General features: G+C 70.6%; 396 protein-coding genes, 7 tRNA genes, 26 pseudogenes and 2 riboswitches (2 of these 431 running past the window's edge). Of the genes and pseudogenes, 177 read left to right on the top strand and 252 right to left on the bottom strand.

Features of this window, described 5'->3' with window-relative positions; genetic code table 11:
* The 4 genes from frr to rpsB form a co-directional block, all read right to left on the bottom strand.
* Positions 1–230, bottom strand: the beginning of a protein-coding gene (gene frr, locus ACQEV8_RS31720) for a ribosome recycling factor (protein ID WP_432966995.1). 328 nt of this gene lie to the left of the window's left edge; the window shows 230 of its 558 coding nt (coding positions 1–230); its start codon is at positions 228–230; its stop codon lies beyond the left edge, outside the window.
* Positions 231–399: 169 nt separating this feature from the next.
* Positions 400–1,158: a UMP kinase gene (pyrH, locus tag ACQEV8_RS31715; protein ID WP_382830877.1), complete on the bottom strand. Its 759-nt coding sequence runs from the start codon at positions 1,156–1,158 to the stop codon at positions 400–402.
* Between the two features lie 184 nt (positions 1,159–1,342).
* On the bottom strand, positions 1,343–2,179 hold the full coding sequence (tsf, locus tag ACQEV8_RS31710; RefSeq protein ID WP_432966992.1) for a translation elongation factor Ts: 837 nt from the start codon (positions 2,177–2,179) through the stop codon (positions 1,343–1,345).
* Positions 2,180–2,356: 177 nt separating this feature from the next.
* Positions 2,357–3,349: a 30S ribosomal protein S2 gene (rpsB, locus tag ACQEV8_RS31705; RefSeq protein WP_432966990.1), complete on the bottom strand. Its 993-nt coding sequence runs from the start codon at positions 3,347–3,349 to the stop codon at positions 2,357–2,359.
* 272 nt (positions 3,350–3,621) lie between these two features.
* Between rpsB and ACQEV8_RS31700 the strand changes: the two genes are divergently transcribed.
* The gene (locus ACQEV8_RS31700; protein ID WP_432966988.1) at positions 3,622–4,188 is read left to right on the top strand and encodes a peptidoglycan DD-metalloendopeptidase family protein; all 567 of its coding nucleotides are present in this window, start codon (positions 3,622–3,624) and stop codon (positions 4,186–4,188) included.
* A 130-nt stretch (positions 4,189–4,318) separates the two neighbouring features.
* Here the strand turns inward: ACQEV8_RS31700 and ACQEV8_RS31695 are convergent, their stop codons facing one another.
* From ACQEV8_RS31695 to proS, 18 genes are all read right to left on the bottom strand, one after another.
* A complete protein-coding gene (locus tag ACQEV8_RS31695; RefSeq protein WP_432973141.1) occupies positions 4,319–4,876 on the bottom strand; it encodes a TetR/AcrR family transcriptional regulator in 558 nt (185 codons plus the stop codon).
* Positions 4,877–4,969: 93 nt separating this feature from the next.
* Positions 4,970–5,812 carry an RNA polymerase sigma factor WhiG gene (whiG, locus tag ACQEV8_RS31690; RefSeq protein WP_184598498.1) on the bottom strand — a complete coding sequence of 281 codons (843 nt, stop codon included), beginning with the start codon at positions 5,810–5,812 and terminating at the stop codon, positions 4,970–4,972.
* A 271-nt stretch (positions 5,813–6,083) separates the two neighbouring features.
* Positions 6,084–7,244, bottom strand: coding sequence for a DNA-processing protein DprA (gene dprA / locus ACQEV8_RS31685; RefSeq protein ID WP_432966986.1), 1,161 nt, complete (start codon positions 7,242–7,244; stop codon positions 6,084–6,086).
* The gene (locus tag ACQEV8_RS31680) at positions 7,241–8,866 is read right to left on the bottom strand and encodes a YifB family Mg chelatase-like AAA ATPase (protein ID WP_432966984.1); all 1,626 of its coding nucleotides are present in this window, start codon (positions 8,864–8,866) and stop codon (positions 7,241–7,243) included. The genes dprA and ACQEV8_RS31680 overlap by 4 nt, the downstream gene beginning before the upstream one ends.
* On the bottom strand, positions 8,866–9,267 hold the full coding sequence (locus ACQEV8_RS31675) for a YraN family protein (RefSeq protein WP_432966982.1): 402 nt from the start codon (positions 9,265–9,267) through the stop codon (positions 8,866–8,868). Before ACQEV8_RS31675 ends, ACQEV8_RS31680 begins: the two co-directional genes overlap by 1 nt.
* Before the next feature lie 87 nt (positions 9,268–9,354).
* A complete protein-coding gene (locus ACQEV8_RS31670; protein WP_003993268.1) occupies positions 9,355–9,663 on the bottom strand; it encodes a DUF2469 domain-containing protein in 309 nt (102 codons plus the stop codon).
* A gap of 56 nt (positions 9,664–9,719) precedes the next feature.
* A complete protein-coding gene (locus ACQEV8_RS31665; RefSeq protein ID WP_432966980.1) occupies positions 9,720–10,244 on the bottom strand; it encodes an NUDIX hydrolase in 525 nt (174 codons plus the stop codon).
* Positions 10,234–11,013: a signal peptidase I gene (gene lepB / locus ACQEV8_RS31660; protein ID WP_432966978.1), complete on the bottom strand. Its 780-nt coding sequence runs from the start codon at positions 11,011–11,013 to the stop codon at positions 10,234–10,236. Before lepB (ACQEV8_RS31660) ends, ACQEV8_RS31665 begins: the two co-directional genes overlap by 11 nt.
* 416 nt (positions 11,014–11,429) lie before the next feature.
* Complete coding sequence (gene lepB / locus ACQEV8_RS31655; RefSeq protein ID WP_432966976.1) at positions 11,430–12,392, bottom strand: signal peptidase I; 963 nt, start codon at positions 12,390–12,392, stop codon at positions 11,430–11,432.
* Positions 12,280–13,371, bottom strand: a complete 1,092-nt coding sequence (lepB, locus tag ACQEV8_RS31650; protein ID WP_432966974.1) for a signal peptidase I — start codon at positions 13,369–13,371, stop codon at positions 12,280–12,282. Before lepB (ACQEV8_RS31650) ends, lepB (ACQEV8_RS31655) begins: the two co-directional genes overlap by 113 nt.
* A complete protein-coding gene (gene lepB / locus ACQEV8_RS31645) occupies positions 13,364–14,086 on the bottom strand; it encodes a signal peptidase I (protein ID WP_432966972.1) in 723 nt (240 codons plus the stop codon). The genes lepB (ACQEV8_RS31650) and lepB (ACQEV8_RS31645) overlap by 8 nt, the downstream gene beginning before the upstream one ends.
* 45 nt (positions 14,087–14,131) lie before the next feature.
* Positions 14,132–14,482: a 50S ribosomal protein L19 gene (gene rplS / locus ACQEV8_RS31640; RefSeq protein WP_030852073.1), complete on the bottom strand. Its 351-nt coding sequence runs from the start codon at positions 14,480–14,482 to the stop codon at positions 14,132–14,134.
* Positions 14,483–14,617: 135 nt separating this feature from the next.
* Positions 14,618–15,451, bottom strand: coding sequence for a tRNA (guanosine(37)-N1)-methyltransferase TrmD (gene trmD, locus ACQEV8_RS31635; RefSeq protein ID WP_432966970.1), 834 nt, complete (start codon positions 15,449–15,451; stop codon positions 14,618–14,620).
* Positions 15,451–15,993 (bottom strand): ribosome maturation factor RimM, encoded by a 543-nt coding sequence (gene rimM / locus ACQEV8_RS31630; RefSeq protein WP_432966968.1) that lies wholly within the window; start codon positions 15,991–15,993, stop codon positions 15,451–15,453. The genes trmD and rimM overlap by 1 nt, the downstream gene beginning before the upstream one ends.
* 81 nt (positions 15,994–16,074) lie before the next feature.
* On the bottom strand, positions 16,075–16,314 hold the full coding sequence (locus ACQEV8_RS31625) for an RNA-binding protein (protein ID WP_115744409.1): 240 nt from the start codon (positions 16,312–16,314) through the stop codon (positions 16,075–16,077).
* A gap of 2 nt (positions 16,315–16,316) precedes the next feature.
* On the bottom strand, positions 16,317–16,736 hold the full coding sequence (gene rpsP / locus ACQEV8_RS31620) for a 30S ribosomal protein S16 (RefSeq protein WP_432966965.1): 420 nt from the start codon (positions 16,734–16,736) through the stop codon (positions 16,317–16,319).
* A 283-nt stretch (positions 16,737–17,019) separates the two neighbouring features.
* Positions 17,020–17,628, bottom strand: coding sequence for a hypothetical protein (locus ACQEV8_RS31615; protein ID WP_184598513.1), 609 nt, complete (start codon positions 17,626–17,628; stop codon positions 17,020–17,022).
* A gap of 250 nt (positions 17,629–17,878) precedes the next feature.
* On the bottom strand, positions 17,879–19,294 hold the full coding sequence (gene proS, locus ACQEV8_RS31610) for a proline--tRNA ligase (protein ID WP_432966963.1): 1,416 nt from the start codon (positions 19,292–19,294) through the stop codon (positions 17,879–17,881).
* A gap of 199 nt (positions 19,295–19,493) precedes the next feature.
* Here proS and ACQEV8_RS31605 point away from each other — a divergent pair, with 199 nt between their 5' ends.
* Positions 19,494–20,348 carry a methyltransferase domain-containing protein gene (locus ACQEV8_RS31605; protein ID WP_432966961.1) on the top strand — a complete coding sequence of 285 codons (855 nt, stop codon included), beginning with the start codon at positions 19,494–19,496 and terminating at the stop codon, positions 20,346–20,348.
* Positions 20,349–20,487: 139 nt separating this feature from the next.
* Positions 20,488–21,090 (top strand): hypothetical protein, encoded by a 603-nt coding sequence (locus tag ACQEV8_RS31600; RefSeq protein WP_432966959.1) that lies wholly within the window; start codon positions 20,488–20,490, stop codon positions 21,088–21,090.
* A gap of 70 nt (positions 21,091–21,160) precedes the next feature.
* Here the strand turns inward: ACQEV8_RS31600 and ffh are convergent, their stop codons facing one another.
* The 5 genes and pseudogenes from ffh to nsdA form a co-directional block, all read right to left on the bottom strand.
* Positions 21,161–22,711 carry a signal recognition particle protein gene (ffh, locus tag ACQEV8_RS31595; protein ID WP_432966957.1) on the bottom strand — a complete coding sequence of 517 codons (1,551 nt, stop codon included), beginning with the start codon at positions 22,709–22,711 and terminating at the stop codon, positions 21,161–21,163.
* A gap of 81 nt (positions 22,712–22,792) precedes the next feature.
* Entirely contained in the window at positions 22,793–25,240 is a 2,448-nt protein-coding gene (locus tag ACQEV8_RS31590; protein WP_432966955.1) for a [protein-PII] uridylyltransferase, read from the bottom strand.
* Positions 25,241–25,278: 38 nt separating this feature from the next.
* Positions 25,279–25,617 carry a P-II family nitrogen regulator gene (locus tag ACQEV8_RS31585; RefSeq protein ID WP_384706960.1) on the bottom strand — a complete coding sequence of 113 codons (339 nt, stop codon included), beginning with the start codon at positions 25,615–25,617 and terminating at the stop codon, positions 25,279–25,281.
* A pseudogene (locus ACQEV8_RS31580) lies at positions 25,614–26,956 on the bottom strand (ammonium transporter). The gene ACQEV8_RS31585 and the pseudogene ACQEV8_RS31580 overlap by 4 nt, the downstream one beginning before the upstream one ends.
* Before the next feature lie 339 nt (positions 26,957–27,295).
* A complete protein-coding gene (gene nsdA / locus ACQEV8_RS31575; RefSeq protein WP_432966952.1) occupies positions 27,296–28,789 on the bottom strand; it encodes a transcriptional repressor NsdA in 1,494 nt (497 codons plus the stop codon).
* 446 nt (positions 28,790–29,235) lie between these two features.
* Here nsdA and ACQEV8_RS31570 point away from each other — a divergent pair, with 446 nt between their 5' ends.
* Positions 29,236–29,901, top strand: coding sequence for a bifunctional DNA primase/polymerase (locus ACQEV8_RS31570; protein ID WP_432966950.1), 666 nt, complete (start codon positions 29,236–29,238; stop codon positions 29,899–29,901).
* A 99-nt stretch (positions 29,902–30,000) separates the two neighbouring features.
* On the opposite strand, the gene ftsY is transcribed toward ACQEV8_RS31570, so the two are convergent.
* Complete coding sequence (ftsY, locus tag ACQEV8_RS31565; RefSeq protein ID WP_432966948.1) at positions 30,001–31,200, bottom strand: signal recognition particle-docking protein FtsY; 1,200 nt, start codon at positions 31,198–31,200, stop codon at positions 30,001–30,003.
* 151 nt (positions 31,201–31,351) lie between these two features.
* Here ftsY and ACQEV8_RS31560 point away from each other — a divergent pair, with 151 nt between their 5' ends.
* Entirely contained in the window at positions 31,352–32,326 is a 975-nt protein-coding gene (locus tag ACQEV8_RS31560) for an LLM class flavin-dependent oxidoreductase (RefSeq protein WP_432966946.1), read from the top strand.
* 112 nt (positions 32,327–32,438) lie between these two features.
* On the opposite strand, the gene ACQEV8_RS31555 is transcribed toward ACQEV8_RS31560, so the two are convergent.
* The 4 genes from ACQEV8_RS31555 to ACQEV8_RS31540 all read right to left on the bottom strand — a co-directional run bounded on the left by ACQEV8_RS31555 (position 32,439) and on the right by ACQEV8_RS31540 (position 38,733).
* The gene (locus ACQEV8_RS31555) at positions 32,439–33,857 is read right to left on the bottom strand and encodes a sugar porter family MFS transporter (protein ID WP_432966944.1); all 1,419 of its coding nucleotides are present in this window, start codon (positions 33,855–33,857) and stop codon (positions 32,439–32,441) included.
* A 222-nt stretch (positions 33,858–34,079) separates the two neighbouring features.
* On the bottom strand, positions 34,080–37,658 hold the full coding sequence (gene smc, locus ACQEV8_RS31550) for a chromosome segregation protein SMC (protein ID WP_432966942.1): 3,579 nt from the start codon (positions 37,656–37,658) through the stop codon (positions 34,080–34,082).
* Positions 37,659–37,868: 210 nt separating this feature from the next.
* On the bottom strand, positions 37,869–38,072 hold the full coding sequence (locus ACQEV8_RS31545; RefSeq protein ID WP_030852030.1) for a hypothetical protein: 204 nt from the start codon (positions 38,070–38,072) through the stop codon (positions 37,869–37,871).
* 379 nt (positions 38,073–38,451) lie between these two features.
* Positions 38,452–38,733: an acylphosphatase gene (locus tag ACQEV8_RS31540; protein WP_189727968.1), complete on the bottom strand. Its 282-nt coding sequence runs from the start codon at positions 38,731–38,733 to the stop codon at positions 38,452–38,454.
* Between the two features lie 162 nt (positions 38,734–38,895).
* On the opposite strand from ACQEV8_RS31540, the gene ACQEV8_RS31535 reads away from it, so the two are divergent.
* Complete coding sequence (locus ACQEV8_RS31535) at positions 38,896–40,047, top strand: CAP domain-containing protein (protein WP_432966939.1); 1,152 nt, start codon at positions 38,896–38,898, stop codon at positions 40,045–40,047.
* A gap of 70 nt (positions 40,048–40,117) precedes the next feature.
* Positions 40,118–40,516 carry a winged helix-turn-helix transcriptional regulator gene (locus tag ACQEV8_RS31530; RefSeq protein ID WP_432966937.1) on the top strand — a complete coding sequence of 133 codons (399 nt, stop codon included), beginning with the start codon at positions 40,118–40,120 and terminating at the stop codon, positions 40,514–40,516.
* Here ACQEV8_RS31530 and mutM read toward each other — a convergent pair.
* The 8 genes and pseudogenes from mutM to ACQEV8_RS31490 form a co-directional block, all read right to left on the bottom strand.
* A complete protein-coding gene (gene mutM, locus ACQEV8_RS31525) occupies positions 40,506–41,366 on the bottom strand; it encodes a bifunctional DNA-formamidopyrimidine glycosylase/DNA-(apurinic or apyrimidinic site) lyase (RefSeq protein ID WP_432966935.1) in 861 nt (286 codons plus the stop codon). The genes ACQEV8_RS31530 and mutM overlap by 11 nt on opposite strands.
* Positions 41,367–41,440: 74 nt before the next feature.
* Entirely contained in the window at positions 41,441–42,232 is a 792-nt protein-coding gene (rnc, locus tag ACQEV8_RS31520) for a ribonuclease III (protein WP_432973137.1), read from the bottom strand.
* A 19-nt stretch (positions 42,233–42,251) separates the two neighbouring features.
* Positions 42,252–42,425 carry a 50S ribosomal protein L32 gene (rpmF, locus tag ACQEV8_RS31515; protein WP_003951102.1) on the bottom strand — a complete coding sequence of 58 codons (174 nt, stop codon included), beginning with the start codon at positions 42,423–42,425 and terminating at the stop codon, positions 42,252–42,254.
* Between the two features lie 2 nt (positions 42,426–42,427).
* Positions 42,428–43,072 (bottom strand): YceD family protein, encoded by a 645-nt coding sequence (locus ACQEV8_RS31510; protein WP_432966933.1) that lies wholly within the window; start codon positions 43,070–43,072, stop codon positions 42,428–42,430.
* Between the two features lie 129 nt (positions 43,073–43,201).
* Positions 43,202–44,326 (bottom strand): cell division initiation protein, encoded by a 1,125-nt coding sequence (locus tag ACQEV8_RS31505; RefSeq protein ID WP_432966931.1) that lies wholly within the window; start codon positions 44,324–44,326, stop codon positions 43,202–43,204.
* Positions 44,327–44,396: 70 nt separating this feature from the next.
* Positions 44,397–44,876, bottom strand: a complete 480-nt coding sequence (coaD, locus tag ACQEV8_RS31500) for a pantetheine-phosphate adenylyltransferase (RefSeq protein ID WP_184598550.1) — start codon at positions 44,874–44,876, stop codon at positions 44,397–44,399.
* A gap of 26 nt (positions 44,877–44,902) precedes the next feature.
* Positions 44,903–45,595 carry a 16S rRNA (guanine(966)-N(2))-methyltransferase RsmD gene (rsmD, locus tag ACQEV8_RS31495; protein WP_432966929.1) on the bottom strand — a complete coding sequence of 231 codons (693 nt, stop codon included), beginning with the start codon at positions 45,593–45,595 and terminating at the stop codon, positions 44,903–44,905.
* 6 nt (positions 45,596–45,601) lie between these two features.
* Positions 45,602–48,843 (bottom strand): annotated as a pseudogene (locus tag ACQEV8_RS31490) (helicase-related protein).
* Positions 48,844–49,032: 189 nt separating this feature from the next.
* Here ACQEV8_RS31490 and ACQEV8_RS31485 point away from each other — a divergent pair.
* The gene (locus ACQEV8_RS31485; RefSeq protein ID WP_432973134.1) at positions 49,033–50,871 is read left to right on the top strand and encodes an HSP90 family protein; all 1,839 of its coding nucleotides are present in this window, start codon (positions 49,033–49,035) and stop codon (positions 50,869–50,871) included.
* A complete protein-coding gene (locus ACQEV8_RS31480) occupies positions 50,868–53,810 on the top strand; it encodes a tetratricopeptide repeat protein (RefSeq protein ID WP_432966927.1) in 2,943 nt (980 codons plus the stop codon). Before ACQEV8_RS31485 ends, ACQEV8_RS31480 begins: the two co-directional genes overlap by 4 nt.
* 10 nt (positions 53,811–53,820) lie before the next feature.
* Here the strand turns inward: ACQEV8_RS31480 and ACQEV8_RS31475 are convergent, their stop codons facing one another.
* On the bottom strand, positions 53,821–55,593 hold the full coding sequence (locus ACQEV8_RS31475; RefSeq protein ID WP_432966925.1) for a DAK2 domain-containing protein: 1,773 nt from the start codon (positions 55,591–55,593) through the stop codon (positions 53,821–53,823).
* Positions 55,594–55,840: 247 nt separating this feature from the next.
* On the opposite strand from ACQEV8_RS31475, the gene rpmB reads away from it, so the two are divergent.
* Positions 55,841–56,026, top strand: a complete 186-nt coding sequence (rpmB, locus tag ACQEV8_RS31470; protein WP_004924906.1) for a 50S ribosomal protein L28 — start codon at positions 55,841–55,843, stop codon at positions 56,024–56,026.
* An 86-nt stretch (positions 56,027–56,112) separates the two neighbouring features.
* Here the strand turns inward: rpmB and thiD are convergent, their stop codons facing one another.
* On the bottom strand, positions 56,113–56,904 hold the full coding sequence (thiD, locus tag ACQEV8_RS31465; RefSeq protein WP_432966922.1) for a bifunctional hydroxymethylpyrimidine kinase/phosphomethylpyrimidine kinase: 792 nt from the start codon (positions 56,902–56,904) through the stop codon (positions 56,113–56,115).
* Positions 56,901–57,866 (bottom strand): thiamine-phosphate kinase, encoded by a 966-nt coding sequence (locus tag ACQEV8_RS31460; RefSeq protein ID WP_184598561.1) that lies wholly within the window; start codon positions 57,864–57,866, stop codon positions 56,901–56,903. Before ACQEV8_RS31460 ends, thiD begins: the two co-directional genes overlap by 4 nt.
* 206 nt (positions 57,867–58,072) lie before the next feature.
* On the opposite strand from ACQEV8_RS31460, the gene ACQEV8_RS31455 reads away from it, so the two are divergent.
* Positions 58,073–58,306, top strand: a complete 234-nt coding sequence (locus ACQEV8_RS31455; RefSeq protein WP_193481916.1) for an Lrp/AsnC family transcriptional regulator — start codon at positions 58,073–58,075, stop codon at positions 58,304–58,306.
* 20 nt (positions 58,307–58,326) lie between these two features.
* A complete protein-coding gene (locus ACQEV8_RS31450) occupies positions 58,327–58,845 on the top strand; it encodes a DUF3515 domain-containing protein (protein ID WP_432966919.1) in 519 nt (172 codons plus the stop codon).
* A gap of 24 nt (positions 58,846–58,869) precedes the next feature.
* Here ACQEV8_RS31450 and ACQEV8_RS31445 read toward each other — a convergent pair whose 3' ends face one another.
* The 3 genes from ACQEV8_RS31445 to ACQEV8_RS31435 are packed head-to-tail and all read right to left on the bottom strand — an operon-like array spanning position 58,870 to position 61,897.
* Entirely contained in the window at positions 58,870–60,027 is a 1,158-nt protein-coding gene (locus ACQEV8_RS31445; protein WP_432966917.1) for a D-alanine--D-alanine ligase family protein, read from the bottom strand.
* 59 nt (positions 60,028–60,086) lie between these two features.
* Positions 60,087–61,097: an NAD(P)H-dependent glycerol-3-phosphate dehydrogenase gene (locus ACQEV8_RS31440; protein ID WP_432966915.1), complete on the bottom strand. Its 1,011-nt coding sequence runs from the start codon at positions 61,095–61,097 to the stop codon at positions 60,087–60,089.
* Entirely contained in the window at positions 61,094–61,897 is an 804-nt protein-coding gene (locus tag ACQEV8_RS31435) for a lysophospholipid acyltransferase family protein (RefSeq protein ID WP_432966913.1), read from the bottom strand. Before ACQEV8_RS31435 ends, ACQEV8_RS31440 begins: the two co-directional genes overlap by 4 nt.
* A gap of 158 nt (positions 61,898–62,055) precedes the next feature.
* Here ACQEV8_RS31435 and cofC point away from each other — a divergent pair, with 158 nt between their 5' ends.
* Together cofC and ACQEV8_RS31425 are read left to right on the top strand one after the other, a co-directional pair.
* On the top strand, positions 62,056–62,694 hold the full coding sequence (cofC, locus tag ACQEV8_RS31430) for a 2-phospho-L-lactate guanylyltransferase (protein WP_432966911.1): 639 nt from the start codon (positions 62,056–62,058) through the stop codon (positions 62,692–62,694).
* A 9-nt stretch (positions 62,695–62,703) separates the two neighbouring features.
* Positions 62,704–62,907, top strand: a complete 204-nt coding sequence (locus tag ACQEV8_RS31425; RefSeq protein ID WP_432966909.1) for a hypothetical protein — start codon at positions 62,704–62,706, stop codon at positions 62,905–62,907.
* 87 nt (positions 62,908–62,994) lie between these two features.
* On the opposite strand, the gene ACQEV8_RS31420 is transcribed toward ACQEV8_RS31425, so the two are convergent.
* The 4 genes from ACQEV8_RS31420 to leuC form a co-directional block, all read right to left on the bottom strand.
* On the bottom strand, positions 62,995–63,636 hold the full coding sequence (locus ACQEV8_RS31420) for an HU family DNA-binding protein (RefSeq protein ID WP_432966907.1): 642 nt from the start codon (positions 63,634–63,636) through the stop codon (positions 62,995–62,997).
* Between the two features lie 136 nt (positions 63,637–63,772).
* A complete protein-coding gene (locus ACQEV8_RS31415) occupies positions 63,773–64,003 on the bottom strand; it encodes a hypothetical protein (RefSeq protein WP_432966905.1) in 231 nt (76 codons plus the stop codon).
* Positions 64,004–64,280: 277 nt separating this feature from the next.
* Entirely contained in the window at positions 64,281–64,874 is a 594-nt protein-coding gene (gene leuD / locus ACQEV8_RS31410; RefSeq protein WP_432966903.1) for a 3-isopropylmalate dehydratase small subunit, read from the bottom strand.
* Between the two features lie 6 nt (positions 64,875–64,880).
* Positions 64,881–66,311, bottom strand: coding sequence for a 3-isopropylmalate dehydratase large subunit (gene leuC, locus ACQEV8_RS31405; protein WP_432966901.1), 1,431 nt, complete (start codon positions 66,309–66,311; stop codon positions 64,881–64,883).
* Between the two features lie 196 nt (positions 66,312–66,507).
* Here leuC and ndgR point away from each other — a divergent pair, with 196 nt between their 5' ends.
* Positions 66,508–67,224, top strand: a complete 717-nt coding sequence (gene ndgR, locus ACQEV8_RS31400) for an IclR family transcriptional regulator NdgR (RefSeq protein ID WP_184598579.1) — start codon at positions 66,508–66,510, stop codon at positions 67,222–67,224.
* A gap of 186 nt (positions 67,225–67,410) precedes the next feature.
* Here ndgR and ACQEV8_RS31395 read toward each other — a convergent pair.
* From ACQEV8_RS31395 to ACQEV8_RS31345, 11 genes are all read right to left on the bottom strand, one after another.
* Positions 67,411–67,483: transfer RNA gene (locus tag ACQEV8_RS31395), tRNA-Glu, on the bottom strand.
* 44 nt (positions 67,484–67,527) lie between these two features.
* Positions 67,528–67,599: transfer RNA gene (locus tag ACQEV8_RS31390), tRNA-Gln, on the bottom strand.
* Positions 67,600–67,619: 20 nt separating this feature from the next.
* Positions 67,620–67,692 (bottom strand) — tRNA-Glu (locus ACQEV8_RS31385).
* 41 nt (positions 67,693–67,733) lie between these two features.
* Positions 67,734–67,806, bottom strand: a tRNA-Glu gene (locus tag ACQEV8_RS31380).
* Between the two features lie 21 nt (positions 67,807–67,827).
* A tRNA-Gln gene (locus tag ACQEV8_RS31375) sits at positions 67,828–67,899 on the bottom strand.
* 92 nt (positions 67,900–67,991) lie between these two features.
* The gene (locus tag ACQEV8_RS31370) at positions 67,992–68,723 is read right to left on the bottom strand and encodes an HAD family hydrolase (protein WP_432966899.1); all 732 of its coding nucleotides are present in this window, start codon (positions 68,721–68,723) and stop codon (positions 67,992–67,994) included.
* Between the two features lie 40 nt (positions 68,724–68,763).
* A complete protein-coding gene (locus ACQEV8_RS31365) occupies positions 68,764–68,985 on the bottom strand; it encodes a hypothetical protein (protein WP_432966897.1) in 222 nt (73 codons plus the stop codon).
* Positions 68,976–69,527 carry a hypothetical protein gene (locus tag ACQEV8_RS31360; RefSeq protein ID WP_432966895.1) on the bottom strand — a complete coding sequence of 184 codons (552 nt, stop codon included), beginning with the start codon at positions 69,525–69,527 and terminating at the stop codon, positions 68,976–68,978. The genes ACQEV8_RS31365 and ACQEV8_RS31360 overlap by 10 nt, the downstream gene beginning before the upstream one ends.
* Positions 69,528–69,696: 169 nt before the next feature.
* A complete protein-coding gene (gltX, locus tag ACQEV8_RS31355; protein ID WP_432966893.1) occupies positions 69,697–71,181 on the bottom strand; it encodes a glutamate--tRNA ligase in 1,485 nt (494 codons plus the stop codon).
* Positions 71,174–71,950: a fumarylacetoacetate hydrolase family protein gene (locus tag ACQEV8_RS31350; RefSeq protein ID WP_432966891.1), complete on the bottom strand. Its 777-nt coding sequence runs from the start codon at positions 71,948–71,950 to the stop codon at positions 71,174–71,176. Before ACQEV8_RS31350 ends, gltX begins: the two co-directional genes overlap by 8 nt.
* Before the next feature lie 173 nt (positions 71,951–72,123).
* Positions 72,124–72,315: a hypothetical protein gene (locus ACQEV8_RS31345; protein ID WP_432966889.1), complete on the bottom strand. Its 192-nt coding sequence runs from the start codon at positions 72,313–72,315 to the stop codon at positions 72,124–72,126.
* A gap of 600 nt (positions 72,316–72,915) precedes the next feature.
* On the opposite strand from ACQEV8_RS31345, the gene ACQEV8_RS31340 reads away from it, so the two are divergent.
* From ACQEV8_RS31340 to ACQEV8_RS31305, 8 genes are all read left to right on the top strand, one after another.
* The gene (locus ACQEV8_RS31340) at positions 72,916–76,809 is read left to right on the top strand and encodes a nitrate- and nitrite sensing domain-containing protein (RefSeq protein ID WP_432966887.1); all 3,894 of its coding nucleotides are present in this window, start codon (positions 72,916–72,918) and stop codon (positions 76,807–76,809) included.
* 9 nt (positions 76,810–76,818) lie between these two features.
* Entirely contained in the window at positions 76,819–77,232 is a 414-nt protein-coding gene (locus tag ACQEV8_RS31335) for a roadblock/LC7 domain-containing protein (protein ID WP_030667329.1), read from the top strand.
* 111 nt (positions 77,233–77,343) lie between these two features.
* Positions 77,344–77,739 (top strand): DUF742 domain-containing protein, encoded by a 396-nt coding sequence (locus ACQEV8_RS31330; protein WP_053668780.1) that lies wholly within the window; start codon positions 77,344–77,346, stop codon positions 77,737–77,739.
* Complete coding sequence (locus tag ACQEV8_RS31325; protein ID WP_104781463.1) at positions 77,720–78,295, top strand: GTP-binding protein; 576 nt, start codon at positions 77,720–77,722, stop codon at positions 78,293–78,295. The genes ACQEV8_RS31330 and ACQEV8_RS31325 overlap by 20 nt, the downstream gene beginning before the upstream one ends.
* Before the next feature lie 377 nt (positions 78,296–78,672).
* A complete protein-coding gene (locus ACQEV8_RS31320; RefSeq protein WP_432966883.1) occupies positions 78,673–81,999 on the top strand; it encodes a nitrate- and nitrite sensing domain-containing protein in 3,327 nt (1,108 codons plus the stop codon).
* A gap of 10 nt (positions 82,000–82,009) precedes the next feature.
* Positions 82,010–82,423: a roadblock/LC7 domain-containing protein gene (locus ACQEV8_RS31315; RefSeq protein WP_003993185.1), complete on the top strand. Its 414-nt coding sequence runs from the start codon at positions 82,010–82,012 to the stop codon at positions 82,421–82,423.
* A 94-nt stretch (positions 82,424–82,517) separates the two neighbouring features.
* A complete protein-coding gene (locus ACQEV8_RS31310) occupies positions 82,518–83,096 on the top strand; it encodes a DUF742 domain-containing protein (protein ID WP_184598587.1) in 579 nt (192 codons plus the stop codon).
* Positions 83,077–83,658, top strand: a complete 582-nt coding sequence (locus ACQEV8_RS31305; protein WP_009314218.1) for a GTP-binding protein — start codon at positions 83,077–83,079, stop codon at positions 83,656–83,658. The genes ACQEV8_RS31310 and ACQEV8_RS31305 overlap by 20 nt, the downstream gene beginning before the upstream one ends.
* A 205-nt stretch (positions 83,659–83,863) precedes the next feature.
* Here the strand turns inward: ACQEV8_RS31305 and ACQEV8_RS31300 are convergent, their stop codons facing one another.
* The 4 genes from ACQEV8_RS31300 to ACQEV8_RS31285 all read right to left on the bottom strand — a co-directional run bounded on the left by ACQEV8_RS31300 (position 83,864) and on the right by ACQEV8_RS31285 (position 89,703).
* Positions 83,864–84,058: an acyl-CoA carboxylase subunit epsilon gene (locus tag ACQEV8_RS31300; RefSeq protein WP_391102602.1), complete on the bottom strand. Its 195-nt coding sequence runs from the start codon at positions 84,056–84,058 to the stop codon at positions 83,864–83,866.
* 35 nt (positions 84,059–84,093) lie between these two features.
* Positions 84,094–85,677: an acyl-CoA carboxylase subunit beta gene (locus tag ACQEV8_RS31295; protein WP_432966880.1), complete on the bottom strand. Its 1,584-nt coding sequence runs from the start codon at positions 85,675–85,677 to the stop codon at positions 84,094–84,096.
* A 154-nt stretch (positions 85,678–85,831) separates the two neighbouring features.
* Positions 85,832–88,210 carry a polysaccharide lyase 8 family protein gene (locus ACQEV8_RS31290; protein WP_432966878.1) on the bottom strand — a complete coding sequence of 793 codons (2,379 nt, stop codon included), beginning with the start codon at positions 88,208–88,210 and terminating at the stop codon, positions 85,832–85,834.
* Between the two features lie 665 nt (positions 88,211–88,875).
* On the bottom strand, positions 88,876–89,703 hold the full coding sequence (locus ACQEV8_RS31285) for an SDR family NAD(P)-dependent oxidoreductase (RefSeq protein ID WP_432973131.1): 828 nt from the start codon (positions 89,701–89,703) through the stop codon (positions 88,876–88,878).
* A gap of 327 nt (positions 89,704–90,030) precedes the next feature.
* Between ACQEV8_RS31285 and ACQEV8_RS31280 the strand changes: the two genes are divergently transcribed.
* Together ACQEV8_RS31280 and ACQEV8_RS31275 are read left to right on the top strand one after the other, a co-directional pair.
* A complete protein-coding gene (locus tag ACQEV8_RS31280) occupies positions 90,031–90,624 on the top strand; it encodes a YceI family protein (RefSeq protein WP_432966876.1) in 594 nt (197 codons plus the stop codon).
* A gap of 226 nt (positions 90,625–90,850) precedes the next feature.
* Complete coding sequence (locus tag ACQEV8_RS31275) at positions 90,851–91,636, top strand: S1 family peptidase (protein ID WP_432966874.1); 786 nt, start codon at positions 90,851–90,853, stop codon at positions 91,634–91,636.
* A 121-nt stretch (positions 91,637–91,757) separates the two neighbouring features.
* On the opposite strand, the gene ACQEV8_RS31270 is transcribed toward ACQEV8_RS31275, so the two are convergent.
* Together ACQEV8_RS31270 and ACQEV8_RS31265 are read right to left on the bottom strand one after the other, a co-directional pair.
* On the bottom strand, positions 91,758–92,333 hold the full coding sequence (locus ACQEV8_RS31270; protein ID WP_432966872.1) for a YdeI/OmpD-associated family protein: 576 nt from the start codon (positions 92,331–92,333) through the stop codon (positions 91,758–91,760).
* A gap of 39 nt (positions 92,334–92,372) precedes the next feature.
* Entirely contained in the window at positions 92,373–92,957 is a 585-nt protein-coding gene (locus ACQEV8_RS31265; protein ID WP_432966870.1) for a TetR/AcrR family transcriptional regulator, read from the bottom strand.
* Between the two features lie 72 nt (positions 92,958–93,029).
* On the opposite strand from ACQEV8_RS31265, the gene ACQEV8_RS31260 reads away from it, so the two are divergent.
* Both ACQEV8_RS31260 and ACQEV8_RS31255 read left to right on the top strand, forming a co-directional pair.
* Positions 93,030–93,968 carry a DMT family transporter gene (locus tag ACQEV8_RS31260; protein WP_432966868.1) on the top strand — a complete coding sequence of 313 codons (939 nt, stop codon included), beginning with the start codon at positions 93,030–93,032 and terminating at the stop codon, positions 93,966–93,968.
* A 161-nt stretch (positions 93,969–94,129) separates the two neighbouring features.
* Complete coding sequence (locus ACQEV8_RS31255) at positions 94,130–95,308, top strand: Cmx/CmrA family chloramphenicol efflux MFS transporter (protein ID WP_432973128.1); 1,179 nt, start codon at positions 94,130–94,132, stop codon at positions 95,306–95,308.
* A gap of 98 nt (positions 95,309–95,406) precedes the next feature.
* Here ACQEV8_RS31255 and ACQEV8_RS31250 read toward each other — a convergent pair whose 3' ends face one another.
* Positions 95,407–96,759, bottom strand: coding sequence for a hypothetical protein (locus tag ACQEV8_RS31250; protein ID WP_432966866.1), 1,353 nt, complete (start codon positions 96,757–96,759; stop codon positions 95,407–95,409).
* 158 nt (positions 96,760–96,917) lie between these two features.
* Between ACQEV8_RS31250 and ACQEV8_RS31245 the strand changes: the two genes are divergently transcribed.
* Together ACQEV8_RS31245 and ACQEV8_RS31240 are read left to right on the top strand one after the other, a co-directional pair.
* On the top strand, positions 96,918–97,604 hold the full coding sequence (locus ACQEV8_RS31245; RefSeq protein ID WP_432966864.1) for an SLATT domain-containing protein: 687 nt from the start codon (positions 96,918–96,920) through the stop codon (positions 97,602–97,604).
* A gap of 165 nt (positions 97,605–97,769) precedes the next feature.
* Positions 97,770–98,698 (top strand): IS5 family transposase gene (locus tag ACQEV8_RS31240; RefSeq protein WP_432972675.1). Its coding sequence is split into 2 segments (ribosomal slippage): positions 97,770–98,135 and positions 98,138–98,698, totalling 927 coding nucleotides; the frame shifts between segments, so codons are not numbered across the junction.
* Between the two features lie 40 nt (positions 98,699–98,738).
* Here the strand turns inward: ACQEV8_RS31240 and cimA are convergent.
* The 6 genes from cimA to ureA form a co-directional block, all read right to left on the bottom strand.
* The gene (gene cimA, locus ACQEV8_RS31235) at positions 98,739–100,343 is read right to left on the bottom strand and encodes a citramalate synthase (RefSeq protein WP_432966862.1); all 1,605 of its coding nucleotides are present in this window, start codon (positions 100,341–100,343) and stop codon (positions 98,739–98,741) included.
* Between the two features lie 326 nt (positions 100,344–100,669).
* The gene (locus tag ACQEV8_RS31230; RefSeq protein ID WP_432966860.1) at positions 100,670–101,917 is read right to left on the bottom strand and encodes a TolB family protein; all 1,248 of its coding nucleotides are present in this window, start codon (positions 101,915–101,917) and stop codon (positions 100,670–100,672) included.
* 151 nt (positions 101,918–102,068) lie between these two features.
* Positions 102,069–102,668, bottom strand: a complete 600-nt coding sequence (locus tag ACQEV8_RS31225) for a TetR/AcrR family transcriptional regulator (RefSeq protein ID WP_432966858.1) — start codon at positions 102,666–102,668, stop codon at positions 102,069–102,071.
* Positions 102,669–102,683: 15 nt separating this feature from the next.
* Positions 102,684–103,754, bottom strand: coding sequence for an agmatine deiminase family protein (locus ACQEV8_RS31220; protein WP_432966856.1), 1,071 nt, complete (start codon positions 103,752–103,754; stop codon positions 102,684–102,686).
* A 21-nt stretch (positions 103,755–103,775) separates the two neighbouring features.
* Positions 103,776–105,446 carry an urease subunit alpha gene (locus ACQEV8_RS31215; RefSeq protein WP_432966854.1) on the bottom strand — a complete coding sequence of 557 codons (1,671 nt, stop codon included), beginning with the start codon at positions 105,444–105,446 and terminating at the stop codon, positions 103,776–103,778.
* Positions 105,443–106,153 carry an urease subunit gamma gene (gene ureA, locus ACQEV8_RS31210; protein WP_432966852.1) on the bottom strand — a complete coding sequence of 237 codons (711 nt, stop codon included), beginning with the start codon at positions 106,151–106,153 and terminating at the stop codon, positions 105,443–105,445. The genes ACQEV8_RS31215 and ureA overlap by 4 nt, the downstream gene beginning before the upstream one ends.
* Before the next feature lie 129 nt (positions 106,154–106,282).
* Here ureA and ACQEV8_RS31205 point away from each other — a divergent pair.
* Positions 106,283–107,566: pseudogene (locus ACQEV8_RS31205) on the top strand (cytosine permease); the annotation flags it as partial.
* A gap of 97 nt (positions 107,567–107,663) precedes the next feature.
* Here ACQEV8_RS31205 and ACQEV8_RS31200 read toward each other — a convergent pair.
* Positions 107,664–108,752: a branched-chain amino acid aminotransferase gene (locus tag ACQEV8_RS31200; protein ID WP_432966850.1), complete on the bottom strand. Its 1,089-nt coding sequence runs from the start codon at positions 108,750–108,752 to the stop codon at positions 107,664–107,666.
* A gap of 244 nt (positions 108,753–108,996) precedes the next feature.
* Positions 108,997–110,040, bottom strand: coding sequence for a 3-isopropylmalate dehydrogenase (locus ACQEV8_RS31195; protein ID WP_432966848.1), 1,044 nt, complete (start codon positions 110,038–110,040; stop codon positions 108,997–108,999).
* Between the two features lie 118 nt (positions 110,041–110,158).
* On the opposite strand from ACQEV8_RS31195, the gene ACQEV8_RS31190 reads away from it, so the two are divergent.
* Positions 110,159–111,733: a purple acid phosphatase family protein gene (locus ACQEV8_RS31190; protein ID WP_432966846.1), complete on the top strand. Its 1,575-nt coding sequence runs from the start codon at positions 110,159–110,161 to the stop codon at positions 111,731–111,733.
* A gap of 58 nt (positions 111,734–111,791) precedes the next feature.
* On the opposite strand, the gene ACQEV8_RS31185 is transcribed toward ACQEV8_RS31190, so the two are convergent.
* The 4 genes from ACQEV8_RS31185 to ACQEV8_RS31170 all read right to left on the bottom strand — a co-directional run bounded on the left by ACQEV8_RS31185 (position 111,792) and on the right by ACQEV8_RS31170 (position 115,470).
* Complete coding sequence (locus tag ACQEV8_RS31185; protein WP_005479955.1) at positions 111,792–111,923, bottom strand: hypothetical protein; 132 nt, start codon at positions 111,921–111,923, stop codon at positions 111,792–111,794.
* 245 nt (positions 111,924–112,168) lie between these two features.
* Positions 112,169–112,711 carry a GNAT family N-acetyltransferase gene (locus ACQEV8_RS31180; RefSeq protein WP_432966843.1) on the bottom strand — a complete coding sequence of 181 codons (543 nt, stop codon included), beginning with the start codon at positions 112,709–112,711 and terminating at the stop codon, positions 112,169–112,171.
* 92 nt (positions 112,712–112,803) lie between these two features.
* Positions 112,804–114,435 carry an L-glutamate gamma-semialdehyde dehydrogenase gene (pruA, locus tag ACQEV8_RS31175; protein WP_432966841.1) on the bottom strand — a complete coding sequence of 544 codons (1,632 nt, stop codon included), beginning with the start codon at positions 114,433–114,435 and terminating at the stop codon, positions 112,804–112,806.
* Positions 114,436–114,489: 54 nt separating this feature from the next.
* The gene (locus ACQEV8_RS31170) at positions 114,490–115,470 is read right to left on the bottom strand and encodes a proline dehydrogenase family protein (protein ID WP_432966839.1); all 981 of its coding nucleotides are present in this window, start codon (positions 115,468–115,470) and stop codon (positions 114,490–114,492) included.
* Between the two features lie 191 nt (positions 115,471–115,661).
* On the opposite strand from ACQEV8_RS31170, the gene ACQEV8_RS31165 reads away from it, so the two are divergent.
* The 6 genes from ACQEV8_RS31165 to ACQEV8_RS31140 all read left to right on the top strand — a co-directional run bounded on the left by ACQEV8_RS31165 (position 115,662) and on the right by ACQEV8_RS31140 (position 123,494).
* The gene (locus ACQEV8_RS31165; RefSeq protein WP_432966837.1) at positions 115,662–117,080 is read left to right on the top strand and encodes a PucR family transcriptional regulator; all 1,419 of its coding nucleotides are present in this window, start codon (positions 115,662–115,664) and stop codon (positions 117,078–117,080) included.
* 138 nt (positions 117,081–117,218) lie between these two features.
* Positions 117,219–118,463, top strand: a complete 1,245-nt coding sequence (locus ACQEV8_RS31160) for a vanadium-dependent haloperoxidase (RefSeq protein ID WP_432966835.1) — start codon at positions 117,219–117,221, stop codon at positions 118,461–118,463.
* A 118-nt stretch (positions 118,464–118,581) separates the two neighbouring features.
* Positions 118,582–120,075, top strand: a complete 1,494-nt coding sequence (locus ACQEV8_RS31155) for an ABC transporter substrate-binding protein (RefSeq protein WP_432966833.1) — start codon at positions 118,582–118,584, stop codon at positions 120,073–120,075.
* Positions 120,072–121,853: an ABC transporter permease subunit gene (locus ACQEV8_RS31150; RefSeq protein ID WP_432966831.1), complete on the top strand. Its 1,782-nt coding sequence runs from the start codon at positions 120,072–120,074 to the stop codon at positions 121,851–121,853. The genes ACQEV8_RS31155 and ACQEV8_RS31150 overlap by 4 nt, the downstream gene beginning before the upstream one ends.
* The gene (locus ACQEV8_RS31145; protein ID WP_432966829.1) at positions 121,843–122,811 is read left to right on the top strand and encodes an ABC transporter ATP-binding protein; all 969 of its coding nucleotides are present in this window, start codon (positions 121,843–121,845) and stop codon (positions 122,809–122,811) included. Before ACQEV8_RS31150 ends, ACQEV8_RS31145 begins: the two co-directional genes overlap by 11 nt.
* Entirely contained in the window at positions 122,808–123,494 is a 687-nt protein-coding gene (locus tag ACQEV8_RS31140; RefSeq protein ID WP_432966827.1) for an ATP-binding cassette domain-containing protein, read from the top strand. The genes ACQEV8_RS31145 and ACQEV8_RS31140 overlap by 4 nt, the downstream gene beginning before the upstream one ends.
* Here the strand turns inward: ACQEV8_RS31140 and ACQEV8_RS31135 are convergent.
* Positions 123,481–124,059 carry a TetR/AcrR family transcriptional regulator gene (locus ACQEV8_RS31135; protein WP_432966825.1) on the bottom strand — a complete coding sequence of 193 codons (579 nt, stop codon included), beginning with the start codon at positions 124,057–124,059 and terminating at the stop codon, positions 123,481–123,483. The two genes, ACQEV8_RS31140 and ACQEV8_RS31135, sit on opposite strands and share 14 nt — an antisense overlap.
* Positions 124,060–124,158: 99 nt before the next feature.
* On the opposite strand from ACQEV8_RS31135, the gene ACQEV8_RS31130 reads away from it, so the two are divergent.
* Positions 124,159–125,706: an MFS transporter gene (locus tag ACQEV8_RS31130; protein ID WP_432966823.1), complete on the top strand. Its 1,548-nt coding sequence runs from the start codon at positions 124,159–124,161 to the stop codon at positions 125,704–125,706.
* Between the two features lies 1 nt (position 125,707).
* Here ACQEV8_RS31130 and serA read toward each other — a convergent pair whose 3' ends face one another.
* From serA to ACQEV8_RS31100, 6 genes are all read right to left on the bottom strand, one after another.
* Positions 125,708–127,297, bottom strand: a complete 1,590-nt coding sequence (gene serA, locus ACQEV8_RS31125; RefSeq protein ID WP_432966821.1) for a phosphoglycerate dehydrogenase — start codon at positions 127,295–127,297, stop codon at positions 125,708–125,710.
* Between the two features lie 216 nt (positions 127,298–127,513).
* Positions 127,514–128,512, bottom strand: coding sequence for a ketol-acid reductoisomerase (gene ilvC / locus ACQEV8_RS31120; protein ID WP_432966819.1), 999 nt, complete (start codon positions 128,510–128,512; stop codon positions 127,514–127,516).
* A gap of 120 nt (positions 128,513–128,632) precedes the next feature.
* Positions 128,633–129,157 (bottom strand): acetolactate synthase small subunit, encoded by a 525-nt coding sequence (ilvN, locus tag ACQEV8_RS31115; protein WP_003993148.1) that lies wholly within the window; start codon positions 129,155–129,157, stop codon positions 128,633–128,635.
* A 21-nt stretch (positions 129,158–129,178) separates the two neighbouring features.
* Positions 129,179–131,023, bottom strand: coding sequence for an acetolactate synthase large subunit (locus ACQEV8_RS31110; protein ID WP_432966816.1), 1,845 nt, complete (start codon positions 131,021–131,023; stop codon positions 129,179–129,181).
* Positions 131,024–131,254: 231 nt separating this feature from the next.
* Entirely contained in the window at positions 131,255–134,272 is a 3,018-nt protein-coding gene (locus ACQEV8_RS31105) for a putative bifunctional diguanylate cyclase/phosphodiesterase (protein ID WP_432966814.1), read from the bottom strand.
* Between the two features lie 346 nt (positions 134,273–134,618).
* Positions 134,619–135,569, bottom strand: a complete 951-nt coding sequence (locus tag ACQEV8_RS31100; protein ID WP_432966812.1) for a 2-hydroxyacid dehydrogenase — start codon at positions 135,567–135,569, stop codon at positions 134,619–134,621.
* Between the two features lie 77 nt (positions 135,570–135,646).
* On the opposite strand from ACQEV8_RS31100, the gene ACQEV8_RS31095 reads away from it, so the two are divergent.
* Complete coding sequence (locus tag ACQEV8_RS31095) at positions 135,647–136,642, top strand: aldo/keto reductase (protein ID WP_432966810.1); 996 nt, start codon at positions 135,647–135,649, stop codon at positions 136,640–136,642.
* A 131-nt stretch (positions 136,643–136,773) separates the two neighbouring features.
* Positions 136,774–137,945 (top strand): annotated as a pseudogene (locus ACQEV8_RS31090) (PQQ-dependent sugar dehydrogenase).
* Positions 137,946–137,954: 9 nt separating this feature from the next.
* Here ACQEV8_RS31090 and ACQEV8_RS31085 read toward each other — a convergent pair.
* From ACQEV8_RS31085 to ACQEV8_RS31055, 7 genes and pseudogenes are all read right to left on the bottom strand, one after another.
* Positions 137,955–138,137, bottom strand: coding sequence for a DUF6191 domain-containing protein (locus ACQEV8_RS31085; RefSeq protein ID WP_432966808.1), 183 nt, complete (start codon positions 138,135–138,137; stop codon positions 137,955–137,957).
* A 49-nt stretch (positions 138,138–138,186) separates the two neighbouring features.
* Positions 138,187–141,230: pseudogene (locus ACQEV8_RS31080) on the bottom strand (helix-turn-helix transcriptional regulator).
* A gap of 89 nt (positions 141,231–141,319) precedes the next feature.
* Positions 141,320–141,505 carry a hypothetical protein gene (locus ACQEV8_RS31075; RefSeq protein ID WP_432966806.1) on the bottom strand — a complete coding sequence of 62 codons (186 nt, stop codon included), beginning with the start codon at positions 141,503–141,505 and terminating at the stop codon, positions 141,320–141,322.
* Between the two features lie 203 nt (positions 141,506–141,708).
* Entirely contained in the window at positions 141,709–142,278 is a 570-nt protein-coding gene (locus ACQEV8_RS31070; RefSeq protein WP_432966804.1) for a hypothetical protein, read from the bottom strand.
* A gap of 35 nt (positions 142,279–142,313) precedes the next feature.
* Positions 142,314–142,886, bottom strand: coding sequence for a GNAT family N-acetyltransferase (locus tag ACQEV8_RS31065; protein WP_432966802.1), 573 nt, complete (start codon positions 142,884–142,886; stop codon positions 142,314–142,316).
* Positions 142,864–145,110 carry an MMPL family transporter gene (locus ACQEV8_RS31060; protein ID WP_432966800.1) on the bottom strand — a complete coding sequence of 749 codons (2,247 nt, stop codon included), beginning with the start codon at positions 145,108–145,110 and terminating at the stop codon, positions 142,864–142,866. The genes ACQEV8_RS31065 and ACQEV8_RS31060 overlap by 23 nt, the downstream gene beginning before the upstream one ends.
* A 158-nt stretch (positions 145,111–145,268) precedes the next feature.
* A complete protein-coding gene (locus tag ACQEV8_RS31055; protein WP_432966798.1) occupies positions 145,269–145,754 on the bottom strand; it encodes a hypothetical protein in 486 nt (161 codons plus the stop codon).
* 191 nt (positions 145,755–145,945) lie between these two features.
* Here ACQEV8_RS31055 and ACQEV8_RS31050 point away from each other — a divergent pair, with 191 nt between their 5' ends.
* The gene (locus tag ACQEV8_RS31050; RefSeq protein ID WP_432966796.1) at positions 145,946–146,749 is read left to right on the top strand and encodes an SAM-dependent methyltransferase; all 804 of its coding nucleotides are present in this window, start codon (positions 145,946–145,948) and stop codon (positions 146,747–146,749) included.
* Between the two features lie 63 nt (positions 146,750–146,812).
* On the opposite strand, the gene gatB is transcribed toward ACQEV8_RS31050, so the two are convergent.
* The 6 genes from gatB to ACQEV8_RS31020 form a co-directional block, all read right to left on the bottom strand.
* Positions 146,813–148,327, bottom strand: coding sequence for an Asp-tRNA(Asn)/Glu-tRNA(Gln) amidotransferase subunit GatB (gene gatB, locus ACQEV8_RS31045; protein WP_432966794.1), 1,515 nt, complete (start codon positions 148,325–148,327; stop codon positions 146,813–146,815).
* Between the two features lie 15 nt (positions 148,328–148,342).
* Positions 148,343–148,582 carry a hypothetical protein gene (locus ACQEV8_RS31040; RefSeq protein WP_215118383.1) on the bottom strand — a complete coding sequence of 80 codons (240 nt, stop codon included), beginning with the start codon at positions 148,580–148,582 and terminating at the stop codon, positions 148,343–148,345.
* Complete coding sequence (gene gatA / locus ACQEV8_RS31035; protein ID WP_432966792.1) at positions 148,579–150,072, bottom strand: Asp-tRNA(Asn)/Glu-tRNA(Gln) amidotransferase subunit GatA; 1,494 nt, start codon at positions 150,070–150,072, stop codon at positions 148,579–148,581. Before gatA ends, ACQEV8_RS31040 begins: the two co-directional genes overlap by 4 nt.
* Positions 150,073–150,077: 5 nt before the next feature.
* On the bottom strand, positions 150,078–150,374 hold the full coding sequence (gene gatC / locus ACQEV8_RS31030) for an Asp-tRNA(Asn)/Glu-tRNA(Gln) amidotransferase subunit GatC (RefSeq protein WP_031485327.1): 297 nt from the start codon (positions 150,372–150,374) through the stop codon (positions 150,078–150,080).
* Positions 150,375–150,460: 86 nt separating this feature from the next.
* Positions 150,461–150,955 (bottom strand): cupin domain-containing protein, encoded by a 495-nt coding sequence (locus ACQEV8_RS31025; protein ID WP_432966789.1) that lies wholly within the window; start codon positions 150,953–150,955, stop codon positions 150,461–150,463.
* Positions 150,956–150,987: 32 nt separating this feature from the next.
* Complete coding sequence (locus ACQEV8_RS31020) at positions 150,988–151,359, bottom strand: DUF4267 domain-containing protein (RefSeq protein WP_432966787.1); 372 nt, start codon at positions 151,357–151,359, stop codon at positions 150,988–150,990.
* Positions 151,360–151,447: 88 nt separating this feature from the next.
* On the opposite strand from ACQEV8_RS31020, the gene ACQEV8_RS31015 reads away from it, so the two are divergent.
* Positions 151,448–152,035: a TetR/AcrR family transcriptional regulator gene (locus tag ACQEV8_RS31015; RefSeq protein WP_432966785.1), complete on the top strand. Its 588-nt coding sequence runs from the start codon at positions 151,448–151,450 to the stop codon at positions 152,033–152,035.
* Positions 152,036–152,206: 171 nt separating this feature from the next.
* Here ACQEV8_RS31015 and ACQEV8_RS31010 read toward each other — a convergent pair whose 3' ends face one another.
* The 6 genes and pseudogenes from ACQEV8_RS31010 to ACQEV8_RS30985 all read right to left on the bottom strand — a co-directional run bounded on the left by ACQEV8_RS31010 (position 152,207) and on the right by ACQEV8_RS30985 (position 160,055).
* Positions 152,207–154,489: a putative bifunctional diguanylate cyclase/phosphodiesterase gene (locus ACQEV8_RS31010; protein ID WP_432966784.1), complete on the bottom strand. Its 2,283-nt coding sequence runs from the start codon at positions 154,487–154,489 to the stop codon at positions 152,207–152,209.
* Between the two features lie 259 nt (positions 154,490–154,748).
* Entirely contained in the window at positions 154,749–156,944 is a 2,196-nt protein-coding gene (ligA, locus tag ACQEV8_RS31005; RefSeq protein WP_432966783.1) for an NAD-dependent DNA ligase LigA, read from the bottom strand.
* Between the two features lie 15 nt (positions 156,945–156,959).
* Positions 156,960–157,967, bottom strand: a complete 1,008-nt coding sequence (locus ACQEV8_RS31000) for a methionine synthase (protein ID WP_432966781.1) — start codon at positions 157,965–157,967, stop codon at positions 156,960–156,962.
* Positions 157,968–157,998: 31 nt separating this feature from the next.
* Positions 157,999–158,696 (bottom strand): annotated as a pseudogene (locus ACQEV8_RS30995) (SDR family oxidoreductase).
* Positions 158,697–158,715: 19 nt separating this feature from the next.
* Positions 158,716–159,255, bottom strand: coding sequence for a TIGR00730 family Rossman fold protein (locus tag ACQEV8_RS30990; protein ID WP_432966779.1), 540 nt, complete (start codon positions 159,253–159,255; stop codon positions 158,716–158,718).
* The gene (locus ACQEV8_RS30985) at positions 159,252–160,055 is read right to left on the bottom strand and encodes a class I SAM-dependent methyltransferase (RefSeq protein ID WP_432966777.1); all 804 of its coding nucleotides are present in this window, start codon (positions 160,053–160,055) and stop codon (positions 159,252–159,254) included. Before ACQEV8_RS30985 ends, ACQEV8_RS30990 begins: the two co-directional genes overlap by 4 nt.
* Positions 160,056–160,135: 80 nt before the next feature.
* On the opposite strand from ACQEV8_RS30985, the gene ACQEV8_RS30980 reads away from it, so the two are divergent.
* Entirely contained in the window at positions 160,136–160,459 is a 324-nt protein-coding gene (locus tag ACQEV8_RS30980; RefSeq protein WP_432966775.1) for a DUF427 domain-containing protein, read from the top strand.
* 61 nt (positions 160,460–160,520) lie between these two features.
* On the top strand, positions 160,521–161,303 hold the full coding sequence (locus ACQEV8_RS30975; RefSeq protein ID WP_432966773.1) for an alpha/beta fold hydrolase: 783 nt from the start codon (positions 160,521–160,523) through the stop codon (positions 161,301–161,303).
* A 48-nt stretch (positions 161,304–161,351) separates the two neighbouring features.
* Here ACQEV8_RS30975 and mnmA read toward each other — a convergent pair whose 3' ends face one another.
* Complete coding sequence (mnmA, locus tag ACQEV8_RS30970) at positions 161,352–162,482, bottom strand: tRNA 2-thiouridine(34) synthase MnmA (RefSeq protein ID WP_432966771.1); 1,131 nt, start codon at positions 162,480–162,482, stop codon at positions 161,352–161,354.
* Between the two features lie 59 nt (positions 162,483–162,541).
* Here mnmA and ACQEV8_RS30965 point away from each other — a divergent pair, with 59 nt between their 5' ends.
* Positions 162,542–163,207 carry an N-acetylmuramoyl-L-alanine amidase gene (locus ACQEV8_RS30965; protein ID WP_432966769.1) on the top strand — a complete coding sequence of 222 codons (666 nt, stop codon included), beginning with the start codon at positions 162,542–162,544 and terminating at the stop codon, positions 163,205–163,207.
* Between the two features lie 12 nt (positions 163,208–163,219).
* Here ACQEV8_RS30965 and ACQEV8_RS30960 read toward each other — a convergent pair whose 3' ends face one another.
* The gene (locus ACQEV8_RS30960; RefSeq protein ID WP_432966768.1) at positions 163,220–163,702 is read right to left on the bottom strand and encodes a hypothetical protein; all 483 of its coding nucleotides are present in this window, start codon (positions 163,700–163,702) and stop codon (positions 163,220–163,222) included.
* Positions 163,703–164,089: 387 nt separating this feature from the next.
* Here ACQEV8_RS30960 and ACQEV8_RS30955 point away from each other — a divergent pair, with 387 nt between their 5' ends.
* Positions 164,090–164,467 (top strand): helix-turn-helix transcriptional regulator, encoded by a 378-nt coding sequence (locus tag ACQEV8_RS30955; RefSeq protein WP_432966766.1) that lies wholly within the window; start codon positions 164,090–164,092, stop codon positions 164,465–164,467.
* Between the two features lie 7 nt (positions 164,468–164,474).
* On the opposite strand, the gene ACQEV8_RS30950 is transcribed toward ACQEV8_RS30955, so the two are convergent.
* The 3 genes from ACQEV8_RS30950 to ACQEV8_RS30940 form a co-directional block, all read right to left on the bottom strand.
* The gene (locus ACQEV8_RS30950) at positions 164,475–165,644 is read right to left on the bottom strand and encodes a cysteine desulfurase family protein (protein WP_432966764.1); all 1,170 of its coding nucleotides are present in this window, start codon (positions 165,642–165,644) and stop codon (positions 164,475–164,477) included.
* Positions 165,645–165,784: 140 nt separating this feature from the next.
* On the bottom strand, positions 165,785–166,051 hold the full coding sequence (locus ACQEV8_RS30945) for a DUF4190 domain-containing protein (RefSeq protein WP_432966762.1): 267 nt from the start codon (positions 166,049–166,051) through the stop codon (positions 165,785–165,787).
* Positions 166,052–166,101: 50 nt separating this feature from the next.
* Positions 166,102–166,269, bottom strand: coding sequence for a hypothetical protein (locus tag ACQEV8_RS30940; RefSeq protein WP_432966760.1), 168 nt, complete (start codon positions 166,267–166,269; stop codon positions 166,102–166,104).
* Between the two features lie 115 nt (positions 166,270–166,384).
* Here ACQEV8_RS30940 and ACQEV8_RS30935 point away from each other — a divergent pair, with 115 nt between their 5' ends.
* Positions 166,385–167,023, top strand: coding sequence for a TetR family transcriptional regulator (locus tag ACQEV8_RS30935; protein WP_432966758.1), 639 nt, complete (start codon positions 166,385–166,387; stop codon positions 167,021–167,023).
* A gap of 100 nt (positions 167,024–167,123) precedes the next feature.
* Here the strand turns inward: ACQEV8_RS30935 and ACQEV8_RS30930 are convergent, their stop codons facing one another.
* Together ACQEV8_RS30930 and ACQEV8_RS30925 are read right to left on the bottom strand one after the other, a co-directional pair.
* Entirely contained in the window at positions 167,124–167,543 is a 420-nt protein-coding gene (locus ACQEV8_RS30930) for a hypothetical protein (protein WP_432966756.1), read from the bottom strand.
* A 122-nt stretch (positions 167,544–167,665) separates the two neighbouring features.
* Positions 167,666–168,523, bottom strand: a complete 858-nt coding sequence (locus ACQEV8_RS30925) for a thioesterase family protein (protein WP_432966754.1) — start codon at positions 168,521–168,523, stop codon at positions 167,666–167,668.
* Positions 168,524–168,667: 144 nt separating this feature from the next.
* Here ACQEV8_RS30925 and ACQEV8_RS30920 point away from each other — a divergent pair, with 144 nt between their 5' ends.
* Complete coding sequence (locus ACQEV8_RS30920) at positions 168,668–169,903, top strand: alpha/beta hydrolase (RefSeq protein ID WP_432966752.1); 1,236 nt, start codon at positions 168,668–168,670, stop codon at positions 169,901–169,903.
* Here ACQEV8_RS30920 and ACQEV8_RS30915 read toward each other — a convergent pair.
* From ACQEV8_RS30915 to ACQEV8_RS30875, 9 genes are all read right to left on the bottom strand, one after another.
* A complete protein-coding gene (locus ACQEV8_RS30915; protein WP_432966750.1) occupies positions 169,794–170,486 on the bottom strand; it encodes a trimeric intracellular cation channel family protein in 693 nt (230 codons plus the stop codon). The genes ACQEV8_RS30920 and ACQEV8_RS30915 overlap by 110 nt on opposite strands.
* 46 nt (positions 170,487–170,532) lie before the next feature.
* Positions 170,533–171,651, bottom strand: coding sequence for an ABC transporter ATP-binding protein (locus tag ACQEV8_RS30910; protein ID WP_432966748.1), 1,119 nt, complete (start codon positions 171,649–171,651; stop codon positions 170,533–170,535).
* 14 nt (positions 171,652–171,665) lie between these two features.
* Complete coding sequence (locus tag ACQEV8_RS30905) at positions 171,666–172,748, bottom strand: ABC transporter ATP-binding protein (protein ID WP_432966746.1); 1,083 nt, start codon at positions 172,746–172,748, stop codon at positions 171,666–171,668.
* Positions 172,745–173,755 (bottom strand): ABC transporter permease, encoded by a 1,011-nt coding sequence (locus tag ACQEV8_RS30900; protein ID WP_432966744.1) that lies wholly within the window; start codon positions 173,753–173,755, stop codon positions 172,745–172,747. Before ACQEV8_RS30900 ends, ACQEV8_RS30905 begins: the two co-directional genes overlap by 4 nt.
* Positions 173,756–173,845: 90 nt before the next feature.
* The gene (locus ACQEV8_RS30895) at positions 173,846–175,612 is read right to left on the bottom strand and encodes an ABC transporter substrate-binding protein (RefSeq protein ID WP_432966742.1); all 1,767 of its coding nucleotides are present in this window, start codon (positions 175,610–175,612) and stop codon (positions 173,846–173,848) included.
* Positions 175,613–175,620: 8 nt separating this feature from the next.
* Positions 175,621–176,619: an ABC transporter permease gene (locus ACQEV8_RS30890; RefSeq protein ID WP_432966740.1), complete on the bottom strand. Its 999-nt coding sequence runs from the start codon at positions 176,617–176,619 to the stop codon at positions 175,621–175,623.
* Positions 176,620–176,948: 329 nt separating this feature from the next.
* Positions 176,949–177,749 carry an enhanced serine sensitivity protein SseB C-terminal domain-containing protein gene (locus ACQEV8_RS30885; protein WP_432966738.1) on the bottom strand — a complete coding sequence of 267 codons (801 nt, stop codon included), beginning with the start codon at positions 177,747–177,749 and terminating at the stop codon, positions 176,949–176,951.
* A 162-nt stretch (positions 177,750–177,911) separates the two neighbouring features.
* Positions 177,912–178,700: an enhanced serine sensitivity protein SseB gene (locus ACQEV8_RS30880; protein ID WP_432966736.1), complete on the bottom strand. Its 789-nt coding sequence runs from the start codon at positions 178,698–178,700 to the stop codon at positions 177,912–177,914.
* 615 nt (positions 178,701–179,315) lie between these two features.
* Complete coding sequence (locus tag ACQEV8_RS30875) at positions 179,316–179,984, bottom strand: AAA family ATPase (RefSeq protein WP_432973125.1); 669 nt, start codon at positions 179,982–179,984, stop codon at positions 179,316–179,318.
* A gap of 182 nt (positions 179,985–180,166) precedes the next feature.
* A riboswitch (glycine riboswitch) is annotated at positions 180,167–180,267 on the top strand.
* Between the two features lies 1 nt (position 180,268).
* Positions 180,269–180,396, top strand: a riboswitch (glycine riboswitch).
* A 110-nt stretch (positions 180,397–180,506) separates the two neighbouring features.
* Between ACQEV8_RS30875 and gcvT the strand changes: the two are divergent.
* The 6 genes and pseudogenes from gcvT (at position 180,507) to ACQEV8_RS30845 (ending at position 187,035) form a co-directional block, all read left to right on the top strand.
* Positions 180,507–181,570, top strand: a pseudogene (gene gcvT / locus ACQEV8_RS30870) (glycine cleavage system aminomethyltransferase GcvT).
* Positions 181,571–181,694: 124 nt separating this feature from the next.
* The gene (gcvH, locus tag ACQEV8_RS30865; RefSeq protein ID WP_184598686.1) at positions 181,695–182,072 is read left to right on the top strand and encodes a glycine cleavage system protein GcvH; all 378 of its coding nucleotides are present in this window, start codon (positions 181,695–181,697) and stop codon (positions 182,070–182,072) included.
* Positions 182,073–182,086: 14 nt separating this feature from the next.
* Entirely contained in the window at positions 182,087–183,364 is a 1,278-nt protein-coding gene (glyA, locus tag ACQEV8_RS30860; protein ID WP_432966733.1) for a serine hydroxymethyltransferase, read from the top strand.
* A gap of 83 nt (positions 183,365–183,447) precedes the next feature.
* The gene (locus ACQEV8_RS30855; protein ID WP_432966731.1) at positions 183,448–184,830 is read left to right on the top strand and encodes an L-serine ammonia-lyase; all 1,383 of its coding nucleotides are present in this window, start codon (positions 183,448–183,450) and stop codon (positions 184,828–184,830) included.
* Positions 184,831–184,934: 104 nt separating this feature from the next.
* The gene (locus tag ACQEV8_RS30850) at positions 184,935–186,347 is read left to right on the top strand and encodes an MFS transporter (RefSeq protein ID WP_432966729.1); all 1,413 of its coding nucleotides are present in this window, start codon (positions 184,935–184,937) and stop codon (positions 186,345–186,347) included.
* Positions 186,348–186,477: 130 nt separating this feature from the next.
* Positions 186,478–187,035, top strand: a complete 558-nt coding sequence (locus ACQEV8_RS30845) for a glycoside hydrolase family 25 protein (RefSeq protein WP_432966727.1) — start codon at positions 186,478–186,480, stop codon at positions 187,033–187,035.
* Between the two features lies 1 nt (position 187,036).
* Here the strand turns inward: ACQEV8_RS30845 and ACQEV8_RS30840 are convergent, their stop codons facing one another.
* Together ACQEV8_RS30840 and ACQEV8_RS30835 are read right to left on the bottom strand one after the other, a co-directional pair.
* The gene (locus tag ACQEV8_RS30840) at positions 187,037–187,699 is read right to left on the bottom strand and encodes an NADPH-dependent F420 reductase (RefSeq protein WP_432966725.1); all 663 of its coding nucleotides are present in this window, start codon (positions 187,697–187,699) and stop codon (positions 187,037–187,039) included.
* Between the two features lie 79 nt (positions 187,700–187,778).
* Entirely contained in the window at positions 187,779–188,471 is a 693-nt protein-coding gene (locus tag ACQEV8_RS30835) for a FadR/GntR family transcriptional regulator (RefSeq protein WP_432966723.1), read from the bottom strand.
* A gap of 208 nt (positions 188,472–188,679) precedes the next feature.
* Between ACQEV8_RS30835 and ACQEV8_RS30830 the strand changes: the two genes are divergently transcribed.
* Positions 188,680–190,398 carry a 2-isopropylmalate synthase gene (locus ACQEV8_RS30830; protein WP_432966721.1) on the top strand — a complete coding sequence of 573 codons (1,719 nt, stop codon included), beginning with the start codon at positions 188,680–188,682 and terminating at the stop codon, positions 190,396–190,398.
* A complete protein-coding gene (locus tag ACQEV8_RS30825; RefSeq protein WP_432966719.1) occupies positions 190,395–191,186 on the top strand; it encodes an ABC transporter ATP-binding protein in 792 nt (263 codons plus the stop codon). The genes ACQEV8_RS30830 and ACQEV8_RS30825 overlap by 4 nt, the downstream gene beginning before the upstream one ends.
* Before the next feature lie 96 nt (positions 191,187–191,282).
* Here ACQEV8_RS30825 and ACQEV8_RS30820 read toward each other — a convergent pair whose 3' ends face one another.
* From ACQEV8_RS30820 to ACQEV8_RS30785, 8 genes are all read right to left on the bottom strand, one after another.
* Positions 191,283–191,495, bottom strand: coding sequence for an EF-hand domain-containing protein (locus ACQEV8_RS30820; protein WP_020271014.1), 213 nt, complete (start codon positions 191,493–191,495; stop codon positions 191,283–191,285).
* Positions 191,496–191,551: 56 nt separating this feature from the next.
* A complete protein-coding gene (locus ACQEV8_RS30815; RefSeq protein WP_432966717.1) occupies positions 191,552–192,466 on the bottom strand; it encodes a MerR family transcriptional regulator in 915 nt (304 codons plus the stop codon).
* A 79-nt stretch (positions 192,467–192,545) separates the two neighbouring features.
* The gene (locus ACQEV8_RS30810) at positions 192,546–193,154 is read right to left on the bottom strand and encodes an ADP-ribosyltransferase (protein WP_432966715.1); all 609 of its coding nucleotides are present in this window, start codon (positions 193,152–193,154) and stop codon (positions 192,546–192,548) included.
* Between the two features lie 91 nt (positions 193,155–193,245).
* Complete coding sequence (locus tag ACQEV8_RS30805; protein WP_432966713.1) at positions 193,246–194,424, bottom strand: YncE family protein; 1,179 nt, start codon at positions 194,422–194,424, stop codon at positions 193,246–193,248.
* Between the two features lie 123 nt (positions 194,425–194,547).
* On the bottom strand, positions 194,548–195,156 hold the full coding sequence (locus ACQEV8_RS30800) for an ATP-binding protein (protein WP_432966711.1): 609 nt from the start codon (positions 195,154–195,156) through the stop codon (positions 194,548–194,550).
* 168 nt (positions 195,157–195,324) lie between these two features.
* Positions 195,325–196,092, bottom strand: coding sequence for an enoyl-CoA hydratase/isomerase family protein (locus ACQEV8_RS30795; protein ID WP_432966709.1), 768 nt, complete (start codon positions 196,090–196,092; stop codon positions 195,325–195,327).
* 98 nt (positions 196,093–196,190) lie between these two features.
* On the bottom strand, positions 196,191–197,423 hold the full coding sequence (locus tag ACQEV8_RS30790; RefSeq protein WP_432966707.1) for a L,D-transpeptidase: 1,233 nt from the start codon (positions 197,421–197,423) through the stop codon (positions 196,191–196,193).
* Between the two features lie 155 nt (positions 197,424–197,578).
* Positions 197,579–198,823, bottom strand: a complete 1,245-nt coding sequence (locus tag ACQEV8_RS30785) for an Ig-like domain-containing protein (protein WP_432966705.1) — start codon at positions 198,821–198,823, stop codon at positions 197,579–197,581.
* Positions 198,824–199,010: 187 nt separating this feature from the next.
* Between ACQEV8_RS30785 and glgX the strand changes: the two genes are divergently transcribed.
* A complete protein-coding gene (gene glgX / locus ACQEV8_RS30780) occupies positions 199,011–201,263 on the top strand; it encodes a glycogen debranching protein GlgX (protein WP_432966703.1) in 2,253 nt (750 codons plus the stop codon).
* 23 nt (positions 201,264–201,286) lie between these two features.
* Here the strand turns inward: glgX and ACQEV8_RS30775 are convergent, their stop codons facing one another.
* The 4 genes from ACQEV8_RS30775 to ACQEV8_RS30760 are packed head-to-tail and all read right to left on the bottom strand — an operon-like array spanning position 201,287 to position 204,870.
* Positions 201,287–201,931, bottom strand: a complete 645-nt coding sequence (locus ACQEV8_RS30775; protein ID WP_432966701.1) for a response regulator — start codon at positions 201,929–201,931, stop codon at positions 201,287–201,289.
* Positions 201,924–203,177, bottom strand: coding sequence for a sensor histidine kinase (locus ACQEV8_RS30770; protein WP_432973122.1), 1,254 nt, complete (start codon positions 203,175–203,177; stop codon positions 201,924–201,926). Before ACQEV8_RS30770 ends, ACQEV8_RS30775 begins: the two co-directional genes overlap by 8 nt.
* Positions 203,178–203,221: 44 nt before the next feature.
* Positions 203,222–203,971, bottom strand: coding sequence for an ABC transporter permease (locus ACQEV8_RS30765; protein ID WP_432966699.1), 750 nt, complete (start codon positions 203,969–203,971; stop codon positions 203,222–203,224).
* Entirely contained in the window at positions 203,968–204,870 is a 903-nt protein-coding gene (locus ACQEV8_RS30760; protein ID WP_432966697.1) for an ATP-binding cassette domain-containing protein, read from the bottom strand. The genes ACQEV8_RS30765 and ACQEV8_RS30760 overlap by 4 nt, the downstream gene beginning before the upstream one ends.
* Positions 204,871–205,054: 184 nt before the next feature.
* Between ACQEV8_RS30760 and ACQEV8_RS30755 the strand changes: the two are divergent.
* From ACQEV8_RS30755 to ACQEV8_RS30735, 5 genes and pseudogenes are all read left to right on the top strand, one after another.
* Positions 205,055–206,867, top strand: a pseudogene (locus ACQEV8_RS30755) (ABC transporter ATP-binding protein).
* Positions 206,864–208,726, top strand: a complete 1,863-nt coding sequence (locus ACQEV8_RS30750; RefSeq protein ID WP_432966695.1) for an ABC transporter ATP-binding protein — start codon at positions 206,864–206,866, stop codon at positions 208,724–208,726. The pseudogene ACQEV8_RS30755 and the gene ACQEV8_RS30750 overlap by 4 nt, the downstream one beginning before the upstream one ends.
* Positions 208,727–209,187: 461 nt before the next feature.
* The gene (locus ACQEV8_RS30745; RefSeq protein WP_432966693.1) at positions 209,188–210,288 is read left to right on the top strand and encodes an FAD-dependent monooxygenase; all 1,101 of its coding nucleotides are present in this window, start codon (positions 209,188–209,190) and stop codon (positions 210,286–210,288) included.
* A gap of 64 nt (positions 210,289–210,352) precedes the next feature.
* Entirely contained in the window at positions 210,353–210,985 is a 633-nt protein-coding gene (locus ACQEV8_RS30740; RefSeq protein ID WP_432966691.1) for a DedA family protein, read from the top strand.
* A gap of 149 nt (positions 210,986–211,134) precedes the next feature.
* A complete protein-coding gene (locus ACQEV8_RS30735) occupies positions 211,135–211,743 on the top strand; it encodes an NAD(P)-dependent oxidoreductase (protein WP_432966689.1) in 609 nt (202 codons plus the stop codon).
* 9 nt (positions 211,744–211,752) lie between these two features.
* Here the strand turns inward: ACQEV8_RS30735 and ACQEV8_RS30730 are convergent, their stop codons facing one another.
* Entirely contained in the window at positions 211,753–212,652 is a 900-nt protein-coding gene (locus ACQEV8_RS30730) for a LysR family transcriptional regulator (RefSeq protein WP_432966687.1), read from the bottom strand.
* Between the two features lie 55 nt (positions 212,653–212,707).
* Between ACQEV8_RS30730 and ACQEV8_RS30725 the strand changes: the two genes are divergently transcribed.
* From ACQEV8_RS30725 to ACQEV8_RS30700, 6 genes are all read left to right on the top strand, one after another.
* Entirely contained in the window at positions 212,708–213,487 is a 780-nt protein-coding gene (locus tag ACQEV8_RS30725) for an inositol monophosphatase family protein (RefSeq protein WP_432966685.1), read from the top strand.
* Positions 213,488–213,873: 386 nt separating this feature from the next.
* On the top strand, positions 213,874–215,628 hold the full coding sequence (locus tag ACQEV8_RS30720) for an ABC transporter ATP-binding protein (RefSeq protein ID WP_432973119.1): 1,755 nt from the start codon (positions 213,874–213,876) through the stop codon (positions 215,626–215,628).
* Entirely contained in the window at positions 215,625–217,397 is a 1,773-nt protein-coding gene (locus ACQEV8_RS30715) for an ABC transporter ATP-binding protein (RefSeq protein WP_432966683.1), read from the top strand. Before ACQEV8_RS30720 ends, ACQEV8_RS30715 begins: the two co-directional genes overlap by 4 nt.
* A 170-nt stretch (positions 217,398–217,567) precedes the next feature.
* The gene (locus ACQEV8_RS30710; protein ID WP_432966681.1) at positions 217,568–219,631 is read left to right on the top strand and encodes a M4 family metallopeptidase; all 2,064 of its coding nucleotides are present in this window, start codon (positions 217,568–217,570) and stop codon (positions 219,629–219,631) included.
* Positions 219,632–219,860: 229 nt separating this feature from the next.
* On the top strand, positions 219,861–221,504 hold the full coding sequence (locus tag ACQEV8_RS30705) for a M4 family metallopeptidase (RefSeq protein ID WP_432966679.1): 1,644 nt from the start codon (positions 219,861–219,863) through the stop codon (positions 221,502–221,504).
* 69 nt (positions 221,505–221,573) lie between these two features.
* Positions 221,574–222,092, top strand: coding sequence for a DUF1990 family protein (locus tag ACQEV8_RS30700; protein WP_432966677.1), 519 nt, complete (start codon positions 221,574–221,576; stop codon positions 222,090–222,092).
* Between the two features lie 74 nt (positions 222,093–222,166).
* On the opposite strand, the gene ACQEV8_RS30695 is transcribed toward ACQEV8_RS30700, so the two are convergent.
* The gene (locus ACQEV8_RS30695) at positions 222,167–224,785 is read right to left on the bottom strand and encodes a glycosyltransferase family 1 protein (RefSeq protein WP_432966675.1); all 2,619 of its coding nucleotides are present in this window, start codon (positions 224,783–224,785) and stop codon (positions 222,167–222,169) included.
* Positions 224,786–225,074: 289 nt separating this feature from the next.
* On the opposite strand from ACQEV8_RS30695, the gene ACQEV8_RS30690 reads away from it, so the two are divergent.
* The 7 genes and pseudogenes from ACQEV8_RS30690 (at position 225,075) to ACQEV8_RS30660 (ending at position 235,796) form a co-directional block, all read left to right on the top strand.
* Positions 225,075–226,277 carry a S8 family peptidase gene (locus tag ACQEV8_RS30690; RefSeq protein ID WP_432966673.1) on the top strand — a complete coding sequence of 401 codons (1,203 nt, stop codon included), beginning with the start codon at positions 225,075–225,077 and terminating at the stop codon, positions 226,275–226,277.
* A 215-nt stretch (positions 226,278–226,492) separates the two neighbouring features.
* Positions 226,493–228,613 carry an alpha-1,4-glucan--maltose-1-phosphate maltosyltransferase gene (locus tag ACQEV8_RS30685; protein WP_432966671.1) on the top strand — a complete coding sequence of 707 codons (2,121 nt, stop codon included), beginning with the start codon at positions 226,493–226,495 and terminating at the stop codon, positions 228,611–228,613.
* A pseudogene (gene treS / locus ACQEV8_RS30680) lies at positions 228,610–230,309 on the top strand (maltose alpha-D-glucosyltransferase). The gene ACQEV8_RS30685 and the pseudogene treS overlap by 4 nt, the downstream one beginning before the upstream one ends.
* 176 nt (positions 230,310–230,485) lie before the next feature.
* Positions 230,486–231,937 carry a maltokinase N-terminal cap-like domain-containing protein gene (locus ACQEV8_RS30675; RefSeq protein ID WP_432966669.1) on the top strand — a complete coding sequence of 484 codons (1,452 nt, stop codon included), beginning with the start codon at positions 230,486–230,488 and terminating at the stop codon, positions 231,935–231,937.
* Positions 231,938–232,078: 141 nt separating this feature from the next.
* Entirely contained in the window at positions 232,079–234,772 is a 2,694-nt protein-coding gene (gene glgB, locus ACQEV8_RS30670; RefSeq protein ID WP_432966667.1) for a 1,4-alpha-glucan branching enzyme, read from the top strand.
* Positions 234,773–234,918: 146 nt separating this feature from the next.
* Entirely contained in the window at positions 234,919–235,389 is a 471-nt protein-coding gene (locus ACQEV8_RS30665; protein WP_432966665.1) for a hypothetical protein, read from the top strand.
* On the top strand, positions 235,386–235,796 hold the full coding sequence (locus tag ACQEV8_RS30660) for a hypothetical protein (protein ID WP_432966663.1): 411 nt from the start codon (positions 235,386–235,388) through the stop codon (positions 235,794–235,796). The genes ACQEV8_RS30665 and ACQEV8_RS30660 overlap by 4 nt, the downstream gene beginning before the upstream one ends.
* Before the next feature lie 22 nt (positions 235,797–235,818).
* On the opposite strand, the gene ACQEV8_RS30655 is transcribed toward ACQEV8_RS30660, so the two are convergent.
* From ACQEV8_RS30655 to ACQEV8_RS30635, 5 genes are all read right to left on the bottom strand, one after another.
* Positions 235,819–237,198 (bottom strand): cytochrome, encoded by a 1,380-nt coding sequence (locus ACQEV8_RS30655; protein WP_432966661.1) that lies wholly within the window; start codon positions 237,196–237,198, stop codon positions 235,819–235,821.
* 63 nt (positions 237,199–237,261) lie between these two features.
* Complete coding sequence (locus ACQEV8_RS30650) at positions 237,262–239,541, bottom strand: HelD family protein (protein WP_432973116.1); 2,280 nt, start codon at positions 239,539–239,541, stop codon at positions 237,262–237,264.
* A gap of 123 nt (positions 239,542–239,664) precedes the next feature.
* Positions 239,665–240,009 carry a thioredoxin family protein gene (locus ACQEV8_RS30645; RefSeq protein WP_432966659.1) on the bottom strand — a complete coding sequence of 115 codons (345 nt, stop codon included), beginning with the start codon at positions 240,007–240,009 and terminating at the stop codon, positions 239,665–239,667.
* Positions 239,994–240,416 carry a MerR family transcriptional regulator gene (locus tag ACQEV8_RS30640; protein ID WP_432966657.1) on the bottom strand — a complete coding sequence of 141 codons (423 nt, stop codon included), beginning with the start codon at positions 240,414–240,416 and terminating at the stop codon, positions 239,994–239,996. Before ACQEV8_RS30640 ends, ACQEV8_RS30645 begins: the two co-directional genes overlap by 16 nt.
* A 29-nt stretch (positions 240,417–240,445) precedes the next feature.
* Positions 240,446–240,955, bottom strand: coding sequence for an Lrp/AsnC family transcriptional regulator (locus tag ACQEV8_RS30635; RefSeq protein WP_391115186.1), 510 nt, complete (start codon positions 240,953–240,955; stop codon positions 240,446–240,448).
* Between the two features lie 45 nt (positions 240,956–241,000).
* Here ACQEV8_RS30635 and ACQEV8_RS30630 point away from each other — a divergent pair, with 45 nt between their 5' ends.
* Entirely contained in the window at positions 241,001–241,915 is a 915-nt protein-coding gene (locus ACQEV8_RS30630) for an NAD-dependent epimerase/dehydratase family protein (RefSeq protein ID WP_432966654.1), read from the top strand.
* Position 241,916: 1 nt separating this feature from the next.
* Entirely contained in the window at positions 241,917–242,828 is a 912-nt protein-coding gene (locus tag ACQEV8_RS30625; protein ID WP_432966652.1) for an aldo/keto reductase, read from the top strand.
* Here the strand turns inward: ACQEV8_RS30625 and ACQEV8_RS30620 are convergent.
* Positions 242,825–245,074 carry an MMPL family transporter gene (locus tag ACQEV8_RS30620; RefSeq protein WP_432966650.1) on the bottom strand — a complete coding sequence of 750 codons (2,250 nt, stop codon included), beginning with the start codon at positions 245,072–245,074 and terminating at the stop codon, positions 242,825–242,827. The genes ACQEV8_RS30625 and ACQEV8_RS30620 overlap by 4 nt on opposite strands.
* A gap of 218 nt (positions 245,075–245,292) precedes the next feature.
* On the opposite strand from ACQEV8_RS30620, the gene ACQEV8_RS30615 reads away from it, so the two are divergent.
* From ACQEV8_RS30615 to ACQEV8_RS30600, 4 genes are all read left to right on the top strand, one after another.
* A complete protein-coding gene (locus ACQEV8_RS30615; RefSeq protein ID WP_432966648.1) occupies positions 245,293–245,847 on the top strand; it encodes a hypothetical protein in 555 nt (184 codons plus the stop codon).
* Positions 245,848–246,030: 183 nt separating this feature from the next.
* Positions 246,031–246,921: a DUF4097 family beta strand repeat-containing protein gene (locus tag ACQEV8_RS30610; RefSeq protein ID WP_432966646.1), complete on the top strand. Its 891-nt coding sequence runs from the start codon at positions 246,031–246,033 to the stop codon at positions 246,919–246,921.
* A gap of 76 nt (positions 246,922–246,997) precedes the next feature.
* A complete protein-coding gene (locus ACQEV8_RS30605) occupies positions 246,998–248,290 on the top strand; it encodes a cytochrome P450 (protein WP_432966644.1) in 1,293 nt (430 codons plus the stop codon).
* A 4-nt stretch (positions 248,291–248,294) separates the two neighbouring features.
* Positions 248,295–248,516 (top strand): ferredoxin, encoded by a 222-nt coding sequence (locus ACQEV8_RS30600; RefSeq protein ID WP_432966642.1) that lies wholly within the window; start codon positions 248,295–248,297, stop codon positions 248,514–248,516.
* Positions 248,517–248,731: 215 nt separating this feature from the next.
* Here the strand turns inward: ACQEV8_RS30600 and ACQEV8_RS30595 are convergent, their stop codons facing one another.
* Positions 248,732–250,123, bottom strand: a complete 1,392-nt coding sequence (locus tag ACQEV8_RS30595) for a cation:dicarboxylate symporter family transporter (RefSeq protein ID WP_432966640.1) — start codon at positions 250,121–250,123, stop codon at positions 248,732–248,734.
* A gap of 177 nt (positions 250,124–250,300) precedes the next feature.
* On the opposite strand from ACQEV8_RS30595, the pseudogene ACQEV8_RS30590 reads away from it, so the two are divergent.
* The 5 genes and pseudogenes from ACQEV8_RS30590 (at position 250,301) to ACQEV8_RS30570 (ending at position 255,938) form a co-directional block, all read left to right on the top strand.
* Positions 250,301–251,970, top strand: a pseudogene (locus tag ACQEV8_RS30590) (sensor histidine kinase).
* Positions 251,967–252,665: a response regulator gene (locus ACQEV8_RS30585; protein ID WP_432966638.1), complete on the top strand. Its 699-nt coding sequence runs from the start codon at positions 251,967–251,969 to the stop codon at positions 252,663–252,665. The pseudogene ACQEV8_RS30590 and the gene ACQEV8_RS30585 overlap by 4 nt, the downstream one beginning before the upstream one ends.
* A gap of 129 nt (positions 252,666–252,794) precedes the next feature.
* The gene (locus ACQEV8_RS30580) at positions 252,795–254,162 is read left to right on the top strand and encodes an extracellular solute-binding protein (protein ID WP_432966636.1); all 1,368 of its coding nucleotides are present in this window, start codon (positions 252,795–252,797) and stop codon (positions 254,160–254,162) included.
* Positions 254,163–254,172: 10 nt separating this feature from the next.
* Entirely contained in the window at positions 254,173–255,093 is a 921-nt protein-coding gene (locus ACQEV8_RS30575; protein ID WP_432966634.1) for a carbohydrate ABC transporter permease, read from the top strand.
* A gap of 6 nt (positions 255,094–255,099) precedes the next feature.
* Positions 255,100–255,938 (top strand): annotated as a pseudogene (locus ACQEV8_RS30570) (carbohydrate ABC transporter permease).
* 254 nt (positions 255,939–256,192) lie between these two features.
* Here ACQEV8_RS30570 and ACQEV8_RS30565 read toward each other — a convergent pair.
* A pseudogene (locus ACQEV8_RS30565) lies at positions 256,193–257,523 on the bottom strand (enolase C-terminal domain-like protein).
* Between the two features lie 43 nt (positions 257,524–257,566).
* On the bottom strand, positions 257,567–258,904 hold the full coding sequence (locus ACQEV8_RS30560) for a gluconate:H+ symporter (RefSeq protein ID WP_432966632.1): 1,338 nt from the start codon (positions 258,902–258,904) through the stop codon (positions 257,567–257,569).
* A gap of 170 nt (positions 258,905–259,074) precedes the next feature.
* On the opposite strand from ACQEV8_RS30560, the gene ACQEV8_RS30555 reads away from it, so the two are divergent.
* Positions 259,075–259,860 (top strand): IclR family transcriptional regulator, encoded by a 786-nt coding sequence (locus ACQEV8_RS30555; protein WP_432966630.1) that lies wholly within the window; start codon positions 259,075–259,077, stop codon positions 259,858–259,860.
* Positions 259,861–259,948: 88 nt separating this feature from the next.
* On the opposite strand, the gene ACQEV8_RS30550 is transcribed toward ACQEV8_RS30555, so the two are convergent.
* Positions 259,949–260,407, bottom strand: a complete 459-nt coding sequence (locus ACQEV8_RS30550) for a PPOX class F420-dependent oxidoreductase (protein ID WP_432966628.1) — start codon at positions 260,405–260,407, stop codon at positions 259,949–259,951.
* A gap of 178 nt (positions 260,408–260,585) precedes the next feature.
* Here ACQEV8_RS30550 and ACQEV8_RS30545 point away from each other — a divergent pair, with 178 nt between their 5' ends.
* On the top strand, positions 260,586–261,323 hold the full coding sequence (locus tag ACQEV8_RS30545) for a helix-turn-helix domain-containing protein (RefSeq protein WP_432966626.1): 738 nt from the start codon (positions 260,586–260,588) through the stop codon (positions 261,321–261,323).
* Between the two features lie 32 nt (positions 261,324–261,355).
* Here the strand turns inward: ACQEV8_RS30545 and ACQEV8_RS30540 are convergent, their stop codons facing one another.
* Positions 261,356–262,381 (bottom strand): ATP-dependent 6-phosphofructokinase, encoded by a 1,026-nt coding sequence (locus ACQEV8_RS30540; RefSeq protein WP_391115220.1) that lies wholly within the window; start codon positions 262,379–262,381, stop codon positions 261,356–261,358.
* Between the two features lie 215 nt (positions 262,382–262,596).
* Here ACQEV8_RS30540 and pta point away from each other — a divergent pair, with 215 nt between their 5' ends.
* The 4 genes from pta to ACQEV8_RS30520 all read left to right on the top strand — a co-directional run bounded on the left by pta (position 262,597) and on the right by ACQEV8_RS30520 (position 268,056).
* A complete protein-coding gene (gene pta / locus ACQEV8_RS30535; protein WP_432966623.1) occupies positions 262,597–264,723 on the top strand; it encodes a phosphate acetyltransferase in 2,127 nt (708 codons plus the stop codon).
* Positions 264,720–265,934 (top strand): acetate kinase, encoded by a 1,215-nt coding sequence (locus ACQEV8_RS30530; RefSeq protein WP_432966621.1) that lies wholly within the window; start codon positions 264,720–264,722, stop codon positions 265,932–265,934. The genes pta and ACQEV8_RS30530 overlap by 4 nt, the downstream gene beginning before the upstream one ends.
* Before the next feature lie 74 nt (positions 265,935–266,008).
* Positions 266,009–267,436: a pyruvate kinase gene (pyk, locus tag ACQEV8_RS30525; RefSeq protein WP_432966619.1), complete on the top strand. Its 1,428-nt coding sequence runs from the start codon at positions 266,009–266,011 to the stop codon at positions 267,434–267,436.
* Positions 267,437–267,549: 113 nt separating this feature from the next.
* Complete coding sequence (locus ACQEV8_RS30520; RefSeq protein WP_432966617.1) at positions 267,550–268,056, top strand: hypothetical protein; 507 nt, start codon at positions 267,550–267,552, stop codon at positions 268,054–268,056.
* Positions 268,057–268,132: 76 nt separating this feature from the next.
* Here the strand turns inward: ACQEV8_RS30520 and ACQEV8_RS30515 are convergent, their stop codons facing one another.
* The 4 genes from ACQEV8_RS30515 to ACQEV8_RS30500 all read right to left on the bottom strand — a co-directional run bounded on the left by ACQEV8_RS30515 (position 268,133) and on the right by ACQEV8_RS30500 (position 272,417).
* Positions 268,133–269,482: a hypothetical protein gene (locus ACQEV8_RS30515; protein WP_432966615.1), complete on the bottom strand. Its 1,350-nt coding sequence runs from the start codon at positions 269,480–269,482 to the stop codon at positions 268,133–268,135.
* Positions 269,472–270,032 carry a DUF6114 domain-containing protein gene (locus ACQEV8_RS30510; protein ID WP_432966613.1) on the bottom strand — a complete coding sequence of 187 codons (561 nt, stop codon included), beginning with the start codon at positions 270,030–270,032 and terminating at the stop codon, positions 269,472–269,474. The genes ACQEV8_RS30515 and ACQEV8_RS30510 overlap by 11 nt, the downstream gene beginning before the upstream one ends.
* 127 nt (positions 270,033–270,159) lie before the next feature.
* On the bottom strand, positions 270,160–270,819 hold the full coding sequence (locus tag ACQEV8_RS30505) for a DUF6230 family protein (protein WP_432966611.1): 660 nt from the start codon (positions 270,817–270,819) through the stop codon (positions 270,160–270,162).
* Positions 270,820–271,442: 623 nt separating this feature from the next.
* On the bottom strand, positions 271,443–272,417 hold the full coding sequence (locus ACQEV8_RS30500; RefSeq protein ID WP_432966609.1) for a tetratricopeptide repeat protein: 975 nt from the start codon (positions 272,415–272,417) through the stop codon (positions 271,443–271,445).
* A 233-nt stretch (positions 272,418–272,650) separates the two neighbouring features.
* Between ACQEV8_RS30500 and ACQEV8_RS30495 the strand changes: the two genes are divergently transcribed.
* A complete protein-coding gene (locus ACQEV8_RS30495) occupies positions 272,651–273,274 on the top strand; it encodes a TetR/AcrR family transcriptional regulator (protein ID WP_432966607.1) in 624 nt (207 codons plus the stop codon).
* A gap of 83 nt (positions 273,275–273,357) precedes the next feature.
* Here the strand turns inward: ACQEV8_RS30495 and ACQEV8_RS30490 are convergent, their stop codons facing one another.
* The 5 genes from ACQEV8_RS30490 to ACQEV8_RS30470 all read right to left on the bottom strand — a co-directional run bounded on the left by ACQEV8_RS30490 (position 273,358) and on the right by ACQEV8_RS30470 (position 277,093).
* Positions 273,358–274,038 carry a hypothetical protein gene (locus tag ACQEV8_RS30490; protein WP_432966605.1) on the bottom strand — a complete coding sequence of 227 codons (681 nt, stop codon included), beginning with the start codon at positions 274,036–274,038 and terminating at the stop codon, positions 273,358–273,360.
* A gap of 36 nt (positions 274,039–274,074) precedes the next feature.
* On the bottom strand, positions 274,075–274,260 hold the full coding sequence (locus ACQEV8_RS30485; RefSeq protein ID WP_432966603.1) for a hypothetical protein: 186 nt from the start codon (positions 274,258–274,260) through the stop codon (positions 274,075–274,077).
* A gap of 156 nt (positions 274,261–274,416) precedes the next feature.
* Entirely contained in the window at positions 274,417–276,117 is a 1,701-nt protein-coding gene (locus ACQEV8_RS30480; protein WP_432966601.1) for an acyl-CoA mutase large subunit family protein, read from the bottom strand.
* Positions 276,118–276,201: 84 nt separating this feature from the next.
* Positions 276,202–276,540, bottom strand: a complete 339-nt coding sequence (locus ACQEV8_RS30475) for a DUF3817 domain-containing protein (protein ID WP_432966599.1) — start codon at positions 276,538–276,540, stop codon at positions 276,202–276,204.
* 43 nt (positions 276,541–276,583) lie between these two features.
* Entirely contained in the window at positions 276,584–277,093 is a 510-nt protein-coding gene (locus ACQEV8_RS30470; RefSeq protein WP_432966597.1) for a MarR family winged helix-turn-helix transcriptional regulator, read from the bottom strand.
* A gap of 184 nt (positions 277,094–277,277) precedes the next feature.
* Between ACQEV8_RS30470 and ACQEV8_RS30465 the strand changes: the two genes are divergently transcribed.
* Positions 277,278–278,279: a glycoside hydrolase family 6 protein gene (locus ACQEV8_RS30465; RefSeq protein WP_432966595.1), complete on the top strand. Its 1,002-nt coding sequence runs from the start codon at positions 277,278–277,280 to the stop codon at positions 278,277–278,279.
* Positions 278,280–278,321: 42 nt separating this feature from the next.
* Here ACQEV8_RS30465 and ACQEV8_RS30460 read toward each other — a convergent pair whose 3' ends face one another.
* The 4 genes from ACQEV8_RS30460 to ACQEV8_RS30445 form a co-directional block, all read right to left on the bottom strand.
* Positions 278,322–280,277, bottom strand: coding sequence for a galactose oxidase-like domain-containing protein (locus ACQEV8_RS30460; protein WP_432966593.1), 1,956 nt, complete (start codon positions 280,275–280,277; stop codon positions 278,322–278,324).
* Positions 280,278–280,280: 3 nt separating this feature from the next.
* Positions 280,281–282,107 carry a glycosyltransferase family 2 protein gene (locus tag ACQEV8_RS30455; RefSeq protein WP_432973113.1) on the bottom strand — a complete coding sequence of 609 codons (1,827 nt, stop codon included), beginning with the start codon at positions 282,105–282,107 and terminating at the stop codon, positions 280,281–280,283.
* 208 nt (positions 282,108–282,315) lie between these two features.
* Positions 282,316–282,609: an MTH1187 family thiamine-binding protein gene (locus ACQEV8_RS30450; RefSeq protein WP_189723263.1), complete on the bottom strand. Its 294-nt coding sequence runs from the start codon at positions 282,607–282,609 to the stop codon at positions 282,316–282,318.
* Positions 282,606–282,950 (bottom strand): DUF3817 domain-containing protein, encoded by a 345-nt coding sequence (locus ACQEV8_RS30445; RefSeq protein ID WP_432966590.1) that lies wholly within the window; start codon positions 282,948–282,950, stop codon positions 282,606–282,608. The genes ACQEV8_RS30450 and ACQEV8_RS30445 overlap by 4 nt, the downstream gene beginning before the upstream one ends.
* Positions 282,951–283,191: 241 nt before the next feature.
* On the opposite strand from ACQEV8_RS30445, the gene ACQEV8_RS30440 reads away from it, so the two are divergent.
* The 4 genes from ACQEV8_RS30440 to ACQEV8_RS30425 all read left to right on the top strand — a co-directional run bounded on the left by ACQEV8_RS30440 (position 283,192) and on the right by ACQEV8_RS30425 (position 285,866).
* The gene (locus ACQEV8_RS30440) at positions 283,192–283,824 is read left to right on the top strand and encodes an AIM24 family protein (RefSeq protein WP_432973110.1); all 633 of its coding nucleotides are present in this window, start codon (positions 283,192–283,194) and stop codon (positions 283,822–283,824) included.
* A gap of 1 nt (position 283,825) precedes the next feature.
* Positions 283,826–284,476, top strand: a complete 651-nt coding sequence (locus ACQEV8_RS30435; protein ID WP_432966588.1) for an AIM24 family protein — start codon at positions 283,826–283,828, stop codon at positions 284,474–284,476.
* The gene (locus ACQEV8_RS30430; protein ID WP_432966586.1) at positions 284,473–285,273 is read left to right on the top strand and encodes an AIM24 family protein; all 801 of its coding nucleotides are present in this window, start codon (positions 284,473–284,475) and stop codon (positions 285,271–285,273) included. The genes ACQEV8_RS30435 and ACQEV8_RS30430 overlap by 4 nt, the downstream gene beginning before the upstream one ends.
* Before the next feature lie 116 nt (positions 285,274–285,389).
* Positions 285,390–285,866, top strand: coding sequence for a MarR family winged helix-turn-helix transcriptional regulator (locus tag ACQEV8_RS30425; RefSeq protein WP_432966584.1), 477 nt, complete (start codon positions 285,390–285,392; stop codon positions 285,864–285,866).
* 37 nt (positions 285,867–285,903) lie between these two features.
* Here the strand turns inward: ACQEV8_RS30425 and ACQEV8_RS30420 are convergent, their stop codons facing one another.
* Positions 285,904–287,307 carry a sensor histidine kinase gene (locus tag ACQEV8_RS30420; RefSeq protein WP_432966582.1) on the bottom strand — a complete coding sequence of 468 codons (1,404 nt, stop codon included), beginning with the start codon at positions 287,305–287,307 and terminating at the stop codon, positions 285,904–285,906.
* A complete protein-coding gene (locus ACQEV8_RS30415; protein WP_432966580.1) occupies positions 287,304–287,972 on the bottom strand; it encodes a response regulator transcription factor in 669 nt (222 codons plus the stop codon). The genes ACQEV8_RS30420 and ACQEV8_RS30415 overlap by 4 nt, the downstream gene beginning before the upstream one ends.
* Positions 287,973–288,088: 116 nt before the next feature.
* Here ACQEV8_RS30415 and ACQEV8_RS30410 point away from each other — a divergent pair, with 116 nt between their 5' ends.
* Positions 288,089–288,754, top strand: coding sequence for a PepSY domain-containing protein (locus tag ACQEV8_RS30410; RefSeq protein ID WP_432966578.1), 666 nt, complete (start codon positions 288,089–288,091; stop codon positions 288,752–288,754).
* Between the two features lie 366 nt (positions 288,755–289,120).
* On the opposite strand, the gene meaB is transcribed toward ACQEV8_RS30410, so the two are convergent.
* Complete coding sequence (gene meaB / locus ACQEV8_RS30405) at positions 289,121–290,077, bottom strand: methylmalonyl Co-A mutase-associated GTPase MeaB (RefSeq protein ID WP_432973108.1); 957 nt, start codon at positions 290,075–290,077, stop codon at positions 289,121–289,123.
* A 58-nt stretch (positions 290,078–290,135) separates the two neighbouring features.
* Positions 290,136–291,335 (bottom strand): acetyl-CoA C-acetyltransferase, encoded by a 1,200-nt coding sequence (locus ACQEV8_RS30400; RefSeq protein WP_432966576.1) that lies wholly within the window; start codon positions 291,333–291,335, stop codon positions 290,136–290,138.
* Between the two features lie 148 nt (positions 291,336–291,483).
* Between ACQEV8_RS30400 and mce the strand changes: the two genes are divergently transcribed.
* The 7 genes from mce (at position 291,484) to ACQEV8_RS30365 (ending at position 301,395) form a co-directional block, all read left to right on the top strand.
* Positions 291,484–291,924, top strand: a complete 441-nt coding sequence (gene mce / locus ACQEV8_RS30395; protein ID WP_432966574.1) for a methylmalonyl-CoA epimerase — start codon at positions 291,484–291,486, stop codon at positions 291,922–291,924.
* Positions 291,925–292,134: 210 nt separating this feature from the next.
* Positions 292,135–296,049, top strand: coding sequence for a polarized growth protein Scy (gene scy / locus ACQEV8_RS30390; RefSeq protein WP_432966572.1), 3,915 nt, complete (start codon positions 292,135–292,137; stop codon positions 296,047–296,049).
* Positions 296,050–296,258: 209 nt separating this feature from the next.
* A complete protein-coding gene (locus tag ACQEV8_RS30385) occupies positions 296,259–297,194 on the top strand; it encodes a cellulose-binding protein (RefSeq protein ID WP_189723252.1) in 936 nt (311 codons plus the stop codon).
* A gap of 85 nt (positions 297,195–297,279) precedes the next feature.
* Positions 297,280–298,242 carry an ABC transporter ATP-binding protein gene (locus ACQEV8_RS30380; RefSeq protein WP_432966569.1) on the top strand — a complete coding sequence of 321 codons (963 nt, stop codon included), beginning with the start codon at positions 297,280–297,282 and terminating at the stop codon, positions 298,240–298,242.
* 2 nt (positions 298,243–298,244) lie between these two features.
* The gene (locus tag ACQEV8_RS30375; RefSeq protein ID WP_432966567.1) at positions 298,245–299,015 is read left to right on the top strand and encodes an ABC transporter permease; all 771 of its coding nucleotides are present in this window, start codon (positions 298,245–298,247) and stop codon (positions 299,013–299,015) included.
* A 155-nt stretch (positions 299,016–299,170) separates the two neighbouring features.
* Positions 299,171–300,505, top strand: a complete 1,335-nt coding sequence (locus tag ACQEV8_RS30370; RefSeq protein ID WP_432966565.1) for an ABC transporter ATP-binding protein — start codon at positions 299,171–299,173, stop codon at positions 300,503–300,505.
* Entirely contained in the window at positions 300,502–301,395 is an 894-nt protein-coding gene (locus tag ACQEV8_RS30365) for an ABC transporter permease (RefSeq protein WP_432966563.1), read from the top strand. The genes ACQEV8_RS30370 and ACQEV8_RS30365 overlap by 4 nt, the downstream gene beginning before the upstream one ends.
* A gap of 43 nt (positions 301,396–301,438) precedes the next feature.
* Here ACQEV8_RS30365 and ACQEV8_RS30360 read toward each other — a convergent pair whose 3' ends face one another.
* Positions 301,439–301,771, bottom strand: coding sequence for an ATP/GTP-binding protein (locus ACQEV8_RS30360; protein WP_432966561.1), 333 nt, complete (start codon positions 301,769–301,771; stop codon positions 301,439–301,441).
* 252 nt (positions 301,772–302,023) lie between these two features.
* Between ACQEV8_RS30360 and ACQEV8_RS30355 the strand changes: the two genes are divergently transcribed.
* Positions 302,024–303,052, top strand: coding sequence for an LLM class flavin-dependent oxidoreductase (locus tag ACQEV8_RS30355; protein ID WP_432966559.1), 1,029 nt, complete (start codon positions 302,024–302,026; stop codon positions 303,050–303,052).
* 84 nt (positions 303,053–303,136) lie between these two features.
* Here the strand turns inward: ACQEV8_RS30355 and ACQEV8_RS30350 are convergent, their stop codons facing one another.
* Positions 303,137–303,529, bottom strand: a complete 393-nt coding sequence (locus tag ACQEV8_RS30350; protein ID WP_432966557.1) for an SCO5389 family protein — start codon at positions 303,527–303,529, stop codon at positions 303,137–303,139.
* A 256-nt stretch (positions 303,530–303,785) separates the two neighbouring features.
* Between ACQEV8_RS30350 and nucS the strand changes: the two genes are divergently transcribed.
* Positions 303,786–304,457 (top strand): endonuclease NucS, encoded by a 672-nt coding sequence (nucS, locus tag ACQEV8_RS30345; protein ID WP_184590411.1) that lies wholly within the window; start codon positions 303,786–303,788, stop codon positions 304,455–304,457.
* Positions 304,458–304,542: 85 nt separating this feature from the next.
* Here nucS and ACQEV8_RS30340 read toward each other — a convergent pair whose 3' ends face one another.
* The 4 genes from ACQEV8_RS30340 to ACQEV8_RS30325 form a co-directional block, all read right to left on the bottom strand.
* Positions 304,543–307,050 carry an ATP-binding protein gene (locus ACQEV8_RS30340; RefSeq protein WP_432966555.1) on the bottom strand — a complete coding sequence of 836 codons (2,508 nt, stop codon included), beginning with the start codon at positions 307,048–307,050 and terminating at the stop codon, positions 304,543–304,545.
* 267 nt (positions 307,051–307,317) lie between these two features.
* Positions 307,318–307,641, bottom strand: coding sequence for an STAS domain-containing protein (locus ACQEV8_RS30335; protein ID WP_003993003.1), 324 nt, complete (start codon positions 307,639–307,641; stop codon positions 307,318–307,320).
* A gap of 150 nt (positions 307,642–307,791) precedes the next feature.
* Entirely contained in the window at positions 307,792–308,640 is an 849-nt protein-coding gene (locus ACQEV8_RS30330; protein WP_432966552.1) for a 3-hydroxyacyl-CoA dehydrogenase family protein, read from the bottom strand.
* A gap of 128 nt (positions 308,641–308,768) precedes the next feature.
* Positions 308,769–309,410 (bottom strand): TetR/AcrR family transcriptional regulator, encoded by a 642-nt coding sequence (locus tag ACQEV8_RS30325; RefSeq protein WP_432966550.1) that lies wholly within the window; start codon positions 309,408–309,410, stop codon positions 308,769–308,771.
* A gap of 139 nt (positions 309,411–309,549) precedes the next feature.
* Between ACQEV8_RS30325 and ACQEV8_RS30320 the strand changes: the two genes are divergently transcribed.
* From ACQEV8_RS30320 to ACQEV8_RS30310, 3 genes are read left to right on the top strand one after another with little or no spacing between them, the layout of a single operon-like run.
* A complete protein-coding gene (locus tag ACQEV8_RS30320) occupies positions 309,550–310,332 on the top strand; it encodes an ABC transporter ATP-binding protein (RefSeq protein WP_432966548.1) in 783 nt (260 codons plus the stop codon).
* Positions 310,333–310,360: 28 nt separating this feature from the next.
* Entirely contained in the window at positions 310,361–311,110 is a 750-nt protein-coding gene (locus ACQEV8_RS30315) for an ABC transporter permease (RefSeq protein WP_432966546.1), read from the top strand.
* Positions 311,111–311,123: 13 nt separating this feature from the next.
* Complete coding sequence (locus tag ACQEV8_RS30310) at positions 311,124–311,696, top strand: cob(I)yrinic acid a,c-diamide adenosyltransferase (RefSeq protein ID WP_399024177.1); 573 nt, start codon at positions 311,124–311,126, stop codon at positions 311,694–311,696.
* Here ACQEV8_RS30310 and ACQEV8_RS30305 read toward each other — a convergent pair.
* Positions 311,693–311,881 (bottom strand): DUF5708 family protein, encoded by a 189-nt coding sequence (locus tag ACQEV8_RS30305; RefSeq protein WP_189723238.1) that lies wholly within the window; start codon positions 311,879–311,881, stop codon positions 311,693–311,695. The two genes, ACQEV8_RS30310 and ACQEV8_RS30305, sit on opposite strands and share 4 nt — an antisense overlap.
* A complete protein-coding gene (locus tag ACQEV8_RS30300) occupies positions 311,878–312,462 on the bottom strand; it encodes a hypothetical protein (protein ID WP_432966543.1) in 585 nt (194 codons plus the stop codon). Before ACQEV8_RS30300 ends, ACQEV8_RS30305 begins: the two co-directional genes overlap by 4 nt.
* Positions 312,463–312,613: 151 nt before the next feature.
* Here ACQEV8_RS30300 and ACQEV8_RS30295 point away from each other — a divergent pair, with 151 nt between their 5' ends.
* The 3 genes from ACQEV8_RS30295 (at position 312,614) to ACQEV8_RS30285 (ending at position 316,383) form a co-directional block, all read left to right on the top strand.
* Positions 312,614–313,798 carry a sensor histidine kinase gene (locus ACQEV8_RS30295; RefSeq protein WP_432966541.1) on the top strand — a complete coding sequence of 395 codons (1,185 nt, stop codon included), beginning with the start codon at positions 312,614–312,616 and terminating at the stop codon, positions 313,796–313,798.
* A complete protein-coding gene (locus tag ACQEV8_RS30290) occupies positions 313,795–314,436 on the top strand; it encodes a response regulator (RefSeq protein WP_432966539.1) in 642 nt (213 codons plus the stop codon). Before ACQEV8_RS30295 ends, ACQEV8_RS30290 begins: the two co-directional genes overlap by 4 nt.
* Before the next feature lie 123 nt (positions 314,437–314,559).
* Positions 314,560–316,383, top strand: a complete 1,824-nt coding sequence (locus ACQEV8_RS30285; protein WP_432966537.1) for a glycosyl hydrolase family 18 protein — start codon at positions 314,560–314,562, stop codon at positions 316,381–316,383.
* Between the two features lie 14 nt (positions 316,384–316,397).
* Here ACQEV8_RS30285 and ACQEV8_RS30280 read toward each other — a convergent pair whose 3' ends face one another.
* The 26 genes from ACQEV8_RS30280 to ACQEV8_RS30155 all read right to left on the bottom strand — a co-directional run bounded on the left by ACQEV8_RS30280 (position 316,398) and on the right by ACQEV8_RS30155 (position 344,432).
* Entirely contained in the window at positions 316,398–316,844 is a 447-nt protein-coding gene (locus ACQEV8_RS30280) for a DUF2550 domain-containing protein (protein ID WP_432966535.1), read from the bottom strand.
* Between the two features lie 130 nt (positions 316,845–316,974).
* Positions 316,975–317,352 (bottom strand): F0F1 ATP synthase subunit epsilon, encoded by a 378-nt coding sequence (locus ACQEV8_RS30275; RefSeq protein ID WP_425951480.1) that lies wholly within the window; start codon positions 317,350–317,352, stop codon positions 316,975–316,977.
* 118 nt (positions 317,353–317,470) lie between these two features.
* Positions 317,471–318,907 (bottom strand): F0F1 ATP synthase subunit beta, encoded by a 1,437-nt coding sequence (atpD, locus tag ACQEV8_RS30270; RefSeq protein ID WP_432966533.1) that lies wholly within the window; start codon positions 318,905–318,907, stop codon positions 317,471–317,473.
* Between the two features lie 2 nt (positions 318,908–318,909).
* Positions 318,910–319,824 (bottom strand): F0F1 ATP synthase subunit gamma, encoded by a 915-nt coding sequence (locus tag ACQEV8_RS30265; RefSeq protein ID WP_432966531.1) that lies wholly within the window; start codon positions 319,822–319,824, stop codon positions 318,910–318,912.
* Between the two features lie 20 nt (positions 319,825–319,844).
* A complete protein-coding gene (gene atpA / locus ACQEV8_RS30260) occupies positions 319,845–321,434 on the bottom strand; it encodes a F0F1 ATP synthase subunit alpha (RefSeq protein ID WP_432966529.1) in 1,590 nt (529 codons plus the stop codon).
* Positions 321,435–321,556: 122 nt separating this feature from the next.
* Positions 321,557–322,372 (bottom strand): F0F1 ATP synthase subunit delta, encoded by an 816-nt coding sequence (locus tag ACQEV8_RS30255; protein WP_432966527.1) that lies wholly within the window; start codon positions 322,370–322,372, stop codon positions 321,557–321,559.
* Positions 322,369–322,917 carry a F0F1 ATP synthase subunit B gene (locus ACQEV8_RS30250; RefSeq protein ID WP_432966525.1) on the bottom strand — a complete coding sequence of 183 codons (549 nt, stop codon included), beginning with the start codon at positions 322,915–322,917 and terminating at the stop codon, positions 322,369–322,371. Before ACQEV8_RS30250 ends, ACQEV8_RS30255 begins: the two co-directional genes overlap by 4 nt.
* Before the next feature lie 40 nt (positions 322,918–322,957).
* On the bottom strand, positions 322,958–323,191 hold the full coding sequence (atpE, locus tag ACQEV8_RS30245; protein WP_013000660.1) for an ATP synthase F0 subunit C: 234 nt from the start codon (positions 323,189–323,191) through the stop codon (positions 322,958–322,960).
* A 77-nt stretch (positions 323,192–323,268) separates the two neighbouring features.
* Entirely contained in the window at positions 323,269–324,039 is a 771-nt protein-coding gene (gene atpB, locus ACQEV8_RS30240) for a F0F1 ATP synthase subunit A (protein WP_432973105.1), read from the bottom strand.
* Between the two features lie 272 nt (positions 324,040–324,311).
* The gene (locus ACQEV8_RS30235; protein WP_432966522.1) at positions 324,312–324,749 is read right to left on the bottom strand and encodes a hypothetical protein; all 438 of its coding nucleotides are present in this window, start codon (positions 324,747–324,749) and stop codon (positions 324,312–324,314) included.
* 297 nt (positions 324,750–325,046) lie between these two features.
* Positions 325,047–326,408, bottom strand: coding sequence for an MraY family glycosyltransferase (locus ACQEV8_RS30230; protein WP_432966520.1), 1,362 nt, complete (start codon positions 326,406–326,408; stop codon positions 325,047–325,049).
* Between the two features lie 129 nt (positions 326,409–326,537).
* A complete protein-coding gene (glyA, locus tag ACQEV8_RS30225; protein WP_432966518.1) occupies positions 326,538–327,776 on the bottom strand; it encodes a serine hydroxymethyltransferase in 1,239 nt (412 codons plus the stop codon).
* Between the two features lie 70 nt (positions 327,777–327,846).
* Positions 327,847–328,527, bottom strand: a complete 681-nt coding sequence (locus ACQEV8_RS30220; protein ID WP_382497342.1) for a protein-tyrosine-phosphatase — start codon at positions 328,525–328,527, stop codon at positions 327,847–327,849.
* Positions 328,524–329,171 (bottom strand): L-threonylcarbamoyladenylate synthase, encoded by a 648-nt coding sequence (locus ACQEV8_RS30215; protein WP_215118528.1) that lies wholly within the window; start codon positions 329,169–329,171, stop codon positions 328,524–328,526. The genes ACQEV8_RS30220 and ACQEV8_RS30215 overlap by 4 nt, the downstream gene beginning before the upstream one ends.
* Positions 329,172–329,241: 70 nt before the next feature.
* The gene (prmC, locus tag ACQEV8_RS30210) at positions 329,242–330,081 is read right to left on the bottom strand and encodes a peptide chain release factor N(5)-glutamine methyltransferase (protein ID WP_432966515.1); all 840 of its coding nucleotides are present in this window, start codon (positions 330,079–330,081) and stop codon (positions 329,242–329,244) included.
* A 74-nt stretch (positions 330,082–330,155) separates the two neighbouring features.
* Positions 330,156–331,232, bottom strand: a complete 1,077-nt coding sequence (gene prfA, locus ACQEV8_RS30205) for a peptide chain release factor 1 (RefSeq protein WP_432966513.1) — start codon at positions 331,230–331,232, stop codon at positions 330,156–330,158.
* A gap of 108 nt (positions 331,233–331,340) precedes the next feature.
* Positions 331,341–331,562 carry a 50S ribosomal protein L31 gene (gene rpmE, locus ACQEV8_RS30200; RefSeq protein WP_003992975.1) on the bottom strand — a complete coding sequence of 74 codons (222 nt, stop codon included), beginning with the start codon at positions 331,560–331,562 and terminating at the stop codon, positions 331,341–331,343.
* A 196-nt stretch (positions 331,563–331,758) separates the two neighbouring features.
* Positions 331,759–332,895 carry an LCP family protein gene (locus tag ACQEV8_RS30195; RefSeq protein WP_432966511.1) on the bottom strand — a complete coding sequence of 379 codons (1,137 nt, stop codon included), beginning with the start codon at positions 332,893–332,895 and terminating at the stop codon, positions 331,759–331,761.
* Between the two features lie 208 nt (positions 332,896–333,103).
* The gene (locus tag ACQEV8_RS30190) at positions 333,104–334,843 is read right to left on the bottom strand and encodes a trypsin-like serine protease (RefSeq protein WP_432966509.1); all 1,740 of its coding nucleotides are present in this window, start codon (positions 334,841–334,843) and stop codon (positions 333,104–333,106) included.
* Between the two features lie 177 nt (positions 334,844–335,020).
* Positions 335,021–337,150, bottom strand: a complete 2,130-nt coding sequence (gene rho / locus ACQEV8_RS30185) for a transcription termination factor Rho (protein ID WP_432966507.1) — start codon at positions 337,148–337,150, stop codon at positions 335,021–335,023.
* A gap of 400 nt (positions 337,151–337,550) precedes the next feature.
* Positions 337,551–338,480, bottom strand: a complete 930-nt coding sequence (gene thrB / locus ACQEV8_RS30180; RefSeq protein ID WP_432966505.1) for a homoserine kinase — start codon at positions 338,478–338,480, stop codon at positions 337,551–337,553.
* Positions 338,481–338,820: 340 nt separating this feature from the next.
* Entirely contained in the window at positions 338,821–339,879 is a 1,059-nt protein-coding gene (thrC, locus tag ACQEV8_RS30175) for a threonine synthase (protein WP_432966503.1), read from the bottom strand.
* Between the two features lie 6 nt (positions 339,880–339,885).
* Positions 339,886–341,178: a homoserine dehydrogenase gene (locus ACQEV8_RS30170; RefSeq protein WP_432966501.1), complete on the bottom strand. Its 1,293-nt coding sequence runs from the start codon at positions 341,176–341,178 to the stop codon at positions 339,886–339,888.
* Positions 341,179–341,325: 147 nt separating this feature from the next.
* Positions 341,326–342,717: a diaminopimelate decarboxylase gene (gene lysA / locus ACQEV8_RS30165; protein ID WP_432966499.1), complete on the bottom strand. Its 1,392-nt coding sequence runs from the start codon at positions 342,715–342,717 to the stop codon at positions 341,326–341,328.
* A gap of 11 nt (positions 342,718–342,728) precedes the next feature.
* Positions 342,729–343,814 (bottom strand): ArgS-related anticodon-binding protein NrtL, encoded by a 1,086-nt coding sequence (nrtL, locus tag ACQEV8_RS30160; protein ID WP_432966497.1) that lies wholly within the window; start codon positions 343,812–343,814, stop codon positions 342,729–342,731.
* A gap of 105 nt (positions 343,815–343,919) precedes the next feature.
* The gene (locus ACQEV8_RS30155) at positions 343,920–344,432 is read right to left on the bottom strand and encodes a response regulator (protein ID WP_432973102.1); all 513 of its coding nucleotides are present in this window, start codon (positions 344,430–344,432) and stop codon (positions 343,920–343,922) included.
* A gap of 116 nt (positions 344,433–344,548) precedes the next feature.
* Between ACQEV8_RS30155 and ACQEV8_RS30150 the strand changes: the two genes are divergently transcribed.
* A tRNA-Arg gene (locus ACQEV8_RS30150) sits at positions 344,549–344,620 on the top strand.
* Positions 344,621–344,839: 219 nt separating this feature from the next.
* Here ACQEV8_RS30150 and ACQEV8_RS30145 read toward each other — a convergent pair.
* The 6 genes and pseudogenes from ACQEV8_RS30145 to ACQEV8_RS30120 all read right to left on the bottom strand — a co-directional run bounded on the left by ACQEV8_RS30145 (position 344,840) and on the right by ACQEV8_RS30120 (position 349,298).
* On the bottom strand, positions 344,840–345,694 hold the full coding sequence (locus ACQEV8_RS30145) for a nuclease-related domain-containing protein (protein WP_432966495.1): 855 nt from the start codon (positions 345,692–345,694) through the stop codon (positions 344,840–344,842).
* Positions 345,695–346,028: 334 nt separating this feature from the next.
* Positions 346,029–346,433 (bottom strand): hypothetical protein, encoded by a 405-nt coding sequence (locus ACQEV8_RS30140; RefSeq protein ID WP_432966493.1) that lies wholly within the window; start codon positions 346,431–346,433, stop codon positions 346,029–346,031.
* A gap of 222 nt (positions 346,434–346,655) precedes the next feature.
* Complete coding sequence (locus tag ACQEV8_RS30135) at positions 346,656–348,029, bottom strand: tyrosine-type recombinase/integrase (protein ID WP_432966491.1); 1,374 nt, start codon at positions 348,027–348,029, stop codon at positions 346,656–346,658.
* Positions 348,026–348,220: a helix-turn-helix transcriptional regulator gene (locus ACQEV8_RS30130; protein WP_383584578.1), complete on the bottom strand. Its 195-nt coding sequence runs from the start codon at positions 348,218–348,220 to the stop codon at positions 348,026–348,028. Before ACQEV8_RS30130 ends, ACQEV8_RS30135 begins: the two co-directional genes overlap by 4 nt.
* Positions 348,196–348,525: pseudogene (locus ACQEV8_RS30125) on the bottom strand (replication initiation protein); the annotation flags it as partial. The pseudogene ACQEV8_RS30125 and the gene ACQEV8_RS30130, both read right to left, overlap by 25 nt.
* A gap of 164 nt (positions 348,526–348,689) precedes the next feature.
* The gene (locus tag ACQEV8_RS30120) at positions 348,690–349,298 is read right to left on the bottom strand and encodes a transposase (protein WP_432966488.1); all 609 of its coding nucleotides are present in this window, start codon (positions 349,296–349,298) and stop codon (positions 348,690–348,692) included.
* Positions 349,299–349,569: 271 nt separating this feature from the next.
* On the opposite strand from ACQEV8_RS30120, the gene ACQEV8_RS30115 reads away from it, so the two are divergent.
* The 3 genes from ACQEV8_RS30115 to rfbB are packed head-to-tail and all read left to right on the top strand — an operon-like array spanning position 349,570 to position 352,756.
* A complete protein-coding gene (locus ACQEV8_RS30115; RefSeq protein ID WP_432973099.1) occupies positions 349,570–350,706 on the top strand; it encodes a zinc-ribbon domain-containing protein in 1,137 nt (378 codons plus the stop codon).
* 11 nt (positions 350,707–350,717) lie between these two features.
* Positions 350,718–351,785 (top strand): glucose-1-phosphate thymidylyltransferase, encoded by a 1,068-nt coding sequence (locus tag ACQEV8_RS30110; protein ID WP_432966486.1) that lies wholly within the window; start codon positions 350,718–350,720, stop codon positions 351,783–351,785.
* Positions 351,782–352,756: a dTDP-glucose 4,6-dehydratase gene (gene rfbB, locus ACQEV8_RS30105; RefSeq protein ID WP_432966484.1), complete on the top strand. Its 975-nt coding sequence runs from the start codon at positions 351,782–351,784 to the stop codon at positions 352,754–352,756. Before ACQEV8_RS30110 ends, rfbB begins: the two co-directional genes overlap by 4 nt.
* A 32-nt stretch (positions 352,757–352,788) precedes the next feature.
* Here the strand turns inward: rfbB and ACQEV8_RS30100 are convergent, their stop codons facing one another.
* A complete protein-coding gene (locus ACQEV8_RS30100) occupies positions 352,789–353,382 on the bottom strand; it encodes a response regulator transcription factor (protein ID WP_432966482.1) in 594 nt (197 codons plus the stop codon).
* A 445-nt stretch (positions 353,383–353,827) separates the two neighbouring features.
* Between ACQEV8_RS30100 and ACQEV8_RS30095 the strand changes: the two genes are divergently transcribed.
* Positions 353,828–354,850: a helix-turn-helix transcriptional regulator gene (locus ACQEV8_RS30095; RefSeq protein ID WP_432966480.1), complete on the top strand. Its 1,023-nt coding sequence runs from the start codon at positions 353,828–353,830 to the stop codon at positions 354,848–354,850.
* On the opposite strand, the gene rdmE is transcribed toward ACQEV8_RS30095, so the two are convergent.
* Entirely contained in the window at positions 354,828–356,438 is a 1,611-nt protein-coding gene (gene rdmE, locus ACQEV8_RS30090) for an aklavinone 12-hydroxylase RdmE (protein WP_432966478.1), read from the bottom strand. The two genes, ACQEV8_RS30095 and rdmE, sit on opposite strands and share 23 nt — an antisense overlap.
* Before the next feature lie 233 nt (positions 356,439–356,671).
* Here rdmE and drrA point away from each other — a divergent pair, with 233 nt between their 5' ends.
* The 3 genes from drrA (at position 356,672) to ACQEV8_RS30075 (ending at position 360,227) form a co-directional block, all read left to right on the top strand.
* On the top strand, positions 356,672–357,664 hold the full coding sequence (gene drrA, locus ACQEV8_RS30085; RefSeq protein ID WP_432966476.1) for a daunorubicin/doxorubicin transporter ATP-binding protein DrrA: 993 nt from the start codon (positions 356,672–356,674) through the stop codon (positions 357,662–357,664).
* Positions 357,661–358,512 carry a daunorubicin/doxorubicin ABC transporter permease DrrB gene (gene drrB, locus ACQEV8_RS30080; protein ID WP_432966474.1) on the top strand — a complete coding sequence of 284 codons (852 nt, stop codon included), beginning with the start codon at positions 357,661–357,663 and terminating at the stop codon, positions 358,510–358,512. Before drrA ends, drrB begins: the two co-directional genes overlap by 4 nt.
* A 125-nt stretch (positions 358,513–358,637) precedes the next feature.
* Entirely contained in the window at positions 358,638–360,227 is a 1,590-nt protein-coding gene (locus ACQEV8_RS30075) for an FAD-binding protein (protein WP_432966472.1), read from the top strand.
* Here the strand turns inward: ACQEV8_RS30075 and ACQEV8_RS30070 are convergent.
* Positions 360,200–361,429: a methyltransferase domain-containing protein gene (locus ACQEV8_RS30070; protein ID WP_432966470.1), complete on the bottom strand. Its 1,230-nt coding sequence runs from the start codon at positions 361,427–361,429 to the stop codon at positions 360,200–360,202. The two genes, ACQEV8_RS30075 and ACQEV8_RS30070, sit on opposite strands and share 28 nt — an antisense overlap.
* A gap of 62 nt (positions 361,430–361,491) precedes the next feature.
* Positions 361,492–362,271: a cyclase family protein gene (locus ACQEV8_RS30065; RefSeq protein ID WP_432966468.1), complete on the bottom strand. Its 780-nt coding sequence runs from the start codon at positions 362,269–362,271 to the stop codon at positions 361,492–361,494.
* Positions 362,272–362,436: 165 nt separating this feature from the next.
* On the opposite strand from ACQEV8_RS30065, the gene ACQEV8_RS30060 reads away from it, so the two are divergent.
* The 3 genes from ACQEV8_RS30060 to ACQEV8_RS30050 are packed head-to-tail and all read left to right on the top strand — an operon-like array spanning position 362,437 to position 365,261.
* A complete protein-coding gene (locus tag ACQEV8_RS30060; RefSeq protein ID WP_432966466.1) occupies positions 362,437–363,657 on the top strand; it encodes an acyl-CoA dehydrogenase family protein in 1,221 nt (406 codons plus the stop codon).
* 46 nt (positions 363,658–363,703) lie between these two features.
* A complete protein-coding gene (dnmU, locus tag ACQEV8_RS30055) occupies positions 363,704–364,330 on the top strand; it encodes a dTDP-4-dehydrorhamnose 3,5-epimerase DnmU (RefSeq protein ID WP_432966464.1) in 627 nt (208 codons plus the stop codon).
* Positions 364,331–364,337: 7 nt separating this feature from the next.
* Positions 364,338–365,261, top strand: a complete 924-nt coding sequence (locus ACQEV8_RS30050) for an NAD-dependent epimerase/dehydratase family protein (RefSeq protein ID WP_432966459.1) — start codon at positions 364,338–364,340, stop codon at positions 365,259–365,261.
* A gap of 2 nt (positions 365,262–365,263) precedes the next feature.
* Here ACQEV8_RS30050 and ACQEV8_RS30045 read toward each other — a convergent pair whose 3' ends face one another.
* The 6 genes from ACQEV8_RS30045 to ACQEV8_RS30020 form a co-directional block, all read right to left on the bottom strand.
* On the bottom strand, positions 365,264–366,376 hold the full coding sequence (locus tag ACQEV8_RS30045; RefSeq protein ID WP_432966457.1) for a DegT/DnrJ/EryC1/StrS family aminotransferase: 1,113 nt from the start codon (positions 366,374–366,376) through the stop codon (positions 365,264–365,266).
* 22 nt (positions 366,377–366,398) lie between these two features.
* Entirely contained in the window at positions 366,399–367,100 is a 702-nt protein-coding gene (locus ACQEV8_RS30040; protein WP_432966455.1) for an AfsR/SARP family transcriptional regulator, read from the bottom strand.
* Positions 367,101–367,498: 398 nt separating this feature from the next.
* Entirely contained in the window at positions 367,499–368,710 is a 1,212-nt protein-coding gene (locus ACQEV8_RS30035; protein ID WP_432966453.1) for a cytochrome P450, read from the bottom strand.
* Positions 368,711–368,763: 53 nt separating this feature from the next.
* On the bottom strand, positions 368,764–369,591 hold the full coding sequence (locus ACQEV8_RS30030) for a VOC family protein (RefSeq protein WP_432966451.1): 828 nt from the start codon (positions 369,589–369,591) through the stop codon (positions 368,764–368,766).
* Between the two features lie 74 nt (positions 369,592–369,665).
* Complete coding sequence (locus tag ACQEV8_RS30025) at positions 369,666–370,529, bottom strand: SDR family NAD(P)-dependent oxidoreductase (RefSeq protein ID WP_432966449.1); 864 nt, start codon at positions 370,527–370,529, stop codon at positions 369,666–369,668.
* Positions 370,526–370,780: an acyl carrier protein gene (locus ACQEV8_RS30020; RefSeq protein ID WP_432966447.1), complete on the bottom strand. Its 255-nt coding sequence runs from the start codon at positions 370,778–370,780 to the stop codon at positions 370,526–370,528. The genes ACQEV8_RS30025 and ACQEV8_RS30020 overlap by 4 nt, the downstream gene beginning before the upstream one ends.
* 225 nt (positions 370,781–371,005) lie before the next feature.
* Here ACQEV8_RS30020 and ACQEV8_RS30015 point away from each other — a divergent pair, with 225 nt between their 5' ends.
* The 4 genes and pseudogenes from ACQEV8_RS30015 (at position 371,006) to ACQEV8_RS30000 (ending at position 375,132) form a co-directional block, all read left to right on the top strand.
* A complete protein-coding gene (locus ACQEV8_RS30015) occupies positions 371,006–371,461 on the top strand; it encodes a nuclear transport factor 2 family protein (RefSeq protein ID WP_432966445.1) in 456 nt (151 codons plus the stop codon).
* A gap of 2 nt (positions 371,462–371,463) precedes the next feature.
* Positions 371,464–373,029 carry an NDP-hexose 2,3-dehydratase family protein gene (locus ACQEV8_RS30010; RefSeq protein ID WP_432966443.1) on the top strand — a complete coding sequence of 522 codons (1,566 nt, stop codon included), beginning with the start codon at positions 371,464–371,466 and terminating at the stop codon, positions 373,027–373,029.
* A 7-nt stretch (positions 373,030–373,036) separates the two neighbouring features.
* Positions 373,037–374,368, top strand: coding sequence for an activator-dependent family glycosyltransferase (locus ACQEV8_RS30005; protein WP_432966441.1), 1,332 nt, complete (start codon positions 373,037–373,039; stop codon positions 374,366–374,368).
* 9 nt (positions 374,369–374,377) lie between these two features.
* Positions 374,378–375,132: pseudogene (locus ACQEV8_RS30000) on the top strand (SDR family NAD(P)-dependent oxidoreductase).
* Positions 375,133–375,292: 160 nt separating this feature from the next.
* Here the strand turns inward: ACQEV8_RS30000 and ACQEV8_RS29995 are convergent.
* Positions 375,293–376,240 (bottom strand): aromatase/cyclase, encoded by a 948-nt coding sequence (locus ACQEV8_RS29995; protein ID WP_432966439.1) that lies wholly within the window; start codon positions 376,238–376,240, stop codon positions 375,293–375,295.
* A gap of 29 nt (positions 376,241–376,269) precedes the next feature.
* A complete protein-coding gene (locus ACQEV8_RS29990) occupies positions 376,270–377,055 on the bottom strand; it encodes an SDR family NAD(P)-dependent oxidoreductase (RefSeq protein WP_432966437.1) in 786 nt (261 codons plus the stop codon).
* Positions 377,056–377,245: 190 nt separating this feature from the next.
* Here ACQEV8_RS29990 and ACQEV8_RS29985 point away from each other — a divergent pair, with 190 nt between their 5' ends.
* The 5 genes from ACQEV8_RS29985 to ACQEV8_RS29965 all read left to right on the top strand — a co-directional run bounded on the left by ACQEV8_RS29985 (position 377,246) and on the right by ACQEV8_RS29965 (position 382,265).
* Positions 377,246–377,635 (top strand): antibiotic biosynthesis monooxygenase family protein, encoded by a 390-nt coding sequence (locus ACQEV8_RS29985; protein ID WP_432966435.1) that lies wholly within the window; start codon positions 377,246–377,248, stop codon positions 377,633–377,635.
* Positions 377,632–378,891, top strand: a complete 1,260-nt coding sequence (locus ACQEV8_RS29980; RefSeq protein WP_432966433.1) for a beta-ketoacyl-[acyl-carrier-protein] synthase family protein — start codon at positions 377,632–377,634, stop codon at positions 378,889–378,891. The genes ACQEV8_RS29985 and ACQEV8_RS29980 overlap by 4 nt, the downstream gene beginning before the upstream one ends.
* Before the next feature lie 5 nt (positions 378,892–378,896).
* Positions 378,897–380,174, top strand: coding sequence for a ketosynthase chain-length factor (locus tag ACQEV8_RS29975; protein WP_432966431.1), 1,278 nt, complete (start codon positions 378,897–378,899; stop codon positions 380,172–380,174).
* Between the two features lie 65 nt (positions 380,175–380,239).
* A complete protein-coding gene (locus ACQEV8_RS29970) occupies positions 380,240–381,232 on the top strand; it encodes a ketoacyl-ACP synthase III family protein (protein ID WP_432973096.1) in 993 nt (330 codons plus the stop codon).
* A gap of 10 nt (positions 381,233–381,242) precedes the next feature.
* Entirely contained in the window at positions 381,243–382,265 is a 1,023-nt protein-coding gene (locus ACQEV8_RS29965) for an acyltransferase domain-containing protein (protein ID WP_432966429.1), read from the top strand.
* A gap of 378 nt (positions 382,266–382,643) precedes the next feature.
* Here ACQEV8_RS29965 and ACQEV8_RS29960 read toward each other — a convergent pair.
* Positions 382,644–383,027 (bottom strand): annotated as a pseudogene (locus tag ACQEV8_RS29960) (class I SAM-dependent methyltransferase); the annotation flags it as partial.
* Positions 383,028–383,285: 258 nt separating this feature from the next.
* Here ACQEV8_RS29960 and ACQEV8_RS29955 point away from each other — a divergent pair.
* From ACQEV8_RS29955 to ACQEV8_RS29935, 5 genes are read left to right on the top strand one after another with little or no spacing between them, the layout of a single operon-like run.
* Complete coding sequence (locus ACQEV8_RS29955; RefSeq protein ID WP_432966427.1) at positions 383,286–383,723, top strand: SnoaL/DnrD family polyketide biosynthesis methyl ester cyclase; 438 nt, start codon at positions 383,286–383,288, stop codon at positions 383,721–383,723.
* Positions 383,724–383,767: 44 nt separating this feature from the next.
* Positions 383,768–384,838, top strand: a complete 1,071-nt coding sequence (locus ACQEV8_RS29950) for a methyltransferase (RefSeq protein WP_432966425.1) — start codon at positions 383,768–383,770, stop codon at positions 384,836–384,838.
* A gap of 30 nt (positions 384,839–384,868) precedes the next feature.
* Complete coding sequence (locus tag ACQEV8_RS29945) at positions 384,869–385,765, top strand: alpha/beta fold hydrolase (RefSeq protein WP_432966423.1); 897 nt, start codon at positions 384,869–384,871, stop codon at positions 385,763–385,765.
* Positions 385,766–385,776: 11 nt separating this feature from the next.
* Positions 385,777–387,090, top strand: coding sequence for a cytochrome P450 family protein (locus ACQEV8_RS29940; RefSeq protein WP_432966421.1), 1,314 nt, complete (start codon positions 385,777–385,779; stop codon positions 387,088–387,090).
* An 18-nt stretch (positions 387,091–387,108) separates the two neighbouring features.
* Positions 387,109–388,404 carry an activator-dependent family glycosyltransferase gene (locus ACQEV8_RS29935; protein ID WP_432966419.1) on the top strand — a complete coding sequence of 432 codons (1,296 nt, stop codon included), beginning with the start codon at positions 387,109–387,111 and terminating at the stop codon, positions 388,402–388,404.
* Positions 388,405–388,460: 56 nt separating this feature from the next.
* Here the strand turns inward: ACQEV8_RS29935 and ACQEV8_RS29930 are convergent.
* The 3 genes and pseudogenes from ACQEV8_RS29930 to ACQEV8_RS29920 all read right to left on the bottom strand — a co-directional run bounded on the left by ACQEV8_RS29930 (position 388,461) and on the right by ACQEV8_RS29920 (position 393,335).
* Positions 388,461–389,226: pseudogene (locus ACQEV8_RS29930) on the bottom strand (transposase).
* A 52-nt stretch (positions 389,227–389,278) separates the two neighbouring features.
* Positions 389,279–390,736 carry an NF041680 family putative transposase gene (locus tag ACQEV8_RS29925; RefSeq protein WP_432966417.1) on the bottom strand — a complete coding sequence of 486 codons (1,458 nt, stop codon included), beginning with the start codon at positions 390,734–390,736 and terminating at the stop codon, positions 389,279–389,281.
* A 304-nt stretch (positions 390,737–391,040) separates the two neighbouring features.
* A complete protein-coding gene (locus ACQEV8_RS29920) occupies positions 391,041–393,335 on the bottom strand; it encodes an ATP-binding cassette domain-containing protein (RefSeq protein ID WP_432966415.1) in 2,295 nt (764 codons plus the stop codon).
* A gap of 561 nt (positions 393,336–393,896) precedes the next feature.
* On the opposite strand from ACQEV8_RS29920, the gene ACQEV8_RS29915 reads away from it, so the two are divergent.
* From ACQEV8_RS29915 to ACQEV8_RS29905, 3 genes are all read left to right on the top strand, one after another.
* Positions 393,897–393,975 (top strand) — tRNA-Arg (locus tag ACQEV8_RS29915).
* Positions 393,976–394,239: 264 nt separating this feature from the next.
* Positions 394,240–394,740 carry an Asp23/Gls24 family envelope stress response protein gene (locus tag ACQEV8_RS29910; protein ID WP_432966413.1) on the top strand — a complete coding sequence of 167 codons (501 nt, stop codon included), beginning with the start codon at positions 394,240–394,242 and terminating at the stop codon, positions 394,738–394,740.
* A 199-nt stretch (positions 394,741–394,939) separates the two neighbouring features.
* On the top strand, positions 394,940–396,748 hold the full coding sequence (locus tag ACQEV8_RS29905) for a hypothetical protein (RefSeq protein WP_432966411.1): 1,809 nt from the start codon (positions 394,940–394,942) through the stop codon (positions 396,746–396,748).
* Positions 396,749–396,754: 6 nt separating this feature from the next.
* Here ACQEV8_RS29905 and ACQEV8_RS29900 read toward each other — a convergent pair whose 3' ends face one another.
* Positions 396,755–397,801, bottom strand: coding sequence for a Ku protein (locus tag ACQEV8_RS29900; RefSeq protein ID WP_432966409.1), 1,047 nt, complete (start codon positions 397,799–397,801; stop codon positions 396,755–396,757).
* Positions 397,802–397,855: 54 nt separating this feature from the next.
* Between ACQEV8_RS29900 and ligD the strand changes: the two genes are divergently transcribed.
* The gene (ligD, locus tag ACQEV8_RS29895; protein ID WP_432966407.1) at positions 397,856–398,737 is read left to right on the top strand and encodes a non-homologous end-joining DNA ligase; all 882 of its coding nucleotides are present in this window, start codon (positions 397,856–397,858) and stop codon (positions 398,735–398,737) included.
* Between the two features lie 380 nt (positions 398,738–399,117).
* Here the strand turns inward: ligD and ACQEV8_RS29890 are convergent, their stop codons facing one another.
* Positions 399,118–399,921 (bottom strand): nuclease-related domain-containing protein, encoded by an 804-nt coding sequence (locus ACQEV8_RS29890; protein WP_432966405.1) that lies wholly within the window; start codon positions 399,919–399,921, stop codon positions 399,118–399,120.
* Between the two features lie 111 nt (positions 399,922–400,032).
* Between ACQEV8_RS29890 and ACQEV8_RS29885 the strand changes: the two genes are divergently transcribed.
* From ACQEV8_RS29885 to ACQEV8_RS29855, 7 genes are all read left to right on the top strand, one after another.
* The gene (locus ACQEV8_RS29885) at positions 400,033–400,536 is read left to right on the top strand and encodes a protein-tyrosine phosphatase family protein (protein WP_432966403.1); all 504 of its coding nucleotides are present in this window, start codon (positions 400,033–400,035) and stop codon (positions 400,534–400,536) included.
* A 307-nt stretch (positions 400,537–400,843) separates the two neighbouring features.
* Positions 400,844–401,518 carry a hypothetical protein gene (locus ACQEV8_RS29880; protein ID WP_432973093.1) on the top strand — a complete coding sequence of 225 codons (675 nt, stop codon included), beginning with the start codon at positions 400,844–400,846 and terminating at the stop codon, positions 401,516–401,518.
* Entirely contained in the window at positions 401,515–402,780 is a 1,266-nt protein-coding gene (locus ACQEV8_RS29875; protein ID WP_432966401.1) for an ATP-binding protein, read from the top strand. The genes ACQEV8_RS29880 and ACQEV8_RS29875 overlap by 4 nt, the downstream gene beginning before the upstream one ends.
* 114 nt (positions 402,781–402,894) lie before the next feature.
* Positions 402,895–403,311: an SH3 domain-containing protein gene (locus ACQEV8_RS29870; protein ID WP_432966399.1), complete on the top strand. Its 417-nt coding sequence runs from the start codon at positions 402,895–402,897 to the stop codon at positions 403,309–403,311.
* A gap of 52 nt (positions 403,312–403,363) precedes the next feature.
* Positions 403,364–404,728 (top strand): FtsW/RodA/SpoVE family cell cycle protein, encoded by a 1,365-nt coding sequence (locus ACQEV8_RS29865; RefSeq protein ID WP_432966397.1) that lies wholly within the window; start codon positions 403,364–403,366, stop codon positions 404,726–404,728.
* The gene (locus ACQEV8_RS29860) at positions 404,725–406,203 is read left to right on the top strand and encodes a penicillin-binding transpeptidase domain-containing protein (RefSeq protein ID WP_432966395.1); all 1,479 of its coding nucleotides are present in this window, start codon (positions 404,725–404,727) and stop codon (positions 406,201–406,203) included. Before ACQEV8_RS29865 ends, ACQEV8_RS29860 begins: the two co-directional genes overlap by 4 nt.
* A gap of 31 nt (positions 406,204–406,234) precedes the next feature.
* Positions 406,235–406,591 (top strand): DUF3291 domain-containing protein, encoded by a 357-nt coding sequence (locus ACQEV8_RS29855; protein ID WP_432973090.1) that lies wholly within the window; start codon positions 406,235–406,237, stop codon positions 406,589–406,591.
* Here ACQEV8_RS29855 and ACQEV8_RS29850 read toward each other — a convergent pair.
* Together ACQEV8_RS29850 and ACQEV8_RS29845 are read right to left on the bottom strand one after the other, a co-directional pair.
* Positions 406,588–407,120: pseudogene (locus ACQEV8_RS29850) on the bottom strand (Uma2 family endonuclease). The gene ACQEV8_RS29855 and the pseudogene ACQEV8_RS29850 sit on opposite strands and share 4 nt — an antisense overlap.
* Positions 407,117–408,316, bottom strand: coding sequence for a ferritin-like domain-containing protein (locus tag ACQEV8_RS29845; protein WP_432966393.1), 1,200 nt, complete (start codon positions 408,314–408,316; stop codon positions 407,117–407,119). The pseudogene ACQEV8_RS29850 and the gene ACQEV8_RS29845 overlap by 4 nt, the downstream one beginning before the upstream one ends.
* A 122-nt stretch (positions 408,317–408,438) precedes the next feature.
* Between ACQEV8_RS29845 and ACQEV8_RS29840 the strand changes: the two genes are divergently transcribed.
* The 5 genes and pseudogenes from ACQEV8_RS29840 (at position 408,439) to ACQEV8_RS29820 (ending at position 412,897) form a co-directional block, all read left to right on the top strand.
* The gene (locus ACQEV8_RS29840; RefSeq protein WP_432966391.1) at positions 408,439–409,377 is read left to right on the top strand and encodes an AurF N-oxygenase family protein; all 939 of its coding nucleotides are present in this window, start codon (positions 408,439–408,441) and stop codon (positions 409,375–409,377) included.
* Positions 409,378–409,463: 86 nt separating this feature from the next.
* Positions 409,464–410,450 (top strand): hypothetical protein, encoded by a 987-nt coding sequence (locus ACQEV8_RS29835; protein WP_432966389.1) that lies wholly within the window; start codon positions 409,464–409,466, stop codon positions 410,448–410,450.
* 247 nt (positions 410,451–410,697) lie between these two features.
* Positions 410,698–411,350: pseudogene (locus ACQEV8_RS29830) on the top strand (TetR/AcrR family transcriptional regulator).
* A 10-nt stretch (positions 411,351–411,360) separates the two neighbouring features.
* The gene (locus tag ACQEV8_RS29825; protein WP_432966387.1) at positions 411,361–411,660 is read left to right on the top strand and encodes a hypothetical protein; all 300 of its coding nucleotides are present in this window, start codon (positions 411,361–411,363) and stop codon (positions 411,658–411,660) included.
* Between the two features lie 106 nt (positions 411,661–411,766).
* A complete protein-coding gene (locus ACQEV8_RS29820) occupies positions 411,767–412,897 on the top strand; it encodes an NlpC/P60 family protein (RefSeq protein WP_432966385.1) in 1,131 nt (376 codons plus the stop codon).
* 11 nt (positions 412,898–412,908) lie between these two features.
* Here ACQEV8_RS29820 and ACQEV8_RS29815 read toward each other — a convergent pair whose 3' ends face one another.
* From ACQEV8_RS29815 to ACQEV8_RS29795, 5 genes are read right to left on the bottom strand one after another with little or no spacing between them, the layout of a single operon-like run.
* Positions 412,909–414,171 carry a styrene monooxygenase/indole monooxygenase family protein gene (locus tag ACQEV8_RS29815; RefSeq protein ID WP_432966383.1) on the bottom strand — a complete coding sequence of 421 codons (1,263 nt, stop codon included), beginning with the start codon at positions 414,169–414,171 and terminating at the stop codon, positions 412,909–412,911.
* Between the two features lie 13 nt (positions 414,172–414,184).
* Positions 414,185–414,832 (bottom strand): GTP-binding protein, encoded by a 648-nt coding sequence (locus ACQEV8_RS29810; RefSeq protein WP_432966381.1) that lies wholly within the window; start codon positions 414,830–414,832, stop codon positions 414,185–414,187.
* Positions 414,813–415,235, bottom strand: coding sequence for a DUF742 domain-containing protein (locus ACQEV8_RS29805; RefSeq protein WP_184590510.1), 423 nt, complete (start codon positions 415,233–415,235; stop codon positions 414,813–414,815). Before ACQEV8_RS29805 ends, ACQEV8_RS29810 begins: the two co-directional genes overlap by 20 nt.
* Positions 415,232–415,753 (bottom strand): roadblock/LC7 domain-containing protein, encoded by a 522-nt coding sequence (locus tag ACQEV8_RS29800; protein ID WP_432966378.1) that lies wholly within the window; start codon positions 415,751–415,753, stop codon positions 415,232–415,234. The genes ACQEV8_RS29805 and ACQEV8_RS29800 overlap by 4 nt, the downstream gene beginning before the upstream one ends.
* The gene (locus tag ACQEV8_RS29795; RefSeq protein WP_432966376.1) at positions 415,750–418,596 is read right to left on the bottom strand and encodes a sensor histidine kinase; all 2,847 of its coding nucleotides are present in this window, start codon (positions 418,594–418,596) and stop codon (positions 415,750–415,752) included. Before ACQEV8_RS29795 ends, ACQEV8_RS29800 begins: the two co-directional genes overlap by 4 nt.
* 369 nt (positions 418,597–418,965) lie before the next feature.
* Here ACQEV8_RS29795 and ACQEV8_RS29790 point away from each other — a divergent pair.
* Positions 418,966–419,750 (top strand): annotated as a pseudogene (locus tag ACQEV8_RS29790) (protein phosphatase 2C domain-containing protein).
* A gap of 34 nt (positions 419,751–419,784) precedes the next feature.
* On the opposite strand, the gene ACQEV8_RS29785 reads toward ACQEV8_RS29790, so the two are convergent.
* Together ACQEV8_RS29785 and lon are read right to left on the bottom strand one after the other, a co-directional pair.
* On the bottom strand, positions 419,785–420,279 hold the full coding sequence (locus ACQEV8_RS29785; RefSeq protein WP_432966374.1) for a MarR family winged helix-turn-helix transcriptional regulator: 495 nt from the start codon (positions 420,277–420,279) through the stop codon (positions 419,785–419,787).
* A 176-nt stretch (positions 420,280–420,455) separates the two neighbouring features.
* Positions 420,456–422,879 carry an endopeptidase La gene (lon, locus tag ACQEV8_RS29780; RefSeq protein WP_432966372.1) on the bottom strand — a complete coding sequence of 808 codons (2,424 nt, stop codon included), beginning with the start codon at positions 422,877–422,879 and terminating at the stop codon, positions 420,456–420,458.
* 118 nt (positions 422,880–422,997) lie between these two features.
* Between lon and ACQEV8_RS29775 the strand changes: the two genes are divergently transcribed.
* Positions 422,998–423,261 (top strand): hypothetical protein, encoded by a 264-nt coding sequence (locus ACQEV8_RS29775; protein ID WP_432966370.1) that lies wholly within the window; start codon positions 422,998–423,000, stop codon positions 423,259–423,261.
* Between the two features lie 5 nt (positions 423,262–423,266).
* Positions 423,267–423,542 (top strand): N-acetyltransferase family protein, encoded by a 276-nt coding sequence (locus tag ACQEV8_RS29770; protein WP_432966368.1) that lies wholly within the window; start codon positions 423,267–423,269, stop codon positions 423,540–423,542.
* Positions 423,543–423,554: 12 nt separating this feature from the next.
* On the opposite strand, the gene ACQEV8_RS29765 is transcribed toward ACQEV8_RS29770, so the two are convergent.
* Positions 423,555–424,352 (bottom strand): rhomboid-like protein, encoded by a 798-nt coding sequence (locus tag ACQEV8_RS29765; protein WP_432966366.1) that lies wholly within the window; start codon positions 424,350–424,352, stop codon positions 423,555–423,557.
* Positions 424,353–424,522: 170 nt separating this feature from the next.
* On the opposite strand from ACQEV8_RS29765, the pseudogene ACQEV8_RS29760 reads away from it, so the two are divergent.
* The 5 genes and pseudogenes from ACQEV8_RS29760 to ACQEV8_RS29740 all read left to right on the top strand — a co-directional run bounded on the left by ACQEV8_RS29760 (position 424,523) and on the right by ACQEV8_RS29740 (position 431,547).
* Positions 424,523–425,199 (top strand): annotated as a pseudogene (locus ACQEV8_RS29760) (spermidine synthase).
* 135 nt (positions 425,200–425,334) lie between these two features.
* Positions 425,335–426,075 (top strand): response regulator transcription factor, encoded by a 741-nt coding sequence (locus ACQEV8_RS29755; protein ID WP_432966364.1) that lies wholly within the window; start codon positions 425,335–425,337, stop codon positions 426,073–426,075.
* Entirely contained in the window at positions 426,072–427,184 is a 1,113-nt protein-coding gene (locus tag ACQEV8_RS29750; protein WP_432966362.1) for a sensor histidine kinase, read from the top strand. The genes ACQEV8_RS29755 and ACQEV8_RS29750 overlap by 4 nt, the downstream gene beginning before the upstream one ends.
* Positions 427,185–427,465: 281 nt before the next feature.
* Positions 427,466–431,281, top strand: coding sequence for a multifunctional oxoglutarate decarboxylase/oxoglutarate dehydrogenase thiamine pyrophosphate-binding subunit/dihydrolipoyllysine-residue succinyltransferase subunit (locus ACQEV8_RS29745; protein ID WP_432966360.1), 3,816 nt, complete (start codon positions 427,466–427,468; stop codon positions 431,279–431,281).
* A gap of 86 nt (positions 431,282–431,367) precedes the next feature.
* Positions 431,368–431,547, top strand: a complete 180-nt coding sequence (locus ACQEV8_RS29740) for a DUF6104 family protein (RefSeq protein WP_003992906.1) — start codon at positions 431,368–431,370, stop codon at positions 431,545–431,547.
* 217 nt (positions 431,548–431,764) lie between these two features.
* Here ACQEV8_RS29740 and ACQEV8_RS29735 read toward each other — a convergent pair whose 3' ends face one another.
* On the bottom strand, positions 431,765–432,601 hold the full coding sequence (locus ACQEV8_RS29735) for a hypothetical protein (protein WP_432966356.1): 837 nt from the start codon (positions 432,599–432,601) through the stop codon (positions 431,765–431,767).
* 148 nt (positions 432,602–432,749) lie between these two features.
* Here ACQEV8_RS29735 and ACQEV8_RS29730 point away from each other — a divergent pair, with 148 nt between their 5' ends.
* Positions 432,750–433,718 carry a DUF4097 family beta strand repeat-containing protein gene (locus tag ACQEV8_RS29730; protein ID WP_432966354.1) on the top strand — a complete coding sequence of 323 codons (969 nt, stop codon included), beginning with the start codon at positions 432,750–432,752 and terminating at the stop codon, positions 433,716–433,718.
* A gap of 1 nt (position 433,719) precedes the next feature.
* Positions 433,720–434,808 carry a helix-turn-helix transcriptional regulator gene (locus tag ACQEV8_RS29725; protein ID WP_432966352.1) on the top strand — a complete coding sequence of 363 codons (1,089 nt, stop codon included), beginning with the start codon at positions 433,720–433,722 and terminating at the stop codon, positions 434,806–434,808.
* A gap of 21 nt (positions 434,809–434,829) precedes the next feature.
* On the opposite strand, the gene ACQEV8_RS29720 is transcribed toward ACQEV8_RS29725, so the two are convergent.
* The 4 genes and pseudogenes from ACQEV8_RS29720 to ACQEV8_RS29705 all read right to left on the bottom strand — a co-directional run bounded on the left by ACQEV8_RS29720 (position 434,830) and on the right by ACQEV8_RS29705 (position 438,185).
* Entirely contained in the window at positions 434,830–435,393 is a 564-nt protein-coding gene (locus ACQEV8_RS29720; protein ID WP_432966350.1) for a Clp protease N-terminal domain-containing protein, read from the bottom strand.
* Positions 435,393–435,602 (bottom strand): HTH domain-containing protein, encoded by a 210-nt coding sequence (locus tag ACQEV8_RS29715; RefSeq protein ID WP_432966348.1) that lies wholly within the window; start codon positions 435,600–435,602, stop codon positions 435,393–435,395. Before ACQEV8_RS29715 ends, ACQEV8_RS29720 begins: the two co-directional genes overlap by 1 nt.
* 102 nt (positions 435,603–435,704) lie before the next feature.
* Positions 435,705–436,670, bottom strand: coding sequence for a zinc-binding dehydrogenase (locus ACQEV8_RS29710; protein WP_432966346.1), 966 nt, complete (start codon positions 436,668–436,670; stop codon positions 435,705–435,707).
* A gap of 283 nt (positions 436,671–436,953) precedes the next feature.
* Positions 436,954–438,185 (bottom strand): annotated as a pseudogene (locus ACQEV8_RS29705) (NAD(P)-dependent malic enzyme).
* 595 nt (positions 438,186–438,780) lie between these two features.
* Here ACQEV8_RS29705 and ACQEV8_RS29700 point away from each other — a divergent pair.
* Genes ACQEV8_RS29700 through ACQEV8_RS29690 form a run of 3 tightly spaced genes read left to right on the top strand, consistent with a single transcriptional unit; the run spans position 438,781 to position 441,463 of the window.
* Entirely contained in the window at positions 438,781–439,731 is a 951-nt protein-coding gene (locus ACQEV8_RS29700) for an ABC transporter substrate-binding protein (RefSeq protein ID WP_432966344.1), read from the top strand.
* A gap of 32 nt (positions 439,732–439,763) precedes the next feature.
* Entirely contained in the window at positions 439,764–440,705 is a 942-nt protein-coding gene (locus ACQEV8_RS29695; RefSeq protein ID WP_432966342.1) for an amino acid ABC transporter permease, read from the top strand.
* Positions 440,702–441,463, top strand: coding sequence for an amino acid ABC transporter ATP-binding protein (locus ACQEV8_RS29690; protein WP_432966340.1), 762 nt, complete (start codon positions 440,702–440,704; stop codon positions 441,461–441,463). The genes ACQEV8_RS29695 and ACQEV8_RS29690 overlap by 4 nt, the downstream gene beginning before the upstream one ends.
* A 64-nt stretch (positions 441,464–441,527) precedes the next feature.
* On the opposite strand, the gene ACQEV8_RS29685 is transcribed toward ACQEV8_RS29690, so the two are convergent.
* A complete protein-coding gene (locus ACQEV8_RS29685) occupies positions 441,528–442,298 on the bottom strand; it encodes a class I SAM-dependent methyltransferase (protein ID WP_432966338.1) in 771 nt (256 codons plus the stop codon).
* Between the two features lie 89 nt (positions 442,299–442,387).
* Between ACQEV8_RS29685 and ACQEV8_RS29680 the strand changes: the two genes are divergently transcribed.
* Positions 442,388–443,044, top strand: a complete 657-nt coding sequence (locus tag ACQEV8_RS29680) for a CGNR zinc finger domain-containing protein (protein WP_432966336.1) — start codon at positions 442,388–442,390, stop codon at positions 443,042–443,044.
* A gap of 65 nt (positions 443,045–443,109) precedes the next feature.
* Here the strand turns inward: ACQEV8_RS29680 and ACQEV8_RS29675 are convergent.
* Positions 443,110–443,283 (bottom strand): annotated as a pseudogene (locus ACQEV8_RS29675) (S24 family peptidase); the annotation flags it as partial.
* A gap of 223 nt (positions 443,284–443,506) precedes the next feature.
* Between ACQEV8_RS29675 and sodN the strand changes: the two are divergent.
* Positions 443,507–443,902, top strand: a complete 396-nt coding sequence (sodN, locus tag ACQEV8_RS29670) for a superoxide dismutase, Ni (RefSeq protein ID WP_030928916.1) — start codon at positions 443,507–443,509, stop codon at positions 443,900–443,902.
* Positions 443,903–444,006: 104 nt separating this feature from the next.
* On the opposite strand, the gene ACQEV8_RS29665 is transcribed toward sodN, so the two are convergent.
* From ACQEV8_RS29665 to ACQEV8_RS29640, 6 genes and pseudogenes are all read right to left on the bottom strand, one after another.
* Positions 444,007–444,240, bottom strand: coding sequence for a hypothetical protein (locus ACQEV8_RS29665; RefSeq protein WP_432966334.1), 234 nt, complete (start codon positions 444,238–444,240; stop codon positions 444,007–444,009).
* Positions 444,241–444,255: 15 nt separating this feature from the next.
* Complete coding sequence (locus ACQEV8_RS29660) at positions 444,256–445,410, bottom strand: anion permease (RefSeq protein ID WP_432966332.1); 1,155 nt, start codon at positions 445,408–445,410, stop codon at positions 444,256–444,258.
* A gap of 414 nt (positions 445,411–445,824) precedes the next feature.
* Positions 445,825–447,045, bottom strand: coding sequence for an RNA polymerase sigma factor (locus ACQEV8_RS29655; protein WP_432966330.1), 1,221 nt, complete (start codon positions 447,043–447,045; stop codon positions 445,825–445,827).
* 34 nt (positions 447,046–447,079) lie between these two features.
* Entirely contained in the window at positions 447,080–447,493 is a 414-nt protein-coding gene (locus tag ACQEV8_RS29650; RefSeq protein WP_432966328.1) for a YciI family protein, read from the bottom strand.
* 84 nt (positions 447,494–447,577) lie between these two features.
* Positions 447,578–447,886 (bottom strand): hypothetical protein, encoded by a 309-nt coding sequence (locus ACQEV8_RS29645; protein ID WP_432966325.1) that lies wholly within the window; start codon positions 447,884–447,886, stop codon positions 447,578–447,580.
* Between the two features lie 26 nt (positions 447,887–447,912).
* Positions 447,913–448,266 (bottom strand): annotated as a pseudogene (locus tag ACQEV8_RS29640) (dihydrofolate reductase family protein); the annotation flags it as partial.
* Between ACQEV8_RS29640 and ACQEV8_RS29635 the strand changes: the two are divergent.
* A pseudogene (locus ACQEV8_RS29635) lies at positions 448,265–448,486 on the top strand (TetR/AcrR family transcriptional regulator); the annotation flags it as partial. The pseudogenes ACQEV8_RS29640 and ACQEV8_RS29635 overlap by 2 nt on opposite strands.
* Before the next feature lie 14 nt (positions 448,487–448,500).
* Here the strand turns inward: ACQEV8_RS29635 and ACQEV8_RS29630 are convergent.
* The 3 genes from ACQEV8_RS29630 to ACQEV8_RS29620 all read right to left on the bottom strand — a co-directional run bounded on the left by ACQEV8_RS29630 (position 448,501) and on the right by ACQEV8_RS29620 (position 452,263).
* Positions 448,501–449,115 carry a GNAT family N-acetyltransferase gene (locus ACQEV8_RS29630; protein ID WP_432966322.1) on the bottom strand — a complete coding sequence of 205 codons (615 nt, stop codon included), beginning with the start codon at positions 449,113–449,115 and terminating at the stop codon, positions 448,501–448,503.
* Between the two features lie 439 nt (positions 449,116–449,554).
* Positions 449,555–450,745, bottom strand: a complete 1,191-nt coding sequence (locus ACQEV8_RS29625; protein WP_432966319.1) for a family 2 encapsulin nanocompartment cargo protein polyprenyl transferase — start codon at positions 450,743–450,745, stop codon at positions 449,555–449,557.
* 111 nt (positions 450,746–450,856) lie between these two features.
* Entirely contained in the window at positions 450,857–452,263 is a 1,407-nt protein-coding gene (locus ACQEV8_RS29620) for a family 2B encapsulin nanocompartment shell protein (RefSeq protein WP_432966316.1), read from the bottom strand.
* Positions 452,264–452,522: 259 nt separating this feature from the next.
* Between ACQEV8_RS29620 and ACQEV8_RS29615 the strand changes: the two genes are divergently transcribed.
* On the top strand, positions 452,523–452,987 hold the full coding sequence (locus tag ACQEV8_RS29615; protein ID WP_432966313.1) for a DUF6010 family protein: 465 nt from the start codon (positions 452,523–452,525) through the stop codon (positions 452,985–452,987).
* Positions 452,984–453,901, top strand: a complete 918-nt coding sequence (locus ACQEV8_RS29610) for a 1-aminocyclopropane-1-carboxylate deaminase/D-cysteine desulfhydrase (RefSeq protein WP_432966310.1) — start codon at positions 452,984–452,986, stop codon at positions 453,899–453,901. The genes ACQEV8_RS29615 and ACQEV8_RS29610 overlap by 4 nt, the downstream gene beginning before the upstream one ends.
* Before the next feature lie 112 nt (positions 453,902–454,013).
* Here the strand turns inward: ACQEV8_RS29610 and ACQEV8_RS29605 are convergent.
* A pseudogene (locus ACQEV8_RS29605) lies at positions 454,014–455,611 on the bottom strand (Na+/H+ antiporter).
* Positions 455,612–455,673: 62 nt separating this feature from the next.
* On the opposite strand from ACQEV8_RS29605, the gene ACQEV8_RS29600 reads away from it, so the two are divergent.
* From ACQEV8_RS29600 to ACQEV8_RS29590, 3 genes and pseudogenes are all read left to right on the top strand, one after another.
* Positions 455,674–455,934, top strand: coding sequence for a UBP-type zinc finger domain-containing protein (locus ACQEV8_RS29600; RefSeq protein WP_391110355.1), 261 nt, complete (start codon positions 455,674–455,676; stop codon positions 455,932–455,934).
* Between the two features lie 260 nt (positions 455,935–456,194).
* Positions 456,195–456,607, top strand: a pseudogene (locus ACQEV8_RS29595) (anti-sigma regulatory factor).
* A 17-nt stretch (positions 456,608–456,624) separates the two neighbouring features.
* Positions 456,625–457,761, top strand: coding sequence for an RNA polymerase sigma factor SigF (locus ACQEV8_RS29590; RefSeq protein WP_432966306.1), 1,137 nt, complete (start codon positions 456,625–456,627; stop codon positions 457,759–457,761).
* A 3-nt stretch (positions 457,762–457,764) separates the two neighbouring features.
* Here the strand turns inward: ACQEV8_RS29590 and ACQEV8_RS29585 are convergent, their stop codons facing one another.
* Positions 457,765–458,214 carry a hypothetical protein gene (locus ACQEV8_RS29585; RefSeq protein ID WP_432966303.1) on the bottom strand — a complete coding sequence of 150 codons (450 nt, stop codon included), beginning with the start codon at positions 458,212–458,214 and terminating at the stop codon, positions 457,765–457,767.
* 129 nt (positions 458,215–458,343) lie between these two features.
* Here ACQEV8_RS29585 and ACQEV8_RS29580 point away from each other — a divergent pair, with 129 nt between their 5' ends.
* Positions 458,344–459,244: the 5' portion of a diacylglycerol/lipid kinase family protein gene (locus ACQEV8_RS29580; protein ID WP_432966300.1), read on the top strand. The gene runs 68 nt beyond the window's last position; the window shows 901 of its 969 coding nt (coding positions 1–901); the start codon lies at positions 458,344–458,346; the stop codon falls past the right edge of the window.

The following is a 459,244-nucleotide window of genomic DNA, read 5'->3' as shown; positions in this document are numbered from 1 at the left end:
TTGCGCAGGGCCGTCTTGTCGAACGGGGTCACCACCGCCATGCGCGGCTCCGGCACGGAGAACGAAGCCAGCTGGTTGATCGGCGTCGGCGCGCCGTAGTACTCGGCCACGATCTTGTTGAACATCGCCGGGTGCGCACGGCCGGTGCGGATCGCGGCGAAGTCCTCCTTGGCGACCACGACGGCCTTCTCCATCTTCTCCTCGGCCTCGAGGAGGGTCTCTTCGATCACCACTTGCTCCTGCGTGTCTTGAAGTAGGCCCGGCTGCGGTTCCATGTGGGGCGGCGGCCGGCTGCGTCGCGTCTTCTTCCTGCACGGTTCCCGACCGGCAGGACATTGTCCATCCCCCGGCCCGGCTCCGTCCCGCCCGTCCCCCGGACGGGGTGGTGCGGGTCGGCCCTCAGTCCCGGCCGGCCGCGTCCCCGACGAGCGTGCCGATCTTCTCACCCTTGACGGCGCGTCCGATGTTGCCCTCCGCCAGCAGCTCGAAGACCACGATCGGGAGCTTGTTGTCGCGGCACAGCGTGACGGCCGTGGCGTCGGCGACCTTCAGGTCGCGCGTGATGACCTCGCCGTAGCCGAGGTGGTCGAACTTGACCGCGTCCGGGTTGGTCTTCGGGTCGGAGTCGTAGACCCCGTCCACGCCGTTCTTGCCCATCAGCAGCGCCTCGGCGTCGATCTCCAGGGCGCGCTGCGCGGCGGTGGTGTCGGTGGAGAAGTACGGCATGCCCATACCGGCGCCGAAGATCACCACGCGGCCCTTCTCCAGGTGCCGTACGGCGCGCAGCGGGATGTACGGCTCGGCGACCTGCCCCATGGTGATGGCGGTCTGCACACGCGTCTCCACGCCGACCTTCTCCAGGAAGTCCTGGAGGGCGAGGCAGTTCATGACGGTGCCGAGCATGCCCATGTAGTCGGAGCGGGCCCGGTCCATGCCGCGCTGCTGGAGTTCGGCACCGCGGAAGAAGTTGCCGCCGCCGATGACGACGGCGACCTGCGCGCCGTCACGCACGACGGCCGCGATCTCGCGGGCGATCTTGTGCACCACGTCGGGGTCGACGCCCAGGCCCCCGCCACCGGAGAAGGCCTCTCCGGACAGCTTCAGCAGAAACCGGCCGCGCACTTTGCCGTCGTCGCTCTTCTGGGGCTTGGTGGTCATGGGGGATTCCGCCTCTTTCACGTGTTGCACATACCAAGAAGGCCATTGCCGGTGGGGCGTGTTTCGCATCCCATACGGCAATGGCCTCCTTGTCAGATCTGCTGTCGTCCGCCACCCATGTGACGGCGTACACGGACGACTGCTGCCGACCCTATCGGGGTCGGGCGTCGATCGCGGTACGGACTCAGATGCCGACCTTGATGCGCGAGAAGCGCTTCAGGGTGACACCGGCCTCGTCCAGGACCTTCTGAACGGACTTCTTGTTGTCCAGCGCGTAGGGCTGGCCGAGCAGCGTGGCGTCCTTGAAGAAGCCGTTGAGGCGACCCTCGACGATCTTCGGCAGGGCGGCCTCGGGCTTGCCCTCGGCGCGGGTGGTCTCCTCGGCGACGCGGCGCTCGGACTCGACGACCTCGGCCGGCACGTCCTCCTTGGAGAGGTACTTCGGCGCGAAGGCGGCGATGTGCTGGGCGACGCCCTTGGCGATCTCGGCGTTGGGCTTGTCCAGCTCGACGAGGACACCGATCTGCGGGGGCAGGTCGGGCATCGTGCGGTGCATGTACGCCGTCACGTAGCCGTCACCGAACTGCGCGAAGCGGTCCAGGACGATCTTCTCGCCCAGGTTGGCGTTGGCCTCGTCGACGAACGCCTGGACGGTCTTGCCGGCCTCGATCTCGGAGGCGAGCAGGGCCTCGAGGTCGGCCGGGGAGGTCTTGGCGACGTGCTCGGCGATGGTGGTGGCCACGGCCTGGAACTTGTCACCCTTGGCGACGAAGTCCGTCTCGCACTTCAGCTCGACGATGACACCGGAGGAGTTGTCGTCGGCGATGATCGAGACCACGGCACCGTTCTCGGCGGAACGGCCTTCGCGTTTGGCGACGCCCTTCTGGCCCTTGATGCGGAGCGCCTCGACGGCCTTCTCGACGTTGCCCTCGGCCTCGTCCAGCGCCTTCTTGCAGTCCATCATGCCGGCGCCCGTGAGCTCACGGAGCTTCTTGACGTCGGCGGCGGTGTAGTTCGCCATGAGTCTGTGAATCTTTCTCGAAGTCTGGAAGATCGAAGATCTGCGGATGCGCCCCCCATGGAGCCGGAGGGCGCTGTCTTTCCGCTGACCTACGGGTGAACGGCGGGAGCGGACTTCACCGCGCCGAAGGCGCTGTTGGCTGCGGTCTCGCTCCCGCCGTCACCTCGGACTGACGGGTCAGGCCTGCTCGGCCTCGGCGGCCTTCTCGCCCTCGGCCGGCTTCTCGGCCTCGGCGGCGGGGGCGGCCTCGGCGGCCGGAGCGGCGTCGGCAGCCGGAGCAGCCTCAGCGGCGGGGGCAGCCTCAGCCTCGGCGGCCGGAGCAGCCTCAGCGGCGGGGGCAGCCTCAGCCTCGGCGGCCGGAGCAGCCTCAGCGGCGGGGGCAGCCTCGTCGGCCTTCTTCTCACCCTCGAGCAGGTCGCGCTCCCACGCGGCCAGCGGCTCGCCCGCGGCCTTGTCGCCCTTGTCGCCGGTGGCGACGCCGGAACGGGCGATGAGGCCCTCGGCGACGGCGTCGGCGATGACGCGGGTGAGCAGGGTGACGGAGCGGATCGCGTCGTCGTTGCCCGGGATCTTGTAGTCGACCTCGTCGGGGTCGCAGTTGGTGTCGAGGATCGCGACGACCGGGATGTTCAGCTTCCGGGCCTCACCAACGGCGATGTGCTCCTTCTTGGTGTCCACGATCCAGACGGCGCTGGGCACCTTCTGCATCTCGCGGATACCACCGAGGGTCTTCTCCAGCTTGGCCTTCTCGCGCGAGAGCACGAGAAGCTCCTTCTTGGTCAGACCGGATGCGGCGACGTCCTCGAAGTCGATCTGCTCGAGCTCCTTGAGGCGCTGCAGACGCTTGTAGACGGTCGAGAAGTTGGTGAGCATGCCGCCCAGCCAGCGCTGGTTGACGAAGGGCATGCCGACGCGGGTGGCCTGCTCGGCGATGGCCTCCTGCGCCTGCTTCTTCGTGCCGACGAACATGACCGTGCCGCCGTGGGCGACGGTCTCCTTGACGAACTCGAAGGCGCGGTCGATGTACGACAGCGACTGGAGCAGGTCGATGATGTAGATGCCGTTGCGCTCCGTGAAGATGAAGCGCTTCATCTTCGGGTTCCAACGACGGGTCTGGTGACCGAAGTGGACGCCGCTCTCCAGCAGCTCCCGCATCGTGACGACGGCCATGGCCGTATCTCCTTGAATTTCTCGGTTGTGCCGCGGATGCCGGACGGCTTCCGCGCCTGACGCCCACTGCGCGCCGTTCCACGAGGGACCGAGGGGCGCTGATACAGCCCGTTGCCGGGGTGCGTATCGGGGCGTGCGAAGTCGACCCGGTGACCCGGATCGCCACCAGAAGTGTACGGGACCCGCGGGGTGCCGGGTGACGCCGTTGTCCACAACCGGGCAGTGGTCCACAGCCACGCACGGTGATCGCGGTGGTGCGGGACGCTCTGCGCATGCGAACGAAGCGATGTGTGCGTGTGTGTACGCGGCTGATCCTGCTGCTGGTTCTGACGACGGCCGTCCTGCTGTCCCCGCCGCCACGGCTGTTCGCGGCCCCGCCCGGCCCGGATACCGGCGTTCCGGCTGTGGGACGCGCGTGGCCTGTCGGATCACGCCCGCAGGTCCTGCGCGGCTGGGAACCGCCGGCGACGGCGTACGGCCCGGGCCACCGGGGCGTGGACCTGGCGGCGGCACCGGGAACGCCGGTACGGGCGGTGGCCGGGGGCCGGGTCTCCTTCACGGGCCGGGTGGCCGGCAAGGGCGTCGTGTCCGTGGAACTCAACGGAACCGGCGATCCACCCCTGCGCGCGACATACGAACCGGTGACGGCGACGGTGGAGGAGAGCGAGGAGGTGGAACCGGGCGAGGTGATCGGCACGGTGGACGCGGCGGGCTCCCACTGCACGGCCACATGCGTGCACTGGGGCCTGCGCAGAGGCGAGACGTACCTGAACCCGCTGTCCCTCCTGCCCCCGTGGCTGCTGCACAGGGGCCCGTCGAGGCTGTTGCCCGTGTACTGACCCCGCTGCGGGCGTGCGTGCCTCCCCCAGCGCCTCAAGGGCCTGGGAGGTGACCCCAGGGCGGCATCCGTCCCGAAGAGGGCGGCACCCCGCTACGCCGGGCTGCGCACCCACCCGGCACCGACGCCCCTCAGCCCAGCACACCCCGCAGCGCCATACCCACCGCCGCGTCCGCGATGACGCCCGGCTCCTCCGCAGCCCCCAGCTCGATCCGCCGCACGGCCGCGTCGACAACCCCCTGCAGCAGCATCGCCGCCAGCCGGGGCTGCCCATGCCCCATCCCGGCCAGCGCCTCCACGATCATCGCGACCAGCCCGCCGTGCGCCGCCCTGATCTTCTCCCGGGCCCCCGCGTCGAGCTCACTCGCGGAGATCGCGACCACGGCACGATGCCGCCGGTCCCCGACCAGCTCCAGCTGCTGGCGCACATACGCCTCGACCTTGGCCTCGGCCGTCTCCGCCCGCTCCATCGCCGCCGACACCTCCGCCGCCCAGACGGGGAAGTCGACCTCGCACAGCTCCTCGACCACGGCCGCCCGCGAACGGAAGTACTCGTAGACGGACGACCGCGCGAGGCCCGTCCGCTCGGCGAGGGCCGGGAAGGTCAGCGCCTCCGTACCGCCCTCGGACAACAAGGCACGAGCCGCGTCCAGCAGGGCGGCTCGCTGCATCGACCGGTGCTCGGCCACGGAGGCCGCTCGAATCCTTGGCACGTCAACACTCTACGGACGCGTCACGCCCGGCGGGAGTGGCTCACCCCGCCCCATCGGTATCCGCCCAGGTCAGCGGCCGAAGCTCGCCAGTTTCGCTCTGAGCTGCAGCACCGACTTGGTGTGGATCTGGCTGACCCGGCTCTCGGTCACGCCCAGCACGTTCCCGATCTCGGCCAGGGTGAGCCCCTCGTAGTAGTACAGCGTGACCACGGTCTTCTCCCGCTCGGGCAGCGTGTTGATCGCCCGTGCCAGGAACCTCCGCAGTTCCCGGTCCTCGGCGACCTCCACGGGGTTGTCGGCGGCGGTGTCCTCCAGCGTGTCCATCACGCTCAGCCCGTCGCCGCCCTCACCTCCGCCGTGCAGCAGCTCCTCCAGGGCCACCACGTTGGCCAGCGACAACTGGCTGAACACCGCGTGGAGTTCCTCCACCGCGATGCCCAGCTCGCCGGCCACCTCGCCCTCCGTCGGCGTCCGCCGCAGCCGCGCCTCCAGAGTGGCGTACGCCCGCTCCACGTTGCGCGCCTTCTGCCGCACCGAGCGGGGGATCCAGTCGAGCGCCCGAAGCTCGTCGATCATCGCGCCCCGGATCCGGGTGATCGCGTACGTCTCGAACTTGATCTCCCGGTCGATGTCGAACTTCTCGATCGCGTCGATCAGCCCGAACACCCCGGACGAGACGAAGTCCGCCTGCTCCACGTTGGACGGCAGGCCCACGCTGACCCGTCCCGCGACGTACTTCACGAGCGGCGAGTAGTGCAGGATCAGCTGCTCCCGCAGCCGCTCGTCCCCCGTCGCCTTGTACGACCGCCACAGCTCGTCGAGCGTCGAGGGAGCGGGCGGCCGTACGCTGCCACCGTCACGGGCGGCTGGGGGGATCGCCGCCCGGTCGGACCCGGAGGTGTGCTGGGGCATTCGTCGCCTTGTGCCGTTCTGCTGCGGAGTGGTGCTGCCGGGGTGAGCTGTCTGTCTGATGTCGAGTTGCCTGTCCGTGTCGGGATCCTCGTGAGCGTAGCGTGACTGCGGTGTCGCGGTGTGCGAAGAACGGAGGCCAAGGCGGACACGGATGCGTTCCGGAGGCGTCACGGAGGACCGCCGCGGTCGCTCAGCGTGATCACCGGAGGACCCCAACTGGGCGCATTTCCAAGGGGTGTCGAGGTTCCCCCGGACGGCCGAACACGTGCGGTCAGCATGGTTCGGGATCACCACGGACCGACATCACCGCCTGGCGTGTCAACTTCCAGCCATCGCCGTGTCGTTCGACGTAACCGAGTGCCCTGAGTTCGTACAGTCTCGCGACTGCGTCCTCCTGCGCGGTCTGTGCCCGGCGCGCGATCTCGTCCGGCCGGGCGGCCCGGCCACCCGGCAGGGCGGCGAGCACCTGCCGGGTGGCGGGTTCCAGCAGATCCCGGGGCAGGACGGGGCCGCGCCGGTCGGGAGCCAGCTGTCCGATGTCGCCGACCAGCTCGACGACGTCAGCCGCGTCGGTGACCAGGACCGCCTCGCCGCGCAGCAGTTCGTGCACTCCGGCCGAGAGTCCGCTGGTGGCCGGGCCCGGTACTCCCATCGTGTGACGGCCGAGGCGCTGTGCCGCCCGCGCCGTGACCAGGGAGCCGCTGCGGTGGGCGGCCTCGACGACCACGGTGCCGCGGGTGAGGGCCGCGATCACCCGGTTCCGCAGGATGAACCGGCTCGGTGTCGGATGATCGCCGGGCGGCAACTCGCCTACGACCAGGCCCTGTTCGGCGATTCTGCCGATCAGCTGGGTATGTCCGCGCGGGTAGGGGCGGTCGACACCGCAGGCGAGGACGGCGACGGTGGCACCACCCGCGCCGAGGGCACCGCGGTGGGCGGCGCCGTCGACTCCGTAGGCGCCGCCGGACACCACGACCCAGCCCTGCTCGGCGAGGCCGGCGGCGAGGGTGGCCGCCATGTGCGCCCCGTACTCGGTGCAGGCCCGGGCGCCGACGACGGCCACGGACTTCAGCGCCCACATCCGCAGGCCGGCCCGCCCCCGTACCCACAGCCCGAGGGGCCGGGCATCCCCGAGATCGTCGAGCTGTCCCGGCCACTCCGGGTGCCCGGGACACACGAACCGCACCCCGGCCTCCCGGGCGACGGCGAGATCCTCACGGGGCCGCGCCACCCCGGCCCTGGCCAGCAGCCCCGCCCACCGCTTGCCGCTGACCCCGGGCAGCGGCCGCCCGCCCCGCACCAGCCGCCGAACCACTTCCCCGACCCCGAACTCCCGCACCCACCGCCCACCGGCCTCGTCCCCGGGCTCGACGACCCGGGTGAGGAACACCCGGGCGAGCAGTTCGTCGTCCGGTTCGTCGACGGCGCTCATGTCAGCGCTCCGATGGCCATCGGGATACCCCGGGGCACACCGGTGCGCAGCTGGAGCGCGAGGGCGACGTCCGTGGCGTCGGGCCGGTCGTGGCCGACGAGGTCGGCGACGGTCCACGCCACCCGCAGGACGCGGTCCAGTCCGCGGGCGGTCAGGACACCCCGCTCCAGGTTCCGCTCGGCCTCGTCCATGGCGCCGGGCACCGCGTACCACCGGCTGCGCAGCTCGCGGCCGGGCACCTCGCTGTTGCTGCGCCAGGGAGTGCCGGCGAGGCGCTCCGAGGCCCGTTCCCGGGCTGCCCGTACCCGGTCGGCGACCGTCGCCGTGGACTCGCCCCGTGCTCCGAGGGCGGTCAGCTCGGTCCGGGTGACGCGGTCGACCTCGACGCGCAGGTCGACGCGGTCGAGCAGCGGGCCGGAGAGCCTGGCCTGGTAGCGACGGATCGCCGAGGGCGGGCATTCGCACAGGTCGTCCCGCAGGGAGAACCTGCCGCACGGGCAGGGGTTGGCCGCGAGCACCATGAGGAACTTCGCCGGGAAGCGTACGACTCCCGCACTGCGCGCGATCACGACATGCCCCGCCTCCAGCGGCTGACGCAGGGCGTCCAGGGCCTGGCCGTTGAACTCGGGTGTCTCGTCCAGGAACAGAACACCCCGGTGGGACAGCGACACGGCGCCGGGCCGTGCGACGCCCTGACCTCCGCCGACGAGTGCCTGCATCGTGGCCGAGTGGTGCGGGGCGCAGTAGGGGGCGACGTCGATCAACGGCTTGCCCAGGGGCAGCAGGCCCGCCACCGAGTGGACCGCTGTGACCTCCAGCGACTCCTGCCGGCCCAGCAGGGGCAGGATGGCCGGCAGCCGCTCCGCGAGCATCGTCTTGCCCGCGCCGGGAGGCCCTTCGAGGAACAGGTGGTGTCCGCCTGCCGCGGCCACCTCCACCGCCGTGCGCGCCGAAGTCTGCCCGACGACGTCCGCGAGGTCGTGACCATGGTCGTGCTGGGCCGCTCCGACGCTGTGCATCCCGGTGGCCGCGCCCGTACCGGGCACACGCAGACCGGCGAGGAGGGGGTCCGGGCGACCTAGTTCGTCCGGTTCCTCGTCGGGCACGGGTTCGTCGGCCAGGATGGCGATCAGCTGCCGCAGGCTCCTGACGCCAAGCACTGAGACGCCGGGCACCAGGGACGCCTCGACGGCGGCGCACTCCGGCACCACCACCTGCTCGTACCCCGCGTCCGCCGCCGCCAGCACCGCGGGCAGCACCCCGCGGACCGGCCGGACCCGCCCGTCCAGCCCCAGTTCCCCGATCATCACGATGTCGGCGAGGACCCGGGGGTCGATGCGCTCTGCCGCGCCGAGGACGGCTGCCGCGACGGCCAGGTCGAAGCCGCTGCCGGACTTCGGGACGGAGGCCGGGCTCAGGCCCACCGTGAGTTTCTTCTGCGGCCATGCCGCGCCCGAGTTGACGATGGCGGCGCGCACCCGGTCCCGGCTCTCCGTGAGGCTCTTGTCGGGCAGTCCCACCAGCGTGAACGCCGCGACCCCCGGTTCGAGATCGGCCTGGACCTCGACGACCACACCCTCGACGCCCACCAGCGCCACCGAACACGTACGGGCGAATCCCATCAGGCCACCCCCCGCACATGCTCGACCAAGGCCGCGCCGCGGTACGGCAGCAGCACGCCGACCACGTCGATGCGGACCCCGCCGGGCGGTGCGCCCCCGTGGCTCTGGATCCACCGCTCGGCGAGATCCCGCAGCCGCTCCGCCTTCTGCGGTGTCACGGCCGCCATCGGATGCTCGAAGGGGCCCTCCCTGCGGGTCTTCACCTCGCAGACGACCAGGACGTCACCGTCCCTGGCCACGATGTCGATCTCACCTGTCCGGCCGGAGCGCCAGTTGCGCTCCACGACCGTCAGACCGGCCTCGGCCAGCCGCCGCGCGGCCAGGCTCTCGCCGTACTTGCCCATGGCGCTGCGCGCCCGATGTGCGTTCATGTCGGCACCACCTCCGGCGCCAACGATCACGCACCCGCCACCAACAAGTGGATCTTGGTGGACAGCTCAGCGGGTGTGGAAAACTCCCTCACCCGCCTGGGTGAACATCACTGGACGTCACCCGCTCGGCAGCTCGAGATCGCTCTTGTTCAGCTCCTCGATGTTCACGTCCTTGAATGTGAGAACCCGAACCTGCTTCACGAACCGCGCCGGCCGGTACATGTCCCACACCCAAGCATCCGCCATGGAAACCTCGAAGAACACCTCACCCTGGACCGAGTGCACCTGCATCTCGTAGTCGTTGGTCAGGTAGAAGCGCCGCTCGGTCTCGATCACGTATTTGAACAGACCGACGACATCGCGGTACTCCCGGTAGAGCTTCAGCTCCATCTCGGTCTCGTACTTCTCGAGGTCCTCGGCGCTCATGGCATGTTCCCCTTCAGCCGTGCGATCCCACCATTGTGCGCCAGTCCTGTGAGCCCCTAGACGATTTCCGGGTCAAGGATCACGGGCCTGGCCGGGGGACCTTCGTCGAGCAGCGTACGCAGCAGCCCGGCGAGTCTGGTCGGATACACCGTCTCATGTGCCCGGGTCAGTTCCGGACACGTCCACCAGCGCGCTCCGGCGACACTGCGCCGCTCCAGCTCGGTCAGCCCGGCGGCGGCGATCTCCGTTCGGTCCGTACGAGCCAGGTAGTACCACTCGTCCTGGTTCCAGCGGCGGCCCGCGAACGGGAACGAGCACTTCCGCCGCCACAGCACCGGGCCGAGCACGACCTCGGTGATGCCCGTCTCCTCGGCGAGTTCCCGCCGGGCGGCCTGTTCACGGGTCTCGTCGCCCTCCACTCCGCCGCCGGGGGTGAACCACCAGTCGTCGGCCGGGTCGTCCGGCTCGTGCCCGTGCAGCAGCAGGATGCGGTCCTGCGGGTCGAGCAGCACCACGCGGGCGACCTTGCGCAGCCCGCCCTCGTAGGAGTCCTGGCCCGCCCCCACGGCCTCAGCGGACACCCGCGGGCTCCGCACTGCCCCGCCGGGCACGGGCCGCGCCCGCCCGCCTGGCGATCGGGCCGTAGGCGCCCCCGCCCAGAACGAGTACGGCGCCGGCGATCACCGCGGCGGTGATCGTCCGCAGCGGTCCGGGTGAGGAGAGGTTGCCGAGCGCCTCGAAGCCGGTCGGGCGCTCCAGCATGCCCTTCATGGGGTACACGACGGAGTCGACGCGGGCGTCGACGGCGGAGCGCGCCACCGTGCCACTGGCGGCGTCGGTCAGGTGGGCGGTGGAGTCCACGGAGCTGCCGCGCTCGTCGCCGAGCAGGAACAGCCGCCCCTTGGGGACGGTCACGGTCGGGAAGTTGCTGATCTCGGCCGGCGTGCCCTTGGGCAGGTAGGGCTCGTCGATCTCCTTGCCGTTGACCTTGAGCCTGCCGTCCTGGCAGCAGGAGACCGTGTCGCCGCCGATGGCGACCACTCGCTTGACCATCGGCGCGTTGGCCCAGGCCGCGTCCTTGAAGACGACGACATCGCCGCGGCGCACCTCATCGCCGTCGACGCGCTGGGCGAGGATCCGGTCGCCCGCGTCGATCGTCGGCGTCATCGAACCGGTGGGCACGGTGTACGGCCGGTAGACCACCGCTCCCCAGGCGAACCCGCCGAGGAAAAGCACAAGGCCCAGCGCGACGGCCATCCCGGACAACCGCTGTCCGGTCCGGCTGCCCACCGGGCCCGTACCTGTGCCACCGCTGCGCGGGGCCGTGTGCGTCATGCTCTCGCCACCCATGGGTCCGCACCCTACCCGGGGGTACCAGCCGGGGTCAGCCCGCGGTCGGGATCGCGGCAACGCCCGGTCCGGACCGGGACCGGCAGGGCTCACGCTTTGCCGCACTCCCACTCGCCCCACGGGCCCCACTCACCACTGGAGCGGTCACCGATGCCCGCGCGGACACACACGGTCGCACCTCCGCGAAGTTGTGGTTCTCGTGCTTCCACTCGTTCACGCCGCCCGACAGTCGCCCTCCGCCTCGAAGTAGCCCTTCGCACCGTGCGAGCACGCCGACGTGTCGGACCCGGCGTACGAGTACTTCGAGCAGGGCCTGGGAAACAAGTGAACGTGCTTGGTCACGCGAAGACCCGACCGAACATATGATCGGCCGGGTCCGGAAGATGCGTCCGCGCTTAGGTGACCTTGTCGTGATGTCAGCGCTTCCTGCGACGCCAGAGCACCAACGGCGCCGCACCGGCGAGCGCCAGCCCCTGCGGCGCCACCGTCAGGGCGGCCGCGGCCGACTGGGCGTTGAGACCGGTCTGGTCGAAGGTGTCCGGCACCGGCAGGTTGTTCCAGCGGTTGATCGGCCAGGCGATGACGACGGCCCGTCCGACGACCTCCTTGACCGGGACCATGCCCTTGTGCCGGTCGGTCTGGTTGTAGCGGGAGTCCCGGGAGTTCTGCCGGTGGTCGCCCATGACCCAGATGGAGCCCTCAGGGACCTTCACCTTGAACTGGCCGCCCTGGTCGTCGACGCTGCACGGCGTGTTGCCCGGGTAGACGTACGACTGTTCGTTCAGCGCCTTGCCGTTGACCGTCAACGGGCCCGTGCCCTTGCACTCGATCGTGTCGCCGCCGACCCCGACGACGCGCTTGATGAGGTCCTTCTCCTCGGCGGACGGCATCAGGCCGATCCAGCTGAGGAACGTCTGCAGGGCGTTCGGATCCGTGGTCGGCTCTCCCGCCAGCCAGTTGTCGGGGTCGTGGAAGACGACGACCTCGCCGCGCTCGGGCTCGGAGCCGAACCAGGGGGTGAGCTTGTCGACCAGGACGCGGTCACCCTGCTGGAGCGTGTTCTGCATCGAGTCGGAGGGGATGGAGAACGCCTGCACCAGGAAGGTCTTGATCAGCAGCGCCAGCACCAGCGCGATGCCGATCAGGATGGGCAGCTCCTTCCAGAAGGAGCGTGCCTTCTTCGGCGTCCGGTTCGTACCGCCCGGCCCTTGGCCATCGGCTGTGCTGTGCGTGCCTGTCACCCTGTCGTCCTCGGCTGCTCCGGAGTCATTCCCGGAGGTCACGGCGCTGTCCGCGGCCGGGACGGCGGATTCCGCGGGGCGCCCGCGATGCTCCTCGCCGTCGTGTCCGGACCGTGCGCCGACCGCCACATCCCCCACGCCAACTCCTCACTCTGTGCCGCCGCCTGCCCCATACACGACGCAGGCCCACCACTCCCATAACGAGCGGGAGTTCCGCAGGGGTCGGGAGCTGGATCGTTCCGTTCGAATCGTCGGAGACAACCCTATGCGACAGCCGGGCGGCAGCGGTCGACCCGGTGGCCGAGTCGGACACGGAGGCATACGTAGTCGGTTCCTCCAGCATGTTCCAGTGGCCGAAGGGCCAGGCGATGACCATGGCGCGGCCCACGACCTCGTCCTCGGAGACCGTGCCTCCGTAGTCGGTGTCCTGGTGGGCGCGGGAGTCCGCGGAGTTGTTCCGGTGGTCGCCCATCACCCAGAACCGCCCCTGGGGGACCGTGATCTCGAACGGCGTGTCGGACGGGGCGTTGCCGGGGTACAGGTAGTCCTCGTTCAGCGGGATGCCGTTGACGGTCACGCGCCCTTGGGTGTCGCAGCACTTGACCTTGTCGCCGCCGACCCCGACGACCCGCTTGATGAGGTCCTTCTCGTCCTCGGACGGCAGCAGACCGATGAAGGTGAGCCCTTCCTTGACCTGCTTGATGACGACGGGGTCTTCCTTCGGGGTGGCGGTCTGGTCGTCCTGGAGCCAGCCGCCGGGGTCCTTGAAGACGACGACGTCCCCGCGCTGCGGCTCGGAGCCGAACCACGGGGTGAGCTTGTCGACCAGGACGCGGTCGCCGATCTGGATCGTCTGTTCCATGGAGCCCGACGGGATGACGAAGGCCTGGACGAGGAACGTCTTCAGCACGAGCGCTATGAGGACGGCGACGCCGACGAGGAGCGGTATCTCCTTGACGGCACCGCGCCTGCGGCGCCGCTTGACCTTGCGCTGGAGCTTGCGCCGCTCGGCGCGGGTACGTCCGCCGGACGGGCTCGCGGCGCGCCGGGCGCCGGTGGGCAGCAGGTTTTCCGCGGCGCTCGTGGCGACGCCGCGCGGCTTGCCGCGGTTACCCATGGGCGCCCGCCCTGTCGGCGGCTGGCACGCGCGCGTAGGCGTCCGGGCGCTGCAGCCGGGTGGCGTGGCCGAAGGGCCAGGCGATCCAGTCGGCGCGGCCGATCACCTCGCCGACCGGGATCATGCCGCCGCCCGGGGAGCCGAGGTGGTCGCGGGAGTCGCTGGAGTCGGCTCGATGGTCGCCGAGCACGAACAGGGTGCCGTCGGGCACCACGACGTCGAAGGGAACCTCGGAGGGGCCGTCCCCGGGGTACAGGAAGCCCGACTCGTCGACCGGCCGGCCGTTCACCTGGATCCTCCCCTTCTTGTCGCAGCAGACCACGCGGTCCGCTCCCACACCGACAACGCGCTTGATGTAGTCCGCGTGCCCGAAGTACCCCGTCCCGTCGAACACGACGATGTCTCCCCGCTGCGGCCGGGCACCGAAACGGTACGCCAACTTATTTACGAGAACCCGGTCCCCGATCCTCAATCCGCGTTCCATGGATCCGCTGGGGATCTGGAACGGGCGCAGCACGAACGTACTGAGCAGCAGCAGGAAAAGCAGGCACGTCAGCAGGGTCAGAGTGATCCGGCCGCCGGGTACCCAGGCGCTGACACGCGACACCAACGCGAAACGCGACCGTTCCTCCGGCCCTCCTGGGTCCGAGGTGTCCTCGGATTCGGAAGGGCGGGAGGAGCGGTCGCGCTCCGTCGGCTGTGCTTCGGTGTCCATCGGAGCCAGATGTTATCCGGCCCCGACGCGAACCCCGGAGAGCGCTCAGTTCTCGCGCTTCTCCTTGATCTTCGCGGCCTTGCCGCGCAGCTCGCGCAGGTAGTACAGCTTGGCGCGGCGGACGTCACCCTTGGTGACGAGCTCGATCTTCTCGACGATCGGGGTGTGCACCGGGAAGGTGCGCTCGACGCCGACGGAGAAGGAGACCTTGCGGACCGTGAAGGTCTCGCGCACGCCGGAGCCCTGGCGGCGGATCACAACGCCCTTGAACTGCTGCACACGGGAGCGGTTGCCCTCGATGACGCGCACGTGGACGTTGACGGTGTCACCCGGGCGGAAGGCGGGGACGTCGCTGCGCAGCGACGCGGAGTCGACGGTGTCGAGCAGGTGAGACATTTCGTCTGCTTTCTTCGCTGATGCCACAGGTCATCAACGGAAACTAGGTGTTTCGGATCTGGGCTGTACGCGTCGGAACGGGCGTCATCTCCCCCTGTGGCAGGGGCGCACGCCGGACGGACGCACAACAGCGAGCTATTCTTCCACGCCGTCGGTCCTGCGCCAAAATCGGCCGTACGGCTCCCCTGCGGGGTCCGGTGCCCAGCCCAGGATGGAGAGCATCTCGCGGTCCTTCTTGTCGAAGGCCTTGGGGTCGCACCGCTCGATGAGGTCGGGCCGGTGGGCGGTCGTACGCTTCAGGGCCTCGTCCCGGCGCCAGCGGGCGATCTTCCCGTGGTGGCCGCTGAGCAGCACGTCGGGGATGTCACGGCCGCGCCACTCGGGCGGCTTGGTGTAGACGGGCCCCTCCAGCAGGCTCGCCATGGCACCGGGCGCGAAGGAGTCGTCCCGGTGGGACTCGGCGTTGCCGAGGACGCCCGGCAGCAGCCGTGCCACGGCCTCCGTGACGACGAGGACGGCCGCCTCGCCACCTGCCAGGACGTAGTCGCCGATGGACACCTCGTACACCGGCATCCGTGTCGCGTACTCGTCGACGACCCGCCGGTCGATGCCCTCGTAGCGGGCCGGCGTGAAGATCAGCCAGGGGCGCTCGGAGAGCTGGACGGCGAGTTCCTGGCTGAAGGGGCGCCCGCTGGGCGTGGGCACGATGAGGGCGGGCTCCCGGGAGCCGGTCTCGTAGCCGTCTGCCAGGACCGAGTCGAGCGCGTCCCCCCAGGGGTCGGTCTTCATGACCATGCCTGGACCGCCGCCGTAGGGCGTGTCGTCGACGGTGTTGTGACGGTCGTAGGTCCAGGACCGCAGGTCGTGCACCTGGACGTCGAGCTGTCCACGCGCGCGTGCCTTGCCGACGAGGGAGACGTTCAGCGGTTCCAGGTACTCGGGGAAGATCGTGACGACGTCGAGGCGCATTACGACTCGTCCCGGCTGGAGGCGATCTCGGCGTTGTCGTCGATCAGGCCCGGCGGCGGGGTGATGACGGCCTTCTGCTCCTCGAGGTCGATCTCGGCGACGATCTCCTCGACGAAGGGGATCAGCACCTCGGTGCCGTCGGGGCGCTCGACGATGAACAGGTCCTGCGAGGGCAGGTGCGAGATCTCCGTGATCCGGCCGACCTCCGTGCCGTCGGCGGTGACCACGTCGAGGTCCATGAGCTGGTGGTCGTAGTACTCGTCCTCGCCCTCGGGCAGTTCCTCCGGGTCGATCTCGGCGATCAGGAGGGTGTTGCGCAGGGCTTCGGCGCCGGTGCGGTCGCTGACGCCCTCGAAGCGCAGGAGGAGACGGCCACTGTGGACGCGGCCCGTCTCGATGGTCAGCGGTCCCGTGGCGGCGGGATCGGTGGCGAGTACGGCGCCGGGCGCGAGCCTGAGCTCCGGCTCGTCGGTACGGACCTCGACGGTGACCTCGCCCTTGATGCCATGGGCACGGCCGATCCGTGCGACTACCAGCTGCACGTGTCCAACTCTCCTGTCATACGACTGCGGGCCGGGGACGGCCCTGTGGCCCTCCCCGGCCCGAGCCGGTTGCGATAAGCGTCAGCGGACGTGGTCCACGTCGACGAGGTCGACGCGGACACCGCGACCGCCGATGGCGCCCACGACGGTACGCAGGGCGCGTGCGGTGCGGCCGTTACGGCCGATCACCTTGCCGAGGTCGTCCGGGTGGACCCGGACCTCGAGCACTTGCCCGCGGCGCAGGTTGCGCGAGGCGACCTGCACATCGTCAGGGTTGTCGACGATGCCCTTCACGAGGTGCTCGAGAGCCTCCTCGAGCATGCTCAGGCCTCGGTCGACGCGGACTCGGCGGCCGCCTCGTCCTTCTTCTCAGCCTTCTTCTTCTGGGTGATCGCCTCACCCTTGCCCTCGTCTTCGCCACTGAGGGCCTCGAACGACGGGCGGGCCGACTTCTCGGCGGCCTGGAGCAGCGGAGCCGGGGCGGGCTCGCCCTTGTACTTCTGCCAGTCGCCGGTCTTCTTGAGGATGGCGAGCACGGGCTCGGTCGGCTGCGCGCCGACACCCAGCCAGTACGCCACACGCTCGGCGTCGACCTCGATCACCGACGGGTTGTACGTCGGGTGGTACTTGCCGATCTCCTCGATCGCACGGCCGTCACGGCGGGTGCGGGAGTCGGCGACGACGATGCGGTAGTGAGGCGAACGGATCTTGCCCAGACGCTTCAGCTTGATCTTGACTGCCACGGGAGTGGATTCTCCTGGATTTGACGTGGTTGGGCACGGCGAGACGGCCGCGTGGGGTTGCGGTACCCGAGTGCCCGATGGACGCGTCAGCCGGAGGAGAGAGGGGTCCTGTGCGACTGTCGAGTACAGCTAGCCATTGTGCCACACCCTGCCGGGCGGCTTTGCCGGGGGTACGCCGCTCCCCGCGCATACCGGGCCGGCACCCGGCGCGGAAGTGAGGTACGTCGGGTGCACACCCCGGCAGCGCGTCTCGACCGGCAGCCACGAGATGCCGGTGCCGACGTCAGCCCGCCACCGCTCCCGCTCCCACCACGTCCGGGATACGGAACGGCTTGCCGCAGCCGCCGCAGACGATCGGCGCCTGGGCGAGTACGGACGGCACCACGCGGACGTTGCGGCCGCAGTCGCAGACCGCCTTGACGCGTACGCCGCCGCCGGAGGAGCCGTGGCGTGCGGCCGGGCCCCGGAAGGTGCGGGAGGTGTCGGAGGAGGTGGCGGCCGTGTGGGCCTTCAGGGCTCGCTGGAGTCGCTCCATCGTCGGGCGGTAGCGGCGCTTCGCCTCGGGGGTGAGCGTGACCAGGGAGAAACCGCTGCTGGGATGCGGTTCCTCGGGGTGGTCCAGGCCCAGCTCCTCGGCGATCGCGAGGAATCTGCGGTTGTGGTAGCGGCCGGCACGGGAGGTGTCGCGGACGCCGCGCGAGGCGGCGATGCCATGGACTGCCTCATGGAGCAGTCGCTCGAAGGAGAGCTCGTGACCGCAAGCGGACGACGACTCCCCGATCAGGGACTCTGGCGCGGCAAGGTCGGGCAGCTCGGGGTGGTACCGCTGAATGTCGGCCCACGCCTGTGCCAGCTCTGCGGCGAGAACAGGTGGTGTCTGTGTCGTGCTCACGTAATGACAACGAGCCGGGGTGCCACAGTGTTCCGATTCCGGGCCATCCCAAATAATTTGCACGTACCCGTCAGTTTCCTCTGATGCGTCCCGACGAGGGCGCCTGCGCTGATCTGTGGAGAAGCCTCGCAGCTCACCACAAGGTGGTGCGTAGTTCCACCTACGCGCCGACGCGTAGATCAGGTCCACGCGCCGGGGAACCAGGGGTCCGCACGTACGCAAGAGGCGTTTCGGCCGCCTTGCGTCCCGCTCAGTAAGCGCGTGCCACGACGGCGACGTTACCGGGTGCGTCGTCGGCGTCCGGCACCGACCCGTCCTCCGCGACCAGACACCGTACGGTCGCCGCGTGATCGGCGAGCTTGGACTCGCCCTCCTCGCCGAGCACGGCCCAGGGGATGCGCGCCCAGCCGCCGGCGGTGGCCGCCTCGACGGCCTCCTCGAACGTGGAGACCTCGGTCGTACGGGACTCGCGGCGCTCGCGGGACTGCTTCAGCAGCAGCGCCTGGTCCTCCTCCAGGATCCCGGGCAGCAGCGACACCAGGAAGTCCAGGGAGACCGCCTCCTTCCCTCCGGGGATGCGGCGCGCCAGCATCGCCGTGCCGTTCTCCAGGTCGCGCGGGCCGACCTCGATGCGCACCGGGACGCCCTTGAGCTCCCAGTCGACGGCGCGGCGGCCGAAGGGGGTGTCGGTGCGGTCGTCGACCTGGACGCGGACGCCGGCCGCCTTCAGGCGGTCGCCGAGCTCGCGGACCTTGGCCAGAACCGCCTCGTCGCCCTTGATCGCGAGCACCACGGCCTGGATCTGCGCGAGCCGCGGCGGGACGCGCAGGCCGTTGTCGTCGCCGTGCATCATCACCAGGGCGCCGATCATGCGGGTGGTGGAGCCCCAGGACGTCTGCCAGACCAGCTCCTGCCGGCCGTCCTTGGACAGGTACCGGGTGTTGAAGGCCTTCGCGAAGTTCTGGCCCAGTTCATGGCTCGTGGCCATCTGGAGGGCCTTGCCGTCGCCCATCATGCCTTCGAGCGTGAGGGTGTTGACGGCGCCGGCGAACCGCTCCTTGACGGTCTTGCGCCCCGGGACGACGTCCATCGCGAGGACGTTGACCATGAAGTCCTCGTAGACCTGCCGGTGAATGCGCGCGGCGAAGTCGCGCGCCTCCTCGTACGTGGCATGCGCGGTGTGGCCCTCCTGCCAGAGGAACTCGGAGGTGCGCAGGAACAGGCGGGGCCGCAGTTCCCAGCGCACGACGTTCGCCCACTGGTTGATGAGCAGCGGCAGGTCGCGGTAGCTCTGCACCCACTTCGAGAAGGAGGCGTTGATGATCATCTCGGAGGTGGGCCGGACCACGGCGGGCTCTTCGAGTTCCTTGCCGCCGCCGTGGGTGACCACGGCCAGCTCGGGCGCGAAGCCCTCGACGTGGTCCGCTTCCCTGGTCAAATACGACTGGGGGATCAGCAGCGGGAAGTACGCGTTCTGGGTGCCCGTCTCCTTGATGCGGGCGTCCATCTCGGACTGCATCCGCTCCCACAACCCGTACCCGTACGGTCGGATGACCATGGTGCCGCGCACCGGACCGTTGTCGGCGAGTTCCGCCTTGGTGATCAAGTCCTGGTACCAGCGCGGGAAATCATCCGCCTGGGGGGTGAGAACGGGTGCCTTGGCCATGGCGAGATCGTACGGGCCCAGGTTGCCGGAATGTGAAATCTCGCCATAGGCACATGACAACTCACATGGCGGGGTGCATTCCACTGGACGACAGGTCGAGGGGGGAGTTTCCTGGCATACGGGGGTAGTGCGAGCGCACTGTCACGGGGGCCATGGAATCGGGCAAGAGGCAACTCTCGGCGGATTGGGGCGCTTACTTATGACACCTACGCTCGTGCGGCAGCACCTGCCTCACGCGGGGGCCGCACCCCGCGTGGACCTGCGTGCACGCGCGCGTGACTGGTCCGAGATCCAGGAGCGGATGCTCGTCCCGCTCTACGAGGCCGTCCACGAGCGACTGGACGTGGGTCCCGCCACGCGGCTGCTCGGCCTCGGCTGCGGTTCCGGGCTCGCCCTGCTGATGGCCGCCGCCCGGGGAGCGGCGGTCACCGGTGTCGACTCCTCCCCCGAAAGAATGACCTTCGCGCGGGAGCGGCTGCGGCCCGAGGCGTGGGGCACGCGCGCGCGTGCGGAGGCCCGGCTGGTCGAGGGCTCACCCCGGGACGCCGCGGTGCCGGGTGCTCCCGCGTACACCCTGGTGACCGCTTTCGAACCGATCGGGTGCCTGGCGGGCGACTCGGAGGGGATGAGCGGGCTGCTCGCCGAGGCGACGCCGCTCGCCGAGCGGGGTGCGGCCGTGGTGCTGGCCGGCTGGGGCCCTCCGGAGCGGTGCGCCACGACGTCCGTGCTGCGGGTGGCGGCGAAGCTGGCCGAGCCGCTGCGCAACACGGGCAGCTGGCGTCCCGCCCTCCGCGACGACCTGGAGGACGTCGCCCAGCGGGCCGGGCTCAAGCCGGACGGGTCCGGGCGGGTGGCGTGCCCCTTCGGCTACGCGGACGTGGTCAGCGCCGTACGCGGGCTCAAGTCGACGGGGCTGTTCGACGCGGCGATGACCGCGACCGATCAGGTGCAGGTCGACAAGGAGCTGACCGAGGCGCTGCATCCGCACCAGCGGCAGGACGGGACCGTATGGATGCCCAATGTGTTCCGGTATCTGATCGCCCGGGTTCCTTGAGCATCGAGCTTTGTCCGGTGCAGGTGTGAATGGCGTGAAGAAAGCACGGCGCGGTGCTTCTGGTGCCATCAAGTGGATCTTGACCGCTTAATCTGATCCACCGTTCGGGGGATCTACACATCTGCATACAGGAGCTGCTTTGCCGCACCACACGACCGCGCTGCGTCTCGTCGCGCCCGTCGCCGTCCTCGCCCTGTCGCTCACCGCCTGCGGAGGCGGCGGCGACAACGCCGAAGCGAAGAGCCCGGCCACCGAGAAGGCCAAGGTCTCCCCTTCGCCGGAGCCGACGTCCGGGGGCGAGATGGGGAGCGGCGAGAGCGCCACGGGCAAGGTCGACGAGGACCCCGGCAAGGTCACCTACGAGATCCTGGCGCAGAAGGTCGACGTGGGCACCGAGGCCGAGGCCGCCAAGGCCGTCTCCGAGCCGGACAAGGTCAAGGGCAAGGTGCTGGCCACCGCGTACCTGAAGTACACCCACAAGAGCGGACCGGCCCTCACCGACGGGTCCGACGTGCACGACAGCACCACGGTCTCCGCCGACGGGCAGCGCGGCAGCGTCCTCATCGGCGCGGCCGAGGACGCCGCGGGCTGCGAGGACCCCTACGACGTCGACAGCTGGAAGCAGGGCGAGAGCCATGTCTTCTGCGAGACGTACGTGATCCCGGCGAACGCCAAGAGCCTCGAGGTCAACTGGTCCGAGGAGGACGGGGAGCCCTACATCTGGAAGTTCCCGAACGCCTGACCTGCCCGCACGGCAAAGAGGGCGCCCCCTTCCGGAAGGGGGCGCCCTCTTTGCCGTGCGGGACGGGCCGTCAGCCCATGAACTTCTTGAACTCGTCGGGGAGTTCGAAGTCCTTGGCGCCCTGCTGCGGCAGCCCGAAGGCACCGCCGCCCTCGGCCGCGGCGGCCCGGCGGGCGGCCTCCTCCTGCTCCTGCTGCTTGCGCTTCATCGGGTTGCCGGAGCGCTGCTTGCCCTTGGCCTGCTTCTGCTTCTTCTTCGTCCGGCCCGGGCCGCCGCCCATGCCCGGCATACCGGGCATCCCGGGCATGCCGCCGCCCTGGGCCATGCGGGACATCATCTTGCGGGCCTCGAAGAACCGCTCGACCAGGTTCTTCACCGCGCTGACGTCGACACCGGAACCCCGCGCGATACGGGCGCGGCGCGAGCCGTTGATGATCGTCGGCTCCTGGCGCTCGGCCGGGGTCATCGACTTGATGATGGCGGCCGTACGGTCGACGTCGCGCTCGTCGAGGTTCTGGATCTGGTCCTTCATCTGGCCCATGCCCGGAAGCATGCCGAGCAGCTTGGAGATGGAGCCCATCTTCCTGACCTGCTCCATCTGGGCCAGGAAGTCGTCCAGGGTGAAGTCCTGGCCCTTCTTGGACGCCAGCTTGGAGGCCATTTTCTCGGCCTCTTCCTGGCTGAACGTCTTCTCCGCCTGCTCGATCAGGGTGAGCAGGTCACCCATGTCGAGGATGCGGGAGGCCATCCGGTCAGGGTGGAAGGCGTCGAAGTCGTCGAGCTTCTCGCCGTTCGACGCGAACATGATCGGCTTGCCGGTGATCTGCCGGATCGACAGGGCCGCGCCACCGCGGGCGTCACCGTCGAGCTTGGAGAGCACCACGCCGTCGAAGCCGACGCCGTCGCGGAAGGCCTCGGCGGTGTTGACCGCGTCCTGGCCGATCATCGCGTCGACGACGAACAGGATCTCCTCGGGGCTGACCGCGTCCCTGATGTCAGCGGCCTGCCGCATCATCTCCTGGTCGATGCCGAGGCGGCCGGCGGTGTCCACGATCACGATGTCGTGGACCTTGGTCTTGGCGTGCTCGATGGAGTCCTTGGCGACCTTGACCGGGTCGCCGACGCCGTTGCCCGGCTCCGGGGCGTAGATGCCGACACCGGCGCGTTCGGCGACGACGCTGAGCTGGTTCACGGCGTTCGGGCGCTGGAGGTCACAGGCGACGAGCAGCGGCGAGTGGCCCTGCTCCTTCAGCCAGCGGCCGAGCTTGCCCGCGAGGGTGGTCTTACCGGCACCCTGCAGACCCGCCAGCATGATCACGGTGGGCGGCTGCTTGGCGAAGCGCAGGCGCCGGGTCTCACCGCCGAGGATGGTGACGAGTTCCTCATTGACGATCTTGAGGACCTGCTGGGCGGGGTTCAGCGCCTTGCTGACCTCGGCACCGAGGGCGCGCTCCTTGACGTTCTTGATGAACGTCCGGACGACCGGCAGCGCCACGTCCGCCTCGAGGAGCGCGATCCGGATGTCCCGGGCCGTGGCATCGATGTCCGCTTCGCTGAGACGCCCCTTGCCGCGCAGGTTCTTGAAGGTCGCTGAGAGGCGATCGGAAAGAGTATCGAACACGGCGCTCGCGGTCCTCAGGGTTGGTGGCTACAGGGAATCGCCCTCCAGGGTATCCCGGCGTGACAAGTCGCCGGGTCGGCCTCACCCACGCAGTGTCTCCTCCAGCTTCCGTGCCACCGAGACCGCCTCGTCCCCGGGCAGGGGCGCGCCCTCCGGGCCGGTCACGTAGAAGGCGTCCACGGCGTTGGCGCCGAGCGTCGAGACGTGCATGCTGCGCACCCGTACGCTCGCGTCCTCCAGGGCGCGGCCGATGCGGAACAGCAGGCCGGGGGCGTCCTGGGAGCGTACCTCGATCACCGTGGCCAGCCGGGAGGCGGCCGGGTGGACCGACACCCGGGGCGGCGGGGCGACCACGCCCCGGCGGCGCGGATAGGCCGCGTCCCGTTCGGCGAGGCGGCCGGCGATGTCCAGGGAGCCGTCCAGGGCCCTCACGAGGTCCGCGCGCAGCCGGGCGGCCTGCGGCAGGGAGCCGTACTCGGCGGCGACCCGCCAGTCCAGCAGCAGGACGGAGCCGTCTACGCCGTGCGGGAGGGTAAGGGAGCGCAGTTCCGCCGTGCGTACGGTCAGCCGGTGCATGGCGAGGACACCGGCCACCGCGGGCAGGACGCCCGGCTGGTCGGGGACGGCGATGAGAAGTTCCACACCCAGCGGCTCGGGATCACCGGACGGCTCCTGCCCGGCGGGCGGCTCGGTCTGTGCCCGCAGGGAGAGGACCGGGCTGCCCGTCGCGGCCGCCTCGTGTGCGAGCCGCTCCTGCTCCGCGGTCGGCGCGCCCTCCTCGGGGTCGTCCGGCGCGTCCCCGGCGAGTACCGCCGAGACCCGCTTGACGAGGTCGGCGACGAGCGAGCCGCGCCAGGACGACCAGGCGGCCGGTCCGGTGGCCAGGGCGTCGGCCTCGGTGAGCGCGTGCAGCAGTTCCAGGGTGCCCTGGGAGCCGACGGCCTCGGCGACGGAGCGCACGGTGGCCGGGTCCTCCAGGTCACGCCGGGTGGCCGTCTCGACGAGGAGCAGGTGGTGCCGTACGAGGGTGGCGACGACCGTCACGTCGTGGCGGTCGAAGCCGATGCGGGCGGCCACGTCCTTGGCGATGATCTCGCCGGCCACGGAGTGGTCGCCGGGCCAGCCCTTGCCGATGTCGTGCAGCAGCGCGGCGACCAGCAGCAGGTCGGGGCGGCTGACCCGGCGGGTGAACTCGGAGGCCTGGACTGCGGTCTCGATGAGGTGCCGGTCGACGGTCCACAGGTGCACGGCATTGCGCTGCGGGCGGCAGCGGACCCGCTCCCAGTCGGGCAGCAGCCGGGTGATCAGCCCCTCGGCCTCCAGCGCCTCCCAGACCTCGACGGTCGGGCGGCCGGAGCCGAGCAGGGTGACGAGCTGTTCGCGCGCCTCGGCGGGCCAGGGCGTGGGCACCGGGCGCGTGGCGGCGGCCATGCGCCGTACGGCGTGCAGGGAGAGCGGGAGTCCGGCCTGCGCGGCGGCCGCCGCGGCGCGCAGCGGCAGCACGGGGTCGCGTTCAGGGCGCGCGGCACGGGCGAGCACCACCTCGCCGTCCTGCTCCACGACGCCTTCGGCCAGCGGGGAACGCTCGGCGGTCGGCTTTCCGCCGCCCAGCATGGCGCGCAGCCGGGGCCGCACGGCGCGTGACCGCAGCACGCGCCCCACCTCGCGCCAGGTGACATCGCTGGCGTACGAGACGAGCCGCGCCGCCTCGTACACCTGCCGCAGCAGTGTGTCGGCGTCGAGCAGGCCGAGCTCGGCGGCCACCTGGTCCTGCTCCTGGAGGGCGAGCCGGTCGGTGGCGCGCCCGGTCGCCAGATGCAGGGCGTCCCGTACGTCGAGGAGCCGGCGCCGGGCGTCGGCGAGGCCCTCGCGCGGGGCGTCGGCGAGCCAGGAGGCGGCGACGGCGCGCAGGGCTGTGGCGTCGCGCAGCCCGCCCCGGGCCTCCTTCAGGTCGGGCTCCAGCAGGTACTGCAGCTCGCCTTGACGCTCGGCGCGTTCGGCGCACAGTTCCTGGAGCTCGGGGAGACGCTTCGGCGCCTGGTTGCGCCAGTCGGCCAGCACGGCCGTGCGCAGTCCGGCGGTGAGACCGAGATCGCCGGCGATGTGCCGGGCGTCCAGCAGGCCGAGCTGCACCTTGAGGTCCTCGCCGGCCGTCTTGCGGGCCTCGGCGGGCGTGCGGACGGAGTGGTCGAGGTCCAGACCCAGATCCCAGACGGGGTACCAGAGCCGGTCGGCGAGGGCGGCGACCGCCTTGGTGTCGCCGCCGTCGTGCAGCAGGAGCAGGTCGAGGTCGCTGCGTGGCGACAGCTCGCCGCGTCCGTAGCCGCCGACGGCGACCAGGGAGGCCCCGCGCAGTCCCTCCGCCCCCGCGGCGAACAGGCCGGTGAGCCACTCGTCCGTCAGTTCGGCCAGGGCCGCACGGCGCGGCGGCCCGGACCGCGTCTCCTCGGTGAGGAGACGCAGCCGGGCCGCCGCGTAGCCGCTGGGTCCCGAGTCCTCTGCTTCCTTCTGCACGTCCGTACCCGTCACCCGGCGACTCCTGTTCTGTTTGCCTGCCTTAGGGGTCCTCAGAGCGCGTCGGGGCCGCGCTCGCCGGTCCGGACCCGTACGGCCGTCTCGACCGGGATGGACCAGACCTTGCCGTCACCGATCTTGCCGGTGCGGGCGGCCTTGACCACGACATCGACCAGCTGCTCGGCGTCGTCGTCCTCGACCAGGACCTCGATACGGATCTTGGGGACCAGGTCGACGGTGTACTCGGCGCCGCGGTAGACCTCGGTGTGGCCCCGCTGACGACCGTAGCCGCTGGCCTCGGTGACCGTCAGACCGTGCACTCCGAAGGCCTGCAGGGCCTCCTTGATCTCGTCGAGCCGGTGCGGCTTCACGACGGCGGTGATGAGCTTCATGCGTCCACCTTCTTGCTCGCGGCTGCGGCGACCGGGGCCGTGACGGCCGTCTTGGCGGAACCGCCACCGGCGCCGCTGAAGTCGTATGCGGTCTCGGCGTGCTCGGCCTGGTCGATACCGGCGACCTCCTCGTCCTCGGAGACCCGCATACCGATGGTCTTGTGGAGGACGAAGGCGAGGACCGCGGAGACGATCAGGGAGTAGGCGAGCACACCGCCGACACCGGCGAGCTGCTTCCACAGCTGGTCGAACTTGTGGTCGCCGTAGAACACGCCCGTGGCGTCCGACTGGCCCTTACCGCTGGCGAAGAAGCCGATCAGGACGGAGCCGGCGATACCGCCGACGAGGTGGACACCCACGACGTCGAGCGAGTCGTCGTAGCCGAACTTGTACTTCAGGCCCACGGCCATGGCGCACAGGACACCGGCGATGGCACCGACGGCGATCGCGCCCATCGGAGTGACCGCACCACCGGCCGGGGTGATGGCGACCAGACCCGCGACCGCGCCGGAGGCGGCGCCCAGCGTGGTGAACGCGCCGTGGCGGATCTTCTCGTACGCGAGCCAGGCCAGCATCGCGGCGGCGGTGGCGACCTGCGTGTTGACGAACATCAGGGAGCCGACGCCGTCGTCGTTGCCGAGCCACGAGCCCGCGTTGAAGCCGAACCAGCCGAACCACAGCAGACCGGCGCCGAGCATGACCAGCGGGAGGCTGTGCGGGCGCATCGGGTCCCTCTTGAACCCAGAGCGCTTGCCGATGACGAGGATCACGCCGAGCGCCGCGGCACCCGCGTTGATGTGGACCGCGGTACCACCGGCGAAGTCGATCACGCCCAGGTCGAAGGCCCAGCCGCCCTCACCCCAGACCCAGTGGGCGACGGGGAAGTAGACGATCGTGGCCCACAGCGCGATGAACAGCGCCCAGGCGGAGAACTTCACGCGGTCCGCGAGCGCACCGCTGATCAGGGCCGGCGTGATGATCGCGAACATCAGCTGGAAGACCATGAAGGCCAGGAGCGGGATGTTGTACGAACCCCACAGCTCGCCCTTGTCGACCCCGGTGAGGCCGACCCAGTCCGAATTCCAGCCGATGAGGCTCCCGGAGTCGGTGCCGAACGCCATGGAGAAGCCGTACAGCACCCACAGGATGGTGACGATCCCGAGGCTGATGAAGCTCATCATCAGCATGTTCAGGGTGCTCTTGACGCGGACCATGCCTCCGTAGAAGAAGGCCAGGCCCGGGTCATGAGCATCACCAGGGCGGAACAGATGAGCATGAACCCTGTGTTGGCGGCAGACAGCTTGGGCGCCTCTGCGGCAAGGGTGATGGCTGGTGCCATCGGCGTCTCCTCGTCGTTGGTACGGCCCCGTGCGGGCGAAGCCTCGAGCGGATCCGAGGGGTGGGCCGGTTATGCGCCACGAGATTGGCGCAGCGCGGTTTCGGTGGACGCCCCTCGTTGTTTCGCCGCCGTGACGAAGGCGCGTGCTGTGTTACGCGTCGATGAACTGCCGGATCGCGGGCGCGCCGATCGTTATCGTGGCGCAACCTTCGGCTCTCGCGGCCGTGGGAACACAGGCCGGCCGCGGTCGGCCTTCCGATGACCTGGCATGGGGGAGCCGAGTCGGGCAGTTCGGGAGGGCCGGCCGCGGCCGGGGCTCAGGGGTGTCAGGGGAGGCGGTCAGACCGCCTCCGCGGTCTCGGGCAGCTCCGCGGCGAGCCGCTCGGTGAGGTCGACGACCTCACCGAGGTCGCCGAAGTCGCGCGCGGCCGTGTCGACCGTCTTTCGGATACGAGTGTTGACCCGCTCGGAGCGGACCTTCTTGGCCACGTGCATGGCTTGGGTGGCGAAGACCGTGCTCTGCTCGGCCTCGCGCTGGAGGAGGTGCACGGTGGCCATGCCGATCAGGTTGAGCGCGTACGACCGCTGGTGCTCGCCGTCCTCGGCGAACAGCTGCACGGCCCGCTCCATCAACGGCTCGGCCAGCGAGGCGTAGGTCGGGCTGCGGCCGGCGACATAGGCCAGGTCGCGGTACGAGTGGGAGTTCTCGCCGTACAGCTCGGCCTCGGAGAAGAAACGGATCCAGTCGGGGTCCGGCTCGTCCCACTCACCGGCGTCGGCGAAGGTGTCCTCGGCCATCCGGACCGCCCGCTTGCACTTGCCGGGCTGCCCCATGTTGGCGTAGGCGCGGGCCTCCATCGCATACAGCATCGACTGGGTGCGCGGGCTCGCGCAGTCGCGGCTGCCGTACTGAGCGAGGTGGATCAGCTCCAGCGCGTCGTCGGGCCGCCCGAGGTGGATCATCTGCCGGCTCATGCTGGACAGCACATAGGAGCCGAGGGGCCGGTCACCGGCCTCCTTGGCGGCGTGCAGCGCGAGGACGAAGTACTTCTGCGCGGTCGGCTGGAGCCCGATGTCGTACGACATCCAGCCGGCCAGCTCGGCGAGTTCGGCGGCGACCTTGAACAGCCGCCGGGTGGCGGCCTCGGGCTGGGGCTCCTGGAGCAGGTCCGTCACCTCGTGCAGCTGGCCGACGACCGCCTTGCGGCGCAGGCCGCCGCCGCACTGGGCGTCCCACTGCCGGAACATCACGGTCGTGGACTCCAGGAGGTCCAGTTCGGGCTTGGAGAGCCGGCCCCGGGCCCGCCCGGCGGAGCCGGGCTCGGACTCCGACCGCTGGGCCGGGGGCGAGGGGACGAGCCAGCGCTGCATGGGCTCGATGAGGGCCGGGCCCGCAGACAGGACCAGCGAGCTCCCGAGGAAGCCGCGCCGCGCCAGCATCAGGTCGCTGCGCGAGAACTCGCTGAGCAGGGCCACGGTCTGCGGGCCCGTCCAGGGCAGGTCGACGCCGGTCGCGGAGGGTGACTGGCGTGCGGTGCGCAGCCCCAGGTCCTCGACGGAGACGACGACACCGAAGCGCTCCGAGAACAGCTCGGACAGGATCCTGGGGATCGGCTCGCGGGGATTCTCGCCGTCGAGCCAGCGGCGCACGCGCGAGGTGTCCGTGGAGATGTGGTTGGCGCCCAGCTGGCGGGCCCGGCGGTTGACCTGGCGGGCGAGCTCGCCCTTGGACCAGCCGCTGCGTACGAACCAGGAGGTGAGCAGCTCGTTCGGGCGCTTGTCAGCGTGCGTCGCGCCCGCAGCGTTCGTTCCGCTTCCGCCGTTGCCGCTCACTGGAACGCCCCCATCCCTGAGACCACTTGTCGCCGAGTGCGCCAAGCCCTATCAGCATGCCGGTTCGTGCGGCCGTCCGTCCGGCCCTTGTCACCCATCGAACGGAATAGCGACTTACCTCCGGCATACCCACGAGTGCATATGCCCCCAGGACTCGTGCACACAAAGTAATCCTACGATCACCCGTCCAGCCATGGCTCACACGGAAACGCCACCATTCGCCACCCCTTCGAATGAACTCACGTACGGCTCCTCGCGATTCACTTGACACAACACAACCAGGAGCGGGTGCAGCGATGCACTGAGGGGCGCGTGTCGTCGAGCGCGCCACGCCGGGCACTTCCGGGCGCTGAGTGAACGGAACGACACCCGGGAAGGCGGAAGCAGAGAGTCACGCAGAGCGACCGCTGCGTAACCACCGGTACGTCGGACCCGTTGGAGGGGGCATGGGCTTCACGATCGGCATCAGCCGGGGCATGCGCGACATCCGGTCCGGCTCGCGCCGCCGCGGCCGTACGTCGGACGGCACCGCCGTGGCCGAGTACACCGGGCTGTGGGGCTGGGACGTGGTGCCGGGCGCCCGGGCCTCGGCGGGCGCCTGCTCCTGCGGCCGCCGCGACTGCCCGGCGCCGGGTGCGCATCCGCTGGACTTCGCGCCGGTGATCCCCGCCGGGGCGACGCTGGACGACGTGACCGAGTCCTGGGGCGAGTTCCCCGGCGCCTCGGTGATGCTGCCGGTCGGCCGGGCGTTCGACGTCATCGAGGTGGCCGAACCCGCCGGCTGCCGCGCGCTGGCCCGCCTGGAGCGCATGGGTCTGCCCGTCGGCCCGGTCGCCGCGACCCCGGACGGCCGCGCCCACTTCTTCGTCGCCCCCGGCGCCGCCGCCGACCTGTCCGGCCTGCTCTACCGCATGGGCTGGGACGACCCGGCCTCCCTCGACCTGCGGGGCCTGGGTCCCGGCACGCACATCACGGCACCACCCTCCGACCGCGGCGGTCTCGGCCCGGTGCGCTGGCTGCGCTCCCCCGCCCTGGACTCGGCGTCCCGGGCGCCGGAGGCCCGCCTGGTGCTGGGCACGCTGGCGTATGTGGCGCACCGGTCACGGGCCTGACCCCGTACACAGCGAAGCGCCCGACCCCGACTGGACCTCGGGGCGGGCGCTTCTCGGCGCATACGACTTTCACAGGCGGTGCCTCGGCAGGGGCCGAGCTCACTCCCCGATAAGGGCGTCAACGAACGCCTCCGGCTCGAACGGCGCCAGGTCGTCCGCGCCCTCGCCGAGCCCGACGAGCTTGACCGGCACGCCCAGCTCGCGCTGGACCGCGACCACGATGCCGCCCTTGGCCGTGCCGTCCAGCTTGGTGAGGACGATGCCGGTGATGTCGACGACCTCGGCGAAGACCCGGGCCTGAACCAGGCCGTTCTGTCCGGTGGTGGCGTCGAGCACGAGCAGCACCTCGTCGACCGGGGCGTGCTTCTCCACGACCCGCTTGACCTTGCCGAGCTCGTCCATGAGGCCGGTCTTGGTGTGCAGGCGGCCGGCGGTGTCGATGAGCACGACGTTCGCGCCCATCTCCTTGCCCTCCTTGACCGCGTCGAAGGCGACGGAGGCCGGATCGCCCTCCTCCGGTCCGCGCACGGTGTGGGCGCCGACGCGCTCACCCCAGGTCTGGAGCTGGTCGGCGGCGGCGGCCCGGAAGGTGTCGGCAGCGCCAAGGACCACGCTCTGGCCGTCCGCGACCAGGACGCGGGCCAGCTTGCCCGTGGTGGTGGTCTTGCCGGTGCCGTTGACCCCGACGACCAGCACGATGCCCGGCTTGCGGTCCTCCGGCTCGGTCTTGACCACGCGGTCCATGTCGCGGCCGACCAGCGTGAGCAGTTCCTCGCGCAGCAGGGTGCGCAGTTCGACGGGGGTGCGGGTGCCGAGCACCTTCACGCGCTCGCGCAGGCGCTCGACCAGTTCCTGGGTGGGCTGCACGCCGACGTCGGCGGTGAGCAGCGTGTCCTCGATCTCCTCCCAGGTGTCCTCGTCGAGGTGCTCGCGCGACAGCAGCGTGAGCAGCCCCTGACCGAGGGCGTTCTGCGAGCGGGAGAGACGGGCCCGCAGCCGGACCAGGCGACCCGCGGTGGGCTCCGGGATCTCGATCTCGGGAGCTTCGGCGGGCGGCTCCTCGACGGTGACGGGAGCCGAGCCGTCCGGGAGATCCACCTCCTCTATGGTTCGCCGCGGTTCCTCCCGCGGCGTCTCGGCCTCGTCGCCGACGTGCGGCTCGGCCGGTGGGGCGGTGATGTCGGGCGCTGCGGGCGGGGGCGGGGGCAGCTGCTTCTTGCGCCGGCTGCCGACGATGAGCCCGCCGAGCGCGCCGAGCACGACCACGGCGATGACTACAGCAAGGATGACGATGTCCATAACGCGTCCAGTATCAGTCATGGGCCCCCGGGACACCCCGCTTGTGCCGTCCTGCGGGGCCGAGGGCCGCCGGATCTCCACACCCCTGGATGTCTGACGACACGTCAGCTAACGTCCCCCGGACACCCGCCCGGTGAAGGGAGACGTCCCCATGCCCGTCACGGTCGCACGCTTCAACCTCGTCGCTCCGGGGGCCTCCCCCACCGAGCTCGGCGCCCGTTACCGGGCGGCCCTGGAGATGGCCTCGTACGCCGATGACCGGGGCGTCACCACGGTGCAGACGGAGGAGCACCACGGGGCCGACAACAACTGGCTGCCGTCGCCGTTCGCCTTCGCGGGGGCCGTCTTCGGCGCGACCCGGCGTGTCGCGGTCACCGTCTCGGCGATCATCGGCCCGCTGCACGACCCGCTGCGGCTGGCCGAGGAGATCGCCGTGCTGGACCTGCTGAGCGGCGGCCGGCTGGTGACGGTCGCCGGGATCGGGTACCGGCCCGAGGAGTACGACCTGTTCGGTGTGGACTTCGCCCGGCGCGGCCGGCTCCAGGACGAGCTGCTGGAGACGCTGCTGAAGGCGTGGACGGGCGAGCCCTTCGCCTACCGGGGCCGCACGGTCCGCATCACCCCGCGCCCGTACACCGACCCGCATCCGCTGCTCCTGGTCGGCGGCTCCTCCCAGGCCGCCGCCCGCCGGGCCGCACGGCTCGGCCTGCCCTTCTTCCCCAGCGCGCATCTGCCGGAGCTGGAGGCGTACTACAAGGACCGGCTGGCCGAGTACGGCACCGAGGGCTGGGTCATGATGCCCGCGGCCGAGACGCCGCTGCTGCACCTGGCCGAGGACCCGGACCGGGCCTGGGCGGAGTACGGCGAGCACTTCCTGCACGAGGCGCGGACGTATGCCGCCTGGCAGTCGAGCGGGGTGCGCTCGGCGGTGAAGTCGGCCGCGACGACCGTCGGGGAACTGCGCGCCGAGGGCGTGTACCGGATCCTCACGCCCGACGCGTGCGCGGAGCTGGGCCTGGACTCCTATGTGCTGCATCCGCTGGCGGGCGGGATGCCGGTGGAGGAGGGGTGGCGGAGTCTGCAGCTGTTCTGTGAGCGGGTGCTGCCGGGGTTGGCGGCCCCCTGACGACATGAGACCGCCGCCCCGGCTCGGGCAGTGGCCGAACCGGGGCGACGGCGGGTTACGGGGAGAGGGGCAGCGGGGACTTTGGCCCTTCTCCCCGAGTGCGGGGGCGGGCTCAGCCCATCTCCTCCAGGGCCTTGCCCTTCGTCTCGCTGACGAACTTCAGGATGAAGGGGATGGAGAGCGCGGCGAAGGCCGTGTAGATCACGTACGTCAGGGAGAGGTTCCACTCGGCCAGCGAGGGGAAGCTCGCGGTGATGGCCCAGTTGGCGATCCACTGCGCGGCGGCGGCCACGCCCAGGGCTGCGGCACGGATCCGGTTGGGGAACATCTCGCCGAGCATGACCCAGACGACCACACCCCAGGACAGGGCGAAGAAGAGGACGAAGATGTGCGCGGCGATCAGGGCGATCCAGCCCTGCGCGGCCGGCAGCGTGCCGTCGACCAGGGGGTGCGAGAACGCCCAGGCCTCCAGCGCCAGACCGACGACCATGCCGACGGAGCCGATGATCGCGAGGGGCTTGCGGCCGACGCGGTCGACGAAGATCATCGCGATGACGGTGCCGACGATGTTGATGATCGACGTGGTGAAGGAGTAGAAGAACGAGTCCGCCGGGTCGACGCCGACCGACTGCCACAGCGTCGAGGAGTAGTAGAACGCGACGTTGATGCCGACGAACTGCTGGAAGACCGACAGGCCGATACCGATCCAGACGATCGGCTTGAAGAAGAAGCTCCCACCGAGCAGGTCCTTGAAGCTGGACTTGTGCTCGCTCGTCATGGCGTGCTCGATCTCGGCGACGCGGGCGTCCAGGTCGATGTCCTTGCCCTCGACCTCGGCGAGGATCTCCCGGGCGCGCTCGTGCTTGCCGACAGAGATGAGGAAGCGCGGGGACTCGGGGATCCGGAAGGAGAGCAGGCCGTACAGGACGGCCGGGATGACCATGACGCCGAGCATGACCTGCCAGGCCTCCAGGCCCATCAGCTCGCCGCGCTGGTCACCGTCGGCGGCGTTCAGCAGACCCCAGTTGACCAGCTGCGACACAGCGATGCCGATGACGATCGCGGCCTGCTGGAAGGAGCCGAGCCGGCCGCGGTAGGCGGGCGGGGCGACCTCGGCGATGTACGCCGGGCCGATGACGGAGGCCATGCCGATGGCGAAGCCGCCGACGACGCGCCAGAAGGCGAGGTCCCACAGGGCGAAGGGGAGCGCCGAGCCGACGGCGCTGACCGTGAAGAGGACCGCGGCGATCTGCATGCACCGGATGCGGCCGATGCGGTCGGCTATCCGGCCGGCGGTCGCTGCGCCGATGGCGCAGCCGATGAGGGCGACGGCGATGACCTGGGCGAGGGCTGCGGAGCCGATGTCGTAGCGGCCGCGGATGGCCTCGACGGCACCGTTGATCACGGAACTGTCGTAACCGAAGAGGAAACCGCCCATCGCGGCCGCCGCCGCGATGAAGATGACGTGCCCGAGATGTTCGGGGTGAGCCGTCCTGGCTCCGGACTTGGGTGCCTGCGCTGTGCTGGTCACGTGTACTCCTCAGGCCACCGGCAACGCTGCCGGAGGGGATCAGCCCTTCGAGGTCCACCTGAAGGTACCTGAAGGTAAAAGGAACGTTGCCGAGACTATGCCTTCAAGTTTCGAAGTCAATAGGTCGGGAGACGCGAATCTGCGACAGGAGTGTGGGGAGGATGTGTTCAAGAATTGAAGCCATCGAGCCTCGCAGGTGAGACCGGTGTAGACCGCATCCATCTAGCGCAGGCGCTGGCTGATGACCTTCGACACACCATCGCCCTGCATGGAGACGCCGTACAGCGCGTCGGCGACCTCCATCGTGCGCTTCTGATGGGTGATCACGATCAGCTGCGAGGCCTCCTGCAGCTCCTGCATGATCCGGATGAGCCGCTGGAGGTTGGTGTCGTCGAGGGCGGCCTCGACCTCGTCCATGACGTAGAACGGGCTGGGCCGCGCCTTGAAGATCGACACAAGCAGCGCCACGGCGGTCAGCGACCGCTCCCCGCCGGAGAGCAGCGACAGCCGTTTGACCTTCTTGCCCGGCGGCCGGGCCTCGACGTCCACACCCGTGGTGAGCATGTTGTCGGGGTCGGTCAGGATCAGCCGCCCGTCGCCTCCGGGGAAGAGCCGGCTGAAGACGCCCTCGAACTCCCGGGCCGTGTCCCGGTAGGCCTCGGTGAAGACCTGCTCGACGCGCTCGTCGACCTCCTTCACCACTTGCAGGAGGTCCGCCCGTGTCTTCTTCAGGTCCTCGAGCTGCTCGCTGAGGAACTGGTGGCGTTCCTCCAGCGCCGCGAACTCCTCCAGGGCGAGCGGGTTCACCTTGCCGAGCTGCTGGTAGGCGCGCTCGGCCGACTTCAGTCGCTTCTCCTGCTCGGACCGGACGAACTGCCTCGGCCGGTTGCGCGGGTGCTCCGGGTCCTCCGGCAGCTCCTCCCCCTCGGCGGGGGGCGAGGGCGGCACAAGCTGGTGCGGTCCGTACTCCGCCACCAGTCCGGCCGGTTCGACACCCAGCTCCTCCAGCGCCCTCGTCTCCAGCTGCTCGATCCGCAGCCGCTTCTCGGCGCCGAGTACCTCGCCTCGATGGACCGAATCCGTCAACTTGTCGAGTTCGGCCTTGAGATCGCGTCCCTCGGTGCGGGCACGGACGAGTTCCTGCTCGCGGCGGGCCTTGGCGGCATCGGCGGCGGTGCGCTCCTCGTCGGCGCGGGTCAGGGAGACCTCGACGTGCGCAAGCAGCTGCCGTGCGCCCGCGCCGACCGCCTCGGCGACGGCGGCCTCGTGCCTCAGCCGGGCCCGCCGCTGCTCCGCACGCGCGCGTGCCTCGCGTTCCGCGCGGGCGGCCCGGTCCAGCGAGTCGGCCCGTCCGGCCAGTCCCTTGACTCGTTCCTCATGCGTACGGGCCTGGAGGCGGGCCTCCATCTCGGTCTGGCGGGCGTTGGCACCGTCGGCGGCGAGCCGGTCACGTACGGAGGTGTCGGGCTCCTCCTCGATCGGCATCTCCTCGGCGACGGCGAGCCGCTCGGCGAGTTCCTCGACCTCGGCGAGGGCCTTGTCGAGGGCCTCCTGTGCCCGGGCGGCGGCGGCCGTGGACCGCTCGGCCTCCCCCGCCGCGCCCCGGGCCTGCCCGGCGAGCCGGCCGAGCTGCTGGGCGACGGACGACTTCTCCCGGTCGGCGGCGCGACGCCGCTCCCCCACGTCCTCGACCAGTGCGGCGGTTTCCTTACGGCGCTCGACGGCGGCGTGCTGGGCCTCCGTCAGCTCCTCGCAGCGCACGGCGAGCTCTTCCAGCTCGGCAGCGGCCTCGTCCACGGAGGCCTGTACTTCCAGGAGGCTGGGGGCGCCTGCGGAGCCGCCGTGGGCGATGTGGGCGCCGAGGAGGTCGCCTTCGGCTGTCACGGCGGTGAGGTCGGGGTGGGTGTAGACGAGGTCCTCGGCGTCTTCGAGGGTGCTGACGACGACGATCCCGTGGAGCAGCCGTCGTACGGCAGGCATGAGGTCGGTGGGACCGCGGACGAGGTCTGCGGCGAAGGGGCGTCGTGCGTCTGCGGGTGCGTCGTGGTTGCTCGCGCAGTTCCCCGCGTCCCTGAAGGCGGGAGCTCCTGCCAGGAGCAGAGTGGCTCTGCCCCCGTCCTGTTTGCGGAGGAGCCTGATGGCGTCGGCAGCTGAGGCCGGGGTCGTGACCGCGATGGCGTCCGCCGCCGCTCCGAAGGCCGCTGCCAGGGCGACCTCGTATCCCGGGGTCACGGTCAGGAGTTCCGCCGCCGGGCCGAGCAGGCCGGAGAGGCGGTCTTTCGCCGCGAGCAGTATTCCGGTGCCGTCCTTGCGGCGCAGCCCCATGGCCAGGGCCTCGTGGCGGGCCTGAGTCGCGGCGCGCTTCCGTTCCACCGCCGTGGCGGCCTCGCGGGCTGCGGTGAGGGCGGACTCGGCGTCGGCGAGCTGCTGTTTGGCGGCCTCGTGTCGTTCGGCGAGTTCGGCGTCGCCCGCGTCGAGGCCGTCGACCTCGGCCTTGAGGGCCTCGTATTCCTCCTGGGCGGCGACGGCTCGCTCCTGGGCCTCGTCGCGGGCGGCGGCCAGGCGTTCGATCTCGGCCTGGGCTGAGGCGGCGCGCGAGCGGGCCGCGTTGACCTGGCCGTTCAGCCGAGCCAGGCCCTCGCGCCGGTCGGCGATGGCGCGGGCGACGTCCTTCAGGCGCCGCTCCTCCTCGGTGAGTGCGCGCTCCAGCTCGGCGCGGTGGGCGACCGTGTCCTCCAGGGCCCGTTCGGCCGCTTCCAGGCCGGCCTCCAGCTCGGCCTCCTGCTCACGGATGCGGGCGGCCTCGCGCTCCATGTCCTCGGGGTCGCGGCCGCGCCGCTCCTCGGGGGGCGCGGAGGTGGCGCTCTTCACGCGGGCGTCGGCCAGCGAGATCGTGCCGCGCACCCGCTCGGCGAGCTGGGAGAGCTCGTACCAGGTCTGCTGGGCGCGCTGGAGGCGTGGCGTGAGCTGCCGTACCTCGTCCTCCAGGAGGGCCTCGCGCTGGAGCGCCTTGCGCAGCTCCTGTTCGGCGGCCTCCTTGCGTCCCTTCAGCGCGGCCTCGTCGGCGACCTCGGCGTTGAGGGCTTCCTTCAGCCGTACGAGGTCGTCGGCCAGCAGCCGCAGGCGGGCGTCGCGCAGGTCGGCCTGGATGACGGCGGCCCGGCGGGCGACGGCGGCCTGGCGGCCGAGGGGCTTGAGCTGGCGTCGGAGTTCGTCGGTGAGGTCCTGCACGCGCGCGAGGTTGGCCTGCATCGCGTCCAGCTTGCGCAGCGCCTTCTCCTTGCGCTTGCGGTGCTTGAGGACCCCGGCTGCCTCCTCGATGAAGGCGCGGCGGCCCATGGGGTCGGCGTGCAGGACGGAGTCGAGCTGGCCCTGCCCGACGATGACGTGCATCTCGCGGCCGATGCCGGAGTCGGAGAGGAGTTCCTGGATGTCGAGGAGACGGCAGGTGTCGCCGTTGATCTGGTACTCGCTGCCGCCGTTGCGGAACATGATCCGCGTGATGGTGACCTCGGCGTACTCGATGGGCAGGGCCCCGTCGGAGTTGTCGATGGTCAGCGAAACCTCGGCGCGGCCCAGCGGGGGCCGGCCGGTGGTGCCGGCGAAGATGACGTCCTCCATCTTGCCGCCGCGCAGCGATTTGGCGCCCTGCTCGCCCATGACCCAGCTGAGCGCGTCCACGACGTTGGACTTGCCCGAGCCGTTCGGTCCGACGACGCACGTGATCCCCGGCTCGAACCGGAGTGTGGTGGCCGAGGCGAACGACTTGAACCCGCGGAGGGTCAGGGCCTTGAGGTGCACGCCGCCGGACTCTACCGCCCGGGTTCGTCTCACTCCATGAACCCACGGTTTCGCCGCTGAACGCGCAGGGCAGACCACACGTTAAAGACGGTGAAAGGACGCGGGGGAAAGAAAGAAGGGACGCCGACGGCGTCCCTTGCACTTCTGACAACTTAGCGGTTATGACGGGCGGCCCAACCACTGCTGTGCTGTTGCGGAGCGGTGCAGTGATCAGGTGAGCGCAGGCTCCGCCTGGTGTGCGTCAACGCTCTCCATGATCCTGTCGTGAGAAGCGGCAGCCGTCAGCGCCTCGTTCTCGGCCTGGATCCGTCCGAGCTCGGATTCCAGGTCCTGGACGCGCTGCTGGAGCCGTCGCATCTCGGCGAGGAGTCGAGGGTCGGAGCCGCCGACGTAACCGAGAAGCGCCTTTGCCATGATGGATGGTCCTCCACAATGCGTGACCGACCGATGCGGTGTGGGTCGTGAGGGATTCGCACCCGCGATGCTTGGCAGGGCCTGGAGTTGTACCGCCGTTCAGCCATGCCAAACAGCTAAGGTGCGCGGGGCTTTCAGCGTCTCACCAAAAAGTTTGACGGTCAACACGATCACGCCCCGTATTGGGGGCCGACCGGGCGCACGCGGCCTGATACGGCGGCACTGCGGCTTCTGCGGGGCCCTCGGGGCGTGGCGATCATCCTTGCGTGCGGAGCCTGCCACGGCAAGCGATTCTTGGAATCACCAGCCAGTTTCCGTCCGGGGCAGCTGTCGGGGGCCTGCTCGCGGGCGCCCCTGAGGGCCGCCCGGCGGTGCGGGATCAGCGGATGGCGAAGCCGTCGTAGCCGCCGCGAGGTGTGTCCCAGATCTCGGTGACGCCGTCCACACGGCCGGGCGTGTCGTCGCCCTCGAGCCACTCCAGCAAGCCTTCACAGCCTTCTCGCGCGCCCTCCGCGACCACTTGGACCCGGCCGTCGCCCAAATTGAGAGCAAAACCACTCAGGCCGCCGATCTCCAGGGCCTTGGCCCGCGTGAACCAGCGGAAACCCACTCCTTGGACGCGTCCTCGCACCCAGGCGACCAGTCGCACATCCTCGCTCATGACGGCAACCTAACCGCCCAAACTCCCTCGGGCGCACTTCCTTCACTTGCGCCATGCGGTACCGTCCCCACCCAACGAATCTCATATGAAACTCACACCATCGAGTGAGTTTGGTGTTGATCTCGAGGACGAGTCGACCGCCAGGACGAGGAAGGCCAGAACATGGGACGCCACCGTCGCTCCGACGCCGACCGCGCCGCCACGGGCAGCGCCACGGGGATCATGCAGGCCGACGGCACCGCGGAGGGCCACGATCCGCTGTACGGCGGGGAAGACGGCCCGACCATGGGCATCGCGCCCTATCTGAACCCGGAGGCCTACGCCGACACCTACGCGCGGAGCGAGGCCTACCTGTTCGACGACACGGAGGCCACCGCGACGGGTGACGGGTATGCCCCCATCCCCCGCCAGCGGACCGCCGAGACGGCCGTCTTCGCGAGCGACGGCTTCACCCCCGAGGGCGGCACCCGGCGGGCGGGCTCGCACCGCCGCCGGAAGAAGGCCGCGCGGCCGATGCGCACCGGCCTGCTCGGCGTGTCCGCCGCGGTCGCCCTCGGCACCGTCGCGGTGGCCACGGGCGCGGTTCCCGGCCTCGAGAACTACAAGCTCGGCGGCGACGGTGGCGCCGACAAGGTGCAGGCCGCGGACACGCCGACCAACACCCCGAGCGAGCAGGGCGGCACCTCCGGCAGCGCCGACGGCCGGGGCGGCACGCCCACGAGCCGGGACGCCGAGCGCTCCCTGTCCCCGTCACCGTCCGCCTCGAAGTCGTCGGCCGCGCCGACCAAGACGCCCGAGAAGCCGGAGAAGACGCAGGAGGAGACGCCGGAGAAGAAGAAGCCGGCGGCCACCCCCAGCAAGAAGCCGGAGAACACGCCCTCCCGCACGGCAACACAGGCGCCCGAGAAGCCCAGCGCCCCCGCCGCCCTCTCCGAGGAGTCCGCCGCCGCGGCCCAGGTGCTCAAGCTCGTGAACGAGGAGCGGGCCAAGGTGGGCTGCAGCGCGCTCGCCGCGAACAGCGCGCTGACCGAGCTGGCGCAGAACTACAGCGAGGACATGCGCGCCCGGGGCTTCTTCGACCACACCGATCCCGACGGCAAGACGCCGTGGGACCGGGCCGAGAAGGCCGGGATATCCAACCTCGGCGGCGAGAACATAGCCCGCGGCCAGGCGGACGCCGCGGCCGTGATGGATGCCTGGATGAACAGCCCCGGCCACCGCGCCAACATCCTGAACTGCGACTTCAAGACGCTGGGCGTCGGTGTCGAGCTCGGGTCGGGCGGCCCGTGGTGGACCCAGAACTTCGGCTACTAAGATCCACCGCACACTAACCAGAAGTTAGCGCAACCTTTTGGCGAGCGCTGTGCTGGCGTATTCTTGGGGGATGACCACCACCCAGGAGCTCACGGAGGGGCTGGACGACCTCCCGTACAGCGTGTTCGCCAAGGCCTGCCCTTCGCGTGGCACGCTCGAGCACGCCACCGGTCGCTGGGGCGGGCTCGCGCTGGGCGCTCTGTACGAGGGGTCGCTGCGCTTCAACGAGCTGCGCCGCCGGGTCGACGGTGTGAGCGAGAAGATGCTGTCCCAGACGCTGCACGCGCTGGAGCGCGACGGCCTGGTCCACCGCGAGGCCCAACCGACCAATCCGCCCCGGGTGGACTACGAACTGACGCCGCTGGGACGCGGTGTGGCCGAGCGGCTGCTCGCCCTGATCCACTTCGTGGAGGGCAGCATGGACGACGTCCTGGCCGCGCGCGAGCGGTACGACTCCGCTAGGGCGTGATCCGCGACGGTCGCTGGCACTTCGGGCAGTAGTAGCTCGACCGGTTCATCCAGGGCCGCCGGCGCATCGGCGTGCCGCAACGCCGGCAGGGCAGACCCTCGCGGCCGTACGCGTCGAGGGACCGGTCGAAGTAGCCCGACTCGCCGTTGACGTTGACGTAGAGACTGTCGAAGCTGGTGCCGCCGACCGCAAGGGCGGAGTTCATCACGTCCCGCACATGGCCCAGGAGCGTCAGCGTGCGCGGCCGTGTGAAGGTCGCGGTCGGGCGCTCGTAGTGGATGCGGGCGCGCCACAGGGCCTCGTCCGCGTAGATGTTGCCGACGCCGCTGATCAGCGACTGGTCGAGCAGGGCCCGTTTGATCGTGGACCGCTTGCGGCGCAGTGCCTGGTGGAAGGCCTCGTCGTCGAAGAGCTCGTCGAGCGGGTCGCGGGCGATGTGCGCGATGACGTCGGGCAGGCCGTCGGGGGTGTTGTCGTGCAGCGAGAGACCGCCGAAGGTGCGCTGGTCGACGAAGCGGAGCTCGGTGTCCAGGGCGTCCGTGAAGCGGGCGCGGATACGCAGGTGCTTCTCGTCGGGAGCCGTGTGGGGCTGCACCAGCAGCTGACCGCTCATGCCGAGGTGGGCCAGGATCGACTGGTCCGTGTCCTCCAGGGGCAGCCACAGGTACTTGCCCCGGCGGCTGGGCGTGCCGATGCGATGGCCCTTCAGGCGGTCCGCGAAGTCGTCGCCGCCCGCGAGGTGGCGGCGCACCGCGCGCGGGTGCAACACCTCGACCTCGGCGACGGTCCGGTGGGCGACCCACCGCTCCAGGCCGCGTCGTACGACCTCGACCTCGGGCAACTCGGGCATGGGCTCCCCCGGTGTACGAGCCGAGCGCCCGCCCCGGGCAGGGGCGGGCGCTCGGGTGCGCTGTTTCTGTTCGGTCAGGCGGACGCCGGCTCGGGACCGGCGCTTTCGTCGGCGGCCCGCTGAGCGGCCGCCTCCTTGGCGCGCTCGTCCGCTGCGGCCTTGATGGCCCGCCACGCGGATTCCGCGGCCTGCTGTTCCGCCTCCTTCTTGCTGCGGCCGGTGCCGGTGCCGTACGAGACGCCTCCGACGCGGGCGGCAGCAGTGAAGGTCTTCTCGTGGTCGGGGCCGGTCTCCGTGACCAGGTACTCGGGCACACCGAGCCCCTCGGTCGCGGTGAGCTCCTGGAGACTGGTCTTCCAGTCCAGGCCGGCTCCGAGGTTCGAGGACTTCTCGATCAAGGGGTCGAACAGGCGGTGCACGAGCTCCCCCGCGGACTCCAGTCCCTGATCGAGATAGACCGCACCGATCACCGCTTCAAGGGTGTCGGCGAGGATGGACGCCTTGTCCCGGCCGCCCGTGCCTTCTTCACCCCGGCCGAGCCGGATGAAGGAGCCCAGGTCGAGCCCACGGCCCACCTCCGCCAGCGCACGCGAGTTGACCACCGCGGCCCGCAGCTTGGCCAGCTGGCCTTCGGGCAGGTCGGGGTGGGTTCGGTACAGCGTGTCCGTGACCACGAGGCCGAGGACGGAGTCCCCGAGGAACTCCAGGCGCTCGTTGGTCGGCAGACCGCCGTTCTCGTACGCGTAGGAACGATGGGTCAGCGCACGCACCAGAAGGGCGGACTCGAGCTTGTACCCGAGCCGCCCTTCCAACAGCGTGTGGGACGAGGCCTGGTTGTCCGCAGAGTTTTTCTTCGGCGTGGACACAGTGCCTCTCACCAGCCGCTCAGACCTCGAGGACCTGGCGCTTGTTGTAGGTGCCGCAAGACGGGCACGCGATGTGCTGCTGCTTGGGCTCGTGGCAGCGCTCGCACGCAACCAGGGTGGGGACCGCAGCCTTCCACTGCGACCGGCGGTGGCGCGTGTTGCTGCGCGACATCTTCCGCTTCGGAACAGCCACGGCTACTTCTCCTGCTTCTCGTCGACGCCAGGTTCGGCGCCGCTCATCTCGTCCTTCTCGCCGTCCTTCATGGTGCCGGCGAGTCCCTGCAAAGCCGCCCAACGGATGTCGACGGCGTCGTGGTGGTGGTCCGGGTCGTCCGCCAGTCGCGCACCGCACTCGGCACACAGACCAGGGCAGTCGTCCTGGCACACCGGCTGCATCGGCAGTGCGAGCACCACCGCATCACGCAGCACAGGCTCGAGGTCGAACAAACCGTCCTCGAGGAAGAGCCTGTCCTCGTCGTCCTCGGCGTCGTCGCCCGGTTCCGCGATCACGCGGCCCCGGTCGTCGGCGTCAGGGTACGAGAACATCTCCTGGAATTCCGCTTCGACGTCGAGCTGAAGCGGCTCCAGACACCTTACGCACTCCCCCTCGGCCCCGGCACGGGCGGTGCCTGTGACAAGCACCCCTTCCAAGACCGACTCCAAGCGGAGTTCGAGCTCCACCGGGGCGCCTTCCGGCACTCCGATGACTCCCTTGATACCGAAGTCCTTGGGAGCGTCGACCGTGCGGGTCAGGCGCTGCAGCGCACCGGGCCGCCGGCCCAGCTCGTGCGTGTCGAACACGAGGGGGTTGCGGTGGTCGAGGCGGGCGTTCAGAGCCATTCCTGCTTTCGATCTTGCGAGCTGAGAGGGTTGCCGCCCTTGAATGTTCCCGGGCAGCGTTGATCGCGGACGTACGCGCGACCGAAGAGCCAGGATACTGGACCTTTCGCTGTCGGCCCAATCCGGTGCTCAGCCGTTGCCGCGACCCTGCTCGTAGGCCCTCATCTGTTCGGCGCTGATCATGCCGGTGTCGAACAGGCTCGTCTCGTCGAGGGCGTATTCCTGCTGGCCCTGGTGCCCCTGCTGGGCTTGCTGCGCCTGCTGGACCTGCTGGACCTGGTTCGGGTCGTACACGGCCTGCTGGGCGTCGTAGCCCTGGAAGGGGGCGCCTCCCGCCGGAACGTAGCCGGAGGTGGGGGAGTAGGGATCGGCGTGCTGATAGCCGTACGGGTCCTGCTGGCCGGCGTAGGGCTGCTGCTGCGGGTAGCCGCCGCCGTAGGGGTCGGGCTGCTGCTGATAGCCGTAGGCGGGCTGCGGCTGTCCGTAGTCCTGCTGCTCCTGCTGCTGGGCGGGCTGCTCGGCCGGGGGCTTCTGGTCCGCGAGGGCGGCCAGGTCGGCGAGGTAGTCGGCGTCGCTGGAGTGCTGGACCGTGCTGAGGTCGCCGGCGAGGGCACCGAGGTCGTCGCTGGCGATACGGCCGTGCAGCTTCTGCCGGCCGCGGCCGACGGCCTCCAGGGTCTTGGCGAGGACCGCCTCGAAGGAGCCCAGCTTGGCGTGGACATACTCGTCGGCGGTACGGCGCAGGGTCTCCGGGTCCTGGCTGCGCTCGGGGGCGTCCTCGTCCTCGTAGCCCTGCTCGTCGACGCCGGGGCCGGTACCGAGGAGCTTCTCGCGGCCGCGGCCGACGGAGCCGAGGGTCTTGGTGAGGACGACCTCGAAGTTGGCGAGCTTGGAGTCCACGTAGTCGTCGGCCTCGGCGCGGACCTCCTCGGCCTCCTGACGGGCCTCGGCGAGGATCCGGTCGGCCTCGGCCTGGGAACGGCGGGCGACCTCGGTGTCGGAGATCAGAGAGCCGCGCTCGGCGTGCGCCTGCCCGATGATGCGCTCGGCCTCCTGGCGGGCGTGCTCGACCATCTGCTCGCGGCCGCCGATCAGCTCCTGGGCCTGGGCGAGCGAGCCGGGCAGCGCCGCGCGCACCTCTTCCAGCAGCGAGAGCAGCTCGGCGCGGTTGACCACGCACGAGGCCGACATGGGCATGGACCGGGCGCCGGAGACCGCGGAGACGATCTCGTCGAGCTTCTTCTGCACGTCCACGGTGTGCTCGCCACTCTCTACGGATGCGTTGGAGACGGACGGGACGACTGTAGTCCCATCGGCAGTCCCATCAGTCCTTGCGCAGACGCTCGTTGAGCTCCTGGAGGACCTCCGCCGGGACCAGGTGGGAGACGTCCCCGCCCCAGGTCGCGACCTCCTTGACCAGGGAGGACGACAGGAAGCTGTAGGTGGGGTTGGTGGGGATGAAGAGGGTCTCCACGCCCGAGAGGCCGTTGTTCATCTGGGCCATCTGCAGCTCGTAGTCGAAGTCGCTGACCGCGCGCAGGCCCTTGACGATGGCGGGGATGTCGCGCTGCTTGCAGAAGTCGACGAGCAGGCCGTGGAAGGCCTCGACCCGGACGTTGCCGTACTCGGCGGTGACCCGGCGGATCAGGTCGATCCGCTCCTCGATCTCGAACAGGCCCTTCTTGGCCTGGTTGATCATCACCGCGACGTAGACCTCGTCGTACAGCCTGGAGGCGCGGGAGATGATGTCGAGGTGTCCGTTGGTGATCGGGTCGAACGACCCGGGACAAACGGCTCGGCGCACTTGTGTTCCCTCGCTCTCCGGTCCGGTCATCGTGCGTCTTCGCACGTTGAGGCGGCGCGACCGTACCAAAACGTTCCCTCGCCGTAGCGACGGGCCCGGAGGGGTTCGAACCCCTCGGGCCACCGGAATTCACCGCCTCTGGTGCTGCGCTCCACGGTGACGAGGGCTTCTTCCGCGAGCCAGCCCTCGGTGCGGAGTGTGAGGAGGATCTCGCGAAGATCGTCGTCCGTGACGGCGTACGGGGGGTCGAGGAAGACGAGGTCGTACGGGTCGCCGGGGGGTGATGCGCGGATGATCTGTTCCGCTTTGCCTGATCTGACCTCGGCGCCGGGGAGGCCGAGGGACTTCACGTTCTCGCGGACCGTGCGGGTCGCTCGTGCGTCGGCCTCGACGAGGAGGGTGTGGCTCGCGCCGCGCGAGAGGGCTTCGAGGCCGACTGCGCCCGAGCCCGCGTACAGGTCGAGGACGCGTTCGCCCTCCAAAGGGCCGCCGATGAGGGACTGCCAGGTGGAGAAGAGGCCTTCGCGTGCGCGGTCGGAGGTGGGGCGGGTGCCGGTGCCTGGGGGGACTGCCAGGCGACGTCCGCCGGCTGCGCCGGCGATCACGCGGGTCATTTGTGGTCCTTGATGGTGGGCGGCTTCAGGTTCATTGTGGCTGGTTCGCGCCCGCGCGGCGGTAGCCGCACCTGGATGACAGCCCCGCGCCCCCGGGAGGGTCACTCTCCCTCAGCCCTTCTCCAGGTACTGCTCCCTCTCCTCGTCCAAGAGGGCGTCCAGAGCCGTCCCCAGTGCCGGGAGGTGCGTCAGCTCCGGGTCCCTCGCCACGACAGCCGCCGCCTCCTCCCTCGCCTCCGCGATGATCTCCTCGTCCTCGATGACCGCGAGCATCCGGAGGCTGGTGCGGGCGCCCGACTGCGCCTGGCCCAGGACGTCGCCCTCTCGGCGTTGTTCCAGGTCGATGCGGGAGAGTTCGAAGCCGTCGAGGGTGGCGGCGACGGCGTTCAGGCGTTGGCGGGCCGCGCTCGCCTCGGGCATCTCGCTGACCAGGAGGCACAGGCCGGGCGCCGAGCCACGGCCGACGCGGCCGCGCAGCTGGTGGAGCTGGGAGACGCCGAAACGGTCGGCGTCCATGATCACCATCACGGTGGCGTTGGGCACGTTGACGCCGACCTCGATGACCGTCGTGGCGACCAGGACGTCGGTCTCCCCCGCGGCGAAGCGGCGCATGACCGCGTCCTTGTCGTCGGGCTGCATACGGCCGTGCAGGACCTCCACCTTCAGGCCGCTCAGCGGGCCCTTGGAGAGCTGGTCCGCCACCTCCAGGACGGCGAGGGGCGGGCGCTTCTCGGCGGCGTCCTCCGGGGACTGGGAGGACTTCTTCTTGCCGGACTTCCCGGGGTCGTCCTCCTCGTCGCCGATGCGCGGGCAGACGATGTACGCCTGATGGCCGTTGCCCACTTCCTCGCGCACCCGTTCCCAGGCCCGGGCCAGGAAGTGGGGCTTGTCGGCGGCCGGGACGACGTGGCTGGCGATGGGCGAGCGACCTGCCGGGAGCTGGTCGAGGACGGAGGTCTCCAGGTCGCCGAAGACCGTCATGGCCACCGTGCGCGGGATGGGCGTGGCGGTCATGACCAGGAGGTGCGGGGGCTGTTTGCCCTTGCCGCGCAGGGCGTCGCGCTGCTCGACGCCGAAGCGGTGCTGTTCGTCGACCACGACCAGGCCCAGATCGTGGAAGCGCACCTTGTCCTCGATCAGCGCGTGCGTGCCGATGACGACGCCGGCCTCGCCGGTGGTGAGGTCGAGCAGGGCGTGACGGCGGGCGGCCGCGCCCATGGATCCGGTGAGCAGCACCACCTTGGTGGCCCGCTCGGCCCCGCCCAGCATGCCGCCCTCGGCCAGCTCGCCCATCATCTCGACGACGGACCTGTGGTGCTGCTGGGCGAGCACTTCGGTGGGCGCGAGCATGGCGGCCTGCCCGCCGGCGTCGACCACGGCGAGCATGGCGCGCAGGGCGACCATCGTGTTGTGGGTGACGGTGAAGTTGTCGGTGACGTAGGCATGGCTCGGGTGGGCAACGCTGATGCACTGGACGGGCTTCCGTCCCACGTACTCGACCGCCCGGATGCCGCGTCGGAACGTGTCGCACTTCGGCCTTGCGCGCACGCCTTCGGCCTTGCGGGTGAGCCGGAACGGGGCGTACTCCTCAGGCAGGGCCACGGACACGGTGTACGCGGCCTTCTTCGGGAGTACCCGCGCCCGGCCGCCCAGAGACCGCACGAGCCAGGCAACGTCCTCCGCGAGTCGGCGCGAAGCCGAGCAGAAGGAGACGCTCAGGCCGTCGGCCTGAATGGTGCCGTCCGTATCCAGAAGCCCTTGCAGCAGGGCGAGACGGTTCTTGACCGGCGTGTTCTTGAAGTCGTCCGGGACAAACTTGCCGGGGGAAGTGACTCCCCAGAGGCCCCACTCCCGCAAGGCCTGGATCACGGGATCGCGCGCGCCTCCCGCACGCCGCACGAGCTGGATCGTGTAGTCACAGTGCGATTCCTTCACCGGTACCAGCCGGCATTCGGGCGCCACTGCCGTAGCCACCGCTTCGCGGATCTCGTCGTCGGTGGTGGAGAGGCGGAGATCGTGCCGGAACGAGCCACCTCCCAGCAGCAGACCGAACAGGTACGGGTCGAGGGGCAGCCCGGAGTCGCCGCCGAGATCGACCGGCTTCGCCGCTGGGATGTACCACTTCGACGACCCGTCGGCCTTGAAAGTGCCGAGACGGATCTCCCGGGTCGTCATGACCTTGGGCGCTTGGCCGCGGTGCCACCCGCGGCTCGTACCGACGATCCAGAGGTGCTCGTCGTCGCACTCGACGGAACTCCCGTCGGACAGGACCAGGCGCCACACATCACGCTCTCCCTGAGGGAAGACGCCGTCGATCAGCGCGATGTCCCCATCCGGCACCACCACCTCGTCGCCGACCCGTAGGTCTCCCATGGGAGAGAAGCCCGTGGGTGTGAGCACCAGCGAGTCGAGCGGCTGGGCCTTTCCCGAACCGACCTCCCCCTGCAACAGCCGGTGCATCGGATGGTCGGTGGCCAGGTCGTCGAAGATCTCCCTGGAGACCCGCTGCTGGCCGTCGGTGAGGGTGAAAGGGAGGCGGGCGTCGAAGGATGCGAGGAGGCCGTCGGGGTGGGCTTGCGGGGCACGGCCGGGAGTTGGGCGTCCGCGTGGCGGCGGCGGGCGAGGGCTACCTGGAGGACGAAGGCCTCGTCCCACTTCAGGCGGGCGCGGGCGTCCTCGATGTCCGCCTTGGTGTGCGGGCGGTGGATCTTCAGCAGGGCCTCGGGGAGGGGGACCAGGCCGCGGCCCTGGCGCAGGGAGTCCGGCAGCGGGTCGACGGCCTCCTGGGCCGTGGGCAGCACCGTCTGGAGGGCCTTGCCGATCTTCCAGGACTCCAGCTTGGCGGTGGCGGGGTAGATCGGGATCAGGGCGCCCGCCCAGGTCTCGATGGATTCATCCGGGTCGCCGCGCAGCAACTCGTATGCCGGGTGGGCGAGTTGGAGGCGGCGGTTGAAGACGGAGACCTTGCCCGCGAACATCGCGCGCGTGCCGGGCAGAAGGTCTTTGTGGGGCTTGTGAACACCGGCGCCGAAGAAGACCAGTTGGAGGCGGCCGCTGCCGTCCGTGATGGTGACTTCGAGTCGCTGGCCCTTGCCTCGCGGGGCCTTGGCGGAGGCGAAGCTGTGCAGGCGGGCGTCGGCCACCTGGGCGACCACCGTGACGTGCTCGTCCATGGGGAGGTCGGCGAGGTGGGTGAGCTGGCCGCGCTCCTCGTATCTGCGCGGGTAGTGGTGGAGCAGGTCGCCGACGGTGAGCAGGCCGAGGTGCTCGGCCATCACCTTCGCGGTGGCGGGGCCGAGCACCGACTTCAGCGGTTGTTGCAGCGGTTCTTCCAGTGCGGGCACGAGATCCATTGCACACCACGCCACTGACATTGCCGTAGAGGCCGCGGTGGACGTTGCCGTATACGTCCCGGAAATCCCTGGTCAGACGGCTGCTTCGGGCCTTAGGATGGCGCGCTCCCGGCCCTTCTTCGCGGTCACCGCCCCACCGGGACCGCCCGACCCCGCGCCGTCGCGAGTCCTCCCACCGGCGCCGTGATGATGGATTCCGAGACCTCACAGCCTTCCCAGGCACCCCGTTCGCCCCAGTCACCTCACACGTTCCAGGTCGACCTGCGTGGTCTGGTGGACCTGCTCTCCCACCACCTCTACTCCAGTCCCAAGGTGTATCTGCGCGAGCTGCTGCAGAACGCGGTGGACGCCATCACCGCCAGACGCGCGACGGAGCCCGACGCCCCGGCCCGGGTGCGGTTGACCGCGCGGGACGGCACCCTGCGTGTCGAGGACACCGGCGTGGGGCTCACCGAGGCGGACGTGCACAGCCTGCTCGCCACGATCGGGCGCAGTTCCAAGCGCGCCGAGGGTCTTCAGGAGGCCCGCTCCGACTTCCTCGGGCAGTTCGGCATCGGGCTGCTGGCCTGTTTCGTCGTGGCCGAGCGGATCCGGGTCGTCAGCCGCAGCGCCCGTACGCCCGGAGCGCCGCCCGTGGAGTGGACGGCGCGCGACGACGGTTCGTACACCGTGCGGACGCTGCCGGACGCCGAACGTCCCGAACCGGGCACCACCGTGCATCTGGTGGCGCGGGCGGGGGCCGCCGAGTGGCTCACGCCCGAGCGTGTCGGTGCGCTGGCACGGGACTTCGGGTCGCTGCTGCCGTACGACGTCCGGGTGGGCGACGAGACGGTCACCGACCTCCCGGCGCCCTGGGACCGGTCCTATCCGAGCCCGGCCACCCGCCGCGTCGCCCTCGCCCGGCACTGCTACGACCTGTTCGGCTTCACCCCGTTGGACACGATCGACCTGGCCGTGCCACTGGCCGGCATCCGCGGGGTGGCGTATGTGCTGCCCTCGGCGGTCAGCCCGGCCCAGCGCGCGGGTCATCGTGTGCATCTCAAGGGCATGCTGCTGACCGAGCGGGCCGAGCAGCTGCTGCCCGACTGGGCGTTCTTCGTGCGCTGCGTCCTCGACACGGACAGCCTGCGGCCGACGGCCTCGCGCGAGGCGCTGTACGAGGACGAGACCCTGGCCGCCGTACGGGAGGCGCTGGGCGAGAGGATCCGCGGGTGGCTGACGGGCCTGGCTGCCGGTGATCCGGAGCGGCTGGCCGCGTTCCTGTCGGTGCACCACCTGGGCGTGAAGTCCCTGGCCCGGCACGACCGCGAGATGCTGCGCACGATGCTGCCGTGGCTGCCCTTCGAGACGACCGACGGGCGGCTGTCCCTGGAGGAGTTCGCGCAGCGGCACCCGGTGGTGCACTTCACGCGGACCGTCGAGGAGTACCGGCAGGTCGCGCCCATCGCGTCCGCGCAGGGCATCGGCGTGATCAACGGCGGTTACACGTACGACAGCGAGCTGGTGGAGGCCTTGCCGTCGGTGCGGCCGGGGACCGTGGTCGCCGAGCTGGACGCGGACACGGTGACCGCCCATCTGGACGACGTCGACCCGGCCGAGGAGCTGGCCCTCTCGGACTTCCTGGCGGCGGCGCGGGCCCGGCTCGACCAGCTGGGCTGTGATGTGGTGCTGCGGGCCTTCCACCCGCTCTCGGTGCCCGCGCTGCACCTCGACGACCGGGACGCCCGGCACGAACAGGCCCGGGCCGACGCCGAGGCGCAGGCCGACGACCTGTGGGCGGGCATCCTCGGCTCCCTGCGCGGCAGTGCTCCCCGCGCGCGTCTGGTGCTCAACCACCTCAATCCGCTGGTCCGGCGGATCAGCGCGCTGCACGACCCGGAGCTGATCGGCACGGCGACGGAGTCGCTGTACGGGCAGGCGCTGCTGATGGCGCAGCGGCCGCTGAGGCCCGCCGACTCGGCGCTGCTCAACCGCGCGTTCATCGGGCTCCTGGAGTGGGCCACGCACAGCGAGGACGGTCAGGCATGAGTGAGATCACCGACTTCGACGCCCTGCGCCGGGCGATGGCGGAGAACTCCGACGAGCCCGAGGGGCCCGCCCGCAACGCGCGCGCGGAGGAGCTGCTGACGGCGGCCGAGAAGCTGAACATCCCGCTCGCCGTGATCGAGGCCCTCGGGCACCAGCTGAAGGTCTACAACTACAGCTCCGAGAAGGGGAAGATGTTCGTCCCCTTCTCGCGGCTGCTGCGGCTGTGGGACGAACACCCCGAGGACTTCGACGAGTACGAGACCCACTCGCTGCACTGGGTCTTCAAGTGGGTCTCGTCCGGCATGCTCGACCAGCCGCACATCCCGCTCGCGTCGATCGAGAAGTGGCTCGGCGAGATGGAGCACCGCTACCGGATCGGCGGGTACTCCGAGCGGGCCGTGCGCAGCGCCGAGCACAGCGTGGCCGCCCATGTCGGGGACCTCGCCCGGGCCGGGCGGGCGTACGCCGCGTGGCTGGCCGCCGACCGGGACGGCATGGCCGACTGCCACGCGTGCGAGCTGCACGGGCAGGGCTGGTGGCAGGCGGAGCTGGGCCGGGACGCGGAGGCCGTGGAGCTGTGGCGGCCGGTGCTGGAGGGCGAGTACGCCTGCGCCCACGAGCCGCACACGGCCCTCGCCTCCTCCCTGGTGCCGCTGCTGCGGCTGGGCCGCCTCGACGAGGCACGCGCGCACCACCTGCGGGGCTTCCGGCTCGTCCGGGCCATGGAGAGCATGCGTGGCGCGTACGCGGAGCACGTGGAGTTCTGCGCGCTGACCGGGAACGAGGCGCGCGGTCTCGAGCTGCTCGCGGAGCGGCCGGCGTACTTCACGGACGACGGGCAGCCGCAGAGCAAGCTGGACTTCATGAGCGTGGTGGCCCTGCTCATGGACCGTCTGACCGGACTCGGGCTCGGCGACCGGCAGGTGCCGGGGCCGTCCGGCCGGGAGTGGACCGCCCGGGAACTGGCCGCGCACGCGCGTGCGGAGGCCCTGGCCCTGGCGGCGCGCTTCGACGAGCGCAACGGCACGGCCCACGTCAGCGAGCGGGCACGCGCGCGTATGGCGCGGCAACCCGTCGTGGAGCGGCTGCCGCTGGGAGTGCGGTCGGTGCGGACGGCCCCTGCGCCCGCTCCCCCGGCCGTGACGACCGCTGTCACCGGGCAGCCGGATCTGTCCGCCCTGCTGGCCGAGGCACGGCGGCTGTCGGACACCCTGCGGCCGAACGCCGTGGAGGCGTGGGCGGCGGTCGCCGGGGCGGCGGAGGGCGTCGAGCTGGACGCGTGCGACCGGGCCGAGATCGCGGACCACGAGGCGATGGGCCTCGGCCCTGAGGGTGCCGCGCTCTTCGAGCGGGCCGCCGAGCTGTACGCGGAGGCCGGCGACCTGGGTGAGGCCCTGGCGGCACGCGCGCGTGCGGCGTATGTACGCGCTCTCGGGGGCGAGGTGGCCGAGGCGGTCGCTGCCGTGGCCGGCCTGTACGACGAGATCCTCGCGCTGTACGCCGCCGGCGGCACTGGCCTGCGTCAGACGGCGTCCGTAGTGATGGGACGGGCCCGGATCCTGATGCGCCGGGCACACGAGGCCGAGGGCCCCGGGACGGAGGCGGTGCTCGCCGAGGCCGAAGCCGCCGTCCGCGAACTCCTGGCGCTCGTCGACGGACGGACCGGTGAGGACGTACGGCTGGCCGCGCGGACCGCCGAGGCGCAGGCGATGCTCGCCGAGCTGGCGGGACTGGCCGGGGACCTGGAGTCGGCCGCAGAGCTGTTCGCGCGGGGCGCGGCGGCGTTCGTCGCGGCCGGGCTGCCCTGGTACGCGGTGGAGTACGAGGCCCGGCTGGCCTCCCTGGCCCACCACCTCGACGACATGGCGGAGGCGGAACGGGCGCTGCGGGCGGCCCTGGAGCACGGCGGGACACATCTGGAGGCGCCGGGGAGGGCCCAGCTGCACCTCCAGCTCGCCGAGGTGACCGGCGGCCGGGGTGAGGCCGTGGAGGCCGCGGAGCACGCCCTTCAGGCGGCGCACTGGGCCGACGAAGCGGGCGAGAGCGCGACGCTGGGTGCCTGGGCACGGCAGCAGCTCGGCGGGTTCCTGCTGCGGCAGGAGCGGTGGGCCGAGGCCGCCGAGGTGCTGGAGGCGGCGCTGCCCGATCTGACCGCCGAGACGCACGGCGACGGGGCGGTCGTACAGACGCTGTGGTGGCTGGGCGACTGCCTGAGCGAACTCGGCGAGCACCGCGCGGCCGCCGAACGGCGTCTGCAAGCGGCCGAGATCGCCCGGAACTGGCCCGAGCAGCACGACCATGCCACCCTCGCCCACCTGGCCGGTGAGTCGCTCGCGCAGGCCGGGCTGGCCGCCGAGGCGGACCGGGCCTACACGCGCGCGGGCGACCTGTGGCGCGGACTCGGCAACACCCACGGGCTGGTCCGCTCCTTGCGCGCCCGCGCCTGGCTGGCGTTGCACGAGCCGGACGGGCCCGAGGAGGCACGTGGCCTGATGGCGAGCGCGGTCCGGGCGTGCGAGGCGGCGCGGGACACGGCCGCCGACGAGGAGTCCCGGCTCCGGATCGAAGCCGAACTCGGCCACACTCACCGGCAGTTCGGGGATCTGCTGGCCCGCTCCGTCTCCGAGGACGTCGAAGAAGCCTCGACCCGGGCCGTGATCGAGGAGGCCCTGTCCCAAGTGGTCCGGTCGGTGGAGGTGTTCGGCTCCCTCGGGGACGGCGCCCTGCACAGCCGTACCGGCGCCGAGCTGGCCGCGGGCTGGCTGGAGGCCGATCTGGGCCGCCCCGCCGAGGCCACCGCACGCGCGCGTGCGGTGCTGGCGGCGTACGAGGGACACGACGCCCTGGACGACACGGAAGCCGACGAGGACCAGGAGGTGCGGGCCCGGCGGGCCGAGGCCGGGCACATGCTCCAGGCCTTGGCGGAGCGGCAGGGCTGAGTTACCGGTCCTACTCCACGCCGATGAGGAGCAGGGCCCCCTGCCGTCCGCCCCGGTACACGACCGTGTCGACGGCGAGGTACCCCTCGCGGACCCGGCCCTCCAGGTGCTCGGCGATCGCCTCGGGGGCCTCGTCGCCGAGCACCAGGGTGACCATCTCGCCCCCGGCCGCGAGCATCCGGTCGAGGACGGTCTCGGCGGTGGCCGCGACATCCGCGCCGATCACGGCCACGTCACCGTCGATCAAGCCCAGGACGTCGCCGGCCTGGCAGATGCCGGCCATCGTCCAGGACTGGCGTTCGGCGACGGTGACCTCGGCGTAGCGGGTCGCGCCGGCCGCCGAGGTCATCGACACCACGTCCTCGTCGAAGCGGCGCTCCGGCTCGTGCACGGCCAGCGCGGCGATGCCCTGGACCGCGGAGCGGGTCGGGATGAGGGCCACGCGGATGCCCTCCGTACGGGCCTGCTCGGCCGCCGCCGCGGCGGTATGACGCAGCTCGGCGTCATTGGGCAGCAGCACGACTTCGCGCGCGTGGGCCCGCCGTACGGCCTGTACGAGCTCGCCGCTCGCGGGCGGCTCCCCGGGGCGTGCGAGCACGGTGGTGGCGCCGGCCTCGGTGTACAGCCCGGCCAGGCCCTCACCGGGCACGACGGCCACGACGGCACGCTGGGCGGGCTCCCGGGGCGGCCGCTCGGCGCCGGTGGTGTGCACATCGCCCGCGCCGAAGTGCGTGACGCGGATCCGGTAGGGCCGCCCGGCCTCGATGCCGGCCTCCACGGCGGCGCCCGCGTCGTCGACATGGACATGGACGTTCCACAGCCCGTCACCGCCGACCACGACGAGGGAGTCCCCGAGGGCGTCGAGCCGCTCCCGCAACCGCGCCACGGCCGTGTCCTCGGCCTCCAGGAGGTAGATCACCTCGAAGGCGGGGCCGTCCTGGTGCGCCGCGGCGGTGCTGTCCGCGCACTCGCCCTGTGCGGGAGCGTCGGCGGGTTCCACACGCGCGTGGAGGTCGCGGCGGGCTTCGTCCGGGCCGAGGCGCGGGCCCACCGGCTCCTCAGCCACCACTCCCCCGGACGCCCTGGCCCCCGGAACGCTCACCACACCCGCAGCCACCGCCCGGGGCGTCTCTCCCGTGAACGTCTCCACCAGCGCCCCGAGCACCGCCACCAGCCCTCGCCCACCGGCGTCGACCACCCCGGCGCGTTCCAGGACGGGCAGCTGGCCCGGGGTCGCGGCGAGGGCCGTGCGCGCTCCCTCGTAGGCCGCCCGGGCCACCTTCCCGCAGTCGCCCTCGGCACCGTCGGCGGCATCGGCGGCGGCCGAGGCGACGGTGAGGACGGTGCCCTCGACGGGGTGGGCCACGGCCCGGCGGGCGGAGTCGGCCGCGTGCCGCAGGGCGAGCCGCAGCCCCTGGCCGTCGGCGTGGGCGGCCTCGTCGTCGGCCAGCACCTGGGCCATGCCGCGCAGCAGCTGGGCGAGGATCGTCCCGGAGTTCCCACGGGCCCCGATGAGCGCCCCGTGCGCCATCGCCCGGGCGGCATCGGCGAAGGTCGGCCCTTCGGGACCCGACCCCGCCGCATGGCCCGCGAACACCGCCTCGACCGCCGCGACCGCGGACTCCACGGTCAGGTACAGGTTCGTGCCGGTGTCCCCGTCCGCCACGGGGTAGACATTGATCGCGTCGATCTCCTCACGTGCCCGCCCCAGGGTCTCGAGAGCGAGACCGCACCAGGTGCGCACCGCGAGAGCATCGAAGAATGTCTGCGGCACCTGCGCCACCGCGCCTCCCTCAGCTGCTGGACGTGGCACGCAGCGTAGTCTCCGGGGCGGTCCGCACCGGAAGCGGGCCGGGCGGGACCACGGCCCGACCATGGTAGTTTCGTTGTCCTGGGGCAGTCGTTGTATGCTGCTCCGGTTGCCCGATCCCAATCGGGCCATTCCCCTGGCAACGCCACTCAGATCCTTGATCCTGAACCCGGCATGCCGGGTTCAACCGTAAGTGCATCTGAAGTCTTTGGAGTGACCGGTGGCTGCCAACTGCGACGTCTGCGGCAAGGGGCCGGGCTTCGGCAACAACATCTCGCACTCGCACCGCCGTACGCCCCGTCGCTGGAACCCGAACATCCAGCGTGTGCGTACCGTGGTGGGCGGGACGCCGAAGCGCGTGAACGCTTGCACCTCGTGCATCAAGGCCGGCAAGGTCTCGCGCTGACGCTCAGCTAGCGCGCGGCCACTGCTGGTTCGCTTACAGAGCCGGTCCACCTGAGGGTGGACCGGCTCTTTGCCGTGCCCGTTCGCTCAGGACCCGGCTCGGAACCGCCAGCCGTGATCCACCGGCCCGATGCCCCCGCCGAGTGCGAAGCCGGCCGCGACGGCTCCCGTGACGTACTCCTTGGCCGCCGCCACCGCCTCCGGCACCGACCGCCCCTTCGCGAGCTGTGCGGCGATCGCGGAGGCCAGGGTGCAGCCCGTGCCGTGCGTGTGCCGGTTGTCATGGCGCGGCGCCCGCAGCCAGTGCTCCTCGGAGCCGTCGGTGAGCAGATCGACGGCGTCCCCGGGCAGATGCCCGCCCTTGATCAGCACCCAGCGCGGCCCGTACCCGAGCACGGCCGCCGCGGCCCGCCGCAGCTGCTCCTCCGACTCGACCCGCACCCCCGTCAGCTGAGCCACCTCGTCGAGGTTCGGGGTGGCGACCGTCGCCACCGGGAGCAGCTTCGTACGGACGGAGTCCAGCGCCGAGGCGGCGAGCAGCGAGTCACCGTGCTTGGAGACGCCCACCGGGTCGACGACCGCCGGGGCGTCCGTCCCCGCGAGCAACTCCGCCACCGCCTCCACGAGTTCCGCGGAGGCCAGCATCCCGGTCTTGACCGCCTGCACACCGATGTCGTCGACGACACTGCGGTACTGGGCCCGCACGGCCTCCACGGGCAGCTCCCAAGCCCCCTGCACGCCGAGGGAGTTCTGCGCCGTCACCGCCGTGACGACGCTCATGCCGTGCACGCCGAGCGCGAGCATCGTCTTCAGGTCGGCCTGGATGCCCGCGCCTCCGCCGGAGTCGGAGCCCGCCACCGTGAGGACGTTGGGGATCATGATTCTATGTCTCCGAAGTGGTCCCAGCCGCCCTTGCTGGTCCACGGCGCCCCGTCGACCGTGACCTGGGGCAGCGCCGAGGGGTTGAGGACCTCACCGATGACCTTCCAGCGGGCGGGCAGCTTCACGTCCGAGGGGAACGTCGCCACGATCGCGTGGTCCTCTCCCCCGGTCAGCACCCACTGCATGGGGTCGACGCCGACGGCCTGCCCGATGTCGTTCATCTGGGTCGGGATGTCGATCGCCCCGGAGCGGATGTCGATCCGCACCTTGCTGGCCTCGGCGATGTGCCCTAGGTCGGCGATCAGCCCGTCGCTCACATCGCACATCGCGGTCGCCCCGAGCCCGGCGGCGGCCGGACCCGCGTGATAGGGCGGCTCGGGACGCCGATGGGCCTCCACGAACGCGCGCGGCGAGCGGAACCCCCGGGACAGCACCGCGTACCCGGCCGCCGACCAGCCGAGCCAGCCGGTCACCGCGACGAGGTCGCCGGGCTGCGCGCCCGCCCGCGTAACGGGCTCCTGGTTGCGCAGATCGCCGAGCGCCGTGATGGACACCATGATCGAGTCGCCGCGTACGACGTCACCGCCGACCACGGCCGCGCCCGCCACCTGGCACTCGTCGCGCAGGCCGTCCATCAGCTCGCTCGGCCAGGTCACCGGCAGCTCGGCCGGGACGACCAGACCGAGCAGCAGCGCGGTCGGCACGGCGCCCATGGCGGCGATGTCGGCGAGGTTCTGCGCGGCGGCCTTGCGGCCCACGTCGTAGGCCGTCGACCAGTCCCGGCGGAAGTGCCGGCCCTCCACCAGGATGTCCGTGCTGGCCACGACCCGGCGGTCGGGCGCGGCCACCACGGCGGCGTCGTCGCCGGGGCCGACCCGGACCGCCGGGGTGGTGGTCAGACGGGAGGTGAGCTCCCTGATGAGCCCGAACTCACCGAGCTCACCAACAGTGCCCTTCATTGCCCTTTCTCCCCTTCTGTCCCTGTCCATGCCCGGTCGCGAGGCATCTCGCGCCTCGCTACGGTCGAAGTGACCGTCATGTTCTGCCGGATCCGCACCTCGGCGCGCAAGACCCGGTCCCCGCGGGTCTCCCCGTGGTGAGCGGCGACGCGATACCGTGGCGTTCCTTTTCCCCACATGATCCTCGTGGCCGCCCTGGAGGTTCCGTGGTACAGGCGTACATCCTGATCCAGACGGAGGTCGGCAAGGCGTCGACCGTCGCCGAGACGATCAGCAAGATCCCTGGGGTCGTCCAGGCCGAGGACGTGACAGGCCCGTACGACGTCATCGTGCGGGCCCAGGCCGACACCGTCGACGATCTCGGCCGTCTGGTGGTTGCCAGGGTCCAGCAGGTGGACGGCATCACCCGCACCCTGACCTGCCCGGTCGTCCATATCTAGCCCCCGTCTACCCTGTGCCGGTGAACTCTTTCCGTCACCGGCACCGTTCTGTCTTCCGCGTGTTCCGCCTGCCCGCTCTCGCGCTGTTGATCACTGTCGCGGGCTGCTCCTCAGCAGACGACAGCGCGTCGGCGGCGGTTCCCAGTCCGGGCACCAAGGCCACGGAACTGTGCCGGAACCTGGACAAGGTACTGCCCGCGAAGGTGGACGGTGAGCGCCGCGAGGATCCCGAGCCCGCATCGGCGCTGACGGCGGGCTGGGGCAGCCCGGCGATCATACTGCGCTGCGGTGTTCCGCAGCCGCCGAAGATGGTCGATCCGAAGGTGGCGGACGGACGTGATCCGGACGCGGTCGCCGGGGGTGTGAACGGGGTGGACTGGCTCATGGAGGAGCGGGGCGACGGGGGGCACGTCTTCACCACCGCCAACCGGGAGGTGTACGTGGAAGTGCGCGTGCCCGAAGGGCCGGACAGCTCCGGGGTGCTGATCGATCTGGCCTCCGCGGTGAAGAAGGCGATCCCCGAGGGGATCGCCTCCTGACACCTCCCGCGACGCGCGGTCGATTCAGCGCAGGCCCGTCGAGCGGCCGAGTGCCGCCTGCACCAGGCGGTCCACCAGCTCCGGGTAGGACACCCCGCTCGCCTGCCACATCTGCGGGTACATCGAGATGGGCGTGAAGCCGGGCATCGTGTTGATCTCGTTGATCACGAACTCGCCGTCCTCGGTGAGGAAGAAGTCCGCGCGAACCAGGCCCTCGCAGGACGCCGCCTCGAAGGCGTCGACCGCCAGGCGCTGGACCTCGGCCGTCTCCTCGGGCGTCAGGGGCGCGGGCACGATCCCCGGCGTCGAGTCGATGTACTTGGCCTCGAAGTCGTAGTACGCGTGCGCCTCGGGAGTGGGGATCTCGGCGGGGGCCGAGGCCCGGGGGCCGTCCTCGAACTCCAGGACGCCGCACTCGATCTCGCGGCCGCGCAGCGCGGCCTCCACGAGGATCTTCGGGTCGTGCAGCTGAGCCTCGGCGATCGCCCCGTCGAGTCCGGAGAGGTCGTCGACCTTGGTGATGCCGATCGACGAACCGGCGCGCGCGGGCTTCACGAACAGCGGCCAGCCGTGCTCGCCGGCGAAGTCGACGATCTTCTTGCGGGCGGCGGACTCGTCGCGCTCCCACTCACGCGGGCGGACCACCACGTACGGGCCCACCTTGAGCCCGAAGGAGGTGAACACCCGCTTCATGTACTCCTTGTCCTGGCCCACGGCTGAGGCGAGCACACCCGAACCCACATACGGGACGCCGGAGAGCTCCAGGAGGCCCTGGAGGGTGCCGTCCTCGCCGTACGGACCGTGCAGCACCGGGAAGACCACGTCGACCTCGCCGAGCGCCTTGGGAACCGATCCCGGCTCGCTGTAGACGACTTCGCGGTTGGCGGGGTCGACGGGGAGGATCACTCCGCCCTCGTCCGACTCGGCGAGCGCGTCCACGCTCGGCGGGCGCCGGTCGACGATCGCCATCCGCTCCGGTTCGTCCGCCGTGAGCGCCCAACGGCCGTCCTGGGTGATGCCGATCGGCAGGACGTCGTACTTGGTCCGGTCGATGGCCTTGAGGACAGCGCCGGCGGTGACCACGGAGATCCCGTGTTCGGAGCTGCGCCCGCCGAACACGACGGCCACACGCGGCTTGCGAGGCGGCTGCTCGGGGCTCTGGGGGAGGTTCTCGGTGCTCATATCGGGTTGAGAGTACCCGTTGGTAGGACAGGGATACAGCGCCCCCGGCGTCGCGTCGCTCAGCGTCGTTCGGGCTTCGCGCTGCGCGACATCAGCTCCTTGAGGGCCACGACCGGAGGCTTGCCCTCGTGCACGATTTCCACGACCGTCTCGGTGATCGGCATGTCGACTCCGTGCCGCCGGGCCAGATCCAGCACCGACTCGCAGGACTTGACGCCCTCGGCGGTCTGCTTGGTGACCGCGATGGTCTCCTGAAGGGTCATGCCCTTGCCGAGATTGGTGCCGAAGGTGTGGTTGCGGGACAGCGGCGAGGAGCAGGTGGCCACCAGGTCGCCCAGGCCCGCGAGTCCGGAGAAGGTCAGCGGGTCGGCGCCCAGGGCCATGCCGAGCCGGGTCGTCTCGGCGAGACCGCGGGTGATGAGCGAGCCCTTGGCGTTGTCGCCGAGGCCCATGCCGTCCGCGATGCCGACGGCCAGCCCGATGACGTTCTTCACCGCGCCGCCGAGTTCACAGCCGACGACGTCGGTGTTGGTGTACGGGCGGAAGTACGGCGTGTGGCAGGCGGCCTGGAGCCGCTGGGCGACGGCCTCGTCCGTGCAGGCGACCACGGCGGCGGCCGGCATCCGCGCGGCGATCTCCCGGGCCAGGTTGGGCCCGGTGACCACGGCGATGCGCTCCGGACCGACCTTGGCGACGTCGTCGATGACCTCGCTCATCCGCATCGCGGAGCCGAGTTCGACGCCCTTCATCAGCGACACGAGGACCGTGTTCGGGGCGAGCAGCGGGCTCCACTCGGCGAGGTTGCCGCGCAGGGTCTGTGAGGGGACCGAGAGGACCGTGAAGTCGGCGTCCACAGCGGCTTCCGCGGGATCCGTGGTGGCCCGTACGTTCTCCGGCAGCTCGACGCCCGGGAAGTAGTCGGGATTGGTCCGGGTGGAGTTGATCGCCTCCACGAGCTCCGGGCGGCGTCCCCACAAGGTGACCTCGCACCCCGCGTCGGCGAGCACCATGCCGAACGCCGTACCCCACGAACCGGCGCTCAGGACCGCCGCCTTGACCGGCTTGCTCACTTGCCCAGCCCCTCTTCCTGCGCCGGCTGCACCGACTGCACCGATTCCTGCCCGCCCAGCTGTGTCTGCGCCTGGGTACGGCGCCGCTGTTCGATCCGCTCCCGGCGCGGGTCGTAGGGCATGGCGGGCGCCTTCTCCCCGCGGATCTCCTCCAGCTGACAGGTGACGGCGGCCATGATGACCTCGGTGGCTTCCTTCAGGAGATCCGCGGTCATCTCCTGGTCGTAGAACCGCGTGAGGTCCACGGGCGGCCCCGCCAGCACGCGGTGCGTCTTGCGCGGCAGGAGGTGCGGCTTCTTCGCGTACGGCGGCAGCAGCTCGTTGCAGCCCCACTGGGCGACGGGGATCACCGGGCACTTGGTCTCCAGGGCCACGCGCGCCGCCCCGGTCTTGCCGGTCATGGGCCACCCTTCCGGATCGCGTGTGAGCGTGCCCTCGGGATAGAAGGCGACGCATTCACCGCGGTTCACGGCGTCGATCGCGGCCCTGAAAGCGCTGAGCGCGTCCGTGCTCTCGCGGTAGACGGGGATCTGCCCGGTGCCTCGCATCGCGGCCCCTACGAATCCGCTCTTGAAAAGGCCGCTCTTCGCAAGGAATCGCGGGACTCGCCCGGTGTTGTACTGAAAGTGCGCGTAAGCGAAGGGATCGACGTGCGAATTATGGTTCACCGCGGTGATAAATCCACCATCAGCCGGAATGTGCTGGATTCCGCGCCAGTCCCGCCTGAGCAGAACCACCAGCGGCGGTTTGCAGATCACCGCAGCGAAGCGGTACCAGAAGCCGATTCTGCGGCGGGGCACGCGGACACCTTCCTCTAGGGCCTGGAGCGGGGGCCACCGGGGGCCGCACAAGTGTCGCCCCAGGCCGCCTGTCTGTCGAGAACACCGTACGCCCCGACCCGCCCGCCGCCCGATGCCCCGGGTGACAATGACCGCGACAAGAGAGGGACGGAACACCTGTGCAGTGGACGTTGGTCGTACCCCTGAAACCCCTGGCCCAGGCCAAGAGCAGGCTCGCGGACACCGCGGACGACGGGCTGCGGCCGGGCCTGGCGCTGGCCTTCGCCCAGGACACCGTGGCGGCCGCGCTGGCCTGTCCCGCGGTACGGGATGTGGCAGTCGTCACGGACGACGCCCGGGCGGGCCGTGAGCTGGCGGTACTCGGCGCGGCGATCATCCCCGACGAGCCGGGAAGCGGCCTCAACGCCGCTCTCGCACACGGGGCGGGGATCATACGGTCCACTCGCCCCGGAAGTCCGGTGGCCGCGCTCAACGCCGATCTGCCGGCACTGCACCCACTGGAATTGACCCGCGTACTCGACGCGGCCGCTGAATTCCCGCGCGCATTTCTCGCGGACGCCGCCACAATCGGAACGACCCTGCTGGCCGCAGCCCCGGGCGGGGAATTGCTCCCGGCCTTCGGCGCGGATTCCCGGGCCCGGCACCGCGCGTCAGGGGCCGTGGAACTGGGCCTCGCCGACGTGGATTCCGTACGCCAGGACGTGGACACCGGCGACGACCTGCGCAACGCGCTGGCCCTGGGGGTCGGCCCTCATACGGCCGCGGCCGCCGCGCGGTTGCTGATCCCCGGGCAGTAGGCTGCGGCCATGCAGGCGACCGCGTACACGTACGACCCCGAAAGCCGCAGCGGGCAGGTGCTCCTGGACGACGGCACCCCGGTGCCCTTCGACGCGCCGGCGTTCGACGCGGGGGGTCTCAGGCTGTTGCGCCCGGGCCAGCGCGTGCGTATCGAGGTGGAAGGTGCGAAGGGCGACCTCAGGATCACTCTCGTGACGCTGCAGACCCTCTGACCTCTGCTTGAACGATCTCAGCCTGAACACGCCGCGGGCCGGACTCCATACGGGAGTCCGGCCCGTCGCGTGAGTGACCCGGCGCCCCTACTTCTTGCGGGCGGTGGTCTTCTTGGCGGTGGTCTTGCGCGCCGTCGACTTCTTGGCGGGCGCCTTCTTGGCCGTGGCCTTCTTCGCCGGGGCCTTCTTGGCGGTGGTCTTCTTCGCGGCGGTGCTCTTGGCGGTCGCCGTGGTCTTCTTGGCGGGCGCCTTCTTCGCCGTCGTCTTCTTCGCGGCCGCCGTCTTCGTGGTCGCCTTCTTCGCCGTCGTCTTCTTGGCGGTGGTCTTCTTGGCGGCGGCCTTCTTCGCGGTCGCCTTCTTCGCTGCGGCCTTCTTGACCGTCGCGCCGGCACCGCCGGTCAGGCTGCCCTTCGGCGCCTTCTTGACCGAGACCTCGCCACCGCGCGGCAGCTTCTTCGAGCCGCTGACCAGGTCCTTGAAGCCCTGACCCGCACGGAAGCGCGGAACGGAGGTCTTCTTGACCCGAACCCGCTCGCCCGTCTGGGGGTTACGGGCGTACCGGGCCGGACGGTCGACCTTCTCGAACGAACCGAAGCCGGTGACGGAGACCCGCTCACCCGAGACGACCGCGCGGACGATGGCGTCCAGTACATGGTCGACAGCCTCGGCGGCCTGCTGTCGGCCGCCCATCTTGTCGGCAATCGCTTCTACGAGCTGCGCCTTGTTCACGTCTTCCCCTTCGGAGACATCGCCAGAACGAAAGTGTTCAAGCTTTTTCGCACGTTAGGCAGATATATACCGCAAATCAAACACGAAACGGGCTTCTCACCCTTGTGCCGCAACGAACTCGACGGTGTCGTCCGGTTCAGCGTTCCTCTTCGGGGAGTCGCCCCTCGTCGAGGTCCGTGGTGAACCGTTCCAGCCGCCTTGCCGCGTCGGCGAGATCGTGCTTGGCCGCGGCCGTAATGACCAGCAGCTTCCGGGTCAGCGCCATCCGTACGCCCTCCGGGACTTGCAGTGCGCGCACCCTTGCATGCGCTTCCTTGAGTTGGCCCGCGACTGCCGCATAGAGCTCGAGTTGGCCGTCGTGTTCCATGCACAGATTGTGCCATCTGGGGCGAGTTGTCGCCTGCGCAGGGGACAACTGCCGCCGCAAACGGCCTTCCGGGCACACGCGGAAGTCACGGCTGTACACCTCGCGTACCCCGGCAACCACCGGCATAACGCGGGAAGTTGAGCGCCGCATTCCGGGTGGACAGGGCCGTTCGGGTACAGACACAGCTGTACCCCCGATCGGGCTGATCGGGGGTACAGCGGGGGTGATTCGGTGGCCGAAAGTCGCCTTGCTCAGAGGCGGCGGCTCGTGCTCCGGATCAGAGCTGGAGCGTCCGCGGCTTGAACGCGGGGCGCTTCGCCTCGTACGCGGCGATGTCCTCCTCGTTCCGGAGGGTGATCGAGATGTCGTCGAGGCCGTTCAGCAGCCGCCAGCGGGAGTTCTCGTCCAGCTCGAAGGAGGCGGTGATGCCCTCGGCACGCACCTCGCGGGCGACCAGGTCGACGGTGATCTCGGCCTGCGGGTCCTTCTCGGCGAGCTCCATCAGCGCGTCCACGATCTTCTGCTCCAGAACGACCGTGAGCAGGCCGTTCTTGAGCGAGTTGCCGCGGAAGATATCGGCGAAGCGGGAGGAGATCACGGCCTTGAAGCCGTAGTTCTGCAGCGCCCAGACGGCGTGCTCACGGGAGGAGCCGGTGCCGAAGTCGGGGCCGGCGACCAGAACGGTCGCGCCCTGCCGCTCGGGCTGGTTGAGCACGAACGACTCGTCCTTGCGCCAGGCCTCGAACAGCCCGTCCTCGAACCCGTCGCGCGTGACCTTCTTGAGCCAGTGGGCGGGGATGATCTGGTCGGTGTCGACGTTGCTGCGGCGCAGCGGGACGGCCCGGCCGGTGTGGGTGGTGAAGGCTTCCATGACTGATCAGACTCCAGCGGGCGTACGGTCGTCGGCGGCGGACAGGTCGGCCGGGGAGGCCAGGTGGCCCAGGACGGCGGTCGCGGCCGCGACCTGCGGCGACACCAGGTGCGTACGGCCGCCCTTGCCCTGCCGGCCCTCGAAGTTGCGGTTGGAGGTGGACGCGGAGCGCTCCCCCGGGGCCAGCTGGTCGGGGTTCATGCCCAGACACATCGAGCAGCCCGCGTGCCGCCATTCGGCGCCGGCGTCCTTGAAGACGACGTCCAGGCCCTCGGAAACGGCCTGCAGACCGACCCGCGCGGAGCCCGGGACGACCAGCATCCGTACGCCGTCGGCGACTTTGCGGCCCTTGACGAGCTCGGCGGCGGCGCGCAGGTCCTCGATGCGTCCGTTGGTGCAGGAGCCTACGAAGACGGTGTCCACCTTGATGGAGCGCAGCGGCTGCCCCGCCTCCAACCCCATGTACTCCAGGGCCTTTTCGGCGGCGAAGCGCTCCGATGCGTCTTCGTACGAAGCAGGGTCGGGGACGGACGCCGAAAGGGGTGCGCCCTGGCCGGGGTTGGTGCCCCAGGTGACGAACGGCGCCAGCTCGGTGGCGTCGATGACGACCTCGGCGTCGAACTCGGCGCCCTCGTCGGTCCTGAGCGTCTTCCAGTACTCGACGGCCGCGTCCCAGTCGGCGCCCTCGGGGGCGTGCGGGCGGCCCTGGAGGTAGGCGAAGGTGGTCTCGTCCGGGGCGATCATGCCCGCGCGAGCACCGGCCTCGATCGACATGTTGCAGATGGTCATGCGGGACTCCATCGAGAGCTTCTCGATGGCTTCGCCGCGGTACTCCAGGACGTAGCCCTGGCCGCCGCCGGTGCCGATCTTCGCGATGATCGCCAGGATCAGGTCCTTGGCGGTGACGCCGTCCGGCAGTTCGCCGTTGACCGTGATCGCCATGGTCTTGGGACGGGACATCGGCAGCGTCTGGGTGGCCAGCACGTGCTCCACCTGGGAGGTGCCGATGCCGAACGCCAGCGCGCCGAAGGCACCGTGCGTGGAGGTGTGCGAGTCGCCGCAGACGACCGTGGTGCCGGGCTGGGTCAGACCCAGCTGCGGGCCGACGACGTGCACGACGCCCTGCTCGACGTCGCCCAGCGGGTGCAGGCGCACACCGAAGTCGGCGGCGTTCTTGCGCAGCGTCTCCAGCTGGACCCGGGAGACCGGGTCGGCGATGGGCTTGTCGATGTCGAGGGTGGGGGTGTTGTGATCCTCGGTGGCGATGGTGAGGTCGAGGCGCCGCACCGTGCGGCCGCTCTTGCGGAGGCCGTCGAAGGCCTGCGGGCTGGTCACCTCGTGCAGCAGGTGCAGATCGATGAAGAGAAGGTCGGGCTCGCCCTCGGCGCGCCGGACGACATGGTCGTCCCAGACTTTCTCCGCGAGTGTCCTACCCATCGCTGTTCCCTCCGGCCGACGACGATCCGCCGGCCCAACTAGAGATCTTGAGGAGGCGGGCCCGCGCCCCTGGATTCCGGGCATCCGCCGCCAGGCCCGTACGTCACGGGCCGTTGTGACTTCGTGTCTTCCAGAGTGGCGGGTTCCACGGAAAATTGAACTTGCGTTTCACAGAGTGAGACGCGAGTATCGTTTCATGGACAACAGTAGCGGCGTCGGCGTTCTGGACAAGGCGGCCCTCGTCCTGAGCGCTCTGGAGTCCGGTCCGGCCACCCTCGCGGGCCTGGTCGGCGCTACCGGACTGGCACGACCCACGGCCCACCGCCTGGCCGTGGCCCTGGAACACCACCGCATGGTGGCGCGCGACATGCAGGGCCGTTTCATTCTCGGCCCTCGCCTGGCAGAACTCGCCGCGGCCGCGGGTGAGGACCGTCTCCTCGCAACCGCCGGCCCGGTGCTCACCCATGTCCGTGACATCACGGGCGAGAGCGCGCAGCTCTACCGCCGCCAAGGCGACATGCGGATCTGCGTCGCCGCGGCGGAGCGCCTGTCCGGCCTGAGGGACACGGTCCCGGTCGGCTCGACGCTCACGATGAAGGCCGGCTCCTCGGCACAGATCCTGCTGGCCTGGGAGGAGCCGGAGCGGCTGCACCGCGGTCTGCAGGGCGCCCGCTTCACGGCGACGGCCCTGTCGGGCGTACGGCGCCGGGGCTGGGCCCAGTCGATCGGCGAACGCGAGCCGGGCGTGGCGTCCGTCTCCGCGCCGGTGCGGGGGCCGTCGAACCGCGTGGTGGCGGCCGTGTCGGTGTCCGGGCCGATCGAGCGTCTTACGCGGCACCCCGGACGGATGCATGCGCAGGCTGTGATCGACGCGGCCGGGCGCCTCTCCGAGGCGCTGCGACGGACTGGCTGAACCGACTGATCACCCTTGGGGAGAGCAGGCCTCAACGCCGCGGCAGGCTTTCCCCGACCAGGCGCCGCAGTAGGTGCGGTCTCGCTGTCGAGTGTCGGCCCGCAGTGACTGGTCGCGCAGTTCCCCGCGCCCCTGAGGTTGGACACGAAAAGGCCCTCCACCGAAGTGGAGGGCCTTCTCTCTGTGTACCCCCGACCGGATTCGAACCGGCGCTACCGCCTTGAGAGGGCGGCGTGCTAGGCCGCTACACAACGGGGGCGTGGAGCCTGCAGGCGTTTAGTAGTACACCGCCGCAGGTCCGAGCTGGTCTACCTGGACTCGAACCAAGACTAACTGAACCAGAATCAGCCGTGCTGCCAATTACACCATAGACCAATGTGGTTTAGACCAGTCAGTACCCCCGACCGGATTCGAACCGGCGCTACCGCCTTGAGAGGGCGGCGTGCTAGGCCGCTACACAACGGGGGCCCTAGCAGTTCCGAGATGATCGTCGACCCTTCGGAACCCTGTACCCCCGACCGGATTCGAACCGGCGCTACCGCCTTGAGAGGGCGGCGTGCTAGGCCGCTACACAACGGGGGCCTTGCAGATGAGCTCTGCGAGCTGGCCTACCTGGACTCGAACCAAGACTAACTGAACCAGAATCAGTCGTGCTGCCAATTACACCATAGGCCACTGGAACGCAAGCCCCCGAGGGGGTTCTTGTTCTAGTTGTGCGCCTGGGAATTCCTGCCTTCCGGCCCGCTCCCCGCGGCGCAGGAAGAACATTACCTGAAGGTGGACGGGGCTCCAAAACGACTATCCGCGCCGAGCAGGGAAGGCAGTTCGGCGAGGGAGGCGATGCGGTGCGGACCGACGGGCGGCTCGATCGTGGCGTACATGCCGCCGCGGTCGATCCACACCGACAGCAGGCCTGCGTCGGCGGCGCCCCGCCCGTCGATCTCCGGGTGGTCACCGACGTAGGCGACCTGGTGGGGCGGCAGATCGAGGGCCGTGCAGGCGGCGAGGAACGCGCCGGCCTCGGGCTTGGAGACGCCGAGCTCGGCGGCGCAGAGGATGCTCTCGAAGCGGTCGTGGACGCCGAGGACGCGCAGCTTGTGATCCTGGACGTGGATGCTGGAGTTGGAGAGCACGGCGTGCCGGTGGCTGGCGGCGAGGGCGTCGAGGACGGGCAGGACGTCCGGGAAGAGGTTCCAGACCTCCTCGTAGCGGTCGCGGTAGCGCCGGAACCACGCGTCGGCCTCGGCGTCCGTCAGGTCCCGGCCCAGGAACACCCGTACGCGGTCGCGCCGCTGGGCCTCGAAGGAAGCCTCCCCCGCCGCGAAGCGCGCCCATTGCAAGTCGGTGATCTCCCGCCAGCGGGCGAGTGCCTGGTCGACGCTGTCGTAGTCGTCGAGCAGGCCCTCGGTCGTCAGGTGGGCACGCATGCCGAGGCGGTCGGCGGTGGTGTAGTCGAAGAGGGTGTCGTCGACGTCCCAGACCACGGCTTGGATGCTCATGGTCCGACCGTACCCACCGCGCCCGGCGCTCAGCCCAGGGTCATCGTGCCGGAGACCGTGAGGTCCGGCCCCTGGCCGTCGCGGGGGTGGGCGCCGAGCCTCCAGGTGTAGCCGCCGGACGGGCCCCGGCGCCGGTGTCGGTGGTGCCGTCCCAGGCGGGGCGTACGGCGGCGCCGGTGGAGGTGCCGGTCAGGGTGCGGACGACCGTGCCGGAGGCGGTGGTCAGGGTCAGGGTCCAGGTGGACGGCTTGTTCAGCAGCACGTGACGATCGCGAGCCGGCTGACCGAGCCGCCGGTGCGGTAGAGGACGGGCCGGGCGCCGGCGGGGAAGCCGGTGACCGGGGTGTCCACGGTGAGGGTGCCGTCGACGGTGCGCAGCACGTGCAGGGCGCCGGTGCCGTCCATGGTCAGCACGCTCCAGCCCGCGGCGGCCCGGTAGGCCTGGCCGGAGGGGATCGTGACGGTGGCGGTGACGCCCGTGGAGCGGTGCCTTTGGGTGACGGTCTGGCCGTCGCGGGTGTTCACGACGTCGGTGCCGCTGGCCAGGTCGTCCGGGTCGGCGTGGGCAGGGGGGACCGAGTCGTCCACCGTGGTGACCGAGGTGGTCCCCGGCCGGTACTGGAAGCCGGAAGCGCCGGCCCACGGGTAGTCGACGGTCACGCGCTTCTCGGTGACGAGCCGCACCGTGCCCACCGGCGCGTCGGCGTCGGGTGCCGCCTGCGCGGGTGCGGCCGGCAGCACGGTGCAGGACAGGGCCACCACCCCGCCGACGGCCGCGTGGACAAGTCTTCGTGAACGGCTCATGTTCCCTCCCCCGGTACCAGGGCGCACACGCACACCGTGTGCACAGGGGGCATCCAACGTCTCCGCAGGGGACGGCAGTTGGCCGGAAGGGTGAACTCCGGGTGACGGCTGGGCGGACACGACGAGGGCGGCGTCCGAAGCGGACGCCGCCCTTGTGGTGGGTGGTGCGTTACGCGGCCAGCTTCGCCAGCGCCGCGTCGATCCGGGCCAGGGTCTGCTCCTTGCCCAGGACCTCCAGGGACTCGAACAGCGGCAGGCCGACCGTGCGGCCGGTGACGGCGACACGGACAGGGGCCTGGGCCTTGCCGAGCTTGAGGCCGTGGGCCTCACCGGCGGCCAGGACGGCCTCCTTCAGCGACTCGGCGGAGGTCCAGTCGGCGGCCTCCAGCTTTTCGCGGGCGGTGCGCAGGAGGGCGTCCGAGCCTTCCTTCATGGCCTTGGTCCAGCTGGCCTCGTCCACCGCCGGCTCCGGCAGGAACAGGAAGTCGACGTTGTCGGTGATCTCGGAGAGCACCTTGAGGCGGGTCTGCGCGTGCGGCGCGATGGCCTGCCACTTCGCCTCGTCGAAGGCCTCCGGGGCCCACGGGGCGAACGGGGCCCGCAGCCAGGGGGCGCAGCGCTCCGTGAAGTCCTTCACGTCCAGCAGGCGGATGTGGTCGCTGTTGATGGCCTCGCACTTCTTCAGGTCGAAGCGGGCCGGGTTGGGGTTCACGTCGGAGATCTCGAACGCCGCGATCATCTCGTCGATCGAGAAGACGTCCTGGTCGGCCGAGAGGGACCAGCCGAGCAGGGAGAGGTAGTTGAGCAGGCCCTCGGGGAGGAAACCGCGCTCCCGGTAGAGGTTGAGGGAGGACTGCGGGTCGCGCTTGGAGAGCTTCTTGTTGCCCTCGCCCATGACGTAGGGCAGGTGGCCGAAGGAGGGGATCTCCTTGGCGATGCCCAGCTCGGCCAGCGCCTTGTACAGGGCGATCTGGCGCGGGGTGGAGGAGAGCAGGTCCTCGCCGCGCAGGACGTGGGTGATCTCCATCAGGGCGTCGTCGACCGGGTTGACCAGCGTGTAGAGCGGGGCGCCGTTGGCGCGGACGAGCCCAAAGTCCGGGACGTTCTCCGGGGTGAAGGTCAGCTCGCCTCGGACCAGGTCCGTGAAGGTGATCGTCTCGTCGGGCATCCGGAAACGGACGATCGGCTCCCGGCCCTGGGCCTGGTACTCCTCGACCTGGGCGTCGGTCAGCTCGCGGCAGTGGCCGTCGTAGCCGGAGGGCTTGCCGGCGGCGCGGGCGGCCTCGCGGCGGGTGTCCAGCTCGTCCTGGGAGCAGTAGCAGCGGTAGGCGTGACCGGCGTCGAGGAGCTTGGCCGCGACGTCCTTGTAGAGGTCCATGCGCTGCGACTGGCGGTACGGCGCGTGCGGGCCGCCGACCTCGGGGCCCTCGTCCCAGTCGAAGCCCAGCCAGCGCATCGAGTCGAGCAGCTGGGTGTACGACTCCTCGGAGTCGCGGGCCGCGTCGGTGTCCTCGATGCGAAAGACCAGGGTGCCCTGGTGGTGCTTGGCGAACGCCCAGTTGAACAGGGCGGTGCGCACCAGGCCCACGTGGGGGTTACCGGTGGGCGACGGACAGAAACGGACGCGTACGGGAGTGCCGGGTGCGCTAGCCACGCTTGACAACCTTGTTGGTGAGAGTGCCGATGCCTTCGATGGTGACGGCGACCTCGTCGCCGACGTTCAGGGGGCCGACCCCAGCCGGAGTGCCCGTGAGGATCACGTCGCCGGGGAGCAGCGTCATGGCCTCGGAGATGTTGACGATCAGGTCCTCGATGGAATGGATCATCTCGCTCGTACGGCCCAGCTGGCGCTGCTGGCCGTTGACCGTGAGCTGGATGGTCAGGTCGCTCGGGTCCAGGTCCGTCTCCACCCAGGGGCCGAGCGGGCAGGAGGAGTCGAAGCCCTTGGCCCGGGCCCACTGCTTCTCGCGCTTCTGGACGTCGCGGGCGGTGATGTCGTTGGCGCAGGTGTAGCCGAAGATCACGTCCCGGACGCGCTCGCGCGGGACCTCGCGGCACATCCGGCCGATGACGACGGCCAGCTCGGCCTCGTGGTGCACCTCCTCGGAGAAGGAGGGGTACTGGATGTCGTCGCCGGGGCCGATCACCGAGGTGGAGGGCTTGAAGAAGGCGAAGGGGGCGTCGGGGACCTCGTTGCCGAGTTCCCTGGCGTGCTCGGCGTAGTTGCGGCCGAAGGCCACCACCTTGTTGGGGAGCACCGGGGGCAGCAGCCTGACCTTGCTCACCGGCACCTTCGTGCCGGAGAGTTCGAAGTCCGCGAACGGGATGCCCTTGATGATGTCCAGGACGAGTTCGTCCTGCTTTTCGCCCTCGATGGCGCCGAAGGCGACGTTCCCGTCGATGGAGAATCTGGCGATGCGCACGAGTTGCTTGGCCCCTTGACTGAAGCGGCTGGAGTCTGACGCTCCAGGCTAACGCGGGCGGGTGTCCGCGCCGTGCTCATGGTGAAGGGCGCCCCCCGCTGTCGGAGGGCGCCCTCGGTGTTCTTGTCCCGCCGCCTTGAGCAGGCGGCGGCCGGTGCGCGTACTACCTGGTGTCACACCGCGGCCGCGGCGGCCGCGACGGGGACCTCGGTGAGGATGGTGCGCTTGGGGTTGGCTGTCTGGGCGGGGAGTTCGACGGTGTGCTCCGGCTGCTCCGGCGTCCGCAGTTCGTCGGCGTCTTCCAAGTGCGCCAGCGTCGTGCGTCGCGGGTTGGCGATCTTGTGGAACATCGTCGTCGTCTTCACTGTTTACTTGACCCTGTCCTGTGACGGCGCCGGGCGGGTCCATGGACCTCGCGCCGGGCGCGGGTTGTCGGTTTTGCCATCTCTGTAAAGCGTCAGGCTAAACATGGGATTCCCGGCCCAATCACTGAGGGACCATGATCAGCATGTGAGTTTCCTCACGAATCAGAGGCCGAATCGGTCAATCCGGACTCATACCCCACCCCCACGAAACGGACATTGCCCCCCTGAAGCCACCATTCCGCTCCTGATCATGGCGACTGGGACACCCGTCACGGCCTGACGACTTGCGGACTTACGTCCGAAATGGACGAACTCATTTTCTACGTCCGGTGATCCGTCCCTCACGTGGTGTCACCTATGTCACGGCCTGGCATACGGGCCTTGTTGGAGATCCTGTGCTGTGCTGGAATCTCACGGACCGCCGCAGGATCGAGCCGGCGCACAGGGGGCGCACCGACGCGCCGAGTGGCGGCGAGAAGGGGGAGCCAGCGCCGGTCACTCACGACCACCACGGGGGCGTACTCAGGGCGTCCCCAGAACGCCGACACCGTGCTCCGCCGCTCGCGCGACGGGGCGCCTGGTCCAGAGGTTGCGACGCTAGTGCAGGGACGTTTCAAGAGGGATGGCAGCGCTTCGGCGGAGCCGGAGCCGCACGGCGGGACTGGCGCCATGAAGGGCGGCCCCGCGCCCCAGCACGCCCAGAACCCGGGCTCGGCCGGCGACGGCGGTGAGCGCTCCGGGCGATCCGGTCCATCGGCCCCCGCGGGTGCCGGGAACCCGTCCGCGGCGCTGAAGCCGCCGACGGGCCCCACCGGCCCCGGCCCGCGAATAGCCCTGCGTAACTGGCGCATCTCCACCCGGCTGGTCTCGCTGCTCGCTCTCCCGGTGGTCGCGGCCACCTCGCTCGGCGCGCTGCGTATCAACCAGTCCATGGACGACATCCAGCAGCTCGACAACATGAAGCTGCTGACAGACATGACCAAGCAGGCCACCGAGCTGTCGGCCGCGCTCCAGGAGGAGCGCGACCAGTCGGCCGGCCCGCTCGCGCACGGCGGCAAGGCGACCGACTTCACGGTCAAGGGCCTTCGTGAGAAGACCGACCGGGCGAGGAAGAACTTCCTCGACAGTTCCGAGCAGATCGACAGCGCCAGCAAGGACGGCAACCTCAAGGGCGTCCGCGAGTACCTCATCCAGCTCGCCGGCGAGCTGGGCGACCTGGAGCAGATCCGCAAGGGCGCCTACGCCTCCGAGGGCAACTCCACGCAGACGATCGAGGCGTACCACCGTCTGATCGAGAACCTGATCGACCTCTCCCAGGACATGGCCGAGGCGACCAGCAACCCGGACATGATCCAGCGCACCCGCGCCCTGGCGGCCTTCTCCTCCGCCAAGGAGTACTCCTCGATCCAGCGCGCGGCCCTCGCGGCGGCGCTGCCGGCGAGCAACACCACGACCGGCAAGCTCTCGCCCAACGACCGGCTCTACGCCGAGTCGTCCCTGGAGAGCCAGAAGTCCGAGATCCGCAGCTTCAAGAGCATCTACGGCGAGGACACCGCCGCCGAGCTGCTGAAGCCGATCGAGGACGGCGGCAACTCCACGATCAAGGCCACCGACACCTACGCCGGCCGTGCCCTGGTCTCCGCGAGCGGTCTCGCCCAGCAGGACAAGCGGTCCTACCGCGACTGGCTGGACGACAGCTCCACCAAGATCCAGCAGATGAAGAACATCGAGCACACGCTGCTCGAGGAGATGGAACAGAAGGCCCGCGAGCTGCGCAGCGCCACCGAGCGCGACGCGATCATCTCCGGTGCGCTCATCCTGATCGTGCTCGGTGTGTCGCTGGTCGGCGCCTTCGTCGTGGCCCGCTCCATGATCCGCTCGCTGCGCCGCCTGGAGGAGACCGCGACCAAGGTCGCCTCCGACCGGCTGCCCGAGCTGGTCAAGCAGCTGTCCGAGTCCGACCCGCAGGACGTCGACACGTCCGTGGAGTCGGTCGGTGTGCACTCCCGGGACGAGATCGGCCGGGTGGCCGCGGCGTTCGACGACGTGCACCGCGAGGCGGTCCGCCTCGCCGCCGAGCAGGCCCTGCTGCGGGGCAACGTCAACGCGATGTTCACCAACCTCTCGCGCCGCTCCCAGGGTCTGATCCAGCGCCAGCTGTCGCTCATCTCCGAGCTGGAGTCCCGCGAGGCCGACCCGGACCAGCTGTCCTCGCTGTTCAAGCTCGACCACCTCGCGACGCGCATGCGCCGTAACGGTGAGAACCTCCTCGTCCTCGCGGGTGAGGAGCCCGGCCGCCGCTGGACCCGCCCGGTCCCCCTGGTCGACGTGCTCCGCGCCGCCGCGTCCGAGGTGGAGCAGTACGAGCGCATCGAGCTGGCCTCGGTGCCGACCACCGAAGTGGCCGGCCGGGTCGTCAACGACCTCGTGCACCTGCTCGCCGAGCTGCTCGAGAACGCGACCTCGTTCTCCTCGCCGCAGACCAAGGTCAAGGTCACCGGTCACGCACTGCCCGACGGCCGTGTGCTGATCGAGATCCACGACACGGGTATCGGTCTGTCGCCGGAGGACCTGGCCGCGATCAACGAGCGGCTCGCCTCTCCCCCGACGGTGGACGTCTCCGTCTCCCGCCGCATGGGTCTGTTCGTGGTCGGCCGTCTGTCGCAGCGGCACGGCATCCGCATCCAGCTGCGCCCCTCCGACTCCGGTGGTACGACCGCGCTGGTCATGCTGCCCGTCGATGTCGCCCAGGGCGGCAGGAAGCCCCAGCCCAAGCAGCCCGGCCAGCCGCCGCTCGGCGGCGGTGGTCCGGCCGCCGCGCAGGCCGCCGCCGGTGTGGCCGCGGCCCGGCGTGGCGCCGGTGCCGGTGCCGGCCAGGGCGGTGGCGCCCTCGCGGCGGGTCCCTCCGGTGGCGGTGCCTTCGGTACCGGCGCGTCCGGTGCCGGTGCGTCCGGCGCGGGACGGCTCGGTCCGGGGCAGAGCCCGCGGGCCGCGCTGCCCGGGCGGGACGCGGACGGCGGCCGTCCGGGAGCACCGGGTGGAGCACGCGGACCCCAGGGTCCCGAGAAGTCCCCGTCGTTGTTCGACCAAGGTGCTCCCTCCGTGCCGCCGCAGGGCCGTCCGGCTCCGGCCGGCGCCGGGTACGGGCAGACCCCGGGCGCCCCGCAGGGCCTGCAGGCCGCGGGCACGAACGGGCCGCAGGGCCAGGACGCCTTCGGCGGCGGCCGTGGCCAGCAGCGCCCGGGCGGCAACAGCGAGCAGGGCCAGGGCCGTCGGCCGCAGCTGCCGCCGCGCGGCGGTCCGCGTGCCGAGCTGCCCGGTGGCGACCCGCAGCCGCGCGTGCCGAGCTGGAGCGACGAGAACGCCCAGCCGCCGGTGCCGCGTGCCTCGCTGGACGCCCCGCGTGGTCACGAGGAGCCGGACGTCTCCCGTACGTCCCAGATGCCGCGGATCGACGACCGCCAGGGCCCAGGCGCCACCGCGGAGATCCCGGCCGTGCCGCGTGACGGCGACCGGCAGGGCCCCGGCTCGCCGGCCGACTTCGGCCTGGGCGGCCCTCAGCACTCGGACCAGTTCGCCACCGGCACGAACGGATCGCAGGACCCCGGCCAGTTCGTCCGCCCGGACGTCTTCGGGTCTCCGGCCGGCCACCGCGACCCGTCGTCCACGACGGGCCAGTACCCGGCCCCGCAGGCCCCGCAGTCCTACGACAACGGCTCCACGGGCCAGTACCCGGCGCAGCGCCAGGACAACAACGGCAGCCAGTACCCCGCACCGCGCCAGGACAACGGCTCGACCGGCCAGTACCCGGCACCCCGCCAGGACAACGGCAGCACCGGCCAGTACCCGGCGCCACGCCAGGACAACGGCTCGGGTCGGCACACCCTCCCCGGTCCGGCCACCCCGGCCGACCCCGGTGGCACGGGCCAGTTCGCGCGGCCGCAGGTCAACGGCGGCCGGGGCCCGGCGGACTTCGGCGCCCCGCGGCCGCCCGCCCCGCAGGCCCGGCCCGCCCGGCAGGAGCCCGAGGCCCTGCCGCCGGCGTCCGGTCCGGGCGACGGGCGTACGCCGCTGTACGACACACTGGAGACCAACTGGTTCCACGGCCAGCAGGAGCAGCAGCCGCAGAACAACGGCTCGGCTCCGGCCCCGCAGCAACCGCAGGGACCCACCGGTCCGCAGCGGTCCTCCGCCCCCGCCGGCTGGCGCAGTTCACCGAACGACGACCTCGGCCGCCAGGCCGAGCGCGTGCGCCAGCCCGCCGCGGGCGGTGTCACCACCTCCGGCCTGCCGCGCCGTGTGCCCCGGGCGAACCTCGTCGCGGGCACGGCCCAGCAGCAACCGGCGCAGCAGAGCGGTCCGCAGATCTCCCGGGCGCCCGATGACGTCCGGGGCCGGCTGACCAATCTCCGCCGCGGTATCGCACAGGGTCGTCAGGCCGGGTCCACTCAGACCGGCAGCTTCCCTCGACCCTCTCACCAGCAGGAGCTTTAGTTGAGTCCGATGAGCCAGGCGGCACAGAACCTCAACTGGTTGATCACCAACTTCGTGGACAACACCCCCGGGGTGTCCCACACCGTCGTCGTGTCCGCCGACGGTCTCCTCCTGGCGATGTCGGAGGGCTTCCCGCGCGATCGCGCGGACCAGCTCGCGGCCGTCGCCTCGGGCCTGACGTCCCTGACGGCGGGCGCCTCCCGGATCTTCGAGGGGGGCGACGTCGCGCAGACGGTCGTGGAGATGGAGCGGGGGTTCCTGTTCCTGATGTCCGTATCCGACGGCTCGTCGCTGGCCGTCCTGGCACACCCCGATTGCGACATCGGCCTCGTCGGCTACGAGATGGCGCTCCTGGTCGACCGCGCGGGCGCGGTCCTCACCCCGGACCTGCGAGCTGAGCTCCAAGGCAGTCTGCTCCACTGATCGGCCCCGGCACCACCCGTCTCACCACATCACCGTCCGGCCGCCACACACCCCACACAGGCCCCGTCAGACGGCTCGACTGACCGACTTGCTGTCCCGTCCGGAGGACCCATGACCCCGCCCCCCGCCTCTCATGATCCGTACGCGGAGCCGTACGAGGACGAGGGCGACCAGCCGCTGGTACGGCCTTACGCCATGACCGGCGGCCGGACGCGGCCGCGCTACCAGCTGGCCATCGAGGCTCTGATCAGCACGACCGCGGACCCCGCTGCGCTCATGGGGCTGCTGCCGGAGCACCAGCGCATCTGCCACCTGTGCCGTGAGGTGAAGTCGGTCGCCGAGGTCTCGGCGCTGCTCAACATGCCGCTGGGTGTGGCCAGGATCCTCGTCGCGGACCTCGCGGAGGCCGGTCTCGTCGCGATCCACCAGCCGGGCGGCGACGACGCCACCGGCGCGCCGGACGTGACACTGCTCGAAAGGGTGCTCAGTGGACTTCGCAAGCTCTGACGCGGGTCGTTCCACCACCTCCGCGAAGATCGTGGTGGCGGGCGGCTTCGGCGTGGGCAAGACCACGTTCGTCGGCGCCGTCTCGGAGATCAACCCGCTGCGCACGGAGGCCGTCATGACCTCCGCCAGCGCGGGGATCGACGACCTGACCCACACCGGGGACAAGACCACCACCACGGTGGCCATGGACTTCGGCCGTATCACCCTGGACCAGGACCTGATCCTGTACCTCTTCGGTACGCCGGGCCAGGACCGCTTCTGGTTCATGTGGGACGACCTGGTGCGCGGCGCCATCGGCGCGGTGGTCCTGGTGGACACGCGGCGTCTGGCCGACTGCTTCCCGGCCGTCGACTACTTCGAGAACAGCGGCCTGCCCTTCGTCGTCGCGCTGAACGGCTTCGACGGCCAGCAGCCCTACCAGCCCGAGGAGGTGCGCGAGGCGTTGCAGATCGGGCCGGACACCCCGATCATCACGACGGACGCCCGCCACCGGGCCGATGCGAAGAGTGCCCTGATCACGCTGGTCGAGCACGCTTTGATGGCACGGCTGAGGTAGCACCCAATTCAAGAGCGCCATACGGCAGTTGTCGTAGATGCACCGGAGCCGGCTGTGTCCTTTGACACGGTCGGCCAAGGTGTTCATAACGTTTCGGCAGAGGAATCGGGTGGTACGGCCACGCGTCGCGCACAACCGGTCTCGCTGCGCGCACAATCGCCCCGCCTTTTGGCGGGGCTCGCTCTTTATGACCGTTTTATCTGGGGCTTACATCACTCTGAATCCGCCCCCCGGACTGTTTGGAAGAGCGCAGGTCGTCGTGCTGGAATGCCTGAACTGCCCAATAGTCAACGACGCACTCGTCCGTCGATGGCTTGTTGGGCGCTGAGACACTGCGGCACAACGTTGGTGCCGACCGCCGAGAGGTTGTTGGTCGAGTGAGGCGAAGCAAGAACAGTCCCGAGCCGTCGGCCCGGGGCAACTTCACCCCGCCGCCGCGCACAGCGGCGCCCGCCCCCGTGCCCGGTTCGGAGCCGACGGCCGCGCCTGCCGAGAGCAGCGGCCGTCTCTCCCCGCGCAACTGGCGCGTGGCGACCAGGCTCAACGCGATCCTGCTCATACCCGTGCTGGTCGGCCTCGTCATGGGCGGCTTCCAGGTGAAGAGCTCGATCGACACCTGGCAGGAGGCCGAGGACGCGCAGAACACCGCGCGCCTGGTGCGGGCCTCCCTGCTGTACGCCAACGCCCTCTACAACGAGCGCGACAGCTCGGCGGCACCCCTGTTGAAGGGGAGCGCTCAGACGGCCCAGGACAAGGCGGCCGTCACCCAGGTCCGCAAGGCCACCGACGAGGCCGCCGACGCTTTCGACACGGCGGCCCAGAGCATGCCGGCCAAGCCCGGCCTCGAGCGCCGTCTGAAGCTGTTCCGCGAGGCGGAGCCGAAGCTGCAGACCCTGCGCCAGGTCGCGTACACCTCCAAGCTCAAGGGTGTGCAGACCGAGGAGGGCTACGTCGAGGTCGCCCACCCGCTGACGGAGTTCGCCAACGAGCTGGGCCTCGGCACCGGCAACATCACCAGCTACGGCCGGACCGTGTACGCCATCGAGCTCACCAAGGCGGCCCTGTCGCTGCAGCGCTCGATCGGCATGCACATCCTGGTCAAGCCCGGCCCGGACGACGGCAACCTGGCCAGCCAGCGCATCGCCCTGTCCTCGTACGCCTACCTCGAGCGCATCGCCGTCGAGGAGTACATCGGCGGCGGTACCGAGCAGGACGCGGCAAAGCTCGAGACCGCCGAGGCCAAGATCAAGGCCGACGGTGCCGCGATGGCCCGGGAGGCCAAGGCCAAGAACCCGGACTACGTCCCCCCGCCGGCCAACCCGACGACGATGGTCTCGGCCGTCGCGACGCTCCCGAGCACCGACCCGAGCGCCCGCGCCGCACTCGCCGAGAAGGGCGTCACCGCCGAGAACTGGTGGGCGGTCAACACCCTCAAGTTCAACGCGTACGAGAAGATCGAGGCGGACATGGCCGACAAGGCCGTGAGCGAAGCCTCCGACATCGCCGACGACGCCCAGCGTGACGCCTACATCACCGGTGCCGCCGTCGTGGTCGCCCTGCTCCTGGCCTTCATCCTGGCCGGCGCGGTGGCCCGCCAGATGAGCCGCTCGATGCGCCAGCTGCGCAACGCCGCCTTCGGCATCGCCGAGCAGCGTCTGCCGATGCTGGTCGACCAGCTCTCGCGCACCGACCCCGGCCGCGTCGACACCCGTGTCCAGGCCATCCCGATCTCCACCACGGACGAGATCGGCGAAGTCGCCCGCGCCTTCGACCAGGTCCACCGCGAGGCCGTCCGGCTCGCCGCCGAGCAGGCCCTGCTGCGGGGCAACATCAACGCGATCTTCACCAACCTGTCGCGCCGCAACCAGTCGCTGATCGAGGGCCAGCTGACCCTGATCACCGAACTGGAGAACAACGAGGCCGACCCGGACCAGCTGGAGAACCTCTTCCGGCTGGACCACCTCGCGACCCGTATGCGCCGCAACGGCGAGAACCTCCTGGTCCTCGCCGGCGAGGAGCCCGGCCGCCGCTGGGACCAGCCGGTGCCGCTGGTCGACGTGCTGCGCGCCGCCTCCTCCGAGGTGGAGCAGTACGAGCGCATCGAGCTGTCCGGTGTCCCGGAGGCCGAGATCCACGGCCGTGCCGTGACCGACCTCGTGCACCTGCTCGCCGAGCTGCTGGAGAACGCCACGACGTTCTCCTCCCCGCAGACCAAGGTTCGCGTGACCGCCACCCGTCTCCCCGACGGCCGGGTCATGATCGAGATCCACGACAAGGGCATCGGCCTCACCGCCGAGGACTTCGCGGACATCAACCACAAGCTGGCCAACCCGCCGACCGTGGACGCCGCGATCTCGCAGCGCATGGGCCTCTTCGTGGTCGGCCGGCTGTCCGACCGGCACGGCATCCGCGTCCAGCTGCGCCCCTCGGGCGAGCAGGCCGGAACGACCTCGCTGGTCATGCTGCCCGACGCGATCACGCACGGCGGTGGCGGCGAGCAGCACGTGGACCGCGACGAGTTCACCGTCTCGCAGATCATCCCCGAGCAGAACTTCGGCGGCGAGAGCTTCAACCAGCAGCCCATGCGCACGGCCGCGGAACTCGGCTTCGACGACAGCCGCTACTCCGAGGTCCCGGACGACATACGTGAGCTGGACCCCGTCGGCCGTTCCCTGATGCGCGAGGAGCGCAGGGCGGCCCTGGAGGCCCAGTCGCACGAACAGCCCGCCCTGCCCGGGCGGAACCCGCAGGACCCCGACGAGGGGCACGCGTACCCCGAGGAGTACAACGGGCAGCAGGGCTACGACACCGGCCAGGCCTACGACACGGGCCAGACCGGCTACCCCCAGCAGCAGCCCTCCGCGTACGACCGTCAGGCGACCTACGAGGGCCGGCAGGCGCAGTACGAGGAGCAGCGGCACACGGCGTACGAGGAGCCGCAGCAGCCTGCGTACGGCGAGCAGTACTACGCGCCGAACGGCGGCATGCCGCAGAACGACACCTTCTCGCCGAACGGCGGCTACCCTGAGCCCTCCTATGCGGAGCCGACCCAGGAGGAGCCCTCGGCGCAGGGTGCGGGCGTGCCCGAGAGCTTCCCCGCCTTCGATCAGCGCCGTCACCAGGACGACTGGCCGCAGCAGGACGGTTACCAGAACGGCTATCCGAGCCAGTACCCTACTCAGGCCCAGGAAACGGAATCCGCGCAGGCCGCTGACGCAAGTGAGCAGGACCGCGTAGGCTTCGACCGTCCGGGACCGGCCCACTCCGCCGCCCACTCGCTGACCGACTCGGGGCTTCCGCGCCGCGGATCCGCCGCGAGCGGTGCGAACGGCACGGGCGGTGCCCGGCAGGCGAGCCAGGAGCCTCCGGCCTCCACCCCGGAGAGCAACGGCGACCGCGACTGGCGCTCGGCGAACGACGAGCGGTGGCAGCAGGCTTCGCAGCTCCGGAAGCCCAGGGCGGGCGGGGTCACCTCCTCCGGCCTGCCGAGGCGGGTCCCCAAGGCCAATCTGATCGAGGGGGCCGCCGAGAACACCCCCCAGGGAGGCCCCCAGGTCTCCCGCGCCCCGGAGGACGTCCGGGGCAGGCTGAGCAACCTGCGTCGCGGCGTGGAACGCGGACGCAACGCAGGCAGTGAAACGAACGGCCAGGCCACGTGGAATCCGCACGGTGGTCCTGACAGCACCTACAACCAGGAGCGTTAGTGTGAGCCCGATGAGCCAGGCGGCACAGAACCTGAACTGGTTGATCACCAACTTCGTGGACAACACCCCGGGGGTGTCCCACACGGTGGTGGTCTCCGCCGACGGACTCCTTCTGGCTATGTCCGAAGGCTTCCCCCGCGACCGCGCCGACCAGCTCGCGGCCGTCGCTTCCGGTCTGACGTCACTGACGGCGGGCGCCTCCCGGATCTTCGAGGGAGGCGCCGTGAACCAGACGGTTGTGGAGATGGAGCGGGGATTCCTCTTCATCATGTCCGTATCCGACGGTTCGTCTCTCGCGGTTCTCGCACATCCGGAGGCGGACATCGGTCTCATCGGGTACGAGATGGCACTGCTGGTCGACCGAGCCGGTACGGTCCTGACACCGGACCTTCGTGCGGAGCTCCAGGGGAGCCTGCTCAACTAACGGACGGACGGTGCGTTTTGGCGTCCCGTGGCCGTAAGGTTTCGAGACGCGGCTCCACAGCGATGGGTGCCAGGCACAGTCGGAGGAGGAGAAAGTGGCAACACCCCCAGGCGGTTCGTCTTCGGGCAACTGGTCGTACGGCCCTGCCCAGGGCCAGAACGACGGTGCGCAGAACCCGAACCGTTACAACTTCCCCTCCACACCGAGCCACCGGCAGCCGTACGCGCCGCAGGGCCCCGGCCCTTCGCCGTACGACCAGCCGCCGGCCCCGCGTATCCAGCCTGTGCAGCCGCAGCGCCGCACCCCCGAGCCTGCGCCCGCCGGGGCGTCGAACAACCCGCTGGTGCGTCCGTACGCCATGACCGGTGGCCGGACCCGCCCGCGTTACCAGCTCGCCATCGAGGCGCTGGTGCACACCACTGCGCAGCCGCACCAGATGCAGGGCCAGTTGCCCGAGCATCAGCGGATCTGCAACCTCTGCCGGGAAATCAAGTCGGTCGCCGAGATCTCGGCGCTCCTCACGATCCCTCTCGGCGTGGCCAGGATCCTCGTCGCCGACTTGGCGGAGGCGGGACTGGTCGCCATCCATCAGCCCGGCGGCGACGAGAACGCCGGCGGCCAGCCAGACGTGACACTGCTCGAAAGGGTGCTCAGTGGACTTCGCAAGCTCTAGCGGCGGTCCTTCCCGCTCCACCACATCAGCGAAGATCGTGGTGGCGGGTGGCTTCGGCGTGGGCAAGACCACGTTCGTCGGGGCCGTCTCGGAGATCAACCCGCTGCGTACCGAGGCCGTCATGACGTCAGCTTCGGCCGGCATCGACGACCTCACCCACACCGGGGACAAGACGACCACCACGGTCGCCATGGACTTCGGCCGTATCACCCTGGACCAGGACCTGATCCTGTACCTCTTCGGTACGCCCGGTCAGGACCGCTTCTGGTTCATGTGGGACGACCTGGTGCGCGGCGCCATCGGCGCGATCGTCCTGGTGGACACGCGGCGTCTGGCCGACTGCTTCCCGGCCGTCGACTACTTCGAGAACTCGGGTCTGCCGTTCGTGATCGCGCTGAACGGGTTCGACGGGCAGCAGCCGTACAACCCGGACGAGGTGCGGGAGGCTCTGCAGATCGGGCCTGACACGCCGATCATCACGACGGATGCGCGGCATCGGGCCGATGCGAAGTCCGCGTTGATCACGCTGGTCGAGCATGCGTTGATGGCCCGCTTGCGGTAGCTGCGGTTCCTGGGCTGCCCCTGGCGGTTCGTTGCCGACCGCGGGTGGTTCGTGGCTTGTCGCGCAGTTCCCCGCGCCCCTGAAGGGGCGCGGGGAACTGCGCTTTTAAGGGGCGCGGGGAACTGCGCGAGAAACCACGACGGGCCCGCAGCCGACGACTATGCGAAAGGGCCCCCTCCTGTCGGAGGGGGCCCTTTCGTGAGGGTCAGCGCCAGCTGTGGGGGGCTCGGAAGCCGGGCTCGCGCTCCAGGCGGCGCCAGCCGGCCTTCACGCGGCCGCGGTGCGTCGGGGTGGGGTCGGTGGGGCGGGCGGCGGCGCGGGCCAGGAGGATCGCCGTGATGGCGGCGACTTCCTCGGGCTCGGCGTGGCCCTTCTCGACGCGGATGTCAGGCAAGTCCATGGGTGTCAGTCTCCGTGAGGAAGATGTCCGCAGGGTTACTGCGGCGGGTTGCCGTGCTTGCGGGACGGCAGGTCCGCGTGCTTGGTCTGGAGCATGGCGAGGGACTTGATCAGCACCTCGCGGGTCTCGGCGGGGTCGATGACGTCGTCGACCAGGCCGCGCTCCGCCGCGTAGTACGGGTGCATCAGCTCGGACTTGTACTCCTTGACCATGCGGGCCCGCATGGCCTCGGGGTCCTCGGCCTCGGCGATCTGGCGGCGGAAGATGACGTTGGCCGCACCCTCCGCGCCCATGACGGCGATCTCGTTCGTCGGCCAGGCGTAGGTGAGGTCGGCACCGATGGACTGGCTGTCCATGACGATGTACGCACCTCCGTAGGCCTTGCGCAGGATCAGCGAGATCCTCGGCACGGTGGCGTTGCAGTAGGCGTAGAGCAGCTTCGCGCCGTGGCGGATGATCCCACCGTGCTCCTGGTCGACGCCGGGCAGGAAGCCGGGTACGTCCAGAAGAGTGATGATCGGGATATTGAAGGCGTCGCACATCTGGACGAAGCGAGCCGCCTTCTCGGAGGCCTCGATGTCCAGGACACCGGCGAGCGCCTGGGGCTGGTTGGCGACGATGCCGACGACCTGGCCGTCCATCCGGCCCAGCGCGCAGATGATGTTCCGCGCCCAGCGCTCGTGGACCTCCAGGTAGTCGCCGTCGTCGACGATCTCCTCGATGACCTTGGCCATGTCGTACGGCCGGTTGCCGTCCGCCGGGACCAGGTCCAGGAGGACGTCCGAGCGGCGGTCGACGGTGTCCGTGGCCTCCGCGCGGGGCGGGTTCTCGCGGTTGTTCTGCGGGAGGAGCGAGAGGAGGTAGCGGACCTCGGCGATGCAGGTCTCTTCGTCGTCGTAGGCGAAGTGGCACACACCGCTGGTCTCGGCGTGGACGTCGGCGCCGCCCAGGCCGTTCTGAGTGATCTCCTCGCCGGTGACCGCCTTGACGACGTCCGGGCCGGTGATGAACATCTGCGAGGTCTCGCGGACCATGAACACGAAGTCCGTCAGGGCGGGGCTGTACGCCGCGCCGCCCGCGCAGGGGCCCAGCATGACGCTGATCTGCGGGATCACGCCCGAGGCCTTGGTGTTGCGCTGGAAGATGCCGCCGTATCCGGCGAGGGCGGAGACGCCCTCCTGGATGCGGGCGCCCGCGCCGTCGTTCAGGGAGACCAGGGGCGCACCGGCCGCGATGGCCATGTCCATGATCTTGTGGATCTTGGTGGCGTGGGCCTCGCCCAGCGCGCCGCCGAAGACGCGGAAGTCATGGGCGTAGACGAAGACCGTCCGGCCCTCCACCGTCCCCCAGCCGGTGATCACACCGTCGGTGTACGGCTTCTTGGCCTCCAGGCCGAAGCCCGTGGCCCGGTGCCGGCGGAGCTGCTCGACCTCGCGGAAGGAATCCGGGTCGAGGAGCAGCTCGATGCGCTCCCGTGCGGTCAGCTTGCCCTTGGCGTGCTGCGCCTTGGTCGCCTTCTCGCTCGGTCCGGCCACCGCCTGCGCACGGATCTCGTGCAGTTCGGCCACGCGTCCGCGCGCGTCGGTCGGCTCACCCGGCGCCTCATCCAAAACGGTCATGTAGTGACCTTACGAAGCCAACCCAGGAAAGCGGGCCGTCGACTCCTCACAGTCTCCGGCGTGTTTTCCTGGTACCCCTGAACAGAACCAGGGCGGAGTGCAGCCAATCCGACTGCTCAGAGGGTGTGCGGCTTGTAGGGGTCACACAAAGACCTCAACCGAGAGTCACCTCACATCGGTGGGTAGCGCATTCCTCCCCCGGGGTGATGCGCAGCCTCAGTCGAGGGCCGGTCGAGAGCACCTCGACGGTCTCGTCCGCGCGGACGACCCGGCGGACCGGGCGGTCCCAGGTGATCTCCAGAGGCTTGCCCGTGCGGGGCGGCTCGCTCGCACAGAGGGTAGCGGTACGGCCCCGCCGGACGGTCAGCACGCTCGCGCCGGCGGAGACGGTGAGCGGGCCCGCCGTGCCGGCCTGCCAGAAGTTCGCGGCCAGGCAGCCGAGGGAGGGCACGGTGACCGCCTGGCAGGTCGCGTCGTTGGCGAGGACCGACAGCCAGTGTCGGTCGGTCGCGCGGCGGGCGACCGCGCGGCGGGACGCCCCGGGCAGGAGGACGTAGGTGTACGTGGCGTCCTGCGGGTCGGTGCCGTGGTCGAGCCAGAGGGTCTGCCAGCGGCGGGTGCGGCGCTCCGCGGTGCTGCCGGTGTTGATGTCGGCCCAGGCGCCGGTGCGGTCCTCGCGTACCGCCTCGGGCTCGCCGTCGAGCAGGACCCAGCCGCCGTGGTCCTCCAGGTGGGCCCAGTTCGGGCCTTTGACGAAGCGCTGGGTGCCCGACTCGCCGAGGTTCCGGTTGTCGACGATCGTCTCCACCGGGACGCCGTCGGCGCAGCTGATCCCGGTGCCGAGGCAGATCACCGCGTCCGCGACGCAGAACCAGGACTTGCGGGCCTGGAGGGTGGAGCCGAGGCCCTTGAGGTGCTGGCCGAGCGCGGCGTACTCGCCGTCGGTGGTGCCGCCGACCCAGCGTGCGTCCGGGCGGGCGGTGCCCCACTCGCCGCCCTCCCGGTCGGCGAGGCGTTTGGTGGAGACGGTGGTGCCGGGCAGGCGGTACCAGTCCACCGTCGGCCAGAACCAGTCCGTGTACTGGTCGCTCTCGCCGGACCACCAGCTGACCATCCCCGCGCCGGTGTGCCAGCCGCGCGGGTTCTCGCCGTTGCCGCACTCGTAGTGGGCGATGCGGTCGCTGGCCATGGCGATGTTCACGGTGAAGCCGGGTCGGCGGTGGACGGCACGGTCCATGGCGGCGAAGAGATGGTGTCCGGTGGGTTCGGGTGCGGCCGGGGTGGGCGAGGCGGCGATGGCGTGCAGCCGGGCGAGGTCGGCGACACCGAACTGGGGCGCCGTCAGGATCGGGGTGACCGTGTCCCGTTCGATCCAGCCCTTGACGCGGGCGTGCCAGCGGTCGCGTTCCGCGGGGCTCGCGGCGGCGGCGAGGACTGCGATGGCCGCGATGAGCTGCTGGCCGTGGAAGTGGTCGCTGCGCATGACCTCGCGGTCGTCGGTGGTGAGGTAGCCGCGGCTGATGGCCCGGCCGTTGACGCTGTCCATGACCAGTCCGTCGTGCAGGAGCGGGGCGTAGGCCTGCTCGACGCTGTCGAGGATGATCTGCCGGTTCGGGTCGGTGACAGCCCAGTCGGATCCGGCGAGCAGGGTGAAGAGCCGGCCGAGACCGTCGAGCATGACCTGTCCGTAGGTGCCCGAGTAGGCGACCCAGGTGTGCTGGACGAAGGAGCCGTCGGCGTAGAGGCCGTCGCCCCGGGTGACGTACGGGAAGACCGGCGAGAGCGCGTCCCGGGCGAGGGCGATCTTGGCCGGGTCGCGGCCGAGGATGCCGCGCAGGGCGACGGAGCGGCACAGGTCGACACGGTTGGCGCCGGTGGAGGTGCCGGTGTAGTCGCCGAGGGCCGAGTCGGGGACGAAGTGGTCGACGGCCGCGCAGGCGGCCCGGACGCGGGATTCGCCCAGTGCGTCGTACAGGGCAGTGATGATGTCGGTGAGCAGGCGGGGGCTGCCGATCTGCCATTCCCACCAGTTGCCGTAGCGGGTGGTGGAGGGGTTGTAGACGGTCGCGGAGAGGTGGTCGAGGCCGCGCAGTACGTCGGCGAGGAGGCCCGGGTCTGCGGTCGAGCCCGTGCCCTGCTGGACGTAGGCCTGGGTCATGGTCCACAGGCGGCCGTAGCTGAGGGTGATGCCGGCCGGTGGGTCGAAGGGGTGCCCGGGCCAGAGGGAGTTCGCCGCCGGGGTCATGGAGGCGCGCAAGCCGCGGGCGAGTTCACCGGTCTCGGCGAGCCGGGCGGCGTACGGCTCCGCGGCCGGGTCGTAGCCGGCGCCGAGGGCGATACCGAGCCAGCGCCGGCGGAGGCTTTCGTACGGGTCCTCGGCTTCGGAGGCATCCGTACCGCGGGGCGTGGGCGCCGCCCCGCCGGTCGCCGCCAGCCCCGCGGCCGCGAGCAGCAGGGCGCGGCGGCTGGGGCGCGGCAGGGGGGCGGCGGCCTTGGCCGTGCGGCGGGGGAAGACACGACGCTGGGGAGTCATGCTCATGCCCTACCACGGAGAGAGGGGCACCTGAACGGGAGGATTCGGCCGGAGTGACCGGGATGGGGGAACGGGGCGTGGAGGGGCAAGCGCGAGCGGTCCCCCGGGGAGGGGGCGGCGTCATGCGGGGCGGCTGGGCGCCGGGGGTGCGGGGGCTGCCGGACGGTGAGCCGGGCGAGCGGTTCGGCGGAGTGCGGGGCCGGGAGGCGGGCTGCGGGAGGGAGGGGCAGCGGGAGGGCTACACCGGAGGGAGGGAGGGCTGGGGACGGAGAGCTGGGGAGGGAGTGGGAAGCCGGGCACGAGCTGGGGAACGCCCACGAACCGGGTGCCAGCCAGGAGCCAGGCACGAGCAGGCGAACGCCCACGAGCCGAGTGCCAGCCAGGAGCCGGGAACGATGCGCGGGCAGGGCTCGGGCGCACGGGCGAGGGCCTCGGCACGGGCCCGAGGGCCCGGCAGGTTCCCGGACTCGAGCCGGCGGCCCCCGTGGCCGCGGCCGGGCAGGTGCCGGGCACGCCGGTGAAGGCCCGGCACAGACGGGGGCCGAGGCCACGGACGGAGGCTCAGGCGCAGATCGAGGAACCAGGCACGAGCCGAGACCCGAACCCCTGGTGGGAGACCACGCGGAGCCAGGGGGCCCGGACACGGGCGCCTGCACGCACACCGGTCAGCCGAAGCGGTTCAGCAAGCGGCGGTACAGGCCCGGGGCCAGGGTTCGGGGGCGTCGCCAAGCGGGGACGTACGCCTCGTCACGGTCCTGGCGTACGGACTCGAAGATCTCGCGGGCGACGCTGCCGAGCGAGACGGGACGGGGGGTGGCGTGGCCGTAGGGGCTGTCCCTGCGGGTGGGGCCGGTGCGGCCGGGTACGACGAAGGTCACGCCCACGCCCGTGCCGTGCAGTTCCTGGCGCAAAGCCCCGGCGAAGGCGGCGAGACCGGCCTTGGCGGCGGAGTGCACCGCTTCCTCCCGTACGCCCGCGCAGCCCGCGGCCGAACCGAGCAGCACCACCCGGCCCCGGCCGGTCGCGATCATGGACGGCAGCACTTCGCGCACGAGATGGAGCGTGGCGTTGAGGTTGAGGGCCAGAACCCGGTCGATGTCGGTGTGCGGCATGGCGGCGAACGGGCCCGTCCAGCCGATGCCCGCCCCGGCGACCAGGACGTCGATCCGGCCCGTCGCGTGCAGCGCGGACTGAGCCAGCAGACGCGGGCCGCCCGGGGCGGCGAGGTCTGCGGGCAGTACGAGGGCCGAGGTGCCGGACGCCGTCTGCTCCAGGCACCGCCGGTCGCGTCCGTTGAGGAGCAGTTGCCAGCCGTCGATGGCGAATCGCCGTGCCGTCGCCGCCCCGATGCCCGAGGAGGCTCCGGTCACGAGGGCCACGCGCCGGTCCAAACGCCGCGCAGGCCCGTGCTCGCGCACGTGCGAGGGGGTCGCGTGGCCGCGTGGGGCGGGGCCCGGTGGGTCGTAGGCCGAGCCGGAGCCGGTGAGTGTCACGAGTCGCTCTCCCCTGCGCTGTACGTCCGCCGTGGACTCGTCTGTCTCCATACGGTCCCTAAAACGGAACCCTGACTTCGTGGCCACCGCCACCCCACGCCGTCCCCGCGGGCCCGGCCCGCCGCCCGGAGGGGCTTGTCCACCGGGCGAACCGCTCCCCTGCCCACCGCACACCCGAACGGGCGAAGGCGGCCTCACGGGAGCGCCACGCCACACCGGGCAATACTGTTGAACGTTGAACGGAATAGGTCTATGGTGGGCCGCGTTGAACTAGTTCAAGATTCAACATTAGTCCTCGACATCGACCCGCCGCAGGAGGCGTACACCATGAGCATCTTCAGCCGCAACGACAACGGGACCGCCGACGCCGTGAGCCCCGACCTGGCCGCCCTGACCGGTGACTACACGATCGACCCCGCCCACTCGACGATCGGTTTCACCGCCCGGCACGCCATGGTCACCAACGTCAAGGGCAGCTTCCAGGACTTCACCGGCACACTGCGCCTCGACGGCACCGACCCCACGCGGTCCTCGGCCTCCCTCGACGTCGTGATGGACAGCATCGACACGGGCAACGCCGACCGGGACGGCCACCTCAAGAGCGCGGACTTCTTCAAGGCGGACGAGTTCCCGGCCATGACGTTCCGCTCCACCAAGGCGGAGTCCCTCGGTGGCGACGACTACCGCATCACCGGCGAGCTGACGATCCTCGGCACGACCCGCCCCCTCGCCATCGACCTGGAGTTCAACGGCGCCGCGAAGGACCCCTTCGGCAACGAGCGCGTCGGCTTCGAGGGCAAGGCGGAGATCCTGCGGTCCGAGTGGGGCCTGACCTGGAACGCCGCGCTGGAGACCGGCGGCGTCCTCGTGTCCGACAAGATCAAGCTCAACTTCGACATCTCGGCGATCAGGAACGCCTGAACCGCCCGCACCACCGGCTACGCCGTACGGGACGACTCCGTGCGGTGTGGCCGAATAGGGCCTCTTGTGCGAGGACTCTCGTCGTTCTCATAATCCAGCAGCAGAATTTTGACCGGTCCATGCCAGCACATGGACGTTTTTTTGACCCTGCTGCTGACATGTGCTCGTCAAACGGATGCTTCGGTTGTACATCTCCCCAGGTCAACCCCCCACGGAAGGCATCACGTTGAAGAGACTCCTCACGGCCCTCAAGAGATGCGCGGTCGTCGGCGCCGCCGCGCTCGCGATCGCCAGCCTTCAGCCCGTCACCGCCGCGCAGGCCGCGCCGTCGCCCGTCGTCGGCGGAACGCGGGCCGCGCAGAGCGAGTTCCCGTTCATGGTCAGGTTGTCCATGGGCTGCGGCGGCGCGCTCTACACCCAGCAGATCGTGCTCACGGCCGCGCACTGCGTGGGCAGTTCCGGCAACAACACGAGCATCACCGCCACCGCGGGGGTCGTCGACCTCCAGTCCACGAGCGGCCGGGTCCAGGTCCGCTCCACCAAGGTGCTCCGCGCGCCCGGCTACAACGGCACCGGCAAGGACTGGGCGCTCATCAAGCTCGCCCAGCCGATCAATCTGCCGACCCTGAAGATCGCCACGACCTCGCAGTACAACACGGGTGACTTCACCGTCGCCGGCTGGGGCGCGAACCGTGAGGGCGGCTCCCAGCAGCGCTACCTCCTGAAGGCGACCGTGCCCTTCGTCAGCGACGCCGCGTGCAAGGCCTACGGCGGTCTGTACAGCGGCCTCGTCGCGAACGAGGAGATCTGCGCCGGCTTCGACGCGGGCGGCGTCGACACCTGCCAGGGCGACTCCGGCGGCCCCATGTTCCGCAAGGACAACGCCGGCGCCTGGATCCAGGTCGGCATCGTCAGCTGGGGCGAGGGCTGTGCCCGTCCCGAGGCTCCCGGCGTCTACACGGAGGTCTCCACGTTCGCCTCCGCGATAGCCTCGGCGGCCTCCACACTCTGACGCGCCCCTCGGCAGTCACAGAACAGCTCGCGGGTCCGGTGCTGTTGGGCGCCGGGCCCGTGGTCGTGCGGTGGGGTGACGGCCGGCCGAGTCGGCACGTCCGCCCGCCCGGTCGGGCTCATCACCCCCGTCCGCCCGCCTCCAGCTTCGCCACCGCCGCCGTCACCTGTGCTGCCCGGCTTCGCGGTGTCCGGGCGCGGAGGACAGGGAGCATCGTGAGGTAACGGTCCGTTCGGCCGAGTTCGTCGAAGGCTGCCGCGGCCTGCGGGCTCCGTGCCAGTGCTGCCGTGAGGTCGGCCGGGACCTCGGCCTCCTGTTGGGAGGCGTAGGCCGCGTCCCAACGGCCGTCCGCCTTCGCGGAGGTCACCTCGTCGAGCCCGCCGGGGCGCATCCGGCCGGCGGAAATCAGTTCCTCCACCCGCCGGACGTTGACCATGGACCAGAGGCTGCCGGGGCGGCGTGGGGTGATCCTCTGGAGGTAGTGGGAGCTGTCGAGGCCCTTGCGCTGCCCGGTGATCCACCCGTGGCAGAGCGCCACGTCGTTGACGTCGGCGGCGCTGACGGAGGGGATGCCCGACCCCTTCTTGGCGACCTCGACCCAGAGGCCGGGATGCGGGGCGGGGTGGGCGGTCAGCCATGAGTCCAGGTCGGCCACGGTGGCGAAGGTGAGCGGGGCCGTACCGTCGGAGGAGGTCATGGCACCACCGTAGGGACCGAACAGGACAGATCCCGTCCGCTACGTGAGCAGCGCGTGTGCCTGTTCGCGGGCGTGTTCGATGGCGTCCGGGAAGATGCCGAGGCCGTGGGCGACGAGCGCGCCCTCGTGCAGCAGCATCAACGCCCGGGCCAGACCGGCCGGTTCGTCCGGGGCGATGTCCGCCGCGAGGCGGGTGAACAGGGCGAGCATCCACCGCTTCTGGCCCGTGATGATCGGGTGGGCCGGGTGCGCGGGGTCGCTGATCTCCGCGTGGGCGTTGACCATGCTGCACCCCTTGGGGCTGCTGTCCCGCGCCCATGCGCCCGAGGCGTCGAAAACCGTCAGGACACGCCCCCTCGGGTCCTGCCCGGCCGCGTCGAGGCGCTCGCCGAGGAAAGTCCGCCAGCGCTCGTCGCGGTCGGCGAGGTACTCCACGACGATCTGCTCCTTGGAGCCGAACCGGTCGTAGAGGGTCTTCTTCGTCACCCCGGCCTCCGCGGCGATGAGGTCGACCCCGACGGCGTGGATGCCGCGTTCGTAGAACAGCCGCGCGGCGGCCTCCAGGGCGCGGCGGGCAGCCGGCGTCATCGCGATCCGGCGGGGGTTCTCGGCAGTGGTACCCATGGCACCCGAGTATACCGATCTGTATAGTCGAGAGGGAACAGGTATACCGATCTGTCTAGTGGTGGTGACGCCGTGAACATCCTGCTCTCCCTCGCCTTCGTCCTGTGCTGGAGCTCAGGGTTCATCGGAGCCAAACTCGGTGCGGGCAGCGCGTCCGCGCTCACGGTCCTGATGTGGCGGTTCCTGCCGCTGGCGGTCGCCCTCGTCGCCGTCGCCGTCCTCACGCGCTCGGCCTGGCGGGGGCTCACCGCCCGGGACGTGACCCGGCAGGCCGTGGTCGGAGTGCTGTCGCAGAGCGGCTATCTGCTGAGCGTCTACTACGCCATCCAACTGGGCGTCTCCAGCGGCACCACGGCCCTGATCGACGGCATCCAGCCCCTCGTCGCCGGAGCCCTCGCGGGACCGCTGCTCGGGAGTCACGTCTCGGGCCGGCAGTGGATCGGCCTCGGTCTCGGGCTGAGCGGCGTCGCCGTGGTCACCCTGGCCGACGCCGCCGCCGGGACCGACGTGGCCTGGTGGGCGTACGCCGTTCCGCTGCTCGGCATGCTGTCCCTGGTCGCGGCCACGTTCCTGGAGAGCCGGTCCCGCTCGCGGGTCGCACCCTCGGTGTCGCTGACCGTCCACTGCGTCACCAGCGCCGTCCTCTTCACCGTGCTGGCCCTGGCCGCCGGAGCCGCCGCGCCGCCGGCCGAGGGCGCGTTCTGGGTGGCGGTCGCCTGGCTGGTGGGCCTGTCCACGTTCGGCGGGTACGGGCTGTACTGGCTCATCCTGAAGCGCTCCGGCGTCACCGAGGTCAACACCCTGATGTTCCTCATGGCCCCGGTCACGGCCGTCTGGGGCGCGCTCATGTTCGGCGAGCCGTTCGGTGTCCAGACCGCCCTCGGGCTGGCCGTCTGCCTCACGGCCGTCGTCATCGTCCACCGCGGTGGGGGCCGGGGGGACGCGGCCGTGACCGCCGCCCGGGGAGAGCGGCGGGAAAACCGGTGGACCCGGTCCTCCGAAGCCGCCTAACGTGCCTCTCGTGTCCAGCCCCGAGGCGTCCAGAACGCGGCCACCGGCTCTCCGGTGGCTGCTTGTGATGCCGGGCCGCTGAGGCCCCTTCTTCGCTCCGCCGCCGGATCGCCGACCGACGTGTCGTGTTCGTCGTCGACTTCCGGGTGCGGAGTTTCCTCATGCCGTTCGCTCTTCTTCTGCTGGGCCTTGCCGTCTTCGCGCAAGGGACGTCCGAGTTCATGCTGTCCGGGCTGGTGCCGGACATCGCGCGGGATCTGGAGGTGTCCGTTCCCGCCGCGGGTGCGCTGACCTCCGCCTTCGCGGCGGGGATGGTCGTAGGGGCGCCGCTCGTGGCGGGTCTCGCGCGGCGCTGGCCGCGGCGGGGCGCGCTGCTGGCGTTCCTCGTCGTCTTTCTCGCCGTCCATGTCGTCGGTGCTCTCACCGGCAGTTTCGAGGTACTGCTCGCCACCCGGGTCGTGGGGGCGCTCGCCAACGCCGGGTTCCTCGCGGTCGCCCTCGTGGCCGCCGTGGAGCTGGTCCCTGCGGATGCGAAGGGCCGGGCGACGTCCGCGCTGCTGGGCGGGGTGACGCTGGCCTGCGTGGCCGGGGTGCCCGCCGGGGCCCTGCTGGGCGGGCTGTGGGGCTGGCGTACCGCGTTCTGGGCCGTGGCGCTGCTGTCGCTGCCGGCCCTGGTGGCGGTGGCGTGGTCCGTGCCGGGCGGGACGGCCGAGGGCGCGCCGCCCGCCCTGCGCGGTGAACTGCGGTCGCTGCGCAGCCCTCGGCTGGTCGTCACCCTGCTGCTGGGCGCTCTGGTGAACGGCGCGACCTTCTGCACCTTCACCTATCTCGCGCCGCTGGTCACCGAGGTGACCGGGCTGGGCAGCGCGTGGGTGCCCGGAGTGCTCGCGCTGTTCGGGGCCGGGTCGTTCGTAGGAGTGACCGCCGCGGGGCGGCTCGCCGACCGGAGTCCGGTGCCGGTCCTCGCCGGTGGGGGCGTAGGGGTCGGGGTGGGCTGGTGCCTGCTCGCCCTCGGGGCCGGGCACCCGGTCCTGGCCCTCGGGCTCGTCTTCGCCCAGGGGGCGCTGTCCTTCGGCGTCGGCTCCACGCTGATCGCCCAGGTGCTCTACGCGGCACCGGGCGCGCCCACGCTGGCCGGGGGTTTCGCCACGGCCGCGTTCAACGTCGGCGCCGCGCTGGGCCCTTGGGCCGGCGGCGCGGCGATCGGCGCCGGCTTGGGATACCGGTCGCCGCTGTGGGTGAGCGCGGCGCTGGTCGCGCTCGCGGGTGCCGTGGCCGGGGTGGTGTGGCAACAGCGGGGGCGGCTCGTGGCGGACGGCCAAGAGACGCTACGGCGTTGAACTCGGGCGGGCGGTCGGGGCGAGCGGGGCATCACGGCATGGGCGGGATTGCGGCATTGCCCGCTCGCGCCGGTCCGGGGTCTACGGCATGGCCGGGGTCAGAACCCGCCTCCGAAGTCCCCTCCGCCGAAGCCGCCCCCGCCTCCGAAGTCCCCTCCGCCGAATCCGCCCCCGAAGTCGCCGGAGTCGAAGTCGGCGCCTGAGACGTCACCGCCCTCGTATCCGCCGAAGTCGCCGTAGCCGGAGCCGTAGTCGGCCGCGTAGGCGGGGGCGGCCATCATGCTGCCGAGCATGGTGCCGACGAGGAGGCCGGGCAGGATGCCGCCGGCGAAGTAGCCGCCGGCCCAGGGGCCGTACGCCGGGCCGGCCTCCCAGTACGGGCGTCGGCCGTGGTCGGTGTCGACCTCGCGGATCACCGGGTCACGGCCCTCGGCGAGCCGGGCCCGGTCGGCAGCGCAGACGGGAACGTCGCGCGTGGCGCCGCCCGTGGGCGTCCAGCTCGTGTCGGCGACCGAGGGTCCGTGGCGCGGGTCGAAGAAGCAGGGCGGGCGGCGCTCCGGCAGGCGGTCGCCCTCGCGCCGGGCCGCGAGTCGGGCCAGTGAGAAACGGCCGTCCTCCACGGTCTGGGTGACGGGCCGGACGTCCTCCGGTTTCGCCGCGGCCGCCATCAGGGACTTCGCCTGCTCGTAGGCGTCCAGGGCATGCTCGTAGTCGGCCCGCATCGCGTCGTCGGCGCCGGGTTCCCCGGGGTGGAAGTCGAGGCGGTCGAGCTCCTCACCGAAGGCGGTGATGTCCTCGTCGACCACCACCCGCAGCTTCTCCAGCGCGGCCCGCTGCTCTTCCTCGTGGCGGCGCCGGTTGCGCCGGACCACCGCGTAGGTGCCAACGCCGCCGGCCGCGACCAGGGCGCCGAACGTGATCAGGCCGCCGACCGGCACGTCGGTGCGGGAGCCGTCGCTCCAGCTGCTCGGCGCCGAACCGCCCACGCCGCGCAGGGCGTCGTCGACGAAGTCGTTCAGCTGGGCCTTGGTGTCGCCGCTGTCCTGCACGGCCGTCACCAGGTTGGACACCGCCTGGCGGCTCATCACCGCGCTGTCGGCACGGGCGTCGAACTTCTCCCCGACGCGGACGCCGTACAGGCCGGTGACGCCGGTCTCGGTGCGGAGGTTCCGGAAGAGGTCCTGCGTGGGGACATCGGCAGGCAGGACCGCCACGAAGACGGGCTTGTCCGCGTCCTTGATCTTGTCGGCGAGCGCCTCGGCGTCCGAGGCGGCCAGCTGGTCGGAGGCCGCCGGATCGACGTAGACGGGGTTCTCGCGCAGTTCCTCGGCGACCTTCGAGAGGTCGGTGGCCGCGTGCGCGCCCGGCGCACCGGCCATCAGCGCCACCAGTACGGCGGCGACCGGCACAATCAGCAGACGTACGAGGGTACGCACCAGCGCGGCCTTCATATGTTCGAAGCTACCTGAATCGGGACAGAAAGGGATATCGGTGGGAGCGGGGATTTCGGGACGCCGCTGCGCCTACGATGCCTTCTGGCTCACTGCCGTGGGCTGCGGGCCGGGTCCGGCCGGTCCACCGGTCGCAGCGGAAAGGGCGGATCAGGGGCATGTTCGGAAGACGCAGGGCCGCGGACATGACGGTGTCCGCACTGACCGAGCTGGACCGTTCGCGTTCGCGGGCCGACCTGTTGTGGGAGCTTTTCCGGCATGCCGAGGCGGAGGTGACGACGGCGATCGGCTGGTACCTGGCGCGCCGCAGAGGGCCGTCGCTGTGGTCACGGTCGCTGCGGGCTCTGGCAGCGCTGCTGGGCATCGTCGGCACGCTGACTCCGCTGGTGCACGCGGCCGCCCCTACGGCCTTGCAGCCCGAGTGGGGCTTCGTGTTCCTGGCCGGCGGGGCGGGCTGTGTCCTCTTCGACCGGATCTTCGGGTTCTCGGCGTCCTGGACGCGCTACATCCGTACGCAGCAGGCGCTGCAGCAGATCCTCAAGAGGGCCCAGACCGAGTGGGCGCAGACGTATCTGCGGGCCACGGACTCCCCCAGTGACAAGGAGCAGGCCGCGCTGCTCGGGGTGATCGAGCGGCTGCGGACGGACGCGCAGCGGATCATCGAGGACGAGGGGTCGGCCTGGGTCGGCTACCTGGCCGATGGCGTGGAGGAGCTGACCCGCGCCACTGTCCACGCGCCCGGCCAGCGGCCGAACGGAGCGGGGCTGTTCCGGCTGGACCGGGCGGCGGGGCGCGAGCGGGCGGGCGATGCCCAGGTGCCGCGCGCCCGCGACTCGGTCATGTGACCCACCAGGCGGCTTCCCGGCACCCGGCGTTGTCGCTGGGGCCGGGTGGGTCCGCAGCCCGGCGCAACGGGGCCCCACCGCCCACCCGTGCCGCCCCTAGGCCGTTTCTGATGGCTCTTGTTGGCTGGGTGGATCTCGTGGTCAGCCGGGCAGGACGCTCGTATGGTGCGGCGACACGAGCTCACGGACGCGCAGTGGCGGAAGATCGAAGCTCTCCTGCCCGGTAACGGCAGGCCGGGTGGGCAGTGGGCGGATCACCGCAGGGTGATCAATGGGGTGCTGTTCCGGGCCCGGACGGGGGTGCCCTGGCCGGACCTGCCGGAACGGTACGGTCCCTGGCAAACCGTCTACGAGCGTCATCGCCGCTGGTCGGCCGACGGCACCTGGAGGGCGATCCTGCGCGAGTTACAGATCGAGGCGGATGCCGGCGACCCGGACGGGGCGCTTGCCCGACAAGAGTGGGCGGTGAACATCGACTCGACTTCCTGCCGGGCGCATCAGCACGCAGCCGGGGCACCGCGCAAGCCCCCGGCCGACTACCCGCAAAAGGGGGCGGGGCGCGTGAGGAGGCAGATGGGCGGGAGGCGTTGGGACGCTCACGGGGCGGGCTGACCAGCAAGGTCCATCTGCTCTCCGACGACCGGGCCCGCCCGCTGCACTGGCTGACCTCGCCCGGTCAGCGGGGTGACAGCCCGATGTTCGCCCCGGTGCTGGACGGCCTGCGCATCCAGCGGCGCGGTATGGGCCGCCCGCGCAGCCGGCCGGACCGGGTGCGCGGCGACAAGGCGTACTCCAGCCGCGACAACCGCGCCTACCTGCGGCGGCGCGGGATCAAGGCCACCATCGCGCAGCCCGATGACCAGCGGGCCCACCGGAAGCGCCGCGGACGCTTTGGTGGCCGGGCCCCAGCCTTCGACAAAACTCAGTACCGCAGCCGCAACGCAGTCGAGCGGTGCATCAACAAGTGGAAACAGTTCCGCGCGGTGGCCACCCGGTACGACAAACGCGACTACATCTTCAACGGCACCCTCACCGTCACCGCGATCGTCATCTGGCTTCGAGACACCGTCCAAGAGCCGTCAGAAACGGCCTAGCGGCCCGCCTGCCCGCAGCTAGGGGCGGGCTCGCGGTCCGCTACTCCGCCGGAGTCACCCCCGCCCGCAGCAAGCCGTACGTGTACGCGTCCTCCAGGGACTGCCAGCTCGCCGCGATGACGTTCTCGGCGACTCCCACCGTGGACCACTCGCCCGTGCCGTCGGAGGTGGAGATCAGGACGCGGGTCGTGGACTGGGTGCCGTGCTTGCCTTCCAGGATGCGGACCTTGTAGTCGACGAGCTCCAGCTTGGCGAGCTGGGGGTAGATCTTCTCCAGGCCGACGCGCAGGGCGCGGTCGAGGGCGTTGACCGGGCCGTTGCCCTCGGCCGTGGCGACGATGCGCTCGCCCTTGGCCCACAGCTTGACCGTGGCCTCGTTGGCGTGGGACCCGTCGGGCCGGTCCTCGACGATGGCACGCCAGGACTCGACCTCGAAGTAGCGCAGCGGCTTGCCCTGGACCTCGGCACGCAGCAGGAGTTCGAAGCTCGCGTCGGCCGCCTCGTACGTGTAGCCCTGGAGTTCGCGTTCCTTCACCCGCTCCACGACCCGGCCGACCAGCTCCCGGTCGCCGCCCAGGTCGATGCCGAGTTCCTTGCCCTTGAGCTCGATGGACGCGCGGCCTGCCATGTCGGAGACCAGCATCCGCATGGTGTTGCCGACCAGCTCGGGGTCGATGTGCTGGTACAGGTCCGGGTCGACCTTGATGGCCGATGCGTGCAGACCGGCCTTGTGGGCGAAGGCGGAGAGGCCGACGTAGGGCTGGTGCGTGGAGGGGGTGAGGTTGACGACCTCGGCGATCGCGTGCGAGATCCGGGTCATCTCGCGCAGATGGCCGTCGGGCAGGACCTTCTTGCCGTACTTCAGTTCCAGCGCCGCCACGACCGGGAAGAGGTTCGCGTTGCCCACCCGCTCGCCGTAGCCGTTGGCCGTGCACTGCACATGCGTCGCACCCGCGTCGACGGCGGCCAGCGTGTTCGCCACCGCGCAGCCCGTGTCGTCCTGTGCGTGGATGCCGAGCCGGGCGCCCGTGTCGGCCAGGACCGTGGAGACGACCGCCTGGATCTGCGCCGGGAGCATGCCGCCGTTGGTGTCGCAGAGGATCACCACGTCCGCGCCGGCCTCCGAAGCCGTACGGACGACCGCCTTGGCGTACTCCGGGTTCGCCCGGTAGCCGTCGAAGAAGTGCTCGCAGTCGACGAAGACCCTGCGGCCCTGCTCCTTCAGGAACGACACCGTGTCGCGGATCATCTCCAGGTTCTCGTCCAGGGTGGTGCGCAGGGCGAGCTCGACATGGCGGTCATGGGACTTCGCGACCAGCGTGATCACCTCGGCGCCCGACTCCAGCAGCGCCTTGACCTGCGGGTCCTCCGCCGCCTTCGCTCCCGCGCGCCGGGTCGCGCCGAACGCGACCAGCTGGGCGTGCCGGAAGTCGATCTCCTGCTGGGCGCGGGCGAAGAACTCGGTGTCCCGAGGGTTCGCGCCCGGCCAGCCGCCCTCGATGAAGCCCACGCCGAAGTCGTCCAGGTGCCGTGCGATGGCCAGCTTGTCGGCGACGGTGAGGTTGATGCCCTCGCGCTGGGCGCCGTCGCGCAGGGTGGTGTCGAAGACGTGGAACGAATCGTCGAGCTCGCTGGTTGCGGTCATGGTCTCAAGACTCCTGAGGATTGGATCTCGGTCGTACCGGAATGACCGGCTCCACCGCCCCCACATACTCCCTCGCGCTCTCGCTCCTGGCTGCGGGTGGGCCAGAAAAGCGAAAAACCTCTCGCGGGTGCGAGAGGTCTGCGCGCGGGTCGAGGACGACGGTGTCCGCCCGTACCTGGTCGTACGTGGCGGTCACTGCGGACCGGCGCGCCTGCTGCCAATAATCATGGCGAACGAGAGCACGGGGGCAGTCTGGCACAGCCCCCGCGCCTCGCTCACGGTTGTCTCAGAATGCGGTCGGCCACCTCACCGGTCACCACATCCGGTCACCGCATGTGGCGGACGTAGACGTGCGAGGTGTCGTACCTGTCGCCGGGCACGAGGTCGGGCGAGGAGCTGCTGAAGGCGGCCGTGCGGCCGTGCCGGTCGATGACCGGGGCGGACGCACTCTGGTCGTTGGGTCCGCCCTCGGCGTCCGGGCTGGCCAGGACGGTGCGCCCGGTGCGCAGGTCACGGACGTAGGCACGCGTCGTACGGTCCGGGTCGCCCGGGTCGGCCGAGACGAAGGCGAGGTACCGGCTGTCGGCGCTGAGCCGTGGGTACGCGGTGAAGGCGGCCGGGTCGGCGGCGTCGATACGGCGCAGCTCCCCCGTCTGAAGGTCACGGACGAAGACGTTGTGGCCCTGGTTGGTGTCGCCCGGGGTCAGCCGCGAGTCGAGCGAGTTGAAGACCGCGTACCGGCCGTCGGCGCTGATCTGCGGGAACTCGGTCTGCCCGTCGGACTTCAGGCCGTCCGGCGCCAGGTCGGCGTGGAACAGCTTCCCGCTCGGCACATCACGGACCCAGGCGTCGCTCCAGTCGCCCGAGGAGGGGTGTGGGACGAAGAACTGGTAGCCGACGCGGCTGCCGTCGGCGCTGATGGACGGGTTGGTGGCGGCGGTCTTCCGGTCGGTCGCGGCGGGCACCTGGCTGATGCGGACGGCCTCGCCGCTGGTGCGGTCGACACGGTAGACGCGTCCCCAGCGGTCCTCGCCCTCACCGAATCCGGATCGCTCGGCGACGAGGGCGACATAGCGGCCGTCGGCGCTGATGGCGGGCTGCCTGCCGGCGTCGTAGCCGGCGTCGGCGGTGTCCGCGATGCGCTGGAGGGTGCCGGTCTTCAGGTCCTCGACCCAGATGTGGCTGCGGCCGTCGCTCGCGGCGGTGGCGGCGAAGGCCAGGTAGCGGCCGTTGCCGCTCAGGGCGACGTCGTCGACGGTGCCGTCCACGCCACCGCTCGCCAGACGGGTCGTGCCGGTGTCGAGGTCGCGCACGAAGGCGTCGGCGAGGCCGTCGGTGTCACCGGCGACGAGGTTGTCGGCGCGGGAGACGAAGGCCAGCCGGCGGCCGTCGGCGCTGAGGCTCGGCCCGCCCGACGGCGCGTCACCGTCGCTGCCGTCCGGGGCGACGCTCGCCTTCTCGGTCCGCGGCACCGGAACCGGCGCGGCGGTCGCGGGCAGCGCGGCGGCGGTACCGAGCGTGACGGCCAGGGCCACTCCGAGCGCGACGGACGTGGCCCTCCTGATGCTGGTCATGTGCTGCTTCCCCCTGTGTTCCCGCATCCCCGTGCCCCCGTGGCCCCGTGGACGCTTCTCCCCCGGCCCCGCGCCGAGGGCTCACCCAGAGCCAACATCACCACCGGTCAGGGGGTCAATCCGCCGAACTGAGTACAACGCGGGCGGGCGTTCAGGTGTCCGCGAGGAGGCTGTCCTCGAGGAACTCCCGCACGTGCTGGAGGACTTGTGCCCGGTCGGTGCCGCGCAGTCCGATGGCCACGTGGATGGCGAATCCGTCCAGCAGCGACCGCAGGCGGGCGGCGAAGCGGTCGGGGTCGACGCGGCGGAACTCGCCCCGCGAGATGCCCTCGGCGAGCAGGGCGACCAGATCGCGGTGCCAGACGCCCTCGATGGCGGCCTGCCGGTCGCGGGCGGTCTCGTCGGCGGTCTGCGAGCGGTTCCAGACCTCCAGCCACAGCGTCCAGTGCGGGTCGCGGTGGCCGTCGGGGACGTACAGGTCGACGTAGGCATCGAGGCGTTCCCGGGCGGAGGCGGCCCGGGTCAGCAGCCGCCCGCGCTCGGTGCCCAGCCGCCCCTCGCTCCACTCCAGGGTGCGCAGCAGCAGTTCGTCCTTGGAACCGAAGTAGTAGAGCAGGTGCCCGCTGCTCATCCCGACCTCACGGCCGAGCGCCGCCATGGTGAGCTTCTCCAGACCGCGCTCGGCGATCATCTCCATGGCGGCGGCGAGCACGTCCTCGCGGGGCGGCGCCTGCCTGCGCCCACCGGCCATCTGCGGCTCCCGGTTCTAGATCTTCGGCTGTTGCTGTGTGACGCAGTGGATGCCTCCACCACCAGCGAAGATCGTACGGGCGTCCACCAGTGTCACGGTCCGCTCGGGGAAGAGGCGGCGGAAGATACCGGCCGCGAGTTCGTCACGGGGGTCGTCGAAGCCGCACAGGACCACGCCGCCGTTGCAGAGGTAGTGGTTGATGTAGGAGTAGTCGGCCCAGTGGCCGTCGGCCTCCAGGACGGTCGGTGCGGGGACCTCCACCACCTCCAGGCGGCGGCCGCGTGCGTCCGTCTGCGCCCTCAGCAGCCCGATGACCTCCTTGGTCACCTCGTGGTCGGGGTGCGCCGGGTCCGGCTGGGAGTGCGCCACGACGACTCCGGGGCGGGCGAAGGCCGCGACGATGTCGACGTGGCCGAGGGTGCCGAAACCCATGGGGGTCCCCCCACGCCGTTCAGGCAGTGGGGGAGGGTAGTCGCCGGTCAGTCCGCGCGGCAGCCAGATCGCCTTGCGGGTGCCGAGCTGGGCGTGGATCTCCTCCTCGACCTGCTCCCGTGTCCAGCCCGGGTTGCGCTCCGGCCCGAGCTGGACCGTCTCCGTCAGCAGGACGGTGCCCTCGCCGTCCACCTGGATCGCCCCGCCCTCGTTGACGAGCCGCGAGGCGTACGTCCGTGCCCCGGCGAGGTCGGCGACATGCGCGGCGATCTTCGCGTCGTGTTCCCAGCGGGCCCACTCCTGGGCGCCCCAGCCGTTGAACGTCCAGTCGACGGCGGCCAGTCCGCCCTTCCCGTCCGTCAGGAAGGTCGGGCCGATGTCACGCATCCAGGCGTCGTCGAGGTCCCGCTCGACCGTGTCGACGCCTTCGCCCAGCAGCGCACGCGCCTGCTCCGACTGCCCCGGGCCGCACACCACCGTCACCGGTTCGAAGCGGCGGACCGCCCGGGCGACCGAGGCCCAGGCGACGCGGGCGGCGGCCAGCTCCCCCGGAGCGTCGAAGGTCGGGTTCTCGCCCGGCCAGGCCATCCAGGTGCGCTCGTGCGGGGCCCATTCTGCGGGGATGCGGAAGCCGTCGGCGGCAGCCTTGTTCATCTGGGGTCCTTGTCCGAGGTGCTAGAGGAAGTACAGGCGGTTGAGGGAGACCGACTCGGCCGGTTCGGAGCGCAACGGCTCGCCGTCGAGGGTGACCAGGCCGGTGCGCTGGTCGACGTCGACCGCTCCGGTACGGGAGTTGTGGCGCAGGTCGGCCGGGCCGATCCCGCGGGTGCCGCGCACGGCGACTCTGCGGCGGCGGGTCGGCATCGAGTCGTTGCCCTGGTCGACGGCGGCCTGGGCGACGAAGGCGACCGAGATGTCGGCGGGTGTGGCGCCGTATGCGCCGAACTGCGGGCCGAGGACAAGGGGTTCGCAGGTGTCGGTCGCGGCGTTCGGGTCGCCGGTCACGCCGTAGGCCGGGAAGCCGGACTTGAGCACCAGCTGCGGCTTGGCGCCGAAGTACTCCGGGCGCCACAGCACGATGTCGGCGAGCTTGCCGACCTCCAGCGACCCCACCTCGTGCGCGAGGCCATGGGCGAGGGCGGGGTTGATGGTCAGTTTGGCCATGTAGCGCAGGACGCGTTCGTTGTCGTGGCCCTCCGGGGCGCCGAACTGGGACTTCATCTTCCCGGCCATGGCGAAGGTACGGCGGACCGTCTCGCCCGCGCGCCCCATGCCCTGCGCGTCCGACGAGGTGATGCCGATCGCGCCCAGGTCGTGCAGGACGTCCTCGGCGCCCATCGTGCCGGCGCGGATGCGGTCGCGGGCCATGGCGGCGTCGCCGGGCAGGTCGGTCTTGAGGTCATGGACGGAGACGATCATCCCGTAGTGCTCGGCGACGGCGTCCCGGCCGAAGGGCAGGGTCGGGTTGGTGGAGGAGCCGATGACGTTCGGCACGCCCGCCATCTTCAGGACGTTGGGGACATGCCCGCCGCCGCAGCCCTCGATGTGGAAGGCGTGGATGGTCCGGCCCTCCAGCACCTTGAGGGTGTCCTCGACCGAGAGGCACTCGTTCAACCCGTCGCTGTGCAGGGCCACTTGGACGTCATGGTCCTCGGCGACCAGCAGGGCGGTGTCCAGGGCGCGGGTGTGGGCGCCCATGTCCTCGTGGACCTTGAAGCCGCAAGCGCCGCCCTCGGCGAGGGCCTCCACCAGCGGGGCCGCGTCGGACGACGAACCCCGCCCCAGGAAGCCGATGTTGACCGGCCAGGCGTCGAACGCGTTGAACGCGCGCCGCAGCGCCCAGGGCGAGTTGACCCCCACGCCCCACACCGGCCCGAACTCCTGCCCGATGATCGTGGTCACCCCGGAGGCGAGCGAGGCCTCCATGACGCGCGGCGACAGCAGGTGGACGTGCGTGTCGACGGACCCGGCCGTGGCGATGAGACCCTCGCCGGAGACGATCGACGTGCCGGTACCGACGACGACATCGACCTCGTCGAGGGTGTCGGGGTTCCCGGCCCGCCCGATCGAGCGGATCCGGCCCTCGCGGATACCGATGGACACCTTCCGGATGCCCTGCACGGCGTCGATCACCACGACATTGCTGACGACGACGTCACAGGTCTCCCGGACAGCGGCCGCCTTGAGATGCAGCCCGTCGCGGGCCGTCTTGCCGAACCCTGCGAGGAACTCGTCGCCGTAGCGCTGGGAGTCGGACTCCACTCGGATCGTCAGGCCGGAGTCGCCCAGCCGGATACGGTCGCCGGCGCGGGGGCCGTGGGCGGCGGCGTACTCGTGAGGATTCATCGTTCTGCTCCCTGGCTTGCGCCCCCCTGGTCCGCTGCTCCCCGATATCCGCAGGCGGCGGCTCGCCGCAGGGCCTCTCGCTTCGCGCCCGGCGCGTCCAGCGGCCCGTCAACGAGTCCGGCGAACCCGATCGCGACCCGCTCACCCCCGATCGGCACCAGCCCCACCTCGACGCTCTCCCCCGGCCCGAACCGCACGGAGGACCCGGCGGGCACGGCGAGCCGCATGCCATAGGCCCGCCCGCGGTCGAAGTCGAGCCGCGGGTTCGCCTCGAAGAAGTGGAAGTGGGAGGTGACGGAGACCGGCACCGTCGCGGTGTTGACGACCGTCACCCGGACGGCCGCCTCGGGCCCGGCGTGCTCGGGACCCGGCAGCAGCGCGCCCGGAGCCCGCTCACCGAGACTCCCGCCGATCGGGTCGCTCACGACCGCGAGCCGCGAACCGTCGTCGAAGACCGCCTCGACGTGCACCTCGGTGACGACGTCGGCGACACCGGGCAGCACGTCGTCCGGGCCGAGCACCGCCCGCGCACGCTCGATCGCCTCGGCGAGCCTGGCGCCGTCCCGGGCGGCCTCGCAGACGGTGTCCGCGACCAGCGCTGTCGCCTCCGGCACGTTGAGCCTCAGGCCGCGCGCCTTGCGGGCGCGGGCCAGCTCCGCGGCCGAGAAGAGCAGCAGCCGGTCGCGCTCCGTGGGGGTCAGTCTCACGTCTCGGCACCTCCTTACCTTCGCCACTTTAGAACATCACTCTAAACACTGATCTCGCCTGCCCGAAACCTTGACTGCAGACGTTAGGACCCATCACATTGAACGTCGCTCTAACTGAGGGAGACCAATATGCCGATGGAACAGCGCGGAGTCGACACCATCCCCGACGGGGAACGCACCAGCGGGCCCCGGGATCTCGTCTCGATCCTGCTGGGGTCCAACCTCTGCCTCGGAGTGATCGTCTTCGGCTGGCTGCCGCCGTCGTCCGGCCTGGACTGGTGGGCGTCGGTGAGCTCGGCCGGCTGGTCGGCTCGGTGGTCGGGCTGCTGCTGGGCCTCGGCTACACCGCGCTGACCGTGTGGATCGGCGGGGATGTGATGGTGGGTGTGCTGGGCCGGCTGGCCGGACTGCCGGCGAGCGGGATCTCGTACGGTGTGGTCTACGGGCTGCTCGCCGCGACGACCGTCGCGGGCGCGGTGTACGGCTACCGCGTGCTGCTCGCCATGTCCCGCGTCCTCGCCATCGGCATGACGGCCCTGCTGGTCCTCGGAGTGATCGCCTACGCCCCGCACTTCACGACAGGCGCGCTGCCGGAAGCGGGCGGGTATCCGCTGGGCGGCTCCTGGCCTACCTGGTTCCTGGCGACGGTGGCCGCGGGCCTGTCCGGGCCGATCGCCTTCATCACGCTGCTCGGCGACTACACGCGCCACATCTCCCCGGCCCGCCACTCCTCACGAAAGGTGCTCCAGGCGACCTGGCTCGGCCTCTCCCTCGGCCTGCTGATCCCGCAGCTCTTCGGCACCTTCACGGCGTACGCGGCGGGGGCCGCCCTCGACTACTCCGGACCGCTGGTCTCCGCCTCCCGGCTGGTACCTGGTCCCCCTGCTGCTGGCCGCGTCCGCCGGCTCGGTCGGCAACGCGGGACTGATGCTGCACTCGATGGGCCTCGACCTGGACTCGATCCTGCCGCGCGCCTCCCGCGCCACGGCCACCTACACCGTCGCCGCCGTGGCCACGGCCTGCGTCCTCGCCGGGCACTGCTACTCGACCGCGCAGGCCGCGATGACGTCCTTCGTGCTGCTCCTGACCGCGATCGGCACGCCCTGGGCGGTCATCACCCTCATCGGCTTCGCCCGCTGCGGCGGGGTGTACGACGCGGAGGCCCTCCAGGTGTTCAACCGCCGCGCACGGGGCGGCGCCTACTGGTACCGCGCCGGCTGGAACGTCCCGGCGACGCTCTCCTGGGCAGCCGGAGCGGGCGTCGGCGTCCTGGCGGTGTCCCAGCCGTCGCACGAGGGGCCGCTGCTGTCACTGACCGGCGGGGTGGACTGCAGTTTCCTGCTGTCGGGGCTGGTGGGCAGGGTGACGTATGTGCTGACCGCCCCGGGCTCGGTGGCGACGGAGCCCGGGGCCGATGTCACGACAACGGCTTCTTGTCCGACCGAGTCGGGCGGTGGGTGGGCATCGGTCCGGGGGTCCGGGGGGCGGAGCCCCCGGAGACCAGGACCACTCAGCCCAGCTGGTGCATCCAGCCGTGCTTGTCCTCGGCCGTACCCCGCTGAATGTCCAGCAGCGCCTGGCGGAGCTTCAGGGTGACCTCCCCCGGCTCTCCCCCACTCTGCTTCCACTCCACCCCGGCCCGTTTCACCGTACCGACCGGCGTGATCACAGCGGCCGTACCGCAGGCGAACACCTCGGTCAGCGACCCGTTCTCCGAGTCCCGCTGCCACTGCTCGACCGAGACCCGGCCCTCCTCGGCCTTGTACCCGAGGTCACGGGCGACGGCGAGCAGGGAGTCCCGCGTGACGCCCTCCAGGATGGACCCGGTGAGGGACGGCGTGACGATCCTTTCCCCGTACACGAAGTACAGGTTCATCCCGCCCAGCTCCTCGACCCAGGTGTGCTCGACGGCGTCGAGGTAGCAGACCTGGTCGCACCCCTTCGTCGCGGCCTCGGCCTGCGCGAGCAGGGACGCCGCGTAGTTGCCGCCCGTCTTCGCGTCGCCCATGCCGCCGGGGACGGCACGCACCCGGTCCTCGGAGACCCAGATGGAGACCGGCTTCACGCCGCCCGGGAAGTACGCGCCGGCCGGGGAGGCGATGACCAGGAACAGGTACTCGTTGGCCGGCTTCACGCCCAGCCCGACCTCGGTCGCGATCATGAACGGACGGAGGTACAGGGACTCCTCGCCACCGTGCGCCGGAACCCACGCCTTGTCCTGCTTCACCAGCGCGTCGCACGCCTCGATGAACGTCTCGACCGGCAGCTCGGGCATCGCGAGCCGGCGCGCGGACCGCTGGAAGCGCTCGGCGTTCTTCTCCGGGCGGAACGTGGCGACCGACCCGTCGGGGCGGCGGTAGGCCTTCAGCCCCTCGAAGATCTCCTGCGCGTAGTGCAGGACCGTGGTGGCGGGGTCGAGGGGGATCGGCGCGTACGGCACGAGCTGTCCGTCGTGCCAGCCACGGCCTTCCGTCCACTTGATCGTCACCATGTGGTCGGTGAAGTGGCGGCCGAACCCGGGGCTGGCCAGGATCGCCTCGCGTTCAGCGGCGGAGAGCGGGTTGGCGGAGGGCTTGAGCTCGATCGTGGGCGTCGTCATGGGTTGATGTCCTTCACCGGTTGTAGTGACGGGCCGCGCTCGGTGCTGCTCTGAATGTGACCAGTGCTAGGACGTCCGAGCATTCCCTCGTTCCGCGGCCTCGCGTTCGATTATCGCCCGTGGGCGGCGGAGGAAGGAACGGGGTGAATGCGACCCGGTGGTCGATGGTGGCACCCGGCGGGGAACATGCGAAAGCCGCCGGGTGCGGATGCGACCCGGCGGCTCTGCGTAAAGCAGCGGCGGGTCAGCCGGCTACTCGTACGGCGAGCGCGTCGCCGATCTCCGTGGTGGAGCGGGCGGGCTTGCCCGTGCGCTCCGACAGGTCGGCGGCGACCGCCTCGTCGATACGGTCGGCCTCGGCCTCGTGGCCGAGGTGGCGCAGGAGCAGGGCGACGGACAGCACCGTGGCGGTCGGGTCGGCCTTGCCCTGGCCGGCGATGTCCGGGGCCGAGCCGTGCACGGGCTCGAACATGGACGGGAAGTCTCCGGACGGGTTGATGTTGCCGGAGGCCGCCACGCCGATGCCGCCGGAGACGGCCGCGGCGAGGTCGGTGACGATGTCCCCGAAGAGGTTGTCCGTGACGATGACGTCGAAGCGCTCGGGCTGCGTGACGAGGTAGATCGTCGCCGCGTCCACGTGCATGTACTCGGTGGTGACCTCGGGGAACTCCTCGGCCACCTTGTTGAAGATGTTCGTCCACAGGTGACCCGCGAAGGTCAGCACGTTGTTCTTGTGGATCAGCGCCAGCTTCTTGCGCGGGCGGGCCTGGGCACGGGCGAACGCGTCACGCACGACGCGCTCCACACCGAAGGCCGTGTTCACGGAGACCTCGGTGGCGACCTCGTGCTCGGTGCCCTTGCGGATCGTGCCGCCGTTGCCGGTGTACGGGCCCTCGGTACCCTCGCGGACCACGACGAAGTCGATCTCCGGCTCGCCGGCCAGCGGGGTGGCGACGCCCGGGAGCAGCTTCGACGGGCGCAGGTTGACGTGGTGGTCGAAGGCGAAGCGGAGCTTGAGCAGGAAGCCGCGCTCCAGCACGCCGGACGGCACGCTCGGGTCGCCGATGGCGCCGAGCAGGATGGCGTCGTGCTGCTTGAGGGCGTCGAGGTCGGCGTCGGTGAGGGTCTCACCGGTGGCGTGGTAGCGCCGCGCGCCGAAGTCGTACTCCTTGGTCTCCAGCTTCACATCCTGCGGAAGGACGGCGGAGAGGACCTTCAGCCCTTCGGTCACGACCTCCTGGCCGATTCCGTCACCGGGGATCACTGCGAGATTGATGCTGCGAGACATGCGGGCACCCTACTCCTCGTCCCATGGGATGACACGCGGTGTCCGCGATACGGACACGTCGCCCCTCGTTCACCCGTACGTCAGCCCGGTGTTGGGCCTTGCTGGGAAGTTGACCCCCATGGAGACTCCCGACTTCGGCATTCCCCGGCGGCTCGCGGACCGGATGAGTATGGCGGAACAGCACGAGTATCTGCGGACGAGACTGTCGCGGCGGCGCACGCTGGTGACGGCCGGCGCGGTGGCGAGCGGGCTGCTGACCGGCTGCTCCGGTTCCGGTTCCGGCTCCGGGGGCGCCACGGCGACCGGGGACCCGTCGCCGAGCACGTCGAAGGCCCCCGGCTCCTTCATCACCCCCTTCGGCCGCCATCTCGCCTTCGGCGCCGACCCGAAGACCCAGATGCGGATCTCCTGGCAGGTACCGCTCGCGGTGAAGAAGCCGTACATCCGCATCGGCACGCGCCCCGACGACCTCGGCCGCAAGACAGAGGCGGAGCTGCGCGATCTGCACACCCCGGAGCTGAAGGGCGCACGGGCAGCGGTCGACCAGTACTACCTGCACGCGGCACTGGACGGCCTGCGCCCGGACACGACGTACTACTACGGCGTCGGCCATGAAGGCCTCGACCCCGCCTCCCCCGACCACCGGTCCACCATCACCTCCTTCCGTACGGCTCCCGCGAGCCCGCCCGAGCGGTTCGTGTTCACCGCGTTCGGCGACCAGGGCGTCGGCGAGGAGGCGGTCCTCAACGACCGTCTGCTGCTGCGCCAGAACGCCGCCTTCCACCTCCACGCCGGCGACATCTGCTACGCCGACCCGACCGGCAAGGGCAAGGAGTCGGACGTCTTCGACGCCGGGCAGTGGGACCGGTTCCTCAAGCAGACCGAGCCGGTCGCCAGGTCGGTGCCATGGATGGTGACGACCGGCAACCACGACATGGAGGCCTGGTACTCGCCGGACGGCTACGGCGGCCAGCTCGCCCGCTTCTCCCTGCCGGACAGCGGTTTCGACGCACGTACGGCACCGGGCGTGTACGCCTTCACGTACGGCAACGTCGGCGTGGTCGCGCTGGACGCGAACGACGTGTCGTACGAGATCCCCGCCAACTTCGGCTACACGGAGGGGAGGCAGACGAAGTGGCTGGAGAAGAAGCTCGGCGAGCTGAGGGCGGCGAAGGACGTGGACTTCATCGTCGTCTACTTCCACCACTGCGCGTACTCGACGTCCACGCACGCCTCCGACGGCGGAGTGCGTGCCGAGTGGCTGCCGCTGTTCGCGAAGCACGAGGTGGACCTGGTGATCAACGGGCACAACCACGTGTATGAGCGGACCGACGCGATCAAGAACGGCGACGTGGGCAGGCCGGTGCCGGTGGGCGGGACGACGGACCCCAGGCGGGACGGGATCGTGTACGTCACCGCGGGCGGCGGCGGCAAGGAGCTGTACGGCTTCCCTGACGGCGTGAAGGAGAGCTACGAGGGGAACACCGCCGACCACGAGTCGGTCGCCACGTTCCGGTGGACCAAGTCCCAGGACACGAAGGGCGAGTCGGTGCGGTGGTCGCGGGTGCGCTACCGCGGGTTCTCGTTCCTCTCCGTGGAGGCGGAGAGCGGCGCCGCGCCAAAGCTGAAGGTGTCGGCGCTGGCGTCGAGCGGTGAGCGGATCGACCATTTCGAGGTGCGGCGCGGGGCGTGAGGCCCCGCACCGCGCCTCGTCGGGCGGCTCCCGGTCCTGTCAGCGGCTCCGGTGCGGCTCAGTGGCCGGTGGATCCGCCGTTGTCCCTGCGGTCGAGGGCGCGCTGGAGCGCGGCGGCGGCGTTCTTGCGGTCGGACTCGGTCGTCCGGGAAACGTGACGGACTCGGCGGCGGACGGTCGTCTCGGCCATGGGAAATCGACTCCTTCGACAGCATGGAGCGCTCAGAGAGATGGGAGACGCCGGAGGGGCGGGGAGCGGTGCCGCAGGGGTTGCCTGCACGGGGCCCGGCTCACGACCGCCATTCGCTTGGTCGAGCGAGACGTTCGGCTCCTACAAAACTAAGGGAGGCCGGAGCGTCTGTCTCCACAATTACTCGGACTTCCTACTATCTGAGACGGTGGACTACGTCACACCACGCTGAGCTGCGGTGATTCCTAGAGCACATCTCCGTCGCGCCAGTCGAAGAGCAGCGCGTGCGCCGGGTCGAGCGCACCGGCGAGGGCCGGCCGGACATACGCGCTGTCCTCTTCGTCCGGCAGGCGGACGATCCCCTCCGCCGGGCTGAGGGCGTGCACCTCACCGCGCCACAGCCGCCAGCCGCGGGAGGTGTAGAGCCGGGCGCCGTCGTCGCTGGCGGACAGGGCGCCGAGGTCGTAGGCGCGCTCGACGACGCGTTCCAGCTCGCCCATGACCTGCCCGCCGAGGCCGCGGCGGCGGGCGTCGGCGCGGACGGAGACGTTCTCGACGTACCCGGCGCGCAGCCACCGCCCGCGGTACCGCACCCGGCGCATCACGACCGCCCCGTGCGCGGCGAGGCCGGAGTCGTCGTGCACGAGCGCGTGCATGCCGCCGAGGCCGTGGTCCCAGTCGTCGTCGCCGAAGTCGCCCTCGAAGGCGGCGTTCAGGAGGGCCCGTACGGCGTCGAGTTCGGCGGGGGTGAGGTCGGCGGTGTGGGCGGTGCGTACGCGGATGGTCATCGGCCCAGTATGGGAAGGGGCCGGGCGGCTCTCGACCGGATATACGCCGACGGGCCGGGTCGTACGACCCGGCCCGTCGGTTCCGCGGGAGCTCAGCCCATGTGCGGGTAGGTGTAGTCGGTCGGCGGGACCAGCGTCTCCTTGATGGCGCGGGTCAGGGTCCAGCGCATCAGGTTCTGCGGGGCGCCGGCCTTGTCGTTGGTGCCGGAGGCACGGCCGCCGCCGAAGGGCTGCTGGCCGACGACGGCACCGGTCGACTTGTCGTTGATGTAGAAGTTGCCGGCCGCGTAGCGGAGCTTGTCCGCCGTGTAGGCGGCCGCCGCACGGTCGTTCGCGATGACCGAGCCGGTCAGGGCGTAGTCGGAGACGGACTCCATCTGGGTCAGCATCTCGTCGTACGCGTCGTCCTCGTAGACGTGCACGGCGATGATCGGGCCGAAGTACTCGGTGCGGAAGACCTCGTTCTCCGGGTCGGTGCACTCGATGACGGTCGGGCGGACGAAGTACCCCTCGGAGTCGTCGTAGGTGCCGCCCGCGACGATCGTGCAGGAGGCGTCCTCCTTGGCGCGGTCGATGGCGGCCTTGTTCTTGGCGAAGGAACGCTCGTCGATGACGGCGCCGATGAAGTTCGACAGGTCGGTGACATCGCCCATCTTGATGCCGTCGACCTCGGCTGCGAGCTCCTCCTTGAAGCCGGAGTTCCAGATCGAGGCGGGGATGTACGCGCGCGAGGTGGCGCTGCACTTCTGGCCCTGGAACTCGAAGGCACCCCGGGTGAACGCCGTCTTCAGGATCGCGGGGTCGGCCGAGGGGTGGGCGACGAGGAAGTCCTTGCCGCCGGTCTCGCCGACGAGGCGGGGGTAGGTGCGGTACTTCTCGATGTTCGCGCCGACCGTCTTCCACAGGTACTGGAAGGTGGGCGTCGAGCCGGTGAAGTGGATGCCCGCGAGGTCACGGTGCTCCAGCGTGACCTTCGAGACCTCGATGCCGTCGCCGGTGACGAGGTTGATGACGCCCTTGGGCAGACCGGCCTCCTCCAGCAGCTGCATGAGCAGCACGGCGGCGTGGGTCTGCGTCGGGGACGGCTTCCAGACGACGACGTTGCCCATCAGGGCGGGGGCCGTCGGGAGGTTGCCCGCGATGGCGGTGAAGTTGAAGGGCGTGACCGCGTAGACGAAGCCCTCCAGCGGGCGGTGGTCCAGACGGTTCCACACGCCCGGGGAGTTCGCCGGGGGCTGCTCGGCCAGCAGGTCGCGGGCGTAGGCGACGTTGAAGCGCCAGAAGTCGATCAGCTCACAGGGCGTGTCGATCTCGGCCTGCTGCGCGGTCTTGGACTGGCCGAGCATGGTGGAGGCGGCGAGCGTCTCGCGCCAGGGGCCGGACAGCAGCTCGGCGGCGCGCAGGATGATCGCCGCGCGGTCGTCGAAGGACATCGCACGCCAGGCGGGCGCGGCGGCCAGGGCCGCGTCGACGGCGTCCTGGGCGTCCTGCTGGGTGGCGTTGCGGTACGTGCCCAGCACGGCCTGGTGGTTGTGCGGCTGGACGACCTTGAAGGCCTCGCCGCCGCCCATCCGCTTCTCGCCGCCGATGGTGCAGGGCAGGTCGACGGGGTTGTCGGCCAGCTCCTTCAGCCTGGCCTCCAGCCGGGCACGCTCGGGCGAGCCGGGGGCGTAGCCGTGCACCGGCTCGTTGACGGGGGTGGGGACCTGGGTCACAGCGTCCATGTTTTCCGTAACTCCTTACTGAGCGGTGGTTCGGTCTCAGCCCGTGAAGGGCTGTCAGCCCTTGGTGAGCATCGAGCGGGCGAAGAAGCGCAGGTTGGCCGGCTTCTCCGCGAGGCGCCTCATGAAGTAGCCGTACCAGTCGGTGCCGTAGGCCGTGTACACGCGCACGCGGTGGCCCTCGGCGGCGAGGCGCGACTGCTCGTCGCTGCGGATGCCGTAGAGCATCTGGAACTCGTACTCGTCCAGTTTGCGCCCGGCGCGGTGGGCGAGCTCCTGGCCGATCGCGATCAGGCGCGGGTCGTGGGACCCGATCATCGGGTACCCCGTCCCCTCCATCAACGTACCGAGAATCCGTACGTACGCCCGATCGATCTCATGCTTGTCCTGGTACGCGACCGAGGCGGGCTCCTTGTACGCGCCCTTGACCAGGCGCACCCGGCTGCCGTTCGCGGCGAGGCGTCGGGCGTCGGCCTCGGTGCGGAAGAGGTAGGCCTGGATGACGCAGCCGGTCTGCGGGAAGTCCTTCCGCAGCTCCTCGTGGATGGCGAACATCGAGTCGAGGGTGGTGTGGTCCTCGGCGTCCAGCGTGACCGTCGTGCCGATCTCGGCGGCGGCCTCGACGACCGGGCGGACGTTCTTCAGGGCCAGCTCGTGGCCGTCTTTGAATGTGGGGGCGGGCCCGGAGGGCCCTTCGAGCAGGGCGGTGGTGGGCGACGGGAGGGCCTGTCCGAACATCGACAGCTTCACCGACATCTCGGCGCGGCTGCCGAGCTCCAGCGGCTTCAGCCGGTCGATCAGCTCCAGGTAGGAGTCCCGGGCGGCGGCGGCCTGCGCGGGGGTGGTGATGTCCTCGCCGACGACGTCCATCGTCAGCTCCAGACCCCGGCCGGCGAGGCCCTGGACCACCGGGACGATGTCGTCGACGCCTTCGCCCGGGATGAAGCGGTCGACAACCTGCCTGGTCACCGGGGCCGCCGAGATCAGGCGTCGCATCCGGTCGCTGCGAGACGCGGCGAGAATCACGGGACCCAGCACGGGGCACCTCCAGAGCACAACCAAACGGATGGCCGGACCCCGGGCGGATGACGCCTCGGGTACGGCGCGGAGAACCACCGTGAAACCTAGGGATCCCCTCGATCGTCGGCCATCGACAGCTGTCACGCATCCGTGCCGCAGATCTCAGACAGATGTATGAAGGGTCGTGGGTGGTGGGGGACAATGCCCGCATGACGTCGGAACACCGGGGCGACTACGAGGAGCTGGTCGACGAGATCTCGGAGCTGCTCGGCGCGCCCGCGACGCTGGAGAACCGGGACTTCGAGCTGATCACCTTCGGGGCGTACGACAGTGAGGGCGACCTCGATCCGTCGGCCCTGGACCCGGTGCGCACCCGCTCGATCCTCACCCGCCGTTCGACCGCGGCCGTCCGGGCGTGGTTCGAGGGCTTCGGCATCACGCGTGCGACGGGCCCGGTGCGTATCCCGCCGACGCCGGAGGCGGGGGTGAACCGGGGGCGGATCTGCCTCCCCGTCCGCCACCGGGGCGTGGTCCACGGCTATGTCTGGCTCCTGGACGACGATCCCGGCCCGAGCGAACGCCGGCTCTCCGCCGCCATGGAGGTCACGACCCGGATCGGGGCCCTGCTCGCGGACGAGGCCCAGCACGGTGCCGACCTCAGCCGTGAACTGCGAGCCGTCCTCACGGCGGAACGCGACTGGCAGCGCGACATGGCCATCGCGGAACTCCGCACCGCCCTCGGTTCCCGCGCCGACGGTCCCCACACCATGGTCTGCGTCGCCCCCTGGCCCTCGGCCGACCCGGACGACGCGCCGTCGGTCCGTACGATGCCGGGCGCGACGGCACTGTGCACGTTGCCGTGGGGGGCGGCCGAGCAGTGTGTGGCGGTTCTCATGCGCCTGCGCTCGACCGACGTGCTGACACCGGCGACGACGGCGGCGGGCCGGTTGCTGGAGCGGGGGCGTGCGGGAAGCGGGCCGGGGGGACATCCGACAAGGACGGGCGCCACCCGGGGCGGATCGTCCCCGGGCGGTGCCCGCGGAACGGCTGCCCGCGGAGCGGGTGGGCAACCGTCCGACGCCGCCCCGGGCGGACCGGCCCCCGGCGTCGCGGGCGGGGCGTCCGGCGGCACGTCGCGCAGGGCCGGGAGGCCGGTCGCGCACGGAGCGGCCTGGAGCGCCTCGCGCGGTCCCGCCGCGGGTGTCGCCACCCCCCGCTCCGGTCTCGCCGAGCTGGGGCTCGCCTGGTGGGAGGCCTCGGCCGCTGCTCGGGCCGCGCTCGCGGAGCCTCGGTTCGGGCCAGTCGCCGAGTGGTCCGCGATCGGGCCGTTCCGGCTGCTCACCGCCCTGCCGCCGGAGGTGGCCCACGACCCCGTCGTTCAGGCGCTGCTCTCCCCCGCCCACCGCGAACTCGCCCGCACCGCCGAGGTCTATCTGGACTGCGCCGGCCAGGCCGGCCGGGCCGCCGCCGAGCTGGGCATCCACCGCCAGACCCTGTACTACCGGCTCTCCCGCGTCGAGAAGCTCACCGGCCTGGACCTGGACGACGGCGAGGACCGGCTGCTGCTGCACATGGCGCTGAAGGGGGTCCGGCTCGCACACGGTGCGGCCACGGGGCCGTCCGGGTGAGCACCTTCGCCCGAACGGGCGGTTCTCAGAAGGGGCCCGCATTCCGGCTCGCCTCAGCCGGTCACTTCTCCCTGTGTGCCATCGGCGGGAGGAGCTCACGTGCGGAACCGACGTGCCTGGTCTGCGACGCGAACGGCCGTGACCGGGCTGACCCTCGGGATGCTCGCGCTCGCGCTGCCCGGCGCTCACGCGAGTACCGGGCAGGCCGCCCCGGACGAGCGGAGCGCGTCGGTCGTCGTCGAGTGGATGCGCACGGCGGATGCCGTCATCAAGACCGAGGCCCGCCCGTCCCCGCCCGAGCTGTTCATCCTGGAGTCGTACGTCTCCACCGCCGTCTACAACGCCGTCGTCGGTGTCGAGGGCCGCTTCGCCCCGTACAAGTGGGACGGACGAGCCTCTCGTCCGGCCTCGTCCGCCGCGGCCGCCGCCTCGGCGGCGCACACGGTGCTGCGCAACCATTTCCCCGCGGCCGCGCCCCGTCTGGACACCGCCCTGAGCGGCACCCTCGCGCTGATCCCCGACGGCGAGGCCGAGAACGAGGGCGTCGCGTTCGGGAAGCTCGCCGCCGATCACATCATCGACCTGCGCCGCGGTGACGGCCGCGGCGCGTCGGTGTCCTTCCCCGCCCGCCCGCGCCCCGGCGTCTGGCGGCCCACCCCTCCCGGCCACGAGCCCTTCACGACGGCCTGGGTGGGCAGGGTCCGGCCCCTGCTGCTGGACTCCCCGCACCAGTTCCGCCCCGGCCCGCCTCCTGCGCTCACGTCCGCCCGGTACGCGAAGGACCTCGACGAACTGGCGCGGTACGGAGGCCGGACCGGCTCGCGCCGGACCCCCGCACAGACGGACACCGCGCTGTACTTCGTCGCCCCGAACCTGCAGGAAGCCCTGGGCGACCGCGCCACCCGGCACGGACTGGACATCGCCGAGACGGCGCGCCTGTTCGCGGCGGCCAACACCTCCCAGGCGGACGCCGTCATCGCCGCCTGGGACGCCAAGCTGCACTACGGCACCTGGCGGCCCGTCACCGCCATCCGGGAGGCCGACACCGACGGCAACCCGGCGACCCGGGCGGACCGGGACTGGGAGCCGCTGCTCGCCACCCCGGCGCATCCCGACTACCTCAGCGGACACACCACCATGGGCGGCGCGCTGATGCGCACCCTGACCGGGATCCTCGGCACCCCCGAGGTCGACCTGCGCATCCACTCGGCCACCACCGGTACGACTCGCCACTACCGCTTCGCCCACGAGTACGAGCGGGACGTCATCGACGCCCGGGTCTGGGGCGGGATCCACACGCGGACGGCCGACGAGGTGGGCAACGCCACCGGCCGGGACCTCGCCTCCTGGGCGCTGCGCACGTACTTCCGGCCGGTCCGCTGACCATCCTCGGCCCGAGGCGACCGAAACCCCACTCTTGAAAACGATTGTCATCGTGCTACGGTCGTGGCGCATTCAACCATTGACCATTGCTTGACCATGCCTTGACCGAGGTGTCCCCGTGCGCGTCTCCGCTCGTCTCGTCCCCCTCACCGCCCTTGCCGCGGCCTCCGCCCTGCTCACCGGCTGCTTCACCGGCGGGCAGTCGGCCACGGACGACTCCGGGGCGGGAGGGAAGCGCATACGCGTCGCCATGATGCTGCCACCGCGCTCGGCACTGTCCCCGCTCTCGGACGACGCCTTCAAACTGTCGCGCTGGTCCACGGCGGAGACCCTGGTCAAGCTGAACGCCGACGGGGACGCCGAGCCCGCGCTCGCCACCGAGTGGACCCAGTCCGGCACGAGCTGGACCTTCACCCTGCGCGACGACGTCACCTTCCACGACGGCACCGAGCTCACCGCCGAAGCCGTGGTCACCTCCCTCACCAGGGCCGCCACGGCCTCTCCCAAGCCCCGCATCCTCGACGGCGTGGACCTGACCGCGAAGGCCGACGGCGACAAGGTCACCGTGACGACGGCCACCGAGGACCCCTTGGTCCCGCAGCGGCTCAGCTCCCCGCAGCTGTCGATTCTGGCCGCCAAGGCCTACCGGGGGAAGTCCGTCGATCCCGTCGGCGCGGGCACCGGACCGTTCGAACTGACGAAGGTCAACGGCACCTCCTCCGCCACCCTCGACCGCTACGACCGCTACTGGGGGAAGAAGGCCAAGGCCCCCGGGATCGACGTGCGGTTCGTGCCCGACGGCACCGCCCGCGCGGCCTCCCTGCGCAGTGGCGAGGCCGACATCGTCGAGGCGGTCCCGGTCTCGCAGGCGGCGGTACTGGACCAGGACCTGATCACCGAGGTTCCCATGCCGCGCACCAACACCCTCTACCTCAACACGGAGAAGGGCGCCTTCAAGGACGCCGGGCTGCGGGCGGCGGCCCGTGAGGCGATCGACGCCGAGTCGATCGTGAAGGGCGTCTACGAGGGGCGCGCCGACGTCGCCGAGGGGCTGCTCGGCCCCGCCCTGCCGTGGGCCGGGGAGCTGCGGAAGCCGGTGAAGCGGGCCGCGGCGGGTAACCCGGCCGGCCGGACGATCACCATCGGCACTTTCACCGACCGGGCCGAGCTGCCCGAGGTCGCCGCGGCGCTGCAACAGCAGCTGCGGAAGGCCGGTTTCAAGGTGAAGCTCGACGTGCGCGAGTACGCCAACATCGAGTCCGACGCGCTGGCGGGCGAGTTCGACGCGTTCATCCTCTCCCGCGCCACCGTCCTCGACTCCGGTGACCCGGCCGCCTATCTCTACAGCGACTTCGCCTCCGACGGCTCCTTCAACATCGCCCAGCTCGCCGACCCGGCCGTCGACAAGGCCTTGAAGAAGGCCGGCGGGACCAGGACCGGTGACCCGCGCCGCGCCGCGGTCATCGCCGCCGAGGCCGCCGTGCTCCGCACCGACGCGGCCGTGCCGATGCTGCACGAGCGAGTGATCCAGGGCGACGCCGCGGGCGTCACCGGCGCCGCCCACGACCCGCGTGAGCGGGAGCTCGTCACGGCGGACACCCACGTCAAGTGAGGTCCCGTATACGACGGTTGGCCGGCGCCGCCGCGCTGACCCGCCTGTGCTGCCTGATCGCCGTCCTGGCCGCCGTCGGCCTGCTGCCCTGGTTCTCGGGCCGGGACCCGGCACTGGCCGTGCTGCGCGCCCGCTCCGCCGAGCAGGACCCGACCGAGGAAGCCCTGGAGTCCGTACGGCGGGACCTCGGCCTGGACTCCGGGCCGCTGTCCCTGCTGGGCGGCTGGGCCTCCGGCCTCCTGCACGGCGACCTCGGCTCCTCCTGGGTGTCGGGCACCGAGGTCCTGCCCTCCGTGGTCTCCGGGCTCCAGGTGTCACTGGCGCTGATGGGCGCCTCGCTCGGCGTCGCGGCGCTGCTGGCGTGCGTGCTGGTAGCGCCGGTGCTGGTGCGGGGCCGCGCCTCGGCCGGGGCGTGGGGCGCGATGCTGGCCGCCGTACCCGAGTTCCTGCTGGCCACGGTCGCGCTGCTGGTGTTCGGGGTGTGGCTGGGGTGGCTGCCGACGTCGGGCTGGGTGGGGCCGCAGAACATGGTCCTGCCCGCCGTGGCCCTCGGTGTCCCCGCGGGCGGCCTGCTCGGCCGGCTGGTCGCGGACGCGCTCCCCGCCGTGCTCGACGAGCGGTGGGTGGAGCTGTGGCGGGGCGCCGGGGTCAGCCGGCCGAGCATCGCCGCGGCCGCGCTGCGCCGCGTCCTGCCGCCGCTGGTCCCGCAGTTCGGCATGGCCGCCGTCGGGCTCACCGGTGGCGCGGTCGCCGTGGAGACGGTCTTCGCCGTACCGGGCATCGGCCGCACCGCGCTCGGCGCGGCCAAATCGCAGGACCTGCCGCTGCTCCAGGGCTCGGTGCTGGTGCTGCTCGCGCTCGGCCTGGTCACGGGCGCGCTGGCGGCGTTCGCGCGACGGCGGCTGCTGGGCCCGGCCCTGCGGGACGCCTCGCTGGCGCTGCCCCCGGCACGGCCGGTACGCGCGCATCCCGCGGTCCCGCTGACGCTGTTCACGTTCCTCGCCGTGACCATCGGCTGGGGCCTGCTGCGCGACCCGTACGCGGTGAACACCACGGCCAGGCTGGCCGCGCCCTCGTGGACGCACCCGCTCGGCACCGACGGCCTCGGCCGTGACGTGCTCGCCCGGCTGGGCCACGGCGCCGCCTCCACGGTCGGTACGGCGGCGGCCGTCTGCCTGCTGAGCCTGCTGGTCGCGCTCGCGCTGGGTTTCCTGCCGCGGATCGCGGAGGGCGCGTCGGACATCGCCAACGCGCTGCCCCCGGTGATCGTCGGCATCCTGGTCGCGGCGGCCGTCGAACCGGGCACCGGCGGGGCGGCCCTCGCGGTCGCGCTGATCTCCTGGCCGGCCCTGTCCGCGCACGCGGCGGCCCTGGTGCAGGAGGTGCGGGCGTCGGCGTTCCTCACCGCCCAACGGGCCATCGGAGCGAGCCCGTTCTGGATCCTCACCCGGCATGTCCTGCCGTCCGTGGCCGCCCCGGTCGCCCGCCATGCCCTGCTGCGGCTGCCGGGCATCGCCCTGGCCCTGGCCTCCCTCGGCTTCCTGGGCCTCGGCGCCCAGCCGCCGGCCCCCGAGTGGGGCCTGCTGCTGGAGGAGTCCCGGGCCTATGTGGAACGCGCCCCCTGGGCGGCCCTCGCCCCGGCGGTGGCCCTGGCCCTGCTGGCGGGACTCGCGGTGTCGGGCGCCGCGCTCACCCGGGGCCGGAGCGTACCGCGAGCCACCCCGGCTCCGGTCAAGGTCGAGGTCGAGGTCAAGAAGGAGCCCCCTGTTGGAGTCTGAGCCACTGCTGTCGGTGCGCGAACTGCGGATCGCCTTCGACGGGGTCGAGGCCGTGCGCGGCCTGTCCTTCGACGTGCTGCCGCGTGAAGTCCTGGCGATCGTGGGCGAGTCGGGGGCGGGCAAGTCCCTCACGGCCCGCGCGCTCCTCGGCATGCCGCCGCGCGACGCGACCACCAGCGGGACGATCACCCCGGACCTCTCCGCCCACCGGGGCCGCCGCATCACCCTCGTCCCGCAGGACGCCCTGTCCGCCCTCTCCCCCGTGCACCCGGTCGGCGACCAACTCGCCGCCGCCGTACGGTCGGTGACCGGGGTCTCCCGCAAGGAGGCCCGGGCCCGGTCGGTCGCTGCCCTGGACCGGGTGGGCATCCCGGACGCGGCACGCAACGCACGGGCATACCCGCACGAGTACTCCGGCGGCATGCGGCAGCGCGCGGTGATCGCCATGGCCACGATCAACGAGCCCGACCTCGTCATCGCCGACGAACCCACCACCGCCCTCGACGAGGAGCGCCGCGACCAGGTGCTGCGGCTGCTCGCCGAGCAGCGGGAGGCGGTCGGCGCCGCGCTCGTCCTGGTCACCCACGACATGGACGCCGTAGCGGCCCACGCGGACCGGATGCTGGTCATGTACGCCGGGCGCCTCACCGAACTCGGCCCGGCGGACGAGGTGCTGGCCCGTCCCCGCGCCCCCTACACGGCAGGCCTGCTGGCGTCCCTCCCGCAGCACGCTCCCCCGGGCCGCCGCCTCCCCGCCCTGCACGGCACCCCGCCCGCTCCTGGCACGCTCCCGCCGGGCTGCGCCTTCGCCCCGCGCTGCCCGCTCGCCGCGGACCCCTGCCACACGGCGGAACCGGAGCCCCGGCAGGTGGCCGGACGCCTGGTCGCCTGCCACCGCCATGAGGAACTCCCCCACCCCGCGACGGAGTTGTTCCTGAAGGAGGGACAGCCGGCATGACCGATCCCCTGCTCGACGTCCGGGACCTGGTCGTCCGCTACGGCCAGGTCACCGCCGTGAACGGCGTCTCCTTCTCCCTGGCCGCCGGCGAGACACTCGCCCTGAACGGCCCGTCCGGCTGCGGCAAGTCCTCCACGGCCCTGGCGGTGCTCCAGCTGCGGCGCCCGACCCAAGGTGAAGTCCATTTCGAGGGACGGGAGCTGACGTCCCTCCCGGAGCGCGAACTGCGTCCGCTGCGGCCCCGCATGCAGCCCGTCTTCCAGGACCCGTACGGCTCGCTGAGCCCCCGCCACCGCATCCGGGACGCCATCGCCGAACCGCTGAAGGTCCAGGACCGCTGGCATCCCACGGCCGGGCCCGCCCGCGTGGCCGAACTCCTCGACCGGGTAGGTCTCGACCCGGCGTACGGCGACCGCCGGCCGCACGAACTCTCCGGCGGCCAGTGCCAGCGCGCCGGCATCGCCCGCGCCCTGGCCTGCGATCCTCGCCTGCTGGTCCTGGACGAGCCGGTGTCGTCGCTCGACCCGTCGGTACGGGCGGGCGTGCTGAACCTGCTGGCCGACCTCCAGGACGACCTGGGCCTCGGCTACCTGTTCATCTGCCACGACCGTGCGGTCGTACGGCACTTCGCGGACCGGGTGATCGAGATGCGCGAGGGACGTCCCGTGGTCACTTCGGGGTAGCACCCTCGATCACCTGACGGAGCCCCTCGGCAAGCTGCCCGGCCTCGGGCGCGCTCTTCGGATCGAAGGTCCACTGCGCCATGAGGCCCATCATCAGGGTCAGATAGAAGTAGCCGAGGGTGTCCACCCGCTCCTCGGGGACGTCCTCCTCGCGCCCGCCGTGGAAGAGAGTGACGATGCCCCGCGCACCCTCCCGCTGGGCCCGCGCGAGATGCTCCCGCACCTCCGGCAGCTGGTCCCCCATGGCCACGATCTCCATACTGAGCCGCCACATCGAACCGGGCTCCCGCATGGTGGAGATGATGTTCGCCCAGACCTCGTTGAACCGCTCCAGCGTCCCCGGCTCTCCCCGAAGCTCACCGCCTCCTTCGAAGGCGTCGGACATCCCCTCCACCATCTCGACGTACGCCTGTGCCAGCAGCGCGTCCTTCGAGCCGTAGTGGTAGCCGATCGACGCCAGGTTGGTCCCCGACTCCTTGACGATGTCGCGCGCTGTCGTACGCAGGAAGCCCTTCGCCAGCAGGCAGCGCTGGGCGCCTTCGAGCAGATCCTCACGGTGTCCCATGGCACGTCACCCTACCCCGGAGTCCATACACGCGTCCCATACGCACGTATTAAACAAACGTACTAGACAAGCGTTTAATACGCTCGTACAGTCCTGCCCATGACGACGAACCCCACCCCTCCGGCCCGCGCCGGCCGCCGCGAATGGACGGCGCTCGGCGTGCTGATGCTGCCGTTGCTGCTGGTCTCGATGGACGTCTCCGTCCTCTACTTCGCGATCCCCGCGATCAGCGCCGACCTGGAACCGAGCGCCACCCAACAGCTGTGGATCTTCGACATCTACGGCTTCGTCCTGGCCGGCCTGCTGATGACGATGGGCTCCCTGGGGGACCGCATCGGCCGCCGCAGGCTCCTGCTGTTCGGCGCCGCCGCCTTCGGCGCGGCCTCCCTGGTGGCGGCCTACGCGAACAGCGCCGAGACCCTGATCGCCGCCCGTGCGGTCCTCGGCATCGGCGGCGCGACGCTGATGCCGTCGACGATGGCGCTGGTGCGCACGATGTTCACCGACCCCGCGCAGCGCACCAAGGCGATCGGTCTGTGGTCGGGTGTGATGACGGCCGGCATCGCGCTCGGCTCGGTCATGAGCGGTGTGCTCGTCGAGCACTTCTGGTGGGGCTCGGTCTTCCTGGTGAATCTGCCCGCGATGGCACTGCTCCTGGTCCTGGGGCCGCTGCTGCTGCCCGAGTCGAGGAACCCGGATCCCGGCCGCTTCGACCGGCTGAGCGTTCCCCTGTCGATGGCGGCGGTGCTGCCCGTGATCTACGGCCTGAAGGAGCTCGCGTCTCAGGGCTGGGACGTGCGATACGCGATGTCGGTGTCCGCCGGACTGCTCTTCGCCGCGCTCTTCGTCCACCGCCAGCGCACGGCGGTGTCCCCGCTGATCTCACCGAAGCTGTTCCGGGCCCGCGGCTTCGGCCCGGCCGTCGTCCTCAACCTCGTCGCCGCCTTCGGCATGATGGGCTCGGCGTACTTCACGACGCAGTACGTCCAGTCGGTCCTGGACAAGGGTCCCCTGGAGGCGGCGCTGTGGAGCCTGCTGCCGTCGGTGCCCATCGGACTGGCGGCCGTCGCCGGCGCACAGCTGGTACAGCGGGGCGTCTCACGCGCCCATGTCGTCGGCGGAGGCTTCGTGGCCACCGCGTGCGGCTACGTGCTGCTGGCCCTGACCGGCACGGACTCGCTCTGGCTGCTGCTGGCCGCGTGCGCCGTCCTGGCCTCCGGCGTCGTGGTGGTCATGTCGCAGGTGGCGGACCTGGCCCTGAATGCCGCCCCGGTGGAGAAGGCGGGCGCGGCCTCGTCCCTGCTGGAGACGGGCACGGAGTTCGGCGGCGCGCTGAGCATGGCGTTCCTGGGCTCCATCGGTACGGCCGTCTACCGCCACGAGATCCCGGCCGCGGCGCCCGCCCCGGCCCACGAGACCCTGGGCGGCGCCCTGGCCGTCGCCGACCGGCTGCCGGGGCGCGCGGGAGACGCCCTGGCGGCGGCGGCACGCGAGGCCTTCACCAGCGGTATGCACGCGGCGGCGATCACCAGCACGGTGCTGCTGGCCGGAGCGGCGGTAGCTGCCACGGTGACGTTGCGGCGGATCCCCGAAAAGCAAAACGCCGGACGGGCTGATCAACTCAGCCCGTCCGGCGTTCAGAGGTAGGTCAGACCAGGTTCACGGAACGAGCGGAGGTCGTACCGATCTCCGCCGCCACCTCGGCCAGCACCCCGGCGGTCACCGTGTCGTCCACGGTCAGCACCGCCAGCGCCTCGCCGCCGACCGCGGCCCGCGACACCTGCATGCCGGCGATGTTGATGCCGGCCTCGCCGAGGATGCGGCCCACGGTGCCGACGACACCCGGACGGTCCTCGTACCGCAGCACGACCATGTGCTCGGCGAGCGCCAGGTCGACGTCGTACTCCCCGACCGCGACGATCTTCTGGAGGTGCTTCGGGCCGGCCAGCGTGCCGGAGACCGACACCTCCTCGCCGTCGGCGAGAGTGCCTCGCACGGTGACGACGTTGCGGTGCTCGGACGCCTCGGAGCTGGTGGTCAGGCGCACCTCGACCCCGCGCTCCTGCGCGAACAGCGGGGCGTTCACGTAGGACACCGTCTCGTCGACGACGTCCTCGAAGACACCCTTGAGGGCGGACAGCTCCAGCACCTTCACATCGTGCTGGGTGATCTCGCCGTACACCTCGACGTCGAGGCGGACCGCGACCTCACCGGCGAGCGCTGTGAAGATCCGGCCGAGACGCTCGGCGAGCGGCAGACCCGGCTTGACGTCCTCGGCGATGACACCGCCCTGCACGTTCACCGCGTCCGGCACGAGCTCACCGGCGAGGGCGAGGCGCACCGAGCGGGCGACGGCGATACCGGCCTTCTCCTGCGCCTCGTCCGTGGAGGCACCGAGGTGCGGGGTGGCGACGACCTGGTCGAACTCGAAGAGCGGGGAGTCGGTGCACGGCTCCTTGGCGTACACGTCGAGACCGGCACCGGCGACCCGGCCCTCCTTGAGGGCGGAGTACAGCGCCTCCTCGTCGACGATCCCGCCGCGCGCGGCGTTGACGATGCGCACGCTCGGCTTGACCTTGCGCAGCGCCTCGTCGCCGATCAGACCGAGGGTCTCGGGCGTCTTGGGGAGGTGGACGGTGATGAAGTCGGAGACCTCGAGCAGCTCGTCCAGCGACAGCACCTTGACGCCCATCTGCGCGGCGCGGGCCGGCTGCACATAGGGGTCGTAGGCGACGACCTTCATGCCGAAGGCCGACATGCGCTGGGCGACCAGCGCGCCGATGCGGCCGAGGCCGACGACACCGAGGGTCTTCTCGGCCAGCTCGACGCCCGTGTACTTGCTGCGCTTCCACTCGCCGTTCTTCAGAGCGGCGTTGGCCTGCGGGATGTTACGGGCGGTGGCGACGAGCAGCCCGCAGGCCAGCTCGGCGGCGGTCACGATGTTCGAGGTGGGGGCGTTGACGACCATCACGCCGGCCTTGGTGGCGGCGGAGACGTCCACGTTGTCCAGGCCGACGCCGGCTCGCGCGACGACCTTGAGCTTGCTGGCGGCGGCGATCGCCTCGGCGTCGACCTTGGTGGCCGAACGGACCAGGATCGCGTCCACATCGGCGATGGCCGGGAGCAGCTCGGCTCGGTCCGCTCCGTTGCACTGGCGGATCTCGAAGTCCGGGCCAAGCGCGTCGACGGTGGCGGGCGACAGCTCTTCAGCGATGAGTACGACGGGTTTCGAGCTCACGTGAGTCCTCACAAATCCAGTGCTGCGGACGGCCGTCCCGACGGCCGCAGGCGGTGGAGGGCTAGCCGCGTGGAAGACGCACGACGCTGTGAGCCTGACGCGTATATATGCAGCAGTGTAGTGGTGCTGCGGGGGCGCCTCACGCCTGTGCGGAAGGATCACCCGGACGAGAAGGGGGCCTGCTGCGGCACCGGTGCCGCAGCAGGCCCCAGAGGCTCACGCCTCCTCGTCGACCCAGCTCATGAGCTTGCGCAGCTCCTTGCCGGTGGTCTCCAGCAGGTGCTCGGAGTCCTGGGTCTTGTACTCGTTGTACTTCTTCAGACCGCCGTGGTACTCGTCCATCCACTGCTGGGCGAAGGTGCCGTCCTGGATCTCGGCGAGGACCTTCTTCATCTCGGCCTTGGTGGCGTCCGTGATGATGCGCGGGCCGGTGACGTAGTCGCCCCACTCGGCGGTCTCGGAGATCGACCAGCGCATCTTCTCCAGGCCGCCCTCGTACATGAGGTCCACGATCAGCTTCAGCTCGTGCAGGCACTCGAAGTAGGCGATCTCCGGCTGGTAGCCGGCCTCGGTCAGGGTCTCGAAGCCCGCCTTGACCAGCGCGGCCGTACCACCGCAGAGGACGGCCTGCTCGCCGAAGAGGTCGGTCTCGGTCTCCTCGGTGAAGGTCGTCTTGATGACGCCGGCGCGGGTGCCGCCGATGCCCTTCGCGTACGACAGGGCCAGCGCGAAGCCGTTGCCCGTGGCGTCCTGCTCGACGGCGGCGATGCACGGAACGCCGCGGCCCTCCTCGTACTGGCGGCGGACCAGGTGGCCCGGGCCCTTGGGGGCGACCATGGCGACGTCGACACCGGCCGGGGGCTTGATGAAGCCGAAGCGGATGTTCAGGCCGTGGCCGAAGAACAGCGCGTCGCCGTCCTTCAGGTTGTCCTTGATGTGCTCCTCGTAGACCTGGGCCTGGATCGGGTCCGGGACGAGGATCATGATGACGTCGGCCTCGGCGGCGGCCTCCGACGGGCTCACCACGCGCAGGCCCTGCTCCTCGGCCTTGGCCTTGGACTTGGAGCCCTCGTGCAGACCGACGCGGACGTCGACACCCGAGTCACGGAGCGACAGCGCGTGGGCGTGGCCCTGGCTGCCGTACCCGATGACCGCGACCTTGCGGCCCTGGATGATGGACAGGTCGGCGTCGGCGTCGTAGAACAGCTCGGCCACTTTGGGTTCTCTCCTCGGGAGTGCAGGTGTTGCGTCCCACCGTATGACGGGGGCGGAAGGGAAGTCTGAGGGTCTCGGAATACGGGCGGCCGACGGCGCGCCGACCGCCCGTTCCAGGTCTTACGCCGACCGGTCCAGGGCGCGCAGCGACCGGTCCGTGATGGAACGGGCTCCGCGGCCGATCGCGATCGTGCCGGACTGGACCAGCTCCTTGATGCCGTACGGCTCCAGCATCTTGAGCATCGCGGTCAGCTTCTCGCCGGATCCGGTGGCCTCGATGGTGACGGCCTCCGGGGAGACGTCGACGGTCTTGGCGCGGAACAGCTGGACGATCTCGACGATCTGGGAGCGCGTCTCGTTGTCGGCGCGCACCTTCACCAGGACGAGTTCGCGCTGAACGGCCTGCGACGGCTCCAGCTCGACGATCTTGAGCACGTTGACGAGCTTGTTGAGCTGCTTGGTGACCTGCTCCAGCGGCAGGTCCTCCACGCCGACGACGATGGTGATGCGGGAGATGTCGGGGTGCTCGGTGACACCGACCGCGAGCGAGTCGATGTTGAAGCCGCGGCGGGAGAACAGGGCGGCGATCCGGGCGAGGATGCCGGGCGTGTTCTCCACCAGGACGGAGAGCGTGTGCTTGGACATGATCTGCTTCCTTTACGGCTCTCAGTCGTCTTCGTTGTCGCCGAAGTCGGGGCGAACGTCCCGGGCGGCCATGATCTCGTCGTTGGAGGTGCCGGCGGCGACCATCGGCCAGACCATCGCGTCCTCGTGGACGATGAAGTCGACGACGACCGGGCGGTCGTTGATCGAGTTCGCCTCCTCGATGACCTTGTCGAGGTCGTCCGGGGACTCGCAGCGGATGGCGTAGCAGCCCATGGCCTCCGACAGCTTCACGAAGTCGGGGACGCGGGTGCCGCGGGCCTGCGGGTTGACGTCGTCCGGGCCGGAGTGCAGGACGGTGTTGGAGTACCGCTGGTTGTAGAAGAGGGTCTGCCACTGGCGAACCATCCCGAGGGCGCCGTTGTTGATGACGGCGACCTTGATCGGGATGTTGTTCAGGGCGCAGGTGGTGAGTTCCTGGTTGGTCATCTGGAAGCAACCGTCGCCGTCGATGGCCCAGACCGCCGTGTCCGGCGCTCCCGCCTTGGCGCCCATGGCGGCCGGGACGGCGTAGCCCATGGTTCCGGCGCCGCCGGAGTTCAGCCAGGTGCCCGGCTTGTCGTACTCGATGAAGTGGGCGGCCCACATCTGGTGCTGGCCGACGCCCGCCGCGAAGATCGTGCCCTCGGGCGCGAGCTGTCCGATGCGCTGGATGACGTGCTGCGGTGAGAGCGAGCCGTCATCGGGCTGGTCGTAGCCGAGCGGGTAGGTGTCGCGCCAGCGGCTCAGGTCCTTCCACCAAGCGCTGTAATCACCCTGGTGGCCCTCGCTGTGCTCCTTCTGGACGGCCTGGATCAGGTCGGCGATGACCTCGCGGGCGTCGCCGACGATCGGCACGTCGGCGGCGCGGTTCTTGCCGATCTCCGCCGGGTCGATGTCCGCGTGGACGATCTTGGCGAAGGGGGCGAAGCTGTCCAGCTTGCCGGTGACGCGGTCGTCGAAGCGGGCACCGAGGGCGACGATCAGATCGGCCTTCTGCAGACCGGTGACGGCGGCCACGGAGCCGTGCATGCCGGGCATGCCCAGGTGCTGGGGGTGGTCGTCGGGGAACGCGCCGAGCGCCATCAGGGTGGTGGTGACGGGCGCGCCGGTGAGCTCGGCGAGGACCTTCAGCTCGGCCGTGGCCTTGGCCTTGAGCACGCCGCCGCCGACGTACAGCACGGGCCGCCTGGCCTGGGTGATCAGCTTGGCGGCCTCGCGGATCTGCTTGGCGTGCGGCTTGGTCACCGGGCGGTAGCCGGGCAGGTCCATGGCGGGCGGCCAGGAGAAGGTGGTCTTCGCCTGGAGGGCGTCCTTCGCGATGTCGACCAGGACCGGGCCGGGGCGGCCGGTGGAGGCGATGTGGAAGGCCTGCGCGATGATCCGCGGGATGTCCTCGGCCTTGGTGACGAGGAAGTTGTGCTTGGTGATCGGCATGGTGATGCCGACGATGTCCGCCTCCTGGAAGGCGTCCGTACCGATCGCCTTGGACGCCACCTGGCCGGTGATCGCGACCAGCGGCACGGAGTCCATGTGCGCGTCGGCGATCGGGGTGACCAGGTTGGTCGCGCCGGGGCCCGAGGTGGCCATGCAGACGCCGACCTTGCCGGTGGCCTGCGCGTAGCCGGTGGCGGCGTGACCGGCGCCCTGCTCGTGCCGGACCAGGACGTGGCGCACCCGGGTGGAGTCCATCAGCGGGTCGTAGGCCGGGAGGATCGCACCGCCGGGAATGCCGAATACCGTGTCGGCGCCGACCTCCTCGAGAGAGCGGATGAGGGACTGCGCGCCCGTCACCTGCTCGGGGGCGGAGTGTCCTCCGGATCGGGGCCGGGGCTGCGGGTGATGGGCCCCGGTGGCCTGCTCGGTCATCGGCATTCTCTTCTCAGATGCTGAGGGTTTTTTGCGAGGTTCGTGCGGTCTTCGGCTGCTGCACGTAAGGCGCCTGTGCAACAAAAAACCCCTCGTGCCATAAGGCAAGCGAGGGGAGCGCGCCGGGTGGAGTCGCTGAGCGGTCGAGGCTCAGCGTCAGCCGACGCGCTTTCCAAGTACGAGAATTCGGGTGCGCATGGCACAGACCCTCCCCCCGGCGCACACTCACTGTCAAGTGGGTGGGACGGGAGTCTCATTATGTGAGCGTAGGGCCGTACCGCCTCCGATGACGGCGGACACCCCGGAGCTGTACACCCGTGGAGCACTGCCCGCGTACGCCGGCTCTGCCGGCGCGTTCGGCACCGGATAGTGACCGCCGGCGAGTGCGCGGCGCAGCCGGTACTCGTCGATCGGTCCGGAGAACGCCATGCCTTGCCCGTGCGTGCAGCCCATCGCGCGCAGGGCGACGACCTGCTCGGGCAGGTCGACCCCCTCGGCCACGGACTTCAGCCCGAGATCGGTGGCGATGCGCAGCAGCCCACTGGTGATCTTGTACAGCCGGGCGGACTCGACGACACCCTCGACCAGCGCGCGGTCGAGCTTCAGGATGTCGACGGGGAGCCGCCTGAGGGCCGTGATCGCCGCGCAGTCACTGCCGAATCCGTCGAGCGCGATCCGGACCCCGACCCGCCGCAGGGCGCCGAGACGCCGCTCCAGCTCGTCCGGCGAGACCTTCGGGTCGGTGGTGTCGGACAGCTCGATGATCAGCGACCCGGAGGGCAGCCCGTGCCGGGTGAGCAATGCCTCGACCGAGCCGAGCGGCATCGACCGGTCCAGCAGCCGGCGGGCGCTCATCCGGACGACGACCGGCACGGACAGCCCGGTCGCCTGCCGCTCGGCGGCCTGCTCGACGGCCTCCTCTATCACCCACCGGCCCAGCTCCGCGGTCTTGTCGCTGTCCTCGGCCACCCGCAGGAACTCCGCCGGGGTGAACAGCACCCCCTGTGAGGAGCGCCAGCGCGCCTGAGCGGACACCGACGCGATCCGGCCGTCCTCCAGGCAGACCACCGGCTGGTGCAGCAGGGCGAACTCGCCGTCGTGCAGCGCGGCCCGCAGGCGCGTGGCCAGTTCCGCCTTGCGTACGACGTCCTGCTGCATCTGCGGCTTGTACAGCTCGACGCGGCCCTTGCCGCCGGCCTTGGCGCGGTACATGGCCAGGTCGGCGTTGCGCAGCAGCTCACCCGCGCCGAGGCCCGCGTCCGCGAAGGCCACGCCGATGGAGGCGTTGACACGGACATCGTTGCCGTCGATGAGATACGGCTGGGACAGCGTCGTCCTGAGGCGGTCGGCGAGTTCCACTATGTGCCGTTCCCGGGCGGCCCGGTCTCGGGTGTTGTCCCCGACGATCAGGGCCGCGAATTCGTCGCCGCCCAGCCGGGAGGCGGTGTCGCCCTGGCGGACCGAGTCCTGGAGTCTGCGGGCGGCCTGGACGAGCAGCTCGTCCCCCGCCTGGTGCCCGATCGTGTCGTTGACGGCCTTGAAGCCGTCGAGGTCGATGAACAGCACGGCCGTGTTCCGCAGGGCCACGCCCCGGTCGGAGGCCCGGCGGCCCGAGAGCGCGTGCTGGACCCGCTTGGTGAACAGGGCGCGGTTGGGCAGGTCGGTGAGCGGGTCGTGCTCGGCGTTGTGCTGCAGCTGGGCCTGGAGCCGGACCCTTTCGGTCACGTCCCTGCTGTTGAAGATGAGGCCGCCGTGATGGCGGTTGACGGTCGACTCGACGTTCAGCCAGCCTCCGTCACCCGACCGGAAACGGCACTCGATGCGCGTGGTGGCTTCCTCGACCGGGTTGGCGGCGAGGAATCTGCGCGCCTCGTGCACGACGCAGCCCAGGTCCTCCGGGTGGATGAGATTGGCCAGTTCCGTCCCCACCAGATCTTCGGCCGAGCGGCCGTAGACACCGGCGGCGGCCGGGGAGACGTACCTCAGGACACCGCTCGGCGCGGCGATCATGATCACGTCGCTGGAGCCCTGCACCAGGGAGCGGAAGTGGTTCTCCGCCTGCGCCAGTTCCTGGGTGAGGGTGATGTTGTCGAGCAGCATGATGCCCTGGCGCACGACGAGCGCGAGCACGACCGTGCCACCGGTCAGCAGGACCACGCGGTCGACACTGCGGCCGTTGAGGACGTTGTAGAGGATCCCCAGCGTGCACACGGCGGCCGCGAGATACGGCGTGAGGGCGGCGAGGGAGCCGGAGATGGGCCGGGCGGCCGGATACCGGCCGAGCTCGCCTCCGGGTGCGGGCGGCTGGTGGTGCTGCCCGCCGCGCTGCCCGGGCACATGCTCGTGCACCACGCGCGTGTGCCCCGCCGTGCTCTGCCGGTCCGGGCCGTGCCGGTCGGTGTCCGGCGTGCGGGGCGCGGCCCACGGGGCGTACGCCAGGAGCAGCGAGCCGGCGAACCAGCCCGCGTCGAGGAGCTGGCCGGAGCGGTAGTCGTGGTGCATCAGCGGCGAGGTGAACAGGGCGTCGCACATCACGGTCAGCGCGAGCGCGCCGATGGCGGTGTTGACAGCGGAGCGGTTCCCCGCGGAGCGCCTGAAGTGCAACGCGAGGACCATGCTGACCAGCGCGATGTCGAGCAGCGGGTAGGCCAGCGACAGCGCGGCGTGCGCCACGCCGGGCCCTTCCGACTTCGCGGCCTGGGCGAGGGCGAGGCTCCACGCCAGGGTGAGCAGCGAGCCGCCGATCAGCCAGGCGTCCAGCCCGAGACAGACCCAGCCGGCCTTGGACACCGGCCGCTTGGCGAGCACGAGCAGCCCGACGATCGCGGGCGGCGCGAAGCACAGGAAGAACAGGTCGGCGTAACTGGGACTGGGCACGGGCAGCCCCAGGACCACCTCGTACCACCCCCAGACCAGGTTGCCGAGGGCTGCCATGGCCGAGGAGAGGCCGAACAGCAGCCAGGCGGGTCGAAAGCGGGTGCGGCGGTTGCGGGCGTACAGGAAGCACGAGACGGAGGCGGTGGCCGCCGCGGCGCTCAGTCCGAAGTCGCCCATGATCAGGGCCACTTGGTACGAGCCCCAGCCGAGCGCGGAACCGACGGCGTATCCCGCGCAGACCAGGGCGAGGACCAGTTGGAGGGCCAGGCCCGGCCGGTGGCCGGAGGCCGGCGTTCGGGGCAGCAGCAGCCCTGGCGACGGAGACTGTGCCCGCAGCGCTCCGTCCAGCATCGGGGTCGGGGGCGCGCTCACCGGACCCTCCCGGTCCGCGCCGCCCCTTGATGGTGATCACTGTGGTGGGTGTGGTGGCCGCCGTGATCGGCGCGCTGACCGCGTCTGCACGCGGCCGTCCGCCAGGGTCGCCGCCGGCCGCCCCGCCCCGTCGGATCGCTCGTCCATAGGCCGTGCATCGCCTGTCGCCCCCCTCACAGTCCGAAGTGTCCGTCCCCGGCGCCGAATGTCCCCCGGCGCTGCCCCTGTCGGGACGATACACCAGTCTCGTCACTCAGGGACATAGGTTCTCTACGCTCCGTGACGATCAATAGATATATGAGTACCCACCGCACCTGAAGGATTGCGGACGGTACTCGAAGGTCTCTCAGTCGGTTGATGCACCCGTCGTAAGGATCACGTTGCGGAGCGGCTCCCGGTTCACATAACGGTTCAACTGGTCCACCAGGAGCCGCTTGGCGCGCGGAAGGAACGCGGAGGTGGGTCCGCCGACATGGGGGCTGATGAGTACCCCCGGCGCACGCCACAGCCGGTGTTCGCGCGGCAGTGGCTCCGGGTCGGTGACATCGAGGGCGGCGGTGATGCGGCCGGTCTCCACCTCGGCGAGCAGGGCCTTGGTGTCGACGACGGGGCCACGTGCCACGTTGACCAGCAGCGCGCCGTCCTTCATCCGGGACAGGAAGTCGGCCCCGGCCAGGCCACGGGTGGTCTCGGTGAGCGGCGTCGACAGGATGACGATGTCCGCTTCCGGGAGCAGGGAGGCGAGTTCGGTGAGCGGATGCACTGGACCGCGCGCCGTGGTGCGCTCGGAGCGCGCGACGCGCGCCACCCGCGCCACCTCGAACGGCACAAGCCGGTCTTCGATGGCCGCGCCGATGGATCCGTATCCCACGATGAGGACGTTCTTGTCGGCGAGCGCGGGACGGAACCCGCCGAGCCACTCGCCCCGGCCCTGCGCGCGGACGAAGTCGGGGATCCCGCGCAGCGAGGCCAGGATCAGCGCGAGGGTGAGCTCTCCGGTGCTGGCCTCGTGCACCCCGCGCGCGTTGCACAGCCGCACGCCCGGAGGAAGGTGCCGCAGCCCGGGCTGCACATGGTCGATCCCGGCCGAGAGGGTCTGCACGACCTGGACGTGGCTCATCTGCGGCATGGGGCGCACGCACAGCGGGCTGGGCTTCATGTAGGGGACGACGTAGAAGGCGCAGTCCGCCGGGTCCGCGGGGAAGTCCTCCCCGCCGTTCCAGTAGCGGTAGCCGGGACCCTCGGGGAGTCCCTCGATCTCTTCCGGCGGGATGGGCAGCCACACGTCAGCAGTCATGCTCTGGAGGCTATGTCAGGAGCGTGCGACAGCAGAGGTTAGGTTGGGGTGGCCGGAACAGGGAGGGTCACGACCAGGTGGAGCGCAGGACGATCGGCGCGGCGGCGCTCGCGGTGGGGGCCGTCGGACTCGGGTGCATGCCGATGAGCTGGGCCTACAGCACGTCTCGGCAGCGTGGCGACGAGTCGCTCAGGGCGGTGCACCGGGCCCTCGACCTCGGCGCGTCCCTGCTGGACACGGCCGACATGTACGGGCCCTTCACCAACGAACTGCTGGTGGGGCGGGCGCTGAAGGAGCGCCGGTCCGACGCGTTCGTGTCGACCAAGGTCGGTCTGCTCGTGGGCGACCAGCACATCGTCGCCAACGGCCGCCCGGGGTATGTGAAACGTGCCTGCGACGCCTCGCTGCGGCGCCTCCAGACGGACGTCATAGACCTTTACCAGCTGCACCGGTCCGACCCGGAGGTGCCCGTCGAGGAGACGTGGGGCGCGATGGCGGAGCTCGTACAGGCCGGGAAGGTACGGGCGTTGGGCCTGTGCGCGGTCGGCGCCCGGGCCGGCCGTCGCGGGGCACGGCCGCACGACGCGACGATACGGCAGCTGGAGCGGGTGCAGCAGGTCTTCCCGGTGAGCGCGGTGGAGGCGGAGCTGTCGGTGTGGTCGCCCGAGGCGCTGGAGACCCTGCTGCCGTGGTGCCAGACGCGGGGCGTCGGCTTCCTCGCCGCGATGCCGCTCGGCAACGGCTATCTGACCGGCAGGCTGCGGACCGGCGCGGGCTTCGAGGCGGACGACCTGCGTGCCCGGCACCCCCGTTTCACGGGCGAGATGATGGCCGCGAACCAGCCGATCGTCGCGGGCCTGCGCCGCGTGGCCCGCCGCCACGGCGAGCACGTCACCCCCGCCCAGGTCGCCCTCGCCTGGATACTCGCCCAGGGCCCGCACGTGGTCCCGGTCCCGGGCACGAAGCAGGAGCGCTGGGTCACCGAGAACGCGGCAGCGACGAACCTGCGCCTGACGCCGGACAATCTGCGGGAAGTGGCGGTGCTGCCCCGGGCCCAGGGGTCGTGGGACTGAGCCGGATCCGGAGCCGGGGCTACGGCACAAAACCGCCCAGGCCCCCTGTTCTCGGTTCGGGGTTCGGCGATCGGGAACTTGTGAGGCGCGCGCGGTGTATGACAGGGAGAACCCGCCGCGTCGAAGGGACCATGATCGTGCAACGTCGAGCCGTGCCGTCCGTGTTGGCCGCTGCCGCGCTCCTGCTGACGGCCGGCTGCTCCTCCGACGGCGAAGGGCCGTCCGGCTCGGACGAGGGCGCGTCCCCGAGTCGTACGGCATCGCGGTCCTCCGCGCCGCCGGGGAAGGCCGGCGAGGAGACACCTGCGGCCAAGGGCTCGGTGAAGGTGGTGCGCACCGTCGCCGAGGGCCTGGACTCCCCCTGGGGCCTCGCCCCGCTGCCGGGCGGCGGTCTGCTCGTCTCCTCCCGGGACGAGGGGACGATCGTCCGGGTCGACGAGAAGACCGGGAAGAAGACCGAGCTGGGCGAGGTGCCGGGCGTATCGGCCGCGGGCGAGGGGGCCTGCTGGGCATCGCCCTGTCACCCGACTTCGCCTCGGACCACATGGTCTACGCGTACTTCACCTCGGCCTCGGACAACCGCGTCGTCCGGATGCTGTACGACGAGAAGAAGCCCTCCGGCGAGCAGCTGGGCGCTCCCGACACGGTCTTCAAGGGCATCCCCAAGGGCTTCATCCACAACGGCGGCCGGATCGAGTTCGGCCCGGACAAGATGCTCTACGCCGGAACCGGCGAGAGCGGCGACACCGGCCTGTCCCAGGACAAGGACTCCGTGGGCGGGAAGATCCTGCGCCTGACCCCGGAGGGCGAGCCGGCGCCGGGCAACCCGTTCTCCGGCTCGCCGGTGTACTCGTACGGCCACCGCAATGTGCAGGGCCTCGCCTGGGACACCAAGCAGCGGCTCTTCGCCTCGGAGTTCGGCCAGGACACCTGGGACGAGCTCAACGCGATCAAGCCGGGTGACAACTACGGCTGGCCGGAGGCCGAGGGCAGGTCGGGCGACGGGGACTTCCACAACCCGATCGACCAGTGGACCACGGCCGAGGCGTCCCCCAGCGGCATCGCCTACGCCGAGGGTTCCGTCTGGATGGCGGGCCTGCGCGGCAAGCGGCTGTGGCGCGTCCCGCTGAGCGGCACGGAGGCCTCGGCCGAACCGCAGGCCTTCCTGGACGGCGAGTACGGCCGGCTGCGTACGGTGGTCGCGGCGGGTGGCGACCGGCTGTGGCTCGTGACCAGCAACACGGACGGCAGGGGCAGCCCGAAGGACGGGGACGACCGGATCCTGGAACTCCAGGTGAAGTAGCCCCCCGCCTCAGTCCTCGGTGTCCTGCGGTTCCTCCGGCGCGCGTACGACGACCTTCCCGGACGACAGGTCTATCGGGCCGCGTCCGGGATCGCCGTCCCCGGTGTCCTCACGGGTCAGTTCCAGGCGGTTCTGCTCGTCACGGGTGTGTTTGCGGCCGGGCGAGAACAGCTCCTCGAACACGTTGAACACGGATCCTCCCTGAACCGCGACACCCCCGACGTCCTTTACAGCGTATACCTCAGCCCGGCGGACCGGGCAGGACGGATTCCACCGAAAACAGCCCCAGCCGGTGCGCCACCGCCGCCGCCTCGCCGCGCCCGGAGACGCCGAGCTTCGCGAGGATGTTGGAGACGTGGACGCTCGCGGTCTTCGGAGAGATGAACAGCTCCTCGGCTATCCGGCGGTTGGTGTGGCCCACGGCGACAAGACGCAGTACGTCCCGTTCCCGGCTGGTGAGACCGAGGGCCTCGACGGGGTCGGCGGGGGCGAGGGCCGGTTCCGAGACGGGTGTGAGCGGGAGGCGGGCGCGCTGGGCGAGCGCGGCGGCGGACTCCGCCAGGGGCCCGGCCGCGAGGTGCCGGGCGACGGTGTGGGCGAGGCGCAGCAGCTCCGTGGCGCGGTCGCGTTCGTCCTCGCCACCGCCCGCCAGCAGGGACTCGGCCAGGCGGTACCGGACACGGGCGAGGTCGTAGGGCCGCTCCAGGAGTTCGAAGGCGGTGACCACCCGCGACCAGATGTCCGGGGTGCTCCGGCCCTCGGCGCGCTGGAGTTCGGCGCGGACCCACTGTTCGTGGGCGAGCCAGACGGGGGCGTTGGTGGTGAGGCGCTTGGCGGACTTGGAGATGCCGTCCAGGGCCTTCGCGCGGCCGTCCCGCGCGGCGGGCAGGGCGCGGGCGTCGGCCTCCGCGCCGGCCGCTTCGAGCAGCAGCGGCCAGGCGTAGCGCTGAGTGCCGGGCGGGAAGCCGGACTCCCGGGTGCGGGCCAGTTCGGCGCGGGCGTCGAGGAGGCGGCCCTCGGCGACGGCTACGGCGATGGTGAGGCAGGAGAGCGGGAGGTCGTGCTGCGGCATGGGGTCGAGCGGGCCGTAGGCGGCGCGGCCCTCGGCCAGGTGGCGGGCGGCCTCGGGGAGCCGGCCGCGGGCGAGCGCGAGGAACGCCAGGCTGTTGGCGCCGGAGCCGTGCGGCCCGGCCGTCTGCCCGCGCCGCTGGGCGTTGCCGGCCGCCTCGACGGCCTCGTCCCAGCGGCCCAGCGAGATGAGCGATTCCGCGAGGTTGCCCCAGATCCATGCCTCGGCGACCCGCAGGCCCATCGCCCCGGTGAGCCGCAGGCCCTCACGCAGGACTTCGACGGACTCCTCTGAGCGGCCGACGCCTTCGAGGGCGTGGGGCAGGTTCACATGGCTGCGGCCCACGATCGACGCCAGGCTCCGGGCGACCACCTCGTCCCTCACCTCGTACATGTGCGTGAGCCCGGCCTCGGTCTGCCCGGCGTCGACCATGAGGCCGCCGAGGGTGAGACGGGCGTTGGCCTCGATGTCGTCGGCGCTCACCATGCGCGCGTACTCGACGGCCCGCTCGGCGGCCGTCAGGGCTTCCGGGCCGGGCTCGTGGAGCATCGACCAGTGGGCGGCGAGGGCGAGCACCTCGGCGTGCACCTCGGACGGCGGCAGGCCCCGGACCAGCTCCTGCGCGGTGGCGATCTCCTTCCAGCCGTCGCCGCGGGCGAGGCTCTGCACCAGCCGCGAGCGCTGGATCCAGAACCAGGCGGCGCGCAGGGGGTCGTCCTCGTCGTCCAGCAGGCGCAGCGCCCGCTTGGTGATCTTCAGGGCGCGTTCGCGCTCCCCGCAGAGCCGTCCGGCCACGGCCGCCTCGGCCAGCAGGTCGAGGTAACGCAGCGCGGTGGTCGCCGGGTCGCAGCCGCAGGGAGGGTAGACCTCGGCGTAGTCGACGGGGCGCAGGGTGCTCCGTACGGCGTCGGGGGCGGCGTCCCACAGCTCCATGGCCCGTTCCAGCAGCCGTAGTTGCTCGGCGTAGGCGTGGCGGTGGCGGGCCTCGACGGCGGCGTCGAGGACTGCGGGCAGGGCCTTGGCGGGGTCGTGGGCGTGGTACCAGTAGCTGGCCAGGCGGGCGGCACGCTGGTCGGCCGGGACGAGGGCCGGGTCGGTCTCCAGCGCTTCGGCACAGCGGCGGTTGAGGCGGGAGCGTTCGCCGGGGAGCAGGTCGTCGCTGACGGCCTCGCGGACCAGGGAATGGCGGAAGCGGTAGCCGTCGCCGCCGGGTGCGGGGGCGAGGATGCTCGCGTTCACGGCGGCCCGCAGCGCCTCGATGAGGTCGTCCTCGGCGAGCCGGGCGACGGCGGCCAGCAGCCGGTACTCGACGGTGGAGCCGCCCTCGGCGACGATGCGGGCGACCTGCTGGGCGGTCTCCGGCAGCCCTTCCACGCGTACGAGCAGCAGGTCGCGAAGGGTGTCGGTCAGGCCCGTGCGGCAGCCCTCGTCACCGGCGACGGCGAGTTCCTCGACGAAGAAGGCGTTGCCGTCGGAACGTTCGAAGATCGCGTCGATCCGGTCCGGGTCGGGTTCGTGGGCGAGGATGCCGGCGACCTGCCGGCACACCTCCTCGCGGTTGAAGCGGGCGAGTTCGAGGCGGCGGACGGTGCGGAGCCGGTCGAGTTCGGCGAGCAGGGGCCTGAGCGGGTGGCGGCGGTGGATGTCGTCGGAGCGGTAGGTGGCGAGGACGACGAGGCGGCCGGTGCGCAGGGTGCGGAAGAGATAGGCGAGCAGGTGGCGGGTGGAGGCGTCGGCCCAGTGCAGGTCCTCCAGGGCGAGGACGACCGTGTGATCGGCGGCGACGCGCTCCAGCAGGCGTGCGGTGAGCTCGAAGAGGCGGGCCATGCCGTCCTCGTCGTGCCGCCCGGTGCCCGACTCGCCCAGCTCGGGCAGCAGCCGGGCCAGCTCCTCCTCCTGTCCGGCGGCCGCGGCGGCCAGCTCGCCGGGGAGTTCTCGGCGCAGGGCGCGCAGCGCGGTGGAGAACGGTGCGAAGGGCAGCCCGTCGGCGCCGATCTCCACACAGCCGCCGAGTGCGACCACCGCCCCCGGCGGCGGGCGGCGGTGGCGAACTCCTCGACCAGACGGGTCTTGCCGACTCCGGCCTCCCCGCCGATGAGCAGAGCCTGCGGCTCGCCCTCCCGGGAGCGGGCGAGGGCGTCGTGCAACGTGCCCAACTCCTCGGCACGGCCGACGAACACGGGGCTGACGGACCTGGTCTCCACGGCCCCGAGCATCGCATGCGCGTCCGACACATCGGCACCGGTTTTCCGGGGAACGGCCAGGACACCGACGGCCGACGCTCCGGCCGGTGCCGCCCCGTCGTTCACGCGGCCCGGGCGGACCGGGTTCGGCGGAAGCCGCGGGTATGGCTTTCGTGCTCGGCGGAGTTCGCGGCCGCTGCGCGGCGGGCGGCGCGGCGGGCGCGGGCGGCCTCGCGGACCAGGCGCTGGTGGTCGGCCCGGCGGATGAGGTCGGCGGTGCGCAGCTGCTGGAGCTCGTACTCGTACATGGCGTGTCCTTGGTGAGAGGTGAGAGGCCGGTCACGGAGGGTTTCTCCGTGATGACTTCACTCTCGTCTCCCAGGCGGTCCCGCCACATCGGGAGAGTTCCGCATCTTCGGCCGGTGTCGGGGCCTTAGACACGGCTGAGGGGCCCCAGGGGCTCCGTAAGGTGCTTACGGAACTCCTAAGACCCCTCAGGATCTGCGGTGACTCAGCCTGCGGAGGGCAGTCCGAGCAGGATGCCGGTGTACTTGAGGACGGCCAGGAACAGGCCGATGACACCGAGCGCGACGCCCGCCCAGGCGACGGACTTGATCCAGGAGGCCTGGATCCTGCCGGGCGTGCCGAACGCGGGCCGGGCCAGCGTCACGACGCCGACGACCAGCGCGAGCGCCGCGAACAGGCCGGCCCACAGGGCCGTGGCCTGCCAGGCGTCGCCGTAGACCGCCTGGATCTGCTGGGCCACGCCCGCCCCCTGCGCGGTCTCCAGCTGCCCGACCAGGTTCTGGCGCGCCGCGGCGATCGTGCCGACCCAGCTGCCGGTGAGCGAGACGACGCCCAGCGCGGCGGAGACCACGGCGGCGGCACCCTGGCCGGTGCCGGAGGGGGCCTCCTCCTTGGTCGCGACGACCTCTGTCTCGGCGACCTCTGTCTCGATGACCTCGGTCTCGGCCGGGGCATCGGTCTGGGTCCGGGTCGCCTCGTCGGACTCGGTGGTGTCCACCGCCTTCTCGGTCGTGGCCTCGGTGGCCTTGGTCTCGTCCACTGCGTTCGTTGCCATGTCTCGCACCGTAAAGTCGCTGTCTGAGAAGTCTCTTAATGATCGTTGTGAGCGGCACGCGCGCGTGCGGCGCGCCACTCGGGCGCCAGCACCGACCAGACTTCGAGATCGTGCCGTACGCCACGATAGGGGTGCGCCTCGCGTCGCACACCGTCGCGGGTCATACCGAGGCGCTGGGCGACGTTCAGACTCGGCTGATTTCCCGAGGCGGCGACCCACTCGATCCGGTGAATGCCGCGCTCTTCGACCGCCCAGTCGATGAGGACGCGCATCGCCCGGGTGATCAGGCCGCGCCCCGTCCCGGCGGGCTCCAGCCAGCAGCCGACCTCGCAGTTGCCGGTCGCCGCGTCGAAGTTCAGGAACAGCACGCCGCCCACGAGCTTGCCGTTCAGCCACAGGCCGTGCAGCGAGCGGGTGTCGGCCGCGCGCATGTCGGCGTACCGCTGGAGCATGGCCCGCGCGGACTCCACGTCCGTCTCCTGCGACCCGAAGTTGATGAACTGCCCGATGAAGTCCCTGCCCCGCTCCAGGTGCGCGAAGAACTCCTCGGCATGCCAGGGCTCGAGGGGCCTCAGCTCGGCGTCGTCACCCAGGGATATCGCGTACATCCCGCTGCCGCTCCTCCTCCGCCAGGACATCCGCCACCTCTGCGTCCGTCGCGGCGGCCAGCCTCTCATGGGCGGCCCGGGCCTCGGGCGGTTCGATGCTGATCCGCGGCAGGCGCTTGTCGAGCCAGCGGGGCAGCCACCAGTTGGCGCCGCCGAGCATGTGCATGAGGGCGGGGACGAGAAGCGTCCGCAGGACGAAGGCGTCCAGGGCGACGGCGGCGGCCAGGGCGATGCCGAACATGGCGATCACGCGGTCACCGCTGAGGACGAAGGCCAGGAAGACGGAGATCATGATGACCGCCGCCGAGTTGATCACCCGGCTGGTCTCGGCGAGGCCCACGCGCACGGCTCGCCGGTTGTCACCGGTCTCGAGCCACTCCTCGTACATCCGGCTGACCAGGAACACCTGGTAGTCCATGGAGAGGCCGAAGAGCACCGACACCATGATCACGGGCAGGAAGGGCTCGATGGGGCCCGCGCTGCCGAGGCCGAGCAGTTCGCTGCCCCAGCCCCACTGGAACATCGCGACCACCACCCCGAAGGCGGAGGCCACAGCGGCGATGTTCATCGCGGCCGCCTTCAGCGGGATGCCGATCGACCGGAAGGCCAGCAGGAGCAGCAGACAGCCCAGGCCGATCACGACCCCGACGAAGACGGGCAGCTTGGAGACGATGACGTCGGCGAAGTCGTCGTAGCCGGCCGTCATGCCGCCGACCTGCACATCGAGCGACGTGCCCGTCTCGGCGCGCGGCAGCACCTCGCCGCGCAGCCGGTCGACGAGGTCGCTGGTCTGCTTCGACTGCGGCGAGGACTCCGGTACGACGGTCAGGTACGCCGTGTGACCGCCGGAGTCGAAGGTCACCGGGGTGACCGAGGCGACGCCGTCGGTGGCGCGGAGCGTGCCGTCGAGGTTGTCCAGTGCGAGCTTGTCGTCGGCTCCGTCCACCTTCGTGACGAGGGTGAGCGGTCCGTTCACGCCGGGCCCGAAGCCGTCGGCCAGGAGGTCGTAGGCCTGCCGGGTGGTGGCCGCCTTGGGGTCGTTGCCCTGGTCGGAGGTACCCAGGTGCAGGGAGAACGTGGGCAGCGCGAGGACGGCCATGACGACCAGGGCGACCCCGCCGAGCACCTTGGGGTGGCGCTCCACGAACGCCGACCAGCGGGCGGCGAAACCGGTGGGCAGTTCCGGTTCGGGTCCGTGCTCCGCCAGGCGGCGGCGTTCGCGGCGGCTGAGCGCGCGCATGCCGATGAGGGACAGCAGGGCGGGCAGCAGGGTCACGGAGGCCGCGACGGTGAGGACCACGGTCAGGCTGGCCGCTATGGCGACGCCGTTGAGGAAGCTCAGCCTGAGGATCAGCATGCCGAGCAGGGCGATGCAAACGGTGGCACCCGCGAAGACGACCGCGCGTCCCGTGGTGGCGACGGCGTTCGTGGCCGCCTCGGTGACCGAGAGCCCGCGTTTCAGCCCGCGGCGGTGCCGCGTCACGATGAACAGCGCGTAGTCGATGCCGACTCCGAGCCCGATCAGCATGCCGAGCATGGGGGCGAAGTCGGCGACGGTCATGGCGTGCCCCAGCAGCACGATCCCGGCGTAGGCGGTGCCCACGCCGACCAGTGCGGTGGCGATGGGCAGCAGGGAGGCGGCGAGCGAACCGAAGGCGAGGAACAGCACGACAGCGGCCACGACCACGCCGACGATCTCGGCGACGTGCCCGCCGGAGGACTGGGTGAGCGCGACGGCGCTGCCGCCCAGCTCCACCTGGAGCCCGTCGGTCTCCGCGGCCTTCGCGGTGCCGACGACGGCCTTGGCCTCGCCCTGGTCGATGTCCTCGGCTTGGTCGTCGAAGGTGACCGTGGCGTACGCCGTGCGGGCGTCCTCGCTGATCCGGCCCGTGCCCGGACCGTCGTAGGGGCTGGTCACGGAGGCCACGCCGGGCAGGGTCTCGATCCGGTCCAGGGTCCGGGTCATCGTCTGCTCGACGTCGGCGGCGCGGACGGTGCCGGAGGTGGTGTGCCAGACGACGGTGTCGCTGTCTCCGCCGAGCTGCGGGAAGCCTTCGTGCAGCAGTTCGGTGGCGCGGCCCGACTCGGTGCCGGGGACCTGGTAGTCGTTCGAGTACGCGGAGCCGGCGACGGCGGCGCCCGTGGCCACCCCCGCGCAGGCGAGCAGCCACAGCAGAACGGTGACCAGACGGCGTTGGACACACCAGCGTGCTAGGGCTGCCACGAAACGTGCTCCCAGGGTGACTGTTTGTGGATCTTTGACCGGGAGCAGTCGTCCATGACCTGAACATCCAGCAAAGAACGCATGAGCAATGCGAAGCCACTCTTACAGGCACACGAGATCGTTTGTCGCTTTCGTGGGCTTGTTCACAACGGCCGTGATCAGTCGAACTGGTCCCCCAGCGCCATCACCATCGTCCCCGCGATCAGCAGCCACAGCGCCCGCCGGGTGCGTCCACGGGAGCCCAGCACGGCGGCGCCGGCGCACACGACCGCACCGCAGGCGTACGCCGCCGGGACGAGCGCCGGAGCGACGGGGCGGGTGAGGCGGAGCAGCGCCGCGGCCAGGCCGGCGAGGGTCAGCAGGGCCCCGGTCCCGGCGGCGGTCCAGCGGGCCCGCCGCGCGTCCTCGTCGTCGTCATCGTCGTCCTCGACATCGGCATCGTCGTCGACATCGGCATCGTCGTCGTCCGGATCATCGTCGTCGTCCGGATCGCCGTCGTCCGGATCATCGGCGGCGGCGGTCGGATCGTCCGGATCGTCGTCGGGCTCCTCGTCCTGGTCGGCCTTCTGGTCGGCTTCCTGAACGGCGGCCGTCTCCGAGTCCGCTATCTCTGGTTCGGTGTCGGAATCAGCGCGTCCATTCATGGGCGAGACGGTAGCGCGTCGTGAACGAAAAGCGGGTGCGGGGTCGTGCGGCCCCCTGTTAACGTCCGCCGGTCCGAGGAAACGCCCGCGGCAGCCCGCCGCCCGGCCGAAGCAGGTGCATTGTTTGACGGTCCGACCGAGCTCCTACGCATCCCTTTTCCTCCTCAAGGACTCAAGGAGCCCGTTCACCGATGTCGGACATCATTTCGCGGACCCCGAACGACCCCCTCTCTGACCGGACCGACCACCCCAGCTACCCGCGCAGCAACCGCTACGACGCCCGCTGGACCATCGACAACCAGATGGGCCCGCACGCGCTCTGGCTGCTGGAGTGGCTGGCCCCGGCCCTGGGTCTCGAGACCCTGAGCCCCGGCTCCCGCGTGCTCGACCTGGGCTGCGGCCGCGCCATGACGTCGATCTTCCCCGCCAAGGAGTACGACGTGTCGGTCACCGCCGCCGACCTGTGGGTCAAGCCGGGCGAGAACGCCCCGCGCATCGCCGAGGCGGGCGTGGCCGACCGTGTCCTGCCCGTGCTCGCCGAGGCGCACGACCTGCCGTTCGGCGAGGGCAGCTTCGACGCGATCGTCTCCGTCGACGCCTACCAGTACTTCGGCACGAACGACCTGTACCTGCCCGAGCTGGCGCGGCTGCTGAAGCCCGGCGGCCGGATCGGTGTCGTCGTACCGGCGCTGCGCGAGGAGATCGACGGCGTCGAGCCGCCGGAGCACCTCAAGCCGTTCTGGGAGCCCGGATTCTGGTGCTTCCACACCGCCGCCTGGTGGCGTCGCCACTGGACCCGCAGCGGGGCCGCGGAGGTCGAGACGGCCGACTGGCTCGAGGACGGCTGGCGCGACTGGCTGCGCTGGTGCGAGGTCGTCGCCGACGAGCACACGGACGAGTGGCACCTCCGGATGGCCGGCCAGTGCGCCGAGATGCTGCGTCTCGACCAGGGCGGCACGCTGGGCTTCGTCCGGGTCGTGGGGCGCCGGCTGTAGGGCGCATGCACAGGGGGGGATGCACCGGGTCCGGTGCATCCCCCCTGTCGGGTCCCGCGGAGGTCAGCCCTCGCTGACGCCCAGCTTCTCCAGGATCAGTTCCTTGACGCGAGCCGCGTCGGCCTGGCCCCGGGTCGCCTTCATGACCGCGCCGACCAGGGCGCCGGCCGCCGCCACCTTGCCGCCGCGGATCTTGTCCGCGACGCCCGGGTTGCCGGCGATGGCCTCGTCGACGGCGGTGCCCAGCGCGCCCTCGTCGGAGACGACCTTCAGACCGCGCTTGTCGACGACCTCGTCCGGGGTGCCCTCGCCCGCGAGGACGCCCTCGATGACCTGACGGGCCAGCTTGTCGTTCAGGTCACCCTTCGAGACGAGCTCGGTGACCCGGGCGACCTGCACCGGGGTGATATCCAGCTCGTCGAGCGCCTTGCCCGACTCGTTGGCGGCGCGGGCCAGCTCACCCATCCACCACTTGCGGGCGGAGGCGGCGTCGGCCCCCGCGTCGATCGTGGAGACGATCAGGTCCAGGGCGCCGGCGTTGGTGATCGACTGCATGTCGACGGCGCTGATGCCCCACTCCGCGAGGAGCCGGTTGCGGCGGGCCAGCGGCAGCTCCGGCAGCGCGGAGCGGATCTCCTCGACCCACTCGCGCGACGGGGCCACCGGGACCAGGTCGGGCTCCGGGAAGTACCGGTAGTCCTCGGCCTCCTCCTTCACACGGCCCGAGGTCGTCGACCCCGTGTCCTCGTGGAAGTGCCGGGTCTCCTGGATGATCGTGCCGCCGGAGGAGAGCACGGCAGCGTGCCGCTGGATCTCGAAGCGGGCCGCGCGCTCCACGGACCGCAGCGAGTTGACGTTCTTCGTCTCCGAACGCGTGCCGAACTTCTCGGTGCCGTTCGGGCGCAGCGACAGGTTCACGTCGCAGCGCATCTGGCCCATCTCCATACGGGCCTCGGAGACGCCGAGCGCCTTGATGAGCTCGCGCAGCTCACGGACGTAGGCACGCGCGACCTCGGGGGCACGCTCGCCCGCGCCCTCGATCGGCTTGGTGACGATCTCGATGAGCGGGATGCCGGCGCGGTTGTAGTCGAGCAGGGAGTGGGACGCGCCGTGGATACGGCCGGTGGCACCGCCGACGTGCGTCGACTTGCCGGTGTCCTCCTCCATGTGGGCGCGCTCGATGTCCACGCGGAAGGTCTCGCCGTCCTCCAGCTGTACGTCGAGGTAGCCGTTGAAGGCGATCGGCTCGTCGTACTGGGAGGTCTGGAAGTTCTTCGGCATGTCCGGATAGAAGTAGTTCTTCCGGGCGAAGCGGCACCACTCGGCGATCTCGCAGTTCAGCGCGAGGCCGATCTTGATCGCGGACTCGACGCCGGTCGCGTTGACGACCGGGAGCGCGCCGGGCAGGCCGAGGCAGACCGGGCAGGTCTGCGCGTTGGCGTCCTGGCCGAGCTCGGTCGAACAGCCGCAGAACATCTTGGTCTTGGTGCCGAGTTCGACATGGACCTCGAGGCCCATGACGGGGTCGTACGACGCGAGTGCTTCCTCGTACGACGCCAGGTCGGTCGTGGTGGTCACGGTGAAACTTCCCTCTCAGCCCAGCAGGACGTCGTCGTCGCCCAGCCGCTTCAGCTCGCGGTAGAGGATGGCGAGGCCGGTGACGATGGCGACGGCGGACACGGTGGCGTCGATCAGGACCAGCGTGTCCTGCTCGGCGCGGGCCTTCTTCAGCCGCTTGGCGACGCCGATCGCGCCGAACGCGGTCCCGGCCATGGACAGGTACGTGCCGGACTTGGACTTCTTGAAGCCCTTGGCCTTGGTCAGTGCACTCACAGTGACGGAGCCTCCTCGATCAGCGGATGGCCCCACTTTTCCACGAAGGCGGCCTCTACGGCGGCTCCCACCTTGTAAAGGCGGTCGTCCTTCATGACGGGGGCGATGATCTGCAGGCCGACCGGGAGGTTGTCCTCCGGGGCGAGACCGCACGGCAGCGACATGGCCGCGTTGCCCGCCAGGTTGGTCGGGATGGTGCACAGGTCGGCGAGGTACATCGCCATCGGGTCGTCGGCGCGCTCGCCGATCGCGAAGGCGGTGGTCGGGGTCGTCGGCGAGACGATGACGTCGACCTGCTCGAACGCCGTGTCGAAGTCCTGCTTGATGAGCGTGCGGACCTTCTGGGCGCTGCCGTAATAGGCGTCGTAGTAGCCGCTCGACAGGGCGTACGTGCCGAGCATGATGCGGCGCTTCACCTCGGGGCCGAAGCCCGCCTCACGGGTGAGGGAGGTGACCTCCTCAGCGGAGTGCGTGCCGTCGTCGCCGGTCCGCCGGCCGTAGCGCAGGCCGTCGAAGCGGGCGAGGTTGGAGGAGCACTCGGACGGCGCGATCAGGTAGTACGCCGACAGCGCGAGGTCGAAGGACGGGCAGTCCAGCTCGACGATCTCGGCGCCCAGCTCCTTCAGCAGCGCGACGGACTCGTCGAACCGCTGGATGACGCCGGCCTGGTAGCCCTCGCCGCGGAACTGCTTGACGACGCCGACGCGCATGCCCTCGACGCTGCCGTTGCGGGCGGCCTCGACGACCGCCGGGACGGGCTCGTCGATGGAGGTCGAGTCGAGCGGGTCGTGCCCGGCGATGACCTCGTGCAGCAGGGCCGCGTCCAGGACCGTGCGGGCGCAGGGCCCGCCCTGGTCCAGGGAGGACGAGAAGGCGACCATGCCGTAGCGCGAGACCGCACCGTAGGTCGGCTTCACACCGACCGTGCCGGTGACGGAGGCCGGCTGGCGGATGGAGCCGCCGGTGTCGGTGCCGATGGCGAGCGGGGCCTGGAAGGAGGCGAGCGCGGCGGACGAACCGCCACCGGAGCCGCCGGGGATCTTGGTGAGGTCCCAGGGGTTGCCGGTCGGCCCGTACGCGCTGTTCTCGGTGGAGGACCCCATGGCGAACTCGTCCATGTTGGTCTTGCCGAGGATGACGACGTCGGCGGCCTTCAGGCGCTTGGTGAGCGTCGCGTCGTACGGCGGGATCCAGCCCTCGAGGATCTTCGAACCGACGGTGGTCGGGATGCCCTCGGTGGTGAAGATGTCCTTGAGCGCCAGGGGGACGCCGGCCAGCGGACCGAGCTTCTCCCCCTTGGCGCGCTTCTCGTCGACGGCACGGGCCTGGGCGAGGGCGCCCTCGCGGTCGACGTGCAGGAAGGCGTGCACCTTCTCGTCGACGGCCTCGATCCGGGCGAGGTGGGCCTCGGTGACCTGGACGGCCGTGAGCTCGCCTGAGGCGATCTTCGAGGCGGTCTCGGCGGCCGTGAGCTTGATGATGTCCGTCATGACTTCTAGTCCTCCCCCAGGATCTGCGGCACCTTGAAACGCTGCTGCTCCTGGGCCGGGGCGCCGGAGAGCGCCTGCTCGGGGGTGAGCGACGGACGGACCTCGTCCACGCGCATGACGTTCGTCAGCGGGAGCGGGTGCGAGGTCGGCGGTACGTCTTGGTCGGCGACCTCGCTGACGCGGGCGACCGCGCCGATGATGTCGTCCAGCTGTCCCGCGAAGTGCTCGAGCTCTTCGGGCTTCAGCTCCAGACGCGCCAGCCGGGCGAGGTGGGCGACCTCCTCGCGCGTGATGCCAGGCATGCAGCGATCCTCTGGGGTGAGTGAATTGGTTTGGCCTAATCCTATGGGGCGAGGGGCCGTGCCCGTGAAACGGTTTGCCGTGCTCGTCAGTGGCGGCGGTTTTCCCAGGCCTCGCTCTTCAGGAAGTGGTTGTCGTAGAGCTCCTGCACCTCCAGGAGGCTCTCGGGGGTGACCTCGCCGAGGGCGACGCGCCGGAGGTGGCGGAAGTACTCGAAGCGCTCGACGCCGGGTGTGATGACGATGAGCAGGTCGGCGTCCGCCCCGGGGACGGCGGCGAAGGCGTGGGGTCTGCCGGGCGGGACGACGACGAGGTCGCCGGCCCCGGCGCTGACGATCTCGTCGCCGGAGAGGATCTCGGCGGCCCCGGCGAGCAGGAAGAACATCTCGGCCGAGTTGTCGTGCCAGTGCGGCTTCGCGCCGTCGGCGCCCGATGTGAGGGTGACTCGCTGAGTGGACAGCGCACCGCCGGTGGCACTGCTGTCGGCCAGCAGGCGCACGGTGGTGGGCGCCCGGCCGACGACTTCCGCCTCGGCCTCGCGGACGATCACGGACTCGTCGAACTCCGGGACGAACAACGACATCTCCGAACCTCCGGATGGCGGTGTGGGCGCACTCAGACCGCGAAGAGCAGTGCGGCACTGATCAGGACGACGACCGCGGTGGCGAAGTGGATCCCGAAGGCCACCGCCTTCGTACCACCGTGGCGCAGCACGATCAGCATGTCGCCGAGCGGTATGAGTGCCACACCGAGCATGAACCAGGCCTCGGCACGGGCCCCCGCGAAGGCGAGCAGCGCCAGACCGACCAGGCCGAAGGCTCCGTCCCGCAGGCCCTTGATCGTCAGGTAGGCGCCGGCATCGCCGCCGGGGTCGGCCGGGACACCGTAACCGGCGGCGGAGGGGGCGGGCCGGAACAGGAACCCGTAGCCGAGGAACAGGCAGAACAGGTTGAGCACGACGGCCAGGGTGTAGGCGGCGACGGTCATGATCTCTTCTCCTTACTAGCAGCGCTAGGGATGAGAGCGAAGCTAGCAGAGCGTCGACAGGAACGCTAGCGGTGCTAGAATTTCACTCATGACGATCCAGACGCGCCGGGAGCGCGAACGAGCCGAACGTGAGCGGCTGATCGTGACGGCCGCACGGGAACTGGCCGAGGCGGAGGGCTGGGACGCGGTGACCACGCGGCGGCTCGCCGATCAGATCGAGTACAGCCAGCCGGTCCTCTACAGCCACTTCAAGGGCAAGGGCGCGATCATGGCGGCCGTGGCCGTGCAGGGCTGCGCGGACCTGGCCGTCGAGCTTCGCGCGGCGCGCACGGCGGCCGGCAGCGCCCGCGAGGCGCTGGCGGCGGTGGCCGGGGCGTACACCGCCTTCGCCCGACGGCGACCCGCGCTCTACGACGCGATGTTCACGCACGCCGTGGACCTGCCGTTCGCCACACCCGAGGCGCCGGCGGCCCTGTGGGACGCCTTCGACGAACTGCTGCAGGCCGTCCGGCCCATCGCGGCCGAGGGCGAGGACACCGGACTGCTGACGGAGACCTACTGGGCCGGATTGCACGGGCTGGTGACCCTGATGCGCAGCGGCCGGCTGCCCGAGGAGGCGCACGAGCGTCGGCTGGCGCTGCTGATCGGCCACTTCGTGCCTCACGGCACGGACTGAGCGCTCGTCCGAAAGGAGCGGAGCCGCGGGGACGTACCGCGCGGCTCGAACCGCCGTCGCCGGCCCGCCTCGCACCGGCGGCAGGCCCGACCGCCGGGCGGCCGTCGGCGGGAGGGGCTCACCCCACGGCCGAACCCCGGAGCCAGGCGAACGGAACGGGGGGCGGGAGGGTCACTCGTCGGCCGTCGCCACGGGCAGCGCGGCACGCGGCCGCTGCCACCCCCGGGGCCCCCGCGCCCGCAGCCACGCCGTGGTCTCCTCCGGGGGCATCGCCGCCGCGACCAGCCATCCCTGTACGGCGTCGCACCCCAGGTCTCGCAGTCGCTCCCAGGTCTCGTCGTCCTCGACGCCCTCGGCGACGACGAGCAGGCCGAGGGAGTGCGCGAGGTCGACGGTGCAGCGCACGATCTCCGCGTCCTCGGTGTCGACCGCGAGCCGGGCCACGAACGAGCGGTCGATCTTCAGCTCGCTGACCGGGAGCCGGCGCAGGTGCACGAGCGAGGAGTACCCCGTGCCGAAGTCGTCCAGGGACATCTTGACGCCGTGCCCGGTCAAGGCGTTGAGGGTGTCGGCCGCGCGCTGCGGGTCCTCCAGGAGGACGTGTTCCGTGATCTCCAGTTGGAGCGCTCCCGCCGGGACACCGTGCCGGGCCAGCCGGGCGGCGACGGAGCCCGCGAAGCCGGGCGTGTGCACATCACGCGGGGAGACGTTCACCGCGACCGGTACGAACAGGTCCTGGGACCGCCAGCGCGCGACCTGGCCGAGCGCGGCCTCCAGGACGTATTCGGTGAGGTGGGGCATCAGGCCCGAGGACTCGGCGATCGCTATGAACTCGTCCGGCGGCACCTTGCCCCGCTCCGGGTGCACCCAGCGGACCAGGGCCTCCAGGCCCACGACCTGTCCGTCGAAGCGGACCTTCGGCTGGTAGTGCAGATGCACCTCGCCCGCTTCGAGGGCGCGGCGCAGATCGCCCAGCAGGCCGAGCCGGTCGGGGGTGTTGGAGTCGCGCTTGGACTCGTAGACCTCCACGCCCGTACGGTCCCGCTTCGCCTGGTACATCGCCACGTCCGCCCGGCGCAGGAGCCCTTCGGCGTCCAGGGCGTGGTCGGGGAAGACGGCGACTCCGGCGCTGGCCTCCAGGACGAGGGTGAGGCCGTCGAGGTCGAGGGGGGAGCTGAGCGCGGCGACCAGGCTCCGGGCGACCCGGGTCGCGGACGTCGTGGAGTCGGCGACGGGCAGTAAGACGGCGAATTCGTCCCCGCCGAGCCGGGCGGCCTCGGCCCCGCGCGGCAGTGCCACCCGCAGCCGGTCGGCGATCTGCAGCAGCAGCCGGTCGCCGGCGAGATGCCCCAGCGTGTCGTTGACCGACCGGAACCGGTCGAGGTCGATCAGCATCAGGGCGGCGCGAGCGTCGATCCGTTCGGCGTCGTCCAGCGCGGTCCAGATGCGCTCCAGCAGCCACTGCCGGTTGGGAAGCCCGGTGAGCGGGTCGCGCAGCTGCTCCTCGGCGCGGGCCCGGGCTATCCACAGGGTGGAGTCCAGGGCGATGAGGGGGATGGAGAACAGGGGCAGCAGGATCGGCTTGGCCACGGCCACCACGCAGACCAGCGGCGCGATCCCCAGCAGCGCGACCGCGACCAGTCCTTGTCTGACCAGGGCGGTACGGGCGACGGTGGGCAGCCCTGGGCGCGGGGCGTGCAGGTACCAGAGCAGGACGCGGGTGACCATCAGGTAGGCGGCGGCGACCAGGGCCACCTGGGGTGCGGTGGCGAGCGTCCAGGCGTCGGGCCGCGCGGGGGACTCGACGGACGGCACGGTCCCGAACACGGCGAGCACCAGGGCGCCGGCGCCGATGCCGAGGAGGTCGACCGCCCCGTGCAGCACGCCCTGGCGCCAGCGGTTGCGGCGGGCCACGCCGACCAGCACGACGACCGTGAGGCTGACCATGCCTGCCGGTACCCAGCCGTAGAGCAGCAGCACGGCGAGGGTGAGTGCGGCGCCCGAGCCGGTGCCGCCCCACCAGCGGGAGCGGCCGAGCATGACGAGGTGGCCGACGATGATGCCGGTCAGCACGGCCAGCGCCCAGCCGGCCGTGCCGGACGGGAACAGCGCGTGGCCGCCGGTGAAGGCGCGGTAGAAGCCGGCGCCCAGGACGAACCCGGCCGCCGCGACGACCGCCGTTGGCAGCGCCGGCCAGGAGTGGTGCCGTTCGCCGTCCGCGTCCTCGCCGGTCAGTCCGGGGGTGTGCTCGGTGACCGGTTGTGCGGCGCCGCGGCCGTCCGCCGCGGCGCGCCCCCCGACGGCACGCCCGTCCGCGGTGTACTGTCCGACGGCGCGCACCTGAGCACCCGGACGCGCCGCCGGCCGTCCGACCCCACGGACCGCTCGCCATACGACCGCCATGCGGCGCAGGCGCAGCCGTGCGCCCGGCACGGCGCTCTCGGTCGGTTCCATTCCCGTCCCTCTCACAGCCGGCGGTGCCCACGCCCCGCGGACCGGTGCCCGACAACCCTCAACGGCCCGCGTTGGAAATCCCTGCCCCGCGCTCTGGTGCGAGCACGAAGATGCCCCGACCGCAGCTGGGCACGGCAGGCGCACATCTCAACAGTAGGCCGCAGAAGGCTTCCACGGGCAGCGGTCGCGGACGGTTGCCCGAATGCGCCCCGGCCACCCGTATGCATCTGATATGCGCTGAACGGGTGGCCTTCAACCGCTACTCCTCGGCCGAAAGCGCGACTTCGGCCGCCGCGTCCGGTCCCTGCTCCAGCAGGACTCCGAAACCCTCCTCGTTCAGGACCGGCACCTTCATCTGCATCGCCTTGTCGTACTTCGATCCGGGGCTGTCACCCACAACGACGAATGACGTCTTCTTCGAAACCGATCCGGTCACCTTCGCTCCGCGGCTCTGCAGCGCCTCCTTGGCGCCGTCCCGCGTGAAGTGTTCGAGGGTGCCGGTGACGACGACGGTGAGCCCTTCGAGCGGGCGCGGCCCCTCGTCCTCACCGGTGCTCTCCTCCTCCGTGCGTACGCCGGAGGCCTTCCACTTACGGATGATTTCGCGGTGCCAGTCCTCGGCGAACCACTCCTTGACGGCGGCGGCGACGATCGGGCCGACGCCGTCCGTGTTCTTCAGCTCCTCCTCCGAGGCCTGGTCGATGCGCTCGATCGAGCGGAACTCCCTGGCCAGCGCCTCGGCCGCGACCGGTCCTACGTGACGGATCGACAGGCCGGTGAGGAGGCGGGCGAGCGGGCGCTGCTTGGCCGCCGCGATGTTCTCCAGCATGGCGAGCGCGTTCTTCCGGGGGTTGCCCTCCTGGTTCGCGAAGATCGTGGCGACCTTCTCCTCGCCGGTCTTCGGGTCCCGCTTGGGCAGGCCGCTGTCCGAGTCGAGGACGTACGCCTTGATGGGCAGCAGCTGGTCGATGGTGAGGTCGAACAGATCGCCCTCGTCGAGCAGCGGTGGATCCTTCGGCTCCAGCGGCGCGGTGAGGGCCGCGGCCGCCACGTAGCCGAAGTGCTCGATGTCCAGCGCCTTGCGGCCCGCGAGGTAGAACAGGCGCTCACGCAACTGGGCCGGGCAGGTGCGTGCGTTCGGGCAGCGCAGGTCGACGTCGCCCTCCTTCATCGGCCGCAGCGCCGTACCGCACTCGGGGCACTCGCCCGGCATCACGAACTCGCGCTCGCTGCCGTCGCGCAGGTCGGCGACCGGCCCGAGGATCTCGGGGATGACGTCACCGGCCTTGCGCAGCACCACGGTGTCGCCGATGAGGACGCCCTTGGCCTTGACCACGTCCTGGTTGTGCAGCGTGGCGAACTCGACCTCGGAGCCGGCGACCGTGACCGGCTCGACCTGGGCGTACGGCGTGACCCGGCCCGTGCGGCCCACGCCCACGCGGATGTTGACGAGCTTGGTGTTGACCTCCTCCGGCGCGTACTTGTACGCGATGGCCCAGCGCGGCGCGCGCGAGGTGGAGCCGAGGCGGCCCTGGAGCGGGATCTGGTCGAGCTTGACGACGACGCCGTCGATCTCCCACTCCACGGAGTGGCGGTTCTCGCCGAAGTACGCGATGAACTCCCGGATGCCGTCCAGGCCGTCGACCACCCGGTTGTGGCCGGAAACAGGCAGACCCCAGGTCTTCAGCAGGTCGTACGCCTGGGAGAGGCGGGTCAGGCCGGTGAAGCCCTCCAGGGCGCCGATGCCGTGGACCACCATGTGCAGGGGGCGGGTGGCGGTGACGCGCGGGTCCTTCTGGCGCAGTGAACCGGCCGCCGCGTTACGCGGGTTGGCGAAGGGCTTGTCGCCCGCCTCGACCAGCCGGGCGTTGAGCTCCTGGAACTTCTCCATCGGGAAGTAGACCTCGCCGCGGATCTCCACGAGGTCGGGGACGGAGTCGCCCTTGAGACGCTCCGGGATCTCGGCGATCGTCCGGACGTTCGGTGTGATGTCCTCGCCGGTGCGGCCGTCGCCACGGGTCGCCGCGCGGGTGAGACGGCCGCGCTCGTAGGTGAGGTTCACCGCGAGGCCGTCGACCTTCAGCTCGCACAGGAAGTGGTAGTCCTGCTCCCCCAGTTCACGGGCGATGCGCTCCGTCCAGGCGGCCATCTCCTCGTCGTTGAAGGTGTTGTCGAGGGAGAGCATGCGCTGGCGGTGCTCGACCGCCGTGAACTCCGTCTCGTACGACCCCGACACCTTCTGGGTCGGGGAGTCCGGGGTGCGCAGCTCCGGATGCTCCTCCTCCAGCGCCTCCAGGGAACGCAGCAGTTCATCGAACTCCGCGTCGCTGACGACGGGAGCGTCCTTCACGTAGTACCGGAAGCGGTGCTCCTCGATCTGCTCAGCGAGGCGCGCGTGCTTCTCCCGTGCCTCGGCGGGCACCGTCGTCGTCTCCGCTTGCTTGTCCCCGGCCACCGTGTCGTCCTCCCGTTACTCTGGGTTGTCCGCGAGCGATCTCGCCGCCCGGACGCAGTGGGCGAGAGCCGTGCGCGCGTACCCCGGGGAGGCCCCCGCGAGTCCGCACGCCGGGGTGACTGTGACCGCCTCCGCGAGAAGCCCCGGTGACAGCCCCAGCCTGCGCCACAGCGTCCTGACACCCATGACGCTACCGGCAGGGTCTGACAATGGGCCCTCGGTGCCCGGGACGACACCGGTGAAGAGCCGGGTACCGGCCTCCACCGCCTCGCCGATCGTGTCGTCGTCACGCTCGGTGAGCAGGGAGAAGTCGAAGGAGACGGCCGCCGCGCCCGCCCGGCGGAGCAGGGCGAACGGGACGTCCGGTGCGCAGGAGTGGACGACTGCCGGGCCGTCTGCGTGCACCCCGACGGCGTCGCGGAGCGTGGCCTCGACGATCTGCCGGTCGACGGCCCGGTGCGTGCGGTAGCCGCTGGCGCTCTTCACCTGGCCACGCAGGACGGCGGTGAGGGACGGCTCGTCGAACTGGAGGACGAGCTGCGCCCCGGGGATCCGGCGCCGCACTTCGGCGAGATGCAGACGCAGCCCCTCGGCGAGGGAGGCGGCGAGGTCACGGCAGGCTCCGGGGTCGGAGAGGGCCGCCTCGCCGTTGCGCAGCTCCAGGTTGGCGGCGAGGGTCCAGGGCCCGACGGCCTGGACCTTCAGCGGCCCTTCGTACTCCTGTGTGAACTCCTCCAGTGCGTCGAGGTCCTCACCGAGCCAGGAGCGGGCCCGTTTGGTGTCCCGCCCGGGCCGGTCACCGAGGCGCCAGCCGCTGGGCTCCACGCGCGCGTACAGCTCGACGAGCAGTCCGGCGGTCCGCCCGATCATGTCCGCGCCCGGTCCCCGGGCGGGCAGTTCGGGCAGGAAGGGGAAGTCCTCGAAGGTTCCGGTGACGGTTTTGGCGGCTTCTCGGGCGTCGCCGCCCGGCATGGACCCCACACCGGTGGCGGCGCCGAACCTGAACTGGCTGTTTTCGCTCACCGGAGAAGCCTACGCAGCGGCTCCGCCGGGGTCAGTTCCCCGGTCGCACCGTCAGGTCGTTGACCTCGGCGTCCCTCGGCAGGTCCAGGGCCGTCAGGATCGTCGTGGCCACGGACTCCGGGTCGATCCACTTGGAGGCGTCGTACTCCTTGCCCTCCTGCTGGTGCACCTTGGCCTGCATGGGACTGGCCGTGCGGCCGGGGTAGACCGAGGTGACGCGGACACCGGCCGCGTGCTCCTCGTGGCGCAGGGAGTCCGCCAAGGCCTTGAGGCCGTGCTTGGAGGCGGCGTACGCGGACCAGCCGGCATGGGCGTTGAGGCCGGCGCCGGAGTTGACGAAGAGGACGTGGCCCCGGGCGGCGCGCAGCTGGGGCAGGAAGTGCCGGGTCAGCTCGGCGGGGGCGACGAGATTCACGTTGAGCTGGTGGCGCCAGGTCTTCGGGGTGAGCTCTCCGACCGGGCCGAGGTCGACGACGCCGGCGATGTGCAGCAGCGAGTCCACGCGGTCGGGCAGCGACTGGTGGGAGAAGGCCCAGGAGAGCTTGTCCGGGTCGGACAGGTCCCCGACGAGCGTCTTCGCCCCGGGAACCCGGCCGCCAGCTCCTTGGCGCGGGCCGCGTCGCGCGCGTGCAGCACGAGGTCGTCCCCGCGCGCGTGCAGACGGCGGGCCACGGCCGCGCCGATGCCGGAGCCCGCTCCGGTGATCACATGAGTAGCCATGCCCGCCATGCTCGCATCAGCGTCAGGGTCACTCGATGCCGCGGCTCTCCTCCAGGTACGCCAGCGCGCCCACCGGCTCCTCCGCGAAGAACACCAGGTCGGTGAGCGGGCGGGGCAGGAAGCCCTCGTCCTCCATGCGGCGGAACTGCTCCTTCAGGCCGTCGTAGAAGCCCGCGGTGTTGAGCAGGACGACCGGCTTGTCCGTGTGGCCGTGCTTCTTCAGTTCCAGGATCTCGGTCGCCTCGTCCAGCGTGCCCGTGCCGCCGACCATGATGACCACGGCGTCGGCCTTCTCCAGGAGGAGCCTCTTGCGCTCGGCGAGGTCCTCGGCGACGACCATCTCGTCGACGCCCGGGCGGGCCTTCGCCGAGAGGAATTTCACGGAGACGCCGGCGAGCCGGCCGCCCGCCTCCTGCACCCCGTCGGCGACCACCTTCATGAGGCCGACGTCCGAACCGCCCCACACCAGGGTGTGTCCGCCCTTGCCCAGCAGGGTGGCGAACTCCCGTGCGGGGCGGGTGTAGCGCTCGTCGAGGTCGGCGGCGGAAAGGAAGACACAGATGTTCATGAGCCCACCGTACGGGCATGGTCGGGCGCCGTGGTGACCCGCATTTTGGACTGCCGGTGCGGGAGCTTCTCCCAGTCGTCCATGAACCGGGCGTTCAGGCCGTGCTTCGCGGCGAGTTCGGTCAGCGTCCGGGTCCGGTAGTAGAAGTCCTCGTGGAGCACCTGGTGCTCCTCGCCCTCGGTGCGGTCGAAGGTGAAGTCGAAGAAGCCGCTGGGCGCGAGGATCCGGCCGATGTGGGCGAAGCACTCCTCTATGACGTGCGGCGGCGAGTGCGAGAAGACGCTGTGCGCGTGCACGACGTCGAAGTGCGCGTCGGGCAGGAAGGCGAAGGTGAGGTCGTCGGCGAGCGCCAGGTAGGGCATCTTGGACTGCAGGCCCTCGGACACGAGGGTGTCCTGGGCGGCGAGCAGGATGTGCGGCGAGATGTCGATGCCGTAGTAGTGGCCGGCGTCGAGGTGGTCGATGAACAGGCGTCCGGCGCGCAGATTGCCGCAGCCGATCTCCAGCATCCGGTGCTGCGGCTGGAGGCCGTGCCCCACCAGGTAGTCGAACTGCATGCGCCCGATCCGCGTCCACGCCTCGCGGGAGGGGTTGTGCCCCACCGCCGCCTCCGCGCTGCGGGCCGCGTCGGAGGCCATGACGGCGCGGTAGTAGGAGATGTGGTCGCGGTAGCGCAGCCGCAGCCAGGCGTCCCGCGCCGCGCGCCGGGCGTGCGCGGGCACGCGCCCTGGGTGGCGCAGGGCGTACCTGACCTGGTGGGCCAGAGTGCTGCGGTTTCCGGACTGTTCCGTTGCTCGCATGGGGGCCTCCTGCGGCGAGGGAAGAACTCCGCTACAGCGTGCGCTGTATCGAAGGACTCGGCTACCCAAGGAGGACGATCGTGACCAGAGGGCATCGCATCACCGTCGAACCGAGCGGCCGGCACGTGCGCGTGGTGCACGGCGGACAGATCCTGGCGGAGAGTGACCGGTCGCTGGTCCTGCGCGAGACGGGCTGTCCCGAGCGGTACTACATCCCGGCCGAGGACGTACGCCTGGACCTGCTCACACCGTCCGGCGCCCGGACACACTGCCCCTTCAAGGGCGACGCCTCCTACTGGTCGCTGCCGGACGCGGCGGACCTCGTGTGGGCGTATCCGGATCCCAAGCCGGACGTCGCGGAGATCAAGGACCACCTGTGCTTCTACGAGGTGGAAGTGACGTGATCGGCTGACGCACGGCCCGCCTCACCGATGAACACCCCGCCGTGCGGCAGTCTGCATGAGCATGGACAAGAAGATCCTTTCGCGCGACGGCACCCGCATCGCCTACGAGAGCACCGGACAGGGCCCCGCGGTCGTCCTGGTGAGCGGCGCGATGTCGACGGGCGGCACCCTGGCGCCGCTGGCCGTGTCGCTCTCGGAGCGTTTTCAGGCCGTCGTGTACGACCGCCGTGGCCGCGGCGCCAGCGGGGACACCGCGCCGTACGCGGTGGAGCGCGAACTCGAGGACCTGGCGGCGGTGATCGAGGCGGTGGGCGGCGAGGCGTTCCTGTACGGCATCTCCTCGGGCGGGGCGCTGACCCTGGAGGCGGCGGCGAGCGGACTGCCGGTGCGCCGTGTCGCGGTGTACGAGACGCCGTTCGCGATGTCCGAGGAGGGCGCCGAGGAGCGCGCGGAGTACACCGGGCGGCTGACGGAGGCACTCGGCGAGGGACGGCGCGGGGACGCGGTCGAGCTGTTCCTGCGGCTGGCCGGCCTGGCCGAGGGGGTGATCCAGGGGGCCCGCCAGTCCCCCATGTGGGCCGGCATGGAGGCGATCGCCGCGAGCCTCGCCTACGACGACGCCGTGATGCGCGACGGCCGGGTCCCCCGCGACCGGCTCACCGCGGTCGGCGTCCCCGTCCTGGCGGTCGCGGGCGACGCGAGCCCCGCCTGGCTGCGCGAGGCGGCCCGGGCGATCGCGGACTCGGTCCCCCGGGGCACGTACCGCACACTGCAGGGCCAGACGCACATGGTCGAGCCGAATGTGCTGACGCCGGTGCTGACGGACTTCTTCCTTCAGGGCTGACACAGAGGGCTGACACTCAGGACACTGACAGGACTGACAGGCCCGGCGTCAGGCCACGCCCGCCGTCGCCCGGGTCGTCGAGGCGATCGTCGCCGAGCCCACCACGCGCGTGCCGTCGTACAGCACGATCGCCTGACCGGGGGCGACGCCGCGGACCGGCTCGGTGAAGGTGACCTCCAGGGAGCCGTCGACGAGTTCGGCACGCACCTCGGTCTCGCCGCCGTGCGCGCGGAGCTGGGCCGTGTAGGTGCCGGGGCCCGCGGGGGCGGCGCCGCACCAGCGCGGCTTGATCGCGGTCAGGGCGCTGACGTCCAGCGCGGCGGCCGGGCCGACCGTGACCGTGTTGTCCACCGGGGAGATGTCGAGGACGTAGCGCGGCTTGCCGTCGGGGGCCGGGGTGCCGATGCGCAGGCCCTTGCGCTGGCCGATGGTGAAGCCGTACGCGCCCTCGTGGGTGCCGATCCGGTGGCCGGACTCGTCGACGATGTCGCCCTCGGACCTGCCGAGCCGGTCCGCCAGGAAACCCTGGGTGTCGCCGTCGGCGATGAAGCAGATGTCGTGCGAGTCGGGCTTCTTGGCCACCGCCAGGTCGCGGCGCTCGGCCTCCGCGCGGATCTCGTCCTTCGTGGTCAGCGTGTCGCCGAGGGGGAAGAGCGCGTGGGCGAGCTGCCGGTCGTCCAGCACGCCCAGGACGTACGACTGGTCCTTGGCCATGTCGGAGGCGCGGTGCAGCTCACGGGTGCCGTCGGAGAGCGTGACGACCTTGGCGTAGTGGCCGGTGCACACCGCGTCGAAGCCCAGCGCGAGCGCCTTGTCGAGGAGGGCGGCGAACTTGATCTTCTCGTTGCAGCGCAGGCAGGGGTTGGGGGTGCGGCCGGCCTCGTACTCGGCGACGAAGTCCTCGACCACGTCCTCGCGGAAGCGGTCGGCCAGGTCCCACACGTAGAAGGGGATGCCGATGACGTCCGCGGCGCGGCGGGCGTCGCGCGAGTCCTCGATGGTGCAGCAGCCGCGCGCGCCCGTCCGGAAGGATTGAGGGTTGGCGGAGAGCGCGAGGTGGACACCGGTCACGTCGTGGCCGGCCTCGGCCGCGCGGGCGGCGGCGACGGCGGAGTCGACTCCGCCGGACATGGCGGCCAGGACGCGGAGGGGACGGGAGCGCTGCGGGGTTTCAGTCATAGCCCTTCCAGGGTACGGGGCGCGGGAACCAAGGCTGCCGGGTATCCGTTGACGATCACATGGGGGCGAGACGAGCATCCAAGGACACGGACCGGCGCATCGGGCGGCGGGCCCTGATCGTGGGCGGTGTGGCGGCTGCCGCGGGGTCCGCGGCGCTCGCCCGTGACGAGCTGGGCCGGCTGTGGTGGCGCGTGCCGGGCGTGGAGAAGCCGCGCAAGGACGGCGAGGTGGACTACGCGGGCGCGCGCTGGGTGGCGGCGTCGGACGCGAACTGGCGCCGCGCGGACCGCCCCGACGATTTCGGCATAGACATGGTGGTCGTCCATGTCACCCAGGGCAGCTTCGACAGCGCGGTGAAGGCCTTCCAGGACCCGTCGCACGGGGCGGCCTCGCACTACATCGTCCGCAAGGACGGGCACATCTCCCAGATGATCCGCGAGCTGGACGTGGCGTACCACGCGGGCAACCGCGACTACAACGAACGCAGCGTGGGCATCGAGCACGCGGGCTTCGTGGACCGCCCGCAGGACTTCACGGACGAGATGTACGAGGCATCCGCTCGCCTCACGGCCCGCGTCTGCGCCCGCTACGACATCCCCGTGGACCGCGAGCACATCATCGGCCACGTGGAGGTCCCGGGCACGGACCACACGGACCCGGGGCCGCACTGGGACTGGAAGAAGTACATGCGGCTGGTGCGGGAGGCGCGTACGGCCCGGGCGTGACGGGAGCGGCGCTCAGCGGCTGTGCATCCGTTCGAGCCGCTCAGTCGCGGCGGCGACGGCGTCCTGGAGTTCCCGCGCGACGGACCCCTGCCTGCGCGAGCGCTCGTACAGGGCGCTGGCGCTCAGGCCTGCCGGAAGGAGTTCGCCGACCTCGGGTAATTCGATGTCACGGTAGTCACGGGCGAGACGGATGACATCGCCGAGAACCTTGCCCAGCCTTTTCCGCCTGAGCACCGCGCCTTCGAACACATCGACCGTCTCCTGGACGAACTCCAGGTCCTTGACGGTCGTGGGCCGCGTGTCCAGCTGACGGAGCCGGGTGAAGAGCTCGGTCAGCGCCGCCAGCGGGCCTGCGAGGTCCTGACGGCGCTGCTTGAGCTTGCGCAGGACGAGCTTGACCGCCAGAGCGAGAAGCCCGAGGCCGGCCGTGACCACGGCAGTGAGATACACGGGCGCGGCAGCGGCAGCGGCTTCGGTCAGCGCGTGCGAAGGCATGGCAGGTTCCGTTCCCAAGGGCAGGCGATGTCCCGCATCGGGGGACTGTGCGCGACCCGTGAGAAACGTGCGCGCAAAGCTCACGTTAACGTTGCGCACGCCCGGACCTCGTCGGCAGAAGTGCACAAGCTGCGCCCCGGAAAACTATCCCGGTCTCACAGAAGCCTCCGGCGAGGTCCTGGGAGCCGGTTCGGTGACGCAGATCGGACATGTCGCGCTGAATCCCAGGTCATCGCCCCGTTGAGAACCGTACTTGCGACGCCGCCCCCGAAAAGCGGGGGCAAGCGTTCCGCGTGCGAAACACGTGCGTTTCAGATGGGCGGTTCGCCAAGCGGTTCAACGTGTGCTTCGGTACGCTCCCAGAAACGGAAACGGTAGGTGACCAGCGTGTCCGAGGATCAGGGGAACGCGTTGTTCGACGCGGTCGACGCCCTGCTGGAAGAGGCTTCACCGGCGGACGGACTGCCCGAGCCCGCCGAGCGCAAGCGTCTGCGTGAGGCCGGCAGCCTCAGTCAGGAGCGTGTGGCCGACGCGCTGGGGGTCCGCAGGGAGACCGTGAGCGCGTGGGAAGCGGGCCGTTCAGAGCCCCGTCCGCCTCAACGGGCCGCCTACATCCGGCTGCTGACAGGTCTCTCGGCCAAGTTCCCGCCGCCGCAGAGCATCGCGCCGCAGCAGTCCGTGCTCCGCGCCATCACGGCTCCGGCCGCCACCCCGCAGTCCGCGCCGGGAAGCGCGCACAAGCCGCCGCGGGGCGCGTCCGACTGACCTGCTCTCAGGTCAGCCCCGCCGCCCGCGCCCGTTCCACCGCGGGACCGATGGCCTTCGCGAGGGCCTTGATGTCGGACTCGGTGGAGGTGTGGCCGAGGGAGAAGCGGAGAGTGCCGCGGGCCAGGTCGGGGTCGGTGCCGGTGGCGAGGAGGACGTGGCTGGGCTGGGCGACGCCGGCCGTGCAGGCGGAGCCCGTGGAGCATTCGATGCCCTGGGCGTCGAGCAGGAGAAGGAGGGAGTCGCCCTCGCAGCCGGGGAAGGTGAAGTGCGCGTTGGCGGGGAGGCGGCCCTCCGGCGCGGGGTCACCGCCGAGGATCGCGTCCGGCACGGCCGAGCGGACGGCGGTGACCAGGGCGTCGCGCAGGGCGCCGACCTCGCGGGCGAACCATTCTCGCTGCTCGGCGGCCAGCCGCCCGGCCACCGCGAAGGAGGCGATGGCGGGTACGTCGAGGGTGCCGGAGCGCACATGGCGTTCCTGGCCGCCGCCGTGCAGGACCGGCACGGGGGCGTGCTCGCGGCCGAGGAGCAGCGCGCCGATGCCGTAGGGGCCGCCGATCTTGTGGCCGGACACCGTCATCGCGGCAAGCCCCGAGGCGGCGAAGTCCACGGGGATCTGACCGAAGGCCTGGACGGCGTCCGAGTGCAGGGGGACACCGAACTCCGCTGCCACGTCGGCTAGTTCGCGGACCGGCAGGATCGTCCCGATCTCGTTGTTCGCCCACATGACGGTGGCGAGGGCCACGTCGTCGGGATCGCGGGCGATCGCCTCGCGCAGGGCGTCCGGGTGGACGCGGCCGTGGGCGTCGACCGGCAGGTACTCGATGGTGGCGCCCTCGTGTTCGCCGAGCCAGTGGACTGCGTCGAGGACGGCGTGGTGCTCGACGGGGCTGACGAGGACGCGGGTGCGGGCCGGGTCGGCGTCGCGGCGTGACCAGTACAGGCCCTTGACGGCGAGGTTGTCGGCCTCCGTGCCGCCCGAGGTGAAGACGACCTCGCTGGGGCGGGCGCCGAGGGCTTCGGCGAGGGTCTCGCGGGCCTCCTCGACGGTACGGCGGGCCTGCCTGCCGGATGCGTGGAGGGAGGAGGCGTTGCCGGTGGCACCCAGGTGCGCGGTGAGCGCCTCTGCCGCCTCCGGGAGCATCGGGGTGGTCGCGGCGTGGTCGAGGTAAGCCATGGTGAGCCCGATTCTACGGCTCTGCTTCCACGGGCCTCAGAGCAAGGTTGGCCGAACGTGAACCGCTTTCCCGCGCGGCTGCGGCCCGTCGTCCCCGGGCCCGGCCGCGCCGTGCCGGCGCACGGTCGCCCGACGGCGGCTCAGAAGCTCCAGGAGATCGTGCTGTCGAACTCCATGAACGCCGCCAGGACCAGCAGGTCGGCGACGCCCAGGCCCAGACCCAGGTAGGCGCGGCCGGGGCGCGCGGTGCCGCGCCACAGGGCGATACTCGCGAGCACGATGGCGATCGGGCCGAGGAAGAGGTTGAGGACGAGCAGGCCGAGCAGGCCCAGGACGAAGGACGCGACGGCCATGCCGTCGGTGTCGCGGATTCCGGTGCGGCGCGAGGCCGGAGCGGTGAGCTGCATGATGATCGACTCCCAGTCGGGTCGGCGGGACGGTGGTCGCGGGGCGGAGGTCAGAGGGCCTGCGTGTGGCGCCGGCGGCTGTGGCGCTCGCGGATCGCGAAGATGCCGAGCCAGGCGGCGATGACCACGCCGGCGGCGACGGAGATGGTGAGCGGCGCGTGGGCCACGGTGCCCAGCACGACCCCCAGCAGCAGGAGTGCGGCGACGATGAACAGCATGGGTAAAGCTCCCTGGGCTTCGGTGAACGGTTGTGGTTACAGTTGTTCACTGACTTCCCAGTCTAGCGCCTCCCATGACTTTCCAATTCCAGAGAACAGTTGTTAACTGCATGGTATGAGTCACACTCTCGGCATCCGGCAGGCCCAGAAACAGAAGACCCGGCAGGCACTCCTGGACGCGGCTCTGGGACTGCTGGAGGAGCAGAGCCTGAGCAGCCTCGGGCTGCGCGAGGTCACGCGCGCCGTCGGTGTCGCCCCGACGGCCTTCTACCGGCACTTCCGCTCCACGGCGGATCTGGGCGTGGCCCTGGTCGAGGAGGCACTCGGCAGCCTGCACCCGATGATCCGGACGACGGTGTCCGCGACCGGCGACCACGAGGAACGCATCACACGCGCCATTGAGCTGATCGCCCGTCACGTCGACGGGTACCCCGCACATGTCCGGTTCATCGCCCGTGAACGCCATGGCGGAGTCCAGCCGGTACGGGAGGCGATACGGGAGCAACTGGCCCGTTTCGCGCGAGAGGTCAAGGACGAGCTGGCCAAGGACTCGGTGTCCGAGGGCTGGACCGAGGACGACCTGCTGATGCTCGCCCACCTCTACGTCGACCAGATGCTGATCACGGCGTCGCTCTTCCTGGAGGCGCTGGAGGGCCCGGAGAAGGAGCGCGCGGAGCGGACTCGGCACGTCACGCAGGTGGCGACCCGCCAGATGCGGCTGATCGGCCTCGGCCGCCACCACTGGCTGGACTGACAACCCGCGCACAACGCACCGGGGCGGCACGCCCGTCCCCGAGCACGCCGCCCCTGCCGTTGTCCGGAGGGCTCCTGCCGCCCTCCTTGTGGCTCTACGCCTACTGCTCCTTCTGCGCCTGCGGGGTCTGCCCCTGCCCGCCCGAGGCCTGACCGCCGCCGCCCGGAGCACCGCAGCCGCCGCCCTGACCACCGCCGGGACCGCCCTGCCCGCCACCCTGAGCACCGCCCGGCGCACCGCTGGGCGCACCCGAAGGCGCCCCGGACGGCGCACCCGACGGCACACCCGACGGCTTGGCACCCCCGGAAGCGGCGCCCGACGGCGCGCCGGAGGGAGCACCCGACGGAGCCCCGGAGGGAGCCCCCGAAGGCGCACCCGAAGGGGCTTGGCAGGCCTGCTGCTGTCCGGAGCCGCCGCCGCTGTTCGAGGACGACGAGGAGTCACCCGAGCCGCAGGCCACCAGAGCCAGGGGCGACAGGGCCAGCAGGGCCACGGCGGGGAGAAGACGCGCGCGCTTCATGAGCAACCACTTTAGGGAAGACGAGAAAGTCCTGAGGCGGGTACTCAACCAACGTCGCCTGGGGCTCTGTTGAGGCCGCCCTGTGACCCGCCTGTGAGCGGGGCAAAGCGCGACTCAAGACACTAGAGCCGGACCCGGGCGAGCTGCCGGGACTGGGCGACCAGGCGATCGGCACTGTCCCAGACCTCGGCGTCCTCCTCCAGGAAGCCGCCGGCGAGATTGCGCGTGGTGATCGAGACGCGCAGGGGGCCCGGTGCCGGGCGGCAGCGGACGTGCACGGTCAGCTCGACGGTGGGGACCCAGCCCTTCAGTCCGATCTCGAAGGCGGTGGGCGGCAGGGCGTCCACCGCGAGCAGCAGGGAGAGCGGGTCGTGGTCACGGCCGTCCGCGAGCCCGAACCAGGCGCGCATCTCCCCCTTGCCGGACGGCTGCCCGAGGGCCCAGCCCAGCGTCGACGGGTCCAGCTTGAGCATCAGGCGGTCGGCGATGGCCGAGCTGCCGGAGACGGGAGCCGGCCCGTCCTCGGGGCCGAAGCACTGCTCCATCGCCGGGATCGCGGGCGGCGCGGCCGTCGTACGGACGTCGTCGGGCAGGGCGTCCAGGTCGCCGTAGGAGGCGAGGACGCGGATGCGTTCGACCTCGCGGCCCTCGTCGTCGTACTGGAAGAGGGAGGCCTGGCCGGTCGACAGGGTGCGGCCGGTGCGTACGACGTCCGTGCGGACGACCGCCGGGCCGGGCTGGGACGCGGTCAGGTAGTGCGCCGAGACGGTGAACGGGTCGGCATGCGGCAGGGCGTCCGCGAGCGCGCGGCCCAGGACGGCCAGCAGATAGCCGCCGTTGACGGCGCTGATGATCGTCCAGCCGGCGGAGAGGTCGATGTCGTAGACGCCGGGCGCGCGGGGGGTGAGCGCGGTGTCGCGGTCGAACTCGCTGTCGCCGATCGTGGCCCGGACGGTCGGGGCGGTGGCTGCTTCTGGCATGGCTGAACAGTACAAGAACTAGCTACTAAGCGGTAGCTTTGCCCGCTCGCCAGGCGCCCCCGACTTGGTGAGACACGGGCAATTTCTCGGTAAGTGTCCGACTCATCCGTAAACCCGCAGGCCGTCCCCGCGCTCAGTCAGGGCATGAGCCTCACCGGGACCCCGTTCCTCTGCACGCTGGTCGTGCTGTCCGTCGTCGCCCTCGTACTGCCGCTGTGCCTCTGGTCGCGCCTGAGCGGGCCCCGGGCCCTGCGCGCCGCGGCCCGGACGCTGATGCTGCTGTTCGCCCAGGGGACAGCCGTGGCCCTGGTCTTCACCCTGGTCAACAACGCCAACAGCCTCTACGACACCTGGGGCGACCTGCTCGGCACCGGCGATCATGTGCGGCAGGCGGCCGATCTGGGCGCCGACGGCACCGGCGGCCTCGCCCTGGAACGGCTGCCCAGGGTGCGCCAGAGCTTCGAGCCGGCCACCGGGCCCGGCATGCGAGCGGCCGGCGGAGTACGGGTCACCCACCTCAAGGGCCGGGTGTCGGGCGTGAACGCCGAGGTCTACGTCTGGCTGCCGCCGCAGTACGACGACCCGGCCTACCGGCACACCCGGTTCCCGGTCGTCGAGCTGCTGCCCGGCTACCCCGGATCGGCGAAGGCCTGGTTCGTCTCGCTGCACGCGCACGAGCAGCTGCTGCCGCTGATGCGCGACGGACAGGTGGCCCCGTTCATCCTGGTCGCCCCGCGCACCAGCCTGCTGCCCGGGGTGGACACCGGGTGCGCCAACATCCCGGGCACGGTCGACGCCGACACCTGGCTGAGCGTCGATGTGCCGAGGATGGTCATGGACAACTTCCGCGGCGAGTCCGCCCCCGAGGGCTGGGCCGTCGCCGGCTACTCGGCCGGGGCGCACTGCGCGGCCAAGCTCGCCGTCGCCCACCCCGACCGCTACCGGGCCGCCGTCAGCCTGTCCGGCTACAACGACCCGATCGGCGAACGTGACTCGCTCGCCGCGCAGAGCCCCGGCCTGCGTGCCGGGAACGATCCGTACACGCTGCTGCGCGGGGCGCCCGTCCCGCCGCGGATCGCGCTCTACCTCTCCGGCCAGCCGCACGACGGCTACGAGGACGCCGTGGCGCTGGAGCAGGCCGCGAAGGCCCCGACGACCGTGCACGTGGTGTTCGTGCCGAGGAGCGCGGGCGGTCACACCATGGCGCTGTGGCGGCCGCAGGTGGTCCCGGCGTTCCGCTGGCTGACGGAGATGACGGGCCGCCGCCCCGTCACGGCAGGAGGGGCTGTTCCTCCTCGCTCACCGTCGACCGCCGGTGCCATGCCCGCGGAGCTCGCCAGTGGTATCGCATCGCGAGCAGCCTCAGCACGAAGGCGGTGATCACCGCGAGGGCGCTGGTCAGCGGGGACAGGGCGCCGTAGTGGATGCACAGCACGATCATCGTGGCACCGACGATCGCCGGGACCGCGTACAGGTCGCGGTCCCAGCGCAGCAGTGAGGGCACCTCGTTGGCGAGCACGTCCCGCAGCACTCCCCCGCCCACGGCGGTGGCGAGGCCCAGACAGGCGGAGGCGGTCAGGCCGAGCCCGTACTCGTACGCCTTCGTCGTCCCGGCGACGCAGAACAGTCCGAGGCCGGCCGCGTCGAAGACGTTCACGGCGACCTGGATGCGTTCCACATGGGGGTGCAGGAAGAAGACCAGGAGGGTGGCGAGCAGCGGGGTGAGGAAGTACCCCAGGTCCGTGAAGGCGGCGGGCGGTACGGCCCCGATGACCAGATCACGGAAGAGACCGCCGCCCAGCGCGGTGACCTCGGCGAGGACGGCCATGCCGAACACGTCGAAGTTCTTGCGGACGGCCAGCAGGGCGCCGGAGATCGCGAAGACGAAGATGCCGATCAGCTCGAGCGAGTGCTGGACGGACGGGGTGAAGAGTTCCTGGAGCACCCGAACATTTTTACCCATGGCCGAGCCCCCGCCCCCAGGTGCGGGGGCGGGGGCTCGGGCGGGATCACTTCTCGACGGCCGTCGTGGGGTTCTCCGCGGCGGCTTCGTGAGCCGAGGAGAGCAGCTTGGTGTCCTGCGGCTGCTGGTCCTCGAAGTTCTCCGGGTGGTGGCAGGCGACGCGCTGCCCGGCCCGCAGCTCCTTGAGCGGCGGCTCCGTCGTCTTGCACATCTCGGTCGCCTTCCAGCACCGGGTGTGGAAGCGGCAGCCGCTCGGCGGGGAGATCGGCGAGGGCACGTCGCCCTTGAGCAGGATGCGCTCGCTCTTGGCGCCCCGGCGCTTCGGATCCGGTACCGGCACGGCCGACAGCAGGGCCTTGGAATACGGGTGCATCGGCGACTTGTAGAGCTGGTCGCGCTCGGCCAGCTCGACGATCTTGCCGAGGTACATCACCGCGATCCGGTCCGAGACATGCCGGACGACAGACAGGTCGTGCGCGATGATCACGTACGTCAGGCCCAGTTCCTCCTGGAGGTCGTCCAGCAGGTTCACCACCTGCGCCTGGATCGACACGTCCAGCGCGGAGACCGGCTCGTCCGCCACGACCAGCTTGGGGTTGAGCGCGAGCGCGCGGGCGATGCCGATGCGCTGGCGCTGGCCGCCGGAGAACTCGTGCGGATAGCGGTTGTAGTGCTCGGGGTTGAGGCCGACCACCGACAGCAGCCGCTGGACCTCCTTCTTCACCCCGCCCTCGGGCTCGACCCCCTGGAGCCTGAAGGGGGCGCCGACGATCGTGCCGATCGTGTGCCGGGGGTTCAGCGAGGAGTAGGGGTCCTGGAAGATCATCTGCACGTCACGGCGCATCGGGCGCAGATCGCTCGTGCCGAGGTGCGTGATGTCCTTGCCCTCGAACTCGACCGTGCCGCCGGTCGGTTCCAGCAGCCGGGTGATCAGCCGGCCCATGGTGGACTTGCCGCAGCCCGACTCGCCCACGACACCGAGCGTCTCGCCCTTGCGGACCTCGAAGTCGATGCCGTCGACGGCGCGCACCGCGCCGGTCTGCCGCTGGAGCAGGCCCTTGCGGATCGGGAAGTGCTTCTGCAGGCCGGTCACCTTCAGCAGGACCTCGCCGGCGGCGGCGGAGTCCTTGGTGAGGGTGGCCCCGCTGGTGTCCGGTTTGCTCACCGGTTTCTCGTCGCTCACAGCTTCGGCGCAATCTCTTCGGTCCAGATACGCTCCCGCTGCTCCTGGGTCATGTGGCAGGCGGCCCAGTGTCCGCCGCCGACCTCGGTCAGCTCGGGGCGGACCGTGCGGGTGACGTTGTCCTTCGGGAGGTCCGCGTACGGGCAGCGCGGGTTGAAGGCGCAGCCGGACGGGAGGTTGATGAGGGAGGGCGGTGCGCCCTTGATCGGGATGAGCCGGTCGGTCTCCTCCCGGTCCATGCGCGGCATCGAGCCGAGCAGACCCCAGGTGTAGGGGTGCCGGGGCTCGGAGAACACGGCCTCCGCGGAACCGCGCTCCACGCACCGGCCGCCGTACATGACCAGCAGGTCGTCGGCCATCTCGGCGACCACGCCCAGGTCGTGGGTGATCATGATGACCGCGGAGCCGAACTCCTTCTGCAGATCATGGATGAGATCGAGGATCTGCGCCTGCACGGTGACGTCCAGGGCGGTGGTCGGCTCGTCGGCGATGAGCAGCTCGGGGTTGTTCACCAGCGCCATGGCGATCATCGCGCGCTGGCGCATACCGCCGGAGAACTCGTGCGGGTAGCCGTCCACGCGCTTGGCGGGCTCGGGGATGCCGACCCGGTCGAGCATGTCGATCGCCCGCTGCTTGGCGGCCTTCTTGCTGACGTCGTGGTGGACCCGGTACGCCTCGACGATCTGCTGCCCGACCGAGTAGTAGGGGTGCATCGCCGACAGCGGGTCCTGGAAGATCATGGCCATCTTCCGGCCCCGCAGCCGCCGCACCGCGTCCGGATCGGCCGCGATCAGCTCCTGGCCGTCCAGCCACACCTCGCCGGAGACCTTGGCACGCGCCGAGCGGTGCAGGCCCATCAGTCCGAGGGAGGTGACGGACTTGCCGGAGCCGGACTCGCCCACGATGCCCAGGGTCTTGCCCTTGCGCACGTCGAAACTGACACCGTCCACCGACTTGACCAGACCGTCGTCCGTGTCGAAATGGATGCGCAGATCCCGTACGGACAGGAACACGTCGTCCGCGGTGGACGGGGCGACGGGGTCCGGTTCGCCGAGCGCGGCTTTGTCGAGCTTGCTCACGAGTACCTCACCCGGGGGTCGATGGCGGCGTTCACCAGGTCGACGATCAGATTGCAGAAGACGATGAAGAACGCGGCGACCATGGTCACACCCATGATGATGGGCAGGTCGTTCTGCTGGATGGACTGGATGGCGTAGGCCCCGATGCCCTGCAGCGAGAAGACCGTCTCGGTGAGCACAGCGCTGCCGACCAGAAGACCGAAGTCCATACCGAAGATCGTGACGATCGGGGTCAGCGCGGAGCGCAGGCCGTGCTTCGCGACGACCGTGGTCTCCTTCAGCCCCTTGGCCCTGGCCGTTCTGATGTAGTCCTCGCCCATCGTCTCCAGCATGCCCGCCCGGGTGAGCCGGGCGTAGAGAGCGGAGAAGAGGAAGGCGAGGCTGACCCAGGGCAGGATCAGGTGCCAGGCCCATTCCGCGGGGTTCTCGGTGAACGGGACGTAGTCGACGCTGTCCCAGATGGGGATCTCGTACACGAAGAGCGCGAGCAGGATCTGGCCGGTGAAGAAGATCGGGAGCGAGACGCCGGAGAGGGCGATGAACATGGCGATGCGGTCGATGGGCTTGCCCTTGCGCAGCGCGGAGATCACACCCGTCGTCACACCGAAGACCACCCAGATCACCGCGGCGCCGACGGCCAGCGAGAAGGAGACGGGGATCCGCTCCTGCAGCTGGGGCCACACCTCGACGTGATTCTTGAACGAGTACCCGAAGCAGGGTGCGCTGCAGTGCGTCGCGTCGGGACCGAACTTGTAGTCGGCGCCGATCACGATGCCCTTGATGAAGTCCCAGTACTGGACGTAGACCGGCTGGTCCAGGCCGAGATTCTGCTTGATCGCGGCGACGGACTCGGGGTTCGCGTCCTTGCCGACGTACTGGGTGGCCAACTGGTCGGCCGTCTGGCCCCCGAGACGGGGCACCAGGAAGAAGATGGCGAAAGTGACTGCGCTGACCACCAGCAGCAACAGCACCGCGCCCATGACGCGTCGGAGGATGTACGCAGCCACAGCTGTACGGCCCCGGGTGGCCGCGGCGGGATCATCCGCCGCGGCCACCCGGTGCCTTCACCTGCCTTTCGAAAGGATCCGGCCCGCTGGTTACTTCGAGGAGCTCATCAGCAGGTAGTCGTACATACCGAGGTAGGCCTGCGTCACCGTGACATTGGCCGCGGACGTGGGCCTGAGCAGCAGGTTCTTGCGGTAGATGACAGGAACGACCGAGGCGTTGTCGAGCACCATCTTGTCGATGTCGCCCCAGGCCTTGGTGCGGGCCGCGTCGTCGGTGTTGGCGATCGCGTCCGTCAGGGCCTTGTTGATCTTCGGGTCGTCCAGCTCCATCAGGTTGTTGCCGCCCGAGGGCTTGATGGCCGCACCGTTGATGATCTGGTCGAGGAAGCCGTAGCCGGTCGGCCAGTCGGCGCCCCACGCCATCGAGAGCATGCCGAGCTTGTTGTCGTGGACGTAGCTCGGGACACCGGCGAAGTTGGAGAAGTACTTGCCGGAGGGGAACTGCTTGATCTCGACGTTGATGCCGATCTTCTTCAGCGACGCCTGGACGGCCGTGGCCTGCGCGACCTCGGCGGGCCGGTCGGAACGGGCCGTCAGGATCGTGTTGAAGCCGTTCGGCTTGCCGCACGCCTTCAGCGCCGCCTTGGCCTTGGCCACGTCACCCTTGTGACCCTCGGTCGCGTAGGTGTCGAACTTGGTGTAGCCGTTCACCGACGGCGGCAGCAGCGTGGTCGCCACGTCACCCTTCGGCGAACCGCCCATGGCGTCGAGCACCGACTGCTTGTCGAGGCCCCACTGCACGGCCTTGCGGCAGTCGGCGTTGTCGAACGGCTTCACGTTCACGTTCAGCGCGATGTACTGCGTCGCGCCGGCGTACGAGCTGTCCGTCTGGTTGGCGTACTTGCCGCGCAGCACCTTCGGCTGGGTCTGCGGCTGCACACCCGTGCCGGCCGCGTCAGCCGTGATCTTGTCGGAGAGCAGGTCGTTGTCGACCGTGACCGGGTTGACCTTGAACTTGATCGTGACCTTGTCCGGCAGAGCCTTGCGGACCGGGTCCGTCTTCGCGTCCCACTGCGGGTTGCGCACGAGGGTGGCGCCGCGGCCCTCCTCGTAGGACTGGAACTGGTACGGGCCCGTGGACTGGATGGCCTGCACGTACTTCGCACCGGTGTCCTTCGACTGCTGCACCGGGGCCGTCTGCGAGAACGTCGCCAGGTAGTCGAAGTCGGCGAACGGCTGCTTCAGCTTGAAGACGATCGTCTGGTCGTCCGGCGTCTCGATGGACTTGATGCCCTCGGCGGACTTGTCCTTGTACGGGCCCTTGTACTTGTCGCCGCCGTCCAGGTACGCCTTGAAGTACGTCGGGCCGTTGGACAGCGCCTCGGGCGCGAAGTTGGAACGCTCGATGGCGTACTTCACGTCCTTGGACGTCACCGGGGTGCCGTCCTGGAACTTCACACCCGTACGCAGCTTGTACGTCCAGGTCTTGGCGTCCGTGCTGGACTTGCCGAGGCCCTCGGCGAGGTCCGGCACGACCTCCAGGCCTTCCTTGCCCGCCGCCGGTTTGAACGTGGTGAGCGTTCTGCCGTAGAGGCGGGAGAAGTTCTGCACCCAGCCGTAGTACGTGTTGCCCGGGTCGAGGGAGTCCGGCACGTCCGAGTGCTCGTACGCGACCGTCCCGCCCTTCTTGCTCGACTCGTTGACGATCGAGTTCAGCGCGGCGTCCTTCTTGCCGTTGCCTCCCCCGTCGTTGTCGTCACCTCCGCCGCCGCACGCGGCAGCACCCAGCGACAGCGCCAGGACCGACGCAACGCCGGCGGTCACCCTTCTCGTCTTCACCTGAGGAAGCCCCCTCATTCGATGGATCACTTGCTGCGAGGGTCGAGGGCGTCACGCAGCCCGTCACCCAGCAGGTTGAAGGCCAGGACGGTGATGAAGATCGCCAGTCCGGGCACGAACATGTACTGCGGATCAGCCGTGTAGAGATCCACAGCGTTGCTGAGCATGCCGCCCCAGGAGGCCTGCGGCGGAGCGATACCGACACCGAGGAAGCTCAGCGCGGCCTCGAACAGGATGTTCGTCGGGATGATCAGCGTCGAGTAGACGAGGATCGGCGCGACGAGGTTGGGGAGCAGTTCCCGGAACAGGACGTACGGGCCGCGCGCTCCGAGGCTGGTGGCCGCCTCGATGAACTCCCGCTTGCGCAGGGTCATGGTCTGCGCCCGCACGATGCGGCCGATGTACGGCCAGCTGAAGAAGCCGATCACGAAGATCAGCACGCAGATGCGCAGGGACAGGCCGTCGAGACCGAAGAAGCCGTCCTGCACCGATGCCGAGATCGAGATGGCGAACAGCAGCAGCGGGAACGCCAGGAAGGTGTCCATCATCCGGCTGATGACGCTGTCGATCCAGCCGCCGTAGTACCCGGCGACGACACCGAGCACGGTGCCGATGCACACGGACAGCAGCGTGGCGCCGCCCGCGACCAGCAGGGAGACCCAGGAGCCGTCGATGATGCGGGCGAGCATGTCCCGGCCGTACTGCGGGTCCACGCCTAGCGGGTGGTCCCAGCTCATGCCGCCCCAGCCACCCTTGGGCGCGAGCAGCGCCGGGTCGATGAGGTCCTGGTTGAACTTGTTGGGATCGAGGTTGAAGATCCACTGGATCGGCTTGGAGAACACCGCCAGCAGCGTGAGCAGGATGACGACGACGCCTCCCGCCATCGCCACCTTGTCCCGCTTGAAGCGCATCCAGGCGATCTGAGTGAGCGAGCGCCCCTCGATCTGGCTCTTCTTGACCCCGGCGAGCACGGCCTCGGGCTGTGCTCCGGCTTCCGCCCCGGTGGTCTCGATCGGTGCGGTCACGGTGCGATTGACCCCTCTCGGGTCGGCGATCGCCGACCCCCTGGCTGCCGCTGTAGCGGTTTTGTTTGTCTCGTACACGAGACCGACCCGGCCCGTGTCTTGCGGGGAGTCTTCAACGCTTTGGCGATCTGTTGCCAGACTTGGCGATGAAAGGATGCGTAAACGTGATGCTGTCTGCGAGGTTCCGTTATCCGGACAACGGGTAACAGGGGTCGGACGCGCCGCGACAGGGGCATACTAGGACAACGTTACCCTTTTCACCCTTATCTACGCGCGGAGAGTTGAGCGGTCGTCGCGTTCCGGAACAGCTTCGCGGGCCCCGGGGCGGGTCAGTACCTGCCCTGGGGAGGGGGGTATCCGTAGCCCGAGGCCGGGGCCTGGACGGGGGCGGTGGCGTGGGCCTCACGGTCGTAGAACGGGCGTGCGCCGGCGCGCAGCCACATGGCGACCGGGTCGTGCTCGTCGGACATCGCGACGGTCGACACGGGGAGCCCGTCCGGTACGGCGCCGAGGGACTGCTGCATCATCGCGCGCACCGAATCCACGGCCGGCGGCGAGGTGTCGTAGACGTCGAGTCCGATGGCCAGATACGGCGCCCCGAGCGCGGGTTGCACCCAGGCGCGGCGCAGCGAGCGGACGGCCGGGGTGCGGTGGGCGTTCTGCGCGAGCAGGGCGTAGAACTGCGGGATCTCGATGGCGGGTTCGGACAGCCGCAGGGGTCCGGCGGGCTGGCGGTCCAGGCCCGTGGCGATCCGGCGCAGGTCGAGCCAGGGGATGCCGACGCCGCCACCGGGGGCGTGTGGGTTGAGCCAGAGGCCGTAGTGGTCGGGGTAGAGGGCGCGGGCCACGTCGATGCCGTCGACGACCTCGTAACTGCGGTTCCAGCCGCTGGCCGAGAGTTCCTGTGCGGAGGTCACACAGGGGGCGTAGCCGTGGCCCTCGACCTCCATGTTTCCGTACTGGGCGTCGGGGGATCCGGCCTGGCCCTGCCACAGGAGCATCCAGATCTGGCCGCTGTGGGGGGTCGCGAGCGCGCGCAGGAGGGCCTCATAGGCGTCATAACGCCCGGGCGTGACCTGGCGCAGCATGTGCTCGACCTGTCCGGCCGCGGCCGTGCCGCTCGCGCTCACCTTTACCGCCCCTTCGTACAACGCCTCGACCGTGACCTAGCTTAAGCCCGCGCAGGTGCCCGGGGCTTGGTGCCGCCCTGCGGGTGCGGGCCGCATGTGGTTCTCGCGCCCACGCGGCGGAGCCGCATGGTGTCACAGCCCCGCGCCCCTGAAGTATCCGGCCTACCGCTGGTAGAAAGGCCGGACCCTGTCCTTCATCCACGCGCCCACCGGGTCCTCCGCGACGTCCAGGAGCACCAGGTTGACCGGCCAGGGGGCCGGGGCGTCGGTGACGGCGCGGGTGAGGGCGTCCAGGGGCAGGGCGCGCAGGTCGCCTTCCCACTGGGAGAGTTCGACGCCGACGAACATCACCGGGTCGGCGGTCTCGATCGCGGCGAGGCAGCGGCGGGCGGTGACGACGACGCCGATCGCCTCGAACTCCGCGGAGGCGGCGGCGAGGAAGTCCACCGGGTCGTCCTGCCAGTCGGGCTCGAAGAGGCGGACCCGGCCGCCGCTCGCGGGGCCGTCCAGCGGGGTCCTGCCGGCCCGGCACAGCTCGGCGACGGCGGGCGGCGGGAGCGGGATGCCGACGACGCCGCCCGGGTTGACGGCCATCCCCGCGTGCGGGGGCAGACCGCGGGCGAACTCCACGGCGGGGGCGATGGTGTACGACATGTGCGAGCCGACGACCTGGCGGAACTGCTCCTCGGAGCTGAACACCGGCACGAACGCCTGGCCGTCGATCTCGATGCCGGGGAGGTCGAGGGGGCCGCTCTGCGGGCCGCCGCCGCTGGGCAGCGGGATCCACACGAAGCTGCGGCCGAGCACCTCGACGATCCGCCCGCCGGCCGAGGGGCCGGCGCCGAGGGAGGCCGAGAGCACCTCCTCCAGCTCGTTGCCGGGCCATCCGCCGTGCGGGTGGGTCTGCGTCTGCGCCGGGAAGTCCGCGGAGAAGTCCGCCGGGAAGTCCATCTGCCTACCGCCTGCCTGAAACCACTGCTGTGGCTCAAAGGCTAGCGGCTCGGGAAGGGCGGGCTGCCACCCCGTGAACCGCGGCGGGGGGCGCGGGCGGCCGAACGGCGCTTCCGGGCTCGCCGAACGCGGACGCCTGCCCCATACACACGGTCCGCCGACGGCAGACGCCACGGGCCCGAGCTTCCGGGCGCGCCGGCAGCAGACGCCTGCCGCGTGCACACGGCTCAGACCGCAAGCGGACGAGCCGCATGCCCGGCGCAAACGACCGCGTGGATGCCTGTCCTGTACACACGGTTCGCCGGCGGCAGCGCCGTGGACCGTGCTTCCGGGCTCACCGACCGCCGAAGCGGGCCCGCTGCACGGGGCCGCACGCGGAAGGCCCAACTCGCGGGCGCGCGCCCGCCCCATGCGCACAGCGGGGCCGCAGACGGACGGCCCGTGCTTCCCGGACGCCCGACCGCGGATGCCGCCCGCCCCCTGAACACGGCTCGCGAACCCCGGACGCCCGCCCTTGTGGAACGTGGCTTGCCAACCCCGGACGCCTGTCCGTGAACCGCGGCTCCCCCGTCGCGGACAGTCGGTCCGTGAGGGCCCGCCCACGGGCCGGGGCCGTCAGCCCGCGAACCCGATGCGGTGGAGGGTGTTCGCCGCGTCGCGGTCGGCGAGGACCGCCGAGCCGCAGCCGGTGGGCAGTTCGCCCCGTTCGACCTCGCGGAGCAGGCGGGTGGTGGCCGCGCGGTGGCGCAGGAACGCGTACCGCGAGACGCCTCGGCCGCGGTCGCGCTGGCCGGCCAGGGCCTGTTCGGGGGCGACGTCGAGCATCAGCAGATGGAGCGTGCCGCCCCGGCGGCGGGCCTCGCGGGCGAGCCAGCGGCGGACCCAGGCCTGTGTGCCGCAGTCGTGCACGACGACGCCCTCGCCGGTGCGCAGGGCGCGGCGCAGCCCGGCGTAGTGGGCGAGGCGGACGAGCGGGCGGTAGACCGCGTACGGCAGGGCGCGCGGCATACGGCGGTCCCAGTGGTCGCGGGTGTCCTGGGAGTCGATGCGCCGACCCGGCACGGTGCGCCGCATCAGCGTGGACTTGCCGCTGCCGGGCAGGCCCGTGACCACGACGATGTCCCGGGAGCCGAACAGCAGCGCGTGCGGGCCGCGGCCGGGCCGCTCGCGCAGATCGCGGACGACCGGCACCGGCTGCGGGCCGCAGACCGCGCGCACCGGAGCGGCCGGCTGCTCGGGCAGCGCGATGCCCGACGTCGTGGCGTACGCGGTGGTCCTGTTCACCGTGATCGTCCTCCCCTGGGGCCAGGTACGGAGTCCCATGCCCGCCGAGTGTAAAGAGAAGGTAATGCCCGATGTCTCTGGTTTTAGTCCTCTTCCTGCAACAGCCCTGCTACAGGGTGGTCCCCCTGCCACCCCGCGACGATGCGTGCAATGATGTGCGCGCCAACTGCATACCGGCCGTTTGAATCCGCGCGGGAGAGTCCCCAGCACCGTCCGACGCTGGGGCGCCGAAGGAGCAAGTCCCTCCCTTGAATCTCTCAGGCCCCGTTACCGCGCGGGCGAGGCACATCTGAAAAGCGGGCCGCAGCCCTCTCCGGAGTCCGGGGAAGCGGCGTGGCCCCACCCAAGGTGCAAGCCGTTGACCCGCGCGGTCATGGCGAACCTCTCAGGTTCCGATGACAGATGGGGAGGAACGACCTCGCCCGTCATGCCTTATGCCTTGGGAGACGACCGACCGTGAGCAGTACAGGAGAACTCCGCCACACCGCGCTCGATGCCGTGCATCGTTCGCTCGGCGCGACGATGACCGACTTCGCCGGCTGGGACATGCCCCTGCGCTACGGCTCCGAGCGCGACGAGCACAACGCCGTGCGTACGCAGGCCGGGCTGTTCGACCTCTCCCACATGGGCGAGATCACCGTCACGGGCCCGGGGGCCACCGCCCTCCTCGACCACGCGCTGGTCGGCAACATCGGCGGGGTCAAGCCCGGCCGCGCCCGCTACACCATGATCTGCCAGGCGGACGGCGGCATCCTCGACGACCTGATCGTCTACCGGCTGGCCGAGACCGAGGCCCCCGAGTTCATGGTCGTCGCCAACGCCTCCAACGCCCAGGTGGTCCTGGACGCACTGGTGGAACGTTCCGCCGGCTTCGACGCCGAGGTGCGCGACGACCGGGACGCCTACGCGCTGCTCGCCGTACAGGGCCCACAGTCCCGGGGATCCTGAAGTCCCTCACCGACGCCGACCTCGACGGCCTGAAGTACTACGCCGGCCTGCCCGGCACGGTCGCGGGCGTCCCGGCCCTCATCGCCCGCACCGGATACACCGGCGAGGACGGCTTCGAGCTGTTCGTGAAGCCGGAGCACGCCGTCGAGCTGTGGCAGGCCCTCACCAAGGCGGGCGAGGGCGCCGGCCTGGTCCCGTGCGGGCTGTCCTGCCGCGACACGCTGCGCCTCGAGGCGGGCATGCCGCTGTACGGGCACGAGCTGAGCACCTCCCTGACGCCCTTCGACGCCGGGCTCGGCCGGGTGGTGAAGTTCGAGAAGGAGGGCGACTTCGTGGGCCGCGAGGCCCTGACCGAGGCCGCCGCACGCGCCGAGCAGAACCCGCCCCGCATCCTGGTCGGCCTCGTCGCCGAGGGCCGTAGGGTCCCGCGCGCCGGGTACCCGGTCGTCACCGGCGGCGAGGTGATCGGCGAGGTCACCTCCGGCGCCCCCTCCCCCACGCTCGGCAAGCCGATCGCGATGGCGTACGTCGACCCCGCGCACGCGGCGGCCGGCACTCCCGGTGTGGCCGTGGACATCCGGGGCAGTCACGAGCCGTACGAGGTCGTGGCGCTGCCGTTCTACAAGCGCCAGAAGTAGACACTGGCCAAGCGCCAGAAGCAGACACCGGCCGCGGGCCGCCACCGCGGTCCCGGGCGTCTCACCCCCGCTCACCAGCGGTCCCCTTCATCAGCACTCCCGCGCGTACAGGAGAATCCAGGCCATGAGCAACCCCAAAGAGCTGCGGTACAGCAAGGAGCACGAGTGGCTGTCGGGCGCCGAGGACGGCGTCTCGACGATCGGCATCACCGAGCACGCGGCGAACGCGCTCGGCGACGTCGTCTTCGTCCAGCTCCCGGAGGTCGGTGCCGCCCTGTCCGCGGGCGAGACCTGCGGCGAGCTGGAGTCGACCAAGTCCGTGTCCGACCTCTACTCCCCGGTCTCCGGCGAGGTCACCGAGGTCAACGAGGACGTGGTGAACGACCCGTCGCTGGTGAACTCGGCCCCCTTCGAGGGCGGCTGGCTGTTCAAGGTGCGCGTCACGGACGAGCCGGGCGACCTGCTCTCCGCCGACGAGTACACCGCGTTCTCCGCCGGCTGAGAGGTCGTAGCCGTATGTCCGTCCTGAACACGTCCCTGCACGAGTTCGACCCGGCCGTGGCCGCCGCGGTCGACGCCGAGCTGCACCGGCAGCAGTCCACGCTCGAGATGATCGCCTCGGAGAACTTCGCCCCGGTCGCGGTCATGGAGGCGCAGGGCTCGGTCCTGACCAACAAGTACGCCGAGGGCTACCCGGGCCGCCGCTACTACGGCGGCTGTGAGCACGTCGACGTGGTCGAGCAGATCGCGATCGACCGCGTCAAGGAGCTGTTCGGCGCCGAGCACGCCAACGTCCAGCCGCACTCCGGTGCCCAGGCCAACGCCGCCGCGATGTTCGCGCTGCTCAAGCCGGGCGACACCATCATGGGTCTGAACCTCGCGCACGGCGGGCACCTGACCCACGGCATGAAGATCAACTTCTCCGGCAAGCTCTACGACGTCGTCGCCTACCACGTGGGCGACGACGGCCGGGTCGACATGGCCGAGGTGGAGCGGCTGGCGAAGGAGTCCCGGCCGAAGCTGATCGTCGCGGGCTGGTCGGCCTACCCGCGGCAGCTGGACTTCGCCGAGTTCCGCAGGATCGCGGACGAGGTCGGGGCGTACCTGATGGTCGACATGGCGCACTTCGCCGGGCTGGTGGCGGCGGGGCTGCACCCGAACCCCGTTCCGCACGCGCACGTGGTGACCACGACCACCCACAAGACGCTGGGCGGCCCGCGCGGCGGTGTGATCCTCTCCACGGCCGAACTCGCCAAGAAGATCAACTCCGCTGTCTTCCCCGGTCAGCAGGGCGGCCCGCTGGAGCATGTGATCGCGGCCAAGGCGGTCTCGTTCAAGGTCGCCGCCTCCGAGGACTTCAAGGAGCGCCAGCGCCGTACGCTGGAGGGTGCCCGCATCCTGGCCGAGCGTCTGGTGAAGGACGACGTCCGGGCCGTGGGCGTGGACGTGCTGTCCGGCGGCACGGACGTGCACCTCGTCCTGGTCGACCTGCGCCACTCGGAGCTGGACGGACAGCAGGCCGAGGACCGCCTCCATGAGGTGGGCATCACGGTCAACCGCAACGCGATCCCGAACGACCCGCGTCCGCCGATGGTGACGTCCGGTCTGCGGATCGGCACGCCGGCCCTGGCGACCCGGGGCTTCGAGAGCGAGGACTTCGCGGAGGTCGCGGACGTCATCGCCGAGACGCTGAAGGCGCCTTCTCCCTTCGGGGCCGCCGACGCGGACGCCCTCAAGGCCCGTGTGAAGGCCCTGGCCGACCGGCACCCGCTGTACGCAGGCCTCAACAAGTAACGAAGAAACCTTCAGGGCGCCGCGCCCGCCACGCGGTCGCGGCGCCCGGCCCCACTGCACCACCCCCGTAGTCAGGAGTTCCCGTGGCCATCTCGGTCTTCGACCTGTTCTCGATCGGCATCGGCCCGTCCAGCTCCCACACGGTCGGCCCGATGCGCGCGGCCGGCCTGTTCGCCCGGCGGCTGCGCAACGAGGAGCTGCTGGAGTCGGTCGCCTCGGTCCGTGCCGAGCTGTACGGCTCCCTCGGCGCCACCGGCCACGGCCACGGCACGCCCAAGGCGGTCCTGCTCGGCCTGGAGGGCGACTCGCCGCGCACGGTCGACGTGGAGAAGGCCGACGACCGGGTGGACGCGATCAAGACCGACGGCCGGCTGAATCTGCTGGGCGAGCACGAAATCGCGTTCTCCTTCGACGACGACATGGTCCTGCACCGCCGCAAGACCCTCCCGTACCACGCCAACGGCATGACCCTGTGGGCGTACGACGCCTCGGGCGCGGAGCTGCTGACGAAGACCTACTACTCGGTCGGCGGCGGCTTCGTCGTCGACGAGGAGGCCGTCGGCGCGGACCGCATCAAACTCGACGACACCGCGCTGAAGTACCCCTTCCGCACGGGCGACGAGTTGTTGCGACTGGCGCAGGAGACGGGCCTGTCCATCTCGGCCCTGATGCTGGAGAACGAGCGCGCCTGGCGCACCGAGGAGGAGATCCGGGCCGGTCTGCTGGAGATCTGGCGGGTGATGGAGTCGTGTGTGGCACGCGGCATGTCCCGCGAGGGCATCCTGCCGGGCGGTCTCAAGGTGCGCCGCCGCGCCGCGAACACCGCGCGAAAGCTCCGCTCCGAGGGCGACCCGAAGGCCCTCGCCATGGAGTGGATCACCCTCTACGCGATGGCGGTCAACGAGGAGAACGCGGCCGGCGGCCGGGTCGTCACCGCCCCCACCAACGGCGCGGCCGGCATCATCCCCGCGGTGCTGCACTACTACGTCAACTTCGGGGCGGGCTCTGCCTCCGAAGGAGAAAAGGAAGAGGCCGTGGTCCGCTTCCTGCTCGCCGCGGGCGCGATCGGCATGCTGTTCAAGGAGAACGCCTCCATCTCCGGTGCCGAGGTCGGCTGCCAGGGCGAGGTCGGCTCCGCCTGCTCGATGGCCGCGGGCGCCCTGGCCGAGGTCCTCGGCGGTTCCCCGGAGCAGGTCGAGAACGCCGCCGAGATCGGGATGGAACACAACCTGGGCCTCACCTGCGACCCGGTCGGCGGCCTGGTCCAGATCCCGTGCATCGAACGCAACGGCATGGCCGCGGTCAAGGCCGTCACCGCCGCCCGCATGGCCCTGCGCGGCGACGGTTCCCACAAGGTCTCCCTCGACAAGGTCATCAAGACGATGAAGGACACCGGGGCGGACATGTCGGTGAAGTACAAGGAGACGGCCCGGGGCGGGCTGGCGGTGAACATCATCGAGTGTTAGGTCCGGCCCCGGCTCCCAGTCTCACCATGCGAGAAGCTTATACCGAAAAACAAGACGGCTGACATCGTTGCAGGGCCCATGTTTCAAGCGTGAAAGACCGAGCGATGCCCGCACCAGCCACCGGTTCAGCCCCTACGCCCGTCAACCCGCGGTCCCGCGTCCTCGTCGCCAGCCTCATGGGCACGACGATCGAGTTCTACGACTTCTACATCTACGCGACCGCCGCGGTGCTCGTCTTCCCCCAGCTCTTCTTCCCGAGCAGCGACCCGACCACCGCGCTGCTGTCGTCCTTCGCGGTCTTCGGCGCCGCGATGGTCGCCCGCCCCATCGGCGCCGTCGTCTTCGGGCACCTCGGTGACCGGCTCGGCCGCAAGAAGACCCTCGTCGTCTCGCTGCTGACCATGGGCATCGCCACGTTCCTCATCGGCGTCCTGCCCACCTACGCCCAGGCCGGCTGGGTGGCCACCGCGCTGCTCGTGCTGATGCGGCTCGCGCAGGGCTTCGCGCTCGGCGGCGAGTGGAGCGGCGCCGCCCTGGTCGCGACCGAGAACGCCCCCAGCGGCAAGCGCGCCCTGTACGGCACCTTCCCGCAGCTGGGCGCCCCGCTCGGCTTCATCATCGGCAACGGTCTGTTCCTGGTCATCGGCGCGCTGCTGCCGTCCACGGCCGGCGCCGACCCCTCACAGCCCTCCGAGGCCTTTGTCAGCTGGGGCTGGCGCGTCCCGTTCCTGTTCTCCGCCGTGATGGTCGCGATCGGCCTGTGGGTGCGCTCCCGGCTCGTCGAGTCGGCGGTCTTCGCCAAGACCCGCGAGTCCGGCGGGGTGCGGCGGCTGCCGCTCGTCACCGTGGTGCGCGGCCACGGGAAGCAGCTGGTCCTGGGCACCTTCATCATGCTGGCGACCTACGTGCTCTTCTACCTGATGACCACGTTCTCGCTCAGCTACGGGCGCGCGGCGAAGGATGCCGCCGTGCCCGGACTGGGGTACGACTACACCACGTTCGTGCTCATGATGATCTTCGGTGTGCTGTTCTTCGCCGCGTTCACCCTGATCTCGGGTCCGCTCGCGGACCGGTACGGGCGGCGCACCACCCTGATCTGGATCACCGCCGCGATCATGGTCTTCGGACTGGTCTGGGTGCCGCTGATCGAGCTGGGCACCCTCGGCGTGGTGCTGTGGCTCGTCCTCGGCTTCACGCTGATGGGCATGACGTTCGGACCGATGGGCGCGCTCCTGCCCGAGCTCTTCCCGACCAGCGTCCGCTACACCGGCTCCGGCATCTCGTACAACGTCAGCTCGATCCTCGGGGCGGCGGTCGCCCCGTTCATCGCCGTGGCGCTGTGGGAGGCCGGGGACGGCTCGCCGTGGCTGGTCGGCGTCTACCTCTCGGCGATGGCGGTGCTGACGTTGATCGCGCTCCTGCTCGGCAAGGAGACCAAGCACCTCTCCCTCGACGACCGCGAGGCCGTCTCCGCCGACGACGCGACCCGCGCCCCCGCCACCTCCCCCACCTCCTGAAACCGACCGGCGTTCACCACCGCCGGGCCGCGAGCCTCCTCGCGCCCGGCGTACCGCCGCCGTCGCGGGGCATAACAACAACCCCCACACCAAGGGAACTTCAGCCCCACCCGCACCAGAGGGAGCCCCCATGCTGCGCGGCATCGACGTGAGCGCCTACCAGTCCTCCTCCTACGGCACCGACGGCCTCTCCTTCGTCTTCGTCAAGGCGACCGAGGGACGGTCCTACGTCAACCCCAAACTGGCCGCCCAGACGAAGCGGGCGCGTGACGCCGGGCTGGTCGTCGGCTTCTACCACTTCCTGTGGCCCGGCAACCTCACCGCCCAGGCCGAGTACTTCGTCGGCAGGGCCCCGGACCGCGCGGGCGACATCCTCGCCGTCGACTGGGAGACGACCAGCAACGGAACGCACGCGAGCAACGCGGAGAAGGACCTGTTCATCCGCAAGCTGAAGGACCTGCGGCCGAACAACCAGGTGGTGCTCTACTGCAACCGGAACTTCTGGCTCACGGTCGACAAGACCTCCTATGCGGGCGACGGCCTGTGGATCGCCGACTACGTCTCCGCGGGCAAGCCCCGCATCAAGGCCAAGTGGCGCTTCCACCAGTACACCGACAGCCCGTTGGACAAGAACGTCGCCGACTTCGAGAGCAAGGCCGCGCTGCGGAGATGGGCCGAGGACGCCTGACCTATCCGCTGAACGCGGGGGTGCGCTCCGGGGATGCCTCCGCCAGGGCTTTCGTGACGGCCTCGACGCCGGCGCGGAGGCCGTAGACCGGGGTGGCGGGCTGCTGGCGCCAGGAGTCGTCGATGCCGCCCGCGTCCACCGTGTCGAAGCCGAGGGCGTCGATGAGGTCCCGTACCTTGCGCTTGGCCGGCTCGTCGTCGCCGGCCACCGGAAGGGCCATGCGGTCGGGGTCGCCGGACGGGAGCGGGCGTTCCAGGATGTCCTGGGCGTAGGTGCCGTTGAAGGCCTTGACGACCGCGTGGCCGATCTGGCGTTCCGTCCAGCGGCTCTCGGTGAGGCCGTCGTCCTCGATCCCGGCGATCCTGCCGTCCCGCTCCCGGGGGTAGTAGTTGCCGGTGTCGATGACCGCGACACCGTCCGCCGCCTTGTCGAGGAGACCGGAGGGCAGGTCCGGGACTGCCTTCAACGGGATGGTGATCACCACGATCTCGGCGCCCTGTGGCGCCTCCTCGACCGTCACGGGCGTCGCGCCGGTCTCTTCCGCGAGGGCCGAAAGCGTCTGCGGGCCACGAGAGTTGGCGACGGACACGTCATGGCCGAGGGCGGTGAGCCGCCGGGTCAGGTTGCCGCCGATGTTGCCCGCTCCGATGATGCCGATCTTCATGTCGTCGCCTCGCCCCTCGGGAGATGAACAGCGCCTCGTGCAGTGCTGGTGACCACGGTCAACCTCCGGGGCGGGTGGGCTATTCCGACTTCGGGGCGGGCGCGAAGGGGTCCTCCAACTCCCCTCGCAGCACCTCCGCCGCCCCCTCCGCGTCCCCGTCCGCAACCGCCCGGACGAGCGCTTCGTGGGCGTCGTCACCGGTGTTCGGGTCGTGGCCGCGCAGGCCGGTCAGGGCCAGGAGCTCGATCAGGCCCTCGCGCAGGACGGGGGTGAACTCGGTGAACAGGTCGGCCAGCACCGGGTTGCGGGCGGCGGCGATCACGGTGGCGTGGAAGGCGATGTCCGCGTCGACGAAGGCCGCGTCGTCGGCGGTGGCGGCGGCGCGGCGGCCCTCCAGCGCCGCCCGCAGCGCCGCGATGTCGTCGTCGGTGCGGCGGCGCGCGGCGAGCCGGGCCGCGTGGACCTCCACCGCCATACGGACCTCGTAGACGTCGGTCACGGCGGCCCGGCGCAGTCGCGTGGGCCAGTCCTCGAGCGGCTCGGTCGCGAGGACGAAGACGCCGGCGCCCTGGCGAGGCCGCACCAGTCCGGCACCCGCCAGGGCGCGCAGCGCCTCGCGGACGGTGGAGCGGCCGACGCCCAGTTCCTTCGCCAGGGTCGTCTCGCCGGGCAGCTTGGTGCCGACGGGCCAGTGGCCGCCGGTGATCTGCTCGCGCAGCCGGGCGGCGGCCTGCTCGACCAGGGGGCTGGGGCGGACGGCGCCGAGCGGCATGGGCTTCACCAACTTGTCTGAGGAGTGGAAGGATTCTACCGAGGTTTCACTTGTCTGAGGAGCTGAGGAGTGGCTAGCGTACGGCGTATGACGTTCCGCGGTCTCCTTCTTCTCGGCTGCCGCGGCGGGGCCTGACGCGACCGGCACCCCGCCGCGGGGCGCCGTGCTGCCGGTCACCGTTCGACCGAGCCGAAGGCCACAGCCGACGATGACCACCACCCCTGCCCCCCTCTGGAACCCCCAGCGCCCGGGCCCCATGCCCTTCCACCGCTACCGCCCCTTCCAGGACCGTGTGCACGTCCCTGACGCCACCACCCGCGACTGGCCCGCCGCCCGTGTAGAGCGCGCTCCCCTCTGGGTCCCCGTCGACCTGCGTGACGGCAATCAGGCCCTCGCCGAGCCGATGGACACGTCCCGCAAGCGCCGCTTCTTCGATCTGCTGACCGGCATGGGCTTCAAGGAGATCGAGGTCGGCTACCCCTCGGCCAGCCGCGCCGACTTCGACTTCGTACGGCACCTGGCGACCGGCGACGCCGTCCCGGACGACGTCACGCCGGTGGTGTTCACCCCGGCCCGCCGGGCCCTGATCGACCGCACCTTCGAGGCGATCGAGGGGATGCCGAGGGCGGTCGTCCATCTGTACATCGCGACCTCGCCGGTGTGGCGGGACGTCGTCCTGGGACGGGACCGGGCGGAGGTGTGGCGGACCGTGCGGGAGGCCGCCGAGCACCTGGCCCGCCGGGCGGACCGGGCCTCGTACGTCCGCTTCCAGTTCTCGCCGGAGACCTTCAACCTGACCGAGCCCGACTTCGTCCTGGAACTGTGCGACGGGCTGACCGAGCTGTGGGACGCGAGCCCGGACCGGCCGGTGACCCACAACCTCCCGGCGACCGTGGAGATCGCGACGCCGAACGTCTACGCCGACCAGATCGAGTACGTGCACCGCCATCTCTCCCGGCGCGACAGCGTGATCCTCTCCGTGCACCCGCACAACGACCGCGGCACCGGCGTCGCCTGCGCAGAACTGGCCGTCCTGGCCGGTGCCCAGCGCGTCGAGGGCTGTCTGTTCGGCAACGGGGAGCGCACCGGCAACGTCGACCTGGTGACCCTCGCCTTGAACCTGTACGCCCAAGGCGTCGACCCGATGATCGACTTCCGGGACATCGACACGGTCAGGGAGACGGTCGAGCACTGCAACCGGCTGCCCGTGCACCCGCGCCATCCGTACGCCGGGGACCTCGTCCACACCGCCTTCTCGGGCACCCACCAGGACGCGATCAGCAAGGGCCTGGCGAGGCACGCCGAGCGGGCGCGGGAGCTGGGCGTCCCGGAGCGGCAGGCGCCCTGGTCGGTGCCGTACCTGCCGGTCGACCCGGCCGATGTGGGCCGCTCCTACGAGGCGGTGATCCGCGTGAACTCGCAGTCGGGCAAGGGCGGCACGGCCTATCTGCTGCGCGCCCGCCACGGCGTCGACCTCCCCGCGCGCATGCGGCCGGACTTCTCCCGGACCGTGCAGGAGGCGACGGACGACAGCGGCCGGGAGATGGCGGCGAAGGAGCTGTACGAGCTGTTCCGGTCGACGTACGTCGTGGAGGACGGGGAGGTGGCGCTGGAGGCCTGGTCCGTGCGTCCGGACGAGACCGGTGGCGGCCATCGCTTCGTGTGCACGCTGCGGACCGGCGAGCGCACCGGCGACTACGAGGGCACCGGCGGCGGCCCGGTCTCCGCGTTCGTCGACGCGCTGGCCGGCGCGGGAGTCGACGTGGAGGTGCTCGACTTCCACGAGCAGGCCGGTGAGGGCGGTGCGAACGCCTTCGCCGAGTGCCGGGTCGGCGGTACGACGTGCTGGGGCGCGGGCCAGGACTCCTCGGTCCTGGCCGCGTCCGTCCGGGCAGTGCTGTCCGCGGTGAACAGGGCGCTGCGGTGACGGCGGTCGTCCTGCGCGCTGAGGACGCCCATGTCGTACGCGACGGCCGGCCGATCCTCCAGAAGGTGTTTCTCACGGTCCGGGCCGGTGAGCACTGGGCGCTGCTCGGGGCCAACGGCGCGGGCAAGTCCACCCTGCTCGGCCTGCTCGGCGCGCGCGTCCATCCCACCCGGGGCACCGTGGAGGTGCTGGGCCACCGGCTGGGCCGGGTCGATCTGCGGGAACTGCGCGCGCACGTCGGGCATGTCGACCCGCGGCATCCGCTCGGCTCGCCGCTGCGGGTACGGGACGTGGTGCTGACGGGTCTGACCAACTCCGTGGAGCCCCTGCCCCGGTGGCGTCCGACGTCTGAGCAGGAGGAGCGGGCGGAGCGGCTGATCCGGACGCTGGGGCTGGCGGAGCGCCGTGAGGCGCGCTGGCCCGCCCTCTCCCAGGGGCAGCGCGGCCGGACCCTGATCGCCCGGGCCCTCATGCCCGAGCCCCGGCTGCTGCTTCTGGACGAACCCGCCACCGGCCTCGACCTGCCCGGCCGGGAGCGGCTGATCGGGGCGCTGGAGGAGCTGCGCCGGGACCATCCGCGGCTGGCGACGGTCCTGGTCACCCACCATCTGGAGGAGCTTCCGCCGCACACCACACACGCCCTGCTGCTGCGCGAGGGCCGTCCGCTGGCCGACGGCCCGGTGGCCGAGGTGCTGACCGCCGACCGGCTCGGCACGTGCTTCGGCCTGCCGCTGGCCCTGGAACGGCGGGACGGCCGCTGGAGCGTGCGCACGGCGCGCCGGGCATGACGAGGGGCCCGGTCCGACCGAGGTCGGGCCGGGCCCCTTCGTCCAGGAGGCGGAGCGCCTCCAGCCTCCTGAGCGGGCGGCTGCCCGTGCAGGCGACTACTTGTTCAGGTAGGCCCAGAACTCGTCGAAGCTCAGCTTCTTGTCGCCGTCGAGGTCGCGGGTCTTGATGACGACCTCGGCGACCGACTCGGTGACGTTCCAGTCGCCCGACCGGGCCAGGGCGGTCTTGAACTCGGCAGCGGTGATGAATCCGTCGCCGTCCGTATCGATCCGCTCGAACTGCTTGCGTGCTTCCTCGATGTCCGCCACCGATCCGCCTTTACTCTCGTGCTCTCGTGTTCCGCGTCGTACTGACGCAGGTCAGATTAACTGGCCGTGCGTGCCTCCAGCGCGGCGACCACCCACGCGAACTCCTCGTCGTAGGTCGGCTGGGGGCCGAGGCCGTTGACGACGGCCTGGAGTTGGCGGTAGCGGGCGACCCGTGCGTTGGAGGCGGCCGTGAGGCGTTCGAGCACGGCGGCCCGGTCGGTGTCGCCGAGCAGGTCCCGCAGGACGTCGCCGGCCTCCGGTGCCTCGGGGGCGATGCCGCGCTGCCGCGCCCCGGCGGCGAGCTGTACGAGCCGGCTCATGAACCACAGGGACGAACCGGCCGGTACGTCCGGCCCCCGGTCGGCCGCGTTGAACTCGATCAGCTGCCGCATCTGCGCGCGGAAGCCGGGGTCCTGGATGAGCTCGGCGAGCTCCACCCAGGCGTCCACCTGCTCGGGCGTGGGGTCCTCGGGCAGTTCGGCGGCCGCGAAACGCAGCCTGCCGCGAATGTCCGGGTCGGCGGTGTCGATCCCCTCGAAGATCTCCGCCATGAAGTCCTCGACGATCCGCCGTCGTTCGGCCGCCGAGAGCCGTGCCAGTCTGTTCATGAGTGTCGTCTCCTCCGCGCTGGAACCCCGCTTCGCCACCGTCGACAGCACCGCACGGGTCACCTTGAGCGACCGGATCTGCGCGTCCAGCGCGACCACGTGCGCGGCGGCGACCCGCGCGACCGTCGTCTCACCGGCCAGGACCCGGCGGACGTCCGCCAGGCCGAGGCCGAGTTCGCGCAGGGTGCGGATCAGCTCCAGGCGTGCCACGGAAGCGGCGTCGTAGAGCCGGTAGCCGCCCGCGGACCGGGCCACCGGGGGCAGGGCGCCCTCGTCGGACCAGTACCGGATGGTGCGCACGGTCAGTCCGGTGACCCGGGCCAGTTCGCCGATGGTGAGCAGTCCGGTGCCGTCTTCGGTCATGTCCGCGAGTCTGGGCCCTCCAGTGGGTGGAGACTCAACCAGGAGGCCGGCTACCGGCCCGTGGGCTCAAAGGTGCCGCTCAGTGCCAGGGCTGGAAGTGCGGGTTGCTCTCGCACCTGCTCATGATCTCCGTCTTGGTCTTCTTGTCGACCGGGCAGACGCCGACGATGTACTGCCGGGCGATGCCGCCGGGGAAGGCGACCTCAACCTGGTCGGCCCACTTGTGGGTGTCGCCGATGGTCTTGTTGACGTCGATGCCGCCGGGGGCGTCGACGTAGTAGTTGAAAGCGGACTTCCACTGCTTGAACAGGTCGTGGTCGTACGTGGTCGACACATACGGGGACGGCTGGTTGACCAGGACGTACTTCTCGAGGTCGTACTGGCCGGTGATGACGTCCTTGGGGTGGAAGCCCTCCTCGAAGATGACGGACGGGCCGCGGCCGTCGGCGCGGTAGAGGGTGCCGCAGCCGGTGCGCCAGGACGGCTCGGGGGTGATGCGGTCGATGTCGGCACGGCGGTCGGCCGCGGCCTTGATCTTGTCCGTGAACTGGACGGGGCAGGCGGCCGGCGCGGGGGCGGCGGCGACCGTGGCGGTCGTCGGGGCAGGCGCGGCGGCCGTGGTCGTGAGGACGGCCGCGAGGGAGAAGGCGGCGGCAGCGATCCGCCGCCGCAGGGTCATGGTGGTCACGAGGGCACGATGGCGGGTCCGCGGCGCGGGACCTTGGACCCTCACTCGATCAGGGCGTGTCAACTTCCCTTGAGTGGACGGCAGATGGGACTCACCGGAAGATGCCCGTGTGTCCGAGGGAGTAGCGGCCGGGCTGCGGGTAGACCGCGAGGCCGTGCGGGCCGCTGCCGACGGGGATACGGGCGAGCTGGGCGCCGGTGCGGGTGTCGATGGCGTAGACCTCGGAGTCGTAGCGGCCGGAGAGCCACAGGACCTTGCCGTCGGCGGAGACGCCGCCCATGTCGGGGCTGCCGCCGTCGGGCAGGTCCCACTTCTTGGTGAGCTTGTTCCGGGTGAAGTCGAAGACGGAGACGGTGCCTTCGCCGCGGTTGGAGACGTACATCTCGCGGGAGTCGCGGCTGACGTAGAGGCCGTGGCAGCCCTTGCCGGTGGGCAGCAGGGTGGGCTCGGTGAACGTGTCGCCGTCCAGGACCCACATGCCGTGGGCCATCATGTCGGCGATGTAGAACCTCCTGCCGTCCGGCGAGACCTTCACGTCCTGCGGCATGGCGCCCTCGAACGGCAGCCGCTGCTGCCCGACGACCTCCATCTTCTCGGTGTCGACCTTGAGCAGCTCGCCGCTGAACTCGCAGGAGACGATGAAGTAGCGGCCGTCGAGGGAGAAGTCGGCGTGGTTGACGCCGTAGCAGGAGACCGGGACCGTCTTCTTGATCTCCATGGTGTGCGGGTCGCGGAAGACCAGCTCGCGGTCGAGGGAGGCCATCACGACGGCGTACTTGCCGTTGGGCGTGAAGTAGAGGTTGTAGGGGTCGTGGACCTCGACCTCCTTGCCCGCCTTGCCGGTCTTCGGGTCGATCGGGGTGAGGGTGTGGCCGCGGTTGTTGTTGACCCAGAGCGTCTTCAGGTCCCAGGAGGGCACGACGTGCTGAGGCTGCCGGCCCACGGGGATCGTCTCGATGATCTCGTACGTCTTCGGGTCGATGACGGAGACGGTGTCGGACTCGGTGTTGGGGACGTAGACCCGGGACGGGAAGCCCTTGACCACGGGCGACAGCTTGTTGGGGCGGTCGGCCGCGTACACGTCCTTCGGGTCGAGGACGGGCGGCATGCCCGGCAGGCCCTGGACGGTCTTCTTCTCGGGCGGGGCGGGCACGGCGGCCTTGGTGGGGCGTGTCCCGGAGGTCCGCTCCTCGTCCTGGGTGCCGCAGGCGGCGAGGACGGCGAGGGCGGCGCCCGCGACGAGGGTGCTCTTGAGGAAGTGGCGGTGCATTGGACCATTTAAGGGGCGCTTCACGGTGAAATCGGTGATTCGCCCGATCGACGTCCAGGTGAGTCGTCGCAGGTCACACCCCCGGTCGAGCCCCAGCCGCCGCCGGCAGGCCGTAAGCGGCCGTCAGCGGTCGACGACCCTCATCTCGAACCACGTCGTCTTCCCCCGGGGCAGCAGATCGACCCCCCAGCGGTCGGCGAGCTTGTCGACGAGGAAGAGGCCCCGGCCGCTGACGTCCATCTCCTGGACCGGCATCAGGCAGGGCAGCCCCCGGGAGGGGTCGCGGACCTCGACGCGGATCCAGCCGCGGCGCCGGTGCAGACGCAGCCCGAAGACTCGGGCACCGGTGTGGCGTACGGCGTTGCCGACCAGTTCGGAGACGAGCAGGACCGCCTCCTCGGTGATCTTGGGGGTGAGTCCCCAGTGACGCAGGACCACGACCTGGGTGAGCCGTCTGGCGGTGGCCGCGGACTCGGGGCGGGACGGCAGTGGAACCTCTGCCTCCGTCGGGTTGCCGTACAACTCCAGCGCCTTCAGCGCGTGTTCGTCCTCGACGGTCGGCGACCAGCGCGCCGCGGCCGCATGTGCGTGTCCCCGCGGCTGTTCCATACCCTCCAGCCCCGCCATGCCCCCATCATGGCCGTCCGGGGCGTCCGACGGGGCCGTTCCCGGGGAATGGACCCCCCGGAACGGGCCCGGAACCGGCAGTCGGTCAGCATATGCCAAAGGCACTTCGGAGCCTTCATCGGCCCGTATGACCTGCGAATACGGCCTGTTTCGAGGCAAGCGGCGAAGTTCACCGGCCTGACACGCTTAAGGCTGCCTTAAGGCCGGCATAAACCGCCCCATCGAGGGACCCGGATCAGACGCCGTGTCAATTGCAAGCCCCTGGAGGGGTGTTCAGAGGAACTTCGCCTTGCCCGGCCCCTCCTCCACGAAGCTGCGCATGCCGCGCTCGCGGTCCTCGGTGGCGAACAGGCCCGCGAACCAGTTGCGTTCGATGGTCAGGCCCGTCTCGATGTCCGTCTCCAGGCCGGCGTCGATCGTCTCCTTGGCGGCACGCAGCGCGAGCGCCGGGCCCTGTGCCAGCTTGGCGGCCCAGGCGTGCGCCTGCGTGTACACCTCGTCGGCGGGCACGACCCGGTCCACCAGACCGATCTCCCGTGCCTCGTCCGCCTTCACCATCCGGCCGGTGAAGATCAGGTCCTTGGCTTTGGAGGGGCCGACCAGGCGGGCCAGGCGCTGGGTGCCGCCCGCGCCGGGGATCAGGCCGAGCAGGATCTCGGGCTGGCCGAGCTTGGCGTTCTCACCGGCGATGCGGTAGTCCGCGCACAGCGCGAGTTCGCAGCCGCCGCCGAGCGCGTAGCCCGTCACGGCCGCGACGACAGGCTTGGGGATACGGGCCACCGCCGTGAAGGAGTCCTGCAGGGCGCGGGCGCGCAGGACCATCGCGGCGTGGTCCATCGCCTGCATCTCCTTGATGTCCGCGCCGGCCGCGAACACCTTCTCGCCGCCGTAGACCACCACGGCCCGCACGTCGTCGCGGCGCGTGGCCTCCTCGGCGAGTTCCTTCAGCCGGTCCTGCGTGGCGATGTCCAGCGCGTTCATGGGCGGTCGGTCGAGACGCAGCGTGCCGACACCTTCAGCGACTTCCAGAGAGACGGTCATAGGGAGCAGGTTAACGGCGACTAACGCCGAGGGCCCCGGTGCGGTCCGTCACACCGGGGCCCTCGTCGTCAGCTCATGAGCTCATGGCCGGCTCGGAGCTACTTCTTCCACTTCTCCCACGACATGTTCCAGCCGTTGAGCCCGTTGTCCGGGTCGACGGTCCGGTCCTCGGAGTTCTTGACGACCACCACGTCGCCGATCATCGAGTGGTTGAAGAACCATGCGGCCGGCACCTTCTTGTCCCAGCCGCCGCGCACGTCGCGCAGGCCGATGCAGCCGTGGCTGGCGTTGTACTCGCCGAAGGCGCCGCCCGCCCAGTAGTTGCCGTGCAGGAAGGTTCCGGAGGTGGTGAGGCGGATGGCGTGCGGGACGTCCTTGATGTCGTACTCGCCGCCGTAGCCGACGGTCTCGCCGTTCATCCGGGTCACGGGGAGCATCTCGCTCACGACCATCTGGCCGTTCCAGGTCTCCATGCCGGGCTTGCCTGTGGTGACCGGGATGGTCTTGAACAGCTTGCCGTCGCGCATGACCTTCATCGTGAGCTTCTTGGCGTCCACGACGGAGACCTGGTTGCGGCCGATGGTGAAGTCGACCGTCTTGTCCTGCTCGCCGTAGACGCCGGAGCGTCCCTCGACGCCGTCGAGGTTGAGGTCGACGGTCACCTTGGTGCCGGTCTTCCAGTACTTCTCGGGGCGGAAGTCGAGACGGTCGTTGCCGAACCAGTGGCCCTCTACGTCCACGGCCGGTTCCGTCTTGATGCGGATGGCCTTCTCGACGTCCTCCGGGTTGGTGATGCCCCGGTCGAAGCGGATGGAGAACGGCATCCCGACGCCGACCTTCGAGCCGTCCTCGGGAGTGAAGGTGCCGGTGAAGGTGTTCTTGGGCGTCAGCGTGGTGAAGCCGGCGTCCTCGGCGGCCGTGCGGCCCTCGGAGTCCTTCGCGACCGCGTGGACCGTGTACTTGGTGGCGGCGGCCAGATGGCCGGCCGGCGTCCAGGTGGCGCCGTCGCCGGATATCTCACCGTCGACCTTCTTGCCCTTGGCGTCCTTGACCTCGACCTCGGTCAGCTTGCCCTTGGCGGCCGTGACCTTCAGCTTCCCGCTGGTGTCGACGGACTTGGCGCCGTCCTTGGGGGTGATGCTCACCACGGCCTCGGACTGCTTGCTCTGCGCGGTGTCCGAGCCCTTGCCGGTGCCGTCGCCCCCGCCGGCACCGGCTCCGCTCTCCCCGCCGCCACACGCCGTGACGGCGAGGAGCAGCCCGCCGAGTATCAGTGCGAGCAGTCCGTGCCTGCCCCCAACCGACGCCCCCGATATCGGTCGCCCGTTCAAGTCGTACTCCCCTCCCCGGGCCTGGTCAGGCCCACAACCCCTGCGCGTCCCCCGCGCCCCGGCGCATAGTAACCACAAGGCGCCGGGCACCGGCGGCCCGCGATTGTCACTGTTCCGTCCCAACGGAACACGGGGTCGATCCGTCCCCTGTCGGACTACTTCACCGCACTGCCCGCTTTCCATGCGTTCCAGGTCATGTTCCAGCCTCCGAGGCCATTGTCGGGAGAGACCTCTTTGTCCTTGCTGTTGACGACCTCGACGACGTCCCCGATCAGGCTGCGGTCGAAGAACCATCCGGCGGGGGTGGCCGAACCGCCGCCCTTCACATCGCGCAGTCCGACGCAGCCGTGACTGACGTTGCTCCGCCCGAAGACGGAGTGGTCCGCCCAGTAGTTGCCGTGCAGGAAGGTGCCGGAGTCGGTCAGGCGCATGGCGTGCGGGACGTCCGGGATGTCGTACTCGCCTTTGCCGTCGCGCTTCTTGAAGCCGACCGTGGCGCCGTTCATCCGGGTGACGTCGAGCATCTCGGTCACCACCATCTTCCCGTTGTACGTGGTCGTCTCGGGGGCGCCGGCCGTGACCGGCACGGTGGCGAGGGTCTCGCCGTCGCGCCGGACCTCCATGGTGTGCCGGGCGGCGTCCACCACGGAGACCTGGCCGCGGCCGACGGTGAAGGAGAACGACTTGTGCTGCAGGCCGTAGACCCCGGGCGCGCCCTCGACGTCGCGCAGGCGCAGGTCGACGGTGACCTGGGTGCCGGGTTTCCAGTAGTCCTCGGGGCGGAAGTCGAGGCGGCTCCGGCCGAACCAGTGCGGGCGGATCTCGACGGCCGGGCGGGAGGTGACCCGCACCGCGCGTTCGACGACGGCGCGGTCGGCGATCTCCCGGTTGAACTCCAGGGAGACGATCATGCCGGTGCCGACCGTGGCGCGGTTCTCCGGGGCGACGTAGCCGATGAAGCGTTCCTCGGGGACGTACGTCGTGAAGGTGGTGTGCCGGGCCGAGCGGTGGCCGTCGCCGTCCACGGCCACCGCGTCGACCGTGTACTCGGCGGCGAGCGCCAGCCGCTTCTCGTGGGGCTCCCAGGTCAGGCCGTCGGCCGAGACCCTCCCGGGCACCGGGGACTCCTGCGCGTCCTGGGACCTGGTGACCTTCACCGACTCCAGCCTGCCGTCGGGCACGCGCACCCGCAGCGTCCTTCCGGGGCGCACGCCCCTGCTGCCGTCGTCGGGCGAGACCTTGATGACGTCCTCGGGCGCCGGGGGCGCGCCGAACGCCCCGGCGATCCCGCCCGCGTCGTCCGAGGTACAGCCCGTGGCCCCGGCCAGCAGCCCTGCCCATGTCACTACGGCGGCCAGCGCGGCCCTCGCGCGCCGCGCGCGCCCTTGTACGTGCCTCACGGGGTACCCAACGACCGGCCGCGTCCCCGGGAAACGACCATGCCCGCCCCGGGGAAACGTGAGTGCGACCCACGCTCTGGGCAGAACAGTGGGGAGAACGACGCGCAGGGGAGCCGCGGCCCGGGCCGCAGTACAGGTCCGCACCCCTGAGTCCCCCGTCGTTCCACGAGCCGCGGGAGGCTGACAGGTGTCCAGCGCAGCCGAGCAGGAGGCGGTGGCCGGCCATCAGGCCACCGGGAACGGGCGCCAGGCCGCCGCCGCGAACGGCGTACGGCGGCCCACGCCGCCGCCCATGGTGCCCGCCTGGCCGGGCTCGGCGACGCCGCTGGGCGCCCGGTTCCGGGTCGGCCCGGACGGGGTGGCGGGGACCAACTTCGCGTTGTGGGCGGGCGGGGCGGAGGGGGTCGAGCTGTGCCTCTTCGACGAGTCCGGCAAGGAGTCGCGGGCCCGGCTGACCGAGCTGACCCACGAGATCTGGCACGGCTTCGTCCCCGGCGTGCTGCCCGGACAGCGCTACGGCTACCGGGTGCACGGCCGCTGGGACCCGTGGACGGGCGCCCGCTGGAATCCGGCGAAGCTGCTGCTCGACCCGTACGCGCGGGCGGTGGACGGGGACTTCGGACTGCCGCCGGAGGTCTACGGGCACGTCCGCGACTGGCCGCAGCAGCATGTGGCCGACACCGTGCGCGACGACCGGGACTCGGCGCCGTACGTCCCCAAGGGCGTCGTCGTCCACGATGACGACGACTGGGCCGACGACCGGCGCCCGAAGACCCCGTGGGCGGACTCGGTGATCTACGAGCTGCACGTCATGGGCTTCACCCGGCTGCACCCGGGCATCCCCGAGGAACTGCGCGGCACCTACGCCGGGCTCGCGCACCCGGCCGCGATCGAGCACCTGGTGAAGCTGGGCGTGACGGCGGTGGAGCTGCTGCCGGTGCACCAGTTCGCGCACGAGGACCATCTGCTGCGCAGAGGCCTCGGGAACTACTGGGGCTACAACTCCATCGGCTACTTCGCCCCGCACGCGGCCTACGCGGCCTCCGGGACGAGGGGCGAGCAGGTCGGCGAGTTCAAGCGCATGGTGCGCGCCCTGCACGCGGCCGGGATCGAGGTCATCCTCGACGTGGTCTACAACCACACGGCGGAGGCGGGCGAACTGGGCCCGACGCTGTCCCTGAAGGGCATCGACAACCGCGGCTACTACCGGCTCCAGGACGACCCCCGCCGCTACGCCGATTACACCGGCTGCGGCAACACCCTGCACGTGGTCCAGCCGCAGGTGCTGCGCCTGATCACGGACTCGCTGCGGTACTGGGTGACGGAGATGGGCGTGGACGGCTTCCGCTTCGACCTGGCGGCGGCACTGGCCCGCTCGATGCACGACGTCGACATGCTCTCCCCGTTCCTGGCGGTCATCGCCCAGGACCCGGTGCTGCGCCGGGTGAAGCTGATCGCCGAGCCGTGGGACGTGGGGTCGGGCGGGTACCAGGTGGGGGCGTTCCCGCCCCTGTGGACGGAGTGGAACGACCGGTACCGCGACGCCGTGCGGGACTTCTGGCGGCACGCACTGCCGGACGTACGGGAGATGGGCTACCGCCTGTCGGGCTCCAGCGATCTGTACGCCTGGGGCGGGCGCCGACCGTACGCGTCCGTCAACTTCGTCACCGCGCACGACGGTTTCACCCTGCGCGACCTGGTGTCGTACGAGCGCAAGCACAACGAGGCCAACGGCGAGGGCAATCGCGACGGCACGAACGACAACCGGGCCTGGAACTGCGGCGCCGAGGGCGAGACGGACGACGAGGGGATCAGGGCGCTGCGGCGCCGGCAGCTGCGGAACCTGCTGACCACGCTGCTGCTGTCCACCGGTGTGCCGATGCTGGTGGCGGGCGACGAACTGGGCCGCACCCAGCGCGGCAACAACAACGCGTACTGCCAGGACAACGAGATCAGCTGGGTGGACTGGGGGCTGCTGGAGGACCCCGGGTGGCACGCCCTGTTCGAGCTGACCTCGCGGCTGATCGAGCTGCGCCACCGCCACCCGGTGCTCAGGCGCCGGGCGTTCTTCTCGGGCCGGGCCCAGACCGCGGACGGGCTGCGCGACCTGGCCTGGTTCACGTCCCGGGGCACCGAGATGACGGAGCAGGACTGGTACGCGCCCGCCGCCACGCTGGGGATGTACCTGTCCGGCCGGGACATCCCGGGCCGGGACGAGCGCGGGGCGCAGATCCTCGACGACAGTTTCCTCGCCGTGCTGCACGCGGGCGAGGCGCCGGTGCGTTTCGAACTGCCGGGGCCGCCCTGGGCGGAGCGGTACGAGGTCGTCGTCGACACGAGCCTGGAGGAGCAGGGGGAGGCGCCTGGCGTGGAGTACCGGGCGGGGACGGAGATCACGATGCCGGCGCGGGCGGTGCTGCTGCTGCGGGTAGCGGGCTGAGGCATCGTTTCGCCGGAAGCCTCCTAGCCCAGGATGCCTCGCTCGTAGGCCGTGGCCACCGCCGCCGCGCGGTCCTTCACGCCCAACTTCGCGTAGAGATGCGTGAGGTGCGTCTTGACCGTGGCCTCGCTGATGAAGAGTTCACGGGCGATCTCGCGGTTGGAGGTGCCCTTGGCGACGAGGGCCAGGACCTCGCGCTCGCGGGCGGAGAGGGTGTCGTTGCCGGAAGCCCGGGGAGCGCGGACCGCCGAGACCAGTCGGGAGGCCACGGCCGGGGAGAGGACGGTCCGGCCTTCCGCCGCCGCGCGGACCGCCGCGAACAGTTCGTCCCTCGGAGCGTCCTTCAGGAGGTAGCCCGTCGCGCCCGCCTCGATCGCGGGGAGGGTGTCGGAGTCGGTGTCGTAGGTGGTCAGGACGAGGACCTCGGCGCGGGCGCCGGTGCGCGTCAGGTCGCGGATGGCGTCCACGCCCCCGCCGCCCGGCATGCGCAGGTCCATCAGGATCACGTCCGGGTCCAGGGCGGCGGCGAGCGAGACCGCCTCGACGCCGTTCGACGCCTCCCCGAGGACGTGGAAGCCCGGCGCGGACTCGAACATGCCGCGCAGGCCGTCCCGTACGACGGGGTGGTCGTCGACGATGAGCAGGGTGATCGCGGCGGCGTCAGTCATGGCGGACCAACGGTACGCGAGCGGAGACCGCCGTACCGTGGCCCGGCTCCGACTCGACGGTGAGGGACCCGGCGACGCGTTCGGCACGGGCGCGCATGCCGTCCAGGCCGAAGCCGCCGGCGCGTGTGCGTTCGGGGACGGCGAGCGGGTCGAAGCCGCGGCCGTCGTCGCGGATGTCGAGGATGACCTCGTCGCCGAGGAAGGACAGGGTGACACCGACCCGGCCGGCGGCGGCGTGCCGCATGGTGTTGGAGAGGGCCTCCTGAACGATCCGCAGGAGCGTGGCGGCGATCTCCTCGTGGAGTTGCTCGTCGGTGCCGGTGACCGTGAACTCGGCGCGCACTCCCGTCCGTTCGCCCCATTCGGTGACCGTCTTCTTCAGGGCTTCCGGCAGTCCGGAGTCGGCCAGCGCCACGGGGGCGAGGTTGTGCACGGAGCGGCGGGCCTCGCCGAGGCTGTGCCGGGCCAGGTCCGAGGCGCGTTCGAGGTGGGTGCGGGCCACGGCCAGGTCGGGGGCGTTGGCCACGACCTGGAGCTGGGCGATGATGCCGGTCAGCCCCTGGGCGATGGTGTCGTGGATCTCCGCGGCCAGCCGCCGACGCTCGTCGGCGACTCCCGCCTCCCGGGCCTGCACCAGGAGCTGGGCGTGCAGGGCGGCGTTCTCGTCGAGGGCCTGCTGCAGGGCCGCGTTGGTGCGCTCCAGTTCGGAGATGGTCGCGGTCTGGATGCGGCTGCGTTCCTCCTCCCGCACGGCCAGCTGGCCGAACACGATCAACAGCGCGATGTGGATGCAGACCAGCCCGCCGAACACCGCCCAGTTCAGCGGCCCGTGCAGGGGCATGCCACCGGACTGCGACCCCGCGATGGTCACCGCGGTCGCCAGCAGCCCGAGTTTGAGCGGGCGCCCACGCAGCAGCCGGTCGGGGCCGACGAACCCGGCGGCGGCGTAGAAGGCGAAGAACGGGTTCAACCAGCTGAGCGCGAATCCCAGCGCCCAGCGCACGAAGTAGTAGCAGGCACCCGGCACCGACGGAGCCAGAGGCCGTCCGCGGGACCAGCGCCCCCACCACAGCTGGAGGACCACCGCGGCGCCGACCAGGGCGACGGCGGTGTACCGCTCCGCCGTGGTCATGCCGACCGCGTCGACCGTGGCCGCGGAGAGCACGGTGCCCGCCGCGAGCATCCCGTACGGCCCCCAGCGGAAGTACGCCGCCCACCGCTGCTCCACGCCCGCCACGTCCGTCATGCCCACAGTGTCGGCCACGGACCCGTCCCCTCCCCGGGCGCCGGTCATTCCCAGCGGAACCAGCGCGCGGCCGACGCCGAGAGCACCGCCGTCCAGGCGGCGAGAACGGCCAGGTGGCCCCAGCCCGGCCAGTCGCCCGCGGCGGCCTGGTCCAGGGCCCGGGCGGCGGCGCCGAACGGGGTGCACCGGACGATGCGGCCCAGCAGGTCCGGCATGGCCTGCACGGGCAACCACACCCCGGCGCAGAACATCATCGGGAAGAACACGGCGGTCCCGATCGCGGTCGCGATCTTCGTCGTGCGGGCCCGGGCCGAGATCACCGCGCCCAGCGAGATGGCGGCGAGCACGGCGAGGAGCAACGCGAGCAGGTACCCGACGGGCTGTTCGGGCAGCGTCACGTCGTAGGCGAGCCGTCCGACGACGAGCGTGAGCAGCGCGGAGGCCAGGGCCGCCGCTCCGTTCACCAGCATCTGTGCGGCCAGCAGGGCCGAGGGCCGGACGGGAGTGGTGGAGAGCCGGCGCAGGATGCCGTTCTCGCGGTAGCCGGTGAGGGTCGGCGGCATCGCCTGCACCCCGGCCATGAGGAGGGCGACCAGCACGCACACGGGCACGTACACGTCGACGATCCGCAGTCCGCCGAGCCCGTCCTGCGCCTCGCGGAACGACGGCACGGAACCGAGGACGCCCAGCAGCAGGGGCGGGAACAGCAGGATCCAGAAGAGGCTGCCCGGCTCGCGTCTGAAGAGCCGGAACTCGCTCCGCAGAACAGCGGGGTTGATCAGTGCGGTGCTCATGCCGAGGCCTCCGTGAGGTCCAGGAACGCGTCGTCCAGTGTGGCGTCGGTGACGCGGAGTTGATGGGCGGTGATGTGCCGGCGGGCGAGCAGCGACAGCACGGCGTTGACCGTGTCGTCCGTGCCGGACAGCGTGATCCGGCCGTCCTTGTTCTCGACGGCGACCAGGGCGGGGAGCGTGTTCAGCTCCTGGTCGTCCAGGGGCGTGGACGGGGTGAAGCTGATGACGGTGGCGCCCGCCGAGCGGCGGATCAGTCCGGACGGGGTGTCCAGGGCGGCGACCCGGCCCTTGTCGATCACGGCGATCCGGTCGCAGAGCCGCTGCGCCTCCTCCATGAAGTGGGTGACGAGCAGGACCGTGACGCCTCCCGCCCGGACCTCCTCGATGAGCTGCCAGGTGTCGCGGCGGGCGCGCGGGTCGAGGCCGGTGGTGAGCTCGTCCAGGACGACGATCCGGGGGTCGCCGATCAGGGCGAGCGCGATGAACAGGCGCTGTTTCTGGCCACCTGACAGCTTGGCGAAGCGGGTGGTCAGCTTCTCCTCCAGGCCGAGGCGTTCGGCCAGCGGGCGCCAGTCGACGGGGCGCGGATAGAACGCGGCGTACAGCTCCAGTGCCTCACGGACGGTGAGTTTGGGCTGGAGCCGGCTCTCCTGGAGCTGGGCGCCCAGGACCTGGGCGACCCGCTCGTGGTCGGCGACCGGGTCGAGGCCGGTGACGCGGACGCGGCCGGAGTCGGGAGCGCGCAGCCCCTCCACGCACTCGACGGTGGTGGTCTTGCCGGCGCCGTTCGGGCCGAGGACGCCGAAGATCTCGCCCTCCTCGACGGCGAAGGAGACGCCGTCCACGGCCGGGCGGCCGGCGTAGGCCTTGCGCAGGTCGGTGACTTCGATGACGGACATGGACCGAGGGTCCCGGTGCGGCGGGTCCGCGCGCATCGCCCGACGCGCTCGAACGGCTATCAGCCGATCGGCTGATGCCCGCCGTACGACCCCCCGAACGCGCAGGTCGTAGGACCAAGGACCGACCCGGGCTCGGCGAAAACTCGGTGGGCAGTGTCAGTGGCGATCCGTAGGCTCACTGCTGATGGCCACGACATCTGCCCCCGCCCGGAACCGTTCTGCCGTGCGCACGCTGCTGCGCCTGTGGCCGTATGTGCGGCCCGCGCGGGCACGGCTGTTCAGCGCCGCGTTCGTGGCGATACTCGCCTCCAGCACGGGCCTGGTGATCCCGCTCGTCCTGAAGTGGATGGTGGACGGGCCGGTCGCCGGCCGGGACCCGGCCGGGGTGTGGCTCGGGGCGTTGTGCCTGCTGCTGCTCGGCTTCGCGGAGGCCCTGCTGTTCGGCCTGCGGCGCTGGCTGGTGGCGCGGCCGCTGGCGCACGTCGAGGCGTCGATGCGGGCGGATCTGTACCGGCACCTGCAGCGGCTCCCGGTGTCCTTCCACGACCGGTGGGCCTCCGGGCAGTTGCTGTCCCGGGGACGACGGACCTGATGCTGCTCCGTATGTTCCTCGCCTTCCCGTTGACGTTCCTGCTGGTCAACGGGGTCACGATAGTGATCGGCGTGATCATCATGCTGCTCCAGGACTGGACGCTGGGGCTGGTGGTCCTCGGGCCCGCCGTGCCCGTGATGGTGACCTGTGTGGTCTTCGAGAAGCGGTACGCCGCGGTGGCGCGGCGCGCGCAGGACCAGGTCGGCGACCTGACGACGGTCGTCGAGGAGAGCGTGCTCGGCATCCGCGTCATCAAGGGGTTCGGACGCCACCGGAGCCAGGCGCGGGCGTTCCGCGACCTGTCGGCGAAGCTGCGCGGCACGGAGTTGCGCAAGGCGCGGCTGCTGGCGACGATCTGGGGCGTCATCGTGACGCTGCCCGAGGTGGCGATCGGGGCGGCGCTGGTCGTGGGGTCGTGCAGGTCGCCGACGGGGGCCTGTCGGCGGGGACGCTGGTGGCGTTCCTGTCGACGGCGCTGGCCCTGCGGTGGCCGGTGGAGTCGATCGGGTTCCTGCTGGCCATGAGCCAGGAGGCGGCGACGGCGACCGAGCGGTACTTCGAGGTGATGGACGAGGAGGTGGAGGAGGCCGGGGAGGGGAGGACGGCTGCCTTCGGCCCCTCAACCGGCTCGCGGGACAAGGGACTTCGCTTTCACGACGTCCGGTTCCGCTACCCCGACGCCGCAGCCGACTCCCCACCCGTCCTCCAGCACATCGACCTCCACATCCACCCCGGCGAGTCCATGGCGCTGGTCGGCGCCACCGGCAGCGGCAAGACCACCCTCACCGCGCTCATCCCCCGTCTCTACGAGGTGACCTCGGGCCGCATCACCCTCGACGGCGTCGGCGTCACCGAACTGTCGAGGGACGCGCTGCGCGCCAAGGTCGCCGTGGCCTTCGAGGAACCCACACTCTTCTCGGCCGCGGTCGGCGACAACGTTCTCATGGGGGCCGACGGCACGGCCGGGACGGCGGAGCTGGAGCGCGCCCTCGCCGTCGCCCAGGCCGACTTCGTGCACGCCCTGCCGCAGGGGACGGACACCCAGGTCGGCGAGCAGGGCCTCAGCCTCTCCGGCGGGCAGCGGCAGCGTCTCGCGCTCGCCAGGGCTGTCGTCGGACAGCCGGAGTTCCTCGTCCTGGACGACCCGCTGTCGGCCCTGGACGTGCACACCGAGGCCGCCGTGGAGGCCGCCCTGCGGCGCGTCCTCGCGGACACGACCGCCCTGATCGTGGCGCACCGTCCGTCCACCGTGCTGCTCGCCGACCGGGTCGCGCTGTTGTCCGGCGGCCGGATCGCCGCGGTCGGCACCCATCACGAACTGCTGCGGACGAACGCCGAATACGCGCACTTGATGTCCGGAGAGCAGTCAGGGAACCCATCGGGGGAACAGGAGAGCGCACGATGACGGCGGCCACCGGCACACCGGCCGACAGGAAACCCGGCGACGAACCGGACGACCGGCCCGCCGCCACCGGCGACCCCTTCGACCAGGACGTCCTGCCCACTCCCCCGGGCGCCACCGCCGCCCTGCTGCGCTCCCTCCTCGCGCCGCTGAAGGCCCGCGTCACGGTCACGACGATCCTGCTGCTGCTCCAGCAGGCTGTCGTGCAGGCGGGCCCGCTGCTCGTGGCGTACGCCATCGACCGTGCCGTACCGGCGTTCCGGGCCGGCGACCACGGACCACTGATCGTGGTGGGCACCGGCTATCTGGTGTGCGCGCTGGCCGCGGGCGGGCTGCAATGGGCGTTCGTCTCCGCCGCGGCCCGCGTCAGCCAGGACGTGCTGCTCGACCTGCGCGGCCGGATCTTCCGCCACGCGCAGGCGCTGAGCGTCGACTTCCACGAGCGCTACACCTCGGGCCGGCTCATCTCCCGCTCCACGGCGGACGTGGAGTCGCTGCGCGAACTGCTGGAGGAGGGCCTGCAGGAGCTCGTGACGGTCATCCTGTCCTTCGTCTACATCTCGGCCTTGCTGCTCTGGCTCGACCTGGGCCTCGGGGGCGTGGCGGTGGCGTCCCTGGTGCCGCTCTACGCCCTGGTACGGATGTACCAGCGGCGCGCCGGGCGGGTGTACCGGGCGCGGTCCACCGCCATCGCGGCCGTCATCGTGAAGTTCGTCGAGACGATGAACGGCATCCGGCCGGTGCGCGCCTTCCGCCGCGAGGCCGTCAACGACGCGGACTTCGGCGTGCTCAACCAGCGGCACGAGCGGACCAACGGCAACGCGCTGCTGGAGATGGCCCGCTACGTCACCGGCTCGCGGCTGGTCGCCAACACGGCGGTCGCGGCGATCGTGCTGTGGGGCGCCTACCGGGTCGCGGGCGGCACCCTGGCCCTCGGTGTGCTGGCGGCGGCCGTGCTGTACCTGCGGCGGCTGTACGACCCGATCGACCGGCTCGGGATGTTCCTCAACTCGTACCAGTCGGCGGCGGCCTCGCTGGAGAAGATCGCCGGGCTGCTCGCCCAGACCCCGTCCGTCCCCGAGCCGGCGGACCCCCGGCCGCTCCCGCCCCTGGCGAGCGAGCACCCGGGCCGCGAGGTCGTCTTCGACGGCGTCGGCTTCGGCTACCGCACCGGCGGTGAGGTGCTGCCCCGCTTCGACCTCACGATCCCGGCCGGGCAGACGGTCGCGGTCGTCGGCTCCACGGGCGCCGGAAAGTCGACGCTGGCCAAGCTGCTGGCCCGGTTCTACGACGCCTCCGAGGGCCGGGTGCTGCTGGACGGCGTCGACCTGCGCGACCTCGCCGTGCCCGAGCTGCGGCGCGGGGTGGTCATGGTGACGCAGGAGTCGTTCCTGTTCTCCGGCACGGTCGCCGAGAACATCGCGATCGGCCGCCCGGACGCCACCCGGGCGGAGATGGAGCAGGCCGCGAAGGAGATCGGCGCGCACGACTTCATCAGCGCCCTGCCCGACGGCTACGACACCGACGTACGCAAGCGGGGCGGCCGCATCTCGGCCGGACAGCGGCAACTGGTCGCCTTCGCCCGGGCGTTGCTGGCCGATCCGGCGGTGCTGATCCTCGACGAGGCGACCAGCTCGCTGGACATCCCGGGTGAGCGCGCCGTGCAGCGGGCGATGGCGACGGTGCTGAAGGGCCGCACGGCGGTGGTCATCGCGCACCGGCTCTCGACCGTCGAGATCGCGGACCGTGTCCTGGTGATGGAGCAGGGGAAGATCGTCGAGGACGGCGCCCCGGCCGAACTCGTCGCGGGCACGGGCAGGTTCGCCGATCTGCACCGGGCCTGGCGGGACAGCTTGGCATAGGACGGCGGCGGTGCAGGTTCCGCATTCCGATGGACTCTGCCCATCCCGGCTGCTGGTGGCGGACTTTGATCCCGCGGCGCCGAAGCGAGGCGGCCGACGCGGCAAGAGCGGCGCGTGCGGACACCGCCGGCGGCCGCGCCAAAGGCCGCGCACAACCGCTGCTCACGCAAACGGCGCGGACGAGCAGCATGCCGCGTGGCGGCGTGCGCCCGGCCAAATGCATGCGGGTAAATCTCCCCTTGACTAGATTGCATTTGAAGCAATCAGTGGCTGCTCATAGTGTCGAGACGTACCTCTGGGCCGTACCTCGCTGATGAAAAAGGCCCCTGCCTACCGCATCGGTACTCACTGTCGAGCCGGCAACTGAACTCCCGCCATGAGCCTTCGGACGCACTGCCCCGGTCCCGGCTGCGACTCCCCCACCCCCCTGTCCGTCCCGCGAAGGAGCAGAGAAGTTGTCCATGAAATCCACCGTGATCGTCGGCGGCGGCCTGGTAGGACTCACAGCCGCGGCCTCCCTCAAACTCATCGGTCACAAGGTCATCGTGCTGGAACAGGCACCGCGGGTCCGAGCCGTCGGCGCCGGCATCGGCCTGTGGGCCAACGCGCTGCGAGAGTTCGACCACCTCGGCATCGGCCCAGAAATCCGCGGCATGGGCATCGAACAGAACACGTGGTTCTTCACCCCCGCCGGCGATCCGGTCCGCGCTCCCGGTTACACCGACAGCGATCACCAGTTCCTGCTCGTATCGCGCCCCGAGTTGAACAACCTCTTGGCCGACACCATCGGTCGTGACCGAATCCGCCTCGACGCCCACGTGACCGGATATACCGAGACCGGATCAAATGTCGTCGTGCACCTGGCCGATGGCGAGACACTCCGCACGGATCTACTGATCGGCGCGGACGGCGTTTACTCACACGTGCGCAAGCGGCTGGTGCCGGGGAGCGAGGCCGTAACGCACTCCGGCCACTACGCCTGGCGCGCGATCGTGCCTGCCGGCAACCAGAGCTCGGAGGCCTCCGTGCTCACCGTCGGCCACCACCGAACTCGCGGCGGATACGTGAGGATCGCTCGTGATCGGACCATGTGGATGGTCAACCAGTTCGATGCCGGACCGCTCACCGGAAGCAAGCGCGAACGGGCACTGGAACGCGCACGGAATCTGGCCGAGGCGGGATGGAACGACGACCTCCTGTCCATGATCGCCGAAACCCCGGAGGAGTCCATCCTGGAGAACCAGGTCACGCTGGTCCCGGAACTGCCCCATTGGACCAGCGCGCGCGTCGCCCTGATCGGCGACGCCGCGCACGGACTGTCCCCCCATATCGCTTCCGGCGGCACTCTCGGCATCGAAGATGTCGGCGTCTTGCGCGGCAGCCTGACAGCCGCGGCCGACCTGGAAAAGGCCCTCACCGCCTACGAGCACGCTCGCAGCGCCCGCTTCGACACGGTACGCGAGCACTCCGCCGCCGTCGAACACGCCGGCGACGCAGTCGAATTCGCGCAGCGCTATGCCGCGTTCAGCCGCTGGATGCTCACCACGGCACCCGCCACCTGACGCCGGCCGAATGAGCGAATCACCCTTGGAGTTCCGCATTCGTACCACAGGAGACGGGTAGTAAATGCCGGACTGGATAGACCTCACGGAGTCCTTGATAGCGTCGCCCGCACTCTACGCCGTGCTCATTGCGGTGTCCTTACTCGACTCTTTCCTCCCGTTGATCCCGAGTGAACCCGTCGTGATCCTCGCGGGCATCGCCGGCGCAACCGGGCAGACGAATATCATGCTGGTCATCGCCGCCACGACGGCCGGCGCCTTTCTCGGCGACCTCGTCCCCTACTCCATCGGCCGATTGATGGGGGAACGCGTGCTGAAGCGCCTGCCAGCCGGCACCAAACGCCGGAAGGCGTACGACTGGTTCGAGCGCGAACTCGAAGTACGCGGCGGTTTTGTACTCGTCTCCACGCGATTCATTCCGGTCGGACGTTATCTCGCCACAGGAACGGCGGGGGTGGTGAGATACCCGCTGCGCACATTCATGCTGTACGTTGCGATTTCGACCTCCACCTGGAGCGCCTATACCGCACTGTCGGGATACCTAGGTGGCGTCTTCTTCCAGGAGAACACACTCCTTGCTGTCGGCGTCGGCGTCGGGCTCGCGTTCGCGGTGACCGGTGCGGTGGAGTTCTCGCGATACATTCGGCGCCGCAAGGATCCTGTCGGGCCAGATGATGCCGTTACCGGATATCGATGAGGCGCGGTTTCGCTGCCGATATGGACGAACCGCGAATCCGCCCGCACCCCGCACTCCGCCCTTCCCTCCGCCATCATTGCGTCTGGGTAACTCATCAAGTCAGTTACTTGCACTTGATGTTAAGTGAGGTTCTCCCTAGCGTTCTCGGCATGAACCTCACCGTCCTCGCGGCCTCCGGCCAGACCGGAATCGCTCTCACCCGACAGGCGCTGCGACGTGGTCACACCGTGACCGCCATCGCGCGTGATCCCGAGCGGATCGCCCTGCCCGACTCCCCCAACCTGCGGAAAGTGGCGGGTGACGTGAACGACGCGGCCAGTATCGCCGCCGTCGTGGACGGGGATTCCGTGGTCCTTTCCGCGCTCGGCACGGACCGGGCCGGGATTCTCCTGACCGGCGCCCGGGCCCTGGTCGCCGCCGGCCCACGGCGCGTCATCTGGCTCGGTGCCTACGGCACGGGCAAGTCGACCGAAGCGGCCGGGAAGGGCGCGGACATACTCGCCAGGGTGCTGGGGGACCGGCTCGCGGACAAGGTCGAAGCCGACAACACCGTCCTCGCGGCCGGGGGCACCGTCTTCCACGCCGGGATGCTCGCCGACGGGCCGGAAAGTCCCCGTCGGCGTACGGTCGGCCTGGAGGCCGCGCCCCTCTTCGACCTCAACGCAAAGGTCAGCCGGGAAACCGTCGCCGCGGCGATGCTCGACGAAGCCGAGGCGCCTGGTTTTCCCGGTGCCGTGGCCCTGCCATTGGCGGAGTAGGGGCAGTGGTCAGGAGGCGGTGATCTCCTCGATCGACGCCCGGACCTGCTCGCGGAGCCAGGCGTGGGCGGGGTCGGAATCGTAGCGCTGGTGCCAGTTGCAGTTGACCGTCGGCGCCGGGGCCTCGATCGGCAGCGGCCGGGCGAGGAGCCCGAACGCCTCGATGAGCGGGCGGCCGAGGATCTCCGTACAGGTGACCAGCGCGTCGCCACGGGCGGCGATCTGCAGGGCGGTGGACACCGTCGCCACCGCCGCGACCACCCGGCGCCGCAGGCCTTCGGCGGCCAGCACGTCGTCGATCGGCGCGGTGAGGCGGCCACGCCGGGAGATCACCACGTGCGGCTGCGCCGCGTAGGAGGCCAGGTCGAGTCCGGCGGCACAAGGGTGGTCCGCGCGCATCGCCACGACGAGCCGATCGTCACCGAGCGGCTCGGACCGGAACTCGGGCAGAGCGGGCCTACCGCCGCCGAGTTCCAGATCGATGCGGCCGTGTCGCAGGTCGTCGGTGTCGACGGCGTTCTCCGCCAGTACCCGCAACTGCGCCCCGGGAGCCAGCTGCTGGATCCTCTCGACCAGTACCGGTATCAGTGACGCGGCAACCGCGTCGTGGCACTGGATCGTGAAGGTGCGATCCAACTCGGCCAGGTTCAGCTCACGGACCGGCGAGAGCACTTCGTGCGCTTGCCTGACCAGCCGGTGCACGTCCTCCCGAACCGACACCGCGTACGGGGTGGGAGTCATCGAGTGGCCGGTACGCACCAGGATGTCGTCCCCGGTGACGGCGCGAAGCCGGCCGAGAGTGCGGCTGACCGCGGGCGAGGACAGGTGCAGCCGCTCGGCCGCGCCCATCACGCTGCCCTCTTCGAGCAGGGCGTCCAGCACGGTCAGCAGATTCAAGTCCAGTTGCATGAAAGTAAATCCTAACAAGCTATAGATCCACTTCGATCAACTCCAGGAGCATCCCATGAGCCAGGAACTTCTTGCCGCCACCGGCGCGGCCGTCCGCCACGCCGGCGCCCGGATGATGACGCGCTATTCCACCGACTCCCGTCAGTCCGGGCTCCCCGAACTGCTCGCGAACCTCCAGGCCAATGACGCGGCCGTCGTCGACACGTTGCGCCCAGCGTTGACCGAGGCCCTGCCGAGCGCGGGCTGGCTCAACGACGAACACGGATCGGGGCCGCTGGCCACGGGCGAGTGGTGGCTCATCGACCCGGTCGGCGGCAACGTCAACGCCGTGCACGGCATGCCCGACTGGAACATCGGCGTGAGCCTCGTCCGTGACGGCCGCCCGGTGCTGGCGGTGGTCTACTTCCCGGTCCTCGACGAGATGTTCACCGCGACCGAGGGCGGCGGGGCGTTCCTCAACGGCGTACGGCTGCGGGTTTCGGTCAAGACGTCGTTGGACGGCGCACTGGCCGGGACCGGCCAGGCCCAGCCGGGTCACGACCCCGAGCTCGCGAAGCGGATGGGCTCCGCCTTCGCCGCGATGACGAACTCCGCCCTTTATGTGCGGGTCTCCGTACCGGTGACCCACCAGCTCGCCCAGGTCGCCGCGGGCCGGATGGACCTGCACTGGCAGTTCGACAACGTCCGGTCCCACGCGGCAGGTGTGCTGCTGGTGCAGGAGGCCGGAGGCGTCGTGACCGACATCGAGGGCAAACCGTGGGAACTGGCCGGCGAGAGCTACCTCGCCGCCGCGCCGGGTGTGCACGCCGCCGCACTGGAAGTCCTCACCGCCTGAGGGAAGTCCGGATCTCACCGACCGGATCCGCTGCACAGTCGACCGACGCGATGAAGGCTGGGAAGCCGGACCATGCGATATCAGGGGTCAGCCGGGGGACGGCCTCCGTACGGTCCGACGACGGGCCCATCAGAGTCCTCCCATACTCCCACCGGTCACCACCGGACAGCCGCGCACCGGTTGCACAGCCGGTGAACCCCGGTCAGTGGAAGCGGGGTTCACCGTGACCGGTGAGACGTCACCCGGTGTCACCGATAAGATCGCGGAGAACCACCGATTGCTCACCCGACCAGCGATATCGCCGCTGCTCACCGTGCACACATTCCGGCGTTCCGCAGGTCCCGGTGCTCATCAGGTCGCGGATCCTGCAGGCGGAGGGCGGGCGGATGATCGACGCGTACGAGGACCCCGGCGCACCCGACCGCCGTGGCGGTGGCCGCTACCTGTGGTGGCTGGTCACCCGGCAGCCCTGGCGGTGTGCGGCCGGGGCGATGTTCGGCAGTGTGTGGATGGTGCTGCTGGCGGCCACGCCGTATCTGATGTCCCGGGCGATCGACGACGGTCTCGAGCCCGGCGACCCGCGCGCGCTGGCCCTCTGGAGCGGGGCGCTGTTCGCGGTGGGCGCGTTCAACGCCTGGCTGAGCATCATGCGGCACCGCACGATGACCCGGGTGCGGATGGACGCCAACTTCCGCACCGTGAAGGTCGTCGTCGGCCAGGCGGTACGGCTCGGCGCCGCGCTGCCGCGGCAGATGGGGGCCGGGGAGGTCGTCACGATCGGCGTGGGCGACGTACAGACGGTCAGTCAGGCCCTGACGGTCGTCGGTCCGGGCGTCGGCTCGGTCGTGGCCTACCTCGTCATCGCCGCCCTGCTGGTGTCGGTCTCTCCGCTCCTCGCGGCGATCGTCCTGCTCGGCATCCCGGTGATCGTCCTGCTCGTCGGGCCGCTGCTCGGACGGTTGCAGGGCTCCGAGACGGAGTACCGCGAGCGGCAGGGCGTCCTGACCGCGCGGATCGGCGACCTGGCGGGCGGACTGCGGGTCCTCGCCGGGCTCGGCGGCAAGACACTGATCGCGGACGCCTTCCGCCGCGACTCGCAGCGGCTGCGCGAACAGGGCTACCGGGTCGGCGCGGTGACCAGCTGGGTCCAGGCCCTGGGGATCGGCCTGCCGACCCTCTTCCTGGCCGTGGTGACCTGGCTCGCGGGCCGCCTGGCCGCCCAGGGGGACATCACCGTGGGCCAGTTGGTGTCGGTGTACGGCTATGTGGCGGTCCTGGTGGGCCCGGTGTCCTTCTGGGTGGAGTGCGGCTACCAGATCAGCCGGGGCGTGGTGTGCGCGCGCCGGGTCGTGGGTTTCCTGCGCCTGGAACCGATGCCCGACACAGGCACCCTGGACGCCCCGTCCGAGCCGTCGGTCCTGTACGAACCCGAGTCGGGCGTACTCATCCGGCCGGGCCGTCTCACGGCCCTGGTCGCGGAAGACCCCGCCGATGCCACGGCGGTGGTGGACCGCCTGGGCCGTTATGCCCAGTCGAACGCGACCTGGGGCGACATCCGCCTGGACGAGATCGCCCTGCACCAGATCCGGGCGGGCATTGTGGTGGCCGACCACGAGGCCGACCTCTTCGCAGGAACCCTCCAGGACATGATCGCCCCTTCTTTCAGGGGCGCGGGGAACGGCGCGAACAACCCCAACGCACCCGCGGACGCCACTCCACACCACGCGGCACCGCACAAGGCGCTCCACACCGCCGCGGCGGAAGACATCGTCCAGGCCCTCCCCCACGGCCTGAACACCCCGATGACCGCCCAGGCCCGCAACCTCAGCGGCGGCCAGCGCCAACGCGTCCGCCTGGCAAGAGCCCTCCTGGCCGACCCCGAAATCCTCCTCAGCGTCGAACCCACCTCAGCCCTGGACGCCCACACGGAAGCCACCGTCGCCGCCCGGCTCAGCGAGGCCCGCCGAGGCCGCACCACGGTCGTCACCACCACCTCCCCCCTGGTCCTGGACCACACGGACACCGTCCACTACCTGAAGGACGGCAAGGTCGCGGCCTCCGGCACCCACCACGAACTCCTCGACACCACCCCCGGCTACCGCGCCCTCGTGGCAAGGGACACCGAGGAGGTCCTGGGATGACCCATGGTCACCTCCCCGTCGCCGAACGGACCGACGTCCGACGCGCCCTGCTCGCTCTCGTCCGCGCCGACAAGCAAGCCTTCACCACGGTCCTGGCCCTGAACGCCCTCGCCGCCGTGGCCGGTCTGGCGGGCCCCTGGCTGCTGGGCCGGATGATCGACGACGTCCGGGCGGGCCACGGCGTCGAAGCGGTGGATCGCCTCGCCTTGGTCCTCCTCCTGTGCGCCCTCGCGCAACTGCTCCTCGCCCGCTGGGCCCGCTACGTGGGCCACCGCTTCGGCGAGCGCACCCTCGCCCGGGTACGGGAGCGGTTCGTGGACCGCGCGCTCACCCTGCCCGCCTCGGTGGTGGAGCGCGCCGGCACCGGCGACCTGACGGCCCGCGGCACCTCGGACGTCACGACCGTCGGCAACACCCTGCGCGACGCAGGCCCCATCCTGCTCATCAACCTCGTGCAGACCCTGTTCCTGGCCGGCGCGGTGTTCTTCCTGGACCCTCTGCTCGGCGCCCTCGGCGTGCTCGGCCTGACGCCCATCTGGCTGGCGCTGCGCTGGTATCTGCGCCGGGCCCGGGACGGGTATCTGGCCGAGGGCGCGGCGACCTCGGAGGTGGCGGAGATCCTCGCCGCGACCGCGGCCGGGGCGCGCACAGTGGAGGCCTTCCGGCTCCAGGAGCGGCGCACGGCCGCGAGCCACGACGCCCTGGAGACGTCCCGCCGTACCCGCTTCCACACGCTCTACCTGCGCAGCGTGTTCTTCCCGGCGGTGGAGGTCTCCTACGTCCTGCCCGTGGCAGGGGTGCTGGTGATCGGCGGGGCCCTGCACGCGTCGGGCTCGATGAGCCTCGGGGCGGTCGTGGCGGCGGCCCTGTATCTGCACCAGCTGAGCGGGCCGCTGGACGAGATCCTGGTCCGGGTCGAGCAACTGCAGAGCAGCGGCGCCTCGTTCGCCCGCGTGGAGGGGCTGGCCCGGGCCCCGCGCGCGGCAGGCGAGGGGGAGTGTCCGGATCCGGCCGGTGACCGCATCGACGTCACGGGCGCGCGCTACGCCTACGACGGGGGCGTCGAGGTGCTGCGCGGCGTCGATCTGACGGTGACACCCGGGGAGCGGCTGGCCATGGTCGGGCCTTCCGGGGCAGGCAAGACCACGCTGAGCCGGCTGCTGGCGGGCATCGACGCGCCGACCGCCGGCTCGGTGACGGTCGGCGGCGTGCCCGTGGTCGGGCTCGGGCCGGAGCGGCTGCGCCGCCAGGTCGTCCTGGTCACCCAGGAGCACCATGTATTCCTCGGCTCGGTCCGTGACAACCTGCGGATCGCCGAGCCGTCCGCCGGTGACGAGGAGGTGTGGAAAGCGCTGGCCGTGGTCGGCGCCGACACCTGGGTGCGGGAGCTGCCGGAGGGCCTGGACACCCGGCTGGGCCAGGGCGGTTGCCGTACGGACGGCTCGCAGGCCCAGCAACTCGCCCTCGCCCGGGTGGTGCTGGCGGACCCGCACACGCTGATCCTGGACGAGGCGACCGCCCTGCTGGACCCGACGACCGCCCGGCACACCGAGCGTGCGCTGGCCGCCGTCCTCGAGGGACGCACCGTCATCGCCGTCGCCCACCGGCTGCACACCGCCCACGACGCCGACCGGGTCGCCGTGATGGAGGACGGCCTGCTGACCGAACTCGGCACGCACGACGAGCTGGTGGCGGCCGGCGGGGCGTACGCGGCCCTGTGGCACTCCTGGCACGGGGACCTGCCCGAGGACCGGCAAGGGTCCGTATAACGAACATGAACTTCCGGTCAACGAACCGTTTCCGGCCATACTCTTGACACGGTCCTGACAGAAAGCGCACTCGCCTGCCACGCTTCCCACGACTGCTCCACAGAAACCCCACTGCAACACCTCCACCTCCCCAGGCCGGGCGACCCCCGGCCCTGCAGAAGGAGTCAGTGTTGAGAAGCAGTTCCTCGCGAAGAGGCACCTCCCACAGACGCACTCCCCACACCCCTCGCCGCACCGCGGCCGTGGCCCTCGCCGGCGTCGCCGCGCTGATCGCCGCCGCCGTGCAGACCGGCACCGCCACCGCCGCCCCGGAGAACAGGGCACCGGCAGCCGCGAGCAAGGCGAAGCCGGGCTCGGAATCGGTCCGGCTCACCCCCGCCCAGCGCGCCGCGCTGATCCGGGAGGCGAACGCAGGCAAGGCCGAGGCCGCGAAGGACCTGGGCCTCGGCGCCCAGGAGAAGCTGGTCGTCCGCGACGTCCTGAAGGACCGCGACGGCACCGTGCACACGCGCTACGAGCGCACCTACGCGGGCCTGCCCGTCCTCGGCGGCGACCTGGTCGTGGAGAGCACGAAGGCGGACGCCACCGCGTCCGTCACGAAGGCCGCCCGCGCCGCGATCAAGCCCGCCACGACGAAGACAGCGGTGTCCGCCGCGAAGGCCCGGCAGCAGGCACTGACCGCCGGCAAGGCCGACGAGGCCAAGAGCCCGGACATCAACCGCGAGCCCCGCAAGGTGATCTGGGCCGCGAACGGCAAGCCGGTCGTGGCGTACGAGACGGTCGTCGGCGGCTTCCAGCACGACGGCACCCCGCAGGAACTGCACGTGGTCACCGACGCCACCTCCGGCGCGAAGCTGTACGAGTGGGAGGCCATCGAGACCGGGACCGGCAACACGGTCTACAGCGGCACGGTCGACCTCACCACGACCCAGTCCGGGTCGACGTACAACCTCACCGACGGCGCCCGCGGCAACCACAAGACGTACAACCTGGGCCGCGGCACCTCCGGCACCGGCACCCTCTTCTCCGGCCCCGACGACGTATGGGGCAACGGCACCCCCTCCAACCTGGAGTCGGCCGGTGCCGACGCCCACTACGGGGCCGCGCTGACCTGGGACTACTACAAGAACGTGCACGGCCGCAGCGGCATCAAGGGCGACGGCGTGGGCGCCTACTCCCGGGTCCACTACGGCAACAACTACGTCAACGCGTTCTGGTCGGACAGCTGCTTCTGCATGACCTACGGCGACGGCTCGGGCAACGCGAACCCGCTGACGTCGATCGACGTGGCCGCCCACGAGATGACCCACGGGCTGACCTCGAACACCGCGGGCCTCAACTACAGCGGCGAGTCCGGCGGTCTGAACGAGGCGACGAGCGACATCTTCGGCTCGACCGTCGAGTTCTACGCGAACAACTCCTCCGACGTCGGTGACTACCTCATCGGCGAGGAGATCGACATCAACGGCGACGGGACCCCGCTGCGCTACATGGACAAGCCCAGCAAGGACGGCTCGTCCAAGGACAGCTGGTACTCCGGCATCGGCTCGATCGACGTGCATTACTCCTCGGGCCCGGCGAACCACTTCTTCTATCTGCTGAGCGAGGGCAGCGGCACCAAGACCATCAACGGTGTCACCTACAACTCGGCCACTTCGGACGGCCTTCCGGTCACCGGCATCGGCCGGGACAAGGCGGAGAAGATCTGGTTCCGCGCGCTCACGACGAAGTTCACGTCCACGACCAACTACGCGGGCGCCCGCACCGGCACCCTCGCCGCGACCGGCGAGCTCTACGGCACCGACAGCGCCGAGTACAAGGCGGTCCAGCACGCGTGGGCCGGCATCAACGTCGGCACCCGTCCCGGCGACGGAGGCGGCGGCGGAACGTCCTTCGAGAACGCCGCCGACGTGGCCATTCCGGACCGGGGCGCGGCGGTCACCTCGCCGGTCACCGTCACCGGCCGGACGGGCAACGCGCCCTCCAACCTCCAGGTCGCCGTGGACATCGTCCACACCTACATCGGCGACCTCAAGGTGGATCTGGTCGCCCCCGACGGTACGGCGTACACGCTGAAGGGCTACAACACCGGCGGCAGCGCGGACAACATCAACGAGACCTACACGGTGAACGCCTCCTCCGAGGTCGCCAACGGCACCTGGCTGCTGCGGGTCCAGGACAACGCGGCCATCGACACCGGCTACATCAACAGCTGGAAGCTCACTTTCCCGTAGGCCGTGAGCCGTGAGCCGTAGGCCGCAACGGTTCCCCAAGTCAGGGCGCCGCCCCGGTGGGTTCGACTCCCCCGGGACGGCGCCCGCTTCACATGCCCGGAACGGTCAGCCTGTCGTCGATTTCCGGCCAACATCAAGCCCTGCTCCTGACATGTACGCGCCCTTGGTGCCACTCTTCCCCCACCCGCCGCACAGCACCCCAGCATCACCCCCACATCAAGGAGCTCGTGTGACCCCCCTCTACGCGCGTCACAAGCGCACCACGCTGGCCATCGCCACCGCCGTCGCCGCCGGCGCCCTGCTCACCACCGGTCTGACCTCCGGCAGCAGCGTCGCCGCCGACTCCTCCTCCAAGCCGGTCCTCGCCGCCGCCCCCGTCCTGCTCTCCGCTCCCGCCCGCACGGCTCTCGTCAAGGAGCAGCAGGCGGACGCCCCGGAGACCGCCGACGAGATAGGCCTCGGCGAACAGGAGAAGCTGGTCGTCAAGGACGTCGTGAAGGACGCCGACGGCACGGTCCACACGCGCTACGAGCGCACCTACGCGGGCCTGCCGGTCCTCGGCGGCGACCTCGTCGTGCACGAGTCGAAGTCCGGCGTGGCCAAGGGCGTGACCAGAGCGACGAAGGCCACCATCGAGGTCGCCTCCCTCAAGCCGGCTGTCGCCGCCGCCAAGGCCGAGAAGCAGGCCGTGACGCTCGCCAAGGCGGCCGGCTCGGAGAAGACCGAGGCGAACTCCGCTCCCCGCAAGGTGATCTGGGCGGCCGACGGCAAGCCCACCCTCGCCTACGAGACCGTCGTCGGTGGCCTCCAGGAGGACGGCACGCCGAACGAGCTGCACGTCGTCACCGATGCCGCCACCGGCAAGAAGCTGTACGAGCACCAGGCCATCGAGACCGGCACCGGCAACACCACGTACAGCGGCAAGGTCGACCTGAGCACCACCAAGTCCGGTTCGTCGTACAACCTGACGGACGGCACGCGCGGCGGCCACAAGACGTACAACCTCAATCGCGGCACCTCCGGCACCGGCACCCTCTTCTCCGGCGCGGACGACGTCTGGGGCACCGGCAGCCCGTCCAACCTGGAGACCGCCGGCGCCGACGCGCACTACGGCGCCCAGGTGACCTGGGACTTCTACAAGAGCACCTTCGGCCGCAGCGGCATCCGCAACGACGGCAAGGCGGCCTACTCACGCGTCCACTACGGCAACGCCTACGTCAACGCCTTCTGGTCGGACAGCTGCTTCTGCATGACCTACGGCGACGGCGAGGGCAACGCCAACCCGCTGACCTCGCTCGACGTGGCCGCCCACGAGATGAGCCACGGTCTGACGTCGGCCACTGCGGGCCTGAACTACAGCGGCGAGTCGGGCGGTCTGAACGAGGCCACCAGCGACATCTTCGGCGCGGGCGCCGAGTTCTTCGCGAACAACTCCTCCGACGTCGGTGACTACCTCATCGGCGAGGAGATCGACATCAACGGCGACGGCTCCCCGCTGCGCTACATGGACAAGCCCAGCAAGGACGGCTCGTCCAAGGACGCCTGGTCCTCCAGCCTCGGCGGCGTGGACGTCCACTACTCCTCCGGTCCCGCCAACCACTTCTTCTACCTGCTGTCCGAGGGCAGCGGCTCGAAGACCATCAACGGCGTGACCTACAACTCGCCCACCTCCAACGGCTCCACGGTCACCGGCATCGGCCGCACCAAGGCACTGCAGATCTGGTACAAGGCGCTGACGACGTACATGACGTCGACGACCAAGTACGCGCAGGCCCGTACGGCGACCCTGAACGCGGCCTCGGCGCTCTACGGCGCGAGCAGCACCGAGTACAAGGCGGTCGCCTCCGCCTGGTCCGCCGTCAACGTCGGCTGACCGAAGCACGACCCACGGGCGGTACCCGGAGCGACGGCGGCTCCGGGTACCGCCCTACTCTTGGGGACCATGTCTTCGGAGGACTTCACCTACGCCGATGTCGGCGCCACCCGCGAGGAGCACTTCTGCCCGCCGGGCTTCCACCCCATGAACGTGCGCACCCGCCTCGGGGAGGGCGAGGAGGTCTTCCGACGGGCCTCGGAGGCGGTGCTCACCTGGGAGATGCACCGGGCCATGGGCGTCGGCGTCGACGCGAGCGCGGAACGAGCCGCCCCCGGCGTCGACGTCACCATCACCCTCGCCGGCATGATCAAGGCCCCCTGCCGTGTGGTGTGGACGGTGGAGGAGCCCCGCCGCGTCGGCTGGGCCTACGGCACCCTGACCGGCCACCCCGAATGCGGCGAGGAGTCCTTCGTCGTGGACCGCACGGGCGACGGCACGGTCTGGCTGACGGTGAACGCCTTCAGCCGGGCGGCCAAGTGGTACGCGAGGGCGGGCGGCCTGGCGACCAGGGGTTTCCAGCACGCGTACGCACGCAGGTGCGGCACCGTACTGCGACAACTGGTCGCCGAACTGGATACGGCTTAGGCGCGCGGGGCTGTCTCCAGATGTGGCTCCGTCTGCGGGCGCGACCAGCCCCCCACGCACCCGCAGACGACGACTCACCGCATAAGCAACCCCGCCGCCTCCACCAATTCCTCGGACGGCCCGGCCACCAGCCCCAACTCCGCGCTTGAGGCCAACAACCGATGCGCGGGAAGGATCCGCACCGTATACCCGAAAGGCCCGGTGCGATCCAGGGACAAGGCCCCTTCGTACACCCACCGCCCGTCCTCCCCGGGGGACCCGACCGGCTTCAGCGGAACGACCGTCGCGTCACCGATCCGGTCCGCCTCGTCCACCCGCCCCGAGACGACCTGCACGTCCACGTCATCGGGGCCGAGATCACCGAGGCCGACCCGCACGCGCAACCCCAGCGTCGTACCGAGCTCAGCCAGAGCCTCGGACGCCGACGTCTCCACATGGTCGACGGTGACCCGCGGCCACGCCGCCCGCACCCGCGCCTTCCACTCGGCGAGATCCCGAGCCGTGTCCGGAACCATCGAGCGGTGCGCGAGAGCCGCCGGCGCGTAGAGCCGCTCGACGTACTCGCGGACCATGCGCCCGGCCAGCACCTTCGGCCCGAGCAGGCTCAGGGTCCGGCGGACCATCTCGATCCAGCGGTCGGGCAGCCCGCTGCGGCCCCGCTCGTAGAAGCGGGGCGTCACCCGCTGCTCCAGCAGGTCGTACAGCGCCGCGGCCTCTATGTCGTCGCGGCGGTCCTGATCGGTCCCGACGCCGTCGGCCGTGGGGATGGCCCAGCCGAAGTCGGGCTGGAACCACTCGTCCCACCACCCGTCGAGGACGGACAGATTGAGACAACCGTTGAGCGCCGCCTTCATCCCGGACGTGCCGCAGGCCTCCAGCGGCCGGAGCGGGTTGTTCAGCCAGATGTCGCAGCCCGGGTACAGCTTCTGCGCCATGGCCATGCCGTAGTCGGGCAGGAACACGAGCCGGTGCCGCACCCGCGGATCGTCCGCGAACCGCACCAGCTCCTGCACCAGCCGCTTCCCGCCGTCGTCCGCGGGGTGCGCCTTGCCCGCGACGACGATCTGGACGGGCCGCTCGGAGTGCAGCAGCAGGTCCATCAGCCGGTCGCGGTCGCGCAGCATCAGCGTCAGACGCTTGTACGACGGTACGCGCCGGGCGAAGCCGATGGTGAGGACGTCCGGGTCGAGCACGCCGTCGATCCAGCCCAGCTCGGCCGTACCGGCCCCGCGCTGCCGCCAGGAGGCCCGCAGCCGCTCCCGCACCTCGGTCACGAGCTGTTCGCGCAGGCCCCGCCGCAGCTCCCAGATCTCCTGGTCGGGGATGTCCGCCACCGCGTCCCAGCGGTCCGAGCCGCCGACGGTCAGCGCGTCCTCGGCACGCTGGACGCCGATCTGCCGGGCGCCGAGCCGGAACACCTCCGGGGCGACCCAGGTGGGTGCGTGCACCCCGTTGGTCACGGACGTGATCGGCACCTCGTCGGCGTCGAAGCCGGGCCACAGGCCGGAGAACATCTCGCGGCTGACGTTGCCGTGCAGCAGGGACACCCCGTTGGCGCGCTGGGCCAGGCGCAGGCCCATCACGGCCATGTTGAAGAGGTTGGGCTCCCCGCCGGGATAGGTCTCCATGCCGAGTTTGAGGACGCGCCCGACGTCGATGCGGGGCAGCTCCGCGTCGGGGCCGAAGTGGCGGGCGACCAGCTCGCGGTCGAAGCGGTCGATGCCGGCCGGGACGGGGGTGTGGGTGGTGAAGACGGTCCCGGAGCGGACCGCCTCCAGCGCCGCGTCGAAGTCCGAGCCCGCCGCGCAGAGTTCGGCGATGCGCTCCAGACCGAGGAACCCGGCGTGCCCCTCGTTGGTGTGGAAGACCTCCGGCGCGGGGTGCCCGGTCAGCCGGCAGTACGTCCGGACCGCCCGCACACCCCCTATGCCCAGCAGCATCTCCTGCAGCAGCCGGTGCTCGCTGCCGCCGCCGTAGAGCCGGTCGGTCACGCCGCGCTCACCGAGGTCGTTCTCCTCGACGTCCGAGTCCAGCATCAGCAGCGGGACCCGGCCGACCTGCGCCAGCCAGATCCGGGCGCGCAGCTGCTTGCCGCCGGGCAGGGCGAGGGCGACCTGGGCGGGGGTGCCGTCGGGCTCCTCCAGCAGGACCAGGGGCAGCTCGTTCGGGTCGAGGACGGGGTAGTGCTCCTGCTGCCAGCCGTCCCGGGAGAGGGTCTGGCGGAAGTAGCCGTGCCGGTAGAGCAGGCCGACGCCGATCAGCGGGACGCCCAGGTCGCTGGCCGCCTTCAGATGGTCGCCGGCCAGGATGCCGAGGCCGCCGGAGTACTGCGGCAGGGCGGCTGTGATGCCGAACTCGGGTGAGAAGTAGGCGACCGCGGCGGGAAGTTCCTCGGGCTGGGCCTGGTACCAGCGGTCGCCGGTCGTGTAGTCGTGCAGATCGCCCGCGACGGCGGCGAGGCGGCGCAGGAACCGGCGGTCCTCGGCCAGGTCCGCGAGCCGCGCGGGCGGCACGCTGCCCAGCAGCCGGACCGGGTCGCACCCGGAGGCGGCCCAGCGCTCGGGGTCGACGGACTGGAACAGGTCACGGGTCTCCGTGTGCCACGACCACCGCAGATTGCGGGCCAGATCGCCGATCGGCCGGAGGGGGTCGGGGAGAACGGGTCGGACGGTGAATCGACGGATCGCCTTCACGGGTTCCACCTCGGCGCGTTCGCTGGTTGACGCAGGGCTTTGACACTGGGCTTCATCGACGTCTCCTACGACAGTACCGGCGGATGTGCCACCGCCGCTGAGGCTCCGCCGTCGGCCGCCCGATCGGCCTGAACAGCACCATTCACGGATATGGCCGATTCCACCCCCATAGGCGTCCTTGTGGTGTTTCACGCGCCACGAGAGGCTGCCTCTGGCGTACCGGCCCGAGCCTGCCGCACGCGGCGCCGCGAGGCCGCCGTACGCCGAGTCGAGGAGGGGAACTCGGACCATGGCACGGACGCGCTCACGGCGCCCGCGCTGGACGGGGGGCCTGGCCGCGGCGGTCTGCGCCGCGGCTTTTTCGGCCATCACCCTGCCCGCGCACGCCGTACCTGAGGGGCGGATACTCGGCGCCGGAGGACCCGGCTCCGTGCACGGCAGTTACCTCGTGACACTGAAGGAGGGCACGCGGGCACCGTCGGAGGCCGGAATGAGCTTGGCCGAGACCTACGGGGTGGGCATCAGCCACACCTACGGCACGGTCCTGAACGGCTACGCGATCAGGGCGAACGCGAGACAGGCCGCGCGGCTCGCCGCCGATCCCCGGGTCGCCTCGGTCGTCCAGGACACCCGCGTACGGCTGGAGGGCACGCGGCGGAACCCGGCGTCCTGGGGACTGGACCGCGTCGACCAGCCGAGTCTGCCCCTGGACCGGAGCTACACCTGGCCCGAGCCGGCGGGGGCCGGGGTGACGGTGTACGTGATCGACACCGGCGTCCGGACCAGCCACCGGGACTTCGGGGGCCGGGCGAGCCACGGCTGGGACTTCGTGGGGAACGACAAGGTCGCGGCGGACGCCAACGGCCACGGCACGCACGTGGCCGGCACGGTCGCCGGGAAGACCCACGGCGTCGCCGGGAAGGCCCGGATCGTCTCCGTACGTGTCCTGGACGCCGCGGGCGCCGGCACCACGGCCCGGGTGATCGCCGGGATCGACTGGGTGACGCGGCACGCGAGGAAGCCCGCGGTCGCCAACCTCAGTCTGGGCGGCCCGCGCAATGACAGGCTCGACGCCGCCGTCCGCGCCTCCGTCGCCTCCGGCGTCAGCTACACGGTCGCCGCGGGCAACGACGGCAGGCCGGCCGGGCTGTACTCCCCGGCGAGCGTCAAGCAGGCGATCACGGTCGGCGCGACCGACCGCGGGGATACAAAACCGGCCTTCTCCAACCACGGCCCGGCCCTCGATCTCTTCGCCCCGGGCGTCGACATCACCTCCGCGGCCGCCGCGAGCGACACCGCGCGGGCCACGTTCTCGGGCACCTCGATGGCCTCTCCGCACGCGGCGGGCGCGGCCGCGCTGTATCTGGCCGATCATCCGAAAGCGACTCCGTCCCAGGTCGGGAGGGCTCTGACCACGGGAGCGGCGACCGGGAAGATCTCCGGCCGGGGTGCCGGTTCGCCGGACAAGTTACTGCGGGTGCCGCACTCGTAGGGCGAAGGAGCAGCCACGCACAGGGGCCGGTCTCGTCCGCCGCGGACGAGGCCGGTCTTGTGTGTCGACATACGCGTGAGTAGTTAACAAAGTGCCGGATTGCCCACCCGAATAGGGTGGGAAGGCTCCTGCGGGTACCCCTCTCAGGAGCACCACGCAGGACCCACCTCCCCATAGACCTCCGCCCACCCACGTTGACGCGGACAGGAGCGGTCATGCCCGCCAAGCACCCTTCGTCACCACCCCCGACCCGCCGCACCGGGGCGCGCGCGCCCGGCGGCGGGGAACGTCCCGTGCGCCCGGCCGACGCCGGTCCACCGGTCCCGCAACCACCCCCCGCGGGCGAGGCGACCGCCGTCGGGCGCATACCCGTGCTCGATGTCCGCCCGGTCGTCCAGCACGGCCGCCGGCCGGCCAAGGCCGTGACCGGCGAGACCTTCGACATCTCGGCGACCGTGTTCCGGGAGGGGCACGACGCGGTCGCCGCCAATGTGGTGCTCAAGGACCCCGAGGGCCGCCCCGGGCCGTGGACGCCGATGCGGGAGCTGGCCCCCGGCACGGACCGCTGGGGTGCCACGGTCACCGCCGGGGAGCCCGGCCTGTGGACGTTCACCGTGGAGGCGTGGGGCGACCCGGTCGGCACCTGGCGCCACCACGCACAGATCAAGATCCCCGCCGGGATGGACACCGACGTCGTCCTGGAGGAGGGCGCGCGCCTCTACGAGCGGGCGGCAGACGGCGTACCCGAGGAGGAGGGCCTGCGGAACGTGGTCCTGGCCGCCGTCGACGCCCTGCGGGACGAGAGCCGCCCGGCTGCCGCGCGGCTCGCGGCGGCGTTGACGCCGGAGGTGGACGAGGTCCTGGCCCGCCATCCCCTGCGGGACCTGGTCACCACCTCCGAGCCCCTGCCGCTCCTCGTCGAGCGCGAGCGGGCCCTGTACGGCTCCTGGTACGAGTTCTTCCCCCGCTCCGAAGGCACCGCGAAGCAGCCGCACGGCACGTTCCGCACCGCCGCCCGCCGGCTGCCCGCGATCGCCGCGATGGGCTTCGACGTCGTCTACCTGCCCCCGATCCACCCCATCGGCACGACCTTCCGCAAGGGGAAGAACAACACCCTCTCCCCCGGCCCCGACGACGTCGGCGTGCCCTGGGCGATCGGATCCCCGGAGGGCGGCCACGACGCCGTCCACCCCGCCCTGGGCACCCTGGAGGACTTCACCTGGTTCGTGGAGCAGGCGAAAGCGCTGGGGATGGAGGTGGCACTGGACTTCGCGCTGCAGTGCTCGCCGGACCACCCCTGGGTGCAGAAACACCCCGAGTGGTTCCACCACCGCCCCGACGGCACCATCGCCTACGCCGAGAACCCGCCGAAGAAGTACCAGGACATCTACCCCATCGCCTTCGACGCCGACATGGACGGCCTGATCGCCGAGACCGTGCGGGTGCTGCGGCACTGGATGGACACCGGCGTGCGGATCTTCCGCGTGGACAACCCGCACACCAAGCCGGTGGTCTTCTGGGAGCGGGTCATCGCCGACATCAACCGCACCGACCCCGACGTGATCTTCCTGGCCGAGGCGTTCACCCGCCCGGCCATGATGGCCACCCTGGCCCAGATCGGCTTCCAGCAGTCCTACACCTACTTCACCTGGCGCAACACCAAGCAGGAGCTGACCGACTACCTCACCGAACTGTCCGGCGAGTCCGCGTCCTACATGCGGCCGAACTTCTTCGCCAACACCCCCGACATCCTGCACGCCTACCTCCAGCAGGGCGGACGCCCCGCCTTCGAGGTGAGGGCCGTCCTCGCCGCGACCCTCTCCCCGACCTGGGGCATCTACTCCGGCTACGAACTCTGCGAGAACACCCCGCTCAAGCAGGGCAGCGAGGAGTACCTCCACTCGGAGAAGTACCAGCTCACCCGCCGCGACTGGGAAACCGCCGAACGCGAGGGCCGCACCCTCACCCCCCTGCTGACCAGGCTCAACACCATCCGGCGGGAGAACCCCGCCCTTCAGCAGCTGCGCGACCTCCACTTCCACGACGCGGACCAGGAAGCGGTGATCGCCTACTCGAAGCGGCAGGGTTCGAACACGGTTCTGGTGGTCGCCAACCTCGACCCCCACCACACCCAGGAAGCCACGGTCTCGTTGGACATGCCGCAACTCGGCCTGGACTGGCACGAGTCGGTGCCGGTGCGGGACGAGCTCACCGGCGAGACCTATCACTGGGGCAGGGCCAACTACGTGCGTCTCGAACCGGGCCGGAGCCCCGCGCACGTCTTCACGGTGCTGCGACCGTCCACCCCGCAGATGGGAGGGTCACCCACAACATGATTGTCAACGAACCCGTTCCGGACACCTTCGAGGACACTCCTGCCAGGGACCGCGACCCCGAGTGGTTCAAGCGCGCCGTCTTCTACGAGGTGCTCGTCCGCTCGTTCCAGGACAGCAACGGCGACGGTGTCGGTGACCTGAAGGGCATCACCGCCAAGCTCGACTACCTCCAGTGGCTCGGCGTCGACTGCCTGTGGCTGCCGCCGTTCTTCAAATCCCCGCTCCGGGACGGCGGCTACGACGTCTCCGACTACACGGCCGTGCTGCCGGAGTTCGGTGACCTCGCCGACTTCGTGGAGTTCGTCGACGCCGCCCACCAGCGCGGCATGCGCGTGATCATCGACTTCGTCATGAACCACACCAGCGACCAGCACCCCTGGTTCCAGGAGTCGAGGAAGGACCCCGACGGGCCCTACGGCGACTACTACGTGTGGGCCGACGACGACAAGCAGTTCCCGGACGCGCGGATCATCTTCGTCGACACCGAGGCCTCCAACTGGACCTTCGACCCGGTCCGCAAGCAGTACTACTGGCATCGTTTCTTCTCCCACCAGCCGGACCTCAACTACGAGAACCCGGCCGTGCAGGAGGAGATGATCTCCGCGCTGAAGTTCTGGCTGGACCTGGGCATCGACGGGTTCCGGCTGGACGCGGTGCCCTACCTGTACCAGCAGGAGGGCACGAACTGCGAGAACCTCCCGGAGACGCACGACTTCCTCAAGCGGGTGCGCAAGGAGATCGACGCCCAGTACCCCGACACCGTGCTGCTCGCCGAGGCCAACCAGTGGCCCGAGGACGTCGTCGACTACTTCGGCGACTACCCGAGCGGCGGCGACGAGTGCCACATGGCCTTCCACTTCCCGGTCATGCCCCGCATCTTCATGGCCGTACGGCGGGAATCCCGCTACCCCGTCTCCGAGATCCTGGCCAAGACCCCGGCCATCCCCTCGAACTGCCAGTGGGGCATCTTCCTGCGCAACCACGACGAGCTCACGCTCGAAATGGTCACCGACGAAGAGCGCGACTACATGTGGGCCGAGTACGCCAAGGACCCACGGATGCGCGCCAACATCGGCATCCGGCGCAGGCTGGCCCCGCTGCTCGACAACGACCGCAACCAGATCGAACTGTTCACGGCCCTGCTGCTGGCCCTGCCGGGCTCGCCGATCCTCTACTACGGCGACGAGATCGGCATGGGCGACAACATCTGGCTCGGCGACCGCGACGCGGTGCGCACGCCGATGCAGTGGACGCCCGACCGCAACGCGGGCTTCTCTTCCTGTGACCCGGGGCGGCTGTCCCTGCCGACGATCATGGACCCGGTCTACGGCTACCAGGTGACCAACGTCGAGGCGTCGATGTCCTCGCCGTCCTCGCTGCTGCACTGGACCCGCCGCATGATCGAGATCCGCAAGCAGAACCCCGCCTTCGGACTCGGCACGTACACCGAGCTGCCGTCGACGAACCCGGCGGTGCTGGCGTTCCTGCGGGAGTACGAGGACGACCTGGTGCTGTGCGTGAACAACTTCTCCCGGTTCGCGCAGCCCACGGAGCTGGATCTGAGCGCCTTCGAGGGCCGGCACCCGGTGGAGCTGTTCGGCGGGGTGCGCTTCCCGGCCATCGGCGAGCTCCCGTACCTGCTGACCCTGGGGGCCACGGTTTCTACTGGTTCCGGCTCCGCGGGGACACCGTATGAGGGCCTCATGAGGGCCGTACGGGGACCGCGTAGGGCCTGAAAAGGCCTGCTGAGGCCTGATCCGCAGGGCAGGCCGCAAACCCCGCGGCGGGGCGTTTCTCCTGCCCCGCCCGGGGCACGCATGAAGAACACCCCACCCGGTGACGCATCACACATGGGTGAAAGGACGCGACGTCATGTCGGAAGCCGTCACACGCACCGTCACCACCCCGCCCGGCCTTCTCGCCTCCCTGGATCCACTGCTGCGGGAATGGCTGCCACGCCAGCGCTGGTTCGCCGGCAAGGGCCGTCCGGTCACCGGGTTCACGCTGGTCGAAGCCACCGAGCTGCTCCCCGTCAGTGCCAAGCTGGGCCTGTACCACCTGCTCGTCCGCGCCCATCAGCCGCTCGTGCCGTCCCCCGGCGCGCCCGGCCATCCCGGCGACTGCTACCAGCTCCTGATAGGCGTGCGCGAGGCGCTGCCGCCTCGGCTGGCGCCCGCGCTGATCGGACACGTGCCGACGGGGCCGCTGGCCGGCCGCACCGTCTACGACGCCCTGCACGACCCCCGGCCCGCCGAGCTGCTCCTGGAGGCGCTGCGCACCCAGGCCCGTATCGGCAGGCTCCGCTTCGAGCGGGACCCCGGCCAGGACATCCGGTCCGGTCTTGTGCCCCGCGTGGTGACCGCCGAGCAGTCCAACTCGTCCGTCGTCTACGGAGATACGTTCATCCTGAAGCTGCTGCGCCGGATCGTGCCCGGGGTCAACCCCGATCTGGAGCTGCCGCTGGCGCTGGCCCGCGAGGGCTGCCCCCGGGTGCCCGCGCCGACGGCCTGGATGGTCGCGGACATCGACCCCACGGCGGACCCGGTGATCCCGGCGGGCTCGGCGGGCTCGGCGGACCTCGCCCAGCAGCCGTATGTGCTGGGGGTGCTCCAGCCGTTCGTGCAGGGCGCCTCCGACGGCTGGGAGCTGGCGCTGCGCGAGCTGGCCAAGGGCGAGGACTTCGGCGCCGAGGCCCGGGCGCTGGGGCGGGCCACCGCCGAGGTGCACAGCGCGCTGGCCCGCGCGTTGCCGACGGTCACGCTCGGTCACATGCAGCTCCAGCTCATGGTGGACGGCATGCTGGAGCGGCTGGAGGCGGCCGTCCAGGCGGTGCCCGCGCTGCGCCCCTACGCCGACGGGTTGCGGTCGGCGTTCACGGCGCTCGGCGATCTGGCCGCCGAGGGCCGCACCTGGACCGCGCAGCGCGTGCACGGCGATCTGCATCTCGGGCAGTGCCTGCGCTCACCGGCCGGAGAGTGGTGGCTGATCGACTTCGAGGGCGAGCCGGCCCGGCCCCTGCCCGAGCGGCGTATGCCGCAGCCGGCGGTGCGGGACGTCGCCGGCATGCTGCGGTCCTTCGACTACGCGGCCCGCTCGGCCGATCCGCCCCAGCCGGACTGGGCCGAGACCTGCCGGTCCGCGTACTGCTCCGGCTACGCGGAGGCCTCCGGCCGCGATCCACGCACCGACCCGGTGCTGCTGCGCGCCTACGAGACGGACAAGGCGATCTACGAGGTGGTGTACGAGGCCCGCCACCGCCCCGACTGGCTGCCGGTGCCCCTGGCCGCCATAAGCCGGCTCTCCTCGTCCGGCCATCTGACCTGACTGACCCACCTGCGCCCAGGAGGCTGCGCCCGTGACCCCCGCTCCGAGTCCAGCGGTTCGCACCCGAAGAAGACGGCCGGGGAGAAGATCCCCGAGCAGCCGACGGCCGCCCAGCGGAAGAGCTCCGCGAAGAAGACGGCGGTGCCGAAACAGGCGGCGGCGAAGAAGGCCGCCGCCAAGAAACCGGCCCTGGCGCAGTCACCGGCGACGAAGGCGACGGCCGCGAAGTCGACTGCGGCGAAGAAGACCGCCGCGAAGAAGACCGTGGCGAAGAAGACCGTGGCGAAGAAGGCCGTCGCGAAGAAGACCGTGGCGAAGAAGGCGGATCCCGCGAAGGCGACCGCGGCGCAGTCGACCGCCAAGAAGGTGGCCGCGACGAAGGCGGCCGCCGAGAAGACCCCTGCGAAGAAGACGACCGCGAAGAAGACGACCACGAGGGCTGCCGCCAAGAAGGCCACCACCGCGAAGACCGCGGCCACCAAGACCACGGCCGCCCACACCCCTGCCAAGAAGGCCGCGGCGAAGAAGGCCCCCGCCGCCAGGAAGGCACCTGCCAGGAAGGCCCCGGCCAAGACAGCGGGCGCCAGGAAAGCCACCGCCAAGAAGACCGCCCCCGCCCAGGTCGTCCCGCCGGAGATGGAGATCGCCGTCTCGCCCGCCGTCGGCGCGGTGGACCGGGAGCGGCTGCTCGGCGGTACGCATCACGACCCGCACTCCGTGCTCGGCGCGCACCCGGTGCCCGGCGGGGTCGCCTTCCGGGCGTTCCGGCCGTACGCCCTGTCGGTGACCGTCGTCGCCGGGGAACTGCGGGCGGAGCTGCACGACGACGGGCAGGGGTTCTTCTCCGGGCTGCTGCCCCTGCGGGAGGTGCCGGCGTACCGGCTGCTCGTGGAGTACGAGGGCACTGTCCTGGACACCGAGGACGCCTACCGCTTCCTGCCCACGCTGGGCGACCTCGACCTGCATCTCATCGGCGAGGGCCGGCACGAGGAGCTGTGGACGGCGCTGGGCGCGCACCCGATGACCCACGAGGGTGTGACCGGCACCCGTTTCTCGGTGTGGGCGCCGAACGCGCGCGGCGTGCGCGTGGCCGGCACCTTCAACTTCTGGGACGGCACCGGCCACGTCATGCGGTCGCTGGGCTCGTCGGGCGTGTGGGAGCTGTTCCTGCCGGACATCGGCGAGGGCGAGCTGTACAAGTTCGACATCACCCGCCACGACGGTTCGAAGACGCTGCGCGCCGACCCGATGGCCCGGCGCACGGAGGTGCCGCCCGCGACCTCGTCGGTCATCACGTCCTCGGAGTACGAGTGGGGCGACGCCGAGTGGCTGGCCCGGCGGGCCGAGGCCCCGGCGCACGAGGCGCCGTTCTCGGTGTACGAGGTGCATCTGGCCTCCTGGCGCCCGGGACTGACGTACCGGCAACTGGCCGATCAGCTCCCCGGGTACGTGAAGAACCTGGGCTTCACGCACGTCGAGCTGATGCCGGTCGCGGAGCATCCGTTCGGCGGCTCCTGGGGCTACCAGGTCACCGGCTTCTACGCGCCGACGGCCCGTCTCGGCACGCCGGACGACTTCCGGCACCTCGTCGACTCGCTGCACCGGGCCGGGATCGGCGTCCTCATGGACTGGGTGCCGGCCCACTTCCCGCGGGACGACTGGGCGCTGGCCGAGTTCGACGGGCGGCCCCTGTACGAGCACGAGGATCCGCTGCGGGCCGCGCATCCCGACTGGGGCACGCTGGAGTTCGACTTCGGACGGCGGGAGGTGCGCAACTTCCTGGTCTCGAACGCCCTGTACTGGTGCGAGGAGTTCCACATCGACGGGCTGCGGGTGGACGCGGTGGCCTCGATGCTCTACCTCGACTACTCGCGCGAGGCGGGCCAGTGGACGCCCAACGAGCACGGCGGCCGGGAGAACCTGGACGCGGTGGCGTTCCTGCAGGAGATGAACGCGACGGTGTACCGCAGGGTGCCCGGCGTGGTCACGATCGCCGAGGAATCGACCGCCTGGGACGGGGTCACCCGGGCCACCCATCACGAGGGCCCGAGCGGCTTCGGCGGGCTCGGTTTCGGGCTGAAGTGGAACATGGGCTGGATGCACGACTCGCTCCAGTACATGAGCCATGAGCCGGTGCACCGCAAGTACCACCACCACGAGATGACGTTCTCGATGGTGTACGCGTACAGCGAGAACTACGTCCTGCCGATCTCCCACGACGAGGTCGTGCACGGCAAGCGCTCCCTGGTGTCTAAGATGCCCGGCGACTGGTGGCAGCAGCGGGCCGGGCACCGGGCCTACCTCGGCTTCATGTGGGCCCATCCGGGCAAGCAACTGCTTTTCATGGGGCAGGAGTTCGCGCAGGGCGCCGAGTGGTCGGAGGCGCACGGGCCGGACTGGTGGCTGCTGGACCCGGGCTACGGGGCCGAGCCCGACCACCGGGGCGTGCGTGACCTGGTCCGCGACCTCAACACCGTCTACCGGGCGACCCCGGCGCTGTGGCGCCTCGACACCGACCCGGCCGGATTCGAGTGGATCGTCGGGGACGCCGCCGACGACAACATCCTCGCGTTCCTCAGGCTGGACCCGGAGGGCACCCCGATCCTGGCGGTGTCGAACTTCGCGCCGGTCGTCCGCCAGGACTACCGCCTGGGCGTGCCCGAGGACGTCCCCGCCTGGCACGAGGCCGTGAACACCGACGCCGCCCGCTACGGCGGCGGCGACAACACCAACCCCGAGCCGGTCAAGCCCGAGGCCCAGCCCTGGCACGGCCGCCCGGCCAGCATCCGCCTGACCCTGCCGCCGCTGTCGACGGTGTGGCTGCGCCCGGCGTAGGCGGCCGCTGCCCGTTGTGACACCTCTGTGACGGGAGGAGTGGCTTCCGCCACAGCCCGTGCGGTCGGACCCTGGTGGGGTGGCGGGATGCGCCGTGCCACCCCACCGGGCCGTGGGGGTCCGCCCGCGCGGGAGGGGGTGACGGCGTGCTGATCGGTCTCGGTATCTCCGCCGTGTGTGCCATCGGCGCACTGGTCGCGGTCGCGGGGGTCGTCGCCATGGCCTTTCCGGGCCGACCCGAACCCTGGCTGCCGCTGCTGCTGCGCCGTGCGGCCACGGCGGCGGCATGGGCGGCCGTGTCCGTCTACTCCCTCGGGCTCTTCGCCGTGCTGGAGTCGGAGTGGGCGTTCGGCGACGGCGCGTCCTCGGTCCCGGCTCCGGCCTGCCAGGACGGATTCGGCCCGGACACGATCGAGGGCCTGTCCCACCACCGGTCCTCGTACCTGCCCCTGCGCTTCGACTGCGTCCGCGAGGACGGCAGCTTCTACTCCAGCGACTCCTCCTACGTGTGGATGAACCGGGCGAGCGTGTCCTTCGCCCTGTCGGCCGCCGTGCTCGCCATCGGCGCGGGCTACGCGACCGAACTCCGCACCCGGAAGACGGCGGCGGGGGCATGACGCTGCTTCCCGTCTTCGCCGGACTCGTGGTGGTCCTGGTCGCGCTGCGCGGGCTGCTGGCGCATCCATTGCTGCCGCTGTGGGTGCGGACCGCGGTGTTCTGGGCGGTGCCGTGCGGTGCCGTCACCTGGATCGTGATCATGACGGCGGACGACCCCACCCTGTTTCCGGAGACGGCCCCCTGCCCCGCAGAGCCGATGCGGGAGGGCTTCCTCGGGGACGGGAAGGCCTGGGGAGTCTCCACGCCGTTTCCGCCGCGGGCCTACTGCGAGTGGGAGGACGGCACCACCTACGACCTGACGCCCGGCGCCGAGTTCGTGTTCTGGGTCTTCTTCGCCCTGACGGCCGTACCGCTCGCGGCCGGGCTGTGGCACGCCCTGCGAGACCCCAAGTCGCTGTTGCGGTAGCCACGTTCAGGCCAGGCACCCGTCACGCCTGGGTCCCGAACATCAGTCTCCTGAGCCCGGCCAGCAGGCCCGTGGTCCGCCGGTCCGTCTCCTGGAGGGTGCCGCCCCGGTGCTGTCGTGCGGGCCGGTTCAGTTCGTAGCGCACCGGCAGCAGCCGCAGGCCCCGGACCACCGGGCCTGCCCGCCAGGGCAACTGGTCGGGCGGCAGGGCCAGTTCCACGGTCTCGAAGTGGTCGAGGATCCGGCCGACCGCGTGGGTCACGAGCACCCCGGCGAGTTCGCGCGCGGCGGCGGGGCACTGGTGCTGACCGGCGCCCCAGCCCAGATGGGAGTGGGTACTGAGGCCCGCGTCGACGAGGGTGGTGCTGCCGATCGCCAGCAGGTCCTGGTGGGCCGCGGCGGCGGACGGGGAGACCGCGTCCCCGGCCCTGATCCAGTACTTGCCCAGCGGGACGTCCCGTGCGGCGAAGCGGAAGCACATGTTGGCGACCGGCGGGTTGACGAGGGCGGCCCGGTCGACCGTCTCGCCGAACTGCCCCGCCGACATGCTGCGGCGGACGGTGGCATTGCCCCGGATGACCTCCAACAGGGTGTTGAGGACCATGTTGCCAGTGATGTCGTTGAGGTAGACCGCGTTCATGAACAGCTCCCGGCCGAGCTGTTCGTCGGACAACCGCGGGTCGGCCAGCAGCATGTACGAGGTGAGGTCGTCGCCCGGGCGGGCCCGGCGGTGGGCGGCGAGCCGGGTGAAGGCCGCCAGGGCCCGGGCGGTGGCGGGCTCGGCGCCCAGGCCGCCGTCGAGCATCCGCCACAGGTCCATGACCAGTTCGTCGCCCAGTTCCACAGGGCAGCCGAACAGCCTGGTGGTGACCATGAGGAGCAGTGGCCTGGTGTACTGGGCGCCCAGGTCGGCGAAGCCGGCCGAGCCGGACTCGGCGGCCAGCAGCGCGACGAGATCGTCCGCGTAACGGGAGACGGCCGCCCGCAGCTCCCACCCCTGCGGGCCATGTGCCTCCTGGAAGGGCCGCAGCGCCGAGTGCAGGGTCTGCCGGGCGGCGCGGTGCTCCTCGTCGTCCATGAACATCGTCTGCCGCACCTCGTACCCGGCCAGCAGCGGCCAGCCGGACGGCAGTTCGTCCTGGGCGCGGGCCCGCCAGTAGCGGATGTCGCGCCGCCACCGGCACTCGCCCCGCAGGACGTCGAGGACTTCGCGGTAGCCGAGCACCAGCCAGACGGGCACGCCCATCAGCTCGACCGGTGCCACGGGCCCGTGCAGCCGGCGCAGCCGCCGGTACACCGCGCCGGGGTCGGCGTCGAACTCGTGGGTGAGCAGCGGCTCGACGGGCAGAGATCCGAGCACCGGGCTGTCGGCCGGCGCGGCCGCGTAGGGCTGGGCTTCCATACCGCAACGCTTACCGCACCGGCCGTGCACAGGCGGTGACTACGACACGAACTGTTACCGCTCCTACACGAAGGATTCCGACAAGGCCTTCGGCAACTCCCCGGTGTGCAGCACACCGAGCCGCTGAGTGGCCCGGGTGAGGGCAACGTACAGGTCACTCGTGCCGTAGCGGCCGGGCTCGACCACCAGGACGGAGTCGAACTCCAGGCCCTTGGCCTGGCGCGGGTCGAGGAGGACGACCGTCTGCGTGAGGTCGGGTTCGGCGCCCGCCGTCACGCCGTCCAGCCGGGCCGCGAGGCCGCGGTGGAGGTCGCGCGGCGCGATCACCGCGAGCCGCCCCTCGGCCGGGGTGAGCTCCTCGACCGCCTTGGCGATCGCACCGGGAAGGTGGTCGGTGGCGCGCGCCCACGGCCGTACACCCGTGGAGCGGACCGAGCTCGGCGGCTCGAAGTCCGGGTGCTCGGCGCGGACCACGGCCGCCGCGGCGTCCATGATCTCCGCCGGGGTGCGGTAGTTGACGCCCAGCCGGGTGTGCTCCCAGCGGTCCTCCACGAACGGGGCGAGGATGCCCGCCCAGGAGCCGACACCGGCCGCCTCCGCAGTCTGCGCGGGGTCGCCGACCAGGGTCATCGAGCGGGTCGGGCTGCGCCGCATCAGCAGCCGCCAGGCCATCGGCGACAGCTCCTGCGCCTCGTCGACGATGATGTGCCCGAACGCCCAGGTGCGGTCGGCAGCCGCGCGCTCGGCGGCGCTGCGGTGGTCGTCCTCCTCGTGCCGCTCGGCGAACCGCTCGGCGTCGATGACGTCGTGCGCGGACAGCACCTCGCTGCCGTCGGGGTCGCTGTCCTCCTTGTCCTCGAACTCGTAGGTCCGGGAGGCGTACGACACCTCCAGCACACCCTGCGCGTAGGCGATCTGCTCCTCCCGCTCGCGCGCGGCGCGCTCCCGGGCCAGCCGGTCGTCCTCGCCGAGGAGTTCGGCGGCCTCGTCGAGCAGCGGCACGTCCGCGACCGTCCAGTGCCGGGTCACCGGACGGCGTACGGCCTCGGCGTCCTCGGCGGGCAGGAACTCCTCGGGCGCGGCGAGGAAGCCGGCGACGAGCCGCTGCGGGGTGAGCACCGGCCAGAGCTGGTCGATGGCGGACCAGACGTCGGGGTTCTCGGCGATGTCGTCGCGGATCTGGGTGATGTCGCTGGGGTCGAGCATGCTGGACCCGTCGAAGGGGTCGGTGCCGATCCGCTCGGCGTACAGGTCGGTGAGCGCGTTGAGGATGTGGCCCTCGAAGTGCTCGCGGGCCGCGTTGTGCGGCAGCTTCGCGTCGCGGGTGCGCTCGCGGGCGACGTTCACCAGACCGTCGTCGAGCATGAGGACCTCGCGGTCGTGCTCGATGGCGATGACGGGGTCGGGCAGCGCCTGCCGGCTCCGGACGACCTCGGCGAGGACGTCGGCCATACCGGCCCGGCCCTTCACGGCGGCGGCCTCGGGCGGGTCGGCCGCGGTCGCCTTCACACCGGGGAACAGCTCGCCGACGGTCGCGAGGAGCACGCCCGTCTCGCCGAGGGAGGGCAGCACCTCGCCGATGTAGCCGAGGAACGCCGGGTTGGGCCCGACGATCAGTACCGCCCGCTTGGCGAGCAGTTCGCGGTGCTCGTACAGCAGATAGGCGGCGCGGTGCAGCGCGACGGCCGTCTTGCCGGTGCCCGGGCCGCCCTCCACCACCATGACGCCGCGGTGCGGGGCGCGGATGATGCGGTCCTGGTCGGCCTGGATGGTCTGCACGATGTCGCTCATGCGGCCGGTGCGGGCCGAATTGAGCGCGGAGAGCAGCACGGCGTCGCCCGTCGGGTCCTCGTGGCCGGTGCGGGTCTCGTCACCGAGGTCGAGGATCTCGTCGTGCAGATGCGTGACCCGGCGGCCGTCGGTGGCGATGTGCCGCCGGCGCCGCAGACCCATCGGGGTGTGGCCGGTGGCCAGGTAGAAGGGGCGGGCGACGTCGGCACGCCAGTCGATCAGGACGGGGGTGCGCTCGGCGTCGTCCGTGCGCAGCCCGATCCGGCCGATGCGGTGGGTGACGCCCGAGGTGAGGTCGATCCGGCCGAAGCACAGCGAGCCGTCCACCGCGTCCAGGGCGGCGAGCAGCCCGGAGCGCTCGGCGACGAGGATGTCCCGCTCGAGTCTGGCCTGCATGGGCGTGTTGCCCTGCGCGAGCGCGTCCGCGACGGAGGTCTCGGCGTCGCCGCGCAGCGCGTCCACGCGCGCGTACAACCCGTCGATGAATTCCTGTTCCTGTCGCAATTCATCGTCCGGAAATTCGGTGTTTGACAATTCCGCTCCCGCCCGGATATACTGTGCTCACTGAACTTCACGTGACTTCTTTTCGAGTCGAAGTCACGAACAAACAAATATACGCAAGGAAATCCCCGAGCGCAATTGCTCGGGGGATTTCCTGTGGTCCGGGCGGGTCGCCTAGAGCACGTCGGCCAGCTCCTCCAGCAGTCGCCGCTTGGCCCGCGCGCCCACCATCGACTTCACGGGCTCACCGTCGCGGAAGACCATGAAGGTCGGCATCGACAGCACCTTGTAGGCGTTGGTCGTCTCCGGGTTGGAGTCCACGTCCAGCTGCACCACTTTCAGCCGTTCGCCCTCCTCGGAAGCGAGGGCCTTCAGCACCGGCCCCATCTGCCGGCACGGCGGGCACCAGCCGGCGGTGAACTCCACCAGCACCGGAAGATCCGCGCAGATCACCTCCGCCTCGAAATCCGCGTCCGTCACGTCGGTCACACCGGTCACGTCGGTCACGCCGGTCCCCATGTGTCGCCTCCCAGTTCGCACTGCGGCTCCGGACCGCCCGGAGCCTCCGCCTCGGCGGCCAGCTCCGCCCGCGCGAGCTGGCGGGCGACCGTGTCCCGGACGGTGGTCAGCTCACCGATCAGGGAGTCCAGCTCGCCCAGCTTGCGCCGGTAGACCGCGAGCGACGCCGGGCACGAGTCACCTTCGGGGTGCCCGGCCCGCAGACACTCCACGAAGGGCCGCGTCTCCTCCAGGTCGAACCCGAAGTCCTGCAGCGTCCGGATCTGCCGGAGCAGCCGCAGATCGCTCTCGTCGTAGCTCCGGTAACCGTTGCCCGCGCGCCGCGCGGGCAACAGCCCCCGCGACTCGTAGTACCGCAGCGTCCGCGTCGTGGTCCCGGCCCGTGCGGCCAGCTCGCCGATTCGCATGCGTACGAACGTATTCCTTGACGCCCGCGTCAAGGCAACAGCGGTTTCCGCTCCACCGGTGAGGTCAGCACGATCGACGTCGTCGTGCGCCCCAGCGCGGAGACGCCCTCCAGGACCTCCTCCAGGTGCACGGTGTCCCGTACGGCCACCTTGAGGATCCAGCAGTCCTCGCCGACCACGTGGTGCACCTCGGTGATCTCGGGCCGCTCGATCAGCTCCAGGGTCCTCGGGTGCTTCAGGTTGTAGCCGCCGTGCGGGTTGACGCGGATGAACGCCTGGATGCCGTAGCCGAGGCGGGCCGGGACCACCTGGGCGCCGTAGCCGCTGATCACGCCCGCGGCCTCCAGTCGCCGTACCCGCTCGGTGACCGCCGCCGGGCTGAGCCGGACCCGGCGGCCCAGCTCGCTGAGCTTGATCCGGCCGTCGGTCTGGAGCAGCTGGAGGATCTGCCGGTCCAGCGCGTCGAAGGCCACCGAGGTTTCGTCGGCGGCGGGGCGCAGATGCCGTGGTTCTTTCGGCGCGGCGGCCTGAACTCCCATGGTTCCCCCTTCAGTACGCGGATGTACGCCGGGAGAATTATGGCCATGGAAAACGCCCGGAACGTACTGGTCATCGGTGGAAACCGCTACATCGGCAAGCGTCTGATCGCGCGGCTGCGGGCCGAAGGGCACCGCGTCAGCGTGCTGAACCGGGGATCCTCCCCGCCACCGGACGGGGTGGAGCAGCTGGTCGCCGACCGGGACGACGAGCGGTCGCTGACCGCGGCGCTCGGCTCGCGCGTCTTCGACTCCGTCGTCGACCAGGTCTGTTACACCCCGCGCCAGGCGGCGCTCGCCCGCCGCGTCCTCTCCGGCCGCACCGGCCGCTATGTGATGACCTCGACGGTCGAGGTGTACGAGTACGAGGACTCCCCGGACCTGGTGCGCGAGGAGGCCGTCGACCCGGCCACGGTCACCGTCGATCTCGAACTGCCCTGGGACGACCCGTCGTTCCTGGAGGCGCACTACGGAGAGGGCAAGCGGCAGGCCGAGGCGGTCCTCGCGGCCGACGGCCCGGCGTTGCCGTACACCGCGGTGCGGGTGGCCCATGTGCTGGGCGGGGACGACGACTTCACCGGAAGGCTGGCCCACTACGCCGAGCGGATACGCACCGGTGAGCCGATCGCCGTGCCGGCCGTGAACCGGCCCGCCACGTACATCCGGGTCGAGGAGATCGCCCGCTTCCTGGCGTGGGCGGCGGGCGAGGGGTTCACCGGGCCGGTGAACGCCGCCTCGCACGGGGCGTTGAGCACCGAGGAACTGTGCGAGGCGGTGGCCGCGCACGTCCCGGGCGGCCGGACCGTGTTCCGGCCCGTGGAGGTCGGCGAGGTCTCCCCGTTCTCCTTCCGCCGCTCCTACGGCATGGACAACACCCGTGCCACCCGGCTCGGCCACGCCTTCACCGATGCCCGGCAGTGGTTGCCGCGTGCCGTCGCCGAGACGCTCGGAAAGGGCGACTGAGATGCGCTACAGAACACTGGGCGGGCTGCGGGTGAGCGCGATCGGGCTCGGCGCGATGCCGCTGTCCCTCGAAGGCCGGCCGGACGAGAAGCGCGCCCTGGCCACCGTGCACGCCGCGCTCGACACGGGCGTGACCCTCCTGGACACGGCCGACTCCTACCATCTGCCGGGCGCGGAGCCCGGCCACAACGAACGCCTGCTGGCCCGGGCCCTCGCCACCTACGGCGGTGACACCTCCGGCGTGCTGGTGGCGACGAAGGGCGGCCGCGGCCGCCCGGCCGGCGGCGACTGGACGGTGAACGGCCACCCGCGCCACCTCAAGGCCGCCGCCGAGGCCTCCCGCAAGCGCCTCGGGGTGGAGGCGATCGGCCTCTACCAGCTCCACAAGCCGGACCCGGCGGTGCCGTTCGAGGAATCGGTCGGTGCCCTGCGCGAGCTGCTCGACGCGGGCACGATCCGGCTGGCCGGGGTGTCCAACGCGGACACGGACCAGATCCGCCGGGCGCGCGAGATCCTCGGCGACCGGCTGGTGTCGGTGCAGAACCGCTACTCCCCCGCCGTCCGGGGCAGCGAGCCGGAGCTGCGGCTGTGCGCGGAGCTGGGGCTGGCGTTCCTGCCGTGGAGTCCGCTGGGCGGGCTGGCCCGCAGCTCCCTGGACGGGCCGTCACGGACGGAGGGAGCGGACCGCTTCGCCGCCTTCCACGCCGTCGCCGCGGAGCGCGGTGTCAGCCCCCAGCGGGTCGCCCTGGCCTGGCTGCTGGCGCGCTCCCCGGCCGTCGTCCCGATCCCGGGGTCGAGCCGGCCGGAGACGGCCAGGGACTCGGCGGCCGCGGCGGACCTGCTCCTCGGCGAAGAGGAACAGGCCCGCCTGGACGAGGCCGCCGAGCCGGACCCGGCCGACCAGGCTCGCTAGTCGACCAGTTCGGGTGCGCGGCGCGGCGGCGCCACCTGCCCGGACGGGGCCGTGCCGGAGAGCTTCGCGCCTTCGACGTCGAGGTCCGGGAGCAGCCGGTCGAGCCATCGCGGCAGCCACCAGGCCGACTTGCCGAGCAGGGCGAACAGGGCGGGGACGATCGTCATCCGGACCAGGAAGGCGTCGAAGAGCACCGCGGCCGCGAGACCGAAGCCGATCATCTTGACGAAGTCGTTGTCCTCCACGATGAAGCCGGAGAACACGCTGATCATGATGGCGGCGGCCGCGGCGACCACCCGGCCGCCGTAGCGGAAGCCGGTGACGACGGCCTCGGCGGGCCGCGCCCCGTGGACGTAGGCCTCCCGCATCCGGGTCACCAGGAACACCTCGTAGTCCATGGCGAGTCCGAAGACCACACCGATCATGAAGATCGGCATGGTGCTCATGATCGGGCTGGGCTGGTCGACGCCGAAGACATCGGCGAGCCAGCCCCACTGGAAGACCGCGACGACGGCGCCGAGCGCGGCGGTCACCGAGAGCAGGAAGCCGAGCGCGGCCTTGAGCGGCACGAGGACCGAGCGGAAGACCACCATCAGGAGCAGGAACGCCAGGCCCACGACCAGGGCGAGATAGGGAAGCAGCGCGTCGTCGAGGGTCTCGGAGAAGTCGATGAACATCGCGGTCTGGCCGGTGACCAGGACCTCGGCGCCGGTGTCGGACCGGAGGCCGTCGGCGAGGGAGCGCAGTCGGCGCACCAGGTCCTCGGTCGCGGCGTCGGTGGGTCCGGTGGCCGGGACGACGTTCAGGATCGCGGTGTCGCCGGCCTCATTGGGCGTGGCCGGGGTGACGGTGGCGACACCGTCCTGACCTGCGAGCCGCTTGCCGACGGTGTCGGCCGCGGCCTTGGCGTCCGGGCCCTCCACGGTGATCGTCAGCGGCCCGTTGAACCCGGCGCCGAAGGATTCCGAGAGCATGTCGTAGGCCCTGCGCTGGGTGGTGTCGGGGGCCATGGTGCCCTCGCCGGGCAGTCCGAGCTCCAGACTGGCCGCGGGCACGGCGACCGCGCCGAGGCCGAGGACGGCCAGGACCAGTACGGCGACGGGGTGGCGCAGGACGTAACCGGCCCAGCGGGAGCCTAGATTGGGCTTGCGACGGGCACCCTTCGCGGCGAGCTTGTCGGCCTTGCGCTGCCGGCGGGCGCTGAGCGGCTTGCCGGAGAAGCGGTGGCGGTCCCGGCGGCGCAGGACCTTGACCGGTGCGAAGCCGAGCAGCGCCGGCACGAAGGTGAGGGCGACCAGGACGGCGATGGCGACGGTTCCGGCGGCCGCCAGGCCCATCTTGGTGAGCATCGGGATGTTCACCACGGCCAGGCCCGCGAGGGCCACGATGACGGTGAGCCCGGCGAAGACGACCGCGGAGCCCGCGGTGCCGACCGCCCGCCCGGCGGCGTCGGCGCGGTCGCGGCCCTCGGTGAGCTCGGCGCGGTAGCGGGAGACGATGAACAGGGCGTAGTCGATGCCGACGGCAAGGCCGAGCATCATCGCCAGGGTCGACGTGGTGCTGGACAGTCCGAGGGTGGCGCCGAGCGCGGTGATCGCGCAAATGCCGACGCCGACGCCGATGAGGGCCGTGAGCAGGGGCATTCCGGCGGCGATCACCGAGCCGAAGGTGAGGAGCAGGACCAGGGCGGAGACCAGGATGCCGATCTTCTCGCCGGTGCCGCTCATGGCCGCGTCGATCTTCACGGCGTCGCCGCCGGCCTCCGCGGTCAGGCCCGCGTCGCGGGCCCTGTCCAGTGCGTCGTGGAGGGCGTCGTGCGCCTTGTCGCCGACCTCGGTGGCGGGGACCTTGTAGGTCGCGATGGCGTAGGCGGTGGAGCCGTCCTCGCTGACCGCCTTCGTCGTGAAGGGGTCGCTCACCGAGGCGACCTGCGGAGACTTCCTCAACTCCGCGACCAGCGCGGCGACATGGGCCTTCCGCGCGGGGTCGGAGATCTTCCCGCCCTCGGGCGCACGGACCACGACCCGGGCGCTCGCGCCGTCGGCGCTCGCGTCCGGGAACTTCTTCTGCAGCAGGTCGAAGGCCTTCTGCGACTCCGTGCCGGGCATCGAGAAGGTGTCCGCGGGCGGTGCCGGGGCGGCGGAGGCGGCGAAGCCCGCTCCGAAGAGGACCACCACCCACAGCAACGCCATCAGCCATCGACGCCGGAAGGCGAAACGGCCCAGTTCGTAGAGGAAGGTAGCCACGGCGGGGAACTCCTGTCGGTGGGCGAGGTATGGCGCCAGGATCTGGCGCTGAAGTGATGCCACCATGGCATCACTTCGCCTCTCCCGCAAGCAGATTCATGGCCAGCACAGTGCAACCGCATCTCAGGGTGAGCAAGAAAGGGCAGCTCAGAGGCGACTTTTAGGAGGATGAGCCAAGATGGCTCGCCATGGCGCCATCACTGTGCCATCATGACGTCATGGACCTCACGCCCTACGTCGATTCCCTCCGGCACGAGCTGGCCGTCGCCGCGGAGGCCGGCGGTGATGACGCCCGCGCCCTGGCCGAGCGGCTCACCGCCCCTCTGGAGTCCGCCGCCCGCCTGACCCTCCTCGACGCGCTGTCCGCCGCCATGGGCGAGGTCACACGGGAGCTGGCTCCGGGCTCGGTCGATGTGCGGCTGCGCGGATCCGACCCGGAGTTCGTGGTGGCGGTGCCGCACGCCACCGAGCCGTTCCGCGAGGCACGGGAGCCGCTCACCGCCCCCGCTGTGCCCGCGCCGCCACCAGCGCCACTGCCGCCACCGCCGCCGACGCTGTCCGCGGACGACGACGGCACGATGGCGCGGATCAACTTCCGCCTCCCCGCCCAGCTCAAGACCCGCGCCGAGGAGGCCGCGGCGGCCGAGGGCCTGTCGGTCAACGCCTGGCTGGTGCGGGGCGTGTCCCTCGCCCTCGACGGCGCGGAGCGCGCGAGCCCGCCGGGCCGCGGCGAGGCCCCGGTCAGGCGGAGCCTCACCGGCTGGGTCCACTAGGGCCTGTCGTTCGGATCCGGCGCAGGGAATCGGCGGCACCTTGCCGGCCCCGCGTCTTGGCATGATCCAAACGACAGGCCGTAGCCCCCGGCCCCAGCCCGCCGCACCCCGCTCTCCGACGTCACGAACACCCGCCCCACCGGCGGCACCACCCAACCGAGCCATGAGAAGAACGGGACAGCCATGCCTGCTTTCGACACCCCCGAACCGATCTCCGTCACCCTTGAGCTGGAGGCCGGCACCGCCCGCGTCACCGCGGGCAAGCGCACCGACACGGTCGTGGAGGTGCTGCCGCGCAACGGCTCCGACGACAACGACGTACGCGCGGTGCAGCAGACCCAGGTCACCTACTCGGGCGGCCGCCTCACGGTCAGGACACCGAAGAAGCGGTCCCTGTTCGGCAAGCCGGGCGCCATCGAGGTGAGCGTCGAACTGCCCGCGGGATCCGAGGTCCGCGGCACCACGGCCATGGGTGGCTTCCTCTGCGAAGGCCGCTTCGGGGACGTCGCGCTCAAGACCTCGCTCGGCGATCTCCAGGTCGACGAGGCGGCCGGTGCCGTCCTCAAGACCGACCACGGCGACATCCGCCTGGCCCGCTCGACAGGGGACGTCGAGATCACCGGCGCCGGCCGGGTCGAGGTCGGCACGGTGGCCGGCACGGCGACCGTCAAGAACAGCAACGGCGCCACCGAGGTCGGCGAGGTCACCGGCGGCCTGAAGACCAACGCGGCCAACGGCGACATCTCCGTCGGCATCGCGCACGGCGATGTCGGCGCCAAGTGCGCCAACGGCCGGATCGAGATCGGCGTCGCCCACGCCGGGGTCGACGCGATGGCCTCCAACGGCCGGATCCGCGTCGGGGACGCCAGCCGCGGCCGGATCGAACTGCGCACCTCCGTCGGCGACGTCGAAGTGGGCATCCACGAAGGCACCGCCGCCTGGCTCGACCTGAACGCCAAGTACGGCACCGTCCGCAACTCGCTCGGGTCCTCGGCCGGCCCCGCAAACTCCGACGAGACCGTCGAGGTGCTCGCCCGGACCTCGGCCGGCGACATCATCATCCGCCGCGCCTGACCCGGCCCAGCCCCCCCGGCTCCCCACCCCGCCTCACGACGCACAGCCGCCCGCCCGACGATCGCAGGAGGACCGCATGCCGTACGACCCGCCGGACGCCGACACCACGACGGCCGGCACCACCACGGCCGGCACCACCACGACCACACCCGGCACCCCCGCAGCCGGCGCCACCGCCGAGGAGCCGCCCACCCTGCCCACCGACCGGCACACCGGCTGCCCCTTCGACCCGCCCGCCGAACTCACCGCGCTGAGCGACCAGCCGCTGCGCCGCCTGCGCTACGCCGACGGACACACGGGCGGGCTGGCCACCGGCCACGCCGCGGCCCGCGCGATCCTGGCCGACCCGCGCTTCAGCTCACGCTACGAACTCCTGCACATGCCGGTACCGGTCCCCGGGATGCCCACGGAGCTGCCGCCGGCCCCGGTCGGCGACATCACCGGCCTCGACGCCCCCGAGCACACCCGCTACCGGCGTCTGCTGACCGGCAGGTTCACAGTCCGGCGTATGCGTCAACTCACCGAGCGCGTCGAGCGGTTCACCACCGAGTGCCTGGACGCCATGGAGCAGGCCGGACCCACGGCCGACCTGGTCGAGGCGCTGGCGCGACCCGTGCCCGCGCTCATGATCTGTGAGCTGCTCGGCGTGCCGTACGCCGACCGGGAGCGGTTCCAGAGCCAGGTGGCGACCATCTTCGACCAGGCGGCGGACGCGGAGGCAAGGGGCGGTGCCTATGCGGCCCTGCTCCAGTACCTGAACGAACTGGTCCCCGCCAAGCGCGCCGAACCCACCGACGACCTGCTCAGCGAACTGACCGCCTCCGACCTCACCGACGAGGAGCTGGCCGGAATCGGCGGGCTGCTGCTCGCCGCCGGGCTCGACACCACGGCGAACATGCTCGCCCTCGGCACCTTCGCCCTGCTGAGCAACCCCGACCAGCTGGAAGCCCTGCGCGCCGACCCCGGCCTCGCCGGGCAGGCTGTGGAGGAACTGCTGCGCTACCTCAGCGTGGCCGACCCGATTCTGCGGGCGGCGCTCGAGGACGTCGAGGTGGAGGGTCAGTTGATCAGGGCGGGCGAGACGGTGACCGTGTCCGTGCAGGCCGCCAACCGCGACCCGCACCGGTTCCCCGACCCCGACCGGCTCGACATCCGCCGCAAGTCCACCGGACACCTCTCCTTCGGGCACGGCGCCCACCAGTGCCTGGGCCAGCAGCTCGCCCGCGTCGAGATGGCCGTCGTGTTCCCCGCGCTCCTCGCCCGCTTCCCCACCCTGCGCCTCGCGGTACCGCCCCAGGAGGTGCCGCTGCGCGAACGCGCCAATATCTACGGCGTGATCAGCCTGCCCGTCACCTGGGACGAGGCGTAGCCCCATGAGCGACCCACACGAGCCACTGCGGATCGAAGCCGACCGCGACCGCTGCGCCGGCGCCGGCATGTGCGCCCTGACGGCGCCCGAGGTCTTCGACCAGGACGACGAGGAAGGCCTGGTGGTACTCCTGCGCCCCGACCCGCCCCCCGAGCACCGGGCCACCGCCCGCATGGCCGCCGGCCTCTGCCCCGCCGGAGCCATCACCCTCCACGCTCCGGCCTGACGGGCACCGGCTGCTCGAGAACGCGTCGCCCTGCCCGTGGCCGGAGTGAGCGGCGCGGGCGTCCTCCCCCTCCGTCCTCGCCCGCAAAAACGGCGACGCCGAGCGGGCAGGTCCCTAGGGGAGGAGGACCTGCCCGCTCGGCGTTTCACGGACCGGGCGGCTGAGCGACGGGGGACGTTCAGCCGCCCGGAGGCTCGGGGAGCGGGACGTGACCGTCAGGTCTTCGCCAGCTCCTTCTCGCCGCCCTGCTCGGGCAGCTCGACGTGGTCGTCGGAGGAGCCGCCGTGGCCGTCGTCCAGCAGCGTCTTCTCGTCGAAGGGCAGCTGGCCGGCCAGGACCTCGTTGACCCGCTCCTTGTCGATCTCCTTCGTCCAGGTACCGATCAGCACGGTGGCCACGGCGTTGCCGGCGAAGTTGGTCAGGGCGCGGGCCTCGCTCATGAAGCGGTCGATGCCGACGATCAGGCCGATGCCGTCCACCAGAGCCGGCTTGTGCGACTGCAGACCACCGGCCAGGGTCGCGAGGCCGGCGCCGGTCACACCGGCGGCGCCCTTGGAGGCGACCAGCAGGAAGAGCAGCAGCGGGATCTGCTCGCCGATGGACATCGGCGTGCCCATGGCGTCGGAGATGAACAGCGAGGCCATGGTCATGTAGATCATGGTGCCGTCGAGGTTGAAGGAGTAGCCGGTCGGGACGGTGATGCCGACCACCGGCTTGCTGACGCCCAGGTGCTCCATCTTCGCGATGAGCCGCGGCAGCGCGGACTCCGAGGAGGAGGTGGAAAGGATCAGCAGGAACTCCCGGCCGAGGTACTTGAACAGCGTGAGGATGTTCAGGCCGGAGATGACGCGCAGCAGGACGCCGAGCACGATGAAGACGAACAGGAAACAGGTGACGTAGAAGCCGAGCATCAGCACGGCGAGGCTCTTGAGCGCGTCCACACCGGCGGAACCGGTGACGGCGGCGATGGCACCGAAGGCGCCGATCGGGGCGGCCCACATGACCATGGCGAGGATGCGGAAGACGAGCCGCTGGATGTGCTCGATACCGCGCAGGATCGGCTGGCCGGCCGAGCCCATGCCCTGCAGGGCGAAGCCGGCGAGCAGGGCGATCAGCAGGGTCTGCAGGACCGACTCGTTGGTGAAGGCGGAGACGATCGTGGTCGGGATGATGCCGAGCAGGAACTCGGTGGTGCCCTTGGCCTCGGAATCGATCTGCGCGTGACCGGCGTCCTTGATCGCGTCGGTCACCGCGAGGCCGGTGCCCGGCTCCAGGATGTTGCCGACGACCAGGCCGATGCCCAGAGCGACCAGCGACATCACGGTGAAGTAGACCAGGGCGATACCGCCGACGGCACCGACCTTGGCGGCCTTCCGTACCGAGCCGATGCCCAGCACGATCGTGCAGAAGATGATCGGCGAGATCATCATCTTGATCAGGTTCACGAAGCCGGTGCCGATAGGCTTCAGGCCGACAGCGAAGTCGGGTGCGGCCAGACCCACCGCGATACCGGCAGCGACCGCGATGATCACCGCGATGTAGAGATAGTGGGTGCGGTCCCGCTTGGGTTTGCGTGCGGCAGGTGCCGTATCGGCTGCGCTGGTCACGGCGGCCCTCCTTGACGACGTCGTCGGCATCACCGGCGTGCGGCTCACGTCCGGAAAACTGGGAGCGGGGCTCCCGGAGATGCGTTATAGGGAATGCCGTGACTATGTCCTGCTCTGTGAGCGCGGTCACCCTTCCGTTCATTTAGTTCACAATCAGCCACGAGGCAGACTGACGACATGCGCTTCTCCGTCCCCCGACCCCGCAGCCTGGCGGCCCAGCTCTTCGGCATGCAGGCGGTACTGATCGCGGTCGTCGTGGCCGGATGTGCACTGTTCACCTATGTCAGCGACCGCAGCCAGGCCGAGGAGTCCGCGAAGCGCCAGGCCAGGGCCGTGGCACGCTCCGTGGCCGACTCCCCGTCGGTGCTGGCGGCGGCCGGCACCTCCGACCCGACCGCGGAGCTCCAGCCGTACGCGCTGAAGGTCATGCGGGACACCGAGGTCGACTTCATCACGATCATGAACCCGAAGGGCATCCGCTGGACGCATCCCGACCCGGACCAGATCGGCCAGACCTTCCAGGGCCACACCGAGCGGGCGCTGAAGGGCGAGACCTTCACCGAGACCTACACCGGCACCCTCGGCCCGTCGGTCCGCGCGGTCGCCCCGATCAACAACGGCAAGCAGATCGTCGGCCTGGTCAGCGCGGGCATCCGGGTCGAGGCGATCACCGAGCGGGTGCAGAGCCAGGTCACGGCCCTGCTGGGGGTCGCCGCCGGGGCTCTGGCCCTGGGCGCCATCGGCACCTATGTGGTCAACGCCCGGTTGCGCCGCCACACCCACGGTATGAACGCGGGCGAGCTCAGCCGGATGCACGACTACCACCAGGCCGCCCTGCACGCCGTACGGGAGGGGCTGCTGATGCTGGACGGGCAGTACCGTGTGGCGTTGATCAACGACGGGGGCGGGAGCTGCTCGGCGTGGAAGGGGACGTGGTGGGCAGGTCGGTGGCCGCGCTGGGGCTCCCCGCCCCGCTGACAGGCGCGCTGCTGGCGTCGGAGCCGCGGGTGGACGAGGTGCATCTGACGGCCTCCCGGGTCCTGGTCATCAACACCTCCCCGGTGTCGGGCGGCGAGCGGCGCGGTACGGTCGTCACCCTGCGCGATGTCACCGAACTCCAGTCACTGATGGGTGAGTTGGACTCCGAGAGGGGCTTCACTCAGGCGCTGCGCTCGCAGGCGCACGAGGCGGCGAACCGGCTGCACACGGTCGTCTCGCTGATCGAGCTGGGCCGGGCGGAGGAGGCGGTGGAGTTCGCGACGGCCGAGCTGGAGCTGGCGCAGGCGCTGACCGACCAGGTCGTGGCGGCGGTGAGCGAGCCGGTGCTGGCGGCGCTGCTCCTGGGCAAGACGGCCCAGGCGAACGAGCGGGGCGTGGAGCTGATGGTGTCGGAGGACAGCAGCCTGGACGACGGCCTGCTGCCCGAGACCCTGCCGGCGCGGGACCTGGTGACCATCCTGGGCAACCTGATCGACAACGCCGTGGACGCGGCGCAGGGCAGTGTGCGGGCGCGGGTGACGGTGGCGGCGTACACCCGGGACACCGAGGACTGCCCCGAGCTGGTGCTGCGGGTGTCCGACACGGGCCCGGGCGTCGACCCGGAGCACGCCGAGGCGGTCTTCCAGCGGGGCTTCTCGACGAAGCCGTCCGGCCCGGGCGGACGAGGTCTCGGGCTGGCCCTGGCACGGCAGGCGGCACAGCGGCACGAGGGGACGCTGTCGGTGACGGAGGCCGACGGGGGCGGGGCGGAGTTCGAGGTACGGCTGCCGCTGCGAGAGTCCGGCGCGGTCGCCGCAGGCATGACATCCGGAGGCCCGGTGTCCGAGGGCTCTGGAGGTCCCGTATGACGAGCGACACGACGCACGCGAAAGCCATCCGGGTCCTGGTGGTGGAGGACGACCCGGTGGCCGCCGACGCCCACGTTCTGTACGTCGGGCGGGTCCCCGGGTTCGTCGCCGTGGGCAAGGCGCACACGGGTGCGGAGGCCCGCCGGGCCCTGGAGCGCACCCCGGTGGACCTCCTCCTGCTCGACCTGCACCTGCCGGATGTGCACGGGCTGCAGCTCGCCCGGTCCCTGCGCGCCGCCGGGCACCACGCCGACGTGATAGCGGTGACATCGGCGCGCGACCTCACCGTGGTACGCGAGGGCGTCTCGCTCGGAGTCGTGCAGTACGTCCTTAAGCCGTTCACCTTCGCGACGCTGCGGGACCGCCTCGTGCGGTACGCCGAGTTCCACGCCTCGGTCGGCGAGGCGAGCGGCCAGGACGAGGTGGACCGGGCCCTGGCGGCCCTGCGCGCCCCCGGCCCGGCGGCCCTGCCCAAAGGCCTGAGCGCGCCGACGCTGGAGCGGGTGACGGTGACGCTGCGGGACAGCGCGGAGGGCCTCACGGCCGCGGGCGTGGCGGAGACCGTGGGCATCTCCCGCATCACGGCCCGCCGTTATCTGGAGCATCTGGTGGACGCGGGCCGCGCGGCCCGCCGCCCGCAGTACGGCACGGTGGGGCGCCCGGAGTTGCAGTACCGCTGGGTCAGCGGCCAGTGACGAACCGTCATCTCTCACCTGCCGGGATCAAACCACGGCATACGCATTGACCTGACTAGACCACTCAACTTAGGTTCACGACGCAGCCGTCCAGGCCACAAGGAAGTGCGCCCGTAGGAGGTCGTGCCCGTGCGCCCCACCGCCGCTCTCACCCCCCTCGTCGCCCTGGCCCTCGCCGCGTCCGCCCTCACCGCCTGCGGTGGGGGCTCCGGCAGCGACCCGGACACCGTGAAGATCTCCTTCAAACAGTCCACGGACAACTCCGTCAAGGTGATGGACACGTATCTCGCGGACATCAAGAAGCAGTTCGAGAAGGCCCACCCGGGCAAGAAGGTCGAGCTCGTCCCGATCAAGGCCCCGGACTCGGAGTACTACACCAAGCTCCAGCAGATGCTCCGCTCCCCCAAGACCGCCCCCGACCTGGTCTACGAGGACACGTTCCTCATCAACTCGGACATCACCAGCGGATATCTCAAGCCCCTCGACCCCTATCTCGCCAAGTGGCCGGACTGGGACGAGTTCATCGACACGGCGAAGGCGGCGGCCAAGGGCGAGGACGGCAAGACCTACGGCGTCCCCGACGGCACCGACACCCGGGGCCTCTGGTTCGACAAGGACATCTTCAAGAAGGCCGGCCTCCCTGCCGACTGGCAGCCGAAGACCTGGAACGACGTCCTCACCGCAGCCCGCACCATCAAGCGAAAAGCCCCCGGCACCATCCCCCTCAACATCTACACGGGCAAGCCGGTCGGCGAGGCCGCCACCATGCAGACCTTCGAGATGCTGCTCTACGGCACGAACGACGGCACCACGGACCCCCTCTACGACAAGTCGAGCAAGAAGTGGATCGCCGGCGGCCAGGGCTTCAAGGACGCCCTCTCCTTCGTCGAGACGGTCTACAAGGAGAAACTCGGCCCGGACGTGTCGGACGCGCTCGACCCGAACGTCATGACCCGGGTCCGCGGCGAGTGGCTCCCGCAGGGCAGGCTCGGCATCGCCCTCGACGGCTCCTGGCTGCCGCAGGACTGGCTGTCCGGCAGCGGCCACGAGTGGCCCGAGTGGTCTCAGAAGCTGGGCCTGGCCGCCATGCCGACCCAGCACGGCCAGGCGCCAGGCAAGGTGAGCATGTCCGGCGGCTGGACCTGGTCGATCCCGGCCAAGGCGGGCAACCCGGACCTGGCGTTCGAGTTCATCAAGACGATGCAGACCAAGGACAACGCGCAGAAGTGGTACGTCGCCAACTCCGGCATCGCGGTCCGCGGGGACGTGGCGAAGGACCCCGCGTACGCCACGGCCCAGCCCGGCATCAAGTTCTTCACGGACCTCGTGGCGAACACCCACTACCGCCCCGCCTATCCGGCCTACCCCAAGGTCTCCGTGGCCGTCCAGGAAGCGATGGAGGGCGTCACGACGGGCGACACGTCGGTGGAAGAGGCGGCACGGGGCTACACGGACGCACTGAAGGACGCGACCGGCAACCAGGTGGCCGAACGGTGAGCGAGGCCCGATGACCACCACCGCACCGCACCCGCGACTCACCGAAGCTCCCCAGGAGAAGCACCCGGCACGCGGCCCCCGCCTGCCGGTGCGGATCCTGCCCCTGACCCCCGCGGTCGTCCTCCTGCTGCTCTTCCTGGCCGGCCCGATCGCCTACTGCGTCTACATCGCCTTCACCGACCTCCAGCTGACCGGCCAGGCCCAGGAGTCGTTCGTAGGCCTCGACAACTTCACCCGGGCCTTCGGGGACGAGGCGTTCCTGAACGCCGTATGGCTGACGCTGGTGTTCACGGTCCTCTCCTCCCTCATCGGCCAGAACACGCTGGGCCTGGCCCTGGCGGCACTGATGCAGCGCGCGTCGAAGCCGGTCCGTACGCTCACCGGCGGCATCGTCGTCACGGCATGGGTCCTGCCGGAGGTCGTGGCGGGCTTCCTGCTCTACGCCTTCTTCCGCCGGGAGGGCACCCTGAACGCCATCCTGGACTGGCTGCATCTGCCCTCCCAGAACTGGCTGTTCACGCTCCCGATCCTGGCGGTGTCGTTCGCGAACGTCTGGCGCGGTACGGCCTTCTCGATGCTGGTCTACTCAGCGGCCCTGAACGAGATCCCCAAGGAGATCACCGAGGCGGCCGAGGTCGACGGTGCGAGCGGCCGGCGCCGCCTCTGGCACATCACCCTGCCGATGATCCGCCGCTCGATCGGCACCAACCTGATGCTCAACACCCTCCAGACCCTCTCGGTCTTCGGTCTGATCTGGGTCATGACCAGGGGCGGCCCCGGCGGCAGAAGCCAGACACTTCCCCTCTTCATGTACGAACAGGCCTTCCAGAACAGCCTGATCGGCTACGGCACGGCGGTCGCCCTCCTGCTCCTCCTGGTCGGCTCCCTCTTCTCTCTCATCTACCTGCGCCTGCTACGGACGGAGGTCTGACCGGCCATGGCCCACACCCTCTCCTCCCGCCGCACGACCCGCCGTCTGGCGGCCGACGCGGGGCTCCTGGTGGTCGCAGCGGCCTTCGTGCTCCCGCTGGCCTGGGTGGTCCTGTCCGCCGTCGACCCTCACGCGGGCCTCCGGGTGAAGGCTCCCGACGGCCTCACCCTCGACAACTTCGACGCGATCCTGACCCCCGAGATCACCTTCACCCCCTCCTCAACAGTCTGATCCTGTGCGGCGGCGCGACCCTGCTCACGGTGGCCTCCGCGGCTCTCGCGGCCTACCCGCTCTCCCGCTTCCGCTCCCGCTTCAACCGCCCGTTCCTGCTGACGATCCTCTTCGCCACCAGCCTGCCCATCACGGCGATCATGGTTCCGGTCTACGCGCTCTTCGTCCAAGTGGATCTGATCGACACCATGCAGGGCACGATCTTCTTCTTCACCGCGTCCCAACTCCCCTTCGCCATCTGGCTGATGAAGAACTTCATGGACGGCGTGCCCAAGGAACTGGAGGAGGCGGCGTGGACGGACGGGGCGTCGGCGTTCCAGTCCCTGCTCCGCATCGTCCTGCCCCTCATGGGCCCCGGCGTGGCCGTCGTGACGGTCTTCTCCTTCGTCATGATGTGGGGCAACTTCTTCGTCCCGTTCATGCTCCTGCTCACGCCTGACCAGATGCCGGCGTCCGTCAGCATCAACGACTTCTTCGGCAACCGGGGCATGGTGGCGTACGGGCAGCTGGCCGCGTTCTCGATCATCTACTCGACGCCGGTGATCCTGCTGTACGTACTGATAGCCCGGCGCCTGGGAGGAGGCTTCGCGCTGGGTGGGGCGGTCAAGGGCTGAGGGCGTTGTCGCCGGGCCGGGCGGCTGGGGCGGGAGCCACGACGCGCCCGCAACCGCGCACAGCGAGCAGGGGACGTGTCGGGGGGTGTCCGCCCGCAGCGGTTGTCGCGTCAACGGACAGTCAGTCGGCACGCAACCCCATCGCGACGTTCCGAGGACGGACACCCCCCGACGCGGCCCCGACCCACCACCACGGCGCAGGCGCTACGCACACCCCCACCGAAGCCCCCAGGCCCGCCGCAGGCACCCGGCGATCACCGCACCAGACACGGCCGCTTCCCGTCGAACTCCCACCCCGGAACCAGGTACCGCATCCCCACCGCATCGTCCCGCGCCCCCAACGCCTTCTCCCGGTACAGCTCGTGCGCCGCGAGGAGCCGGTCCATATCAATCGTCACCCCCAGCCCCGGTGCCTCCGGAACCGCGACCTCCCCACCCACGATCCGGGGCGGGGAAACGGTGAGCCGCTCCAGCCCCTCCTGCCAGATCCAGTGCGTGTCCAGCGCGTTGTACTCCCCCGGCGCCGCCGCCCCGCAATGGGTCACCATCGCCAGCGAGATGTCGAAGTGGTTGTTCGAGTGACACCCCCACGTCAGCCCCATCGCGTTGCACAGCTGCGCCACCCGCACCGACCCCCGCATCGTCCAGAAGTGCGGATCGGCCAGCGGAATGGACACCGACTGCAGAGCCAACGCGTGCGCCATCTGACGCCAGTCCGTAGCGATCATGTTCGTAGCCGTCGGCAACCCGGTCGCACGCCGGAACTCCGCGAGAACCTCCCGCCCCGAGTAACCCCCCTCCGCCCCGCAGGGATCCTCGGCATAGGCCAGCGTCCCCATCAGCGGCCGGCACAGCTCAACCGCCTCCCGCAGCGACCACGCCCCGTTCGGATCGAGCGTGATCCGCGCCTCGGGAAACCGCGCCTTCAGCGCCCGCACCGCAGCGACCTCCTCGGCCCCCTCCAGCACACCCCCCTTGAGCTTGAAGTCCCGGAACCCGTACAGGTCGTACGCCGCCTCCGCCTGCCGCACGATCGCCCCCGGCGACAACGCCTCCTCGTGCCGCACTCGGTACCACTCCACGTCCGAGTCCCGCTCCCGGACATACTCCAGATCGGTCCGGTCCGGATCACCCACGTAGAAGAGATATCCCAGCACCCGCACGGAAGCCCGCTGCTGCCCGTCCCCAGCAGCGCGGCGACCGGCACATCGAGATGCTGCCCGAGCAGATCGAGCAGCGCCGACTCCACCGCCGTCACCGTATGCACCGTCGTCCGAAGATCGAACGTCTGCGCACCTCGCCCACCCGCGTCACGGTCGGCGAACCGCTCACCGATCTCCCGCAGCACCCGCTGGTAGTCCCCCACCTTGGCTCCGACGACGAGCGACTCGGCATCCCGCAGCGTCTGCGTGATCTTCTCCCCGCCGGGCACCTCCCCCAGCCCGGTACGCCCCTCGGAGTCGGTGAGAACGACGACGTTGCGGGTGAAGTACGGCCCGTGCGCGCCGGAGAGGTTCAGCTCCATGCTGTCCCGCCCGGCGACGGGGTAGACGGCGAAGCCGGTGACGGTCGGCTGACTGCTCATGCTGGTCCAAGTCCCTTGTGTGATGGATGAATCGATGGTTGGGCTACAAGCCCAGAACGTCCAGCGCCCACTCAACAGCCAGCACACCCCCCAGCCCGAGCACCGCCAGCACCGTCGTATAGGACGTCCGCACCTTGATCGCCTCGATGACGGACAGGTTGAAGTACTCCTTGAACAGCCAGAACCCGGGATCGTTCACGTGCGAGAACGCGATGGATCCACACGCCACCGCCAGCACCATCACCTCCGGGTGCACCCCACCGCCCGCAAGCAACGGCAGCGCGACACCGGAGGCAGTGACGACGGCGACCGTCGCCGAGCCGAGCGCGATCCGCAGGATGACGGCGACGAGCCAGGCGAGGACGATCGGCGAGACGGACCAGCCGTCGGTGACGTCCTTGATGTAGTCGGAGATACCGCCTTCCACCAGGACGTTCTTGAACGCCCCGCCCGCACCGATCACCAGCAGGATCATCGCCATCGCCTGGGCCGCCGACGAACAGGATGCGCCGACATCGCTCAGGCTCCGCCCGATCCGCGGCCCGAACACCCAGATCGCCAGGCACAGGGTCAGCAGCAGGGCGATCGGCGCCGAGCCGACGAAGGCGACGACGTGCAGGAACGGGCTGTCTCCCGAAGCCGCCATGTCGGTCACGGCCGCGGCCACGATCAGCACCACGGGGAACAGCGCCACGAACAGCGACCACCCGAGCCCCGGCATCTCCTCCTCGCTGAACTCACGCTCGCTGACCAGCCCCTTGGGAATGGTGGGCGTCATCCGGGCGACGAACGGAAGACGCGGCCAGGCCAGGGCGATGAGCGCCCCCGCGGGCACGGCGATGAACAGGCCGTAGAACAGCGTCAGTCCGACGGAGGCGTGGAAGGTCGCGGCGACGGCGGTGGGGCCGGGGTGCGGCGGCAGGAAGCTGTGCATGGTGGACAGGGCGATGGACATCGGCAGCCCGACCCACAGGAGCTTCGCGCCGGTGACCCTGACCAGGGTGAACGCGATGGGCACGATGATGACGAACGCGACCTCGTAGAACATGGTCACGCCGATGAGCATGGACGTGACCACCATGGCCACCTGCACCCATCGCGGGCCGAAGGCGTCGAGGAGCTTGCCGGCTATGCGCTGTGCGGCACCCGAGTCCCCCATCACCCGGCCGACCATGGCACCGAGCCCGATGGTCAGCATGGTGTCGCCGATCTGGTCCCCGATGCCCTCGGAGAGGACGTCCGGGATGGTCGCCACCGGAATGCCACGGACCAGCGCGACACCCACCGCGACGAGCAGCAGGGCCGCGAAGCCGTTCATTCTCAGCCGGGTCATGAGCAGGAGCAGGACCACGACGCTGATCCCGACGACGAGCAGAGGCAAGGCAGTTCCCCTTTGAACTGGTGGGAGCTCTGAACTGGTGGGGCTCTCATCCCTGTATGCAGATGGCGTCCACGTATGCAGATGGAGGCTAAGTGCGTGAACGGAGTGGGTCAATGGCCCGGGCGATCACAGATTGATGTGCGCGATCGACGCGGACCTACGATGAGCCCATGCAGGAGAGCAGAGGCGTCCGCGGCGTGAAGTCGGCGGCCAGAACCGTCGCACTGCTGGAACTGCTCGCGGAGCGAGGCGAGGAACCTTCGCGCCTCGACCAGCTCGCCGAGGACCTGGACGTGCCGCGCAGCAGCATGTACCAGCTGCTCCAGACGCTCGTCGACTCCGGCTGGGTCCGCACCGACGCCACCGGCTCCCTCTACGGCATCGGGATCCGCGCCCTGCTCACCGGCACCGGCTATCTCGACGGGGACCGCAGCATCCGGATGGTCCGGCCGTATCTGGACGAGGCGTCGGACGCGCTCGGCGAGACGATCCACATGGCACGGCTCGACGGCCGGGACGTCGTCTACCTCGCCACCCGCGAGTCCCACGAGTACCTGCGCACCATCAGCCGGGTCGGCCGCCGCGTCCCGGCCCATGCCGGCGCATTGGGCAAGGCGCTGCTCGCCGAGCGCACCGACGACCGACTACCGCTGGACAGAGGCCCGTTGACGGGGCTCACGGACAACACACACACCGACCGCACCGCCCTGCTCGCCGACCTGGCCCGGGTGCGCGAGCGCGGCTACTCCATCGACCGCGAGGAGACGGTGCCAGGCATCGCGGGCTTCGGCTTCGCACTGCGCTACGGGACACCGGCGGTCGACGCGATCAGCTGCTCGGTCCCGGTGGCCCGGCTGACCCCGGAGCACGAGACCCGCATCGTCGCCGTGATGAGCGACATCCGAGCGAGGATCGAGTCCCGGCTGCCGCCGGTGTCGGGCGTGGACTGGCGGTAGAACCCCACGCCCACCAGACAAAAAAGTGCCGGCCACACCATCGTGACCAGCACCTTCTCCACCGAGCCCATATCCCGGACTCAGACGTTCACCCAGTCGCCCCGTCCGGCAGAACCCCCGCCCGGAACGGCTCCACCCCTTCCAGCGTCCGCACTCGCGTCGGCTCGATCAGCAGCATCACCCGCCGTTCGCCGGGCAGCATCCACGGATACCGGTCCTGCCCGAGGTACTTGCGCGTCAGCCGGTCCATGCCCCGCTCCGCCTCCTCGCCCTCCACGAAGCGGACGACCTTCCCCCGGATCTCGGCCCGGTCGTACGGGTTCTCCGGGTCGTGATGGGAGAGCGAAACGTACGGATTGCGCCGCAGATTCTCCTCCTTCACCCGCCCTATCGACGTGTTGACCATGACGTACTCGTCTTCGATGTCCGCCCACATGGGCGACACCTGAGGCGCCCCGTCGGCCCCCACCGTCGCGAGATGCCAGAAGTTCGGCGCGAGAAGCCGCTCGCGAATATGCCCGTTGAGCTTGCCGTTCACCTGATTCACTGCCTTTCCGGGCCCATGATCATCGGCCCCGGGGTCATCCCTACCCCCAACCCGCCCCGACCGACAAGCCGGTCTTCAGCCCCGGCCGAACCCGCCGGTAGCCGTAGCTTCCTACAATCCGTGATCCTGGCCGAACAGACCGTAGTCAACGCACCCCAGTCCCCCTAGCTTGTGGCGCGTGCGCCGACCTTCAGCCCGCCCGAGCAAGCCCGCTCCTCCTCCACCGCAGCCCGCCCCCACGGCCCCGCCCTTCAACGCCCCGGCCGCCCGACGCCTGCGCGCCGCGCTCGGCATGACACCCGAGCACGTCGCCCACGGCATGCGCGTCTCGTACGGACACCCCCGCGTCACCCCGGACCACGTGATCGACTGGGAACGCGGGACCGCGGCCCCGTCCCACTCCGAACTCACCGCCCTCGCAGGCGTGCTGTGGTGCTCACCGGGTGAACTCATCGGCAGACCCCGCACCCTGCGCGAGCACCGCATCGCCCGCGGCCTCGCCCCCGAGGACGTGGCCCGGGCCGTGGGACACGAGGTCCACGCGTATCTGCGTATGGAGGAGACCGACACCTGGCGCGGCACGGACCGCCAGTCCGGCGCCCTCGCCGACGTGCTCGGCCTCGGCCTGCGCGATTTCGTCACCGTCACGGGCCGGAACGCCAAGCTCGGCGATCTGCTGCGCAGCGCGGTCAGCACCCGCTGGCAGGCCTACGTACGCCCGGTGGCCAAACTCGTACCCCTGGACCGGCCCTTCCTGGAGGGCGCCCTGCGGGCGCTGCACGAGGACTACCAGGGCCACATGGCCGCCACCCTGAGCTGGGGCGGCGGCAACAGCGACGCGGGCGACACCGCCCGCGACTTCCTGGACCGGATCGTCGACCACTTCTGGAGGAGAATCCAGGAGATCCCGGCCTAGAACGTCCGGAACACCTCGAACGTCCAGAACGCCTAGAACACCGACTCGGCCTCGTCCATCCGGTCCTTCGGCACCGTCTTCAGCTCGGTCACGGCCTCCGCGAGCGGCACCATCACGATGTCCGTCCCGCGCAGCGCGGTCATCCGGCCGAACCGGCCCTGGTGCGCCGCCTCCACCGCGTGCCAGCCGAACCGGGTGGCGAGCACCCGGTCGTAGGCGGTCGGTGAGCCGCCGCGCTGGACATGGCCGAGAATGACCGGCTTGGCCTCCTTGCCGAGTCGCCTCTCCAGCTCATGGGCGAGTGCCGTGCCGATGCCCTGGAAGCGCTCGTGGCCGAACTTGTCGATCGCGCCCTTGCCGTAGTCCATGGTGCCGTCGGCGGGGTGGGCGCCCTCGGCGACGGCGACGACCGCGAACTTCTTGCCGCGGGCGAAGCGCTCCTCGACCATCTTGACGAGATCGGCCGGATCGAACGGTCGCTCCGGCAGACAGATGCCGTGCGCGCCCGCCGCCATGCCGGACTCCAGCGCGATCCACCCGGCGTGCCGGCCCATGACCTCCACCACCATCACCCGCTGGTGGGACTCGGCGGTCGTCTTGAGACGGTCCATCGCCTCGGTGGCGACTCCCACGGCCGTGTCGAAGCCGAAGGTGCGGTCCGTGGAGGAGATGTCGTTGTCGATCGTCTTCGGCACGCCCACGACGGGCAGGCCCGCGTCGGAGAGCATCCGGGCCGCCGTCAGCGTGCCCTCGCCGCCGATCGGGATCAGCGCGTCGATGCCGAACTCGTGGATCATGTCGGAGGCGTTCTCGCAGGCCTCACGGAGCCGGTCGCGCTCCAGCCTGGACGATCCCAGGATCGTGCCGCCGCGGGCCAGGATGCCGCTGACGGCGTTGAGGTCGAGGGCGCGGTAGCGGCCGTCCAGCAGGCCCGAGTAACCGTCCTCGAAGCCGATGACCTCGTCGCCGTAGTTGTCGACCGCCCGGTGCACGACCGACCGGATCACGGCGTTCAGGCCGGGGCAGTCGCCGCCTGCGGTGAGAACTCCGATACGCATCGTGCTGTGTCTCCTGCTCGCTGTTGACACCGGTGAGCTTCCACCGATTGTTTCACGCTCCCCAGCCCGGCGGGGTACCCGACTTTGACGGGCGCCTTATCCATCGGCGGAGGTATTGTCAAGGCGGTTCCGCTCACCCCGATGGGCGATTTTTCGACGTCCCGCAGAGATACGTCCCACCGAGACATGCCACTGAGACGAAACGGAGAGCGCGCGTGACCCGCAGCGTGTACGTGACCGGCATCGACCGCGGCGACGGCCGCCAGGTCGTCGAACTGGGGGTCATGGAGCTCCTCACCCGGCAGGTGGACCGGGTCGGTGTCTTCCGCCCCCTCGTCCACGACGGGCCCGACCGCCTCTTCGAGCTGCTGCGCGCCCGCTACCGGCTCGCCCAGGACGCGTCGACCGTCTACGGCATGGACTACCAGGAGGCGTCCGCCCTCCAGGCCGAGGCCGGCACGGACGAGCTGGTGTCCACGCTCGTCGAACGGTTCCACCTGGTGGCCCGCGAGTACGACGTGGTCCTGGTCCTCGGCACCGACTTCGCCGGCACCCAGCTCCCTGACGAGCTGTCGCTCAACGCCCGGCTGGCGAACGAGTTCGGCGCCTCCGTGATCCCGGTCGTGGGCGGCCGCAAGCAGACCGTCGAGTCGGTGCTCGCCGAGACGCGCAACGCCTACCGGGCCTACGACACGCTGGGCTGCGACGTCCTGGCCATGGTCACCAACCGGGTCGCCCGCGAGGACCGCGACGAGATCGCCCGCCGGCTCGACTCCCGGCTCCCCGCGCCCTGTTACGTCCTGCCCGACGAGCCCGCGCTGTCCGCCCCGACCGTCTCGCAGATCAGCCACGCGCTCGGCGGCAGGGTGGTGCTCGGCGACGACTCGGGGCTCGCCCGGGACGTGCTCGGCTTCGTCTTCGGCGGTGCGATGCTGCCGAACTTCCTGGGCGCCCTGACCCCGGGCTGCCTCGTCGTCACCCCGGGCGACCGGGCCGACCTGGTCGTCGGCGCGCTCGCCGCGCACAGCGCGGGCACCCCGCCGATAGCCGGTCTGCTGCTCACCCTGGACGAGGTGCCCGGCCCCGACATCCTCACCCTCGCCGACCGCCTCGCGCCGGGCACCCCGGTGCTGTCGGTGGCCGGCACCAGCTTCCCCACCGCCGAGCAGCTCTTCTCCTTGGAGGGGAAGCTCAACGCGGCCACTCCGCGCAAGGCGGAACGGGCACTCGGCCTGTTCGAGCGGTTCACCGACACCGGTGAGCTCACGCGCCGGGTCTCCGCGCCCAGCAGCGACCGCGTCACGCCGATGATGTTCGAGCACAAGCTGCTGGAGCAGGCCCGCTCCGACCTGCGCCGCGTGGTGCTGCCCGAGGGCACCGAGGAGCGGGTGCTGCACGCCGCCGAGGTGCTGCTGCGCCGGGGCGTGTGCGAGCTGACCCTGCTCGGCCCGGTCGACCGGATCCGCAAGAAGGCCGCCGACCTGGGCATCGACCTCGGCGAGTCCCAGCTGATCGACCCGGCGACGTCCGAGCTGCGCGACGGGTTCGCCGAGCAGTACGCGGCCCTGCGCGCCCACCGGGGTGTCACCGTGGAGCTGGCGTACGACGTGGTCTCGGACGTGAACTACTTCGGCACGCTGATGGTGCAGGAGGGCCTCGCCGACGGCATGGTCTCGGGCTCGGTGCACTCCACGGCCGCGACCATCCGCCCGGCCTTCGAGATCATCAAGACCAGGCCGGACGCCGACATCGTCTCGTCCGTGTTCTTCATGTGCCTGGCCGACAAGGTCCTCGTCTACGGCGACTGCGCGGTCAACCCCGACCCGAACGCCGAGCAGCTCGCGGACATCGCCATGCAGTCGGCGACCACGGCCGAGCAGTTCGGCGTGGAGCCGCGCATCGCGATGCTGTCGTACTCCACCGGCACCTCCGGCTCCGGCGCCGACGTCGACAAGGTCCGCGAGGCCACCGAGCTGGTCCGCTCCCGCCGCCCCGACCTGAAGATCGAGGGCCCGATCCAGTACGACGCCGCCGTGGAGCCGTCGGTCGCGGCGACCAAGCTGCCCGGTTCCGAGGTCGCCGGGCAGGCCAGCGTGCTGATCTTCCCCGACCTGAACACCGGCAACAACACCTACAAGGCCGTGCAGCGCTCGGCCGGCGCGATCGCCGTCGGCCCGGTGCTCCAGGGCCTGCGCAAGCCGGTCAACGACCTGTCCCGGGGCGCCCTCGTCCAGGACATCGTCAACACCGTCGCCATCACGGCGATCCAGGCCCAGTCCCCGGCCCCGTCCCCGTCCCCGTCCCCGTCCCCGTCCCCGAGTGAGAAGGCAACCGCCCAGTGAGCCCGTCCCGCGTCCTCGTCCTCAACTCCGGCTCCTCGTCGCTGAAGTACCAGCTGCTCGACATGGGCGACAGCAGCCGGCTGGCGGTGGGGCTCGTCGAACGCATCGGTGAGCAGACCTCCCGGCTCAAGCACACCCCGGCGGGCGGCGAGAGCCGGGAGCGCGGCGGGGCGATCGCCGACCACGACGCGGCGCTGAAGGCGGTGGCCGAGGAGCTCGCCAAGGACGGCCTCGGTCTGGACTCGCCCGAACTGGCCGCGATCGGGCACCGGGTGGTGCACGGCGGGAAGTCCTTCACCGAGCCGACCGTCGTCGACGACGCCGTGCTCACCGAGATCGAGCGGCTCATCCCGGTGGCCCCGCTGCACAACCCGGCCAACCTCACGGGCATCCGCACGGCACAGGCACTGCGGCCCGACCTGCCGCAGGTCGCCGTCTTCGACACCGCGTTCCACACGACCATGCCGGAATCGGCCGCCCGCTACGCGATCGACGTGAAGACGGCGGACGAGCACCGGGTGCGGCGCTACGGCTTCCACGGCACCTCGCACGCCTACGTCTCCCGGGCCACCGCCGGGCTGCTGGGCAAGGACCCCGCCGAGACGAACGTGATCGTGCTGCACCTGGGCAACGGGGCGTCCGCCTCGGCCGTGCGGGGAGGCAAGTGCGTGGACACCTCCATGGGGCTGACGCCTTTGGAGGGGCTCGTGATGGGTACGCGCTCCGGAGACATGGACCCGGCCGTCATCTTCCATTTGATGCGTGTTGGTGGAATGTCCGCGGACGAGATCGACACTCTTCTCAACAAGAAGAGCGGTCTGATCGGTCTGTGCGGCGACAACGACATGCGGGAGATCCGCCGTCGCGTCGACGAGGGCGACGAGCAGGCGGAGCTGGCGTTCGACATCTACATTCACCGCCTGAAGAAGTACATCGGTGCCTATTACGCCGTGCTCGGACGGGTGGACGCGGTCGCCTTCACCGCCGGTGTCGGCGAGAACGCGGCGCCCGTGCGGGAGGCCGCCCTGGCGGGCCTGGAAGAGCTGGGCCTGGTGGTGGACGGCGAGCGCAACGCCGTGCGCGGCGAGGAGGCGCGGCTGATCTCGCCGGAGGGCTCCCGGGTGGCGGTGGCGGTGGTGCCTACTGACGAGGAATTGGAGATCGCGACGCAGACCTACGCGCTGGTAATTGGTTCGGGGAATCACACCTGAGCGGCATCCCGCCCTTTTGTATTTTCCGCTAGACGGAATATTCCGTTGCGAAACAAACCGATAGGATCGCCCCCATGCGCCGTTCGAAAATCGTCTGTACTCTCGGCCCCGCGGTCGACTCCCACGAGCAGCTTGTCGCGTTGATCGAAGCCGGTATGAATGTGGCCCGCTTCAACTTCAGCCACGGCACGCACGCCGAGCACCAGGGCCGGTACGACCGGGTCCGTGCCGCCGCCAAGGAGACCGGCCGGGCCATCGGTGTCCTCGCCGACCTCCAGGGCCCCAAGATCCGCCTGGAGACCTTCGCAGAAGGTCCCGTGGAGCTGGTGCGCGGTGACGAGTTCACCATCACCACCGAGGACGTCCCGGGCGACAAGACGATCTGCGGGACGACCTACAAGGGCCTTCCCGGCGACGTGACCAAGGGCGACCAGGTCCTGATCAACGACGGCAATGTCGAACTGAAGGTCACCGAGGTCGAAGGCCCCAAGGTGAAGACGATCGTCATCGAGGGCGGCGTCATCTCCGACCACAAGGGCATCAACCTGCCCGGCGCGGCCGTCAACGTGCCCGCGCTGAGCGAGAAGGACATCGAGGACCTCCGCTTCGCCCTCCGGATGGGCTGCGACCTGGTCGCGCTGTCCTTCGTCCGGGACGCCAAGGACGTCCAGGACGTGCACCGCGTCATGGACGAGGAGGGCCGCCGCGTCCCCGTCGTCGCCAAGGTGGAGAAGCCTCAGGCGGTGCAGAACATGGAGGACGTCGTGATGGCGTTCGACGGTGTGATGGTCGCCCGCGGTGACCTCGCCGTCGAGTACCCGCTCGAGAAGGTCCCCATGGTGCAGAAGCGCCTGATCGAGCTGTGCCGGCGCAACGCCAAGCCGGTGATCGTGGCGACCCAGATGATGGAGTCGATGATCACCAACTCCCGTCCGACCCGCGCCGAGGCCTCCGACGTGGCCAACGCGATCCTGGACGGCGCCGACGCGGTCATGCTGTCCGCGGAGTCCTCCGTCGGCGCGTACCCGATCGAGACGGTCAAGACGATGTCGAAGATCGTCACCGCGGCCGAGCAGGAGCTGATGTCCAAGGGCCTGCAGCCGCTCGTCCCGGGCAAGAAGCCGCGCACTCAGGGCGGTTCGGTGGCCCGTGCCGCGTGCGAGATCGCCGACTTCCTCGGCGGCCGGGGCCTGGTGGCCTTCACCCAGTCCGGCGACACCGCCCGCCGTCTGTCCCGCTACCGCGCGCAGCAGCCGATCATCGCCTTCACCACCGACGAGGGCACCCGCAACCAGATGGCGCTCAGCTGGGGCGTCGAGCCGTACGTGGTGCCGTTCGTGAACAGCACGGACGAGATGGTCGACCTGGTCGAGCAGGAGCTGGTCAAGCTCAACCGCTTCAACGACGGCGACATCGTGGTCATCACCGCCGGCTCGCCCCCCGGCGTCCCCGGCACCACCAACATGGTCCGCGTCCACCACCTGGGCGAAGCCAAGTCCTGACCCGCGAAGGGCCGTGCAGGCCCCTTGAGCGGCACCGCTGCCGCCCCTCTGTGATCCAGGGGGTGGCAGCGGGAACACGGCGACGCCGCTGTCCATGGAGAGGCACAGGTCGCATGGTCGCTGACCCCTCCCCGGCTCTGGTCGAACTGCTGCGGCAGCTCGACCGGGCCGCCGGCCGGACCGAATCCGAGGCGTCCTTCGCCGACGGGCACGACCGCTGGTCTCTCTACCGAGCGGCGATGGACGCCCCCGGCGCGCTGCCGCCGCTGTTCGAGGCGGTGTCCCTGGAGCCGGACGGGCCCCTGGCATCCGGAGTCGTCGGCGAGGTGCTCGAACGGGTCCCCGCGGGCGAACGCGAACCATGGGTGCGGATCCTCGACCCGTCCGTCCGCGCCTTCTCGGAACGCCGGGCACGGGAGCTCGGTGTCCTGGAGTCGCTGCGCCAGGGTGCCGTCCCCGCCGAGGGCATCGGTGATCTTGTCGACGGCTGGTCCGACTGGCTGCAGCTGAGGGCCGTGCGAGCGGCCGCCGACACGGCGGTCCTGCGTGTCGTCTCCCGGAAGGGCCGGACCAGGAAGATCCGGCAGGCGGCCGTGGAGGCCCTCAGACCACCGAAGTAGCACGCACAGCACTGTGCCCCGCCCGGTCGCGACCCGGCGGGGCACAGTCCTTTCGCGGCTCCGGCAGAAGTCCGGATCAGTCGGTCACATACTGGTGCAGCCCCGGCACGGTCAGCGTGCCGCCGAACTGGCCCGCCTGGGTGACCTTCACGTTGGTGAAGTAGATCTCCGGGAGGTTCAGGGGCGGCGGGTGCTCGGGGTCGAACGTGAGCGGGACCAGCCCGAGCAGGTTGCCCGAGATCCTCTCCGTGTACATCACCGTCTTGCCGTCGGTGATCGTGGACGTCGACCCCTTGGCCGCCTGGACGTGGTGGGTCTTGCCCGACTGCTTGTCCTTGACGAGCTGGTGCAGGTCCCCGATATCGGTGCCGTCGGAGATGACGAACTTCAGGACCTTCTTGGTCGCGCCGCTCGCGGTCTTCACCTCGACGATGCCCTGGTAGTCGGCACCGCGCAGCTTCAGGGAGCTGGCTTCCAGCCGCCAGGGCTCGTCGGGCACGAGGATCTTGTTGTCGATCCCGCCCTCATCGTCCGTGGCGGCCGGGCAGCCCTCGGGGTCCAGGGAAGGGCTCGCGGACGGGCTGGGGGAGGCGGTGGCCTTCTCCGCCGCGTCCTCGGCCGCCTTCTCCGCAGCCTTGGTGGTGTCCTCGACCGTCTTGGTGGTGTCCTCGACCGTCTTGGACGCCTTCTCGGTGGTGTCCTTGACCGTGTCCTCGACCGTGCCGGTGGCCTTCTCGGCCGAGTCCTTCACGGTGCCGGAGGCGTCGTCAGCCGGGTTCTCGGTGCTCTCGGACGCCGAGGCGGAAGGGGTCGGGCTCGCCCCGTCCTTCCCGCCGTTGAAGATGCCTCCGATGGCCTCGCCGATGTCCTCCAGCACGTTGCCGCCGCTCTCGGACGGCGAGGGGGACGGCGTGGCCGCCGACTCGTCACCCGCGGCGGTCTCGCTCGGGGACGGGGCAGGCTCGGGCTCGGCCTTGTCGTCGGAACCTGAATCCGGCGAAGAGGAACCGCCCTTGTCCGCGTCCGTGCCGCCCGAGGGGGACGGCGTCTGGGCGGTGTCGCCCTTGTCGTCCTTCTCGTCCGTCTTGCCGTCGCTCGCCGACGGAGACGGTGTGGGTGAGGCCGAGTCGTCGCCCTTGGAGCCCTTCTCGGAGTCGTCCAGGGCTGCCACACAGTCCTTGTACTCGTCGGCCGTCAGGCTCTTCGCCGTGGGCGTCGCCGGGGTGTCGCTGTCGGCGATCGCGAGCGTCGACGTGAAGCCCATCCCCATGAGGACCGCGGTCGGCATCGCCGCCATGGCTATCGCCTTGCCGGCCGGCATCTGGAACCGGGTGAAGAGCGGCTTCTTGGGTGCCGCGTGGCGCGGCCCGGTTCTCACACGGGACACTTCCGCACCATCCCTGTGGGTCACCTCGTCAGCCGGCACTGCGCCTCCCGTTCGCCCCGTTCGCCGGGCTCGTTCCTGACAGATCGTTCGGCTCGCCCGCCACGGGCCTGAGGATCGTGGTGTCGGAGTCAGCGGCACCCGCGGGCGCGCCCCCTCCGCCCGCCGCGTCCCGCTGCGCCGGCTGTGCGTCGGTGTCCCTGCCTGGCGCCCACGCCACAGCCATCGCGCCGCCGACGAGGGTGAACAGGAAACCGACGACGAAGCCGCCGATGTTGGACACCGGAATGGACACCAGGCCCAACAGAATCGCCGCGACGCCCGCGAAGGTCCGGATGTGCTTCTGGAACCAGAGGCTGATGCCCAGCACAACGAGCAGCACACCGATGATCAGGGAACCGGCGCCCGCGGTGGTGGCCATCGCCAGGGTCAGGTGGCCGATCTGGAGGTTCGCGTACGGGAAGTACATGATCGGAAAGCCACCGATCACGATGAACAGGCCGGCCCAGAACGGCCTGGTGCTCCGCCAGGCGCGGAACTGCAGCCTCCGGCGGGTGAACTGACCGGGCGCGGCAGAGATCTCGGCGCTCATGGAAAACAGCTCCCTGGTGCGGCGTTGCTGTGGTGAGAGTGGTACTGCGATGGAGGGGTGGAGGTGAAGAGGCGGCCGAAGGCCCGACGGGCGGGGCGCCATCGGCCCCCCGCCCGCCACGGAGTGCTCAGTAGCACTCGACGCCGGCGCCCTTGCCCTTGTGCAGCGACATGTGCAGACCGCTCAGCTTGAAGGTTCCGGCAGTGGTCGCCCACGCCGTCTGCTTCACGTCCTTCAGCGTCGCCGACTCCGCCTGCTGGCCGAAGCCGTTCGGGTTGGCCTGTTCCTTGCCACCCTTCATGCCGGGGCCGGGGCCGCTCTTCATGTCACCGGCCGCTACACCGATGTCGATGTTGTGGAACTCGGCATCCGCCTGGAGGTCCTCGACGTCGATGTACAGGTTCTTGGCATAGACCTGCTTCTTCTGGTCGCTGCTGTCACCTGCCTCCAGCCTCAGAGTGACATCCCCGATGAAAGGCACGCTCGGGGTGACAACGGACTGGCACATCTTCTCGATGTAGGCCGACTTGAACGCCGAGACCGCGACTGCGTGCCCCGTCTTCTCGCCGGAGAGGGTGGTCCCCTGGTCGACGGCCCCGTACTGGGAGAAGCCCGTACCCTTGAGCTCCTTCGCCGTGACCTTGAACGACTGCCCCGACACACTGAACGACGCGGCGAGTGCGCCCTGCGCGAGGGCGACACCTATCACAGCCGTGGCGGCGACGCTGGGCACCATCACCACAGCGAACCGCTTCCATCTGGTCCCGCCACGCACCTGGGACTCCATATTTCCTCCTTCTCGGACGTACATCTCCTGCCCTGGCTCGCCCCGAATGGCGGCCCAGCCGGGCAGGGATGGGAGAAGTGCTACGTCCTCGGGAAGGAGAGCGCCTGCACTCGGTGGCGCAACTCGCGCCCGAATCACCGGCGATCACCCCCGAGCGACAACCACTCGGTCGCGCCTGACACGCATCACGCACAACCCTGCTGGACAGGCTTCGCCGGGTGGGCGAAGACCCCCCTGTCCAAGAGCCGGCGCCACTGCCGCCGGCTCTGCTCGGTGGGGACCCTGAATGTCCCGCGACCCAACCGGCTGCCGGGGTACGGGAATGGACCGAGCGTGGCCGATCGTGGTCCATTCTGGCCGCCCGCACAAGGGGGATCGTTACTGGCTAGTAACGGCCGTATAACCGAACAACGACCCATCGGTCTCGGTCGACGACGCAGGGTGGCCCCCACCTGCGGTACAAAGCTGTTGATCGATGGACAGAAACCGACAGATCAACGCCCGAGACTTACTTGCAGTAACAGCGGCCGCGATTACCAAGTTTTGGTAAAGCGCGGCCGCGGTGACGCTCCGTGGGCAAATCTTTCACGCGGGCACCACAAGCCCGCGTGTTTAACGACTGGTCAGAACAGGGCGCGCGCCAGGGCCCTGCGCGCCGCGATCACCCGCGGATCCTCGGGCCCGACCACCTCGAACAGCTCCAGCAGACGCATCCGCAGGGTGTCCCGGTCGTCACCCACCGTGCGCGAGACGGTGTCGATCAGACGGCCGAAAGCGTCCTCGACATGGCCGCCCACCAGATCCAGGTCGGCGGCGGCGATCTGCGCCTGCACATCGGCCGGCTTGTCGGCCGCGTCCTTGCGCACCTGCTGCGGGTCGACGCCCTGCACGCGCTGGAGCAACTCGGCCTGGGCGAGACCCAGTTTGGCCTCCTCGTTGCCCGGGTCCTCGTTCAGTACGTTCTTGTACGCCTGGATGGCACCGTTCAGATCACCCGAGTCCAGCGCCTGTACGGCGGCCTCCAGGAGCGCGTCGTACGGACCGGCCGGACGCTCGGGAGCCTCCGGGGCGGCGCCCGCCTCGGCGTCGGGGTCGACGGTGAGGCCGGTCAGGCCGAAGCGCTGCTCGGCGACCTGCACCAGCTGGTCCAGGGTCCCCCGGATCTGCTCCTCGCCCGCGGCCCCCTGGAAGAGCGGCAGCGCCTGCCCCGCGACGACCGCGAACACCGCGGGGATCCCCTGGATGCCGAACTGCTGCATCAGCATCTGGTTGGCGTCGACGTCGATCTTGGCGAGCAGGAAACGGCCGTTGTACTCGACGGCCAGCCGCTCCAGGACCGGGCTCAGCTGCTTGCAGGGCTGACACCACTCGGCCCAGAAGTCGATGACGACGGGCACTTCGGCGGACCGCTGCAGGACCTCGGTCTCGAAGCCCGCCTCATCGACGTCGATGACGAGGTCGGCCGGGGAGATCGCCCCCGCACCACCCTCCCGGGCGGCTTGGGTACGCGCCTGCTCCGCCTTCGCCTTGGCCTCCTGGGCCGCCTTCACCGCGGCGAGGTCGACGACTCCGCTCATGGACATGTTCCGTGGCTGCATGCGCCTATCCTCCCCCGTACTGCGCGCGTGTGTGAAAAACGATGTGAAAGCCGGGTCGGTCGGATCCCGTTCGGCGCCGGGTCCCCACCCCGCGCCATGTCTCCGAAGCCCGTGTACGTCCTTCACGGGCTTTCGCTACGAGACGTAGCGTAATGGCACGTCCGACCGGCGGACCACCACCCCCTGGTGATCTCCCTCACGGCCACACAGGAACCGCCCGTTATGGTCATGGCATGCAGAGCCGCAGCCCAGCAAGCCGCACGGGGCGCCCGCGCAGCGCCGCGGCGGACGCCGCGATCCTGGCCGCCACGCGGGCGGCGCTGGTGGAACTGGGCTGGTCCAAACTCACCCTGGGAGACGTCGCAACCCGAGCCGGGGTTGCAAAAACGACCCTCTATCGCCGCTGGGCGGGCAAGAACGAACTGGTCGTCGACGCGGTGGCGGAACTCTTCGACGAACTGGAGCTCCCGGACAGCGGCTCCCTGGCCGCGGACATCGAGGGCGTCGTGCTCCAGTTCGCGGCGATCCTGGCCCGGCCGGAGACGAAGAGCGGGCTGATGGCGGTGGTCGCGGAGTCGACACGGGACGAGGCGCTGCGCGCTCGCATCCGCGAGTCGGTCGTGGACCGGCAGAAACGCCTGGTCGTGGAGGGCCGAACCAGAGCACAGGCACGTGGCGAGCTACCGCCGGAGACGGACCCGTCGGAGTCGGCCCGGGCGGTGGACCTGATCTTCGACGTGATCGCGGGCGCGGTGGTCCATCGGGCCTTGGTGAGCACCGAGCCCGTCGACGCGACGTGGGCGCGGAGTCTCACAGCGCTCCTGCTCAACGGTTTGAGGGCATCCGCGACGGCCTGACGCCCGTTCGCCGCTCATTGGGTGGAGCGGAGAGGGGATGGCGATGGCCCCTCTCCGCTCCACCATTCGGATCCGCCTCGCCGCTACAGCTGCCGGTCACCCTGCCAGGTGACCGACGTCATCGCTGCCAGACCGCCGTTGGCGATGCCGCGATACGTAACCGTCCGGGCCGGGCCGAGCTCTTGCGCGAGGCGCTCCGACAGATCCCTTCCCGCCCCGAACAAGCGCTGCCACTCGCCGTCGCTGCCGTCGTCCATCAGTGTCGTCTCGATGGCCCCTTTCCACTGATGGACGGCGGCCACGAGATCATCAGACACATGGAGGGCAGCCGCAGGGTCGTCCGGCGCGAAGCTGCCGAACCCCTCCGCGTGCAACGGGTACAGCCCATACTCACCCTCGACGGTGATATCGAGCGGGTGCGGGGGTGTGTCATGGGCGTCGACGGTCCAGTGGAGTCGGTCGCACCCCCAGCACACGAACTTTTCGTCCTGGTGCCGTTCGTCCCAGAAGCGGATCACCCATCTGGGCCCGAGGTGCTTGGCCACCAGCCGGGCGATGTCCAGCCCCTGCCTGACGTGCTTACGCAGCGCCGGGCGGGCCTTGAAGCCTTCGATGGGACGGATCCGGTTCCACTCAGTCAGCCTGCGCACCACGTCTTCGGGCAATCCAAGTTCATGATCACCGTCCGGCAGATTGCGGGTGAAGTCCTCGACGCGGGCGAGCGTCCCAGCGTCCGTGGCGGTACAGAGGTGAAGCGTCGCCACGGGCGCGCACGAGGAGGTGCTCAGGCTCTTGGCGGCTCATGCGGGATTCGCTCCCATCACCCGTCCCTTGCTCTGAACCTGGTCGCCGATGGTGATCGCCACCCGGTGGGACTCCCCGTTGTACACCGTCTCGAAGATCGGCCTCGTCGGGGTCTGGTGGCCGACGATCTTCCCCTCGCTCAGCGCCTTGTTGATGAGTTTGGGGATCTCCTCGACCGGCACGCCACCGGATCTTTGGCGCGGGACCCATGAAGCCGAAACGGCGCTCGAGTCTCGGCAGCTCAAGAGATTGACTAAATCTCGTCGCACTGCGCGAAGAGGCCATGAGGGAAGCGCCACCCTCTCATGGCCTCCAGCGGTCCTGACAGGGCAATACAGCTAGAACCCCGCCGGCTCCGTATACACCCCCCACTCGTCCCGCAGCACCCCACAGATCTCCCCCAGCGTCGCCTCGGCCCGAACCGCGTCCAGCATCGGCTCGATCATGTTCGCGCCACTCCGCGCAGCCGCCAGCATCCCGTCGAGCGCGCTGCGCACCGCGGCGTCATCGCGCCCGGCCTTCCGCCCGCCGAGCACCCGCACCTGCTCCCGCTCCACCTCATGACTGACCCGCAGGATCTCCAGATCCCCGGTCACGGACCCGTGGTGGGCGTTGACCCCGACGACCCGCTTGTCACCTTTCTCCAACGCCCGCTGGTACTGGAACGCCGACTCGGCGATCTCCCCGGTGAACCACCCGTCCTCGATCCCGCGCAGGATCCCGGAGGTGATCGGCCCGATCGGGTGCTGACCGTCGGGGTGGGCCCGCAGCCCTCGTTCCCTTATCTGCTCGAAGATCTTCTCCGCGTCGGCCTCGATCCGGTCGGTGAGCTGCTCGACGTACCAGGAACCGCCCAGCGGATCAGCCACGTTGGCGACCCCGGTCTCCTCCATCAGCACCTGCTGCGTCCGCAGCGCGATCTCCGCGGCCTGCTCACTCGGCAGCGCGAGCGTCTCGTCGAGGGCGTTGGTGTGGAGTGAGTTGGTCCCGCCGAGCACCGCCGCCAGCGCCTCCACGGCCGTCCGTACGACGTTGTTGTACGGCTGCTGAGCGGTGAGGGAGACCCCGGCCGTCTGGGTGTGGAAGCGCAGCCACTGCGCCTTCTCGCTCTCAGCGCCGTACACGTCCCGCATCCACCGCGCCCAGATCCGGCGCGCCGCACGGAACTTGGCGATCTCCTCGAAGAAGTCGACGTGCGCGTCGAAGAAGAAGGAGAGGCCGGGGGCGAAGACGTCGACGTCGAGCCCGCGCGACAGCCCCAGTTCGACGTATCCGAAGCCGTCCGCGAGCGTGTACGCCAGCTCCTGCGCGGCCGTCGCCCCGGCCTCGCGGATGTGGTAGCCGGAGACGGACAGCGGCTTGTACGCGGGGATTCCGGCCGCGCAGTGCTCCATCAGGTCGCCGATGAGCCGCAGATGGGGCTCGGGCTGGAAGAGCCACTCCTTCTGGGCGATGTACTCCTTGAAGATGTCCGTCTGGAGCGTGCCGTTCAGGACGGCCGGGTCGACGCCCTGGCGTTCGGCGGCGACCAGGTACATGCAGAAGACGGGGACGGCCGGGCCGCTGATGGTCATCGACGTCGTGACGTCGCCCAGCGGGATGCCCTTGAACAGGATCTCCATGTCGGCGGCCGAGTCGATGGCGACGCCGCAGTGCCCGACCTCGCCCAGGGAGCGCGGGTCGTCGGAGTCGCGGCCCATGAGCGTCGGCATGTCGAAGGCGACCGAGAGCCCGCCTCCGCCATTGCCGAGGATCATCTTGTAGCGCTCGTTGGTCTGCTCGGCGTTGCCGAACCCGGCGAACTGGCGGATGGTCCACGTACGCCCTCGGTAGCCGGTCGCGTACAGGCCGCGGGTGTAGGGGTACTCCCCGGGCCACCCGATCCGCTCGAAACCGTCGTACCTGTCCCCGGGCCGCGGCCCGTACACCGGCTCCACGGGGTCGCCCGAGAGCGTGGTGAAGTCGGCCTCGCGCTTGCGCGCGGCGTCGTACCTGGCCTGCCAGCGACGGCGGCCTTCCTCTATGGCGTCAGCGTCCATACCTTCGAATTTACTAGGACGTCCAAGTAAATGTCGATGGCAGACCGCCGTACGTTCGTCCGTACGGCGGTGAGATCGCGCCGGCTACGCCTTGACGGGCGCGGGAGAGTCCTCGGCGATCCGGGACTCCAGCTCGTGGCTGATCTTGCGCTCCACGAAGAAGGCGGCCGTCGGGACGGTCCCGGCGAGCAGCACCCACACCTGCTTGCCGACCGGCCACTTCGCCTTGGAGCCCAGGTCGAAGGCGAAGACCAGATACAGGACGTACAGCCAGCCGTGCGCGATGCTGACGACGCGCGTGAAGTCGGCCGCGCCGTTCAGGTCGAGCAGATACTTGCCGATCATGCCCAGGGTCAGCAGGACCAGCAGCACGCCGGTGACATAGGCCATCACGCGGTAGCGGGTCAGCACGCTCTTTTTCATGCCGTCGAGCGTAACGACCCGTTCCGGGGGATCTCGCCCCGGGTCACTCCTCCTCGAAGTCCCCCGCCGCGATCCGCAGCGGCCGCAGCATCGCGAAGATCTCCCCGCACTCCTCGGCGTCGTACGTCCCGAGCCCGAAGTCCATCGCCATCAGGTCGCGGGTGGCCGCCTCGACCACCTCGCGGCCCTTCCCGGTGATGCTGGCGAGGGTGCCGCGCCCGTCGTTGGGGTTGGGCCGCTTGTCGACGAGGCCCGACTTCACCAGCCGGTCCACGGTGTTCGTCACGGACGTGGGGTGCACCATGAGCCGCTCGCCGATCTTGGACATCGGCAGCTCGCCGGATTTGGAGAAGGTGAGCAGCACCAGCGCCTCGTAGCGCGCGAACGTCAACCCGTACGGCTTGACCACCGCGTCGACCTCGGCGAGGAGGATCTGCTGGGCCCGCATGATCGAGGTGATCGCGACCATGGACGGCACGTTTCCCCAGCGCTGCTTCCAGCGTTCGTCGGCGCGCGCGATCGGATCGAAGGAGAGACTGAGCGGCTTCGGCACGAACTCGACCTTACCGGCCGGTCACATGGTGGCCACCCCCGTCTCGCCCTTCGGTCCGCCCGCCTGACGACTGCGCCATCCGGGGGCAGGGCAAGGTCATGTCCTTTAGATAGCGATTCATACGAGTATGTAACTATTGTCATCCGATTCATCACCGAACGTCACCTTCCTCACAGGGAGCGGCATGAGACGGCTGAACCACGCCCTCGCGGTACTCGCGGTGCTCGGTCTCGCTGCGGGCTGCTCGTCCGCTCACGGTCGCGCCGACACGGCGTCCGACACCGGCGACGACACCACGAAGGCCGGCTACGCGGCCGGCTCCCCCTTCTGGGTCGACCCCGAGAGCTCCGCGGCCCAGCAGGCTCGGCTCTGGGAGCAGCAGGACCGGGATGACGACGTCGAGCTGATCCGGCGGATCGCCGACCGGCCGGCCGCGCTGTGGCCGCCCGGCGAGACCGATCCGGCACCGACGGTGCGGGCGGCCGCCTCGGCCGCGAGCGAGGAGGGGAAGACCGCGGTCTTCGTCGCGTACAACATCCCGCACCGGGACTGCGGCCAGCACTCGGCGGGCGGGTCGCAGGACGCGGACGCCTACCGGGAGTGGATCGGGCAGTTCGCCGACGCCCTCGGCGAGGCGGAGGCCCTGGTCGTCCTGGAACCCGACGCGGTCGCGCACATGGTGGACGGCTGCACGCCCGGCGAGTACCACGCCGAGCGCGAGCAGCTGCTCAGCGAGGCGATCACCCGGCTGAAACAGCAGCCGAACACCAAGGTGTATCTGGACGCGGGCAACGCGGACTGGATCCGGGAGCCGGACAAGCTGGTGGAGCCGCTGCGGCGGGTGGGGATCGAACAGGCCGACGGCTTCGCGCTCAACGTCTCCAACTTCCAGACCGACGACGAGACCACGGAGTACGGTGTCCGGCTCGCCGAGGCCCTCGGCGGCAAGCACTTCGTCATCGACACCAGCCGCAACGGCAACGGGCCGCTGCCCGGCGTCTGGTGCAACCCTCCGGGCCGGGCCCTCGGCACCCCGCCCACGACCCAGACCGGCGAACGGACCCTGGACGCCTACCTGTGGATCAAGCGGCCCGGCGAGTCGGACGGAGACTGCGAGGGCGGCCCGGACGCCGGACGCTGGTGGCCGGAGTACGCCTTGGAGCTGGCGCGCAACGCAAAGGACTGAGCCGGCCCCCTCCCCCTAGCCCCCAGCCCCCCTAGCCCCCGCTCACTTCACGTGGATCCACTTGGCCCGCGAGGGCGTGCCCTCGCCGTCCGTCACGAACAGCATGTACCAGCCGGGCGGGACCAGGGCCGGGTCGCGGGGCACCTCGAACGTCACCGCGCCGCCCTTCCTGGTGATGTCCAGCTCGATGGAACGCTGCTCGACGTCGGTCGTGTGCGTGACCGCGCTGGGCCGCATCAGCCGCGCCTCGGCCACGCGTTCCGGGTGGTCCGTACGGAACGTGATGCTGTGGTCCTTGTTCAGCTTCTCCGAACCGCCCTTCAGTACGGGGCGGTTCCGGGGGTTCTTGTGCAGCGCGGGCGGGGTGAAGACCTCCATGCGCTGCTCGAAGTGGCCCAGCTTGGTGTTCTGCTGGTTGTCGAAGAGCGGGTCGGAGCCGAAGGTGGCGATCCTGCCGTCGGGCAGCAGCAGCGCCTCGGAGTGGTAGTTGCGGCCCACCCTCGGCGCGGCGGCCTCCCGGAAGGCGTTGCTCTTCGGGTCGTAGAACTGCGCCTTGAGGATGTTGCTGGCGCTGCGGCCGCGATAGTCCCTGGAACCGTTGGAGGTGAACACCGTGTCGTCCGGCATGATCACGCTGTTCAGGTAACGCGTGCCCTGCGGCAGGTCGGGGCCGTCCTGGAACGCCGGGTTGTCCTTGTTCAGGTCCACGACGGCCGTGCGCGGGGTGGACTTCTTCGACTCGCCGACGCCGCCTCCGCCCAGGATCATCACCTTCTGGTCCTGTGCCGGGGGCAGCAGCAGGGAGGCAGAGGTCTCCGTCTGGTCGAGGTCCGTCAGCCCCGGCACCTCGCGGAACGTGTTCTTCTCCAGGTCCCACAGACCCGGCACCCGGCCCTGGTCGGCGGGCCCGTAACCCGCGTTGGAGGCCGGGTAGAACAGCTTGCCGCCCTTGGTGAGGAACAGGGCGGGGTACGTCGGGAAGTACCGCTTCGGCCCCGGCGTCCACTTCTTGGTCTCCGGGTCGTAGATCTCGTTGTCACCCGGGTCGATCATGCCGACGTCGTCCAGGCCGGACACCGCCAGGACCCGGCCGTCGTCGAGGCCGACGAGCGTCGGGTACCAGCGGGCCTTGTCCATCGGCTCGACGGGGATGTACTTCTCCGCCTTCGGGTCGAACTCGTAGGCGCCGCGGATGCCCTGGAAGTCCTGCTTGTCGAGGGTGATCTTCTCCGACAGGCCGTACGCGTTGTCGCCGGCCTTGCCCGTCAGGCCGACGATGGCGTACTGCGCCTGCTTCCGGGTGGCCGACAGGGTGCCCTTGTCCACGGCGTCCACCCAGACGCGGGCCTCGCTGGCGGTGACCTTGGTCTTCCAGGGCTGCATCACACCGCGGCTGTTGTACGTGACCTTCTGGGTGCGCTTGGCCTTCGGGACGGTGACGTCGAACTTGGTGACGTACTCGAAGCCGGCCGGTGAGCGGAAGCGGGTGCCCTTCTTCAGGAACACCGCCTTGTCGGGATTCTCGTTCTTCACGCGCATGCCGCCGCCGGCCCGGGTCACCTCGGCGCCCAGTCGTTCGTAGCGGGCGGTGCCGCCGGCCACCAGCAGGCGGCCGTCGGGGAGCTGGGCGTGGCCGGCGCAGAAGAAGTCCTCAGGGGTGGGGATCTTCTTGTAGGTGTTCTTCTCCGGGTCCCACAGGATGGTGTCGAACTCGCCCGCGTCGAACTTGCGCTGCTCGTTGCCCGATCCGGCCACGATCAGCACCTTGCCCGTGTGGAGCAGGGCCGCGTGGATGGCGTTGGTGCGGAACTCCTCCGGGATGTCGAGCTGGGTCCAGGAGCCGTACTTCGCCATGTACTCCGGCTGGGCGATCTTGTACTCGTGGTACTGGGTGGAGACGAAGTCCAGCGCGGCCGGGGCGTTGAGGCCCGCCAGGACCGCGATGCCGCCGATGCCCAGGACGGTCTTCTTGGTCTTCTGCGAGAGCTGGTAGGCCATGGCCTAGCTGCCTCCTGTCGGGGTGCCGGAGACCGGGGCCGCGGGGGACGCGGTGGCGAGGGCCGGGGCGGGAGTGGGGGCGGGTTCGTCGGCTTCGGGCGCGCGCGGGTGCGGGTGCGGGGGCGCCTCGGCGTGGGCGAGCTGCCGTTGCCGCTCCCGGTGGTCCCTCCAGGCCGTGGCGGCCCACACCGCGGCCGGTGCCAGGGAGATGGCCATGCCGAGCAGGGCCCAGGTGCGCATGGCGGCATGCGTGTGGTCCAGGGCCACCGAAGCGGCCAGGGACGTGGCCAGCAGGGCCGCCCAGAAAAGGTGGATGCGGAAGGTTGCCAGCTGGTCGGGGCTGGCGTCGTCACCCTTGGGCGTGACGACGAACCGGCTGGGGCGGCGCATGACCGCCTCGCTGAGGGACTTGAGGTAGATCGGCGCGGACAGGGCCGACATCCCCATGCCCGCCAGGCCGCCCGAGCCCTCCGGTTCGTGCGGTGAGACGTTGTGCCTGCGGTTCCACAGGTACAGCCCGATCTGGCAGGCGGCGGCGTCGCTGTAGAGCATCATCCAGACCGACACGGCGACCTCCGTGCCGGAGGCGCCGAACCAGAGGAAGAGGAAGCAGCTGAAGATGCCGAGGAACCAGTTGACGGCCGTCATCGGGTAGTACACGAGCATGAGCGTGTAGGACAGGAGACGGCCCGGCGGCATGCTGAGGGGCGCCTTCCAGTACTGGGTGATGAGGGTCTCGTAGGTGCCGCGCGACCAGCGCATCTGCTGGGTGAAGAAGTCGGTCCAGGAGGCGGGGCCCTCGCCGACGGCGAGCACGTCCGGGGTGTAGACGGACTGCCAGAAGCGGTTCGTGTCCGGGTTGCGGTGCTGGTGGATCTCGAAGCCGGTGGCCATGTCCTCGGTGATGGAGTCGTACAGCCCGCCGATCTGCTTGAGGACGGAGATCCGTACGACGTTGTTCGTGCCGACGAACATGGGGGCGCGATAGTGGTTGCCCGCGCGCTGGATGAGGGCGTGGAAGAGGAACTGCTGGGACTCGGCGGCCTTGGTGACGGGGTTGTGGTAGTTCCCGTACACCTGGGGGCCGACGACGAAGGCCACGTCGGGGTCCCTGAAGTAGCCCATCGTCCGTTCCAGGTAGTTGGGCATCGGGACGTGGTCGGTGTCGACGGACGCGAAGAAGTCGTACGCGTCGCCGTGCATGGCGATCCAGGCGTTGTAGTTGCCGTGCTTGGTGCGGGCCTTGTGGACGCCCGTGTCGCGGTTCCACTCGGGGATGCCGTGGCGGGTGAAGTGCCGTACGCCGAGTTCCGCGCACATGGCCCTGACCTCGGCGTCGTCGCCCTCGTCGAGGAGCCAGACGTCGAAGGGGCCGGTGTGGTGGATGCGGGTGGCTCCTTCCAGGGTCGCGCGGACCATGGCGAGGGGTTCCTTGCCGGGGACGTAAGTGGTGAGGAAGGCGACGCGGGTGCCGGGCTCGGGGACCACGGGGACGGGGTCGCAGGCGACCATCGTGGCGTGGGCGACGGAGGCGACGTTGACGAGCATGAAGAGCTCGATGAGGCCGATCGCCAGCAGCATGGTGACGTCGAGTCCGATGAGCCAGCGCTGGGCGCCCTCACGTTCCACCCAGTGGGTGGGCCAGACGAGGTAGACCAGCAGGGCACCGGTGAGCAGCGGTGCCAGGCACATCAGGAGGACGGCTCGTATTCGGCGGGGCTCACGGGCGAGGAGCGAGGCGTACTGCACCCGGTACTCCTCACCGGACGGCTCCGTGAGCGGTCCGGCGAGTCGGCTGTAGGAGTCGTAGTCGTAGCCCTCCGGCCGCACAGCGCCCTCCAGGTGATTGAGGCCTGACCGGAGCACCGATACCCCGATACTCATACAAAAGTTGACCTTTGGGGCGGTGTCGAACTGAGGGCGTCCAGGTGGGTGTCCAGGTGGGCGGAGTTACGCATATGCCCGGGGCAGTGACACGAAAGAACCCCGGCCCGTGTCGGACCAGGGTTCCCGTCGTCTCTTCTGTTCTCGGATGCGCCTATTCGGCGAGATGCCGCTCCACCGTCTCGACCTTGGAGGTCAGACCGTCCGTCACCCCGGGCCGGATGTCCGCCTTGAGGACGAGGGACACCCGGGGCGCCCGCCGCTCGACCGCGGCCACCGCTCGCCGGACGACGTCCATGACCTCGTCCCACTCCCCCTCGACGGACGTGAACATCGCATCGGTGCGGTGGGGCAACCCCGACTCACGGACCACCCGCACGGCGTCGGCGACGTACTCCCCCACGTCCTCACCGACCCCCAGCGGCGTCACGGAAAAGGCGACGATCACGCGCCCACAGCCCCTTCCTGGCGCGCACGGGACGCGATGACCGCGTCCTCGGCCTCACGCCGCAGCTTGCGGTCGGCGAAGAAGCCGCCGGTGGGCAGCACCGAGAGGACGAAGTACAGCGCGCCGGTCTTCACCGGCCACTTCGTCCGGTTCCACGCGTCGGCCCAGAAGATCACGTACAGGATGAACAGAACACCGTGCACCATGCCCATCACCGGCACGGCGTTGAACTCCGTGGTCCGCTTCAGCACCGAGCAGACCAGCAGGAGGAGGAAGGAGATCGCCTCGGGTGCCGAGACCAGGCGGAGGCGGCGGAGGGCGGTGGCTGTCTTGAGGTCCACGGGTCACCTTCGGTGGGAGAGACGCGGCGGTCTGAAACGGGCTGGACGGTCTGGACGGCTCGGACGGCGAAAGGGGTCTTGTGAACGCACGCACAAGCGTCCCGCCCATTGTGGCAAACAGCCGAAGCGCCCTCGGCCCTGGGTCCGGCTCCGCGCCCCCTAAGGGTGCGATCAGGGACTTTCTCCACCCACGGGCCCTGTCCACAGGACCCGGCCTGCGGATACCTTCCCGTACGTGGCGATGTTCCGACTTCAGAGCAACAGGGTGCTCGCCGTCGACATGACCGGAGATGCCGTGAAGGCGAAGAACGGCTCGATGGTCGCGTACGACGGCGAGATGGCCTTCAAGAAGCTCAGCGGCGGCGGCGAGGGCATCCGGGGGATGGTGACCCGGCGGCTGACCGGTGAGCAGATGACGTTGATGGAGGTGAAGGGGCGCGGCACCTGCTGGTTCGCGGACCGCGCCTCCGAGATCAATCTGGTCGGTCTCCAGGGGGACAAGCTCTACGTCGAGTCGAGCAACCTGCTCGCGACCGACGGCGGGCTGCGCACAGGGACGGAGTTCACCGGCCTGCGCGGCGCCTCGCAGGGAAACGGGCTGTTCACGACGTCCGTCGAGGGCCACGGCCAGGCGGCGATCATGTCGGACGGGCCGGCGGTGGTGCTGCGGGTGAGCCCGCAGTATCCGCTGACCGTCGACCCGGGGGCGTATGTGGCGCACCAGGGCAATCTCCGGCAGTCCTTCCAGTCCGGTGTGACGTTCCGCACGCTGCTCGGGGAGGGCGGCGGCGAGGCCTTCCAGATGCGGTTCGAGGGGGACGGCCTGGTGTACGTGCAGCCGAGCGAGCGGAACACGATCGCGGGAGACGTGTGACATGGCCTTCCGGGAGATCAACGCGAAGATGGTCGAGGCGACGGTGACGCCCGGCCAGCGGCTGTTCAGCCAGCGCGGCGCGATGCTCGCGTACCAGGGCGAGGTGTCCTTCACGCCCAGCACGGCGGGCGGCCAGGGCGGGATCATGTCGATGATCGGCCGCCGGGTCGCCGACGAGGACACACCCCTGATGACCGTGGAGGGCAGCGGCACCGTCCTGTTCGGGCACGGCGGGCATCACATCCAGGTGATCCGGCTCGCCGGCGACACGCTGTACGTCGAGGCGGACCGCCTCCTGGCCTTCGAGGGCTCGCTCCAGCAGGGCACGATGTTCCTCGGCTCGCAGGGCGGCGTCATGGGCATGGTCCGCGGCCAGGTCAGCGGCCAGGGTCTGTTCACGACCACGCTGAAGGGGCACGGGGCCGTCGCGGTCATGGCCCACGGCGGGGTGATCGAGATCCCCATCACGCCCCAGCGGCCGGTGCACGTGGACCCGCAGGCCTACGTCGCCCACCACGGCGACGTCCGCAACAAGCTGTCCACCGCCCTGGGCTGGCGGGACATGGTGGGCCGCGGCTCGGGCGAGGCGTTCCAGCTGGAGCTCAGCGGCAGCGGTGCGGTGTACGTCCAGGCGTCGGAGGAGAAGCTGTGAGCACCTACGGAACTCCGGGCGCCGGCCCCGCGGTCTTCGACCCGGCGTCGCTGCCGCCCGACGACAACGTCAACGCGTACACCTTCTGCGTGGAACTGAAGGGGAGCCAGTGGTTCCTGCAGAAGGGGAAGATGATCGCCTACTACGGCTCGATCGACTTCAACGGCGTCGGGCACGGCCGGCTGGACCGTCTGGTCCGTACATCGTTCCATTCGCCTCTGCACGCGAGCGACTGGGTCGTGGCCGAGGGCTCGGGCAAGATGCTCCTCGCCGACCGGGCCTTCGACGTGAATTCGTTCGACCTCGAGGACGGCAACCTGACCATTCGCTCGGGCAACCTCCTCGCTTTTCAGCCAACTCTGACACTGAAGCAATCAATCGTGCCGGGTTTTCTGACCCTCATCGGAACCGGAAAGTTCGTGGCCGCGTCGAACGGCCCGGTGGTGTTCATGGAACCCCCGATCCGGGTCGACCCCCAGGCCCTGGTCGGCTGGGCCGACTGCCCCTCTCCCTGCCACCACTACGACCACGGGTACATGACCGGCGTCATGGGCGGTCTACGTGCGCTGACGGGCCTCGGAGGGGCCTCGGGCGAGGAGCACCAGTTCGAGTTCGTCGGCGTCGGCACGGTGTTGCTCCAGTCGTCCGAGACCCTGATGGCCGAGCAGGCCACGGGGGCCGTTCCGCACCAGGCCGGTGTGCCCGGCGGCGGGGCATCCGGCCCCCCTCCCGGTCAATCCGGCGCACCGCGTCTTCCCGGACAGCTGGGGGACCTCCAGCGTCGCTTCGGGCTGTGAGCGGTAGTCTGCGGAGTGTGACATCGAACGCCTGCGCACCAATGTTCGGCAGGCGTGCGCCGTCACACGAAAACCCTCACTAGTTCGCCTTTCAACATTTTAGGTAGACTTCATTCATGGAGACCGAGACGGCCACGCGCTGGCTGACCGATGCGGAGCAGTGCGCTTGGCGCACCCACCTGGAGGTCAACAGGCTGTTGACGTACCAGCTCGAGAAGGACCTGCAGCCGTTCGGACTGACAATGAACGACTACGAGATCCTGGTGAACCTCTCCGAGTCGGAGGACCAGCGGATGCGGATGAGCGACCTCGCCTCCGCCACCCTCCAGTCCAAGAGCCGCCTCTCGCACCAGATCACGCGCATGGAGAACGCGAACCTGGTCCGGCGGGAGAACTGCGAGTCCGACCGCCGGGGGCTCTACGCGGTCCTCACCGACCACGGCATGGCGACGATGCAGAAGGTCGCGCCGCACCATGTGGCGTCCGTACGCAGGCACTTCATCGATCTGCTGTCCCCCGAGTCCCTGACGGAACTCGACAAGGGCCTCAAGCCCATCGCGGAGCACCTGCGCGGACAGCGCGGGCGCCCCTGACCCTGACGGCACACCCGCGCCGGTCGGGCGACAGAACCTAGGCGAGCGGCAGGCGGAGTTCGAACAGGGCTCCGCCTGCGGGCCCCTGTCCGGCCGTGAGCGTACCGCCGTGCCGTACGGCGACGTCCCGGGCGATGGCGAGCCCCAGCCCGGCCCCGCCGTCGTCCCGGCTGCGGGCGGCGTCAAGGCGTACGAACCGTTCGAAGATCCGCTCCCGGTCGGTTTCGGGCACCCCGTCCCCGTCGTCCGCCACGCCGACCACGGCCCGGTCACTCTCCCGCCGCACGCTCACGGTGACGGCCGACCGGGCATGCCGCTGGGCGTTGTCGAGCAGATTGGCCAGCACCCGCCCCAGCTGCCCCCGCGATCCGGCCACTTCCACCGGCTCCGCGTCCACCGTCACACCCGTCCGTCCCTCGGCCTCCTCCCAGGCCATCGCGGCGAGGTCGACCCGCGCGTCGCCCAGCCGCTCCCCCGCGTCCAGCCGGGCGAGCAGCAGCAGGTCGGCGGCGAGCCGCTGGAGCCGTACGGTGTCCTCCACGGCCCCGTCGAGGTCCAGCAGTTCGGGATGCGCGGCGGCCACCTCCAACTGCGTGCGCAGCGAGGCGATCGGGCTGCGCAGCTCGTGGGACGCGTCGGCGACGAAGCGCCGCTGCCGCTCCACGGAAGTCTCCAGCGCCGCGAGCGTCTCGTTGGTGGTGCTGGCGAGCCGGGCGATCTCGTCGTGCGTGTCCGGCTCCGGAACGCGCCGCGCGAGGTCCTCGGAGTGGGTGATCGCGGCCATCTCGCTCCGGATGCCCTCGACCGGCCGCAGCGCCCTTCGGGTGACCAGCCAGGTCACTCCCGCGACGACACCGAGCAGCAGCGGGAACCCGATCAGCATCACCGTCAGCGCGGTCCGCACGGCCCCGTGCTCGGCGGCCAGGGGCGAACCGGCGTAGACCTTGAGGGTTCCCCGGTCCTGGGTCTCGACCTCCACGGCGGCGAACCGGTAGTCCTCGGCCTCACCGTCGATCGTCGCGGACCCGTTGCTGAAGACGCTCTCCCCGGCGATCTCCCCGGGCTCGAGGGCGGCCTCCTCGTGGTCGTCGTCATCGTCCGCGCGTGGCGCGGCCGGCGGCTGCGGCTTCACCTGGTCGGAGTCGGTGCCGCTGATCTCCTGGAGATCCTCACTGGCCGCGACCAGCCGCTTGCGCTCGTCGAGGACCTGCACCGGCCCGTCGTCACCGTCCAGCCCGGACAGCTTGTCGTACGGCGTCCCGGCGGCGAGCTCGGAGGCGACGGCCCGGGCGGACTGCTCGGCCTGCGTCCCGGCCTCGCCGATCAGATTGGACCGCAGCGACAGCAGCACGGCGGCCCCGGCCGCGACGAGCGCCACCGCGACCACGAGCGTGGCGCCCAGCGTGGCCTGCGCCCGGACGGACCCGAACAGCCGCCTCATGGCGACTTCTCCAGCCGGTACCCGGCCCCACGCACGGTCCGGATCAGCTCCGCCCGCAGCTTCCGCCGCAGCGTGCTGATGTACACCTCGACGATGTTGGGGTCACCCTCGTACGCGAAGTCCCACACGTGTTCGAGGATCTCGGACTTGGAGACGACCTCCCCGGCCCGCAGCACGAGGTGCTCCAGCACGGAGAACTCCTTGGTGGTCAGGGAGACTTCGTCCTCCCCCAGGAACACCCGCCGAGCAGCCGTGTCCACCTTCAGATCCCCGTGCACATGCACGGGCGAGGCCCCGGCCCCCACCCCGCGCCGCCGCAGCAGGGCCTTGATCCGGGCGACGAGCACGACGTAGGAGAAGGGCTTGGTCAGATAATCGTCCGCACCGGTGTCGAGCCCCTCGGCCTCGTCGTACTCGCCGTCCTTGGCGGTCAGCATCAGGATCGGCACCTCGTGCCCGGCGGCGCGCAGGGCGGCGCAGACCCGGTAGCCGTTGAGGCCGGGCAGCATGATGTCGAGGATCACCAGGTCGTACGTCCCCTCCGAGGCCTGGTGCAGCCCCTCCCGTCCGTCGTGGACGACGTCCACGGCGTACCCCTCGGCCGTCAGGCCCCTGGCGAGCGACAGGGCCAGCCGCTTCTCGTCCTCCACGATCAACAAGCGCATGGGTAAAGAGTCGCAAAACCAAGCTGAAGATCCCTTCAGGGGGCTTCAGGTTCCTCTCAGCCTCGGTCAGCCACCTTGGAACACGTCGAAAACAAACCGACTCGGGAGGAACCCCCATGAAGCGCAACATCGTGATCGCCGCTGTGACCGCCGCCGCTCTGATCGGAGGCGGTACGGCCACGGCCCTCGCGACCACGGGAGACGGCGGGGGCTCGGCGCAGCAGGCGGCGAACACGCGGCTGTCGGACGACGACGCCCGGGGCGACCAGGACGACCGCGACGACGACGGCCGGGACGACGACGCCGCGCAGACGGCTTCCGGCGACGTGACGGCGCCCGAGGCGATCGCCTCCGCGCTGAAGCACACGCCCGGCACGGTCGTCTCCGCCGAGCTGGACGACGAGGACGACAGCGACAAGGTGATCTGGAAGGTCGACGTCCTGTCCGGTGACAACGCCTGGCACAGCGTCAGCGTCGACCCGTCCAACGGCAAGGTCCTCGGTGCGCAGACCGACGACGAGGACGACACGGCGCAGGTGCGGGCGGCGCTGAAGGGTTCGTCCGTGACGGCCGAGGAGGCCGCGAAGGCTGCCGCCGCCAAGGGCACGGTGACGTCCGTCGACCTCGACGAGGACGGCAAGAACAAGTCCTGGGAGGCCGAGACCCACAAGTCCGGCGGCGCCGAGCAGGACTGGAAGATCGACCTGACCACGGGCAAGGTCACGGCGGACCGCTCGGACGCCCAGGACGACGACGCGGACGACGTCGACGACCAGGACTGACCGCTCCTGCCACATTCCGACCGCCCCGGCGTCCGCTGACGCCGGGGCGTCCCCGTGCTCGGCGCGTCCGCCGGTCCGCCGGGCAGGTCCGCAGCCCGGCGGATCGGGGTGCCTCCCGCACCGCCCACCCGTGCCGCCCTCAGCGGCACGATTGCCCGCAGCGGGGGCGGCCCGCAGCCGCGTACGGCGAGCAGGGGACGTGTCGGGGGGGCCGCCCGCAGCGGTTGTCGCGTCAACGAACAGTCAGTCGGCGCCCAACCCCATCGCGACGTTCCGAGGACGGACACCCCCCGACGCGGCCCCGACCCACCACCACGGCACAGGCGCTACGCGCACCCCCACCGAAGCCCCCCGCAGGCATCCCGCTCAGCCCTCCGTCAACCCCGCCACCAGCTCATCAGCCGCCCGATAAGGATCCAGCTCCCCGGCCACGATCCGCTCGGCCAGCGCCCCCAGCCGCCGGTCGCCGTGCAGATCCCCGATCCGCTCCCGCAGCGCCGTCACCGCGATCGTCTCGACCTCACGGGCAGCCCGCGCGGCCCGCCGCTCCGCCAGCACCCCCCGCTCCTCCATCCAGGCCCGGTGCTTCTCCAGCGCCTCGACGACCTCGTCCATGCCCTCCCCGCGCGCGGCGACCGTCTTCACGATCGGCGGTCGCCAGTCACCCGGCCCCCGGGACTCCCCGAGCCCCAGCATGTGGTTCAGCTCGCGGGCCGTCGCATCGGCCCCGTCCCGATCGGCCTTGTTCACGACGTACACGTCACCGATCTCCAGGATCCCGGCCTTGGCCGCCTGGATCCCGTCCCCCATCCCCGGGGCCAGCAGCACCACGGACGTGTCCGCCTGCGAGGCGATCTCCACCTCGGACTGCCCGACCCCCACCGTCTCGACGAGGATCACGTCACAGCCCGCCGCGTCCAGCACCCGGATCGCCTGGGGCGCGGCCCACGCGAGCCCACCCAGATGCCCCCGCGTCGCCATCGAACGGATGTACACACCCGGGTCGGACGCGTGGTCCGACATCCGCACCCGGTCCCCGAGCAGCGCCCCGCCCGAGAACGGGGACGACGGGTCGACGGCGAGCACGCCGACCCGCTTCCCCTGCTTGCGATAGGCCGCCACCAGCGCCGACGTGGACGTGGACTTGCCGACCCCGGGCGACCCGGTCAGCCCCACCACGTACGCCCCGCCCGTCAGCGGCGCCAGCGCCGCCATGACCTCCCGCAGCTGCGGGGACGCCCCCTCCACCAGGGAGATCAACCGGGCCACGGCCCGCGGCCGGCCCTCCCTGGCCTGGGCGACCAGCGTGGAGACGTCCTGCATCACAGCTCCGTTCATGTCAGGAAGGCGAAGGCGAGGGCGAAGTGCCGAAACCCGCCGCTCAGCCCTTCGGTACCCGCACGATCAGCGCATCACCCTGACCACCACCACCGCACAGCGCCGCCGCACCCACGCCACCGCCCCGCCGCTTCAGCTCCAGCGCGAGGTGCAGCACGAGACGCGCACCGGACATCCCGATCGGGTGCCCCAGGGCGATCGCGCCGCCGTTGACATTCACCTTTTCGGTGGACACCCCGAGATCCTTCATTGACTGCACGGCCACCGCCGCGAACGCCTCGTTGATCTCGACGAGATCGAGATCCTCGACGCCCAGCCCCTCCTTCTTCAGCGCGTGCAGGATCGCGTTGGACGGCTGGGACTGCAGCGAGTTGTCCGGCCCGGCCACGTTCCCGTGGGCGCCGATCTCGGCGATCCACTCCAGGCCCAGCTCCTGCGCCTTGGCCTTGCTCATCACCACGACGGCCGCGGCACCGTCGGAGATCTGCGAGGCGGAACCCGCCGTGATCGTGCCGTCCTTGGCGAACGCCGGACGCAGCTTCCCGAGCGATTCCGCCGTCGTGTCACCGCGGATCCCCTCGTCCTTGCTGAACAGCACCGGGTCACCCTTGCGCTGCGGGATCTCGACGGGCGTGATCTCGGCGTCGAACAGGCCGTTCTTCTGCGCGGCGGCGGCACGCTGGTGCGACTGGGCGGCGATCTCGTCCTGCTCCGCCCGGCCGATGCCAAGCCGGGTGTTGTGCTTCTCCGTCGACTCGCCCATGGCGACGTTCTCGAAGGAGTCGGTGAGCCCGTCGTACGCCATGGCGTCGATCATCTCGACGGCGCCGTACTTGAAGCCCTCTCGGGACTTGGGCAGCAGATGCGGGGCGTTGGTCATGGACTCCTGACCGCCGGCGACGACCACGTCGAACTCACCCGCGCGGATCAGCTGGTCGGCGAGCGCGATCGCGTCCAGGCCCGACAGACACACCTTGTTGATCGTCAGGGCGGGCACGTTCATCGGGATGCCGGCCTTGACCGCGGCCTGGCGCGCCGGGATCTGCCCCGCGCCGGCCTGGAGCACCTGCCCCATGATCACGTACTGCACCTGGTCGCCGCCGATCCCCGCACGGTCGAGGGCGGCCTTGATCGCGAAGCCGCCGAGGTCGGCTCCGGAGAAGGACTTGAGCGATCCGAGCAACCGCCCCATGGGCGTACGGGCGCCCGCGATGATCACCGAGCTGGTCGTTGCAGAAGACATGAGCTGCGATCCCCTTACCGGCTGCACAGCCGAGGAGTGAACGAGGGTTTACTTCGAATGTACTGAGTGGCACTCCGTGCCGTCATCGGGCTGTCGGTGTGATCGCGCGCACGTTGCGTAACCACCTCCGGGGCGCTGCACTGAATCCATGCTGACGCGAATCGACCACATCGGAATCGCCTGTTTCGACCTCGACAAGACCGTCGAGTTCTACCGTGCCACCTACGGCTTCGAGGTGTTCCACTCCGAGATCAACGAGGAGCAGGGCGTGCGCGAGGCCATGCTCAAGATCAACGATACGTCCGACGGCGGCGCCTCGTACCTGCAGCTTCTCGAACCCACCCGCCCGGACTCCACCGTCGCGAAGTGGCTCGACAAGAACGGCGAGGGCGTCCACCACATCGCTTTCGGTACGGCGGATGTGGACGGCGAGGCGGCCGGGATCCGCGAAAAGGGCGTACGCGTGCTGTACGAAGAGCCGCGACTCGGTTCCATGGGGTCACGGATCACCTTCCTGCACCCCAAGGACTGTCATGGCGTACTGACAGAACTGGTCACTTCGGCGCCTGTTGAGTCACCTGAGCACTGACCCTCGTACATAAGGGCCGGTAGGGTTGGGTGCGGTCACCGCTCAATCTGCGGCGACCGCATTCCGGGGTCCGGGTTTCGGGGGACGAGCGTCGGGGCAGCAGCCCATGCTCCGCCGATGATCTGACACCATTCCCCGGGGGCCCCGTTCGGCGGTTGGACGGAGCTCGTTTGGAGAGAGTTGCGACCAGGGGACGGATGGGACCGCGCAGTGCGGGGCTACGAGAGCCAGGAGCGAGAGCCGGCGGCTGACGTCGACCACCTCTCTCGGTTCGAAGCCGAGATGAAGCGGCTGAAGACCGAGCGGGAAAAGGCGATCCAGCACGCCGAGGACCTCGGCTACCAGGTCGAGGTGCTGCGTGCCAAGCTGCACGAGGCACGGCGCACCATCATGTCCCGGCCCTCCTTCGAGGGGGGCGACATCGGCTGGCAGGCCGAGCAGTTGCTGCGCAACGCTCAGATGCAGGCCGACCAGATCCGGACGGACGCCGACCGCGAGCTGAGCGAGGCCCGGGCGCAGACCCAGCGGATCCTCCAGGAGCACGCCGAGCAGGCGGCCCGGCTCCAGTCGGAGCTGCACCAGGAGGCGGTGACCCGCCGCCAGCAGCTCGACCAGGAGCTGGCCGAACGCCGCCAGACGGTCGAGTCGCACGTCAACGAGAACGTGGCCTGGGCCGAGCAGCTTCGGGCCCGCACCGAGCAGCAGGCCCGGCGCCTGCTGGAGGAGTCCCGGGCCGAGGCCGAGCAGGCCTTGGCCACGGCCCGCGCGGAAGCGGAGCGGCTGGCGACGGAGGCCCGGCAGCGGCTGACGAACTCGGCCGAGGAGGCCCGGGCCGAGGCCGAGCAGATCCTGCGGCGTGCCCGCACGGACGCCGAGCGGCTGCTGAACGCCGCCTCCTCGCAGGCCCAGGAGGCCACCGACCACGCCGAGCAGCTGCGGACGTCCACCGCCACCGAGTCGGAGTCCGCGCGCCGCGAGGCCACGGAGCTGAGCAAGGCCGCCGAGCAGCGGATGGCCGAGGCCGAGGAGGCGCTGCGCAAGGCGCAGACCGAGTCGGAGAAGCTGGTCACGGAGGCCAAGGAGGCCGCCGCCAAGGCCCTGTCGAGCGCCGAGTCCGCGAACGAGACGCGTACGCGCACCGCCAAGGAGCAGGTCGCCCGGCTGGTCGAGGAGGCCACGAAGGAGGCCGAGAACACCAAGTCCGAGGCCGAGCAGCTCGTCGCCGACGCCCGCGCCGAGGCCGAGAAGATCGTCGCGGAGGCCTCCGAGAACGCCCGTACGTCCACCGCCGAGGAGACCGCTACCCAGCTGTCCAAGGCGGCCAGGACCGCCGAGGAGGTCCTCAACAAGGCGTCCGAGGACGCCAAGAAGACCACCAAGGCCGCGGCCGAGGAGGCCGAGCGGATCCGCTCCGAGGCCGAGGCCGAGGCGGACCGGCTGCGCGCCGAGGCGCACGACATCGCCGAGGAGCTCAAGGGCACGGCGAAGGACGACACCAAGGAGTACCGCGCCAAGACGGTCGAGCTGCAGGAGGAGGCCCGCCGGCTGCGCGGCGACGCCGAGCAGCTGAGGGCGGACGCCGTCGAAGAGGGCGAGAAGATCCGCGCCGAGGCCCGCAAGGAGGCCGTGGCGCAGATCGAGGAGGCGGCGAGGTCCGCCGAGGAGCTGCTCGCCAAGGCCAAGGCGGACGCGGACGAGCTCCGCACGAACGCCCAGGGGGACAGCGAGAAGGTCCGCACCGAGGCCATCGAGCGGGCGACGACCCTGCGCCGGCAGGCCGAGGAGACCCTCCAGCGCACCCGGCAGGAGGCCGAGCGGCACCGCGAGGAGGTCGTCGAGCAGGCCGAGGGCCTCAAGGCGGACGCCGAGCGCGCCGCGGTGGAGCTGCACGAGGAGACCGAGCGCGCCATAGAGGCCCGCCGCGCGGAGGCCGCCGAGGAGCTGACGCGGCTCCAGGGGGAGGCCGAGGAGCGGCTGACGGCCGCCGAGCAGGCGCTGTCGGACGCCCGTGAGGAGGCCGACCGGATCCGCCGCGAGGCCGCCGAGGAGAACGAGCGGCTGCGCACCGAGGCCGCGGAGCGGGTCCGTACGCTCCAGCAGCAGGCCGAGACCGAGGCCGAACGGCTGCGCGACGAGGCCGCTTCCGACGCGTCCGCCTCGCGTGCCGAGGGCGAGGCCGTCGCCGTACGCCTGCGCTCGGAGGCTTCGAACGAGGCCGAGCGGCTGAAGTCGGAGGCGCAGGAGAGCGCCGACCGGATGCGCGCGGAGGCCCAGGCCGCCGCCGAGCGGATCGGCACGGAGGCGTCCGAGACGCTGGCCGCCGCCCAGGAGGAGGCCAATCGCCGGCGCCGTGAGGCCGAGGAGCTCCTCGGCAGCGCCCGGCAGGAGGCCGACCAGGAGCGCGAGCGGGCCCGCGAGCAGAGCGAGGAGCTGCTGGCCTCGGCGCGCAAGCGCGTGGAGGAGGCGCAGGCCGAGGCCGTACGGCTGGTCGAGGAGGCCGACCGGCGGGCCACCGAGATGGTGTCGGCCGCCGAGCAGCACGCCCAGCAGGTGCGGGACTCCGTCGCGGGGCTGCACGAGCAGGCCCAGGACGAGATCGCCGGGCTGCGCAGTGCCGCCGAGCACGTCGCGGACCGGACGCGTCGCGAGGCCCAGGAGGAGGCGGACCGGGTCCGTACCGACGCCTACGCGGAGCGGGAGCGGGCGAGCGAGGACGCCGGCCGGCTGCGGCGTGAGGCGCACGAGGAGACCGAGGCCGCCAAGGCCCTCGCCGAGCGCACGATGTCCGAGGCGATCGCCGAGGCGGAGCGCATCCGTACGGAGGTCTCCGAGCACGCCCAGCGGGTGCGCACGGAGGCGTCGGACGCCATCGCCGAGGCCGAGCAGAACGCCTCGCGCACCCGGGCGGACGCCCGTGAGGACGCCAACCGCATCCGGTCGGACGCGGCGACGCAGGCGGACACCCTCATCACGGAGGCGCGGGGCGAGGCGGAGCGGCTCACCACCGAGACGGTCACGGAGACGGACCGGCTGCGGATGGAGACGGTCGCCGAGGCCGAGCGGGTCCGCACCGAAGCGCTGAACGAGGCCGAGCGGGTCCGGGCCGATTCGGTCGCCAAGGCCGACCAGCTGGTCGGGGAGGCCACCGGCGAGGCGGAGCGGCTGCGGGCCGAGGCCGCCGAGACGGTCGGCTCGGCGCAGCAGCACGCCGAGCGGGTCCGCAGCGAGGCCGGCCGGGTCAAGGCCGACGCGGAGGCGGAGGCGGAGCGGCTCGTCGCCACCGCGCGCGAGGAGGCCGACCGCACCCTGGACGAGGCCCGCAAGGACGCCAACAAGCGGCGCTCCGAGGCGGCCGAGCAGGTCGACAAGCTCATCACGGAGACCACGGCCGAGGCCGACAAGCTGCTGAGCGAGGCGCAGCAGCAGGCGCACAAGACCACCGCGGAGGCCGAGTCGCAGGCCGACACGATGGTGGGCGCGGCCCGCACGGAGGCCGACCGGCTGGTGTCCGAGGCGACGGTCGAGGGCAACTCGCTGGTGGAGAAGGCCCGTACGGACGCGGACGAGCTGCTGGTCGGCGCGCGTCGGGACGCCACGCAGATCAGGGAGCGCGCCGAGGAGCTGCGCGACCGCATCACGGGTGAGATCGAGGAGCTGCACGAGCGGGCCCGCCGGGAGTCGGCCGAGACGATGAAGTCGGCGGGCGACCGCTGCGACGCGCTCGTCAAGGCCGCCGAGGAGCAGCTCGCGAAGGCGCAGGCGAAGTCGAAGGAGATCGTCTCGGAGGCCAACTCCGAGGCGGGCAAGGTCCGTATCGCCGCGGTGAAGAAGGCCGAGGGGCTGCTCAAGGAGGCCGAGCAGAAGAAGTCCACGCTGGTCCGGGAGGCCGAGGAGCTCAAGGCCGAGGCGATCCGCGAGGCCAAGCGCACGGTCGAGGAGGGCAAGCGCGAGCTGGAGGTCCTGGTCCGCCGCCGCGAGGACATCAACGCCGAGATCTCTCGTGTCCAGGACGTCCTGGAGGCGCTGGAGTCCTTCGAGGCCCCGGCCGGGGGCAAGGACAACGGAGTCAAGGCGGGCGCGACGGTCGGCGCACCCCGTTCGGGTGGCAAGTCCTCGGAGAGCTAGGGCCTTCGGGCGGCCCGTGCCACCCTGGACGGGAGCCCGATTCCGGGGCCATCCGGGCGCTTTGACCAAGTTTTGGCAAGCCCTCTGCCGCTCAGCCACCCAAAAGGGGTCTCATTTTCCGTATCAAACGCGCATCCGCTCGATGACACACCGTTTCGGCCCCTAGGATTCCACCTATCACCTCACCGGTCTCATTCGACAGGAACCCCATGAGCGACACTTCCCCCTACGGCTTCGAGCTTGTGCGGCGTGGATACGACCGCGCTCAGGTGGACGAACGTATCTCCAAGCTCGTCTCCGACCGTGACAGCGCTCTCGCCCGCATCACCGCTCTGGAAAAGCGCATCGAAGAGCTCCACCTCGAGACGCAGAACGCCCAGGCCCAGGTCACCGACGCCGAGCCGTCGTACGCGGGTCTCGGTGCGCGCGTGGAGAAGATTCTCCGCCTCGCCGAGGAGGAGGCGAAGGACCTGCGCGAGGAGGCCCGGCGCGCGGCCGAGCAGCACCGTGAGCTCGCCGAGTCGGCGGCCCAGCAGGTGCGCAACGACGCCGAGGCGTACTCGTCGGAGCGCAAGGCCAAGGCCGAGGACGAGGGCCTGCGGATCGTCGAGAAGGCCAAGAGTGACGCCTCGCAGCTGCGTTCCGAGGCGCAGAAGGACGCGCAGTCCAAGCGCGAGGAGGCGGACGCCCTCTTCGAGGAGACCCGTGCCAAGGCCGCGCAGGCCGCCGCGGACTTCGAGACGAACCTCGCCAAGCGCCGCGAGCAGTCCGAGCGCGACCTGGCGTCCCGTCAGGCCAAGGCCGAGAAGCGTCTCGCCGAGATCGAGCACCGCGCCGAGCAGCTGCGCCTGGAGGCGGAGAAGCTGCGCACGGACGCCGAGCGCCGCGCCCGCCAGACGGTGGAGACGGCCCAGCGCCAGGCCGAGGACATCGTGGCCGACGCCAACGCCAAGGCCGACCGCATCCGTTCGGAATCCGAGCGCGAGCTGGCCGCCCTCACCAACCGCCGCGACAGCATCAACGCCCAGCTGACGAACGTCCGCGAGATGCTCGCGACGCTCACGGGCGCCGCGGTGGCCGCAGCCGGTACGCCGGCCGAGGACGAGCCGATCTCCCGTGGGGTCCCGGCCCAGCAGTCCCGGTAACACGCGGGCATCCGGAGCCTGAATCTCCGCAAAGCCCTCTGCCGCTCGGGTGGCAGAGGGCTTTGTCACGCTCTAGCGTGGCGGCATGATTGAGCTCGAGGGGCTGACCAAGCGTTACGGCGAGAAGGTGGCGGTCAACAACCTGTCCTTCACTGTCAGACCAGGTATCGTCACGGGCTTCCTCGGGCCCAACGGCGCGGGGAAGTCCACGACCATGCGGATGATCCTCGGTCTCGACCACCCCACCGCCGGCGACGTCCGTATCGACGGCAAGCACTACCAGCAGCTCAAGGACCCGCTGACGTACATCGGCGCCCTGCTGGAGGCCAAGGCCTGGCACGGCGGGCGCACCGCCTACAACCACCTGCTGTGCCTCGCGCAGAGCAACGGCATTCCGCGCGGCCGGGTGCGGGAGGTGCTGGAGACGGTCGGGCTGGCGGCGGTCGCGAAGAAGAAGACCAAGGGCTTCTCGATGGGCATGGGGCAGCGGCTCGGCATCGCCGCCGCGCTGCTCGGCGACCCGCGGATCCTGATGTTCGACGAGCCGGTCAACGGCCTCGATCCCGAGGGCATCCACTGGATCCGCACCCTGATGAAGTCGCTGGCCGCGCAGGGCCGGACCGTGTTCGTCTCCTCCCATCTGATGAGCGAGATGGCTCTGACGGCCGAGCACCTCGTCGTCATCGGGCAGGGGCGGCTGCTCGCGGACACCTCCATGGCCGACTTCATCGCACGCAACTCACGGTCGTACGTCCGGGTCCGCAGCCCGCAGCGGGAGCGGCTGCTCGATGTGCTGCACCAAGCCGGGATCGTGTGCGTGGAGAGCGGCGACGGAGTGCTGGAGGTGGACGGCGGCAAGGCCGAGCACGTCGGTGAGCTGGCGGCGCAGCACGGGCTGACGCTGCACGAGCTGAGCCCGCAACAGGCCTCGCTGGAGGAAGCGTTCATGCAGCTGACCGCGGAGTCGGTGGAGTACCACGCACACAGCGAGACGAGCCCGCAGCCGCCACAGCAGCAGCAGTGGGGCGACGGCTGGAAGAGGGGCTGAGCATGGCTACGACCCAGGTCGTACGGTCGGAGTGGACCAAGATCCGGTCGGTGGCGTCCACGGTGTGGACACTCTCGCTGGTGGTGGTCGTGACGGTCGCCCTCGGCATGCTGATCTCGGCGCTGTCGAAGAACGAGTTCGACAGCATGAACGCGCGGGACCGGGCGGAGTTCGATCCGACGTTCATCAGTTTCGCGGGGATGAGCCTCGGCCAGCTCGCGATGATCGTGTTCGGCGTGCTGGTGGTGTCGAACGAGTACAGCACCGGCATGATCCGCACCTCGCTGGCCGCCGTGCCGAAGCGCGGCTCCTTCCTGTTCAGCAAGGTCGCGGTGGCCAGTGGTCTCGCCCTGCTGGTCGGGCTCGTCACCAGCTTCGCCGCGTTCTTCCTGGGGCAGGCGATGCTCGGCGGGCACCGGGCGGAGATCGGGGACACGGGTGTGCTGCGGGCCGTGTTCGGCGGCGGCCTCTATATGGCCCTGATCGCGATGTTCTCGATGGGCGTCGCCGCGATGCTTCGCTCGCCGATGCTGTCGCTGGGCATCCTGATGCCGTTCTTCTTCCTGATCTCCAACATCCTCGGCAATGTCGACGCGACGAAGAAGGTCGGTCAGTTCCTGCCCGACCAGGCCGGCAGCAAGATCATGCAGGTGGTCACGCCGATCGACGACGACACCCCGTACGGGCCCTGGGGCGGCCTCGGAATCATGGGGCTGTGGGTGCTCGTGGCCCTGATCGGCGGGTACGTGCTGCTGAAGAAGCGCGACGCCTAGGCTGGGCGGAGTCCGGGTGGGGGGAGGCTGTCGGGGCCCTTCGGGGCCCTAGCCTTTACTTTCATTTGGGCGGAACCGTCAGCGCCTCGATATCCTCCTAACCCTTACGGGGGGCGTGTGCCCCGCTGTCCTGAACCTTGCGATGGGTGCGGAGCATGATCGAAGCAGTCGGCCTGACGAAGCGCTACGGCGACAAGACCGCTGTGTACAACCTTTCCTTCCAGGTGCGGCCCGGATCCGTCACCGGCTTCCTCGGGCCGAACGGCTCGGGCAAGTCGACGACGATGCGGATGATCCTCGGCCTGGACAACCCGACGGCCGGCCAGGTGACGATCGGGGGCTTTCCGTACCGCAAGCTGCCCAACGCCGCCCGCCAGGTCGGCGCCCTGCTGGACGCCAAGGCCGTGCACGGCGGCCGGGCCGCCCGCAACCACCTGCTCTGCCTGGCCCAGCTGTCCGGCATCCCGGCCCGGCGCGTGGACGAGGTGCTCGGGGTCGTCGGTCTGCAGGAAGTGGCAAAGAAGCGGTCCAAGGGCTTCTCCCTCGGCATGGGGCAGCGGCTCGGCATCGCCGCCGCGCTGCTCGGCGACCCCCAGGTGCTCCTGTTCGACGAGCCGGTCAACGGCCTCGACCCGGAGGGCATCCTCTGGGTGCGCAACCTGATGAAGGCGCTGGCGGCAGAGGGCCGTACGGTCTTCGTCTCCTCCCATCTGATGAGCGAGATGGCGCTGACCGCCGACCACCTCATCGTCATCGGGCGCGGACAGCTGCTGGCCGACATGAGCGTCACGGACTTCATCTCCGCGAACTCCGCGGACTTCGCGCGGGTCCGCACCCCCGACACCGAGCCTCAGCAGCGCGAGAAGCTGTCGGCCGCGCTCACCGAGTCGGGCGGGCACGTCCTGCCCGAGCAGGACGGGGCGCTGCGGGTGACCGGGCTGCCGCTCCCCCGCATCAGCGACATCGCGCACACCGCCGACGTACGGCTGTGGGAGCTGTCGCCGCACCAGGCCTCGCTGGAGGAGGCGTACATGCGGATGACGCAGGGCGCCGTCGACTACCGCTCGACCATCGACCAGAAGGAAGGCCTCCAGCAGCCGCTGCCGCCCGGCGCGCAGCCGCCGATGCCGGTGCCGGGTCAGGGCCAGCCGGGCTGGTACGCCCCGCCACCGCCCCAGCAAGGCGGGCAGCCGCTCCCGATGCCGCCGCAGGGCGCGCCGGGGCAGGCTCCGGCGGGACCGTACGGCGCACCCGGGGTTCCCGGGGCCCCCAGCGCGCCCGAGTCCGCTCCGGGCGCCCCTGGCGCCTTCGGCGCGGGAACACCCAACCCGTACGCCCAGCCCGCGCCCCAGGCGCCGCAGGCCCCGACGCCGCCCGCGTCCGAGGCGCCGCAGGCTCCCCCGCAAGCCCCCGCCGCCCCCGTGCAGCCCGCAGCCCCGCCGGCTCCCGCCCCGACCTCCGACCTGACCAAGCCCGAGGACGCCCGATGAGCAGCCCCCAGTCCCAGACGCCACAGGCCGCGCCCACCTGGCAGGCGGCGGCCCCCGGCTCTGCTTACCCCGCCTCCGGCTCGGCGGCCCCCGGCTACACCTCGCCGATCCCGGTCGTGCCCACGCACCTCGGGCACGCCATCGCCTCCGAGTGGACGAAGATCAGGTCGGTGCGCTCCACCATGTGGACGCTCGGCGTGTTCGTCCTGCTCGTCGTCGGCATCGGCCTGCTGACCGGCGTGGTGGTGGCGAACTCCGACCCGGCCCTGTCCGGCGAGAGCCCGCTCGGCCTGGGCTTCTTCGGGCTGCTGCTGGGCAGCATGTGCCTCATCACGCTGGGCGTGATGACCACCGCCTCGGAGTACGGCACCGGCATGGTCCGCACGACGATGGTCGCCTGCCCGAGCCGCGGCCGGGTGCTGGCGGCGAAGGCCATCGTGTTCTTCCTGGTCGCCTTCGTGGTGACGCTGGTGTCCTCGTCCCTCGTCGCCTTCCTGCACGTCACCATGCTGGAGGGCGACGGCGCCAAGTCCCCCACCGGCGGGGAGTGGCTGAAGGCCACGGTCGGCATTTCGGCCTACGTCGCGCTGCTGGGCCTGCTCTCGCTCGCCGTCGGCTCGATCATCCGGCACTCGGCCGGCGCCATCACCATCATGATCGGCGCCGTGCTCGCCCCGCTGGTGATCGCGCTGTTCATGTTCTCGGAGTCACTGGTGGCCGTGCGCGACGCGCTGTTCGAGTACTCCATCCCGAACCAGCTGAGCATCTTCTACGCCAACTCCCTCAGCGAGTCCGGCCCGTCCGGCTGGGACCCGCTGTGGATCATCCTCGCCGCGACGGGCGTCGCGTTCGCGGCCGCCTTCGCACTGCTGGAGAAGCGGGACGTCTGAGTTCCCTCGGAATCTCTGAGTCCCTCGGAATCTCTGAGTTCCCTCAGAATCTCGGCGAGTTACGGGACCGCTGCACCCCCGGGGTGCGGCGGTCCCGCGCGTTCCAGCAGGCCTTGTGCCAGTGCCGGCGGTCGTCGACGCCCACGTGCTCGGACCAGGCCACCACGTGCGGCACACCGTCGGGGATCAGCTGGTCGCAACCGGGGCAGCGGTACGACTTGCCCTGCGCGCTCGCGCCGGCCACATGCCGCACGCTCCAGCTCTCGCCCTGCCAGTTCTCCGAGGACTGCCAGCCGCCATAGCGGCCGGGGCTGTCGTCCTCGGCGCTCCGGCCAAACGAACCGGCATCCTTGGGTCGGTTACGACGCGGGGACACGGGACACCTCTCGGGGCTATACAGGAAGCACGGGCCGTGTCCAGCCTACGCGGCGCGGACGAGGGTACGCGTACGGCACCAATCGCCACAAGTCCCTCGCCGGGCGAGGCGGGTGCGCCCCCGACCAGCAGCGGAACGCCCCATTCTGCAGACAATCCGCAAAATACTCCGCCCGGCCGTGTCCTCGGCACGTGTCAGACGGTTATGCCCTGTGGGGGAGCTCCGTGTCGGAGCCAAGGAAGCAGGAATGCAATGCACGTTGGAAGTTTCGTGTTGGCGGCCCAGTTCCCCGGTCAGGGCGAGGGAGAGGCGCTGCACCGCGCGGTCCGCTCCGCCGAGGTGGCCGAGGAGTCGGGGCTCGACGCGGTCTGGCTGGCCGAGCACCACTTCGTGCCGTACGGCACATGCCCGTCGGCCATCACCCTGGCGGCCTTACTGCTGGGCCGCACCCGCCGCATCCGGGTCGGTACGGCGGTGAGCGTCCTGCCCACCGCCCACCCCGTGACCCTCGGCGAACAGGCCGCGCTGCTGCACCACACGAGCGGCGGCCGGTTCACGCTCGGTGTCGGGCGCGGCGGCCCGTGGGTCGACCTGGAGGTGTTCGGCGCGGGCCTGGAGGCCTACGAGAAGGGGTTCCCGGAAGCCCTGGACCTCCTGGAGCGCTGGCTGCGCGAACCGTCCGTGGCTGCCGACGGGGAGCGCTTCCGCTTCCGTGAAGTCCCGGTGGTCCCCCGGCCGTCGGAGGCCCTGACGGACGTCCAGGGGCCCGAGCTGGTCGTCGCCTGCACGTCCCCGGCAAGCGTGCGGCTCGCCGCCGAGCGCGGTCTTTCGATGTTGCTCGGTATGCATGTGGGAGACGAGGAGAAGGCCGAGATGGTCGCGCTGTGGCGGCAGCACGCGCGGGCGTGCGGCCGGCCCGCCGAGGAGATCCTCGGCGCGTCCCATGTGTCGGCGGGCGTCTGCCAGATCGCGGACCGGCGGGTCGACGCGGCGGAGACACTGATGAAGGCGATGCCGGGCTGGCTGAAGCAGGGCCTGGAGGCGCATGTCACGGTCGACGGGCGCACACGCCGGATGCGTGACCCGCTGGCGTACACCGAACTGCTCTGCGGGCTGCACCCGGTGGGGACGCCTCGGCTGTGCGCCGACCGGCTGGCCGCGACCAGCGAGCGGACCGGCATCTCGCGCTTCGCGCTGCTCGTCGAGGGCTCCGGGGACCTGGCGGCGACCGAGGAGAACGTACGGCGGCTGGGGACCGAGGTGCTCCCCCAACTCGTCTGAGCGCGGGGTGGATTCCTGGGGGCTTGCCGCTCCGGTACAAAAGCGCACCTCCCGCGTACGGAGCGGCAAGCAAGCGGCGCCGCGTCAGCAGTCCCGGAACTCGGGTGACTGGTTCAGCAACTGGCTGCGGACCGAGGTGAAGCGGTTCAGCTTCTCGTCGACCGAGGAGTCAAGCGGGAACACGGCTACCCGGTGGCAGTTCTGGAAAGCCAGCCGCACACCGAAGTGCCGTTGCAGCGCGCCTCGTATCGCGTCACTCGCAAGCGCACGCAGCAACTGACCGCGCGCCTGCTCGTCCGGCGGAGGCGTCTGGTTGTCGGCGAACGCACCGCCGTCCACCTTCAGCTGGGCCACCAGGGAGCTGATCATCTCCCACGCATAGGGCAGGGAGGTCCGGACGCAGTCGACGAATTCCGCTTCGTCGACCTCGCCTCGCTCGGCCTGTTCGAGTAGGGCCGGTGAGACGTCGAGCGACATGAGTTCTCCTCTCGCACCCCCGCCCGGCGGGCAGGGGTTGCCGGACAGATAAGGGAGTTCGCGATACCGGACACGCTGCGTACACACCTCGCGACCTCCCGTTCATACCGTAAGCAACCGACGGTGACGGCACCAGGAGAATGCGCAGATGGCACACTCTCAATGAGCACACCATGCACACAATCGGCCATTACCGAACACGCGTTTTCCAGGGCGAATCGCGTGGGCAGGCGCCCGTCGAGTAGCGTTGCCGACCATGCGTCTCGTCATTGCCCGCTGTTCCGTGGACTACGCCGGGCGGCTCACCGCCCACCTTCCCTCGGCCCCGCGCCTGATCCTGGTGAAGGCGGACGGCAGCGTCTCGATCCACGCCGACGACCGGGCTTACAAGCCCCTGAACTGGATGTCGCCGCCCTGCACTCTGAAGGAGGGCACCGGCGAGGAAGAGGGCGTCTGGACCGTCATCAACAAGGCGGGCGAGAAGCTCATCATCACGATGGAGGAGGTTCTCCACGACTCCTCGCACGAACTGGGCGTGGATCCCGGCCTGATCAAGGACGGCGTGGAAGCGCACCTCCAGGAGCTGCTCGCCGACCGCATCGAGACACTCGGCGACGGCTACACCCTGATCCGCCGCGAGTACCCGACGGCCATCGGGCCGGTGGACATCCTGTGCCGGGACGCCGACGGCAAGACCGTCGCCGTGGAGATCAAGCGGCGCGGCGAGATCGACGGCGTGGAGCAGCTGACGCGCTATCTGGAGCTGCTGAACCGCGATCCCCATCTCGCGCCGGTCCGCGGCGTCTTCGCCGCCCAGGAGATCAAGCCCCAGGCCCGCGTCCTCGCGACGGACCGGGGCATCGGCTGCCAGGTCCTCGACTACGACGCGATGCGCGGCATCGAGGACGACAAGCTGCGGCTGTTCTGACCCACCCCGTCTCTGACTCACCCCCACCCGACAAAGAGGGCCGGGCCCGCGGAAGCGGACCCGGCCCTGCTGTGTGTACGGGGTGTCAGATCACCTGGTCCGAGCTGCTGGGCGTGCCCGCGCCGCTGCTCTGCGGCGCGCTCGCGGTGGTGCTCGTCGGCGCGCTCGGCGCCGGGCCGCTGGCCGAGTCGGAGGTGGACGGGCTGGTCGTCGGCGGAGTCGTCGTCGGCGTGGGCTCCCCGGTGTCCGTCGGCGTAGGCGTCGGCGAGGGCGGGGTGGAACTCGACGGCGGCTTGGACGGTGAGGACGGCGGCTTGGACGGGGTCGTCGGCGGCTTCGAGGACGTCGGGGGCTTCGATGTCGTCGGCGGCTTGGACGTGGACGCCGGATCGCTCGGATCCTGCGAACCGCTCGGTCCGTCCGTCGGTGTCGGATCGTCCGATGTGCCGGGCGTGCCGTCCGGCCCCGGGTCGGTCGGGCGGCTGGTCGCCGCGCTGGTGCCGCCGCCCTCGTTCGCCGCCGGGTCGGCGCCCAGGCTGCCGTCGCCCAGGCCCTGGCTGGCCGAGGGGTTGACGCCGACCTGGTCGGACGGCGGGTTCCGGTCCTTGTCGGAGGTGGCGCCGAGGGTCACCACCGTGCCGAGCACGGCGACGAGCAGGGCGCCGGCGCCCGCGGCCACGAGGTTGCGCCGGGCCAGGCCCTTGAGACCGCCCTGGGCCTTGTGCGAGGACGCTGACGAGCTGTGGTGGGTGACCACGGTCGGCGAGGAGGGCTGCTGGAGCGTCGGGAAGGCCGCCGGAACACCGCCGGCCGGGGACGCCGACTCCTCGTACCGGGCGTCGGGCACCTCCTCCCCCGCGGTGGGCCCGAGCCCGATCGGGGTGCCCGAGCGGTCGGAGACCAGGGCGAGGGCGCGACGGCCGGCGACGGTGCCGCGCTTGTCGGCCAGGGCGCCGCGCAGGCCGATGGACGCTTCCAGTTCGGCACGGGCCCGGTCGAGCAGTCCGCCGCACAGGGCGAGGATGCCGAGCTCGTGGTGGAAGTAGGCCTCCTCGGTGACGTCACCGGCGAGCCGGGCGGCCTCGGCGCCGGCCCGCAGGGCCCGTTCCCAGGCGCTCCAGTGCAGTCCGGCGGCGAACGCGGGGGCGGCGGTGCGGGCCAGGTGGACGGCCGCGCTCTCCTCGCCCTCGGCGGGCGGCCGGGTGAGGGGCCCGAGGACGGCCAGGGCCGCGAGGACGGCGTCGGACTCGGCGCACACACGCTCCGGGGTGACCGAGGGGTGCCCGGCCCACCAGGAGTAGTGCTGGGCGGCGCTGCGGGCGCCGGCCTCGGCCTCGTCGCCGTATCCGGCGGCCTCCAGCTGGGCCGGCACACCCGCGGCGAGCCGGTAGCGGGAGCCGACCGGGGAGACCAGACCGCAGACGGCCAGTTCGCCGAGGGCGGCGTCCGCGTGGGTGTCGCCGACCAGGGCGGGCAGATGCGCCTGGTGCGGGACCTCGCCGCCGAGGGCGACGGCGAACCGCAGGGTGGCACGGGCGGAGGCGCTCAGCCGGGAGGCGAGCAGCGGGGCCGGGGCGGCGGCCTCGCCGAGCGAGGGCAGCGGTACGTCGTCCCCGTCTGCGGCGTCGTACGCCTCGGCCGGGGGCGCGTCCTCGAAGACGCCGAACTCGTCGACGGCGCTCGTCCCGGCGCGCAGATGGTCCCGCTGCCGCAGCAGGGCACCGGCCTGGACGAAGCGCAGCGGCAGGCCCTCGGACTCGAACCAGAGATCACCCGCCCAGTTGGACTCCTCCTCGGTGAGGGACCGGCCGACGGCGTGCTCCAGCAGGTCGAGTCCGGCCGCGCGGTCCAGGCCGCCGAGGACGACCTCCTCGACGGCGGAGTCGGCGGAGGGAGCGGGCACGTCCGGGGCGGCGCCCAGCAGGAAGGCGCACTCCGGGGTCGCCTCCAGCAGCTCGTCGAGCGCGGCGCCGCCGAACTCGATGTCGTCGAGGACGACGACCGCGCCGATCTCACGGAGGTGGGTGAGCAGTTCGTCCTGGTCCGGGTGGTACAGGGGGGCGCTGAAGACGGCGCGGAAGAGCTCGTACCGCAGGTCGCCGGAGGTGCGGCCGAAGCCGCTGAGGCGGACGACGCCGTCGGGGGCGAGGTCCGAGCAGTCCTCGGCGACGAGGTCGAGGAGGCGGGTGCGGCCCGAGCCGGCGGGTCCGGTGAGACGGACGGAGCGGCCGCGGGCGAGCAGGCGCACCAGTCGCTCGCGCTCGTCCTGGCGGGCCAGCAGCGGCAGGGCGGGACGCGCGGGGCCGGGCGGGACGGGCGGCCGGGCCGCGCGCTCGGCCTCGGCGCGTTCGGCCGCGGTGAGCTTCACGGGCCGGACGGGCCGTTCGGCGGGCGGGCAGGCCTCTATCTCGCTGCCGTCGACGGGGTTGACGGTCAGCAGGAAGTCGCCGGCGACGAGCCGCACCGTGCGGGCGAGCGCGGGCGCGTGCTGCGCGAAGTCGGGTGTGAGGGAGTCCCGGGGCGGGCGCTGGCGCGGCCCCTGGCCGTCGCCTTCGTGGCCGTACTCCTCGGGTCCCCGGGTGTTCGGGTCCATAAGTCAAGCCCCCAAAAGCGGGTGTGTGCTGTGAAAGCCCTTCCCGGCCTTGCTGCACACCGCGCTGTCGCTTCTGGTCCGGGCCCGCTCGAAGGGTGGCAAGGCAGCGGGCAGCCGAACCCTAAACCTTCGCACAGTATCTACGACAGTCCGGGGTACCGCGGCGTCCGAGACGTCACGGTCTCGTGAGGATTGCGCGCGTCGCACGATTCGACGACGTCCGTCCGGGTCCTCCCCGGTCTCCCGGTTCACACCCGTACGTCGGAGTCACACGCGGGGCAGTGTCTCCACCCCGATGCCCCCTTCGATCGCCAGGATCCGGTGCAGGCGGGTGGCCACCAGCAGGCGCTGCATCTGCGGCGGTACACCGCGCAGCACCAGGCGCCGGCCGCAGCGGCCGGCCCGCCGGTGGGCTCCCATGATCACGCCCAGACCGGTGGCGTCCCAGGAGTCCAGTTCGGACAGGTCGAGCACGAGGTCGCCGACTCCGTCGTCGACGGCCGAGTGCAGGACCGTTCGGGCGTCCGCCGCGCTCCGGACGTCGAGGCGGCCCCCGACGACCAGCTCGGCGTGGTCGCCCCTGATGTGCATATGCGCTCCCCGTGCGTGCGTCTCGTGCTCCGCGTTTCTGATGCCGGTGATGCAACCTCTGACTGTGTGGAGGCGGCAGAGGTTGCTTCCTGTAAGCGAACCGATACCGAATTCACCCGGGGGTGTGATGCCTCCGGGGCATGTGCGGTTTCAGTGCTTGTAGAAGCCCTGCCCGCTCTTGCGTCCGATGTCACCGGCGTCAACCATCCGGCGCATCAGCTCGGGAGCCGCGAACTTCTCGTCCTGGGACTCGGTGTAGATGTTGCTGGTGGCGTGCAGCAGGATGTCGACGCCCGTCAGGTCCGCCGTCGCCAGCGGCCCCATGGCGTGGCCGAAGCCCAGCTTGCAGGCGAGGTCGATGTCCTCGGCGCTCGCCACGCCCGACTCCTGCAGCTTCGCGGCCTCGACGACCAGGGCGCAGATGAGACGGGTCGTCACGAAGCCGGCCACGTCGCGGTTGACGACGATGCAGGTCTTGCCGACCGACTCGGCGAACTCCCGGGCCTTGGCCAGGGTTTCGTCGCTGGTCTTGTAGCCGCGGACCAGTTCGCACAGCTGCATCATCGGCACCGGCGAGAAGAAGTGCGCGCCGACGACCCGCTCGGGGCGCTCCGTCGCGGCCGCGATCTTGGTGATCGGGATGGCGGAGGTGTTGGAGGCGAGGATCGCCTCGTCCTTCACGAGCTTGTCGAGCGTGCGGAAGATCTCGTGCTTGATCTCGAGCTTCTCGAACACGGCCTCCACGACGACGTCCGCGTCGGCCACGGCGTCCAGGTCGGTGGTGGCGGTGATCCGGGACAGGGCGGCGTCGGCGTCGTGCGCCTCCAGCTTGCCCTTGGCGACGAACTTGTCGTACGAGGCCTTGATTCCGTCGGTACCCCGCTTCAGCGCCTCGTCGGTGACGTCGCGCAATACGACGTCCCAGCCCGCCTGCGCCGAGACCTGGGCGATACCGGCTCCCATGAGGCCGGCTCCGATGACGGCGAGCTTCCCTGCCACGTTACGACTCCCTGCTGACACGGCTCTTATGTATGCCTCTCGGGCGGACACTAGCGCTCGTGGGGCGCTGTGTGACCGCTAAGTAACGCGCGTCACGTCTCACATGACGGACATCACACCGGGCAGGGTCATGCCGCGCCGCGTACGGCGTAGTTGAGCACCTTCTCACTCAACAGCTCCTCGATGTCGTCGAGGAGGACGAGCATCTCTCGTGACACTTCGTCCGGGTTGCGCCCCTTGACCATCTCGCGGCCGATGGCGACGAAGACGGTGCTGTGGACCCAGCAGATCTGACCGGCGATCAGCCCCGGCAGCGGGTCGCCGTCACCCGCGCCGGTCTCCTCGCGGAGGGTCGCCTCCAGGTTGTCCTGGACCTCCTGCTGGATGCTCCACAGCCGGGAGCGCAGCGGCGGCGCCTCGTCGATGCAGCGCATGAAGCGGTCATAGCCCTCGATGAGGCCCATCCGGGGCGAGACGGCCTCGGTCTCGGCGCGCAGCTCGCGCAGCACCGCCCGGGTGGCCGACTCCCCCGCGTCCCGGCCGCGCACCCAGCGGGAGAGCCGGTCGACGACTCCCTGGGAGCGGTCGAAGAAGAGGTCCTCCTTGGCCGGGAAGTAGTTGTAGACGGTGTTCACGGAGACGTCGGCCGCCTCCGCCACGTCCGCGATCGTCACCGTCACGAACCCGTGCTCCAGGAACAGCCCGGTGGCGATGTCCGAGATGCGCTGCCTGGTCTCGCGCTTCTTCCGTTCCCTGAGCCCTTCAGCCATGTCCGAATCGTAGCTTCCCTGGGGGTTCTGAAAACTTGGGGTCATTGCAAACTTTAAGAGACTCTGTTTTTCTGTAGGCATGGAAAACAGGGGCGTGGAGAACGCGGGCACGGAGAGCGCGGGCACGGAGAACAGAGGCATGGCAATCATCAGTACGGCCGGTCTGGCCCGTACCTTCCAGACGAAGCGCGGCCCGGTCCAGGCCGTGCGCGGCATCGACCTGACCGTCCGCGAGGGCGAGATCCTCGGCTTCCTCGGCCCGAACGGCGCCGGCAAGACGACGACCCTGCGAATGCTGACGACCCTGCTGGAGCCGACCGGTGGTGCCGCGACCGTCGCGGGCCACGACCTGGCGACCGACCCGGCCGGGGTACGGCGGGCCTGCGGCTACGTGGCGCAGTCCGGCGGCGTGGACCCGCAGATCACCGTGCGGGAGGAACTGGTCACCCAGGGGCGCCTGTACCGCCTGACCAGGGCGCATGCCGCCGAGCGTGCCGAGGAACTGGCCCGCGACCTGGGCCTCACCGACCTGCTCGAGAGCAAGTGCGCCGCGCTCTCCGGCGGGCAGCGGCGGCGTCTGGACATCGCGATGGCGCTCACCCACCGCCCGAAGGTGCTGTTCCTCGACGAGCCGACGACCGGTCTCGATCCCGGCAGCCGGGCCGATCTGTGGGACCTGGTGCGGCGGCTGCGCGACGAGCACGGCACGACCGTCTTCCTGACCACCCACTACCTCGACGAGGCCGACGCCCTCTCCGACCGGCTCGTCGTCGTCGACCGGGGCGTGGTGGTCGCCGAGGGCACCCCGAGCGCGCTGAAGCTCCGCTACGGCGGCTCGCTCGACGCCTCGCTCCAGAACACGTTCCTCGCCATCACCGGCCGCAGCGCCACGCCCGCCGACCAGGCACCCGTCGCCGTATAGGACCCGGACAGGACACAGAGGACCCCTGATGCTTTTGCACGACACCGCGCTCGTCTACGGGCGCTATCTCCGCCAGTCCCTGCGATCCCGCTTCGCACTGCTCTTCGGCGTCCTGATGCCGCTGCTGTACCTGCTGTTCTTCGGTCCCCTGCTCACGGACCTGCCGCTCGGCGAGCAGGGCAGCTCCTGGCAGGTTCTCGTCCCCGGTCTGCTGCTCCAACTGGGCTTGTTCGGGGCGTCGTTCGCCGGCTTCTCGATCATCATCGAGAAGGGCCACGGGGTGGTCGAACGCATGCGCGTCACCCCGGTCAGCCGACTGGCCCTGCTGCTCGGCCGGGTGCTACGGGACGCCACGGTGTTCGTCTTCCAGGCGGTGCTGCTGGTGCTGGCGGCGATGGCGATGGGACTGCGGGCCCCGCTGGCCGGCGTTCTGATCGGCTTCGGGTTCGTCGCCCTGCTCTCGCTCTCGCTGGCCTCGCTGTCGTACGCGCTGGCCATGAAGCTGGACACCCCGCAGAGCTTCGGTCCCGCGATCAACGCGCTGACCATGCCGTCCATGCTGCTGTCCGGCCTGATGCTGCCGATGACCCTGGGCCCGGCCTGGCTGGACGTCCTGTCCCACCTCATGCCGTTCCGCTATCTGGTGGACGCGGTGCGGGACGCGTACGTCGGCAGCTACGCGACAGCGCCCATGCTCTACGGCGTCCTGGTGGCCGTCGGCCTCACCGCTCTGTCCGTGACAGTGGGCACACGCGTGTTCCGAACCGCCGGAGCGTAACTACGCTGGCCACATGGTCAATCTGACGCGCATCTACACCAGGACCGGCGACCAGGGCACCACCGCCCTCGGCGACATGAGCCGGGTCGCCAAGACCGACCTCAGGATCTCCGCGTACGCCGACGCCAACGAGGCGAACGCGGCGATCGGGGCGGCGATCGCCCTGGGCGGCCTGGACGAGGAGGTCGTCAAGGTCCTCACCCGTGTGCAGAACGACCTGTTCGACGTGGGTGCGGACCTGTCGACGCCGGTGGTGGAGAACCCGGAGTTCCCGCCACTGCGGGTCGAGCAGTTCTACATCGACAAGCTCGAAGCCGACTGCGACCACTTCAACGAGCGGCTGGAGAAACTGCGGTCCTTCATCCTCCCCGGCGGCACCCCCGGCGCGGCCCTGCTCCACCAGGCCTGCACGGTCGTACGCCGGGCGGAGCGCTCGACGTGGGCCGCACTGGAGGTGCACGGCGAGACGATGAACCCCCTGACGGCGACCTATCTCAACCGCGCCTCCGACCTGCTGTTCATCCTCGCGAGGACGGCGAACAAGCAGGTCGGAGACGTGTTGTGGGTGCCGGGCGGAGAGCGCTAGGTTCTCCCCCGGGCGGCATGCCAGAGGCCGTTGGCGGAGAGGACCCCGCCGACGATCATCATCACGATGCCGACCTTGGTGAGCGTGACGACGGGGACGTCCACGTCTCCGGTGAAGCGCCACAGCAGCAGGCCGATCAGGAAGGTGACCACGCCTTCGGTCAGATACTGCTTCGCCTTGGTCATGACTGGATCCTTTCCTTCGACGTGGTGACGGTGGTGTCCTGCTCCCCGGCGGAGGACTTTCGCGGCCAGATGAAGTAGCTCAGCGCGATCAGGCCGTGGATGCCGGCCGCGCGCCAGGCCGTATAGCGCCAGCTCTCCAGGGAGGTGACGCGGCTCGGGTCGTCCACGTACCAGATGGCGGCCTGGAGCAGCACGGTCGCGACGACCGCCCCGATCAGCGTGCCCAGCCAGATCCTGGCCTCGTGGCGTGCGCGGGCCATGCCGTCGCGCGGGGGCTTCCGCGGAGGCGGGGCACCGCCGAACCGGTGGGCCGCGTGGCCGTCGAGCCACTTCACCGTGCGGTGGCCGTGCCCGACGGTGTAGCCGATGTACAGCGCGGCCAGGCCGTGCGTCCAGTTCGGGTCGGCGCCGTTCTTCAGGTCCAGCGTGGTGGCGACCAGCAGGACGACCTCCAGCAGCGGTTCGCACAGCAGCAGGGCCAGGCCGGTGCGCGGCATCTTCAGCAGGTAGCGGGCGCCCAGTCCGGCGGCCAGCAGCACCCAGAAGCCGATCTCGCAGGCGGCGATCAGTGCGACGATCACGGTTCGCTCCTCTCGGTCACCTTCAAGGCTCCCGGTCGGGGCGGCCGGAATCGTCGTCGCGTCTGACGAATCCGCGGTACATCGAAAGATGCAGTGAGGGACCCTACGCGGGGATCACGCGTGTGGCGCCACGGCCGTGTTGGATGGAGTCATGGCCGTACGACTCCCCCGCCCACACCGCTTCGACGTCTACATCGCGACGGGCGGCCTGCTCGGCGGACTGCTGCTGTGGGGCCTCGGACTGGCCACCCGGCCGCACACCGAGCCGTACGTGCTGTTGCCGGGACGCTGGCCGCTGCTGCTGCCGCTCTTCGTCATGGCCGGCTGCGAGCTGCTGCGCCGGGCCGCCCCGCGCACCGCCCTGCTGACCGGCACGGCCGCGATCGTCCTGGACACCCTGACCCAGGGCAACCTGGTCACGATCCTGATGTACACCGACCTGATGTACGCGGCCGTCCTGTACGGCACGCCCGCCTCGGCCCGCCGCATTCCACGGATCACCGGGCTGCTCACGGTGGCCGGGGCCGTGGTGCCGTTCGCCCTGTGGCGCGAGCCCGAGGTTCTGCTGATCGGGGTGGTCACGGGGATCGTGGCCTTCGGCCCGGCCGCCACCGGCCTGATCGTCCGCAACCACCGCGACGCCGCCGAGTCCGCCCGGCTGCGCGCCGAGCAGACCGCGCTGCTCGCCGAGATGGACCGCACCCAGGCGGTCACCGCCGAACGCGCCCGGATGGCCCGCGAACTGCACGACATGGTCGCCAACCATCTGTCCGCCATCGCCATCCACTCCACGGCCGCCCTCTCCCTCGACGACCCCAGGACCTCGCAAGAGGCGATGGTGGTCATCCGTGAGAACAGCGTCGCGGGGCTCTCGGAGATGCGGCGGCTGATCGGCATCCTGCGCGACTCCACCGGTGACACCGAGCCGGTCGCCGCCCCCACCCTCGACGGGCTCGGCGCCCTGGTCGAGGGGGCCCGCACCAACGGCCTCGACGTCACGCTCGACTCCGCTCACGGCACGGTTCCCGCGCCCGTCGAACTCGCCGCCTACCGCATCGTGCAGGAGTCCCTCACCAACGCTCTCAAGCACGCCGGCCCCGGCCGGGTCACCGTGTCGCTCACTCAGCGGGACGGGCTGCTGACCGTCGCGGTGATCAGTCCCTACGGCGACCGGGACGGGCCGAGCGCCCCCGGCTCCGGCGCCGGCCTGGTCGGCATGCGGGAACGCACGGCGCTTCTGGACGGCACGTTCGAGGCCGGCCCCGAGGACTCGCCGCACGGCAAGATCTGGGTCGTACGCGCGTCCCTGCCCGTCACCGAAGGAGAACCCGAATGATCCGCGTCCTGGTCGCAGAGGACCAGTCCGCCGTCCGCGCCGGACTGGTCCTCATCCTGCGCAGCGCGCCCGACATCGAGGTGGCCGGCGAGGCGGCGGACGGCGAACAGGCGGTGGCGCTGGCCCGCGAGCTGCGGCCGGACCTGGTGCTGATGGACGTTCAGATGCCACGCCTGGACGGGGTGTCGGCGACCCGGGAGGTCGTCACGGAAGGCCTCGCCGATGTTCTGGTGCTGACGACCTTCGACCTCGACGAGTACGTCTTCGGGGCGCTGCGGGCGGGCGCGGCCGGCTTCCTGCTGAAGAACACCGAGGCGAGGCAGCTGCTGGAGGCCGTACGGACGGTCGCCCGCGGGGAGGGACTGATCTCCCCGGCGGTCACGCGGCGGCTGATCGCGGAGTTCGCCGCGAAGCCGACGCGGGAGCCCACGGCCGACCCGGCCGTCCTGGACCGGCTGACCCGGCGCGAACGCGAGGTGCTGTCCTGTCTCGGCGAGGGCCTGTCCAACGCGGACATCGCGGACCGGCTCGACATGGCCGAGGCGACCGTGAAGACCCATGTCAGCAGGCTGCTGGCCAAGCTGGAACTGCGCAGCCGGGTACAAGCGGCGGTGCTGGCGCAGGAGTTGGGTGTCTGACCCGACATTGGAGTGCGGTGGTCCAGACCTATTGACCGGTGGTCCAGACCTTTCTATTCTCACCGCACCATGAGGGGCGTGAGGCTCAGTCACGCCCCGACCACCCCACAAGGGAGGCGCAGCATGCGCTTCAGACACAGAGCCGTGGCGGGGTTTGCCACCCTGTTGCTCCCGCTGGCCGGTCTCGTCGGCCTCGCGAGCCCCGCCGAGGCCGCGACATCCGCGACCGCCACCTACGCCAAGACCCAGGACTGGGGCTCCGGCTTCGAGGGCAAGTGGACGGTGAAGAACACCGGCACGACCGCCCTCAGCTCCTGGACCGTCGAGTGGGACTTCCCCTCCGGTACGTCCGTCACCTCCGCCTGGGACGCCGACGTCACCTCCTCCGGCACCCACTGGACCGCCAGGAACAAGGCCTGGAACGGCACCCTCGCCCCCGGCGCCTCCGTCTCCTTCGGCTTCAACGGCACCGGGTCGGGCTCCCCCGCGAACTGCGAGCTCAACGGCGGCAGCTGCGACGGGGGCAGCACTCCGGGAGACGCGGCTCCGTCCGCCCCTGGCACCCCCACCGCTTCCGGCATCACCAACACCTCGGTGAGACTCTCCTGGTCCGCCGCCACCGACGACAAGGGCGTCAAGAACTACGACGTCCTGCGCGACGGCGCCAAGGTCGCCACCGTGACGGCCACGTCGTACAGCGACACCGGCCTGACCGCCGGCACCGACTACTCCTACACCGTCCGGGCCCGCGACACCGCCGACCAGACCGGCCCGGTCAGCGGCGCCCGCGCGGTACGCACCACCGGCGGCACCACCGAGCCCCCGCCCACGGGCGACAAGGTCAAGCTCGGCTACTTCGTCGAGTGGGGCGTCTACGGCCGCAACTACCACGTCAAGAACCTGGTGTCCTCGGGCTCGGCCTCGAAGATCACCCACATCAACTACGCGTTCGGCAACGTCAAGAACGGTCAGTGCACCGTCGACGACACCTACGCCGCCTACGACAAGGCCTACACCGCCGACCAGTCCGTCAGCGGCACCGCCGACACCTGGGACCAGCCGCTGCGCGGCAACTTCAACCAGCTCCGCCAGCTGAAGGCCAAGTACCCGCACATCAAGGTGCTGTACTCCTTCGGCGGCTGGACCTACTCGGGCGGCTTCGGCCAGGCCGCACAGAACGCTGCCGCGTTCGCCAAGTCCTGCAAGGCCGTCGTCGAGGACCCGCGCTGGGCCGACGTCTTCGACGGCATCGACATCGACTGGGAGTACCCGAACGCCTGCGGCCTGACCTGCGACACCTCAGGGCCTGCGGCCTTCAAGAACCTGATGTCGGCGCTGCGCACGGAATTCGGCTCGAACTACCTGGTCACCGCGGCCATCACCGCCGACGGCTCCCCCGGCGGCAAGATCGACGCGGCCGACTACGGCGGCGCCGCGCAGTACCTCGACTGGTACAACGTGATGACGTACGACTACTTCGGAGCCTTCGACAAGGACGGCCCGACCGCCCCGCACTCCCCGCTCACCTCGTACCCCGGGATCCCGCAGGCCGGCTTCAACTCGGCAGACGCGATCGCCAAGCTGAAGGCGAAGGGCGTCCCGTCCGCCAAGCTGCTGCTCGGCATCGGCTTCTACGGCCGCGGCTGGACCGGCGTCACCCAGTCCGCACCTGGCGGATCGGCGACCGGCGCGGCTCCCGGTACGTATGAGGCGGGCATCGAGGACTACAAGGTCCTGAAGAACTCCTGCCCGGCCACCGGCACGATCGCGGGCACGGCGTACGCCCACTGCGGCGGCAACTGGTGGTCGTACGACACCCCGTCGACCATCGCCGGAAAAATGAGCTGGGCCAAGAACCAGGGTCTGGGCGGCGCGTTCTTCTGGGAGTTCAGCGGCGACACCGGAAATGGAGAGCTGGTGACCGCGATCAACAACGGCCTGTCGTAAGACAGTTCGGCGAGTTACGCCACGTTGACTCGCTGACCGGGCGGGGCTGCCTCAAGCCACGCGAGGAAACCGGTCAGCGCGTCCTCGCTCATCGCGAGTTCGAGACGCGAGCCCCGGTGCAGACAGGCCAGGATCACATGATCGGAGAGCAGCGCCAGCTCCTCCTCGCCCTCCGGGACGCGGCGGCCGGCCACCTCGATCGCGGAGCGTTCCAGGGTGCGGCGCGGGCGTGGCGAGTACGAGAAGACGCGGTACCACTCGACGCGGTCGCCGTTGTACCGGGCCACCCCGTACGCCCAGCCCTTGCCGTTGCTGTCGCCCTGCTCCGGGGCGTCCCAGCGCAGGCTGGCGTCGAAGGTGCCGCCCGAACGCTGGATGAGCCGACGGCGCAGACCGAAGACGAACAGTCCCACCACCACGAGGGCCACCACGATTCCGCACACAGTCAGAGCGAGGACCATCGACACCGACCTCCTCGTCTCCTAGGTAACGGAACGGAAAAAACTCCCACATCTGCCTCAGCCGCGACTGGGTCCGGATCTCTCCGGTACCCAGCCGCGGCTGAGTGACGACTTCACACGGCGGACAGGGTCAGCGCGCCGCCGTGGCCGCACGCAGACGGACGTCCGCACGGCGCTGGGCGTCCGCGTCGTCCTCCGCCTTCGCGCGCTCCAGCTCCCGCTCCGCGCGCTGGACATCGATCTCGTCCGACAGCTCGGCGACTTCGGCCAGCAGCGAGAGCTTGTCGTCCGCGAACGAGATGAAACCGCCGTGGACAGCGGCGACGACCGTCCCGCCATCGCTCGTGCGGATGGTCACCGGGCCCGACTCCAGCACACCGAGCAGCGGCTGGTGACCGGGCATGACGCCGATGTCGCCGGACGTGGTGCGCGCGACGACCAGGGTGGCCTGGCCGGACCAGACCTCACGGTCGGCGGCGACCAGCGCGACGTGCAGCTCAGCAGCCAAGGTGGCTCCTCGGGTCACCACCCGGCGGTAGTGCCGGGTGTTGGTTACAAGTCTAGTAGGCGTGACAGAGGGGCGGGACGAGCCCCGCCCCCTCATGATGACTCGAGCGCGGCTCGGGTCAGGAGACGCCCAGCTCCTTGGCGTTGCTCTTCAGGTCCTCGAGACCACCGCACATGAAGAACGCCTGCTCCGGGAAGTGGTCGTACTCGCCGTCGCAGATCGCGTTGAACGCGGTGATCGACTCGTCCAGCGGCACGTCCGAACCGTCCACACCGGTGAACTGCTTGGCGGCGTGGGTGTTCTGGGACAGGAAGCGCTCCACGCGACGGGCACGGTGGACAACGAGCTTGTCCTCCTCGCCGAGCTCGTCGATACCGAGGATCGCGATGATGTCCTGCAGGTCCTTGTACTTCTGCAGGATGTTCTTCACGCGCATCGCGGCGTTGTAGTGCTCCGCCGAGATGTACCGCGGGTCGAGGATGCGGGACGTCGAGTCCAGCGGGTCCACGGCCGGGTAGATGCCCTTCTCGGAGATCGGACGGGAGAGCACCGTCGTCGCGTCGAGGTGGGCGAAGGTGGTGGCCGGGGCCGGGTCGGTCAGGTCGTCCGCGGGGACGTAGATCGCCTGCATCGAGGTGATCGAGTGACCACGGGTCGAGGTGATGCGCTCCTGGAGGGTGCCCATCTCGTCGGCCAGGTTCGGCTGGTAGCCCACCGCGGAGGGCATACGGCCGAGCAGGGTCGACACCTCGGAACCGGCCTGGGTGAAGCGGAAGATGTTGTCGATGAAGAACAGCACGTCCTGCTTCTGGACGTCACGGAAGTACTCCGCCATCGTCAGGCCGGCCAGGGCCACGCGCAGACGGGTGCCCGGGGGCTCGTCCATCTGGCCGAAGACCAGGGCGGTCTTGTCCAGAACGCCGGACTCTTCCATCTCCGCGATGAGGTCGTTGCCCTCACGGGTGCGCTCACCGACGCCCGCGAAGACGGAGACGCCCTCGTGGAGGTTGGCGACACGCATGATCATTTCCTGGATCAGCACGGTCTTGCCGACACCGGCACCACCGAACAGACCGATCTTGCCGCCCTTGACGTACGGGGTGAGCAGGTCGACGACCTTCAGGCCCGTCTCGAACATCTCGGTCTTCGACTCGAGCTGGTCGAACGCGGGTGCCTTGCGGTGGATGGACCAGCGCTCGCCCTCGTGGACCTCGTCGCTGTTCAGCACCTCACCGAGGGTGTTGAACACCTTGCCCTTGGTGTAGTCGCCGACGGGGACGGAGATGCCCGCGCCCGTGTCGGTCACCGAGGCCTGGCGGACCAGACCGTCGGTGGGCTGCATGGAGATCGCGCGGACCAGGCCGTCACCCAGGTGCTGGGCGACCTCCAGGGTCAGCGTCTTCTTCTCGCCCGCCAGCGCCGGGTCGGCGACCTCGACGTGCAGGGCGTTGTAGATCTCCGGCATCGCGTCGACGGGGAACTCCACGTCGACGACCGGGCCGATGACCCGCGCGACGCGGCCCGTCGCCGTGGCCGTCTCAACAGTGGTGGTCATTTTCAGTCACTCCCCGCGGTCGCGTCGGCCAGGGCACTGGCACCACCGACGATCTCGCTGATTTCCTGGGTGATTTCGGCCTGGCGGGCCTGGTTGGCAAGCCGGGTGAGGTTCTCGATGAGATCACCGGCGTTGTCGGTTGCCGACTTCATCGCGCGCCGCGTGGCGGCGTGCTTCGAGGCGGCCGACTGGAGCAGCGCGTTGTAGATGCGGCTCTCGACGTAGCGCGGCAGCAGGGCGTCCAGGACGTCCTCCGCCGAGGGCTCGAAGTCGAACAGCGGGAGGATCTCGCCCTTGGGCGCGGCCTCCGCAGCCACCTCGTCGAGGCTGAGCGGCAGCAGCCGCGCCTCGATCGCCGTCTGCGTCATCATCGACACGAACTCGGTGTAGACGATGTGGAGCTCGTCCACGCCGCCCTCCGCCGTCTCCGTCTCGATCGCCTCGATCAGCGGGGCCGCGACCTTCTTGGCGTCCGCGTACGAGGGCTCGTCGGTGAAGCCCGTGAACGACTCCGCGACCTTGCGCTCGCGGAAGTTGTAGTGGGCGAGACCACGGCGGCCGACGATGTAGTTGACGACCTCCTTGCCCTCACCCTCGAGCTTCGCGGTGAGTTTCTCCGCGGCCTTGATGGCGTTGGAGTTGAAGGCGCCGGCCAGACCGCGGTCGCTCGAGAGGAGCAGGACCGCGACGCGGGTCGGGTTCTCCGCCTCCGTCGTCAGCGGGTGCTTGGTGTTCGACCCGGTGGCGACCGCGGTGACCGCGCGGGTGAGCTCGGTCGCATACGGGGTGGAGGCCGCCACCTTGCGCTGCGCCTTGACGACGCGCGAGGCGGCGATCATCTCCATCGCCTTCGTGATCTTCTTGGTCGCGGAGACGGATCGGATGCGACGCTTGTAGACCCGGAGCTGGGCTCCCATGAGTCAGGTCCCTTCCGTCGTCACTTACCGGCAGCCGGGGTGTCCTCGCCGAGCAGGTTGCCGTCGGAGGTCTCGAACTGCTTCTTGAACTCCGCGATGGCCTCGGCGACGGCCTGAAGGGTGTCGTCGGACATCTTGCCGCCCTCGCGGATGGAGGTCATCAGGCCCTGCTCCTTGCGGTGCAGGTACTCCAGCAGCTCCTTCTCGAAGCGGCGGATGTCGGCGACGGGGACGTCGTCCATCTTGCCGGTGGTGCCGGCCCAGACGGAGACGACCTGGTCCTCGGTGGCCATGGGCTGGTACTGCGACTGCTTCAGCAGCTCGACCATGCGCTGACCACGCTCCAGCTGCGACTTGGACGCGGCGTCCAGGTCGGAACCGAAGGCGGCGAACGCCTCCAGCTCACGGAACTGGGCGAGGTCCACGCGCAGACGGCCGGAGACCTGCTTCATCGCCTTGTGCTGCGCGGAACCACCGACTCGGGAGACGGAGATACCGACGTTCAGCGCGGGGCGCTGACCGGCGTTGAACAGGTCCGACTCCAGGAAGCACTGGCCGTCGGTGATGGAGATGACGTTGGTCGGGATGAACGCCGAGACGTCGTTGGCCTTGGTCTCGACGATCGGCAGACCGGTCATCGAGCCGGCGCCCATCTCGTCGGAGAGCTTGGCGCAGCGCTCCAGCAGACGGGAGTGCAGGTAGAAGACGTCACCCGGGTAGGCCTCACGGCCCGGCGGGCGGCGCAGCAGCAGCGACACGGCGCGGTAGGCGTCGGCCTGCTTCGACAGGTCGTCGAAGATGATGAGGACGTGCTTGCCCTCGTACATCCACTGCTGACCGATGGCCGAACCCGTGTACGGCGCCAGGTACTTGAAGCCGGCCGGGTCGGACGCCGGGGCGGCGACGATGGTCGTGTACTCCAGCGCGCCGGCCTCCTCCAGAGCGCCGCGCACACCGGCGATGGTGGAGCCCTTCTGGCCGATGGCGACGTAGATGCAGCGGACCTGCTTGTTCGGGTCGCCCGAGCGCCAGTTGTCGCGCTGGTTGATGATCGTGTCGACGGCCAGGGCGGTCTTGCCGGTCTGGCGGTCACCGATGATCAGCTGACGCTGGCCACGGCCGACGGGGGTCATCGCGTCGACGGCCTTGTAGCCCGTCTCCATCGGCTCGTGCACCGACTTGCGGTCCATGACCGTGGGGGCCTGCAGCTCGAGGGCACGGCGGCCCTCGGACTCGATCTCGCCGAGGCCGTCGATCGGGTTGCCGAGGGGGTCGACCACACGGCCGAGGTAGCCCTCGCCGACCGCCACGGAGAGAACCTCACCGGTACGCGAGACCGGCTGCCCCTCCTCGATGCCGCTGAACTCACCGAGGACGATGGCACCGATCTCGCGCTCCTCGAGGTTGAGGGCGAGGCCGAGGGTGCCGTCCTCGAACTTCAGCAGTTCGTTGGCCATGGCCGAGGGCAGACCCTCGACCTTCGCGATGCCGTCGCCGGCAAAGGTGACCGTACCGACCTCCTCGCGCGAGGCCGCGCCCGGCTTGTACGCCTGGACGAAGTTCTCCAGCGCGTCCCGGATCTCCTCCGGCCGGATCGTGAGCTCCGCCATCTGGGTTCCCTGCTCTCCTTGTTGGGCCCGAAGTTTCTTAAGGGTCTGGGGGCGACCCCCAGGATTCTTCTGCACGGCCCAACCAGGGCCGTCGTAAGTACGTGGTGCTATTGAGTTGCTGCTCAGCTCGCCAGGCGGCGGCTCGCGTCCTCCAGCCGGTCCGCGAGGGAGCCGTTGATGACCTCGTCGCCGACCTGCACCCGGATTCCGCCGAGGACCTCGGGGTCCACGTCCAGGTTGAGGTGCATCCGGCGGCCGTAGATCTTCGCGAGGGCGTCGCCCAAGCGCCGCTTCTGCGGGTCGCTCAGCGGCACCGCCGAGGTGACGATGGCCACCATGCGGTCCCGGCGCTCGGCGGCGAGCTTGGACAGGGAATCCAGTCCCGACTCCAGGCTACGTCCCCGCGGCGCGGTCACAAGGCGCGTCACCAGACGCTCGGTGGCCGACTGCGCCCTGCCGCCGAGCAGGCTGCGCAGCAGCTCACTCTTGGCCGAGGTGGTGGCCTTCCGGTCGGTCAGCGCGGCACGCAGCCCGGTGCTGCCGGAGACGATCCGGCCGAACCGGAACAGCTCGTCCTCGACGTCGTCGAGCTTGCCGGCCTTCTGCGCGGCGGTGAGGTCGGCGGTGTTCGCCAGCTCCTCCAGCGCGTCCACCAGGTCGCGCGACTGCGACCAGCGAGAGCGCACCATGCCGGCGACCAGGTCGGCGGCCGGGCCGCTGACCTGCGTGCCGAGCAGACGCTGGGCCAGCTCGGCCTTCGCCTCTCCGGCCTGCGCCGGGTCGGTGAGGACCCGACGCAGCGAAACCTCGCGGTGGAGCAGAGCGGTGACGGCGGCCAGCTCGTCGGCGAGCGAGCCCGCGTCGACGGACGTGGAGTCCGTCAGCGCGTCGAGACGCTCTCGTGCGGCTGCCAGGGCCTCGCGGCTCGCTCCGTTCATCGCCCGGCCTCGGCCTTCTCCTCGAGGTCGTCGAGGAACCGGTCGATCACGCGGCTCTGACGGGCGTGGTCCTCGAGGGACTCCCCGACGAGCTTGCCGGCCAGGTCGGTGGCGAGCTTGCCGACGTCCTGACGCAGCGCGGACGCGGCGGCCTTGCGGTCGGCCTCGATCTGCGAGTGACCGGCGGCGACGATCTCCTCGCGCTGACGCTGGCCTTCGGCCCGCATCTCGGCGATGAGCGTGGCGCCCTGCTCCTGCGCCTCCTGGCGCAGACGCGCGGCCTCGTGCCGGGCCTCGGCGAGCTGTGCCTTGTACTGCTCAAGGACGCTCTGGGCTTCGACCTTCATGGTCTCGGCCTCTTCGATACCGCCTTCGATCGCCGCGCGGCGCTCCTCCAGAACCTTGTTGATGTTCGGAAGCAGCTTCTTCCAGAAGAAGAAGAACACGATGGCGAAGGCGATGGTGCCGACGAGCAGCTCGGGGCCCGGAGGAATGAGCGGGTTCTGCTCTTCCCCGGCCGCCAGCTGCACCAGGTTGGCGATCACATCAGTGCCTTCCGTTGAAGGGTTTGCTCGTCAGGGTTCGTCAGTTGTAGACGAACGGCATGACGATGCCGATGAGGGCGAGCGCCTCACAGAAGGCGAAGCCGAGGATCTGGTTGGCACGGATCAGACCGGCGGCCTCGGGCTGGCGGGCCAGGGCCTGGGTGCCGTTGCCGAAGATGATGCCGACGCCGACGCCGGGGCCGATGGCGGCGAGGCCGTAGCCGACGGAACCGATGTTGCCTTCAAGGGCGGCGAGGGTCTCCATGGCAGCCATGCTGAATCTTCCTTCTCTTTCATGGACCGGCGGGGGTTGGCCACCGGACGTTCTTGGGGTGTGGAGCGGCGCGGGGCTCAGTGGTGCTTGGCGAGAGCGCCCTGGATGTACGAACAGGCGAGGAGGACGAAGACGTACGCCTGGACCGCCTGCACGAAGAGCTCGAAGAGGATCATGACCATCGTCATGACGAAGGAGACACCGGCGGCCGGGATCATCCAGCTGTTCAGCAGGTACCAGGAGGCGACGGTGAACATCACCAGCATCAGGTGGCCGGCGAACATGTTGGCGAAGAGTCGGACCGCGTGCGTGAAGGGGCGTACGAGCAGGTTCGAGAAGAACTCGATGACCATCACGAGCGGGAGAACCGCGCCGAGTTCCTTGTCGTAGCCGGTGACGTTCTTGAAGAAGCCGACGAAACCGTGCCTCTTGAAGGTCAACGAGACCCACACCACGTAGACGATGGCGGCCAGCACCATCGGGTAGGCGATGATCGACGACACCGGGAACTGCGCCAGCGGGATCACTGACCAGATGTTCATGATCCAGATGAAGAAGAACAGCGAGACCATCAGGGGGACGTACTTCTCGCCCTCCTTCTTCCCGAGGGTCTCGTAGACGATGCCGCGGCGCACGAAGTCGTAGCCGGCCTCGCCGATCATCTGAAGCTTGCCCGGCACCACCTTCGCCTTGCCGAAGGCGAGGGTGAAGAAGGTGACGACCAGAAGCGTGGTGACGATGGCAAGCAGCATCACCTTGTTGAACTCGAACCCCCCGACCGTGGTAATCGGCTTGAAGAGGAACGAGTGCAGGCCCGGAGCCGGAAAACCACACCCGTTGTCGGACATGATCCGACAGCTCCAGTCAAAGGCGAGCTGGGTCTGGTCAGCACTCACCGCGGGCTCCTTCGGCGTGACGCATGGGTACGGCAACCTCGTTGTGTCGGCGCGGCGCAGGGCCGCGGTTCGGCACGGGACTGGTGTTACGGATGTGGGGGCGGCTGGGGGCATCTCGCCTCGCGATGGAGCAGGCGTCAGCTCGGATGCCCGCGCCCGCGATGCCGCAGTTGGCACCGGACGATAGCAGGAGATCTCATGCCTACTTATCCCGGCCCTACCCCTCACGACGAGTGCCCCGATTTTTCGGGCTTCCCGCCCGTCGTCGAATCGGGCTCGACGTAAAGGATCTTGGCTTTCATGTGGGCACGCGTCTGCGCGGCGATCCAGGCAAGGGTGCCGACAACCAGCGTGACGGCGAATGCCTTGGGGTTGAACAGCGTCGTGTTCTTGAACGCGGTGACGAAGACGAACAACAGAAGGATCTGCGCCGCGTAGAGCATCAAGCCCATCGCCTGGAACAGGTGCGGAAGCGATTTGGCAGTGCGTTGCAGGACGTAGAGCCCGATCCCCATGAAGAGGATCACCACGAGCGTCGCGACAACCGCCGCGATCGCGCCCTTGCCACCCGCCACCACGCCACTGACGACGGCGGCAATGGCACCGACGGCAGCCGTGGGCACGGCGGCCTGGGCCAGGATCCGGGCGTCATTGGACGGCATGGCGGCAACTCCGCTTTCGCAGGGGGCAGGGGTGTCGTCATGGACGAGCGTAGTCCCGGGCTGAGTGGAGTCCTCACGCCAATGGACCGTCGCACTGCGGTCCTTCGGCTCTATCCGGGGGTTCTCGTGAACCGTATCACAAACTATTTGATGCAGTCTTTACCTGGAGGTGTGCGAGCTGTCACACATGAGAGTGACGCTGCGCGTCTGTGCAAGAACAGTGCCGACTTGTCTGGTATTGGGGCGCTTCGCTCCCCCATCGCAACCCCACGACTTGGCAATGCTCTAGTCAGATTCTTACCTTGTCCCGGCCTTGCGCCGGTCCGCCAGACGCGATCGGGGGCCGATGGCGGTCGCCCCGTTGACGCCGGACACGCCCGCGGCGATCACGGGGCGGGATTCCTGGGTGGATTCCTGGGTGGCCGAGGCGTCGGCCGGAGCCTCCGCGGAGGCGGTCTGTTCCGTGGTGACCGCGTGCTCCGCCACGGCCTCGCGGCGACGGTAGCGCGGCGGCAGAACGCGTTCCGCCCAGTGGGGGGCGCGCGGCCGGAAGCGCGGCAGGAGCAGCAGCAGCAGGCCGATGGCGCTCATGACCACCACGACCATCACGATCCACATGGACGCCGAGTGCACGGAGGACAGCACCGTGCCGAACGAGATCAGCGCCGACCAGAAGTACATGATGAGGACCGCGCGACTGTGCGAGTGGCCGATCTCCAGCAGCCGGTGGTGCAGATGTCCGCGGTCGGCGGCGAACGGCGACTGTCCCTTCCAGGTCCGGCGCAGGATCGCCAGCACCAGGTCGGCGAGCGGAATCGCGATGATGGTCAGCGGCAGGATGATCGGCATGTAGACCGGCACCATCGCGTGGACCGCGCTGCGCAGGGAGCCCGCGCTGTAGGTGATGCGGTCGGGGTCCACCTGCCCGGTGATCGACACCGCCCCGGCGGCAAGGACAAGCCCGATCAGCATGGAGCCCGTGTCGCCCATGAAGATGCGGGCGGGGTGCATGTTGTGCGGGAGGAAGCCCAGACACATGCCGATGAGCAGCGCCGCGAACAGGGTCGCGGGGGCGGCGGCCTCGATTCCGTAGCCGTACCAGAGTCGGTACGAGTACAGGAAGAACGCGCCCGCCGCGATACACACCATGCCGGCCGCCAGTCCGTCGAGTCCGTCGACGAAGTTGACCGCGTTGATGGTGATGACGATGAGCGCCACCGTGAGCAGGTTGCCCTGCCACGGTGTGACCGAGACGGACCCGACGCCCGGGACGGGCAGCCAGAGGATCGTCAGACCCTGCATCACCATCACGCCGGCCGCGATCATCTGCCCGCCGAGCTTGATGAGCGCGTCCACGCCGAACTTGTCGTCCAGCACGCCCAGCAGCCAGATCAGGGCGGCCCCGCTCAGCAGGGCCCGCGGTTCGTTCGAGGTCTTGAAGACCTGGCTGAGGTTGGTCAGGTGGTCCGCCACCAGCAGACCCGCGCACATGCCGAAGAACATCGCGACTCCGCCGAGCCGCGGGGTGGGCTCGCGGTGTACGTCCCGTGCCCGGACCTCCGGCATCACTCCGGCCACGATCGCGAACTTCCGTACCGGCCCTGTCAGCAGATACGTCACCGCGGCCGTGATGCAGAGCGTCAGCAGGTATTCACGCACAGGCTTCCCCACAGGTCTCGCTGGCCATCACAGCCCCACACCCTAGCGATGCGCGCATTTGGGTGGGGACTTCCGGGTAGCGACGATGGTTGCACGAGTGGCTGTGCACCCTGGTGCGTCTACCCCCACTCAGCGCGGATACGGCGGAAATCCACCGGCCAGCTCCCGCACATCTTCACGGGCCCTCGCGGTCTCGGTCACGCCCCTGAGCACCCCCGCGACCAGCTTGGCGATCCTCGCCATCTCGGCTTCTCCCATGCCCTGCGTGGTGACCGCGGCCGTGCCCAGCCTCAGGCCCCGGGCGTCGCCGTGAGGAAGCGCACAGCAGTCCAGCACCAGACCGGCCGCGGCGAGACGGCCGCGGGCGGTGCGTCCGTCGACGCCCAGGGGTGCCGGGTCGGCGGTGATGAGGTGGGTGTCGGTGCCACCGGTGGTGACGACCAGGCCCTCGGCGGCCAGCCGGGCCGCGAGAACCCTCGCATTGGCGACCACCTGATGGGCGTACGCGACGAACGCCGGTGTTGCCGCCTCCCCGAACGCGACCGCCTTGGCGGCGATGGTGTGCATCTGCGCGCCGCCCTGTGTGAAAGGAAACACGGACCGGTCGACCCGCTCGGCCAGCTCCGCGCGGCAAAGGATCATGCCGCCGCGCGGGCCGCGCAGCACCTTGTGGGTGGTCGCGCAGACGATGTCCGCGTACGGCACCGGGTTCGGTGCCGCCCTTCCGGCGACGAGCCCGATGGGGTGCGCGGCGTCCGCGACGAGGTAGGCGCCCACCTCGTCGGCGACCTCGCGGAAGAAGGCGTAGTCGATGTGCCGGGGGTAGGCGATCGAACCGCACACGATCGCCTTGGGCCGGCGCGTGCGGGCCAGGGTGCGCACCTGCTCGTGGTCGATGAACCCGGACTCGGCCTCCACGCCGTAGCCGGCGAAGTCGAACCAGCGGCCGGAGAAGTTGGCGGGCGAGCCGTGGGTGAGGTGGCCGCCGTGGGGCAGGCCGAGCGCGAGGACGGTGTCGCCGGGGCGGAGCAGGGCGGCGTAGGCGGCCAGCACCGCCGAAGAGCCCGAGTGCGGCTGGACGTTGGCGTGGTCGGCGCCGAACAGGGCCCTGGCCCGGTCCACGGCGAGACGCTCGGCGACGTCGGCGATCTCGCAGCCGCCGTGGTGCCGCGCCCCCGGGTAGCCCTCGGCGTACTTGTTGGCCAGCGGCGAGGCGAGGGCGGCCAGCACGGCCGGCGAGGTGAAGTTCTCGGCGGCGATCAGCTGGAGCGTCGTCGACTGCCGCTCCCGCTCCGCGAGCAGGACCTCGGCGAGCTCGGGGTCCTGGTGGCGCAGGACGTCGGCCTCGATGGCAGGGGTGACCGTCATGATGGGCTCCGGGCGGCGTCGACTGTGACGTACGTCCAATGTAGGCCCGGTGCCCCGGGACGCTCGGCTGCTACGCCTTTGCGGGGACACCCGTGAGGGCCGTGACCACCGGATCGAGTGCCTGGTGTATCTCGTCCCCGATGGACCGGAAGAACGTCAGGGGCGCACCGTAGGGGTCGTACACCTCGTCGGCCTCGGCGTTCGGCGCCAGGAGCCACCCGCGTAGAGCCGCCGCGGCACGCACCAGCGCACGCGCGCGGATGACCACGCCCTCCTCCAGGGGAGGCAGGGTCGCCGGGTCGATGGCCTTCACCAGACGGGTGAACTCCTTGAGCGTGAAGGTCCGCAGGCCCGCCGAGTGCCCCATCGAGATGACCTGGGCCCGGTGGTCCCGGGTGGCGGTCAGCACCAGGTCGGCGCGGATCACGTGCTCGTCGAGGAGCTCACGCCCGGTGAAGCCGGAGGCGTCCGCGCCGAAGTCGGCCAGGACGGTCTCCGCGTGGGACTCCATGGGCGCGCCCTCGTGGCCCCAGGTGCCCGCGCTCTCCACGATCAGCCCGCCGCCCAGGATCCCGAGCCGCTCCCGCACGGCATGGCGGGTCAGCCGCTCGGTGATGGGCGAGCGGCACACATTGCCGGTACTGACGTGGAGGATGCGGAAGCTGTCACGCGGAAGCCCCACGAACGTCGTCGTGATCTCCGCCGCGCTTTCCCCGTTGCCTATGCCACGCCCCGCTCCAGGGGCCGTCAATTCGCCACCTCGAGGTCGGGTACGACCTTTCGGAGCTCGTCCGCCGAGATGGCGCCCGCGCGCAGCAGCAGCGGCACCTCCCGGGTCACGTCGACGATCGACGACGGCACGTTGCCGGGAGTCGGGCCGCCGTCGAGGTAGACGGAGACGGAGTCGCCGAGCATCTCCTGCGCGGCGTCGCAGTCCTCCGGCGCCGGGTGGCCGGTGAGGTTGGCGGACGACACGGCCATCGGGCCGACCTCGGTGAGCAGCTCGATGGCGACCGGGTGCAGCGGCATGCGCACGGCGACGGTGCCACGGGTGTCCCCGAGGTCCCACTGGAGGGACGGCTGGTGCTTGGCGACGAGGGTCAGCGCGCCCGGCCAGAAGGCGTCGACGAGCTCCCAGGCCAGCTCGGAGAAGTCCGTGACCAGCCCGTGCAGGGTGTTCGGGGAGCCGATCAGGACAGGGGTGGGCATGTTGCGGCCCCGGCCCTTCGCGTCCAGCAGGTCGGCGACGGCCTCCGAGGAGAACGCGTCGGCGCCGATGCCGTACACCGTGTCCGTCGGCAGCACCACGAGCTCGCCACGGCGGACGGCGGACCCTGCCTCACGCAGACCGGTCACGCGGTCGGTCGCGTCGTTGGTGTCGTATCGCCGTGCCATCTTTAGCTGGCCTCCTCGTACACGTGCTGCTGGGATGAAGACTGCGAAGACTGCGGGGTGATCGGAGTGCTCACGGCAGCGCCTTGCGGGCCGTGGCGAAACGCGGGCGCTTGTTGAGGTCCGGATGGTCGGCCGCGTCGGCCCATCCCCGCTCCTCGGTGAAGATCCACGGCACCTGGCCGCCCTGGGTGTCCGCGTGCTCCACGACCACGACGCCGCCGGGGCGCAGCAGCCGGTGCGCGGTGCGTTCCAGGCCGCGGATGAGGTCGAGGCCGTCCTCGCCGGAGAAGAGGGCGAGGTCGGGGTCGTAGTCCCGCGCCTCCGGGGCGACGTACTCCCACTCGGTGAGCGGGATGTACGGCGGGTTGGTGATGACCAGGTCGACCTGCCCGTCGAGGTCCGGGAAGGCCGTCAGGGCGTTGCCCTGCCGCAGGTCGACCCTGGACCCCTCGACGTTCTTGCGTGTCCACCTGAGGGCGTCCTCGGACAGCTCCACGGCGTGCACGCGCGAGCGCGGCACCTCCTGGGCGAGGGCGAGCGCGATGGCGCCGGAGCCGGTGCACAGGTCGACGATGCACGGCTCCACGACGTCCATGGCCCGTACGGCGTCTATGGCCCAGCCGACCACGGACTCGGTCTCGGGGCGCGGCACGAACACCCCGGGGCCGACCTGGAGTTCCAGGTACCGGAAGTAGGCCCGCCCGGTGATGTGCTGGAGCGGCTCGCGGGCCTCGCGGCGGGCGATGACCTCCCAGTAGCGGGCGTCGAAGTCGGAGTCCTTGACGGAGTGCAGCTCACCGCGCTTGACGCCGTGTACGAACGCGGCGAGTTCCTCCGCGTCGGTGCGCGGCGAGGGCACGCCGGCGTCGGCGAGCCGCTGAGTGGCCTGGGCCACCTCCGCGAGCAGCACGCTGCGGGGGCTTGGGGGTCGCCCCCCAAATGACTGCTGCACGCAAGTCCTCCGGTACTCGTACTCCTACGTTCTTACGCGGCCGCCAGCTTGGCCGCCGAGTCCGCGTCGACACAGGCCTGGATCACCGCGGCGAGGTCGCCGTCCAGGACCTGGTCCAGGTTGTAGGCCTTGAAGCCGACGCGGTGGTCCGAGAGGCGGTTCTCCGGGAAGTTGTACGTGCGGATCTTCTCGGAGCGGTCGACGGTGCGGACCTGGCTGCGGCGGGCGTCGGCGGCCTCCCTCTCCGCCTCCTCCTGCGCCGCTGCGAGCAGCCTCGAGCGCAGGATACGCAGTGCCTGCTCCTTGTTCTGCAGCTGGCTCTTCTCGTTCTGGCAGGAGGCGACGACTCCGGTGGGAATGTGCGTGATGCGCACCGCGGAGTCGGTGGTGTTGACGGACTGTCCGCCCGGTCCCGAGGAGCGGTAGACGTCGATGCGGAGGTCGTTGGGGTTGATCTCCACGTCGACCTCCTCGGCCTCCGGCGTGACCAGCACACCGGCGGCGGAGGTGTGGATACGGCCCTGGGACTCCGTGGCCGGCACCCGCTGCACGCGGTGCACTCCGCCCTCGTACTTCATCCGCGCCCAGACGCCCTGCCCGGGCTCGGTGGCGCCCTGGCCGCCCTTGGTCTTCACGGCGACCTGAACGTCCTTGTAGCCGCCCAGCTCGGACTCGGTGGCGTCGATGATCTCGGTCTTCCAGCCGACCCGCTCGGCGTAGCGCAGGTACATGCGCAGCAGGTCGCCGGCGAACAGCGCCGACTCGTCGCCGCCCGCGCCGGCCTTGATCTCGAGGATGACGTCCTTGTCGTCACTGGGGTCGCGCGGAACGAGGAGAAGGCGCAGCTTCTCCGTGAGCTCCTCGCGCTGCCGCTCCAGGTCCTTGACCTCGGCCGCGAAGTCGGGGTCGTCGCCGGCCAGTTCGCGCGCGGTCTCGATGTCGTCGCCCGTCTGCGTCCAGGAGCGGTACGTGGCGACGATCGGGGTGAGCTCGGCGTAACGCTTGTTCAGCTTGCGCGCGTTGGCCTGGTCGGAGTGCACCGACGGGTCGGCGAGCTTCTTCTCCAGGTCGGCGTGCTCGGCGACGAGTTCCTCGACTGCCTCGAACATCTTGTGGCTCCTGTGTACGGACGGGGGGTGAAGGGCGGGCGACCAAAAACGCCGGTCCCGGAGCGCCCGGTGAGGGGGCGCGTCCGTGGACCGGCGAATGGAGGCTCGCTACTTCTTGGAGCCGGCGGCCTTGCCGAAGCGGGCCTCGAAGCGGGCCACACGGCCACCGGTGTCGAGGATCTTCTGCTTGCCCGTGTAGAACGGGTGGCACTCGGAGCAGACATCGGCGCGGATGGTGCCGGACTCGATGGTGCTGCGGGTGGTGAACGACGCGCCACAGGTGCAGCTGACCTGCGTCTCGACGTACTCGGGGTGGATGTCGCGCTTCAAGGTGTCTCCTAGGTTCGGGAGGGCGCCGGGTCGCTGACGCGGGGTGCGGGAGCGTGAACCGGAGCCGACGTACCAGTCTGCCAGGACTGGGGCCTACTCCCAAAACCGGGGGTTGCCGTTGTTTGTTCCCTGCAGGCCGGTGGGGGCTTGTCGCGCCCTCGCGGCGGAGCCGCCTGGCGATACAGCCCCGCGCCCCTTACGGGGCGCTCACGACCCCCTTGGCCTCGCCCGCTGCCGAGCCCTTCGTCGCCGACTTCGGGATCGGCTTGTCGTGCTCCAGGGCGTTCCAGATCTGGTCGGCCTTCTTCTCCTGGAGGAGGACGCGGTTCGGGTCGGCGGGGTCGTAGGCGACCGGCATCGTGACCATGTTCATGTTCGCCGGGGTGATGCCCTTGAGGCCGTTCGCGAAGGAGACGAGCTTGTTGACCGAGCCGAGGTCGGAGTCGGCCGTCACCGTCTTGGTCGCGGTCTCCGCGAGGTCGTAGAGCTTCTTCGGGTTGGAGAAGACGCCGACGTCCTTGACCTGGTTGAGCAAGGCCTTGATGAAGGCCTGCTGGAGCTGGATGCGGCCGAGGTCGGAACCGTCGCCCACGCCGTGCCGGGTGCGGACCAGGCCGAGGGCCTGCTCACCGTCGAGTCTGTGGGTTCCTGCCTGCAGCTTCAGGTGGCTGTCGGGGTCGTCGATGGCCTTGCTCGTGGTCACCTCGACGCCGCCGAGGTCGTCGATCAGCGTCTGGAAGCCGGCGAAGTCGACCTCCAGGTAGTGGTCCATGCGCAGGTCGGTGATCGACTCGACGGTCTTCACGGCACAGGCGGCCCCGCCCGTGGAGTACGCGGAGTTGAACATCACGCCGTTCGCGGCGGGGTACTGCTTGCCCTTGGCGTCCGTGCACGAGGGCCGGTCGATGAGGGTGTCGCGCGGGATGGAGACCACGCTGGCCTTCTTGTGGCCCTTGTTGACGTGCACGATCATCGCCGTGTCGGATCGGGCGCTGCCGTCGTCGGTGCCGCCGCCGAGCTTCTTGTTACCGCCGGCGCGAGTGTCGGAGCCGAGGACCAGGATGTTCTCGGAGCCGTTGTCGGCCTTCTTCGGCCGGTTGGTACCGAGGGCCTGGTCGATGTCGACGCTCTTGAGGTTGCCGTTGAGCTGGAAGTACACGTACCCCGCCCCGGTCCCGCCCAGGACGACGATGCCCGCGGCGGTCCAGGCCGTGACCATCAGGCCCTTGTGGCGCTTGCGGGGCTTGCGGCGCCGGCCCTTGGCGCGGTGGCGCGATCCGGTCGTGCCGGTCTCGCCCGGTATACCCGGACCCGGTGTGCTCTCGGCAGACATGTGCTCCTCGGCTCGTCTTCGGTCGATTACCCCCTGCGGTCGGTACCAGGCGTTCTCGGTCGGGGGACGCCCCTGGCACCATCGTCGCTCCGCCTGGTCAGACGGGGAAACTCGGGAAAGGGTTGCACAACGGACTGTGCCCACCGCGTGCGGCGGTGGGCACAGTCCGTGTTCGTCACAGCGGGGCATATCCCGCTCACCTGCGGTTTCAGCCGAAGATGTCGTACTGCTTGAAATCGGTACCTACGGACTTTCTTGTGGCAAAGATCTCGCTGGTCCCCTTACCGGTGCCCGGGTAGAGGTAGAGCGTGCCGCCAGGGGTGCGGGCCAGGAAGTCGGCCTTGCCGTCGCCGGTGATGTCACCGGTCGCGTCGAAGGCGTTGTAGCCGCCCCAGGAGCGCACCTTGACCCGGGCCGAGAAGGCGCCGGAGCCGGACTTGCCGGTGCCCTTGTAGAGGTAGATGTGGCTGCCCGACTTGCTGCGGGCGATCAGGTCCGTCTTGCCGTCGCCGGTGAAGTCGCCCTTGCCGCGTACGGAGTTGTACTGGTTCCAGCCGGAGCCGGCCTTCACGCGGGCCGCGAAGCTGCCGTTGCCCTTGCCCGGGTAGATCCACAGCACGCCTGCGGAGTCGACCGAGAGCAGGTCGGGCAGGTAGTCGCCGGTGACGTCACCGGGGGTGATGACGCGGGTGCGGGACTTCCAGTTGTCGGCGATCTTCTTGGTGGCCCAGGCGTTGTCGGCGAGCACGAAGTGGGTCCAGAAGACGTCGCCGTCGCTGCTGCGCCGGTAGACCAGGTCCTGGTAGCCGTCGCGGTCGAAGTCGGTCTGCAGGACGACGTTGAAGCCGTTCCAGTTGCCCCAGGACTGGCGGGCGGCGAACGAGGTGCCCTTGGAGTCCTTGGAGTAGCCGGTCTTCGTGGAGGCGTTGCGCACCCACAGGTCGGCCTTGTGGTCGCCGCTGATGTTGGTGTCGTCGACGCGCGGATAGGCGGAGCCCACGTAGGAGCTGACCTTCGCGAAGACGCTGTAGGCGCCCTTGGCGACACAGTCGGTCACGCCCCAGGACACGACGCCGACGATGCGGTTGTTGACGACCAGCGGGCCGCCGGAGTCGCCGTTGCAGGCGGAGGTGGTGCCCGAGTCGCTGCCGGTGGCGGGCTTGCCCGCGCAGACCATGTGGCCCTTGACGAAGTCCCTGCCGTAGGCGCCGGCGCAGGTGGTGTCGGACTGCAGGGGCAGCGTGGCCGTCTTCAGCTTCTCGGAGATGCCGTCGCTGGTGGAGCTGGTGCGGCCCCAGCCGTAGACCTTGGCGCTGGTACCGGCCTTGTACGAGGCGGTGTCGCCGGACGTCGTCATCCGGATCGGCTTGGCCTTGACCGGCTCGGGCAGAGTGAGCACCGCGATGTCGTTGTCGATGGTCGACGCGTTGTACGACGGGTGGTTCCACTGCCGCCAGACGGCGGTGACGGTGCCGCCGTGCAGGTCGGTGCCGTTCGCCGAGGGCAGCTGGGCGGTGCCGGTGACGACGGCGCCGTTGGCGTTCCAGTCGTAGCCCTTGACGCAGTGCGCGGCCGTGAGGATCTTGGTCGGCGCGACGACGGCTCCGCCACAGAAGAAGCCGATGTCGTCGCTGGTGCTGGACGTCCCCCGGTCGTCGAAGTAGTGGAGCTGCGCCATCCACGGGGCCGTGGTGATGGTGGTCTGGCTGCCGCCGATGATCTTCGGGTCGATGCGGCCCTCGTTCGTGCTCGCGCTCAGCGACGCCTTGCTCGTCTTGCCCGCGGTGTCGTCGCCGGCCAGGGCGCCCGCGACGCGCTTCTCCAGTTCGGCGGACGACGGCGAGCCGATGGCGGGCTTGAGCGTCGGCTGCGGCAGCGGGGTGGCCGCGTCGGCGGACGTCGTCAGCAGCGCGGCGGCCACGGCAGCCGCGACACCGGCCGCGGCCACGGGCAGTGCGATACGTATCCGGCGTCTGTGGCGCCCGCCCCAGGCATGGATGTACCCACGTATGTCCCCCCTCGGGATCACATGTTCGAAGAGAGCGTGATCCTACCTGCACACGAACATCACAAAGGGCCGCCCCCGTCCTTTTCGGACGGGGGCGGCCCTTTGTGCAAACGGTGCCTAGTCGCCGTTCCCCGGCATCGGCGTCGTCTTCTGGATCTGCATCAGGAACTCGGCGTTCGACTTCGTCTGCTTCATCTTGTCCAGGAGCAGCTCGATCGCCTGCTGCTGGTCGAGCGCGTGCAGCACCCGGCGCAGCTTCCAGGTGATGGCGAGCTCGTCGCTGCCGAGCAGGATCTCTTCCTTACGGGTACCGGACGCGTCCACGTCCACCGCCGGGAAGATGCGCTTGTCGGCGAGCTTCCGGTCGAGCTTGAGCTCCGCGTTGCCGGTGCCCTTGAACTCCTCGAAGATCACCTCGTCCATGCGGGACCCGGTGTCGACAAGAGCAGTGGCCAGGATGGTGAGCGAGCCACCGTCCTCGATGTTCCGCGCGGCACCGAAGAAGCGCTTCGGCGGGTACAGCGCGGTCGAGTCGACACCACCGGACAGGATGCGGCCGGAGGCGGGCGCGGCGAGGTTGTAGGCACGGCCCAGACGCGTGATGGAGTCCAGCAGGACGACCACGTCGTGACCGAGCTCGACCAGCCGCTTGGCGCGCTCGATGGCGAGCTCGGCGACCGTGGTGTGGTCCTCGGCCGGGCGGTCGAAGGTCGAGGAGATGACCTCGCCCTTGACCGACCGCTGCATGTCGGTGACCTCTTCGGGACGCTCGTCGACCAGAACGACCATCAGGTGGCACTCGGGGTTGTTGTGCGTGATCGCGTTGGCGATGGCCTGCATGATCATGGTCTTGCCGGTCTTCGGCGGGGCCACGATCAGACCGCGCTGGCCCTTACCGATCGGCGACACGAGGTCGATGATGCGGGTGGTCAGCACGCCCGGGTCGGTCTCCAGACGGAGCCGGTCCTGCGGGTACAGCGGCGTCAGCTTGTTGAACTCCGGCCGCCCGCGCCCGGATTCGGGCGCCATGCCGTTGACGGAGTCAAGGCGGACCAGCGCGTTGAACTTCTCGCGGCGCTCGCCCTCCTTCGGCTGACGCACGGCACCGGTGACGTGGTCGCCCTTGCGCAGGCCGTTCTTACGGACCTGGGCGAGGGAGACGTACACGTCGTTCGGGCCGGGCAGGTAGCCGGAGGTCCGGATGAATGCGTAGTTGTCGAGGATGTCCAGGATGCCCGCGACGGGGATCAGGACGTCGTCGTCGGTGATCTGCGGCTCCTGCACGTCGTCGCGGCCGCGACGGCCACGGCGGTCGCGGTAACGCCCACGACGGCCACGACGGCCGCCCTCGAAATCGTCGTCGTCCTGCTGCTGCTGGCCACGGTCCTGACGGCCGCCACCGCCGCCCTGCTGCTGGTTCTGCTGCTGGCCGCGCTGGCCGCCCTGCTGGTCGTCGCCCTTGTTGCCCCGGCCACCGCGGTCACGGTCCCGGCCGCGGTCACGGTCTCGGTCACGGTCTCGGTCACGGTCTCGGTCACGCCGGTCGCGGCGGCGGCCCTCGCCACCGTCACCGGAGTCGGACTTGGCGTCGTTCTGGGACTGCTGCTGCGCCGGCGCTTCGGCCCTGGCGTCGTTCTTCGCCTCGGCGGATACCGTCTCGGGAGCGGAGGCCGGGGCTCCGGCGTCGGCGGTGGCACGGCGACGACGACGCTCGGAGGGCGCATCGTCTCCCCCGCGCTCAACTTCTCCCCCACGCTCGGCTGCGCTCGCGCGGGAGGGGCCCCCAGCAGGCTGACCGGGAATCTCGATCTGCTGCTGCGCCACGGCCTTGTCGGCCTTGTCGGCCTTGTCTGCCTTGTCTGCCTTGTCGGCGGGGGCCTCGGAGGCCTGCTTCGCGTCCGCCTTCTTCTCCGCCTTCTCTGCGTTGTCCCCCGTACGGGTGCGGGAGGTGGCGCGGCGCTTCGGCTTGGTCTCGGCGGCGGCGTCGGCCTTCGCGGCCGGAGCGGCTCCGCCGGACGCCTGCGCCTCCTTGATGACCTCGATCAGCTGGCTCTTGCGCATACGCGCCGTGCCCTTGATGCCGAGGCCGGATGCGACCTGCTGCAGCTCGGCCAGCACCATGCCGTCGAGGCCGGTACCGCGGCGCCGACGGGAGCCGGCACCGCTGGCAGGCGCGGAGGCGTCCGTGGCGGGCGCGGCAGCGGTCTCCTCGACACGTGCGCCCATCAGATCGGTGGTGTCGCTCACGAAGGGTCCTTCCCTGGAGCGGACGTCGGCCTGTCTGGCTCGGCGACCGGTTGTGCTGTCCGACTTCGGTCCGTGTGGTGTGAACCGTGCCGGGGCGGTGGTCCGCCTAAGCGGCGGAGGAATCTGGTGATGGCGCTTCCTTGAGCCGTGGCACCCAGTGTCAGTGTCACGCGGCGTGGTCGCACCGGTTCCGGAGCATGCCCTGCGCCCCGCTCAGTGTCCGCGTACGGCGTACGGTCCGACGTACGAAACACAGTGCGGCTTGGGGGGCTCCCGGAAGAATGTCTGTCCCGGACGGGGACACGAGGCACCTCGCCATGGTGGGGTCGGGTGCAGACTTGAGGTTAACACTACCGGATCCAACAAACATTCCCCCTCTCGAAATCCGGCAACCGTGTGCTTAAAAGTCGCCGGGGGCCGTGAGCGGAAGAACGCTCGCGCCCTGTGCGTCGAGGCTCAGCCGGTTCGCGGCCCAGTCCGCGCCCGCCAGGGCCTCGACCTTGTCGGCGGTGCCCGCGTCGGTCAGCGCCATGACCGTCGGTCCGGCGCCGGAGATGACCGCTGGGACGCCCTCGGCCCGCAGCCGCTCCACCAGCGCCGCGCTCTCGGGCATGGCGGGAGCGCGGTACTCCTGGTGCAGCCGGTCCTCGGTGGCGGGCAGCAGCAGTTCGGGGCGCCGGGTCATGGCCTCGACGAGCAGGGCGGCCCGGCCGGCGTTGGTGGCGGCGTCGACGTGCGGGACGGAGCGCGGGAGCAGGCCGCGCGCCGTCTCCGTCAGAACCGGCTTCCCGGGCACGAAAACCACCGGAACGATGGAATCGGCGGGCTCCATCCTGATCGCGCGGGCCGCGCCGCCCTCCATCCAGGACAGGGTGAAGCCGCCCAGCAGACACGCCGCGACATTGTCGGGGTGGCCCTCGATCTCGGTGGCGAGCTCGAGCAGGGAGGTGTCGTCGAGCTTCGCGTCGGCGCCTATGGTCACGGCGCGGGCGGCGACGATCCCGGCGCAGATGGCGGCCGAGGAGGAGCCCAGGCCCCGGCCGTGCGGAATGCGGTTGGCGCAGACGATCTCCAGGCCGCGCGGCTGGCCGCCGAGCAGGTCGAAGGCCGTGCGCAGGGAGCGGACGAGGAGGTGCTTCTCGTCGCGTGGGAGCGTCTCGCCGCCCTCACCCGCGATGTCGATGTGCAGCCCGGAGTCGGCCACCCGGACGACGACGTCGTCGTACAAGCCCAGCGCCAGGCCGAGGGCGTCGAAGCCCGGGCCGAGGTTGGCGCTGGTGGCGGGGACGCGCACCCGGACGGCGGCGGCACGGAACGCTGGACCGGCCATCGCTCGATGACTCTCCTTGAGCTGCGTGATTGTCGAATGACGTTCGATGGACATTCGATGCGTACGAGAACCCTGGGGGCCGCTGCCGACCGGGATGGCCGGCCGCTGTCCCGGCCGCGGAGACGGCGCGGCACCGTGCGCTATGCGGAGGCATATGCGGCGGGCGGGTTCAGTACAGCCTATCGAAAGAAGGTTCTGTGGCGACATAGGGCGCACAGGAGGCGCACGATGCGTGTCGTATGAGCCCTGTGCACCCCCTGCGGGGAACTCCCTCGGGCAAGCGCCGTCTTACGCCGGACCGTGCCGAGCGCTACACCGGCGCTCGGCACGTCCGCGCAGGTCAGGCGAGTCCGAGGCGCTCCGCCGCGGCCGCCGAGTCGACGGGGACGGTGACCGGCTGCGGGGCGCCGGCGACGGCCCAGTCGGGGTCCTTCAGCCCGTTGCCGGTGACGGTGCACACGATCCGCTGCCCCGGGTCGACCTTGCCCTGCTCGGCGGCCTTCAGCAGACCGGCGACGGACGCGGCGGACGCGGGCTCGACGAAGACGCCCTCCTGTGAGGCCAACAGCCGGTAGGCGCGCAGGATCTCACGGTCCGTCACCTCGTCGATGAAGCCGCCCGACTCGTCCCGCGCGGCGATCGCGTGGTTCCACGACGCCGGGTTGCCGATCCGGATGGCGGTGGCGACGGTCGAGGGGTCCTTGACGATCTCGCCGCGCACGATCGGGGCGCTACCGGAGGCCTGGAAGCCCCACATCCGGGGAGTCCGGGCGGAGACGCCGTCTGCGGCGTACTCCTTGTAGCCCTTCCAATAGGCCGTGATGTTGCCCGCGTTGCCCACCGGCAGGACGTGGATGTCGGGCGCGTCGCCCAGCATGTCCACGATCTCGAAGGCGGCCGTCTTCTGGCCCTCGATACGTACCGGGTTGACCGAATTGACCAGCGCGACGGGGTAGTTGTCGCTCAGAGCGCGCGCGAGGGTGAGGCAGTCGTCGAAGTTGCCGTCGACCTGGAGGATCTTCGCACCGTGCACGAGGGCCTGGCCCATCTTGCCGAGCGCGATCTTGCCCTGCGGCACGAGCACGGCGCAGACCATCCCGGCCCGCACGGCGTACGCGGCGGCGGAGGCCGACGTATTTCCGGTGGAGGCGCAGATGACGGCCTTGGCCCCCTCCTCCTTGGCCCGAGTGATGGCCATGGTCATGCCTCGGTCCTTGAAGGACCCGGTGGGGTTCGCGCCCTCCACCTTCAGGTGGACCTCGCAGCCCGTGCGCTCGGAGAGCACCTGCGCGGGCACGAGCGGCGTGCCGCCCTCACGGAGTGTCACGACCGGCGTGGTGTCGGATACCGGCAGCCGGTCCCGGTACTCCTCGATGATTCCGCGCCACTGGTGGGTCATTGCTGGTTACTCTCCTTCAACCCGCATGATGCTGGCGACACCACGCACGGTGTCGAGATTGCGCAACGCCTCGACGGTCCCGGTGAGGGCGGCGTCGGACGCACGGTGCGTGACGACGACGAGGGAGGCCTCGCCGTCCTTCCCCGACTGGCGAACCGTATCGATCGAGACTCCGTGCTCGGCGAACACGGTCGCGACCTGGGCGAGAACACCCGGTTTGTCGGCCACGTCGAGGCTGATGTGGTAGCGCGTGACCACGTCGCCCATGGGCGACACCGGCAGGGCCGCGTAGGCGGACTCGCCCGGTCCGGTCGCGCCGCCCAGCCGGTTGCGGCAGACGGCGACGAGATCGCCGAGGACGGCGGAGGCGGTGGGGGAACCGCCCGCTCCGGGTCCGTAGAACATGAGCTGCCCGGCGGCGTCGGACTCGACGAACACGGCGTTGTAGGCGCCGCGGACGGAGGCCAGGGGGTGGCTCAGCGGGATCATGGCGGGGTGCACGCGCGCGGTGACGGAGGCGCCGTCCGCGGCCCGCTCGCAGATGGCGAGCAGTTTGATGGTGCAGCCCATCTCCCTGGCGGAGGCGAAGTCGGCCGCCGTCACCTCGGTCATGCCCTCGCGGTAGACGTCGTCGAGACGCACGCGCGTGTGGAAGGCGATACCGGCGAGGATGGCGGCCTTGGCGGCGGCGTCGAAGCCCTCGACGTCGGCAGTGGGGTCGGCCTCCGCGTATCCCAGGGCCGTGGCCTCGTCGAGGGCCTCCTGGTAGCCGGCCCCGGTCGAGTCCATCTTGTCGAGGATGAAGTTGGTCGTGCCGTTGACGATGCCCATCACCCGGTTGATCTTGTCGCCGGCGAGGGACTCGCGCAGCGGCCGGATCAGCGGGATGGCACCGGCGACGGCGGCCTCGTAGTAAAGGTCGGCGTCGTGGTCCCCGGCGGCGGCGTGCAGGGCCGCTCCATCCTGGGCGAGCAGCGCCTTGTTGGCGGAGACGACGGAGGCGCCGTACTCGAACGCGGTGGTGATGAGGGTCCGGGCCGGCTCGATCCCGCCGATCACCTCGACGACGACGTCGATGTCGCCGCGCTTGACGAGGGCGGTGGCGTCGGTGGTGACGAGGGCCGGGTCGATGCCCTCCCTGACCCGGTCGGGCCGCCGTACGGCCACGCCCGCGAGCTCCACCGGGGCACCGATCCGGGCCGTGAGGTCGTCGGCGTGCGTCGTCATGATGCGCGCCACCTCTGAGCCGACCACTCCACAGCCCAGCAGCGCCACCTTCAGCGGACGCGTACGCATCATCCGACCTCGTTTCCTCATACCGTCTACGGTTTCACCAGTCTCACTCACCGGACGGGACTTTCTGCCCTTCGTCCGGATCGTGAGATATCTATTTCATTTGTACGGGGGTGGAAGACAGGAGATCTTCCACCCCGCCTCTGGCGTGGTTCAGCCGACGTCGAGACGCAGCAGGTCCTCCTCGGTCTCCCGGCGGACGATCACCCGGGCCTCGCCGTCGTGCACGGTGACGACCGGCGGCCGCAGCACGTGGTTGTAGTTGCTGGCCATGGAGCGGCAGTAGGCGCCCGTCGCCGGTACGGCGATGAGGTCACCCGGTGCCAGGTCGGCCGGCAGGAACGCGTCCTTGACCACGATGTCCCCGCTCTCGCAGTGCTTGCCGACGACGCGGGCGAGCATCGGCTCGGCGTCGGAGGCGCGGGAGACGAGCGCGACGCTGTATTCGGCGTCGTACAGCGCGGTGCGGATGTTGTCCGACATGCCGCCGTCGACGGAGACGTACGTCCGCAGCCCGTCCAGGGGCTTGATGGTGCCGACCTCGTAGAGCGTGAAGGCGGTCGGGCCGACGATGGCGCGCCCGGGCTCGACGGAGATGCGCGGGGTGCGCAGGCGGGCTGACTCGCACTCCCTGGTGACGATCTCGGTGAGCGCCTTGGCGATCTCGTGCGGCTCGCGCGGGTCGTCGTCGCTGGTGTACGCGATACCGAGTCCGCCGCCGAGGTCGATCTCCGGCAGCTCGACGCCGTGTTCGTCGCGGACGTCCTTGAGCAGCGAGACGACCCGGTGGGCGGCGACCTCGAACCCGGACATGTCGAAGATCTGCGAGCCGATGTGGCTGTGAATGCCACGGAGTTCGAGCCCGTCGAGCTGGAGCGCCCGGCGTACCGCCTCGGCGGCGTGCCCGCCGGCCAGCGGGATGCCGAACTTCTGGTCCTCGTGGGCCGTGGCGATGAACTCGTGGGTGTGGGCCTCGACGCCGACGGTGATCCGGATCAGGGCCTTCTGCCGCTTGCCGAGGCTCTGCGCGATGTGGGCGACCCGGGCGATCTCCTGGAAGGAGTCGAGCACGATGTGGCCCACGCCGGCCTCGACGGCCCTGGTGATCTCGTCGACGGACTTGTTGTTGCCGTGGAAGGCGATGCGCTCGGCGGGCATGCCGGCGGTGAGGGCGGTGGCCAGCTCGCCGCCGGAGCAGACGTCGACGTTCAGCCCTTCCTCGTGCAGCCAGCGCACAACGGCACGGGACAGGAACGCCTTGCCGGCGTAGAAGACGTCGGCGTCGGCCCCGAAGGCGGTGCGCCACGCACGCGCGCGTGCCCGGAAGTCGGCCTCGTCGAGGACGTAGGCGGGGGTGCCGAACTCCTCGGCGAGCCGCGTGACGGGGATACCGCCGACGGTGACGACACCGTCCTCGTTCCGCGTGACGGTCTCGGCCCACACCTTGGGGTCCAGGGCGTTGAGGTCGGCGGGCGGGGCGGAGTAGTGGCCCTCGGGGTAGACATCGGCGTGACGGGGCCCGGCGGGGTGTGCGGAACGGCTCATGTTCGTGTCTTTCAGAGGTGATCGGGGGCGTCGATACCGAGCAGGGAAAGGCCGCCGGCCAGCACCGTCCCGGCGGCTTCGGCGAGCGCGAGCCGAGCACGGTGGGCGGCCGAGGGTTTCTCCTCGCCGAGGGGCAGCACGGCGGGGAGCAGCGGCAGTGTGGCGTCGGCGACGGTGACGAGGTGCCGGGCCAGCCGGTCGGGGGTGTGGTCGGTGGCGGCGGCCGTGAGGACACGGGGGTGGTCGCCGAGCGCGGCGACCAGCGGTGCCGTGTCGGGTGTGTGCACGGGGCCGGGCTCGGGCCGGAAGCCGAGGTCCTCGGCATTGCGCAGCAGGGCCCGGGTGCGGGCGTGGGCGTACCGGACGCGGAAGAGGGGGTTGGTCTCCCGCTGGATCAGATGACCGCCGGGAATCCGGGGACGGTCGTGTGCGGCGGGGTGGAGCAGGGCCCAGCGGGCGGCGTCCCGGCCGAGGGGGAGGGGGTCGGCGGGGGTGGGGACGGGGAGGAGTCGGACGGTGGCGTCAGCCTCATCGGTGTCCGCGCCATCGGTGTCCACGCCCTTGGTATCCGCACCCTTGGGCTCCACGCCCAGGACGGATTCCCACTCCGGCGCGGGCAGGCCGTCGCAGCCGTCGTACTTGATGAGGACGGAGTCGCCCTGGCTGCGCAGCAGTCGGGCCGTGGCGTCCGCGACCACGGCGGCACGGACCTCCGCCGGACACCGGAGCCGGACGACGTTCCCGCTGAGCCCCTCGGCGTGGCCGTACCGCCGCCCGCGCCGGAGGATCTCGTCGACGAGCGCGGCGGACGCGGCGCTTTCCAGGCTGAGGTTGAGGAACCCGGCCCCGGTGACGACGACGGCGGTGATGCGGTGGTCGTCGAGGAGACGCACCCGGAGGATCTCGGCCACGCGCCGGGGCGGCTGCTCCGCCGCGCGAGCCAGCTGGAGGGCGATGTTGGTGGCGTAGTCGCCGCAGCCACCGGGACCCGGCCGCGTGATCACGGCCCGCTCCGGCACGGTCACGCTGAGCTCGCCCTCGTCGACAGCGCGACGCACGGCGTGCAGCACGGTGCGGGAGAGCTCGACGGGGGTCACGGGCACAAGCGTATGGGAGGAGGGGGGTGGGTATGCGAGCCGGTTTGGGGAGGGTCCGGCATGTGGACGCGGCTCCCCTCAGGAGGCCGAGCGGCTGCTCGTCACCTACGGTACGGCCGGCTGATCGACGGTCTGTGCCTGGGCACCATCGCCCCCGATGTCGGGGCCACCACCGCCCTGCCTTTCCCGGCGCCGGGCGCGCTCCATCAACTGCCGGACCATTCCGACCAGTTCGGCGGGCTCGAAGGGTTTGGCGAGGAAGGCGTCGACGCCGACATCGAGCCCGGCCTCGACCTCGTGCTGGGTGCAGGCGCTGACGATGGCGAGGGGCAGGTCACGGGTCAGCGGATCGGTTCGCAGCCGAGCGGCGGTCCTGATCCCGTCCAGCCGGGGCATGACGACGTCCAGGGTCACGACATCGGGCCGCACCTGATGAATGACGTCAAGGCACTCGGCACCATCGGCCGCGGTCACGACCTCCAGCCCCTCAAGCTCGAGGTTGACCCTGATCAACTGCCGGATGACCTTGTTGTCGTCCACAACAAGCACCCGACCCGACGCGCCTGGCACAACTCGAGAGTAGGTCGGCCCCCGCCACCGCGTCCGGGTTTTCCCCACTTCCACCCCGCACGGGCGCCCCGCACACCCGCCCCCGGCAGCGGAAACCCGTTGATGACCACCCCGAGGGAGCTGGTAGTGTTCTACCCGTCGCCGCGAGCAATCGCGACGGACCCGCCCCCGTAGCTCAGGGGATAGAGCAACGGCCTCCGGAGCCGTGTGCGCAGGTTCGAATCCTGCCGGGGGCACCCTTTCTGAGGTGCCTGAAGACCCCGTGACCAGCGGATACGCTGAGTGCGGGGTCTTCGCGTATGTGCAGGCGTGCGCGGCCCGGAGCGGCCGTATGTCGAGGGCTGTGGACGAGGCGTGGACGGGATCTTGGAGCATCGCCGCAGGTGACGTCCGCAAGAGGCCGGGAGTCCGCAGTAGCCAGGGGAACGCCCGGCACACCACTGCGGGACACGGGCTCAAGCCTGGCTCCAAGCCTGGCGATGGCGAGCAACGCTGTACACCTGCTCCACCTGGTCGGCCGTGAGAACGCCTGAGAGCGGAGCGAGTGTTGATACCTGGCGCTCCTGGTACACGCGGACATCGAGCTGCGTAGCAACTACCTTCAGCTCGGTGACGCCCACGAAGACGAGCACCGGCTCCACCGGTACCGGGAAGTCGCAATGCCGCTCAAGCACTCGGGCGACCCGCTTGGCCTCCGCCCGGCTCTTGCGTGCGTAGGGCACCGGTTTCCCGTGATCGACTTTCACGGAATCGTCTCCGACCCATACGGCCCTCTTGTGGTGGTGCTTTGTATTGATGCTGAACACTCCCCCAGGCCCGATCAGTAAGTGATCGATATCCACTTTGTTGGCCAAGGGGACGGAGTGCAGGACACGCCAGCCGTGCCGCCCCAAGCGGTTCAACTCGGATCCCACTCGTCGCTCCCCCGCCAATCCCTTTCGCCAGGAGTCCCACTCCGTGGACCGCCGCAGAAGCCGTAAGACGACTCGCTTCATAAGCCCCGGGCCGGATTCGGCAAGCAGATCACGCAAGGACTGCCCGGGAGGGTTGACGGCCAGGTCGTCGGCCGGCGTTAGGGGCGGCAGCATCGGACGGGCTTGAACCTCGGGCACCCTGTCTTGCGGGACAGACCCGATGAGGTTCTGTAAGTACTGTGCGAGTACAGCGATCACGTCGTCGCGATGCTCGGCCCGCAAGACCGCAATGTCCCCCGTCATGACGTCCGCCCAACCGACCGCGGTGCCATCAGACAGATTGGCGTACAGACGATCATGCCCGTACCGCTTCCAGCGCGTGACGTGCAGCTCCACACGGCCCCTCTTGTGCTCCCGCATTGGCGCTGCCGACATGCCAACAGCAAACGAGACGAGGCCACAAGACCGCAGGGCGTGCCCCGCAGCTCAGTTCGGCCTTCCCTGGATGAAGCCGACCACGCCATGACCATGCTCTCCGGAGCTGCGGGCTTAAGCCCGAGCACACGCACGGAAGTTGCCCATCCTCCTGCGCCGATGTGCAAGGGCAGGCTCGTCCACCCCGCAACGGTCCTGCCCTTGTCCGAGAGACTGACCCCAGTGCCCAAGGTGCCAGGGCGCCGAATCTCAGATGGCGGAGCAGCGTGGCCACACATCGAACTCCAACGGGTGACTAGCCCGCGGAACACAGGCCGTCGTTCGGACAGAACACAACCCCCGTGTAGTTATAGCCGGCCCGTATGGTCACGGGATTTGGGTCGGGCGGGAAGTTGACGTAAGAACCCGCGTCAGCTGTAGCGCTGAAGTGGACCGTCGTCCCGACCGAGAAGCTCGCAGTGCAGGTGCCGGTCGGGTTCGGCGCCGGGTCGCCAGCGTACGGATCCCACGCCGAAATGTGGCAGTTGATCCCGGCGGGGCTGCTGGTGATGGTTCCGCCACCCCAGCCGTCACCGACGTACGCGTTGAGTTGAGCGGTGGACTGAGCCTGGGCCGGAGCGACGAAGCCGATCGCGGCGGCCGTGGCGAGTGTGGTGATGACTCCCATCGCGCGCCAGGCACGGTTTCTGTACTTACTCATGGGCGGCCCCTCCGATCGAACCGACCCCCTCCGACCAGGCTATTCGCCATTTCGGGGACCCACAACCCGGGCGCGTTCGCCTTTAGGGTCGGCGGTTTCTTCCCCTCGAACGTGCATGCTCACTGCACTCAATGCGCCCAAGCCGCCGAACCATGTTGACGGACGGTGGTAACAAGAGACCCCTGGACGCGATGCCAGGGGCCCCCGATTGTTCAGGCCGAATCACTCGTACTCGCGGAGCAGGTCCTCGATACGCCGGTTGGCGACATCCTGACGTCCGTCAAGGCACTTCGCGTATCGGGTCAGCAGGACCTCAACGCTGTTGCCGGCGCGCTCGGCGACCTCAGTCGGGTCGACCCCGGCATTGAGCCACGTCGACAGCGCCGAGTGCCGGAGATCGTACGGCCTACTCGCGAGCGGCGAGGCCGCGACGGCCGGCGGAAGCGCGAGGGACCGGGCTTCCTGCCACACGCGGTAGTAGGTCGAGGACGGGACGACCGAGCCCTTCTCACTGAAGAAGAGCCGTCCGTCGTCCGCCGTGCCGAAGGTGGTCAGGTGCTCGCGGAGCACGGCGACGAGGTGGGGCGGGATCGGCACCCGCCTCACGTCCTCAGTCGGCCGGTTCTTCAAACCGCGGTCGTCATGGGTCTCCCCCGAGTCGGTCCACTGCTTGCCGACGGACGGACGGGTCCGGTGGAGCAGCGCAGAGCCCCAGCCTTGCTCGGGAAGGATCAAATCCGTCTCGGCAAGGCCGACCGCTTCCGCCGGCCGGAGACCGCCGAAGTACATGGCGGCGAACAGACCCACGAGGCGGCGACCACGGGCACGCCGGTACCCACCCACGTAGGAAACGGCCGCCAGGAGGTTCCGTGCCTGCTCCGGGTTGGCGACCACCCGCGGGTCGACCTGATTCGACACCTTCGGCTTCTGCCAGCGGACAGCCGTGATGGGGTTCTCACGCAGCTCCCCCAGGTCGACGGCGTAGTTCGCGGCGTTGACGAGTGTCCGTCGCTTACGCCGCACCGTCTCCGCCGCTGCTGCCGTACCGTCCAACCTGAGCTTGAGCGAGTCGAGGACCGCGCGGGCCGTGGCTGGTTCCGCGAGATCGGCCAGCGGGCGAGACGCCTTAGACACCCAGTGGAGAACGTTCCGCACGTCGTCCGGGGCCTCCCGGTCCTCGGGCCCTGGCAGCACGAAGGCCCAGTTGCGCAGTGCTCTGCGGAGGTCCTCGTCGGACGGTCGTCCGGCGCGCTCGTCCAGGAGCTCCAGCGTCACGCTGGTGAGAGATTCGTTGATGCCATCCCTCGTATTGGGGGCGGCATGAGGCCATTTCATGGCGAGGTACCTGAGAGCGAAGGCGTACCACGACACGGCCGACTTCTTCCCTTCCATCGAGGCCGGAAGTCCCGACTCCGTGTCGAACTCCTCGCCGTCGCGCATGGCACGCATGAGCTTCGTGCGGTAGTGGTCGGCGAGCGCCTTGGTCCGGAAGGTCTCCGAGAACACATTGCCTGCGACGGACCAGCGGACACCGTACGAGGGCGTTTTGGTGTCCCGCTTACGGACTCCCCAGACCTTCACATCGAGAGACTTCACGCCGCCTCCTCCAGTTGTCGGAGCCATGTGTTGAAGTCACTCCGCCAAATCCGCAGCTCTCCGTTGGGCAACTTGAATGCGGCCGGCCCGTACCCCAGTTCTCGCCAGCGGTAGAACGTCCGACGGGAGACACCGCCCAGCTCATCCAGAACTTGGCGAACGGTCATCAGCTCGTCGCGACGGGCGTCCATGTCGGTTCTCCTTCCGTTCCGGCGGCGGGTTCGAGGGACGCAGTGAGCCAGGCCTCGCCGTTACTCAGGCCGGTTCCGGCGAAGACCCAGTGGGCGAGGACGAGCGTGGTTTCGCCGTCCTGGGGAACGGCCATGGCGGCTTGGGCGCGGCGCCATTCGGCGCGGGCGTCGCGGAGGGCGCCGAGGGTCCACGCCGTTCGGATCATGCGGCGGGCGTGGTCGGTGATCCGGGCCTGTGCCAGTTCGGCGAGGAAGCGGAGCGGCCGGTCTAGGGTCAATACCGGTGATTTAGGTTGTTTTCCGGCGGGCGGGTCTGGTCTTGGTCGGCCCGACCAGCGCCACGTGGGGAATGTCCGGCCGGGGCGGATTGCGGTGCTCGGCGCGTTTGAGTTTCCAGTTGGACATCTTGCGTTTGATGACGCGGGGACTGGAGCGCAACCGGCGTGGGGGCAGGGGGCGTTCGCGGATCTCACGCAGGGCCGTGGCCAGGGCCCGCGCCATTCGCGAGGGGGGAAAACGCCGCCTGGTCGGTGACATGGCGGCGGATGATGCGCAGGGTGCGGATGAAGGAGATCCGGTCGGGGTCCTGGTCCGATTGCCGGGCGGCTTGATGCATCAGGTCCCGCAGAGCGTGATGCACCAGCAGGAAGGCGAAGATCTCCTGCTCCACCCCACGGGGGTGCTGGGAGCGCAGGACGAGGCGGGGCCCGCCCTGGTGGGTCTTGATCTCGTCCAACGTGCTCTCGATCTCCCACCGCTGGGCATACAGCGCGGCCAGCGACACGGCCGACGCGGCCTTCGGGTCGAGGATGGTGGTGATCAGCCGGTAGACCGTGCCGTTGCCGTCGCGGCCGAGGGTGTACTCGATGACGCGGACCCTGATCGGGTCCGCGCGGCGGTTCTTGTCCCTCGCGGCAACGATCTCCGAGAGGTAGGAGCCGTCCTCCAGCAGAGTCCGCACCGGCAGGACGGCGTCGTTCTTGACCCGCCACAGCAGGTCGGCGCCGGTCACGGCGGCGGCCCGCCACAGGTCGAAGCCGCGAAAGCCTCGGTCGGCCAGCAGCAGCATCCCCGACATCAGCGAGTGGTTCTGGGTGCCCCAAGTGCACTTCAGCAGGGAGGTCCCGTTTCGAACTTGAGGTCCAGTTTCTACTGATAGCGGCCACAGGAACGGACGTGGTATGCGACTACGCCATTGACCATGTGCGTGGTCTGTCTTGGCGCCGCCCCCGAGTGGATCTCTTCATCCCAGCAGTTCAGCTCTACGTTGACCTAGACCCTTTTCACACACACAGCGCAGACAGACATAGAGCAAAGGATGCCAGGACGTCGCCGACAAGAACCCCCAACTGCCAACCGAATTTAGGAGAAATCTCACCCGCTCCGAGTTCGACCTACACCTATGCTCGCCCTCCTCGTTCGACTTAGCAGAATGGCAGTGCAGCAAGTGCGGACACTCTTGGGAAACGATGATCCGTAATAGGGCTATCAGCGGTTCGGGGTGCCATGCCTGTCATCGGCAAGGCGTAAACAACAACAACGTCTCTCGCTCTATGGCACCTCCTGGCGAATCACTCGCAAACTTGTCCCCCGGCATCACTGCTCGGTTCATCCGTTGTTTGAAGGACCCAACCCGCACCCCAGATAACCTTCGCATCAAAAGTAATCTGAGTTACGAGTGGTCCTGTCACACAGGCAAACACACATTCACCGCGCCAGTCTTTGCGGTATCGAGCGGCGCTAAGCGTCGGTGCTGCAAGTGGGTTGCACACATGGCTATGCTGTATCCCCGTCCTCCTCCAAGGACTGGCAATCTTCTCGTTAGCCACGTCCTCATGGCCATCGACGCAACCGTGGTATCGGCGGTGGATCACCGGCCAACGGCGAGGCAACGCGCTCCGGCGGTAGGGCGTACTCCCGCGCTTCTTCCCACACCCGCCAGTAGGTGGATGAGCCGACCGCTCCCCCGCGCTCATTCCCGAACACGCGCCCTTCCTTGGCGGTCCCGAACTCCTTCAGGTGAGCCCGGAGGATGGCGACCAGGACCGGCGGGACGGGGACCGGCCGGTCGGTGGACGCCTCGCGCGCCTGCAGGCCCCTACGGTCGTGGTGCTCCCCGGAGTCGGTCCACTGCTTGCCCGAGACGGGGCGTGTCTCCCGCCGTGTCAGCGTGCCCCAGCCCTTCTCTGGCAGGAATCCACGAGTGGGAGTCGTCGCCTCTGCGGCCCCCGGAGTGGCTCACCTTCGCATTAACCGGCCGACGACCCTACCGCGGCACATCGACTGGGGATCGCACCACGCATACGACCTCGCTGACGAGGCCGGCCTGTCCCTCTGTACGAACGGGTAGTCCGCGAGGCCCAGTCCCCAACTGCCTACAGGTGCACCTGAATACCAATCTGTTGCGCCAGCAGGCGCACGCCATCCCGGGCGGGACCGCGCGCCCGCGATCCGTACACCAGTTGGGCTTGAGCGGCGCCGCCTAGGCTCCGCCGTCATGAAGGCTCTCGTCCTGTCCGGGGGTTCGGGCACGCGCCTGCGGCCCTTCACACACACGTCTCCCAAGCAATTGGTGCCGGTGGCCAACAAGCCGGTCCTCTACTACGTCCTCGAGGACATCGCTCAGGCCGGCATCACCGAGGTCGGCATCGTCGTGGGGGAGACGGCCAACGAGATCCGCAAGGCCGTCGGGAGCGGCGACAGATTCGGGCTTAGCGTCACCTACCTTCCGCAGGAGGCGCCCCTGGGTCTGGCTCACGCTGTCCTCATCGCCCGCGACTATCTCGGCGAGGAGGACTTCGTCATGTATCTCGGGGACAACTTCGTGGTCGGCGGCATCGCGGACCTCGTCGGCACGTTCCGCGCGGAGCGCCCCGATGCGCAGGTCCTGCTCACCCGTGTCTCCGACCCGTCCAGCTTCGGTGTGGCGGAGATCGGCCGGGACGGCCGGGTCGTCGCGCTGGAGGAGAAGCCGAGGCACCCCCGCAGTGATCTGGCCGTGGTCGGGATCTACTTCTTCACGCCGGTCGTGCACGAGGCGGTGCGCGCCCTCACACCGTCCTGGCGGGGCGAGTTGGAAATCACGGACGCCCTCCAGTGGCTCCTCGACGGACCCTACGACGTGCGGTCCACCACCATCTCCGGCTATTGGAAGGACACGGGAAACGTCGCCGACATGCTGGAGGTGAACCGCTCGGTGCTGGACGGGATCGAGCCGGGTACGGAGGGCCTGGTCGACGCGGCGAGCGAACTGGTGGGGCGAGTGCGGATCGAGGCGGGCGCACAGATCCGGGCGTCACGCATCGTGGGGCCCGCAGTCATCGGGGCCGGGACGGTGGTGACGGGATCGTACGTCGGGCCCTATACATCGATCGCGGAGAACTGCTGGATCAAGGACAGCGAGATCGAGTTCTCCATCATGCTGGGCGACTCCCGGCTCACGGGCACTCGTCGGGTCCAACACTCGCTCCTGGGTCGGAACGTGACGGTCGCGCCAGCCCCCCGCGTGCCCGCGGCCTCCCGTCTCATCCTCGGTGACGACAGCAGGGTGGAGATCTCCTCATGACCACGAAAATCCTGGTGACCGGCGGCGTCGGCTTCATCGGCTCGCATTACGTCCGCACCTTGCTCGGCCCGCGCGGCGACGGCTCGGTCGGGGTCACGGTGCTGGACAGCCTGACCTATGCGGGAAATCCGGCCAACCTCGATCCCATACGCGGCGACGAGCGGTTCGCCTTCGTCCACGGCGACATCTGCGATGCCCCACTCGTCGATCGGCTGATCGCCGACCACGACCAGATCGTTCACTTCGCAGCCGAGTCACATGTCGACCGCTCGGTGCTGGGGGCGGCAGAATTCGTACGCACGAACGTAATGGGTACGCAAACGCTGCTGGATGCGGCCCTGCGCCACGCTCCAAGGATCTTCGTCCACATCTCCACGGACGAGGTGTACGGCTCCATCGATGTCGGCGCCAGCGTGGAGACCGATCCGCTGCGACCCAGTTCCCCGTACGCGGCCACCAAGGCGTCGAGCGATCTGCTGGCGCTGTCGTACCACCATACGCACGGGCTGGACGTCCGGATCACCCGGTGCTCGAACAACTACGGCACACATCAGCATCCGGAGAAGGTCATCCCGCGTTTCGTGACGACCCTGCTGAGCGGCGGCCGGGTGCCGCTCTACGGCGACGGCGGCAACCTGCGGAACTGGCTGCACGTCGAGGACCACGTCGACGCGGTCGAACTGGTCAGGAAGAGAGGCTTACCGGGCGAGATCTACAACATCGGCGGCGGCACGGAGCTGCCCAACAAGGAGCTGACCGCCCTGCTGCTGGGCGCCGTGGGGGCCGACTGGGACTCCGTGGAGTTCGTCGCCGACCGCAAGGGGCACGACCGGCGCTACGCCGTCGACCACGGAAAGATCACCGCGCTGCTCGGCTACCGGCCACGCCGGGACTTCCGGGTCTCGCTCGCCGAGACCGTAGCCTGGTACCGCGACCACCGCTCCTGGTGGGCGCCGCTGACCGGTCTTTGAGCCGACCGGCCCCTGGGCCGAGCGGCCGGGAGTCAGATCCAGCCAGACATACTGGCGATGCGTACCGCGTCGAGCCGGTTGCGCGCGTCCATCTTCCGGACGGTCGTCGCCAGATAGTTGCGGACCGTCCCGGGAGAGAGTGACAGCTTGACGGCGATTTCGTTGATGTCGTCCCCCGCGGCAGCGAGTTGGAGTATCTCCATCTCCCGCTCCGTGAGCGGGCATCCGGTGTTGCCCCAGGCGGCGAGCGTCAGTTCGGTGTCGAAGACGCGGCGGCCCTCGTGCACGCTGCGTATGGCATCGCTGAGGTGTGCCGGGTGGGAACTCTTCAGCACCAGGCCGCCGAGGCCGGATGCCAGCGACTGCCGCACTGTAGCCAGCCGGGCGAATCGCGCGGTGAGCAGCGTACGGCAGTCCGGAAGGTGCTCCTGAATCGCCATGGCGGCGAGGAGACTTTCCCGCTCGTGCGTGTCGACATCGATGACCGTCACGTCGGGGCTGTACTCCAGAACCGTCCGGATCAACTCGCTGCCGACGCCGGTGGAAGCGACGACTTTTATGTCCGATTCACGCTCTATTAGGAGAACCAGCGCGGCGCGGACCATTTCCAGCTCTTCAGCAATCATGACTCGGATGGTCATGCATTCCCTTCCCCCGGTTGTCGATGGAACTCCGCCCCTTCGCGATGCCATTTCGGCCAACATGGCTGTGTCGCGATTAGCGGATTCCGTGCACCAGTCAGGTCGGGGGTGGCGCAGCGCTCAGCCCTCGATGGACCGGCCCACCCTCCCGGTACCCTCCCGGTCTGCACTTTCGCCTCGGGAACGCCCAGGCGGGCTCGTCCGGGAATGAACAGGCAGGCGAGTTCGGCCCTGTGGCCCGCGACCGGGTGCTGCTCATCGACTCCCCCGTCTTCTCTCAGCAAGGAACTGGCGTGGTCTCCGCCAAACCGAGCTTGTGTACGACTATAAGAGGTGATTCAGAGAGTGGCTATGGGCGCCTGTGTGGCCGGTGACAAAGATGGCGGTATCGCGGCCATGAAGTGACCGCAATTCGTGCCACTCTGGGGGTATGACCGAGACGCCATCCCGCATGCTCCGTCTGCTGTCCCTCCTCCAGAACAGTCGGGACTGGCCGGGGCGCAAGCTGGCGGAGCGGCTCGGGGTCAGCCCGCGGACGCTGCGCCGGGACGTAGAACGGTTGCGGGATCTCGGCTACCCGGTTCAGGCCATCCCGGGCGTCGGCGGTGGCTACCGGCTGGAGGCGGGCGCCAGCCTGCCGCCGCTGCTCCTCGACGACGACGAGGCGGTCGCCATCGCGGTCGGGTTGCGGACGGCCGCGGGGGGAAGCGTGGCGGACATCGAGGACACCTCGATCCGCGCGCTGGCCAAGCTGGAGCAGGTGCTGCCCAAGCGGCTGCGCAGCCGGGTCAATGCCCTTCAGATGTACACCGTTCCCATGTTCACGGTGACCCCGACCGTGAGCCCCGAGTACCTGGCGTCGGTGGCCCAGGCATGCCGCGACCAGGAGCGGCTGAGATTCACCTACCGCAAGCGCGACGGGGAGACGAGCAGCCGTCTGGTGGAGCCGTACCGTCTGGTCCACGTCAACCGTAAGTGGTACGTGCTGTCCTGGGACACGGGGCGGCAGGACTGGCGCACCTTCCGCGTGGACCGGATGGATTCGCTGCTGTTGACGGGGGTGCGTTTCCAGCAGCGCGAGTTGCCGGCCGAGGACGCGGCGGCCTATGTGGCGCAGTCGATCACGTCCTCGCTGGCCAGCTACCGGGCACTGGTCACTCTGCACGCGCCGGTCGAGGTGGTGGCGGAGCGGATCCGCCCGCGCGACGGAATCCTCACGACGGTCGACGACCGAACGTGCCTGCTGCGTTCGGCCGCCGACTCGCTGGAGTGGCTGGCGCTCACCATCGGGATGTTCGGCATCGAGTTCGAGGTGCACGAGCCGCCTGAACTGATCAGCTACCTAGGGGAGTTGTCGGGGCGGCTGGCCCGGGCCGCGTCGCCGGGGCCGGACCGCTCCGTGGTGGTGCCGGCGACGCGGGAGTTTCCGGTCAGCGGGCCAGCAGCCGGGTGAGCAGGGTGCGCAGCAGGTCCTGGGCCTCCGGTCCCGGCGCCACCGCCGTACGCCAGGCGACCACGCCGTCCGGACGCACCAGGCCGGCTCCCGCCCTGCCGATCCCGTAGGTCCGCGTCAGTTCGCCGGAGGGGTCGGTGACATCGCGGCCGACGAGATGGGCGTCGAGACGGACGCCCAGATCCGCGGCGGCGCGGGCGGCCGCCTGTGCCCACGTGCCGCCCTCCGGTGCCGCCAGGAGCACCCAGCGGTCGCCGAACAACTCGACGGTGGAACGCCGTGTCCCGTCCTGTTCGATCCAGACGTGGGGCGCGCGGAAGCCCGGGCGGCCGGACGGGCGTCGCGGGTCCTCGGCCGGCTCGGGGTCGTCGTCCTCTGCGGTGACGGCGGCGGAGCGGTAGCGGAAGCCCAGGACGACCTGCGCCGTGCCGCGTTCCTCGGGAACGCTGCCGAGCAGGTGGGGTGCCATGCGCTGGGCGTAGATGGCGAGTGACTCGTCGACGACGAGGCGGGCCACGAGCGACCGCTCCGCCCCGTAGCTGTCGAGGAGCCCCTCGCCCGCCTCGCCGCGCAGCACGGCGGCCAGCTTCCAGGCCACGTCGAACCCGTCGCCGATGGCGGTGTTGCCGCCCATGCCCCCGGTGGGCGGGGTGACCTTGGCGGCGTCGCCGACCAGCAGCACCGGCCCTTCGCGCCACCGGTCGGCGATGTACGCCGCCATGTCCCAGGCCTGGATGTCGAGGATGTCCGGGACGAGCCCGGGCGCGTCGACGGCCAGCCGGATCAGCTCGGTGCAGCGCTGCGGAGTGTAGTCGTCAGGCGTCTCGCCGTGCTCGGGGTCGTAGCGGACGTAGAAGGTGTGCCGGTTGGGCCGGTCGGTGGGGCCGAAAGTGCCGGTGAAGAGCGGGTGTTGCAGGTAGTACCAGCCCGTGGAGCCGGGCGGTACGACGGCGGTGAGGTCGGCCTCGAAGATGACGCCCATGAAGTGGGCCAGGGTGCCGTGGCCGTGCCGGGTGATGCCCAGGCTCTCCCGGATCGCGCTGCGGGGTCCGTCGGCGGCGACCAGGTAGCGGGCGCGCACGGTGCTCTCCGCTTCCGTGCCCAGGTCGCGCAGGCGGGCGGTGACACCGTCGTCGCCCGCCTGGAAGGAGGTCAGTTCGGTGGCGAACCGGACGTCCGCGCCGTGCTTGACGGCGTGGGCCACCAGAACGGGCTCCACTCGGTCCTGAGGGGCGAGCGCCCAGGGCATGGGTGTGCACTGCTCCGTCGCACCGACCAGTTCCTCGAAGCTCTCCGCGAAGCTGTGCAGGACACGGCCGCCCACCCGCTCCACGACCTTGATGGTGAAGTCGCCCTGGGCACCGCGGATGTCGTCCGTGGCCAGGATCTCGTCGGCCACGCCGCCGAAGCGGAACAGCTCCATGGTGCGCGGGTTCTGGCCGGCCGCCTTGGGCAGGACCGAGGTGGTGGCGTGCCGCTCCACCAGCAGGACCCGCACGCCCCGGCGGGCGAGGAACAGGGCGGTGGTCAGCCCTCCGAGACCGCCGCCCACCACGAGGACATCGACATCCGGCTTCGTCAAGGCCACCTCATACCTCCTGGGTTGGCGGCGTCTGCCGCCGCACCCCCAGCGTCGGGCGCCCCACTCGAAGGGGTCACGAGGCCCGGTGGAGCCCCGTACAAAAAATGGTTTGGCGAACGGGGCCATCGCGGCCATGAAGTGTCCTCATTGAGGGCTACGGTACTCAACGTGAAGCCGAGTGACCGAAATCATTTACCGTGCACGCTTTGTCCGCTCCATGTGACTACTGGGGGCGTTCTGTGAACGCGCAGCCGACATCGGCCATCGAAACGTCCGGCCTCGTCAAGGTCTACAACGGGACGAGAGCGGTGGACGGCCTGGACCTCAACGTCCCGGCCGGTCTCGTCTACGGGATCCTGGGGCCGAACGGCGCCGGCAAGTCCACCACCATCCGCATGCTGGCGACGCTGCTGCGTCCGGACGGCGGTACAGCCCGGGTCTTCGGTCACGACGTGACGAGCGAACCCGACACGGTCCGCCGCAGGATCAGTGTCACCGGCCAGTACGCCTCCGTCGACGAGGGCCTGACCGGTACGGAGAACCTCGTCATGATGGGCCGGCTCCAGGGCTACTCCTGGGCCCGGGCCAGGGACCGCGCCGCCGAGCTGATCGACGGTTTCGGACTCGGTGACGCCCGCGACCGGCTCCTGAAGACCTACTCCGGTGGTATGCGGCGGCGGCTCGACATCGCCGCGAGCATCGTCGTCACCCCCGACCTGCTCTTCCTGGACGAACCGACCACCGGTCTCGACCCGCGCAGCCGGAACCAGGTCTGGGACATCATCCGGGCGCTGGTGGACGCCGGCACAACGGCGCTGCTGACCACGCAGTATCTCGACGAGGCGGACCAACTGGCCGACCGCATCGCGGTCATCGACCATGGCCGGGTGATCGCGGAGGGCACCACCGAGGAGCTGAAGTCCTCGCTGGGGTCCAACGTCCTGCGGCTGCGCCTGCACGACGCCCAGTCGCGCGCCGAGGCGGAACGGCTGCTGAGCGCGGAACTGGGAGTCACGGTCCACCGCGACTCCGACCCCACGGCGCTGACCGCGCGGATCGACGACCCCCGGCAGGGCATGCGGGCCCTGGCCGAGCTGTCGCGTACGCCGCTGGAGGTACGCAGCTTCTCCCTCGGCCAGTCCAGTCTCGACGAGGTGTTCCTGGCCCTGACCGGCCACCCGGCCGAGGACGGGCGCACCGAGAAAGCGGCGGAAGAGGAGAAGGCGGCATGACCACATCCCCCGGCACCGTGGAATCCACGACTCCTGTGAGCGGCCGGCTGCGGACGGTGCTGTCCTCGGGTGAACGCCCGGCCCGCGCGACGGCGGTGTCCGCCACCATGACCCATCTGTGGCGGGCGATGATGGCGTTCAAGCACTTCCCGGTGCAGCTGATCGACATCGTCCTGATGCCGCTGATCTTCCTGCTGATGTTCACGTACCTGTTCGGCGGGGCATTCGCGGACTCCACCGAGGAGTACCTGCAGTTCTACCTTCCGGGCGTGGCAGTGCAGGCGGTCGTCATGATGACGGTCTACACCGGCACCTCACTCAACACGGACATCCACAAGGGCGTCTTCGACCGTTTCCGGACGCTCCCCTTCTGGCAGCCGGCGACGCTCGCGGGCAGTCTCCTCGGTGACGTGCTCCGGTACGTCGTCGCTCTGGCGACCACGGTGTCCCTCGGCCTGCTGCTGGGCTTCCGCCCCGACGGCGGCTTCCTCGGCGTGGTCGGCGCGATCCTGGTGCTCATCGTCTTCGGGTTCAGCGTGAGCTGGATCTTCGCCGCCCTGGGCGTGGTGGCCAGCGAGCCCGAGCGGGTCTCGGGGACCAGCATGATCGTGCTCTATCCGATGCTCTTCATGAGCAACATCTTCGTCATGCCGGAGACGATGCCGGGCTGGATGCAGGCCATCGTCGACGCCAACCCGATGAGCCACGCGGCGACGGCCTCCCGCGAGCTCATGCACGGCACCGCCGGCTTCTGGGACGTGGGCCTGGTCCTGTGCGTCTCCGCCGGTCTGGTGGCCGTCTTCGCACCGCTGACCATGCGTCTGTACCGCAACAAGAACGCCCACTGACACGGGTGCCGGAGTGCCGCTCGCGCCACGCTGGAGCGACGTTGAGGGGGTGTGAGCGGCACCTCTACTGTCCCCGGAGACAGATCCCGGAGACAGTTCGCAGACACCTGGAAGGGGCGTCTCCCGTGGCCCGGTTCCCACAGGCTCCCTCGGCACCGCACACGCAGGCCCGGCCGTCGGCCGTCGGCCGACACGATCCCCGCTACCCCGACCTGGTCGGCCGGGGCATCAACGCCCGCTTCCACCCCGACCCCGACACCGTCCGGGTGGTGGCCACCGCGGAACAGGCCGTGCGGGCGGTGCAGGACAGCGTGCGCGACGGCTCCCGTCTGGCGGTGCGCAGCGGGGGGCACTGCTTCGAGTCGCTCGTGGACGACCCCGCCGTCACCACGGTGATCGACGTGTCCGAGATGCGGTCGGTCCGCTACGACGACGAACTGAACGCGTTCTCCGTCGACTCGGGGGCCACCCTCGGAAACATGTACCGGAGCCTGTACCTGCGGTGGGGCGTGACCGTCCCGGCCGGACGCTGCCCCGAGGTCGGGGTCGGCGGCCATGTCGCGGGCGGCGGGGGCGGAGCGCTGTCCCGCCGGTACGGGCTGTCGGTCGACCATCTCTACGGGGTCGAGGTCGTGGTGGTGGACTCCGGCGGGCGGGCGCGGCTGGTGCGGGCCACCAGGGAGCTGTCGGATCCGCACCGTGACCTTTGGTGGGCGCACACCGGTGGGGGCGGGGGCAGCTTCGGTCTGGTCACGCGCTATCTGTTCCGCTCCCCCGGCACGGACGCGGGCTCCCGGCCCACGGACCCGGACCGGCTGCTGCCCAGGCCGCCGGCCTCGGTGCTGCGCAAGACGGCGCGCTGGGACTGGCAGAGCGTCGACGAGGCCGCCTTCCTCACGCTCGTGGGGAACTTCGGCACCTGGCACGAGCGGCACGCGACCCCCGGTGATCCGGGCACCCAGCTCGACAACAGTCTCGCCCTACCCCGGGTCAGCGGCGGGCCTCTGACGCTGGAGACGGCCGTCGACGCCACGCGGCCCGACGCGGAGGAGCTCACCGACCGATTCATCGCGGAGGTGTCGAGGAACGTCGGCGCCCGCCCGGAGGTCTCGGTGACCACGCAGCCATGGCTCGCGGCGACACTCGTCCCGGACGAGTTCGCCGGGGTCAAGGGCCGGTTCAAGTCCAAGGCGGCGTTCCTGCGCACTGGTTGGAGCGAACAGCAGGCCCGGATGGTGTACCGGCGGCTCACCGACACGTCCGGCTACCACAACCCCGCCGCGACGGTCTATCTGCTCTCGCACGGGGGTGAGGTGAACCGGCCCGGCCCGGCGGACACAGCCATGGCCCACCGGGACGCCGTGCTCAAGACCTACTGGTCGGTGTTCTGGTTCGACGAGGGAGAGGACGCCGTCCACCTGGACTGGGTTCGGGCGTCCTACGGGGAGTTCTTCGGCGACTCCGGCGGAGTGCCCGATCCCGGCCGCGGTTACGGAGGCGCCTTCGTGAACTACGCCGACGCCGACCTGGCCGACCCGGGCCTCAACCGCAGTGGCGTGCCCTGGCACCGTCTGTACTTCCGGGACAACTACGCCGCGCTTCAGCGGGTCAAGGAGCACTGGGATCCGGGCGACGCCTTCCGGCACGCCCTCTCGGTCCGGCTGCCCGGGGACGACGCCCCCCGGGGTCAGCTGATCCGGAACTCGGGGACGTAGAGGATCCAGCGGCCCCCCTGCTTCGTGAACTCCGCCTCCCGCGCCTGGACTTCCTCCAGGTGGTTCCAGGCGAAGAGCAGCGCGTAGTCGGGGTAGGGGGCCCGGAACTCCTCCGCGGAGCGGATGGGGATGTGCGACCCGGGGAGCCAGCGGCCGATCTTGGCCGGCGTGGTGTCGTAGACGCACGGCAGCAGATCGGGGCCGATTCCCGTGTAATTGAGCACCGTGGCACTCTTGGCGGTCGCCCCGTACCCGACGACGTAGAAGCCGAGGTCGCGCAGCTCCCGCAGGCGGGCCACCAGGTCCCAGCAGACCCGCTTGACCTGGGCGCCGAACTTCTCCAGCGTCGTCAGGTCGGCGAGGCCGCGCCGGCTCTCCTCGGCAATGAGCTCGCCGACCCGGGGGCTCGGCTGCCGCCGGCCCGCGCGGGCGATGGTGTAGCGGACCTCGCCACCGTGCACCGGGAGCCGCTCGACGTCGACCAGTTCGAACCCGAAGCGCTGGGCGGTGGTGCTCACCGAGCGGGCGGTGAACAGGTAGAAGTGCTCGTCGTAGATCTGGTCGAAGGTGTTCTTCTCGACGATGTCGCCGAGGTAGGGGTCCTCGAAGACGAACACGCCGTCCGGAGCGAGCAAGGCGCCCACGCCGCGGAAGACGGAGTCCAGGTAGGGGATGTGACAGATGGTGTTGGCCGCGTAGATGACGTTCGCGAACCCGTGCTCTTCGACGATCTCCCGGGCCGTGGACTCCTCGAAGAACGCGGTCCGCACCTGGATGCCCTCGGCCCGGGACACGTCCGCGACACCGCCGGAGGGCTCCACACCGAGGTGCCGGATACCGGCGTCGCGCACCGTGCGGAGCATGACTCCGTCGTTGCTGCCGATCTCCACGCAGAACGGGTCCTGCCCGGTCAGCTCGGTGCCGATCAGCCGGCGGGCGGTGGCCGCGAAGTGCTCGCGCATCCGCTCGGACCCCGACGAGTGGTACGGGTAGTCGTAGCGGAACATGCGGTCCCGGGGCACCTCCTCCAGCAGCTGGACCATGGTGCACGTGGCGCACATCCCGACCGCGAGCCGGAAGAAGAACTCGTTGTCGAGCTCCTCCTCCGACGGGAAGTAGTCGGACAGCGGCTGGCGGCCGAAGTCGAAGAACGCCCGTACTCGGCCACCGCAGATACGACATGTCGATTCGTTCGGCTCCATGATCCCTCTCGATGCCGGGTGGCCGCCGAGCCGGGGCCACCGCTCGGAACGTCTCGGAACGTTCATTCGTCGACGAAGGCGACCGCGCGGGTCCAGCCGGCACCCGCGCCGGCGATCTTCACCGGGAAGCAGGCGACGTGGAAGCCGTCGCACCCCGGCAGCGCGGCCAGGTTCCCCAGCCGCTCGATCTGGCAGTACTCCCGGTGGCGGCCGGTGACATGCGCCGGCCAGAGCACCGACCGGTCACCCGTCTCCTGGTACCGGCGGATGACGGCGCCGAACGGCGCGTCCAGGCTGAACGCGTCGGTGCCGATGACCCGCACGCCATGGTCGAGCAGCAGGTTCACGGCGGGACCGTCCAGACCGGTGAAGTCGGTGAAGTACCGTTCCGTCCCGGCCCGCTCGGAGGCGCCGGTGCGGAGCAGCACGATGGTGCCCGGCTCCGGCACCCGGCCGATGCGGGCCAGTTCCTTCTCCAGGTCCCCGGCGCCGGCCGTCGGCCCCTCACAACCGGTGAGGTCGAGCAGCAGCCCGGGGCCGTAGAACCAGTCGAGCGGCAACTCGTCGATGTTCCGCGGCCTGCCGTCGCCGTAGTGCGCCCGCGAGCCGTAGTGGGAGGGAGCGTCTATGTGCGTGCCGGTGTGGGACGTGAGCGTGAGCCGGTCGAGCGACAGGAACTCGCCGTCGGGCAACTCGTCGGGGTCGAAGTCGACGCCGAAGTGACGTCGCATCTCCTCGCTCATGTGGACGGCGCCGTCCCGAGGGCTGAGCACCTCGTGCCGCACTTCGTCCGGTTCCCATCCCGACGCGTCCACCGCGCTGGAGATGTCGATGATCCGCATGGTCGTCGCCTCCGCTCCTCTCGGGCCACCACAGCACACCGGCAAGCCCTAGAGCGGCGGCGGAACGCCGGTGGACCACGTGCCCGGAACCTTCGCTCCAGTGACGCTCGAACGCCGGTCGGCAGCCTGCTCCCCAGGAGTTGTCTCCCATCCTTACGAGGAGTCATGACAGAGGCATCTGTGCACGAACACCCCGGTGTCCTGGCCGACAACGGCCTGTGCGAACCCAAGACCCCGGCCGGGCGACGGCTGCTCGACCTCCTGGAGCGGTATCTGCCGACCCTGGAGGCGGAGAGCCGGGAGAACGACCGTGAAGCCGCTCTGCCTGTCCACCTGTTCGACCGGATGCGCAAGGAGGGAGCGCTGGGCGCCACCGTCCCGGAGGACCTCGGAGGACTCGGCGTCCGCTCGCTGCACGACATCGCGCTGGCCCTGGCCCGGATCGCCGGCCGGGACGCGGGCGTGGCGCTGGCCCTGCACATGCAGTTCAGCCGGGGCATGACCCTGGACTTCGAGTGGCGGCACGGGGCACCGTCGACGCGGCCGCTCGCCGAGGACCTGCTCCGGCACATGGGTTCGGGCGAGGCCGTGATCTGCGGAGCGGTGAAGGACGTACGCGGCACCACCGTGCTCACCCGCGCCGCGGACGGCTCCTACCGGCTGAACGGCCGCAAGACGCTGGTCAGCATGGCTGGGATCGCCACCCACTACGTGGTGTCGGCCCGGCTGGAGGAGGCAGGCGCGCCCGTCCGGCTGGCCGCGCCGGTCGTCGCGCGTACGAGCCCGGGCCTGACCGTGCTGGACAACTGGGACGGGATGGGCATGCGGTCCTCGGGCAGCGTGGACATCGTCTTCGACGACTGTCCCGTGGACCGGAGCTGGGTCCTGCCGCGCGGCGAGCTGGGCGTCCGCGACGACGCGGCGCTCGCCGGGCAGACGGTCAGCTCGATCGCCATGCTGGGCATCTACGTCGGCATCGCCGAGGCCGCCCGCAGGATCGCCGTCGTGGAACTGCGCAGGCGCGGTGGCGCGGCGCCGGCCGGGGTACGGACAACGATCGCCGATATCGACGCCCGGCTGTTCGCGCTGCACACCGCGGTGGCGAGCGCGTTGACCACCGCCGACCGGCTCGCCGACGACCTCAGCGGCGACCTCGCCGCCCGCGGCCGCGCGATGATGACGCCCTTCCAGTACGCCAAGCTGCTGGTCAACCGGCACGCCGTGGGTGTGGTGGACGACTGCCTGATGCTCGTGGGCGGGGCCGGCTACAGCAACTCCCATCCCCTGGCGCGCATGTACCGCGATGTCCGGGCGGGCGGGTTCATGCACCCTTACAACTTCACGGACGGCGTCGACTACCTGAGCGAAGTGGCACTGGGCCGATGAGCACCGGGCAACGCGGGACAGGGATCCCTGGAGTCGGAGGACGTCGATGAAGGCGCGGGAACTGGCGGTGCAGGGGGCGTTCACGTTCGAGCCGGAGGTGTTTCCGGACGAGCGGGGGCTTTTCGTCTCACCGTTCCGGGAGGAGGCGTTCACGGCCGCGGTCGGCCACCCGTTCTTTCCGGTGCGTCAGACGAACCACAGCCGGTCGCGGCGTGGGGTGGTGCGGGGAGTGCACTACACCGTGACGCCGCCGGGCTCGGCCAAGTACGTGTACTGCGCCCGCGGCAGGTCGCTGGACATCGTCGTCGACGTGCGGGTCGGCTCCCCGACGTACGGAAGGTGCGACGCCGTCGAGCTGGACCCCCGGGAGTTCCGGGCGGTGTACTTCCCGGTCGGGGTGGGGCACGCCTTCGTGGCCCTGGAGAACGACACCGTCATGTCGTACATGCTGTCCGGGGAGTACGTGCAGGCGAACGAGCTCGCCGTGTCGGCGCTGGACCCGGCGCTCGGGCTGCCCGTGCCGGGCGACCTGGAGCCGCTGCTGTCCGGCCGGGACCGGGCGGCACCGACCCTGGAACAGGCCCGAGCCGCCGGCACCCTCCCGGAGTACGCCGCGTGCCGGGCGGTCGAGTCGGAGCTGTGGCCGTCGGCCGGGACGCGTGGAGACGGGTGAGGCGGGCATGCGGGTCGTGGTTCTGGGGGCGACGGGCAGCGTCGGCCGACAGGTGTGTGCGGCGTACGCGGCGCAGGGGTGGGACGTGCACGGCGTGGCCCGTCGCCCGGCGCCGCATCTGAACGGGTGCGGGTTCACGGCGCTGGACCTCACGGCCGCCGCGCCCGGGCGGATCGCCACGGTGCTGGCTGATCCCCCGGCGGACGTCGTGGTCAACGCGGCGGGCGGCTGGGGCGACACCGAGGAGGAGATGACGTACTCGCACCTGCGGCTGGTGCGGCGTCTGGTGGAGGCCCTCGCGCTGCTCCCGTACCGGCCGCGGCTGGTCCATCTGGGTTCGGTGCACGAGTACGGTCCCGTCCCGGCCGGCACGCTGTTGTGCGAGGACCTGGTGCCGGAGCCGGTCACACCGTACGCGCGCATCAAGCTGGAGACCTCGTCGGCCGTCCTGGCCGCCGCGCGGGCCGGTGTGCTGGACGCGGTGGTGCTGCGCGCGGCGAACATGTCGGGCCCGTACCCGCCGCAGGAGAGCTTCCTGGCCGGCCTGATGGCGCGTATCAGCACCGCCCTCGCGGACGGCGGCCGGTTGGAGTTGAGCGTCGCCGACGCCCGGCGGGACTTCATCGACGTGCGGGACGTCGCACAGGCGGTGGTACGGGCCGGGCGGGCTCCGGCGGTCGGCGGACTGGTCGTCAACATAGGGCGCGGCGACGCCGTGCCGATCGGTGACCTGGTCGGCTGGCTGCTGGAGGCCGCTGCCTTCCCGGAGGACCGGGTCGACCGCCGGGCCGCGCCGGTGCGGAGCAAGGGCGGCGACTGGACCCGGCTGGACATCGGGCGGGCCCGGCGGTTACTGCCCTGGGCGCCACGCATCGGTCTGCGGGACTCGGTCCACAGCATGTGGCGGACCGCGCACGGCGCCCCGGCCTGAGCTCACAGGCTTCCGACGACCTCCCGCACCGCGTCGATCACCTTTCCCTGCTCCTCGCCGCGCAGCGAGGGATACATCGGCAGGGAGAAGATCTGGTCGGCGTGCCGCTCGGTCACCGGCAGGTCGCCGGGGCCGTAGCCGAGGTGGGCGAATCCGCTCATGGTGTGGACCGGCCACGGGTAGCTGATGTTCAGATGGATGTCGTAGGCGGTGAGCGCCTCCAGGATGCGGTCCCGTTCGGGGTGGCGCACCACGTACACGTAGTAGACGTGGTCGTTGCCCTCCGCGGTCGTGGGCAGCACCAGGCCGTCGAGGTCGCCGAGTCCCTCCTCGTAGCGGCGGGCGACGGCCCGGCGGCCCTCGGCATAGGCGTCGAGGCGGCGCAGTTTCCGACGCAGGATCTCGGCCTGCAACTCGTCGAGCCTGCTGTTGTGCCCGGGGGTGCTCACGACGTAGTAGCGCTCCTCCATGCCGTAATAGCGCAACCGCCGCAGGCGCCGGTCGACTTCCGCGTCCGGCGTCATGACGGCGCCGCCGTCGCCGTAGGCACCGAGAACCTTGGTCGGGTAGAAGGAGAAGGCCGCCGCGTGGCCCTGGGTGCCGACCAGCTGTCCTTGGCGGCGGGCGCCGTGGGCCTGAGCGCAGTCCTCCAGCACCTTCAGGTCGTGCTCGGCGGCGAGCTGGAGCACGGGGGTCATATCCACGCTCTGGCCGTAGAGGTGGACGGGCAGCAGGCACCGGGTGCGCGGGCCGATCACCGACCGGAGCCGGCCGGTGTCCATGAGGTAGTTGTCCTCGTGCACGTCGACGAAGACGGGCGTGGCGCCCACGGCGTCGATGGCGACCACAGTGGGGGCCGCGGTGTTGGAGACCGTCACGACCTCGTCCCCCGGGCCGATGCCGAGCGCCCGCAGGCCTAGGACCAGCGCGTTGGTGCCGTTGTCGACGCCGGTGCAGTGCGGCAGTCCGTGATAGGCGGCGAACTCCTCCTCGAAAGAGTGGACGCTGCTCCCGAGAATGAGTTGGCCGGACTCGAATACGGTTTCCACCGCGTCGAGAATGTCGGCGCGTTCTTCCCGGTATTCATTGAGGTATTGCCAGACGTGGGTGGACACGTGACTCCTTGTCGGGGCGCGGTCAGGCAAGCGCGACGGACGCGGCTGCCGGGACTTCCGGACTGTTCCGGTCGATGCCGGGATCGGCCCGCAGAATCGCGTGCTGAAGGTGCTGGAGACGGGCGGACGGCTCCACCCCCAGCTCGTTCACCAGTGTCTTGCGGAGTTTGATGAAGGATTCGAGGGCCTGACTTGTGCGGCCCGAGCGGTGCAGGGCGATCATGAACTGGGCCCACAGGTTCTCGTGCATGGGATGGCGCGCGGTGAGCGCCGACAGCTCGGGCAGCAGGCTCGCGTGTCGGCCCAACCTGAGGTCGGTCTCCACGCGGGCCTCCAGGACGCCGAGCCGGCTCTCCTCCAGGCGTGTCACCTCCATGCCGATCCGCATGCCGGCGTGCACGTCCACGAGCGCGTGACCATGCCACAGGTCGAGTGCGTGACGGAAGCGCGCGGACGCCAGGTCGAACTCCCTGCGCTCGCACGCCCGCTTGCCCTCCTCGGCGAGACGCTCGAAGGCGTGCACGTCGGTGTGGGTGGGGTCCACGTCGAGCAGGTAGCCGCCGTAGCAGGTGCGCAGCACGTCCTTGGCGGGTCCGTTATGGCTCGCGCCGAGGGCCACGGTGATGCCTCGGCGCACCTGGAGGATGTAGGTCTGAAGGGTGGTCAGCGCGCTCGCCGGGGGCTGAGTTCCCCAGAGTTCCTCCATCAGCGCGGGCACAGGCACGACGGTTCCTGCCTGGAGGGCGAGCAGTGAGAATACTTGTCTGGGTTTTCTGGCTATCGGGGTCACCGACGTGCCATTGTGGTGTGCGACGAGCGGGCCCAACATATTGATCTGCATTGCCGGTGCTCCCTCTGTGGCGTTCCGATCGCGTCAGCAGGTGGCATATTCCCGGCGGCCGAAGGATGTTCTCGGGCGGCCCCGTTTGCTCGCTCCATCCTCGCAAGTGAATGCCCGCCATGAAAGTGTGTGCGGCACTTGCTGGTATTAATCCATCACGTCTTGATGTGAGAAAGTCACAGTGGGTGAGCCGGGGAGGATGTCCGCACCGAGTACACGGCACGGGACCGCCCACCGCGCCGTGCGCGGTGGGCGGTCCCGTGCCGGTCGTGGCCGGCGGATCAACTCAGCCAGGCGGGCAGTTCGGTGAGCCGCGCCGTCTGGGCTCCCTTCCGGCTCCACCGCAACTCGTCGTACGGCACAGCCAGTCGGGCCGCGGGGAACCTGCTGCGCAGTACGCCGATCATCGTGCGCGACTCCAGCTGTGCCAGCTGCTCCCCGATGCAGTAGTGCGGGCCGTCACCGAAAGTGAGCCGCCGCCACGAGGGACGGTCCGGGTGGAAGGCGTGCGGTCCGTCGTGATGGCGGCCGTCGGTATTGGTGCCCTCGATGTCCACGAGCACCGGCGCTCCGCGGGGCAGCCGGACGCTGCCGATGGTCACCTCCGTGGCTGCGAACCGCCACAACGTGTAGGGCACCGGCGGGTGGTAGCGCAGCGCCTCCTCCACGAACCGGGAGACGGCGTCGTCGTCGGCGTCCGCCGCGAGGCGGCCCGCCAGGACCTCCGCGAGCAGGAAGCCCAGGAAGGAGCCGGTGGTGTCGTGGCCGGCGAAGATGAGTCCGGTGATCATGTAGACGAGCTGGTCGTCGGAGACCGAGCCGAACTCGGCCTGCGCGCGTTCGTACAGCACGCGGGTCATGGTCTGGGTGTGGTTCCGCCGGGCTGAGTGCACGCCTTCGAGGAGCAGACTCTCCAGGGCCGAGGTGTCCGGCACGCCCCCGGCCTGGTCCGTGCCGTCGCCCCCGCCGCTCTGCGGGCCGCCGAGGCCGAGTGCCTTGAGGACGCTGACAGCCTCGCGCGCCATCGCCGGGTCGGTGACCGGCACGCCGAGCAGCTCGCAGATGACCAGCAGCGGGAAGTGGTACGCGAAGCCACCGATCAGCTCGGCCGGTTTGCCCGACCGGCCGGATTCGTCGGCGAGTTCGGTGAGCAGCCGGTCGGCGATGGCGGCGATGCGGTCCGTGCGCTCGGCCAGCCGGCGCGGGTTGAACGCGGGTGCGTGGATGCGGCGCAGGCGCCGGTGGGCCTCGCCGTCCACGGCGATGAGCGTGAACGGACGCAGCTCCGGGACGGGGCTGTCGAGACCGTCGTCCACCCCCCGCCAGGCTGCGGGGGCGAGGTCGGGGTCCTTCACGAACCGGGGATCGGCCAGCACCTCGCGGGCGAGTGCGTCATCGGTGACGACCCAGGCGGGGCCGCCCGCAGGGGCGTTCACCTCGACGACCGGGCCCGCCTCCCGGAAGGCGTCGTGCACCTCGGGCTTGCGCTGCATGGTCATCATGGGACACGCGAAGGGGTCGACGGCCACCCGGGGCGCCTCGCCGCTCACGAGGCACCGCCCGCCGCCGCGGGGTACCCCTCCCGCAGTTCGACCACCGAGAAACCGGCCCCGTGCGGGTCGAGCAGGTCCGCCCGCCGTCCCCTGGGCATGTCGGCGGGCTCGTTCTCGACGGAGCCGCCGAGTTCCACGGCGCGCCGGGTTGTCGCGTCGCAGTCGCGCACGGCGAACAGCACGGCCCAGTGCGGCCGTACCGCGCCGGTGACGCCCAGCTCCTGGGTACCGGCGACCGGTGTGTCACCGATGTGCCAGACCGGGTCGGTCGCACCCTCCAGGCCGGTGTCGGCAGGAGCCAGTCCGAGGGTCGCCGGGTAGAAGTCCCGGGCGGTGCCGATGCCGTCGGTCACCAGCTCGACCCAGCCGACCGAGCCGGGCACGCCGGTCACCTCCGCGCCCTCCATGACTCCCTTGCGCCAGACCGCGAACGCGGCCCCGGCGGGGTCGGCGAAGACCGCCATCCGGCCGAGGCCGAGGACGTCCATCGGGGTCATGATGACCTCGCCGCCCGCCGTCTCGACCCGCTTGGTCAGTGCGTCGGCGTCGTCGGTGGCGAAGTACACGGTCCAGATGGCCGGCATGCCGTGCTGGTCGTTCCCGGTCCCGTACGGCCGGTGGTACGGGGTGTCGATCTGGTGGCGGGCGACCGCGGCGACCAGCTTCCCGTCGGAGCTGAACGTCGTGTATCCCCCGGCGCCCGGGTCGCTGACCACGGTGGCGGTCCAGCCGAAGAGGCCGGTGTAGAAGTCGGCCGAGGCGGCGACATCGGGCGAACCGAGGTCGAACCATGCGGGAGCGCCGGGCGCGAACCTGGTCACGAATCGTTCCTTTCGATGGATCGGCACACGAGCGTCTGCGCTCGCGGATGAGACGGACATGCGGGCGGGCGCCGTCAGTGCGCGGTGCCGCCGACGGCGGCCGCGCTGGCCTCCCAGAGCTTCGCCGCGAGGCCGGCGTCGGCGGTCGGGCCGCTCACCGGAGACAGCCGCCGGTCGGCGTAGTAGCCGCCCGGGGTCAACTCCCCTGTCGGCGCGCCCGCCAGCCACACGAGAGTGTCGGCGCCCTTCGCCGAGGAGCGCAGGAAGGGGTTGAACCGGAAGTAGGACGAGGCGACGGTGCCCCGTCCGATGCGGGTGCGGACCTGGCCGGGGTGATAGCTGACCGCCAGCACGTCCGGCCAGCGCCTGGCGGCCTCCGCCGCGGCCATGATGTTGGCCTGCTTGGACGTGCCGTACGCCTGGCCCGCGCTGTAGCGGTGACGGTCGCCGTTGAGGTCGTCAGGGTCGATCCGGCCCTGGGTGTACGCGTCGGACGAGGTGAGGATCAGCCGCCCGCCCGCGAGCCGCTCCCGCAGCAGCCGTGCCAGCAGGAAGCCCGCGAGATGATTGACCTGGATGGTGGCCTCGAACCCGTCCGGGGTCGTGGTGCGCGACCAGAACATGCCGCCGGCGTTGCTGGCCATGACGTCGACGCGCGGGTACCGGTCCCGCAGCCGCTCTCCCAGGTCGCGCACCTGGCGCAGCTCGGTGAAGTCCGCGTGGAAGGCGTCCGGGGCCGGGCCGGCGGTCCGGGCCACCTCGTTCGTGACGCTCCGCAGACGCTCGGGATCCCGGCCGACGAGCACGACCTGGGCCCCCTGGCGGGCGACCGCGAGGGCCGCCGCCCGGCCGATGCCGGACGTGGCCCCGGTGACCAGCACCGTCCGGGCTGACAGGCCGCCGTGCGGTGTCCCGTGGTGCGGGGTGGAGGCCGTCATGCCGCCGCCCGCAGCCTCTCGTTGACGAAGACCATCAGGCCGTGCGGTGTCCTGATCTCCGCCAGTTCCTCCTCGGGCAGCTTCACTCCGTAGGTCCGCTCGATGCGGTTGACCGTTTCCAGGACGGCCAGGGAGTCGTACCCGAGGTCCTCGAAGGTCACGGCGTCCACGTCCGCCAGGTCGGGCGCCTCGTCCTCCCCCATGCTCTGCCGCATGATCTCCCGCAGTTCCGCCAGGCTGAGCTCAGCCATCCCTGCTCCTCCGTACCGGTTGCTGCACGACGTGTACGGCCCGGTGGGGACCGCGGCGACCACCCTCGGTTCCGCAGGTCCAGTCGTACTGGAGCGGCGGTGGACCGGCGGTTGTCCGCCCTGCCTCAAGACGCGCGGAACAAGTTGGGCACGCCGGCCGGCGGGCGCACGCGGCCGGGCCAGGAACGGGCCACCCGAGGCCATCACACGACCCGAGGGGTAACCATGGACGCGCTCCCGGCTGACGACGCGCCGACGACCGAGTCGGCGGATGCGGCGGACCCCGGCATCTACCTCCAGGTACAGCGGTTCTACGCCAGGCAGATGCAGCTCTTGGACGACGGCAGGGCCGAGGACTGGGCGCGCACGTTCGCGCACGACGGCGTCTTCGAGGTGGGCGGCGAGGCCGTCCGCGGGGCCGCAGACATCGCGCGGGCGGCACGGCAGACCACGGACCGGTTCGCCGCCGAAGGGATCACCCGCCGGCACTGGATCGGCATGCTGACCGTCGACGGAAAGCCCGACGAGGTCGCGGCCCGCAGCTACGCGGTGGTGCTGGAGACCCCGCGCGACGGCGACCCGGTGCTGCGCCGCAGCACGGTGTGCATGGACATCCTGGTGCGGGAGGCGAGCGAGTGGCGCGTCAAACACCGCACCGTCACCCGGGACGGGCTGGACTGACCATGCGTTCTCTCCCGGCCCTCTCGGTGCGCCGGCACAGCGGCGCCGCGATGACCGCCCAGATCGCCCGGTCCGTCCTCGCCCGGGACGGCCTGGGCGGCGGCATGGACCGTTTCTGGGCGTGGTACGCCGACCGCTCGGCTCAGGTCGTGCACCGCACCGAGCGGATTCCGCTGGACGCCCTCAAGGGGTGGAGCCGCCACCCGGTCAGCGGAACCGTCTCCCATCACACGGGCAGGTTCTTCAGCATCGAGGGACTGGACGTACACCTCCCGGGCGCCCCCGTGCCGCACTGGTCCCAGCCGATCGTGAACCAGCCCGAGGTGGGCATCCTCGGCTTCCTGGTGAAGGAGTGCCACGGGGTCCTGCACTGCCTCGTCCAGGCCAAGTTCGAGCCCGGCAACCCGGGCGGGCTTCAGCTCTCCCCGACCGTCCAGGCCACCCGCAGCAACTACACGCGGGTGCACGGCGGCAAGGCCATCCCGTATCTGGAACACTTCCGCGACACCGCCGAACGGCAGGTGGTCGCCGACGTGCTCCAGTCCGAACAGGGGTCCTGGTTCTACCGTAAGCGCAACCGCAACATGATCGTTCAGGTGTTCGGCGATGTCCCGCTGCACGAGGACTTCCACTGGCTGACGCTGGGTCAGCTGCACCGTTTGCTGGGGGTCGAGAACCTCGTGAACATGGACGCGAGGACGGTGCTGGCCTGCCTGCCGTTCGCGAGCGAGGGACCGCACCCGCTGGCCGACGCGGAACCGGCCGGAGCCGACGGCCCCGGTGGCACCCACCCGGCGGTCCCCAGCCGTCCCGACGGCGGCGAGGGCCGGGTGGACGCCGGTTTCCACCACTCCGTCGTGCGGTCGTGCACGGCGGCCGAGGGCAGCCTGCACAGCACCGTGGACATCGTCAGCTGGATCGCCGACCTGCGCAGCCGCACCGACGTGGTCACCCGCCCGGCCGCGCTGAACACGCTGCCGCACTGGTACGAGCGAGACGGCGTGATCGCCCATGAGAGCGGACGCTTCCTGGAGGTGATGGCCGTCGACGTGACGGCCGCCTCGCGGGAGGTCCCCGGCTGGAGCCAGCCGATGATCGAGCCCAAGGACCAGGGGGTCGCGGCCTTCCTGGTCCGGCGGATCGACCGGGTCCTCCACGTCCTGGCGCACGCGCGGGTGGAGCCCGGCTATGTCGACGTCGTGGAGATCGCGCCCACCGTGCAGTGCACCCCGGGCAGTCTGCACGCCCTGCCTGCCGAGGCCAGACCCCGCTACCTCGACGCCGTGCTGGAGGCTCCGCCCGAGCGCGTGCGCTATGCGATCGCCCTCGCCGAGGAAGGAGGGCGTTTCTACCACGCGGTGAACACCTACATGATCGTCGAAGCCGACCGTGACATTCCGGACGGTGGCGACTACCGCTGGCTGACGCTCCACCAACTGGTCGGGCTGCTGTGTCACTCCCACTACGTCAACGTTCAGGCCCGCACCCTGGTCGCCTGTCTGCACAGCCTGTCCGTGGGCTCGCCCGTCACCCGCTCGGCCGTGCCGTCCGCCCCGCCCCGGAGGTGAGTTCCCCGTGCGCGTCCTGTTCGCGACCATGGCCGCGCGGTCCCATGTCTACGCCCAGGTCACCCTGGCGTCGGCCCTGCGGACCGCTGGGCACGAAGTGCTCGTGGCCAGCCAGCCCGACGTCCTCGACGACATCGTCCGGGCCGGTCTCACCGCCGTGCGGATCGGGGAGGACCTCAACATCGAGGAGGAGACCCGGGAGGCCAACGCCAGCTTCGAGGACGACCGCAACCTCGGCGGTCTCGCCATGAGCAACACCCGCTACGACCCCTTCCCGTGGGACCACGCGCTCGGCATGTTCACCGCGATGACCGCCATGGTCTTCCAGAACGTGTGCCCCGAGCCCATGGTCGACGACCTCGTCGGCCTTGCCCGCGACTGGCGACCGGACCTCGTGGTCTGGGATCCGCTGACCCTGGCGGGTCCGGTGGCCGCCCAGCTCAGCGGGGCGGCGCACGCCCGGTTGCTGTTCGGCCCGGACCAGATGGGCCGGAACAGGACGGCGTTCCGCGCCCTGCTCGACCGGCAGCCGCCCGAGCTGCGCGACGACCCGCTGGCCGAGTGGCTGACCTGGACGCTGGAGCGGTGCGGCGGCAGCGCCGGGGACATGAGCGAGGAGCTGGTCCTCGGTCAGTGGACGATCGACCCCACACCGCCGTCGATGCGCATCCCCCTGGACCTGCCCTGTGTGCCGGTGCGTTACGTGCCGTACAACGGGCCCTCCCTGCTCCCGGACTGGCTGCGAGAGCCGCCCCGCCACCCGCGGCGCCTGTGCCTGACGCTCGGTGTGTCCCTCGGCGAGGCGACAGGCGCCGGCGCGGTCGCCGCCTCCGACGTCCTGGCGGCCGTGGAGGGCCTGGACGTGGAGGTCGTCGCCACCCTCCCACGGGAGCTGCGCGAGGGGCTCGGCGCCCTGCCCGCGAACGTGCGGGCCGTTGACTTCGTCCCGCTGAACGCCCTGCTGCCGTCCTGCTCGGGCATCATCCATCACGGTGGGTCCGGCACGTTCATGACAGCCCTGGTGCACGCGATTCCGCAGCTGATCGTGCCCGACATGATGTGGGACGCCATGGAGAAGGCGCACGGCCTGGCCCGAAGCGGTGCGGGCAGCTACGTGGACGCCCGGGACGTCTCGCCGGAACTGCTGCGCGAGCGCGTCCTCGCCCTGCTCGACGATCCGTCGTACGCCGCCGGGGCGCGCCGGGTGCGCGCCGAGATCGTCGGGACGCCGAGCCCGAACGACATCGTGCCCGTGCTGGAGCGGCTGACCGCCGAGCACCGGGCCGGCGAGGCGGAGCGGCGTCCGGCGCTCAAGTCGCCTTCCACCAGCGGTGCCTAGCCTCGCCGCATGGAGAACACACAGCGATCCGTGATCGTGACCGGCGGCGGCTCCGGCATCGGACGAGCCGTCGCCCGCGCCTTCGCCGCCCGGGGCGACCGTGTCCTCGTCCTGGGCAGGACTCCCGGTCCGCTGGCCGAGACGGTGGACGGGCACAAGGACGGGCACACGCTGGCCGTGGACATCACCGACCCCGCGGCGCCGGAGGCGGTCGCCCGGGAGGTGCGCGAGCAGCTCGGCGGCGTGGTCGACGTGCTCGTGAACAATGCCGCCACGGCCGCCTTCGGACACCTGGGCGAGTTGGACCGGACCGCAGTGGAGGCGCAGGTGGCCACGAACCTCGTGGCCCCCGTGCTGCTCACCCAGGCGCTGCTCGGCCCGCTGGAGACCGCTTCCGGCCTGGTGGTGAACATCGGTTCGGCGGGCGCGCTCGGCCGGCGGGCCTGGCCGGGGAATGCGGTGTACGGGGCGGCCAAGGCGGGCCTGGACCTGCTGACGCGGTCCTGGGCCGTGGAACTCGGTCCCCGCGGCATCCGCGTGGTCGGTGTCGCCCCGGGGTGATCGAGACCGGCGCGGGGGTCCGGGCGGGGATGTCCCAGGAGGCGTACGACGGCTTTCTGCAAGCCATGGGGCAGCGCGTCCCGCTCGGCCGTGTGGGCCGGCCCGAGGACGTCGCGTGGTGGGTGGTGCGGCTCGCCGATCCGGAAGCCGCCTACGCCAGCGGTGTCGTCCTGGCCGTGGACGGGGGCCTCTCGGTGACGTGAGGCTCGTCGGACCGGACACCCTCAGGCTGCCCTGGCTCACCGGAGGGCGCCCTTCGCACGCTCACCGGAGGGCGACCCGCCCTGACCACCGGCCCGGGACGTGGCGAGCCCTGCCCCGAGGGAATCGGGACAGGGCCCGTGCGGGCTCGGGACGCTCGTCTCAGGCGCTGGACTCGGCGTACTGCCTGGCCGCTTCCAGGGTCAGCAGGCTGTTGCGGCCCAGGGCCCGGCGGACGAAGTCCACGGCGTCGGTCTCGGTCGCCCCCGTACCGAGGACACCGGGGATCGCCGAGCGGGCCACGGACACGGTGTGGGCCGAGGTGACGGCGATCCCGTCGCCGTCCTCGGCGGGACGGACCGACCAGCGGCCGAGATGGAGCGCGAGCAGCGGCGGCGTACGCAGCTGCTTGTAGACGATGACGCGCCGTTCGGGGAAACACACCCGCACCGACGCGGTGGTGTGCACCGAGCCGTCCGCGGTGAGGGTGTCCATCTCCATGTGCTGGAGCCCCGGCTCCTCCTCCTTGACCGCGATCCGCGCGACGTGGGAGAGCCGCTCCTCCCAGAGGTCGCTGCGGTGGAGGAAGTCGTAGACGTCCTCGGCACGGCCGCGGACGATGACGGTGTCCTCGAAGGTCGTCGGCGCGGTGTCCTCGGGCCGTTCCAGCGCGGTACGCAGGGACGTCAGTTCCGCTTCGCTGTTGCGGTCCACGGCCCGGTGGATCCAGCCGATCGTCTCCGGGTCGTCGTCCACGGCCCGGAAGTCGTGCGTCAGCCGCACCCGGGTGCCGCCGTCGCCGGCTTCCTCGACGATCCATTCGCCGCCCATCGCGGCGACGGGGTGGGCGGATACCTCCTGCCGGAAGCGGATGCGCCAGGCCCGCTCGTCGAGCTCGCGCCGCGATGTCCAGGTGCGCAGCGAGCCGTTGGCGGTGGCCCAGATGCGGATACGCTCGGTGGAGCCGGTGCGCTCGACCTGTTCGACGTGGACACTGGGCGGGAACACGGCGGGCCAGGCCCCTGCGTCGGCCAGCACGGCGAACACGGCGTCCGGCGCGGCGGAGGTGTGGATCTCGTGCTCGGTCTGCTGAAGCGGCGACTCGGACATCTGCCCTCCTGAGTTCGGGTCGCGAACGGTCAGTAACTACCGAGGCCACCACAGACGTTGATGGCCTGGGCCGTGATCGAGTCGGCGCTGTCGGAGACCAGGTAGTGCACGATCCCGGCCACCTCCTCGGGCGTCGAGTAGCGTCCGAGGGGGATCTTCGCCTGGAACTTCTCCAGGACGTCGTCCTCGGTGACGCCCCAGAAGGCGGCGTACCGCTGCCGGACGCCCTGTGCCATGGGCGTCTCGACGTACCCGGGGCAGACGGCGTTGACGGTGATGCCCGTCTTGGCCAGCTCCAGCGCGACGGCCTTCGTGAAGCCGATCAGGCCGCTCTTGGAGGCGGAGTAGGGGGCGCCGAGGGCCACTCCCTGCTTGCCGCCCGTGGAGGCGATGTTGATGATCCGGCCCCAGCCGTGCTCCGGCATGCCGCCGCCGGCCAGGACGGCGCGGGTGACCCGGAAGGCCCCGCTGAGGTTGGTGTCGACGACGTCCAGCCACAGGTCGTCGGTGATCTCGGCAGTGACGCCACCACCGCCGCGGCCCGCGTTGTTGACGACGATGTCGATCGGCCCGAAGCGGTTCCGGGCCGTACGGACCAGCTGGTCGACGTCGGCTGTGCTCCGCACGTCGCACGGCGCGCCGTCCACCTCCAGTCCCGATGCCTGAAGTTCCTTCACAGTGCCGGTGATGGCGCTCTCGTCTCGAGCGCACAGGAACACCCGGGTCCCGTCCCGGGCGAGCTTGCGCACCACCGCGAGGCCGATCCCGCTGGTTCCTCCGGTGACGAGTGCGACCCGGTCGGCTGCGTCGGACATGGTCCTCCCTTCGACGGAGGGCCAACCTCACACCTCGCGCTCGAGCCTCGCTTGACGACCCGGCCTCCAGAGGGGGTCGAGGGGCGCCGCAGAGCCTCGGAGTCCGGCGTGACCGCACATATGCGGACTCGGCCGCACCGTCTCACCGACGTCCACCCCACACCTGGACCAACGGACCCGTGGAGCAGCGATGCCTCTGCCAGAACCGAACGACGCCGACTCCGGGTCGGTGACGTTCGTCAATCGATTCACCCTGAGTGGATCCGCCGAGGACTTCGAGGCGGCGTTCGCCGAAACGGCCGAGTTCCTGTGCCGCCGGCCCGGCTTTCGCCGGCACACCCTGCTGGTGCCGGCGGACACCGGTCCTGGCCCGGCGGGCGCCCGCCCGCAGTACGTGAACATCGCGGTCTGGGACGACGAGGCATCCTTCCGCGCCGCCGTGGCGCACCCGGAGTTCCCGGCCCACGCGGCCGCCCTGCGGGCCCTGAGCACCAGCGAACCGGTCCTGTACCGGCACCGCCAGATCCGTGTCGCGCCGGACGTCCCGGCCCCGAGCGGGCCTGGGGGGCGGACGAGGTGAACCGGCGGATCGTCATCACCGGGATCGGCGTGGTGGCTCCGGGCGCCATCGGGACCAAGCCGTTCTGGGAGCTCCTGCTGTCCGGAACCACCGCCACACGCGCCATCAGCACGTTCGACGCCACGCCCTTCCGCTCCCGTATCGCCGCCGAGTGCGACTTCGATCCGGTGGCGGCGGGGCTCTCCGAGGAGCAGGCACGGCGCCTCGACCGGGCCGGGCAGTTCGCGCTGGTCGCCGGTCAGGAGGCGCTCGCCGACAGCGGGCTGCGGATCGAGGAGGACTCCGCGCACCGGGTCGGGGTGTGCGTGGGCACTGCCGTCGGCTGCACCCAGAAGCTGGAGTCGGAGTATGTCGCCCTCAGCGAGGGCGGAGCGCACTGGGTGGTGGACCCCGGCCGGGGGTCGCCCGAGCTGTACGACTACTTCGTGCCCAGCTCCCTCGCCGCCGAAGTGGCCTGGCTCGCCGGAGCGGAGGGGCCCGTGAACATCGTCTCGGCCGGGTGCACCTCGGGGATCGACTCCATCGGGTACGCCTGCGAGCTCATCCGCGAGGGGGCGGTGGACGCCATGGTCACGGGCGGCGTGGACGCCCCCATCGCGCCGATCACGGTGGCCTGCTTCGACGCCATCAGGGCGACCTCCGACCACAACGACACACCCAGGACCGCCTCGCGTCCCTTCAGCCGCAGCCGCAACGGCTTCGTGCTGGGCGAGGGCGGTGCGATCGTGGTCCTGGAAGAGGCGGAGGCGGCACTGCGCAGGGGTGCGCGGATCTACGCCGAGATCGGCGGGTACGCCTCACGCAGCAACGCCTACCACATGACCGGGCTGCGCGCCGACGGCGCCGAGATGGCGGCGGCGATCACCGCAGCGCTCGACGAGGCCCGCCGCGTCCCCTCGGACGTGGACTACGTCAACGCCCACGGAACGGCGACGAAGCAGAACGACCGGCACGAGACCTCCGCGTTCAAGCACTCCCTGGGGGAGCACGCGTACCGGGTGCCCATCAGCTCCATCAAGTCGATGATCGGTCACTCCCTCGGCGCGGTCGGCTCGCTCGAAGTGGCGGCGACGGCACTGGCCGTCGAGTACGGGGCGATCCCGCCGACCGCGAATCTGCACGACCCGGATCCCGAACTCGACCTGGACTACGTGCCGCTGACGGCGCGAGAACAGCGGGTGCGGCATGCGCTGACGGTGGGCAGCGGCTTCGGCGGCTTCCAGAGCGCCATGCTGCTGAGCCGGTTCGAGAAGTGAGCCCCATGACAGGTGCCGCGGCACAGACCGCGTCTTCGCAACTCCCCGCGTCGCCCGCGGACCGGCGGGGCAGCACAGGCCGCACGGTGGTGACGGGTCTCGGGATCGTCGCCCCCAACGGACTGGGGGTGCGGGCGTACTGGGATGCCGTCCTGAACGGCCGCAGCGGCATCGGACCGCTGCGGCGGTTCACCGGCGACAGCCGCCTGGGCCGGCTGGCCGGGGAGGCGACCGGCTTCGTCCCCGAGGACCATCTGCCGAAGCGGCTGCTCGCGCAGACCGACCTGATGACACAGTACGCGCTGGTCGCCGCCGACTGGGCGCTGCGGGAGGCCCGCTGCTCCCCCTCCTCGCCTCTGGACGCGGGCGTGATCACGGCCAGCGCGTCCGGCGGCTTCGACTTCGGCCAGCGGGAGTTGCAGAACCTCTGGAGCAAGGGACCGGCCCACGTCAGCGCGTACATGTCGTTCGCCTGGTTCTACGCCGTGAACACCGGGCAGATCGCCATCCGGCACGATCTGCGCGGCCCGGTCGGCGTGGTGGTGACCGAGCAGGCGGGCGGCCTCGACGCCCTCGCGCACGCTCGCCGCAAGGTCCGGGGTGGAGCCGAGCTGATCGTCACGGGCGCCGTGGACTCGTCCCTGTGCCCGTACGGCATGGCGGCCCAGGTGAAATCGGGCCGGCTGAGCGGCTCGGACGACCCGGCGGCCGGGTATCTGCCGTTCGACCGGCGGGCGGCCGGACATGTGCCCGGCGAGGGAGGGGCGATCCTCACCGTCGAGGACGCGGAGCGAGCCGCCGCGCGAGGCGTGGCGGTGTACGGGGAGATCGCGGGTTACGGCGCGAGCTTCGACCCTCCGCCCGGCTCCGGCCGCCCCTCCACGCTCGCCCGTGCCGTCGAAACGGCGCTGGCCGACGCCGGCCTGGACGCATCCGACGTGGCCGTGGTGTTCGCCGACGGCGCGGCGGTCCCCGGGCTGGACGCGGCCGAGGCGGAGGCCCTGGCGTCGGTCTTCGGGCCGCGCCGGGTCCCGGTGACGGTGCCCAAGACCCTCACCGGCCGGCTGTACTCGGGCGCCGGGCCGCTGGACGTGGCGACCGCGCTGCTGGCGCTGCGGGACGAGGTGGTCCCGGCGACCGCCCACGTCGACCCCGATCCGGACCTGCCGCTCGACGTGGTGGCCGGGCGGCCCCGGCCGCTGGCCGACGGCAGAGCGGCCCTCGTCGTCGCTCGCGGCTACGGAGGGTTCAACAGCGCTCTGGTGGTCCGGGGGACAGCGTGAGCGTGCCGGAGGCGGCATCCGGGGACCTCCACGTGGCCGGCTGCGGCGTCTGGCTGCCCCCGCCGATGACCACGGAACAGGCCCTGGCCGCAGGCCACTGCGACCGCAGGCTCGCCTCCTCGACGGGGATGCTGTCGGTGACGGTCGCCGACAAGGAGACCCCGGCAGAGATGGCGTCGCTGGCGGCCCAGGCCGCCCTGGACCGCTCCCGCGTCGAACCGGCCCACGTGGACCTCGTCCTGCACGCCAGCCTGTACTTCCAGGGGCACCATCTGTGGGCGCCGGCCTCCTACGTCCAGCGGGTGGCCGTCGGGAACCGCTGTCCCGCCATGGAGGTGCGGCAGGTGTCCAACGGCGGTATGGCCGCCCTCGAACTGGCCCGCGCGTACCTGCTTGCCGCCCCGGACCGGGTGGCCGCGCTGATCACGACGGGCGACCGGATGCATCCGCCGGGCTTCGACCGCTGGCGCAGCGACCCCGGCACGGTGTACGCCGACGGCGGTACCGCACTCGTACTCTCCCGGCAGGGCGGCTTCGCCCGGCTGCGCAGCCTGGTGACGGTCTCGGAACCGGTGCTGGAGGGCATGCACCGGGACGGGCACCCGTTCGGCCCGCCGTCTCCTCAGGAGCAGCGGACCGTGGACCTGGACGCGCACAAGCGGGCGTACGTGGCCGAGGCGGGGAGCTCGTTCAGCGTCGCACGGGTCTCGGCGGGCCAGGAGGCGGCACTGACCGGCGCTCTGGAGGCGGCCGGGGTCGGCCTCGACGACATCAGCCGGGTTGCGCTGCCGCATATGGGGTGGCGCCGGCTGAGCGCCGCCTACTTCAACAAGTGGGACATCGAACCCGAGCGCACCACTTGGGAGTTCGGGCGGCGGACCGGCCACCTGGGGGGCGGTGACCCGATCGCCGGGTTCGACCACCTCGTCGGCTCCGGCCGCCTCGCCCCGGGGGAGCTGTGTCTGCTGGTCAGCGTCGGCGCCGGCTTCAGCTGGTCGTGCGCCGTCGTGGAGTTGCTGGAACGCCCGTCGTGGACGGCCGCCCCGGCCGCCCGGTAAGGAGCCCGTCATGGATGCGCCCGCGATTCTCCTGATGTTCCCCGGACAGGGGTCTCAGCACGCGCGGATGGCTGCCGGCCTGTACGGACCCGATCCGGCCTTCACGGCCGCCGTGGACGAGGTCTTCGACGCGTACGACGCCGCCGGCCGCAGTGAGGGCGGGCGGCTGCGTGCCGACTGGCTGAGCGACCACCCCGCCGTGCCGCTGGACCACGTCACCCGTTCCCAGCCGTTGCTGTTCGCGGTGGACTACGCCCTCGGCCGGATGGTGACGGCCGCGACCGGCCGGCCGTGGGCGCTGCTGGGGCACAGCGTCGGGGAGATGGCGGCTGCGGCGCTCGCCGGGGTGTTCACCCTGCGCGACGCGGCGGGCCTCCTGCTGGACCGGGTGCGACGGCTGGCCCAGGCACCGCCCGGGGCGATGCTGGCAGTCGCCGCGGGCGAGGACACGCTGGGTCCGTATCTCGGGGGCGGGGACGGGAAGGTGGTGGTCGCGGCCGTCAACTCGCCCCGCCAGACCATCCTCGCGGGGCACGTCGCACCGCTCGCCGGGGTTGCCCGGGCGCTGCGGGAGGCAGGACTGACGTGCCGTGAGGTGCCCTCGCTGACCGCCTTCCACAGTCCGATGCTGGCCCCGTACGCGGCAGGGGCGGCCGAGCGGTTCGCCGCCACGCCGGTGGCGGCACCGTCCATCCCCCTCCACTCCGGCTACCGGCCGGGTCCGGTGACCGGGCAACTGGCCGCCGACCCGTCGTACTGGGCCGGGCATCCCGTGGAGACGGTCCGCTTCTGGCCGGCGCTGGACGCGGTGCTCAGCTCCCGCACGGGCGTGATCTGCCTGGAGACGGGGCCGGGGCAGGGGCTGAGCACCATCGCCCGCCGGCATCCGACGGTACGGTCCGGGCAGAACTCGGTGCTGCCGCTGCTGCCGCCGCGGGCCGGCACGGCCGAGGCAGACCGGACGTCCGTGGCGGCGGCGCTGGCCGCGGTGCGCGAGCGGGGCACCGTGCTCAGTGGGCGACCCGGGCGGTGACGAAGCGGACCGGCACGTCAATGGCGAGGGCCCGGTAGCGTCGCTCAGCTTGTCGAGTCCCTCGACGAGCCGTGCGCGCAGTTCCGTTCGCTGGTCCTGCGGAAGGTTCTGCCACAGCAGACGCATGCCCTGGGTGTGGGACCAGTCCACCCACGCCTCGCTGGACAGGGCCGTCATCCGCACCGGCTCGTCGGTGACGGCGGCCGAGGTGTAGCCGCAGCGTTCCAGGGTGCGGACGAGATCCCCGGCCCGCTCCAGCCAGCTGTTGAACCGCCGGACCAGCGCCTCGGGCCGCCACTGCTCGGGCAGGTGCTCCAGCAGTGCCTGCGGGATGAGCGGGGTGAACTCCGGTGGCAGGAAGGGAAACGTGCCGGCGCGGAACTCCGGGCTGGTGAACGCGATCCTGCCGCCGTGGTCCAGAATTCCGGCGTAGCGCGCCAGCGCCCCCACCGCGTCCGGCAGGAAGATGACGCTGTAGCTTCCCATGACCAGGTCGAAGGAGCGCGCCGGGAGATTGGGCGTCTCCGCGTCCATCACATCGAGGACGACATTCCGCAGACCGCGCTCGGCCGCTTCCTTCCGAGCCTCCTCGATCATTCCGGGAGCGATGTCGATTCCGTGGATGCGCCCTTGATGACCGACCTTTTCCGCAGCCGGAAAAAGGCATGCGCCGCGCCCGCATCCTATGTCGAGCACCCGTTCACCTGCGGTCGGCTCCGCGATTTCCACCAGGCGGCGGCCCATGGGCGTGAAGAATTCCACTCCCAGCCGGTCGTACGTCGACGACGACTGATCGAAGGCGCGCGCCACCTGCTCTTTGTAGGACGAATCCTGCACCGTCGGCTCCTGCCTCTGCGATTCGGGCTCTTCCCGACTTCCCAGTGTTCGACCCGCACTTGAAGAGCGGTGGAGTGCCGTTCGAGGCACACCCGGAACCCTTGTACGCCGCCGCAAGAGGAAACAACAATTGTTGACGCGGTCGCCGCTGGTGTCGCCGTTTCTGGCACGGGAGGGAAAAATATGAGCACGCAGATCGATCTGGTCCGCCGCATGGTGGAGGCATACAACACGGGAAAAACCGACGATGTCGCGGAATTCATTCACCCCGAGTACCTGAACCCCGGCGCGCTGGAGCACAACCCGGAGCTGCGCGGCCCGGAGGCGTTCGCGGTCGCCGTCACCTGGCTCAAGTACGCCTTCTCCGAAGAGGCGCACCTGGAGGAGATCGGGTACGAGGAGAACGGCCCGTGGGTGCGGGCGAAGCTGGCCCTCTACGGCCGGCACGTCGGCAACCTCGTCGGCATGCCGGCGACCGGGCGCCGGTTCTCCGGTGAGCAGATCCACCTCATCCGCATCGTCGACGGCAAGATCCGCGACCACCGCGACTGGCCCGACTACCTCGGCACCTACCGCCAGCTCGGCGAGCCCTGGCCCACCCCCGAGGGCTGGCGCCCCTGAACCCCTCTTACCCGCCGACGCCACGACAGGAGCACGGACACACCATGACAGCCGAACCGACGGTCGCGGCCCGGCCGCAGCAGATCGACGCCCTCAGGACCCTGATCCGCCTCGGAAGCCTGCACACCCCCATGGTCGTCCGGACGGCCGCCACCCTGCGGCTCGTCGACCACATCCTGGCCGGGGCCCGTACCGTGGAGGCCCTGGCGGCCAGGACCGACACCCGGCCCGAAGCACTCCTGCGGCTGATCCGCCATCTGGTGGCGATCGGTCTGCTGGAGGAGGACGCACCGGGCAAATTCGTCCCGACCGAGGTCGGGGAGCTCCTCGCCGACGACCACCCGGCCGCGCAGCGCGCCTGGCACGACCTGACACAGGCCGTGGCGCGTGCCGACATCTCCTTCACCCACCTCCCCGACGCCATCCGCACCGGCCGTCCCACGTATGAGTCGATCTACGGCAAGCCGTTCTACGAGGACCTGGCCGGCCGCCTCGACCTGCGCGAGTCCTTCGACTCTCTGCTCGCCTGCGACCAGGACGTCGCCTTCGACGCGCCGGCCGCCGCGTACGACTGGACGAACGTCCGGCACGTGCTCGACGTGGGCGGCGGCAAGGGTGGTTTCGCCGCGGCCATCGCGCGGCGGGCCCCGCACGTCTCGGCGACCGTCCTGGAGATGGCGGGCACCGTGGACACCGCCCGCGCATACCTGAAGAGCGAGGGCCTCTCCGACCGCGTCGACGTCGTCGAGGGCGACTTCTTCGAGCCGCTGCCCCGCACGGCGGACGCGATCATCCTCTCCTTCGTCCTCCTCAACTGGCCGGACCACGACGCCGTCCGGATCCTCACCCGCTGCGCCGAGGCCCTGGAGCCCGGCGGGCGCATCCTGATCCACGAGCGCGACGACCTCCACGAGAACTCGTTCAACGAACAGTTCACGGAGCTCGATCTGCGGATGCTGGTCTTCCTCGGCGGTGCCTTGCGCACCCGCGAGAAGTGGGACGGCCTGGCCGCGTCGGCGGGCCTCGTGGTCGAGGAGGTGCGGCAACTGCCCTCGCCGACCATCCCGTACGACCTCTCGCTCCTTGTCCTGGCACCCGCGCCCACCGGCGCCTGACGAACGAGGAACGGGAAGGGATCACCAGCGATGCCGACACGCATGATCACCAACGATGAGGTGACCCTGTGGAGCGAGGGACTCGGCGACCCGGCCGACCCCCCGATGCTCCTGATCGCCGGCGGCAACCTCACGGCCAGGTCGTGGCCGGACGAGTTCGTCGAACGGCTGGTCACGGCCGGGCACTTCGTGATCCGCTACGACCACCGGGACACCGGGCGCTCCTCCCGGTGCGACTTCGCACTCCACCCCTACGGCTTCGACGAGTTGGCCGCGGACGCGCTGGCCGTCCTGGACGGCTGGCAGGTCCGCGCCGCCCATGTGGTGGGCATGTCGCTGGGCCACACCATCGGCCAGTTGCTGGCCCTGGACGCACCGGAGCGGCTCCTCACCCTCACCGTGATGCTGGGGGGCGCGCTCGACGTCGACTTCGACGCCGACCTGGAGGCGGCTCTCAAGGGTGAGCCGTCCGTCAGCGGACTGCCGGTGCCCACCCAACGGTTCCTCGACATGATGACGCTGCTCCAGCAGCCAGCCGAGACTGACGAGGAGCGGCTGGAGCGCCGGGTGGAGAAGTGGCGCCTGCTCAACGGGGAGGGAGTCCCCTTCGACGCCGACGAGTTCCGGCGCCGTGAACTCCTGGCCGCCGGGCACGCGGGAACGCTCGACGAGCCGATCGTGCACCACATGATCCCGCAGCCGCCGGTGTCGCGGGGGGCGGAGCTGTCCCGCGTGACCACACCGGTGCTGGCGATCCAGGCGATCTGCGACCCCGCGGCCCCGCCGCCGCACGCCCGGCACCTCGCCGACCGGATTCCCGGCGCCCGGGTCGTGGAGATCGACAACATGGGCCACGCCCTGCCCCTCGCGGTCCACGAGCCGCTGGCCGCCGCCATCTGCGCCCACACCCGGGCCGCGACAGTGTGAGGAGCACCACGATGCCCACACCCACGTCCGCGCCAGCCGCCCCGACCGACAGCGAGCTGGGGCGCCACCTGCTGACCGTGCGCGGCTTCCACTTCGTCTTCGGCGCGCTGGGCGACCCCTATGCCCGGCGACTGCGCGGCGAGGCCGATCATCTGTCCCTCGGTGAGCTGGTCCGCGGCCGGGGCCCGCTCCACCGCAGTGCGCTTGGCACGTGGGTGACGGCAGACGGCAGGCTCGCGGCCCGCCTGCTGGACGACCCGCTGCTGGGTCCCCGGCACCCCGCCTCTCAAGGCCCGCAGGAGCACGTACGCGGGAACGTCTGGGAGACCTGGCGGACCTGTCATGTCACTCCGCTCGGCGAGGACCTGCTGACTCCGGCCGCCACCGACCACGACCGCCTCGCGGCCCTGCTCGGTCCGGTCCTCGGACCCCGTACGTGCGCGGCGTGGCAGGTCGACGCGGAGCGCGCGGTGCACCGGGTGCTGGACGGCCTGCCGCCGCACTTCGACCTGGTGTCGGATCTGGCGCGGCCGGCGGTCGCCGCCTCGCTCGCCGCCGTCCTGGGCCTCCCGGACGCGGCACGGGCAGCACTGCTGGACCTGCTGCCCGCCTGCGGCCCGGCGCTCGACTCCACTCTCTGCCCACCGCGCCTCCCGGTGGCCCGGGCGATGACGCAGGCGCTGCGCCACGTCCGGGAGCTGATCGAGGCGGCCGTGGCGAACCACGTCACCGCACCGGCCGGCGACGCGCTGAGCGCCCTGCTGGCCGTGGACCTCGGCGGCGGACGCGATCCCGGGGACACTGTCACGGCCGGCGTACTGAGCACAGTGGTCGGAGCCGAGACAGCGGTCACCACGGTGGCGAACGCCGTCATGGCACTGCTGGAGCACGGCGAACAGTGGTCGCTGCTGCGGGCCGATCCCGACAGAGCGGCGGACGCGGTCGAGGAGACCCTCCGCTGGGCCCCACCCGTGACACTGCGCAGCCTGATCACCCAGGGGGAAGTCGAGATCGGCGGCGAGACGCTGGAGGCGGACCAGCACGTGGTGGTGCTGGTCGACGCCGCCCAGCGGGATCCGGAGCTGTACGAGGACCCGGACAGCTTCCGTCTCGACCGCATCGAAAGCCCCGGTTTCACGCACGTGGCCCTGGCGGGCCGGGACCACCTCCGGCTGGTCGCCCCGTTCGTCCGCATGCAGTGCACGGCCGTCCTGCGGGCGGTGACCGAGCGGCTGCCCGGGCTGCGGGTCGAGGGCGAACCGCTGCGGCGCGGACGCTCCCCGGTGGTCCGCGCCCCGCTCTCGCTGCCGCTGGCCCAGAAGTGACCGAGGGAGCGTGACCCCATGAAGGTGCTCGTGACAGCGTTCGCCATGGACGCGCACTTCAACGGCGTGGTGCCGCTTGCCTGGGCGCTGCGGGCGGCCGGGCACGATGTCCGGGTGGCGAGCCAGCCCGCCCTCACCGACAGCATCACCCGCGCGGGGCTCACGGCCGTACCGGTGGGCACGGACCACCAGGTGCAGGCGGCGATGGGTGCCATGGCGCCCGGCGTGTTCGCGCTGCACCGGAACCCGGACTACCTGGAGAACCGGCCGGAGCTGCTCGACCTGGAGTTCCTCGAAGCGTCCACGTCGATGCTGACGGCGGCGTTCTACGCCCAGATCAACAACGACTCCATGATCGACGAGATGGTGGACTTCGCCCGCTGGTGGCGTCCCGACCTGGTGGTCTGGGAGCCCTTCACCTTCGCCGGGGCAGTGGCGGCCCAGGTGACCGGCGCGGCGCAGGCCCGCCTGCTGTGGGGCCCGGACCTCTTCCTGCGGGTGCACGACCGGTTCCAGCAGGTGCTGGACGAGGTGCCGGCCGAGCGCCGGGACGACGCCCTGAATGAGTGGCTGACGTGGACGCTGGAGCGGCACGGTGCGGCCTTCGGCCCAGAGGTGATCAGCGGCCACTGGACGATCGATCAGATGCCGCCGAGCGTGCGGTTCGCCACCGCCCGCCCGACGGTGCCGATGCGGTTCGTCCCCTACAACGGCCCGGTCCCGGCGGTGGTGCCGCCATGGCTGCGGGCGGATTCGGAGCGCCCCCGGGTCCTGCTCACCCAGGGCATCACGGAACGCTCGACGGGATTCACGGGCCTGCCCCGGGCCGGTGAGCTGCTGGCGGCGATCGCGGAGCTGGACACCGAGGTGGTCGCCACGGTGAAAGCCGAGGAGCGCGCGAGCCTGCCGCCGCTGCCCACGAACGTGCGGGTGGTGGACAGCCTGTCCCTGCATGTCGTCCTGCCGAGCTGCGCGGCCGTCGTGCACCACGGCGGGGCCGGCACCTGGGCGACGGCGGCGCTGCACGGGGTGCCGCAGGTTGCCCTCGCCTGGCAGTGGGACGACGTCTTCCGGGCCGGGCAGTTGGAGAAGCTGGGCGCGGGGGTCTTCCTCCCACCGCACGGCGAGGGCGCCTTGGCCGGTCGTGTCAGGGACAGGCTGGGTCAGGTGCTGACCCAGCCGTCCTTCCGGCAGGGCGCCGCGCTGATCCGCGCGGAGATGCTGCGGACCCCGGCACCCGGTGCGGTGGTGCCGACGTTGGAACAGCTGACGGCCCGGCACCGTGCGTCAGCCGGGCAGGGCGCTCGGAGCTGAAGGGTGTTGCAGAAGGCTTGGCGGCGGCATGGCTGGGTGATGGCTGGCCTGCTGTTTCACCCTGCCATGGCGAGGTTGCGCATGGTGGCTATGGCCTGGACGGCGTAGTGGAGGCCGTCGCCCCTTTGGCGGCAGTCGCGCAGGATCTTCCAGTTCTTCATCCGGGCGAAGGTGTGCTCGACGCGGGCCCGCCCGCGCCGGTACTCGGCGTTGTCTTCCTCCTGGCCGCGCAGGAGGGGGCGTCCGGCTCGTCTGCGGTGCGGAACGATCAGCCCTGTGCCGAGGTAGGCGCCGTCCGCGATCACTGTCGTGCCTGCTGCCACGGCCGGCAGGTCCGACTCGCGCCAGACGTGCGCATCCGCCTTGTTGCCGGGTGGCCGGGCCGAGGCCACCGCCAGGCGGGTGTCGGCATTGATGATGACCTGCACATTCGCTGAGAACCGGTAGTTGCGCGAGGAGGCTGCGACCTGCCGGTCGCGGACCGGGATCAGGGTGCCGTCCACGATCCATAACCGGTCGGTGCCCGGCACCGGCCTGGGGGCCGTGCTCCAGCGCAAGCAAGGGTCGCAGGCGCTGGATGACCCGGCAGACGGTGGCAGGTGAGCAGCCGAACAGCAGTGCGAGCTGCCGCATCGTGAGGTTCGTGCGGTAGTGCACGCCCAGCAGCACCCGCTCGGCCAGCGGAAGACACCACGGCCGGCCACCACCGGGGCCGTTGCCGCCTCGCTCCCGCACCACCCGAAGCAGCTTCTCAAAGCGCCCCGTCGGCAACCCGGTGAGCGTCTCCACCCACACCGGCTCAGCCCTCAACACCCCACCCATACAGGCAAAATGCCCGCCACCAAGCCTTCTGCAACACCCTTTAGCTTGATCTTTAACCTGTGCGGCGGGGTCGTGGGGTCGTTGACTTCTTCGTTCGCTGCTTCGCCGCTGATGTTTTGCGGGGCGTGTGCACGTCGTGGCGGGGTGTGGGTCGGGTGTTCTTTCTGCCTGAAGGTCGTCCGGGGCCGGGGCGGGACGGTTTCGGTGCTTGGGCCGGGCAGCTGGCCTTGGGGCGGATGTGCCGAAAGTCGCGGCGGACGCGGGCCGGGGTGAGCCTGTCCGGCGGGCTCGGCTTCTCCCAGGGCCGACGCCGGTCGGCTGCCAGCGTTCGGGCCAGCCGCAATTGGGTGTAGGCGGCGAGGATCAGCCATGTCCATCGGTCGGCTGCCTCGGGGGTGCGGATCTTCGGGGAGGTCCAGCCGAGGGTCTGCTTGAAGAGGCGGAAGGTGTGCTCGATGTCGAAGCGTCGCAGGTATGCCTGCCAGAGACGGTCGGCGTCCACCGCAGTGGCGTCGGTGCCTGACCACCACAGCCAGACCGGCTTCGGTGTTGCTCCGCTGGGCAGGTGACCGATGTCCAGGCGGATGACCGTTCCTTCGACGATCGGGAGGGTGCCGTCGTCGGCTGCCCAGGAGGAGCGGTGGGTCAGCTTGGGGTGCAGCCGGTCCCAGGAGCGTGCGGTGGCGGTGCCGTAGAGGCGGGTGTCGGTGACCGTTTCGGTGTCCGGGGTGCCCCAGGTGTCAGGCTGCCCGAAGACGAACTCGCTGCCGTGCCGGGGTGGTCGGCCCTGGGTGTGCGGGAGGCGGGGTGGGGCAGCCCTGCGTAGGACTCGGTCGGATCGCATCCTGGCCAGCACCTGGACCGGCAGGTCCTTGAGGAGGAAGCCGAGGCGGGGTGCGTCGTATCCGGCGTCCGCGACGATGAGGATGTCCGGGTCGCCTGTCTGCCACTGTCCCGCGGTGATCAGTCGCTGGAGCAGATCGCGCAGCTGCCGGGCGGTGACGGTGGCGGTGTCGTCGCCGGGCGTCAGACGCAGTGCGTCCAGCGGTGCGGTCCATGAGCTGCGGCCCGGCTCGAGCGCGCAGATGATCGAGTAGGGCCAGCCGGGGACCGGGATGTGCTGGTCCTTGCCCCGACCGTAGGTGTGGCACAGGATCCGTTCGGGTGAGGTGTGGGCGTCGGGCCGCAGCCAGCAGGTGACATCGACAGCCAGGACCAGCCGGCCATCGACAGCCCGCGGCAGCGGCACTTCGGCCAGTGCCCGCCGCAGCCGGCCGGCATCGACGCGTCCACGGGCCACAGCCGCGTAGAGCCCTCCATGGCCGCGACGGTGTTCACCCACCAGTGACAGCTCGGCCAGCGACCTCACCGGCCCATCACTGCACAGAACGGCATCAGCAAGCTCGAACAACGCGTCCGAACGAGCGGTCAGACAGGCATAGAACTCGCCCCGGAAGCATGACAGTTGCGCCAACGACTCTCGCCGGGCGTCGTGATGCAGCAGACTCATCCTCACGGCCTTCGTGCTGGACGTGTGTGTTCCTTGGTCGGAGCACATGTTCAGCCGAAGGCCGCTTTGGTGTACGGCGGTTACCGGACCAGGTGATCAAGTTCGACACACCATTCGACGCCGGACGTTAAAGATCAAGTTAGGGTCCGCCTCGCGATCACAGGGTCCCGGTACGAACCACGGCGGGTGTGCACGCGTCCCTCTCGAAGGGATCTGCGTGCCGCTCTCAGGGTCCGGCCGGGACCGCGGCGTTCCCGGCCGGACGCGCACGTACGGGACGCCGCTCAGCACCCGGGGTCAAGCATCAGCGCCGGGCCCGGTGGTTGGCCTCGGAACCGGCGCCCGGCAGGGACGCGGCGAGGAACCGCCCAGTGACGGAGTGCTCGGCCTCCGCCAGGTCGGCGGGGGTTCCCTCGAAGATCACCCGGCCGCCGTCGCTGCCGCCTCCGGGGCCGAGGTCGATGACCCAGTCCGCGTGCTTGACGACGTCGAGATTGTGCTCAATGACGATGACGGAATTCCCCTTGTCGACGAGGCCGTCGACAAGGTGGACGAGGCTGTCGACGTCGGACATGTGGAGTCCGGTGGTGGGCTCGTCCATGATGTAGACACTGCCCTTCTTCCCCAGCTCCGTGGCGAGCTTGATGCGCTGGCACTCGCCGCCGGAGAGGGTGTTGAGCGGCTGCCCGAGCTGGAGATAGCCGAGTCCAACCTGGTTGATGGAACGAAGGGTTTTGGCGATCTTGGGCTCGGTGAAGAACTCGGCGGCCTCCGCGGCGCTCATCGACAGCACGTCGTGGATGTTCTGCCCGCGCAGGGTGAGGCGCAGGACGTTCTCGGTGAAGCGCATTCCCGCGCAGACCTCGCAGGTCGTGATCATCGGATCCATGAAGGCGAGGTCGGTGTAGATGATGCCGTGCCCCTGGCAGGTGGGGCAGGCGCCCTCGGAGTTGAAGCTGAACAGTGAGGGGCTGACCTGGTTCTCGCGGGCGAACAGCCGACGGATATCGTCCATGATGCCGGTGTAGGTCGCCGGGTTGGAACGCCGGTTGGCGGTGACCGCGGACTGGTCGATGACGACCGCCGAGGGGTGCTGCCGCAGGAGTACGTCGTGGATGAGCGTGCTCTTGCCGGAACCGGCCGGCCCGGTGACGGCAGTCAGTACGCCGAGCGGAATTCGTACGCTGATGTCCTTGAGGTTGTGGATCCGGGCCCCCGTCACCTCCAGGTGGCTCTTGGGCTCACGGAATCGCTCCTTGATGGGGATGACCCTGCGCAGGAACCGTCCGGTCGGCGTGTCCGCCTCGGCAAGGCCCCGGAGGTCGCCCTGATAGACGATCTCGCCTCCGTGCCGCCCGGCCCCGGGCCCGAGGTCGATGACGTGCTCGGCCATCTCGATGATGTCGCGGTCGTGCTCGACCACCAGCACGGTATTGCCCTTCTCGGCCAGTTCCATCAGGAGCCGGCTGAGCCGCTGGACGTCACTGGGGTGCAGGCCGATGGTGGGCTCGTCGAAGATGTACACCATGTCAACGAGCGAACTGTTCAGGTGACGGACCATCTTGATGCGCTGCGACTCGCCGCCGGAGAGCGTGGAGGTCTCACGGCTGAGGCTGAGGTATCCCAGGCCCAGTTCGATGAGGTGCTGGAGCCGGTTGATCAGACTGGCCGTGAGGGTGGAGACGGAGGGTGCGTCCACCTTCTTGACCGCCTCCATCAGGTCGGCGACCTCCAGAGAGGCGAGTTCGGCGATGTTCCGGCCATTGATGCTGCAGCCGAGCGCCCGCTTGCTGAGCCGTTGCCCCTTGCAGGTGTCGCAAGGCCCCCGGGTGACGACCTGCTCCAGCGCCTCGCGGTTCTTGGCGCTCATCTCGTCCGGCTCCTTGCGCAGGTAGAGCCGGTTGAACTTGTCCATCAGCCCTTCGTACTTGGAGTTGATCTTGCCGCCCTGCCAGTCCAGGGCGATCGACCCCTGGGCCCCGTACAGGAACGCCTGCCACTCGCTCTCAGTGTATTCGCGGAGCTTCTTGTCATTGTCGAAGAGGCCGGAATTGGCGTACAACTTCCAGAACCAGCCCCCGACATTGAACGCGGGATGCCGAATGGCACCCTCATTGAGGGACTTGGAGGTGTCGAGCAGCTTGTCGAGGTCAACCTGCACCCGGTGGCCGAGGCCCTCGCAATCGGAACACATCCCCGAGGGATCGTTGAAGGAGAAGGCGTTCGAGTAGCCGATCCAGGGCTCGCCCACCCGGGAGTAGAGCAGCCGGAGCAAGGCGTAGATGTCGGTGATCGTCCCGACAGTGGACCGCGCGTTCCCCCCGATCCGCTTCTGATCGATGATCACCGCCGCGGAGAGACTCGCGATGTCGTCAGCATCGGGCTGACCGTATTTGGGCAGCCGATTACGCACGAAGGCGGTGAACGTCTCATTGAGCTGCCGTTGAGATTCCGCCGCGATTGTGTCGAACACCAAGGATGACTTTCCTGACCCCGATACCCCCGTAAACACGGTGACCTTGTGTTTCGGTACATCCACGGAGATGTCCTTGAGGTTGTTCTCACGGGCACCGATGATCTGAATAGCCTTCTGCTGCATGAGCATCCTCGCGTCGACGGAAGAGGGCCACTTCTCACACTATCGACGATTGCGGACAGAACCCGGCCGCAATATCCGTGAGGCCCCATCAGATGACGGCACCGGCCTGACGGCCGACATGTTTCCGCCGAGCAAGGCCAGAGACGTGACCCAATACCCTCGTGTCGGCAGCGATTCAGACGTCGTACAGGTCGGGGGACCTGGTGATGGCGTCCCGCCGGGTGGTGCAGTCGATCAAGGCGCCGGAATCCGCAGGTCGGGGACGTGGCTCCGCCCGGGTCGGATGTTCAACTCGCCTCAGCAGGGCGCTTCGTGGACTGCCGCCTCCACGGAGATCGCCAGGGGCGCCGTACCGGAACGCGTATCGCTTGATCCCTTACACCACGGCGTGGGACACGACCGTCGTCGCCGTGGGCGGCCAGGTGACGGACGGGGAACTGGACGACGGGGCGTGAGCCGTCGAGCGTGGCAGCACAGTCAACTGCTTCTGTTAGCCACCAATCTGAACATTTCTTTTTCGTGGGCTATATACGGGACGGCGAGTCCGATGGGGCGCGAAATGCCCGCTGACCTGGTAAAACGTGTGAAAATCCGACGGCCTCCGGAGCCGTGTGCGCAGGTTCGAATCCTGCCGGGGGCACTTCGCTTCAGCCAACATGATCACGCGGTTGACCAGCGTAGATGCCTGAGAAGAAAGAGCGGGACCCAGTAGTACTGGGTCCCGCTCTTTCTCGTTGCTCGGACCAGATCGGCCTGTTCCTCAGGCCGGAGTCCGGCATGCCATCGATCACCGGCAGCACGGCAGCAGCGTTTTACGTCACTTTCGCCCCACATCCACCATTGTTCTACCGTGGAGAGGAACGACACTGCTCACACCCCGCACCCAGTCATCGAGGTGACGGTCATGACGGAGACCACACAGCGCAGAGACACCGCTCCCGGTACCAGGTCGGGAAAGCAGGACGGGGCCACGGCACCGCAGGGCGGCAGAGGGAGCAGTACTTCCCCTGATGCCCGTGGAAGCACCGCGATCGCGGACACGGTCGTGGCGAAGATCGCGGGGATGGCCGCCCGGGAGATTCCGGAGGTTCACAACCTCGGTGGTGGGATGACCAGGGCCTTCGGGGCCGTGCGCCAGCGGGTGCCGGGCGGGGGCAGTGGGGTCACCCAGGGGGTGAAGGTGGAAGTCGGCGAGCGCCAGGCCGCCGTTGATCTCGACCTCGTCGTCGAGTACGGCGCCGCCATCACCGACACCGCGTCGGATGTCAGGACCAACGTCGTCAACGCGGTGGAGCGGATGACCGGCCTGGAGGTCGTGGAGGTCAACATCGCCGTCGACGACGTACATCTGCCGGACGAGGAGGAGGACGAGTCCGAGCGGGAGGAGCAGCGGCGCGTGACCTGAGAGCCCGGCTCCTCTCGATTCAGTTCCTTTCCGGGGCGCCGCGCGTGTGGTGCCCCGCGAGCTGGAGCCATGCTGCCGTGCAAGCGCTTACGGGCGGCCACCACCCCTGTCCGTCAGTATTGACGGAGCCTCAGCTCAGTGCTTCCATCACGGCTGTGAAAGCGCTTAACCGCCGACCACCGAAGAAGGCTGAGTTGTCATGCACATGAGGATTACGGCGACGGTCCTGGCCGTCTGCGCCACGCTCACCGTCGCCGGTGCGAGTCCCGCCCCGTCGGTGAAGGCCGCACGTGTGATGGAGGACCTCGGCCGCGGGGTCGTGGCGGTGCGGGCCGGCGGTAGCCAGGTCCTCGTCTCCTGGCGGTTGCTGGGGCTCGACCCGGAGGGCATCGGGTTCCACGTGTACCGGTCCACGGCCGGCGGCGCGTTCATCAAGCTCAACTCCGGTGTGCTGACCGGCGGGACGAACTACACCGACGCCACGGCCGACCTGACGCGCTCCAACAGCTACCGCGTGACCCCGGTCGTCGGCGGACAGGAGCAGGCTCCCAGCGGCGCCTTCACGCTGACGGCCGGCCACGCCGTGGAGCCCGTGGTGCGGGTGCCGTTACGGTCCGGTGGCGCGGTGAAGTTCGTGTGGGCCGGCGACCTCGACGGCGACGGCGAGTACGACTACGTCGTCGACCGGCAGACCTCCCCGCAGAAGCTGGAGGCGTACAGCGGTGACGGCGACTTCCTGTGGGAGGTCGATCTGGGGCCGAACAGCCGGAACCAGGACAACATCGAGCCGGGGTCGTCCACGATCGACGTGGGCCACTGGGACGGCGTCACGGTCTACGACTTCGACAGCGACGGCCGCGCGGAGGTCGCTCTGCGGGTCGCCGACGGGGTCAGGTTCGGCGACGGAACGACCTGGACGCACGAGAACGACGCGCGTCAGTTCATGGCCGTGCTCGACGGCCGGACCGGGGCGCTCCGCAACTGGTCCGCCGTACCGACGACCTACCTGGCCGACGGCCCGATGGCCGCGCGCCTCGGGGTGGCGTATCTCAACGGCACGACGCCCAGCCTGGTCGCCTACATGAAGAACCGGCGCGACGACGGGGCCTTCAACCTGATGATGGGCGCCTGGAAGTTCGACGGCGACTCTCTGGACCGCCAGTGGACATGGCAGCGCGGCGGCCAGGACGCGCCCGACGGGCACAACACCCGGGCCGTCGACGTCGACGGCGACGGGACGGACGAGGTCGCCGAGATCGGGTTCGTCCTCAACGGGAACGGCTCGCTGCGCTACTCCATGGGGCCCCGGGGCATCATCCACGGCGACCGCTTCCACCTCGCCGACCTGGACCCGGGCCGTCCGGGCCTGGAGGGCTACGGCGTGCAGCAGGACAACCCGAGCGGGCTGCTGGAGTACTACTACGACGCCGCGAACGGCAACGTGATCTGGCGGCACGGGGGCGGCCCCGGAGACGTGGGGCGCGGTATGGCGGGCGATGTCGACCCGCGTTTCGCCGGTATGGAGGTCTGGTCCTTCTCCGGCCTGTACAACGCGTCCACGAACCGGCTCACCGAGCCGGACACCTCACTGCGCCCCTGGCCGCAGCTGGGGCTGTGGTGGGACGGGGACCTCACCATGGAACTGCTCAACGATGGCAAGATCGAGAAGTGGGACCCGGCCCGCCCGGCGCCGAGCGGCAGTCTGCCCCGGCTGGTCAGCACCTGGACCCACGGCGCGGTCAAGGCCGCCCAGGGCGGTCCCACGCTCGTCGGCGACATCCTCGGCGACTGGCGCGAGGAGGCCGTGTACACCAACGCGGCCAACGACGAGCTGATCGTCTTCACCACCGACCAGCCGACGAGTCATCGGCTGTACACCCTGGCCCACAACCCGGCCTACCGGAACGCCATGACGTTCAAGGGGTACATGCAGTCCCACCACGTCGACTACTTCCTCGGGGCGGGCATGGCGACACCGCCGCGGCCTGACATCGCGTACGCGCCCTGAGGCGCGTCAGGCCGTGCGCTTGCGTGAGGTCGACTTCTTCGCCGTCGTCTTCTTCGCGGTGCTCTTCGCCGCCGCCTTCTTCGCGCCCTGGCCCGACTGACCCGACTGACCCGCCTTCGCGGTGGACTTCTTGGCCGCTGTCGTCTTCTTGGCGGCCGTCTTCTTCGCCGTCGACGTCGACTTCTTGCCGCCGGTCTGCTTGGGGGCCGCGCGGGCCGTCTTGCGCTGCGGGAGCGACTTGACCTCGGCGTGGTCGTCGGCGTCCTCGCCGCGCGACTCGCGGGCCGCGCGGACGCTGCTCTCCAGGGCCGCCATCAGATCCAGGACCTTGCCGCCCGCCGCCGGTTCCGGGGCCTGGCGCGGGGTCTCGCCGGCGGCCTTCGCGGCGATGACCTCCTCCACGGCCTCGCGGTACTCGTCACGCAGATCCTCCAGGTCGACCTCGCCCAGGGTGTCCATCAGGGCGTCCGCCAGGTCCAGTTCCTGGTCGCGGACCGTGACCTCCGTGTCGGGGGCCACGCCCTCGGGGGCGCGGACCTCGTCCGGCCACAGCAGGCCGTGCATCGCGATGGCCTCGCCGACCACCCGGAGCATGCCCAGGCGTTCCCGGCCGCGCAGGGCGAACTTGGCGATCGCCACCTTGTTGCTGCGCTTCAGAGCCTCGCGGAGGAGGGTGTACGGCTTCGCCGCGGGGGCGCCGCTGGCCTGGAGGTAGTACGCGGCGTCCATCTGGAGCGGATCGATCCGGTCGCCCGGGACGAAGGCGACGATCTCGATCGTCTTGGCCGTGGGGATGGGCAGGCTGGAGAGGTCCTCCTCGGTGATCGGGATGATCGTGCCGTCCGCGTCCTCGTAGCCCTTGCCGATCTCCGCCTGGGTGACCTCGCGGTCCTCCAGCTCGCAGAACTTGCGGTAGCGGACGCGGCCGCCGTCCTCGGTGTGGATCTGGCGGAAGGAGATCGAGTGGCTCTCGGTGGCGTTCACCAGCTTGATCGGGATGCTGACCAGCCCGAACGAGATGGCGCCGTTCCAGATGGATCTCACGTGCAGCACCCTTCCGGTCACTCTCGGGAGAGTTCGTCCTGGTTCGCGTGGGATTCTTATCGTATGGCGCCTATCACTGTGGTGGAGGGGCGACGGCTCGCGCTCAGCAATCTGGAGAAGGTGCTGTATCCCGCCACGGGCTTCACCAAGGGCGAGGTACTGCACTACTACGCGACCGTCGCCGAGGTCCTGCTGCCCCATCTGCGTGATCGGGCGGTGTCCTTCCTGCGGTATCCGGACGGGCCGGACGGGCAGGTCTTCTTCACGAAGAACGTGCCGCCGGGTACGCCCGAGTGGGTCACCACCGCCGAGGTGCCGCGGGTCGAGGGGCCCTCGCGGATGGTCCTGGTGCAGGACCTGCCGAGTCTGATGTGGGCGGCCAACCTCGTCACGGAGTTCCACACCCACCAGTGGCTCGTGGGCGCCCCGGACGTGGCCGACCGGATCGTCTTCGACCTCGATCCGGGGGCGCCGGCGAGCATCGTGCAGTGCTGCGAGGTCGCTCTGTGGCTGCGGGAACGGCTCGCGGACGACGGCATCGAGGCCTACGCCAAGACCTCCGGCTCGAAGGGGCTGCATCTGCTCGCCGCCGTGCGCGAGGCCTCCTCGGAGCAGGTGTCCGCGTACGCCAAGGAGCTGGCGGTCGAGGCGGAGAAGGCCATGCCCCGCCTGGCCCTCCACCGGATGAACCGGAGTCTGCGCCCCGGGAAGGTCTTCGTCGACTGGAGCCAGAACGCCGCGCGCAAGACCACAGCGACCCCCTACACACTCCGGGCCCGCACCGAGCCGACCGTCTCGGCGCCTGTGACCTGGGAGGAGGTCGAGCAGTGCGAGGCGCCTGGCCGGCTGGACATCGAGGCTCGGGATCTTGCCTCACGGGTGCGCGGTTACGGGGACCTCCTGGCTCCCCTTCTGGATCCGCAGCGGGCCGGGCTGCTGCCCTAGCCGTGTGGTCACGGAGCGCGGTCGCGGATCGGGCCGGGTCGCTGCCGTAGTCGTAGGGGCGGCCGGCCAGGACGCTCGGGACGGGCGTGCGGGGGCGGCGGCCGGCCCGGTCCGTCGGCCGGGACGGACGTCTCAGGTGGTACGCGGCCCGCTCGGGCAGTCCCCCGGCGATACGCGGCCCGTCCGGGCAGCTCCCCCGGTGACACGGGCCGAACACCGGCCTCAGTGCGGGAGCGGCTCCTCCCCGGCCGGGCGGCCCGGATGAACGCCCCGGCGGTATGCGGCCCGCCCACGCGGCCCCCGGCGGCACGGGCCGAGTGTCCGTCTCCGCACCACCGTCACGCCCGGTCAGGCCCCGGCCCTCACGGCCCGCAAGAGCCTCACACCCTCGCCCAGATGTTCCGGTCCCGGGCCATCGCGTGCAGGGTCTCCACGTCCGCGGGTTTCAGGACGGCGCCCTGGTCGGCCAGGGTCCGGACGTCCGTGTCCGTCAGGATGTGGAGGTCACGCGGCGGGGACTGGACCGACACCGTCGTGGGGGCCAGCAGGGCGAGTACGGGGTGGACCTCGGCCGTCAGGGCGTAGGAGGCGCGGTCGGCGTCGGCGCGGATGCGGCGGAGCAGGGGGTGGGGATCGCGGCGGCTCAGGGTGACCACGGGGTCGGCGATCGTCACGCGGTGCTTGCGGGCGTAGAGGGTGTGCACGGCGTACAGGCCGCCGGGGCCGATCAGCAGATGGTGGATGCGGCCGCCGCCGGGGAGCGGAACGGAGTGCAGGGTGTGCCAGCCCGCCCCGTCCAGGCGGTCCAGGGCGTCCCCGACGGTCTGCTCGGCCGTCAGGGCCCGGCGGCGCGGGTCGGGGCGGAGCCGGTGGGCCGGTCCGGGATCGCGGTCGAGGGCGACGACGAGGGCCTCGCCGGGGCGGTTGGGGGCCAGGTCGTCGTCGGGGTGGAGCGACAGGCGGGCGAGTTCGGCGGCGGTCGGTACCGGGGGCGGCCCCACCGTCACCGGGCCGGTGATGAAGGGCCCGAGGGCCCGGAGCACCTCGTCCTCACGGTCCGCGCCGAGCAGGTTGACCCGGGCCGCCTCACGGTCGTACCAGGCGATGTTCCTGCCGTCCGGGAGGCAGACGTACAGCCGTTCCTGACCGTGTCGCCGGGTCGGTACGACGCGCAGTCCGTCCATGCACCATCACCCCCGACCATGGGAACAGGCGGGGTGCTGCGGGGGCAAGAACCCGGTTACCTTGGAGAGCAGTTGGGCAGACCCCCGGTCGGTGAGGGTGGGGAGGCTTTGTTGCGTACCCGCAGGAAACCCGATGTGCCGGCTCCTCAGAGCCCGTGGAGCGAGGTGGTGCCCGGCCTGTGGATGGGCGGCCACGAGTACTCGGGTGCCCCGGGCCAGGTGGAGTTCGCCGTCGTACGGGACGAGTTCGACCTCGTGCAGACGCTGCTGCGGCTGCCCGGCCACGGCCCCGATCCGGGCGTCCGGCATCACGTCTGGCCCATTCCCGACGGCCCGCTCGACGGGACGCAGCTCGCCGGGGTGATCCGACTGGCCGAGGCGGCGTGCGAGGCACTGGACGAGGGCCGCAGGGTCCTCGTTCGCTGTTACCACGGGTACAACCGCTCGGGACTCGTCGTCGCGCACGCGCTGATGCGCCGGGGCGACTCCGCCGAGACGGCGATCCGGCTGATCCGGGACCGTCGCTCGCCCTGGGCGCTGCACAACGAGCTGTTCGTCGAGTACCTGCGGGCCGGCCTGGCCACGGCCCGGCTGCTGGAGGAACTCACCGAGTGACAGGGCACAGAACCAGCACAGCACCCGGCCGGTGCGGCGGCAAACGGGCTCCTCGCGCGCAAATGGGACTTCCCCGCGAATAAGGTGTACCGGGCCGACGGGTCGTGCCCGAGCCACGTGATCACCCTCGAACCGCAGGAGTGCAGTGCCCCTCAGCCGTCCCGGAGGCCTTCCCGGAAGCCGACCCGGCGAAGCCCCGTGCCGACCCGGCCAAGCCCCGTGCCGACCCGGCCAAGCCCCGTGCCGACCCGGCCAAGCCGCCCGTCGACCCGGTCAGGCCGCCCGTCGCGCCGTCGTCGTCGCCCTCCTGCTGGCGACCGCCGCGGGCTGCGGGGACACCGGAGGGCTCGAGGGTGCTGGAGCGACACCGACGGCGGTCGGTCCGGCCCGGCTCTGGCCGGATCAGACTCCCGCGTCCAGCCCGGCCTTCGAGATCGGTGAGGTGAACACCGAGGTGGTCAAGGGCGTCAAGGTCCCCGCCGGCGACGACATCCACGGCGTGGACCCGGTCGGGATCGTCCGGGCCGAGATCGCCGCGAGCCCGGGTGACTACGACGGCGGCAAGGCGCCGTACCGGGACACGGCCGGCCGGATGACCGGCTGCGGCAAGGGCCCCGGGCACGGAAGGTGCCCGGTCCTCAAGCCGTACTACCGGGACCTGACCGGCGACGGACGCGAAGATCTGACACTGGGCTTCCGGCTGCTGCCCGGCAAGACGACCGCGGTGCGCGTCTACACCGTCGAGAAGCACCGGCTCGTGCAGGTGATGTCGTGGGAGGACGCGCTGAGCGGCGTGGAGCTGGCCGGGCGTTCCCTGGTCATCCGCTCGCCTTCCGAGGTGGCGGGCTACGAGTACCGCCTGCAGTGGACCTGGGACCCGGACCAGCGGGCGATGCTCCTCACCCACGACGAGATGCTGCGCACCGGCCCGCGCAAGCACTCCCGCCATCCGTCCGCCTCCCCCTCGGCGAGCACCGGATGAGACCCGTGCTCCCCCGGTGGTCGGGGACGCTCGCCGTGAAGGCCGCCGCCTTCATCACGGTGATGTGCTGCGCGCTGGCCGCCCTGCTCGGCGTCCTGGTGCATGTGCAGGTGACCGACCAGACCGTCGGCCAGGCCCGCGACCAGGCATTGCAGCGGCTGGAGCAGGCGACGGAGCGGTACGAGGCCGGGGATCCGCTGCGACGGGGCACGGCGATGGATCCCCCGGAGCTGCCCCGGGAGCTGCGGGAACTCGCGGTGGGCGGTGACCGGGGCACGATGGTGGCCGACCGCGAGGGGCGCCCCACGATGTGGGCGGCGGGGCCCGCCGACGGCGGACGGGCCCTGGCCGTGGCGGTGGACTACTCGCAGCAGGCGCGCACCATCGCGGGCCTGGACCGGGCGATCCTGTGGTCGTCGGGCCTGGCGATCGGGGCGACGCTGCTGGTCGGCGCGTTCGCGGTGACGCGGGTGACGCGGCGGCTGCACACCACGGCGCGGGTGGCCCGGCGGATCAGCGCGGGCGACCTGGACGCCCGCGTGAACGACCCCCGTACGGCCCCGCGACCGGACCCGCCCGCCAAGGCTCCGGCGCGTCCGCAGGACGAGGTGGCCGCCGTCGCCGCCGCGCTGGACTCCATGGCGTCGTCGTTGCAGGGCAAGCTGCTGGCCGAGCAGCGGTTCACGGCGGACGTGGCCCATGAGCTGCGCACGCCGCTGACCGGGCTGCACGCGGCCGCCGAACTGCTGCCGCCGGGCCGCCCGACAGAGCTGGTGCGGGACCGGGTCGCGGCACTGCGCACGCTCACCGAGGACCTGCTGGAGATCTCCCGGCTGGACACCGGGCGGGAGCTGCTGGAGCTGGACATGGAGCAGTTGGGGCCGTTGGCCGAGCGGGCGGTGCGGGCCGCGGGGAACGGCACGGAGGTCAGGGTCGTACGGGACGTGTCCGTGGAGACGGACCGGCGGCGGCTGGAGCGGGTGCTCGGGAATCTCGTGGCCAACGCGCACAAGCACGGCCGGGGGCCGGTCCTACTGACCGTGGACGGGCCGGTGGTGACGGTTCGCGATCACGGGGACGGGTTTCCGGAGTACCTGGTGGCGCACGGTCCGCAGCGGTTCCGTACGGAGGGCGGGACCAGGGGACACGGGCTGGGGCTGACCATCGCCCTGGGGCAGGCCGAGGTACTGGGTGCGCGGCTGGAGTTCGCGAACGCGCCGGACGGCGGGGCGGTGGCCACCCTGGCACTGGCGGTGGAGTGAGGGCGCGAGGGCGCTCCTCCTATGGCCCAGCGTGACGGGCGGGGCCCAGAGGGCGCTCCTAATGTGGCGATTAGTCAGCTTCGGCCCTTCCGCCCCCACATGGAGGTACTCCCCATGTCTCTGCGCTCCCGCCTCTCCATAGCCACCGCCGCCGCGCTCCTCGCCGCCGCTGCCGCCGTCACGCCCGCCGTCGCGGACGACGAGTGGGACACGACGGGCGACACCACGATGGGCGCCGGCACGATGGATGCCGGCACGATGGGCGGCGACGGTCGCCACCGGCCCGACGACGACCGGCGCTTCTACCGGGGCATCGTCACGGCGAACACGCTGGCGCTGCGCAGCGCCCCGAACCGCGGCTCGCGAATCATCCGGTTCGCCCACCGGGGCGACATCGTCAAGATCTTCTGCAAGGCCCCCGGCCAGAGCGTGCAGGGCAACCCGCTCTGGTACCTCCTCGCGGACGGCACCTGGGCCTGGGGCGCGGCCCGCTTCATCGACAACATCGGCCCCGCGCCACGCTGGTGCTGACACTCGGTCACCCAAACACGCACAAGACGCACCGTTTGGGTAGGTTCCGGACATGAGCAAGGCCGGAATCACCGTGGCGACGGCGGACCCGCCCGCGCCCGCCGTCCGCCCCCTCCCCCGGCGCCGTGGCATCGAACTCGCCCTCATCGTCGTGGCCGTACTGCTGTCCGTGTACGGCTACTGCGCCGTGGGCCTCGCCCGGCACGGCACCCTCCCGCCCGGCGCCGCCGGCTACGGCGCCGGGCTCGGCGTGCTCGCGCTGGTGGCGCATCTGGCGGTGCGGCTGCGGGCCCCGCACGCCGACCCCCTCCTCCTGCCGATCGGCGTGCTGCTCAACGGGCTCGGCCTGGTGCTCATCTACCGGCTCGACCTGGAGACCCCGGGCGACCGGGCGGCACCGGCCCAACTGGTCTGGTCGACGCTGGGTGTGACGCTGTTCATCCTGGTCGTCCTGCTCCTGCGCGACCACCGGGTCCTCCAGCGCTACACCTACGTCTGTGTCGTCGCCGTGCTGGTCCTGCTCACCCTGCCGATCCTGTTCCCGGCGGTGAACGGGGCCCGCATCTGGATCCGGATCGCGGGGTTCTCGATCCAGCCGGGTGAGTTCGCGAAGGTACTGCTGGCGGTGTTCTTCGCCGCGTACCTGGCCGCGAACCGCAACGCCCTCGCGTACACGGGCCGCCGCGTCTGGAAGTTCCAGTTCCCCACCGGCCGGGTGCTCGGCCCGATCGTCGCGGTCTGGCTGGTGAGCGTCGGCGTGCTGATCCTGGAGCGGGACCTCGGGACGTCGCTGCTCTTCTTCGGCCTGTTCGTCGTCCTCCTCTACGTCGCCACGGGCCGCACCGGCTGGATCACCGTGGGACTGCTGCTGGCCACGCTGGGCGCGGTCGCCGTCGGCCGGCTCGAACCGCATGTGCACAGCAGGATCGAGACATGGCTGCATCCGTTCGCCTCGGTCGAGGCGGGCGAGGGCCCGAACCAGCTCGCCCAGTCGCTGTTCGCCTTCGCGGAGGGCGGCTTCCTCGGCACGGGCCTGGGGCTCGGCCACTCGGTCCTCATCGGCTTCGCCGTGAAGTCGGACTTCATCCTGGCCACGGCGGGCGAGGAACTCGGCCTGGCCGGCCTGTCGGCCATCTTCGTCCTCTACGGCCTGCTGGTGGAGCGCGGCTACCGGGCGGGTCTCGCGCTGCGCGAGCCCTTCGGCCGGCTGCTCGCGGTGGGCCTCGCCTCGCTCGTGGCGCTCCAGGTGTTCGTGATCGCGGGCGGGGTGACCGGTCTGATCCCGCTGACCGGCATGGCGATGCCGTTCCTGGCGCAGGGCGGCTCGTCGGTGGTCACCAACTGGGCGATCGTGGCGCTGCTGGCCCGGGTGAGCGACTCGGCCCGGCGTCAGCACGACGGGCAGGAGACCCCATGACCCGGCACATCCGGCACGCCGGCCTCTTCTGCGCCCTGCTGCTGGTGGCCCTGCTGCTGAACGCCGCCCGCGTCCAGGTCGTCCAGGCCCCGGCGTACGACGGCCACCCCGCCAACCGCCGCCCGGAGATCGCCCGTTACGAGCAGCCGCGCGGGAACATCCTGGTCGGCGACCGGCCCGTCACCGGCTCGCACGACACCCGCGAGCACCTGCGCTACGAGCGGACCTACGCCGACGGACCGATGTACGCGCCGGTCACCGGCTTCGCTTCCCAGCTGTACGGGACGACGCTGCTGGAGCACACCGAGGACGGCGTCCTGTCCGGCTCGCATCCGATGCTCGCGCCGTTCCCGCTGTGGAACGACTTCACGCGGGCGCGCAACGCCGGCGGGGACGTCGTGACGACGCTCGCCCCGGCGGCACAACGGGCGGCGTACCGGGGACTCGCCGGACGCAAGGGCGCGGTGGCGGCCCTGGAGCCGTCGACCGGCAGGATCCTGGCCCTGGTGTCCGCCCCCTCCTACGACCCCCAGCCGCTGTCCGGGAACGGAGCGGCGGCGGCCCGGGCCTGGAAGCGGCTGACCGCCGACCGGGACCGGCCGATGCTCAACCGGGCGGTACGGCAGACGTATCCGCCGGGTTCGACCTTCAAGATCGTCACCTTGGCCGCCGCGCTGGACGCCGGCCTGGTCCCGGACCTCGACAAGCCGACCGACTCCCCCGACCCCTACCGGCTGCCCAGTACGAGGACGCGTCTGTCGAACTACGCGAAGGGCTGCGCGGACGCCTCCGTGCGCGAGGCGTTCGTCTTCTCCTGCAACACGGTCTTCGCCCAGCTGGGCGTGGAGGTGGGCGTGCCGGGCATGTCGGCGGCGGCCCGGGCCTTCGGCTTCAACGACACGGCGCTGCGGGTCCCCTTCGCGGTGGCTCGGTCCACCTTCGACACCTCGCTCGACAAGGCACAGCTCGCGCTGTCGTCGATCGGCCAGTACAACACCCGCGCCACCCCGCTGCAGATGGCGATGGTGGCGGCGGCCGTGGCGAACGGCGGACAGGTGCGGGAGCCCTACCTGGTGGAGCGCACGACCCGGCCGGGCGGCAGCACACTCGCGACCGCCGGCTCGCGCCCGGTCCGCCAGGCGATGTCCCCCGCGACCGCCGCGCGGCTGCGCGGGCTGATGCTGGGCGTGGTCAAGGGCGGCACCGGGCGCAACGCCGCGATCCGCGGCGCCAAGGTGGGCGGCAAGACCGGCACCGCCCAGCACGGCATCGGCAACTCCGGCACGCCGTACGCCTGGTTCGTCTCCTGGGCGCAGGGCGGTCGCGATCTGCAGCCGCGGGTGGCGGTCGCGGTCGTCGTGGAGGACGCGGACGCGGACCGCGGCGAGATCAGCGGGGGCGGTGACGCGGCGCCGATCGCGCGGGCGGTGATGGAGGCGGTACTGAAGTCCCGGGACCGGCTGCCCGGTTCCTGAGACGGCTCTACCGCGAGAACAGGCCGCCGACCTGCCGCTCGGTCATGACTGCTGCCGCCGCCTTCGACTCGCCCAGGTCAACCTCGCCCGCCTCAAGGCTTTGCTGGATTCACCGCAGTTGAAGGACTTCGTGGACGCTCTGAAGGGCAGGCACCGGGAGATGCCGGCCCGTCGGCGTGGGGCCCCCACGCCGTCAGGGCAGTGGGGGAGGTTCGAGCGGGTCCAGGAGGCGATGGTGGCGATGTGGTGGGTCCCGGCGGGCCACCGCCTGACCGTGGCCGAGGCCGAATCCCGCCTCCTCCACCTCCGCACCCACGGCCCGGCCCCGTACGCCTTCACCCTGCGCACGTCGTACCCGCCCCCGGAAGGGCTGGGCTGCTCGGTCTAGCGGCGGCGGTCGATGGCGGTGAGGTCGATCTCGAGGGGGAACGGGACGGTGAGTTCGAGCTTGTCGTGGAAGATGCCGTTGGGGACGTACGCCCTGGTCGCCGGGTCGAGCTCGTAGACGTAGACAACGGGAAGGCCACCGATCTCCTCGACCCGCCAATAGTGGCGGATGCCGGCCTCGGCGTACTTCCGGGGCTTCAGGTAGCGGTCTTCCGGGGACCTCGGTCCGCGTCGGCCCTGATCACCATCACGTCGGGCTCAGGTCGATCCCGCTCGCTGAGCTTGACGGTGAACTCCCGGAAGACATCCCAGTCGTCCGGGACCTGATCCAGCAGGCGGTGCTCCAGCAGACGCAGGACGCGCATGTGGAACTCGGTCTGTGGACTCATGAAGACAAGAGTCCCGTCGATCAGCTCCGTGTGCGGAGGCAGGTCGGGAAGCTCGTCGAGGTGGTCCGCCGTCCAGCCGCCCTCGGGCGGACGAGGCCACTCGTAGTCGTCGTCCAGCCCGTGGTCACGTGCGGCGCTCATGATCGCTCCCATGTGCCGGAGTCCGCCTGGCACAGCCAGCGTACCCAGCGGAATATGCCGATTCGCCCGTCGAACGAGTGATCAGCCGTCGAGCCGTTGAGACCGGCTTCGATCGCCCCCTCCACCTCCGCCACCCGCTCCCGCTCCTCCACCGCGAACCGCTCCGCGTCGAGCTTCTCGGCGATCTCCTCGTCCTGGGACATCAGCAGGTCGAGGCTGGAGTCACCCATCTCCAGGACGCCCATGTCGACGTAGGCCTGCTGGAGGCGTTCGCCCCACAGGCCGATGTCCTTGACGCAGGGGACGATGCGGCTGAAGAGGAGCTTGCGGAACAGGGCGAGGAACTCGGACTGCTCGCTGCAGGCCTCGGCCTCCGCCTTCGGGATGCCGAAGTTCTCCAGTACCTCCACGCCCCGCAGCCGGTCGCGCATGAGGTAGCAGCCCTCGATGACGAACTCCTCGCGCTCACGGAGCTCGGCGTCGGTGAGCTGCCTGTAGTAGTCCCTGAGCGCCATCCGCCCGAAGGCCACGTGCCGGGCCTCGTCCTGCATGACGTACGCGAGGATCTGCTTCGGCAGCGGCTTGTCCGTCGTGTCCCTGATCATGCCGAAGGCGGCCAGCGCGAGGCCCTCGATCAGCACCTGCATGCCCAGGTACGGCATGTCCCAGCGCGAGTCGCGCAGCGTGTCGCCCAGCAGGGACTGGAGGTTGTCGTTGATCGGGTACAGCAGCCCGACCTTCTCGTGCAGGAACCGGCCGTAGATCTCGGCGTGCCGGGCCTCGTCCATGGTCTGGGTCGCCGAGTAGAACTTCGCGTCCAGGTCAGGGACGGACTCGACGATCCGCGCGGCGCAGATCATCGCGCCCTGCTCACCGTGCAGGAACTGGCTGAACTGCCAGGAGGCGTAGTGCAGGCGCAGCTCGCCCTTGTCCTTCTCCGTCAGCTTCGCCCAGTGCCTGGTCCCGTAGAGGGACATCGCCTCGTCGGGGGTCCCCAGCGGATCGTACGGATCCACCTCCAGCTCCCAGTCGATCCGCTTCTGTCCGTCCCACTGCTTGTCCTTGCCCTTCTGATAGAGGGCCAGGAGCCGGTCACGGCCGTCGTCATATTCCCAGTTGAAACGGGCCGCGCCGGTCGCCGGCACCTGCCACACGGACTCTTCCGGTTCCTCGGCGTACAGGTCGAAGGTCGGCATGCCCCGCAGGTTCCTACGTGGTAGACGCGGCGTCAACAAATCGCGCACAGGGGATTGACGACCTTGCTGACGCGCAGTCTCATAAGGGGAACAGTGACGTGTGCACAACGAGGTGGGCAGCCATGACGACCCTGACGGAAGCCGACGCGCTCGACGGCCTGCGCGACGCCCTCGGCCTGCTCAAGGACCGGGAGCAGGTGGCCCAGCGGCTGCTCGACTCCTCCGCCAAGCACTCCTTCGACCCGGACAAGGAACTCGACTGGGACGCGCCCTTCGAGGAGGGCAAGTGGTTCTGGCCCCCGGAGCTGGTCTCTCTCTACGACACCCCGCTCTGGAAGCGCATGAGCGAGGAGCAGCGCATCCTGCTCTCCCAGCACGAGGCGGCGGCCCTCGCCTCCCTGGGCATCTGGTTCGAGATCATCCTCATGCAGCTCCTCGTCCGCCACATCTACGACAAGGCCGCGACCAGCGCACACGTCCGCTACGCCCTCACCGAGATCGAGGACGAGTGCCGCCACTCCAAGATGTTCGCCCGGCTGATCTCCCACGGCGACACGCCCTGGTACCCGGTCAGCCGCGCCCACCAGCACCTGGGCCGCCTCTTCAAGACCATCTCCACCACCCCCGGTTCCTTCACCGCCACCCTCCTCGGCGAGGAGGTCCTCGACTGGATGCAGCGCCTGACGTTCCCGGACGAACGCGTCCAGACCCTGGTCCGGGGCGTCACCCGCATCCACGTCGTGGAGGAGGCCCGCCACGTGCGCTACGCCCGCGAGGAACTCCGCCGCCAGATGGTGACGGCCCCGAAGTGGTCCCAGGAGTTCACGCGGGTCACCTCCGGCGAGTTCGCCCGGGTCTTCTCGGTGGCGTTCGTGAACCCCGACGTCTACACGAACGTCGGCCTGGACAAGCGCGAGGCCCTCGCCCAGGTCAAGGCCAGCGGCCATCGCCGGGAGGTCATGCAGAACGGCTCGAAGCGGCTGACGGACTTCCTCGACGACATCGGGGTGCTGCGCGGGGTGGGCCGCCGGCTCTGGAGGTCCTCGGGTCTGCTGGCGTAGACCCCGCCTGGGTCATGTCCATGCCGGGTGGCTACTGTCCTCTGTGACCCCGTCACTGTCAGTGGCCACAAAGGAGATCACCCGGCATGTCCCCCCACGTCCCCCGCCCCCTGCGGATCGCCGCAGCCGGCGCCACCGCCGCCCTCGCCCTGACCGCCTGCGGCAGCGAGTCCGCCGACACCGACAAGGCGCCCGCCCCACAGGGCGTGGTCAGCGAGGCGACCGCCAAGAAGGTCGCCGACCACTACGAAAAGGTCAACAACAAGGCGAACGCGACCCAGGACGAGAAGCTCCTCGCAACGGTCGAGGCCGGCCAGGTCTACGCGATGGACAAGGCTGTCTACACCCTCTTCGACACCTGGCCGAAGAAGGACCAGAAGTCCTACACCGAGCCCTTCTCCTACGAGGACCGCACCTACGTGATCCCGAAGAAGGGCTCGGGCGACTGGTTCGCCGTCCAGGCCAAGTCCAGCGGGAACGACGACGAAAGAGTCCTCCTGGTGTTCGACAAGGTGGACGGAACCTACAAGATGGTGCTCTCCCTCTGGACCGCCGCAACGGACATCCCCAAGCCGGCCCTCGACAAGGACGGGCTCGCCGAGGCCGTCGACCCCGGCACCAAGATCGGCGAACTGGCCCCCACCGACATACGCGCCGCCTACGCGGACTACCTCGAGACCGGCGGCAAGAAGAAGGGCAAGGCCCTGACCTCCACCGCACCCGTCGAGAACGCCAAGAAGACCTATCGGCGCAGCAGCACCGAGGGCGCGGCCGAGGGCAAGGCCACCGAGAAGTTCTTCGCCAAGGCCCCCGCCGACCCGAGCGTCTACGCCCTGCGGACAGCCGACGGCGGCGTCCTCGCCCTCCTCCCGCTCGCCCACAAGCAGGAAACCCTGCTGAAGGAGTCCTACCGCTCCATCGCGGACCTCGTCCCCAACGACGAGCAGTCCGCCCTGGGCGCCACCAGCGGCCCCCTGATCACCGACACCTTCGAGGGCCAGGGCCTGGCCGAGTTGACCCCGAAGGCCGCCCGCCTCACCAACGTCGACTTCCAGCACGTGGACGCGCGTTAGCGGGGGAAGCAACCACCCGCACCCGCCGGCTCACGGAAGGGGACGTGTCGGGGGGGCCGCCCGCAGCGGTTGTCGCGTCAACGGACAGTCAGTCGGCACACAGCCCCATCGCGACGTTCCGACGACGGGCACCCCCCGGCGCGGCCCCGACCCACCACCCGGCGAGACGGCGCAACGCACACCCCCACCGAAGCCGCACAGGCCGCCGCAGGCACCCCGCCCCCCACCCCCGGCTACGCTGCGACTCATGACACCAGCCGCCCCCACCCCCGCCTACCGGCGACTCAGCGTCGAGGAACGCCGCAGCCAGCTGCTCACCTCCGCGCTGTCGCTCTTCGCGCACCGCGCCCCGGAGGACGTCTCCCTGGACGACGTGGCGGAGGCAGCGGGGGTGTCGCGCCCCCTGGTGTACCGGTACTTCCCGGGCGGCAAGCAGCAGCTCTACGAGGCCGCCCTCCGCTCCGCTGCCGACGAGCTCCGGACCTGCTTCGACGAACCCCGTGAGGGCCCCCTCCTCTCCCGCCTGTCCCGCGCCCTCGACCGCTACCTCACCTTCGTCGACCAGCACGACGCCGGTTTCAGCGCCCTCCTCCAGGGTGGCAGCGTCGTGGAGACCTCACGGACCACCGCCATCGTCGACGGCGTACGCCGCGCCGCCGCCGAGCACATCGTCAGCCACCTGGAGGTCACCACCCCCGGCCCCCGCCTGCGCATGACCATCCGCATGTGGATCACGGCCGTGGAGGCCTCGAGCCTCATCTGGCTCGACGAGGACAAGCAGCCCCCGCCGAGGACCTCCGCGACTGGCTGGTCGAGCAGTTCGTGGCCATGCTGTCGGTGACCGCCCGCTGGGACCCGCAGACCGACGCCCTGGTCCAGGCCCTCGCCGAGGATGTCTGACACTGATCTGGTGAAGAGCGAAGACACCCCCTTCGAGGGCGGCCCCATGGACGGCAGGGTCCTGCCGGTCCTGCTCGGCATCACCGGCCACCCGCCCAAGACGTACCGCATCCCCGTCCCGGACCCGGCCGGCGGGGCGCCCACCGTGCTCGTCTACCGCCGTGTCCCCCGCGGACCGGGCAGGGTCGGCCTGACCAACCGCTGGAAGTACGCGTACGCCCCGGAGGGCGTTCCGCCCCGGCGGCTCACATGGCCGTGGTCGAAGCCACACGCCACGCCGCCCGGCAAGCGGGACGACGCCGACGGGTGACCCTGTTGCGCCGAACCGCGCAGGCTTACCGCACACACCACCCCCACACCCCTCATCCTCACGATGTCCGGTGGCCGAAGGCCGCCCCCGCATCGGAGGTGATGGCATGTCAGGAATCCTTCTGCGTCTGGCCTGTACGGCGGCGGTGGCAGCAGCGACCGTCCTCGCCCCCGTTCCCGCCCCCACCACGGCGGCCCCGAAACCCGACCCCGGACCACCCCCGGCTACCCTCGCTTACCTCCTGACGGACCTTCAGACCCTCTACCGCAAGGCAGAACAGGCCACCGAGGCCTACAACGCCACCGAGGAGAGGCTGAAGAAGCAGCGCGCCGAGACCGGCCGTCTGAACCGCGCCCTCGCCCACGCCCGGCTCTCCCTGCACGACAGCCGGGGCGAGGTCGGCCGCCTGGCCCGGCAGCAGTACCAGACCAGCACCGACATCTCTCCGTACGTACAACTGCTCCTGGCCCGCGACCCCCAGCACGCGATCGAGCAGGGCCATGTGATCGGCCGGATCGCACGGGAACGGGCCGACACCATCAACCGCCTGACCGGCGACGAGCGGAAGGCCGACGAACTGGCCCGCAAGGCCCGCAAGGCCCTCGACGCACAGCTCACTCTGACCGATCGCCGGAAGAAGGAACGGGACCAGGTCGTCAAACGCCTGCACGACGTCGAGGAACTGCTCGCCTCCCTCAGCCGCGACCAGCTCGCCGCCCTCTCCGAGTTCGAGAGGAACGGGATCACGAAGGCCCAGAAGAAGTTCATGGCGTCCGGCGCGCTCAGCAGCGCCCGCCCGCCGTCGGCCGAGGGCGACCGGGCCGTGCGCTACGTCGTGGGGCAGCTCGGCAAACCGTACGAGTGGGGTGCGGAGGGCCCGAAGTCGTACGACTGCTCGGGCCTGACCTCGCAGGCCTGGGCGGAGGCCGGGGCACCCATCCCCCGGACCAGCCAGGAGCAGTGGAAGCGGCTGAAGCGGATTCCGCTCGCCGAGCTGCGCCCGGGGGACCTGGTCGTGTACTTCCCCGAGGCCACGCATGTGGCGCTGTACCTCGGCGACGGCATGGTCGTACAGGCACCGCGGCCGGGCGCGAAGGTGAAGGTGTCACCGATCGCGGCCAACCCGCTCCTGGGCGCCGTACGCCCGGACCCGTCCGGGAAGCCCCTGCGGCGGTACGCGCCGCCGAAGCTCCCCAGGGGCGCCACGGACGGGTCGGACGAAGGGTACGACCGCTGAAAGCGCCGGCCCTACGCCGCGCCCGCGCCCGACACCTCGGCCAGGTAGGCCCCCGTCTTCTCCGGGTCGTAGAAGAAGTTCTCGAAGTCGGCCGGGTCGTTGAAGCCGTTGGCGAAGCGGTCGGCGGCCGGCTGGAGCTCACCGGCGGCGCCGATCAGGTTCAGGATGTGCTCCGGCGGCGGCGCGAGCATCGCATTGGTCCACTTGGTGACGTGCTGGGCGGTAGCCCAGTAACGGTCGAAGGCCGACCGCATCCACTCCTCGTCGAACGGCTTGTCACCGTGCTCGACGATCGCGGAGAGGTACGCCGCGGCGCACTTGGACGCCGAGTTGGAGCCCTGCCCGGTGATCGGGTCGTTCGCGACGACGACGTCCGCCACACCCAGCACGAGCCCGCCGCCGGGGAGGCGGCCGATGGGGTTGCGGACGGTCGGGGCGTAGCGGCCGGCCAGCGCGCCTCCCGCGTCGGTCAGCTCGACCTTGGTGGCCCGCGCGTACTCCCAGGGGACGTACCGCTCCATGAGTTCCAGGGTCAGGGAGAGGTGCTCCGCCGGGTCCTTGACGCCGCTGAAGGCGTCGAGCGGGCCGCCGGGTATGCCCTCCCAGAACAGGATGTCGGCGCGGCCGGAGGTGGTCAGGGTGGGCATGACGAACAGTTCGCCGACGCCCGGCACCAGGTTGCAGCGGACCCCTTCGGTGTCCGGGTGCTCGGGGCGCGGGCCCAGACCGTGGACGTACGACACGGCCAGCGCGCGCTGCGGCTCGCTGTAGGGGGACCGCTCCGCGTCCCGGCCGAACATCTGCACGAGCTCGCCCTTGCCGGCCGCGACCAGCACCAGGTCGTACGTGCGGGAGAAGTAGTCCAGGTCGCCGACGGCCGCGCCGTGGATGACGAGCTGCCCGCCGCGCTGCGCGAACGTCTCCATCCAGCCGGCCATCTTCACGCGCTGGTCGACCGACTGCGCGTACCCGTCGAGCCTGCCCAGCCAGTCGATGGCACGCGCCGCGGGACCCTCGGCCCAGGAGCCGGGGGCGGCGACCGAGACGCCGAGTCCTTCGATCTTCGGGGCCTGGGACTCCCAGAAGTTCAGCTGGAGATCACGCTCGTGCTGCAGTGCCGTGTGGAACATGCACTGCGTCGACATGACCCGGCCGGTACGGATCTCGTCCGCCGTCCGGTTGGACATCAGGGTGACCTCGTACCCCTGCGACTGGAGGCCGAGAGCGATCTGGAGCCCGGACTGACCGGCTCCGACGACGAGTATCTTCCGCATGCGGGGCTGTCCTCTACTCGGGGGTTTCGTCGAGCGCGTGGCCCACCAGGGCCAGGAGGGTCTCGATCACGGAGATCCGGCGACGCGCGTCCATGATCATGACAGGTATGTGTCGCGGGACGGTCAAGGCCTCCCGCACATCCTCCGGCTCGAACAGCTCGCTGTCGTCGAAGTGGTTGACCGCGACCACGTACGGCAGTCCGGAGCTCTCGAAGTAGTCCAGTACCGGGAAGCAGTCCTTCAGCCGGCGGGTGTCGGCCAGGACGACCGCGCCGATCGCGCCGCGCACGATGTCGTCCCACATGAACCAGAACCGCTGCTGGCCCGGCGTGCCGAACAGGTAGAGCACCAGATCGTCGTCGAGCGTGAGACGCCCGAAGTCCATGGCCACGGTGGTGGTGGTCTTGCCCGGTGTGTCGGTGAGATCGTCGGTGGCCTCGCTCGCCTCGGTCATCAGCGCCTCGGTCTGCAGGGGCGTGATCTCCGAGACGGCGGTGACCAGGGTGGTCTTGCCCACGCCGAAGCCGCCCGCCACCACGATCTTCGTGGCGATGGGTGCGCGGGTGCGGTCCGTCTCCCAGGCGTGCATGCTCGCGTCGGGCTGGACGAACGGGGATGTTGCGGAGACGCCGTGAGCGGCGTCAGAGACGACGGAGTCCACTCAGCACCCTTTCCAGCAGAGCTCGGTCCGGGCGGCCCGTGCCGTGGCCGGTTCCCGTTCCGTACACACGAATCTTTCCCTGGTCCGCGAGGTCGCTGAGGAGCACGCGGACCACGCCGAGCGGCATCTTCAGCAGCGCGGCGATCTCGGCCACCGTACGCATCCGGCGGCAGAGTTCGACGATGGCCTGGAGCTCCGGCATCACGCGGGTGGAGAGGGAACCGTTGGTCAGTTCCCGCCGCTCCTCCGGGGCCTCCAGCGCGGCCGTGCTCGCCACGAACGTCTCCACCAGGAGGACGTGGCCGAACCGGGTGCGGCCGCCGGTGAGCGAGTAGGGGCGGACCCGGGCGGGTTTGCGGTCACCGCCGCGGACCGGGAGGTGATGCTTCGGCGTACTGCTCATCGGGCACTCCCCGTCGTCTGGGACCGCTCCAGGGAACTACGGAGCTCGCTGCGGAGTTCGGGCGTCAGGACATGGCCGGCGCGGCCGACGAACAGGGCCATGTGGTACGCCACCACGCTCATGTCGCACTCCGCGGAGCCGTGGACGCCGAGCAGCGAGCCGTCGCTGATCGACATCACGAACAGGCTGCCCTCGTCCATCGCGACCATGGTGTGCCTGACCCCGCCGAAGTCCATCAGCTTGGCGGCGCCCACGGTGAGGCTGCCGATGCCGGAGACGATGGTGGCCAGGTCGGCGGCGGAGCCGCGCGGGCTCCGCTTGGTGGAACGCGCCTGCAGGGCTTCCCGGGCCTGCTTGTTGCGGTGGTCGTCGGAGGAGAGCAGGAGCAGTCCGTCGGAGGAGACGACCGCGACCGAGAGGATGCCGGGTACCTCCTCGACGAGGTTGGTCAGCAGCCAGTGCAGGTTGCGGGCCTCACTGCTCAGCCCGATCAGTCCGAAGGTACTGGGAGCGGTCAACTGCTTGCCTCCTCGGCTGTGCCCCCCGTGGCTTCTTCGGATACAGCTGGTCCTGATGTGCCGGTGGCCGGCCGCTTGTGCGAGGCCGTCTGCTCGGCGATCTCCGCCTCCACCTCGCGGTAGCCGGCCTGGGCGCCCTGGCGGAAGCCGCCGAGACGGCGGCGGAGGGCCGCGGCGTCGACGGAGCCGGTCCGCTGGCGCGGGGCCTGGGCCTGGGCGGTGATCTTGGGAGTGCGCTTGGGGAGGCCCTTGTCGGTGACGCGTTCGTGTTCGACGTCGGCCTCCGCCTCGGCTTCGCCTTCGGCGTGTTCGTTCCCACCCGCACCCCCCGTGCGGGTTTCGTCGTCGGGTGCGGGTGGCCCCTGCGGGGCTGGTTCGCCGTCGGCGGCCGCGGGCTCGTGCTGCGTCGGCTCCGGTTCCCCCTGCGGTATCGGAGCCAGCAGCTCCATCGTGGTCTCGGCAGGAGTCTCCACCGGTACCACCGGCACCTCGGCCTCCACCGGAGCCTCGGGCTCCGCCAATGCCTCGGGCTCCGCCAATGCCTCGGGCTCCGCCAATGCCTCGGGCTCCACCGGCTCCGGATGCTCGGCGGCCTCCGCCGCCTCGTCCCGCCGTACCGCCTTCTCCGCCAGTGCCACCAAGGGGTCCCCGCCGCCGGCGCGGCCGTGCAGGACGTTGGAGTTGGCCTCGGCGTCGGCGCCCGGGAAGGAGACGGTGTGGGTCGTGCCGGAGAGCGGGCCGGAGGACGGGACGGCCGTGTGCGGGGCGGCAGCGAAGAGGCTGCGGGACAGGACGACGACCGCCGCGACACCGCCCTGCTTCTGCTCGCGCAACTGCACGCGCACACCGTGACGGTGGGCGAGGCGGGCCACGACGTACAGGCCGAGGCCCAGGCCGTCCTCGCCCTCCTGGTCGTAGGGCGCCTCCGGGTCGAAGTCGGCGAGGCGGGAGTTCAGGCGCTCCAGCCGGTCCTCGGTCATGCCGATGCCCTCGTCCTGGACGGAGAGCATGACCTCGCCGCTCTCCAGCAGCCAGCCGGAGACCTCGACGGGCAGGTCGGGCGGGGAGAACGAGGTGGCGTTCTCCATGAGTTCGGCCAGCAGGTGGGAGAGGTCGTCCGCGGCGAACCCGGCTATGTGCGCGTGCGGCGGCAGCGCGGCGATACGGACCCGCTCGTACCGCTCGATCTCGCTCACCGCGGCACGCACGACGTCCACGAGCGGCACGGGCCCGGCGGCGTGCTGGACGTGCTCGGTACCGGCGAGGACCAGGAGGTTCTCGCTGTGCCGGCGCATGACCGTCGCGAAGTGGTCGAGCTTGAACAAGGTGGCGAGCCGGTCCGGGTCCTGCTCGCGCTCCTCCAGGTTCTCGATGACCGCCAGTTGCCGCTCGACCAGTCCGAGGGTGCGCAGCGCGAGGTTGACGAACGTACCGCCGATGGCCGTACGCACCCGCTCCAGCTGGGCGACGGACTCGGCGAGTTCGCCGCGCAGTTCCTCGCGTGCGTCGGCCATCTTCTGACGCTGGCCGACGAGGTGCTTGCGGTCGGACTCCAGCGTGGTGATCCGCTCGGTCAGAGCGGCCGCGTGCGCGTGCAGGGCGTTGACGGAACGGACGACCTGGGCGAACTCGTCGTTGCGGCCGGTGAACTTCACCGGCTCCTCGGCCGCCGGGTCCTCGGCTTCGGCGAGGCGCTTCGAGCCCAGCCGCAGGACCGCCAGGGGCCGGGTGAGGCTGCGGGCCATGCCCGTGGCGACGCCGACGGCGAGCAGCATGAGGGCGCCGAGGACGGCGATGCGGATCTCCAGCGCGGTGACGTCGTCGTCGTCGCGCAGCGCCTCGAGATCCTTGGTGTTCCGGTCGTAGAGGGCGGACTCCACGCCGCGCATCAGGTCGACCCGGGCCGAGAGGGCCGCGTCCAGCCGCTTCGTGTCGACGGAGCGCTCGTCTCCCGCCAGCGTCGGCTGGTCGGTGAGGGCGGCGAGGTACTTCTCGGCGGAGTTGACCTCGGTGCCGGTCACCGTGGAGTCGAACGAGGTGCGGGACGCCTTGGGCGCGGTGTCGCGGAAGTCGGCGAGCGCCGCGTCGGAGCGGAGCCGGGCCTGCTGGGCGGCGGCGCTCAGGGCGTCGCGCTGCCGGGTGCCGGCGTCGGAGGAGGTCTCGGTCGGCAGGCCCGTGACGGGGTCGGTGACCGTCTCGCCGCGCGGCACGCTGAGGGCGGCGAGCAGCAGCCCGCGGGCCGCGGCGGCCTGCTGGACGGCGGAGTCCAGCTCGGCCCGGGCGTAGGCGCCGGCGCCCGCGCGGGGCGGCGTCTGCTGCGCCAGCTGCTCCGCGAGCCGGTGGAGTTGGGTGATGGAGGTGGAGTACGCCTGGTGCGCTTCGAGCGCGCTGCTCTTGCCGGTGAGCGCGGCCCGGCGGACGGCCGCGATGTCGTCGAGGTCCGAGCGGAGCGAGGTGGGCGTGTCGGTGTCGGCCCGCAACTCCTCGACCTGGCGGTCCACCCGGGCGCTGCGCTGCTCGGAGGGGGCCTTGGTCTTGGGGCGGCCGGCCGCTATGTAGGAGGTGACGTCGTCCCGCTCGTCGGCGAGGGAGTGCGCGAGCCCGAGGGCGTCCTGCGTCTGCTCGGCGAGCGTCACCAGTTCCTGGGTGTCGTGGAGTTCCCCGGAGGCGGCCAGGACGGAGGGGGTGCCGGCACCGGCGATGGCCGCGGCGACCACGGCCACGGCGACGATGAGCCGGTTGCGTACGTGCGTGGGGCGGCCCTTGCCGGTGGGGGGCGTCGGCTCAGTGCCCTGAGCGGGGGCCGTCTGCTTGCCTGTACGACGAGGCCGCGTCTTCTGCACCGGTGCTCGCATTCCTGAACTCGTGAACCCATGGGCCCGGGTGACGTTCCGTCAACTGGCGCGTACTCCCGGTACGCTTCCCGACCCTCCCAGCGCCAGTGGGCAGCGCACGCGCATCACCTGACCCGCCACCCGAAGGAGTGAACCCCGGACGAGAGTTGAGGGGCAAGTTCCGCTGGCCCTTGCAGCGGCCTTGCGTGGCACGCCGGTTGGACGTCGACGGCGGGCGGTGGCAATATTCGCCACCACGCCTTCCCGGAACAAAGCATTCCATCCCAAAACAGGCGTCTGACCTGCGTTACCGCACCGATCCCGCAATCATTGCCAGCCTTTTGCAACCCTTGTGAAGGGCTCGTGCAGACTGGCTGGATGCGCACTGAACTCGCCTCGGAGCCGGGAGACGCCGACCGCCCCAACGAGGACTTCGCCGGCGTCGGACTACCGGCCTCCGGACAGGGTGGTTCGGTCGTCGTCCTGGACGGTGTCACCCCGCCGAGGGACGGGACGGGGTGTCTGCATTCCGTCCCCTGGTTCACCGCACGCCTCGGCGGAGCTCTGACCGAACTGACCGTTTCACTCCCGGATGCTCCCCTGGTCGACGCCTTGTCCCGCGCCATCGCGCGTACCTCCGAGGCGCACGCCGCAACCTGTGACCTTTCTCACCCCCGGACACCACAGGCCACGGTGGTCGTGGCCCGCTGGACCCCGGCCACGGTGGAGTACCTGGTGCTCTCGGACTCCGCCCTCCTCCTGGAGTCCCCCGACGGCGTGGTGACGCCCGTCCTCGACGACCGCCTCTCCCTCCTCCCCCGCTCGGCCCTGGCCACGGACGCGCTGGTGGACTCGACGGTCCGCAACAAGGAGGGCGGCTTCTTCACCGCGGCCGCCGACCCCTCGGTGGCCCGGCGGGCGGTGACCGGAACCGTGCCCCGCGGTGAGGTACGCGCCCTGACCGCACTGACGGACGGCGCCACCCGCTGGGTGGAGAGGTTCGAGGAGGGCGACTGGACGGACTGCTTCCAGCTGGTGCGCAAGGAGGGCCCGCAGGCACTGGTGGACCGCGTTCGGGCGCTGGAGCGGGGGACACCGCCAGGACGTTCCTGGGCCGGAGCAAGACACATGACGACGCGACGGTCGTGTACGTCGAGTTCTAGCCGCTCGGCATCCCGACGGGCGTCGGCGCCGGGGTTACTTCTCCATACCGCGGTTGAGCTGGCGCAGCAGCCGGGCCAGTTCCGTGACCTCGTGGGTGTCCCAGTCGGCCAGGCGGCCGGCGTAGCGGGCGCGGCGGGCCTCCCGCACCCGGCGGACGCGGTCGTGGCCCTCCTGGGTGAGGGCGACGAGCCAGGCGCGGCCGTCGGCGGGGTCGGGCTCGCGCGCGACCAGCCCGAGTTCCTCCAGGGCCCGCAGCTGGCGGGACATCGTGGCCTTGCCGACGCCGATGTAGGCGGCGAGCTCGGTCGCCCGCTGCTTGCCGTACTCGTCGAGCCGGACGAGGAGCCCGTACGCGGACGACTCCAGGTCGGGGTGCACCTCGCGGGCCATCTCGCCCTGGTTGGCCCGAGCACGCCGCAGCAGCACGGTCAGCTCACGCTCCAGGGCGAGGAAGGCGGGCTGGTCCACACCGCTCGCGGCCAGGGCGGATTCGCCTCCCGGTCCGTCGCCGTTCCCGTTGTCCTGCACGTCAGCCCCTGCCTCGGTATCGCCCCGTACTGAGATTTTCCGTCACCTGCCGTCATCGCCGCAGTTCGGCAAGTATTCCGCAGGTCACGGCCCGCCTGTACACAGGGCCACCACACGGTGAAGGCCCGGGCCTCCCTCACGGGAACCCGGGCCTTCCCCTGATCCGGTCACGCCCGTCACGCCGCGACCGGAACCTCCGGCGCCGCACTCGCGGTCGCGGGCGCGAGCGCCAGCTCCAGGACCTGGCGGACGTCGGTCACGGCATGGACGTCGAGCCCGTCCAGCACCTCGGCCGGGACGTCGTCCAGGTCGGGTTCGTTGCGCTTGGGGATGATCACGGTGGTGACCCCGGCGCGATGGGCGGCCAGCAGCTTCTGCTTCACGCCGCCGATCGGCAGGACCCGCCCGGTCAGCGAGACCTCGCCGGTCATCGCCACGTCCGTGCGGACCAGCCGGCCGGACAGCAGGGACGCGAGGGCCGTGGTCATCGTGATGCCGGCGCTGGGGCCGTCCTTGGGGACCGCGCCCGCCGGGAAGTGGATGTGCACGCCCCGGTCCTTCAGATCGCCCACCGGCAGTTCGAGTTCGGCACCGCGGGAGCGCAGGAAGCTCAGCGCGATCTGGGCGGACTCCTTCATCACGTCGCCCAGCTGGCCGGTCAGGGTGAGCCCGGCCGCGCCCGTCTCCGGGTCGGCCAGCGACGCCTCCACGTACAGCACGTCACCGCCCGCTCCCGTCACCGCGAGCCCGGTCGCCACGCCCGGCACCGACGTCCGCCGCTCAGCCGGCTCCTGCGCGGACTCGGGAACATGGTGCGGCCGGCCGATCAGTGCGCGCAGATCCCCGTCCGTGACGGTGTACGGCAGCTTCCGCTCGCCCAGTTCGTGCTGGGCCGCGACCTTGCGCAGCAGCCGCGCGACGGACCGCTCCAGATTGCGGACACCCGCTTCGCGCGTGTACTCACCGGCGAGCTTGCGCAGCGCGCCCTCGTCGACGGTGACCTCGTCCTCGGCGAGCCCGGCCCGCTCCAGCTGGCGCGGCAGCAGGTGGTCGCGGGCGATGACGACCTTCTCGTCCTCGGTGTAGCCGTCCAGGCGGACGATCTCCATCCGGTCGGCCAGCGCCTCCGGGATGGCCTCCAGCACGTTGGCGGTGGCCAGGAAGACGACGTCCGACAGGTCCAGCTCGACCTCCAGATAGTGGTCCCGGAAGGTGTGGTTCTGCGCCGGGTCGAGGACTTCGAGGAGGGCGGCGGCCGGGTCGCCCCGGAAGTCCGAGCCCACCTTGTCGATCTCGTCGAGCAGCACCACCGGGTTCATCGACCCGGCCTCCTTGATGGCCCGGACGACACGGCCGGGCAGCGCGCCGACGTACGTACGCCGGTGACCGCGGATCTCGGCCTCGTCGCGCACACCGCCGAGGGCGACCCGCACGAACTTGCGGCCCATGGCGTGGGCGACGGACTCGCCGAGGCTGGTCTTGCCGACGCCGGGCGGGCCCACGAGCGCGAGCACGGCACCGCCGCGCCGCCCGCCGACCACGCCCAGGCCCCGGTCGGTACGCCGCTTGCGCACCGCGAGGTACTCGGTGATCCGCTCCTTCACGTCCTCCAAGCCGGAGTGCTCGGCGTCGAGGACGGCCTGGGCGCCCTGGATGTCGTACGCGTCCTCGGTGCGCTCGTTCCACGGCATCTCCAGAACCGTGTCGAGCCAGGTGCGGATCCAGGAGCCCTCGGGCGACTGGTCGGAGGACCGCTCCAGCTTGTCGACCTCCTTGAGCGCGGCCTCGCGGACGTTCTCCGGCAGGTCGGCGGCTTCGACGCGGGTGCGGTAGTCGTCGGACTCCTCGCCGTCCTGCTCGCCGTTCAGCTCGCGCAGCTCCTTGCGGACGGCTTCCAGCTGACGCCGCAGCAGGAACTCGCGCTGCTGCTTGTCGACGCCTTCCTGGACGTCCTTGGCGATGGACTCGGCCACGTCCTGCTCGGCGAGGTGGTCGCGCAGCTGCTGGGCGGCGAGCTTCAGCCGTGCCACCGGGTCGGTGGTCTCCAGCAGCTCGATCTTCTGGTCGGTGGTCAGGAACGGCGAGTAGCCGGAGTTGTCTGCGAGCGCCGAGACATCGTCGATGGCCTGGACCCGGTCGACGACCTGCCAGGCGCCTCGCCCCCGCAGCCAGGCGGTGGCGAGGGCCTTGTACTCCTTCACCAGTTCGGCGACCTGGCCGGGCAGGGGCTCCGGCACGGACTCGTCGAGGTGGGTGCCCTCGACCCAGAGGGCAGCGCCGGGACCCGTGGTCCCCGCCCCGATGCGCACCCGGCCCCGGCCGCGGATCAGGGCACCGGGATCGCCGTCGGCGAGCCTTCCGACCTGTTCGACGGTGCCGAGGACACCGGTGTTGGCGTAGGTCCCGTCGATCCGCGGCACCAGGAGTACCCGGGGCTTTCCTGGCGTTGACCTGGCAGCGGCCTGAGCGGCCTCCACCGCGGCACGGACCTCGGAGTCACTCAGATCGAGCGGGACCACCATCCCGGGCAGCACGACCTCGCCATCGAGCGGCAGCACGGGCAGGGTGAGCGATGTGAACGCCTTGGACTCAGCAGCCATGATCTCCCCTTCGGCAGTCAAGTTGAGCTATGCCGACTCAATGCACGGGGGCCGCCGGATGTTCCCCGAGGCCGTTCGCTGTGAGCGATCACTCGGGACGCGGAGAAGGGGCAGGGCGTTGGGCCATGTCACACGGCATGTGTTCGGCACGACGGGCGAGGATCTCGACGAGACGGCCGTCCGCAAGGTGGCCGGCGAAGTGACCGGCGACGCGGTCCGGCTGAAGGCGTTCCGGGATCCCTCGGTGGTCACCGGCTGGCTGGACGAGAGCTGGTGGATCGACCCCGAGCCCGGCTGTCCGATGACGGCTCCCTGGCGGCGAACGACGTTCCGGACGTTCCCTACGGCTATCGGCTGCGCACCTGGTCACGCGGCGGGGTGACGCGCGTGCTGGTCGCCGCGCCGGACGGCTCGCTCGCGGCGCGCGGCCAGATCGCCCCGACGGGTGCGACCGCCGTCGCCGACCAGATCGAGACGGCCCCCGGCCACCGCCGCAGAGGGCTCGGCAGCCTCGTCATGCGGACGCTGCGGAACGCCGCCTTCCAGCAGGGGGCGCGGACCGGCGTCCTGTCCGGGACACCCGCGGGACGAGGGCTCCACGAGGCACTGGGCTGGGAGGCGGTGGCCCTGCTGACCAGCGCCAAGCACTGCCCGCCGGCGTGACGAGCCTCGCTCTCAGCTCCCGACAGCGCGTTTCACCCGCCACCGCCGGAGCACCGGCCAGGTCGCGATGCCGACGGCCAGGGCGATCAGATGGCCCCAGTTCGTCATCGGGTCGGTGAAGGCGAGGAGGTCCTGGAGCAGCATTCCGCCGAAGACGGCCAGCAGGGGCACGCGCAGCCAGGGGGAGAGCAGGCCGGCCAGGGCGCCGGTACCGGCCGCGACCCCGAAGCTGACGCCGTAGTCGAGGCGGTGCAGGGAACTGTCGGGGAGGTGCCCGGCCAGCACCGCGAGCCCCACCGGGACCTCGGTCGCCAGGGTGGCCAGGACGTGCCCGAGCAGGAAGACACCGGCCGTGCGCAGGCCGCCGATCCGCCGTTCCAGCGCGGTCAGCACCAGCACGAACCCGATCGTGAACGCCGAGGCCACCCCGCCCGCGACCCACAGCGCGCTGCCGACCAGCACCAGCCCCGGCGTCCGTACCAGGTGCGCGACATCGGTGCTGGAGCCCTGGAGCAGGGCGTGGACCAGCGCGGGGTCCGCGTACGCGGAGATCAGCGAGGTGACACAGAGGACGACCGCGTACCCGAAGGTGAAGGGCGTACCCGTGGGCGTGGGCAGCAGCCGCCAGGGCCGCGGCGGCGTCCGGAGCCGGGGCTCCCGCACCGGGTGGGACTCCCGTACGCCCGCGTCCAGGCTCTCCCGCGGGCCCCGCTGCCTCGGAACCCCGTCCAGCAGCCCCGGCGCGTCGGAAACGGGCGCACCCGCCGGCGCCGTCACGGCCGTCTTGTCGGGCGGCGCGTTGCGTTCCACAGCGGGCGCTCCTTCCGTCGTGCCCCAGCCTTCGCGTACACCTACCCCACTGTCTGTGACCGGCGCCACGCGAGAGCCGATTCACAGCAACCCGAGAGCCGCGCACCGCGTCCGCCGCGCCGCTCCGTAATGCTTGGCGCAGGACACCCCGCACCTGCCAGGATGCTCCGATGCCCACCTCGAACGACCCGCCCGATGTACTGGACCGTCGCGAGGGCCCGCACGGCGAGGTCGTGCTGCGACGGCACGGCGACCGGCTGGAGATCATCGCGAACGGCTGCTTCCTGATGGACACCTCCGACGGCCGCTCGGAGCGACGGCTGATCGACGCGGCCCTGGACGCCCTGGCCGGCCGGGCCCGCCCGGATGTGCTGATCGGCGGACTCGGCGTCGGCTTCTCCCTCGCCCACGCGGCGGCGGACCCCCGCTGGGGAGGGATCGCGGTCGTGGAACGCGAGCACGCGATTGTGGGATGGCATCTCGACGGCCCGCTCTCCGCGTTCTCCGCCGAAGCCTTGGCCGACCCCGCGCGAAAATCGTCGAAACCGATCTCGTGACGTACGTCAATGAGACATCCGACACGTTCGACGCCCTGTGCCTCGACATCGACAACGGCCCCGGCTGGACCGTCACGGAGGGCAACGGGAATCTGTACTCGGCGGCCGGACTGGCAAGCTGCGCCCGGGTGTTGAGACCCGGTGGGGTACTAGCGGTCTGGTCCGCCCAGCCCTCTCCGGAATTCGAAGAAACCTTGCGGAATGCCGGGTTCCAGCTGGTGCGTACCGAAGAGATCCCGGTTGCCCGGGGCGTTCCCGACGTCGTACACCTCGGCATCCGCCCTGGATAGCAAAGGTGTACTGACTCCCCGTACGCTGCTCCCCTGACGCCGATCATTCAAGCGTCAATCGCAACCATGCGCAGGCATAGCCAGTCAGAAGGAATCACCCCACTGATTCCGGAAAGCACACCCCAGGGGCGGGCGATGGAGCAGACACAGACCTCCCACAGCGGTTCGGCGACGGCTACCCCGGGCGCACAGCGCCGGGTTCTCGTCGTCGAGGACGACGCCACGATCGTGGACGCCATCGCGACCCGCCTGCGCGCCGAGGGCTTCCTCGTGCAAACGGCGGGCGACGGTCCGGCGGCGGTCGACACGGCCGAGGCCTGGCAGCCCGACCTGCTGATCCTCGACATCATGCTGCCCGGCTTCGACGGTCTGGAGGTCTGCCGGCGCGTGCAGGCCGCCCGGCCGGTGCCGGTGATGATGCTCACCGCGCGCGACGACGAGACCGACATGCTGGTCGGTCTGGGCGTCGGCGCCGACGACTACATGACGAAGCCGTTCTCGATGCGGGAGCTGGCGGCACGTGTGCACGTGCTGCTGCGCCGTGTGGAGCGGGCCGCGCTGGCCGCCGCGACGCCGCGCAGCGGCATCCTGCGCCTCGGCGAGCTGGAGATCGACCACGCGCAGCGACGCGTGCGGGTGCGCAGTGAGGATGTTCACCTCACGCCGACCGAGTTCGACCTGCTGGTCTGCCTGGCGAACACCCCGCGCGCGGTGCTCTCGCGCGAGCAGCTGCTCGCCGAGGTCTGGGACTGGGCGGACGCCTCCGGCACCCGCACGGTCGACAGCCACATCAAGGCGCTGCGCCGGAAGATCGGCGCCGAGCGCATCCGTACGGTGCACGGCGTGGGCTATGCCCTGGAGACCCCGACGCCATGAGCGGCGGGCCTGCCGCACGGAGAAACCCCGGGGAGCCGGAACCCTGGGGCGGGGTGAGCCCGTTCTCGATCAAGACCAAGCTGGGCGCGCTGGTCGTCATCTCGGTACTGATCACCACAGGCCTGTCGGTGATCGCGGTGCACACGAAGACGGAGCTGCGCTTCATCACGGTCTTCTCGATGATCGCCACGCTCCTCATTACGCAATTCGTGGCCCATTCGCTCACCGCGCCGCTGGACGAGATGACCGCCGTGGCCCGCTCCATCTCGCAGGGCGACTACACCCGCCGGGTGCGGGACAACCGCCGTGACGAGCTGGGCGACCTGGCGGTGACGATCAACGCCATGGCCGACGAGCTGGAGGCCCAGGACCGCCAGCGCAAGGAGCTGGTGGCGAACGTCTCGCACGAGCTGCGCACGCCCATCGCGGGGCTGCGCGCGGTGCTGGAGAACATCGTCGACGGCGTCACCCAGGCCGACCCGGAGACGATGCGCACGGCCCTGAAGCAGACCGAGCGGCTCGGCCGGCTGGTGGAGACGCTGCTGGACCTGTCCCGCCTGGACAACGGCGTCGTACCGCTGAAACAGCGGCGCTTCGAGGTGTGGCCGTATCTGTCGGGCGTGCTGAAGGAGGCCAACATGGTCGCCTCCGTACGCGCGGGCATCGCCACCGGCTCGGGCAGTCACACCCGTACGGACGTCCATCTGCACCTCGACGTCTCCCCGCCGGAGCTGACCGCGCACGCCGACCCGGAGCGCATCCACCAGGTCGTGGCCAATCTCATCGACAACGCGGTCAAGCACAGCCCGCCGCACGGCCGGGTGACGGTGAAGGCGCGGCGCGGCACACTGCCGGAGTCGCTGGAGCTGGAGGTCCTGGACGAGGGCCCCGGCATTCCGAAGTCCGAGTGGCACCGCGTCTTCGAGCGGTTCAACCGCGGCAGCGCCAAGCGGGCGCACGGGGCCGGCAGCGACGGCGGCACGGGACTCGGTCTCGCCATCGCCCGCTGGGCGGTCGACCTGCACGGTGGGCGGATCGGAGTGGCCGAATCCGAGCGAGGTTGCCGGATTCTTGTCACTCTTCCGGGACTTCCATCTCTGCCAAGTTGACGTAAAGTTCGAAGCGGAGCCTCAAGATCCACGGGCGTCCGCGCTGACGGACACGTGTGATCAGGCACAGACCCGCGCCGTCGGCGCCCCGGGTGCCGCTCCGCCCTTCCCTCCCTAAGCGGAACCACGCTTGTTTCCCGCCATTTCAAGCCCTGAAACACTCTTCGAAGTGTGACTTGCGTGACGATGAACGGGCCCGGCCTGACCTTCACGGTCCGGGAGGCGTAGCCTTGATTCCCGCTGTCCATCATCTTGTGAAGCGGAAGAGGGCGGTTACCGCCGTGTCGCCACAGTCCCCCAGTAACTCGAGCATCTCGACCGACACCGACCAAGCGGGGAAGAACCCCGCCGCGTCGTTCGGTGCCAACGAGTGGCTCGTCGACGAGATCTATCAGCAGTACCTCCAGGACCCGAATTCGGTAGACCGAGCCTGGTGGGACTTCTTCGCCGACTACAAGCCAGGGGCGGCTGCCGCCTCGGCTCCGGCGGGTACCGCGGCTGCGGGGGCCGCGGGGACCACCACCGCTCAGCCGGCGGCTCCGGCCGCCCCCGCACAGGCCGCGGCCCCCGCCCCGGCGGCCGAGAAGCCCGCCGCCGCGCCGGCTCCCGCCCAGGCGAAGCCCGCCGCGCAGGCCCCGGCTCTGGCCGCCGCTCCGGCGAAGGCCGCTCCGGCCCCCGCCAAGCCGGCCGCCGCGAAGCCGAAGGCCGAGCCCGCCGCCGAGGCCCCCTCGGGCCCCGAGCAGGTCGTGCTGCGCGGCCCCGCCGCCGCGGTCGCGAAGAACATGAACGCCTCCCTGGAGGTGCCCACGGCCACGTCCGTGCGCGCGGTCCCGGTGAAGCTGCTCTTCGACAACCGCATCGTCATCAACAACCACCTGAAGCGCGCCCGGGGCGGGAAGATCTCCTTCACGCACCTGATCGGCTACGCGATGGTGCAGGCCATCAAGGCCATGCCGTCGATGAACTACTCCTTCGCGGAGAAGGACGGCAAGCCGACCCTGGTCAAGCCGGAGCACGTCAACTTCGGCCTCGCCATCGACCTGGTCAAGCCCAACGGCGACCGCCAGCTCGTGGTCGCGGGCATCAAGAAGGCCGAGACCCTGAACTTCTTCGAGTTCTGGCAGGCCTACGAGGACATCGTCCGCCGCGCCCGCGACGGCAAGCTCGGCATGGACGACTTCACCGGCGTGACGGTCTCCCTGACCAACCCCGGCGGCCTCGGCACCGTCCACTCCGTGCCGCGTCTGATGCCCGGCCAGTCGGTGATCATGGGCGTCGGTTCCATGGACTACCCGGCGGAGTTCCAGGGCACGTCCCAGGACACGCTGAACAAGCTCGGCATCTCGAAGGTCATGACGCTCACGTCGACCTACGACCACCGGGTCATCCAGGGCGCCGCCTCCGGCGAGTTCCTGCGGATCGTCGCGAACCTCCTCCTCGGTGAGAACGGCTTCTACGACGACATCTTCGAGGCGCTGCGCATCCCCTACGAGCCGGTCCGCTGGCTCAAGGACATCGACGCCTCGCACGACGACGACGTCACGAAGGCCGCCCGCGTCTTCGAGCTGATCCACTCCTACCGGGTCCGCGGCCACGTCATGGCCGACACCGACCCGCTGGAGTACCAGCAGCGCAAGCACCCCGACCTCGACATCACCGAGCACGGGCTCACCCTGTGGGACCTGGAGCGCGAGTTCGCCGTCGGCGGCTTCTCCGGCAAGTCCCTGATGAAGCTGCGCGACATCCTCGGGGTGCTGCGTGACTCGTACTGCCGCACCACCGGTGTCGAGTTCATGCACATCCAGGACCCGAAGCAGCGCCGGTGGATCCAGGACCGCATCGAGCGCGCGCACACCAAGCCTGAGCGCGAGGAGCAGCTGCGCATCCTGCGCCGGCTGAACGCGGCGGAGGCCTTCGAGACCTTCCTGCAGACGAAGTACGTCGGCCAGAAGCGTTTCAGCCTGGAGGGCGGCGAGTCCGTCATCCCGCTGCTGGACGCGGTGCTGGACTCGGCCGCCGAGTCCCGCCTGGACGAGGTCGTCGTCGGCATGGCCCACCGCGGCCGGCTGAACGTCCTCGCCAACATCGTCGGCAAGTCGTACGCGCAGATCTTCCGCGAGTTCGAGGGCAACCTCGACCCGAAGTCGATGCACGGCTCCGGCGACGTGAAGTACCACCTGGGCGCCGAGGGCACCTTCACGGGCCTGGACGGCGAGCAGATCAAGGTCTCGCTGGCCGCCAACCCCTCGCATCTGGAGGCGGTCGACCCGATCCTGGAAGGCATCTCGCGCGCCAAGCAGGACATCATCAACAAGGGCGGCACGGACTTCACGGTCCTGCCGGTGGCGATCCACGGCGACGCGGCCTTCGCGGGCCAGGGCGTGGTGGCCGAGACCCTGAACATGTCGCAGCTGCGCGGCTACCGCACCGGCGGCACGGTCCACGTGGTCATCAACAACCAGGTCGGCTTCACGGCGGCGCCGGAGTCCTCGCGCTCGTCGATGTACGCCACCGACGTGGCCCGCATGATCGAGGCGCCGATCTTCCACGTGAACGGCGACGACCCCGAGGCGGTCGTCCGCGTTGCCCGCCTGGCCTTCGAGTTCCGCCAGGCGTTCAACAAGGACGTCGTGATCGACCTCATCTGCTACCGCCGCCGCGGTCACAACGAGTCGGACAACCCGGCCTTCACCCAGCCGCTGATGTACGACCTGATCGACAAGAAGCGCTCGGTGCGCAAGCTGTACACCGAGTCCCTCATCGGTCGCGGCGACATCACCCTGGAAGAGGCCGAGCAGGCGCTGCAGGACTACCAGGGCCAGCTGGAGAAGGTCTTCACGGAGGTCCGCGAGGCCACCTCGCAGCCGACCGCCGTGGAGCCCACCGACCCGCAGGCCGAGTTCCCGGTCGCCGTGAACACCGCGGTCACCTCGGAGGTCGTCAAGCGGATCGCCGAGTCCCAGGTCAACATCCCCGACCACATCACCGTCCACCCGCGTCTGCTGCCGCAGCTGCAGCGCCGGGCGTCGATGGTCGAGGACGGCACCATCGACTGGGGCATGGGCGAGACCCTCGCCATCGGCTCCCTCCTGCTGGAGGGCGTCCCGGTCCGTCTCGCGGGTCAGGACTCGCAGCGCGGCACGTTCGGCCAGCGCCACGCGGTCATCATCGACCGCACCACGGGCGACGAGTACACGCCGCTGCAGTACCTCTCCGAGGACCAGGCGCGGCTGAACGTCTACAACTCCCTCCTCTCCGAGTACGCGGCGATGGGCTTCGAGTACGGCTACTCGCTGGCCCGCCCCGAGGCGCTCGTGATGTGGGAGGCGCAGTTCGGCGACTTCGTCAACGGCGCTCAGACGGTCGTGGACGAGTTCATCTCGTCGGCCGAGCAGAAGTGGGCCCAGACGTCCGGCGTCGTCCTGCTCCTGCCGCACGGCTACGAGGGCCAGGGCCCGGACCACTCCTCGGCCCGCCCCGAGCGCTTCCTCCAGATGTGCGCCCAGAACAACATGACGGTCGCCACGCCGACGTCGCCGTCGAACTACTTCCACCTCCTGCGGTGGCAGGTGCACAACCCGCACCACAAGCCGCTGGTGGTCTTCACGCCGAAGTCGATGCTGCGCCTCAAGGCGGCGGCGGCGAAGGCGGAGGAGTTCACGACGGGCCAGTTCCAGCCGGTCATCGGCGACGCGTCGGTCGACCCGGCCGCGGTCAAGAAGGTCGTCTTCTGCGCGGGCAAGGTCTACTACGACCTGGAGGCCGAGCGTCAGAAGCGCGGCGTCACGGACACGGCGATCATCCGCATCGAGCGTCTGTACCCGCTGCCGGGTGCCGAGCTCCAGGCGGAGATCAAGAAGTACCCGAACGCCGAGAAGTACCTGTGGGCCCAGGAGGAGCCGGCGAACCAGGGTGCCTGGCCGTTCATCGCGCTCAACCTGATCGACCACCTGGACCTGGCGGTCGGCGCCGACGTCCCGCACGGCGAGCGCCTGCGCCGCATCTCGCGCCCGCACAGCTCGTCCCCTGCGGTCGGTTCCGCGAAGCGGCACCAGGCCGAGCAGGAGCAGCTGGTGCGTGAGGTGTTCGAGGCGTAAGCGTCCTCGCGCGTCGTACGTGACCGGGCCGCATCCCCGCTACGGGGGTGCGGCCCGGCCGTTTGCGCGCACATATCCTTGACTGCATGTACTTCACGGACCGTGGCATCGAGGAACTGGAGAAGCGGCGCGGCGAGGAGGAGGTCACCTTCGAGTGGCTCGCCGAGCAGCTGCGGACGTTCGTCGATCTGAACCCCGACTTCGAGGTGCCGGTGGAGCGCCTCGCGACCTGGCTGGCACGGCTGGACGACGAGGACGACGAGTAGGAATCCACCGGGTCCGGGCGCTCAGCAGCCCGCGGACGGCCTTTCAGGGTGTCGGTCGCGTGGAGGACAGAGGCATCAGTCACGTGGATGCAGGCTTCAGTCGCGCGGATGCAGGCTTCAGTCGCGCGGATGCAGGCGTCAGTCGGGCGGACGCAGCGTCAGCCGGGCGGATCCAGGCGTCAGCCGGGCGGTGCAGCATCAGTCGCGCGGTGCAGCATCAATCGCGCGGATACATGAGGCCGTACGCCAGACCTAGCGTGCCGTTGGCCAGAAGCAGCCCTCCGGCCGCGACCCAGCCCCCGCTGCGCCGCCGTAGCCCCCAGGCCAGGAGCGGTACGCCCGCCGCCACCTGAGCGAGAGCCAGCGCACGAGCCCTGGGGTCGCCGGTCCAAGGCATCCAGGGGCCGAGGCGGCTGTGATCAGCCGTACGGCGTTCCGCCGCCTCACGCCCGCCCGGCCATGCGACCGGGAGGCTGTCCGGCAGGAGCGCGGCGGCTTCCCGAAGACGTCCGGCGGGCTCGCCGGGGGCGAGCGAGGGAGGCAGCGAGACGCCCACGCGCGCGAGGATCGCCAGCAGGCCGCGCAGCCGGGCGCGGGCATCTACGCCGGCGTCGGTTTTCGACAGTCGCTCGAGGGCCTGGACGTCCAGGACCGGATCGAGACCCACGCGCACGGCGAAGGTACGCATCGCCTCGTCCTCCCCCACCGGTACGCCGTTCGCGAGCCAGACGAAGCCGACCGGGCGGCGGAAGCCGGACGCCAGTAGGAAACCCGCGTGGTCGGCGTCCCACCACAGGGCGAGCACGGACCAGGGCGCGCCGACGGCGAGGGCCGTGGCCCAGCCGGTGACCACCCGGTCGACGGGCTCTCCGCCGTCCCGCCAGGGCCCGCCCTCCGGGACGAGCACGCTCCATCCGTCGCCCGCGCGGACGACCTGCATGGGTTCGCGCAGCAGGTGGGCGACGGGAGCGACGGCCCCGGGCACCGCCCGGCACAGCAGCAGCGCGCCAGGGGCGGGACCTGCGGGACCGGTTCGGCCAGCTTCCGTCGGCATGGTCACACGCTAGGGCGAATCAACCGTCTTTGAACACTTTTGCCCACCTCGCCACCCCCAGAACGAGTGCCTTGACTTTCCTTGTCCACGATATATCGTGAATACGAGAAAACGCGATATGGCGCGTTGAATCGGGGAGGTCTGCACCATGTCCGAGTGGTCCGTCACGGAACCGAAGAAGCTCACCTTCGACGAGCCCGTGAGCGATCTGCACGTGCGACTCGTCAACGGAACGGTGAACGTGGTGGGCACGGACGAGGGTTCCGCCCGCCTGGAGATCTCCGAGATCGAGGGCCCGCCCCTGGTGGTGACCCAGCAGGACGGCACCCTCACGGTGGCCTACGAGGACCTGCCCTGGAAGGGCTTCCTCAAGTGGCTGGACCGCAAGGGCTGGCGCCGCAGCGCCGTGGTCTCCCTGGCCGTCCCGGCCTCCACCCGGGTGGAGGTGGGGGTGGTCGGCGCGGCCGCCGTGGTCTCCGGGATCCGGGGACCGTCGGTGGTGAAGGGCGTCACGGGCGACACCACCCTGGTGGGACTCTCCGGCCCGGTCCGCGCCGACACGGTCTCCGGCAGCCTGGAGGCCCAGGACGTGACCGGCGACCTCCGGTTCCACTCGGTCTCCGGCGACCTCACGGTGGTCGAGGGCTCCGGCCCCTCCGTGCGGGCCGAATCGGTCAGCGGCTCCATGATCATCGACCTTGACCCGGACGGGCCCACGGACGTGCGGCTGACCAGCGTCTCGGGCGAGATCGCGATCCGCCTGCCGTACCCGGCGGACGCGGAGGTCGAGGCCAACACCGCGAGCGGCGCCATCTCGAACGCCTTCGACGGGCTGCGGGTACACGGCCAGTGGGGCGCCCACAAGATCACGGGCCGGCTCGGCGCGGGCAACGGCACCCTGCGGGCGACCACCGTCTCCGGCTCGATCGCCCTGCTGCGCCGCCCGGCCGAAGAGGACGAGGACGAGCCCTGGGAGACGCGCCCCGGCACGGGCAGCTCGCCTACGGACCCGCCGGTCGGCCGACGGGGCGAGTCGGGAGACAATTCCGTTTCCGGCCGGGGCGAGGGCGCCACCGGCGTCCCGGCCGACGGCACGACCGACAAGAAGGTGCTCTGACATGCCCCCCGTCTTCGCCCACGGCCGCCTCCGCCTCTACCTGCTGAAGCTGCTGGACGAGGCCCCCCGCCACGGCTACGAGGTGATCCGCCTCCTCGAGGAGCGCTTCCAGGGGCTGTACGCGCCGTCGGCGGGCACGGTCTACCCGCGCCTGGCCAAGCTGGAGGCCGAGGGCCTCGTCACCCACACCACCGAGGGCGGCCGCAAGGTCTACTCGATCACGGACGCCGGCCGCGCCGAACTGGCCGGCCGCAGCGGCGAGCTGGCCGATCTGGAACTGGAGATCCGGGAGTCCGTCGCCGAGCTGGCCGCCGAGATCCAGGCCGATGTGCGTGGAGCCGCGGGTGACCTGCGCCGCGAGATGCGCGCGGCGGCGACCGAGGCCCGCCGCGGCAACGGCGGCAAGACCTCCGGCGCACAGGACACCCCCTTCGGGGATTTCACGGCCTACGGCGACAAGGAGGCGTGGCGCGTCGCCAAGGAGGAGATGCGGCGCGCCAGGCAGGAGTGGAAGGAACAGGCCCGCCGCGCCAAGGACGAGAGCCGCCGCGCCCGCGAGGACGCCCAGCGCGCCCGCCGCCAGGCCAAGGAGGCCCAGGAGCAGGCTCGGACCCAGGCCCAGGAGCAGGTACAGCACATCGCCCGCAGGGTGCAGGAGCAGGTACAGGACCACTTCACCCGTGGTGACTGGCCGACGGGCCTGCGCGAGGGCCTGAGCGAACTGGTCAAGGAGGTGGGCGAGTTCGGAAAGGACTACGGCAAGGACTTCGGCTTCGACTGGACGGGCACAGGAACCGGCACCGGCACGGGATCCGAGACCCCCCGGCCGGCTCCCGAGCCGCCTGCCCCTTCACAGCCCTCCGCGGACTTCCCTGCCGCCTACGAACCGGCCTGGGCCCACGAGGACGCGGCGGACTCCACCGGCGACCCCGCCCGCGACCTGGACCGCCTGCTCGACCGTTTCCGGGACGACATCCGCGACGCGGCCCGCGACCACGGCGTCACCTCCGGCCAACTGAGTGACGCCCGCCGCCATCTGTCGACGGCGGCAGCCCACCTGGGAGCACTACTGCGCACACCGAAGACGTAGGCGGCCGGCGGGGAAGCCCCGTCACCCGGCCTTGGCCTCGCCACCTCCGTACAGCACCCGCACCAGGGACTCGTACGTCACCCCGTGGTCGGCGAGGACCTCGGCGGGCACACCGGGGCGCATGGTCAGGGCCAGCAGGATGTGCTCATCACCGATGTGCCGGTCCCGCTGGTCGAGAGCGACGCGCAAGGAGTGCTCCAGAACGCCCTTGGCGCCGCGCCCGAACGAGGCCCGACCGGACCACCACCCTTTGCCGCTCCGGTCGCCGGACATGGCGCCGACCCCATGCACCTCCTCCACTCGGGCGACGATCTCCGCCACGTCGATCCCCAGCCCGGCGAGCGCATCAGCATCGGCCTGTGACAGCCCGGCCCGCCGCCGCGCCTGACGCAGCGCCTGACGCACGGAATCCCGCCGCTCCCCGAGCCCGAGAGCGGTCAGCGCGAACGACCCTCGGCTGCCCTCACAGTCGAGCAGCGCCAGCAGCAGATGCTCCGGCTCCACACTCTGACCGTCGCCCCCCTCCACGTACGCGAAGGCACTCTTCACCACACCCCGGGCGTCCTTCGTGAACCGCTCGAACATCAATGCCTCCCGTACTTCTTGTGCACGGCCTGCCTGCTCACACCGAGTTCGGCGGCGATCTCCTGCCACGACCAGTTCTGATTGCGCGCATTGCGCACCTGTACGGCTTCCAACTGCTCCAGCAGCCTGCGCAGCGCGGCGACGGCCCGCAGGCCGACCCGTGGATCACGGTCACCAGCGCGCTCGGCCAGATCCGTTGCTTCGGTCATGCCGTCAACTTACGTTGACACCCGGCCTCCGTCAACCCCAGTTGACAAACGAAAGCGGCCGGCCCGCCCCGGACCGACCGCCAACGCCACGCAGGAGGCACCTCAGGAATTGGTCAGCACGACCTTCCCGAACTGCTCACCCGAGGCGAGCCGCTCGAAGCCCTCACGCGCACGATCCAGGGGCAGCAACTCGTCGATCACCGGCCGCACACCGGTGGCGGCACAGAACGCGAGCAGATCCTCCAGCTCGTCCTTGGTCCCCATCGTGGAACCGACGACCTTGAGCTCGAGGAAGAAGATCCGGGTCAGCTCGGCGTGCGAGGGCCGGTCACCACTCGTCGCACCGGAGATCACCAGTGTGCCTCCGGGCTTCAGCGACTTCACGGAATGCGACCACGTCGCCGCCCCGACGGTCTCGATCACGGCGTCGACCCGCTGCGGCAGCCGCGCCCCGGCCTCCACGGCCTCCACGGCCCCCAGCTCCACGGCCCGCTTCCGCTTGGCCTCGTCCCGGCTGGTGGCGAAGACCCTCAGCCCGGCCGCCTTGCCCAGCACGATGGCAGCCGTGGCGACACCACCGCCGGCCCCCTGCACCAGCACGGAGTCGCCGGGCCGGACACCCGCGTTGGTGAACAGCATCCGATACGCCGTCAGCCAGGCGGTCGGCAGACAAGCGGCCTCCGCGAAGGAGAGCTCCTTGGGCTTGGGCAGGATGTTCCAGGTCGGCACGGCGACCTGCTCCGCGAACGTGCCCTGATAGCGCTCGGTGAGGATGGAACGGGGCTCATTGGGCCCCACCCCATGCCCGGTCTGTCCGATCACGGAATGCAGGACGACCTCGTTGCCGTCCTCGTCGACACCGGCGGCGTCACAACCGAGGATCATCGGCAGCTTGTCCTCTGCGAGGCCGACGCCGCGCAGGGACCACAGGTCGTGGTGGTTGAGGGAGGCGGCCTTGACCGTGACGGTACTCCAGCCGGGGCGGGCCTCGGGAGCCGGACGCTCTCCCAACTCCAGGCCGGTCAGCGGCTGGTCGCGGTCGATTCGGGCGGCATAGACAGCGAACATGACCTTGACGATAGGTTCCCGACCCGACCGTTGGAACCACCGCCTCGTGTGAGACACACCCTCTTGCCAGGCGCACGGCGTGGATGCCGCTGCCAGTGCCCGGCGTTTCGAGGTGCGCGCGTCAGGCCGGGGCCAGGCGGGCCCCCACCCCACCCGGCAGGCCGCCGCAGGCCGCCGCAGGCCGCCGCAGGCACCCCACCACCCAAACAGCCGTACCCGCCGCCCCAGCAAAAGAAATGACCCCGCCCACACCAGGACGGGGCCACATCACGGCTGCGTCACGTCAGCGTCGAGCCACACCCTCAGCCCGCGCGGCCGCGGCCACGGCCGCCGTCACCGCCGGCGCGACCCGCTCGTCGAACGGCGACGGGATGACGTAGTCGGCAGCGAGATCGTCCCCGACCACGGACGCGAGCGCCTCGGCCGCCGCCAGCTTCATCCCCTCGGTGATCCGAGAGGCCCGCACCTGCAGCGCCCCCGCGAAGATCCCCGGAAACGCCAGCACGTTGTTGATCTGGTTCGGGAAGTCCGACCGCCCGGTCGCCACGACAGACGCGTACTTGTGCGCGACCTCCGGGTGCACCTCAGGGTTCGGATTCGCCATGGCGAACACAAACGCACCCTCGGCCATGGAGGAAACGGCCGCTTCCGACACCGTCCCACCGGACACCCCGATGAACACATCGGCTCCGGCCAGCGCGGCCTCCAGCGACCCGCTGATCCCCGCCTTGTTCGTGAACCCGGCCAGCTCCTGCTTCACCGCCGTGAGGTCGTCCCGGTCCGCCGACACGACACCCTTGCGGTCGGCGACCGCGACATCCCCGATCCCGGCCTCGACCAGCATCCGCGCGATGGCGACACCGGCCGCCCCCGCCCCGGAGATGACGGCCCGCAGCTCCCCCAACGACCGCTTGCTCAGCCGCGCGGCGTTCCGCAGGGCCGCCAGCGTCACCACAGCCGTACCGTGCTGGTCGTCGTGGAAGACCGGAATGTCCAGCCGCTCCTGCAGCTTCCGCTCGATCTCGAAGCACCGGGGCGCCGAGATGTCCTCCAGGTTGACCCCGCCGAACGACGGCGAGAGCCGCACCACGGTCTCGACGATCTCGTCGACGTCCGTGCAGTTCAGCGCGATCGGAACCGCGTCCACGCCCCGAACTGCTTGAACAGGATGGCCTTGCCCTCCATCACCGGGAGGGAGGCCTCGGGCCCGATGTCACCGAGCCCCAGCACGGCCGTACCGTCCGTCACGACGGCGACGACCGACGACTTCCACGTGTAATCGTGGACGAGGTCCGGCTGCTCCGCGATCGCGCTGCACACCTTCGCGACGCCGGGCGTGTACGCCAGGGACAGGTCGTCCTTGTCACGGACCGGCACTGTGGCCTGCACGGCCATTTTGCCGCCGCGATGCAATGCGAACGCCGGGTCGAAGGAGTCGAGGGGCTCCGCACCGCCCTCATGACCCGTATCGCCGGTCTTGCTCTCGCTGCGAGGATTGACGATCTCCGCTGCCACTTCGTTCTACCCCTTAAATCTTCATTGGTCTGAGGGTGGCCACTCCTGGTGAGGGGTGGGCGGGACCGCGTACCGCCGTGGTCGTGCTCTGTACGTGATACGTACGGGCGCGTACGCGACGGGCGCGCCGCACACGCGCCCTGAGCCCCGGATGAGGGGTGTAAACACCCTTCTTACCGGACGGACGAGGCCGACGACGAGTCCATAACGCGAAGGTCACATGCACGCGCTCCGACTCTTCGACCAAAATCAGGACAAGGTCTGGACAAACCAGCGGCAACCGCTCAAGCGTCGGCGAAGCCCACGACCCTCGTACCGAAATCCCGGGATTCGCCGAAGATCTTCCGGCCGGAAGGAAAGATTCCAACAGAAGGTCCGGCCGTGATGTACCGGAGTGGTGCGGTTCGGGGGTCGCCCGTTATCCGATTTTGACATGGATGGCGCCCAGAATGCCGCAGTCCGAATGGCAAGATGCCGTAATCACACGAGGTCGCGACACTCGAAGACGTGTGCTCTCGTCGACCCATGGCGCGCTGCCGCACCGGCAGCCGCCGGCCCCATCGGCAACTCCACCCATCCGCCGGAGGAACCCACCATGACCGCAAGCTCCACCCGTCGTACGACCGCCGCGCACTCCCGGCTAGCAGCGGTCGGTGCGATCGCGGTCGCAGGCGCGCTGATACTCACCGGATGCGGTGACCAGACCAAGGACAACGGCTCCAGCGACACGGCGGCCTCGGCCCCGCTCGCCGACAAGCTGCCGAAGTCCATCCGCGACAAGGGCGTCATCAAGGTCGGTTCCGACATCGCGTACGCCCCGGTCGAGTTCAAGGACGACGCGGGCAAGACGGTCGGTATCGACCCGGACCTCGCCGCCGCCATGGGCAAGCAGCTCGGGGTCGACTTCCAGTTCGAGAACGGCACCTTCGACACGCTGATCACGGGTCTGCGCTCCAAGCGGTACGACATCGCCATGTCCGCGATGACCGACACCAAGGACCGCCAGGAGGGCATCGACTCCGACACCGGCAAGAAGGTCGGTGAGGGCGTCGACTTCGTCGACTACTTCACCGCCGGTGTCTCGATCTACACCAAGAAGGGCGACGACCAGGGCATCAAGACCTGGTCCGACCTGTGCGGCAAGAAGATCGTGCTGCAGCGCGGCACGGTCTCCGAGGACCTCGCCAAGGCGGAGTCGAAGAAGTGCCCGGCCGGCAAGAAGATCGCCATCGAGCCCTTCGACAACGACCAGCAGGCCCAGACCCGCCTGCGCGCGGGTGGCGCGGTCGCCGGTTCGTCCGACTTCCCGGTCGCCGCGTACGCGGTGAAGACCTCCGGCGGCGGCAAGGACTTCCAGCTGGTCGGCGAGCAGGTCGAGGCGGCCCCGTACGGCATCGCGGTCGCCAAGAACCAGACGCAGCTGCGTGACGCCCTCAAGGCCGCGCTGGACGCCGTCATCAAGAGCGGCGAGTACGAGAAGATCATGAAGAAGTGGGGCGTCACGGACGGCGCCATCACGGAAGCCACGATCAACGGCGGCAAGTGACCGCGACGCAGCGGCACTGAAAGGCAACACCCGTGACTGTTGACATCGACAAGACGCCGGCCGACACGCCCCCGGCCGGACCGGAGGCCATCAAGGCCATCCCGGTCCGGCACTACGGGCGGTACGTCACCGCCGTCGTCGCTCTCGCCCTGCTGGGCGGCATCGTCTACGCGTTCTCCCAAGGCAAGATCAACTGGGGTGCGATCCCGGACTACTTCTTCGACGACCGCATCCTGAACGGCGTAGGCAAAACGCTCCTGCTGACCGTTCTGTCCATGGCGATCGGCATCGTCGGCGGTGTCCTGCTGGCCGTGATGCGCCTGTCGAAGAACCCGGTGACCTCGTCGATCGCGTGGTTCTACATCTGGTTCTTCCGCGGCACCCCGGTCCTGGTGCAGCTGATCGTCTGGTTCAACCTGGGCCTGGTCTTCGAGTACATCAACCTCGGGCCGTTCTACAAGGACGAGTGGTCGGACTTCATGACCCCGTTCCTGACGGCCCTGCTGGGTCTCGGCCTCAACGAGGCCGCCTACATGGCGGAGATCTGCCGTGCCGGTCTGCTCTCGGTCGACGAGGGCCAGACGGAGGCGTCGCACGCGCTGGGCATGAGCCACACCAGGACGCTGCGCCGGATCGTCATCCCGCAGGCGATGCGCGTGATCGTGCCGCCGACGGGCAACGAGGTCATCAACATGCTGAAGACGACCTCGCTGGTCTCGGTCGTCCAGTATCCCGAGCTGCTCCGCGCCGCCCAGGACATCGGCCAGACCTCCGGCGCCCCCGCCGAGATGCTGTTCCTGGCGGCTGCCTGGTACCTGCTGCTGACCTCGGTCTTCAGCGTGGGCCAGTACTACCTGGAGCGGTACTACGCGCGTGGTTCGAGCCGGTCGCTCCCGGCCACCCCGTTCCAGAAGATCAAGGCGAATCTGCTGTCCCTGTCCAACCGCTCGGCGTCGACGGGAGGCACCGCATGACCGCCATGGTCAAGGCCGAGGGCGTCCACAAGTCCTTCGGCCCCGTAGAGGTCCTCAAGGGAATCGACCTGGAGGTGAAGTCCGGCGAGGTGTTCTGCCTCATCGGCCCTTCGGGCTCCGGCAAGTCGACCTTCCTGAGGTGCATCAACCACCTGGAGAAGATCAACGCCGGCCGTCTGTACGTGGACGGCGAGCTGGTCGGCTACCGCCAGAAGGGCGACAAGCTCTACGAGCTCAAGGACAGCGAGGTCGCGGTCAAGCGCCGGGACATCGGCATGGTCTTCCAGCGCTTCAACCTGTTCCCGCACATGACGGCCGTCGAGAACGTCATGGAGGCACCGGTTCAGGTCAAGGGCGTCAGCAAGAGCCAGGCCCGCACGCGCGCCCAGGAGCTCCTGGACCGGGTGGGACTGGCCGACAAGGCGGGCAGCTACCCCTCGCAGCTCTCCGGCGGCCAGCAGCAGCGCGTCGCCATCGCGCGGGCCCTCGCCATGGACCCGAAGCTGATGCTGTTCGACGAGCCGACCTCGGCGCTCGACCCGGAGCTGGTCGGTGACGTCCTGGACGTCATGCGCGACCTCGCCGAGTCGGGTATGACGATGATCGTCGTCACCCACGAGATGGGCTTCGCCCGCGAGGTGGGCGACAGCCTGGTCTTCATGGACGGCGGTGTGGTGGTCGAATCCGGTCACCCGCGCGAGGTGCTGACGAACCCGCAGCACGAGCGGACGAAGTCGTTCCTGTCCAAGGTGCTCTGAGGGTACGAACACCGAGGGGGCGGTACGGATCTCCGTACCGCCCCCTTCGCTCGTCCGCGCCCGGTCACCTCAGGGCGAGCAGCAGGGTGTCCGAGGGCGAGCACCACACCGGCCTGGCCTCGCCGAATCCCTTCTCGCGCAGCACGCGCGCGTGCCACGCCGCCGACGGCATGTCGCCGTCGGCGTGCTCGCCGTAGATCTCGTAGCGCCGGGCCGTGGGCCCCGCGAGGACCGGGTCCTTGGCGGCGAGCTGCCACCATTCGGACCAGTCGAGGATGCCGTCCCGCTTGGCCTGATCCATACGGGCGTGCCGCTGTGCCTGCTCGGCGGCGTTGATCCGGGGCGTCGACTCGTCGATCATGTGATCCGCGTTCATGAAGACACCGCCGTCGCGGACGACTCCCGCGACCTGGCCGTAGAGGTCCGCGAGGGGTTCCCGGTGCAGCCAGTGCAGGGCCGTCGCGGTCAGGACGGCGTCATACGAGTCGTACGGCAGCTTCGCCGGCCAGTCGGGGTCCTTGAGGTCCGCGGTGACGAGGCCGACCCGGTCGTCGCCCGCGAAGGTGCCCTCGGCGATGGCGAGGAGTGCCGGGTCGAGGTCGACGCCGGTGCTGGTGGCCTCGGGGAACCGGGCGAGCAGCCGGGCGGTGATGCTGCCCGTGCCGCAGGCGAGGTCGAGCACGCGCGGGGCGGTGCCCACCAGGGCCTCCACCATGTCGAGCATGATCTGGAACCGCTCCTCGCGGTCGGGCAGGTACCACTCCTGCTGCCGGTCCCAGCTCTCCTGCCAGGCACGCCAGTCGGTGGTGGCCGCAGTGGTGTCGGCGTCCGTCATCGAGACCCTCCCTCGTAATACCCTGGAAGCACCATCAGCTGTTACCAGTGCGCGCTCACGACAATAAAGCCCCTCCGTAAGGACTACAAGTGGAACTGGCCTATTACTCGGACTACGCCGTGCGCCTCGTCAACACCGAGGAACCGGCCCGGGGCAAGGACGCCCTGACGTCGGTCGAGGCCGTCCGCGACCTGTTCGGCGCCAGCCAGTCGGCGGCCCGCCGAGCCACCGACTCGGACGTGACGCGGTTCCGCTCGATCCGGGCCCGGCTGCGCGCGGTGTTCGAGGCGGCCGACTCGGGCGACGAGACCCTGGCCGTCGACCTGCTGAACTCCCTCCTCCTGGAGTTCCCCGTGAGCCCGCAGATCTCCGGGCACGACTTCCGCGACGACGACGGCCGCCCCCTGTGGCACATGCACCTGGCGGACCACCCGTCCAACGCCACCGCGGGCTACGCGGCGATCGCGGCGATGGGCCTGGCGTTCCACCTGACCGAGTACGGCGTGGACCGGCTCGGCCTGTGCGAGGCCGCGCCCTGCCGCAACGCCTACCTGGACACCTCCACGAACCGCTCCCGGCGCTACTGCTCCGACCGCTGTGCGACCCGCGCCAATGTGGCGGCCTACCGCGCCCGCAAGCGCCGCGAGGCCGCCCTGCCCGACCTGACCGAGAAGACGGGCCTGGCGGCCGACAGCAGCCAGCGCAGCAGCGCCCAGGGCGAACGCCCGGCCCCGCGCGGCCGGTAACGGAACCGGACCCGCCCCAGAACCAGGTCGTCCGGTACGACGCCGTAGTCGGTGCTGTCACCACCGGCGTACGCGTTGTCCCCGAGCACCCACCAGCCGCTCTCGCGCCGCTGGGCGACCCGCTTCACGACGAGCAGGTCCTGCTGGAAGGGATGCCTCAGCACGACGACGTCACCGGGCTTGACCCGGATCCCGTAGTGCACCAGGAGCCGGTCCCCGTGGTACAGCGTGGGCACCATGGACGGCCCGGTCACCTCGGCGACGCCGAAGGGCGCGGCCGGCCTCCCCCGCTCGGACTCCTGCGACAGCTCCGGCATCACCCGGCACCTCCCCGGTTCTTCCTCCACCAGTCTCAGTCTCACCCCGGACTTTTGTCCTAAGCCCATGGGGGCACCCGCGAAAACCCGTCCCCCACGGAGTAATGTCCCCTGTGAGAAGACGATCACGAGGAAGGAATGCTCCATGCTTTCCCGCCTGTTTGCCCCCAAGGTCAAGGTCAGCGCCCACTGCGACCTGCCCTGCGGTGTGTACGACCCTGCCCAGGCCCGCATCGAGGCGGAGTCGGTCAAGGCTGTCCAGGAGAAGATGGCCGGCAACGACGACCCGCACTTCCAGGCGCGCGCCACCGTCATCAAGGAGCAGCGCGCCGAGCTCGCCAAGCACCACGTCTCGGTGCTCTGGAGCGACTACTTCAAGCCCCCGCACTTCGAGAAGTACCCGGAGCTGCACCAGCTGGTCAACGACGCCCTCAAGGCCCTCTCGGCCGCCAAGGGCTCGACCGACCCGGCGACCGGGCAGAAGGCTCTGGACTACATCGCCCAGATCGACAAGATCTTCTGGGAGACCAAGAAGGCCTGAATTCATGGGCTGCCCGAAGGGGCCCGGCTGGGAGTACCCGGCCGGGCCCCTTCGTCGTACGTAGTCGTACGTAGTCGTATGTATGGGTCAGTCGTGGCTGACAGTCAGTGGAACTGAGGCACGATCAGGTAGATCCCGTACGCCACCACGGCCGCGCAGGTGAGGAAGCACAGGGCGGCCTGGGTGACGCCGAGGGCGGAGGTGCCGCCCTGCTGTTCGCGGGCGCCCTCCAGCCGGGCGAGACCGAGGACGCCGAAGGCGAACACGACGACCACGGCGACGGTGACGCCGACGCTCACCGCGCCGACCTGGCCGAGTGCGGTCCAGTCCAGATGCATGTCGACTCCCCGACGTCAGGCTGCCGTGCCGACCTTGGCGGGCGGCTCGGTGCGGATGCTGACCTCTTGCGCGTCGTTGACGTTGTGCGCGTGCACCGGGTTGCGGCGCGAGACGGCCACGATGCCGGCGGCCAGGGCCGCGCCGACCAGGGCGACGACCGCCGTACCGAGGTCGCCGCCGTTCTGGACGACGCTCGCGGCCACGCCGCCGACCAGTGCGGCGGCGGGCAGGGTGATCATCCAGGCGATCGCCATCCGGCCCGCGACGCCCCAGCGGACCTCCGCGAGCCTGCGGCCGAGCCCCGCGCCGAGGATGCTGCCCGAGGCGACCTGGGTGGTGGACAGGGCGAAGCCGAGGTGGGCGGAGGTGAGGATGACGGTGGTGGAGGCGGTCTCGGCGGCGAAGCCCTGCGGCGACTGGATCTCGGTGAGGCCCTTGCCCATCGTGCGGATGATGCGCCAGCCGCCGAGGTAGGTGCCGAGCCCGATAGCGATGCCCGCGGAGGCGATGACCCACAGGGGCGGGCCGGCGTCGTGGCCGAGCGCACCGGCCGAGATCAGGGTGAGGGTGATGACGCCCATGGTCTTCTGCGCGTCGTTCGTGCCGTGGGCGAGGGAGACCAGGGAGGCGGAGGCGATCTGGCCGATCCGGAAGCCCTTGGTGACGGAGTCCTTGCGGGCGCGGTCGGTGAGCCGGTAGGCGAGGTAGGTGGCGAGCAGCGCGGCGACACCGGCCACGAGCGGCGAGGCCACCGCCGGAACGAGCACCTTCTCGACGACCTTGTCGAAGTGGACGCCGTGGCTGCCCGCCCCGACCCACACGGCCCCGATCAGCCCGCCGAACAGGGCGTGCGAGGAGCTCGAGGGCAGCCCCACGAGCCAGGTCAGCAGGTTCCACAGGATCGCCCCGACCAGCCCCGCGAAGATCATCCCCGGGCTGACGAGGGTGTCGTCCACGATGCCGCCCGAGATGGTCTTGGCCACCTCGGTGGAGAGAAAGGCACCGGCGACATTGAGGACACCGCTGATCAGGACCGCCGTACGTGGAGCCAGCGCGCCGGTGGCGATGGACGTGGCCATCGCGTTCGCCGTGTCGTGGAATCCGTTGGTGAAGTCGAAGGCGAGCGCCGTGACGATGACGACCGCCACGAGGAACGTGATGTGGTCCATTCCTGAATGCAAACAAGCGCGGACCAATACGCGGAGAACGGCGAGGCAAAGGCTGGTCAAGGTTCACGCAGGTGGCCGTGGTGGGTGACCTGGCCCTGCGGGCAGTTGTCCGGGGCAGCCGGCGCCCGAGTGTGATGCGAGGCAACAGAAGTCGCCTTGCCGCGCGGCTAGTCGGCCTCCGTGTACGCGTATGCGCAAAGGGCCGCGTCGACGCCCTCCGGCGTAGGGCAGGGCGGCAGGCTCGGTGTCATGTCAGGTTTCGCCTCTTCCCAGACGTACGGTCCCTGAGGCTCCGTCGAGTCCTGCATCCACAACGTCAGCCCACCCGCGACGACCACGGCAAGCGCCCACACGATGACTGCCCAGCGCCACACTCCGCGACGCCCCTCCCCCGTCATGCCCATGCCTCACACGCTAGCGCCTCAAGCGCGCCGCCCGCGTCTGGAGATATCGCTGCTCAGGCAGGCTGAGGGTCTGGGCGGCCGCCGACTCGTAGGCGGCCCGGGCGGCTTCGGGTTCGCCCGCGCGTTCCAGGAGGTGTCCTCGTACGGCGTCCAGGCGGTGGCCTTTCAACGTGCCCGACAGGGTGTCCAGTTCGGTCAGGCCGGCGCGCGGGCCGTGGACCATGGCGACGGCGACCGCGCGGTTGAGACGTTCGACCGGCCCGGGCACCAGGCCGACAAGGATGTCGTACAGGCCCAGGATCTCGGCCCAGTCCGTCGCCTCGTGCGAAAGCGCCTCGTCGTGTACGGCGGCGATCGCGGCCCGCAGCTGGTACGGCCCGGTCCTGCCCCGGGACAGCGCCCGGGTCACCAGCGCGACGCCCTCCTCGATTCCGGCCGTGTCCCAGCGGTCGCGGTCCTGTTCGTCGAGAGGGATCAGCTCCCCGCTCGGTCCGCTGCGCGCAGCGCGGCGGGCGTCGGTGAGCAGCATCAGCGCGAGCAGTCCGGCCACCTCGCAGTCGTCGGGGAGCAGCCGGTGGACCGTACGGGTCAGCCGTACGGCCTCGCCCGCCAGGTCGGGGCGTTGGAGGGCGCTGCCGGAGGTGGCGGTGTAGCCCTCGTTGAAGATCAGGTAGAGGGTCTGCAGAACGGACGGCAGCCGCCGCTCCCAGCTGTCCGGGCGGCCGAAGCGTACCCCCCGCACCCTCTGCTTGGCCCGGCTGATGCGCTGCGCCATCGTGGCCTCCGGGACCAGGTACGCGCGGGCGATCTCCGCCGTGGTCAGACCGCCGACGGCACGCAGCGTGAGCGCGATCTGGGCGGGCGGGGTGAGGTCGGGGTGACAGCACAGGAACAGCAGCGAGAGGGTGTCGTCCTCACGGGGAGCCCGCTCCCTGGGCGGCGGGGCGGTGAAGGCATCGCGTGGCGTGAGCGCCGCCGCCCGCTCCTCGCGCTGCCGCCGGGCCTCCTCGCTGCGCAGGGCGTCGGTCAGCCGCCGCGCGGCCACCTTGATCAGCCAGCCGCGCGGATTGCCGGGCACGCCCGCCGAGGGCCACTGTCCGGCCGCCGCGAGCAGCGCCTCCTGTACGGCGTCCTCGGCTGCGTCGAAGTGCCCGTACCGTCTGACCAGCGCGCCGAGGACCTGCGGCGCGTTCCGGCGCAGCAGGTCCTCGACCTCGGGTGTGTTCCTCACCGGCGGGTCCGTCGGCCTCGCACGGGCCGGCTCGTCAGATGTCCCCGCTGCCGTCCATGATCGGGCGGATCACGACCGGGTAGTCGGGGGCACCGGCCGGCTGGGGGCAGCGGGAGATGCGGTCGGCGATCTCCGTGACCCGCTCCAGGCTCTCGCACTCCAGGACCCAGTAGCCGGCCAGCAGCTCCTTGCTCTCGCTGTACGGGCCGTCGGTGATCACCGCCTTGCCGTCGTCACCGAGGGTGACATGCCGGGTCTGCGCCGGCTCGGCCAGGCCCTGCCCGTCGACGAACTCGCCGGTCTCGGAAAGATCGTCGTTGATTGCTCCCATGTAGGCGAACATGGCCTGCAGCTCGTCCTCGTTCCAGGCGGGCGAGTCCGCTGACGCATTGCCGCGCATGGCCTCGTAGTCCGCCTGTGTGCCCTGCACCATGACCAGGTACTTCATCAGTCCGCTCCTTCGGCTCTCACCACCCTGCCGGGCGGCTCTCACAGGGGACGTCGGAGCCGGGCCGGGATTCTCGACACGAGCTCAGGAGTTTTCCGAGACGGTTTTTCCGGGGGGCGTTTCGGCCGGGGCCGTGGCGGGTGGGGCCGTGGCGGGTGGGGCGGTGTCATCGGGCGGCCGGGGGGCCGCGTGGGGCCGGGTTTCCCCGGCAGGCCGCGTGTCCTCGACGGTGGGGCCACTGCCGGCGTCCTCCGCGTCGTAGGCCCCGCACCCGGGGTTGTGGCAGGGGCCCGCCACCCACAGGGGGACCCACGTGCCCAGCGTCTTGTGGCGCCGGACGACTGTTTCCACTGGCTGTCCGCAGGTCGGACAGACGTGTTCGTCTCTGCCCATGTCCTCAGGGTAAAACGGTCACAGGCTCAGCGCTCCCTGCTGTACGAGCGCACCAGCACGCCGTTTCCGAACGTACACGCGGACTCCAGGGTGAAATCCGAGATCGCGAACCCGGCCCCGAACATGGGCATGCCCGAGCCGTACACCAGCGGGTAGGTCTTGATGACGAGCTCGTCGATCTCGTCGAGCAGTTCGCCCGCGAGCTTCGAGCCGCCGCACCGGGAGATACCGAACTCGCTGCCCTCGGACTTCAGTTCGCGGACCTTGCCGACCAGGTCGTCCGCGACGATCTCGACGTTCGAGTCGGGCGATTCCTTGAGCGTGCCGCTGGCGACGTACTCGCGCGGGTGGGCGTAGGGACTGATGGTGCCCTCCTGCAACTACTTCACCGGACGCGCCGACCTGCTGCGCCAGATCGGCACCCGGCTGCACGTACGGCTCGCGCCGGACCCCTCGGTGGTCGCCGAGCTGATGACCCGCCCGAAGGACCGCTCGCTGGTCACGGCCTTCATGCACGACCTGATGGCCCGCGCGACCCGCGACCGCACGGGCTATCCGGCCCTCATGGAGCTACGACTGGAGGCCACTCGCCGCCCCGAACGGGACCGCAGGAGCTATGAGCCCGTGCGCGTACGGGGCTCGCGCCACATCGGCCACATGGCCGGGCCGTCCGGGAGGTCGAGGACCGGGCCGGTGAACTCGAAGCCGAGACGCTCGTACAGCTTGCGACTGCGGGCGCTGCTGGCCTCCAGATAGGCGGACACGCCCTCGCGGTCGCAGCGGTCGAGGACCGACTCGATGAGCGCGGTGCCGAGTCCCTCGCCCTGGCGGCCGGGGGCGACACCGATCATCCACAGGTACTCGTGGGCCCGCCCCGAGGGGTGGATGGCGGCCGTCAGCCGGCCGATCAGCTCGATGCGCTCGTTGTCCGGGTCGACGGCCGCCCGCACCTGGGCCGGACCGTCGTCGACCTCGGAGTCACCGTCATGGTCGTCGGCCGGCATGGACAGCCACAGCGCACAGGCCGAGCCGTCCTCGGTGATGTCGACGCGCCCAGCCGCGAGCACGATGTCGGTGAAGGCGGCCATCAGCCCGGGGTGATGTGCACGGCGGTCCTCCGCCCCGGGGAAGACCCAGCCGCTCACGGGGTCGTTTTGGAACGCCTCGTCCAGCAGCCGGACGACCGACTCCCGGTCCGCCTCGCCCGCCGTACGGATCGCCACGCCCATGCCCCGCCCCTTTGCTCGTCCCGACGGGCGTTGATCGTAGGGGGATTGAGGGCCGTACAGGGCAGGCGGGGCAACAGCTTGGCGGAATTCAGTCGAACGTCTGTCCAAACTTGGTCGCGTGACGGTTGAGAAGGGGCGGGCCCCGCACACCGTGGGGCAGTGCGGGACCCGCCGACCGGAGTCCGGAAGCGGTGCGGCGTCAGGAGCCGCACGGCCCCGACGCTCCGGGGTCCTGCCTTCGGTCGCCCGAAGGATCATGCTGTGCTGCCGTCCACCAGCCACTGCATCCGGCTTGGCCGATGCCGGCCACCAGCCACTGCATCCGACTTGGCCGATGCCGGCCACCAGCCACTGCATCCGACTTGGCCGATGCCGGCCACCAGCCACTGCATCCGACTTGGCCGATGCCGGCCAGCCGCTGCCGGACGTCAGCCGTACGTCAACTGCTGCGCCGTGTCACGAACTCGGCGAGGGCCAGCAGACCGCCGGCCGCCTCCGGATCCGGCACCGCACGTGCCAGCTGCTGCATCGCCCGCGCCATCCGGTCGGCAGCCTGACCCTGCGCCCAGTCACGGCCGCCCGCGCGTTCCACAGTCAGAGCGATGTGGTCCAGGTCCTCCTTCTCGCGAGGTCGTGCGTACAGCTCGGCGAGCTCTGCGGCCGCCGGCGTGCCGGATGTGAACGCCGCGACGACCGGCAGGGACTTCTTGCGGGCGGCCAGGTCCGCGCCGACGGGCTTGCCGGTGCGGTGCGGGTCGCCCCATATGCCGATGACGTCGTCGATGAGCTGGAAGGCGAGCCCGGCCTCCCGGCCGAACGCGTCCAGCGCCGCCACGTCCTCGTCCCCGGCGCCCGCGTACAGGCCGCCGATCGCGCAGGCACTTCCCAGCAGTGCGCCCGTCTTGGCCTCCGCCATGGCGAGCACCTCCTCGATGGTGACCTCGCCGGGGTCGCACCGCTCCATGGCCGTGTCCGCGTGCTGGCCCGCACACAGTTCGACCACGCAGTCCGCGAGCCGGACCGCGGCGGCCCGGGCCGCCGGGTGCGGATCCGTCGCGAGCAGTCGCATGGCCAGCGCCTGCAGGGCGTCCCCGCCGAGGATCGCGTCGGCGTCTCCGAACACGGTCCACGCGGTGGGACGGTGACGGCGGGTGGTGTCCCGGTCCATCACGTCGTCGTGCAGCAACGTGAAGTTGTGCACCAGCTCCACCGCCGCGGCGGCCCGGACCGCTCCCGCCCGCGCCTCGGGTCCTCCGAGGGCGGACGCAGCGGCGAGGACGAGCGCGGGGCGGATCGCCTTGCCCGAACCGCCCTCGGCCGGGGTGCCGTCCTCCTCCTCCCAGCCGAAGTGGTAGAACGCGATACGGCGCATCGGCCCGGGCAGCGAGTCGAGCGCGGCCCGCAGCACCGGGTCGACCTCCGTCCGGGCCCGCTCCAGGAGCATGACCGCCTCGTGCCCCTCGGCCGGTCCGGGCCGGCCGTCCCGCTGCGTCCCGATGGACCCCCGCCTTTCCGGCGCCCCGTCCGCACGCCGGGGCTCGGCACCTCGCTGCTCAGCGAGGGCGGATCGCTGCTCACGAGGGGTGGGCGGCGTCGCCTCCGTCCTGAACTCCGTAAGGGACTCACCCATGGGACCGCCTCGGAGTATGAGCGGACGTTGGCGCTTCCGCTGCCGCTGAGCGCGTACCCCGAGGGTGTACCCGCCCGGGCGGACGGGGACACGGCCGATGCACCGGGAGCGTCACCGCCAGCGGCCGATCTCGACGTTCTCCAGGACTCCGAGCGCGTCCGGTACCAGGACCGCGGCCGAGTAGTAGGCCGTGACCAGGTACTTGATGATGGCCTGTTCATTGATGCCCATGAAGCGGACGGACAGACTCGGCTCGATCTCGTCCGGGATGCCGGAGGCCCGCAGGCCGATGACACCCTGGTCGGCCTCACCGGTACGCATCGCGATGATCGACGTCGTACGGGCCTCGGTCACCGGGATCTTGTTGCACGGGTAGATCGGCACACCGCGCCAGGTGGGGATGCGGTTGCCACCGACGTCGATGGTCTCGGGCACCAGCCCGCGCTTGTTGAGCTCACGGCCGAACGCGGCGATCGCACGCGGGTGGGCCAGGAGCAGTTTGGTGCCGCGGCGCCTGCTGAGCAGCTCGTCCATGTCGTCCGGGCCGGGCACACCGTCGTGCGGCTGGATCCGCTGCTCGTACTCGCAGTTGTGCAGGAGCCCGAAGTCGCGGTTGTTGACGAGCTCGTGCTCCTGGCGTTCCTTCAGCGCCTCGACCGTCAGCCGGATCTGCTGCTCGGTCTGGTTCATGGGCTGGTTGTAGAGATCGGCCACGCGCGTGTGCATGCGCAGCACGGTCTGGGCGACGCTCAGTTCGTACTCACGGGGCCTGGCCTCGTAGTCGACGAAGGTGTGCGGGATGTCCTGCTCGCCGGAGTGGCCGGAGGAGAGGTCGATCTCCTTCTCGCCGTACTTGTTGGAGCGCTGCTCGGGGATCGCCCGGGACTGCTGCAGGTGTTCGCGCAGCGAGTCCGAGCGTTCCGCGATCTGCTCGAACTCCTGGCGGGGCAGCACCAGCACGGTGCACGCGGTGAGCGCGCGGGCCGTGTACTCCCAGATCGCGTCCTCGTCCAGTAGTGCCTCGTCGCCGAAGTAGGCGCCGTCGGCCAGGACTCCGAGGGACTCGTCGTCCCCGTACGGGCCCGTGCCGATCTTCTCCACCCTGCCGTGTGCCAGCAGGTACACCTCGTCGGCCTGGCCGCCGAACGACGCGATCACCTCGCCCGCCTGGATCTCCCGCTGCTCGCAGCGCCGGGCGATCTCGGAGAGCACCTCCTGGTCCTCGTACGACCGCAGCGCCGGCAGTTCGCCCAGCTCCGCGGGGATGATCTCGACGCGGTCGCCGGTCTTCACGAACGTCATCCGGCCGTCGCCCACGGCGAAGGTCAGCCGCCGGTTCACCCGGTACGTACCACCCTGGATGTCCACCCAGGGCAGCATCCGCAGCAGCCAGCGGGAGCTGATCTCCTGCATCTGCGGCACGGACTTGGTCGTGGTGGCCAGGTTCCGCGCGGCCGCCGTGCCAAGACTCTGCTGCGGCTTGGTCTCCTCCGTGCGGACCTCTTCGCCTACCGACATAGAGAACTGCCCTCCCGGTTATGCCCAACGCCCATATGCCTCGGGCATCGATGTCCACGGGCAAGCCTTCCTCACTCAGCTTCGCGGTGCTATTACCCGAAAGAGCGGGAATGGATCTTCGTATCACTGGGCAGGGGGAGGCTCTTTCCGGGTGGCGACAATCCGTGGAAGCCTGTCGCTCCCGCCACTGGGGAGCGGGCGGGACCGGATCTAGCGTGATCAGCCGTCCCCTCCCCGGCTCCAGAGAACGGCCCCGCCCATGCAGTACATCGCGCCGATCGGCATCGGCATCCTCTACGCCCTGTCGATGTCCCTCGTCCGCGAACCGCACCGGCGGCGCCTGAACGCCGTGATGGTCGCGGGCGCCGGTGCCGCGTATCTCAGCGGCGGCGGCATGGGCGGCTGGGAGTTCCCCTTCACCGCGCTGATGACCTACGTCGCCTTCCGCGGTCTGGAGTCGTGGACGTGGATCGGCATCGGCTGGCTGCTGCACACGGCCTGGGACATCGTCCACCACATCAAGGGCGACCCGATCATCCCGTTCCTCCACACCTCGTCCCTGGGCTGCGCGATCTGCGACCCGGTGATCGCGCTCTGGTGCCTGCGGGGCGGACCGTCGCTCATCGAGTTCGTGCGCCACGGCCGCCGGTCCGGGCAGTCCGGGCCGACGCCGGATCGGGCCGATGACCAGGTCTCTCCCGCTCGGGCGACAATGACTGGGTGACCAGCCCCGACGCCCCCGACGCGCCCCGCCTCGCGGCCCTGCGCCCCCGGTTGCCCTCGCCGGTGCTGGAAGTCGTCGACGACCGGTTCGAGCGCCGGGGAGTCCGGCTGCTGCTGAAGCGGGACGACCTGATCCACCCGGAGCTGATCGGCAACAAGTGGCGCAAGCTGGCGCCGAATCTCGCGGCGGCGGACGGCCGGCCCGTCGTCACCTTCGGCGGCGCCTACTCCAACCACCTGCGCGCCACGGCCGCGGCAGGCCGGCTGCTCGGCATCCCCACGGTCGGTGTCGTACGCGGCGACGAGCTGGCCGGCCGCCCCCTCAACCCCTCCCTCGCGCGGTGTGCGGCCGACGGCATGCGGCTGCACTTCGCGGACAGGACGACGTACCGCCGCAAGTCGGAGCCGCGCGCCCTGGCCGGGATCCTCCGCGAGGCTGACGCCGAGGGGGCCTACGTCGTCCCCGAGGGCGGCAGCAACGCCGAGGCTGTACGCGGATGCCGGGCGCTCGGCGCCGAGCTGCGCGACCGGGCCGATGTCGTGGCCGTGGCCTGCGGTACCGGCGGCACGCTGGCGGGACTGGCCGCCGGCCTCGCTCCCGGGCAGCGCGCCCTGGGCGTGCCGGTCCTCAAGGGCGGATTCCTGACCGCCGAGACCGAGGCCCTGCAGCGGCAGGCGTTCGGCGGCCCGCGCGGCTCCTGGATCCTCGACGAGCGCTTCCACTTCGGCGGCTACGCGCGCGTGCCCGACGAGCTCGACGCCTTCGCCGCGGACTTCGAACGCCGTCACGGCCTGCCCGTCGAACATCTGTATGTGGCCAAGCTGCTGTACGGCCTGGTCGCACTGGCCGGCGAAGGCGCCTTCCCGCGCGGGACGACGGTGGCGGCCGTCATCACCGGCCGCCCCTTCCCGTGACACCCGGCAACGTCCCGTGAAACCCCGGAGCGCCTTGTGACACCCCACAGCGTCTCCTGAAACCCGGCAGCGCCCCGCTGAAACCCGGCAGCGCCCCCGCGCCGCATCGCCGCTACGCCGCCTCCCGGAAGGCCGCCGCCTCCTCCAGGTCCAGCCTGCGCAGCAGGGTCCGCAGCATCTCGTCGTCGATGTACCGGCCGTCCCTGAGCCTGACGAACACCTCGCGTTCGGTGCTGATCATCTCCCGCGACAGCCGCCGGTAGGTGTCGTCGACGGACTCCCCGGTGATCGGGTTGGCCTGCCCGAGCCGTTCCCATACGGCGTTGCGGCGGCGCTCCAGGACGATGCGCAGCCGGTCGGCGAGCGGGGCGGGCAGGGCGTTGCGCTCGTCGGCGAGGAGTTCGTCCAGGCGCCGCTCGGCGGCCCGGGATGCCTGCGCCTGGGCGTTCGCCTCGGCGAGCGTCTCCGCCTGGATGTCCCGCCAGGGGATTCTCAGCAGCCGGATCAGCGGGGGCAGCGTCAGGCCCTGCACGACCAGGGTGCCGATGACCGTCGTGAAGGTCAGGAACAGGATGAGATTGCGGTGCGGGAAGGGCTCCTCACTGTCGTGCATGGTCAGCGGGATCGAGAAGGCGATGGCCAGCGAGACCACGCCTCGCATACCGGCCCACGCGATGATGAACGGCCCCTTCCAGGTCGGGCTTTCCTCCCGCTCCCTGATCCGCGCCGAGAGCAGCCGGGGCAGGAAAGTCGCCGGATAGACCCAGACGAAGCGGGCCGCGACGACCACCAGGAAGATGGCGAGCGCGTACCAGGCGGCATCGGCGCCCTCGTACTGTCCGAGGCCCCTCAGGACCACCGGCAGCTGCAGTCCGATCAGCGCGAACACGGCCGACTCCAGGACGAAGGCCACCATCTTCCACACCGCCTCCTCCTGGAGTCGCGTGGCGAAGTCGACCTCCCACGCGCGGTGTCCCAGGTAGAGCGCGACGACCACGACCGCGAGGACACCGGAGGCGTGCACCTGCTCGGCGACGGCGTAGGCGACGAACGGGATCAGCAGGGAGAGCGTGTTCTGCAGCAGCGCCTCCTTCACGTGCGTGCGCAGCCAGTGGATCGGCGCCATCAGCACCAGCCCGACCACGACACCCCCGACCGCCGCGAGCAGGAACTCGCCGATCCCCCGGCCCAGGAGGCGCTCTCTCCGACGGCGGCCGCGAGGGCCACCCGGTACGCGGTGATCGCGGTGGCGTCGTTCAGCAGGGACTCGCCCTGGAGGATCGTGGTGATCCGGGACGGCAGCCCGACCCGGCGTGCCACCGCCGTCGCCGCGACGGCGTCCGGCGGCGCGACCACCGCGCCGAAGACCAGGGCCGCGGTCAGCGGCAGGTCGGGCACGATCACGTACAGGGCCCAGCCGACCACGAAGGTCGCGAACAGCACGTACCCCACGGACAGCATCGCGACCGGCCTGAGCTGGGCCCGCAGGTCGAGGTAGGAGCTGTCGGTAGCGGCCGTGTGCAGCAGCGGGGGCAGGATGAGCGGCAGGACGATGTGCGGGTCGAGCGTGTAGTCGGGCACTCCGGGGACGTAGCTGACCGCCAGCCCGATCGCCACCAGCAGCAGCGGCGCCGGCACCGGGGTGCGCCGCGCGGCCGCGGCGATCGCGGCACTGCCCGCCACCAGCAACAGCAGTGGCATCACGTCCATCGTTCTCGCCCGCCCTCATTTTTTCGCGCGGTCTTCCACTCGACCGTCGTAACCTGGCAATCATGAAACAGTGCACGCACGCCGACGCGCTGCCGCACCCCGAACCCGGCCCGCTCAGCGAGACGTGTCCGGAGTGCCTGGCGGAAGGCATGGATCCGGTGCAGCTGCGGCTGTGCCTGAGCTGCGGTCACGTCGGCTGCTGCGACTCCTCGCCGGGGCGGCACGCGGCGGGGCACCACACGGAGTCCGGCCATCCCGTGATGCGGACGCACGAGCCCGGGGAGACCTGGCGATGGTGCTTCGTCGACCATGTCCTGGTGTGACTCGGCAAGACCCCGGCGGCGGACGGTTCGACCGTCTGACGTCTGGGTACGTCAACCCGGCGCGCGCTCTTCCCATTTGGGCCCGCCCAACCCCTAGACACGGAGCGTATCCACAGGTTTACTGTGAGTGACGACCAGGGGTTGGGGTCCCGGGGACAGGACCGTCGAGAGCGCGATAGCGTCACCGCTGAACCACGTATCGCGTTAACCCGAGGGGCGACCCTCGGCCCTGAAACGCTTGTACCACCATGGAGGTGAGGGTGTCCCAGATCGCAGGCGAGCCCGCGACCCAGGACTTCGTGGAAGTCCGGCTGCCGGCCGCGGGTGCCTACCTGTCGGTGCTGCGTACGGCCACGGCCGGTCTCGCGGCCCGTTTGGACTTCACCCTCGACGAGATCGAGGACTTGCGCATCGCGGTGGACGAGGCCTGCGCGATCCTGCTTCAGCAGGCCGTGCCCGGCTCGGTGCTCAGCTGTGTGTTCCGCCTCGTCGACGACTCACTCGAGGTCACTGTCTCGGCCCCGACCACGGACGGCCATGCCCCTCGCGGGACACCTTCGCCTGGACCGTCCTGTCCGCCCTCGCGGGCAAGGTCTCCTCCGCCGTGGACAAGGACAAAACCGTTTCGATCAGCCTCTACAAACAGCGCGGCGCGGGACCCGGGCCGGCGTGAGGAGCGAGGACGGGCCGGTGCGGGACGAAGAGCGCAGCACACGAGAGCTGCCGGCCGAGGGCACGGGCACGAGTGGTCCGAGCGGGGCCCGGAGCATGGCGGACGGCATCGACGGCATCCCCGAGCAGGCCCGCCCGCACCCTGAGGACGACTCCGCGGAGGCAGTCCTCCCGGGCGGCGGGCGACTGGACCAAGGCGGTGCCGTGCGGAGCGCGCCTCCGGGCGGGGGGATCACCGCATCCCCTGTCCCAGGGGGTCCGCCCACTCGCGCGAAGTCGAGAGTGGCGGAGGAGGCGAGGGCTCGGGGAAGGGCGACGGGCGGGACGATGAGCGAGCACGAGCGAGACTCCGAGCATCAGGCGCCGAGCGCGCACCACACACGGGGTGCGCAGCACGGCTCTCCCGACCGCAGCGGGGCGCGCGACATGTTCCTCAAACTGCGCACCCTGGGGGACGACAGCCCGGAGTACGCGGAGCTGCGCAATCAGCTGGTCCGCATGCACCTGCCGCTCGTCGAGCATCTCGCGCGCCGCTTCCGCAACCGCGGTGAGCCGCTGGACGACCTCACCCAGGTCGCCACGATCGGGCTGATCAAGTCGGTCGACCGCTTCGACCCGGATCGCGGCGTGGAGTTCTCGACGTACGCGACCCCCACGGTCGTCGGCGAGATCAAGCGGCACTTCCGCGACAAGGGCTGGGCGGTGCGCGTCCCGCGCAGGCTGCAGGAGCTGCGCCTGGCGCTGACCACGGCCACGGCCGAGCTCTCACAGCTGCACGGCCGCTCCCCCACGGTCCACGAGCTCGCCGAGAAGCTGGCGATCTCGGAGGAGGAGGTCCTGGAGGGCCTGGAGTCGGCCAACGCGTACTCCACGCTGTCCCTGGACGTCCCCGACACCGACGACGATTCCCCGGCGGTCGCGGACACCCTCGGCGCGGAGGACGAGGCGCTGGAGGGCGTGGAGTACCGGGAGTCCCTCAAGCCGCTGCTGGAGGACCTCCCGCCGCGCGAGAAGCGGATCCTGCTGCTGCGGTTCTTCGGCAACATGACGCAGTCGCAGATCGCGCAGGAGGTCGGCATCTCACAGATGCACGTCTCGCGGCTGCTGGCGCGCACGCTTGCGCAGCTGCGGGAGAGGCTCCTCGTCGAGGAGTGACGGCTACTTCTCCACGTTGCCGGGACTGCCGGGCCCGCGGATCCCGAGGGCCCGGGTCGTCTCGGGGTTCACGAGCAACACGAGCGCCGCGACGGCCACGACCGCGAGGGCGATCCCGGCCGGAATGGCCATGCTGTCGGCCTGGAGCAGGTTGTAGGCCACCGGCAGCGCCATGAGCTGGGTGATGACGGCCGGGCCGCGGCTCCAGCTGCGCAGGGCGAGCAGTCCACGGGACGCGAGCAGCGGCAGCAGGGCGAGCACGACCAGCGTGATGCCTCCGGTCACTGCCTGCTGCCGGTCGTCCGGATGCCCTGTGAGGCCGAGAACGAGGATCCAGACGCCGCCGGCGACCAGCGCGAGCCCCTCCAGTGCGGCCAGCAGCGCGGCGTACGTCAGACGCCGGGGGCGGGGGCCGGTGGTTTCCTCGGTGGTGGGGGTCTGCTCACTGCTCACTCCTGAAGAGTAGCCCTCCTCGTACCCACCCCTGTGGCGAGGTTCAACCCCCTGCTGCAAGCCCTGGTCTCTTACCTGATCCCTACCTCGGTCTGGGCCCGGTACCCCCCAGTAGGTACGCTGCCAGTCATGCGTGCACTTCTCGTGGTCAATCCGGCGGCAACCACCACCAGTGCGCGCACGCGCGACGTACTGATCCACGCGCTCGCCAGCGAGATGAAGCTGGAGGCGGTCACCACCGAGTACCGCGGCCACGCTCGCGACCTGGGCCGGCAGGCGGCGGACAGCGAGGACATCGATCTGGTCGTGGCCCTCGGCGGCGACGGCACGGTCAACGAAGTGGTCAACGGCCTCCTGCACGCCGGCCCCGCTCCTGGGCACCTCCCCCGCCTCGCCGTGGTCCCGGGCGGCTCCACCAACGTCTTCGCCCGTGCCCTCGGCCTGCCCAATGACGCCGTGGAGGCCACCGGCGCGCTGTTGGACGCCCTGCGCGACGGCAGCGAACGCACCGTCGGCCTGGGCCTGGCCTCGGGTACGCCCGGCACGGAGGACGAGACGGTGCCGGCCCGCTGGTTCACCTTCAACGCGGGGCTCGGCTTCGACGCCGGTGTGGTCGGCCGGGTGGAACAGCATCGCGAGCGCGGCCGGAAATCCACACACGCTCTCTACGTACGCCAGGTCGTGCGCCAGCTCCTCGGTGAGACCAACCGCCGGCACGGCATGATCACGCTGGAGCGGGCGGGCGAGGATCCGGTCACGGATCTGGTGCTGTCCATAGTCTCGAACACCTCCCCGTGGACGTTTCTGGGGAATCGCCCGATCTACGCGGCGCCTAAGGCCTCGTTCGATACCGGGCTCGATCTCTTCGGTCTCAGCCGCCTGTCCACCGCCGCTGTTGCCCGGTATGGGACCCAGTTGCTCACTTCGTCCCCCGAGCGTGGACCCCATGGCAAACACGCCACTTCCCTGCACGACATGACCGAGTTCACCTTGCATTCCAAGGTGCCGCTCCCCCTCCAGATGGACGGTG

It is taken from the genome of Streptomyces sp. CA-179760 (assembly GCF_050937045.1).
Taxonomy (GTDB): domain Bacteria; phylum Actinomycetota; class Actinomycetes; order Streptomycetales; family Streptomycetaceae; genus Streptomyces.
Note: the sequence above shows the minus strand (reverse complement) of the source record. Positions and strands in the feature narration are given on the sequence as shown.

Bases quoted from the DNA above. Each gene is read 5' to 3' on its own strand.
- meaB (WP_432973108.1), bottom strand. From the start codon at position 290,077: ATGCAGGACGTCTCCACGCTGGTCGCCCAGGCCAGGGAGGGCCGGCCG.
- ACQEV8_RS30435 (WP_432966588.1), top strand. From the start codon at position 283,826: ATGGCCTTCCGGGAGATCAACGCGAAGATGGTCGAGGCGACGGTGACG.
- ACQEV8_RS31185 (WP_005479955.1), bottom strand. From the start codon at position 111,923: ATGGCCGAGACGACCGTCCGCCGCCGAGTCCGTCACGTTTCCCGGACG.
- ACQEV8_RS30720 (WP_432973119.1), top strand. From the start codon at position 213,874: ATGATCGACGCGTACGAGGACCCCGGCGCACCCGACCGCCGTGGCGGT.
- ACQEV8_RS30265 (WP_432966531.1), bottom strand. From the start codon at position 319,824: ATGGGAGCCCAGCTCCGGGTCTACAAGCGTCGCATCCGATCCGTCTCC.
- ACQEV8_RS31265 (WP_432966870.1), bottom strand. From the start codon at position 92,957: ATGGGTACCACTGCCGAGAACCCCCGCCGGATCGCGATGACGCCGGCT.
- ACQEV8_RS29995 (WP_432966439.1), bottom strand. From the start codon at position 376,240: ATGTCCGAGTCGCCGCTTCAGCAGACCGAGCACGAGATCCACACCTCC.
- ACQEV8_RS31680 (WP_432966984.1), bottom strand. From the start codon at position 8,866: ATGGGATTCGCCCGTACGTGTTCGGTGGCGCTGGTGGGCGTCGAGGGT.
- gcvH (WP_184598686.1), top strand. From the start codon at position 181,695: ATGAGCAACCCCAAAGAGCTGCGGTACAGCAAGGAGCACGAGTGGCTG.
- ACQEV8_RS29920 (WP_432966415.1), bottom strand. From the start codon at position 393,335: ATGCAGCAGAAGGCTATTCAGATCATCGGTGCCCGTGAGAACAACCTC.
- ACQEV8_RS30925 (WP_432966754.1), bottom strand. From the start codon at position 168,523: ATGCCAGAAGCAGCCACCGCCCCGACCGTCCGGGCCACGATCGGCGAC.
- ACQEV8_RS31330 (WP_053668780.1), top strand. From the start codon at position 77,344: ATGACCCCGCCCCCCGCCTCTCATGATCCGTACGCGGAGCCGTACGAG.
- ACQEV8_RS29870 (WP_432966399.1), top strand. From the start codon at position 402,895: ATGTCTCTGCGCTCCCGCCTCTCCATAGCCACCGCCGCCGCGCTCCTC.
- ACQEV8_RS30815 (WP_432966717.1), bottom strand. From the start codon at position 192,466: ATGACCGAAGACGGCACCGGACTGCTCACCATCGGCGAACTGGCCCGG.
- ACQEV8_RS30195 (WP_432966511.1), bottom strand. From the start codon at position 332,895: ATGTCTGCCGAGAGCACACCGGGTCCGGGTATACCGGGCGAGACCGGC.
- atpA (WP_432966529.1), bottom strand. From the start codon at position 321,434: ATGGCGGAGCTCACGATCCGGCCGGAGGAGATCCGGGACGCGCTGGAG.
- ACQEV8_RS30830 (WP_432966721.1), top strand. From the start codon at position 188,680: ATGACCACCACCCCTGCCCCCCTCTGGAACCCCCAGCGCCCGGGCCCC.
- rfbB (WP_432966484.1), top strand. From the start codon at position 351,782: ATGACCACGAAAATCCTGGTGACCGGCGGCGTCGGCTTCATCGGCTCG.
- ACQEV8_RS30400 (WP_432966576.1), bottom strand. From the start codon at position 291,335: ATGTCTTCTGCAACGACCAGCTCGGTGATCATCGCGGGCGCCCGTACG.
- ACQEV8_RS30420 (WP_432966582.1), bottom strand. From the start codon at position 287,307: ATGAGGCGGCTGTTCGGGTCCGTCCGGGCGCAGGCCACGCTGGGCGCC.
- ACQEV8_RS30770 (WP_432973122.1), bottom strand. From the start codon at position 203,177: ATGACGGACGTGGCGGGCGTGGAGCAGCGGTGGGCGGCGTACTTCCGC.
- ACQEV8_RS30685 (WP_432966671.1), top strand. From the start codon at position 226,493: ATGCCCGCCAAGCACCCTTCGTCACCACCCCCGACCCGCCGCACCGGG.
- ACQEV8_RS30690 (WP_432966673.1), top strand. From the start codon at position 225,075: ATGGCACGGACGCGCTCACGGCGCCCGCGCTGGACGGGGGGCCTGGCC.
- ACQEV8_RS30635 (WP_391115186.1), bottom strand. From the start codon at position 240,955: ATGGGAGTTCAGGCCGCCGCGCCGAAAGAACCACGGCATCTGCGCCCC.
- ACQEV8_RS29965 (WP_432966429.1), top strand. From the start codon at position 381,243: ATGGATGCGCCCGCGATTCTCCTGATGTTCCCCGGACAGGGGTCTCAG.
- ACQEV8_RS29950 (WP_432966425.1), top strand. From the start codon at position 383,768: ATGACAGCCGAACCGACGGTCGCGGCCCGGCCGCAGCAGATCGACGCC.
- ACQEV8_RS29690 (WP_432966340.1), top strand. From the start codon at position 440,702: ATGACCGCCATGGTCAAGGCCGAGGGCGTCCACAAGTCCTTCGGCCCC.
- ACQEV8_RS30600 (WP_432966642.1), top strand. From the start codon at position 248,295: ATGAGCGACCCACACGAGCCACTGCGGATCGAAGCCGACCGCGACCGC.
- ACQEV8_RS29715 (WP_432966348.1), bottom strand. From the start codon at position 435,602: ATGACCGAAGCAACGGATCTGGCCGAGCGCGCTGGTGACCGTGATCCA.
- pyrH (WP_382830877.1), bottom strand. From the start codon at position 1,158: ATGACCACCAAGCCCCAGAAGAGCGACGACGGCAAAGTGCGCGGCCGG.
- ndgR (WP_184598579.1), top strand. From the start codon at position 66,508: ATGGACAACAGTAGCGGCGTCGGCGTTCTGGACAAGGCGGCCCTCGTC.
- ACQEV8_RS30850 (WP_432966729.1), top strand. From the start codon at position 184,935: ATGCCCGCACCAGCCACCGGTTCAGCCCCTACGCCCGTCAACCCGCGG.
- ACQEV8_RS30895 (WP_432966742.1), bottom strand. From the start codon at position 175,612: ATGAGGGGGCTTCCTCAGGTGAAGACGAGAAGGGTGACCGCCGGCGTT.
- ACQEV8_RS31510 (WP_432966933.1), bottom strand. From the start codon at position 43,072: ATGGCTCTGAACGCCCGCCTCGACCACCGCAACCCCCTCGTGTTCGAC.
- ACQEV8_RS29935 (WP_432966419.1), top strand. From the start codon at position 387,109: ATGAAGGTGCTCGTGACAGCGTTCGCCATGGACGCGCACTTCAACGGC.
- nucS (WP_184590411.1), top strand. From the start codon at position 303,786: ATGCGTCTCGTCATTGCCCGCTGTTCCGTGGACTACGCCGGGCGGCTC.
- mutM (WP_432966935.1), bottom strand. From the start codon at position 41,366: ATGCCCGAGTTGCCCGAGGTCGAGGTCGTACGACGCGGCCTGGAGCGG.
- ACQEV8_RS30735 (WP_432966689.1), top strand. From the start codon at position 211,135: ATGAACCTCACCGTCCTCGCGGCCTCCGGCCAGACCGGAATCGCTCTC.
- ACQEV8_RS31025 (WP_432966789.1), bottom strand. From the start codon at position 150,955: ATGTCGTTGTTCGTCCCGGAGTTCGACGAGTCCGTGATCGTCCGCGAG.
- ACQEV8_RS31215 (WP_432966854.1), bottom strand. From the start codon at position 105,446: ATGAATCCTCACGAGTACGCCGCCGCCCACGGCCCCCGCGCCGGCGAC.
- ACQEV8_RS31300 (WP_391102602.1), bottom strand. From the start codon at position 84,058: ATGGACTTGCCTGACATCCGCGTCGAGAAGGGCCACGCCGAGCCCGAG.
- lysA (WP_432966499.1), bottom strand. From the start codon at position 342,717: ATGAGCCGTTCCGCACACCCCGCCGGGCCCCGTCACGCCGATGTCTAC.
- ACQEV8_RS30985 (WP_432966777.1), bottom strand. From the start codon at position 160,055: ATGCGAGCAACGGAACAGTCCGGAAACCGCAGCACTCTGGCCCACCAG.
- ACQEV8_RS30835 (WP_432966723.1), bottom strand. From the start codon at position 188,471: ATGCCGCTCGGCGCCGTCCGCCCCAGCCCCCTGGTCGAGCAGGCCGCC.
- ACQEV8_RS29970 (WP_432973096.1), top strand. From the start codon at position 380,240: ATGACCACGGAACAGGCCCTGGCCGCAGGCCACTGCGACCGCAGGCTC.
- rpsB (WP_432966990.1), bottom strand. From the start codon at position 3,349: ATGGCCGTCGTCACGATGCGGGAGCTGCTGGAGAGCGGCGTCCACTTC.
- ACQEV8_RS30350 (WP_432966557.1), bottom strand. From the start codon at position 303,529: ATGTCGCTCGACGTCTCACCGGCCCTACTCGAACAGGCCGAGCGAGGC.
- ACQEV8_RS31700 (WP_432966988.1), top strand. From the start codon at position 3,622: ATGCGAACGAAGCGATGTGTGCGTGTGTGTACGCGGCTGATCCTGCTG.
- ACQEV8_RS31360 (WP_432966895.1), bottom strand. From the start codon at position 69,527: ATGAGCCGTTCACGAAGACTTGTCCACGCGGCCGTCGGCGGGGTGGTG.
- ACQEV8_RS29710 (WP_432966346.1), bottom strand. From the start codon at position 436,670: ATGTTCGCTGTCTATGCCGCCCGAATCGACCGCGACCAGCCGCTGACC.
- ACQEV8_RS29890 (WP_432966405.1), bottom strand. From the start codon at position 399,921: ATGGACGGACTGCGCGTCGTACCGACCCGGCGACACGGTCAGGAACGG.
- ACQEV8_RS30295 (WP_432966541.1), top strand. From the start codon at position 312,614: ATGGCCGTACGACTCCCCCGCCCACACCGCTTCGACGTCTACATCGCG.
- ACQEV8_RS30415 (WP_432966580.1), bottom strand. From the start codon at position 287,972: ATGCGCTTGTTGATCGTGGAGGACGAGAAGCGGCTGGCCCTGTCGCTC.
- ACQEV8_RS29740 (WP_003992906.1), top strand. From the start codon at position 431,368: ATGTACTTCACGGACCGTGGCATCGAGGAACTGGAGAAGCGGCGCGGC.
- ACQEV8_RS30610 (WP_432966646.1), top strand. From the start codon at position 246,031: ATGCCTGCTTTCGACACCCCCGAACCGATCTCCGTCACCCTTGAGCTG.
- ACQEV8_RS29735 (WP_432966356.1), bottom strand. From the start codon at position 432,601: ATGCCGACGGAAGCTGGCCGAACCGGTCCCGCAGGTCCCGCCCCTGGC.
- ACQEV8_RS30310 (WP_399024177.1), top strand. From the start codon at position 311,124: ATGGTCAATCTGACGCGCATCTACACCAGGACCGGCGACCAGGGCACC.
- ACQEV8_RS30465 (WP_432966595.1), top strand. From the start codon at position 277,278: ATGAGACGGCTGAACCACGCCCTCGCGGTACTCGCGGTGCTCGGTCTC.
- lepB (WP_432966978.1), bottom strand. From the start codon at position 11,013: ATGGGTGGCGAGAGCATGACGCACACGGCCCCGCGCAGCGGTGGCACA.
- ACQEV8_RS30140 (WP_432966493.1), bottom strand. From the start codon at position 346,433: ATGAGTAAGTACAGAAACCGTGCCTGGCGCGCGATGGGAGTCATCACC.
- ACQEV8_RS30645 (WP_432966659.1), bottom strand. From the start codon at position 240,009: ATGGGGACCGGCGTGACCGACGTGACCGGTGTGACCGACGTGACGGAC.
- ACQEV8_RS29625 (WP_432966319.1), bottom strand. From the start codon at position 450,745: ATGGGTGAGTCCCTTACGGAGTTCAGGACGGAGGCGACGCCGCCCACC.
- ACQEV8_RS31480 (WP_432966927.1), top strand. From the start codon at position 50,868: ATGAGTGAGATCACCGACTTCGACGCCCTGCGCCGGGCGATGGCGGAG.
- atpD (WP_432966533.1), bottom strand. From the start codon at position 318,907: ATGACCACCACTGTTGAGACGGCCACGGCGACGGGCCGCGTCGCGCGG.
- drrB (WP_432966474.1), top strand. From the start codon at position 357,661: ATGACCACATCCCCCGGCACCGTGGAATCCACGACTCCTGTGAGCGGC.
- ACQEV8_RS29720 (WP_432966350.1), bottom strand. From the start codon at position 435,393: ATGTTCGAGCGGTTCACGAAGGACGCCCGGGGTGTGGTGAAGAGTGCC.
- ACQEV8_RS30730 (WP_432966687.1), bottom strand. From the start codon at position 212,652: ATGCAACTGGACTTGAATCTGCTGACCGTGCTGGACGCCCTGCTCGAA.
- ACQEV8_RS30675 (WP_432966669.1), top strand. From the start codon at position 230,486: ATGTCGGAAGCCGTCACACGCACCGTCACCACCCCGCCCGGCCTTCTC.
- cimA (WP_432966862.1), bottom strand. From the start codon at position 100,343: ATGACCGCAACCAGCGAGCTCGACGATTCGTTCCACGTCTTCGACACC.
- ACQEV8_RS30510 (WP_432966613.1), bottom strand. From the start codon at position 270,032: ATGAGCGCCGAGATCTCTGCCGCGCCCGGTCAGTTCACCCGCCGGAGG.
- ACQEV8_RS30935 (WP_432966758.1), top strand. From the start codon at position 166,385: ATGAGTCACACTCTCGGCATCCGGCAGGCCCAGAAACAGAAGACCCGG.
- ACQEV8_RS30280 (WP_432966535.1), bottom strand. From the start codon at position 316,844: ATGGTCCTCGCTCTGACTGTGTGCGGAATCGTGGTGGCCCTCGTGGTG.
- ACQEV8_RS30975 (WP_432966773.1), top strand. From the start codon at position 160,521: ATGGACAAGAAGATCCTTTCGCGCGACGGCACCCGCATCGCCTACGAG.
- ACQEV8_RS31370 (WP_432966899.1), bottom strand. From the start codon at position 68,723: ATGAGCATCCAAGCCGTGGTCTGGGACGTCGACGACACCCTCTTCGAC.
- ACQEV8_RS30475 (WP_432966599.1), bottom strand. From the start codon at position 276,540: ATGAAAAAGAGCGTGCTGACCCGCTACCGCGTGATGGCCTATGTCACC.
- thrC (WP_432966503.1), bottom strand. From the start codon at position 339,879: ATGACCCACCAGTGGCGCGGAATCATCGAGGAGTACCGGGACCGGCTG.
- ACQEV8_RS31530 (WP_432966937.1), top strand. From the start codon at position 40,118: ATGACCACCACCCAGGAGCTCACGGAGGGGCTGGACGACCTCCCGTAC.
- ACQEV8_RS30930 (WP_432966756.1), bottom strand. From the start codon at position 167,543: ATGAAGCGCGCGCGTCTTCTCCCCGCCGTGGCCCTGCTGGCCCTGTCG.
- ACQEV8_RS31415 (WP_432966905.1), bottom strand. From the start codon at position 64,003: ATGGAACACGACGGCCAACTCGAGCTCTATGCGGCAGTCGCGGGCCAA.
- ACQEV8_RS31290 (WP_432966878.1), bottom strand. From the start codon at position 88,210: ATGACTCCCCAGCGTCGTGTCTTCCCCCGCCGCACGGCCAAGGCCGCC.
- ACQEV8_RS30540 (WP_391115220.1), bottom strand. From the start codon at position 262,381: ATGCGTATCGGAGTTCTCACCGCAGGCGGCGACTGCCCCGGCCTGAAC.
- gatC (WP_031485327.1), bottom strand. From the start codon at position 150,374: ATGCCTGGCATCACGCGCGAGGAGGTCGCCCACCTCGCCCGGCTGGCG.
- trmD (WP_432966970.1), bottom strand. From the start codon at position 15,451: ATGCGCCTCGACGTCGTCACGATCTTCCCCGAGTACCTGGAACCGCTG.
- ACQEV8_RS30050 (WP_432966459.1), top strand. From the start codon at position 364,338: ATGCGGGTCGTGGTTCTGGGGGCGACGGGCAGCGTCGGCCGACAGGTG.
- ACQEV8_RS30845 (WP_432966727.1), top strand. From the start codon at position 186,478: ATGCTGCGCGGCATCGACGTGAGCGCCTACCAGTCCTCCTCCTACGGC.
- ACQEV8_RS29730 (WP_432966354.1), top strand. From the start codon at position 432,750: ATGTCCGAGTGGTCCGTCACGGAACCGAAGAAGCTCACCTTCGACGAG.
- ACQEV8_RS29650 (WP_432966328.1), bottom strand. From the start codon at position 447,493: ATGAAGTACCTGGTCATGGTGCAGGGCACACAGGCGGACTACGAGGCC.
- ACQEV8_RS31015 (WP_432966785.1), top strand. From the start codon at position 151,448: ATGACGATCCAGACGCGCCGGGAGCGCGAACGAGCCGAACGTGAGCGG.
- ACQEV8_RS31055 (WP_432966798.1), bottom strand. From the start codon at position 145,754: ATGAATGGACGCGCTGATTCCGACACCGAACCAGAGATAGCGGACTCG.
- ACQEV8_RS31280 (WP_432966876.1), top strand. From the start codon at position 90,031: ATGAGCATCTTCAGCCGCAACGACAACGGGACCGCCGACGCCGTGAGC.
- dprA (WP_432966986.1), bottom strand. From the start codon at position 7,244: ATGAGCGCCGTCGACGAACCGGACGACGAACTGCTCGCCCGGGTGTTC.
- ACQEV8_RS29700 (WP_432966344.1), top strand. From the start codon at position 438,781: ATGACCGCAAGCTCCACCCGTCGTACGACCGCCGCGCACTCCCGGCTA.
- ACQEV8_RS30520 (WP_432966617.1), top strand. From the start codon at position 267,550: ATGGTCGCTGACCCCTCCCCGGCTCTGGTCGAACTGCTGCGGCAGCTC.
- ACQEV8_RS31670 (WP_003993268.1), bottom strand. From the start codon at position 9,663: ATGAGCGCCGAGGACCTCGAGAAGTACGAGACCGAGATGGAGCTGAAG.
- ACQEV8_RS30340 (WP_432966555.1), bottom strand. From the start codon at position 307,050: ATGGACCCGAACACCCGGGGACCCGAGGAGTACGGCCACGAAGGCGAC.
- ACQEV8_RS30960 (WP_432966768.1), bottom strand. From the start codon at position 163,702: ATGCCTTCGCACGCGCTGACCGAAGCCGCTGCCGCTGCCGCGCCCGTG.
- ACQEV8_RS31130 (WP_432966823.1), top strand. From the start codon at position 124,159: ATGACGACGAACCCCACCCCTCCGGCCCGCGCCGGCCGCCGCGAATGG.
- ACQEV8_RS31560 (WP_432966946.1), top strand. From the start codon at position 31,352: ATGCCCGTCACGGTCGCACGCTTCAACCTCGTCGCTCCGGGGGCCTCC.
- leuD (WP_432966903.1), bottom strand. From the start codon at position 64,874: ATGGAAGCCTTCACCACCCACACCGGCCGGGCCGTCCCGCTGCGCCGC.
- ACQEV8_RS30700 (WP_432966677.1), top strand. From the start codon at position 221,574: ATGTCTTCGGAGGACTTCACCTACGCCGATGTCGGCGCCACCCGCGAG.
- ACQEV8_RS30775 (WP_432966701.1), bottom strand. From the start codon at position 201,931: ATGACTGACGCCGCCGCGATCACCCTGCTCATCGTCGACGACCACCCC.
- ACQEV8_RS29875 (WP_432966401.1), top strand. From the start codon at position 401,515: ATGAGACCCGTGCTCCCCCGGTGGTCGGGGACGCTCGCCGTGAAGGCC.
- ACQEV8_RS30575 (WP_432966634.1), top strand. From the start codon at position 254,173: ATGACCACCACCGCACCGCACCCGCGACTCACCGAAGCTCCCCAGGAG.
- ACQEV8_RS31050 (WP_432966796.1), top strand. From the start codon at position 145,946: ATGTCGGACATCATTTCGCGGACCCCGAACGACCCCCTCTCTGACCGG.
- ACQEV8_RS29725 (WP_432966352.1), top strand. From the start codon at position 433,720: ATGCCCCCCGTCTTCGCCCACGGCCGCCTCCGCCTCTACCTGCTGAAG.
- ACQEV8_RS30060 (WP_432966466.1), top strand. From the start codon at position 362,437: ATGACAGAGGCATCTGTGCACGAACACCCCGGTGTCCTGGCCGACAAC.
- ACQEV8_RS31625 (WP_115744409.1), bottom strand. From the start codon at position 16,314: ATGCTCGAGGAGGCTCTCGAGCACCTCGTGAAGGGCATCGTCGACAAC.
- ACQEV8_RS31200 (WP_432966850.1), bottom strand. From the start codon at position 108,752: ATGACGACGCCCACGATCGAGCTCAAGCCCTCCGCCAACCCGCTCTCC.
- ilvN (WP_003993148.1), bottom strand. From the start codon at position 129,157: ATGTCCAAGCACACGCTCTCCGTCCTGGTGGAGAACACGCCCGGCATC.
- ACQEV8_RS30425 (WP_432966584.1), top strand. From the start codon at position 285,390: ATGGAGACCGAGACGGCCACGCGCTGGCTGACCGATGCGGAGCAGTGC.
- ACQEV8_RS30640 (WP_432966657.1), bottom strand. From the start codon at position 240,416: ATGCGAATCGGCGAGCTGGCCGCACGGGCCGGGACCACGACGCGGACG.
- ACQEV8_RS30945 (WP_432966762.1), bottom strand. From the start codon at position 166,051: ATGCAGCTCACCGCTCCGGCCTCGCGCCGCACCGGAATCCGCGACACC.
- ACQEV8_RS31445 (WP_432966917.1), bottom strand. From the start codon at position 60,027: ATGAGCACCGAGAACCTCCCCCAGAGCCCCGAGCAGCCGCCTCGCAAG.
- ACQEV8_RS30120 (WP_432966488.1), bottom strand. From the start codon at position 349,298: ATGTCGGGGATGCTGCTGCTGGCCGACCGAGGCTTTCGCGGCTTCGAC.
- ACQEV8_RS31255 (WP_432973128.1), top strand. From the start codon at position 94,130: ATGCCGTTCGCTCTTCTTCTGCTGGGCCTTGCCGTCTTCGCGCAAGGG.
- ACQEV8_RS29840 (WP_432966391.1), top strand. From the start codon at position 408,439: ATGACGACCCTGACGGAAGCCGACGCGCTCGACGGCCTGCGCGACGCC.
- ACQEV8_RS29660 (WP_432966332.1), bottom strand. From the start codon at position 445,410: ATGGACCACATCACGTTCCTCGTGGCGGTCGTCATCGTCACGGCGCTC.
- ACQEV8_RS30765 (WP_432966699.1), bottom strand. From the start codon at position 203,971: ATGAGCACCGCACTGATCAACCCCGCTGTTCTGCGGAGCGAGTTCCGG.
- glyA (WP_432966518.1), bottom strand. From the start codon at position 327,776: ATGACGGTCACCCCTGCCATCGAGGCCGACGTCCTGCGCCACCAGGAC.
- ligD (WP_432966407.1), top strand. From the start codon at position 397,856: ATGGCGCCTATCACTGTGGTGGAGGGGCGACGGCTCGCGCTCAGCAAT.
- ACQEV8_RS29750 (WP_432966362.1), top strand. From the start codon at position 426,072: ATGAGCGGCGGGCCTGCCGCACGGAGAAACCCCGGGGAGCCGGAACCC.
- ACQEV8_RS31220 (WP_432966856.1), bottom strand. From the start codon at position 103,754: ATGAACAAGGCTGCCGCCGACGGCTTCCGCATCCCCGCAGAATGGGCC.
- ACQEV8_RS30255 (WP_432966527.1), bottom strand. From the start codon at position 322,372: ATGAACGGAGCGAGCCGCGAGGCCCTGGCAGCCGCACGAGAGCGTCTC.
- ACQEV8_RS29945 (WP_432966423.1), top strand. From the start codon at position 384,869: ATGCCGACACGCATGATCACCAACGATGAGGTGACCCTGTGGAGCGAG.
- atpE (WP_013000660.1), bottom strand. From the start codon at position 323,191: ATGGCTGCCATGGAGACCCTCGCCGCCCTTGAAGGCAACATCGGTTCC.
- ACQEV8_RS30035 (WP_432966453.1), bottom strand. From the start codon at position 368,710: ATGCAGCGCAAGCCCGAGGTGCACGACGCCTTCCGGGAGGCGGGCCCG.
- ACQEV8_RS29815 (WP_432966383.1), bottom strand. From the start codon at position 414,171: ATGCGGAAGATACTCGTCGTCGGAGCCGGTCAGTCCGGGCTCCAGATC.
- ACQEV8_RS30100 (WP_432966482.1), bottom strand. From the start codon at position 353,382: ATGATTGCTGAAGAGCTGGAAATGGTCCGCGCCGCGCTGGTTCTCCTA.
- ACQEV8_RS31245 (WP_432966864.1), top strand. From the start codon at position 96,918: ATGTTCGGAAGACGCAGGGCCGCGGACATGACGGTGTCCGCACTGACC.
- ACQEV8_RS30315 (WP_432966546.1), top strand. From the start codon at position 310,361: ATGCTTTTGCACGACACCGCGCTCGTCTACGGGCGCTATCTCCGCCAG.
- ACQEV8_RS31135 (WP_432966825.1), bottom strand. From the start codon at position 124,059: ATGGGACACCGTGAGGATCTGCTCGAAGGCGCCCAGCGCTGCCTGCTG.
- ACQEV8_RS30010 (WP_432966443.1), top strand. From the start codon at position 371,464: ATGCGTTCTCTCCCGGCCCTCTCGGTGCGCCGGCACAGCGGCGCCGCG.
- ACQEV8_RS29910 (WP_432966413.1), top strand. From the start codon at position 394,240: ATGACGGAGACCACACAGCGCAGAGACACCGCTCCCGGTACCAGGTCG.
- ACQEV8_RS31250 (WP_432966866.1), bottom strand. From the start codon at position 96,759: ATGAAGGCCGCGCTGGTGCGTACCCTCGTACGTCTGCTGATTGTGCCG.
- ACQEV8_RS30660 (WP_432966663.1), top strand. From the start codon at position 235,386: ATGACGCTGCTTCCCGTCTTCGCCGGACTCGTGGTGGTCCTGGTCGCG.
- ACQEV8_RS30325 (WP_432966550.1), bottom strand. From the start codon at position 309,410: ATGGCTGAAGGGCTCAGGGAACGGAAGAAGCGCGAGACCAGGCAGCGC.
- ACQEV8_RS31165 (WP_432966837.1), top strand. From the start codon at position 115,662: ATGACGTCGGAACACCGGGGCGACTACGAGGAGCTGGTCGACGAGATC.
- ACQEV8_RS31230 (WP_432966860.1), bottom strand. From the start codon at position 101,917: ATGACCAGCATCAGGAGGGCCACGTCCGTCGCGCTCGGAGTGGCCCTG.
- ACQEV8_RS31140 (WP_432966827.1), top strand. From the start codon at position 122,808: ATGACCGATCCCCTGCTCGACGTCCGGGACCTGGTCGTCCGCTACGGC.
- ACQEV8_RS31195 (WP_432966848.1), bottom strand. From the start codon at position 110,040: ATGTCTCGCAGCATCAATCTCGCAGTGATCCCCGGTGACGGAATCGGC.
- ACQEV8_RS30500 (WP_432966609.1), bottom strand. From the start codon at position 272,417: ATGCAGCCACGGAACATGTCCATGAGCGGAGTCGTCGACCTCGCCGCG.
- tsf (WP_432966992.1), bottom strand. From the start codon at position 2,179: ATGGCGAACTACACCGCCGCCGACGTCAAGAAGCTCCGTGAGCTCACG.
- ACQEV8_RS30915 (WP_432966750.1), bottom strand. From the start codon at position 170,486: ATGGGTAAAAATGTTCGGGTGCTCCAGGAACTCTTCACCCCGTCCGTC.
- ACQEV8_RS30750 (WP_432966695.1), top strand. From the start codon at position 206,864: ATGACGGCGGCCACCGGCACACCGGCCGACAGGAAACCCGGCGACGAA.
- ACQEV8_RS30290 (WP_432966539.1), top strand. From the start codon at position 313,795: ATGATCCGCGTCCTGGTCGCAGAGGACCAGTCCGCCGTCCGCGCCGGA.
- thrB (WP_432966505.1), bottom strand. From the start codon at position 338,480: ATGGCCGGTCCAGCGTTCCGTGCCGCCGCCGTCCGGGTGCGCGTCCCC.
- ACQEV8_RS31485 (WP_432973134.1), top strand. From the start codon at position 49,033: ATGGATTCCGAGACCTCACAGCCTTCCCAGGCACCCCGTTCGCCCCAG.
- ACQEV8_RS29940 (WP_432966421.1), top strand. From the start codon at position 385,777: ATGCCCACACCCACGTCCGCGCCAGCCGCCCCGACCGACAGCGAGCTG.
- ACQEV8_RS30805 (WP_432966713.1), bottom strand. From the start codon at position 194,424: ATGCACCGCCACTTCCTCAAGAGCACCCTCGTCGCGGGCGCCGCCCTC.
- ACQEV8_RS31065 (WP_432966802.1), bottom strand. From the start codon at position 142,886: ATGTACGCGATATCCCTGGGTGACGACGCCGAGCTGAGGCCCCTCGAG.
- ACQEV8_RS30385 (WP_189723252.1), top strand. From the start codon at position 296,259: ATGAGCGACACTTCCCCCTACGGCTTCGAGCTTGTGCGGCGTGGATAC.
- gatA (WP_432966792.1), bottom strand. From the start codon at position 150,072: ATGACGGACATCATCAAGCTCACGGCCGCCGAGACCGCCTCGAAGATC.
- ACQEV8_RS30725 (WP_432966685.1), top strand. From the start codon at position 212,708: ATGAGCCAGGAACTTCTTGCCGCCACCGGCGCGGCCGTCCGCCACGCC.
- ACQEV8_RS30305 (WP_189723238.1), bottom strand. From the start codon at position 311,881: ATGACCAAGGCGAAGCAGTATCTGACCGAAGGCGTGGTCACCTTCCTG.
- ACQEV8_RS30025 (WP_432966449.1), bottom strand. From the start codon at position 370,529: ATGACGGCCTCCACCCCGCACCACGGGACACCGCACGGCGGCCTGTCA.
- ACQEV8_RS31180 (WP_432966843.1), bottom strand. From the start codon at position 112,711: ATGACCATCCGCGTACGCACCGCCCACACCGCCGACCTCACCCCCGCC.
- lepB (WP_432966974.1), bottom strand. From the start codon at position 13,371: ATGGGTAACCGCGGCAAGCCGCGCGGCGTCGCCACGAGCGCCGCGGAA.
- ACQEV8_RS30370 (WP_432966565.1), top strand. From the start codon at position 299,171: ATGATCGAAGCAGTCGGCCTGACGAAGCGCTACGGCGACAAGACCGCT.
- ACQEV8_RS30320 (WP_432966548.1), top strand. From the start codon at position 309,550: ATGGCAATCATCAGTACGGCCGGTCTGGCCCGTACCTTCCAGACGAAG.
- ACQEV8_RS30760 (WP_432966697.1), bottom strand. From the start codon at position 204,870: ATGTCCGTCATCGAAGTCACCGACCTGCGCAAGGCCTACGCCGGCCGC.
- ACQEV8_RS30880 (WP_432966736.1), bottom strand. From the start codon at position 178,700: ATGGACTTCCCGGCGGACTTCTCCGCGGACTTCCCGGCGCAGACGCAG.
- ACQEV8_RS31225 (WP_432966858.1), bottom strand. From the start codon at position 102,668: ATGGCCGGTGGGCGCAGGCAGGCGCCGCCCCGCGAGGACGTGCTCGCC.
- ACQEV8_RS30365 (WP_432966563.1), top strand. From the start codon at position 300,502: ATGAGCAGCCCCCAGTCCCAGACGCCACAGGCCGCGCCCACCTGGCAG.
- ACQEV8_RS31540 (WP_189727968.1), bottom strand. From the start codon at position 38,733: ATGAGCGAGGATGTGCGACTGGTCGCCTGGGTGCGAGGACGCGTCCAA.
- ACQEV8_RS29755 (WP_432966364.1), top strand. From the start codon at position 425,335: ATGGAGCAGACACAGACCTCCCACAGCGGTTCGGCGACGGCTACCCCG.
- ACQEV8_RS29905 (WP_432966411.1), top strand. From the start codon at position 394,940: ATGCACATGAGGATTACGGCGACGGTCCTGGCCGTCTGCGCCACGCTC.
- ACQEV8_RS30020 (WP_432966447.1), bottom strand. From the start codon at position 370,780: ATGGCTGAGCTCAGCCTGGCGGAACTGCGGGAGATCATGCGGCAGAGC.
- thiD (WP_432966922.1), bottom strand. From the start codon at position 56,904: ATGATCCCCAACGTCCTCACGGTGGCGGGCTCCGACTCCGGCGGAGGC.
- dnmU (WP_432966464.1), top strand. From the start codon at position 363,704: ATGAAGGCGCGGGAACTGGCGGTGCAGGGGGCGTTCACGTTCGAGCCG.
- ACQEV8_RS31425 (WP_432966909.1), top strand. From the start codon at position 62,704: ATGCAGGCGACCGCGTACACGTACGACCCCGAAAGCCGCAGCGGGCAG.
- ACQEV8_RS30285 (WP_432966537.1), top strand. From the start codon at position 314,560: ATGCGCTTCAGACACAGAGCCGTGGCGGGGTTTGCCACCCTGTTGCTC.
- ACQEV8_RS29820 (WP_432966385.1), top strand. From the start codon at position 411,767: ATGTCAGGAATCCTTCTGCGTCTGGCCTGTACGGCGGCGGTGGCAGCA.
- lepB (WP_432966972.1), bottom strand. From the start codon at position 14,086: ATGGACACCGAAGCACAGCCGACGGAGCGCGACCGCTCCTCCCGCCCT.
- ACQEV8_RS30625 (WP_432966652.1), top strand. From the start codon at position 241,917: ATGCGCTACAGAACACTGGGCGGGCTGCGGGTGAGCGCGATCGGGCTC.
- ACQEV8_RS30015 (WP_432966445.1), top strand. From the start codon at position 371,006: ATGGACGCGCTCCCGGCTGACGACGCGCCGACGACCGAGTCGGCGGAT.
- ACQEV8_RS30950 (WP_432966764.1), bottom strand. From the start codon at position 165,644: ATGGCTTACCTCGACCACGCCGCGACCACCCCGATGCTCCCGGAGGCG.
- ACQEV8_RS30965 (WP_432966769.1), top strand. From the start codon at position 162,542: ATGGGGGCGAGACGAGCATCCAAGGACACGGACCGGCGCATCGGGCGG.
- ACQEV8_RS29835 (WP_432966389.1), top strand. From the start codon at position 409,464: ATGTCCCCCCACGTCCCCCGCCCCCTGCGGATCGCCGCAGCCGGCGCC.
- ACQEV8_RS31110 (WP_432966816.1), bottom strand. From the start codon at position 131,023: ATGACCGAGCAGGCCACCGGGGCCCATCACCCGCAGCCCCGGCCCCGA.
- pyk (WP_432966619.1), top strand. From the start codon at position 266,009: ATGCGCCGTTCGAAAATCGTCTGTACTCTCGGCCCCGCGGTCGACTCC.
- ACQEV8_RS29665 (WP_432966334.1), bottom strand. From the start codon at position 444,240: ATGCATCTGGACTGGACCGCACTCGGCCAGGTCGGCGCGGTGAGCGTC.
- ACQEV8_RS31335 (WP_030667329.1), top strand. From the start codon at position 76,819: ATGAGCCAGGCGGCACAGAACCTCAACTGGTTGATCACCAACTTCGTG.
- ACQEV8_RS30555 (WP_432966630.1), top strand. From the start codon at position 259,075: ATGCAGGAGAGCAGAGGCGTCCGCGGCGTGAAGTCGGCGGCCAGAACC.
- ACQEV8_RS31460 (WP_184598561.1), bottom strand. From the start codon at position 57,866: ATGAAGGGCACTGTTGGTGAGCTCGGTGAGTTCGGGCTCATCAGGGAG.
- ACQEV8_RS31295 (WP_432966880.1), bottom strand. From the start codon at position 85,677: ATGACCGTTTTGGATGAGGCGCCGGGTGAGCCGACCGACGCGCGCGGA.
- ACQEV8_RS30410 (WP_432966578.1), top strand. From the start codon at position 288,089: ATGAAGCGCAACATCGTGATCGCCGCTGTGACCGCCGCCGCTCTGATC.
- ACQEV8_RS30605 (WP_432966644.1), top strand. From the start codon at position 246,998: ATGCCGTACGACCCGCCGGACGCCGACACCACGACGGCCGGCACCACC.
- ACQEV8_RS30795 (WP_432966709.1), bottom strand. From the start codon at position 196,092: ATGACCGTCTCTCTGGAAGTCGCTGAAGGTGTCGGCACGCTGCGTCTC.
- ACQEV8_RS31190 (WP_432966846.1), top strand. From the start codon at position 110,159: ATGGAGACTCCCGACTTCGGCATTCCCCGGCGGCTCGCGGACCGGATG.
- pruA (WP_432966841.1), bottom strand. From the start codon at position 114,435: ATGGACGCTGTGACCCAGGTCCCCACCCCCGTCAACGAGCCGGTGCAC.
- lon (WP_432966372.1), bottom strand. From the start codon at position 422,879: ATGGCTGCTGAGTCCAAGGCGTTCACATCGCTCACCCTGCCCGTGCTG.
- ACQEV8_RS30440 (WP_432973110.1), top strand. From the start codon at position 283,192: ATGTTCCGACTTCAGAGCAACAGGGTGCTCGCCGTCGACATGACCGGA.
- ACQEV8_RS29685 (WP_432966338.1), bottom strand. From the start codon at position 442,298: ATGACGGACGCCGACACCACTGCGGCCACCACCGACTGGCGTGCCTGG.
- ACQEV8_RS30110 (WP_432966486.1), top strand. From the start codon at position 350,718: ATGAAGGCTCTCGTCCTGTCCGGGGGTTCGGGCACGCGCCTGCGGCCC.
- ACQEV8_RS29975 (WP_432966431.1), top strand. From the start codon at position 378,897: ATGACAGGTGCCGCGGCACAGACCGCGTCTTCGCAACTCCCCGCGTCG.
- ACQEV8_RS31070 (WP_432966804.1), bottom strand. From the start codon at position 142,278: ATGGCAACGAACGCAGTGGACGAGACCAAGGCCACCGAGGCCACGACC.
- ACQEV8_RS29805 (WP_184590510.1), bottom strand. From the start codon at position 415,235: ATGAGCAGTACGCCGAAGCATCACCTCCCGGTCCGCGGCGGTGACCGC.
- ACQEV8_RS31585 (WP_384706960.1), bottom strand. From the start codon at position 25,617: ATGAAGCTCATCACCGCCGTCGTGAAGCCGCACCGGCTCGACGAGATC.
- ACQEV8_RS31100 (WP_432966812.1), bottom strand. From the start codon at position 135,569: ATGACTGCTGACGTGTGGCTGCCCATCCCGCCGGAAGAGATCGAGGGA.
- ACQEV8_RS30480 (WP_432966601.1), bottom strand. From the start codon at position 276,117: ATGGACGCTGACGCCATAGAGGAAGGCCGCCGTCGCTGGCAGGCCAGG.
- ACQEV8_RS30745 (WP_432966693.1), top strand. From the start codon at position 209,188: ATGAAATCCACCGTGATCGTCGGCGGCGGCCTGGTAGGACTCACAGCC.
- atpB (WP_432973105.1), bottom strand. From the start codon at position 324,039: ATGTCCGACAACGGGTGTGGTTTTCCGGCTCCGGGCCTGCACTCGTTC.
- ACQEV8_RS29600 (WP_391110355.1), top strand. From the start codon at position 455,674: ATGAAACAGTGCACGCACGCCGACGCGCTGCCGCACCCCGAACCCGGC.
- ACQEV8_RS29985 (WP_432966435.1), top strand. From the start codon at position 377,246: ATGCCTCTGCCAGAACCGAACGACGCCGACTCCGGGTCGGTGACGTTC.
- prfA (WP_432966513.1), bottom strand. From the start codon at position 331,232: ATGTTCGAGGCAGTCGAGGAACTCGTCGCCGAGCACGCCGACCTGGAG.
- ACQEV8_RS30615 (WP_432966648.1), top strand. From the start codon at position 245,293: ATGGACCTCACGCCCTACGTCGATTCCCTCCGGCACGAGCTGGCCGTC.
- ACQEV8_RS30585 (WP_432966638.1), top strand. From the start codon at position 251,967: ATGACGAGCGACACGACGCACGCGAAAGCCATCCGGGTCCTGGTGGTG.
- ACQEV8_RS31545 (WP_030852030.1), bottom strand. From the start codon at position 38,072: ATGGCAAAGGCGCTTCTCGGTTACGTCGGCGGCTCCGACCCTCGACTC.
- ACQEV8_RS31075 (WP_432966806.1), bottom strand. From the start codon at position 141,505: ATGTACGAGTACGAGCTCCAGCAGCTGCGCACCGCCGACCTCATCCGC.
- ACQEV8_RS30740 (WP_432966691.1), top strand. From the start codon at position 210,353: ATGCCGGACTGGATAGACCTCACGGAGTCCTTGATAGCGTCGCCCGCA.
- ACQEV8_RS31605 (WP_432966961.1), top strand. From the start codon at position 19,494: ATGACACCTACGCTCGTGCGGCAGCACCTGCCTCACGCGGGGGCCGCA.
- ACQEV8_RS29620 (WP_432966316.1), bottom strand. From the start codon at position 452,263: ATGTCGGTAGGCGAAGAGGTCCGCACGGAGGAGACCAAGCCGCAGCAG.
- ACQEV8_RS31010 (WP_432966784.1), bottom strand. From the start codon at position 154,489: ATGGAACCGACCGAGAGCGCCGTGCCGGGCGCACGGCTGCGCCTGCGC.
- ACQEV8_RS31535 (WP_432966939.1), top strand. From the start codon at position 38,896: ATGGGACGCCACCGTCGCTCCGACGCCGACCGCGCCGCCACGGGCAGC.
- ACQEV8_RS30335 (WP_003993003.1), bottom strand. From the start codon at position 307,641: ATGCACATCAGGGGCGACCACGCCGAGCTGGTCGTCGGGGGCCGCCTC.
- ACQEV8_RS31020 (WP_432966787.1), bottom strand. From the start codon at position 151,359: ATGACCGTCGCCGCCTACACCCTGGCCGTCGTGCTCAACCTGTTCTGC.
- ACQEV8_RS30375 (WP_432966567.1), top strand. From the start codon at position 298,245: ATGGCTACGACCCAGGTCGTACGGTCGGAGTGGACCAAGATCCGGTCG.
- ACQEV8_RS29615 (WP_432966313.1), top strand. From the start codon at position 452,523: ATGCAGTACATCGCGCCGATCGGCATCGGCATCCTCTACGCCCTGTCG.
- ftsY (WP_432966948.1), bottom strand. From the start codon at position 31,200: ATGGACATCGTCATCCTTGCTGTAGTCATCGCCGTGGTCGTGCTCGGC.
- ACQEV8_RS31315 (WP_003993185.1), top strand. From the start codon at position 82,010: ATGAGCCAGGCGGCACAGAACCTGAACTGGTTGATCACCAACTTCGTG.
- ACQEV8_RS30940 (WP_432966760.1), bottom strand. From the start codon at position 166,269: ATGCTGTTCATCGTCGCCGCACTCCTGCTGCTGGGGGTCGTGCTGGGC.
- ACQEV8_RS30920 (WP_432966752.1), top strand. From the start codon at position 168,668: ATGAGCCTCACCGGGACCCCGTTCCTCTGCACGCTGGTCGTGCTGTCC.
- ACQEV8_RS29645 (WP_432966325.1), bottom strand. From the start codon at position 447,886: ATGGGCAGAGACGAACACGTCTGTCCGACCTGCGGACAGCCAGTGGAA.
- ACQEV8_RS29845 (WP_432966393.1), bottom strand. From the start codon at position 408,316: ATGCCGACCTTCGACCTGTACGCCGAGGAACCGGAAGAGTCCGTGTGG.
- mce (WP_432966574.1), top strand. From the start codon at position 291,484: ATGCTGACGCGAATCGACCACATCGGAATCGCCTGTTTCGACCTCGAC.
- ACQEV8_RS30170 (WP_432966501.1), bottom strand. From the start codon at position 341,178: ATGATGCGTACGCGTCCGCTGAAGGTGGCGCTGCTGGGCTGTGGAGTG.
- ACQEV8_RS30655 (WP_432966661.1), bottom strand. From the start codon at position 237,198: ATGGAAGCCCAGCCCTACGCGGCCGCGCCGGCCGACAGCCCGGTGCTC.
- sodN (WP_030928916.1), top strand. From the start codon at position 443,507: ATGCTTTCCCGCCTGTTTGCCCCCAAGGTCAAGGTCAGCGCCCACTGC.
- ACQEV8_RS30070 (WP_432966470.1), bottom strand. From the start codon at position 361,429: ATGGAGCCGAACGAATCGACATGTCGTATCTGCGGTGGCCGAGTACGG.
- glyA (WP_432966733.1), top strand. From the start codon at position 182,087: ATGTCCGTCCTGAACACGTCCCTGCACGAGTTCGACCCGGCCGTGGCC.
- rplS (WP_030852073.1), bottom strand. From the start codon at position 14,482: ATGTCTCACCTGCTCGACACCGTCGACTCCGCGTCGCTGCGCAGCGAC.
- ACQEV8_RS30495 (WP_432966607.1), top strand. From the start codon at position 272,651: ATGCAGAGCCGCAGCCCAGCAAGCCGCACGGGGCGCCCGCGCAGCGCC.
- mnmA (WP_432966771.1), bottom strand. From the start codon at position 162,482: ATGACTGAAACCCCGCAGCGCTCCCGTCCCCTCCGCGTCCTGGCCGCC.
- ACQEV8_RS29925 (WP_432966417.1), bottom strand. From the start codon at position 390,736: ATGAGTCTGCTGCATCACGACGCCCGGCGAGAGTCGTTGGCGCAACTG.
- leuC (WP_432966901.1), bottom strand. From the start codon at position 66,311: ATGGGTAGGACACTCGCGGAGAAAGTCTGGGACGACCATGTCGTCCGG.
- ACQEV8_RS30065 (WP_432966468.1), bottom strand. From the start codon at position 362,271: ATGCGGATCATCGACATCTCCAGCGCGGTGGACGCGTCGGGATGGGAA.
- ACQEV8_RS29955 (WP_432966427.1), top strand. From the start codon at position 383,286: ATGAGCACGCAGATCGATCTGGTCCGCCGCATGGTGGAGGCATACAAC.
- ACQEV8_RS30215 (WP_215118528.1), bottom strand. From the start codon at position 329,171: ATGGCACGGCGATACGACACCAACGACGCGACCGACCGCGTGACCGGT.
- ACQEV8_RS30130 (WP_383584578.1), bottom strand. From the start codon at position 348,220: ATGGACGCCCGTCGCGACGAGCTGATGACCGTTCGCCAAGTTCTGGAT.
- ACQEV8_RS30715 (WP_432966683.1), top strand. From the start codon at position 215,625: ATGACCCATGGTCACCTCCCCGTCGCCGAACGGACCGACGTCCGACGC.
- ACQEV8_RS31570 (WP_432966950.1), top strand. From the start codon at position 29,236: ATGGGCTTCACGATCGGCATCAGCCGGGGCATGCGCGACATCCGGTCC.
- ACQEV8_RS30505 (WP_432966611.1), bottom strand. From the start codon at position 270,819: ATGGAGTCCCAGGTGCGTGGCGGGACCAGATGGAAGCGGTTCGCTGTG.
- proS (WP_432966963.1), bottom strand. From the start codon at position 19,294: ATGGCCAAGGCACCCGTTCTCACCCCCCAGGCGGATGATTTCCCGCGC.
- whiG (WP_184598498.1), bottom strand. From the start codon at position 5,812: ATGCCCCAGCACACCTCCGGGTCCGACCGGGCGGCGATCCCCCCAGCC.
- ACQEV8_RS30380 (WP_432966569.1), top strand. From the start codon at position 297,280: ATGATTGAGCTCGAGGGGCTGACCAAGCGTTACGGCGAGAAGGTGGCG.
- ACQEV8_RS30235 (WP_432966522.1), bottom strand. From the start codon at position 324,749: ATGCCGTCCAATGACGCCCGGATCCTGGCCCAGGCCGCCGTGCCCACG.
- ACQEV8_RS30630 (WP_432966654.1), top strand. From the start codon at position 241,001: ATGGAAAACGCCCGGAACGTACTGGTCATCGGTGGAAACCGCTACATC.
- ACQEV8_RS29630 (WP_432966322.1), bottom strand. From the start codon at position 449,115: ATGGGCGTGGCGATCCGTACGGCGGGCGAGGCGGACCGGGAGTCGGTC.
- ACQEV8_RS30990 (WP_432966779.1), bottom strand. From the start codon at position 159,255: ATGAACATCTGTGTCTTCCTTTCCGCCGCCGACCTCGACGAGCGCTAC.
- ACQEV8_RS30840 (WP_432966725.1), bottom strand. From the start codon at position 187,699: ATGAAGATCGGCATCATCGGAGCGGGCAACATCGGCGGCAACCTGACC.
- ACQEV8_RS30095 (WP_432966480.1), top strand. From the start codon at position 353,828: ATGACCGAGACGCCATCCCGCATGCTCCGTCTGCTGTCCCTCCTCCAG.
- ACQEV8_RS29865 (WP_432966397.1), top strand. From the start codon at position 403,364: ATGAGCAAGGCCGGAATCACCGTGGCGACGGCGGACCCGCCCGCGCCC.
- ACQEV8_RS29860 (WP_432966395.1), top strand. From the start codon at position 404,725: ATGACCCGGCACATCCGGCACGCCGGCCTCTTCTGCGCCCTGCTGCTG.
- ACQEV8_RS31270 (WP_432966872.1), bottom strand. From the start codon at position 92,333: ATGACCTCCTCCGACGGTACGGCCCCGCTCACCTTCGCCACCGTGGCC.
- ACQEV8_RS30460 (WP_432966593.1), bottom strand. From the start codon at position 280,277: ATGGCCTACCAGCTCTCGCAGAAGACCAAGAAGACCGTCCTGGGCATC.
- ACQEV8_RS30355 (WP_432966559.1), top strand. From the start codon at position 302,024: ATGCACGTTGGAAGTTTCGTGTTGGCGGCCCAGTTCCCCGGTCAGGGC.
- ACQEV8_RS29990 (WP_432966437.1), bottom strand. From the start codon at position 377,055: ATGTCCGACGCAGCCGACCGGGTCGCACTCGTCACCGGAGGAACCAGC.